This window comes from Aliiglaciecola sp. SL4 (genome assembly GCF_041538045.1).
In the GTDB taxonomy this organism is placed as follows: Bacteria; Pseudomonadota; Gammaproteobacteria; order Enterobacterales; family Alteromonadaceae; genus Aliiglaciecola.
Map to the genome: position 1 here is coordinate 1 of NZ_JBGOSE010000005.1, position 361,374 is coordinate 361,374.

The window sequence follows — 361,374 nt, forward strand, 5'->3', positions numbered from 1 at the left end:
TAGACTTTACATCTTAAGCGGATATATCAATCGCATTTGGATAGCCCTTACTCTAAAGCGCTGCCGCGCAACAACACCCCTAGGGAAACCATACCCATCGAATGTCATGCAATAGCTTTTCACGTAATAGGCATCTAGGTGTCACACTTCCATGTGGCTATCTCCAGTGCAGCATCCCTGCTGCCCGTTCCATCGGTTAACGCTTCTGCGAAGCTAAAAACAACCGATTCCACCCCCATGTGAGAGCAAAGAAATGTTCAACCTGTAGCACGGGCTTCAGCCCGTGGATGGTAGAGTAAGGAAAAGCTCAACCCTGTAGCACGGGCTTTAACCCGTGGATGGAAGAGCAAGGAAAAGCTCCACCCTGTAGCACGGGCTTTAGCCCGTGGATGGAAGAGCAAGGAAAAGCTCAACCTGTAGCACGGGCTTCAGCCCGTGGATGGAAGAGCAAGGAAAAGCTAAAACCTGTAGCATGGGCTTCAGCCCGTGGATGGAAGAGCAAGGAAAAGCTCAACCCTGTAGCACGGGCTTTAGCCCGTGGATGGAAGAAAGACCGTATAGTTTAGGTAGCTTTTTATGCTTATGATTTATCTAACGAAGCCCTCAAGATTCTGATCACTATTTAATTGTTAGAAAATTCAGGCACGCCATCCTTCCAATCATTCCAATTTAGCACAATGGTATCAACCACTTTACTGCCCACCAGTACGATATTTTCAACGGTTTCAGCAAAGCCACCCGCGGTTTCACCTGGAGCAGGGTCTAAATGTTCAAGGGTGCTTTCATTAGGATTCCCTTGGTCGAAATTTACTGCTCCGCGTAGGCTCATAACTCTATTGGTACCTACCGTCCTTGATAACACTTGAGCTAGTGCTGTGGCCTCCATCTCCGTAATCATATAGTCATCGGCGCCGTATAACTCAGAGATATATTGTGCCTGCTGTGAAAGTCCTGGACCATGGAAGAAGGTGTCGCCAGTTATATGAGTGCCTGTGGTAATGGATGGGCTGCGTCTGGCTGCTGCCTGCGGGTAACGCATGCGATATGCCTTTGCAGATGGTGAATCGATTAACTTGACCGAATCACTTAAGAGTAAGCTCCATTTCACTAATTTAGGATTTAGCTGATAGCGGCGAATGTCTTCATAGCCTTTACGGGGCATAAAAGTAGGTTCACCTTTCTTTCCTTCGTTTGCTTTCCAACGGTGTCCAAGATCATAGTCAATTAACCAAGTTGCCCAACTAACATCACCGATTGTCCCCTTTGATGGTGGCGTGCCACCCACACCACTTAATATGTAATACGCATTTGTGAAATTAAATTGTGGCGAAAGTAAGATCGCTTGCATGGATGCTGAAGAAGCAACTTTCCCCATACCCAATACCGAACCGCATACACCGTCAGAATTACAAAAAACAGGACGGTGGGCACCTTTCACACTGATTGGTTTGTTATTCTTAAAATAAAGCTCGAACCAATGTTGAAACTCACCGGCTTTATCGCCACTATTTTCACCGATTTCAAACATGGCTGCGATAAACACTTTAACTTCTATTTTATCTTTTGGCTTAGCTAGCGAAGAGGTTGGAAATAGGCAAACCAAGGTCAACACCGCAATATGAATCAAAAACATCTTAGTAAGCATGATATTTTCCTAAACGTTTAATCTTCTAATAAGCTACATTAAATAAAAAAAAGTGTAAGTAAAAAAGCAATGAAGTTTGCATTGAGCTGGTCAAACTGTTTCATCATCAGCATAAATTCACAGATCTACTTTGGTACAAATTACACAAGATAAGTACTAACAACTGTTTCGTAAAATGAATAGGAAACCAATGAATATCCACGAAAAGTTAAATTATGTAGAATTTGCCGCAAAAGACCTCGAAGCAACGAAACGATTTTTTCAATCGGTATTTAATTGGAAATTTGTTGATTATGGTCCTGACTATACTTCCTTTTCGGACCAGGGATTGGATGGCGGATTTTATAAAGCAAAAACCTGTAATATAAGTGAAAAAGGTGGCGCCTTATTAGTATTTTATAGTGCAAATATTGAAGCTACTTTAGATAAGATAACTGAACACAATGGCGTGATTGTCCGTCCCATTTTTGTGTTTCCTGGAGGACGAAGATTCCACTTCATTGAGCCTAGTGGGAATGAGTTTGCAGTCTGGTCTGAAGGTCAATAAAGACTGCCTGTATGGGTATTTATATCTAGACGAAGGTATTGAAATATAAGGCTATTATGTTATAAAAGTGTTAATTAAAAGACACTTTATGTCTGTTTTAAAACACGATTAAATAATTTTACCCTGATTAAGATTAAAAAGTTCTTTAAATTAGATGTTGATTGTAAATTAGCCATTGAGATCGTCGAGCGGATACTTTAATATCCATTATCAGGTGTCAAATACTTTCAAGGAAAAGTGATGAGAAAAAGTTTAATTGGATTAGCAGTAGCAACAGCAGTGGCTTCTGTTAACGTACAAGCACAAGATAACGCAGGCGGTGCAGCAGCAGGCGGTGCAGCAGCAGGTGGCGTAACTACTGGTGTGATTGCTGCTGGTGTAGTTGGTGGTCTTATTGTTGGTGGAATCGTATCAAATTCAAATGGTGATGCTCCAGAGCGTCCTGTTACGCCTACCCCAACTCCAACTCCAACCTGTGAAGGTGATGACGATTTAGTTGACGGTGTATGTATTGGTACAACTATTACTGTGACTACTACTGGAACTGGCACTAATACAACTACTGCTACTGTTCCTGTTACCTTTACTTATTCGCCTTCGATCTAAGTTTGGTTAAAGAATTAAAGCCGCCTTTTTGGCGGCTTTTTTATTGGTTGTAAATATCTATTCTGGATAACAATGAAAATAACATTTAGCTTGCTAATCTGTAGCATATTGTTTCTATCGGCTTGCTCTTCTACTCAAAGGGCCTATAAACAAAATATAGAATTGTATTTTAGTAGCAAAGACGGTGTTACTTTAACTAAAGAATCTGTCATAGAGAGCCCTGTTGACCTTCTTTATATAAAAGCGGGTGATCGACCTTATGCTACTTTGGCCTTAGCGTTTATTGAAAATAACCAATATAAATGGGTTTCTGCTGATGATGCAGTAATGATTATACAAAACGGTCGATTAGTACGTACTATAGGTTTAGACACCAACTTAATCTATGTTGATAATTTAACTACTGATCCTCTGATATCCAAAAAAGATGTCGCGGATAATGCAAATTGGAATAGTTATTTAGACATAGACCCACAACAATATGGGATTAAACTTAGCTCTACCTTTAGCCGAGAAACAAATATCCCACTGACTATACTGGAGCAGCAATTCTCGACCACGAAAGTAGTGGAAAATGTCACCACTGAAAATGCACTAGCCAACACAGAAAGTTGGCAGAATGTATACTGGTATCATACTCAAAGTGGTCAGTTGTTACGGTCGTCACAGCAGTTTTCAGGTTCAACTGAACGTTATGATCTGCAATATGTTAGCAGAGCAATGCGGTTGTCGGAGCCTACTTATGAATAGATTAAAAAGCATTTTTAAAGTGACCCTGCTGACGTTAGGTTTTTCAAGTTATGTTCACTCTCAAGTGGAAGTAACGGTCGATAATAAAGTATTGAGCTTTGTTGAAAATCCTAGACTAAGTCAAGTATTAGAACCCATTGATTTGAAACCCAATTGGTATTGGCGTAGTGCTCAATTATTTAAGCTTGACTCCGATGTGGCTGAAAATAACAAACGCAATCTAATTGATCAGTTAACCAGTGTTTCTCAATCGAATGATTCCACAATACTAACTCCACTAATAAGCCAAATAGAGAGCTGGCAACTTGCTCAACGCATCGATATAAATATTGATTATGACTTGGCAAGGTTCGTACTTCGTTATAATCCCTTGTTTGAAGACGGAAAGTACGAGTTAAAACTGACTAAACGACAAAGCTCTTTATTCATTTTTGGTGCAGTTTCACAGCCACAAACTCTAGCCTATGAAAACAATCAATGTATTGAAACTATTGTGGCGAAAATTGATAAATTAGAGATTGCCGATGCAAATTTTGTTTATGCAATTCAACCTGACGGAGTTATCCGCAAATTACCCATTGCTTACTGGAACCAGGAGTGTCAACAAGTCATGCCTGGTAGTCAACTTTATATTCCTTTGGCCGAGTCCCAATGGTTTTCGGAAAATACCCAGCTTAATCAGCTTGTTGCTGAACTTGCAGTACATAGGATAGTAATTGAATGATCAGGTTTAAAAAGATCTTGGGCTTTGCAGTAACAACTAAGATCGTATTACTTACTTTAGTTACATCAACGGCATCAGCGAGTGAACAACCCTTTGACGATGATAACGGTAACCTATCACAGATGATTCGGGGGGGAACCGGATTAATACAGACTCCCACTGCGAGAATGGCCAAAGAAGGTTCTTTTACTTTTAATTACAATGACATCGATCAATATCGATTTTGGTCAGCAAGTTTACAGCTGTTCCCATGGATGGAGTCTACCGTACGTTACACCGATGTACGAACCAGACTTTACAGCCAAGATGCAAGTTTCAGTGGCGACCAAACCCTGAAGGATAAAGGGATAGATGTTAAGTTTCGATTGATCAAAGAAAGCTATTACTTGCCTGATGTATCATTTGGTTTGATGGACATTGGAGGGACAGGTTTCTTTAGTAGTGAGTTTCTTAATTTCAGTAAAAACTTAGGTCCTTTTGACGTGCACCTTGGGATAGGTACAGGTTATCTAGGCGCAGGGGGAAATATCACTAATCCACTGTGTGAAATTAAAGATTCATTTTGCGAACGTCCTGGTGGTTTTGGTGGACGTGGCGGAAAAATTGACTACAACGAATTTTTCAAAGGGCCAGCGTCTGTTTTTGGCGGAATCGAATATAAAACTCCGCTAGAAGGTTTAACGCTCAAACTCGAGTATGAAGGCAATGATTATGTAAACGACCGTGCTGGAACCTTAGAACAAGACAGTGACTGGAATTTTGGCGCGGTTTATAAATACAATAATTGGGACTTTAATCTGAGTTACCAAAGGGGAAATACCTTAGGTTTTGGAATGTCGTATAATTTTAATATGCACACGGTGAAGCAGTATAAATTTGATCGTCCCCCCAGAGAGCTAACTAACACCAAACCTGCAGAGTCTGTTGCAAAAATTAATCGAGAGCAACTTTATGCGGACTTAGTGAATGAAGGTAGTTTTATCATTAATGCCACTCATACCGATGAAGATGAAATGACTTTCTACGGATCTCAATTAGGGTATCGAGATTATCATGAAGCAACCGAGCGAGTGGGTAGAATTTTGGCCTCTGAGTTACCGGATTCGATTAAGACCTATAAGTTGGTGGATACACTGGCTAATATTCCTGTGCTGGAAACAAAAATTGATGCCGAAGAGTTTAAAATAGCTGCAAATTACCAGCGCTTAGAAACTGATATTCAATCAACATATGTGCGTCAAAACCCCACAGAGTCTACCCTAGATAACTATCAACCTAGAGATTATTCAGGTGTCTTTTTCAACATGGAGACGTTTTGGATTCAAACCTTTGGGAACCCAGAAGATTTCTATCTATATCAAGGTGGCGCATATCTAAATGGTGGTTACCAATTTAATCCAAACTTCTCAATTCGAGGCGGATTAAAAGTAACAGTACTTGAAAACTTCGATAAGTTTAATTTCTTAGTCGACGCTGAAACGGCCGATCTACCTAGAGTGCGTACCCAAGTTCGAGAATATGTTACTCGTGGTAATGTGACTATGGAAAACGCTTATTTGCATTGGTTCGATAAAATAGCCGAAGATACTTATGCTCAAGTGTATGGTGGTTATTTAGAAACTATGTTTGGTGGTGTTGGTACCGAGATTTTATATCGTCCTGTAGACAGTAACCTGTCTTTCGGTGTTGATCTTAACTATGTACAACAACGTGACTTTGATAACGAAACTGAATTTTTCGATTACAAAGCGTTTACCGGCCATGCAAGTGTTTATTGGACGCCAGAATTTTTGCCTGATATGCAGCTTACCGTAAATGCGGGTCAGTTCTTGGCTAAAGATAAAGGGGTCAATATCGATATCGCTAAACGTTTTGATAGTGGAATTATCGTGGGTGCCTATGCCGCATTTACAAATGTATCAGCGGAAGAATATGGGGAAGGTAGCTTTACTAAAGGCTTCTATATTTCCATACCATTTGATTTATTCTCGCTCGCTCCGGCTAAAGGTCGAGGAAAGATTCCATGGGTGCCAATTGGTCGTGATGGCGGACAAATGTTACAACGTCCAGTTCAGCTAAGAAGTTTAACTGAAGTCAGAGCACCGTTTTACGATTAATTATTGATAGTCCCTCTCATTGCTAGTTAATGGTGATCTGGGGGGGCGTCTTATACTGGTTTTAGGTTGTTACACATGTCATTAAAATTCACTCGAGACGACTATAAGGTTTTCTATCCTATGCAAACTCGCTGGGCAGATAACGATATTTATGGGCATGTTAATAATGTCCAATATTACGGGTATTTTGACAGTGCAGTGAATCGCTACCTAATCGAAGAGGGTGGTTTGGATATCCATAACGATGGAGTTGTGGGTTTTGTGGTTGAATCAAAGTGTCAGTACTTTGCACCTATTGCTTACCCTCAAGAGTTACACATTGGTTTGCGGGTGTCTCGTTTAGGTAATAGTTCAGTGACTTATGAAATTGGAATTTTTGTAGCAGGTGAGCCTTCTCCTTCTGCCCAAGGTTATTTTGTACATGTGTTTGTTGACAAAAAAAGTAACCAGAGCACCCAAATTCCCAGTAATATCCTTGATGGACTAAAACGAATCCAGATTAAATAAGTCTTTTTATTAGAGTGATGAATGGCTTAATGGAAATCTCTGGAGGTGGTATTCAAATCTTCCAGTAAGTGACTTAGATCAGTAATTTTCCCCGCAATGATATGGGTCACATCACCATCGCCACGTTCCAAAATGCCACTAACTTTAATTATTTTCGACTTTAAAAAGGCCTTTTTTTGGGCCCGAGCGGTAGCCTGCCAAACCACTACATTACAGCAACCTGTATCATCTTCTAATGTCATAAAGGTGACTCCTGCAGCTGTGCCTGGGGCTTGTCTGCCAATCACCACTCCGATAACAGTGACTACAGATTTATGTTGCTTTTCAGCTAATTGATTTGCAGCCGTGTACTTACCCAATTTTCCTGCCTTGCGTAATAACTGTATTGGATGGCGGGTTAACGACAAACTGGTAGCTGCGTAATCTTCAACCATTTCTTGCACATCTGAGGGAGCAAGATCAAATAAGAATGATTGTTCCTGATTTTTAAACAGAGGTAACTCTGATTCTGTTTCCATTAATGCCCAGCGCGCTTTATAACGATTCTCGGCCAGAGCAGAAAAGGCATTTGCACTAGCAAGGGCTTCCATGTGATCACGTCGAACAGCCAGTTGTTTTAATTCAACCACCGACTTGTAACCATTTACAGGGCGCTGCTTAACCATTAGCAGTGCAGCATCTTTCGATAACCCTTTAATCATACGTAACCCCAAACGTATGGCGAAGGTACCCCCATCAGCTTGCAAAGTATGTTCATATTCAGAATGGTTAATACAGATGGGGAGGATTTTGATCTGATGTCGTTTCGCGTCTTGGATTAATTGCGCGGGGGGATAAAAACCCATGGGCCAGCTATTTAATAGGCCCACATAAAACGCCTGAGGATAATAGTATTTTAGCCAGGAGGAAACATAGGCAAGTACCGCAAAAGAAGCCGAGTGGGACTCTGGAAAGCCATATTCACCAAAGCCACATATTTGGTTGAATATGCGTTGGGCGTAGTCTTGGGTATAACCCCGTTCAAGCATGCCGTTGATGAGTTTGTGTTGGAACTGCATAAGCTGCCCGTTTTTCTTCCAACTGGCCATTGCTCGTCTAAGTTGGTCGGCTTCACCACCGCTAAAACCCGCAGCGACCATAGCTAGTTGGATAACCTGTTCCTGAAAAATAGGCACTCCCATGGTACGACTAAGGACACCTGCTACTTCTTCTGAGGGATACTCGATGGGCTCTTTGCCATCACGTCTACGTAGAAATGGGTGAACCATGTCGCCTTGAATGGGCCCAGGCCTAACAATGGCAATCTGAATAACCAAGTCATAGTATGTCTTTGGTTTCAGCCGTGGCAGCATACTCATTTGCGCACGGGATTCGATTTGAAAGACCCCAACGGTATCGGCTTGCTGAATCATTTTGTACACTTGAGGATCATCTTCGAGTTTGGTGATCTGCGCTATGCTAAGGGCGTGTCCGTAATGTTGTTCGATCAACTGAAAAGACTTACGAATGGCAGTGAGCATCCCTAAGGCCAATACATCTACTTTCAATAATCCAAGACTTTCCAAATCGTCTTTATCCCACTGTATGACGCTTCGGTCTGTCATAGCGGCATTTTCAATAGGTACAAGCTGATATAAAGGACCTGAAGAGATTATAAACCCGCCCACATGTTGAGATAGGTGCCTAGGAAAACCCATTATCTCGTTGACCAATGAGATGAAGTGTTTACCTTTCATGGAAGCTGGATCTAAGCCTAGTTCGGCAATTTGTGCTTGCCAGTTGAGACCGCTGTCACGGCGATTAATGTTTTTAATAAAAAAATCCAATTGGGTCTCATTTATTCCTAACGCCTTGCCAACTTCCCGCAATGCACTTTTAAAACGATAGCAGGATACCGTTGCCGCTATGGCCGTGCGTTCTCGCCCGTATTTAGAATAAATATATTGAATGACTTCTTCCCGCCGCTGATGCTCGAAGTCCACATCAATATCTGGCGGCTCATCCCGTTCCTTAGAAATGAAGCGTTCAAATAACACATTAATTTGACGGGGATCGACAGAAGTGATCTCTAAACAGTAACAAACTACCGAGTTAGCCGCTGAGCCGCGACCTTGATATAAAATTTGTTGAGATTGGGCAAATTGCACAACATCGTAAATAGTGAGAAAGAAGAATTCATATTCTTGTTCCTCAATGAGCACTAATTCTTTTTCAATAATCTTGCGGATCCCAGGTTTAATACCTTCAGGGAAACGTTTTTGAATACCTATTTCAACTAGATCTCGGAGGTGCTGTTTTGGTGTTTTTCCTTCGGGGATAAGTTCTGCAGGATATTCATAGCGTAGCTCTCGTAGATTGAAATGGCAGGTGCGAGCAATTTCTACGGAGTTATCCAACCAAGTCCGTTTGAATAGTTTGTTGAGCTTGTCCTGACTCCGCAAACAACGCTCACTATTGGAGGCTAGCTCACGACCCATTTCTGCAACTGTACTGCGGTGTTGAATCGCATTGAGCAAATGTTGCAAGGGAAGGCGACTTGGATTGTGCATCAACACCCCACCGCAAGCACAGATGGGCAGATCAAATAACTGACTAAGCTTTTCATAATGCGCGAGCATCGAATGTTCATTGGCAGTAAGGTGTCGTTGTGCTGCGATCCACAAACGATTTTTATAGTGCTTTTTTAACCAGTTTGCCCAAGGTTCATCGACACTTAATTCTCCATTGGGCAACCATAATAGTAAGCAGTGTTTAATGGTTTTCAGATCCCATTTAGCCAAGCTATATTCACCTTTCGGTGAACGCCGTCGAGCGTTTGTAATGATTCGACATAGCTCAGCATAAGCTTCTCGGTTAGGACACAATAAAACGCACTCTAAGCGGTTATCGAGTTTAAAATAACTACCCACGATAAGATTAATTTTGAGTTGCTGATCTTTTATTTCAGTGTAAGCCCTTACTACTCCTGCAACCGAACATTCATCAGTAATGGCTATTGCTTCATAGCCCAAAAAATGGGCTTGTTGAACCAACTCCTGTGGGTGGGAAGCACCATGCAAAAAGCTAAAATTTGATTGGCAAAATAATTCAGCGTAGGCCATAGATTGTTCTCGAGTGACGGTTTTGCACTAAGGGGCTAGCTAAAAAAACCATGGGCGAACCACAGGCTGTTACTCGTACGGTATATCCATAGCCACTGACCATGTTGATTACGGGCGATGAAATAGTCGCGGGTGATTTGTTGGTTGTCCCACCATCCGGTACTGATACGTTCTGGCCCATGTATGATGGATACTTTCTCCGCCAATGGCTGTGGGGTTTGGAGTATAAAGCTAGGTCGTAAAGGGTTAGTTGATATCTGTTTTGGAGTGACCTCCAGTTGAGGGGGGACATATTTATTCACTTTCTCGGGGCGAAAGTCATCATCTAATATCACTTGCGAAATGGCTTCTTCTCCAAGTTTGGCTTGGAGTAATGAAATTAACTGTAAATAGCTCAGAGTGCCTTTACTGGCACTAAATAAATCGGCTTTATCGGGACTACGTAATTGGCTTTCAGGAGCACTTAACTCCAGTGCAAATATGGGTGCCTGTAAGGTTAAGTGATCTAATTTTAAGGTGGTGAGACTTGCCCATTTAGCGGCTTGATACTCACCTTGAGCAGAGCCTACCTCTAGGGTAAGAGCTTTATTATCCCGTTGATATAAGGTGAAAATGATTTTTTGAGTCAGCAAATCCCGTATTTTTAAAAACTGTTCTAATGCCGCTAATAACTGTTTCATTGGAGATAAGAGCGTGTCGGTATGGCTTATCTCGTAAAGTAGTTCTAGGTAACGTTGAAATTTAGATTGGGGGTGATAAAAATCCATTGGATGATGAAATTCACCGCTTAACCTACCCAGGTAAGTCACCAAATCGATATCAAAACGTTTGGCAACATCTTTTAATGGTAATGCCATCAAATCTGCAAGACTGTGGATCCCAACTCGGGCTAACTTATTCACGGTTTTTTTATCCAGTTCAGAGTCAGTCAGTTGGCGTATGCCAATTTGATGTTGCAGCATAGGAAGATGGTCACTGATCTGATTCCATGCGGTACGGGCTAGGATGCGAGCGGCATAAGGGGATTGTCCGCTGGCATAATAATAGGTTACCTGAAAGTCTTTTAACTGGTTTTTAAGCACCCGCCAATAGCCCGTTAGTCCGTTGTATAACATCAGCATATTGTGGATCCGCAATAACAAACCATTTGGCGGAAAAAGGCTGATATCTGAGGTAACTAAGTACAAGTGTTCAGCTATCTCAACTAACTTTTTTTGCTCGACATCACTTTTATAGGGGAGCACCTGTAGGTGTTGATCTAGTGCGGCGGCGGTACCTAAGCCCATTCCAGTGCGAATTCCGGCATCAATAGCAGCTTGATTTAACTGCAATACGCAATTTGACTGATGGTGCAATATGACTAATGAATGCTGACTAGTAACTTGCTCGTTAGGAGCCGCAGGTGGTTGCTTTTGAGATGAAGGAACTCCATGACATAGACTGTCTAATTGTAAATGCGGAAAATGTAAGTATAACCAAAGAGGCTGCATATTAGCTGACTTTCGCCCGTGGAAATGAGACCACATTAGTGGTGCGCTGACTAAGCGCCAATTCTGGCCAAGTGTTGGCCATATTGATATTAAATGGCTGGGCCGGCCAACCACCTTTACGTTTGGTTATCTGTACTGCTACTCCCTGTTCATGGGCACTGAGTTTCATTGCTAGGCTGACAGGTAAAGACACACTTAATTGTCGATTTTGGCGCAGCACAAAATGCAAAGCATAACCTTGCTCTGCTGCTAGTTGTAAGCGTTTGGTTTGGGCTATTTCAAGTTGTTGATGCCACATAAGTACACTATGACAGCAGCCGCTTTTAAGGCACTGTTCAGCACTCCAAAGGGCGTGCTCAGCACTATTTGGCTGTACAATTAACACTTGTTCGAGGCTGATGCCAAATTCCGCTAACATTTCGCCATTAATTTGCATTGGGGCAGCAATAAACACCAACAGGCGTTTGTGTTGTTGGCGAAACCTTAAAGCTGGTAATAATAAACGCAACTCACCAATGCCTATGGGGGTATGGATATCAATCATGCCCGATTGCGGAAAGCCGCCTTGGAGTGCTTCATCAAGTTCAACATAACCGGTGCTATCAGAGGTTAAGCAGTGTTCTTGCTGATTACCTTGCCAGACTAAGCGTTTATTTTTTAATTGTTCCAATAGTGTATTCATAAATAACCTAAACTCCGGATAAATCACAGTGAATAAATCCGCATAAAATATACTGTATTTATATACAGTATATTGATCAATTTCATAGATGCAAGTTTTGCGGTAAGTTGAATGAATAGTTATTATGATGAATCACTGTAATACCCAAGAGCATAAAGGCAGGTTATGAATTACTGGTTATTTAAGAGCGAACCGGATGCATTTAGCATTGATGATTTAGCGAATAAACCTAATCAAACAGAGCATTGGGACGGTATCCGTAATTATCAGGCACGTAATTTTTTGCGCGATAAAGTGCAACTTGGTGATCAGGTATTTATATATCACTCTAGTTGCAAAAACGTAGGAATTGCAGGTTTAGCTGAAGTGGTCAAAGGCGCTTATCCAGATCATACTCAGTTTGACCCCGAGTCAAAATATTATGATCCAAAATCCGATCCTGAGAACCCTAGATGGTATATGGTGGATGTTAAATTTATCAAAAAATTCAATCAAGTACTGAGCTTGAAAAGCATAAAAGAGATGCCGCAGATACAGCAAATTGGCCTAGTTCAAAAAGGCCATCGTTTGTCTATCATGCCAGTTGATGCGGAAGAATTTACTTATTTGCTTAAACAGTGCAACCAGCTTTAATGCATTATCAGTTGCAGAGCATTTAGCTCTGCCTATTTTTCAATTCTTGTTTGCTTTTGTTGTTCGATAAACAGGTCAATATTTTCCCGCAGTACCGACAGTGGAATAGAGCCATACTCTAACACCGCATCGTGGAAAGCCCGTAAATCAAACTTATCACCAAGAGCGAGTTCTGCTTCTGTTCGCAACTTTTTAATCTCTAATTCGCCAATTTTATAGGCTAGGGCTTGCGCCGGCCAAGAGATGTAACGGTCGATTTCAGTGGTCACATTGTGTTCTGACAGTGCGGTGTTTTCCAGCATATAGTCCAAAGCGCGCTGTCGTGACCAGCCTTTGATGTGCATCCCAGTATCAACCACTAAACGGCATGCTCGCCACATTTCATAACTCAAACGCCCAAATTCTTCATAGGGTGTTTGATAAATACCAACTTCTTTTCCGAGAAACTCAGAGTACAAACCCCAACCTTCACCAAATGCTGAAATGTAAGTGTAACGGCGTACATTGGGTAGGTCGTCCATCTCTGATGCAAGTGAGATTTGTAAATGGTGGCCCGGCACCGCTTCATGCATCGTCAGCGCTGGGATAGCATACAAAGGTCGTTTATCCAACGCATAGGTGTTTACCCAATAATAACCAGGTTCATCGTCACGTCTTGGTGAAACATATCTCCCCGTGGTGTATTTCGGTGCTATGGCATCGGGAACGGGAGCAACACCGTAGGGAGTACGAGGGAGTTTGTAGAATAGTTTGGGCAACTTTGCATCCATACGTTTGGCAACGTAAGAGGCGTGTTTTAATAATTCCACAGATGTTTTAGCGTAAAATTGCGGGTCTGTACGTAGGAATTGGATAAAATCACTGATACTTCCTTGAAAACCTAACTCATCGACAATGCCCTGCATTTCAGCACGTATACGGGCCACTTCTGTGAGTCCCAGCTGGTGGATTTCATCTACTGAAAGATCTGTCGTAGTGTAGTATTGGGCGCGATTTTGGTACATCTGCTCACCGTTAGGCCAAGACTTAGACGCCACATCTGACTTCGAATTAGGAATATAGTCGTTGACCAAAAAGTCGTAAAAGCTTTGATAAGCGCCCATAACATCCTGTTTGATAACTTCCTTCGCTTCTATGATTAATGCTCGTTTTTGCGCTTCAGTGACATGGATATCATCGAGTTTTAAGAATGGGCCATAAAATATATTGCCTTCAACTTGCCCACTGAAAAAGCTTTCAACAGACTTCTCAAAACCTTGCATGACTGCTTTAGGTTGCACCATTCCCACTTCCATGCCTTTTTTCATCCATGCAACTTGCTGGGCAAAATAAGCAGGAATTTGACGAAGTCGAGTTAAATAATTTTGGTAGTCTTTTAAGCTGTTGAAGCGACTCGAACGGGGGAGACCTGCCATTCCATTATGGAAACCATATTCAGAGGTTAGTGGCACATAATGCGCGTTGAAGCGATATTCATCCACGTAATTTTGGATACGATAACGTTGCATCAGCAGGTTAATTTGATCTGTTCGGGGTAACTGTTGTTTGTCGATTTTATCTAATTTTTGCAAGAATATTTTGAACTGAGTGTTTTGCTTGGCTAGCCCATCAGGGGAAATATCGGTAAGCTTGTCATCGAACTCATGGACGCCATGAGAGCTAGCATAAACAGGGGATATGGAGAGTTCGTATTGCCAAATATCATCCATCAATTGAGTTAACTTTTGCTGTTCAGATGCCGTTGTTGGAAGGCTCAAAAACAACAAGAAAAATATCGTTACTCTGTTCAAAGGGGTATGCATATTGGGTTCTTTCCTCTTTATTTTGGCTACATCTTCAGATAAAACGCCTCGAATATAAAATGTAGAAAGTGGCAATTGCGCTGCTGGCTAAGAGCAGTACGGAAAAGTACTAATTTTTAGGAGTATAAATCGGACTAGGGAATGCCGTGACTTTATCTGATAATTCCGTAATTTTTGCCGTACCTTGTTTCTTCACTTCGTCAATTCTCAACACACTGTGCATAGGAATATAGGTGTGTTTTACATCTGCAAATTCAGTTTTTAATTTTTCGTGACTTGGATCTAATACCAGCGTTGTGTGAGTATCCCAGACAAAATCGCCAATCTCCACAAAACCAAACATACTGCCCTGACTGACCTCTCGTACATAAACTTCATAACGCTCGCCATTACTTACAAACTGGACCCGAAATAACGGATTTTTGGTTGTCATATTACTCACTTTTAGCAATTAAAACGGGCCTGAATTCTAACCACAACTGAGCCAATCGCCAAGTGAAATTCGCCCCTTCTGCACAAAAGCATTGAGGTCCTTAACAACAAATCGACAAGTTGGGTGAGTCAGCTCTGTCATTAAGGTTTCAGTGGGCCTAAAATGGCTTGAGTTGCCAACATCAGCTCATCAGTATCACCGGCTAAGATTCCGTTAACTGCAAAGCCTTGTACGTAACTACACAATTGCAAACCGGTAGATTCAATATTGACATCTTGTTTAATCTCACCAAGCTTTTGGGCTTTTTCTAGGCAACCGATAAAATCAATTTGTAGACGATCAAGATAATGCCTACCGATATCTCGAATTTTGAGATCATCAAACCCTAATTCAGTAATAATGTTAATCAGCAAGCAACCTCGACCTTTAACCAAATCGATGTATTCAGTGAAAAAACCTTGTATAGAGAGCATGCCTTGATTGTGTTCTAAGTGTGAAAAGGCTTTAGATAAATGTTGCTCTTGATAATGAGCAAGCACAATGTATAAAAACTGCTGTTTAGAGCCAAACTCAATATAAAATCCACGACGGTTGAAATCGGTTCTGGCAATAATTTCATCCATTGCTGCGCCATGATAACCATGCTCCAAGAACACAGAAATTGCTTGTTCAAGTACTTCTTCTACATTGTATAGGGCCTTGCGAGGCATATTAATTTGCTCAAATAATAAAGAACATGTGTTCTTCATAGAGTAGCGGAGAATTTGTCGCTGTCAAGGCATCTTCCCACGGGCAGTAATAACCGATGTTGTAGCACGGGCTTTAGCCCGTGACAAACCAGCAAACACCACCTCTTGCGGGGCTAAAGCTTCCGCCTACAGGTGGGTTTATTTTATGGATTTAAGAGGTGCACGAACCCGTAGAACGGGCTTTAGCCCGTGACAAACCAGCAAACACCACCTCTTGCGGGGCTAAAGCATCCGCCTACAGGTGGGTTTATTTTATGGATTTAAGAGGTGCACGAACCCGTAGAACGGGCTTTAGCCCGTGACAAACCAGCAAACACCACCTCTTGCGGGGCTAAAGCATCCGCCTACAGGTGGTTTATTTTATGGATTTAAGAGGTGCACGAACCCGTAGCACGGGCTTTAGCCCGTGATAAACATCATACACAACCTCTTGCGGGGCTAAGGCATCCGCCTATAGGTAGGTTTATTCCATGGATTTAAAAGGTGCACGAACCCGTAGCATGGGCTTTAGCCCGTGATAAATCATCGTACACAATCTCTTGCGGGGCTAAAGCATCCGCCTACAGGTAGATTTATTCCATGGATTTAAAAGGTGCACGAACCCGTAGCACGGGCTTTAGCCCGTGATAAACATCATACACACCCTCTTGCGGGGCTAAAGCTCCCGCCTACAGGTAGACTTATTCCATGGGTTGAAAAGGTTCTCGCACCTGTAGCACGGGCTTTAGCCCGTGGAAGGTGTGAGATATTCAGCAGGCAAAACGGCATGCCAAGCAAACTAAATTATAGAACGCAATTTAAGAGAAAAACTGCTTGTTGATGAACTGCCAGGTCTCTTTAAAATCTTCCGTGGGGCGACGTTTGAAATCGCTACGAATAAATAAATTAATGCGGCCGTCGGTATAACAGATCAACATATTTGCAATTACACCTTCATCCGCAGGTAAAGATTTACCTTCGCGGAGCTTACGCTCTCGCAGAACCTGTTTAATTTGTGTTTCGAGGCGTTCAAAAATTTGTGCAATTCTACCCCGTAACCGATCCTGTTCACCCATCAATGCATCGCCGTTCAAAATTCGGGTAATACCGGGGTTTTTTTCTGAAAAACCTAAAATCAAATGAATAATAAGCTGGATACGCACCGCGCTATCTTTTTCTTCATTAATAATTTTATTGATGCGTGAAAAAAGGGTTTCTTCGATAAATTCAATTAAACCTTCAAACATGCGTGCTTTACTGGGAAAGTGACGGTATAACGCAGCCTCTGAAACGCCCACTTCTGTTGCCAATTTAGCCGTAGTGATACGCTGTCCAGGATTGCTTTCTAGCATGCTTGCCAGACACTGCAAAATTTGCGCTCTGCGGTTTGGACGTTTAATCGCGGGCATTGACATGTCTCCCTGTCTGTAGGACTAGATTATTATTTTTAGAGTTATTGTGTTGCATGTTTATTTTTATATCTTTCGGATACTAATTGCATCAAATTAAAAGCAAGTTGTCTTTTATCGGCAACTTCTAGAGATTTTTCACCCTCTTTCCAAAAAACAGTTAAAGCATTTTGCTCGCTGTTAAATCCGATGTCGCTATTTGAAACATCATTGGCGGCGATCATATCAAGTTGCTTACGCTGTAATTTATCTTTTGCATAACGACTGACGTCTTGAGTTTCGGCGGCGAAGCCGACAGTAAACACTGACCGTTGTTGTTTTGCGACATCTGCAAGAATATCAGGGTTTTTAGTAAAAGTAAGGGTTAACTCTTGATTGTTCTTCTTGATTTTTTGATTTACCGCTTCTAATGGACGATAGTCAGCAACGGCTGCACAACCAATGAAAATATCCGCGCTGTCTATATTTTCCATCACGGCATCATGCATTTGTAGCGCGCTTTCAACTTTAACCACTTTAGCGTGATTAGGTGCTGCTATATTCACTGGGCCGCTAACTAAAGTAACTTCTGCCCCCATCGCAATTGCCGCATTTGCTAGCGCGTAGCCCATTTTGCCTGAACTGTGATTGCTTATGTAACGAACGGGATCTATTGCTTCTCGTGTGGGCCCTGCGGTAATCACTATTTTTTTACCGGCTAAATATTGCAGCGGCTTAGGTTGGGTGATGATATCTGCTAGGTCTTGGGGTTCGGGCATACGTCCTTGACCCACGTCTCCACACGCTTGTTCACCTGAGTCTGGTGGAATAATAGTGGCGCCACGCTTGGCTAAAATAGCCAGGTTCGCCTGTGTTGCTTCCGCTTTCCACATTTGTTGATTCATGGCTGGAGAAATAAATACTTCTGCGCTGCTGGCTAAGCACAAGGTAGACAGCAAATCGTCAGCCATGCCATGAGCAAGTTTCGCAATGAAGTTTGCTGTGGCTGGAGCGATAAGAATGGTATCTGCCCATTTTGCTAATTCAATATGGCCCATAGCTGCTTCTGCAGCGGGATCCAATAAATCGTTAGAAACCGGATTGCCGGAAACCGCCTGTAATGCTAATGGGCTAACAAAATGTTCTGCTGAAGCGGTAAGAACGGCTCGAACCTCAGTATTTTTTGCGATTAACTTGCGCACTAAATCGGGTGTTTTATAAGCGGCAATGCCACCTGTAACTCCGAGTAAAACCTTATTTTTTTGAATGGCCATGTGTCTACATATTCACTGAAAATATTTGCAGCATTTTACCTAATATACAAGTTAGACAAAACACTTAGGTACTTGATATGACTTAATATTGGCCTGATCAGAGATCATTTGCTAGGTTTAATTGGTAGTAGAAGACTAATTGTTAGTAATTTTAACCCTAATTCAGGCACGGACGCATGAAACTATCAGAATGGCCAAAGATGGAGCGGCCTAGAGAAAAGCTCCTATCCATGGGCAGCGAAGCCCTATCAGACGCAGAACTCCTCGCTATATTTTTAAGAACGGGAGTACAGGGATCAAGTGCAGTAGATTTGGCCCGAGAACTGTTAACTCAATTTGGTTCTTTACGCAGTTTATTAAACGCCAGTAAAAGCCAATTCTGTTTGGGGAAGGGGTTAGGCGAAGTTAAATATGTGCAACTTCAAGCAACCCTAGAAATGTCAAAACGTTATTTTGCCCAGTCACTTACTCGAAAACACACATTCGATAGTGCCAACCGCACTAAACAATACCTACTTAGTCAATTAAGAGATGAGCCTAACGAGGTTTTTGCGGTACTCATGCTCGATAGCCAACATCGTCTTATTGCCTTTAAAAAACTGTTTTTTGGGACGATCAACGCCGCCAGTGTTTACCCTCGGGTGATTGTGCAACAAGCCTTGGAATTTAATGCCGCGGCCATCATTTTAAGCCATAACCACCCCTCCGGCATCGCCGAACCAAGTCAAGCAGATCAACATATTACCCAGCGTATCCAACATGCTTTGGAGTTAATTGATGTCACTGTACTGGACCATATTATTGTCGGCGATGGCGACTGCGTATCTTTTGCTGAGCGAGGGTTGGTGTAGATATATGGATCAGTGAAGTCAGTTGAGAGGGTATCAAAGTGACAGTCTTGGTTAATGACCTGCGCTGAATGGGAGATTACATTATGGAGGCTGTTTTACAGCGCCTTATGCATGATAGTGGTGGTAATGAAATAGATGTTGAAAACTTTCATGCAGGCATACAAAATGTCAAAAATATAAAACCTTTAGACCCTATAATCAATCTAGCTTACGCTGGCATAAATACTAGCCTACAGCAGTGTAGCAGGGGCTTTAGCCCCTGAAACGAGGCCAGATATTACGCTGGCATAAATATCAGCCTACAGATTGTATTTATGCCAGGCGCTTTAGCCCAGTAGAGTAGAGTTACGCTCTAATACTAAAACCTCATGGCCTGCATCACTGATTGCAGACGCTGTATAAAGTCTAAAAGCTCGGGGTATGACAATTCAAATTCCTACAAGGAATCTGCGATTTTAATGCCTATAAAAGCGCCTCGTAAATTTTAATACTTTAATTTTTCTCTAATTGGTTAGGAAAGTGGTCTTGATAATTATCCTGATACCAATCGGCAAGCTCTTCTCGGGTAGTCCACCAGACATCCGGTAGCGACTTGGCATGCTCGATAAATTCTCTCAGTGCACGTATTCGATATGCGCGACCCGATACATGAGGGTGAAGACCAACATTCATAATGCGGCCCGTCTTTGCGCCTTCCAAATAGAGTTGATCAAGTTCATCGATTAAAATATCTCGAAATTCATCGGTGGTATGGGCTCGTCTGGTCAAAATGGTGAAATCATTAATTTCGTTAGAGTAAGGAATGGAAACAATGGGGCCATTTTCCGTTTGGATCATAAAGGGTTGATCATCGTTCATAATATCGCAAAAAAAGGTGAAGCCTTCTTTTGCCAAAATTGCAGGGGTATTTATCGTGGCCCGCAAAGAGGACGATAACCAACCTTTTGGTCGTCTGCCCACATGTTTTTCATAGGTGCTGATGGATTTTTGTATCACATCTCGCTCTTTGTCTATATCGTGGGCATAATCAGACAGCAGTTCTCCTTGCTCATAATTATGGGCAAGGAGTTCCCAATTGCGCTCTAAACAACCATCCGTCATCTCTTTACGACGATCAAAGGTCACTGCATTCGTTGTACAGCTGGCAGCCACCCCCATCTCGTCGAACAAATCATACATTCGCCAAATACCGACCCGTTGGCCGTATTCACGCCAACTGTAATTGGGGAAGTCAGGCACATTACCGGGTAAGGCGTTAGGTAACAATGCAGGCCCTCCCGCGTAATATGGCTTATCTGTATCTTTCACCAGATCCCAGGTTTCAAGATTAAAGGTCATAATAAGCGCGACTTTTTTTCCATTTGGAAATTTAAGTGCTTGTCGCTTTGAAATAGGAACATAGTTGTAATGCATGTTGTTGCCTTATAAACAATGAACAGTGATAACTGTGTTGGTTTAATTTCAATTCGTCTGGGCTAAGTGTTAGGTTTTGTTGCCACAATAGATTGTAAGAATGGGTTGGTGGATGTTCCACCATCCTCAATAGTAAAGCCCGCATCGATAATGATTTGTCTAAAGTCACTATTAACAAAAGCAGGAGAGTATGGCTCACAATTGTTTCGCGAATCATAGTCGATAAGATAACGCTCTGAAGGCAATAATTCCTGAGATGCGTTAGGGAATTCGAAAATGTTGAACACCCCACCAGGTCTTAAAATTCTAAATACTTCTTTGATGGTTTGTTTCATTACTTTAACAGGAACCTCGTGAAACAGGATATACGCCAGTACCATATCGAATTCGCCGTCTTTAAACTTAGTATCTTCAGACAATCCTTGAATAAAGTTTACATCCACTCCCTCATCAACCGCGCATTTATGTGCATATCGCAGTAGCGGCAAGGCTACATCTAATCCCCAAACCTCTGAATCGGGAAAACGTTTTTTCAAGTTGGTAGTGCATTGACCAAGTGAGCAGGCTAGGTCGAGAACTTTGTCGATTTTACTGTCTTCCGGCACCTTACATAACTCAACAAACTCAATATGGTGTTCGTTCTGATTATCCATCCCTTGGTAAAATACCTTGCCCCCATAATGAAAGACGATGCCACCTAGAGGATCGTCAGTGTAGCCTCCCGGTTGAAGGTGAATTTCCATGCGGGTATAGTCTGGTACATGAAAATTTGGATCATAAATAAGCTGACCAGGACCTTGCTTTTCGGCAGCATCGAGTTCAGCCAGAAGCTCTTTTTCATTGATGGCAAAAGACTCTCTTGTACGACGCCACATCATTTCCTGGTGAGAGCGCATAAAACGTTGCCAGACCTGAGTAATGGGCAGTGCTCCAACTACTTCTCTAATAGTTGAAAGTTTTACCGAGCTATCAACAGCACCTATTTTTTCCTTCATCTCGGTATCCGCGGTTTCACTAAATACTGGGTACATAGCTGTGAAGTTCATGCCACGGAAAGATTCAACAAAATCTAAATAGCTTTCATCTGCAAGGGTTGTTGTACGAGGTAGTATACCGTCATGGCCTCTGGTTATCATAAAATCTCTCCAGCTGTAGTAATCTAGGTAGGGTTATTTAGGGCGTTTTGAAAATGATGCGAACACTGAGTTTACAAACTGTTCACGTTCTTTTTTACGCTCGGCGTTTTCTTCAGCAGTGGGGCGGTATTGCTCTACAAGGTACTGAAGATTAATATCTTTATCTTTGCCAATAATATCCTGCAATACTTTTTCTAGAATTATGTTGCGATCCCGGTATGTCCAGACCATTGCCGTTAATTCCAAAAATGCTTCCATTAGGTTATCCATGGCAACATCGTCAAAATAAGTCTTGCCCTGGCCGTAGACTTCCGCTCCAAACTCTCTGTCGGTATGGTTACTCATATTATTGATTCTCGCTTATGAAAGATAACTATAAAAACTTACTTACTGTGAATTAATCTTGACGGAAAAATCGTTTTATTAACAGTCAAAGTTTATAATCAATCTATAATTTTAAGTTATGCCTCATGGGTAATGGTTGCCGCCTATTAGCCTATTATGCTTCTCAGTGTAGGGGGGAGCTATAGTATTTCATTATGATTATTCGTCACTTGGGGAGCTATGTTGGCTGCGGTATGTTTTCAATATTTAATAAATATGTATGAGTCGACTATTTTTAATAGGGGTAAAGGACAAATGGTATTGCATAGCGCTAGCTACACCCTAAGCGGAGACCATAAACATAGTTGAGGGCCAAATATTTATATAACAGGTCGATTATTAGACCTAGCCCAAAAAGACCAGCAAATATTTTGATGTGATGGGAGCTATAAAGATAATGGTGTCTGCCAGCTCCAATTTACGAATGTTGCATGGTGGAAAATTGTTAAAGGCCAGCAATGTATGCATGATATTGATGGCTTCCAACAAAATTTGTATAAGCATTTTGTGTTAAAAAAGATATGCTGTAAAAATATTCGATTTGAAAGAGAAAACAATATTTTGAACAGTGTAAAGAGAACTCAAGTACTTATTGCTGGGGCTGGACCAGTAGGCTCTACCGCAGCTTACTATCTTGCAAAATCTGGAATTGATGTTGTTGTGGTTGAAGCTGCACCAAGGTGTATGGAAGATTTACGAGCATCAACGATGCATGCAGCAACGCTCGAAATGCTCGACAAACTGGGTGTTGTAGAAGATGTCATCGCTCAGGGTCTAGTTGCACCAATCTACCAGTATCGCGATCGTCAAACACAAGAAACGTTTAGTTTTGACCTTACAGAAATTTCTGATGCTACCAAATTTCCGTTTCGATTACAGTGCGAGCAACACAAGCTAGCTCGCCTTCTTACCGGACGAATGAAGGATTTGGATAATGTTCAAGTATTGTTTAATCATCGCATCGTTCATTTAGAGCAGACAAAAAAATCTGTTGTTGTATCACTGGAGACCCCTTTTGCTATTGAGCAAATTGAGGCCGATTATGTCATTGGTGCGGACGGCGCTAACAGTATTGTCAGAAAGTGGTTAAATACCGGGTTTGATGGATTTACTTACCCAGAAAAGTTTCTAACGCTTAGTACCAAGTACCCGATTGAAAATCACTTCGAAAATTTATCTTATGTAAATTACATATCAGATCCTAACGAATGGATGGTGGTATTAAAGGTTCCGTCTGTATGGCGAGTGCAGATATCGGTTCCTGAGGCAAGTGATGATAAATTTCTCACTTCCGATGAACACAAGACGGAACTTTTTGACCGTTTAATGGGAGATGGAGCTTCAATAGAGACTTATCACAGGACGGTGTATCGTGTTCATCAGCGTGTCGTTAAAAAATACAATCACGGGCGAGTGCTGCTTATTGGTGATGCTGCACATTTGAACAACCCGCTTGGTGGTTTCGGCATGAATAGCGGTATTCATGATGCCTGGAATGTTTGCGAGAAGCTGATTGAGATTCTTCAAGAAAATGCAGAAGCTGAGCCACTGTTGGACCGTTTCGATCGTCAACGCAGAACGATTATGAATGATTTTATTCAGGCGCAAACAATACGCAATAAAAAAATGATGGAGGCTAAAAATCCGCAAGATAAAAAAGCTTTCCGAGACGAAATGGAATCCATCCATAATGATGCCGAAAAGCGCAGAGAATATTTGTTGACGCAATCTATGCTTAATAGCTTAAAGCAGTCTGAATTAATTACTTAGATTTGTAAGTTACCTTACAATTTATTTCCTTGCGGACAGCTACTGACTTTTTATCAGTAAGTTGTCCGTGCGACAATACAAATACTGAAATAGCATCAAGCTTGATTCCAAACAGAACTCTTTAAGGGTCTTCTTTCTTCAGTATCTGTCCCGTCCTTAAATACGTTGACATAAAGAGGACTTCTTTATGACGACTTCTAATTACCAAAGACCTAAACGTACTCAACGGGATTACACATTAGCTTTTAAATTAGGTGCTGTTAAGCGTGCAGGGAAAGGCGAACTAACCTATAAGCAGGCACAGGTTAACTTCGGGACTTAAGGAAATACAACGGCTCTAAGTTGGCTCAGAAAGAATGGCTGACTTAATTCGCTGAAGCCACTTCAGTATCCACTTATGCCAAGTTCAAAAAAACACCAGCCGAAAAAACATAACCGTATCGTGAGAGAATTAGCTGATGAGAAACTCCGCAATTAGATCATAGCTTTCGCTAATTAAGAAATGGGCGCTCTATTGACGTAAGTGCATGCCTCAGTTAGGGACGCGCAAGCTCTCAATAAATTAGTCAAGCCCAGGCTGGTTGAGCACGAAATTAAATTGGGGCGAGATGGCTTTTTACATACTTGAAAAGCAAAAGCTTGCTCGTTAGACCGAAGAAAAGCTTTACCATAACCACATTTAGTAAACACTGGACTAAGAAGCACCTAAATCTACTCAAAGAAGACGGACTACATGATGCAGAGCAAGTATTGGTTAGCGAAATTACTCCTCTCGAATTCGACTAATGAGTGCACCATCTATCGTTAGTGAGAGACTCTGGCTCCCGCAAAATTGTGGGCATCTCTAAAATAGAGGGCTGCAATATAGTTCAGCTATTTATCAAAATGAGACCGCAATTAGCTCTAGATGTGGATACGCCTAATATGGTACAAAATAGAAAAGACCAGCTACTGGAGCTGGCCTTAAAACAATCAACCTATTTTAGGACGACACAGTTTAGTGTCTAGAAAACTACAAGCGTAGCTTTATCCGTTAGATTTTAGTAGTTGTTGAAACAACTTATCCTCGTTCACATCTTTCTTGCGATTAGCAGACCAGTTAGTGGCAAAACCTGTCGGAAACTGGCTATCACCATCGGATTCTCCTTTATCTGACCATAATAGTGGGAATAGTGGTCCTTGGGGGGCCTCACCTTCAATCATTTCATCGAAACTGACACCTGCTAAATTTACGCAGTCAGGACGCGGCTTCCAACGAATATCGTCACCAAACATACGAACTGAAAGCGCAATACGCCAATCATCAGCACTGTTACCTGATGAGAAATGTAGCGTCCAAGGGTGAACTATCAATAAATCACCAGGTTCCATTGCATAAGATTTAAACTCGTTATTAGGATCAGCTCTTAGCTTTTGTTCATTGGGGTGAGAAATACGATCTTCTGGTTTTATCATTTGTCGTGCATTGGGAGAAAATAGCCAATAAGGAACATCCTGATTATGTGAACCGACAATGAACTCCAAAGAGTTTTCCGCAGCAACACCACCAAGAGGAAGCCATAGAGATGGTACCATTACGCCAGTGACGGGCCAGCCCATTCTGTCAGCATGCCAGATTGTTTTTGAATCAGAATGAGGCGCTTTAGCAAAAATCTCATCAAAAAAGAAGCGAACCTGTCGGGAACCCATTACCTGGGCTGCAGCTTCAGCTATGGGTGAATCAAAAATTAATGACCGAAACTCTGGAATAGTACGAGACATATAACGTCCCGGCATTGATGGTAATAAACCGAAGTCTTCTCCATCAACCGAGATGCGTTTTCCAAGAGGTTTTAGGACATTGATCCACTCAGGATCAAATACTTGACGAAGGCACACTGCACCTTCTCGTTGATAAATTTCTCGGTCTTCATCGGTAATAGCGCGAAGAGGGTGTTTATTAAGTTTCATTGCTCTACCCGTTTTTTTGATTATGTTTTAGTTAGACCTATAATGGTTCAGTGTTGGGCAAGCGATCAATTTGTTTTTTATTATACCTGCATCAGTTGTATCTATAACGTAGTTATCAGATGGATAAATTACAGCTTCCAATAGGCTGTTATATGATAACAGTTATAATCGTTTCAGGCCGTTTTCTAAGTGTTTTGATGAGTTGCAACTATTCTTGGGGTAATATTTTTGGTTATTAATGACTACTTATTAATACCTTAGGAAGTAAAGCTTAGCTATGCATATGCTCGTAGAGGGCATAACTTTTCTGTATTGGCTTACTAATTTTACATCAGTTAAGGTTTTTAGCGCATATAATAACCAAAAAAGAGAGAATATTATGAAGCTATTGCCCAAAGAGGCTAGTCACTGTTTATCTAGCCCTTCAATTTTGTTATCAACATGTTTTTCCCTAGCTATTTCATCCACGATGCCGGCAATGGCTCAAGACGCTGGGGATGAATTGACAACACAAGCTGATCAAGCGTCGATTGAAAAAATCATCGTTACCGCGCGTCGTCGCCAAGAAGGATTGCAAGATGTGCCGCTTTCTATTTCGGCAATGTCAGAGGAAGATCTTCGTGATGCTAACATTTATAGTGTCGAAGACTTAGCTGCTTCTACGCCAGGTTTGTCTTATACCAATACTCGAGCTCTAGGTTCGCCGATTATTCGTGGTCTTGCACAAACAGATGGTGGCGCTATTCAAACCAATGTTGGTGTATTCATGGATGGTATCTACATTAATAACCGTTCAGGTCTAGAGTTTGGGAATATGGACATTGCCCAAATCGAAGTGGCTAAGGGGCCCCAAAGCGCATTATACGGTCGAGATTCATTTGCAGGTGCAATTAATTACGTAACTCGTGCACCAAGTATTGACGAAAACGAAGCGACTATTCAGTTTGATTTAGGGTCGGATGGTCGACGTGGAGTGAAGGGGTCAGCCAATTATAGTTTTGGTGATATCGGGGCTTTAAGAGTATTTGGGGGATACAGTACGTTCGATGGTACGATAGAAAATGAACGTGGAGGTGATAATCTAGGCGGATGGGATAAGCGTCAATCTATTGGTGCTTCACTGCTTTTGTATCCAACGGATCGACTCACACTTAAATTATTTGCATTGAAAAATGAAGTTGAAGAAGATCAACCAACGTTAGTTGTCCAAAGCCCATCTAAAAATAATACAGGTGCGCACTATGTCAACGAAAATGGTTCGTTTTATACTCTTTTCGATGGAGAAATCGAAGCTGGTGATTCGGTCAACCTTGATAACAGGGGGCGGGGTAATGACGGTAGTATTACGCTGGCGTACCTGAAAGTTGATTATGAATTTGATTTTTCCACATTGACAGGGAAATTCGGATACACCGAGTCTGGCTATGATGGTTTCTTTGATAACGTTGGGGACCTAAGCGCGGTTAATCGTCCATTGGCTCCACCTGTTTCTGCCTATTTCTTAACTGACTCGGCTGGTGACGCTGCAAAGCAAACTTCAGTTGACTTGCAGTTAGCATCTAATGGCTCGCACAGTTTTGACTGGTTGCTTGGGACATCTTATTACGACTCTTCATCTGCGATCCAAACAGCAAGCCAGGGCGCCCTTATCGGTCAAATTGATACTTTAATTCCAATTAGTGATTTTAACTCAAAACTTGGTCAAGAAATTTTTGGTTATTTTGGTTCGGCGTCGTTTGAATTGACTGAGACTATTCGTGTTGGTGGTGAGGCAAGATACACTGAGGAAAAACAAAACTTTGATGTGTTTCAAAACTTTCTTTTGTACGGTTTAATTCTTGCTGATTCAAAAGAAAGTACAAGCTTTGATTATTGGTCAGGCCGCTTGACTGTCGAATATCGTCCGAACGACGATAATTTATTTTATGCTTATATCGCCAATGGCGTGAAAACCGGTGGTATAAACTCAGGGCGTGAGGGGATGGAATTTGCATCTTTTGATCCAGAAGAAAATACAACTATCGAAGTTGGCTCCAAATCTTCTCTTCTTGATGGGGACTTAACACTAAATACTGCTCTGTTTTATATAGATTGGACAGATCTACAATCTACAAGTCCAGGAACTTATGGGACTGCTCCGTATGTGGTTAATGGAACCGGAGCCTCTTCAGCAGGGATCGAGCTCGATGCTACTTGGGCTATAACAGATAATTTAATCTGGGCTGTAGCGGCTACATTTCTGGATCCAAAATACGATAGCGGATTTCAAGATGGCGCATTTGAAGAAACTTGTCTTGAGCAAGCTGCCGCAATAGCTGGTAGCTTTGTCTCTAGTAGCTGTAATGGCGATGTAGGTGGAAACCAAATTGCAAAGACATCTAAGACTCAGTTCTACACAAGTTTGACTCATGTAATACCGTCTGCTTTTAAAGGGTTTGATATCGAGAATAGAGTTGACTTCTCTCACGAAGGCAAGCGCCCAACAACTAGTCTTAACTATGCGAAAATACCAGCGAATAACATATTCAATTATCGTTTGAGCTTCAAGGGTGATGAGATGGATATTTCACTTTGGGTGGACAATATGTTTGATGAAGAGTGGGTGGCATCTACTTTGCCCATTTCAAGTCTTGAATATGGCTCGCCGTTATTATGTCAAAGCTGTTCTATCCGTGAAGAAGCTGTTTATCTTGGGAATGGCCGTCAGTTTGGTATAACTTTAGTGAGAAGATTTTAATTAGTTTTAACTTAAGAGCTTCTTTCAGCGGGTAATGTGCTTTAGTGTTTTATATCTATATTGCTTTCAGTATAACTGCTCGCTGAATAATGTCTGATGCCGCCTTCGGGCGGCTGTTTTAATTCTATACCTACCGCTGATTCATGTACAAAAAACTAAGCTATTAGCTTGGTTCTGACCGCAGCCATATCCGTGCTATGCATTGTCTATTTAGAGTCATAATTTTTCTGTATTGGCTGTATGAAAAGGCTAAAGGTAGACTTAACCTAATAGCATAACTCCATAGCCATTATATTGGCTATTCACTGATCGTCTTCAAATTTACAGGATTTTTATATGAAAGTTTTACTTACGGGTGCAAATGGTCGTACAGGTCGACCCATTATTGCAGCTTTGGCTAACAAGGGTATAGATGTTCGTGCGTTTGTTCGCAGTGATGAACATAAAGATACACTCAAAGCAATTGGGGCAAGTGAACTGGCTATTGGTGATATGACCGACCAAGAAAGTATATCCAAAGCGGTTTCTGGCTGCGACAAGATCATTCATATTGGCCCTCCTATGCACCCTGATGAAACACAGATAACGCAATATTTTATTGACGCTGCACTTAAGCACGGGATAAAACATTTTGTTTATTATTCTGTTATGCATCCTCTTAGACGTGAAGTGCGTCATCACAAGTTAAAACTGGATGCTGAAGAGAACCTTATTGAATCGGGTCTTCCTTACACGATTATTCAGCCTTCCCGCTACATGCAACACCTTGAAGCTATCTGGAAACCAGTGACAGAAGAAGGGATACATACCATGCCCTTTAGCACCTCAAAAAAATTCAGCGTTGTTGATCTTTTGGATCTAGCGGAAGCGACAGCAATTGCTGCGGCCAGTGATGATCATTTATATGCAACCTATGAACTGGTCGGTCCCGAACCGCTTAGCCAGGAAGATATGGCTGAACAGCTCTCCAGTGTTTTGGGTCGCAAGGTGACAGCCAAAGCCATACCGTTTGATGACCTAGAAGCTGGCGCGCGCGCCAAAGGCTTTTCAGAAGACCGAATTGGGCAAATGCTCATTATGAACAAACATTATGACGCCCACGGCTTTATCGGCAATCCAAATGTTCTAACCATGATTTTGGGTAGAAGACCCAACACTTATCAAAGTTATATCACGCGTTTAGCCAATGCTGATTAATGTGTTTTGGAGATGGATTTAATCCCTCAGAGTTGTACATTGCTATTGTGCAACCTAGGGAGATTAGAACGGTACAATTTAGAGCTCCCTCCTTTTGGCGAAGTTCGTAACTTCGCTTTTTTTTGTCTAAAACTCGTGCTAATAACGTTTACACTTTTCAAGCTTATTTTAGAGAGTGAAATATAATTACCTCCTAGGCATTCGCAAATAGGTTATTCCCGCGCTTCTAAAAAAACTGTTGTTAACCAAATGAAAAAGCAAGTTCACTAATAAACAAGTACAAAAGCAATATGGGATTCAGAATTCTCCAATAAGTTTTACTTCGGTTTCGTAAGCATGGTCGTTTAGATAGGTTTAGGCAAACTCTAAAGTTTTTTCAACGAGGTAAGCAAATGGATAAACCAAAGAGCAAGATGATGTTAAAGTGCTTACTGAGCATTTTCTCCACTTTGTATAAGCACTCCACAAATGCAACAGATGATGAAATTGAATGAGCTAGTGATTGGAAGATGCCACCTGTTTGCTCGTTAAAACTAAGCTGGTCAGCACAAGACGACTAACTGCCATCATCGGCATATACTACTCCAGTCGCGCGATGAGGGGCTTAAGACAGAGAGATAATGTTGCTCTGAAGAATATAATAAACGCCACAGAAAACATACCGTGCAATGATCGACGCTATGGTTACAATTAAAACCCATTGCCTGAGCGTATAAACGAGATACATAAAAACGAGTAGTGACTCTACAAACCCCAAAAACCTCGAGAAAGCTGAGGTTTTGATAGCTGAATCAGTTAAGTTATTTAATAGCCCAAGGCCATATTTGGACTTAAAATACAAAACGCCCGATGAAATTCATCGAGCGTTTTAATCGAAATAAGTGTCAACCAATTTCAGAACTAGTCAACAAGTGTAGTAATTTAAATTTAGTGCTTAAAGCGATCGTGGAAGCGATCAACCACCGCTGATTTTAGCATCGGATGTATCCTGTCTCTGCTGTGCACTTTCTTACCGGTCATATGAATAATTAACTGGCTTGGGTCACCCTTTTCAACTCCGTACCAAGGATATTCTGACGCTTTCATTGTAGCTGAATAATCCCTGCGACATTCAATTGCGGGGGTTGAAGGATCCATTAATTCTTTGCGATCAACATTCCAAAAACCAATATCAATACGGGGTTGCTGAGGGCCTTCATGCTGTGCAGAACCCAAAACGGTATAGCTAACGTCTTGACCTGAATCTATGTAATGCTGAGAATAGCCACCTTCTTCGTCCCAAGGTTGGTTATAAAACTCCTGAGGGATACCAGGTACTACAATGGATTTCCCTTTGCGGTACATTAATCTGTCTGCATAGAGTAATTCTGGTAAATCAATCGTCTGATCTGTGTAGGGATTATAAACTTTATCCAATGGTTTGAAGGTTCTTGGATCTACGTGAATAGTGGCAAATACTGCCCAAGTAATATAGTCATCTGGGCCGTGCTTATCTGTTATTGTGGGATCAGCACTTGCCGGACTACAAAAGTATTTACCAACGGTCATACGCCCTAGAAACGGGTATGCGGGTACACCAGGAGGAGCAAAACAAATCCAGCCAAATTTATTTAACCAACTATATTCACCGATTAAACTGGCATGGCTTTTGGCCCAAGCATAAAAGTTATCATCGGGATTACTAAGATTATAATTGCCTTTTTTAGACGGCATCCAGCGTGGTAATTCGAATATCTCGTCAGGATGCATGTTAGGGCGTACGTGTTCGCTCTTCGCTATATGCAGTTGTTCTACTTCTTCTTTCTCTTTCTTAAAAGCTCCTGCCATAACGTCCTTAGGCTGCATAAGCATCATACCTGCAGCGCCCATCGCCGTGCTCTTTATAAAATTGCGGCGATCCAATGGAAAGACTCCTTTTTCTGCAGCAGCAGAAGGTTTATTAGAATCTACTTTCTTATCTGACATGATCGTTTCCTGTATATTTACACCGTGGTATTGAAACTGGTTGCTAAAGTATTTGTTAATTGCTGCTGACAGAAGTTTAGCCAAAACGTATTGATCAAGATACTGAGACTAATTAAAAACACTCTGCACAGTATCTTAACTATGTACACGATACACCTAATCAATACGACAACAATTTGTTATAGATTATCTGTTTAAAGCCTAAATCGCTTAGGAAAAGGGTCAATAGCCGTCTTTTGTATAAGTGGATGCACTCTTTCTTTACTATGTACTTTTCTGCCCGTCATATGAATAACCAACTGGCTGGGGTCACCCTTTTCAACTCCGTACCAAGGATATTCTGACGCTTTCATTGTAGCTGAATAATCTCTACGACACTCAATCGAAGGCGTCGAAGGATCCATTAATTCTTTGCGATCAACATTCCAAAAACCAATATCAATACGGGGTTGGTGCGGACCATCGTGCTGAGCTGAACCCAAAACGGTATAGCTAACATCTTGACCTGAATCTATATAGTGCTGGGAATAACCACCCTCTTCATCCCAAGGTTGGTTATAAAACTCCTGAGGCACACCAGGTACTACAATGGACTTACCCTTGCGGTACATTAATCTGTCAGCATAGAGTAATTCTGGTAAATCAATCATCTGATCTGTGTAGGGGTTATACACTTTATCCAGACGTTTGAACGTTCTGGGATCCACGTGAACCGTTGAAAACACCGCCCAGGTAATATAGTCATCTTCACCATGCTCATCTGTTATTGTGGGATCCGCACTTGCCGGACTGCAAAAATATTTGGCAACCGATACGCGCCCTAGAAATGGGTATGCGGGTACACCAGGAGGAGCAAAACAAATCCAGCCGTAGCTACACATCCAGATATCCTCACCCATTAAGCCGGAATGGGCTTTGGCCCAAGCATAAAAGTTATCATCGGGATTACTAAGATTATAATTGCCTTTTTTAGATGGCATCCAGCGTGGTAATTCGAATATCTCGTCAGGATGCATGTTAGGGCGTACATGCTCACTCTTCGCTAAGTGCAATAATTGTTTTTTCTCTTTATCAAACGTTTCTGCCAAAACGTCTTGAGGTTGCATAAGCATCACGCCCGCGGCGCCTATTGCTGAGTTTTTCATAAAACTGCGGCGATCCAGAGAAAAAGGGCTTTCTACCTGCGTATCTGATTTATTCAGTGACGATTTCTTCTTTGACATAATAATTTCCCATTAAAAATTAAATCTTTGTGAAACTGCATGTTAATTAACCGTTTATGATTTCTTATTGTTGTAATACGTCATTATTGTTAAAACCAGCTAATTATTAAGACTGACTGCATATATGAACGCCCTTTCGCCGACGTCCTAAAATGATCTATATGCTTGTAGAGAATAATGGACTTGGCTGAAAAATGTATCAATTGGTTTTTTCTGATGTTTATATAACGAATAGGTATGGAGCAGTTTAAGGAGTATGTTTTTAAGGGTATTTTTAATACTGTAATGTATTTTCCTAGTGTCTGTGCTGTCTTTGATTTAATTTAATCTTGTTTGTGTATAAAGAGTTAGTATGAGTGGCTTGCATGTTGGCGTTAGGTATTTTCAGTTTATTTATTTTTGTGGTTCACATTCTATCCAATCAATTTCTTATCAATGAATATGCTATAGATGGGGCCACAGTTTAACTATAATTTCTAATTAAGTTTGTATGTCTAAAGGGTATTAGCTGAATGCTGGGGAGTGTGGTTTTATGAGCTAAGCAATAAATATTAACTAATAGGAGCTTTTATGAATTTTAGATTGTTTTTCATCCCAATAGTGATTTTTTTAGGAGGGTGTGTTGGCACGTCGCACACATCCAGTATTCTTTATAACATCGGCCCTGTAGAAGAGGGCGCCTTCTCATCAATCGATATATTGCTTGATATAGACAGCCAAACCTACAAAACTCCTCATAATGACGGCTATGGTGTTTACCGTTTTGATGGGACAAATATATGTTTCCTAGCCAGCTATTCAAAGGTTGAAAGGTGTATAGATTTTCAGATTGAGCCTGCTAAGTGGGTGGAAGGAGAACATTGGGAAATCAAATCCTTTGACGGGTCTGACGCCGTTGTGACAGTCAAAGAGATTATTTAGGTGATGCTAAAAAAAGGTACAAAAAATAATAAAAGTACTAATTTTTCTTGCTATCAGAGATTAGCTTCAGCCTAAATAACTGTACCAAATAAATAATTTGATAAGAAGTGGAATGTCAATAATTGCCTTTATGGCAGTTGTTGACAAATACTACGAATTTCTTCCATTAACAATCCCGCAGCGATATTTTTTGAATCAACTTTGCGTGTGATTAAACCGGCTTTACGGCGAATAGGCGTGCCTGGAACGGGGAGTATTTTCAAATCTCCTTTTTCTACACTTTCTTGCACCCAATGGCTAGGAAGAATTCCGATAAAACCATCATGCTGTACCATTGAATGAATAATATTTAATGAGTTGCTTCTTACTTTACTATGTGGGGCGGGCAAACCTTCATCAGCAAAAAAAGAATGCATAAATGAATCCATATGTGCTTGTTTCAATACTACCCATGAGACATCCATGAGATCACTGACTTCCACCTTGTCTTTTGCACTCAACGGGTGGCTCGAAGACGCAACAATGACTGAGTTAATCTCACACAACGGCTCAAAAAGTAATTCATCGCGATATTCACTGTCTGGACTGGTAGATAATACTACATCTAGAACACCATCTAATAATTGCTGAACCAGATCTTCATAAAGGCCAATAGTAATAGAAGTATGTATACCTTGATGATTTTGCGAGAGATTTGCAGCGGCTTTATCAAGAAATAAATTGGAAAACATACTTGCGGCACCAACATGGATCTCCCCTTGAGAGCCTTCCAGTACAGCTCTAAGTTCGTCTCGGGCGGCCTCCATTTCATTTAGAATGAGCATTGCGTGACGGTGCAGCATTGTGCCTGTTTCGGTAAGGTAAACGCCTCTAGGGGTACGTTCAAATAATCGTGTACCCAGTATATCCTCGAGTACGTTTATGCTTCTTGTTAATGCTGGCTGTGATATATACAGTCTTTTGGCAGCTTCTGAAAAACTGCCATATTTAGCAATTCCTGCAAAATGTTTTAGGTGTCTTATATCCAATTTTTTAAGCCTAATGATTTATAGATTAAGAGAAGTAAATCACTATTAAGATGAATTTACAATAGTTGGAAATTACACTAAGGACCTCTAAAAGGCTATTGCTGAATAGTGGATTTTTATTTTTGCCTCAGTGCTATAAAGATTGATTCGGAGTAACCGTAAACTCTATTAGAACTTCAACACAGCTGGTTATAAAATTTGATATACGTGAAAATGCAGAGGTATATCAATCTAGATCTTACTTAGTACATATTTTTAGGGGTGCTTTAGACAGTTTCTCTCTATAAGTAGAACCTAGTCAACTTAGAGAAAAATTCAATCTGCCAGCGCAATAACGCAGTGCATTAAGGTTGCTTAATTGCGTCAATGATCAAATTAGGTAATTTGGTGTCATCCCAATCAAACCGCTGATCACCGGTGCGAACAATGACAAGATCCTGCTTACGGCTAATGTATACCCTTTGTCCACCTATACCATCGAAATATATCATATCATCGACGTAGAAGGGTTCTGTTGCAGAAAAACTAACCCCTGTTTTGGCATCATTATAGAAACGTTTTTCCTCGTATTGATTACCAAGCCAAACCTGCCAACCATAATTCGGATAGGCTACTGAAGGGGTGCTCATTTCATTTATTAAATCTGCAGAAATTACTTGGTCCCCATATATTTGACCTTTGTCTTTAATCAGTATTCCAACCCGAAGCCAGTCAATCGCCGTTGCTAACAATGCGGTATAGGTTCGAGGCGTGCCATCATTATAGTTCCAAGTGTACGCATCACTAGACCCAAGACGTGTCCAAAGCCTCTCTGAAAGATACTCTCCGTAGGGTTTATGTACCGCAGACTCGATCACCATTGCCACAATTTGACTGTTTGTATTGGCATAGGTAAATCGGGAACCAGGCTTAACTTCAAGACGCATATCCAACAGGGCTTCACGGTAGCCTTGCCCCTGCGTGACAAACCTAACGCGAGGTGAGTCTATCCCACCTTCAATACTCAAGGGTTTCAATCCACTTGCCATATTCAGCACATTCTTTATGGTGATCTTACCTTCCGGAAGGCCTTTCCAAGCATCCACATAGTTTTCAATAGGTTCATCAACGCTTTTGATATAACCGTCTTCGATGGCCGTTGCGACCAGTAATGCCATGACTGACTTGTGCATAGATGCGGTATTAGGGCGCAGATCAGCATCGAAGTCTTCAAAATAACGTTCTAAAATAAGTCCACCCTGATGCCATACAAGCAAAGAGTAGCTACCTAGCTCACTGGCATAATTAATGGCATCGGTAAAGTCGACAGAAGTTGACTCTGCAGCTACGTTGGAAGTTGGCAATGGACGTGGATTCCCCTTTATTTTCCCCAAGGGTTTTAGTGTCCTGATTGCATCTGAGAATCGTGGCCTTGCCTTAGCTGATTTATCGGTATCTGTCCGAACGTCCGTATCTAGGCTTCTTAAAACTTTATTGGGTATAAACGTATTATCCCATTTCGGCTCACGTGGCGCCCAAGCGCCTGTACGAAGAATAACGAGTTTTTTTGATGGGACAATATAGGCAACCTGATTCGAATTGCCGTCAAAAAGCACTAAGTCATCAGCCTGATAAGGCTCAGAATGGAATGTTTTACCATAGGCTATATCAGGGTTAGCAGCACCTCTTCCTTCGGTATAAGGGCTTCCAATATACAGCCCCATACCTGCATGTGGATTCTCTTTGGTTGGTGTACTTATTTCCGTGACAAATCCGGTCGGTAAGAGACGTTTTCCTTCCCAAACTCCATCCTGTAAAACCAGAATTGCGGTACGTAAATAGTCCTCTGCAGGCAATAAAGCGCAGCAACCTGCATGAGGCGTACCGCCTAATCGGCCCATCCAGATTTTACCCCCACGGGCGCCTAGGGGCTTGAGTAATTCATTGGCTATCCAGTCTTCATATTGTCTACCTGTAGCACGTTCGATCAAAGGCGCGACTAAATCTGCAACTGCATTGGCATAGTCATAACGAGTGCCAGGTTCATTGACTAGCGGATATTCATTAATTATAACATCTTCAAAAAAAGGATGAAGATAGGCGCGCATTAGGACGTCATCGGCAGATTTAACATCTGACTGGGGTAGAAGGCCTGAGCGCATGCCAAGCAGATCTCTAATCAACATTTTTTCTTTAGGCGTGCCACGCCATTCATGAATAAAATCTGCTACAGGCTGGTCGAGAGAGTCGATATGCCCCTCGGCAATTGCCCTGCCAACGGCAAGTACACTGATTGGTTTAGCCAAGGATTTTGAAACAATTTCAGTATCGGCCGTAGTATCACCAAAATAACGCTCTGACTCAACTACGCCATTACGCCAGACAATAAGTGCAGATGAATTATTTTTATCAGCATAATCTTCAATATCACTAATGGCGCTTTCAGGAATAGTTTTTTTCAGTTTTTCTGCGCGAGGTAAGGGATGCCAATTTTCACTTCCTTCAAGTAGCACGAGTGGATCGTAAAATGGCAAACCGTTCATGCTTGTTCGATCAGTCATTCTTTTAAATCGTTCGTGCAAGATCTTTTCTGCTTCGGCCGTTGACATTTCTGGCTCGGAATTATTTTGCGCGCATGCAACCAAAACTAAAACTACAATAAAACTATAAAAAAAACGAAGGATCATATTAATTTACCTTACTGAAATTAAATTACTGCACAAACGGTTTTCACTTCCAGGTATTTACTTAACGCCTGCATACCACAGTCTTGTCCCCATCCTGATTGCTTGATACCACCAATAGGTAAACTGGCGTCAAACATGGAGTGACAATTAATCCATACAGTACCAGTATGAATATCATCAGCCATACGGTGAGCTGTCGATAGACTCTCTGTCCAAACGCTGGCAGCCAGACCAAATTTAGAATCATTTGCGAGCTCTGTAACTTCCTCGATATCATCGAATTTTTGACAAACTAATACTGGACCAAAAACTTCTTCTCGAACAATCTGCATATCCTGACGCGCATTAGCGATCACAGTGGGTTCAATAAAAAAGCCGGGGCAATCGAGTCTTTTGCCACCAGTTACCAGTGATCCGCCTTCCGCTTCAGCCGTTAAGATAAAATTGTTTACCTGTTCAACCTGACGTTTATTCACCAGCGGTCCCATTTGAGTACTTGGCAATAAACCGTGGCCAAGTTTCATACCTTTTGCGATATCAGCGACCTTTTCAACTACCTGATCATAGATTTTGCTATGTGCATAGAGACGTGACCCGGCAACACATACCTGGCCGCCATTAAAGAAAATAGCATTAGCCGCACCAGGAATCGCTAGATCTAGATTTGCATCATCCATAAGTATTACTGGCGATTTTCCGCCTAGTTCAATGGATACTTTTTTTAAGTTTGATTTTGCCGAATCCAAAATTGAACGGCCTGTTTCTGTTGATCCGGTAAAAATTACTTTGTCGACATCCATATGAGAAGCTAAAGCTTTACCCGCGATAGCTCCGTAACCTGTGATTATATTAACAACGCCTGGAGGGAAACCGGCCTCAATAATTAGTTCGCCAAGACGCAGAGCGGTTAGAGAGGTATCTTCAGCAGGTTTAAGTACAACCGTGCAGCCGGCGGCCAAAGCAGGAGCTAGTTTCATAGCCGTTAGCACCAGTGGTGAATTCCAAGGGACAATGGCCGCAACCACACCAATGGGCTCCTTTCGCGTATAAGCAAATATTTTTTTGCCTTCAGGCTGATAATTTATCGACGTAGGAATCGTGCTACCTTCAATCTTAGTTGCTGCACCAGCAAAGTAACGAAACTGTTCTACTGCACCAGGAATTTCTGCCCAACGGCCAACATACAAAGGCTTACCTTGGTCCAACGTTTCCAATTCAGCTAACTCGTCAATATTTTCCTCGATAAGATCGGCCAGTTTCCATAACAAGCGACTGCGCTCAGAAGGCGCCATTACTGGCCATGCTCCTTGTGTAAGAGCTAAGCGAGAAGACGAAACCGCATGATCGACATCCTCGGGTTGAGCAGAAACAATCCGTGCCAATACTTGTTCTGTGGCAGGATCAATGCTGTCGATCATTTCTTCAGTACTACCATTAATCCACTGATTATCAATCAGAAGTTGGCGTTCTTTGATTTTAAGAAAAGCTTTGGTTGCAGGAATATTCGGCTGAACAGTTTGTTTCATGATCTTCTCTTGTATATGGGCGTTTACTTTTTAATTCGTTAACTATTATCTTGCTAAGCAGGCTATCTTAGTTAACATTGAGTGCTTTCAAAACACTTGCGATTAATTTTTGGCTTTTATTATCAAGTTCTGCTTGTAGAGTTTCATCGGGCTGAAATCGATCAACTTGATCATGTATCTCAATGCCTTTTTGTTCTAGAACTGCTTCAAGAACACGCACACGATCAGTCAATACCCATAGTTCCTGTGTTAGGGTTAAAAGTGCCATGGCGAGGCCGCCAGTGTCAGCTTCATTGAGCGTTTCCCGGATTGGATTATTAAACTCAGTAGGGGCCTTATCAAAGAGTTGTTTGATGGATTCTTTATCAGTTGCTTTGTTCATTACAGTTGTCGCTCATAAACGTTAGTAGACATAGTTTGTCTGGTTTCGGGTGATATTCTCTATTAGGGTTTAGTACCTTGAATGAGATAAGGGTATTTCGCGCCATTCATACCCCCACTAGAAACATTGATAAACCCCGCGGCTTCTAACATTGGAGCAAAATCTATACTCGCTGTTTCGCGCCAATATGGTTCACCTCCATAAGCTGCTCCACGGTCAGCTTTCCATTGTTCAAGTTTATTTAAATCTGAATAACGAGTGGCATCAGACATCAGTAAGTCACCACCAGGCTTTAATACGCGGAAGGCTTCAGTAAACATTTTTTCTATAGCATCAACAGGCATTTCATGCAGTAAAATGAATGATGTGACCAAGTCAAATTGGTTCGATTCAAATTTAGTATCTTCAGCCGCACGTTGATAGAGGTGCCATTTCCATCCTTTTAGATTTGCCGTTCGTTGAGAGTGCTCTAACATAGTCAGAGAAAGATCAATGCCAGTAATTTCAGCATCTGGGTAAGTTAAAGCTAAAGCTTGAGTATAATGGCCGGAAGAGCAGCCCATTTCCAAAATTCGCTCATAGCTGTCTTTTGGCGCCATAGCCGCTACTTCAGGCCGCTGTTTGGTGATGCCGTCAATAAATAAGGCGCCGACTATTCGACGATGAATGATTTCGCCATGAATAAAGCCCATATAAGGGTGGCCGTCCCAAGCTTTGGCAGTACGGTGAAACTCCACGCCCTGCCAATAAGCAGGAGCCTTGAAATCTTCATCGATCTGAATCTTCGTTGGCCCCTTTGACAACTGATCAAGTTGATCTTGCAGATCGGGCTGTATTTCCTCAAAAGCATTAATGGCCGCTTCACCATGATTAACGGAGTGCCATTCTCCCAGCAATTGATAAATACGAAAGGGCCTTGAATCAACTAGAGAGTTCACCATAAAGTGATTGCGTTCATCAAGGTCATCTGGGAGTTCATCAATATTCCCCGCGGCTTTATCTGCATCCTTTCTTACGGCTTTAGTTAATGTGGCTGAACCATGAAATATATTGACCATGAAATCGATTGTGGCTCGACCACCTTGTTTTAATTCAAATTCGAAACCGTTCATTATTTATTCCTCGCGCTTTTTGTTACTTCAGATAGCATTTTTTCGTCTAACTTAAAACCAGCAAGAATGAATATAGATATGATACTCAATGCTGCTGGCAAGTAGGCCATGGATAGGAGTAAGGCCTGACGAACAGCTGGGTTCTGTGCCTGTTCTATAGGTACGCTTTGATCAAAACCAGCATACGACAGGGCGGCACCTAAAATTAATGGGCCGAGCGAAAAGGTTGCCTTCTCAACCAGACTGTAAATTGAGGTATAAGCCCCCTCACGTCTCTCTCCAGTTTTCTTGACATCATATTCGATGGTGTCTGTGAGCATAGACATAGCTAGCATTACATTGCCTGTTGAAACCACGCCCACCATTACACCCCTGAGAAGAATTAACGTTAGTGATTCTCCTGGCTGAGCAAATGTCCAGCTGAGGGCATAGACGACGAATATACTTGCAGATAACATGTATGATTGGCTTTTGCCTATTTTCTTCGAAAGTTTTACAAACAAAGGAGCTGCTATCAACGCTGAAACAGTGATCACAGCAAAGAAATAGGATTGTATTTTCAGGTCGAGTTGCAACGTATTTAGCAAAAAATAAAACATTGCTGGGCCAGACACAGCGACACCTAGTAGTTGTGCGATTTTTACGCAGATTAAACGCAGGAAGTGCTTGTTAGCTGCTACTGCTTTGAACTCGATAAGTGGATTGGTTCTTATACCCGTAGAGTGTGTAAATTTAGCTTTTCGGGTTCCAAAAAACGTAATGCTCATGCTAACAAGAACAATAATGCCACCAGCGATGCCTAGAATTGCGTAGGAAGAAGCATCTTCTTTACCTAGTTCTTCTAAAAACCAAGGGGCAATAGATCCTGTTACCAAACCACCGATTGTAACAAAGACTATCCGATACGCATGAATAGAGGAGCGCTCGTGATAACCGTTCGTCATTTCCGCAGGCATCGACATATAGGGAACATTAAAGATGGTGTAGCCCACAGTATAGATGATTAGCGTGAAAAAAATATAAGCTATCACAAAGTTATGATTATCAAAATCAGGCGTTGTAAAAAACATAATCAGTGTAAGGGCTGATAAAATAGCACCTGGCAATAAAAAAGGGCGTCGTCGACCTATATTAGTTTTTGTACGGTCACTCCACAAGCCCACAAGCGGATCAGTGACAACGTCGAATAACTTGGTAACTGATAATAATAGACCGGCTATGAAAGGTTCAATATTCAATATATTGGTCATGTAAAACATGCCTAACCCGGCAATCGAGGCAAGTACTATGTTAGCACCCAGTGCACCAGTTCCCCAGTATACCTTGATGGATTTTGGTATTTTTTCTTGTCTGGGTGGTTGTTCATTCATAGTCTGATTCTCTATTATTTTAATGTAAATTAGCCGTGTAAAAACTCTATGACTGCATGGTTATATTTTTCCGATACCGTCATCGGTGCAAAATGTCCGCCGTAGTCGAGCATTTTTAGTTTGGCATTAGGAATTTTCTGGGACAATTCTTCAGTGAAACTAAAGGGCGTTATTTGATCATCTTTAGCACCAATAGCTAAGGTCTCATGGCTTATATGCTGAATATGTGTTCTTAAGTCATGTGCAGCCACTGCTGCTAATCGGCTCAATTCAACTTCCAATCCTGGGAAGGCCTTGATCCTGTCTTCCAAAAAAGACCGAGTAGATTTAATTTGAGGTTGTAAGTGCCAAGCCGGTGTGGCTAAAAACGTGCCCATGGTTAAATAGGCATTAGGGCCTGCATTGATAAGAACCTCTCTACGGGCCGAGAATAATTGGGTAAAATAAGCGTCTGGCCCAGCCCAGCTGCTACTTAGCACTAATTTGTCAATTCGTTCTGGTGCTTTAAGAGCAATATGCTGGCCTATTGCTCCACCTGTCGAGTGTCCAATTAAGTGCGCTTTTTCTACATCCAGTACATCCATCAGGCTTATTAAGTCGTCAGCCATATGTTCAGCGCCGGCTACTAATTTATCCGGAGTACTTTTGCCAACACCTCGATGGTCATGGAGGATAACGCGAAAATGTTTTGAGAGTGCTTCAACCTGATTTGCCCAGAACTCATGGCGACCACCAAGGCCTGCTACTAATAGCAAGTTTGGGCCATCACCATGTATTTCTGTATAAATCTCTATATCATTAACTTTAACTAAGGGCATTGTAAATTCTCTAAAGTTTGCTTATTAATCGAGTGATGTAACAACGGCTTTGGTATCCAAATAATTCATTAAGCCTTCAAGACCATTTTCACGTCCCCAGCCCGATTGTTTAAAGCCACCAATAGGTAGATCCCAGTCGGCAGAAGAGCCAGCATTAATGCTAATATTACCGGCTCGAATTCTTCGAGCTAACTTATGCGCTTCTCCAAGCATGTTGGTCCAAATCACTGCGGATAACCCATAGTCGCTATCATTTGCCATGGTAACGACTTCATCAATTTCGCTAAAGCGTTGAGCGACCAATACGGGGCCAAAGATTTCCTCTCTAACTACGGTCATATCGTTCGTTGTGTTGCCGATTACTGTGGGTGATACGAAGAAGCCTTTGTCACCGATTCTATTACCGCCAGCAACAATTTCACCACCTTCTTCTCGTCCCTTCTCAATATAATTTAGTACACGCGCTTGTTGTTTAGCAGAAATGAGAGGGCCAAGTAGCGCCTCTGGATCCAATCCAGGTCCTACTTTAATATTCCGGGAAAACTCTGCGATACCTTCGACGACTTGATCATAGACGTCATCATGCACATAAAGCCTTGATGCGGCGGTACAAACCTGTCCAGAGTTAAAGAAAATACCCATCGCGGAGCCTGCAATCGCTTTTTCTAAATTCGCATCAGGGAGAATGATATTGGGCGCTTTACCACCAAGTTCTAGCGTTACTTTCTTCAGATTTCCTGTGGCCGCACTAGCAATAATCTTACCGGTTTGTGTGGAGCCAGTGAACGCTACTTTGTCTATTCCAGGATGAGAGGCGATGCCAGCGCCTATGCTTTGGCCATAGCCAGTAATGACATTAAGCACGCCATCGGGAAAGCCAGCTATTTTGGCTAGCTCACCTAGACGTAGTGCCGTAATAGAAGTATCTTCTGCAGGTTTTAGAATACAGGTGCAACCGGCGGCGAGGGCGGGGCCTAATTTCATGGCGGCCATTACTAACGGGAAGTTCCAAGGAATGACTAGACCAACAACGCCTACTGGTTCCAGCAAGGTATAAGTATGGTACTCACCCGGCATTGAAATATTGTGGGTGGTACCATGAATTTTATCTGCCCAGCCAGCATAATATCTAAACGCACCAGCTGTAGCGGGTATATCAACCGACTTGGAAAGGCTTATTGGTTTGCCACCATCTAGCGTTTCCAAATAGGCAAGTTCTTCAGCATTTTGTTCAATTAACTCAGCAAATTTGTTTATTATTGAGGCCCTTACAGCAGGCTTCATGTCACGCCATGCTGAGTTTTCAAAGGCCGCTCTGGCTGACGCTACGCAGCTATCAAGATCTTCAGCGCTGGCATTGCTAATAGCTGATATTACATCGCCTGTTGAAGGGTCTATGACATCAATAAAATCTCCAGATGATGAATTTACCCAGCACCCGTTTACCCAGATACCATGCTTTTTGTCTAGAAAAGTTTTTGCCGCTTGGCTCATTGATACTACCCTCAATATGAAGTTCTATTAATCGTTTATTTAGTGAGATAACCTTAGCAGAGAGAGTATCTTGATAGCTATTGAGAAAAGTTCACCATTCCATAAATATAAATTATGGCTATATTAATTTGATTTCAAGAATGGCACTCAAGAATCATGTTTGGGTACTATCAACACTGAGCTCTAATTTAAGTCTGAGCTGCCTGAATCAAACGATACACTTTAATAATGGAATATAATCCAATTTTTGAGGTGTTAAATGACAAAAAATAAACGGAAATATACCAATGAGACCAAATAATAAGTCGTTGTTTTGATTACTGAATAAGGTTATAGCATACCTAATGCCTCCGTGTCTTTGAGTATCACTGGGAAATTGCTATACAACTAGAAAACCAAATTTGTAGCAGAAAAATCAGGTGCCAGTTTAAATTCAGATGGGCGAGCTGAACCGAGGCGGCTGCGTAACGAAAATAAAGAGCCAATGCTATTTTCGAGTAAAGCAGAAACAATTTAGTTTATCGGGCGCATGTAAAAGGTTAGGTAAAGCGGACTTCAAGGTCAGTGAGAATGGCGTTCAACAGCTAATGGCAAGTCTAGGTCTGATAGTTACTCAACGAGTAGCTAATAACATAAATACCAGCCTACAGGACGCATTGTAGCAAGGGCTTTAGCCCCTGAACCTAGGTAAGACATTGCGCTGACATAAATACCAGCCTACATGACGTATTGTAGCAGGGGCTTTAGCCCCTGAACCAAGGTAAGACATTGCACTGACATAAATACCAGCCTACAGGACGTATTGTAGCAGGGGCTTTAGCCCCTGTATAAGGCTTGTTATTTAGCCTGCCAATGCATGAGAATAGATTGAGTATCACTAAGCAAAGCGAAATTAATGGCCATGGCATGGAGGCTGGCGTCGTGCAGTGCGGTTTCGTATGCAGCGCAACCATCACTTACCACAATGGCTTGATAATCAAGGTGAAAGGCATCTCGCACACTGGACTCCACGCAGCATTCAGTTGTGACGCCGCAAAACACTAATGTGTCTAATTGCTTTTGCTGTAACAGTTCATCCAGTTGGGTCTTAAAAAAGGCGCTATAACGGGTTTTATAGATAACGGTATCGCCTTCTTGTGGCACTAAACCGTAAAAATCCATACCTGAGGTTCCGGCTCGACAAATTGCGCTTTCAGCTTTGGCATCTCTACCTTGTCTGGTCATCCACTCTTGCCATGCTGGAGAATCGTCTTGTTCAGTGGTTTTTAAGCCAACAAAGATTACTGGAACAGCAGATTGCCGGGCGCTAGCCACTAATTTTTTTATGTTTTCAATTGCCGGTTGAAGCACTCTCATGTTCAGTCCAAATTGGCCTAATAGGCCATCCGGGCTGGCGAAATCATTTTGCACATCAACGATGCACAATGCGGTTCGAGTAGGCGCTATCCACTCAGGCAGAAGTTCAGTTAAATCAGCATCAGCCATAATGGGCTCTTACAGCGGGTAAAATATCTTTTCCAAATTTATGTAAGCCTTTTTCATAATCGTCAAAAATGACCATTACGCCGTCCATTTCAGTGTTATCAATCATGTCGATAAGTTGCTGTTTTACTGTTTCTGCAGTTCCGACTATTTCTCGACTCATAAATGCACCTTGAGCTCGAATCACCATAGCATTGTCTTTTAATGCTGGGTCAATGCCGTAAGAGCGCATCATGCCCTCAATTGCCCCTAAATCTTTACCTTCACGATAATAATCTGCTTTGGCTTGGGCTTCTTCTTCCGTGTCTTCAATGATAAGCGTGGCCATACAGAAGCACTTTACTGGTGTATCCAGTTCATCGGCAATCTTACGAGCCATACGTGTGATTTTTAAGGTTTCTTCATCGTCTTTCCCACCAACAAAACAAGCATCGGTGTTTTTCACGGAAAAGCGTAAGCCGCGCTCAGATTGACCTGCACAAACGGTAAAGGGTTTATTCTGGGGTTTAGGTTGTGACACACAATCTTCAAACTTAAAGTATTTACCTTCATAGTCTACGTGGTCTTCTTGCCAGAGCTTGTGGAGTATATCACTCCATTCTTGGGCATATACATAACGCTCGTCGTGGTCGATATCATCCCGCCATGCGCCCATTTGATTAAGCTCATCTCGGAACGAACCGGAAACAATATTTAAGCCTGCACGACCACCTGAAATTTGATCTAAAGTACTCATCATTTTGGCCACCGCCCCTGGATTCATTATTAGGGTGTGTACCGTTGCGATAATCTTGGCGTGGCTGGTGGCTTCTGCCAATCCTGCCATCATAGTAATCGACTCTAAAGAAGTGCCCCAATGTTCGGTTTTACCGCCATAACCACGCCATTTTGCCATGGACATGATGAAATCTATTTTGTAACTGTCTGCAATGACCGCCGCGGTTTTGTTTTGCTGATACGAGGCGTCCAATGTCGGAGTATTTTCTGAAACTATCCACCCGCCATTTGCGATGGGTAAAAATACGCCAAATTCTTTACTGCTGGTCGTCATAATAAAAGCTCCTGAGAACAACTACTTACTAGCTACTTTAGCAGCAAGCATATTATTAATAGATGGGTCTGATGGGGTGGGTTCGGAAACTTTTTGTTCCTTTAGTCTAGGGGGACGCATAAATGCAATTCCAACTAATACCAACATGGGGAGAATCCCGATTAATACAAAGGGGGGAACAAAAGTCCCAGATATATCGCGCATACGACCACTAAGTATAGGTGCTGCCGATGCGACGGTTGCACCAATATTCATTAATGAAAACAATGGTAAATAAGGCCCAGTACCAAAATATCTTACTAATAAAACTGTGCAAGATAAGAAGGTCAATCCAAAACCAAAACCTATGGCAAAGGCGAAAAAACCTAAAATAATTAAAGATTGTCCAAAACTTAAGGCAAACATGCCGCCAGCTAATAATAGTAGTGCAATCTGCAACATTACTTTAGGATCAAAGAATTCACCGATAAAGCCACCAACTACACGAGATATGGCATTACAAAAAGCCTCTGCAGATAATAATGTGCTGGCTAAGGCGAAGGTAATTCCAACCTCAGTCATATGTGCAACTGAAAAGCTATTTACGGTTATTCCCACAAATAGCACTGTGGAATAAGCAATCATTAACAAAATATATTGTGGCGTACGAATCGCTTGTTTAAAAGTCCAGGTTTGTTCGGTTTCATACACTCTTTGTTTTTCGGTGTCTATGAGCTCTTGTTTTGGAGGCGTTCTTAAGCGGTTGGCATCTGTGAATAATAGCGATAGCAGCATTAACCCTACGGAGACTATAATAGCTGCTAGCATCACTAACCAGTGTAAACGCCAGTTACCTAACAAATTGGTCGCCATCCAAACCACAATGGGCCCAACAACCCCCCCTAAACCACCTACGGTATAATAGAAACCGAAAGCTGTAGAACGTCGTTTGAAAAAGTGGGTAATGATATAAGTGCCGGGTACTGAACCCACAAAAGTATAGCCAGTACCAGTCAGAATACATCCAAGAAAGTAAGTTATCGGCGCCGTAGTCAAGTACAACACAATAAAACCGATTGCCAATAGTATTAGGCCAATTATCAGGGTTGTAGCAACTCCCCAGCGTCTAACCGTTATAGTTGGTAAGTACCCACTTAAACCGCAGGCCACACCTAGTAGCGTGAAACCAAGACCTGCAGTGGTCCAATCCCAACCTAACTCAGTTACCATCGCTGGCAGAATAACGCCTAGCGAAGTGAAGGTTGCGGCAGTGACAACAAAAAAGCTTAAACTGAAGGTGCACAAAACAAACCATGCCTGTTTATCAGCGCTTAACTTACCCATAATGATCCTCAAGGTATGCAGACTGAATAAAATAATTTTTCAACTGCGTACAGATATTTCTATTTAAAAAGCGTAATTGACCGTTGCTCGCCATTCACGTCCCTTACCAGGTAATACAGCAACATCACCATATAAATCCTGTAGCGATGTAAAGTAGGTTTCGTCTAATACATTATCGATATTTAACATTAACAACCAATTGCCATAGTGGGCGAACAAAGACCCCTGTAGCGTCCAATAGCTTGGATATTTCACTGAGTCTTCTACCAGTCCTGAGGTTTCCGATACATAACGAACCCCCCATGTTGAGCCAATGCTATCAAACACGCCAGCTTCACTGGCATAAGTCGCATAAATACTGGTTACAGCATCGGGTATACGAGTGTCTTCTAATTCACCAAGGTAGTAATCGCTGCCAGTGGCAGAATACATGCTATTGGCAAAGGTCAACGCGGCTACTGATATGCCATAGTTATCAATATCGCTTAAACCGATATCTCTTGGGTTAACGATGTAATAACCGGCAAACCCATCGATGTATTTGGTTTTTTGTTTATTACTGGTAATGCTAAAGCTCAACTTTTCACTGGCAAGAATACGCAGTTCTAATTCTGCACCTTCACTTCTGGTGCGGCTAACTGTGTTTCCGCCAACGTTACTCAACTCTGTCCTCTCTTGCCTGTAACCCGAAATAGAGCCAGTTAAAACACCTTCAAATAGCCTAAGTTTTATCCCGCCTTCAAGCAATTCACCTTCGGACAACCATTCACCATTGGCAACTAAATCGGGAGACACATCACCGGCTTGGCTAAATTCGATGGCTGAAGATTCGGCGTAGCTCACGTATGGTCTAAAGCCCGATTCTAAATCTAGTAGTAACATTGCGCTGAAGGTAAATTCACCATCAGTCTCTTCAGCATAGGTTTCCGTTGCATAGGAATAAGTTGGATCGCCGTTTTCTGTGGATTCCACATCGTAGTAGTCATAACGACCACTGAGCGACAGGTTCCAAATATCCATTGCAGTTAAATCTACCATGGCAAATGCTGAGTGATAACTCCATTTTGATTGGGTATCTAAATCCCAAAAGAAGTCAGAATTAAATGGAGAGCCTATGGTGTCATTTGGCATTGCACCAACGGAAATGTCTCTGCGGTTAATAGCAATTTGTCCACCGTTATAAGACTCTTTCCGGCGAGCATCATAATAACGACTACTGATCCCCACATTATATAAACCTTGCAGCGCATCACTACTGTTACCAAAAGCACTAATATAGGAAACGCGGAGCTCGGCTGTTTTGGCTAAATAATCAGCAGGAAAACCATAACTTACAAAGCGTTGGTTATCGAGGTAATCAGCAAATAGTTGGAGCTTTAACTGGCTTTCGTCCTCATAGGTTTTAATCAGGTCAACGAATCCCGTCAAAGTAGCGGTATCTGAAAAGTCGCTATCACTTGTATACACATCATGGCGCGACAGTTGAGTGCTAGCAACATTAGTGTCCAATGCAGCTACGTTTGGATCTGCGTATAAATAATAGTCAGGATAAGAGGTCAACTTGGCAAAATAGGTTGGATCTTGCGCTGAGAGTTCAGCCCATTCCATTTGTCCATTGCCGTTGGTATCGGCCAGATCGGTATCGCGGCCAGTAACATAAGTGCCATCGTCAATTAATTCTTGGGTGACTCGATTCCATCCTGGCGTTTGCACATAACCTTCAGCATTATACGCCATCACCCCAGCAACCAATTTCCAGTCATTGGCTAACTCAAAGTCTGCGGTAACTTGAAGTATTTGATGTTCCGGCTCTATGCCATTGTAATAGCTGCCAGAATCTTCCACTTCAAGATAGGTATAAATGCCACCTTCAGCTTTGCCAATATTAACGGGTAACCCGAATTGAAAACTGAGGTTCTTTTTGTCGTATGAACCTAATGTTACTTGCATTTCACCGACGGTTTCAGGCAGGTAACCACCACCCTGGCTCAATCTGGCGGTTTTTGGCTCAAGGTTTAGTAATCCGCCAATTTTACCTGGGCCAAAGTTGGCCGTAGGTGGACCACGAAGGATATCTACTCTGGATGTTGAACCAATTGGAGTTTGATAGGTACCGCGATTTTCTATGCGCTTAAAACCATGAAAGTAGGTCTCTGCTAGGGTTCCCCTTACGTTTAAGGCACCTTCTACACCATAAAATGACGCGGTAAATGTACCAGGAGCAACAGCGGTAAGATCATCGACAGTGGTTACGCCAAAAGCGGTTAAGGTTTCATCGCTAACAAAGGTTGCTGAACGAGGAGTGTCTAACAAGGATTTTTCAAAACCAAATAGCAATCCACTTGGTTGATTTTCAAGGAAGCCGGCAATATCTCGTTGAGCGATGATTGAAACGACTTCGACAGATTCAGAGCTAGTCTGATTTGTATTAATTGACCTTAACTCTTCTGCCATTAACTCTGTGCTAGCAACTTGCAGCACAACCACAGTTAACAACACTGAAGTAAAGAGCTTATCCAATTTAAACATAGTGTGAACCCTTCTAAATATTTTCGTTTTTCCTGCTGGGTATTACACTAACAACCTAGGTGTTATTACTTTTGTAATTATCCGTCTAAGTACTTGACGACTTATGTCACTCGAGACTTTATTCTTTTTGCTTGGTAAGTTTAGCTACACTAATTTGGTTGTAACCCAAATCGGTAAAATTTCTTTTTTGGGATAGTTGCAAGCATTCCCTAATTACCATTTCTTATTTGATTTACGCCGAAGTCTACAGCAACTAACAATATAAAATTGTATTGTCTTTGCTTAGATTTTCGAATTCATTAAAAAAACAGGTGTTTTTATCAATGTATCTCGCTGTTCAATTCTTCTACATAATTAGGGTGAACAAACCCTAAAACAACCCATTCATCGTTCCTTTCTATTGCAGGGAAGCTCAAATAAAAATACAACCTAAGTAAATCACGATGATTCAGCGCCTAACCAATAGTATCAAAATGTGAGCGAAGGGGTTTTTAATATGTCGTAATTTTGTTTCTAAGAATATTCAACCATCACATCTGGATAATCGAAACTCTCATGGGTAACTTTGCGATATTAACGGCAATTATACACTGCATGGAGGTAGCTGGGGGTGTTCAATTCATCAATTTCACAAATAGTAACCAATTCACTAGGGTTAGGCTGTTTAGTAAATCTTTGCACTAACCCCCTAAAAAATAATCGCTATTCGCATCGAAAGTTTAGCCTCTAGAGTTTGTATGATTACAATGGCTATGAATATGTATATCCGAAGCACTAATACATCTCTAGGTTTTGCTCGGTTAACGTTGATGGGAGCGACATAAAGGTACTCTCTAAAATTTACATGGATCTCTTAATGATGGGAGAAGATAAAGCCCAATAACGGTAAAAGCCGTGATTATCTTACCCAGTTAAGGGAAAAATGGAGCCGGTATGGGAGTAAATATAAGATCTTTTTCACACAAAAACCTTGATCGCGGATGGTATATGCTGTATAAAATGCGCCCTCTTGTCACTACCGCTATGCGTTTAGTGTTGATTTATTGCTTTTCTTTAATATAGCGAAGCTAATTGTTAAAAGTTGTTTTGGAGACAAATACGATGTCCAGAGTATGTCAAGTAACTGGTAAGCGCCCAGCGGTAGGAAACAACCGCTCTCACGCGAAAAACGCGACCCGTCGTCGCTTTTTGCCAAATCTTCAAACCCACCGTTTTTGGGTTGAAAGTGAAAACCGTTTCGTTAAATTACGCCTAACGCCAAAAGGCATGCGTATCATCGATAAAAAAGGTATTGATTCAGTTCTTACTGATATCCGTGCCCGTGGCGAGAAAATTTAAGGAGCCCGACCATGCGTGATAAAATTAAATTAGTTTCTTCAGCTGGTACTGGCTACTACTACACCACTGATAAAAATAAACGTAACATGCCTGGCAAAATGGAGATCAAAAAGTTTGATCCTAAAATTCGCCAACACGTTATGTTCAAGGAAGCCAAAATCAAGTAAACCTGCTTGTTTTTGTCTCCCGAAAAACCCGGTATTTGCCGGGTTTTTTGCGTTATTCAACTATTTATTCAATAACCTTTTGAATAATCGCTATAATTCATGCTTTATTGATATTTCCTACTTCCCGAGTCCAAATTAAAAATGCGATTATCACGAAAAGCTTGGAATAATGTCATTATCATCAGCATGGTGTTAATGATTTTTTTGTTCAACTCCACTAATAATATTCTCACCGGTGGGGATGATGGTGAACTACAAGCCAGTATGCTACCAAGCGGCTCTAGATTGATGACCTTGCAAATGCCCTTAGTCACCATGGAGCGTATTGGGCAAGGATGGCGAGCTAGACCATCTGAAAAGATAACAGAAGCTCAGATGTTAGCTGTTGCGAAAAATTGGGAAGTGGCAAAAATGACACCCTCAAACAGTGACCTTCCCGAGCAAATGCCAAAAATAGCCATTGCTTGGTTGGCTGGTGAAAATAGTGGTCGTGTATTCCAGCTTTACGAAGACGGTGACCATACCTTGGTTTTATACCAACAACAGCTATTCGAAATTCGTGATATGCCAATAGAAACGTTGTTATTAGAGAACTATTAATGCCTGAATTACCAGAAGTTGAAGTAAGCCGCCTAGGTATCTCGCCGCACATGATTGGCAAAATCATTAGTGAAGTTGTTGTGCGTCATAAACAACTGCGCTGGCCCATACCCGATGAAGTTCATCTTACCCATGGGTTAGTTGTTGAAAATATTCGGCGGCGTGCCAAGTACCTGTTAATTGATACGCTGGCCGGCAGCATCATTTTGCATTTGGGTATGTCAGGCCGGTTACGTGTTGTTCCTATTCATACGCCATTGCAAAAGCATGATCATGTGGATATTCAGCTAACTAATGGCATGTGTTTACGCCTTAATGATGCTCGCCGATTTGGTGCTTGTTTATGGTTAGATAAAAATGACGAGTCCCATACATTATTTCGTAATCTAGGTCCTGAACCGTTAACAGATGATTTTGACGCCCAGCGACTTGTGGATATGTCACGGGGAAAACAAGTACCGGTAAAGAGCTTTATTATGGACAACAAGGTTGTTGTTGGAGTCGGTAACATTTACGCCAATGAATCCTTATTTTTGGCTGGAATTGATCCTCGTCGTCAGGCGGGAAAAGTAAGCAAAAAGCGTTATTTAGCCTTAACCCCTATTATTAAAGATGTGTTAGCCAAGGCCATCGAACAAGGGGGAACCACATTAAAGGATTTTGCCCAAGCCGACGGAAGCCCAGGATACTTTGCCCAAGAATTACGGGTATATGGGCGAGCTAAACAGCCCTGTGTGAGTTGTGAAACGCCAGTCAAATCGGTGGTGATTGGACAACGTAACACCTTCTATTGCCCCAGCTGCCAGCGTTAACCCCCCCCAAACTATACCTTTGCGCGGGCTAAAGCACCCGCCTACAGGCAAGGCTCAGCTCTTGTAGCATGGCCTTTAGGCCATGGAAAGGTTGCTTATCTTTGTGCGGTGCTAAAGCGCCCGCCTACAGGCAAGGTACCGCTCTTGTAGCATGGCCTTTAGGCCATGGAAAGATTGCTTATCTTTGTGCGGGCTAAAGCACCCGCCTACAGGCAAGGTTCAGCTCTTGTAGCATGGCCTTCAGCCCATGGAGATATTGTTCTTTGTGAGGGGCTAAAGCACCCGCCTACAGGCAAGGTGCAGCTTTTGTAGCATGGCCTTTAGGCCATGGAAATATTGCTTATCTTTGTGCGGGCTAAAGCACCCGCCTACAGGCAAGGCTCAGCTCTTGTAGCATGGCCTTTAGGCCATGGAAAGGTTGCTTATCTTTGTGCGGTGCTAAAGCGCCCGCCTACAGGCAAGGTACCGCTCTTGTAGCATGGCCTTTAGGCCATGGAAAGATTGCTTATCTTTGTGCGGGCTAAAGCACCCGCCTACAGGCAAGGTTCAGCTCTTGTAGCATGGCCTTCAGCCCATGGAGATATTGTTCTTTGTGAGGGGCTAAAGCACCCGCCTACAGGCAAGGTGCAGCTTTTGTAGCATGGCCTTTAGGCCATGGAAATATTGCTTATCTTTGTGCGGGCTAAAGCACCCGCCTACAGGCAAGGCTCAGCTCTTGTAGCATGGCCTTTAGGCCATGGAAAGGTTGCTTATCTTTGTGCGGTGCTAAAGCGCCCGCCTACAGGCAAGGTACCGCTCTTGTAGCATGGCCTTTAGGCCATGGAAAGATTGCTTATCTTTGTGCGGGCTAAAGCACCCGCCTACAGGCAAGGTTCAGCTCTTGTAGCATGGCCTTCAGCCCATGGAGATATTGTTCTTTGTGAGGGGCTAAAGCACCCGCCTACAGGCAAGGTGCAGCTTTTGTAGCATGGCCTTTAGGCCATGGAAAGGTTGCTTATCTTTGTACGGGCTAAAGCATCCGCCTACAGGCAAGGTTCAGCTCTTGTAGCATGGCCTTTAGGCCATGGAAAGGTTGCTTATCTTTGTGCGGTGCTAAAGCACCCGCCTACAGGCATGGTTCAGCTCTTGTAGCATGGCCTTCAGGCCATGGAAAGGTTGCTTATCTTTGTGCGGTGCTAAAGCACCCGCCTACAGGCAAGGTTCAGCTCTTGTAGCATGGCCTTTAGGCCATGGAAAGGTTGCTTATTTTTGTGCGGGCTAAAGCACCCGCCTACAATCTATTGTGAATGGGTATGGAATTTTGCTGACAAGGCACTTTGTACTACAGGGTGACAAAAACCATCCACCTTACCGCGATGTTTAGCCACTTCTTTGACTAATGTTGATGAGATAAACGAATTTTCTTCGGCTGGGGTTAAAAATACACTCTCTAGTTTCGGGTTTAAGCGTCTATTCATATTCGCTAATTGGAATTCATATTCAAAATCTGAAACCGCTCGCAATCCACGAATTAAAATTGAGGTATCTAAACGATCTGCAAAATCGGCAAGCAATCCAGTAAAGCCTATAACATCTACGTTATCTAAATGGGAGGTAACCTGTTTTATTAAGTTAACCCGTTCTTCTAGTGTAAAAAGAGGTTCTTTACTTGGATTTGCAGCAATAGCCACTGTCACCGTTGTGAACATCCGAGCTGCTCTTTCAATTAGGTCAGCGTGGCCATTAGTGATAGGATCGAATGTGCCTGGATAAATGGCTTTTGTGTTCATATTAACAACTCAATGAAGTTCAATAATTAAAACACACAGCTTATAATAGACCTAAGCATAAATCCAAGGGTGAATAGCCCTAACTCATCATCAGAGTTTATGATGAGTATTCATCAACTAACAGAATATACGGGTGTTTTTGCATTTTTGTGTTTTGTAGGTACTTAACTGGCGTTAAGGTTACTGTAATTATGGAGCGTTTTTTAGTGCCTAAGTGCATTCAGTTTTGTTTGTTGTTTTTCGCTTTTTCTGGTCAAAGTTTCGCATCCCCTTGGATTGGCACTACCGACCCTCAACTTCACTATGATGTGCAAATTCTTAACGAGTTTGGCTACTTAAATAGTGTGACTACAACTTTCCCTATGCCGTGGAAAGGCATCTCTGAGCAGTTATCACAGCTTGATACCACGACTATGCACCCTGCAGCTGCCACAGCCGCTAAACGCTTAAAACATTATTTAACACTACAAAAACATAAAGATACTTTTTCTTCAGTCACAGCATATGGCGCTACTGATCGTACTCGATACGCAAGTTTTGATGGTCAGCAAGGAGAAAAGGGACGACTCAATATCAATACAGAGACCCGTGTAGGAAGATTAGCCGGCAAACTATCGGTTAATTTTGAACCTAATGGTGAACAAAACTTAGATCAAAGCTATTTGGCTTACCAACTAGGTGACTGGAATCTGCGTTTAGGCTCTATCGACCAATGGTGGGGGCCATCCCACGGTAACAGTTTAATACTGTCAAATAATGCGCGCCCAATACCTACATTGGCGTTATCCCGCTCTCGTACAAACCAATCCGACTCTAAGTGGTTGTCGTTTTTGGGCCCTTGGTATGTTACCGCTCAGGTGGGGCAGTTAGAAGAAAGTCGTGATGTACCCGATGCAAAAATATGGGCGAGTCGTTTCACCGCCCGTCCTATTGCAGGGCTAGAAGTGGGTCTATCTTGGTTAGCTGTCTGGGGGGGAGATGGGCAACCAGACCGAATGAACGACTTTTTCAGAGTTATTAGTTTTCAAAAACGTTGTGCAAATGGTGCCGATGAATGTGACCCCTCAATGGAAACCCACATCGGTAGTCATTTGGCAGGTATCGATGGCAAATACACATTTCGTTTGATGGATCACCCCGTAAGTATTTATGGTCAATATGTGGATGAAGGTGAGTCCAGCGAGTTTAACGTCAGCAATCAAGCGCGCAGTTTTGGTATATCAAGTTATCTGTGGGATGCCAAAGTCTATTTAGAAAATAGTGATACAAACGTGTCTTGTGATGACGCTATTGTAGATGTAACCCACTGCTATTATGAAAGTGGTACCTACTCCTCTGGTTATCGTTATTATACCCGAGAGCTGGGGGAGGATCGTCAAACCGATGCACGCATGACCTCGTTAGGAATTTTGAAACACTTTGCCGATGGTGATGTTTTTGAAGCCGCCATTCGTTATATTAAAATTGATGACGGCAGTGAAGATCAAGAGTTGCTAGGGCTAACCGAAGAAATTACCCAGTTAAGTGGATATTATCAAACTGTGTGGGGACATTGGCAGGTTAAACTAGGGGCGGTTATTGACGCTAGTAAAGTGAATCAGCAAGGGACCGAAAATGATTTTACGGTTTTTTCTGAAATAAAATACAGCCTGTAACTATATAAAAATAGCATGACTGAGAGTCTCCAATGACTAGACGAAAAATTTCCTGCTTTATGATTGTTTGTAATGAAGCTGACAGAATCGACGCAAGTTTAGCACCCCTAGCGGGTTGGGTTGACCAACTCATCGTACTCGATTCGGGCAGCACTGACGGAACCCTTGAGCTTGCCAAGAAATACACGGATTCGGTTTATCAAACGGATTGGCCTGGGTTTGGCGCTCAGCGCAACCGAGCGCTAACGTATTGTGAGCATGATTGGGTGCTGAATATTGATGCCGATGAGGTGATTACTGAAGAACTCAAACAAGAAATTGATGCGGTACTTAGTGAGCCTAATCTAGACGCTACTTTTATAAAATTTCCGTGGCATACCTTTCTATTTGGCAAAACTCTTAAACATGGCCGTTATGCTTCGCCACAAGGTAAGCTCTTTCTAAAAGAGGGGGCTAATTTTAAACACCGCAGTGTTCATGAGTCCTTAGAGATGCCCGTTGAAAATGTGCGAATATTAAAATCTCCATTACTGCATTATAGTTGGCGAGATTATTACCATGTTCAGGAAAAACATCTGAAATATGCGGTATTAGGGGCAGGGGATAAAGCTAAGAAAAACAAAAAGTCCTCATTGAGCTTTGCGGTATTGCGTTTCTTTGTGGATTTTTTACAGCAATATATCTTTCGATTGGGCTTTTTAGATGGCAAACGTGGCTTTTTGATGGCTATTATTCTTGGCCAATATGGGTTTCACAAATACGCCGCATTGTGGGCCATCAATCAAGAATCCGATTCAGTCAAAGAAGATAAATAATAATGTCTCATACACCCATTAGTGTTTTTATTATTACCCTCAACGAAGAAAAATATCTGAAACAGGTGCTGGAAAACCTAAGTCACTTTGATGAAATTATTCTGGTCGATTCGGGCAGTACGGATAAAACCGTTGAGATAGCTAAACAATATGGCGCAACTGTTTATCATCAAGATTGGTTAGGGTTTGCTAAGCAAAAGTCCTATGCCATGTCTTTATGTAAAAACGAATGGGTGTTAAATGTTGATGGTGATGAGATTTTAAGTTCTGACTATGTCGCTGCAATTCAGTTCGCCGTGGATAAGCAAAAAGCGGATGCCTATCGATTGTATTTTGAGGACATTTTTTGGCAACTCCCCATGTCAGTTAATTCGAAAAAGCGCTCTATTGTTAGGCTCTACAATAAAAATAAGGTGCAATTTCCAACTGACCGCTTAGTGCATGAAAATGTCAAAGTAAGTAAAACTGCGGTCCAACAAAACCTGCCGGGTTTAGTCACACATTACGGATACCAAAGTACTGAAGTGTTAATGGAAAAGCAGAACAAGTATTCTTCTTTGAAAGCCCAAGAAAAGTTTAATAAAGGGAAAAAGCCTTCTTGGTTGAAGTTGGTTTTGGTTTTCCCTCTGATGTTTGTGAAAGCGTATTTTATTGAACGCATGTTTCTTTCCGGTCGCAGAGGGCTAGTCCACGCCTATATTTCGGCAATGTATGGGTTCTTAAAAGAAGCTAAATTACACGAACTGCATTTTGTCGAAAAGAACAGAAGTAATAAATAGTTAAGAGTCTAAGGGTTTAATGGTTTTTATAGCCATCGATTAACAATGACCAGTTTTTATGCTCAAAATGGTAGTTAGCCATTTTATTTGATTCTTTATTTAACGACCTTAGTAGTCTATCCAGGTTATTTTGTTTCCAAGACTCTCCGTCTTTTTCAGCGCATTTATCAAAATCAATCAACCACACTTTTCCTGCGTCATCGAGCATGATGTTATGAATATTCAAATCGTGATGATAAATTTGTTGCTGGTGGAATAGGGCGATGGTGTTACCAATATCACGCCATTCTTGTTCGGATAACGACCGCGTTTGCAAAACATGATGAATATCTTGGGCGTTAGGGATTTTGAGGGTAATTAAATCCCCTTGGTAATAAAGCCCTTTTTTGACAACACGATAGGCCACAGGTGTGGGAGCGGGTAAACCCATCCCCTTCATTTTTTCTAATAAATGATACTCTTGAAAGGCGCGGGTAGAGGGTAAACCCAAATATAAATATTGGTCGTTAAGTATCTTGCCTATCAAACCACCTCGGCGATAATGCCTGAGCACCAACTTATGTTGTTCGCTTTGAATAAAATGGGTGGTGCCTCGTCCAGCGGCAGAGCCAATAACACTATTATTTTGTTGCCAGAATGTGGGCGAAAAATGTTGTGACTGACAATGGGGTAAAAACACCGGGTTAAAACCGATTATTTCCCCTTTTTTGATAGTTTGCTGCATATCTGCCATATAAATTCTGATTCGCCCTTGTGTAATGGTATGAATTGTAATGAAATTGCAAACATATTACAGCAGCAATCGAATCTACTATTGTGAATGTCAAAAAACTCTGTCTATTGCGCCTATCCGCGATTGGTGATGTATGCCATGCGGTAGCTATGGTCGACCGTATTATTAAACATGCTCCTGACATCCAAATTACTTGGATCATTGGCAAGGTGGAATACCAGTTATTGAAAGGTATGCCGAATGTCCGTTTCATCATTTTTGATAAAAAACTGGGCAAAGAAGCCTATGTTAAATTAAAAGCGGATTTAAACGGGGAAACCTTTGACGCCTTGTTCTTGATGCAGGTCGCCTTTAGAGCAAACTGGGCGGCGAGACTTATTAATGCTAAAACCAAGATCGGCTTTGATTGGGCGCGCAGTAAAGAGCTACATTGGTTGTTTGCTAATCAACGCATAGCTCCACAACAGCATGCTCATGTGTTAGAAGGGTTTATGGGTTTTGCCGATAGCATTAATGTACCTGCAACGAACGAATTAAGTTGGAACATTCCAATTAGCGATGACGAGCAAGCTTTGGCTCAAGATCTACTCGCAGAACTAAATTCCTATGTGGTGATCAGCCCGGCTGCTAGCAAGGCGGAGAGAAATTGGTTACCAGAGCGTTATGGGGCTACCGCTGACTATCTGATAGAAAAAGGTTTCCAAGTTGTGTTGTGCGGTGGACCTGCTGATTTAGATAAAAACTTAGGTCAGCAAATTGAATCTCACTGCCAACATAAAGTGACTAACCTAATAGGTAAAACCTCACTGAAACAAATGCTTGCAGTGTTAAAACATGCGAGTTTGGTTGTCGCTCCTGATACTGGGCCTGCCCATATGGCAACTACTGTGGGCACAGATGTAATAGGCTTATACGCACATAGTAACCCTCGCCGTACGGGGCCATATTCGAGTTTGCAATATGTGGCGTCTGTATATGACCAGGTTATCTTGCAGCAAACGGGGAAAACTTGGCAGCAACTACCTTGGGGAACTCGTGCAAAAGGTCAAGATTTGATGAAACTCATTGAAGTAGACATGGTAATCGCGCAAATTGACAAGTTATTGTCCATTCAAGGTTGAGGAAGAGTAATTAAATCTAGGGTTTTTTGTAGCGCGCCTTTATTCTCTTCGATCACATTATAACCTTTCTGGCCGGCGCTAATACGTGCCTCGTCGTCGGCTAACCAATGACTAACTGCACTGACTATATCTTGGCTATTATTCACTGAAAATAGATTACCACTGGCTTTCAGCGCGTCACATATAACAGGGTTGTTGTGAGTGCTGCTCCCCATCATGGTAGGAATCGCGGCTACGGCAGCTTCTAGGGGGTTGTGTCCGCCTCTTTCTGCTATGCTTCCGCCGATGAAGGCGAAGTCTGCATAGTGGTATAAATCCGTTAATACCCCCATTTGATCGACTAAAACAATATCCGTATGGGGGTCTGTATTACTCGCTAAGGAAGTGTTTGCTTGTGATGTTCTAGCGATATTTAACCCTGATTCTTTTAGTCGCTCATAAACGTTATCAAATCGCTGGGGATGGCGAGGAACTATCATTAACAATAGTTCAGGAAACTGACTAATAAGTGATTTGGCTGCGTCGAGTAAAATTTGTTCTTCTGGATCGTGGGTACTGCCTGCAATGAGGATTTTTCTATTTTCCCCCTTAAACTCAGTCACTATGGGCTCGGCGACACCACTTACCTTATTTTCTAATTCAAATTTAATATTACCCGTCATTGTTACTTTATCTGCAGGAATGCCCAAGCTGAGATAATTTTGATAATCCCTTTGTGATTGCACGCAAACATGTTTGATGGATTGCAATATAGGCTCAATTAAAAGTGATAGTTTTTGATAGCCACGAACGGAACGGTCGGTCATTCTGCCGTTGACTAAGGTTACAGGGATGTGTTTTTTAGCGCACTGCCTTATCATATTCGGCCATAATTCAACTTCCACTACCAATACCTGTTTAGGGCGAACTCTATTTAAAAGTCGACTCATCATCCAACCCAAGTCATAAGGTAAATAGAGGTGCTGAACTTTTTCACCTAACAGGTTTGCTACGTTGGCCGCACCCGTTGGAGTGGTGGTAGTGACAGTTACACTTAAGCTCGGGTTCGTTATTATTAAAGTATTAATTAATCGAGCCGCTACTGTTACTTCACCCACGGAAACACAGTGGATTAATATATCGCTTTGGCCTATTTTTTCAGGATAAATAGAAAAGCGATTTAAACGATGTAAATTAAAATCCTTTTTACCTAAACCAAATTTAATTAACCAAAGTATAAATAATACAGGCAAAGCGCAGGACAATGCTAAAGAGTATAGCCAGCGGCTAATTTTTTGCTTAGTAGATTGTAGCGTCAGAGATTGAGTCATGCTGGTAAATATTATACTCTAGTAGAATATGTTGAGAAAATGTCGTTATTTTACTATTTGTTGTTGCTGTTTAGCCGTAAAGACTAAAAAAGTAGTTAAAACTAATATTAACCTAAAAAAGCATGCGCAAGTTCTAAAAACATAAACTAATCTTAATTTCTCAGGAGAAATCCTGTTTTTAGAGGAAAGGTGAAAGGATTGTTAAGTAGACTAGCTAACGTCACTTTTATTTTAATGACAATGTTAGCAACAGCAGCTTTTGCAGAGGATAGGACAGTCAGTGTCATTGTTAACATTGATGTAAAGACCGAACAACTAACTCCCGCTCAATTGCGCAAAATATTTTCGATGAGACAAACAGTTTGGCCTGACGGTCAAGCTATTTCTGTGTTTGTGTTAAAAACCGAAAATCCAGTTCACCAAGCACTTTGTAAAAATGTACTTAAAATGTTCCCTTATCAAATCGAAAGGCTTTGGAATAAGCTAGCTTATTCCGGGTTAGGGGATAAACCTATTGAGTTAGACAGTGCGAAAGAAATGCTTAAAAAAATTAGTTCGACTCCTGGTGCTATAGGCTATTTGCTAGATGTAACTAGTGCTGAAAACGTTAAAAAAATACGAGTGATGGAGAATAGCAAATGAAAATATCGGTAAATTTGCTAGTTCTACTGGGATTAACCCTTTTTGTTTTTTCGTTTAGTGCGAGTAGCTCAGATAACTTTAATTGGCGAGGATTTGTTGCCCAAGGTCTGATTCAAGCTGAACATTCCAATTACATTGATGATGAAGGCGACCTTACCTTAAAGCTAACGGAAGTGGGGCTAAACGGCTCATACACATTTGAAAACTCCAACTTTAGAGTGGCTGGGCAAGTTGTATATTTAAACGGAGGTAACCGTTATCCAGAAGGTTTCCGAGTCGATTATTTATTTTTTGATTGGCGAGCCATTACTAATTTGGATTGGCAGGTCAATGTGCATTTAGGTCGCGTTAAAAACTATCATTGGTTATATTCGTCCACACGAGATGTTCCTCATACAAGACCTAGTATCATTCTGCCGCAATCTATCTACTTTGACGCTTTTAGGGATGTTGCTCTTGGTGTTGATGGCGTGGCAGTTGTTGCCAACACAAGTAATTCTTGGGGGGATTGGGAATTCAATTGGAGTTATGGAAATTCACCCATAAGTGAAGAACAAACTAAAAATTTAATTGCACCTACTTCTATGGGGAATATAGAACAAGAGTACGTGCACCAAGGCAATTTGGTTTGGCATGATCAAGTGTTGATATTGAGTGCAGGTTTGCTGGATTCTAAATTTGAATATGTCAGTGGCGCCCAAGACTTCTTTATTGATGGTAAAGCTCAAGTCCAACGAATCATATTGCAAGGAACCTATGAAACACAAAACTGGTTATTAGCGTTTGAATTGTTTAGAGAGCGAAATATATATAATAATCTTATTTTTGATGGATTTATCAATAACACGCAATCTGAAGGTGGTTATGTTCAAGGGCGCTATTTAATTAATAAAGACTTGGCATTAACTACTAGGTTAGACATTTTTGATTTGGATAGAAAAGACCGCAATGGAGAAACTCGTTCAGCGCAATCAGGCGGTCAAATCCCTGCATATTTTGGCTATCAAGATCAATTTACCCTAGGGGTAAGTTGGACATTTGCAGAAGATTGGCAACTACAAGCTGAGTTTCATCGAGTTAAAGGTACCGGTCGTCTAGCTCCTGTTTTTATGCCTAATATAATGCATAATGACCGCAAATATTGGAATATTTGGGGTGTACAATTCGCCCACTGGTTCTAATATGAAACCGTTTCTTAGCCTAACAAACAAAATGCTACTTTTATTGCTAATTTTTCTATTAGCTTTAGGTATTTCAATGTCTTACCTGTGGTTGCAAAAAACCAATCAAGACTTTTTAATCAAACAACAAGAAATAAAGCATCAAAATCAAAGCCAATACTTGTTATTGAATAAAATGTTTCGTAACCGCATTGAGTCTTGGGTCGAGATGTTGATTCAATTGCATCAGAACGAACCTCAACCCGTTCAGGCTTTAGGTAAAACGTTATCTTCCCGATTTGAATTTTTGCAATTAAACATGCAGGTAGAGAAAGGTTGGCTTTTTGACAGTCAAAAAAACTTAATTTATTCCTCTGAGTCGGATATACCAGCACATATTAAAGAAAACACCGATTCTGTTTTCGCCAGTCAATACTCTAAAGAAAGTACCTTTTGTGTTCCCCATTGTTCTCAAGTTTTATCTATTCCCTTGCTTCAACGAGATGGAAGTTTGGCGGTAATAACCCTGAGTTTAAGTTTGATTGATACTTTAGCATTTCTTAATCAGTCGACTGATGCCACCCTTGCCCTTGTTTATGTTCCTGGACATAGTGAGGCTAAAAATGCGCAAGACTTTCAAATTAGAGGTCCATTGGCAAAGAAACACTTTGATCTATTTGAACCATTGATCAACGCGTTTCCTCGTGAATTATCCATTAACAAACTGCTTGTGGAAGGCTCGCCGCTATCCCTAAATAATAATCACTATTTTGTTGTGGTAATCCCAATGTCGACCATGAATGCCGATGATGATTATATTTTGGCTGCCTATGATATTACGCCAATGATGGTGGCTCATCGAGCCTATAAACAAACCATAATAATTACTGCATCTATCGTTTTTGTTTTAGCCATGTTGCTATTTTATTTACTGAGTAACAGTGTGCGCAAGCGCTTAGTTGATTTTACCGAACGTCTGCCGTTGCTAGCATTACGGGAGTATCAACAATTTAAACAAAAAAGCCGAGTTGATGAACATTATCTTGAAGATGAGCTTGATACCCTAAATGAATCCGCTAATAAATTAGCCGAGCGACTCGAGCAACTTGATGATGAAGTGTTCACCAAAACCAATGAACTCGAAAAAATGGCTATGTATGATCAATTAACAAATTTACCAAACCGAAATATGTTGGTCATTAAAACCAAAGAAGCCTTAGCAAAATTAGTTGAGAGCGAAAAGTTTGTGGTTTTAATGATGTTCGATTTAGATGACTTTAAAAAAGTAAATGATAGTTACGGGCATACAATTGGCGATGAATTGTTAAGGGAAGCGGCAAGCCGTTTTCAAAGTGTTCTCGATGATGATGGTATTGTTTGCCGTCTTGGTGGAGACGAATTCGCCATTTTATTGAGAAACGTAGAAGATATTACAAGCGCTATTAAGGTTGCCGAGAAATTACTCAACCGGTTTAGGGCTCCAATAAATGTGGCTCAGTTGCGTTTTTACGTGTCTACCAGTGTCGGTTTTGCCCACTCATCTTCAGCTGAAACCAATGTAAATGAACTGATTCGTTGTGCTGACATTGCAATGTACCATGCTAAAAATGATGGTGGAAATTGCGTCAAATTGTATATTGAATCGATGTCAAAAAATGCTATCGATAAAGTTGCCTTAGAGGATGAGGCTAGAATTGCCTTAATTAATGATAATTTTAGTTTTTCTTTGCAACCGCAAATAGAATTAAAAACTGGGCGATTAATGGGATTCGAGGCGTTATTGCGATGGAATCATCCCGACAGAGGACCTGTTTCACCGGGGTACTTTATTCCAATTTTGGAAAATACCGAGTTTATGCTCACGTTAGGGTATTGGTGTATCGAAAATGCGTTTGACCTGCTCCAGGAGTTTAGGCATAACGGTTACCCTGAACTCAAAATAGCAATTAATTTAGCTGGTATTCAGTTTCTTGACCCAGATTTGGTTCCCTGTTTGGAAGAAAAGATTAAAAGTACTGGTCTCAAACCTAGCTTAATTGAGTTGGAATTGACCGAAAGAACATTGGTTGCTGATATCCAACGTACAACCGACATTATGCAAACCCTAATTGATAAAGGCTTTTTAATATCTATTGATGACTTCGGTACGGGTTATTCATCGTTAAGCTACTTAAAAACAATGCCGGCCAATTTCATTAAAATAGATCGCGCGTTTATTGATGGTATGCTTACCAATGATTCAGATAGACAAATCGTATCTTCTACGGTTTCTATGGTGCAAAACTTGAAAATGAAAGTGATTGCTGAAGGAATTGAGGAACAGTTGCAAATAGATTTACTCAAACAGTTTGATTGCAATATGGCTCAGGGTTTTTATATTGCTAAACCTATCCCAGAAGAGTTACTGTTTGAGGAATTACAAAAATACTGTAGAGATGGAATCTGGCAATATGGCCAATCTGAATAGTCCTTGTTTGGAATCCAATAGTATTTTTTTGCACAATCTGTTTTTATCCCCCCCCCCCCTTTCTTCCCTATGTAATTAAAACCTTACACTTCGGTATGACCTATAATTAGTGCCAAAGCAGTAGCGAACCGTATTACCTAAGTAAAATTTCTTTTAATATAGCGCCATCTAATTCATTGGGGGCAATATGAGCCAATCATTCTATCAACATCTAAGTCAGCAAATCGAACAAGTTAAACAAGATGGCTTGTACAAATCCGAACGTGTTATCACCTCCGCTCAGAAGGCTGACATTGTCGTGCAAAGTGGTAAACATGTACTTAATTTTTGTGCAAATAATTATCTTGGCTTGGCTAATCATGAGTCTTTAATTGATGCAGCTAAAGTGGGTTTAGATGAACATGGTTTTGGTATGGCCTCAGTGCGTTTTATTTGTGGAACTCAAGATATTCATAAGCAATTAGAACAGAAAATCAGTGACTTTTTGGGAATGCAAGACACCATCTTGTACCCATCGTGTTTTGATGCCAATGGTGGTTTGTTTGAGACTATTATGGGCCCAGAAGACGCGATTATTTCAGATGCGTTAAACCATGCCAGTATTATTGATGGTGTGCGCTTGTGTAAAGCTAAACGCTATCGCTATGCAAACAACGACATGCAAGCCTTGGAAGCGCAATTAGTTCAAGCCGATAAAGATGGCGCTCGCTTCAAACTCATAGCCACCGATGGCGTATTTTCCATGGATGGTGTGATTGCTGATTTACACAGCATTTGTGATTTAGCTGATAAATACGATGCAATGGTGATGGTCGATGATTGTCATGCTACAGGTTTCGTAGGCGAAAATGGTCGAGGCAGCCATGAATATAACGATGTTATGGGACGCGTAGACATTATTACCGGAACTCTTGGAAAAGCCCTCGGCGGCGCCTCTGGTGGCTACACATCGGGTAAAAAAGAAGTGGTTGATTGGTTACGTCAACGCTCGCGACCTTATCTTTTCTCTAATTCTGTTGCGCCTCCCATCGTGGCAGCATCACTCAAAGTATTTTCGATGCTTGAACAGGGGCATGATTTACGCCAGCAACTTAATCGAAATGCGAAACATTTTCGAAACCGTATGGAAAGTGCTGGATTCACCTTGTCCGGTAAAGACCATGCAATCATTCCTGTGATGTTGGGCGATGCCAAGTTGGCCAGTGAGATGGCCGATAAAATGTTAGAACGTGGCATATATGTGGTTGGATTTTCATTTCCTGTTGTGCCCAAAGGACAAGCTAGAATTCGTACTCAAATGTCTGCAGCTCATACTATTGAACAAGTTGATAGAGCAATTGATGCCTTCATCGATGTGGGCCGAGAATTAAAGGTGATCCAATGAAGTCATTAGCGAAACTATATCCTGAAAAAGGGATTTGGATGAACGATGCGCCGGTACCAGAGGTCGGGCATAATGATCTTTTAATTAAAATCACTAAAACTGCAATTTGCGGTACAGACATGCATATTTATCAATGGGACGAGTGGTCACAAAATACTATTCCTGTGCCTATGATCGTCGGTCATGAATATGTCGGTATCGTCGTTGAAATGGGACAAGAAGTCAGAGGTTTTGAACCCGGCGATCGAGTCTCTGGTGAAGGGCATATAACTTGCGGCCATTGTCGAAACTGTCGCGCGGGTAGGCGCCACCTTTGTCGCAATACCGAGGGTGTCGGTGTAAATCGTCCTGGCGCTTTTGCTGAATACCTAGTGATCCCAGCTTTTAACGCATTCAAGATACCTGACAACATTAGCGATGAATTAGCGTCTATCTTTGACCCTTTTGGAAACGCCGTTCACACTGCTTTGTCCTTTGATTTAGTGGGTGAAGATGTGTTGATTACTGGGGCCGGTCCCATTGGTATTATGGCTGCTGCTGTGGCAAAACATGTGGGAGCCAGACATGTGGTTATAACCGACATCAATGATTACCGTTTAGATTTAGCGAATAAGATGGGGGCAACACGCACCGTTAATGTAGCAAATCAAAGTTTAGAAGATGTGATGCAAGAGTTGGGCATGTCTGAAGGCTTTGATGTTGGTCTAGAAATGTCTGGAGTGCCTTCAGCCTTGCGAGATATGCTGGCTAAAATGAATAATGGTGGTAAAGTTGCCATGCTAGGAATTCCACCTAAAGATGTGGCGATTGATTGGAACCAGGTGATTTTTAAAGGTCTGATCATCAAAGGTGTTTATGGCCGAGAAATGTTTGAAACTTGGTATAAGATGGCGAGTCTATTACAGTCTGGTTTGAATTTAGATCCTATTATTACCCATCAATTTGATATCGATGACTTCCAGCAAGGCTTTGATGCCATGGGGTCAGGAAAATCTGGTAAAGTGATTTTAAACTGGTAAGCATTAATTAAAACTTGGTAAATAAGGGGGCGATTTGGAGCAGTTCGAACATATTTCCGTGGAGCAAACTCAAGAGCTTTTAACAGACAATAAAGCACGATTAGTGGATATTCGTGATGAGCAATCATTTGCTGCTGGTCATGTAGAAGGCGCAGTGCATTTAACCAATGGCAGTTTGCAGCAGTTTATGTCAGAAACTGAATTTGAAACCCCCGTAATCGTTTGCTGTTATCACGGTATTAGCAGTCAGCAAGCGGCACAATTTTTAATTCATCAGGGTTTTGAACAAGTGTATAGCATGGATGGTGGTTTTGAAGCTTGGAGAGGTAGTATGCCTTTCGTAACTGGGGATGTAGACTAAAGTTTTGAGCAAATCACTTGAACTAGTTAGCTTCGGCCATGAAAGCCCTGCATTGTTGTTGGTTACCTATTTAATTAGTCAGAATATTCCAGCTAGCTATGCTTATGCTGAAGGTGATCTTAATCACCAAGTTCTACTTGATGATCCCTCATTTCTTCAAGAAGCTGCGTTTATTGTTAAAGAGTTTGTTGATAATCCAACAGACCCTAAGTATCAAAAACGTGCTTGGGAAACAGAACAGCAAATTTTTCGAGAGGGGCGACAAGCAGCTACACCGAAGCTGAGTTGGAGTGTGTTTAAGCAAACGCCATTTATGTGGTTGATAATGGCTATTTGTATACTGGTTTATCTGGGCTCTATTGCTGGTGGTTTTATATGGGTAAGGGAAAACATGATGTTGTTACCCTGGTCTTTATTAGTTGAGACTGGACAATGGTGGCGCACAATTACCCCTGCATTTATTCACTTCGATGAAATGCATATTATTTTTAATTTGCTTTGGTGGTGGCTTGCCGGCAAAGGCATTGAACAGAAATTCGGCTCTAGTACTTTACTTCTAATTTTCTTCGTTACCGCAATAGTTCCTAATATTGGTCAATTGTTAATGTCAGGCCCTGATTTTGGTGGTCTGTCTGGTGTTGTCTACGGAATTATCGGTTTTGTCTGGTGGTGCGGTTGGCTACGACCTCAGTGGGGACTCACTCTTCCCAACTACATAATTGGCTTTTCGCTCATTTGGCTGGTACTGGGGTATGTTGACCTGTTGTGGGTCTCGGTGGCAAATACTGCTCACACCCTAGGGTTAGTCTGTGGCTGTGCCATTGCATGGTGTTATGTGTTTTTTACTCAAAAGTCTCAAAATAAGCACTCAAGGGAATAATTTTCAGGAATATAAGAGCTAGCCGCCTTGCACAATAAACTTAGTAATGATGATGTCTTTTATCATTGGCTTACCTGTCTCTTTTTCCATCAGCTCTCTGAGCTGTTCTAGGCTAGTTCTGCGGAAGTCTTCTCTACCAGTAAGAGACTTAACCTTATCTTTAGGTTGTCTGCCAAGTATATCAATGACTGTCGCGCGTAACAGTGGTGAATGGTGTTCAATGGCTTCAATATAATCTGCATCTTCCAACATTAACTCTATGGTGGTGCGAACAAAGCCTAAATTAGTCGCATTTGAACCTAAAAAATTGGTGACAATATCCGGCTCTAATCCGTAATAAGCGAAATTTGACTGAGCTTGGGCAGCACCGATAAATTGACTTGAAGTAATCGCTAGAATGCACGCAAAAAACACAGATTTCATATTGTTGTCTCGAGTTTTATATTTACCGAATTAATTGGCGACAGCCGTTGCCAACTCAGATAACGTTAGTTTAACAAGTGTAGAGAATTAATATAACGCAATTGTTCGTTGCAAAGTGAATATTATAATCTTTACACTGCGATAATAGATCTTATCAACCTAATATCTTCAGTATGGTAGCAGCTATTGGTATGATAGCGTCATATTTTCATGGACTTAGCGCAATTTTGATTCAACAAACTCACTTTCCCGTTTCAATTCCAGCAAATTGGAAGTCAGCAGACGATTTACCTGTGGCAGACCCTTATTTGAAAAACTGGCTTTTGGATACAGGATCTCTTACCGAACGATTGCAATCACATTGTGCAGATTTTAGGGTTGAATTAGTCGGCCAGAGACAGATGTCGCCTGACGACGAGGAACTGACCCAACTAACTTTAAATAGCCCCCACGCAGATGATATGCAATGGCAAGTTAGAGAGGTGATTTTGTATGGCAATGGTCAGCCATGGGTATTTGCTCGTTCGGTTTTGCCGCAACAGTTGTGTGAAATGGATCTAGCGGAATTAGGTAACAAACCTTTGGGCAAAATTATTTTTAATGATAATCGGTTTGTTCGTAGCCCCTTTCAATTATTAAAATTGACTAATACTCTGCACTTCGCCAATTTTATAAATACGACTGATCAACAACCTTTGTGGGGCCGTCGCTCGGTTTTTGACTTTCAACAGTTGCAGCTGATGGTTGCTGAAATATTTCTTCCGGAATGTCCGGCCTATTCCAAGCAGAATTTGATATGACAAAAAGTAAGTTTAACGCCTTCGTTAGGTTAGCTCGAATGGATAAACCCATCGGCAGTTATTTGTTGTTATGGCCTACCATATGGGCGCTATTAATCGCGGGGCAGGGCAACCCGCCAATCGAGATCGTAATAGTGTTCGTGGCCGGTGTTTTTGCCATGCGCAGCGCAGGGTGCGTAATCAATGATTACGCAGACCGACATGTAGATGGCAAAGTTGAGCGCACTAAATCACGACCGTTAGTCAGTGGCGAAGTGACCGAGAAAGAAGCATTATTCTTTTTTTCGGTCTTAGTTTTTATTTCGTTTTTATTGGTATTGACCCTCAATTATCAAACCATACTGTTGTCTTTCGGTGCTTTGGCGCTGGCAACGATCTATCCTTTTATGAAGCGTTTTACTAACTTACCTCAAGTGGTGTTAGGAGCTGCATTTAGTTGGGCTATTCCCATGGCTTTCATGGCCGTCAATGAACAAATTCACTGGGTTGGTTGGATGCTTTTCGTTATTAATGTGATTTGGACAGTAGGTTATGACACTGAATATGCCATGGTAGATCGCGATGATGATTTACAAATAGGCATCAAGTCTACAGCTGTATTGTTTGCTCAAGCTGACAAGTTGGCCATCGGTATTACGCAACTAATCACTTTGCTATTACTTAGCTTTGTCGCCTATTCTTTAAATATGACATGGCCAGTGTATATATCGTTATTGGTCATGGGCGGATTTTTTATTTATCAGCAATATTTAATAAAAGATCGTGTAAGAGCCAATTGTTTTCAAGCATTTCTAAACAATCACTATGCTGGAATGATTGTCGCAATTGGTATGCTTTGCCACTATTGGCTATAGTTGCTGACTAAATAAACCTTTAGTTATCGTCAGTTGATGGCGTCGGGTTTTCTAACTTGTCCAGTCGAGCTTCTAGGGCCTCAAGCTTTTCCCGTGTGCGAATCAGAACTTGGCTTTGCACATCAAATTCTTCTCTGCTAACGAATTCAAGTCGACTCAATTGTGATTGCAGAACTTGTTTTACTTTCGCTTCAGCACCCTCAGCCATGGTTTTCACACCGGGGGGAATAGAGTCTGTAATTTGCTTTGCAATATCTTCCAGCTTTTTCGGGTCCAACATGGGTAGAGTCTCCGTATAAAAGCATAATTGTATCAGAGCTATGTTGAAGTTGCTGCATTTGTAGTAAAACTCCTGATTCGAGACAACGGAGCTAGTAATTCCATTGTTAATTTTTTACAATTCCCGACCATTTTTTAAAGACGTATTCATGAAACTCAACGACGGTCAAAATCAAGCAGTTAAATTTATCTCTGGCCCGTGCTTAGTGCTCGCAGGCGCTGGTAGCGGTAAAACTCGCGTGATTACCAATAAAATCGCATACTTGGTTCAAGAGTGTGGTATTCCAGCCCGTCAAATAGCAGCGGTTACTTTTACCAACAAAGCAGCTAGAGAAATGAAAGAGCGAGTTGCTCAAACCATGGGTAAAAAAGACGCTCGCGGGCTTAAGGTTTCTACTTTCCACACCATGGGGCTAAATATCATCAAGTCAGAGTTTCGTAGCTTGGGTATCAAACCCGGCTTTTCTCTATTCGATGATAAAGACACCATGGCGCTCTTAAAGGACTTAACGGAAGACACCATTGATGGCGATAAAGAGCAGTTAAGTTTGTTGCAGTCGTGTATTTCTAATTGGAAAAATGACTTAATCATGCCAGAGCAACTGCAAAAGCGAGCTTTGTCGCCGGGAGAGGTTGAGTTTGCGAAAGTTTATCATGAGTATCAGACCCACCTTAAAGCCTACAATGCACTGGATTTTGATGATTTGATATTGATGCCAACCTTATTGTTACAAAGCAATCAAGAGGTACGTCAAAAATGGCAAAACAAAATCAAATACCTGTTAGTAGATGAATACCAAGATACCAATACCAGTCAGTATGAGTTGGTGAGACTGTTAGTCGGCGAGCGTGCTCGATTTACAGTTGTGGGTGATGATGATCAGTCTATTTATTCCTGGCGTGGCGCTAGGCCACAAAACTTGGCGCTTTTACAGCAGGACTTTCCCAGCCTAAAGCTGGTAAAGCTCGAACAAAATTATCGTTCCTCAGAGCGAATTCTGCATACAGCTAATATTCTCATTCAAAATAATCCCCATGTATTTGAAAAAAGACTGTTCTCAGAATTAGGATACGGTGAGCCCCTCAAAGTGCTCATTGCTAAGAATGAAGAGCATGAAGCTGAACGTGTGGTGGCTGAATTACTTGCCCATAAGTTTATGAAAAACACCCAGTTCAAGGATTACGCGATTTTGTACCGGGGAAATCACCAGTCTCGCCTATTTGAAAAAATACTGATGAGTAACCGCATCCCTTATAAAATCAATGGGGGCATGTCATTTTTTGGGCGTACAGAAGTAAAAGATTTGATGGCTTACCTGCGATTATTGGTTAATCAAGATGATGATAATGCACTACTTAGGGTTATCAATACTCCTACCCGTGGAATAGGTCGTGTTTCTTTAGAAAAACTAGGAAGTTTTGCTAATCAGTTGGGGTGCTCGATTTTTGAGGCTGCTTGCCACCCCCAATTACATAGTGTGTTAAGCGGTAAAGCTCTGCAAAGTATCGAGTCTTTCAGTCGATGGATTGTCGAGGCTGCTGACAACGCAGTCCGTGGTGATGGTATCGCCGCTATTCGAGAGATGATTAAGGCCATGCAGTATGAAGAATGGCTATATGAATCTAGTACTAGCCCCAAAGCGGCTGAAATGGCAATGGCGAATATCAGTACCCTTTTTGGCTGGATAAGCGATATGCTCGAAGGAAATGAGTTGGATCCACCGATGAGCTTGTCTGAGGTAGTAAATCGACTAATTCTACGGGATATGATGGAACGTAATGAGGACGCTGAGGAATCGGACCAAGTACAGCTTATGACGTTACATGCTTCCAAAGGACTTGAGTTCCCTTATGTTTTCATGGTTGGAATGGAAGAGGGCTTATTGCCCCATCAAAGCAGTATTGATGAAAATAATATTGAAGAAGAACGCCGACTTACTTATGTGGGTATTACCCGTGCACAAAAAGAATTGTTTTTTACCTTGAGTAAAGAACGTCGCCAATTTGGCGAAGTAATTCAGCCTGAGCCCAGTCGTTTTCTGTACGAGTTACCCCAAGACGATATTATTTGGGAGCATAAAAAAGTTAAAGATAGTCCAGAGGTTCGCCAACAAAAGGGGAGAACTGGAATTGCGAATTTAAGAAATATTCTTTCTAGCGGGAAATGAGTTCTGTTCTAATACAGTCGTCATATTGATTGGTGACTCTATGAAGTGCCCTTGGCCTAAGATGCACCCAGCACCAACAAGCTTATTATACTGTTCTTTATTTTCAATACCCTCAGCAATCAATTTAAAAGACAGCTGACTGGAGATAGCTAACACTGAACGAATTAGATTGTAATTACGTTTTGAGCGAGTAACTGACTTTACAAACTTATTATCAATTTTAACGTAGTCAAATGGGTAGCTATACAAATAGCTTAACGACGCAAGGCCGCTTCCAAAGTTATCTAAAACCAATATTACTCCTGAACGTTTTAGCTTTTTAATCGCTGGAAGCATAAACTGTGATCTTAGGTTGAGCTCATTTTCATCAAACTCAAATACTAAATTGGATGGGTTAATGTTAGCTGCTTTTATTCTATCGATTATCTGATTTACTAAGCGACTTTGCGATAAGTGGTTAATTGATAAATTGATAGCGATTTTTCTGCTTGATTCGTTATCACCTAACTTTTTCCAATGCTGCAGAATTTTCACCGCTTGGTCTAACATAAAGTTATCGATTTCTACTGTTAGGCCACTACTTTGTGCGACTTTCCAAAACTTTTCCCGTTTGATTTTTCCCATTGTGGAATGGATCCAACGTACAAAAAACTCATAATATATTACAGCGTCGGTTTGGAAATTTACGATAGCTTGAATTTGAGAGTCGAAATTTTCTTCATTCAATGTTTTTCTGAATTCGTTCTCTAATTCTAATTCCTCTAATAACTTTTGACGCATGCTAGTGTCGAATAAAACGAATCGCCCGCGGCCCAGAGCCTTAGCTTGGTACATAGCCGCATCAGCATCACGGATCAGTTCGTCAGCCGATTCGTAGCCTTGTTCAATATTGGCAATACCAATACTGGCCCCAGAAAACATTTCTTTATTATCAAAGGTAAAGGGAATCGCGAGGGTTTGAATAATGCGATTAGCCACTTCCTCCACATCACTGAAATCGTCAAAGCTATCTAATAGAATTACGAATTCGTCACCGCCTAACCTAGCCAGCAGATCGTGAGCTCGTATACATTTAGAGATTCGTTTGGAAACTTCAATCAAGAATTGGTCACCAGTATGGTGGCCTAAACTGTCATTTATTTGTTTAAACCTATCTAAATCTATAAATAAAACTGCAAATTGATGTTCAGGGTATCGATTTTTATTAGCGACAGCTAACTCCAATCGACTATTAAACATGGCTCTATTTGGGAGATCTGTAAGGGCATCGTGATGGGCTTCATGAATAAGTTTTAACTCAATTTCTTTACGTTCTTCAATTTGTTTTTTTAAATATAAATTGGTTTGGTGAAGCTCATCGGTCCTTTCACGGACTTTACGGCTCAGCTGTAAATTATATTTCTGAATAGCTTCAGCAGATTGTTTGCGTTCTATGGCTACAGCAATATGGTGGGATACAAACTTTAATAACTCCAGATCTTTGATAGTATATTTTGCATCTTTACTATAAGTTTGAACCGCGATAACCCCAGAAATAACGCCATCTACATACAGAGGAGACCCTATCCATGAATTATTGTGTTTAATCATGCTACTTATGGTGGTTTGATCTAATTGCTCTTTAACCGTTAAATCATTAACACGATCCGCGTCGATTAATTCTGCTCTACCTGAGCGCAATACAAACTCGGTGAGACCATTGCTGAGTGGTCTCGATTTGACAAAGTCATTTAATTCGTCGCTGTAATATGGAAATTCTAAGGAGTTATTCTTCTCGTTAATTATCGCCACATAACAGTTAGGTGCGCTTAGTAATCGAGCTAGAATGTCATGCAAACTAGCGTAGAAATCGGCCATTTCCCCTTCCACAGAAGCGGCTATTTCTGAAATTTCAAAAAGTGCCTTTTGCAAAGATTCCACTTTTTGACGTTCTAATATTTCGTCCTGAAGCTCATCGTTAATTTCACGAAGCTGTTTCGTTCTTTCGCGAATTGTTTGTTCAGTTAACTCCCTGCTTTTGACCCTATCCAAGGCGTTTACAATATGTTGGGAAACAAATAGCAGTAAATCTAACTCATCTTCGACGTATCTAACTGCTTTATCGTAACTTTGCACGACCATAGCACCAATCACTTTATTACCGCGCTTAAGTGGTACGCCAATAAGATCCACAGGGGTTTTGCCGATGGCTTTGAAGTTGCGTTTTTTAGATTCTGATTCGAAGTTTTCTTCGCTTAAGACTAAGTGCTGACCAGATTTGAGAATATAACCGGCGATACCACCTAATAAGTCTTTTGCAGGGATTTGTTTTATGACATTTTCATCGAATTGATCGACGAAGTAGGGGAATTCGACAAATTCGTCGTCTTTTTCATATAGGGCTACGAAAAAGTTCTGGGCGTTCATGAATTGCCCGATAATCTCATGAACCGCAGCGTACAGACGTGATAACTCGCTGATAGAACCTGCTAATTCAGAAATGTCAAAAAGCGCTCTTTGAATATGTTCAGAGCGCTTATATTTTTCTGTTAACTGTTGTAGTTGCGGGACTATTTCCCTTAATTCTTCAACAGTTAATTGGCCAGTATCAAAGTCTTCAGTCAATATACTTAATCCGAAAATAGATTAATTACAAAGAACCGTGCACTGACGAAAGCAACTAAAATTAGACACCTTCAATCATATATTCTATTGCTGCTTTAATATCATCATCTGAGCAATCGCCACAGGTTCCTCTTGGAGGCATAGAGCCAATTCCATTTAGTGCGTTATGCAAAACTTCATCGATTCCTTTTTCTAATCGTGGTGACCAATCGGCTGCATCGTGAAGCTTAGGAGCGTTTAATACACCTGATGCATGGCAAGCGAAACAAGCAGTATTATAAATGTCTTCACCAGAGCGAGGGCCAGAAGCGGCAGCTGAGTCAGCTTTAGCACCAGCAACATGTACTGAACCAACAGGTTCGATGCGGGACTTGATATCTTCATTAGACATGTTTTGCGCTTGTACGGCAAACATCAACAAACTTCCAACTAACACGCTCAACAACGCTTTTAATTTCACAATAATCTCCAACGATCTAAATTTAAATTCTAACGTTTATTAAAGAATAACAAATTATAGCGAGTTATTGATACTGAACAACAATTTACTTTGTAATTGCTATTTATCTTCACTCTAATTTGGCTTATCCGCAGAGTTTAACTCTTTTTAGCGGCCTCTAACCAACAATAAGTGTTAATTTAGCCCTAAAAAACCACAAATTTTAGGTTTGTGAGTTTGTTTGACCCAAACCTTAATTAACATTTCACCTAAGTTTACACGAAAAAACACCTAAAAATTTTAAGAAATAGTATAAATATGTATTGTACAACTTTAGGAAAGACCCATATTAACTGAGACAGTTGAGTTTAGTTTGTTTATTCACCTAACGGTTAATTTCAGTATCTACATTCCGTGAGCATTTATCTTGATAAAAAGGAGTAATGAATGTTAAGAATATTTCTATTTCTAGGCACCAATATAGCTATTATTGCATTGCTAAGTCTGACATTTAGCCTTTTCGGTTTTCAAGGGCTTCTAGCGGAAAATGGGGTTGATTTAGATTTAACCGCATTGATGATTTATTCAGGTGTAATCGGCTTTAGTGGAGCATTCATTTCTTTGTTCCTATCAAAATTTATGGCTAAACGGTCTATGGGCGTGCACGTTATTGAACAACCAACGGACACAACACAACGTTGGCTTATTGATACTGTTCGCCGACAAGCTGAAATGGCCGGTATTGGTATGCCAGAGGTGGGTTTATTTAATAGTCAGTCGCCCAATGCCTTTGCTACCGGATGGAATCGTAATAATGCCTTAGTCGCGGTTAGTACAGGATTGCTTACGCACATGAATAAAAATGAAGTTGAAGCGGTTTTAGCCCACGAAGTAAGTCACGTAGCTAACGGTGATATGGTGACCATGACGTTAATTCAGGGAGTCGTAAATACTTTTGTGGTTTTCCTATCTAGGGTTATTGGACACATTGTTGACCGAGTTGTTTTCAAGGTTGAAAGAGGTCATGGACCGGCTTTCTGGATAGTCTCAATCATTGCTGAAATTATTCTTGGCTTTTTAGCTATGACCTTGGTTATGTGGTTTTCACGATATCGGGAGTTTAGAGCCGATGAAGGTGGCGCAAAACTCGCAGGTAAGGCAAACATGATTGCTGCTTTGGCAAAATTGAAGAGCTTTCAGGGTACGCCTGATATGCCTGATGAAATGGCTGCTTTTGCAATCAACGCAGGTAAAATACAAAAGTTATTTTCAAGCCACCCTCCATTGGAAAAGCGTATTGAAAACCTTAGAGTTGGCTAAACCTGGCTTTGCTAGGTTTTTAAAGTTTAATATCTTTACCAAGCTTCAAATAATAAACGAACACTAGTTTAGTTGTTTCAAAATTAATCTAAAAAGCAAAACTGGTTTGTACTCTGCCTTGGGTACTAGGTTGTCTATTTCTCGATTTTGCTAACATTCTCAAATTATCTAAACGATTGATTAAATTATCAAATTGTTTATCACGAGCAGCTCTGTCTTTATTTTTTTGTTTGATCCTTTGTTGCTGTATTTCACAGCGAGTGGATTCGCATATTGAATCGTGCAAGTTAACTAATTCATTTGTCATAACATCCTCTCAAAAATATAACTGTATTTTTATACAGTATACAATCGAATGAAATTTAGTCAATAAATTGCTCAACTAATTATCAATAAAGTTGCAGGTTTCTTTATATTCTGTTGTTTAAAACCCGATCGGTATGCTCAGATTCTCGTTTAACTAATATAAAGGTGATTATCATTTTCGTCGGCAGTGACATAACCATGCCCACTGCTACACAGGCTGCACTAATAACGATTCCTTGTACTCCCATTTCGTCAATGGTTTGATTAAAAAGGTGTAAATAAATGCCAAGGATGATTAAACATAGACCTGAAAACATCACCACTTTAAGTAAAGTCATGACCCTTGAGTTTGTCATGGAGGGAACTCCCTTATTCTAAAACCTTGTTTAGTATTTAATCAGTTCGTAATTGAATCATATTGATCTGGGTCAGTTGAAACGTAAATATCCTGATTAGAATTAATTCTCTTGTTTTTTGAGGCTTACTTTAACGGCGTTATTTAGCGATCCACCAATAACAAATAATTAACAATGGTGATTTGAAAAAAGAGTTCTTCAAACAACAAAAAATTACTAATTGTTGTTAATTATTGGTTAATTACTCTTGATTTATGGATGGCTAAAAATTTAATTACCCCAACTGGTTTATAGGCTGTAAATTGTCCGCAAAGCAATAAAAATTCACTAAATTCAATTGTTTGAAAGTTTTCCGGTGAGTGTTTTAATTGGCGTTTTTGTAAATTATTAGTTAATAACTTTGTCAGTTTTGAAGATTATGAGTTGACGGTCCGATTTTCGTACTCTATCCTAATGAAAGCGCTTACATTTAACTTGTTATCACAATGATTTTACAACTTTTGGGTGACAAGAGCAGGAAGTGCGCAAGTAAAAGTGTGGTAATGAGTACAATAAAGTTAGTTTTTTGGGAGAAAACAACATGACTAAATTACGGTTTGCAAAAACCCATCTAGCAAAGAGTCTGTCGCTCGTTTTAGGGGCATCATTGTGCGCACCGCTCGCCGCGCAAGAGGTCGATGATGTCGAGGTTATTCAAGTTACGGGGCTACGTGGCAGTTTACAGGAAGCTGCTGCAATTAAACGCTCGTCAGCGGGGGTTGTAGATGCTATTTCCGCCGAAGATATAGGCAAATTTCCAGATACAAACCTCGCTGAATCGTTACAACGTATAACCGGTGTTTCGATTAGTCGCTCTAATGGCGAAGGTTCTGAAGTGACGGTTCGGGGCTTCGGCGGCGGAAACAACATGATAACCTTAAATGGTAGAACCATGCCAGCAGCGATAACCTATGGCGCGGGCTCAGGGGCCGATGGCACGACTAAAGGTGGAAACACTCGTTCATTTGATTTTGCAAACTTAGCGTCTGAAAGTATTAGAGCCGTTGAAGTCTACAAAACAGGGAAGGCCAATATAGCCACCGGCGGCATTGGTGCAACTATTAATATCATTACTGCTAAGCCTCTTGATCAAAAGGGCTTTGTTGCAACCGTTGGTGCAAAAGCAGTGCATGACACTACCAATCGTACAGGTGACGATTTAACCCCAGAGCTTTCTGCGATTATGAGTTACGCCAATGATGAAAAGACTTTTGGAGTCAGTTTGTCTGCTGTTCACCAAGAACGCGACTCAGGTTATACCGGGGCAACGGTAAATAACTGGAATATTGATTATTGGGACGATATTGCTGATCCAGACAGAATGTGGAACAACGCCAACGCGAATTATATTAATGCGCCAGAGCAAGGGCAGCTTTACGCTCGCCCAAATGATATCCGCTATGCTTTTTCTAATACTCAGAGAACTCGTGACAACATGCAATTAACCTTGCAGTTTGCACCTACCGATGATTTTAAAGCTTCACTTGATTACACCTTCGCAGAAAATGAAATAGTAGAACAGCGAGGTGAAATAGGTAACTGGTTACAGATTGGAACTAATACGGGCACCGTTGAGTTTGATAACTCGGCAGTAAAAACACCTATCTACATAACTGAAAGTTATGCTGGCGGCGTTGACGAGGGTTATGAGCAACAATGGCGTGAACAGACTAATACACTCGATTCAGTGGGCGTAAACTTCGAATACAATGTGAATGATGATTTTAAAATCATGTTTGATGCTCACGATTCAACGATGCACAGTCGCGGCACAGGCCCTAGAGGTTCTGGTGAACTGGCGGTAGGTTTAGGGGCACCAATAGTCACTTCTAGAGAATGGTTCTGGGATGGCGGTTTGCCTACTTATAGCAATGTTTATGATGACAGTATCCGAGGCGCCAATAACAATGGTCAAGTGGATCCTGGTGATGTTGGTTCATCAATTGCTCGAATCAGAAACGCCAGCCAAGAATCTAGTATTACTCAATACAAGCTGGATGCAACCTACTTTCTTGACAGCGGTTATTTCGACTTTGGTGTAGAGGCACGTGAAATGGAGTCTCGCTCATTTCAAACCGCAGGTAACAATATAGCCTTAGGTAACTGGGGGGTTGCCAACCCTGGTGAGTTCGGTGATTTGATTCAACCATTTGATTTGCCTGGCGAGTTCGATGACTTTTCGACCAACCCCGGTGGTTACGGTTTTATTGCTAATGCGCCTGATTTATATACGGCAGCTGAAACACTATACCCAGGTATTCCAAGTGGCGTTGAAGATGCGTTGTCATTTGATGATACGATCCAAGAAGATACGCTTGCAGCATATGTGCAAGTCTCCTTGGAAGGTGAGATTGGCAAAATGCCATTTAGCATCTTAACCGGTGTTCGATATGAAACGACGGATGTGACTTCAACTTCACTAATTAGTCGTAACTATTTCCAATGGGAAGATAATAATGATGTAGTGGCTTACGTTGATGGTTCTGAAACAAGTTATGTTTCAGCAGACAGCGATTATGACTTTTTGCTACCCAGCCTAGATTTAAAACTGGAAATTCAAGATGATTTGATCGGACGCTTCTCGTATAGCAAAACTATCGCGCGTGCAGGATTTGGTCGTTTAGGTGTTTCAGCCTCAAACTTTGCTGGCGGTGGTGGTTCAACATTATTGGGAGCACAGCCTACAGCGGATGCATCAAATCCAGCGTTATTGCCTTTAGAGTCGTCTAACGTCGATTTATCCTTGGAATGGTACTACGATGAAACTAGTTATGTGTCAGCAGGTTTGTTTCAAAAAGATGTGGTTAATTTCCTAGGTAGTCGTCAAGTTGACCAACCACTATTGGGTATTCGTGATGTAACTGGAGGCCCCCGCGCTGAAGCTGCAGCTCAGGCGTTAGCTGATAGGGATATTGCTTTAGATGATACTTCCCTTTACGCGATGATGGTCTTGCTTAGTCAACCTGAAGCTTTCCCAGGAGGCGCTGACGATTACACAGGTACACCAGAACAAATTCAACAATTGGCAGAAACTGATGGTTGGGATTTAGTCGCCAATGAAGATGATCCTGAAGTTATTTTCCGTACCAACACGCCAGACAATAATCGTGCTGCAAAAATTTACGGTGCTGAATTTGCTGTACAACACTTCTTCGGTGACAGTGGCTTTGGCGTACAGGCAAATTATACGGTCGTGCGCGGTGATGTTGGGTTTGACAATGAAGCTGATCCCAATCAGTCGCAATTTGCTTTAGTCGGTTTGAGTGATACAGCAAACTTAGTGGCTATGTATGAAAAAGATGGCTTCCAAGCTCGTCTTGCCCTCAACTGGCGTGATAAATACTTGGCTGAGGTGAATAAAGGCAGTTCGAATAACCCACGCTATGTAGAGTCTTATACTCAACTTGATGTGAATGTTAGCTATGATATTAACGACCAATTCACGGTATTCTTTGAAGGTTTAAATATTACTGAAGAAGACATTCGTGAACATGCTCGAAACGAAACCCAACTATGGTACGCCACCGATTTAGGTGCTCGTTACCAAATGGGCGCTCGTTATAAGTTTTAAACATACTCGACCTTGGCAACAACACAGCTGGTGTTGTTGCCTTTATGCCTAACCGCAAACTATTGCGGTTTTTAAGGATATTTGAATAGGATATGAAGATGTTGCAAACTGTTTTTTATATTTTATTGGCTTTGGTATGAATAATTTGATTTTTAGTTTGCTGATTTGAAATAGCAAATAAGTAAAAATTCATCGAGGGAAGATAATGGCTAAACATGTGCTTTTGAATAATGTGCACCATAAAGACACTCGGGTTCTTGCTCATTATGCTAAGGAATTTGCCGATGATGTTGCCAGCGTATTGGTTTTTCCACCGGAATTTGTCGAGTTACAAAAAGAGTATCCAATATTCTTTCAAATAGACCAACAAACGGAAAAATACCAGTGTGTTGCTATGCTTGGTTTGCAAAAAGGTGAAAACCTTTTTCTAAATGACACCACGCCCTCAGGTTGGGATGCGGATTACATTCCAGCGATGATAGAACGTGGGCCCTTTCTTATCGGTTTTCAGCAACAAGATCCCCTTTCTGATCCCTCTCCGGTTATTCACATTGATATGCAACATCCCAAAGTGTCCAATGATAAAGGGCAACCCTTGTTTCTAGAACACGGTGGTAACAGTCCTTATTTGAACCATGTTGCAACGCGTTTACAGTCCATTCATGAAGGTATGGCTATTCAAGATGAGATGTTTACTCGCTTCACGTCTTGCGATTTGATTGAACCAGTTAACATTGAATTTGATTTAAACAACGGCCAAAAGTGCAAACTAACTGGAAATTTCACCATTAATGAGGAGAAATTAGCTGCCCTATCCTCAGATCAACTATTTGAACTCAATCAATCTGGGTTTTTGCAGTTGGCATACGCAGTTGTAGCATCTGTCACTAATGTTAGAAAATTGATTGAGCGCAAAAATGCCACGCTTTTATAAAATATCAGGCTTCCATAAACAGCGCCTTAATCGCCTATTAAGCCGATCTTAGAATACTCATGTTAAGTATCAGCAAACAAACTGAAGTCATTACCCATTGTCAGCCAGGTGAAATACCCAATGATATTCATCAGTGCCAACATCCTGTGGTACTTAAAGGCTTGGTTAAACACTGGAAGTTGGTTGAGGTTGGCTTGCAATCTCCGCAAAGAAGCGTTGATTATTTAAAATCGTTCTACAATGGAAAGCCAGTATTTGCATATTTTGGAGAGCCGGCAATAGAGGGTAAGTATGCCTATAACGATAATGCGACTGAACTAAACTATGAGTCTAAAAAAGCACGAGTAGATGAGGTTTTAGCGTTAATAATAGAACACCTTTATGACCAACAACCACCTAGTTATTACATTGCCTCAAATGTTATTGACGCTAACTTTCCAGGGCTAGGTGAAGAGAATAATTTGCACATTCCTATCACCTCAAAATCATCTGCCACCGAATCACCGGTAGCCAGTATTTGGATCGGCAATCGTTCCATTGCTCGATGTCATTATGATGCGTCCGACAATATTGCCTGTGTGGTATCAGGAAAGCGCCGTTTTATCACTTTCCCACCGGATCAAATTGCTAATTTATATCCAGGTCCCTTAGCGCCTACCCCAGGGGGACCAGTTATTACAATGGTCGACTTACACAATCCAGATTTCGAAAAATACCCAAAGGTTAAACATGCCTTAGCTGTAGGACAAGTGGCAGAACTAGAGCCTGGCGATGCTATCTATATTCCTAGTATGTGGTGGCATCAAGTCGAAGCACTTAGTTCTTACAATATTTTGGTGAACTATTGGTGGAGTGATGCAGAAAAATATATGGGGGCGGCGATGAATGTACTGTACCACGCTATGTTAAGCCTTCGCGATAAACCGGCACATGAAAAAGCGGGTTGGAAGCATATATTTGATTACTATATTTTTGGCGAGGGGGAGCAACCAACCGAACATTTACCACCCGAAGCACAGGGTTTCTTAGCGCCTATGGATGACGTGATGTCTCGTCAGCTTCGCGCCATGTTAATCAATAAACTAAATCGATAAATGGGCCTTTAAACGTGAACAGAAAAATTAAGAATGTGGTCATCGCAGGAGGCGGAACGGCAGGATGGATAGCCGCTGCGGCCTTGGCCAAACAGATGCCGTCAGTAATAAATGTGACTTTGGTAGAATCAGAGGAAATTGGCACAGTTGGCGTGGGGGAGGCGACCATTCCTCCTATGCGTGTATTCAATAAACTTTTAGGCATTGATGAGTCACAGTTTATGAGGGAAACCTCAGCGACCTTTAAATTAGGCATACAGTTTGATAATTGGGGGAGGCAAGGGGATAGTTACGTACATTCGTTTGGTATGACGGGGAAAGAAAGTTTTATCGCCCCGTTTCATCATTTTTGGTTGTATGGGAAAGAGCAGGGAGTTGCAAAGGACTTTGGCAAGTACTGTTTTGAACTAGAAGCTGCTAGAGCCAATAAATTTGCCTTATCGGACAAATTATCCATCAATTATGCATACCACTTAGATTCGAGTAAATACGCCGCATTCTTACGTAAGTTTAGCGAATCTCGCGGGGTGAAGCGTGTTGAAGGTAAAATTGCAGAAGTAAATAAGAACCCGAAAAATGGATTCATTTCTAGCTTGAAATTGGACTCTGGACAGCTGATTGAAGGTGACTTCTTTATTGATTGTACTGGTTTTAGAGGTTTGTTAATTGAGCAAGCTTTGCATACGGGGTATGAAGATTGGTCTCATTGGTTGCCCTGTGACAGCGCAATTGCTGTACAAACTGAATCAACAGGGGAAGTCGATCCTATTACCCGGTCTATTGCTCATCAAAGTGGCTGGCAGTGGCGCATCCCATTACAGCACAGAGTTGGCAATGGCATTGTTTATTGCAGTAAATTCATGAGCGATGAAGAGGCTAAAGCATATCTTCTCGCAAACATCGAAGGGCAAGCGATTACCCAACCAAGAGTGATTAAATACCGAACGGGCCGACGTCGAAAGCACTGGAATAAAAACTGTTTAGCCCTTGGTTTAGCCAGTGGTTTTGTTGAACCTCTCGAATCAACCAGTATCCATTTGATTATGATGGGTATTATTCGCTTACTAAGGCTTTTCCCCTGTGGCGAAATATCCGATTCGGTGGTCAACGAATACAATCAACAAGCCACCGATGAAATCGAAAAAATTCGCGACTTTATCGTGTTGCACTATCATGTTACTCAGCGTCAAGACAGTGGATTTTGGCGACATTGTAAAAACATGGAAGTACCAGAGAGTTTAGCCCATCGAATCAGGTTGTTTGCTGATCACGCTCACGCATTTCAAGCCGATGGTGAGTTGTTTAGGGTGGATTCTTGGACCCAAGTAATGCTTGGTCAGGGAATTGAGCCCAAACAATATCATCCTAGCGTTACCGCAATGCCAGTGAAAGAGTTGGAAAAATTCTTAGCATCAATGGAACAATCAATAACTAATGGTGTTGCTCAGCTTCCTAGTCATCAAGACTTTATTCAACAGTATTGCCAACAAAACAAGTAGCCATGTGTAGTTGGAAATAAAATTAATTAAATTATATGTTTATGACTCTTTAACTTGGCATTTTACATTTTTTTAACCTTAAGCATTGCTTTTTGATGCTGATCCAACTAACCTAAATGAAAGCGCTTTCATTTGGCGGTTTACCAATGCTAAACCTGTAAATAGAAACCGATTAACCATTAACTAAAATTAGTAAATATCAAATCATGAATAAGCTTTCCTTACCATCGTCATCAAAATTACTGAACCAAGACTTCGTCTTCGGTGTTGCTACCTCTTCATTTCAAATTGAAGGGGCTGCGGATAGTCGATTAGAATCCATTTGGGATACGTTTTGTGCCACGCCAGGAAAAATTTCCGATGGTTCTAATGGCTTGGTAGCCTGTGAACATATAAAGTTTTGGCAGGAAGATGTGGAGTTGATAGAGTCTTTAGGTGTTGATGCTTATCGATTCTCCATTTCTTGGCCTCGGGTGGTTAAAAAAGACGGTACATTAAACGAAAAAGGTATGCAGTTTTATATTGATTTAGTGGACGAGTTGCTCAAGCGCAACATTAAACCCTTTGTCACTTTATATCATTGGGATTTACCTCAACACCTAGAAGAACAGGGTGGTTGGTTAAATCGTGAAACCGCCTTTCATTTCGAGCATTACGTGAACCTAGTGTCAAAAGCCTTAGGCGATCGTGTTTATGCTTATGCCACTTTAAACGAACCTTTTTGTTCGGCTTATTTAGGCTATGAGAGTGGAGAACATGCGCCGGGCAAAACCGGTCAAGGAAACGGCAGGAAATCAGCACATCATTTATTGCTGGCCCACGGTTTAGGCATGCGAGCTTTGCGTCGCAACTGCCCTGACACTTTGGCGGGTATCGTGCTTAACTTCACCCCTTGTTATCCTGAGACTCAGGCTGATATGGAGGCCACCAAATTAGCCGATGAGTACGTTAATCAGTGGTATATGCGCCCTGTGATGGAAGGCTTATATCCTGATGTGATAGATCTCATCGATCCACAAAATCGCCCGGATATCTTTCCTGGTGACATGGATTTAATCAGTCAACGATTAGACTTCTTAGGGGTTAACTTTTATACCCGTTTAAAATATCGTAGTGATGGCAAAGGTTGGTATGAAGAGTTACAACCAAAAGGTGTTCCTATCACTGATATGGGTTGGGAAATCTATCCAAAAGCACTTTCTGAATTATTAATATCACTGCATCAGCGTTATACACTGCCACCAATTTACATTACTGAAAATGGCGCGGCTATGCAGGATGAAATAAAACAAGACAAAGTGAATGATCAAGACAGAATAGATTACTTTCAGTCCCACCTTAACGCCGTTGACTATGCTAGTGAGCAGGGAGTGGATATTGCTGGCTACTTTGCCTGGAGTTTAATGGATAACTTTGAGTGGGCAGAAGGCTACGAGAAGCGGTTTGGGATTGTATATGTTGATTACCTTACTCAAAGTCGCACTATTAAAAATAGTGGGTTGGCATACAAGCAACTAATCACAAGTAGGTAGTAAATTATGCAAAGCCAAGTAAGCAAGTTGCCGATAATTGAAAAGGTCGGTTATGCCATGGGAGACGCTGCCGCCAATTTAGTCTGGCGTGGCGCGCTTGCATATTTGGCAGTCTTTTATACTGATACGTTTGGTTTGACTGCTGCGGCGGCCGCAATGTTGTTTTTAGTGGTGAGGTTATCCGATGGTATCACCGATATCATTATGGGAATGATTGCCGATCGAACAGAAAGCCGGTGGGGTAAATTTAGACCTTGGATTTTATTCTCCACACCCTTATTGGGTCTTTTCATGGTCTTATGTTTTACCACTCCGGATTGGTCGGCAAGCAACAAACTAATCTACGCCTATGCGACTTACATTGGTTTAACGCTTTGTTACACCCTTAACAATGTTCCTTATTCAGCGTTAATGGGGGTAATGACTGAATGTGATGTTGAACGCACCAGCCTATCTGCCTATCGATTTGCTGGGGCATTTCTTGGCGGTCTATTAGTGATGGGGTTTTTACCCTATTTTGTTGATCTATTTGGCCAAGGTAATGATGTGCAAGGCTATCAATCCACAATGTATCTGTTTGCTGGGTTATTAGTCGGACTGATGGTCTTTACCTTTTTATCCACCAAAGAGCGGGTGAAACCTGTTATCAATAACGGCACGGGTTTGAAAACTGAACTTTGGGACCTGAGCAAGAATCTGCCCTTCCTTTTATTTCCTTTAATGAGCATAACGGCATTTTTCTACTACCGTAATCTAGTTACAGGAATATGCTTTGCCGTTGTAATGCTTGGCAGTTGGTTGCTGATTAAACGTTTTTTGGCTAAGCCCCGAGAGCAAATCAGCTCGACTCAACAAGATATGATTGATTTGATAACCAATAAACCATGGTTAATTTTATTAGGCATAGGGTTTTTAACCATGATGTTTAACGGCATTAAATACGGTGTGATTGCCTATTACTTTAAGTACGTAATCGGTGATGAGTTAATGACTGGGCAATTTTTTGTCGCCTTGCTGGTGGTATCCATTTTTGGGGCATTAAGTACATCCTATTTAGCTCGAATTTTTGGTCGTCGACTTTTGTTTATTGGATCTTTACTCATTGGTAGCGGATTTACTGCTTGTTTTTACTGGATCCCCGAGGGCAATGTCACCTTAGTGTTTGTATTGGGTTGTTGTGCCGAGTTTTGTGCTGCTATTTTCCCAACATTGTTTTTTTCAATGTTAGGCGATTCTGCAGATTATTCAGAATGGAAAAATGGGCGAAGAGCAACGGGCTTAGTCTATTCAGCAGGCACCTTTGTGCAAAAAACCGGAGGTGGTTTTGCTGGCGCGTTAGTCTTGGTTGTGCTGTCTAGCTATGGTTATGATGGCATGAATCCCAGCACTGTGGCAGATAGTCTTCCTGGCATTAAACTATTAATGAGCTGGATACCTGCGTTTTTCGGTGTTGCAGCTGCAATTTTGATGTTGTTTTATCCTATAACCGATAAACAACAGCAACGAATTACCTTAGCGCTCAAGGGACAAAGAGCGTTGGTTTAGGCCGTTGTTTGTTCGCTAATATCACTGACACTAGGCTTTACATAGCACACATCGGATGTTTAGAAGTGCCAAACAAATTACCATTACAAGGTGGCGATTGTATAGTAGGCTACCTATCCTCTAGTCTGTGGACGAAAAATAGCAAAATCTATGGCAACTATTTACGAAGTGGCAAAACATGCTGGCGTGTCTTTAGCGACAGTTTCCAGAGTCATGAATGGCAATGTGAAAGTACGACAAAGTACTAGCGACAAGGTCATGAATGCAATGAAAGAGCTTGGATATGTGCCAAATAACTTTGCTCGTTCATTAGCATCAAATAAAGCAAATAGTATTGGCCTGTTAGTGTCTAATCTGAATAGCTCTTTCTTTGGGCAAATGATGAGTGGTGTGGAAACTGAATTAAGAGCTGCTGGTAAGCACGTGATTATTTCAGCCGGCCATGATGAAGAAGCAGAAGAAAAAGACGGGATAGATTTTCTTATTAGTCGGCAATGCGACGCGTTGATCGTTCACTCAGAAGCCATTTCTGATGAATATTTGATAGAGCTAAATAAAACCAAACTTCCCATTTTAATAATGAATCGCGTTGTTGAAAGTATGCAAGAGCAGTGTTTTATTGTAAATAACCAAGCTGGTGGTTATATGGCTGCTAAAACGCTATTGAAACATGGTCATAGAGACATTGCTTATATAAGCGGACCAACTTACAAAGAGGATACTAAACAGCGTTTAATTGGTCATAAACGGGCGCTAGAAGAATATGATGTTGACTTTAACGAGAAGCTTCATTATGTGGGCAATTATTTAGAAACCGGCGGTATTGCAGGGATGAATTACCTGCTTGGCTCAGGACAAGGTTTTAGTGCATTAGCATGTTCTAATGATGAGATGGCATCAGGAGCCATGAGTTGTGCCAGAGAGCATGGTTTAACATTGCCTGAAGATCTATCGGTAATTGGTTTTGATGATGTGTTATTTGCCAAACATATGTTTCCCAAATTAACCACTATTCATAACCCAGTTTTAGAAATGGGCAGAATGGCAGCCCAATGGGTATTAAAATATGTGTATAAAGAGTATGACCAAGACATTCAGAGAGTATTCGAGCCTAAACTAATTGAGCGTTTATCGGTGATTAAAAAAGGTTAGAAGTCGATTCTTTTATTATTTCGTCGGTGCAATTTGATGTAACCAAAAATAAAGCAGCAAGGTGATTTAATCATCTTGCTGCTTTTTTATTTACTTTAGGTTTGCCAATTTTAGAGTTGGCAATTTCAAAATAATGGCATGAGCAGAGTGTTCAATTTATAGCTTAGGTCCAGAGTTTGAAATTTCCTTTCCTTCATTGTTGTCTGTAAACTTCACAAAGTTTTCAGTGAACAAAGTCGCTAAATTACTCGCCTTTTCGGTCCATTGTCCAGCTTCTTCATAGGTGTCACGAGGATCTAGAATCTTGTCTTCAACATCATGTAAATGTTTAGGAATCGACAAATTGAAAATAGGAAGCTCGTCCATTTCCGCTTGATTAATGGAACCGTCTAAGATGGCATCAATAATTGCCCGTGTCGCTTTAATAGAAATGCGTTTGCCGGTGCCATTCCAACCTGTATTTACCAAATAAGCTTCTGCGCCTACAGCATGCATACGTTTACGTAAAACCGCTGCGTATTTGGTTGGGTGCAAACTTAAGAACGCCGCACCAAAACAACTTGAAAAGGTTGGTGTAGGTTCGGTAATGCCTCGCTCTGTACCAGCTAACTTGGCAGTAAAACCGGATAGAAAGTAATATTCAGCTTGCTGAGGTGTTAACTTAGCAACTGGTGGAAGTACACCAAACGCATCAGCAGTTAAGAAGATTACTTTAGTGGCGTGACCGGCTTTAGAGATAGGTAGAACAATGTTTTCGATGTGATCGATTGGATAAGAAACTCGGGTGTTTTCGGTTTTTGAATTGTCGTCAAAATCGATCTTACCTTTACTGTCTACGGTAACGTTTTCTAACAACGCGTTACGACGTATAGCCGCATAAATTTCTGGTTCTTGTTCTTTGCTTAAGTTGATGGTTTTTGCATAACAGCCGCCTTCGAAGTTGAAGATACCATTGTCATCCCAACCATGCTCGTCATCGCCGATGAGTTTTCGGTGAGGATCGGTGGAAAGGGTGGTTTTTCCAGTGCCAGATAAACCGAAGAAAATCGCTACATCATCATCTTTACCCACATTGGCGCTGCAATGCATTGAGGCAATGCCTTTTAATGGTAAAAAGTAGTTCATCATCGAGAACATACCTTTTTTCATTTCGCCGCCGTACCAAGTACCGCCAATTACTTGTACTTTTTCAGTAAGGTTGAAAGCCACAAAGTTTTCAGAATTTAAACCATGTTCCTGCCACTTGTCGTTGACCGTTTTCGAGCCGTTTAAAACTAAAAAGTCTGGTTCAAAGTCTTCAAGCTCTTCTTCCGTTGGACGGATAAACATGTTCTTCACAAAGTGGGCTTGCCAAGCAACTTCAGTCACAAAGCGCACTTTCAAACGGGTATCTGCATTCGCACCACAAAAAGTATCGACTACAAATAGACGTTTATTACTTAACTGATGAGTAACCGTTTGTTTTAAATGATCCCAAACTTCAGTGTTAATCGGTTTGTTGTCATTAGTTCCTTGATCCGACCACCATACTGTATCTCTGGTGGTGTCATCGCGAACAATGTATTTATCTTTTGGAGAACGTCCAGTGAATATACCTGTGTCTACTGACACCGCACCGAGTTCTGTTTCAACACCTTTTTCATAACCAACTAAATCACTTTTTGTTTCTTCTTCAAACAGAAACTCATAGGATGGATTATGAATGATTTCCGTGGCATTAAGAATGCCGTTATTGTCTAAATATTTGGTTAGTTTTTCAGTCTTCATGAACTATCTTCCGTAGGGTTTTTTATTTTTATTGTTATTTTTGTTTTTAAACTAACTTTGTTATTAAAGTTAGGCTCCCTAACACTAAAGGGTCTCAAAGGGAAAAACTAGGCTTAGATGCGACTCAATTAAAAAAAAAAGAGATAAGTTATAATTATTCATTAAATTCAATGGATGTAAGGGCTTTCAGTTGGTATTTAGTGGCTGAGGCTAGGAAGTTTCGATAATGTTGGCCTTCGTGGTTAAGTTCTGCTAACTACTGTGAGTAATTAAATGGTCGAGTCTGTAGAGTGTATTGTGATTGGAGCCGGTGTGATCGGTTTGGCCGTGGCTCGAGAAATGGCACTGAAGGGGATAGAAACCATTGTGGTTGAGAGTCAATCACAGATTGGCACAGGGATTAGTTCTCGTAATAGTGAAGTGATTCATGCTGGAATTTATTATCCACCTAACTCGCTTAAAGGGAAGTTGTGTGTGCAGGGGAATAAGTTGCTCTATGAGTATTGTCAGCAGCGAAACATTAACCATAAGCGATGCGGAAAACTCATAGTGGCAACGTCTGAGTCGCAATTGCAAAAACTGCCTGAAATTCAAAAAAATGCTAAGGCTAATAAAGCCTTAGATCTGGAGTTTATCAGCAAACAACAAGCCGCAAAGCTAGAGCCCGAACTCGCCTGTTATGGAGCCCTGTTTTCACCCTCTACTGGCATCATCGACAGTCATGCTCTGATGCTTAATTTACAAGGCGATTTAGAACATGCAGGAGGTGTTGTTGCATTGGGTTCTAAAGTGCATTCAGGCGAATTTGCTAAAAATACAATGTTGTTAACCATTGGCGGTGATCAAGAAGTTCAAATTCGTGCTAAATATGTCATTAATTGCGCAGGGTTACATGCTCAATCTATCGCTAGACAATTCCAAGGTTTACCGCAAAGTACAATTCCTGAAATTCATTACGCTAAAGGAAACTATTACGCTTTATCTGGTTCCTCTCCTTTTAAACATCTCATTTATCCAATTCCCGAGGAAGCGGGTTTAGGAGTTCATTCAACCTTAGATTTAGGCAATTCAGTCCGTTTCGGTCCTGATGTTGAATGGGTAAATGAACTGAATTACTCAGTAAATCCCGCTCGTGCCAATGATTTTTATGGGCAGATTAGAAAGTATTGGTCCAATCTAAAAGATGGTTCATTAACCCCTTCCTATGCAGGTATTCGACCTAAACTTCATGCGCAAGGCCATCGGGCGAAGGACTTTATGATCCAGACTGAAGTAGAACATGGTGTTAAAGGACTGGTGAACTTGTACGGTATTGAATCCCCTGGGTTAACAGCTTCGATGGCTATTGGGGCAATGGTTGCCAAATTCCTGTTATTTTAGAAAGCCGATTATTTTGTAGGGTCAATCAGTCAGGTTGAGTTTTGATTTTAGACAATGTTGCTGTCAGGTATAGTTGGTATATTTATCCCTTCTTCTTAGCTCATTTTCACGATAATTTTACGGAATGAAGTATTATTTCTTGATATAAATGGTATAAAGCTATAACATAGGCTCAATAGAGCATTTTAGCTAACATTCAATTTATAGGATTATTATTTATGTCAACAGCAAGATCATATCCACTTGAAGACCTCAAAGTCGTTGAGTTTACACATATGGTTATGGGACCGGCTACTGGTGTGGTACTTGCCGATCTAGGTGCAGTCGTGACAAAAATAGAACCTATTGATGGTGACAAAACTCGTCGTTTAAAGGGTTCAGGTGCTGGTTATTTTCCAATGTACAACCGCAACAAGCGCAGTGTTTGCATTGATTTAAAATCAGCGGAAGGTAAAGAAGTAGCATTGAATTTAATTCGTGAAGCCGATGTTTTAATTGAAAACTTTAGGCCAGGAGCTATGGAAAAACTTGGTTTTGGTTATGCCGCTATGAGCGAGTTGAATCCAGGTTTAATTTACTGCTCATTAAAAGGTTTTTTAACTGGCCCCTATGAAAATCGTACTGCCTTAGACGAAGTTACGCAAATGATGGGCGGCTTAGCCTATATGACAGGTTTACCCGACCGACCTATGCGTGCAGGTTCATCAGTTATTGATATTACCGGCGGGATGTTTGGTGTGATTGGCGTTTTATCGGCTCTGCACGAACGTCATAGTACGGGTAAAGGCCGCCATGTTACCAGTTCTTTGTTCGAGACCACGGCTTATTTTGTTGGTCAACATATGGCCCAGGAAGTGGTTTTGGGTGAAGCTCCACCACCCATGTCTGTGCGCAGAAGTGCATGGTCAATCTATGAAATTTTTGAATGTAAAAATGACGAGCGAGTTTTTGTTGGGGTAGTGAGTGATACCTTGTGGAAACATTTCTGTAAAGAGTTTGAATTAACTGAATTCGCCGTAGACACAAGTTTAGATAAAAATAATGATCGAGTGAAACAGAAAGACAGAATTATCCCTGTGATCAAAGCACTCTTCAGTGAGTTAGATAAACAAACCTTAATGGATCGTTTAGAGCGTGCAGGAATTCCTTTTGCACCTATCAATACCCCTTCTGATTTATTTAATGATCCGCAACTAAACAGCGGTGGTTTGTTGCCTGTAAGTACACCTCAAGGTGTTGCTAACTTGCCTTCTTTGCCAATTGAACTCGATGGTAAACGTACACAATTACATCATGATTTGCCAAAGGAAGGTGAAGACACTATCCAAGTACTTAGAGACGCCGGTTACAGTGAAAAGCAAATAGCTGAATTGATTGAATTAAAGGTAGTAAAGGCCCTTACTACTGATTAATAAAAGTTTTCAACCTTCTCCGAAATTAGGTTGTTTTAAAGGGCGCTTCAGCCCTTTTTTTTACTTTTTTTATTGGCTAAATGTTAACTGATACCTAAGTAGATTGTTTAAATTACAACTTACTTTGTACGCAAATAAGGGCTTAAAAGTACATAATAGTTTTATTTTTTAAGTATAAAAGATATGATGATATGTCATTTGGTTGTGAGGTCATTAGTTTCACATCCTTAAAATAATAAAAATTTATCACATTTAGGCAAATAGGAGCGATTATGGAATTATCTGAAAAAACCGCGCGTCAGATTTTTGCGGAAGTTCAAGCTAACCCAGCAAGAAAGCGTTTTGGCTTTGGAAATAAGGCTATTTTGGTCAATATTGATTTGCAAAAATCCTACACAAGAACGGATCTTTACAAAACTGCCTACGAGACTGACCCGCGCCAAATCGAATATGTGAATACCTTAGCGGAAAAATTCCGCGCACTAGATTGGCCTGTCGTCTGGACTAATGTGGCCTACATGGACTCAGGCGAGGATGCCGGTATATGGGGTACCCGCACTGATACACCAGATAGTTTGCAAAACATCAAGTTTGATAGTGAACGTTCAGAGCTTGATGACCGTTTGCAAGTTGACCGTAAAAAAGATGTTTTTTATTGCAAAAAAATGCCATCTCCTTTTTTTGAAACGCAATTGCAAAGTCTATGTGTATGGCACCAGGTAGATACCGTAATTTTAACCGGAGGTTCTACTTCTGGCTGTATTAGAGCTGCAGCAGTAGACAGTTTATCTCGCGGATATCGCACTATAGTGCCAATAGAATGTGTCGCTGATAAACATGAAAGCTATCACTTCGCCAACCTTACTGATTTGTCATTAAAATATGCTGATGTACTTGACGTGCAGGAAGTAATTGACTGGTTAGAAAAATAGTAAAAGGAGTTATTGATGCAAACCGATCCTGGATACTACGATTATTGGCCTTACGATAAACGCCCCAAAATTACCTGGCCGAACGGTGCTAAAGTTGCATTTTGGGTAACACCTAATATTGAATTCTATGAGTTGGAAGCGCCGGCTAATCCTTCCCGAAAAGCTTGGCCTCAACCTTATCCTGCCATTGCTGGTTACGGTATTCGTGATTACGGTAATCGTGTAGGTCACATGCGCCAAATGCAACTATTAGACAAGTATGGTGTGCGCGGCTCAGTCTCTTTGTCTACTGCTTTATGCGACCACCATCCGGAGATTATTCGTCTTTGTCAGGAAAGAGACTGGGAATTTTTTAGCCATGGCATTTATAACACCCGTTATACCTATGGCATGAGTGAGGAGCAGGAGCGGGAAATGATCCGCGACTCAATTGAAAGCATTTACAAACATACTGGCCAGAAGTGCGCTGGATATTTAGCGCCAGCCCTATCTCACAGTGATCATACTGTTGATTTGTTTGCTGAAGTGGGCACCGAATTGTTTGGTGATGAAGCGGGCTTCTACACCTGTGATTTATTCCATGATGATCAGCCAACGCCTATTCATACCCGCTCAGGTAAAAAATTCGTGTCTATTCCATATTCACTAGAGATGAATGACACCATAGCCTATGTTTCCAATAAAGTTACGCCTCGGCAATATGGCAAAATGATAAAAGCTAATTTTGATCGCTTGTATCAAGAGGGTGAAGAGAGTGGGACTATCATGTGTATCCCTACTCACAACTACCAAGTGAGTTGTCCCCACCGTCTTAAAGCCTATGAAGAAGCCTTGGAGTATATCACCGGACACAGTGATGTTTGGGTTACCACTGGTCGTGAAATAGCGAGTTATTACATGCAAAACTGCTACGAGCAAAGTGTTGCTGACATAGCCGCCAAGCAAGGAGGGAAATCATTATGAGTTTAGATGATTCTTATCTTCAATATACCAAACGACGTTACGGTATGGACCATGATTTATATGATTGGTCGATGCTTTCACAACGTAAACCTATTGTTTGGCCTAAGCAAAAGAAATTAGCTCTTTGGGTAAATATTAACGTCCAGTTTTTCCCTTTGAATCAACGTGATAATCCCGTTCCTGTACCCGGTGGGATGAAAATGCCTTACCCAGATTTACGTCATTTTAGTTTGCGTGATTACGGTAATCGCGTGGGTATATTTAGACTGTTCAAAGCCCTAGATAAATTCAATATTAAACCGACTATAGCTGTTAATGGCGCAATGGTAGAACGCGCTCCTTATTTGATGGATGTAATCAAAGAGCGAGGCAATGAAGTCATTGCCCACGGTTGGCAAATGGACATGTTACATCACGGTGATGTTTCGCCAAAAGATGAAGCAAGTTGGATAGTCAAAAGCGTTGAAACTTTGCGTGAACGTTTTGACCAACCTGTAACCGGTTGGTTAAGTCCGGGTCGCTTGCAATCTGAAAATACTCCTAAGCTACTTAAGCAAAATGGTATCGACTATATGTGTGATTGGGTAAACGATGACTTGCCCTATGCCTTTAGAACCGAAACCGGTGAGTTGACCGCCATGCCGTTGTCTAATGAATTAGATGACTTCTTTATTTTGCAGAATAATCTACACAGTGAAGATAGCTATGCGGAGCAAATTGAAGATGCCTGTGATTTGTTACTGAGTGAAGCACAAACACAAGGTGGACGCTTGTTAGCACTGAATATTCATCCTTGGATGCTTGGTCAGCCTCACCGTATAGCTTGTTTTGAAAAAGCACTTGAACACATTAGTAGTCAAGATGGAGTTTGGAGTGCTAGCGCCTCTGAAATTTATCAAAACTGGCAATCACAAAAATAATATAAAGGGTCATAAAGGCCCTCCTTCTCCTTGAATCAAGAGATAAGTATGCCCAAAACACTGTTCCAGAAGATATGGGACGCTCATCAAGTAAAATCTTTACCCGATGGCACCTACCTAGTTTATATCGATCGCGTTTTTTTACACGAAAGAACGGGATCTATTGCCTTACAAAGCCTAGCTGAAGATGGACGTAAAGTACGTCATGCTGAGCAAGTATTTTGTACCATGGATCACATTGTTGATACGTTTCCTGGACGTGGCGATGAAACTGTCATGCCTTCGGGTAAGGACTTTATTCAAGCTACTCGAAAGGAGGCTAAAGCAGCCGGTATTACCTTGTTCGATATTGGAGATGAACAGCAAGGTATTGCCCATGTAATTAGCCCTGAGCTTGGTATAGTGCAACCTGGATTAACCTTAGTTTGCCCCGACAGCCATACATGTACACAAGGTGCTCTAGGTGCCGCCGCATGGGGTATCGGCTCTTCAGAAGCCGAGCATGCCATGGCTACGCAAACCTTGCGAATTAACAAACCCAAATTAATGCGAGTTTGGTTTGAAGGGGCGCTCAATACCAGCGTGACCGCCAAGGATATGATCCTGCATCTTATTAGTAAATTTGGTGCCCATGGTGGTGCTGGACATGCCATAGAGTTTGCTGGTCCAGCAGTTGAAGCCTTGACTATTGAAGCGCGAATGACTTTGTGTAATATGGCGGTTGAATTTGCTGCTTTTACTGGTTTGGTTGCGCCAGACCAAAAAACTATCGACTACCTACAAGGTCGTCCCTATGCGCCAAAAGGAGAGCAGTGGGATAGTGCTGTAGCTTATTGGCATAGTTTACGCACCGATGAAGATGCGCTGTTTGATACTGAAATTAAAATAAATGTGGGCGATATTGAACCTACTATCACTTGGGGCACCAGTCCTCAGCATGCCGGTGGAATTACCCAAGCCATTCCCGAGTTGGAATCCTTGCCTTCCGAAGATGCACGCACAGCTGCAACACGAGCGTTAGCTTATCAAGGCTTAAAATCGGGGGATAAATTACTTGGTCTGAAGATAGATTGCGCCTTTATTGGTTCATGTACCAATTCGCGGATAGAAGATCTGCGCAAAGCGGCGGCTATTTTAGATGGCAAGAAAGTAGCAGCTCATGTAAAGGCCATTTGTGTTCCGGGCTCCCAACAAGTTAAAGCGGCTGCAGAGCGTGAAGGTTTGCATCAGGTCTTTTTAGATGCCGGTTTTGAGTGGCGAGAAAGTGGTTGCTCAATGTGTTTTTATGCTGGTGGTGAACACTTTGGTAAACAGCAAAGAGTGTTGTCCACAAGCAATCGTAATTTTGAATCTCGGCAAGGTCCTGAAACTCGCACCCATTTAGCCAGTCCTGAAACAGTGGCGGCCAGTGCTATAACAGGGTGTATTACCGATCCACGGACGGCACAAAGGAAACAGAAATGAAAGCATTTACTACTCATTGTGGAATAGCCGCAGCATTATTAAGAATTAATATAGACACTGATGCCATTATTCCTAGTAGGGAAATGCGTCGAGTCTCTAAAAAAGGCCTAGGTGGAGGCCTATTTGCTTCCTGGCGCTATGTAATGCCTGACTCTAGAGAACTTAATCCAGATTTTATTCTAAATAAGCCGGAATACGCCAATACCACAGTATTGCTTGCAGGGAATAATTTTGGTTGTGGTTCATCTCGAGAACATGCGGTTTGGGCATTGGCTGAGTACGGTATTCGTGCCATTATTGCGCCAAGTTTTGGTGCTATTTTTTATCAAAATTGTATGCGTAATGGCATCCTACCGGTTGTTTTAAGCAATGAGGCTGTGATCCAGTTAGCCGATGAAATTTCGCAAGATCCCCAACACTTAACCCTTAAAATAGATTTACAACAACAAAAAGTTGAAAGTCCCAAGGGGAAAGTCTTTGAGTTTGATATTGAAACTGGCAGCAAAGAAATGCTGTTAAAGGGGTTAGACAGCATCGGGGTAACTCTGCAATACGAAAAAGAAATAGCTGCATTCGAAAAGCAAGCTCGACAGCAACATGATTGGTTGTATTTGCAAACGTAGATAAACCGAAAAGTTAGGTTATCTAAACCTTATATATAGACCTAAAAAGTCAATCAACCTGATTTGATTGACTTTTTTATTGGCAGAGGTTTATTAAGCATTCAATGATTGTAAATAAGTGATGATCTCATTTTCACTGACTACATCACCATATTTGGCATTCATATCAAATAAGTTGGCCTTGTGCGGAGCCTCATGACGATCACCACATGCTTCTTCAACGACGATAGGAATAAAACCATGGGAACAGGCATCAACACAACTGGCTCGAACGCAGCCACTGGTAGTTAAACCGGTTAAAATTACACTATCCGCACCGTGCGCTGCTAAAGTCGAACTTAAAGATGTTCCAAAAAATGCACTGGGATATTGTTTGGAGATAACTAACTCATCTTCGGTAGGATTGAGTGAGCCCGCCCACGCACCCATTGGTGAACCTTCAGTAAAGTAGCGTAAAGGCTTTGCTTTCTTAAAGAATGCTCCGCCATTAACACCAGACTTATGGTAAACAACATTGGTATAAACCACTAAAATGCCAGCTTTTCTTGCCGCTTCAAGTACCCGTTGCGCAGAGGCTAGTGCATCTTCTACATCGGCATAAAGCTCGCATGATTTGTCATAATAAGCTTCAACAAAATCTATCAATAACAGGGCCGGTTTTTTACCATAACCGACTTTATTGTTATAAACGTTTGCATAGTTCTGATCGATATTTTCACTAATAGTCATATATTTCTCTTTAATACTTGTTACTTAGCCCACTTTTTTTCAAATTTCCAAACGTCTTCGAAACCAATTAACGAACAGAATTCACTGAAATCATTAACTGGGATACCGTCAGGTACGGGGCTGCCTTGTTCTTTCATGGCAATTAATGCTGTTTCCATAGCGTTAGCTGCTGCTAAACTGGTCAATGAAGGAGCTATAGCGATGGCATAACCCAATTCTTTCATTTCTTCTACAGTTAACATAGGCGTTGCGCCACCGTTAGACATGTTAGCAAACATAGGTCCTGCTACCTCTGCACATGCTTTACGCATTTCATTTTTTGACTTTAAGGCTTCAATAAATAAAATATCGGCACCCGCTTCATAATATGCTTGAACTCGAGCAATTGCAGAATCTAATCCTTCGGCTTGTCGAGAATCAGTACGGGCTATTATTAACATATTTTCATCAGTGCGCGCATCTACTGCAACTTTAATTTTTTCGACCATATCTTCAACTGGTATCACTTTTCGGTTGGGAGTGTGACCGCATTGTTTCGGAAACTCTTGGTCTTCGATCTGTATTGCAGTGACGCCAGCTTCTTGATAGCCACGTACCGTATGGTGAACGTTTAGCAACCCACCATAACCAGTATCTGCATCAGCAATAACAGCAGCATCACTGGTTTGTACTAAAGTACGCATGCGATCTACCATTTGCGTGTAGGTTGCAATTCCCGCATCAGCAATACCGTACGCAGACGCTGTTAACCAGTAACCTGTTCCGTAAACAACATCAAATCCAACCTTGTTAGCAATCACAGCTGCGATCATATCTTGAATTCCAGGGGCAAATATAAATTCGCCTTTTTCTAATTTTTCTTTAAGTATTGGATTAGCCATTTGTTAACTCTTTACTATCTTATTCATTAAAATCCCGATGCACATGAAACAGCTTGTGAGTGAATTTTCAGTACGCTGATTTATATATATCGAGGGCATCTTCACGAGTTACCTCGCGGGGGTTATTAACTAATAACCTTTGTTGCAGCATCGCTTCGTCTGCTAACTTCCCAAGATCTTCTTGAGGAATGTTCATTGTTTGTAAATTTTTAGGTAAGCCCACATCAGTGATCAAATTGTCGATAAGTTCGATAAAGACGTTACATCCTTTGCTTCCTGAGTTAGTTATTTTCCCTGCTGATATGCTAGGTAGTAATGCCGCATATAAGTCTGCCGCTTTGGGTGCGTTAAAGCGTAAGACATGGGGCAATACCAGAGAGTTGCTTAATCCATGGGGGATATGATAGTTCCCGCCCAATGGGTAAGCCAACGCGTGAACTGCGCCAACGGGTGAGTTTGCGAAAGCTTGGCCTGCCATTAAGGCACCCAATAACATGTCTGAACGAGCTTGTAAGTTAGCACCGTTCTCGACTACTTCTAGAAGGTTTTGTGACATTAATCGTAAAGCTTCTTTTGCTAACATGTCAGAGTAGGGGTTCTTTTTAATCTTTCCGGTAAAGGCCTCGATTGCATGCACCATTGCATCGATACCCGTTGCTGCGGTAATTGCCGGAGGAAGGCCAATGGTTAGAGTGGCATCTAAGATTGCAATATCTGGCAGTAAAGTATCTGAAACGACACCCGATTTTGTAGTTTCACCTGTGGTGATAATGGAAATTGGCGTGACTTCTGAGCCAGTTCCTGCAGTAGTTGGTAATAAAATTAACGGCAGACGTTTACCTTTAATCTGGCCAATACCATACATACTCTGCAATGTTTGATTGGAGGTTGCTAACACGGCTATTAATTTTGCTACATCTAAACTGCTACCGCCGCCAAAGCCAATTACTCCGTCAACTTCTAATTGTTGAGCAAACTCAGTTGCAGACAAAACCAGTGCTTCTGGAGGATCAGCTTGTATATCGCTATAAATAACCGCGGTAATGCCAACTTTATTCAATGGCTGGGTGATCAGTTCTATTAATCCGGCTTTAACTAGTCCGCGATCTGTCACTATCAAGGGGCGGGAAATACCTAACTGGCGACAATGATCAGCAATTTCTTGAATCGCACCTATTTTACAAACTATTTTATTCGCGGTAATGAATTCAACGGTACTCATGGGCGACTCCTTTATCACTGAAATTCAAAGCACAGATTTTTAACGCCAATTTATAAAGCTACGCTATTTTGTGTTCATACAATGCTGTTTCTAAGTAAACATAAATTAACAGTAGGCTGATGCGCATCCAGAATATTTGAAACGTTCAAAGTGCATTTGCTACTGAGAGCACAACCGCAGTTAAAGAAATTTACTTAGTTTGTACCCTTCCTCTAGTCTGCACTTTTACACCAATTTGGCTATGACAAATGTCAAACAAACCATGAGTCTCTATCACAAAACAACGTAATTGAACTGATTGACTGAGAATTTGTATCTGCCTTCACTGTTTCGATTGGTTTAATTAAGCGCATAAAGTCTTTAAATGGAAGCTATTAATGTAGTCGCACTTTATGCTTTCAGCTTAGGTGAATTATCTCTCAAAGCTATTAAGGAAGGTGGAAAGCCTAATCAACACATTATCAGGTATTGTCGAAAAATAAGGAAATCTGCGGTGAAATGATGCACCAAGAGAATTCAATTTAACCAGCTTAAATACTATTGATATATCATATATTCATTTTCTGAAGTAAAAGTAACCAATAAGTGTTTGAAAATATTGATAAATATCAAAATTCAGGGTTTTGATATGCTGTTTTATCTCTAAAGTTACACCAGTTGTAGGCAGTTAAGTGCTTGCTACAAATGCAAATTTATGTAATTCTCCTATTAAAAAGGAATAATGATATGTCAACAGTATTTATGCCCAAGCATATACATCCTATTTACTTTAATAATGTGTTCGATGAATGTTTGTTATTTCAGAATCTAACGCCCAATGAGTTGGATCGATTAGAGGGCTCCGCCGAGCTGTCAAAGTGTAATGAAGGAGAGTATTTATTTCGTCAAGATGCTCCAGCGGATTTTGTCTACAATGTGATCTCCGGGACAGTGGCTATCGAACGTATCTTCAGCAATGGCAAACGCCAAATTATTGGTTTTCTATTCCCAGGTGATGTCATTGGTTTGATCCATTCTGAGAAATATGACTGTGCTGTGCGTTGCCTAACTAAAGTTGAAGTGTATAAGTTCAGTCGTAAACGCTTAAATATCTTGAGTGAGGAAGTGGACCATTTAAAACAGAATATGGAGCAAATTAAATCACGGATATTCTCGAGAGTGATGGATCACCTTTATGTCTTAGGTCAGAAAAAAGCCTTAGAACGATTATGTTTTTTGTTCATGCAACTACTAGAAAGGCTGCCGGGTGCGCGCCCCGATCGAGTTGATCTGTATATGTCCCGCCAAGATATGGCAGATTATTTAGGTTCGACCATTGAAACGGTTAGCCGCAGTTTAGCAAAGTTAAAAGCAGATAAGTTGGTTGCTTTTCCCAAATTAAACCACCTACAAATTTTAAACTTAGCGGCTGTGAGTGAATTGGCCGAGTGTTGATTTAACACTGATTCTACTGTGGCAAGGACGCGCCCGCAGTTTTATTACAAGCGTCAAATATCCATTAGATCATTCGATTAAACATTTTGCTTTGTGTATTGACAAATATCATTTCTAAAAATGAATCCCATGCAAACTTCGGTATCCTTACGTTGTATAGTCTACTCACTCTCAAACCTTATTCACGAACTGCAAATTCGAAATGAAATTAAATAGCAGACCACTTCTCCAATCCAGCGCAACTTTAGCTGGAGCGATTCTTTTCCCTTCATTCACTTGGCGAAGAGGTAAGACGGAAGTGTTGACTATTTACGCAGGACTATCAGGTTGAAATTTTGCTCATTTATGGCAGCAAGCTGATATACCCATGACTGTAATTAGAAGCTTGTGACCTGTTTACCTGAGATGATGTGCCTGGCAAGTAGCAAGCGGGCGGCACGCTAACAGTCGATGAAGACTTTTTCGTTCCCAAGTTTATCTTTTAATTAGATACCACTGTATGTCTAATGGTTATTGTGGTCCTGAAGGCGTATATATAAGCCTTCAGGAGCATTTTACGATCGATGAGTAATTTATGAGTTAGGGTAAGTGGGACTAAATAATGACGTTATGACGCGTCCCGTATGCAGCTAAATTACCGGAAACTTGGCCAAAAGCTATTTTAGATATGGGATGGACAGTCGGTTGTACATTGCTACCTTCTGCTTAAATATTTCCAGAACCTTGGGGCCATGCTTACTATAATTGTATTATAAGGCTCAATAAAAAAGAATTAGCTTATTTCGTAAAGAGAATCACTAATTACTGCGCATTCTCTTTATTGCTATCTAGATCCATTGTCATTTGATATTGGAAAATTGACGGATTGTAACGGCAGTAAAGAATATCAATAAGTTTGTCCTTATAATCGTAGGAGCGGCGTTCAAGCACTAAGAGTGGGCTTCCTTCACGGATGTCGAGTTCTCTGGCAACCTCTGCATTGGCTACTTCAGCACTGATAATCTGGTCGATACGAGAAATATTGATACCTGTTTGTCTTAATAGTTCGATGCGGGTGTGGTTATTTAAAGCTTCCGCATTGAACGTATCCGCGGGAGTCAAGGTCCAACTGATGTAATAGGCGTAAGGAATTTTTTCATCTTCAGTTAAACGAACACGGAGTAGACGACAGGCCGTTTCACCATCCTTCATATAAAGGGCTTCACGAATGTCAGCCGGAGGTACGGTTTGTGAAATTTCTATGGTTCTCGATAACGTATGTCGTCCCATAGTTTCGATGTTCTCGAGTAATCCAACTAATGGCGATTTGGCTGGTTTTGGTTTGTACTTATAGGTAACCGAAGTACCACGTCCACGACGACGTTCTACCAATTTCTCTGCTGCTAGTTCATCCATAGCCCGCTTTACCGTTATCCTAGATAACTTAAAGGCTTCACCCAACTCTTGCTCTGAGGGTAATTGAGCACCATAACTGATGGTGCCGTCGATTATTTGGTCTTTTAATAAGCTGTACAACTTGTGATACAGTGGTGTGGGTCCATTCCATTCTAAGCCAATGTGTCGGCTATACTGTTTAAGTGATTTTATAATAGTTAACTTAGACAAATTTTTTTCCTTCAAGTCGTCGTGTATTTTAAACGATATAGAACTCACAAAAGAATTATTAACAAGTCATTATACCTTTTCACAGCGCGGTTGCATATTAAACAATCAAAGGTTTCACCAGCTTTAGTGTAAAAATTCTTATTTTGCCTGTTTTGTTGACCAAGCTTACCATTTATGGGCTGAGGCAGTTTTAACTATATCAGATAATTCGCTTTTTGAGCCCAGTCTTTCTAGGGGCTGCTGGTTTATCTTTGGTAAATACATCTTATGCACAAAAGCTAAATGACTCAGAGTCAGTTAAAACATGCTCTTGAGCCAGGAATTTTTCTAAGTTTTCTAAAACCACAGATATAGCATTTTTGTTATTCACTTTCCCTACAAAAATCTGCTTCGCTAAGCTCACAAGAGTGCTAATTGTAGCTTTGTCTGCTTTAATTTTGCTGCGCTTAAATCTCTTAAGCGTATTTTACATTTTTTAAAGTGCTATTAGTGCAACAATGATGCAAAATGTTCTTAGTATGTATACAAAAAATGCATTTAAGTATTGATTTAACCAAGCTTCACAATCTTTAAAATAGCTTAAGGTGCTCCTCTTCTAACCTTTCTCAATAAATAAACCATACTAATAATTATTAATACAACAGTTTAATGTCTTCCTTTTGTTTTATTAAGCAACTTATTTTATCTGCTGGTTCCTTATTTATTTGAACTTAATGATCGAATGATATATATTTATGTCTTTATATTCTTGGTGATATTCAATGAAATCAGAAATCGACGTGGAAATTAGTGAAGTAGGTCCAAGAGATGGCTTGCAGAGTATCAAATCAATTATGTCCACCAGTGATAAAAAACGCTGGATTAGTGCATTAGCCGAAGCGGGTCTTCCTGAGATTGAGGTAGGTTCATTTGTCCCAGCCAGTGTACTTCCTCAATTAGCTGATACAGCTGAAATCGTTGCCCATGCTCGGACAATTCCTGGTTTAAATGTGGCCGTATTAGTACCTAACTTTCGTGGCGCACAGAATGCGGTAAAAGCTGGTGCGCATAAAATCACAATTCCTCTTTCGGTTTCAGAGACCCACAGTTTGAAGAATGTGCGTCGTACTCACGCTCAAGTTATTGAGGAAGTGGTAAAAATACGTGAGCTTATTGATCAGTCAGATACTTCCCATAAAATTATTTTAGAAGGCGGTTTGTCTACTGCTTTTGGTTGTACATTAGAGGGAAATGTACCTGACTCCAAAGTTTTTGAGATGGCAGAAAAGCTAGTCGAAGCTGGCTGCGATGAAGTTGGCCTTTCAGATACCACAGGTTTCGGCACTCCCACTCAAGTGAAGCGCTTAACCTTGGGAATTTGGGATGTTGTTGGAAAAGACAAACTTACCGGTATACATCTCCATAATACCCGTGGGCAAGGTCTAGCTAATGTGATGACGGCCCTTGAAGTTGGTTTAAAAACAATTGATTCTTCTATGGCTGGTATTGGTGGTTGTCCCTTTGCTCCTGGGGCTTCGGGTAATATTATTACCGAAGATTTGGTGTTTTTACTGGAAGGTATGGGGTTAAAAACTGGGGTGAGTTACCAACGTTTACTATGCGCTAGACAAATACTTAAAGAAAGCCTCCCGGCTAGTGTTGAACTATATGGTTTTACACCAGACGCAGGATTGCCAAAAGGGTTTGAAATGGCAACAGCACAATACTAATTAGCCATTAAGCTTTATCTCTTAGATAAGTCAAATCATGGAAATTGCTAATTCAGTATCCGCTAGATCCTAGTCAGTATTTTTCGCAAGTCAATTTGGCATCGGCAGAAATAATATAAATTAGTGAATCTAGATTGACAATTATCAAAGAGCTTTTGCTTCGATAACGATAGATTAACAATGTGAAGACTTAACCAATTTGAATTTTATATCTAGGTTAAGTTATTTAAAAAAGTTTACGCTCTGGTTTGTGGGTTTTTTAATGGCTATTGCAAAATATTTCATATATTTTCAGCCTTTAAAAAGTGCACATCAAATGGAAGTGAATACTCACTTATTGTATAAGGTTAAGTTACTATGAAATCAACACAAATCATTGTGGCAGGTGCAGGACCAGTGGGAACCGTTACTGCTTATCGACTTGCGAGTATGGGGTTTGATGTCATGTTATGTGAAGCAGGTCCAAATTGCGCAGTTGATTTGCGTGCTTCAACGTTCCATCCGCCCACGTTAGAAATGCTAGATGAATTAGGCATGGCTGATGAATTAATTGAACGCGGCTTAAAAGCACCGATTTATCATTTCCGCGAACGTGCAACCGGCGAAGTTGTTGAGTTTGATTTATCGGAACTAGAGGGCAAAGAGAAATTTCCTTATCGCTTACAATGTGAACAGCATGTATTAGCTAGCATGGTAGCTGAAAAGTTAAATAACCATCCAAAAGCAGAAGTGAAATTTAGTCACCGTGTAATTCATTTTGAACAAACTGCAGATGGTGTTGAGGTTGCTCTTGAAGGTCCTCTTGCCATCGAAAAAGTGAAAGCCAAATATTTGGTCGCGGCAGACGGTGGTAATTCCATTATTCGTAAATGGTTAGGAGTTGAATTTGAAGGCTTTACCTATCCTGAAAAATTCTTAACTCTATCAACTAAAGTTGAGTTAAAAGACTATATCGACAACCTCGCTTATGTGAGTTATGTGTCCGATCCAAAAGAATGGATGGTACTGCTTAGAGTGCCAAGTGTATGGCGTATTTTGGTGCCTGCTAGTGAAGATCAGTCAGACGATTATTTACTATCGGATGAGAAGAAAAACCAAGTATTTCGTGATCTAATAGGTCGTGAAGACGTGGAAACTGAACACAGAACTATTTATCGGGTTCACCAGCGCGTTGCTAAGAAATTTAACCATGGTCGAGTCTGTTTAGTGGGAGATGCATGTCACATGAACAACCCCTTAGGTGGTTTTGGCATGAACAGCGGGATCCATGACGGCTGGAATTTAGCGGATAAAATCAAGTTAAACCTTACTGAAGGTCATGATGACGCAAACTTTGAGTTGTATGACGCCCAACGTCGCCCTGTTACCCATAGTTTTATTCAAGCGCAAACCATGCAGAACAAAAAATTGTTGGAGCATAGCTCGGAAGAAAACCATGCCATGCGTTTACAAGAAATGCACGATATCTGTAATGATGACGATAAGCGTTTAGCGTTTCTTAGACGACAAGCCATGTTTATAAGCCTTGAAGAAGCTAATAAAATCAAATAGGAATTATTATGAAAGATGTACTCGGATATCGAGCTAAATTTGGTGTATTAGGCCCTTCGACTAACACTATAGTACAGCCTGAATTTGATGATATGCGACCTGCAGGTGTGACAAATCATTACAGCCGTATCGTAATTGAAGACGCAAACGCGGTTTCCAATGAAAGCTTTATCGCTGGTACTAATTTGATCGACCAGGGTACAGAAGAAGCCGTAAGAGGAGTGCTTACTTGTGCGCCAGACTACTTAGTAATGGGAATGTCAGCGGTTACCTTTTACGGTGGTGCAAAGGGCGCAGAAGCCTGGAAAAATCGCATCGAATCATTTTCTGGTCTAAGAATCTCAATGGGGTCAGAGTCAGTGGCCGCTGCGTTGAATGCCATCGGTGGCATCAAAAAGGTTGCCTTCTTATCGCCATACTTCCCAGTAGCTAATAAAGAAGTTGAGCACTTTTTTAGTGACCACGGATTTGAAACTGTACGTGATATTCCACTAGAAAGACCGAGTTGGATAAGTATTGCGGAAACGCCTTTTTCATTAATCAGAGAAACGGTTGCGAAATTAAATGGTGACGACGTTGATGCCATCATACAAGTCGGAACTAACCTATGCATGGCAAGCCTTGCACCTAAACTAGAGCTTGAGTTGGGCAAACCTGTTATCGCAATTAACACTGCTACTTATTGGCACGCTTTACGTTCCTTCGGAATTAAGGATAAAGTCAATGGTTTTGGCCGGTTGCTAGAAGAATTTTAAAATGGAATATTATTACTATCCCAATAGCGAATGAGGCAATTTGGGCGGTGATATAAGTTCATTCTAAATAATTAAACAATAAAAAACCGGATATTGAGTTTTCAATAACCGGTTTTTCTATTCCCCTTGACTTACTTAGTGAAGCTAGGGGAATTTGCTAGAATTAGTTGCTGAACAACCACTTTTCTGAGGACTTTAAGTTATTTTCAAAATCTTGAATGGCTTCTTTTTGCAGTAAGGTAATAGAAATCTCATCATGGCCTTGTAACAAATTTTGTCGTCTAGTTTCATCTACAGAGAATGACCAACTTTGCTCACCAGCATAACTGACCGTACAATTTTCTAGGTTAACAGTTAGCTCAATGTTTTCTTGTTGAGCTGCTAACTTGAACAAACTATCCACCACATCTGTAGGCAATACAACAGGTAATACACCGCTTTTGAAACAATTGTTATAAAAAATATCTGCAAAGCTAGGGGCTATAACAACCCTGATACCATATCCACTTAACGCCCACACTGCATGTTCTCTACTTGAACCGCAACCAAAGTTCTCACGGGCAAGTAAAATGTTGGCACTTTGATATTGTGATTTATTCATAACAAAGTCTGGATTCACTCTGCGGGTTTTACATTCTGTTCTAACATCACCGGGATCTAAATAACGTAAGTCATCAAATAACCAATCGCCAAAGCCGAATTTACTAATGGACTTCAAATATTGTTTTGGCAAGATTGCATCAGTATCAACATTACTGCGATCAAACGGCAAAACCGTTCCTGTGTGAGATAAGAATTTTTTCATTATTGAACTCCATCTTGAGTGATATCAACAAAGTGACCAGCAATGGCTGCCGCAGCCGCCATCGATGGACTAACGAGATGAGTACGACCACCACTACCTTGGCGGCCTTCAAAGTTACGGTTCGATGTTGATGCACAATGTTCACCTGACATTAAACGGTCCGCGTTCATTGCTAAGCACATGGAACAGCCGGGTTCACGCCACTCGAAGCCCGCAGCTAAAATGATTTTATCTAAACCTTCATCTTCAGCTTGTTGTTTAACTAAACCAGAGCCAGGTACCACTAATGCTTGTTTGATGGTTTTAGCCACTGTTTTCCCTTCCACAACGTGTGCAACGGCGCGAATATCTTCGATGCGCGAGTTGGTGCAAGAGCCAATGAAAACACGATCTAAAGCCACATCGGTGATCGGCTGTCCAGCTGTTAACCCCATATAATTAAGGGCTTTTTGATAGTCTTCTGCTTTTTGTTCGTATAATGCTGGGGTAGGGATAAGTTGATCCACTGACATCACCATTTCCGGTGATGTACCCCAACTTACTTGGGGTTTAATCTCTTCTGCTTTAAATTGGAATTCAATATCAAAATTCGCACTAGCATCACTGTGTAGGTCTTTCCACATTGCGGTGGCTTCTTCCCAAAGTTCATTTTTAGGCGCGAAAGGGCGACCTTTAATATAATCTTCAGTGACTTGGTCATAGGCAACGAGCCCCGCCCGTGCGCCGGCTTCAATGGCCATATTACAAACGGTCATGCGGCCTTCCATACTCAAACCGCGTATGGTTGAACCTGCAAATTCGATGGTGCAGCCAGTGCCAGCTGCGGTGCCAATTTTACTAATCACATATAGCACGACATCTTTGGCTGTCACCCCTGAATGTAGTTTACCGTTAACTTCCACCAACATATTTTTTGCTTTACGTTGCTGTAAACATTGAGTAGCCATTACGTGTTCAACTTCTGATGTACCTATGCCCACGCCCAATGCAGCAAATGCACCATGAGTGGCTGTGTGAGAGTCGCCGCAGACAATAGTCATTCCTGGTAACGTCAGGCCTTGCTCCGGTGAGATTACATGTACTATTCCCTGACGTTTATCCTTAAGGTCAAACTGACGAATATTAAAATCATGGCAGTTGTCATCTAGCGTTTTCACTTGAATTCGCGAAATATCGTCAGTAATGCCTGCAATACCAGCTTCACGATCGGTAGTGGGAACGTTATGATCTGGGGTGGCAATGACCGAATCACGACGCCAGAGTTGTCGGTTTGCTGCACGTAAACCTTCAAAAGCTTGTGCTGATGAGACTTCATGTACAATGTGTCTGTCGATATAGATCAACGACATACCATCTTCCGATGTGCTAATACAACGGCGTTCCCATAGTTTGTCGTAAAGGGTTTTAGGGTTATTTTGAGTAACCATCTAATTTGATCTCCAAATTTAATTTACGGATAGTTATTCCGCTATTTGCCTGAAATGCACCGTTAACCTTTTGTCAACGGCATTATCTGAATTTCATTGTTTTGTAGCTTAACTTCTCACTTGTTGAAATGAGGGGGTTATGGGTGCTGGTAGATGTGTCTCTTGTAAACACCAGCGTTTAATCTATTCGATACTGCCACTTTGGTCGAAAAGTCGGATTTCGTCACGTTGTTCACGAAGTTTATCTGTGAGTGTTTCAGTCGCGATTACATCAACCCGTAGTAGTGGGTTTTATTGGTTTCTATGATAATTGCGCACATCAGAATTTTCCCCATAAACGGCCGGAACAAAACGAGTTAGCTACCTGCAAGGTTTGTTCGTAATCTTGGGCTGTAAGCAATCCTAATTCGGCTCCTTTTTCAGTTAATACTGCATTGGTTGCCAGTATGGTTCCGTGCATTACCCTATGAATTTGTTTTGGGGCAATGTAGGGGTACGGGCAATACCGTTTAACACACCAACTGACTATTCGTGGGAGAGGAAGGTGCGTTGGCGCTGTAGGTTTGCTCTATAATTTCATTGATGAGGCGCAAATCAGTGAAGGTGCCCCTAACATTAAGGCCTAAACGACAACTCATAATTTTTCCCATCAAATTTACTCTACTCAGGTATTTAATTTAGGTGACTCATTTCGCTTAATTAGCGAATGACTCCAACAGAATTTTAATGGTGGATATTTTCAAGCCATAGTAGCGGGCGGGCTTTTTTACGCAATGACAAATATCAATGTTGGAAGTAAGAATTTGGGGTTTACTTATTAAACAAAGATAAAAGCCTGATTTATTTACTAAAATCAGGCTTTCATTTGTTTACTATTTTCTTTCTTTGTTACTTTCGACTAAGGGCTGTTGGCCCAACAGGAGAGAGTAAGGAAGTAAGCTGGTCAATGGCGTCATCTTTAGCTAAAAAATAGCCATTAATCATTAGTGCAGAAATGTCGCTGGTTTGATTAAGTTCTGCTAGCTGTTTGGGACCCGCTAGTTCAGGACGACAAATGGCACCACCAAAATAGTGGTCTACATCATCAAGTACAATGGCGTAATGATCGTGTGTTGCTGGCGCCATTTCGTATGCATCAAGATGTGCGGACCAATCTGAAGAAGCGCCCATGGGGATGTCATCGGTACCGGTTTGAATCAAAGCGGGTACTGCCAATCCTGAAAACCCTTGTTTATCAATTAAACCGGGCATCGCTGGTGGGGGCGAATAGGCTAGCACCAAGGCTACTCTAGGATCTGATTGTGATGGGTTCATTCCATCTGGAATCGTCGCCTTTACGCCACCTTTTACTAATGCCGTTAGCGCGCCATAACTATGTCCAGCAGCAATATAACGTTCGCCACCATAAGTATCCGCTAACATTTGCATGTCTTCTAATCTCGCTTGCCACGACATGTTGTGGGTGTATTTGTCTTTTTCTGGATGATCAGTTGAATCGATATGCAGAGGGGCATAGACGGTGAAACCTTGTTCAACCCATGGTTGGATCAGCAACTTATACTTCCATGGTGCAGAAAATGCACCGTGCGAAAAGAGTATGATGCCTTGCTTTTTACCTTCTGCCTGCCATTTCCAAACTGAAACATCACGTTCTTTTAGGTTTAGGATTAAAGTTTCTGGTTCTAAGGCAAAACATTGAATAGAAACCGTAAAGACGAGAACTACACTCAGTAAAAAATGCTTGAATAATTGTCGTAAGTAAGGTGAAAAAAGCACCGTTTTTACTCCTGAGGTTTTCGATTAAGAATTTGCACGAGTAATCGTAAATATAGCACTATTCCCAGCAAAATAATTTGATAACAATCAACTCCGCTTGAGGGCTAATAAGATCTATTCAGAGCTGGAGTTGAGCCGTAAAAAATTGAATTATTGACATGTGTTAATACACGTGAAAATTTCTGCTGTTAGGTTATTAAAACCATCAAAAGGGACTAACAAATGTAAATTGGTAAAAGATTATTAATCGCAGTAATAAGTATCGGTCTATATGTGATGAACATGCCTATTGTTTTCAGTTAAAGTGAAACACCTGAGGTTTAAACTTCTAGTATCCATACGATGGAAGAAATTAAAGCAGGCTATGCTGATGGTTAATCGTAGCTGAATTTTTCGCCTTAATGCTTTAGTACAGCGTTATAATATCAATTCATATAAATAACAATTTAAAGATTAAGACTTTCCGCAAAAGCCTAAAACACCAACTTTTGACCTTGTTCTGGAATGATAATCTGCAAACCTAAATTGTTGGCTTCATCCAGTTGCTGTTTTATTTTAAGCCGCGGGTTGAGGTTGTTGGCTAGGGTATATTTGATATGGCTAATCACTACTTTGAGATCTTGCAGTGGAGCTTTTCCGCCAACTTTAGATGCAAAACTATGTAGCTCTTGCATTAATAATTTTGGAGTAAGGTGACCAAATAACAGATTGTGTGGACGTTCATTTTCAAAGGACACTTCGATTACCATGCCACGCAGCTGTTTATGTTGCATTTGTTTTGCAAGGTAGCGCCAAATAACCTGAAGTTTTCCTTGTTTTTCGACAATATCTGCACCTGTATCCCCGAAATACACAAACATATCACTGCCGTTCTCAAGCACAAAGGCACTGGACTCAACGGGATGGCTGAGGCTAAATGCCGTCACCTTTAGCTGAGTATCGGTAACGCTAATAGGTTCGCCGATGGGAAGATCAACAACGTGATATTTATTTAGAGTAGGCGGCCTACCACGGTCTGTGAAATTTGCCCAAGCTATGCCATTAAAGTAGGTCTCACCAATCATCTTATTCACCGATGCCAGAGCATAGATATTCTTATTTGTATCTTCAGGAGAGGCGACTAACAGACCATTAATATGATCAAGGTGACTATGGCTTACTAAATAACCTTTTACGTGGTCCCTTAAAATAGTTCCTGAAGTTGACCAGTTTGGATTATGACGAATAGGCAAATCTGCAAAGGCATTTTGTTTTACACTTTGATTTATGCCATTCACTATTGTCCCTGCATCTAAAGCGACATAGTTGTGACTTTTGACAGAACGTAATAAAAACGCACTTAAATTACCATCTTCAATGCCGCCGCTATCACCTAACACGATAAGTTCAAATGAGGCGTTTTTAGACTCTTCGTTTACTAGGTCTTGTTGATTTGCAAAACAGTGAACCGAGAAAAGCAAAGTTAACACTGTTAGTTGTTTAATTAGATGGGCAAGTTTAGGCATTATTATTATCTTTATATTGTTGGGGTTAAATAGTGATCTAGAAAAATATTGGCGGTTTGTTTGATCACAAAATCTTTTTCAGCTTCGCTAAGGGGGTCCTGTAATTTAAACACTAGTGGCCAGAAACAGCGGCCTTTGATTAGGTCATTTAACTGATCAATGGCAAAGTTGACGTCCTTAATTTCTAAGGTATTGTCTTTTACTGCAGCCTTTATAAAACGGTGAACTGCAGTTTCTATGGTAATCAAGCGATCAATTTCTTTTCTCAGGGTGTCTTGTTCATAGAAGAAACTGCCGATAACCACGCGGACTAACTCTATGTGTTGCTCATCGCTCATGGAATCTACTTGCTCTTCTATTAAGCGAATAAATTGCTCATAAATGGGTTGTTTCGGCTGATATATCACGGTGCTTTTAAGCAGCGATGCTTCCCAATTATCGGTCAACAGGTACATTACTAATTCTGCTTTGGTGGCAAAATGATTATATACAGTGCGTTTTGAAACACCAGCAATCTCAGCTAACCTATCCATGCTAGTTCCTTGCACGCCAAACTCTTGAAAAGCAACGTTAGCTGCTTCTACTATTGCTTCGCGTTTTATTTCGCTGCGGCTTTTTTTTGCTGGTTTCATAATTCTCTATAACTTTTAGAACAATATATAAATTTCGATACTAAACACAGTTTACTTTCATCCTTTTGATAATGTAAACTACACCGAGTAGTTTACATTTTAGCTATGCATTTTTCAATAGTTCAATCCAGCTTAATAATGAGAGAAATTCCCGTAATGATATTATTTTTACGCGCACTGCCTGTTAGTCTTTTACTATCAGCTTCAGTGCTATTACTCAGTGCTTGTGGCGAAGAAAGCCAACCGCAAACTCAAACAGAAAAAGCGCGAGTGGTGAAACTGACACCGGTAATATCTGCGTCTATTCAAAATCAATCGACCTTTCCTGCTGTTGTATCGGCAGTGAAGACCATCGATCTGAGTTTTGAGGTAACAGGACGTTTAATCCAAACGGATATTGTGACTGGGGAAAAGGTTAAAAAAGGACATTTGCTGGCGAGTTTAGATCCAAAACCCTTTGAAAGAAGAGTAAAAGAACAACAGACCCGACTGCAACAAGCTGACCGAGAATTAAGTCGAATAGAGTCTATGTTTAATAAGAATTTAGTCTCTCAAAGTAACTTAGATGATGCTAAAACAGAATATGAGCTGGCTGAGATAGACTTATCAAACGCCCTGCAAGACTTAGAGTACACTAAGCTACGCGCACCCTTTGATGCATTGGTTGCTAAGCGTTTAATCGACAACAACAGTTTTGTAACCGCTGGACAATCATTAGCTCAGTTGCAAGATGTTTCGCGTATTTACTTCAATATTAATGTGCCAGAACGAGTTTTGTCAGCCAACCAAGGGCGTAAAATCATCAAAGCCCAGGCTTCTATACTGGGTAACCCCGACAAATGGTATGACCTAGTTTACGTTGAACACTCCACCCAGCCAGATGCTGTCACTCAAACCTATCAAGCGGTGTTTGCCTTAGAGGGGCAAAGTGAGTTGCAGGTCACACCTGGTGCACGAGCAGTGGTGAATGTCACTGCAGAAACCCCTAATAGTAACGGTAATTTATTAATTCCTTTTAGAGCATTGGTGGGAAGTGATGCTGAAGGTTTTTTTGTTTGGCGTTACCTTGCCGATACTCAATCTGTTGAAAAAGTACAAGTTAAGGTGCTAAGTATTGAAGATTCTGCAGTAGTGGTTGACGCCCAGTTAAGTGAGCAAGATTTTGTTATCTCTGCAGGTGCTGCCCAAGTTTACGCGGGCATGAAAGTCGAACCTTATCACGGAGAAAGATAACATGGATATAGCGCGTTATGCGATGCGTACTCCAGTTAATATCTGGTTGCTTATTTTGGTTTTCTCCATCGGCGGTCTTATTGCACTTTCTGAAATTGGTCGGTTAGAAAACCCAGCGTTTACTATTAAACAAGTAAAGGTCATTACGGCATTCCCTGGCGCTAGTGCAAAGAAGGTGGAAGAGCAGGTAACAGAGCCCCTTGAAATTGCTATTCAGCAAATGTCGCAGCTTTATCGTTTGACCTCCATTTCGTCACCTGGGCAATCTGAAATTACCGTTGAAGTTCAGCCCCATTACGATGGTGATATGTTGCCACAGATTTGGGATGAACTAAGAAAGCGATTAGGTGATATGAGCGGCTCTTTGCCTGTGGGCGCTCAAGAGCCTCAGGTCTATGATGATTTTGGTGATGTTTATGGTTTGTATTTTGCGTTGGTTGCGCCCGACTTTACCCCTTACGAAATGCGTGAGTTTGCACGCATCATTCGTAGACAACTATTAACCACTGAAGGGGTGGCAAAAGTCGAAGTCAGTGGCGTGATGCAAGAACAAGTAGTCGCTTATATCGACCCCTATCTAATTGCTGGTTTAGGTATGAGCTTTCCTGACATTGTGGGTTTATTCGAAGATAATTTAAATCCTTTTAATAGTGGTCGGATTCAAGTAGACGGCAAAAAAATTAGATTGTTAGTAGAAGAATCGCCTAATCAATTAGAAGAGATCGGTAATTTATCTTTAGTCATACCTGGAACCAACCGGTCGGTGCGAATAAAAGATATAGCCAGATTGGAACTCGAGCCTGCGGAAATTCAATCGTCGCTAATTCGTTACCAAGGTAGTGAAGCTATAACTCTGGCGGTATCTGCCATTGATGGCGTGAATATTGTCGAAGTGGGGGAGCACGTCCGCCAGACTGTCGACAGTCTGCTCGATGATTTACCGCTGGGGATGAAGCTCACGCCAATCTATGATCAGGCTAAAATTGTTGATGACTCCGTTGGCGGATTCATTATGAATCTGATTATGTCTGTTGTAGTGGTAACCCTGACCCTTTGGTTATTTATGGGGTGGCGCTCTTCAATTATAGTCGGCGCAGTCTTGGTGGTTACCGTACTGGGAACTGTGATGATCATGTGGTTAATGGGGATACAGCTACAACGGATCTCCTTAGGCGCTATGGTAATCGCAATGGGAATGTTGGTAGACAACGCCATCGTGGTTGCTGAGGGTATGATGCTAAAAATTCGCGGTGGAACTAAACCTGTTGATGCCGCCAGTTTTGTAGTTAAACGCACTCAATGGCCGTTACTTGGCGCGACGGTGATTGGTATTGCTGCCTTTTCCGGCATAGGCTTATCAGATGATGCCACTGGTGAGTTTTTGTATTCACTGTTTTTCGTTGTTTTAGTCTCTCTGATGTTGAGTTGGGTGTTAGCTGTAACCGTCGTACCTGTATTGGGTGGTTATGTTTACAAATCTGAAAAAGTGATTGGTGAAGAGCAGGGTATCAGTGGTGTGCAAAAAGTATTTTTAAGCGTTTTGCATAAAGCCTTGCGCTTTAGGTGGGTAACACTCAGCTCGTTAGTGGTGATAACCGTTGTCGCATTCGCTGGTTTTGGTTATGTGAAACAAGGCTTCTTCCCATCTTCAAATGCGCCTATTTTCTTTGTTCATTACTGGGGACCGCAGGATCAAGATATTCGCTACACCGAAGAGAAAATTGAACAAGCTGAAAAACGAATTTTAACCTTTGATGGCGTCGAATCCGTTACCAGTTTTGTAGGACGCGGAGCCGACAGATTCACTCTTACCTATGCTCCCGAAGCAAATAATGAGAGTTACGGTTTGTTGTTTATACGGGTTCACGATAGAGACGAAATTGAGGCTCTCGCACCGGCAATTTTGGCAAAACTGAAAGATGTTGACCTTGATGCCGATTTTTATATGGAGCGAATGCAATTTGGTCCTGGTGGTGGAGCTAAACTGCAGACGCGCTTCTCTGGCCCAGATCCTTTAGTGTTGCGCCAGTTAGCCGAAAAAGCCCTGCAGGTTTTCAATCAAGATGGCAGTATTCGTGATATTCGTCACGATTGGCGTGAAAAAGGTCTGGCTCTAAATGCCCATTACGATGAATTTAATGCAGGTATATCAGGTATATCTCGCTCTGATTTTAACGACGCCATTCAATATGCCAGCGATGGTTTATCCCTTGGAGTGGTGCGTGATGGTGACTATTCGTATCCCATCAAAGCGAAAATGGCTGCCGCAGGTCAAACTCCTATAGAGGCCATTGAAAATAATCGGGTATGGAGTTCGCAACAACGAGTCTATGTTCCGTTTCGACAAGTCTCCCAAGAGTTGGAGCTAGTTAATGAAGATGTGTTAATTCAACGTCGAAATAGAATTAGAACTATCACCATTAAGGCCGAGCCTGGTTTTAATGAGACCGCGGGCGAAGCCTTCACACGTATTCGTCCTAAGGTGGAAGCCATAGATTTACCTGACGGTTATAAAATTGAATGGGGCGGCGAGTATGAAAATGCAAATGAAGCCCAAGAGGCGTTAGGGAAAGGCTTACCAGCAGGTTTCTTGGTGATGTTTCTAATTTCGGTACTGTTATTTGGTAAAGTCAAACAACCACTGATTATATGGATGGTAGTACCTATGGCAGTAGTGGGGGTGGTCGCAGGGTTATTGAGTACCAATATGCCGTTTGGTTTTATGTCGCTGTTAGGCTTTTTGAGCCTGTTTGGTATGTTAATTAAAAACGCCATTGTACTGATAGAAGAAATCGACTTACTTTTAGCCGAAGGGCAAACTCCGAAACTTGCTATTACCAATGCTAGTTTAAGTCGTCTTCGACCTGTGTCTTTGGCTGCAATCACCACTATTTTGGGTATGGCCCCGCTGTTGTTTGATGCGTTTTTTGCCGACATGGCGGTGACAATAATGGGTGGGTTAGCTTTCGCTACGGTACTGACATTGATTGCCGTACCTGTCCTATATAGTGTGTTCTTTAGGATCAGCTTTAGAAAATAATTCAAATTATTAGCTCTTTAATATAAATGCTCGTTAGTTAACTAACGAGCATTTTTTTGGCTAATTAACTCAAGGGGTAAGGCTGAATATGGCATTGAAGCTATAGGTTTTATATTCTTGTGAGTGTCAATAATGGCTTCAATCTAGTCTTGTTTTTATTTTTAAGAAAGTTATTATTACCATTCATTCGTGAGGAAAAAATGTACCCAATCCACAATACTATAAAGAGTAACTTACTCACCTTACCAAATTAAGCCGAGCGTATTCCTTACGCTCGGCGATTCTTCCCTATCTGTTCATTTAGTTAAGCAATAACGACAGCAAGCGTGTTATGCCTGCTAATGAATATATTCATATTTTTCTAAATCTTGATTGCCTTTTAACGTCAGTATTTATTAACGCTTAATACCTTATTGTGCAGAATCCGTTTGCACTTTTTTTGCGGCTATTTTGTCTGAAATTGGAGGGCTAAAACGTAACAAGCGAGACAAAGATCGTAAACTTGAGCGCAAGGTAAAGCCTCTGTTTACTGCTCCGAAAAAAGAGGTGAAATTATGCAACAGCAACCAGATATATTTATTTCCACATCTGATCTAGCCATGCTAGAGAATCAACTTGAAGTTTCAAAACTCCCCGAGGAGTTAGTTACCGCATTAGAAAATGAACTTGCCCGAGCAACGATTATTGATAATAAAGATATGCCGAATGATGTGGTGACTATTGGTAAGCGAGTCACGTTCAAAATAGCAGATAGTAATAGTTTATTTACAAAAACGTTATGCCTCCCCGCCGATACGATTAAGCATGCAGATAGTATTTCAGTTTTTGCACCCATTGGTTCTGCACTTCTAGGTTTAAGAACTGGTCAGAGTATTAACTGGCAAACCCAAGCTGGGCAAAAGTCAGTTGAAATAGTAGCGGTCAATGCCAACGCTAGTTAGTTGCCAATCGTTTTAAGACAATTGCATTCGCGTTGGTTTTTCTAAAGTAGATAATTTTAGCAGATATATGAGGTTACTCTTGATGACTTATACACATCAAACTATTGCAGATTTAAAACAAACTAGTCCAGCTCAAAGCGAGTTTTATCAAGCTGTTGAAGAGGTACTTAATTCCCTGGATCCGATACTCGAATCTGATAGTAAATATCGTCAGCAAGCCATTATTCAACGTATTGTCGAGCCGGAAAGACAGATTATGTTTCGAGTACCGTGGATTGATGATAAAGGTGAAATTCAGGTTAATAAGGGATATCGAGTAGAATTTAATTCCGCCCTTGGACCATATAAAGGGGGGTTAAGATTCCACCCCTCAGTTAATGCCAGCATCATAAAGTTCTTAGGTTTTGAGCAAATTTTCAAAAACTCTCTGACTGGCCTAGCTATCGGTGGAGGTAAAGGCGGTGCAAACTTCAACCCTAGAGGACGTTCGAATAATGAAATTATGCGCTTTTGCCAGTCTTTTATGAGCGAACTATATCGACATATTGGTCCAACTACAGATGTACCTGCTGGAGACATTGGCGTTGGTGCGTCAGAAATCGGTTATATGTTTGGCCAATACAAGCGTTTAACGGGGCGTTATGAAGGGATTTTAACAGGCAAGGGTCTGCTATGGGGAGGATCCTTGGTACGTAAAGAAGCAACTGGATATGGCGCCGTATACTTTGCCGATAATATGTTAAAAGCACGAGGGGATAGTCTAAAAGGTAAGCAATGCTTGATTTCAGGTGCGGGTAATGTCGCAATTTATGCAATGGAAAAATTATACCAGTTGGGGGCTACACCGATAAGCTGCAGTGATTCTTCGGGTACCATTTATCACGCAAGTGGTGTTGACTTAAAATTAGTGAAGCAGTTAAAAGAACAGCAACAAACCAGTTTGCTCAGCTATATTGATACTTACCCTACTGCAACCTATACACCAGTTTCAGATTATCCATCTGACGGTCATGCTGTGTGGCGTTATCGCGCAGATGTGGCTTTCCCATGTGCAACACAAAATGAGTTAACCAAGGCTGATGCTGAGGAACTACTAGCAAATGGCTGTCAGCTAGTATGTGAAGGGGCAAATATGCCTACTACTCAAGAGGCCGTAGATAGCTTCGTTGCTGCTGATATTGCCTATGGCCCAGGCAAAGCTGCTAATGCTGGCGGGGTAGCTACAAGCCAACTAGAAATGGCACAAAATGCGAGTATGCAGAAGTGGACGTTTGCCCAAGTCGATGAGCATTTACAACAAATTATGCAAAATATTTTCTTAACAGCTAATGATGCAGCCAAAGAGTTTGGACAGCCTGGAAATCTAGTTTTAGGTGCCAATATCGCAGGCTTTCGTCGAGTCGCGGATGCCATGATAGAACAAGGTGTGGTGTAAGGTTATTTTAGTTTGTATACACTCATCTAAGGTTGTAAACAGAGGCATACGTAGTATCAACAGGGTAGAAATACGTGCGCTATTATCTTAGATGAGGCCGATGGCCAAGAGGGTGGATGCTGGCACCTAAGGCGTCAGTACAAATTATAAGCAAAGTCACTCGACTTCTAGTCGTTTTTTTTATATAGTGCGCGCCGTTTTGAACTAAGTAGTATTGCGCAGCGACATTGGGCTTTTATTGTGAACCTTGGTTTGTTTTTGTTGCTTTTTTACTATTTGGAATTCCACTTTGATATCTACCGCAAACATCACTATGCAGTTTGGCGCTGAGCCACTGTTTGAAAATATCTCGGCTAAGTTTGGCAATGGCAACCGTTACGGTTTAATTGGTGCAAATGGCTGTGGTAAATCCACCCTGATGAAAATACTTAGTGGTGACTTAGCGCCCACTTCAGGCAACGTTTCCATCTCTCCGGGTCAGAAATTAGGTAAGTTGAGTCAAGACCAGTTTGCTTTCGAAAAATACTCTGTTGTTGATACCGTAATTATGGGTGATATGGAGTTGTGGAAAGTAAAACAAGAGCGTGATGAAATTTATGCTAAGCCTGAAATGAGTGAAGCAGACGGTATGCACGTGGCTGAATTAGAAACTCTTTACGCGGAAATGGATGGTTATACAGCTGAATCTCGTGCTGGTGAAATTCTGCTAGAAGCGGGTATCGAAGAACATTTTCATTACGGTTTGATGTCACAAGTATCCCCTGGTTGGAAAGTGCGGGTGTTGCTAGCTCAAGCGTTATTTGCCAACCCAGATATATTGTTGCTCGACGAACCCACCAACAACTTGGATATTTATACCATTAACTGGCTTGCTGAGGTGTTGAATCAGCGTAAGTCCACCATGATCATTATTTCCCACGATAGACACTTTTTGAATTCTGTTTGTACTCACATGGCAGACATCGACTACGGTGAATTGCGTATTTACCCTGGGAACTATGAAAAATACCAAGAAGCCGCTGCGCTAATTCAAGAACAATTATTGCGTGAAAACGCTAAAAAGAGCGACGAGATTGAAGAGCTTCAAGCCTTTGTGGCCCGCTTCTCCGCCAATGCATCTAAAGCTAAACTCGCCACTTCGCGGGCTAAGAAAATGGATAAAATTCAGTTAGATGAAGTAAAAAGCTCCAGTCGAAGAACGCCGCGTATTCAACTTAAACAGCACCAGAAATTGCACAGACAAGCACTTATCTTAGAAGATATGAGTTTTGGTTTCGAAGAACAGCCCTTGTTCAAAGGAGCTAACCTGTTACTAGAAGCCGGCGCAAAGTTAGCGATTATTGGCGAAAACGGTGTGGGCAAAACCAGCTTTTTACGTTGTTTGATGAACCAGTTACAAGCTGAAGGTGTAGTGAAGTGGTCTGAAAATGCCGCTGTGGGTTATTGCCCACAAGACAGTTCTGAAGACTTCGACTGTGATTTAAGTCTTTTTGATTGGATGTCTCAGTGGCGTACACCCAAACATAACGATTTGATGGTGCGTGGTTTATTGGGCAGTTTGTTATTTAGTGCTGATGACTTCAATAAAAAAGCCAATGTATGTTCCGGTGGTGAGAAAAACCGTTTGTTATTTGGTAAGTTAATGATGGCTGACTTAAATGTCTTGGTGATGGACGAACCCACCAACCACATGGATATGGAAGCGATTCAGGCACTTAATGATGCGTTAACTGATTTTGATGGTACTTTAATTTTTGTTAGTCATGATCGCGAATTTGTTTCATCTTTGGCGACTCGGGTGATTGAAATTAAAGATCAAGAAGTGATTGATTTCCAAGGTACCTATGACGAATACCTTGCTCATCAAGGACTGCAAAAAGCAGTAGCCTAATCCGCAAGTTTAGCTAGTTTTACTGGGGCACCTTGATGAGTGTTCAGTGCAGATAGAAAGCGAGTACAAGTGACTCGCTTTTTTCTATGTTTTATTCGTTAACCATTGTCATATTTTTCAGTATTTCTCCCAAGCGCTGAATAATAGTATCAATTTTCCCCTGAGTGCTTAATACACGGGTTTGAAGCGTTCCGTAAGCGATATTTTAAGGTGAATAACAATGGTGTAAAGTTTACGTAAATTCCAATTCAAATTACTGCATCCCGCGTAAATTAACGATACTATTTTAACCAGAATGCCTTATTTACATAGTCTTATGCTGTCACAAATTTGTTTGTACAATAAAAACGTAAAGCTAATATCATGTTTGTTTGTTTGTTTTGGTCTTTTTGCACGGTTGTAGCTCCATCAAATTAGATCAGGAAAAGGAAGTTCCAGCATTACCCGATGAGTGGCAGTTTCAACACAATGCCGACGACGTCGACGACAACTGGTTAGCAAATTTCACTTCCGAATCCGACAATCAACATTTAACCGCCTTGCTCAATGAAGCCATCCAGGCAAATCAGTCGATTCGTGCCCAAGCCTACGTAGTAGATATTGCGGCGCAGAATTTAACTATTGCCAAAAGTAATTTTTGGCCCGCTTTAGATGCATCCTTTGCTGCCTCGCGCAGCCAAAGTGGCGGAAATAGCTTTAGTTTAGAAGCGGATCTTTCCTACGAGCTCGATATTTGGGGCGCATTGTCAGACGCTGAACGTCAAGGAAAACTCAACTATTTGCAGGCCAAAGCTGAATTGGAAGAAGCGAGATTGCAACTAGCTGGTGATGTCATTATCGCTTATGCCAACGCTTCTAGGGCGCATCAACGTACAGCGTTAGCAGCCCAGCAAGTACAGAATTCATCGAAAATTTTAGACATTATTGAGCGCGGTTATAAAGCTGGTTTAAATGAATCCTTAGATGTTTACCTTGCTAGAAACGAGCTTAACAGTGATAAATCGACATTAGCAACCAATCAGCAAACCTTACTTGAAAGTGTAAGAGCATTGGAGCGATTGTTAGGTCGTTACCCAGATGCAAAACTCGATGTGACTCAAGTCTTAGGCTTACCTGATGTGGACGTTGCTGTTGGTTTACCCTCTGAACTGGTCACACGCAAACCTGCTTTACAAGCTAGCTGGCTTGAGTTGATGTCGCAGGACGCTTCGCTAGCAATTGCTCACAAGGCGCGTTTTCCATCAATTAATTTAGGTGCCAGCTACGGACCCACAAGTGATTCTTTATCAGATTTACTGTCAACCTCAGCTAGTTGGTCTTTGATTGGCAGTATTTCAGCACCGATTTTTAATGCTGGAAAGCTTAAGGCGAATGAAGAGATTGAGTTGTTAACCTTGAAACGTCTGGAAGAAAGTTATTTAAATACGGTTTTAAATGCCCTCTTAGAGGTGGAAAACACCCTGTCTGCTGAAGCGAGCTTAGTTGAGCGTTATCAAGCGACTGTCAAAGCCGCTGAAAATGCTAAGTTTGCAAACAAACTATCTTTTGAGCAATACCAAGCTGGTCTTGTGACTTACACCACAGTGTTAGAAGCCCAAGCGAGATTAATTGCGGCCGAAAATAATCTTATTGATATTAAAACTGATTTAATTGCGAATCGAGTTCAATTGCATGTTGCACTCGGAGGAGGAATCAACCTCTACGCCCCAATTCAAGAGCTTTGATTAAATGGTAATTTCTAAAAAAATTGTATTGCCCATCGTTGTTGTACTTATTGCTGTTGTTGCGGTGGTGATTATTTATAACAACCCCCCTGCAGCTAAACGCCAACGCCCAGCAAGTGCTGCGGTTTTGAGTGTTGAAACCCAGTTATTGCAGCCAGAAAAGTTCCATATCACCTTGGACAGTTACGGTGTTGTTGCGCCGCGCACTCAAAGTACCTTAATGGCGCAGGTGGCGGGACAAATTGTGTATGTTGACGCTGACTTCCGTGCTGGTGGATTTTTTCAAAAAGGCGATTTGTTGCTAGCAATAGATGACAGTGACTATCAAGCCGAAGTGAATATCGCCAAAGCAAACCTTATTACTGCGCAACAAAATCTAGCTGAAGAAATGGCGCGCTCTGAACAAGCAAAAATTGATTGGCAGCGCTTAGGGGATAACCAAAAGCCCAGTGATTTGGTATTAAGAATACCTCAACAAGAGTCAGCCCAAGCTAACTTGGCCTCTGCTAAAGCGCAGCTAACAAAGGCAGAATTATCACTTAAGCGAACTAAAATCATTGCGCCATACAGTGGGCGTATTGTAAGCCAGAACGTTGATATTGGCACCGTAGTGTCAAGCAATACCGAGTTAGCCAGTATTTATGCCACTGACTACATGGAAGTCCGCTTAGCAATTAACAATAACGATTTAGGTTTTGTTGAACTACCCGAAGCCAATATTGACAATTCACTAACCACACCACCAATAAGTGTGACTTTTACTTCTACCCTTATTGGCCAACAAAGTTGGACCGGTAAAATTGTCCGTACTGAAAGCGCCATCGATTCTGCGTCGCGACAATTGTATGTAGTGGCACAAATAGATAATCCTTTTGACCAAGACATTGAACGTGGTGTATCGATTAAAATTGGTGAGTACTTAACCGCGGAAATAGATGGTAAAACTATTGATAATGCTATTGTAATCCCCGTAACGTCTATCTATCAGGGGAGTTATGTTTATATTGAACAAGACGGTGTACTGCTTAGAAAAGAAATAGAAGTTGCATGGCAAAATGATAGCCGAGCGTTAATTAAATCGGGATTAGAAGGTGGTCAAGCCCTAGTTGTTACACCTTTAGGTCAGGTGAGTTCAGGTACGGCAGTATCTGTTATCAACGGTGATGGTAAAAGTAAAACGCAGGGTACGCGTGAGGGTAAAAACTCCTCCGCTAACAAGCCGGGCTCTAAAACAAGAGGTGAGCGTTCCAACAGCGAAAGAGGTGCCAACCGACCTCCACGTGAGGAAGGATAAATGATAGCTTGGTTTGCAAAAAATTCAGTCGCAGCCAACTTGTTGATGATTACCATTATCGCAGCAGGTTTGTTGAGCTTGAACAGTCGTATCCCCCTCGAAGTTTTTCCGTCTTTTGAAATCGATGTGGTAACAGTGAGCGTTACCCTCGATGGCGCAACACCTGAAGATATCGAACAAGGTGTTACTATTCGTATTGAAGAGGCGGTGCAAGACCTTGAGGGTATCGCTAAGATTATTAGCCAATCTTCTGAAGGCGGCGGCAGTGTTACTTTTGAACTAGACAGTGATTATGACCGACGGGATTTACTGGCTGATATTAAAAGCCGAGTGGACGCAATCAATACTTTTCCTGCAAATGCAGAAAATCCCGTGGTGGCCCTTGGTGATCGTAAAAGAGAAGTGATTACGGTGGCGGTTACTGCGCCTTATAGCGAAAGAGAAGTGCGCGAATATGCTGAATTAGTGCGTGATGATTTGCTCACCATCGACGGTATCACGCAAGTTGAAATGGATGGTATTCGTGATTACGAAATCGCCATTGAACTAAGCTTAGACAAAATTCGTGAACTAGATTTAACCATCAATGAAGTATCCAATATAATCGACAATAACAGTGTCGATGTGTCTGCTGGTAACTTACGAACTGAAAGTGGCGACGTTTTAATTCGTTCGAAAGGCCAAGCTTATCGAAAAGACGAATTTGCCTCTATTCCTATCAAAACCAATCCTGATGGTTCTATAATCCGCCTTGATGATATTGCTAATATTTTAGATGGATTTGAAGAAACTCCGGTTCGCACCCGTTTTAATGGCCAGCAAGGTGCATTTATTGAGGTCTATCGCATCGGTCAACAAAGTGCTATTGAGGTTGCCGATAAAGTAAAAGAGTATGTTGACTCTCATCAACAAAGCTTACCTCAAGGGTTTAATTTAACCTATTGGGATGATGATTCACTAATCGTAAAAAGTCGTATATCGAGCCTAACATCCAATGCCATGCAAGGTGGGATTCTGGTTCTGGTTCTATTGACGTTATTCTTGCGCCCCTCAATCGCATTTTGGGTATTTATTGGTATTCCAGTAGCCTTTATGGGCGCCTTTATTTTGATGCCATTTTTTGGTGTCACTTTAAATATGATGAGTGTATTTGGTTTCATTCTAGTGCTGGGGATTGTGGTGGATGATGCCATAGTCACAGGTGAGAATATTTACACCCATTTAGGTAAAGCTAAATCGGGTGAACAAGCCGCTATTGCGGGAACCTTAGAAGTAGCTAAACCAGTAACCTTTGGTATTCTTACCACTGTGGCGGCGTTTTTGCCTTTGGCATTTATTGAAGGGCGAAGAGGGGATGTCTTTGCGCAAATACCCTATGTGGTTATCCCCGTTTTACTGTTGTCTTTAATTGAATCTAAATTTATTTTGCCTTCCCATTTGAAGCATCTAAAACTGCGCACTGAAAAAACCAAGCAAAGCCGATTTGATAAATATCAGCAAAAATTTGCTGATGGTTTTGAACGGGCTATTTTACGTTTTTACCGACCTGCACTTATTACAACCTTAAGATATAAATGGACTACCATAATGGTTTTCTGTGGTGTTTTTACGGTGATATTGACGTTGATTGTCAGCGGCTGGACACGTTTTGTGTTTTTCCCCAGAATTCCTAGTGAAACCGTTAGCGTATCACTGTCCATGCCCACGGGAACGGCATTTGATATTACCAATAAATACATCATACAAATTGCTCACCATGCGCGAGATTTGCAAGAAAAGTATGTTGATGAAGATACCGGTGAAAGTGTTATTTTGAACGTCCTTGCCACAACCGGTGGCAGAGGCGGCTCAACAAATTCAGGTAGCGTGCGATTTGAGATTAGTCCACCGGAATCAAGATCCTCGTCCATAACCTCTGAGCAACTGCTAAATGAATGGCGTAAGCTTATTGGTGAAATTCCCGGAGCGGAATCATTGAGTTACCGAGCAGAATTAGGGCGTTCGTCGGATCCTATTGATGTAAGGTTGAGCTCGAATAATGTGGCTACATTAGAAAATGTGGCTGACAAAGTAATTGAGCGATTAAACACCTATCCCACCGTCTATGATATTGCTGATAGTTTGTCTGATGGCAAACAAGAATTACAAATTGAATTAAATAAACAAGGAGAAGCCTTAGGTCTGTCTAGAGCTGACGTCATTGGCCAGATACGCAGTGCGTTTTTTGGTTCCCAAGTACAACGAATTCAGCGCGGTCGTGATGATGTAAAAGTGATGTTGAGACTGCCGTTAAGCGAGCGTCAATCGTTATCCAGTTTAACCAATTTGCTTATTGATGTGGGAAATAATGAAACCGTCCCACTGTCCAGTATTGCGACTTTGACTCCAGGCCAAAGCCCATCCTCCATTCGCCGTATAGACCGATTAAGAACCATCAGTGTTACTGCGGATGTAGATAAAAACAATACTAATATGACAGTGTTGCAAGATGATCTTAATAACTACATTGCCGAGTTATTAACCCAGTATCCAGGGGTTACGTATGAACTCGAAGGAGAGGCCGAAGAGCAACGTGATTCATTTGGCTCTTTGGGAGTCGGCTTGGTAATTGTTCTTTTTGTCATCTATGCATTGCTCGCCATTCCCTTTAAATCCTATACCCAACCATTGGTGGTAATGAGTGTGATCCCCTTCGGCGCAATTGGTGCTGTGGTTGGTCACTGGATCATGGGAATGGATTTAACCATCTTTAGTTTATTAGGGTTATTGGCCTTGGTGGGAATAGTCGTTAATGACTCATTGGTATTAGTGGATTATATTAATACCAAGCGGGAACAAGGCATGGAATTGTTAAAAGCGATTCTCACCGCGGGAGCATCACGTTTTAGACCCGTTATGCTCACTAGCTTAACCACCTTTATCGGCTTAATGCCGCTGTTATTTGAAAAATCCACCCAAGCACAATTTCTCATTCCAATGGCCGTCTCTTTAGGCTTTGGAATACTGTTTGCAACCTTTATCACCCTGATTCTTGTGCCTATTAATTATATGTTGCTGGAAGGATCACTGAAGCAACCTAAGAAAGGGTAATTTACTCATTTGCAGGCAATAAAAAAGCGGCATATTTGCCGCTCTTTTGGCGCTGCAAAATACTCAGGGAAATGCTTTTCAGCATAAGCGCGTACTTTGGGCGAGAGTATCTCTGAGCTGTTATATGCACCCATTGAACAATCGTAGAAACAATGTCCTTCAGCTTGTCCCATTAACATCCAGGGTAACCAATGCGTAATTCGGCTCCATGCCCCAGAGTATTCAATGCTTGTGATATCTGGGTTAGCTAAATTATCTATGTTGATGACAGTGCAAGGCATCAACGTGAGGTGATTGCCACGTTGACACCTTCAGACACTGGCAAGTTTATTGACTTGCTGGGTAAAGCAGCGCCCTGGTGAGGACACAATTATCAAACCTTTGACAAAACCTCGGTCTGTTAATGATGCTTATGTTTGTTTTCCAGCGGTTGCGAGGTAAAGTTGTGTAACACAATTGGGTCTTTGGATAAATCGAAAAAGATTGACCTCATAATGTCATGATTGTCCTTTACCCAATTCTCGTGTCTATGGCTATTCAAAGACGCCGCAACTTGATTACTCCCCCTCTTTTAACGCTGCAGTAGGTATATGAATATCCTTGCCATAAAGACGGCGCAGCTTTTCTGCGTTAACAAATACATGGGCGTGCCCCTGTCATACTCCTTCAGCGCTAAAGTCACCGTCAGTGGTCACCATATCTGGTGGTGAACCATGATCCCAACTTTAGACAAACCATTCTTACACTCTTCTTCCGTTGGTTTTGGCTCCATTGGGAGATATACGGTTCTTTCATCTTGGGTTGGGCATTCAGGCCCTGGCGGCCAGTAGCCATAACCATAATCCAATGTACAGTTACTATTACTCACGTAACCCACATCTTCACCAAAAGAAATGCTGTCTCCCATCTCTACAGAAGGGTAACCATTTACGAAGTCGGAACTGGCCTTCGGTCGTCCGCTCAAACCGTCTAATATGTCGTCGGTGATAAGTGTCTCGTAATTCGGGATACCTTGTGAAGTGACGACTGTGTATTCTTTGCCATCTATTTCTTCAACTTCAACAGACTGAACGTCGACCTCTACGCCAATGCCGGTCTTTGAATCCAGAATATGCTTAGACAATTCGCCTGTTTCATTGATTATCCAAACTGATGAGTCGTTCTTAGTATCTTCATCTGTTGACGTATCGCTACCCGCATCAACACTGGGGCTAGAGTTTGAGGTTGAACTGTCAGTTTCACTCTCATCAGCGTCACTTCCTGAACATGCAGTTAAGGCCAAAAGGATTGCTGAACATAGCAGGGTCTTTTTCATAAAATGCCAAGAGTTATTCATGGTAAATCACTTCAACAGAAAATATTTACCAGAGACTAAAGGGGTATTGTGCAGATTTAGCGCAAATTATAAGTAATTGTATAAGGGGCGAGATAAACGTTTAAATTTGAAATTTTTCTTTCTTTAAAAAGCTACATGTATCAGCAATTAGTGTTTTGTTAAGGAGCAAAAATTAGGAAAAAGATCAGAAAAAATAAAGCGAAAAAGATGATGCCCTTTTTATATCCGTTATTTCGGACTTTTATCCAAAAGGCCCTTTGGGCTTGTTGCTCAACATGGTTTAACAAGTGCTTACAGTGAGGGCACTTATTTCCTAGGTACATAATCAAATGGCAATTGGGGCACTTAGCTGAGGGAGAGAACTCAGCCATACCCATAATTGTCGGCTTTTTAGGTTTCTTCAGCTGTGGGGCATTTCTGGGTAAACTCAAATTTACGCTATAGTTTGTCCCATCTTTATCGCTCATGTCCAGCTATTTAGCTTCAAATCTAAACCACAACCGTCATGGGGCACATATCTCGCCCAATGGGCCTGCTTTCAACTGGGGTGGAGAGAGGATGGATGAATTACATTATTGCACCATGCCATCATTCTCAACTCAGATAAATGATGAAATAATGCCTGTTAGCCATGGATCTTGTTTTAAAGCAGTGGTTTTGCAATACCAATTGCGGCCGCACCAATCAGGCCTGCCCAAATGGTATATACCCACGGTTTAGCTCTGTTCATTGCTTTCAACATCATTTTATTGTCATAGGCGGTGTGTATACCTTGAAGAAGGTTAGAATAAGCAGTACCAAAGTCTTTTAATGCCAGACGAATCATTAGCCCACAAAACACCAATAAATAAAATATGGCAAGTTTAGCCGCTATCCAAGTATTGCCCATTAGCTGGCCATTCAGTAAGGCATAAGAAATAAATATCAAGCCAATTACTATTAAGGCGCAGCGAAATATAAAATCAAACTTAACTAATTGATTTATATAAGAAGCGTGATGATTGTAATGTTGCAACAAAACTAAGGTTAGCCAAAATGGGCCAAGTAAAACAATAGCGGCCATTTGCCACGCTGGATGCACAACACTAAAAAAAGTCGTTAATAATCCACCAGTGGTCAACATAAGAGTCATGCAAAGTTTAGGGACTAAATCACAGGCAACCATTATTTTGCCGGCCACTATTCTTGCTTCAGGACTCGCCTTGTCGTCAACCACAATGTTGCTGGAATAAAACACCCCAATATCACCCCCAAGCCAATAACAAAATAGCAAAATATGTATCAGTAAAAGCAATTCATGTGCAGTCATGATGGAACTCTCCATTATAAATAGTGTTGTCGAGATTCTGAGGGTTAAATTTGCTTTTACGCTCAATGGGATATTGGCGGGAAGGTGTTTAACACTAAATACCCACTAGCTCAAAATGAGGTTGAAGTATAATGTTATGTCATTAGTGTGTAAAGCGTGATTCCTAAGGAGCTGTGGTCTTGAGTTTAATCAAAGCAACGTGGTTGAATACTCAGCGGCTTAAATAAATGTTGTCAAAAAACACCGATAGATCAGTTTGAAAATCACTTATATGGACTTGAAAGTGTTGAGCCTCTAGATCTAGTTAAAGGGCTTAGATCACGCTAAAGGCTTCAAATCCGCTAAAGGATTTACTGGCCAAGGTGGTGTAATCAACTTTTCTAACACCTCAGATGGTACGGTTCTTACGGAGTCATATTGCCAGCGGGGAGACTTGTCTTTATCGATAAGCAAGGCTCTTACTCCTTCAACAAACTCTGGATTACGGACTGTATTGGTGACTAACATCAGTTCGTACTGAAAAACTTCGGCTAAAGACATATGCTTAGTGCTGCTTAAGGTTTGATTGATGCTACAAGCACTGATGGGTGAACCATGTTTTAAAGCGGCGGCTGCTGCGCTCATCCAAGGATCTTCTGAAGGCTGCTGAATGATGGCATCGACAATGTCATAAAAACTGTTTTGATCCGTTAACTGTTGAATACTGTCATAGTGGGCAGGGATGTTGCCGGTAGGTTTGGCGGCTATGCTTTGTTGTTCAAAGTTGCGCAGCACAGCCGTGATTTGGCCGCTGTGCTCAGAGTTATCTCCTTGCCAGTCAATTGCTTCTATACTGGCTAATACTTCAGCCATTTTGGCGTTTTCGATAAACCTGTCGGCCATACCGATATAAATACAGTCAGCAGCATTGGTTTTTGCCGCGGTTAACCCTAAAAATAATCCAATGCGACCTGGCATGCGATTCAAAAACCAACTGCCACCGACGTCAGGGAAGAGTCCAATGGTAATCTCAGGCATGGCAATGCGTGTGCGTTCGGTCACAACTCTATGACTGCAACCAGCCATCAAACCTAGACCGCCACCCATTACAATACCGTGTCCCCAGCAAATGATTGGCTTGTTGAAAGTATGTAACAAATAGTCTAGGCGGTACTCATGTTCAAAAAATGTTTCAGCGTACTCGCAGGGTCCACCGGGTTGCTCGATGGCTGAATGATAGAGTTGCTGTACATCGCCTCCAGCACAAAATGCTTTTGGGCCTGCACCGTGCAAAAAGACACAGCTAATTTCATCGTCTTGTTGCCATTTCAATAGCTGAGCATAGAGTAAATCAACCATTTCTAAGGTAAGTGAATTTAAGGTTTTTTCAGTGTTTAGGGTGGCGATGGCAATTTTTCTATTCGCTTTGGATGCCCGTTCTTCAAATAGTACAGCCGCATTAGTCATTTACACTTTCTTCCATTTGGGAATTAGGGTTGTTACATCAAGCCGACATACCCTTGCGAGTAACGGCTTAGCTGATCCTAAAAGGTTATAAAATTTACTACCATGATACTAGCAGCCTATGCCTTTTTAGCTAATTGTTTATCTTGTTATTAATATGGATTATATTGCGTTTCAGCTTCAAGTTGAAAGCACTAGCTAAGCCTTGGGCCCATGTAACTCCTTAAGGATTAATATGAGTAAACCATCTAATTGGCCTTTGAGTCGCGACAGTGAACGCATGGTGTCACCGGTTGTCATTCGTCAACAATTACAACAACACCCACTAACTCAAGATTGTTACCCGCTAGCGGTGGGACGCTATGAAAAGGCCCTTTTCCATGAAATGTCACGAAACCGCCATGACGATAACATCTTAATTTACTGTTTTTCTGGGAAAGGCTTTTTACGAACTAATCACTGGAGCGGTGAAGTACAAAGTGGAGAGTTAGTATTATTGCCTAAAGGCGTTAGTCATCGATATTGGGCCAATGCCGATGATCCTTGGTCGATTTATTGGTGTCACTTCTCCGGCCATCAAGCCCAAGAATATGTGTTTAATATGGACTATAAAAAGACCTATCCGATCTTAAAAATAGGTCAATCTCCGTTGCTGATGGCACAATTTAGTTCGGTTTTAGCCGAGTCTAGCACCGGATATAATATTCCGGCCATGGTGTATGCAGCCAATATGCTTAAACAACTACTTGCCTATATCGGTAAGTTGGCTCAGCAAGTTAACACCACTGAAAGACAGCAATTTAATTTGGATATTCTACAGGCCTATATGCTACAGAACCTAAATAAGTCCATTGATCTAGATGCGTTGGCGATGCAAGTGAATTTGTCCAAGTTTCATTTTAGTAAAAAATATAAAGAGGCCACCGGTTTCTCTCCGGTACAACATTTTTTAAAAATGAAAGTGGAATACGCCAGTTATTTGTTAGAAACCAGCGAATTAGCGATTCAGGGTATCGCTTCTCGGGTGGGGTATGATGATAGTTTGTATTTTTCGCGACTATTTAGAAAACATACGGGCTTATCACCATCTGATTATCGCAAACAAAAGCATACCTAAATGGCAGATGCTTTTGGCTGTAATTGTTTAGGTTCGTATGGGAACCACTGCAGTGGTTAACTTTGATAGGCAACTAAGTTTACCTTGGTCGTTCTCCAAACGAATTTCCCAAATTTGGGAGCGTGAACCTAAGTGTATGGGTCTAACTGTGGCGGTGACTAAACCCGAAGAAACAGAGCGGATGTGACTGGCACTGACTTCTTGTCCAAATACTTGAAACTTATTTATATCGACGCAGTAATAACCTGCGATACTTCCTAAGGTTTCGGCAAGGACCACATTGGCGCCGCCGTGGACTACGCCAAATGGTTGAAAGGTGCGTTCATCGGCGGGCATAGTGCCACGGATAAAGTCGTCGCCTACCTCGGTAACCTGTAAACCGAGGGAAATATTAATCTGACCTTTGGCGAGCATTTGATTTAAATCCCCAACCTTTGGTTTTGCAAACCAGATACTCATCGCCTTACCTCAATTGTCATAGCAGTACCTAAATTCCATCATACTCAGCAAGTGGTGGTCAAATTAGTGTCATTTATGACAAACTATTAAGTCCTTTAACTAATTGAATTTATTCAACTTATCAATCTTGATATAAACGCATTATGCTGGAGAAATCCAGCGGCCCATTGCCTTTCGATTTATGCATGGCATACAAGGATTTTGCTTGAGCTCCCATAGGTGCGGGCGAGCCACTTTGATGACTAATATCCATGGCTAAGCCTAAATCTTTGTACATCAGGTCAACTTGAAATCCACCTTGATAGTCGTTCGATGAAGGTACGCCCTCCATTACGTGTGGATAAGGATTGTATTTTTGTAATACCCAATTGTTACCTGAGCTTTGCAACATTATTTGTGACAAGACCGCAGGATCCAAACCGTTTTTCACGCCCATATTAAGGGCTTCAGCGGTTCCTGCCATTAACACCGACAACAGCATGTTGTTACAACATTTTGCTATTTGACCTGCACCACTAGGGCCAGCATGGAAGATGTTTTGCCCCATGCTTTGTAAAATTGACTTCGCCTGAATAAATTGTGCATCTGTTGCACCCACCATAAATGCTAAGGTGCCAGCCACTGCACCGGCCACACCACCGGATACCGGAGCGTCAACAAAGTTTAATCCACGGTTATCGGCAATGGCACAGACCCGTTTCGCTGTTGCTGCATCAATTGTTGATGAATCAATGATTAGCGCTTCTTTTTTCACGACCTCAAATAGCGGTTTTTCAGCGCTGACGTAAAGATCTTCCACATGTTTGCCAGAAGGCAACATAGAGATAACTACGTCTGCATCTGACGCTGCATCGGCCGCGCTCTTTGCGGCTAAGCCTCCTTGTGAAACCAGTTGCTTAATTGCATCCGCAAACAAATCGAATACCTTTACCGTGTGACCTGCTTTAACCACGTTGATGGCCATAGGCCCACCCATATTACCGAGACCGATAAAACCGATAACTGCCATGATCTTGTCCTTTATTTACAATAATTGAATAAACAAACGTTAAATAGCCAAATAGTGAACATCACTTCAGCTCAATGGTGGTGTTCACACCGGTATCAATATCATCTTCGAACCAGCGAGCGGTGATGGTTTTGGTTTCAGTATAAAATTTGACCGCTTGTTTGCCATAAGCGTGTTGATCACCGTAGAACGATTTTCGCCAGCCAGTAAAAGAGAACATGGGTAAAGGCACTGGAACTGGCACATTGATACCCACTTGTCCCACTTTAATTTCATGTTGGTACTTACGAGCAACTGCGCCCGAAGATGTATAAATGGAAGTACCGTTGCCATAGGGGTTTTCATTAATTAGGTTAATGGCCTGTTCCAAGGAATCCACTTCCAACACGATTAATACTGGGCCAAATATCTCTTGCTGATAAATTGACATGTCGCGAGTAACATCGGTGAATAGAGTGGGCCCTACCCAGTTTCCATCAGGGTAACCGGCTACTTCAAAGTTACTGCCATCGAGTAGGCAGGTAGCACCGGCATCCTTGCCTTCTTGAATAAGGTTTAACACCCGTTGCTTCGCTTGAGGATTAATCAGTGGGCCATAACCTGCTTCTGGATCATCCCAAACACCGGGTTTAACCTTTGCCAATGCGTCACGCATTTCAGCAACCCAATGTTTAGTTTCACCCACTAACACGACTACTGAAATAGCCATGCAGCGTTGTCCTGCTGCGCCAACAGAAGCACCAGCTATGGCATTAATAACTTGGTTTTTTGAAGCGTCAGGCATAACCACCATATGATTTTTCGCCCCAGCAAAGGCTTGTACACGTTTTAGGTGATCAGTTCCGGTGCGATAAATATGTTCACCTACGGCAACAGAGCCCACAAAGGATATGGCGGGGGTATCTTTGTGAGTTAACAGTTGATTCACTACCTCTTTGCCACCGTGCACTATTTGCAATAAACCATCGGGTGCGCCAGCTTCTTTAAACAGTGCAGCTAGTCGCATTGGCGTAAGGGGATCTTGCTCAGAAGGTTTTAATACAAAGGTATTTCCGCAGGCAATCGCCATGGGAAACATCCATAAAGGGATCATGGCTGGAAAGTTAAAGGGCGTAATGCCAACACAAACACCTAGTGGCTGGGTAATGCTGTAACAATCAATCTTGTTAGCAACGTTCTCAAGGATTTCACCCATGCTCAAAGATGCAATGTTGCAGGCATGTTCTACCACTTCAATTCCACGCCACACATCGCCTTTGGCATCTGCAAAGGTTTTACCGGTTTCTTGCGCGAGTAAACGAGCAAGTTCGTCATGATGTTCTTTTAACAGGGCTTGATAACGCAGCATTAATCGTGCTCTGTCACCAACTGGGACATCTTTCCAGATCTCAAACGCCGCTTTCGCTGCGGAGATTGCATCTTCCACTTCTTGGGATGTGGCTAAGGGCACTTGTGCGATCACTTGTTGATCCGCTGGATTGGTAACGGCCAACCATTGCTGGGTTTTACTTGGAATTAACTCACCGTTTATCAACAGTGGGACTTCTTGCGTTTGTTCAGACATAGGTGTTCTCAAGTATCAGTTCAATTAATTAAAGATTAGCATAGCTAAACAAACTAGGAGATTGATAATCTTGCGAACATAATGGACTAAATTGCGGTTTTGTGTGTGGGCGTTAGAATGCTAAAAAATCATCAGTGATGCGAAAATACAGTGATATTGATTTTGCTTGTGAAACAAGGTTACTTCAGCCTACCAAAAGGCTCAAGTCAAACCCAAGGTCAGTCGATGTAGACATCTTAGTTTCTTAGCGACCTCATTTTCAACGGGGGAAATAGGCAAGTTGGCCTTAATGGATCTAGACTATCTTGTTATCGCCGAAGAGCTATGTCGTGCAATTCCCACATACAAGCAAACAGAAAATAATGGCAACCTTGTTCGAGATTTTGGACTTGGTTGCCACTTAGTTTCTGTTCTTAACCCTTACGGACAATCTACTAAGCCTGTTTCCGCCTTACCATTAACATAGCTGCGCCACCTGAGAGTAACAACCAAAGAACGCTTGGTGCAGGGATGGCATTGACATCTACCGTTTCGGTAATTGGCGTTTGGGTAATTAAAATGGTGCTCATATCCGGTGTTTCGAACCTTAGCCCAATTGTGAAGCCTGGTGCATAGGGGTCAAGGGCTAGATCTGGATCGATGCCGCGTAAACTAAAGCCCTCGACAACACTGGAAAAATCAAAGGAGTCGCCGGAAAACAGATCTGCTAACAGATTCCCAGAAAGGTCGAACAACTGATAAGTGGCGTTAGCAAATAAGCTAAAATCGGGCAAATCGATTCCTAATAATCCCGCACCATCAAAACTGTAATCATAGCCTGTTGCAACTTCCGGATCGATCCAGACGGTCGAGCCACCTAAATCTTCCACCTCGTCACTGTCCAACAAAAATTTATGGGCAAAGTCGGTGCCATACACCCCAGTATAATTAATAGCTGCGGGCTTGAGGCTATTTTCGGCTGAGTTACCTAGCAGTGATTGAGCGGTCAATAAACTGTAAGCTAGGCTTGATGGTGGCGCTTGACCACCGTGGGGGGCACTATATAAGGTGCTGCCGCGGGATTCTCCGGTAAGCTCATAGGTGAAGCCTTCTTGTAAAGTGATCTCAAAGCTATCAGTACCTGTTATTTCTGTGGAACCAAAACGGGATGGGGTGGAATACAAACGCACAAATTCACCGTTATCCCCATACCCATCAATCTGAAGACCGACATAGTTGCGACCCGCAAAAGTATTGCCAGAAATTGCTACGTTGATGCGGGCTTTGGTTGCTTCTGTCACGCTAAATTGATTGTATACAGATGCATTTAATGCGACCAGAGGGCTGCGGCCCTCCGCTGCATTTACAGATGCTATATCGGATGCATAACTGAAACCGTCGCTATTACCGCTTTGAACAATTGTTGCTTCATAGGAGCCAACGTTGCTGCCGAAGGAGTCTTCATAACGGATGTACGAATCGGCTGCAACCTGACGAGCATTTTGTGAACTTGTGTAATAGCCAAGTACAGCCCCTGCGTGTGATACATCGCCAATTTTTAGATGTAGGTCATCAATGTTCTTGTTTAAATTCTCTAAAGTAACGACCACAGTGGAGTCGTAATCCGTTGTTACTATTGGGCCGGCAAATATCGGTGTGGTCATTATCAATGCCATCAAACCGGTTAAGCATTGCCTACGGCAATGTGCCAATCTAGATTTATATTGCTGAAATTTTTGTTTATTCATGATCGCTATTCCTTGTTAATCACCCTTGTAAATTACCTTGTTGTCATGTCATTTGCCTAAATGCCATATGCACTGTCATGTGTCATGATGGCTGACACCTGTTGGTTTTTTCAACAGTTTTTGTGCAAAAATAATTAATTATATGAATCAAAAAGAAACTTTTAATGGGAATAATAGGTGTTTTAATGGCTCATTATTAACAATAAACAGGTGAGATTGCTGAAATATCGCTCAAGAAAAGGCGCACTAACAAAGACAAATTATCGATTTGTGCAGCTCAGCGGTCAGTGATGGTTTTGGTGGCGAGAGTGCTATATATCTGAGTAACTTAAATGACACATTTTTAGGGGAACGAAGTTGCAGTTGCTGGCAGTATATTTAGACAGTCTTTGTTAGCCCAGATAGGAAAACTTATGTCCCGCCCTAATATACTGTGATGATTTTAGGGCAAGGGACAAAGCAGCGCCAAATTGCTCAAGGTTTAACTTAATTGACTTAGGATACTCAGCAGTTTTTCGGATGCCTCTACTGATGGAACATGGCCTACATGCTCAAGTTCAATCACCTCATCTTTGCCCATCAGTTGTGCCAAAGTTCGTACCAGCTCTGGAGGGGTTGCTACATCATCTGTACCAGCAATAAAGGTTTGCGGGATAGCTAGTGAATGAAGTGTTTCACTGTGATCTCGTTGGCCGAGCCATTCGCATAATAACCCGTAAGAGCGATCATCTGTGGCAGCTAGATTTTGTTGCCATTTTTCCAAGAGGTTTGCATCCAGCTCAGTGGAGTGAGGACTAAACCATCTGGCTACAATATCGGTATTCATTTGAGCTAAGCCCAGTTCTAGCACCGCTTTTTGCCGCTGCGCCCAACCTTCGGCAGTACCAATTTTGGCACCCGTGTTGGTTAAGGTGAGGCTCAGTAAACGAGTAGGGTGGAATATAGCTAGTTGTTGGCCAATAGTGCCGCCAATTGATGTTCCAACATAGTGGAAGGTATCAATATTGAGGCCGTCACACACCTCAAGTAGTTGATTAACTAGGTCAAGCTCGGCAAGCGCAGTTTTCTGTTTAGGTACTGGCTGACTTTGTCCGTGGCCTGGCAAGTCCCATCTGATGACATAAAAGTCCCTTGCCAAGGTGTCTGCAATATCATCCCAGGCATGCAGGTTCATTCCCAGTGGGTGGCCTAACACCATCGCTGGATTGGCAGGAGATCCTAAAACCTCAAAGTGGGTTGAAGAGTCGATATTTTTCATATTGTTACCTACGCCCGTTCTATTAACATTGCAATGCCTTGGCCGACACCAATACACATTGTACATAAAGCATATTTTTGCTGAGTTTGCTGTAACTGGATAGCGGCTGTTTGCACCAAGCGTGCACCAGACATGCCCAGAGGGTGCCCTAGTGCAATCACACCGCCATTGGGATTAATGCGGTCATCATCATCTTGTAATCCGAGTTCGCGAATACAGGCCAAACCTTGGGCTGCAAAAGCTTCATTTAATTCAATTACCCCGATATCCTCAAGTTTAACTTTGCTTCGTGAAAGCAGTTTTTTTACTGCATTCACAGGTCCAATTCCCATATAGGCTGGCTCGACCCCTGCCGTTGCCATACCTATTACACGTGCCACAGGCTGCAAGTCATAGGAATTAACCGCGTGTTCACTGGCGACAATCATCGCAGCTGCACCATCGTTAATGCCTGAAGCATTACCCGCGGTAACACTGCCATTCTCACGAAACGGCGTTTTTAATTTGCCTAAAGCGTCTAAGGTCGTGTCTGGGCGTAAATGCTCATCTTCTAATATTTGTACAGCATCGCCACGTCTAGGTTGGTAAACAATAGGCGTGATTTCTTTGGCAAACCGGCCTTCAAGCCTAGCACGTTGGGCTTTTTGCTGAGATGCGTAAGCAAACACATCTTGGTCATGACGAGAGATTTTATAACGTTCAGCCACGTTTTCCGCAGTTTGCGGCATGGTTTCTGTGCCATAAAGACGGTCGAGTTGTGGATTCACAAACCGCCATCCCATGGTGGTATCTTCCATCTTCTGAGCCCGATCGTATGGATTGCTAGCCTTTCCCATCACGAAGGGAGCGCGGGACATGGATTCTACGCCGCCAGCCAGATAAATATCGGCTTGGTTGCTGGCAATGGATCTAAATGCTGTCCCTATGGCATCCATACCCGAACCACATAAGCGGTTAACGGTGGCTGCGGGCACGTCAACGGGTAAACCCGCCAGTAGGGTAGACATGCGAGCCACGTTACGGTTGTCTTCTCCGGCTTGATTCGCACAACCAAAAATAGCGTCGTCGATGCAGGCGGTATCAAGCTTAGGTGTGTCAGCTATCACCGCTTTAATCACTTGCGCTAGCATGTCGTCGGGTCTAACTTTTGCCAAAGCGCCACCGTAACGGCCTATGGCTGAGCGTTTTGGAGAACAAATAAATGCCGACATTAGACTTCTCCTTGGGCTGAGTGAGCACGAGCGGTTTTATCTTTTAGTTTGCGTAACACATCCAATTCTTGTTCGTTAGGTGACGGGGTGGTTGTGAGTTCACGGGAAAATTTAATCGGCCAACCAGTAGCCCCTATAACTTGTTCTTCGGTTACACCAGGATGCAGGCTTACAACCACTAATTCTTTTGTATCAGGATCCGGTTTAAGAATACATAAATCAGTGATCACAACAGTGGGGCCTCGACCAATTTGAGGGTGCTGATCCCGTACCTTGCCGTCACGGCCAAAGCCTACAGTAGTAACAAAGTCCACTTGTTCTACAAAGGTACGAGTAGAGTGTTTTACAGTAATAAAAACTTCTTTTGCGTTGGTGGATATTTCAGGGGCACCGCCACCGCCAGGTAATCGCACCTTAGGGTTAGCGTAACTTGTCTTACCTTGTTTTGTGCTTGCGCCATCATTTGCGGCTATCACTGTGGTATTCAAGTTTGCGTATTTATCAATTTGCGCTGTGCCTAAAAATCCCACATCAATATGGCCGCCTTGCAACCAATAGCGAAACATCTCTGGCACAGATACTGTGGTTAACGCCGATTCACATAGCTCACCGTCACCAATGGATAGAGGTAAAATTTCCGGTTTAGTTTGGATTGTGCCTGATTCATAAATTAGGGTAATGTCTGGCGCATGGGTCATGCGTGCCACGTTGGCCGCTTCACTAGGTAAACCTATGCCTACAAAACAGGTCATATTATTAGACAGCGCACGGGCTGCAGTCACTGTCATCATTTCAGCTGGGGTATAATTGGCAGTCATATTAGTTTGCTCCCGTTTGCAGAATTTCGTCTTCTAACCATTGATTGAAACGTGCTCTGTCTCTGCTGATAGCATCCCAATCTAGATAATATTGGTTGTCACGTTGATAGTAGCCATGGGCGTAGGAAGGGTGGGCACCTTTAGGTGCAACCGCAATATGATTGATGGTCCACCCAGGCAAAACGCAAGAATTTGGGCCTGCATTGAGGTCATCTACGATTTCTTCAACGGTTACTATGCTGCATTTTGAGCTTAAAACGACCTCTTTTTGCACTCCCACAATGCCTTCAATTAACACATTGCCTTGGCGATCGGCTTTTTGTGCATGGATAATACCGACGTCAGGTTTTATGGCTGGAACGCAAGCTAGTTCTTCCCCAGTAAATGGACATTTCACAGAAGAGATGGCGTCATTCACATCGGGCAATTCACTACCAATATATCCTCGAAATACCGCCATCGGTAGACCCGCGGCTCCGGCTTCATAGGCATTGGCCATAGCGGCATGGCTATGTTCAACAGACTCTAGGGCATGTGGATAATCATTTTGGAATGCATCTCGTAGACGATGCAATGAGCCTACGCCTGGATTACCACCCCATGAAAAAATCAATTTCTTAGCGCAGCCAGCTCCCACTAATTGGTCATAAATCAAATCCGGCGTCATTCTCACAAGGGTCAGATCGCGCTTTTTCTGACGAATAATCTCGTGCCCAGCGGCGAATGGAATTAGATGGGTAAAGCCTTCTAAAGCAAGGGTATCGCCATCGTTAACAGATTCAGATATTGCTTGTTGGAGTGAATTGAAAATAGCCACTTTTGCCTCTTGTTCGTTATGCAAACATTTATTCAATATGCGAACAATGTAATGTATACTCCTTAAATCGTCAAGTTCTAGCTGTGCACTTGATCATTCAAAACCGGTTAGAATATTGATAAAAAGGGTTTTAATTGTCTGAATTAGATAGAATGTTCTAAGCTCAAAAATTAAATCAACGTGCCTAGTTAGGTGGATGAAGAAAACCTAGCCCATCAAAAACGTGGCGAATAAAGAAAAAGCGATGAATGACGAAAAAATATCAGTAGATAATCGAGATTATGTGGGGGCTTTGGCGTCAGGTCTAGAAGTGTTGAGCGCCTTTGATGTGCAACATAAAAAAATGACCTTGTCAGAAGTCGCACAGATTACCGGTATGGATCGGGCAAAAGCTCGCAGGCTTTTATTAACCCTCCATGCGTTAGGATATATTGCCAAAGATGGCCGTGAGTTTAGGTTAACACCTAAAGTATTGCGTCTTGGTTATGCCTTTAATGCCAGCAATGATCATTTGGATGTGGTGCAGCACTATTTACAATCGGTCACATCAGAGTTGGGAGAGTCGTGCTCGTTGTCCATACTCGATAACGATGAAATCATTTATTTAGTCCGCTCTTCCGCTGCCCATCGATTAATGTCTATTAATATTACCCCAGGCACCAGATTACCGGCAGCTTACACTTCTATGGGAAGAGTGTTACTTGCTCAGTTATCAGCAGCAGAGCAAAAAGACTGGCTAGCCAGAGCACAACTGCAAGAACATACCGACAATAGTATCGTTGATAAAAACCGCTTTATTAACATGCTCAAAGACGTCAAACAACAAGGTTTTTGTGTGGTTGATCAAGAATTAGAATTGGGACTCAGATCGATTGCTGTTCCAGTATTTGATTATAAAGGCAAACTCCTTGGTGCCGCAAACATTAGTACCAATTCCCTTCGGGTGTCTATGCAAAGCTTAATTGATAAGTACCTTCCGGCGTTACAAGACGCGGCAAAATCCATTACTGCCCATGCGAAATAAGCGCTTGTTAGTATAAAACTTTGCACTTATATCACTTGTATAAGTTTGTATAAGTTTGTTTAAGTTAGCTTGAGCGCTCGCTTTTTTGCTTTTCAACCAACTCATCGAGAATGGCGGTGGCGGTTTGCATTATGTCGTTGTAAGGCTCTTTTCGTCTGCTGCAAATTACCGGGCTGGTAATGGTTTTATCTTCCAGTTGAACAAACACAACATCATCTCGAGTTAGACGATTCACCTGCTGGGGTACCAATGCTACGCCCATTTCGGCAGCCACTAACGCCAATGCGGTTTGAATATCGTTTACCTGTTGTGCAATGCGCACGTCTAACCCATTTCGAGCAAATAAATCGATGCAAATGTCTGCAAAATTAGGGCTTTGACCTGCCGGATATAAAATCATTGGCAGTTTTGCCAACTCAGCCATAGTTAAGGTTTTAGCAGCTAAGGGATGTTCCTTGTGCATTGCCACTAACATGGGTTCTTGAAATAGAATGGATTGTTCTATTTCCGGATCATTAATATAAATGCGGCCCAAACCTATATCTATTTTACCGGCCTTTAATGCATCCAATTGGTCGCGAGTTTTGAGTTCATACAAAATCACCTCAGCATTGGTATTTTGCCGCAACCTTCTAACCATAGTGGGAAACTGTCCATAAAAAACCGAAGGCACAAAGCCAATTCCAAATACGGTTTTACCACTTTGAGCAACGCGGCGGGTATCTTCAATGGTGACCGATACCTTAGATAGAATCTGTTTAGCATGTTGCCAAAAGTACTGACCAGCCGGAGTTAAGGTCAACCCTCGGGGATGACGGTCGAACAAGATGACCCCTATTTCTTCCTCTAACTGTTTGATTTGTCTGGTTAAAGGTGGTTGCGCAATAAACAGTTTTTTGGCCGCATTGGTTAAGTTCAACTCTTCTGCAACAGCACAAAAATAACGTAAATGCCTTAACTCCATCATACCTCCAAGGTATTGCTTACGACTAATTCAATATTGGTAACGACACAAAATAGCATTTAAATTAAACAAACTTTAACTGCAAGGTAACATATTTCTAACATGAGCAAGATTACAAGTATCAACACTTTTATTGTGGACATTCCGACAATAAGGCCACATAAATTGTCGATGACGTCGATGTCGGTACAATCTATGGTAATTGTGCGCATTAATGATGATAACGGTCTTGAGGGGATCGGTGAAGGCACTACTATTGGCGGATTAGCCTATGGTCCTGAAAGCCCAGAAAGCATAAAAACTAATATCGACAAGTACATTGCCCCTCTAGTTCTGAACAAACCTATCACTAGCATAAATGCCTTTATGCAAGATCTTAATCAATCTGTTCGCGGAAATTATATTGCAAAATCGGCAGTAGAAACAGCCTTACTCGACTTACGAGGAAAGCAATTAGGCGTACCTGTTTCCGAATTACTCGGCGGAGCTTGCCATCAAAAACTAGATTGCCTTTGGGTGCTGGCTTCCGGTGATACTGAAAAAGATATCGCCGAAGCGCAAAAAATGATTGAACTAAAAAGGCATTGTCATTTTAAGGTGAAAATTGGCGCTAGGGCTGTGGCAGAAGATGTTGCCCACGTCAAAGCAGTAAAACAAGCCCTTGGTCGTGATATCAGTATTCGTGTAGATGTTAATCAAGCATGGAATGAAATTAACGCCGTGAAGGGGATGCAAGCGCTACAAGATGCTGGCATTGAATTGGTAGAACAGCCAACACCAGCAAAAGACTATGCGGCTTTGGTTAGACTTTCTGAGAAATTCAATATCCCAATTCTGGCCGATGAATCAATTGCCGATAAACATGACGCTTATATCTTAGCAAAGCAAGGTTTCGCTGGTTCTGTGGCACTGAAAATAGCCAAAGCAGGTGGGCTAAAAGGCGCACTTGATGTTGCCGTAGTTTGCGCCGCTGCCGGTATTGATGTGTATGGTGGCACCTTATTGGAAGGTTCGATAGGCACTGCCGCAGCATTACACGCATGGTCAACGGTACCTAATATGCAGTTTGGGACGGAGATGTTCGGCCCACTACTACTCAAAGATGATTTTATCAAAACTCCCCTTAAGTACCGCGATTTTGGTGTCGAAATCCCAACTTTGCCAGGTTTAGGGTTAGAGATAGACGAAGACAAATTCACTCAATATGTGCGCAAGTAGCGCGAGGATACAAATATGCTATTTCAAGTAAATATGACCGTAATTCCACCAAAAGATATGCCTAAAGAGCAATTTGATGAAATAAAAGCAACAGAAAAAAAATATGCCGAGCAGCTACAGCAGCAAGGCATTTGGAAGCACCTTTGGCGCGTTGTAGGGCAATATGCCAATGTTAGTATTTTTGACGTAAAAGATAACGCACACCTCCACGAGATTTTGATGGGGCTTCCTTTATATCCCTACATGGAAATGACAGTGACCCCTCTGTGTAGTCACCCATCTTCCATAAATTAATCATAATCAATTAGCGTACTTGGAGATTTTTATGAGCGTTAAAACAATGCAAACAGAAGCAGTACAAGCTCTATTAAAAAAGGCGGCGGGCCTAGATAAAGAAGGCGGCAACCCCCGTTTCAAAACCATAATGCATAGATTTTTATCAGACATTTATCAAATGATAGAAGACTTGGACATTACCCCAGAAGAGTTTTGGCAAGGCGCTAATTACTTAAATGAGTTAGGTACAAACAAAGAAGCGGTATTGTTAGCGCCAGGTCTTGGATTCGACCACTATTTAGATATTCGCGAAGATGCAAAAGATGAGTTAGCTGGTATTGCTGGTGGCACACCACGGACAATCGAAGGGCCACTTTACGTAGAAGGTGCACCTATTATCCAACAAGGCGAAAAAATGGATGATGGTAAAACACCAGGCCAAGAAATGTTGCTACATGGTCGTGTTACCGATGAAGAAGGAAACCCAATCGCCGATGCAATGGTCGATATCTGGCATGCAGATACGAAGGGCGCTTATTCATATTTTGATCCAAGCCAAAGTGAATTTAACTTACGTCGCAGAATTCGTACCGACAAAGATGGGAAGTATGTTGTGCGCTCAATCGTGCCAAGTGGGTACGGATGCCCTCCAGGCGGATCTACCATGAAAGTGCTTGAAAACTTAGGTCGCCACGGCAACAGACCTGCTCACATTCACTACTTTGTATCTAAACCTAACTTTAAACACCTTACCTCGCAAATTAATTTAGCCGGTGATGAATACACCTATGACGACTTCGCTTTCGCCACACGTGACGAACTGGTTGTTGATGCAAATCCGGTTAATAATGCCAAACTTATTAGTGAACATGGTTTTGCCAAAGAATACCTAGATGTTGAATTTAACATCGAACTTGTTAAAACCACTGAAGAATCAATCCAGCAAGCCCATCCTCGTGCCCGAGTATCCTTAGAACAAGCATAAGTTTATTCTTTGGTGATGCAAAAAGTTTACGAAAAGAAGGTTACTAAAGCCTCGGAATGTAAACGCATTGAGCCCATTTGGGCTCTTTTTTTATATTTTTTGTAGATGCTTTAACCTATATGCCTTTTATTAAACGACTAGTTGCTCGTTAATCTCCTCTTCTAACTAATCTGCTTTATTTCACATTGATTGATGCAAAGGAGCGCTCTGTATTTATTGATTTGCGGCTGAGTGCTGTATCGCACAGACTAGCGTCCATTAAAAGGTCAGTTTAGGGAGGAAACAACATAGCAGCCGCCTTGTTGAACAGAGTGTTATTCTTTGGAGCTTCTTTTGACTGCATCCTCAATTATCCCAATCACCAATCATTTGATAGATTGTCTGTCGGAACAACAGCGTTACTGGTTCCAAACCCATAGTACACCGGTCGACTTAGTATTTGGGCAGGTGCTAAATGTAGTTGATAAACCGCCAAAATATGTCTATTTCCCAATCAGTGGATTCATTTCACTATTGACCATTATTTTAGATGAACCACCTTTAGAAATGGGGGTAATAGGCAATGAGGGGATGTTAGGTGCAACCATGGCGTTGCGCAATAATAATGCACCATTGCAAGCTATTGTGCAGGGAACGGGCAGTGCGTTAAGGATTAATGCTGTCATGTTTCGTCAATATCTTAAAAGCTGCCTTCCGTTGCAAAAATTATTGTTTAGATACCTCTACGTGTTAATCCAGCAACTGGCACAAACCGGTGCATGCAATAGTTTTCATGAGGTGCAACAACGTCTAGCCCGCTGGTTGTTGATGACCCAAGACCGTGCCCATAGCGATCATCTTCAGCTCACTCATCAGTTTTTGGCAAGCATGTTAGGTGTGCGTCGCAGTGCTGTTACTATCGCAGCAGGGATCATGCAGGTACCCTAGATAAGCGTAATTTTGGGTTAACCTGCGGTAATACGACTTCCCGTGAGATAGCCCAGATATAGGCAATCATTTCTATGGCGATAGCAGTAACTACTACATTGTAGTGTTTACCTTTGTGCATCAGTCGTTGATATCGACGACACAATCTCAGTTGTGCTTGCCAAGCAATATCGGTGATAGGCTTGGGTAACCCCTCCTGTCGCTTTTGTAATTCTGTAGAAACGTTAGCTGTGTATCTATAGCTGTGAGCGCCTTCAATTAGTAGGCGTCTTGCTCGGCCATTACCACATTTAGTGATGGCACCTAAACGACGTTTTCCACCACTTGAATGTTCACTGGGTACTAATCCCACGTAGCTCATTAGTTTTCTGGGATGGTCAAAGCGATTTAAATCCCCTAATTCGGCTACTACACCGGTGGCAACTAATAATCTAACACCTCGCATGGCTTGTACTGCCTTGACGACAGGATAATATCGCCAGTTTTGCACTTGGTGTGCTAATTCATTATCCAATCGCTCCAACCGTCCAATACGCTCCGTGATAGTTTGAATGCATTCTTGCAAAACGATTTGTTGTGCAGGATGGGGAAGCACTAACTCGGTAAGCCAGCGTATATGTGCTAAAGACCAATTATCTTTGGTTTTACAATTAATATTGTTGCGCAGCAACATCGCTTTTAATTGATATTTTGCGTCCTTTAAATCCTTCATTGCCACTTCACGAGCACGAGATAGATCTCGTACCGCTTCATCTTCTGGCTCTGGTACATAAATGGCAGTGAGATCTTCCGATTTAAGTAATTTAGCTAACATCATAGCGTCGCGTTTATCGGTTTTGACTCTATCGCCAGGTTTCTTTGGAATAAGTGACGGTGCGACCACATAACAACAGTGTCCAAGGCTGGTGAGCAAACGATAAATCCAATATCCGCAAGGACCTGCTTCATACACAAAGTGCAAGGTTGCATCAGGATATTTAGACTCAAGCTGACGAGCTAATTTTTTGATAGCGAGTTTACTGTTTGACTGCCTACCTAAGTGAACGGGTTTAGCGCCACGTTGGTCTTCAATATAAGCAACTTCATTGAATTCTTTATGCGTATCTAAGCCAATAAAAAGTATGCTATGTTTATTCATGCTGATCTCCTTTTTTTAGTTTCTTTGCAGAACTATTATGGCTCTGGTTTTTAACTAACCCACGAATAATTGGAGATCAGCACTATTTCAAACTGGCTAAAGGGGAGTCATTATGTCTATTTATTCTCAACGAAGCAGTGAGCTCTGTTGCAGTTAACCCGTCTGCTGAGTCGGTACAAATGCCCTATTTGGGACTGGTGGCAATGTTACTATTGTTAGCTGCAATTTTTGCGCTGATCAAACTACCACACATCCCCAGCGCTGCAGTGACTGACGGTGAGATAATAGACGGCAGTGCATGGCAACAGCGCCATTTAGTCTTAGGTGCGCTGGGTATTTTTGTGTATGTCGGTGCTGAAGTAGCCATTGGTAGTTTCATAGTTAACTTTTTAGGCGAAGAGAATATTGCCGCACTAGAAGAAGCAGAGGCGGCAAAATACTTAACCTATTATTGGGGCGGGGCTATGATCGGTCGCTTCATTGGCGCCGCAGCAATGCAAAAAGTTTCTGGCGGAAAGGTACTGGCATTCAATGCCGCAACAGCCTGTGTGCTATTAGCTATTACCGTGCTAGCGTCTGGCAGCATCGCCATGTGGTCTGTGCTGCTGATTGGCTTGTGCAACTCTGTGATGTTTCCCACTATCTTTAGTTTGGCCTTAAATAGCTTAGGAAAACACACTCCTCAAGGCTCTGGCATATTATGTTTAGCCATAGTGGGTGGTGCCATTATCCCCCTTATTCAGGGTGTTTTAGCAGACACCATTGGCGTGCAACTGGCCTTTATTTTACCTCTTTTTTGTTATCTATATATTGCTTACTACGGCTTGTTAGGAAGCCGAGTAACACCTTAACTTGTTTGGAAATGACCATGAATAAACCAATAACTATAAGCGTAATTGTGAGCTTGATGTGGGCCCTCGCTGCATGTAAAAGTGAAGGTGAGCCACAAACTCCTTCTTCCAAAAACGCCGCTGACATATGGCCAAAGTTGGATATTGCGGTGAAGCAAGACCCCCAAGTGGAAGCCAAAGTTAAACAAATATTGGCGTCGATGACATTGGAGCAAAAAGTCGCGCAAATGATCCAGCCAGAAATCCGCGATATTTCAGTGGCTGATATGCGTAAATATGGCTTTGGCTCCTACCTAAACGGTGGTGGAGCTTTCCCAAATAATACTAAACATTCCAGCGTTGACGATTGGGTTAAACTGGCGGATGACATGTATTTAGCCTCCGTGGATGACAGCTTGGATGGCTCGAGCATCCCTACTATGTGGGGAACTGACGCTGTGCATGGTCACAATAACGTCATTGGCGCGACTTTATTTCCCCATAATATCGGCTTGGGCGCGGCAAATAATCCGGATTTGATTGAAAGAATAGCAAACATTACCGCTACCGAAGTAATGGCTACTGGAATTGATTGGGTTTTTGCACCTACCGTGGCTGTGGTGCGCGATGATCGGTGGGGACGTACCTATGAAGGTTACTCAGAAGATCCTGAAATCGTCAGAAACTATGCCGCATCCATTGTAAAAGGCTTACAAGGTGAGGCGAATAAAGACTTTTTGTCAGACAATCGAGTGATTAGTACGGTGAAACACTTTATTGGCGATGGTGGCACGCTCGACGGTGATGACCAAGGTGACAACATCAGTAGCGAACAGGAATTGTTTGATATCCATGCTCAAGGATATGTTGGCGGCCTATCCGCTGGTGCCCAGTCTGTGATGGCTTCATTTAATAGTTGGCATGGCGATAAAATCCACGGCAATCAGTATTTATTGACCGAAGTCCTCAAAAAACAAATGGGCTTCGATGGTTTTGTTGTTGGGGATTGGAATGGCCACGGCCAAGTTGAAAATTGTAGCAATGAAAGTTGTCCCCAGGCCGTTAATGCGGGATTGGATATTTTCATGGTACCCACAGATGCGTGGCGTCCCCTATACAAAAATACCATAGCCCAAGTGAAAGACGGCACTATTGCCATGTCGCGGATCAATGACGCAGTGACCCGTATTTTACGGGTTAAAGTGCGTGCGGGATTATTCGATAAGCCCAACCCATTACAGCGTAAATACTCTGGGAAAAACGAGTTAATCGGTCATCAAAGCCATAGAGATGTGGCACGACAAGCGGTGCGCGAGTCCTTAGTTTTATTAAAAAATAAAAATCATTTGCTACCGCTAGATCCGAAACTGTCAATTCTTGTCGCCGGTGATGCCGCAGATAGCATCGGCAAACAATCTGGTGGCTGGTCGGTTACCTGGCAAGGCACCAACAATAGCAATGCAGATTTCCCTGGGGGAAGTTCAATATTTGCTGGGTTAAGTAAGCAGATCAATGCTGCTGGTGGGCAGGTAGAGCTAAATGTGAACGGTGATTTTACTAATAAGCCCGACGTTGCCATTGTGGTGTTTGGTGAAGAACCCTACGCAGAAGGGCATGGCGACAGAGCCAGCTTGGATTACCAGCAAGGAGACAAACGAGATCTCGCCCTATTGAAGAAACTGAAAGCACAAGGGATCCCCGTGGTTGCCATTTTCATATCGGGACGACCAATGTGGGTCAACGCCGAACTCAATGCTTCAGACGCATTCGTTGCTGCTTGGCTACCAGGCTCCGAAGGTGGTGGTATCGCCGAAGTAATACTGGCAAATCCGGATGGTTCCATTCAGCACGATTTCAAAGGTAAGCTATCTTTTTCCTGGCCCAAGTCTGCTCAGCAAACCACTGTAAACTATGGTGATCTAGACTACGCGCCGCTATTACCCTATAGATTTGGATTAACCTACCAGGATGAAAATCTGTTAGCTGATAATTTATCTGAGCAAGTCGAACTGAATTTACAGCAAACCCAGCGCAGACTGTTATATACAGGCACCATGCACAAACCATGGGAAATGCATTTGTTTTCTGGTGAGCAAGAGATTGCTGTCGATACTAACTCTCATCAATTAAACGGATTGACTTTTCGTACTGTAGATAGACTTGTTCAGGAAGATTCATTTTCAATGAAACTCGACGGCAAGCAATTATCCGGCGTGAAAATAGTCAGTGAAAGCCATTTCAAGGAAGACCTCAACAGGGATTTACTGGCCGGCAGCACATTATCAATGTTAATCAAAGTGAGCAGTAAACCCTCCGGTAATGTCTACATTGCCATGAACTGTGAAAGTTTTGGTGACGACGCAGGCAGTTGCAGTGCAAAATTGGATATCACCACATTCATTAATGCCCTACCCATAAACCAGTGGCAAAGCTTGAACCTTGACTTGCAATGTTTTGCAGATATGGGCATCAAGTTCCAAAGCCTAGTGTCGCCGTTCTCATTAGAGTCTGCGGGATCAATGGAGGTGTCACTTTCTCAGATAGGATTCATTCCTAAAACCGCCGATAACGCTACCGTAAGTTGTGATTAATCCAGCAAATAGCTAGTTGCAATTATTGCTGGCAAACTTGTTCTAAGAGCATGGCACTCTCTTAGGACAAGTTTACTGCTAGTAGAACCAATCCTTTTATTTGCCAACCTTTGCCTTACTGATCCCTTTGCGTTCATCTTTATAGTAAAAACATTGCAGGACCTAACCCTACATTAGACAAGCTAACTCCCACAAATTTATTGGATCTGCTGAAAGATTGCGTTAGCATTTATCACGCAGTAAATAAGCTGGTGTGCTGGCCAATAACTGCATTGAATATTGTGCAGCAACCTACTGAGGAATCTAATTGTTTACGGCTAAGTTAGAGATCAAATTTGTAGTTACAATCTATGAGTAACGTTGTATTTAATTTGAATGACATCACCCTAGTGATGACCATTGTTCTGTCGATTTTGTTTTCCTTAATGCTAATATCCAGTCACCGTATGAACGATATTAGTGCCTACTTACTCGCGGCATTTTTAATTTCCCACGCCTTTATTGCCTTTCACGAGTTGACCTTCTATGGAGAGCAATTTCGTTTTGAAGTATTGGAGTTTACGCCAAACCTACTCTTTGTGGGCAGTCTCGCCTATTGCTTAGATGCAGTATTACTTTATTTTTATATTAAATCGTCAGTGTTTAGTGACTTCAAGTTATCCAAAAAGCAATTAGTGCACCTTTATAATTACTTATAATATGTTGCCTGATTTATCTGTAACAAAGTTAAAAAACCTCAAAAGTATAGTGAAAAAGCCCAATGAAAAATCGTTGGTAGAAAAAGCTCTGAAAGCTAAGGAAGAATAAGGATAAGTAATGGATCAACAAACTAAAGCTCAAATTGATGAGTATCACCTAATGATTGAAGAGGTGTTAGGGGGGATGGATATTATGTTATCGGGTATAAATAAAAGAGTTTCTATTCTTGAAAATAAAATAGATACAATAATAGATAACGTAAATAATGCCTCCAAAGTTGCTGAATTGCAGGTACAAGTCGCTCAGATAAAAGACGAACTTTCAAGTGGTTTAAATTTGGCCTTTCGTAAAATAAATGAAAAATGAATTTAAAGTTACTTCGAGATAAATATAGTGTTTCGTCACAGGAAGATCCCCTGTTTGCGTTTAGAGATGCATTTAAGCGCGCGATAGTATGTAAAAAACAATCATTAATCGATATGCTAGTTGTTGCTGCTAATTTAAGCCCCCAAACTTTTTGGAATGATGATGTTCTGGATCCCCTCGTATTAAAAGCACTCAACGATACAAACCCTAATTTTAACCCAAATTTGTTATCAAATTACTCCGACGAGCAGATGATGGGTATTCTCAATTCTGCAAAAGGAAAGTATTTCGAGTATTTAGTTGAAGATAAATTAAATACAGGAGAAATCGTAGGAGATGTATCCTTACCTGAGGGGTATAGTGCAGAGGTTGCTTCAAGTATTACGCAACCAGGTTGGGATCTACAAATTTTAGATAAAAGTGGTAATGTTTCTGATTATTTACAGCTAAAAGCTACAAATAGTATTTCTTATATACACGATACTCTAGAACGTTATCCTGACATTGCTGTACTGGGAACATCTGAAATTGCGATTGAATCTGGTGGATTGGTACTCGACTCAAATATCAATGAGAAAGCATTGACAGAACAGTTGTCTAATGTAATTGGTGATATAGATCCTGGTATCACCACCGATTTTTTAGAAGCGTTTAATCCATTATTACCATTGGTTTTCATTCTTTCGACCGAAGGGTATCGGGTTTTTGTGGGTAAGGTTAGTACTGAAAGTATTTATGATAGTGCTAAATACAGAATAGAAAGAGCTTTTATTGCCAGTGGTGTGGGGGCTATTGTATATACATTAGGAGGAGGCTGGTTAAGTTTAGCTTCAACCTTTGTTGCTGGCAGTGTTTATGATAGTTTCATTGAAAGTTCACTTACAAATTATAACTTTGATAAAACAACTGCTCGACTTAAATGCTATCGAAGTTACCAAAAACAGCAAATTTTAGATAACGGATAGTTAAATATGGGATTCTTTTCAAGTGTATTTGGTGCAGTTTTAACAGTTGCCGCAACAATTGTAAATGTAGCAGTTAAAGCCACAAGCGAAATAATAGGTGCAGCAGCTGAATTTTTAGATGATTTCAATAGGAAAAAAGATAGAGATAAATTACCGAAAGCAGAAGAAGCAAAATATAAAGCAGATGACGAATTAAAAAACATTAATGATGAGTTGCTTGCCATTTTAGATAAGTATCAAAGTAATGGTCGAATTTCTTTGCCTGAAAAACGTAGAGCTGAATATTTACGTGAAAGGCGGAATGAACTGAAGGGAACAATCAAAAGCTCTGATGAAATTATCAGTACAACAGAAATAGTTTCGGATTCAGATGCATTTAAAAAAATATCAATTGGTGATCAAGAAGCCCACATAATACAGGGGCAAGTAGGGGTGTCTTCTTTCGGTAAAAGCTGTCCTCTATGCAGCAGAGACATGCAGATTTAATGGCCTAGAACAGTTAAAACTGCAACTGTTAAGGACTTTTTTTGGGGGTGCACAGGTTGGTTCTTTTTTAATACTAACGGTCAGCGCCATTGTCAGCATACTGAAAAAATGAGTTCAGGCGATCTAAGTATTTTTACAAGAAGTGATAACCCAGAGGCATTGGTTAGTAATGAAGAATTGACAACATTAGTTACACTGCCAGAACCATCAAAAATAATAACAGAAAGAATGGATGATATTATTTCAGATCAAAAAATGCAAAGGAGGGGAACGAATGATTATCGCTGTCCTGTCCATGGTGAACTACTTGTTTTAAGAAGAAAGAAAAATGCAACAGGGCTGTTAGATCAATACTTTTTAGGCTGTACACATTGGAAGCAAAACGACACAGGCTGTTCTTATATTGTAAAATTAAAGTCAGTAATGCAATTATCGAACTTACTAAAAAAAGAGTCGGGGATTGGTGTTTTATAGCAATTTAAAGTAACCAATAAATATCTAATACGTTCAGGGGGATTACAGTGATTCGTTGCGCATATATGCCCTCTACGGAAACTAAAATAGCATTTTCGGAATTAAACGTTCATCGTATAGGAAGGCTTTGCTATGCGCTTAAGTGTGTGATTCATAGACACCCTCTCACTATACTTGAATGTTATGAACAATAAAATTCAACAAAAATTGGTCTGGATAAAGCAGCTTGAATCTACAGGTGATGCAGGGTTTGTTTGCCGCAAATTTGGAATCACTAGACCAACTATTCGTATATGGTGGCGACGGTTTCATGAGCTAGGCAAGGATGGTTTAGTAAGCCAAAGTAAACGTCCTCATTCGTCCCCAAACCTTAAAACCACAGAAAAAGTTTAGAGACTGATTTTAGAGTTATGCGAAACAAGAAATCTTGGCGGTAGAAGGCTTCAAAGCGAATTATTCGGACTTCAAAATACATCGTTAAGTCTCACGACAATTCATAAAGTTTTAAGAAAGCATCAATTTAAACCCGTTCAAAACTCAGACGAAAATTAGATTACATTCGATATGAGCGGCCTTCGCCTAGCGATACAGTACAAATGGATAGGTGTAAAATAGAGCCTAGGCTTTATCAATACACTTCAATTGACGACTGCACTAGATATTATAGAGTTCTAAGTCTCAACAAGCCTCGTACAGCTGCCAATACGTTAGGCTTCATTGACTCTGTTATTGACGAAATGCCGTTTCCAACCCAAATATTTCAAACGGATCGTGGTAGGGAGTTTTTGCTGAAAAGGTTCAGAAAAAATGGTGTCTTTAGGTAATAAATTCGGACCTAACAAACCAGCTTCACCTCATTTAAATGGCAGCACTACTACAATGGGAACCTCCCCATAGCGCTCACAAGGGCAAAGCGCTGATGGAAAAGTATTTCATGATCTCAAATGAAACACCTTTTTCAGATCAAGTTTTATATAACTACGAGATCAAAAATGAAAGCATTCAAAATGCCAATTACAAACTAGATCTAGAAATCGCAAGATTTAAACGATCTCTATGAATCACCCCAACTATTTACTCCAAACTGTAAACACAGTCTACGTTCTCTTTTTCAAAAAGTTGAAGTCTATTTCTAACTAAATCGATTTCATCTTTGCCTACTAAACTGAAACTCGTGTTATCAGTTAGTTCACCAGTTGTAGCCTTTTCTGTAAAACCGTGACTGGATTTTATTGCGGCACATTCCGAAAAAAGGTACCTATCATGGATAACTGAAAATTTACTTCTTACAACTACTACTTTGAACGTAATATTCACAGTAATTTCTTTGCTAATTTTTTTTAAGACGTTTTGAAAGTCGGGGTTATTGATTGAAGTGAATATCGTGATTTGTTTGACTCCCAATTTTTGTGACTGAGTTATCAAAGATTTAACAAAATCATTATTTGGAATAGGTATATATGGATCAACAAGAAAAATAGATTTACTAAAATTAAGAATTGGTACCAGTTGTTTTAGATATTCGTTTGCATCTCTGCGCACTAGTTTCGATGGTGGTACGACCCAATTTTCATTATCGTTAAAAGTGCCGTTGGACCAGAAGTGTTGTTCTAATCTTTCGGATATAATTAAATCAAACGGAGCAAAAGCGTGCTGTACCTTATGCCAATCTAGCCACTTTTGAACCTGTTCTTTTCCAACCAATTGTCGACTATCGTTAAGCAAAATAACATTTTGAGTTTTATCTTTTTGAAGTTTGTTTAAAAAATGTTTAATTGACTTTTTTTTAACCTCACCTAGTTGGGAGTTTTTGACAATTTGAAAAGTTTCTTGTATCCAATTTCGTTTAGAAACAGATAAAAATCGTCCTTTTTCTGGACCAAAACTATTTTGAAGCAAAATGTAGTATGAAAAGTCATTAAAGCAATCAGGGTCTAAAGTAACTTCCTTGTACATTAAAACAACTCCTCATCACGTTCGTCAAAAAAGCCTCCGGGCCATTTTGAACTTAGATCCCCGTCACGAGTTATCCTCATAACGTCAATTTCAACATGTCCATCTTTTTTGTACATACAATTAATTTTCACGTGACTAGGCTGAATTCTACGTTCGAAGATAACTTTTCCCTCATCTGATTCTCGAATTCTGCGAAGAAACCTAAGTACAAGGTGCTCACTATGCGTTTCGAGTAAAAGTTGTCTGTCACATTGTGCGAAACTAAATACTTTGTCTAAAATATCATCGGGTATTTGGCAATGATGAATAAGATATTTGTATCGTGAATGATCACGCGCTTCCCTAAAGGTATGTTGAAAAAAGGGCTTCATTACAAGCTCTTTACTTTCTAGTTCCTCTGGCGGTCGAGACAACCGGAACTCGTCTATAGACTTTCTATCAAAAGGGGACGCTTTTAAAAGAGCTGATTTGATTATTAAGTCTGCTAAAGATAGTTGGAGCTTTGGATGAATATGGAGTTCAGGTTGTTCAACCATAACAAATAGTTTGCTTTCACTAAGGTTTGATTTTGTTTTAGATAAGCAAGCGACTATAATTGGCATCACTTGGCTTATCCCTACCCCCATAGAAGTTAAAGGAATTTCTACTTTTGCTGTATCAATCAAACGTAAATGAGAAACATCATCAAACTTCTTAATAATTATTGAGTGATCTAGTCCCATTACGTTTTTTAAATTTAGATTAACTCTTTCTAACGTTTCTTCGCATTGAAAGAGGTTATCCCACGCGCTTTTACCCGAATACCAACCTTGTTTAGAAATCAAACTAGATGGTTCGAAATACAAGCCTGGTATTGTTCGAATCGGACCAATGTGAATCAATTTCTTTAGTGATTGTTTAATTTTTCTTATCGGTTCTAAAACGATTATTTGAAGAAACATTGCTACGTCACTAGCCTGTTTCGCTTTATCACTTATATCCTCATCCTCATCAAGTTTGCATGCAAACTCAAATAACCAAGGGCTTTGCCCAAAATCGAACAGATCTAAGGCATCGAAGCAATCTAACTTGATATTCTCTTCGTTAATGCCAAACTCTATAAGGCGTTGAGATAAAGATTTCGCCGAATCGAAGCTTCGAATCTCCTCAAGTCTTGCCTGCACATGGAAATCGTCGAAGTAAAAAGAATCATCTGCGATTGAAAAAAGTTTGTGATTAAAATTAAAATCGCTTAAATAAGGTAGACCTTGCTTAGGAACCTTAATATTAGTGATTTTTTCACCATTTATTGCTAACACAAACTGACAAATGACGACTCTTTTTTGTATCGCATCAAATTTAAGAGTGAAATCTATTTGCAGATGTCCAATTGGATCTGAATTTGAACCGACAAAAGGACCACCATAAATTCCCATATCCAATAATCTATTCTGTAAAGCTTGGCCTCTAAAAAAATCGTTATAAGGAAGGGAGAATTGAGCGGCACCAACTAAATCAATCTTAAAGCGCATCTCTTTTGAAAGATCATGCTCATGAATGAGTCCTTTAAAACCAGCAACATTAACGTTATCACACGTCGTTAGATGAGAGGGGTCAAGGTTCTTATGAATGAATATTTCGAATAAATATCCCAACGCATGTAATACTGTTGATTTTCCAATTCCATTTGCTCCAAACAACATAGTTATAGGGGCAAAATCTATTTTCTTTGGGATGGATCCGACACTTTTAAAATTGCTTATCTCAATACTACTTATAAACATTTATACCCTTATTAATATGTTCGCTTTTCAAAAGACTCAACTAACTTTCCATTTTAAAAACGTGTTAAACCAACCTTTTGTAACTCATCTACTAGAAAGGTGTCAATATTACATACCCCTCGATGCTCCGCATTTAAATGAATCATAGACAATTTCCGCATAATCTAATTTTAAATATCCTTTTACTGCTGAGGTGGGATATAAACAAAGGTATATCTATTTCAGCGTCACCAATACTTATGATGTTACAAAATTGGCTAAATAAGCTAGTAATTGAAGGGGGATGAGATAGGATTAAGCGAGTCTGTTCAACAAGTAATGTCAGATCTAGTCGGGAATAATGCAGGCTACCAACTAGTGTTTTTTTATTTTTTGTCGCGGGGAGCAACGGTCAAAATTGTAACAAATGGCGCACCCAGCGAGATTGCTCAGCACATCCCTGGCTTCGTCGCTTCGCGACCAGCTAAAGCTGTCCTAATTTGTTCCAGACAAATTAGTCGAACAAAGAGTTCAAATCTGCAAAGTGCTAATAGTGGTTTGAAAAGAACTAATTAGTAATATGGTGACTTTAAGTCGTCAGATAGCCATGCTCACTTTGCGCTAATGTCATCTCAGGAATATGTGCTCACTGCGTTCGGTAATTCGCTTCGATAAATTAGCACATAAATGGCGCCCCCGGCGAGATTGCTCCGCACATCCTTGTGCTTCGTCGCTTCGCGACCAGCTAAAGCTGTCCTAATTTGTTCCAGACAAATTAGTCGAACAATGAGTTCAAATCTGCAGGGTGCTAATAGGGGGTTGGAAAGAACTAAATAATAATATGGTGACTTTTAAGTCGTCAGACAGCGAAGCTCACCTTGCGCTAATGTCATCTCAGGAATATGTGCTCACTGCGTTCGGTAATTCGCTTCGATAAATTAGCACGTATATGGCGCACCCGGCGAGATTGCTCCGCACATCCCTGTGCTTCGTCGCTTCGCGACCAGCTACAGCTGACCTAATTTGTTCCAGACAAATTAGTCGAACAATGAGTTCAAATCTGCAGAGTGCTAATGCAAGGTCGTTTTGAACAATTAAAAATTTTTACTACGGGGTATTAAAGAGTTTTCACATAAATGGCGCACCCGGCGAGATTCGAACTCACGACCTCTGCCTCCGGAGAGAACCCCGTCGAAAAGGGCTTAATTGGTCTACCCCGGTGAAAAGCGTCTACACCGCATGTATAAAGGGATTGAGAGTTTGATGGTCACAAGCCGATTTACGACGATTAACACCTTTGGTCACGGTCACGTCACGGATTGGCCAAAAAACATTGGTTAAAATTAACCAATATAGACCCCTGCGAAAACAGATCTTGTACTTAAATTGGAAATAGTCTGAACTCAATTTTACATTTTTGTATACAGAGTTTAATTAAAAACTCATGCTCACTTCCGCCTATCGGCTAAGTGCCATTTTAATCACTTAATTTTATGGAAACTAATGACTGCTGAGTATGTATTTCAGACCTTCAGGCTTCTCACATTTAAGCTACGCATCTACTAAGATCATACGCAGTATATCTTGATTATTCATTAATCATTCGGAATTGAAGGCTCTGCTGTACCATCCAGTGAAGCTTGAACAAGTGCCCCCAAGAATTTCGTGAAAGGCTCTATGTTTTGGTTTGTGCTCGCCTCTTCAAGTGCAGCCATGTAATCATTACGCTGTTCCAGTGGCACAATCGTCCAAGGATAGCCGCCACTCCCGGCGCAAACATTTCGCGATAGCATACGCGATGATCGTTATCGACGACTTCTCCTGCATTATGCCCATCGAGTATTCGATCTATGCTCTTGCGCACGGCTTGATAAGCCTGCCAATAACCTCGGGCGGCCAAAGCATTTAGCCGCTCTTTATCATCGGCGTTTTGTGCTGGATTCCAGTTTCCAGTGCGAACGCGGGTAATCAACTCAGGCGTGACGCGATAACCTTCAATAGAAAGCGAGTGATAGGCATCCGTTACAGACACCATCGTCAATCAGAAGAGTTCCATCATTAAGGAAAACGTCAATAATTCTGCTTCCAACTGCTTGCGATGTGTCCCAACTCGTGAGAAATCCAGATATTTAAGCCATATAGCTTGCCCGCCAGACTTAATCGACCCTATTAGGTCGCAATAATTATGGATTGTTGCTGAACTAACGAGTGGCATTCTTATTTCTCATACTAAAGGCGAGTTTTTGTCATTTGTGGATTTTACGAATTGAAAGTACAGTTTTTGCACATCTAATTGTTATAGAGTTGTAAAAAATGTTGCAACATAAAAAGAGAGAATATGATGCATAAAAAAAGTCGATATATAAATAAAATAAGCAAAACATCATTTGCAGTAGCTTCAGCACTGGGGTTGCTCATGAGTCCATTTGTTAGCGCTCAAACAGAAACAAGCAGTGAAGGCGCAAATAAAGAAAGAGACGTTGAAGTGATAATGGTTACTTCGCGTAAGCGTGGTAACGAATCAATTCAAGATATTGGGGGCAGCATTCAAGCTGTTACTGGCGAAAAATTAGCCTCTAACGCAGCATTAGGCTTTGATGATTATATGCGCTCTGTTCCTGGACTAAGTGCTAATAATTCGGGGAGTGGTCAAACACAAATTACTATGCGTGGTGCAGCATCAACTCGCTTAAATCATGCAAACCCTAATGTTCCAGCCACAGCAAGTATTTATTTTGATGAAACGAATGTAACAACATCGGGATTTAATCCTGATGGTAGCTTAATAGATGTTTCCCGTGTTGAAGTTTTGCGAGGCCCGCAAGGCACTTTATTTGGTGCCAGCTCAATGACTGGAGCAATTCGTGTTATTTTTAATGAGCCCGAATTAGATGAAACTATTGTTAAGGGACGCTTTTCAACTTACGCCACGAAAGGCGGTAGTTTAAGTACAAATGGTGATTTAACATTAAATTTGCCCATTACCGACAACTTTGCTGTGAGAGCAAGTGGATATAGCGCTTATAAAGGTGGTTATATCGACAATGTTTATCCCGCAGCAGGCATTGATGAAGATTTTAACGACGATAGTATTCAGGGTGTGAGATTAAAAGCTTTATGGGAAGTCAACGATAGCTTAATAATACGTAGTTCGCTGTCATTTCAAGAAACCCATTCTAACGGTAGACCTGATGAACAGCAAATTGATGACCCAAATGCTGGTATAGGTTTGCAGTCAGTAGACCGAGGCTTGAATAATCGCAGTATTTTGTTGCCAGGCGAGAGTATCGAGCAATTTAATGTTAAAGAAGAATTACAAGTATCTAAAATTGTTGCTGAAACGTTTGATGATAAATACATGCTGGCCACATTTCAGTTTGAACAAGAATTCGAAAATCTAAACTTAACAGGTATTACATCATATTTTGATCGTGAGTTTGAGAACACATTAGATGACACATATCGCTCACGTGATTGGATTAATGTTGGTAATGAAAGTTGGTTTGGTATTGGTGAATCGCTAATTAATTTAGGTAGTGATCCTACTGACCCTAATTCAGCCGTACCAGTAGCAGCATCACCATTTAATAATGATACAAAGCAAGAACGTCTATCACAAGAACTTCGTTTATCGTCTGATTTTGACGGTAATTTTAATTTTATTGCAGGCGTCTACTATGAAGACGATAGTAGAGCGTTTGAGCAAAACATTATACTGCCTGGGTTAGATGCTTGGGTAAGTGAAATTGCAGGCCCTGGATTTTTTGGTTCAGATGATCCCTTTATTTATGGTCAAACATTGGCAGATAATTGGTTTGAAGGACGTTATACGTTTGACACTAAACAAATTTCAATTTTCGGTGAAGCCTCATTCGATTTTGGAGATTTAGAACTAATCTTAGGTGGGCGTTATTACGATTACACACAAGATGCTGATATTTTATTTGCAGGTTATATTGAATTTGCTGTTGGTGGCGATCGACTCGTTGACACTATCGATGAATCTGGGTTTAGCCCGAAAGTTGAATTAGTTTATAAAGCAACAGATGACATCACTATGTACGGTAGTATATCTGAAGGATTTCGTTTAGGGAGTGTTCAACAGTTCATTAGCCCGGGATGTGAAGGTGATCTTCGCGGTATAGGTGCTTTAGGTGCCAATCAAACTGTAGACGATATTCCAACAACAATAGATAGTGACACATTGATCAATTATGAAGTAGGTTTTAAGTCTACATTCAATAACGGTAGTACACGTGTCAATGTTGCTGCTTATCAAATTGATTGGAGTGACGCGCGCTCACAAGTATTTCTTGGCTGTGGTTGGATTTTAGAAGGAAACTTTTTTGATATTGAAAGTAAAGGCCTTGAGCTAAATGCAGACTCAAGTTTAACTGATGATCTTAGTGTTTCATTGAATGTTGGTTGGAATAATGCCGAAATTTCATCTGTTAAAGCCGGTGCTGAGTCATTAGGTTCAGCTGGAGATCCAACGCCAATGGCACCTGAATGGAATATTAGCGTAGGGTTTGATTATTACATTGATAATGTATTTAATGATTACTCGGGATTTATTCGTGGTGATACTTCTTATACCAGTGAACAATATTCAAGTTTGGGTTCAGGTCTTGAGGCTGCAACTCTAGGTCAAGTTTCACGTATTGAAATACCCAGCAGTACGGTAATTAACTTATTTACAGGCATTAGCCAAGACAACTGGGAGCTTAGCTTGTTTATACGTAACTTAACTGATGAAAGAATTATTACAGGTGTAGACGTTGATAAACGAAGCCCAGCGGTATTTTCTCGCGCCAGACCACGTAATATGGGGGTATCAGTAAAGTTTGAGTTTTAATTAGTTGATAGTAATGTAGTGAATAAATACTACATATAATAGTTAAACGAATTAGACCCTAATTATTTAGGGTCTTTTTTGTTTGCCGCTTAACTACATGAATAACTTCGGCTGAGAACGCGCTATTTCTTGTTTTAACCATTGCCTGAAAATAGAGATGTTGGCATGCTCGGCATGACCAATACGATTGACCAACCAATAAGATTGTGTGCCCATCAATTCAGTTTCCATTAACTGTACAAGGTAGCCTTCAGATAATTCATGAGTGATCATGTTTTTATCTGCCATTGTTACCCCTAAATTAAACATCGCGGATCTCACCGCAAGGTTTAGCGTATCAAACTCAATGCTTTGAGTATTGGCTACGCTATCTATGTTGGCTGCCATTAACCAATGCTTCCAAGTTTGAAAACGTTTTTTATCTTTTAATACGTATAAAATGGTGGTGTTGTCTAAACTGTTTTTTAAGTTCGGTTGTGATACGAGTAATGTGGGAGAACAAACGGGGATATGGCATTCTTGTAATAGCATGTCAGACTCAACATCATCCCATTGGCCATCGCCAAAGCGAATAGCACAATGCTGTTCGTCGCTGGTCGATAAAGTATCGCAACTTTGTGTAGTAATGGTTAAATCTAGTTCGGGATATTGTTGCTTTAATTTACTCAAGCGTGGAATAAGCCATCGATGAGCAAAGGTTGGAGGAGCATTAATTATTAGTTTATTTAACGTTTGTTGTTCTTTAATTCCACGTAAAACAAAATCAATTTGATCGAATGACTGACATAAAACAGGTAATAATTGTCGACCTGCTTCGGTTAATATTAACTGCTGATGCTTACGCTCTAATAATTGTTTTCCTAACAAATCTTCTAATAATTTTACTTGTCTACTCACTGCACTTTGAGTGACATTTAACAGTATACCTGCTTGTGTAAAGCTTCCTGTTTGACCTGCCGCTTCAAATGCTTTTAAAGAATTAAGAGGGGGTAATTTACGCTTCATAGAAAATATTTAACATTTTTGGAACATATCTACACCATGCCTTTTTTGAATGCGTAGTGCAAATTTTTACAGGTTTATAGCTAATATTTAACATTTAATTAAGAAATTGTTTTTCTATTATGACTTTTTCTCACACTTAATGTGATTTTAAATCATTTGTCGGCGTTAATTCAATCCACTAATCTAACAATATGACAACTTTCAACCGGATAGTTTTTAATATCATGAGTTCTTTAGATTTCACACAGTGGCAGCAACGGGCGTCCGAAGTAAAACTTCCAAATCAAGCATTTATTAACGGTCAACATTGTCCATCTATAAATGGAGAAACATTTACGCGTATTAATCCTGCTACTGGTAAAAAACTTGTTGATATTGCAAGTTGTAATATTGATGACGTCAATGTTGCAGTTGAAGCAGCAAGAGCTAGCTTTGAAAGTGGTATTTGGTCGAGTCAAACACCAGTGCAACGCAAAGCCATCATGTTGAAATGGTCTGCGTTAATTAAAGATAATTTACAAGAAATAGCGTTATTAGAAACATTAGATACTGGCAAACCTATTGCTGAAACTATGCGAGTAGATGTACCTGCCTGTGTTGATTCTATTGCATGGTATGCAGAGGCTATTGATAAAATTTATGACCAAGTCGCCCCTAACGGTGAAAATGCTCTCGTGACTATAAGCCGAGAAGCTATCGGTGTGGTTGGAGTGGTTGTTCCATGGAATTACCCACTTATTATCGCGTCGTGGAAATTAGGTCCCGCCATTGCAGCAGGTAACTCTGTTGTAATCAAACCAGCAGAGCAATCTACTATGGGGATGTTAAAAATTGCTGAGTTAGCTTTTGAAGCAGGGTTACCCGCAGGTGTACTAAATGTTGTTACTGGATTGGGACACACTGCGGGAAGAGCAATAGGCTTACACAATGATATTGATGCAGTCGCATTTACAGGATCAACAGAAGTCGGCAAATTATTTTTAAAATATTCAGCTGAATCAAATATGAAACTTGTAGGTTTAGAATGTGGTGGTAAAAGCCCTCATATTGTCACTAAAAACTGTAAAGATTTAGACCAAGCTGCCATGTATGTTGCCTATGGAATTTGGTATAACCAAGGCGAAACTTGCAATGCTGGCTCTCGACTAATTGTCGACAGAGAAATTAAAGCTGAATTACTGAAGAAAGTCATCGAATGGTCGCTTAAGTTGCAGCCTGGTGACCCTCTAGATCCCATTACTGCTATGGGGCCTTTGATTAGCCAGCAACATATGGAAATGGTCTTAGGATATGTGAATAAAGGCGTGAGTGAAGGCGCAAACCTGTTAATTGGTGGTCATGTCGCCCGCCAAGCAAGTGGAGGTTTTTATGTACCGCCAACCATTTTAGACAATGTGACAAATAATATGGTTGTTGCCCAAGAAGAAATTTTTGGTCCCGTTTTGGTGGTTATTGATTGTGATGGATTAGATGATGCAATTGCAATTGCCAATGATAGCCAATATGGATTAGCGGCAGCCGTATGGACTGACAACCTCAGTGAAGGTCACCAAGCAGCCAAGAAATTACGCGCGGGTACAGTATGGGTTAACTGCTTTGACTTAACGTCTATTAACGCACCATTTGGTGGTTATAAGCAATCAGGTATGGGGCGTGATAAATCACTACATGCTTTTGATAAGTATACTGAACTTAAAACCACTTGGATCGACTTGAGTTAAACTTATGACAACAATAAACGTAGCAAAAGTACCTCCTGTAATCTTGGGTGATGGTGTGTTATCACTACTACCAGCACAAATAGCACAATGGCCAGTTAAAAGTGTATTACTTGTTTCAGATGAAGGCCTTGCGTCAACAGGTTTAGTGGACAACATTCGTTTAATGATCCAAGAAAATATACCTGTAGAAGTATTTTTAGCACCTGCCGGTGAGCCTCATGTAAATACTGTTGATGAAGGTGCCAATAAAATAAGATTAATGAATTCTCCTATGGTCGTTGGAATAGGAGGCGGAACTGCACTTGATATTGCGAAATTAATTGCAGGACTAGCCGTTTCAGATAAACCTATTAAACACTATTTATTGTGTGCAAACTCGTGGCAAGGAAGTGTACCTAAAATAATGATCCCAACCACTTCTGGCACCGGTGCTGAAGTTACACGAACATGCGTTTTGTCTGACGAGAATAAAAATAAATCTTGGGCTTGGGGTGATGATCTATCTCCAGAACTCGTTATGCTCGACCCTCAAGCGAGTAAATCATTACCCGTTATAATTACGGCAGCGACAGGGTTAGATGCTTTAGTTCATGCTATTGAGGCAGCTACCAGCCAATCTAATAATGTGATCAGCTCAGCGAATGCATTGCAGGCTATAAAACTGGTTAATAAAAACTTAAAAGATTGTGTTGATGCTCCTCTTAACTTAACCGCCAGACTCAACATGCAACAAGCTGCTTATTTGGCAGGTGTCGCAATTGATAACTGCGGCACAGGTATAGCGCATAATATAGGTCATGCATTGGGAACCTTGTATCACCTTCCACATGGTATCGCGGTTACCGTTGGTTTAATGGCAAGTTTACCTTGGAGTTTAGCCACTCAAAGTAATTCATACCAAGATGTAGCAGATAGTTTAAATTGTACAACCGATGCGTTACCGAATGTGCTACAAAACCTACTCACTGATGTCAGTTTTACTCGATGCCTAGAGCGTTACCAAAATATTGAGATAGACACACAAAAGCTAAGCCTTTGTATGCAAAGTACCGAAAATATTCCGATGGCGAATAACAATAGCCGAATACCCGATGAGAATGATTGGTTGGCGTTAGCGCAAGAAACGAAAAAAGTGTTTAACACCTTATATTCTTCGTAAATATGATCCTTCTATTTTACATATAGAACCCGATAAATCATAAGTCAATAATTACCAAAGAGAGCTCTGTGAAAGAGTTATAAATATGAAAATTACTAACATAGAAATTAGTCACCATCAATTAGATTTAGAGCCACCATTTCCTGCGTCTTGGGATACTCAGCCACGGCGTAAATTCCCAGCCACCATAGTGCGTGTATATGACGACGAAGGTAATATGGGCGTAGGATCGGGTGATGTAATGTATGGTTTTGACGATTATGTTCATTTGTTTATTGGTGAAAACCCACTCGACTTAGTTAGACATAATGCTGTTTTAGATAATGTAAGTTTTCACGCTGGACGTCCTTGGCCTCTTGATGTGGCTTTATGGGATCTTGCAGGCAAAATAAAACAGCAGCCTACATGGAAAATGATGGGCGGGCACGACAACAAAATATTAGCCTACGCTTCAAGTGGCGTGCATCGTACTCCTGAAGAAATGGCTGGCATGGCACTAAAGCTTGTTGAAAAAGGTTATCCCGCATTAAAAATACGTTTTGGTAGAACAAGCTTAAACGATGATTTTGAAATACTCTCAGCAGTTAGAAAAGCCGTTGGCGACAAGTTGACCTTGATGGTGGATTGTAATCAAGGTTGGCGTATGCCTTGGGATATTCAAAAACCATGGCAACTTGAAAAAGCCTATGAAGTCTCTCAAGAATTAGAAAAATACGATGTTTACTGGATGGAAGAACCTCTGTTTAGAGGCGATTACAAGGGCATGTCTGCATTGCATGAACGAGTTAAGTTAAAATTAGCTGGCGGAGAAATGACCCGTGAAAGTTATGAATTTCATACACTAATAGAGCGAGAATGTTTAGATATTATTCAACCTGATGTGGTGTGTAGTATAGGAATGGAAGGTTTACGACAATTAGGTCTTTATGCAAAAGAACGCGGCGTAATATTTACACCACATACCTGGGGTAATGGTATTGGTTTAATTGCTAATTGTCATTTAACAGCAGGCAGTGTGGGCGCACCCTTTATTGAATTTCCACTCGACCCACCAGAATGGAGCATTGAACGTCGTGATTTTATGCTAAAAAAACCTGTTGATGTTGACGCTGATGGTTGGATTCATTTATCAGATGCGCCAGGCTTAGGTATTGAACTAGATGAAGAAACACTCGAGGTTACTAAAAGCCAACAAGCAACCTATCAATAAGATCAGTCGTTCTAACTTACAAAGCTTGGATGACAAATAATAGACTAAAAGTGGGAAGTGATGACGACAAATCAAACCGCACCAATGTTCAAGGAAAATAGAGAAAAGCGCTTTGCTTTCAATGTTAAGTATGGGGTGTTTTGGCCTCCATTTTTATTACTGTTGGTTGCTGTCATTTTTAGCTTTGTCAATTTAGAAGAGTATATGCGCATAGCTTCGCAAATGAATGACTGGATACTGTCTACATTTTCGTGGCTATTTAGCTTATCCAGTTTCTGCTTATTAATTTCACTGATAGCGGCGTATTTTTCACCTTTAGGTAAAATACGGTTAGGTGGTGCAGCAGCAAAACCTTTACTAACAAAATGGCAATGGTTTTCAATTACATTATGTACAACTGTTGCTACAGGGATTTTGTTTTGGGGGACAGCAGAGCCAATGTTTCACCTTTATCAACCGCCAGAATCATTAGGTATCGTTCCGCAAAGCACTGAAGCGATACAATTTACTATGGCAACAATGTTTATGCATTGGTCAATCACCCCTTATGCCATATATTGTTTGCCTGCGCTAGTTTTTGCCCTAGCTTACTATAATTTTCAACTGCCTTTCTCGATTGGTACCGCATTAAGCCCTATTTTTGGTCGCTGGGTACAAGGTAGTAAAGGCCAAGTTATAGATGCCATCGCTTTATTTGCATTGGTTGCAGGTATGGCTTCGTCTTTAGGGACAGGGGTTTTAGTGCTAAGTGGCGGGGTAGAGTCAGTTTTTGGATTACCTAATGATAAAACTGTGATGGCGATAATCGCGATTGCTATTGTGATTACCTTTATTGCCTCAGCTGTGAGTGGTTTGCAAAAAGGGATTGCTCGGTTATCAAACATTAATGCTCAGGTGTTTATTCTTTGTTGCGCTTTTGTATTTATGTTTGGGCCGACACAATATATTTTATCGATTGGTTTGGACGGTATCATTGATTATTTCAGTCACTTTTTTGCACGCAGTTTCAATACTTACACCGGACCGGAAGACAATTGGCCAAAGCTTTGGACCGTATTCTATTGGGCTAATTGGTATGCTTGGGCACCTATTACCGCTTTATTTTTAGGGCGTATCGCAAAAGGTTACACAGTACGTCAGTTTATTATCGTTAACGCAGTTTTACCCGCTACTGCTGCAATTGTTTGGATGGCTACTTTTGCTGGAACGGCTATGCATTTGGACAATATAACGCAAGGTAGCTTGCATCAGGTTATGCAAGAAAAAGGTGTTGAGGCTGTTATTTTTACTTTATTTGATAACTTACCTTTAGCTGCAATGACAACCGCCATTTTCATTGCGATTACTTTTATCTCATATGTGACAGCTGCAGATTCTAATACAGACGCAATGAGTAATTTATGTGCGGCTGAGCCAAGTGAAACTGAGTTAAATTCAAAAGAAAATAACCGTAATATTGAAAACCAATCAGCCAAATCTAAAATGTTACTCAAGTTTGTTTGGGGTATTTCTATTGGCGTTATTGCTTGGGTTATGGTGAGTTTTGCTAGTATTGATGGCATAAAAATGATGTCTAATCTTGGAGGGTTACCAGCCATGTTTATTATCATAGGTACGAATATTGTTTTATTTAAGCTTATTTATCATGCGTATAAAGGTAAAACTTTTGAGCCAGTGAAAATAAATAATTAGTTATATTAGGTTGAGATAAGCAATGCCTATATTTTACACACTCTTCAATATATGACCTGTAGGTAGTATATGCAACCGCTAGAAACTAGAATTGAACAAGACTCGATAGGACCATTGGCTGTTCCTGCTCAGTCATTGTTTGGTGTGCAAACTCAACGTGCAATCAATTTGTATCCTTTATGTGGAGAGAAGCCGTTATCAGCTTATCCAGAATTAATTATCGGCTTACTACAAGTAAAAAAGGCAGCAACTAAAACCAATATGGCGACTGCTGAGATAGATTTTGAATTAGGTCAAGCTATTGTTGATGCCATAGATTTTTTACTTACTGACATACCAGAAAATGAGTTTCCTGTTCATTCTTTTCATGGTGGAGGAGGCATCTCTAGCAACATGAACGTGAATGAAGTCATTGCCAATTTGGCAAATAAAATGAGCTTCAATCAACCCTTAGGTTGTTATGAGCCTATTCACCCTAATGATCATGTAAACCTAAATAATTCAACGAGCGATGTCTTATCTACAGCATGCCATTTGGCTATAATCGATAAGTGGAAAGGCTTTTCAGAGGTATTAACTCAGCTATCAAAAACGTTTGTTGAACAAGGTCAAAAATGGCAACACGTTTATAAGATTTCACGTACTTGTTTACAAGATGCAGTTGAAATTACGTTCGAAGACTTTTTTAGCGGATATGTCTCCCTCATTAATCGTAATAACCAACGCATATCTACAGATATAAACGCGTTATATAAGGTTAATCTTGGGGGAAATATTATTGGCCGTAAAAATGACTGTTCTGCTCTGTTTTTAGCACAATGCATGAATATGCTTAATGATGTGATGAAAACTGAATGCTTTGCTCACAGCGAAAACTTTTTTGATAATTCGCAAAATCACGATGACATGATTGCTGTTGCCACAAGGCTTGAATTATTATCAAGAGGGTTGATCAAAATAGCAAAAGATTTCAGGCTGATGAACTCTGGACCAGAAGCTGGTTTTGGCGAAATAGCATTACCTGCTGTACAACCAGGATCTTCTGCTATGCCCGGAAAGGTGAATCCGACGATACCTGAGTTTCTTATACAATCCTGTTTTCAAGCTATAGGGCGATGTAATGCTATCCAGATGACCCAAGATCATGGCGAGTTAGATTACAATGCTTGGCAATCTATCGTCATTATAAATTTACTCGATACAATGAATTGCCTTGAAAATGGTATTAGTGTTTTTATTACTCACTGCTTAGCCCATATAGAACCGAATATAGAACGAAATAAAAGTAACATTAACACCCTTATTCCTACCCTAATTCAGCTAAAAAACTTAACAAGCTACTCTTTTGCGTCGCAAGTCTATAAAGCGTCTGCTGGTGACTTAAAACTCATACGTGAACAGATAAAATTGGCAAAATAAGCCATTTTCATCAATTACTATGAGTTTTACGTATGCTTCATGTGCAGTAATGTCAATTGTGAATTGAGCTTAAGCTCCTTATTATCACCTTGCTTATAAGTAGGAGTTTACGCTCCTTTTTTATCTCATTTTCGGTGCGAGAAATTAGTAAGTTGTCTCACTCATAAACCATAAAAACGATAGGAGCTCCTATGAACCTCATGAAAAATATACCGCTGGCTTGGGCCTCAACATGGTTAGATAAACCTAAAAATCAGTACATAAATGGCGAGTGGTTGGAAGGCGCGAGTGGTGATAATTGGGTAGTTAAAAACCCAGCGAATAAGCAAGCTCTTTGTTATTTTGCTACTGCCGATCAGCAGCAAGTTGAACAAGCTGCCATTGCAGCTAACCAATGCCATGAAAATAAATTATGGTCAACGGTTAACCGAACTCAAAGAGCTAATTTGCTTAGAGAAATAGCCACATTAATTCGAGAAAATACAGAAAAGCTAGCCGTATTAGAAACCTTAGCCAATGGAAAACTTTTTAGTGAGTCTATGGTTGATGATATTCCTACTTGTGCGGATATTTTTGATTACTATGCAGGCTGGACTGATAAATTCTACGGCGAAACATCACCTGTTGAAGATGGTTTTTTAAACTATACGTTGAAAGAGCCTGTGGGTGTTTGTGGTTTAATTGCGCCTTGGAATTTCCCCCTTTATCAAGCCAGTTTGAAAATCGCTCCCGCCTTGGCCATGGGCAATACGGTTATTATTAAACCATCAGAGTTTACACCTTTAACGGCAATTTATTTAATAGAGCTTATAGATGAGCATTTAGATCTTCCTAAAGGACTCATCAACCTATTGTTAACTGATGGCAAAATGGCTAATCAATTAACACTCAGCGATAACGTACATAAAATATCTTTTACGGGAAGCACAAATGTAGGTCGTCAGATAGTAAAAAATTCAGGAGACTCAAACCTGAAAGCAACCACATTAGAATTAGGCGGTAAGTCTCCTTGCATATTTTTTGAAGATACTCCTAACCTTGATGGCGCAATTGATCGAGCCTTTAACGTTATGTTTTCTCACAAAGGTGAAAAATGCTCAGAGCCTACACGTTTTTTAATTCACGATAGTATTTATGAGTATGTATTAAGCGCACTGATTGAAAAAGCTGAAGCGATAAAATGTGGTAACCCTTTTGAAGAAGGCATCACTCAAGGCCCACAATGTAATGAAGCGCAGTTCAATAAAATTATGGAATACATCGGAATAGGCAAAACTGAAGCAGAGCTTGTAGCTGGTGGTAAAGCTGATGTTGAAGGTGACAATGCCAATGGTTACTTTATTCGCCCAACTATTTTTTCAAATGTTTCTCAAAATGCACGTATTGCCCAAGAAGAAATTTTTGGTCCTATTTTATGTTGTACACGTTTTAGCTCAACAGAAGAAGCTGTTTCCATGGCAAACGACACTATTTATGGCTTGGCCGCAGGTATTTATACAAGTGACATTAGCCGAGCTCATCGTGTTGCTGAGCAAATAGACGCAGGTATGTTTTTTATTAATCGTTATGGCTGTTATGGCTTAAGTAGCCCATTTGGTGGGTTTAAACAAAGTGGTTCAGGTAAAGAAATGGCGATTCATTCGTTGTCTTCTTACACCAAAACAAAGTGTGTTTGGGTTTGTTTTGGCGATCAATAATAACTTTTTAAACACAACAGTAACGATATAAGCGCTACTAAATAGTGAATCAAATTACGATAACCCTATTAAGTAAAGTAGTAGGGTTGCCGCATTAAGTAGGCATGAGGAAATATTATGGAATACAGAAAATTAGGTACGTCGGGGCTTAAAGTTTCTCGTTTGTGTCTTGGCACAATGAACATGGGCTCAAAAGATTGGAAGCCTTGGATTTTCAACGAAGCTGAAAGCGAGCCTATTATTAGTCATGCACTAGATATAGGTGTAAATTTCATTGATTTAGCTGACTTTTATTCAACAGGGGCCAACGAAGAGGTGGTTTGTAACGTTTTACGCCGAGTTGCTCATCGTGACAATTTAGTCATCACAACTAAAGTGGGTTACGCCATGAGTGATGATATTAATGCACAAGGGCATTCTCGTAAGCACCTTTTCAATAGTATTGATGCTTCACTCAAGCGCATGAAAATGGATTATGTCGATATTTACATGCTGCATTTTTTTGATACACAAACCTCGGTTGAAGAAACAATGGGGGCGCTAAATGACATCGTTCGTTCAGGTAGAGCACGGTATATTGGTGTTTCAACTATGAACACATGGCAACTTGCTAAAATACTTCAAGTTTGTGAAAAATATAACTTTGTTCGACCTATTAATATGCAACTACAACTCAATTGTGCTTACCGCGAAGAAGAGCGTGAAATGTTACCTTTTTGTCAAGATCAAGGTATCGGAGTATCTGTATTTAGCCCTCTAGCACGAGGTATCTTAACCAGTGATTTACAGTCAACTCGTAATCAAACTGACTTTTTTACCCAAGAAATGTATAACGATCAAGCTTCTAAAGACATTGCTCATTCAGTTGCTAAAGTAGCAGATAATAGGGGATGCTCTCCAGCACAAATAGCGCAAGCTTGGGTATTGCAAAAATCAGAGATAACCTCAATGTTAGTAGGAGCAGACGATACCTCTCAGTTTGACAGCGCTGTAGCGGCACTTGAAACTCAATTAACACCTGCTGAAATTTATGAACTTGAACGTAATTATACCCCCTGTGATTTAATTAACGATTACACTGCAGGTAAAAGAATTTCGCGTATGGCACGACCAGAAATTTCAGGAGAATACAAATAAGAATTTTTGAGTGTTTTCTTACATAATGTTTTTTGTTTAGTAGCACTGTAATACCTTTGACAGTGCTCTTTGCAAAGGAAATGTTTATTTTTGTACTATCTCGTTGTTTTAACTTTTCTATCCAGCTTTGGTTTTACCTTTCGCTGGTAGCTTTACAGAAACAACAGGATTACCAAATGGTAAGTGATGGTCCCACTCCGTAATTGCATGCTTGATAATTCCTCCTAGAAGTGAAATATCTTTTCTTACTGTATCGTTCGAAACATATTCAAGCCTTATATCTCTCAACTTCCTGATTAAAACCGGTGTGAGGTTAATTATCTTTATGTGGCCAAGAGTTTGGTTGAATAAGTTTATTCGGCTCTTGTAATCAGATGAAGGTTTTTTTTGGAACTTCTTCTTCCAAGTATCGAATTAGAATTTCCCTCAATGCGGTCTTTTCAGCATTGGAGGTAGAACGATAATTTCCTTTGACTATTTCGTTCTCAATACCTCTTGCCCAAACAACTGCTTCATTCTTAGTACTAAAGCTTTTTGACAAATTAGGAGAATCGCTTATGCGAACCTTTACTTGCCAGCGTTTACCGCGTTTAACATACGTTGAAATATCATTTACTTCCCAGTGTAGAATTAATGATGGCTACATTGTGAAGTTGGTATTCAATGTAATGTTGGCAAGAAATAAAGTTAATTTTTACGAGAAATTTATCTCTGTATTTAGAAGTTAGTTTAATCAAAACTGAAGATTTTATATCCATTATTTATCTTTGGAAAAATTTGATGTCCCAAATCTGTCACAAAAGAAAAAATGTTAGTAACCAATATTGCTGTAGGACCATAAGAATGGCGCACCCGGCGAGATTGCTCCGCACATCCCTGTGCTTCGTCGCTTCGCGACTATGCTGTGCATGTCCTAATTTGTTCCAGACAAATTAGTCGAACAATGAGTTCAAATCTGCAGGGTGCTCGTAACAGGAAATATTGGAAAAGTAGAAAATTTGCTGACCTGAGAGTTTTAAAAAATTAGCACGATATGGCGCACCCGAGAGGATTCGAACCTCTGACCTCTGCCTCCGGAGGGCAGCGCTCTATCCAGCTGAGCTACGGGTGCGCTGGAAGCAGGCGTGATCTTAATGAAAACCTGGGAATTTTCCACTGTTATTTTTAATTATCCGGCGGATACTGGATGTTTTTAGTTGGATTTGTGGGATAAGTTGGTTTTTTGTGCAAAATATATTGTAGTAAACACTTACTTACAAATTTGAATCTGCTCATTTAGTCTTTGCTATTAATTTTGCTTGTTGGGTCCTGCAAAAAACTAGCAAGGTAACGGGAATTAACTCTTGGAGTGGGTACTTTATTTTCAAAACTTTTAGCACTCAAACGCGGTGCAGAAAAATTCGAGGGTGGTATAAAGTTTGTCTTCGTCGGATTCGGATTTTACCGAAAGGGCGATGCCACCCATGAGGGTGATTAAAACATCGGCAAGTTCTTCTGGGCTTTCTGAGCCTAATTTTTGTAAGCGATCTTTTAATCTGGTTTGTAATTCATTTTGTAGTTTGCTGATTTCACTTAGCAGCGTTTTGTTGCGACAAAATAGGTGACCTTGCAAAATTAGACAGCCGCTTCTGCGGTTCTCATTTAGGTAAAATTCGAGACACATCTCAAGACTATTTCTAAACATTTCGCTTGGGTTTTGAGATTCTGCGAGTACCTTTTCAAGGCTTGTTAAAAATTGTGTTTGGTACAACTCGAGTGCTTTTAGAAAAAGCGCTTCTTTGTTTCCGTATGTGGCGTAAATTGAAGTGGCGGTGGCATTTAATGTGGCACTGAGTTCTGCCACTGAAACATTTTCAAAACCGTAATTTTGAAATAGCGTGAGGGCCTTTTTTAGACCTTCTTGTGTATCGAGTTTTCTCGGTCTACCCCGTGTTGTGGAAGTATTTGTATCACTCATTACAAAAGTCTTTTAATTAGTTAATTTTATAAATGTATTAAACGCTACAAAAGTCTATTTTACAAGGCTTACGGGATAAATTAGAGCTGATTTTATTAGATGTTGAATAAGCGATAATTTGCTAATAAAAAATTAATGTAATTATCACTACAATAATCTGATTGGGTGTTTAAATTGATTATTGTAGTGATTGATATATAAATGAAAAGGGCGCTTTTTCAGCGCCATTATTCAGTGCTTAAAACTGTGCGTTTATAGAGTTCTAAGGCGTGAATATTGTCTTTTTGGGCTTCTTTAATTTGCGCTAGCAGGAGTACATCACGACGTTCATTTGCAAGCTTAATGGCCTTAGAAAGGGCTTTTTCGGCAAGCATAAAATCGTCAGAATTATACGCAAGTTGCCCAAGTGTAGAGAGCAAATCAACATTCGAATCGTCTTTCTTAAGCCAACCCTCTAACTGCTTTACTGCGCCATTAGTTTGGGTATTTTTAAGCTGACGATACATATTATAGAGAACAGGAACTGGACCACTTTTTTGGCTATTCACTAAAATGGTTTGTGCCTCTTCATACATTTCTTGGTCAATTAATTGCTGAGCATATGCGGCAACCTGACCAGATTCTTTACGGACACCCCGGGGCAAAGACTGCCATTTTTCTTTCAATTTGATGGCACCTTCTTTACTGGCAATCTCAGCATACTCACCTTTAGATGCTTTCAATAACCAATAATCGTATTCTTCACCAAGTGGCTTTTTCCATTTTTTCACATGTTCTTTTAGCACTGTAAAACGGCCGGTCTGTTCAAGGGCTCGTGCCCATAATTTGATGATATTTGGATCTTTTTGTACCTTCTCTGGTGCATAATTTATGTATGTGAGTGCTTGCTCACCTTGATTTTCCAGCACCAAATCACGGATCAGGCACAGATTGGCAGCTAATTTGGTTTTGTCCTTTTCGGCTGCTTCAAACCATAGGTCACGGGCGTCAGGTTTGTTATTTAGTTGTGCCTCTGCTTCAGCTAAAGCTAACAAATTGATCCCATCGAAATCTTCATTGCGGATTTTTTTTAAGGATTTTTTCGCATCCAAATAGTTACCCTCAGCTAAGAAGATTAAACCATTGGTGAAAGCCTTTTGTTTGCGTCTGCTACTAAAGCCAAACAACCAATCTTGAGACCCAGCTAAAATATCTATGAGTTTTTTAATCACAATGATGGTTAACCAAGTGGCAAAAAATAGAGTCGCCACTAAAACCACAAAACCAAAAATGGAGACTTGGTAAGTACCACTTTCAAGGGCTATCAAAAAATAGCCTTGGTAATTGATTAAACTAGGGCCAGCATACAAACCTACAATAATCAGCCCAATAATAATTAATAGCAGAATGATTTTTTTCATAGTTCAAACTTCCCGTTTGAGAATGCGTTGCTCATTCGGTCTTCTAATATGTCTTGTAGTGGTTTTGCCGCATCGAGTTGTTGAGGATATTTACGCGCTACCTCGGTTTGTTCTAAATTACGCAGAGCGTCTACCATGCCTGCTACTTCGGTGGTTTCAAGATCATAATGCTGCATAATTAAACCAATTGCTCGTTGTAAGCTTTGTTTAAACAGAGTGTCTTGTTCTTTCATAATGGCGGTTTGTGCTTGCATTAGTGCAAAACGCAATTGTTCTTTGGCTAACCATTGTTGTTGTTGCGATAACAGTGGCTCAACTGGGCCTTCATTGGCTTGATATTTAAAGTTACTTTCAATATACGCCCAAACTCTAGCCATTCCAGTGAGCTCTTCTGGTTCAAAGCCTTTTACTTCCACTTCCGGTAATGACAGGGGCAGATTGTTAACTTGCTGCACCATGCCAGATAACGATAAAGCGATTGAGGTTAATGAAACCTGATTGATCTGTTGCAGGTTTTGAATATCGCTGGCAATAAATTGTCGTACAGGCAATAGGGATGGATCTGCCAAGTCTTGTAACCGACTATCGGCTGCTTGCAGCATAGACACTGCTGTACGAACGTCATTTTCCAACCAAAGTTTGCGGCCAGCCATTCGCACTAAATAGTCCGCTTCTGCTAAAAGCCAATCTGCGGGGCGACGGCCAGACACTTCAGCCAGGTTTCTGCTATTCGATTGTGCTTGGGTCAAAGCTTGGTTGGCTAATTCATTTTGTTTATCAATGGACGCAGAAAGTGTTCTTTGTTGTTCAAGCAACTGTCGACTTAATTGATCAATAGTACGCCCTTGCTCTGAAATGCTGTCACTTTGTTCTGTCAAAGTCGCATTTTCGGAATTGAGAGTATTATTCCACTGCTGCCAAAACCAATATCCGGCTGCGGCAATAGCCAATAAACAAAGTAAGTTAATTAGTGTGATAAACCATAAGAAGCCAGTTTTGGCTTTCCCCTTGGCAGGTTGTTCCTTTTGGGGAGTGCTTTTGAGCTTGGGCGTATATGGCGGTTGTTCGGCTTTAGGAGCTGGTTTGCTATCAACCTTGCTCTGCGCTTTCACTGCAGGTTTCTTGTCGGATTTAGTTTTGGCCTTAGGGGGCTCTTTATCTTCGACGTAGGATGCGTTCTCGATCTCTAAGGCTTTCATTTCCTCTTCGAGTGCGGTGAGTTTGTCTTTTTCCGTCATTCTAGCGCTCCAAAAATTGATTGATTGCGTCTTTGAGTTGCTCATCTCTTGCACCAGCACTCAGATATACCTGCTGTATACCAAGTTTAGCTGCATAATCGGCTAGACGCTGACTAACCATGATCCAAGGTGTAGATTTTAACCATTTGTGGTTAAACTTGTCCCATGCTGCCTGGATAATTTCGCCACTTGTGGCCACAATACATTGAATGTCTTGTGGCTGCCATTCTTCTGTTTGCGAATAATCTATACAGGGCAAACGATTATAAAGATTAATCTGTTCTACCACTGCCCCTCGATTTTGCAGTTCAGTGGGTAATATTTTACGGCCACCCACGCCTTTTAACAAAAATATCCGCTGATTCGATAAATCTTGCAATTGTGGTAGTGATAACAAGCCCTCTGAACTTGCCATGTCAGGTACAATAACCTGTTCGCTCAACTGGCTTAAACATTGGCCAGTACTTGGACCCACCGCAAAAACCTCAAGTTCTGACGGCCAATCTGGCACACCATTAATTACAATTTCAGCAGCGTGCGTACTAACAAATATACACTTAGTAAAGCTAGTTTGCTCGTTATCTAAGGCCAATATTGAATTCGAAAATTGCTGTAAAGTGTGGTGATTGATGTCTATTTCAATCAGTCCCACACCTACGGCGTTAATGCCATGGCGCTGCATATACCCTGTGCTTTTTTCGAATTTTTCCTTTGGCCGCAGTAATAAAATAGACATTAACGTTAGACGTATGCTTCAGCTAAATACGCTTGCGCACCTTGTTCCAGCAGCTTTTCAGCCACAGCTATTCCTAATTGTTCTGGTTCAGCAATATCACCATATTGATCTGCCATAATAATTTGCTTACCTGAAATTGAACCTACCAAACCACGCAAGTGTAGTTGATTGTCGACGATTTCACAGAAACTACCGATGGGAACCTGACAGCCTCCTTGCAACTTAGCGTTTAGTGCACGTTCGGCAATTACTCGAACTGCAGTTTGCGGATGATTCAAGGGTTGTAACAACGCAACTAGCTCTGCATCATCCGTGCGACACTCAATCCCAACGGCACCTTGACCAACAGCGGGTAATGATACTCTGCTACTAATTTCTTGACGAATACGGTCGGCCATATCTAAACGAATTAAACCAGCAGACGCTAAAATAATGGCATCGTATTGGCCATCATCTAGCTTTGCTAAACGCGTATTGACGTTACCACGGAGATCTTTTATTTGAATATCTGGACGATACGCTTTGATTTGTACTTGGCGACGTAAACTTGAGGTGCCAACAACTGCGCCTTTGGGCAGGGAAACAATATCTTCGTAATCATTAGACACAAAAGCATCTAATGGATTTTCCCGTTGGCAAATGGCGTGCAAGCCAAAACCATCGGGAAATTCTACAGGAACATCTTTCATGGAATGCACGGCAATATCGGCTTCGCCTTTTTGCATAGCCACTTCCAATTCTTTGATGAATAATCCCTTACCGCCGACCTTAGCAAGGGGGGTATCGAGGATCACATCACCCTTAGTTGTCATTGGAACCAACTCAACGGCAATGTGAGGGTGCGCTTTTTCTAATTCAGCTTTAACAAATTCTGCCTGCCAAAGAGCAAGGGCGCTTTTTCGGGTAGCAATTTTAATTACTGAGCGAGTCATAAACAATCCGGTTAACCTTTTGATTCCATTTTAAGGTTTTGCTGAGCGGATTGGTACAGCAGAGTTGTAAAAAAGCGGATAACCAGGCTGATCTACATCAATCGCAATGGAAAAAGTCTAAAAATCCACCACTAAAGGATATTGTGCGTCAGCTTTTCGAATGTACTCATCTCTATTTTCGAGCCACTTTTTCATCACGCTAATACTGTAATTAAGATAAAGTTTGTTATTTACTATGGTAAATGCCTCTTCATCTATTCCAACTAAATTACCATCGGCCATCGCATAAGCACAATAACCACCATATTGGGGCGCAAATTTCTCTGGATTGGCCACGAACATCGCTTTGTGTTCTTCTGTGGAAAAATGCCATTGGGCGCCGCGCCAATCGTAGCTGATTTGTTTATTACCTTTTACTGCTTTGTTTTGTGTGAAGTAAGCCACAGTGTCATAACCATAAATTGCGTAATTATTAAAAAAGCCCGTTTCAATGGGGTCAGATGCATTGGCGGTGGTAAAAAAGAGAGTTGTTACGGTAAATATTAAAGCTTTCAAGTAGTTCATGATCAATCCGTTTTAAAAAGTATATTAAGGTTACTAACAATACCGGAGATGCAGATTAAAAATTTCATCACAATTTTATCACAGCGTGAATTTGTGAATCGTTAATGGCGAATTCAATGACAAAAAGCCTTTCATGAAATTGCAGAAATATTCACTAGCCCAAACTAGATTTGATTCGAGCTTGGGCTAGTCAGTAATCGCCTACTACCATTCACTTTATAGGAATATTAACGGTGCTAACCAAATAGATACCGCACTCAACAACACTAAGCCGGCAATATTAAGCATCACCCCAGCTCTAACCATTTGTGGAATGGTGATTACACCGGAAGCAAATACAATGGCATTGGGAGGTGTTGCTACAGGTAACATAAATGCACAACTTGCCGCTAAAGTAATAGGAATACATAGCAGCAACGGCGACACGCCAAGCTCAAACGCAACCGCTGCAACAACAGGTAAAAAAGTGGCTGCTGTGGCAACATTACTGGTGAGCTCAGTGAGAAATATGACCAATGCTGTGGCGGCAATAACAAGGGTAAACACACCTAATGCCCCCAGTGGCATCAAACTCGTTCCTAACCAACTGGCAAGTCCAGAGGAAGAGACAGCTGCAGCTAAGCTTAATCCGCCGCCAAATAAAATGAGGACGCCCCAAGGTAATCTACTTACATCTTCCCAAATCATGATTTGCGGCTGAGTTTTGTTGCCACTTGGTAATAAAAATAAGAGTAAGGCGGCTGACATTACAATGCCGGTGTCGGATAAAAAATCAATGCCAAGTAACGCTGATAGAGGGCGTCTAACAATCCACAGCAGCACAACAAAAGCGAACACAATGGCAACTCGCTTTTCGGCTTTCGTCATAGGGCCAAGGTTCCTGCGTAATTCGGTTAGATGATCCTGCACCTCGGGGTTTTTAGGGATATCAATATGAAAACTCCAGCGCGTTAACGACCACCAAGCTAATGGCAACATAATGAGGGTGACTGGCACGCCTAACGCCATCCAACTGGCGAATGTGAGTTTAATATCGTAATTTTCACTTAGAAACGCAGCTAATAATGCGTTAGGTGGTGTACCTACCAAAGTGGCAAGACCGCCTATGGTAGCGGCATAGGCCAACCCCAATAACATGGCAACTTGAAAAGATTTGGTTTGTTGTTTGCTTAAATGGGGATTGTGTTCAGCAATAACGTGGGTAACTGATAAAGCGATCGGCATTAACATCATAGTGGTCGACGTATTTGTCATCCACATAGATAACAACGCGGCGACTATCATAAAACCGCCAATGAGGTGATTTGCATCGGTGCCGGTATAAGACAAAATTACTAAAGCAATACGTTTGTGCAGCTCCCAACGCTCTACCGCCAGAGCTAAAATAAATGCGCCCATAAACAAATAAATAATCGGGTTAGCATAATCGGATGTGGCATCGGCTAGGGAACTAATACCAAGAACAGGGAAAGTAACTATGGGTAAAAATGCGGTAACGGGCACGGGTACAGCCTCAGTGGCCCACCAAGTTGCCATCCATATTCCCACAGCGGCAACGCGCCATGCAGTGGGATCCATCGTGGTTTGATTCACTCCTAAAAGCATCATTAGCGCGAATAATGCCGGTCCAGCAAGCAGGCCAATCTTTTGATATTGACCACGTTGCTGTTCGGTTGTATCCGGTAAGCTATTACTCATATTGCTGCCTTAACATCGATATGGTTGAAAGCGGGCAAGGTGTCCACTTGTAGAACGAATTTTAAAGCTTTGTTTCATAGTTTACGTAAAAACTAGATCAGCAAGCAATGAGGGCATTGGAAAAGGTTCCAAAGTTTCTGTCCGCCAACGGTGCTCTTTTAGCCGATAAATTACGCACACTAGGGCGAAGCCGAATTTCTATTTTTTATAGATAAAGGTATTGAAGAAGGTAGTGATAAGCTTGGTTGAAATTGATATTCCTTTTGGAATACCAACCTCCTAGGTCAACGAGGCTTGCTAGACGCTGCAGTCAATCTTGGTATTGCCCACCGCCAATTATCTTGGAGTAGGCTTAAATTTAACTACATAAATTGTGTACTTTTATTAACCTAGTTACTAACTGTATTTGGGTTCTGCTTAAACCAACCTTCTTTTTGTACATATAGCGCGATATTTAACCGCTGACAAGTGTAAGTTTGGTTTAGCAACATCGTGGAGTTAGCCCAAACGCTCCTGTAACCACTGAGAAACGTCTTTAATTTCCTGTGGGCAAACGTTGTGTTGCATCGCATACTCTTTCCACTTTACTGGGTAACCAAGATCTTCGAGTACCTTAAAGGATCCATGTCCTAAAAACATCGGAACCACTTCATCTTGTTGCCCATGAGCACAAAGTATCGGTGTATTTTTGTTGGCTTCATGAACTTCGTTGGCAAACTTATCTGGTTCAGACATATAAGTTGAAAGTGCCATAATCCCAGCTAGTTTTTCTGGGTAGCGAGTGCCTAAATGAAGGGCAATTACGCCGCCTTGCGAAAACCCGGCTAACACTATGCGTTCTGCTGGTATGCCTTTGGCTTTTTCCGCTTCAATTAATTGTGCAACTTTAGCGGCTGAGTCCAAAACACCATCTACATCGGCGCGATTATTAAAATCCATGGTTTTAATGTCGTACCATGCGCGCATTGGCATGCCATTGTTAATGGTTACGGGTCTAACGGGAGCGTGGGGAAAAACAAAACGAACCGCCATACTTTCAGGCAACTTCAATTCAGGTACAATTGGCGCAAAACCATTACCTGAATCTCCTAAACCGTGCATCCAAATTACGACAGCATCGTGTGGCTTTTTGGGATTCACTTCTACGTAGGGCAATAACTGCTCACTCATTTAGCTGCTTCCTTTGATCTTTTTAAGATAATTTTACGGGTTGTTCTGCTTGTTTGCTGGCTGCTTCATCAATAAATGACCAAAACTCAACACCGGTGCGCTCGTCAATCCACAAGCCATCCTCAAAGTTGAAATGATGACCATTATATTTGGTGGCCACCCATAGTTGGTGCAAAGGTGCTTGTTTATTTAAAATGATCTTGGTTTTGTTCAAAAATTCTAGGGTTAATATCCCTTCTGCCGATTCATAATCGATATCCACTTCGCATGCGTCTAAGGCTTCTTCCAATTGGATAAACATGTCATCTACAAGTTGGTGATACTGGCTGTCATTCATTTCGAGATTCGCTAGTTAGGTAATAAGTCAGAATATGTTAACATTGCTGAAAATTCGCGACAGTTATTTTATAAAAATTTATGGCAAAAGCACCCGGTAATTTATTTATTTTGGCCGCACCCTCAGGAGCGGGTAAATCTAGTCTCATTAATGCATTAATTGAAAGGCATAGTGAGTCGACCATGCACAGTAACAAAATGCAGGTCTCTGTTTCTCATACCACTCGCGCTCCTAGGCCGGGAGAGGTTGATGGGCAACATTATCATTTCGTTTCCAGAGAGGAATTCGAAGAAAACATTAAACAACAAGTGTTTTTCGAATGGGCAGAGGTATTCGGTAATTATTACGGCACGTCACGTGTGGTAATTGAAGAAACCCTAAAACAAGGCACCGATATCTTCTTGGATATTGATTGGCAAGGGGCTCGTCAGGTGAAAGCACAAATTCCTGACACTGCGACTATTTTTGTTGCACCGCCTTCTCGTGATGAACTTTTTCGTCGGTTAACCCAACGAAATCAGGACTCAGAGGAAGTGATCCAACAACGAATGAAAGAAGCTGAGTCAGAAATCTCTCATTATCACGAATTTGACTTTATCGTGGTAAACGATGATTTTGAGTCAGCTTTAAATGAGTTAGACTCGATAGTAAGCGCTCGCAGACTTAGGAAAGAGAAGCAGGTTATCCGTCATGCAGGTTTATTTGCCAATTTACTTGGAAAATAATCCGCCGAATGATCGTGAAAGATCTTTCTTTTAGGCCGATAAAAACGTAAACTACTCGACCTTTTTTTGAACACCTTTAGACATATCGACCACCTCGGAGAAATATATGGCTCGTGTAACAGTAGAAGATGCCGTAGATAAAATTGGCAATCGTTTTGATTTAGTATTAGTTGCTGCTAAGCGCGCACGTCAGATTGCTATTGAAGGCAAAGAAGCTCATGTTCCTATGGGAAATGACAAACCCACAGTAATCTCTCTTCGTGAAATTGAAGAAGGTTTTGTTGATGCATCAACAATTGCAGCTGAAGCAATTCGTGACCAACAAGAGCACGATGAAGCTGAGTTTTCATCAGTTGCTAACATCCTGTCTGAGTAAAATTAAGCCAATCCTGAACTCATATGAGTTCAGGATGAACTTATTGGCTGACAATCTAACAAAATCCTCGTATTCTTAACTGCAAAGTTAACTAAAAGCATGTGTTAAGTGTATTTATTCGAAGGCCTTAAAAACAAACTAAGTGATTACCTACCTCTAGACGCCGTTGAGGGGATTGAGGCTGCCTTCGTTTTAGCTAAAGATGCACACGATGGACAAATGCGTTCCAGCGGTGATCCTTACATTACCCATCCCGTTGCGGTAGCAGGGATTCTTGCCGATATGCACCTAGATGAAGAATCCATCAAATCTGCATTGTTACACGACGTTATTGAAGACACTCACTACTCTAAAGAAGATTTGGTGGAAGCATTTGGTGAAACTGTTGGTGATTTAGTTGAAGGTGTATCTAAACTAGATAAAATCCAGTTTAGTACCAAACAAGAAGCCCAAGCCGAAAACTTCCGCAAAATGATGATGGCTATGGTGCAAGATATTCGTGTCATCCTGATTAAACTTGCTGACCGAACCCACAATATGCGCACTTTGGGTTCTTTGCGACCGGACAAACGTCGCAGAATAGCCAGAGAAACCCTCGAAATTTATGCTCCCATCGCCCACCGTCTTGGTATCCACGATATAAAAAATGAATTAGAAGACTTAGGTTTTCAGGCGATGTATCCCATGCGTCACAGAGCATTATCGGCGGCAGTTAAGCAAGCTCGGGGTAATCGCAAAGAAATTATCGAAAATACCCGCCATGAAGTCGAAACTCGCTTACAAGCCAATGGCCTTGAAGCTCAAGTCGTTGGCCGTGAAAAGCATTTGTATTCCATTTATAAAAAAATGAAGAACAAAGAGCTGCTGTTCAACGAAGTCATGGATATTTATGCGTTTCGAGTTATCGTCAACTCTGTAGATAATTGCTATCGTGGTTTAGGTGCAATGCATGGGTTATACAAACCCATTGAAGGACGCTTTAAAGATTATGTAGCCATTCCTCGCACCAATGGTTATCAGTCATTACACACCTCTCTTATCGGACCCCATGGTATTCCCGTGGAGATTCAAATTCGAACCAATGAAATGGATCAGATGGCTGATAAAGGTGTGGCCGCCCATTGGATTTATAAAGACGACGGTGAAACTCAACAGGGCACTACGGCGCAAGTTAGAGCGCGTAAGTGGATGCAGTCTTTATTAGAGTTGCAGCAAAGTGCTAGCTCATCATTCGAATTTATTGAAAACGTTAAAACCGATTTATTCCCTGACGAAATATATGTTTTTACGCCAGACGGACGCATTGTTGAATTGCCTATGGGCGCTACGCCTGTGGATTTTGCTTACGCAGTGCATACTGATGTGGGAAATTCTTGTGTAGGTGTGCGGGTTGAACGACGAAATTATTCCCTGAACAAGCCACTGCAAAACGGTCAATTAGTGGAAATTATTACCTCTCCAAGGGCGAAGCCCAACGCTAACTGGCTTAATTTTGTGGTTAGTGCCCGAGCCCGTGCAAATATTCGCCAATACCTTAAACGCCAGCAGTCTGAAGAGGCGATTAGCATGGGGAATCGTTTATTGCGCCACGCTTTAGGGGCTAGAAGATTGGACGATATTCCTCAACAAGATAGAGATCGTGTTGTGGCGGAAACTAAGCATAATTCTTTTGACGAATTACTATCAGAAATAGGTTTAGGAAACGAGCTTAGCGCGATTGTTGCTCGACGTTTGTTGGGTGAGTCTGAAGTGCTACCGGAAAAAGGTCGCAATGTCGCTATCCGAGGCACTGAAGGCCTATTAGTTACTTATCCTAAATGTTGTTACCCCATTCCCGGTGATGAAATTATTGCCATTCTAAGTCCAGGGCGAGGCATGGTTATTCATCAGGTTGGTTGTAGCAATATTCGTAAGTTAAGCAAAGAAGAACCACAACGTGTATTGCCTATGCATTGGGATAATGAAGCCCATGGTGAGTTCAAAGCTTCAGTTCGAATAGAACTTATTAATCACCAAGGCACATTAGCCACGTTAACCAATGCCGTAGCTTCTTGTGATTCCAATATAATTGGCTTACAAACCGAAGAAAAAGAAAGCAATGTTTATTACATTGATATTGAGTTAACCACCAAAAATCGCGTACATCTGGCGAAGATAATGCGAAAAATTCGCTCTATGCCGGAAGTACAAAAAGTCTCTCGTCATAGTAAAATTCGACACAACTAAGGTAAAAAATTATGTCAAAGTCCGTAATCCACACTAACCGGGCCCCGCAAGCTATTGGTACTTATAGCCAAGCCGTGAAATCGGGTACAACTGTATATTTGTCAGGCCAAATACCTTTGGTAGCAGAAACTATGGAAATGGTATCGAACGATTTTAAAACCCAAGCCATTCAGGTTTTCGATAATGTTACCGCTGTTTGTGAAGCTGCTGGTGGCACTACCAATGACTTAGTTAAAGTGAATATATTTTTAACGGATTTATCCAACTTCGCTACAGTTAATGAAGTGATGAGCCAATACTTTAAGCAGCCATATCCTGCAAGAGCAGCTATCGGTGTGAAAGAGTTACCTAAAGGCTCACAAATCGAAATTGACGGTGTAATGGAATTGCCTGAGTGATATTGCGTTAGAAAACGTAGTTTTTAGTTAGAGGTTTTTTTAGTGTCAGTGTCACCAGAACGTTATCAAAAAATTCGGGATGTGCTACGCAAGCGACAAACAAGCTTAACCGTTTGTTTAGAGCAAGTGCATAAACCCCATAATGTTTCCGCTGTAGTCAGAAGTTGTGATGCCGTAGGTATTCATCGAGTTCATGCAGTCTGGGATGACGAAACCAAAGAGTTACGCGGTGGCACCGCCATGGGCAGCCAGAATTGGGTGTACATGGAGAACCATCAGAGTATCGGCGATGCGGTTAGTCATTTGAAAAGCCAAGACATGCAGGTACTTGTGACCCATTTGTCAGATGAAGCCGTGGATTTTCGAGATGTCGATTATACTAAGCCAACTGCGATAATTTTAGGCCAAGAAAAGTACGGTGCTACGCAACAAGCCATTGAATTAGCTGATCAAGAAATTGTGATTCCGATGGTCGGAATGGTGCAATCCCTCAATGTTAGTGTTGCCGCCGCCCTTGTTTTATACGAAGCCCAGCGGCAACGACAAATTGCAGGTATGTATGATTCTCAGCATCTGGAGGAATCGGATTGTCAGAAAATGCTGTTCGAACGAGGTTACCCCGACTTCCGCAGACTTTGTGACGAAAAAAATCTGCCATACCCACATATCGACGAACAAGGCAGCATAGTCGCCGACAACGATTGGTGGCAAGCGCTACAATTCAAAACCCCGTAGGCGGGAGCTAGATCCACGGCCTAAAGGCCATGCTACAATCTGTAGGCGGGAGCTTTAGCCTCGCGATTGCAATTTATCATTCGCTAGATCCATGGCCTAAAGGCCATGCTACAACCTGTAGGTGGGTGCTTTAGCCCCGTGATTGCAATTTATCATTCGCTACATCTATGGCCTAAAGGCCATGCTACAACCTGTAGGCGGGAGCTTTAGCCCCGCGATTGCAATTTATCATTCGCTAGATCCACGGCCTAAAGGCCATGCTACAACCTGTAGGTGGGAGCTTTAGCCCCGCGATTGCAATTTATCATTCGCTAGATCCACGGCCTAAAGGCCATGCTACAACCTGTAGTTGGGTGCTTTGGCCCCGCGTTTGCAATTTATCATTCGCTACATCCATGGCCTAAAGGCCATGCTACAACCTGTAGGTGGGTGCTTTGGCCCCGCGATTGCAATTTATCATTCGCTACATCTATGGCCTAAAGGCCATGCTACAACCTGTAGTTGGGTGCTTTGGCCCCGCGTTTGCAATTTATTATTCGCTACATCCATGGCCTAAAGGCCATGCTACAACCTGTAGGTGGGAGCTTTAGCCCCGCGATTGCAATTTATCATTCGCTACATCCATGGCCTAAAGGCCATGCTACAACCTGTAGGTGGGTGCTTTAGCCCCGTGATTGCAATTTATCATTCGCTACATCCATGGCCTAAAGGCCATGCTACAACCTGTAGGTGGGTGCTTTAGCCCCGTGATTGCAATTTATCATTCGCTACATCTATGGCCTAAAGGGCATGCTACAACCTGTAGGCGGGTACTTTAGCCCCGCGATTGCAATTTATCATTCGCTAGATCCATGGCCTAAAGGCCATGCTACAACCTGTAGGCGGGAGCTTTAGCCCCGCGATTGCGATTTATCATTCGCTACATCTATGGCCTAAAGGCCATGCTACAACCTGTAGGCGGGAGCTTTAGCCCCGCGTTTGCAATTTATTATTCTCTAGATCCATGGCCTAAAGGCCATGCTACAACCTGTAGGTGGGTGCTTTAGCCCCGCGATTGCAATTTATCATTCGCTACATCTATGGCCTAAAGGCCATGCTACAACCTGTAGGCGGGGGCTTTAGCCCCGCGTTTGCAATTTATTATTCTCTAGATCCATGGCCTAAAGGCCATGCTACAAAAGCGCCATATGTCCCTTTCCCATGGGCTAAAGCTCATGCTACATTGTCGTTTTTGTTATTAACTTTCAAAGGAACACTACTATGCGACCCCTTCACTTTATTGGCGTTTTTCTTATGCTTGTTTCGGTACAACTGTTTGCGTTGGATCGCACGGTTATTGCTGAATCTTCAGAAGACGTTACGCCATTATTAAATGGGCAAACGATCCCCAGTGTAACCTTGCGCACCGCGGGGGGAGCGCCGGTAAGCCTTCAAGCTATGGTGATGCAACAACCAACCATCATTTTATTTTATCGCGGTGGCTGGTGCCCTTATTGCAGCCGTCAGTTGGCAGAATTGAAAGATATCGAACAGCCTTTACTTGAAATGGGTTATCAAATTCTAGCTATTTCGCCAGAATCACCAACACGCTTACAAGAACAAAAACTCGAAACTGAATTTGCAGTTCAACTATTATCTGATGAGAGCCTACAAGCTATTAAAGGCTTTGGCATCGGGTTTTACGTCCCAAATAAAACAAAAGAAAATTATAAAGCTAAAAAGAATATTGAATTAACTGCAGAGAGTGGCAGCAACCGTGCGGTATTGCCTGCACCTTCGGTGTTTATTACTGACAAAACTGGCTTAATTAAATTTAACTATGTTAATCCAAATTTCAGAGTAAGACCTTCGGCTGAACTGCTTTTACAAGCCGCTAAATTGAGTTTGTAAATACTTACTACCAAATCTCCATACAGAATTAGCGTTGAGAAAATAGTGAGTCGAAATCATATGATTGATTTCGACTCTGTTTTTTAAGTAGTGGTTTTGCCTTTTAGCAACTCGTCGTTAAGAATTCGCACTTCACGTTGAGGGAAGGGTATCTCAATACCGTTTTCTCGCAGTGTTTCAAAGATAATCAACATCAAATCACCGCCCACACGGTTTTTACCATCATCAATACCTTCCATCCAAAACTCTACAAACATATTTACGCCAGAGTCGCCAAAACTATCGATTTCGCAATCAGGACGCTCTTCAAATGGCACATCCATACCGCTTATCACCGAGGGGTGTTCCGCCACGGCCTCTTTAATTAACTCTACCATGGCACGAATGTCAGTGGCGTAGGGTACGGAAAAGTCCACTCTATAGCGCTGTTTAGGATCTTTGTGGGTCCAATTAACAATTAAATTAGATATAAACTTTTCATTGGGTACTAGAATGTCTTTACCATCATAGGTCTCTAGTACCGTGTAGCGCATTCTAAACTCACGTACAAACCCTTTGCTACCGTCGTCCATCTCTACAAAATCGCCAACGGTTAATGAACGATCCAATAAAATTATAATGCCAGAGATAAAATTTGAGGCGATGGATTGAAGCCCTAAACCTAATCCAACTCCAACAGCCCCACCAAAAACAGCAAGCGCTGTAAGATTTATCCCCATTACATTCAAAAGTAGTAGAGCAATTATACAAAATAAGGCTACTTCAAAGAGTTTCGAAAAGACTTCTCTGGTTCGAATGTCGATAGACTCTTGTTTGCGAATGATGTCTTTGCCAAAACTATTAGAGGCACGTCCTAACCAAAAAAGCACCGCACCAAAAATGAGTACTCGGACTACGCCATAGGCTGTAATGTTGACGTTACCTAAGGTTAGTGAAATATCTTCAAGAGCCATAATCACTGCGCCTAGAGAGCCTATTAAATGCAACAGTAGAATTGGTATGCCAACCCATTTAAAGAGCTTTGCAGCGACGGGGTTCACAACTAAAACTCGGATCATAGAATAATAAAACAGTAAAACGGCAATGGTTAATGCGGTATCTAAAAACCATGTGGGAAATCCGTTATTTGCGCTGGTTTCAATGATCACCTTTAAGACTACTAACGCAATTAACGGGTATACCAAATAGCCAACTCGATAGGCTAGTTTACGCATTGGGTGGGCGCTTAGGTCAGGCTCATGGTGGGTGAGGCCAACGGTATTTCGAATTTTGCCTGCCAACCAAAAAGCCAACAAATAGACTAAAATTACTATCGTCACTTGAACATAAGTATTGGTGTCGGTTAAGCCAGTAATTGCAAATTGCCACAGTTCTTCAGCACGGATGGAAACGGTTTCCAAGTTCATAAACACTCACATTTTCTGTTTTCTAAGCTCACTATGAATGAATAACTTCAATCCGTATAGGTGATTCAGTTTGAAACAGAATTTTAGTCTTCAATTCAATTAATTGTAGACGATGTAAACCATTCAGTTTAACCCCAAAGAAAACAACTTTTATTGCAGGCAAATTCACTCATTTCCGTGTCTATTAATGGCTGATTAACGAGGTTTTGAATTTTTAGCTTTCAGAATAGTTGTATTCTGCTCACTGTAAGGCAGAATAACAGGTTGTGTGGTTCTGAATTAAAAAGGCTCAGATGCAATCTCTGGCAATAACAAAATTAACCGAGCTAAAAGGTGTAGGCAGTAAAGTCGCTGAAAAGCTCGAAAAAATTGGATTAGTTACCATTCAGGACATGTTATTCCACTTGCCCCTTCGTTACGAAGACCGTACGCGCATTTATCCCATTGGTGATTTGCAGCCTTTTTTGCATACCAGTATTGAAGCTGAAGTCATGTCTTGCGAGGTGCAGTTCGGTCGCAAACGTATGCTGGTGGTGCGTGTTAGTGACAATACCGGTAGTCTAACCCTACGTTTTTTCCATTTTTCGGCTGCACAAAAAAATAGCTTAGAAAAAGGCACTACTATTCGGGCATTTGGCGAGGTGCGTGCAGGTAAGTTTGGTCTTGAGATGATGCATCCAGAGTATCGTGTAAAACGGAATGAGTCAGTAAGCGAATTGGAAGAGTCCCTTACGCCAGTTTATCCTACAACAGAGGGAGTTAAACAACTCACCTTACGCAACTTGAGTGAACAAGCCTTAACGAAATTAAAACAGGGCGGCCTGGCTGAACTATTGCCTGATAATCTTTATGCAGCCCAAATTAGCCTTGTTGATGCCCTAACCTTAGTTCATCGTCCCCCGCCTGATGTAGCGTTGACGTTGCTAGATGAAGGTAAACATCCCGCGCAACAGCGATTAATTATTGAAGAATTGCTAGCTCACCACTTAAGTGTGTTAAAGGTTCGTCAACAAAGTAAGCGCCAACAAACCTTTTCAATACCTGTTTCCACCCAATTGCTTGGCCAATTTTTAGAAAGCTTACCTTTTTCACCCACTAATGCTCAATCACGAGTGGTGGCTGAGATTCAACATGATATGCTAAAAGACGCTCCGATGATGCGTTTAGTACAAGGCGATGTGGGCTCGGGTAAAACCCTAGTGGCCGCAATGGCCGCTTTATCTGCCATAGGCGCAGGTTTTCAAGTGGTGATGATGGCCCCAACTGAACTTTTGGCAGAACAACATGCAAATAACTTCAGCGGTTGGCTCTCACCTTTAAATATTCGAATCGGCTGGTTGGCGGGTAAATTGAAGGGCAAAGCCAGAGAATCGGTCTTAGATGAATTGAAAAGTGGCCAGATTGATATGTTAGTCGGTACTCATGCGGTGTTTCAAGACGCCGTGGAATACCATAAATTGGCCCTAGTGATTGTTGACGAGCAGCACAGGTTTGGAGTACATCAACGTTTAGCGCTAAGGGAAAAAGGCGAGCAACAAGGCGCATTTCCTCATCAATTAATTATGACCGCAACACCTATTCCTCGAACGTTAGCTATGACCGCTTACGCTGACCTTGATACTTCTATAATTGATGAGTTACCCCCAGGCCGCACACCTATCACCACAGTCGTGCTACCGGATACCCGCAGAAGCGAGGTGATAGAAAGGGTGCGCAATGCGGCCGTTAATCAAAAACGACAAACCTATTGGGTATGTACCCTTATTGATGAATCAGAAGTATTACAGTGTCAGGCCGCCGAAGATACAGCCATTGCATTGAATACCGCGTTGCCTGAATTAAACGTTGGCTTGGTGCATGGTCGTTTAAAATCCCAAGAAAAACAGCAAATTATGGAGCAATTTAAGCGGGGTGAATTAGACTTACTAGTTGCTACCACAGTCATTGAAGTGGGAGTGGATGTGCCTAATGCCAGCTTGATGATTATTGAAAACCCAGAGCGACTTGGATTGGCTCAATTGCACCAATTGCGTGGACGAGTGGGTCGAGGCTCGGTGGAAAGTCATTGTGTGTTGATGTATCAAAGCCCGCTATCGAAAACTGCCAGTAAACGCTTAAGTGTCCTGCGTGAGTCCCATGACGGATTTTATATCGCTCAAAAAGATCTCGAAATTCGCGGACCAGGAGAGCTACTGGGAACCAAACAAACGGGATTAGCAGATTTACGAATCGCCGATTTAATTCGTGATGCAGAGCTCATACCAGAGGTACAAAATATTGCTGATCATATGTGGCAACACTATCCGTCAAAATCTCAAGCCATTATTAATCGATGGTTAGGACATAAAGAGCGTTATGGCCATGCTTAAGCTATTATTATCCGAACCGGAAAATCCATTGTTGCAGGAACAAGCCCGAGCTTGGCAAACAAAGTGGGGAGTGGAAATTGATAATCAGCAAACGAACGGCTTAGCGTTAGTGCTAGATCAAGACAATTTAGCTCTCAAACAATTAGATGAGCCTAAATTAGGTGCAGTTTATGTGGATTTCGCGTCGGATATATTGACTTTTAGGCGACAGCAAACCAGCGTTCGCAAAGAGTCCATTGCTAAGGCTGTGGGGATTAAAGGAAATGTGTTTCCTCGCGTGTTAGACGCCACCGCTGGTTTAGGGCGAGATGCATTTATTCTCGCTAGCTTTGGCTGTCATGTTGATATGATAGAGCGATCTAAAGAGGTTGCAGCGTTACTGAGTGATGGATTGCGTCGTGCTGAAGCCCATCCACTTTTAGGTGATTGGTTGCCTCAACGTATGGCACTTTTTCATGATTCAGCCGTCAATTTGTTAGCAAATTGGCAAGGAATGCAACCCGATGTGGTGTATTTAGACCCTATGTTTCCCCATCGCAAGAAATCAGCGTTGGTGAAGAAAGAAATGCGTTTGTTTCAAGCGTTACTAGGGGCCGATGAAGATGCAGATGATTTACTGGGACCTGCATTGGGCCTCGCGAAACAACGAGTTGTGGTAAAAAGGCCAGAATCTGCGCCTTATTTACAAGAAAATGAACCAAATATGTCCATCAAAGGTAAAAAGCTTCGGTTTGATGTCTATTTTACCCATATTTAAAATTAATTGGAGAACGCTATGATTAGCATTGGAAGTCAGTTGCCAGAAGCCGAAACTACCGCAAGAGTAGATGGTAAAATGAAAACATTTACTACCAGCGACCTTTTTGAAGATAAAAAAGTAGTAATGTTTGCCGTTCCTGGTGCATTTACACCAACATGCTCGCAAGCCCACTTACCTGGCTACGTGGCATTAAGCGACAAAATAAAAGCAAAAGGTGTAGACACGATAATTTGTTTATCTGTAAATGATGCTTTTGTGATGGACACTTGGGGAAAACAACAAAATGCTGACAATATTTTGATGTTAGCTGATGGCGACGGTAGTTTTACTAGCGCAATTGGGATGAATATCGATACAGGTAATTTTGGCGGTGTGCGATCATGCAGATACAGCATGTTAGTCGACAACGGCGAAGTTAAAATATTCAATAAGGAAGAGCCTGGAACCTTCGAAGTTAGCGATGCCGAAACTATGTTAAATGCACTGTAGGCGGGTGCTTTAGCCCCGCGAATGCAATTTATCATTCGCTACATCTATGGCCTAAAGGCCATGCTACAACCTGTAGGCGGGTGCTTTAGCCCCGCGATTGCAATTTATCATTCGCTACATCTATGGCCTAAAGGCCATGCTACAACCTGTAGGCGGGTGCTTTAGCCCCGCGATTGCGATTTATCATTCGTTACATCTATGGCCTAAAGGCCATGCTACAGGGCCGGAGCGAGGTTGTATGGCCTAAATCCATGCACTGTAGGCGGGTGCTTTAGCCCCGTGAAAGATCGCTAATCAATTTAGTTTTTTTCAAAAAAAATGGAGGGTTTTATACTCTGTTGCGTATTAATAGGTAATTCCGAGATGAAGAAGAAAAATATACAGTGAAAGTTGTTTATATTAATCAGCACTCAGCAATAGCCCACTCAGCAAATGATAATGGCGCATTGTATGATCTCATCTCAGAGCATGAAGCAGCACTTCGTCGTTTTATACGTGTTCGAGCAAGAGCCAATACATCGGAAACCGACGACATACTTCAAGATATGTATACAAAGTTGTTTTCACTCAAGGGGCTGGCAGAAAAAATAGAAGATCGGCAAGACACTTTTCGCAGTTTTCTATTTAAAGTGGTCACAAACCAGATTATAGATAGAGAAAGGCGGGCCAAAGTTCGTGCTCATGATGCTCATGAATCTTTTGCTGATACCCTTTGTTCCTTAAAAGCTATCGAACCAGAAGAGCAAGCGAATATTGCTGAAAAGTTACATGATATTGAAAAGGTACTAGACAACATTAATCCTGCGCACAAAACTGCTTTTGTGATGTGTCGAGTCGAAGGAAAAGCTTACCGAGAAATAAGCGACATAATGGGGGTTTCCGTTAGCACGGTTGAAAAATACATCTCTGCTGCCCTCATCGCTATTCGAAATAAGGTACACAAATAATGACTACTGATTTAAGGCATATCAACGCAATAAATAAACAAGCGAGTGATTACGTTGTTCGCCTTTACTCTGGTGAGCTGATGTCCAAGGAAGAAGAACGTATTATCAGTTGGTGTGATGAAAGTGAAGCCCATCAAATGGCATTTGACCAAGCCCTTGCAGTTTGGGATGTATCAGCTGAACTTTCACCTCATGTAGGGTGGAGACAAAAATTAGAAAAACGTTTCTACCGTATGCGCTATTTGGCAGCGTCCATTTTTGTTTTTATGTTCTGCTTTATGTTGTTTACAAAAAGTCCTAAGGTTGACACATCACCACTAAATCAACAGCCTAGTACCTACCGAACCGCAGTGGGTGAAATTAGCAGTGTGGGTTTACCTGACGGTTCGACAATTAGCTTAAATACCAACACCCAAATTGACGTCGAGTTTAACGATAACTATCGAGAGTTGTGGCTGCAAAGTGGTGAGGCCTTTTTCGACATTGCTAAAGACTCATCACGTCCCTTTTTGATCCATACTGGTACAAAAGTGGTGCGAGTTGTAGGAACCCAATTCAATATAAAGTTATCCCAGTCAGGTTTTGATATCGCTGTTTCAGAAGGGGTTGTGGCTATTGAAGAAAGCACAAAAAGCGGCACTGATAAGCAAATGGAAAAGAGCGAGCAGGTTTACCTTGAGGCGGGTGCTATTGCCTCCTTTGATAATAGCAATGCCATCATCGCCAAAAAAAATGAAACAACCGTTGCCAAAGCTCAGAGTTGGCGAACAGGCTACCTGCGTTTTGATAACGAGCGATTAGAAAAAGTTATCCGCAGTTTTAATCGATACAGAAGTAAAAAAATAGAAATGGACGAAAAGTTAGCTAACCTTCGAATTAGTGGTGTGTTTAAATTGTCAGATGGTGATGCCATTGTAACTGCACTTGAAGCAACATTACCCATAGAAGCACAGGTAAACAACGATCGTATTATTTTATTAAAAAAATAACGGAGGGTTTTATATTTGGCTGCGTATTAACTCTAAGAGAACACATCAAAAACTAAAAGGAGCAGCCATGAAGTTGCCAAAAACAACATTAAGTACAATCGCTCTATGCGTTGCACTGTCATGTAATACAAGTGTTAACGCTCAGCAAATCGATAATATATCTATTCAGTCAACCAGTCTTGATAATGCGCTTCTTTCCCTTGCACAGCACGGTGAAATTCAAATTCTTTTTTCTGATGAACGTATAAAGCAGCTAGTGGCACCTAAGCTCGAAGGCAATATGGATGCACAGCAAGCCTTATCGACTTTGCTTGAAGGCACAGGGTTCACATTTAAGCAAACTTCAAAAAGAACTTACATAGTTACCCCTATTCAAAGCCCAGATAACAGCCAACAAAAAAATATATCTACACCGGCTGTTTTATCCGATACCGTTACTGAATCTACAGTAGAGAGGATTCAAGTTACAGGGTCAAATATAAGAGGTATGCAAGATACCGGTGCTTTGCCTGTAACAACTATGTCAGCAGAAGATATTGATGGATTGGGAATTAGCAGCGGTGCAGAAATATTGGCTGAATTACCTCAACAAGGTGCGGTTAATTTTACCAGCGAACGCGTAGTGGGTGGCGTAAATGATGCTCGAGGTGATGTTTCGTCGGTCAATCTACGAGGAATAGGCACTGGTTATACTCTGACGTTACTTAATGGCCGTCGTTTAGTGCTTCATCCAGGAACACAAGCGGAAAACTTAGTACCGGTCACAACGGTGAACTCCAATACGCTTCCAGTTAAAGGCATTAAACGCGTTGAGGTCTTGCGCGATGGCGCGGCTGCAATTTACGGTACAGACGCAATTTCTGGGGTAGTTAACTATGTGTTAGATGACAACTACACTGGAGGAGAAATCCAAGCTCAATATGGAAATAGTCAAGGAACAAGCCGCGACCAAATTAATATATCGGGTGCGGGTGGATGGCTGTTCAATAATGATAAAACTCATTTAACTTTCAGTGGTGGCTACTATCATCGAGACATGGTGATGGCGAGTGAAAGAGACTACGCAGTCAGTTCAGACTTACGCGAGTTTAGTGAAGTCCCTAGTGAATATATAGGTGACACTCAGCTTGATAATCGCTCTACCATCACACCTTGGGGGGAATTTTCTTCAGCTAGTTTAGGCACCTTTCATATTGAACCTACTTCTTATGATGATTGCGCCTTTGCCGTTAATGATGATGTTTGTGCTTCATCAGGTTCCATTCCCCGTGATCTCAGATTTGATTCGAATGCCCAACGAAGTCTTAGTTCGGAAGTCGACAGACTAAACTTTTATACCCTGATTAATCATCAACTAAACGATCAGATGGAAATTTACGGTGAAGCTCTCTATTACTCTGCAACGGCCAAGCGGTTACGTGAACAATCGGGTAACCTCACAGCTCAACGTTTTACTATCTCAGCAGATGCGTTTTACAACCCATTTGGTGAAGAAGTAACCTTGAGAAGGTATCGTCCCATTGATACTGGGACTCGCAACATAAAGGTGGAAGACTATAGTTATCGGCTTTTAGTGGGGAGTCGGGGGTACTTTGGCGAATGGGACTACGATACGGGCGTACTTTATTCAAAAGCGAATACCTTAGATAGAGCCAACCGCATTAACACCACCCTATTTCAACAAGCGATAAACAGCACCGATGAAAGCACAGCCTATAATATCTTTAGTGGCGCTAGTGTTACTAACCCAAATAGCGTCGACGATACGCCAGTTTCTCAAAGTGTAATTGATAGTTTTACAGTCAATGTAGAGCGAGAATCGGAAACGGAATTGGCATTATTTGATGCAAAAATTTCGCGACCAGATTTATTTACCATGCCTGCAGGAGATGTGGGATTTGCTGCCGGTGTTGAATTTCGCTATGAAAGCTTTTTCGATAATCGCTCTGATGACCTAAACGGAACTTTATTCTTTAGTGATTTAGTGGCAGGGGTATCAACAGAAATTGCCAGCCAAATTTTAGGTAGTAGCCCCACCCCTGACGCGAGTGGAAGCCGAAATGTTTCCTCGGCTTTTGCTGAATTTGCCATTCCTTTAATTGCCGACAAACCCTTTGTGGATAGTTTGAACTTGCAAGTCGCTGGGCGTTATGAAAATTTCTCTGATGTCGGCAGTGTGTTTAAACCTAAGTTTGCTTTAGCCTGGACAGTGAATGACCAAGCATTGCTTCGCGGTGCTTACTCAGGTGGTTTTAAAGCCCCAGGTTTACCGCAAACTACAGCAGTGGATGTAGCTCGGTCAAATACCCGTTCAGATCCTGTAACTCAAACGAGTCGAGGCACCTTAGAGCTGCGTAACGGTAGCGATGCCTTAAGTCCAGAAGAAAGTGAAAACTATTCGTTTGGAATCGTGTTGACTCCAACTAAAGCGCTTACCTTAACGGTAGACTGGTGGCGTATCAAGCAAGAGAACACGGTCGGTATTTTGGATAGTCGAGTACAAATTCTTTACGATGCTTTATTACGCAGTCAAGGCAGTCAAAATGAAAATGTTGTGCGTGATGAAAACGATGAAATATTATACGTTAAAAACGACTATACAAACTTATTGCCTAGAGAAATATCAGGCATAGATTATAGCGCAGACTACCGTTTTGAAACGGATATTGGAAAATTCCAAATTAAATTAAACGCAGCTAATTTACGAAAATTCACCCAAGGCACTGATACTATTGCAGATATCGTAGTAGCCGCACAAAAAGCCGGTAATGAGGCGTTATTGTATGAAGGTGAACAAGTCGCACTATCCGGTAGCGACGGCGATCTCATCCGCCAAAATGAACGACCCGAATGGCGTGCTAATTTGTCTCTTACTTATTCTAAAGATCAATGGCGTGCAGGTCTAAAATATCGCTACGTCAGCGATGTTGAGGATACGAGTTTAACTTACACTAACGATGCGGGCGAGTTAATCACCTATGTAGTGGATGATTGGTCAACGGTTGATGCATACCTAAGTTACCGCTTTAGTGAAGATGCGTTCTTTACTGGGAAAACCAAAGTCACGGTGGGAATGCGTAACATTACGAACGAAACACCACCTTTTGCTGATGATAGCTTTGGTTATAGCAGCAACTTACACTCGTCGTTAGGGCGCTATTCCTACATAACATTGAATCACAAGTTTTAACTTACAAGCCTAAACTTTAATTTACGACGTTTAGCTAGAATCGCCCATGTAAAATGGGCGACATTTTTTGGGAGGTCTAATGATCCGTTTTTTATTGATTTTGGTGGCATTTGTTGCCCCTGCTGCCTATGGATGTGAGTTTGAAAGTGTAAATTTTTCCGCCAAGTTTGAGGCAGGTAGTTTAGATAGTTGTGAATTAAACAAAAATGGTGAGTACGTATTGACGTTCTTGCCCGAAGATAAACCTATTAACCCAAGCCCTTGGTATTACTTCAGCGTAAAATCGACAACGGCTAAAAAAATTGATGTGGTACTCACATTTGATGGCTTTGCACCAAGATATTTACCGAAAGTGAGCAACGACCAAATGTCCTGGCAGCCCATTGCCTTTGATACAAATGACAAGGGCATGTCGTTGTCACTGAATGTCAGTAATAAACCTTTATACGTTGCTGCCCAACGACCCATACTAAACTTGGTTTATAACAATTGGTTAGATAAAGCAGCGCAAACTTATGCTTATGAGCCTTTTGTCATTGGTAAGTCCACCGCAGGTCGCACTATATCAGCTTTTACGTTGCAAAAGCCGGATAACAAGGAATGGGTGATATTTGTCGGTCGTCAGCATCCTCCAGAGGTTACAGGTGCTGTGGCTATGTTCGCATTTCTAGATGAGTTTCTTGCTTATACTGCATCTAAAAGTGAATTTCTATCTCGATTTAATGTACTTGTGGTGCCGAATTTAAATCCCGATGGAGTTGCAGAAGGTCATTGGCGTCATAGTCTGGGTCATAAGGACCTCAATCGTGATTGGAACGTATTCTCTCAACCAGAAACCAGGGCGGTTAAACAATACCTGGACGGCATAACCGATGGCGGCGGTAAAATTGTGATGGGTATGGACTTCCATTCAACACACAATAATGTTTTCTACACCATTCCACAGGATGAAAAGATCGCCCCTACAGAAATGGTAGTGACGTGGTTATCAAGTTTACAAGAACAAACCGCAGGGGTGTTTAAGGTGAATGATAAGCCAGGGACCTCACCAGGCAGAGGAGTGTTTAAGCAGTTTTTTGCTGATGTTTATAAAGTCCATGGCGTAACTTATGAAGTAGGTGATAACGAACCTAACGAAAAAACTCGTTATGTGGCTAAACATGCTGCAAAAACCTTAATCCAAACCCTAAATGCAACGCCGCCCGAAGCCTTTTATATTCAGAATAAACAGGCAAAAGCCCCGAGCAATTAAAAGGTTTTAACCGTTGTAGGCGGGTGCTTTAGCCCCGTGGTAATATCCATGGCCTAAAGGCCAAGCTACGGGTTCCGTGAGAGGCAATCTGATGTGTCATTCCACGGTCTGTAGGCGGGTGCTTTAGCCCCGTGTATTCAATGGCCTAAAGGCCATTCTACGGGTTCCGTGAGAGGTAATCTGATGTGTCATTCCACGGTCTGTAGGCGGGTGCTGTAGCCCCGTGTATTCAATGGCCTAAAGGCCAAGCTACGGGTTCCGTGAGAGGCAATCTGATGTGTCATTCCACGGTCTGTAGGCGGGTGCTTTAGCCCCGTGTATTCCATGGCCTGAAGGCCATGCTAAGGGTTCTGTGAGAGGTAATCTGATGTGTCATTCCACGGTCTGTAGGCGGGTGCTTTAGCCCCGTGTATTCCATGGCCTAAAGGCCATGCTAAGGGTTCTGTGAGAGGTAATCTGATGTGTCATTCCACGGTCTGTAGGCGGGTGCTTTAGCCCCGTGTATTCCATGGCCTAAAGGCCATGCTACGGGTTCTGTGAGAGGTAATCTGATGTGTCATTCCACGGTCTGTAGGCGGGTGCTTTAGCCCCGTGGTAATATCCATGGCCTAAAGGCCATGCTACGGGTTCCATGAAAGGTAATCTGATATGTCATTCCACGGTCTGTAGGCGGGTGCTTTAGCCCCGTGTATTCAATGGCCTGAAGGCCATGCTACGGGTTCCGTGAGAGGTAATCTGATGTGTCATTCCACGGTCTGTAGGCGGGTGCTTTAGCCCCGTGTATTCAATGGCCTAAAGGCCATGCTACGGGTATGGCTACCTTATATGTTTTCTAACGCGGGATAAATCCCGTGCTACAGCTTCGTGGACAATATATAATCCCCTCTACTATTGAGGCGGGTATTTCCAAGCGCTCTCATTCCAACATACACAAAAACAGAGTGAAAATTGAAACAACTTGATGTCATTGTCATCGGCGCGGGTGCTGCCGGATTATTTTGTGCCGCCGAAGCCGCTAAACGTGGCCGAAAGGTGCAGGTACTGGATCACGCTAAACGTATTGGAGGCAAAATACTGATGTCAGGTGGTGGGCGCTGTAATTTCACAAATATGTACGCTGCGCCTGAAAACTTTCTCTCTGACAATCCTCACTATTGTAAGTCAGCTCTAAGCCGTTACACCCAATGGGACTTTATTGGTTTGGTGGCTGAATACGGCATTCCCTATCACGAGAAAACCCTCGGTCAATTATTTTGTGATGAATCGGCCAAAGATATCCTCAATATGCTGTTTCAAGAATGCGATAAAGCTGGGGCGGGGGTCACTAATCAATGCGAAATTATCGAAATCGATAAAACCTCCGATGGTTTCATTTTACAAACCAGCAAAGGTGAATACCGCTGTGAATCACTGGTGGTTGCCACCGGCGGCTTATCTATGCCCAAATTAGGCGCGTCACCTTTTGGTTTTAAAATCGCAGAGCAGTTTGGTTTAAGCGTAAAACCAACTCGAGCAGGACTGGTTCCTTTCACCTTGCATGAACAAGATAAAACCGTATTAGCCGAACTAAGCGGCATTTCCTTAGATGCGCGAGCAAGCTGCAACAACACCAGCTTTAACGAAAATATTTTATTTACTCATCGAGGCTTAAGTGGCCCAGCGGTGTTACAAATCTCATCTTTTTGGCACCCAGGTCAAGAGGTTGAATTTGACGTCTTTCCCAATGGCGACTTACTCACCGAATTGCAACAAAGTCAGCAACAATCACCAGACTGTTTGTTAGCGACAGCATTATCGAAACACTTTCCCAAACGTTATGTACAGACCTCATTGCCTTATTTAGGGCTAGATAATAAACCCCTTAAACAATTCCAAGGTAAGCAACTTGAGCAGGTTTCCAACGCCTTTCACCAATGGCAATTAAAACCCAATGGCACTGAGGGATATCGAACTGCCGAAGTGACCTTAGGTGGTGTTGATACCAACCAACTTTCTTCAAAAACCATGATGGCAAATGACGTGGATGGCCTATTTTTTATCGGCGAGGTAGTAGATGTAACCGGATGGCTAGGGGGCTACAACTTCCAATGGGCGTGGAGTAGCGCTTGGGTTGCTGGGCAATATGTGTGATCCCCCCACTCCCAAAAAGTACATACCAAAATAACCCTATAACCAGCCTTTATTTAGACTTAATCTAAATTTAAACCTTAAAAGGCTGGTTAATGAGGATTCTTTCAAATTCTGGTTTTTCAACGGGTTTGCTGTAGACGTAACCTTGAATATAGTCACAACCAAATTGTTTTAGTACTTTAACTTGGCGTTCGTCTTCAACCCCTTCGGCAACCACTTCTATTTGCATCTTTTTACACAACCCAATGACACTTTGGATCATCTCGCTGACATCCGTGTTGATACCTAAATCGTCGATTAAAATTTTATCTAGCTTTAATACGTCTACTGGCAATTTAGTTAGGTATGCAAAAGACGTGTAGCCTGAGCCGAAGTCATCTATGGCGATACTTACCCCTAAACGTTTTAACTTCCATAGAACTTCGCTTGTTTGCGCCAAATCCTCGATAATGCAGCCTTCTGTAATTTCAAGTTCCAAACTCGCTGGCTTTAACCCAGTTTTTTCTAACAAATAAGCAACTTCATCTACTATCTTATTATTCTTAAGTTGGCGAGGGGAAACATTGATAGCAAGTTTTAAATTTTCACCGTATTGTTTTTGCAAGCTAATTAATTGATTAATACTATTATTTAAAAGCCAACTACCTATTTTTTCTATTTGTCCATCAAGCTCGCTTAGGGTAATAAACTCCAAAGGTGAGACCCAGCCAAGGGTTTTGTGTTGCCAACGCATTAGCACCTCGGCGTTTACAACAATACCATCAGACATTCTAACTTTAGGTTGGAAATACAAACTGAATTGGTCACTATTTATTGCTTGTTGAATGCTATTTTGAATGGTTTTTTTGCGCTTCTTTTTGGCAACATAAGAGTCATCTAGCTTCACAATACAAGGCTTCTGACCATTAAGCTTACTCTCATGAAAATCTTGTTCTGGCAGGTTGCGGATGGAATGCAATAACTGATGTATGTCCATATCAGAGAATGGCGCTATGGCATAAGATAAATTGCACTGCAATTTTGGTATATTCGAATCACTTGCAGAACAAGCTGATAATGCTCCGCTCAGTAAGGTTAGCTTTTTATGTAGTTCCTGATCGCATTCACTTTCAGGGATGATAATCAGTACTTGATCCACTTCAACTTCAAACACTTCACAATTTAAAGGTAAGCACGCACGAATATTTTTGACCACTGATTCAAGGCCTAGTAGTTTTTCATCTCCCCGTTGCGCCCAATATTGATCATGCAACGAAATATCCGAAATCATTACCGATGCTAAGGCAAATTTAGCCTGCTGTTGAAGCAAAAATTTAATAGTGCTGTCCAACTTCACACGGTCAGGTTTGATATATTGCTCGTTTAATTTCTCTTTAGACATCTTAAGCAGGCGATGCTCGTATTCTTTGAAAGCCTGATCTATATCTTGTATTAAGAGTTGGTTGTTCCAGGGTTTCGTTAAAAACTTATAAGCTGCACCAGAATTCATAACATCCACTGCGGCATCAAAATCTGCATAGCCAGTTAAAATCAGAGAAATTATGTTGGGGTAACATTGTTTAATGTTTTTGACTAAAGTGCCGCCATCAATATCTGGCATTCTGAAATCAGATAGCACAACCTGAATTTCATGTTGCCTAAGTATCTCTAAGCCTTCTGCAGCGCTGCTGGCAGTATAAACTTGGTATTTAGTGCGCTTGAAAGTCCGTATAATCGCTTTTAGGTTACTTTCTTCATCATCAATGACTAGCAGGTTGCAAAGCTCGCTGCACGTGTCTGAAAGATATTGTTGTACGGCATTAGACATAATCTTAGTCCTAAATAACGGTTTAAATGTGTATTTTGTTTCTAATCTGAATCGTACGCTTTGCTCGGCTACGCCACGTAAACGTTGCGTCCGAGATAAACGACCACCAACCCACAAGTTCTTGTTCACCTTGTGGCGTATACGTAAGTCCCAACCTTTAAAGTTGCTCGTAGCAAAACGACTGACCGCGTTTTGGGCAAACTCAGTAACCACAGCAAACCGTTCAACGTGTAAATATCTAAGTTGGGTTAAATAATTTCCGTTGTTTTTTAAATTGCCATGCTTTAACTCAAAGGCATAACTCAATTTTTGGTCAGAGAACGCGTCACCAACTTCCTTAGGAACGTCTTTTATCGACCTGCCTATATCTGCACCAAACTGCCACTGCCCTTGTTTGAGTTTCATCGCAACACGGACAAACTGGTTGTCATATTGTGTGTCTTTTTTGGCGTAGAGTGCGTCAGACTCTCCACGATAATCCACTAACCATGGAGACAGGGTTAACTTTCCCCATTGAGTTGAGAATTCATGCTGATATTGAAAAATAGACATGTGGCCCACTGTGCCACTAGCGCCGTCTAGGGGTTTGAATGAGGCCAACTTCAAAGCCTGCCCTGATCCAAGTTTATAATTTAAATGAACGCCAATTGGATTTAAGTGCCTATCCCAAAACAAGTCCGTAACTTGTTCCGTTTTCCACGGAACCTTCCCAGCAAGTATAGTCAGCTTGCCAAACTTTGCCGAAGCAAATAGACGGGTTAAATACACGTCTTTGTCACCAGCAGGTTGATCGGTGATTTGATACAAAGTAATAGCAGGTACATTTTGTTTGTTCTTTAAACCGGTGCGAGCCTGAGCGGTAAATGACCAGGTATCATTAAGCTGGCTAGACACCCCAACCGCAGCAATCATTCTGACTCTTTTTCGTGGAGCTAAGTTAATTTGGTCCGTTTCATTTTCGTATCTAAGTAATACGCTGGCATCTAACTCTGTTGCTTTCACGCTCTGCAAAGCCAGTACACAGATAGCGATAAATAAATATATTTTGTTCATTCTTAACATCACCTTTATTAAGCCAAACTCACTACGTTTTGTTCAGCTTAATGTGTAAAGCAAAAAACGTTTTTCGTTTCGATTGTGCAAATGTAGTAAATGTCACAAATGTCGTGCATTATACTTTAGTCATGTATGACTCAATTGTCTTATATGGTATAAATACAAAACTAATTTAGGAATTTGTTTATGGCTAATGTGAAATCTCTTACTACTGGTGACATTGCAAAGTATTGCGATGTAAACCTGCGCACTGTAATACGGTGGATTGATAAGGGAAGTTTGAAAGGTTACAAGTTGCCAGGTAGAGGTAATAACAGAGTAACTGTGGATAATTTTGTACTTTTTTTAAGACAAAACAATATGCCTGTGCCACCAGAACTATTACCTAAAAATAAAACAGTTTTAATTGTCGATGATGATAAAGAAATGGGCAATGCAATTAAGCGTGTACTTAAAAAAGGCGGCTTTGAGTGTGATACCGCTACAAATGGCTTTTTAGCGGGAAGCAAACTTATGCAGCATAAGCCAAGCATTATGACCCTTGATTTAACTATGCCGGGCCTGAATGGTTTCGAGCTTTTAAAACATTTGAGGGCAGATGAACAATTTCAAGATTTAAAAATATTGGTGATTTCAGCATTGAATCAAGAAAGCCTTGATGAAGCACTTGCTTTAGGTGCCAATGCAGTACTTTCTAAGCCCTTTGAAAAAGATCAATTGTTAAGCTTAGTAAACGAAATGACCCTGTAAAAATGATTAAAGGTGAGGTGATATATGAATAAGTTAATCCTATTAGTTGGCTTATTATTTGGTTTTTCAGGTGCGGTATCGGCGCAACAAAAAACCTTAACTTTTGGTGTTGTTCCGCAGCAATCGGCAAAGCGATTGGCGGCCTTATGGACACCAATTTTTCAACATATAAGCGAACAAACCGGTGTGCATATTGTATTCAGTACCGCAAAAGATATTCCTACATTCGAAAAGCGCCTTGAAGCTGGGGACTATGATTTAGCCTATATGAACCCTTATCACTATACTTATTACAACCAAGTATCGGGTTATGACGCATTAGCCAAACAAAGCAATAAAACTATCCAAGGTGTCATAGTTGCGAATGCTGATGGTAAGGTTAGAAATATCCGTGATTTGGCAGGTAGCCGTTTAGCTTTTCCGGCTCCCGCAGCTTTTGCCGCGAGCTTATTGGCGCAAGCTGAACTTAATAACCTAGGCGTGGAATATACACCTATGTACGTGGGTTCCCATGACTCCGTTTACCTAAATGTGTCGAGAGGCTTTTTTCCAGCAGGTGGTGGCATTCAGCGCACCCTTAATAATATGAATGAAAGTACCCAATCTTCTTTAGTTACTATCTGGAAGAGTGCTAGATACACCTGTCACGCTATAGCCACCCATCCAAATATCGATGCAGCTACTAGAGATAAAATTTTAACTGCTCTTTTAAGTATGAATAACAGTGAACAGGGAAAAGCATTGCTTAAAACTATCAACTTCAACGGTTTTGAAGCAGCGGTAAATAGTGATTGGGATGATGTGAGAGCGCTTAATATTGATGCGTTGTTGCGCAATTAAGCCCTAGGATTAGTTAATCAATGAACCTTTCCTTACGCAATAAAACGATTTTTAGCATAGCTCTTATTGAGGCTGTGCTGCTGATTGCTTTGATATTTACCGCAATTAATTTTATGCGTAATACGCTCAATGATAATTTGGTGAGCCGATCTTCAACGGTCGCTTCTCTGTTTGCAAGCACAACTAAAAATGCTGTTTTAACCTATGATCTTGCCTCCTTAGAAACCTTCTGCTTAGAGTTATTGAATAATCCAGATATCTTATATGTGAGAGTCGTCAATGATGAGAATCAAGTTCTTGCCCAAGCAGGTGATGAGAAACTGCTAGCACGTCAATTTGTTGAAGATATAGATGTAGATAATGTTACTGACGGTGTACTTGATAGCTATGCAAACATTACTGAAGCCGAGCAGAGTTATGGCCGTGTAGAGCTGGGCGTTGACACTTTAAATATAAAAAACTCAGTAGAGATTATTAAAAATTGGACAACCAGTATCGCTATTATCGAAATGGCGTTGGTTGCCTTGTTCTCATTCTTTTTGGGTAATTATTTGACTCTTCAGCTAGAAACCTTACGTATTGCTGCGCGTAAAATTTCGCAAAATGTGGAAAGCGGTGCTTTTAACCAGGCACAATTGCCAGTGAATGGTAATGATGAACTAACTGAAGTGACTCGAGCATTCAATAAACTTGTTACAACCTTAGAGTATGAAAATACGCGCAAGCAGGCGTATCAGCATGAGCTTGAAGATTTAAATCGTACTCTAGAGCAAAAAGTTGAGCAGCGAACTACCCTATTGAATAAGCGCAACGATGAATTAATACAGATAAATCAGGAATTACAGGCGACTCAGAAACAGCTAACCCAAGCTGCCAAAATGGCTTCAGTTGGACAACTAGCCGCTGGTGTTGCCCATGAAATTAATAACCCCGTTGGCTTTGTCAAAAGCAACCTTAGTAGCCTTGCGCAATATATCGATATTTACAGTAAAATTAGCACAGATGTACTAGCCATTTACGGCAAAGACTCTTCACAATCGGTTGAAGTATCTAAACAAAACCTAGCTACCATCATCAATAGTGAAGATTTAACCTTTATTAATGAAGATTCCAAAGACATTCTTAGCGAGTCTGTTGAAGGACTAGATAGAGTCAGCAACATAGTCAAAGATCTCAAGCAATTTTCGCGAGCAGATGTAGAAGAGAAAACTTGGTTAGACATTAATGAATGTATTGAGAGTTGACCTGGTCAACTAAATTCAGTCACCCTAGTTAAGCAACCTTTTTTAATTCGTCATTAATCTGTTCAAAGTTATTTGGGCTTTGATAACCCAGATAAGAATGAAGTCGATGGCTGTTGTACCACATGGTTATGTAATTCATTATATCTTGCTGGGCTTCATAGCGAGTTTCATAATTACGCCAGTGAACCCGCTCTTGTTTCAAGCTACCAAAAAAACTTTCAGCCACTGCATTATCCCAACAACAGCCTTTTTTACTCATGCTACCCACAAAACCATGAGACTTGAGTAATTGACGATAAACTTCACGGGGCTAAAGCACCCGCCTACAGGGAGGGCCACCACCTTGTAGCATGGCCTTTAGGCCATGGAATATGTTCAACGACGTGCGGGGCTAAAGCACCCGCCTACAGGGAGGGCCACCATCTTGTAGCATGGCCTTCAGGCCATGGAATGTTTGAATTTCTCGCGGGGCTGTAGCATGGCCTTCAGGCCATGGAATATGTTCAACGACGTGCGGGGCTGTAGCATGGCCTTCAGGCCATGGAATATGTTCAACGACGTGCGGGGCTGTAGCATGGCCTTTAGGCCATGGAATATGTTCAACGACGTGCGGGGCTAAAGCACCCGTCTACAGGCCATGAAGAGGTGAAGAATAGAAATCGAGAAAAGAATTACCGGTTAGATTAAACCGGTAATTTATAAGACTGCCAGAAGCTTTCGAACAATTCTTTAGGCATAATAGCGCCTGGTGTTTCTATTACCTTGCTTGCAGCTGCGCTAGCCGCTAAGGCAGAGGTTTTAGGATCGCAGCCCGAAACTCGAGCCCCAATATAAACACCGTTGAACGCGTCACCCGCAGAGGTGGTATCAACTACATTGTCATTGGCAACAACAGGGACGGTTTCTCTTCCGTGATCGTTGACAATAATTACGTTCTTCTCGCCTTGCTTCATTACTAGCTCTTTCGGCGAATATTGCATGCATAATTCAATGCATTCCTCTACGTCATCGATACCGTAAAGCTTATCGAAATCATCTACTCCAGGAAGAAGTACATCTGCTACCTGAAACGCCTTTTCAATATTCATTTTGGCAATATCTACAGAGCGCCAAAGTTGTGGGCGATAATTAGGATCGAACACAATTACCACACCTGCTTGCTGCATTTCTTCTAGTTTCTGCCAGAACAGGGATCTTTCTTCATCTAACAATATTGCTAAACTAATGCCTGAAAAGAAAAACATACCGGATTTATTTAGCGCCATCGATTGTTCAGATGACAACGCACTAATCATACGTTTGGCGGCAGAATCGCTACGCCAATAAATAAAAGAGCGCTCACCAAAATCATCAGTAATGACCATATAACTGCCAATATGATGGCTGTTGATTTTCGGGAGAAACCCAGTACTGATATTTTCACTGTCTAATCGACCAATCAATTCACTACTGAGTTTATCGGTTCCTAAGCACGACATAAATTCAATGTCTTGCTTAGGAAAAGCCCTTTTTAAATAGACGCAAGAGTTATACAGATCGCCAGCAAAAGACTTTCCAAGCTGATTTTCGCTCTTGTTGACCAACTCAAGCATACACTCGCCTGCAAATACTAGCGGCCCGCTTACTTTAGAAAAAATATCCACTAACCGGTTTTCGCTGGTATTTTCATTCTGTTGTGTCATTCATTGGTTCTCTATTAAAATTTATAAAAAGTCTTCACGTAAAGGACTAAAAACATCGATTAAAATGCCCGCTTTTTTACACACTGCGCCGTGGTCTGCATTTGGTAGAATAAAAAAGCAATCGCCGGCTTTCAACAATTGTTTTTCTTCACCAACTTGTACTTCAAATTCACCGCTCTCAATATAAGTAACCTGAGTGTGAGGGTGGGCGTGTACATAACCAACAGCATTGTCGTCAAACCAAATTTTAGCCATCATAATATGATCGTTGTAACCCATTAATTGGCGTTTTATGCCATCACCAAGATCTTCAATAGGTTGCTTATCACCGCATATAAACGCTTCGCTATGTGTCATATTTTTTCCCTAGTTAATTTATGCTCGTATCTAATCAATATAACCTATTATTGTCAACCATTACCGCCCATTGTTGTTACCAATTTGAAATTTATTGGTTATAATCTCGGGGAGGTGTATGCTACCAACATTGCCTTAGTTGTTAAGCAAGTGTAAATATCAAAAATGGTTTAACCTAATTAAGTATTAGTATAAACCTAGGTATATGTAAAACAAACTGAAAAGCGAAATAATAATACTAAAGCTGGAGTGTTTGGGTGAGAGGTATATAGATGAAAAGTCGTCGCATGTTTTGGCAGATTGTCGAAAAAATAGAAGCATTAATTGATTCTGGGAAATATCCACCTGGCAGTCGTTTGCCACCTGAACGCGAATTAGCTGAAACCTTTAATGTTAGCCGCCCAACAATTCGAGAAGCGATTATCGCTTTAGAAGTGAGAGAGCGAGTAGACGTCAAAACCAGTTCTGGTGTTTACGTGTTAAAAAATCCGCAAAAAGCCGAATCTGAAGTTAAAGTGAGTGCGTTTGAGCTAACCCAAGCACGAGCCTTAGTGGAAGGAGAGGCTGCTGCCCTGGCTGCCGCATCAATCACAGAACAGGAACTGGCAGATTTAGAAGCGACCCTAGTTGCTATGGAAAAGGGTATCAACCCGGAAAAGGCAGATCGCGAATTTCACGTCATTATTTCCAAGGCCACTCGTAACAATGCAGTTTCTTTAGCGGTTGAAAAGTTTTGGAAATTACGGGACTCAGAGCCAGAAATTGTAAATGTATATAAGAATGTTTGTAGCCGCAGTGATAGTGATCGTTTAGAAGAGCACAGAAAAATATACACGGCCCTGAAAAATCACGACTCAGCCGAAGCAAGGCAAGCAATGCATTACCATTTCAACCGGTTAATCAATACCCTATTTGAAATCAGCGAAGCCAAAGCCCTAGAAGAAGTGCGCAAACAATCCACCCAAACCCGCGATTTATATTCGTTAAATCATTTGGTAGATTAACCCAATTTGTAGCATGGCCATCAGGCCATGGAATGTTTGAATTCCTCGCGGGCTGTAGCATGGCCTTTAGGCCATGGGATATATGGATTCCCCGCGGGCCTGTAGCATGGCCTTTAGGCCATGGATATTCGGAAAGGGAATTCAAACAAAACCATTCACGGGGCTAAAGCACCCGCCTACAGCCATGGAATATGTTCAACGACGCGCGGCCTGTAGCATGGCCTTTAGGCCATGGATATTCGGAAAGGGAATTTAAACAAAACCATTCACGGGGCTAAAACCACCGCCTACAGCCATGGAAAATGTTCAACGACGTGCGGGCCTGTAGCATAGCCTTTAGGCCATGGATATTCGGAAAGGGAATTCAAACAAAACCATTCACGGGGCTAAAGCACCCGCCTACAGCCATGGAAAATGTTCAACGACGCGCGGGCCTGTAGCATGGCCTTTAGGCCATGGATATTCGGAAAGGGAATTCAAACAAAACCATTCACGGGGCTAAAGCACCCGCCTACAGCCATGGAATATGTTCAACGACGTGCGGGCCTGTAGCATGGCCTTTAGGCCATGGATATTCGGAAAGGGAATTCAAACAAAACCATTCACGGGGCTAAAGCACCCGCCTAAAGCCATGGAATATGTTCAACGACGCGCGGGCCTGTAGCATGGCCTTTAGGCCATGGATATTCGGAAAGGGAATTCAAACAAAACCATTCACGGGGCTAAAGCACCCGCCTACAGCCATGGAAAATGTTCAACGACGTGCGGGCCTGTAGCATGGCCTTTAGGCCATGGATAGACCAAGGTTCGGTCAATCAACCTCCCGGGGCTAAAACCACCGCCTACAGGTGCATCTTTGAGCAAAGTAAGATAGAGTAGAACGCAATACTCGATTGCTCCTAACCAACTCATTGCATGTCATTTTTATCGCTATTTAAACTACTTCGTTACCACAAAACCGCGTTAAGTCTTGCTGTGCTGTTAATGCTCGCAGAAAGTTTGATTAGCTTGAGTATTCCTTACTTTATTGGTCAGTTTTCAATGAGTATTTTGGACCAAGAAAACGCATTTGGCTGGTCAATTGGACAAATATGCTTAGCCTGGGTGGCTTTGATCATCCTACAAGCGGTGTTGCGTTTTGAATCAACCTTTCGCACCAACATTGTCGGCGCTCATGTGCTGAACGACCTCAGTTGTCGCCTCTATGACCACGTACAAATGTTACCCATGGCGTACTTTAGTAATCGCAAAAAGGGCGAAATTCTATCGCTTATCAGTAATGACGCAAACGTACTTAGCTATTTCTTATCTGGCGTACTAACTGGCTTAGTTCCAGCGGCATTAATCGTGCTCGGCGCGGTCATTATGATGGCCAATATCAATTTAAGTATTGCGCTGATTATCGTCATCACGGTGCCGGTATTTTTAATCACTATCAAAATAGTCGGTAAAACCATACGCCCTATTTCCGAACAGGTGATAAAACACCAAGCGGGAGCTATCGCTATCGCCACCGAAAACTTTGGTTCGATGCAATTGGTTAAAGCCTTTAATCGCCAAGGTATTGAGTCGAAAAAATTCCGCAAGAATGCCAATCAGGTGCTTGACCTACGTACCCGTTTATTGCGCATCCAAGCGCTAATTTCACCACTCATTCAAATGATTATCTCAATTGGTATCGTGTTTATCGTAGTCGTAAGTGCGTTACATTATCAATCTGGTGAACTTACAATCCCCAACCTGATCACTTTGCTGATGTATGGTTTAGTCTTTGCCAAACCCATGAGTACATTCGCCGGATTATATGGTCAGTTGCAGCAGGCCAGAGGCTCTTCCACACGTATTTTGGAGGTGTTCAATGTCTCTCCCGAGTCTGACGATAAGGCAGAGTTCGCTCTCGACTGCCAACAAGGAAGTATTGAGTTTAATGACGTGTCTTTTGCATACCAAGCAGACAGCCCTATTTTAACCGGTGTTGACGCACGTTTTGAAAGCGGTAGCGCAAGCATTATTCTTGGCCCAAATGGCGCCGGAAAAACCAGTTTAATTCACTTGTTAATGCGATTTATGGAGCCGCAAACAGGCAACATTTTAATTGACCAACAAGCAATAGCCGATTGCAGCCTGGTATCCTTGCGTAAGGCCATTGGTTTAGTCTCACAAGATATCGCATTGTGTGACGGCAACATCTTAGACAATATCGCTTATGGACTGCCCCAAGCTAGCGAAGAAGAAATCATCGAAGCGGCGAAACTGGCCGGTGCCGATAGTTTCATTACCGACTTAAAAGCTGGTTATTACACCAAAGTGGGTGAAAACGGCGTACTGCTTTCAGGAGGTCAACGACAACGTATTTCCCTGGCCCGCGCCCTTGTTATCAATCCACAGATTTTGTTATTCGATGAACCCACTTCTTTTACCGATGATGCTGGCAAGCAAGAATTTTCTAAACTCTTGGCACATTCATTAAAAGATAAAACCATAATTATTGTGACTCACGACCAACAACTGTGTGAAGTGGCCGACAAAGTCTATAAACTAGAGCAAGGCAAACTAGCGCTCATATAAAGAAGCCTAGAAGAACCATAAGTTTACCTAACAGATTATCTATAAAGAATTGAGTAGGACGTAACATGCTGAATAGCAACACTAAATATAAACTTTCAGATAAAGCGTTATTTCAAAAAGTGGTGGATGAGACCGTAATTTTGGACTCCATCAGCGGCCAGTATTACACACTCGATCCCATAGGCACGGAAATGATAGAAGCCCTGAATACAGGTAAATCTGTGGCTCAAGTGGTAGCGCTCATCGAAGAAAATTACGACACCACAGTCGATAACATCCAAGCCGATTTGTCAGAACTGATTGGTAAAATGAGTGACAAAGGATTGTTAGAAGAAGCGTAATTAAGCGGCAAAATTGAAAGGGCAGTGGTTAAATCAAGGGAACTAAACGTATGCAATTGATCTACTCTTTGCCCACCATAATTCGTGCATATTGGCTATTAGCAAAATGGGATTGGCGAATATCCAAACAGCCCTACAAAAAATGGAAAAAGCACCTCGATAGAAGTCTTTCCGTTAGCAATGCCAGCAACCAGTTTGATGCCTATCCACAGCACAAATATCTGCAACAGTCATTGCTGTTCGCAAAAGTTACACGCCACCATTATCGGCCAATGAATTGTTTACGCCGCTGTTTAGCGCTACAAGAGTTATTGTTAAACAAAAACATGCCATCGACCTTACATATAGGGGTAAGGTTCACACCATCCGCACAATCAGATACCCCAGAAAGTAGCGGCAAAACCCTAGAAGCCCATTCATGGTTAACAGTGAACGGTTTTATTATTAACGACAGCAAAGAAGTGGTTAACACCTACACCGAAATAACCAACAAAAGCCAATTTTTCCAAGCAAGCATTTCCTCAATGTAAACCGCCTAGGCAAACAAATGATATTCCATGGCCTAAAGGCCATGCTACAGGGCGGGTGCTTTAGCCCCGCGAAGGACCGCGATAGGGCGTGAACGATTGTGGTGTATTCCATACATTCATCCATGGCCTGTAGGCGGGGCTTCAGCCCCGCGCAAACATATGACATTCCATGGCCTAAAGGCCATGCTACAGGGCGGGTGCTTTAGCCCCGCGAAAGAGCGCGGTAGGGTGTGAACGATTGTGGTGTATTCAATACATTCATCCATGGCCTAAAGGCCATGTTACAGGGTAAACGCATAAAACACCCTATGGCCTAAATGCCTCGTCACAACTATTTCTGTACCCTGGGTTTTGCCGATTTAATCTAAACTAAAAATTTGCCATTCAAAGGATTGAACAATGGGCAAAACCTTAACTAAGGGACGGCGTTCCATAACGGGACAGGTGTATTTAATAACCGCTTGCACCAAACACCGTGAACCGATATTTACCAACTTCAACCTTGCCAGAATTGTGGTTACCGCAATGAAAAAATCACAACAAAGAGGTCATTTGCTGTTCGTAAGTTGGGTGATAATGCCAGACCACGTTCATTTTTTGATGTCTTTAAAAGGTGATTCGAATCTGAGCGATGTGATTGGATATATCAAAGGCACAACGTCCTATCAAATTTGCGAACGGTTAAACCGTAAGGGCGGCATATGGCAAGCAGGGTTTCACGACCACGCCATACGCAAAGAGGAAAATATAATTGAGGCCGCACGATATATTGTCGCCAATCCGTTGCGAGCAGGGATTGTTAAAAGCCTAAAGCAATATCCCCATTGGGATTCCATATACCTGTAGGCGGGTGCTTTAGCCCCGCGCAAACATATGACATTCCATGGCCTAAAGGCCATGCTACAGGGCGGGTGCTTTAGCCCCGCGAAGGACCGCGATAGGGCGTGAACGATTGGGATGTATTCCAAATATTTATCCATGGCCTAAAGGCCATGCTACAGGCGGGTGCTTTAGCCCCGCGCAAACATATGACATTCCATGGCCTAAAGGCCATGCTACAGGACGGATGGTTTAGCCCCGCGAAAGACATACAACATCCCATGGCCTAAAGGCCATGCTACAGCATGTGGGTTTGGTACCAGGATTGGGTTAAAATTGCGTACAACAAATCTACGTTTAACGAGCCATTTGGGGAATTGACTACTTTATCGAAACTGGCCAACAAGGTTTGGTTATCTACCAACCCTAAATCTTGTAATCCTGGATGGCTTAATAGGGCTCGCAGCTCAGTTTTGTTTTCACGTACCAGATTCGCAAAATGCTGGTCGAATACGGTTTTATTTTGATCCCAACACACGCTTTCTGGCAAATGGCTATCCATGGCTTTACGCATTAAAAGTTTTGGATATTGCCCTTGAATATGTAATTTCTGCGGCACAGCAAAACTAAACTCCGCTAACTGCTTGTTGAAAAACGGATGATGCACGTCGATGCCTAAGGGATCGCAAACATGCTGATACGAACGCATACTATTAAATGTCGACGTATTAAATAACCCTTCGTAGCGCGCCCGCTTAGCCCACTGTTTACTGTGAGCAAAAGGATTATGTTTCACCACCGACTTCAACATCTCCTGTTGTTTGGGTCCCAACCACAGGGGAAAGTGCTCGGCATCCACCGGTTGCTTACCCAACATGGTCAACAACGATTGCGGCAATATAGGCTTCACCAACACTTGCAGCATGATCTTCAACGGAGACATTCCTAACTGTTTAGCGGAATCGAATACTTCTTTAATCACCCCCAAATCACCACTGGCCAGCCTATCTCGATAAGCAAAACTGTGGCCCCAACACATTTCGTCACCGCCGTTACCCGTAAATAAATCATGTCCACCCAACTGCTGGATCATTTCCGCCTCTTGTTGATACTTAGGCGATGCCACCACACCAGGGTTTTGTATCTGTGTTGGGTATAACTGAGCAAAAGAAAGGTTATTAAATTGGTCAAGCTCAACAAAATGACTATGTTGAAGCTGCAAAAACTCCCGCATAGCATCAATTTTATCTATCTCGTCACAACTCTCGGTATTTCGGTAGGTATGAGAAATAGAATGCAATTCGAAGCGAGAGGGATCTGCTTCTAAACCATTTTGGTTAATCAATGAATTTAAGATAGAAGTAATAGAGGTTGAATCCATGCCTCCACTCATCTGGCTAAAAATAGGTCCAGCGTTATTAGCTGATGAACTAGGTGGCAATGCCCCAGCCACACTTTGTGTTAAGACATCGTAGAACGCCTGCTGATATTCCATCTCATTGGCTAAAATTAAAGAATTGTCCTTATCTATGTCCCAAAAACGCTCTATCGTTAACTGCTTATTAGCAGATAAACACGCACTGTGAGCAAACGGCAATTGATCAATATTACTAAACATCGATCGATTAGGATCCGGGCGTCCTGCCAACCATTGCAAAATAGAAATTTTATCCACTTCGGGTGTGATCAGCGTTTTCATCATCTGCAAATCAGTGGTAACTAAAAAGCAATCCTCTAACCAGCCGTAAAACAGTGTTCGTGGATTAAAAGCAGAACTACTGAAGCGTAATTCAGCGACATCGGGATGCCAGGAAATAAGGGTAAAATCACCGTCGAGCTGGCTAATGGTTTTCGAATAGTTGTTATCGATCAATTCCCAAAGATCGCGATCTTTTAGTGCATCACTGCACGGCCTCGGTGCATTTTCTAAACAATATCTGCCTGTACTCACTGCACTAACCGGTGTCGAAGTGTCAGGTTTCAACACATTCTGTCCACTACCGACTTCGCCTAGGAAAACAGTACTCAACCCCTCGGGTTTATAATTATAACTATCTGAATTTAAACGATTATATTTATTTTTGTAATAGTCCTCAATCACCTTAAAATAGTGAGGCGCGTTAGAACCAAATAGAGCAAACAGTGAGTTCATATAATATTTAGACCTAAATAAAGCTTTCGAACACCGGTAAATTAAGGGTACCATATGCCAAATGTCACGCTACTGTAACAACAAATGGGTTTATAACCTTTTGTTTACATTAAGTTTTTTTTGTCAGTAATTTTTACAGATCATTTTTGAGTTAACAATGCATTAACATGCTAAATTATTAACTATCTGATTTTTATGGATAAATTATTTCTGGAATAGCTTTTGCAGTTGATTTCATAGTAGTAATAGCATTATTTGCATATTCACAGAATTTAAAGTTCATTGTTCGAACTATACAAGGAGCATCACATGATTAAGAAAATAATTGCAGGTTTGTCACTATTGGGAATGAGTCTTAGCGCTCAATCAGCCATTATTATCGATGAGTCAAATATCACTGGTGCTGACATGGCGGGCCTAGAAGTCACAGCTTTTTTTGAAGGTGGTTCTACTGAAACGGCTATTTGGTCTGCTTTCCCTGATGTGATTTTAGGCACTGGCGACCCAATTGCAGATGCAGAAGGTTTCTCAGGTGGCGTATACGGTACAGGTTGGTCGTTAACCCAGCAAGGTTTCAGTAGTGGTAATGCCAATTCAGCAGGCGATGTTTTAGGTGCGTGGACGTTATCAAACGAATCAGCGTCTAGCGGTATATTTGCTTTTGTTGTCAGTGGTATGGATAGCCTCATTGCATTCGATATCGACTCTGACAATATCGACACACCTTATTCTGGTGTAGGTGTTGGTTTTGCATCAGCAACTGCAGTAGACGATATAATCTATGCTGACCAAGTGAATTCAGAATATGACGATTTGTTCTTCACTTTAGCGGTATTGTTTGATACAGCTCCCCTCGTCGCTGGCGAAGAGCTTAAGTTTGTTGCTGATACTGAAACTTTAAAAGTTCCAGAGCCAGCAACTACAGCAATGATCCTTACCGGTCTATTGTTTGGTGCAGCACGTTTACGTGCTAGAAAATAATTTAAGATTTAAATAATTAGGGAGACACGTCATGAACAATGTAAATGTGAACGATAAAGTTAGTGGCAAGAAGCCCTACATTAAACCAGAATTAACTAACCCTGGTAACCTTGCTGAATTAACTCAAGGTTACGCGGGAAGTATTCCTGATGAGCAAGGCGGACACACTAAACGTAATCCTTTTACAGGTTAATCGTTAGTCTGCTAAAGCTACTACCTTAGATTCAAATCATGGATTGAACAGAGGCATTAGTCACACAATGCAAGATAAGTATTATTCAACGCCGCTTCATGGCGTTGAATGTTTTTTACCTGATGCTACTTGCAATGGTAACAAGACTAACACCTCTGAATTGGCTGTTGAACTCGCATTTGATGCTATTAGCATTGAGGCTAATCAACAACCTATATGGACATTAAAAGATCAAGGATTGAGATACCTCTCTGAGCTAACTCTCTACCCCTACTTGTGTTCCCCATTTGATTCTGAAGTTAATAATGAACTTGTAACTGTGCAAACTCAGGGAATAACTGAAAACCCTAAACCGAATAAATTGTCGTCATCAAGTTACATACTTAATGTTGATTGCGAAGGTAAAGGGCGCTTTTTAATTGAGCCGAATAAAATAACCATTGATTGGGATGAAGGTACATCGTCTTCCCATTATTTCCAAACCCTAGCATTAGCCTTGTGGTTGGAAACTCAACATGTACCTTGTATCCATGCAAATGCACTAAAACACGGGGAAAAAACCTTTGCATTAGTGGCAAATAGCGGCACCGGAAAATCAACGTTAAGTGCAACGTTAAAACAAGGTGGATGTGAATGGTTAACTGATGATATGATCGCGATGCATCAAATTGGTGCGCATGATACGTCCCGCAGTGCACCAAAAGTTTACCCTAGCTGGCCTATTGCTCGCATGTGGCCAGACTCGGTGGAAAATGCACTCGGTAAAGAAGTATCAGAACTGAAAAAAGTGCATAATCGTTTTGAAAAGCGCTTAATTGAAATGCCCGAATTAAGCGAGGAAAGTAAAAATTCTTCAGAACTTTCAGTCATATATATTCTTAATAGAACTGTAATAGATAACCCCGATAATACCCAGGCTTGTAAAATTGAAACTATCAATTCAAGTCAGGCATTAATCTTGCTGTTACAAAACAGTATATTGGGTAATGCCTACTCGGCATTGAAGCTAGAAAGCGACAGAATACGCCAACTGTCCACTTTGGTTCAAACCACCAAAGTAAAAAAAATCACTTACTCTAGTGGTAAGGAAAATTTGGATTTCGTACGTAAGGCTATTTTTGAAGACTTGGATAACCTCCAACCTCATTCAACTTCTTAAAAAGTAAGGGAACTAGATAAATGAACATGCAAAGAGGTATGGTTAAAAACAATACCAACAAGTTTGCAGCGGCTTATCGACTTGTTGATGTAGTAGTCATTCAGTTTGCTCTATTCTGCGCGGTATTGGCCTATGGCTTAAATTATTCAAAAGATTATTTTACTCTATCTCTTATCGGCTCGGTGAGTTTTGCCTTAGTTGCCGAATCTTTTGCTTTATATCGTTCTTGGCGTGCCGGCTTTTTTAAACAAATCGTATTTTACACTTTTCTGTGTTGGTCGTGTGCCTGCTTGTTGATTCTTGCCTATCTGTTTTTCTTTAAAATAGCCGAAGATTACTCACGTTTTGCTTTAGCTATTTGGTTCACTATGGCCTTTATGGCTTTAGTGGGCTGGCGCATTATGTTTCAGTTGTTCCTGCACAATATGCGCCGTAAAGGTTACAACACCCGCAGCATTGCCATTTTTGGTTTGTCTGAAAAAGGCATACGTTTAGCTAACGAAGTGATGAAAAGTCCTGAAACCGGTTATCGTTTATCTGCAGTATTTGATGATCGTGCCCCAGATCGCTTAGATGACGATTACCACTACTTGCTTCACGGTAACGTAGAAAAAGGTATTGACTGTGCTAAGCGAGGATTATACGACGTTATCTATATTGCCTTACCCATTAAAGCTCAGCATCGCATACAAGAAATGCTCTATCAATTAGGGGATACCACAGCTAACGTACACGTTGTCCCTGATTTATTTATGTATTGCCTAATGCACGGTGAAATGTCTCATGTAGGTGGCGTACAAACCATCAGCGTGTACGACAACCCTATGCAAGGTGGTATCGCAATAGTTAAACGCTTAGAAGATATTTTACTCTCCACCGCTATTCTTAGCCTAATAGCCATTCCAATGTTAGCAATAGCAGCGGCGGTAAAACTCACTTCCAAAGGGCCAATTATTTTTAAGCAAGACCGTTATGGCCTAAACGGTAAAAAAATCAAGGTATGGAAGTTCCGCTCTATGACGGTAACGGAAAACTCCGACAATGTGGTTCAAGCTAAAAAAGGTGACAGCCGCATTACCAAAGTTGGTTCATTTTTACGCAGAACATCACTAGACGAATTACCGCAATTTATTAATGTGCTAAAAGGCGACATGTCGGTAATTGGCCCACGCCCCCACGCGGTAAAACACAATGAAGAATACCGCAAACTCGTAGACTACTACATGCTCCGCCACAAAGTAAAACCTGGCATAACTGGCTGGGCACAAGTTAACGGTTGGCGCGGTGAAACTGACACAGTAGATAAAATGAAAATGCGCATCGAATACGATCTGGAATACATTCGTAACTGGTCACTATGGATGGATTTTAAAATTGTCATTTTTACCGTGTTCCGCAGTTTTAATGACAAGAATGCGTATTAAAAGTGTATTTTAATTCAGTTTATTAAGCACTTCACATACAAGTGTTCCAAAATAATTAAACTCGAGACTTAACCTTTAGAGTCAAGTTTTAGCTAAAACGAGAAGTAATGAAACTAAAATTAGAGTCATCTTCACCATTTTGGGTGTTAGCAAATTACTCAGTTTCTAAATCATTAATGGCAGCTAAGTTTTTCATGGCAGCTAGCTTTTTAGGACCTGAACTTATGGGAGTCGCGGGTTTACTTTTAATAATTTATGCAATCTCTGAAGCACTTACTGAATTTGGTTTAATTCATGCGATTATTCAGTCTGACAAAGAGCCTTTGAATGTAGATTTAGATAGCGTTTGGTGGTCTCTTTCCTTGCGTGGAGCGTGCTTAGCATTTTTTCTTATTATCTTTGGGTACTTGTACCCAATAGATGAAAAATATAGTTGTAGTTTTATCGTGTCTGCAATACTAATTGGTTTTTCGGCTCTATCTAAATCAATGTATAGTCCAAATTTCTATAAGGCTCAAAGAAGACGTTCTTTTAACAAAATATTCGCTCATGGTGTTGTTGGAGGGTTAACCGATATCTGTTTCACCGTTTACTTTCTAATTTCTTCTTTTGAAGTAATTAGCCTTTTTATAGGATTATTTTCTTCTGAATTAATTAAATTACTATCTTCGTATTTTCTTTTTGGCGATGATACTAGGGCAATTGCTAGAATTAAAAGCCCTGTTTTTAACATCAAAAAATATGTTCATTTTAGCAAATGGATTTGGTTGGGTAATTGTAACAATTTAATTTTAAATCAATCTGACAAACTATTAACTGGCACACTACTAGGTGTTCAACAGTTGGGGTTATACCAGATGAGCAATAGAGTCGCTCAACTTTGTATTTCTGATGTATCAATGGCTTTTGGGCAATATCTGTTCCCAACTTTTTCGCGATTGAATAGTAAGCCTAAAAGTGAGCTTTATACGTACTTCTCGAGAAGTATTTGTTTAATGATGCTTTTTGCCTTTGGAAGTGCTACAAGTTTGGTGTTTTTTGCTAATTTACTTCCTGTAATACTAGGGCAAGAATGGCAAGGAAGTGTCTTACTCTTACAGATTTTATCAATTAGCATGTCAATTGGTGCATTAATCTCAGTTCTAGTAGCTTTTTTAAGAGCGATAGGTCATCCGAAATTTGTTACGATTGCCTCATTTTTTCAATTAATTGTCTTTTTACCTTCCATGTCAATTTTGGGTTATCTATATGGGATTATTGGCATTGCGGTAAGTACGATTATCAGTACTGCAACGTGTTTACTTACTTTATTTTATCTTTCACCTGTACCCACTTATGAAACATTTAGGGCATTTCGCTTATATTTTAAACCAGTATTAGGTTACAGTTTGGTTTATTCAGTTATTTATCTATTTAAAGAAAGTATTACGGCAATAGTTTTGGGAATTATAAATTTAGGTGTTCTTGCTTTGTGTACCTTTATAATAGAGAAAAAGAAAAATGAAAGTACTTATTAATTTTGCAGATAAAAAATTCTTAAATAAGCAGCGGCAAAACTCTTTATCTGCTAAGTGGTTTGGTGGGTTTGACAAGGTAATTGAGTATTCGCCTACCGATATAGAAAAAGAATTTTTGGATTCTAACAAAAAGATTTTTGAGCAAGGAAGAGGGTTCGGTTATTGGCTCTGGAAACCTTATTTTATTCAAAAAGCTTTGGAACAAGTAAATGACGGCGACTACATTTTTTATTGTGACTCAGGGTCTGTTTTTATCAATAGTATTGATTATTTAATTGCTGAAATGAAAGAATCAAATCAAGATGTTATGCTTTTTGAAACACCATTAATTGAGTTTGAATGGACAAATCACTATGTATTCGAGAAACTAAATGCAACTTCCGACAAATACCGATTGACAAATCAGATACTCGCAACTTTTATTTTAATAAAAAAATCTCAACAATCCGTTCAGTTCATAAATAAATATTTAGAATTATGTTGTGATGAATTGCTTCTGACTGATATATACACTAAAAAAGATAAATGTAATATAGATCACAGGCATGATCAGTCGATTCTGAGTGTTTTAGCAAAGAAATTAGGAATAATACCTTCAAAAGATCCGTCCGATTATGGGAAGTTTCCGCAGCGTTACCTGTCTACGAATAGATTGTTCAGGATAAATAAAAGTGACGATAGCTACCCAGTAGTCATTCTTTCAAATAGAAAGCAAAATTACTTAATCTATGGGATTAAATATTTCTTACGTTGTTTGATTTCTAAACGTAACTATTGAGCTTCACATGTATAAAATAGAAAAATTTTTCATATATTTATATCTAATACCATTCGCTTTAGATTTTAAAGGAGCAGAGGAAGGAGGATCTAATATTCAATTTCTTTTGCTAGGAGTAGTATTGCTCTCTGGTGCTTTTCTTCTATTTCATTTTGTTAAACTAAAATCAACTAGAAGGTTGCCAAAAAGTATTGCTATTATAATATTTTTGTGGTGGGGGTTTTTGATTAGTTCGGTTTTTACTGCTGTTTTCAATGAAGTTCCCATGGGTAATTATATAAGGATTATACTACCTTATTTTCTAACTGGCCTTAGTATACTTATTGTATTACAAATGTATTTAAAAGGTAGGGATTTAGGCTTTTTACTCACACCAATTCTGTGGACAGTTTGTATATCCGTAGTGTGGACTGCCCTCTATGCAATATTTATATTGAAAATTCCCATTGCAACTATGCGCTATCAAATATTAAGCCCTTTACTCATCACCTTAATTGGATATGCTATAGCGCAAATTATAGAGATGAAAAAGGTGTCTAAGTTTACTATTACTATACTTTCAGTTTGTACGGTATTAATAGTGCTAAGCGTTACTAGATCGACTCTAGTATCGATTGCTTTCATGATTTTATTTGTAATTATAGCAGCACCACTTAATGAAAGATTGCAGCTTTTCAAGAAGTTCATTTTAACGTTAAAACCGTTAATCTTAGTCTTAGTTATCTCAATACCGGCGATTTCGATATTTAGAGAAAATTCATTTAATGAGTGGAGAGAGCGATTATTTACACAGCGAGAATCTTTAGGGGTAGATGTAACTACGGTTACTCGCTTGGCTGAATATAGTGGGCAATTAGACTTATTATTTGAAACAAATGCTACTGCATTGCTAGGAAGAGGTGTTGGTTCTGTTTACGTTTGGGATAGTGACTACTTTAATACTATTTCGATGGTTATAGATATCAACCTTTTAAGTCATCAAACATATTGGGCCAATGGCCACTCTTTATGGGTCTATTCTCTCTATAGTGGTGGATTGTTGTTTGGTTGGTTGGTTCCTTTTTGTGCATTATATTCTCTAGTTTTAAGCTTTAAAAATATAAGAAAAAAATTTACATTTGGTCATTTGGAAAACAGTACAACAATAGTGTTTTTTTGCCTTATCAATGTTGCAATATTTAGTGCTACATTTACAGCAAATCCTCTAGGTGTGAGGCTTGTTGGAGTGATATATGGTTTAGGGATTGGACTTTCTATATTGTATTTTCAACAAACAAAGGAAATTTTAAGAGTTAAAGATGCGAACCAAAAATACTGAAATTAAGAATAAGAAAAATTTTATTTTTTACTCTAAATATGAATCCGGGCATCGGAGAGAATACATTGAATATACAGGATCCTATTTGGGTGGAATTCGGGGTAGTCTATGGAAAGGTTGTTTTAGCGTTAAACCATTTCTGTTCTTGATGCTAGAAGAGTCACCGATTTTATTTTTCTTGATATCAAATTTAAGGTCAATATTAAAACTAAAAACTGTAGGTTTGGTGTTTAGAGCTAAAGAATGCTTAATTTCAAAAAGTGTTAAACATAAAATTAAGAAAAGGCTACTTACGTATCTAAAATCAAGCAAATATATTACTACTTACTCTATTGTTCCTTTTTATGTATGTGAGCAAATAAAAGAAGTTTGTGATGATTGGGTTTATGATTTTCAATTTTATGATTTAGAATATTTACTGTCTTTAGGTAATTGTAATCAAAAGGAAAAATTTAGTAGAAAGCTTTCAGAAAACGCGAAAAATCGACAAATAATTTGTGCAATTGGAAAGCAAGATTGCCAAAAAGGTTTCGATACCTTTATGTTCAATTACATAAATTGTAAGGAGTTAAGGGAAAAGTACTTATTTATTTCTGGCGGTAAAATAGATAGGAAGTCTATAGATTCGAAATTAATAAGGCAGTTTGAACTGGCTGGCGGTATAGTATTTGACCGTAGAGTGACAGATTCAGAATTAATAAGCATGTATGAAGTCTCAAATTATGTTTGGGCTTGTTATTCTCCAGAATACGACCAATCTTCAGGTATTTTAGGGCGAGCCCTGCAATTCAAAAAGAAAGTTATAGTTCGGAAAGGGTCTGTTTCGGAGCAAATTTGTGAGAATTTGAATGCCAACTACATAGCACTACCTGAAAATTCCGATATTTTATTAAGTAAATTGGAAACGATAAACAGTACAACTAAACCACTAAACTTCCTGAACCCAAGAAATCAAAAATTAATCGACAATTTAATGTAAATTTTAAAAAATAAAAAGCTATAAAGGAAAGAGTGTACCGTTGAGTTGAACTGTATCAACACTCTAAAAGTATGAACAAAGAAATGAATGTTTTCAGCCATATATTAGATGAATGTTTAGGTAGAAGGAATTTTAGGTGAAAGCAAAAGGTGACTTGAATAAAATCTTAGTTGTACAAGAAATATTACCATCTTACAGAGTTCCCATTTTTAACGAATTGGCACGATTAAACAATGGTTCTGTAACTGTTCTCTCTTCAAAAACAGATTTGAGTTTTGGGAAAAATAACCCAAATAATATGCAGTTTAAACATGTCGAAACAGAGTGGAAAAAATTTCTATTCAAGTTTAAGTTTTCTAGCACTGTATTTTACGAACGTTCGAAATGTGACATTGTACTCCATGTGGCAGACTTTAAATTTATTAGCTTATGGCTGATGCTAATAGTGAACGTATTCTCCCCCAAAAGATTGTTTATGCACGGTCAAGGCGGGTATAAAAATAATAGTATTCTATCTAGTTTGATTTACAGTGTTACTATTGCCTTATCAAATGGGTATATTTGCTATACTGATTACTCAAGAAACGCACTTCTAAAAAAATTACCTTCAATCCTCCATAAAAAAGTTACAGTTTGCGAAAATACTCTATCAGTATCCCCAGTGAGTTCAATTAATGATTTTAATACAAAATCCATTTTTTATATCGGTAGAATTAGGAGTGGGTGTAACTTGGAGTTTTTGCTTGAAGCTACTCGTCTCGCTAAATTACGAATAGAACTAATAGGTGCAGTAAATGACGAGTATAGACGTAAACTCGAGTTAAAATATCAAGGTGTCGTTAAGTTTCATGGAGCTGTTTTTACAGAAGAAAGGCAAAAGGAAATTGCTAAGGGGTGTATCGCTGGAGTTTATGGGGGAGATGCAGGTTTAAGTGTAGTTCACTATATGTCTTTAGGCCTACCGGTAATCGTTCATGGACAAATTTCCAAACATATGGGCCCTGAACCAAGTTATGTTGAAAATGAAGTTAATGGGTTGATTTTTGAAAGAGGGAATTTAAATTCTTTAGTTGAAAAAATGAATATGGTTGCTAACGATAAAAGACTTAATATTCGACTAGCAAACGCAGCATTAAAGACATTTAATAATCTAAGTAGACCAAGTATGGCGGAAAAATTTGACCGTATTATAAGTGAAAGCAAATGATTTTTTTAGTAGATTTACCTAAACCAGTACATGGAATGTCAAACGTCAATTTAGCAATGCTTAATTATGCTAAGAAACAAAACTTAGCGCCAAAAGTAATCAATACAGTCCCTTCGTATGCTGCGCATATATTTCCAAGTCGTGGATGGAAAGTTGTTAAATCGTTGCATACTATATATTGCTTAATTGAGCTTTTTATTATTTTGACATTTTCAAAAAAACGTTCCATCTATAGAGCAATAAATGGGGGGGCAGGTAAGTATTTTGATATTCTATATCTTAAATTGGGGAAGTTATTTAATTGTAAATTTTATATTCATCATCACTCTTTTAATTATTTGAATGATTTTGATGAAAGTTTTGAAAAGCTTAATAAGTTAATCGGAAAAGATGCTAGACACTTTGTTTTGGGGCAAAAAATGGCCGATTTACTAAGTAAGCTTTACAATATCTCACCCAATCAAATATCGATTGTTTCAAATCTTACTTTTTTTCAAAAAGAATCAATCCAAAACAAACAATTAGAAGCAAATAAAAGGCTTGTTATTGGACATTTGGCTAATTTATGTGCAGAAAAAGGTATCAAAGAATTCATTAATATATGCGAAGAGTTAACACATAGAAATGTGGATTTTATAGCCAAAATTGCCGGTCCTTTTGCCGATGAATTAAGTCAGGTGATAGTTAATTCTGCTTGTGAAAAATATAATAATATTAGCTATTTAGGGCCGCTATACGAGGAGAGTAAAGTGAAGTTTTACCAATCGTTAGATTGCTTTATTTTTCCATCCCATTACAAAAATGAAGCAGAGCCTCTTGTTCTTTATGAGGCAGCAGCATCTGGTGCTTTCATCATGGGAAGTGAGAGAGGGTGTATGCGTGATTCAATATCGAAATTACAAGGTTATTCCTGCAGCGAAAACGAGAATCTGGTTTGTAAGTTTTCTGACGAAATTGTTAAAAGAATGAAAGAGTCAGGTTTCTCTTTGAGCATAAAGCATGATAGAAAGTTAACTTTTGAACAGTTACAAGTTAAAGCAGAAAGTAACCTAGTAAATATATTTCAAGAATTAACAAAAATATGAACTATCAAAATCTAAATAAATTCAAAATCCCTGAAAATTTTAGAGGGAAAAATGCAATTACAGTACAACTATGGTGGATTATACAATCCACTCTTTTTGCATGTTCTCCCCAATTTATGTATGGATGGCGTAATTTTTTGCTTCGAGCATTTGGTGCAAAAATTGGAAAAGGTGTGATCATTAGACCAAGTGTTAAAATTACTTATCCTTGGAAATTAACTATCGGGGATTATGCCTGGGTTGGTGATGAAGCAGAGCTTTATACACTAGGCGAAATTACAATTGGTAATAATGCTGTGGTTTCGCAAAAGTGCTATCTCTGTACAGGTTCCCATGACTTTGAGGTAGAAACCTTTGATATCTACGCTAAACCTATAGTGATTGAGCCCGAAGTTTGGTTAGCAACGGATGTATTTGTTGCTCCTGGGATAACTATTAGTGAAGGGGCATTAGTTGGTGCCCGAAGCTCAGTTTTTGAAGATATGCCAAGGGGAATGATTTGCTTAGGTTATCCAGCAAAACCAGTTAAAAAGAGACAAGTAAGGAACACGCTAAATAGCTAATTAACGTGTTATGGAAAGCTATAAAAAGAAAGTTGAAATCACCATTTTAGAGCAATATAGTGATTATCAACTAAATTGAACATTTGTGGTGCAATTGTTGGCTTAATCGCCTTTTAATGAGACAATATTCAATTAACTTAAAAGTCATATTATCCCTACGTAAGTTTTACTTAAGCTGTAATTAATGATTCTTGGTTTCTCTTCTAATTCCCAATGATTCTTGGAATTGGAAGCGTTATTTTGTGTTGAAAAATGTAAACTCAGGTAATCAAGTTACATTAAATTTATAAATTTAAAATGAATGAAATAATATAATAGTAAATTTTAGTTTGCTGGTAAGAGACTTGCATAGTGGTTTCTAAATAGCACAATAAGAAAAACATTAGGCGTGGAGTTGCCGTGAGTTTGCTAGGAAAATTAATAGGGATATAGCTTGAAGCTGCTTTTGAAAAGTTTAAATTATGCCCCCGAGTTAACCGGAATTGGCAAATACAACGGTGAAATGTGTGAAGCGTTTGCAGAACGAGGCATAGGTGTAACCGCAGTTGTGGCGCCGCCCTATTATCCTGAATGGAAAATTCATGATGGTTACCGTAAGTTTCTATACCAAACCGAAACTAAAAATGAAGTAGAACTCATTCGATGCCCTTTATATGTCCCTAAGAAAGTCACAACCATTAAACGCCTGCTGCATTTAGCGACTTTTGCTTTTAGCTCAGGTTTGGCCCTTTTTAGTCGTCTTTTTAAAAAGCCGGACGTGATTATTTTGGTTCAACCTACTTTATTCTGTGCGCCTTTAACGTTGTTGTATGCCAAATTAACAGGGACTAAAACCGTCTTACATATTCAAGATTATGAAGTGGATGCTATCTTTGGACTTGGATTAATGGGAGAGGGGAAAGCAGCCAGTGTAGCTAAAAAAATAGAACGTTGGTTGATGGCTGGGTTTGATGCAATCTCTACCATTTCTTTTAGTATGATAGAGAACGCTAAAAGCAAAGGTGTACCTGAAGATAAGTTGATTCATTTTCCTAATTGGTCGGATACATCTTTTGTGACTCCTGAAACTGATGGCTCTGCATTGCGTGAAGAGTGGGGATTTAGCAAAGAAGATAAAGTTTTTCTCTATGCTGGTAATTTAGGTGCTAAACAAGGTTTAGAAATCGTATTAGAAGCTGCTGGGCGTTTAAAAGATCACCCTCACATCAAATTTGTATTTGTTGGGGCTGGTGCCAATGTTGATAGCCTCAAACAATTAGCTTTACAACAAAACTTAAGCAATGTGTATTTTAAACCGCTACAACCATGGGAACTTGTTCCACAAATGCTGGCAATGGCTGATATTCATTTGGTCATTCAGAAAAAAGGCGCAGCTGATGCGGTTTTACCGTCAAAATTAACCAATATTCTGTCTGCTGGTGGGCATGCTATTGTCACCGCGGAAGAACATACAGAGTTGGGGCGCATTGAGCAGCAACAACCTGGGATCTATGAGTGTATTGAACCTGAAAGTGCTGATACACTTGTAGCATCAATCGAAAGCGCTATTCAAAAAGATACGAATAAGCCCAATAAGGTGGCGCGTCAGTTTGCGTTATCTTATTTAGATAAAAATACCATCATTGATAATTTTTTAAATAAACTAGTAAAAATAACGGAATCAAATTCGGATTTTGTAAGGGAAATAAAATGACAAAAAAAGTCGCATTAGTAACTGGGGTTACAGGTCAAGACGGTTCTTACCTGGCTGAGTTCTTATTAGAAAAAGGTTATGAAGTTCACGGTATTAAACGTCGTGCTTCATTGTTTAATACTCAGCGTGTAGATCACATTTATGAAGATCCACATGTTGAAAATGCTAACTTTAAGTTACATTACGGCGACTTATCTGATTCGTCTAACTTAATCCGTATCATGCGTGAAGTTGAACCTGATGAAGTCTACAACTTAGGCGCACAGTCTCACGTTGCGGTTTCTTTTGAAGCTCCAGAATATACTGCAGATGTAGATGCTTTAGGTACCTTACGTCTGTTAGAAGCCATTCGCTTCTTAGGGTTAGAAAAGAAAACTAAATTTTACCAAGCCTCTACTTCAGAGCTTTACGGTGAAGTACAAGAAATTCCACAAAAAGAAACCACACCATTCCACCCGCGTTCGCCTTATGCCGTGGCTAAAATGTACGCTTACTGGATAGCAGTAAACTACCGTGAATCTTATGGCATTTACGCGTGTAACGGTATTTTGTTCAACCATGAGTCTCCGCGCCGTGGTGAAACCTTTGTAACCCGTAAAATTACTCGTGCTATTGCCAATATTGCCCAAGGTTTAGAAAAGTGTTTGTTCCTAGGGAATATGGATGCATTACGTGATTGGGGTCATGCAAAAGACTACGTTCGTATGCAATGGATGATGTTGCAACAAGACAAGCCTGAAGATTTTGTTATTGCTACCGGTAAACAAATTTCAGTACGTGAATTCGTGCGTATGTCTGCAGCAGAAGCAGGTATTACCCTTGAATTTAGCGGTGAAGGCGTAGATGAAGTTGCTACAGTAACAGCCGTTAGTGGTGATGATGCGCCAGGCGTTAGCGTTGGTGATGTAATTGTTAAGGTTGACCCTCGTTATTTCCGTCCTGCAGAAGTAGAAACCTTGTTAGGCGACCCTTCAAAAGCCAAAGAAAAGCTTGGCTGGGTACCAGAGATCACAGTAGAAGAAATGTGTGCTGAAATGGTTCGCAGTGATTTGGATAAAGCTAAGCAACATGCCTTGTTGAAAGAACATGGTTATTCACTTTCTGTATCTAGAGAGTAGTAAACTAAGGTGATAAGGGGGCGAAATCATGAGTAGTTGCATATGTACTGTTTTCTATCATGTAGAGGGGAAATCAGTTAATGCCCCCTCTTTGAAATCAACTTTGGACAAATACGAGACGTACTATCGGTGCATGTACGTAATGTTTTCGTCAGCTAAAAAGTACAATGACTCAAAACTTATATTGTTTACAAACAAAAGTTTGCCGAATGAATATTCATCTCTACTAGATGAAATTGGAGTGGAAATCGTAGTTTTGGAGGAGAAACATTGTCAATTTGTACAATCATTCACGAATACTTTTCCAGGGTGCTTATTCACTTTAGATGTTATGAAATATTTAACCACTTCTAATGCAATCATTTCCAGTGAAAAATTTTTAATCGTTGATAGTGATTGTATTTTTAGAGAAACGGTTGATTGGCAGGAAAGTTGTGTGGCCTATGAGATAAATTACCCATTGAATAGATTGGTTAATGGACAATCAAAACAGTCATTAAAAGAAATATCCGATTACCTATTTGCATGTAAAGAAGAAGATTTTAAATATTATGGAGGTGAGTTTTATCTCTTATCAAAAATTAAATTAATTGAAATAAATAATATTCTAGAAAACGTAGTTGATTTCATTTTGAAGGAAAAAAAACTACTAAATATGCATTTTACTGAAGAGCATATACTTTCAATTATACTTAACAAGTGCGGTTGCCTTGATGCTGCAAAAGCAAATAGAGTTGCTCGGATTTGGTTGACTAGAGGGTACAATAATTTAAATACATATAATAAAGAAGCGAAGATATATCACCTGCCGTCTGAAAAAGAGCGTTTATTCAATAAATTATTTAACCAAATAATAGAAAACAAAGAGCATGTTGACGAACTCAATTTCAGTTCTATATCAATGAGTTATGTATCTTCTATCCCTAAACCAAATATTCTTAATAAAGTTATAAAAAGTATTAAAAATTTAAAAGGACGTTAACCAACATGAAAAAAGTTTTTGTTGCAGGCCACAGAGGCATGGTGGGTTCTGCCATCGTTCGTCAGCTGACAAAACAAGGTGATGTGGAAATTGTCACTAAAACCCGCAAAGAGCTAGATCTGACTAGCCAAGCAGAAGTCAGTGAGTTTTTTGCTAAAGAAAACATCGAACAAGTGTATTTAGCTGCAGCAAAAGTCGGTGGGATCATTGCTAACAACACTTACCCTGCTGAATTCATTTATGAAAACTTAATGATCCAATGCAACATCATCAACAGTGCGCATGTTGCTGGTGTACAAGATTTATTGTTCTTAGGCTCTTCATGTATTTATCCTAAGTTGGCTGAACAGCCAATGTCAGAAGACGCTCTGTTAACTGGTACCCTTGAGCCTACTAACGAACCTTATGCTATTGCTAAAATCGCTGGTATTAAGTTGTGTGAGTCTTATAACCGCCAGTACGGTCGTAACTTTCGTTCAGTTATGCCTACCAATTTGTACGGTGAAAACGATAACTTCCACCCTGAAAATTCTCATGTTATTCCAGCCCTTATTCGCCGTTTCCATGAAGCGAAGTTGGAAGGTAAACCTGAAGTAGTTGCATGGGGAAGCGGTAAGCCAATGCGTGAGTTTTTGCATGTGGATGATATGGCTGCAGCCTCTATTTATGTGATGCAACTTGATAACGCTACTTACGAAGCGAACACCCAGCCAATGCTTAGTCACATTAATGTGGGAACCGGTGTTGATTGCACTATTCGTGAGTTAGTTGAAACTGTTGCTAAAGTAACCGGCTTTGAAGGTGATATTAGCTTTGATGCGTCTAAACCCGATGGTGCCCCCCGTAAACTAATGAATGTATCACGCTTAAAAGACTTAGGCTGGCAGTACAGCATTTCATTAGAAGAAGGGTTAGCGAGTACTTACGAGTGGTTCTTAGCCAATCAAGATAGCTTTAGAAAGTAAGATTAGTATTAAATAAGAAAATATATGTTTTTAGACAAACCCACCTTTAGTACCGTGATTGCCAGTACACCGCTGGTATCTATTGATTTGGTGATCACCAATGAAAACAATGAAGCGCTGCTTGGCCAGCGCTTAAATCGTCCAGCTAAGGGGTATTGGTTTGTACCTGGCGGGCGAATACTAAAAGATGAATCTTTGGCCAATGCGTTTAAACGTTTGACCGAAGAAGAGTTAGGTGAAGCTTTTACCATGGATCAGGCAAGCCTGCTTGGTCCTTATGATCATTTTTACCAAGATAATGTGTTTGGGGATGAATTTACTACTCACTATGTAGCCATTGCCTACCAATTGAAGTTAACCAAACCATTAGAAAACCTTCCGCTGGATAAGCAACATGGCAGTTACCAATGGATGCCAATTTCCAAGTTGTTAGATAGTGAACAAGTGCATAAACATACTAAGTGGTATTTTATGTAGCATGGGCTTCAGCCCATGAATGTATGTATAAATCATTCTCGCGGGGCTAAAGCACCCGCCTACAGGTGGCGTGTAGCATGGGCTTCAGCCTATGAATGTAAGTATAAATCATTCTCGCGGGGCTAAAGCACCCGCCTACAGGTGGCAACATCCACGTTGTAGCATGGTCTTTAGGCCATGGAATCAAGCATAAATCATTCTCACGGCCTTGTAGCATGGTCTTCAGACCATGGAATCAGGCATAAACCATTCTCGCGGGGCATATCTAATTAGCTAGGTATTTAATTACTCCGCCTATCAAACGACGAAGGTAATAAAAGGGAAGAAGGTAGGGCGGTTTCTTTCCGTATTTTTGATAAATTTCTTGTGCTGGTGGAAATGCCATTTCCTTTATAAATAACCACTTTTCTCCTAAACTTTTCCGTTGTTGCAAGGAACGCTGAAGCTGTTGTGTGCGGCTATCTATTGTCGTTAAATATAATAACTCAGGGTTCGATGAAGCACCATCTAGGCTATTTAGAACGTTTTGAATACTTTCGTCCTCAAAATAGACATTGGCCAAGTCGAGGGCAAACTTCGATAGCGTCCCTAAGCCTTTTTCATCGATATTTTTACGAAACTCATTAATTTCCAATTGAGACATCTTTTGACAAAGCAATACTAGATCGTATAACCAAATCAACTTAACGGTATCACCCACATTTCGGTGATGAAGAAGGTGCACTATGGCATGAATTAACCCATGAGGTTTACTGACCAAAGGTATATTCTGCAAGGTACTTGTGTCAGCAGAATCCATCAATTCGTCAAAGGTGAGAATATTTTCAATCCCTAGTTCATTGCTAAGTCGAAGATGAATATCAAAATCCACGTTGAGTCCTGGGCTTAGGGTTTTGCGCATTGAAAATTGATTAAGAAGGGCAGTTGGACTCCAACCTCTTGGGTTTCGAAAGCCCATTGTTTCGAAGGCTTCAACAATCTCATTCTTATTATCGCTATTGATAATAATGTCGACGTCAGATTTAGTTCGTAATGAAGGGTTGTTGTAAACAGTGTAGCCTAATGCATAACCTTTAAGTACGACGAAGTTAATTTCTGCTTTAGTAAGTTGAATTAAGGTTTGCTGATATTGCTGTTCTATCAATTGGTTACGCATGTCTTGATGCAACTGAAAGTCAGCTAGGCTTGAAAGTAAGGGCGTTTTTAGTTGGCGTTGTTGCAGTACTTGAACGAGTAATGCTGCTACACCATGCTCAATGGCTAATTCAGTTAGTTCTTCAACATCATTTTTACTTAAGGATTGTAGCTTTGCAGGATCAGTGAGCAGTAGTTTACTAAGCAAGCTCGATTTTGGCTCAATTTGCTCAGTCGATCTAAGCATTAGAACGACTCCTAGATTTGTTGGGTTCGACTAACCTTAACCCGATGGCTAATAGGGTGAAAAATAACGCAGATAGATAAAAAGTCGCAACGTTATAATCAAAGCTTGAGTGTAACAACAACATTATCAACGATGCTTGACAGCCCATTAATAGACCTGGTTGAGTGCTAGAGTTACCCAGCAATATTCGTTTCAGCATGAGTAAGATTGCGATACTGAAAAGTAACAGGCCTATTACCCCCTGAGTGGCTAATGTTTCAAGGTAGTCGCTATGAGCTCGTTTTGACATTTCTGTATTGCCTAACGTCTCGGGTTTATATACATGTTGAATTAGTGGATAAGTACCAGGGCCACTGCCAAATAGGGGAAAATCAGCAATAACGTTTAAAGCCACTTTGTGAAGCTTTGCTCGGGGACTGTCCTGAATTCCATACTTTTCGAATCGTTCAAAGGAAGCGGAGTTTACAAAAATAAGTCCCAATAAAGTAAATATACCTAATAAAGATAAGAGTGCTTTTTGTTTTTTTACTTTCTGCTGCTGCCGACACAAATAGCGAAGAGAAACTGCACCCATAATTAGCATAAAGACTAGATTTCCGCCTCTGGAATCAGTCTTAGTTAATACAAAAAATAATAACAGCGCCAGCCAAAGAAAAATGAATATTCGGGAACAGATAATATAAATTAGCGTTAGGGATAAACGATTATTTCGCCAGCTTCTCTTACGTTTTTTTAAATTATCATAAGCTAAACCTAAGGCCAATGGGATAACCATAGACAAATAAATGGCATATTGATTTTTATAACTAAATGTTCCGCGGATTGCATTGTTCCAATTTGAATCCCAAGGTGGTATGGCCTTCGAAAGTTCGTATTGTCCGCCAGTGTAATGATTTACCAGAGAATACACTGCGGTAGCTGTGGCGACTATTATCAAACAGTAAACCAGCTTGCTTAACCGGTTCGGTCTTTTCAAAAGAACATAGGTAAGTAAAAATAATAACACTAATGAAGAAAGTTCGAACCACTCTACAGCAGATGTGGCTGGTGATAGACTAAGGTATCCATAGTCAGTATCTGCATTAAACTGGTAAAATTCTGCGCTTTGGGGGCTTAAACCAGTTAGAAATTCCATGGGAATCGGTATCAAATAGATGCTCAAGTACAGCAACCACAACAGCAAAAAAAATAATGGACTTTGCAACGTTTTCGTTTCAGAAAAGAAGGTGGGTTTCCCCAAAATCAATAAAAATAAACCAACAGTAATGAGTATGGTTGTTAAAACGTGCTCCCAAGCAAGTTCGGCGCCGTGTAACCATGGCGATAGCCCATGTATTATCAATAAGCATATGAATGCACTAGTGGTGAGCCAAGAACTTATCTTTGTCTTCATTGTTCTAATACTCGCATTATGCGTTGCTTGAATTTGGAGTTTGCAATTAACTGTTTGAATGGAATGGTATTTTTGAATTGTCGCATATTCAAAGCAACTGAACGTGACATGTGCAATTCGTTCAATGAAGCTCGCAACATATTATTAGCAAGTAATTTATTCTTCGATGTTAAACGTTCCCAATGTTCTACAATTATAGGAATTAATCTTATTTGATTTTTTCGCTCGAATGGCCCCAACCTTAATGACTTCGATAGAGCAGATTGATCCTCCCATGTATAGTCTAAGCGAGTGATTCTAGATTGTGCTAATAAGGTCCAGCCTAAATAGTGTGAAGGGGCTGAATGGGTCATTTTTAGTGCATAGTACTCAGCCAACTGTAAATTCGCAGTGGACTGCTCCACCTCTGCTAGAACTAGATAAAGGCGGCTATAGAGCTCATTGATTTTGTTTTTATCAGTTAGTTTGAATGGTAACAAACTTAATTTTTCGGCTCGGCTTAAGCGGGAAATGATACTTTCAGCTTGCTCTATGTCGATTGGTAGATTTTTGTTTTCCCATTGGCTAATTGTTTGTTCAGGTTTCACTATAAGAATGGATGAAATCAAAAACTGAAAAGCAATCATTAGAAAAGCCAACAGTAGTAAAAGACTAATTAATCTTTTAATCATAGAAAATTTACTTGCGGAGGGCTCGGGTGAATTAGGCATGATCGTATTCTTTAAAAACCACTGAATGATCTTTAATTGAGAACGAGTTAAAGATCAAACGTTGGCCATTCATCTTTACTTTCTACTTTTTTAATCATTGGCGAGTTTTCTTCAAATAGGGATTGAGGGTTATTTACCACTAAGTTATTTAGTTTGTCTTGGCCAATAATACCTGGCAATTCAGCGATACTGGCTTTTAGATCTGGCGAACGTCCCTTCAAGTTGTGGCAATCAGACGCAATGGCAAATGCTTTGTCTTGTTCCACTAATTCTAATGCCATTTGTTTAACATCGTCACCAAATTTACCCGTTAAACTGCTGGCGGTAATTTGCAGTGGGCAACCCATACCGGTAAAGGTTTGTAATTTGTGAGGATGGTTCAAAAAGGTTTTGTTTCGCTCTGGGTGCACAATAAGCGGAATGATGTCTTTTTGCAGTAGCCAGCGCACTAGGTTGTCACTTCCGTGGGGCACTTCGATACGAGGAAACTCTAACAAGAATGTTCTCTTGTCTTGGTATGTTCCTAGCCAAGGAATTTGATCTTGCTGCACCAATTGCATCAGTTCAGTGCCAATGCGTACTTCAGCTCCTAAACGTAATTTAATATCTATATTGGCATCGGCAACTTGTTGCTGAAATTGCGTAAAACGATTGGTCAAGTCAGCTTTGGTATTTTCATAACGACCAAAATCTATATGTGGGGTGAGGACTTGTGTTTTCACCCCTTGGTCCACCGCCATTTTTAACATGTCCAGCGCTTCTGCTAAGGTCCTTGCCCCATCATCAACGCCCGGTAAAATATGACTGTGAATATCTATCATCAGTGGTGTTTTTTGCTCTATGCCGCTGAGCTTTTATCGCTTTCCGGCTGAATCACGGTGCCGTAATACTCGCCAGAATAATAGTGGTCGCCGTAGTAACTCATCTTCTGAGGTTCGGCTACTGTCAGCACTGCGCCTATCACGTTTGCATGGAGTTTCTGTAAGCGTTTGACGGCTTCTTTAGATACTTTTATTTTGGTCTCTTCAGCTCTTACTGCCACTATTACGCCATCTACTTTTGTGCCCACAATACAAGCGTCACTTACCGGTAAGGTAGGCGGGCCATCTAATATAATGTGATCAAAGTGGGTTTTTAATGACTGCAATGCTTTGGCAAACTTTTCCGAAGACAAGAGTTCAATAGGGTTGTGGGGAATAGTGCCACAAGGCATCACATTAAACTGCTTATTATCAGTAGGGTTAACAATGCAATCAGCAAAGTTTACTGTACCAGCTAAAAGATCGGTTAAACCATGACGAGACTGAATTTTAAGGTTCTTTGCAATACTCGGCTTACGTAAATCCACTTCCAATAATAAGGTTTTACCAATTTGGCTATAGGCTGCCGCTAAGTTCATGGCTAAAGTGGACTTGCCTTCTGAACCAGAAGCAGAAGTAACCAGTAAAGTTTTTGGCGGATTATCGATATTCGAAAACTGTAAACCGGTACGTATGCTGTTTATGCTCTCAGCAAATACTGATCGGGTGTCTTCAGCATACTCCATTTCTGGAATACTATGGGTATCTTTTTTCTTTAAGGCCATGGTAATACCCAAGGCTGGGATCTTCAGGTTATCTTCTAACGCATCTGGTGTCCGGTAAGTATTGTGTAGTGCTTCTTTCACGAAGGCTAAAACCACCCCAAAAAACACCCCCATAAATACCGATAAGGCTATAATTAATTTCACATTAGGTTTAATGGGCGAGCTAGGCACGGTGGCTGTATCTATTACTTGTACGTTAGAGGCGGTAAAATCGCCGCGAATATTGGTCTCCATTAAACGATTAATAAATGACTCGTAGATACGACGGTTATTCTCCACTTCACGCTCTAATGAGGTAAGAGTAAAGTTTGAACCTTGTAGTGATTGAATCTCGTCCTTTTCATTGGTCAGTAACCGCTGAATATTACTTACCTGCTGGCTGGCTAAACGATAATCACTTTCGATGCGCTCAACAATTTTTGCAATTTCACGAGATAAACTATCTTGTACACTTTTTAGCTCGGTGCGAGCAGAAATCATTTTAGGGTGTTTTTCTTTATAACGTTCGAATAATTCATCCACTTTACTTTGTAATTTGGCTTGTTCTTTCACCAAACCGCTGGCAGTGCTATTTTGTAATACTGGCCCTAGGGAATAAAATGCTTTGGAATCAGGTTGCACACCTTCCACTTGCCTATACAACTCTTCCGCAGTACTTAGTTCAGTTTGCGCGCTTATCAATTGGTTATTTAATGATTGCAAGCGGGAGTTAGCATCTCGCTGTTGCAAGGAGGTATCTACTATGCCTTGCTGCATTCTAAATTCACGTAATTTGTTTTCAGAAGCGGTTAACTGTGCTTTAAGCTCAGACGATTGTTCCGATAACCATTTTTCGGTATTTTTCACGTCACCTAAGCGAGATTCTAAGCCAAACTGAATATAGGCTTCACCTAAAGCGTTGATAATATCGGTAGCCAGTTGAGGGTCATCTGACTGATAACTAATATTAATAATCTGACTTTGTTTACCACCACTGACTTTTAAGCCCCCTTGAATTTGTGACGCTAACATCACTTTAATATCATGGTCAGAACGTTTTCTCGTTGGTGTATTACTCTTGGTTTTTCCAAAAAGTGCAGCGATTTCCTGTTTTATTTCAGCAAGGGTAGCCGACAATCCACTGTCTTTTTTACCTTTATTGGCCAGCTGCTGTTTTTTGAATTTTTCTACTAGGTTGAGTTTATCTACAACGGTTTCGGCAATAGCGCGAGATTGTAAAATTTCATACTGAGTTTCATAGAATAAAAATACTAAGGCTGAGGCAATATATTGTTCATCTCTTGCTGCATTAGGTTGCTGGGGGTCTGCTAGTATTTTTGAACTAGCTTGATAGATAGGGGTTGCTGTTGCTGCAATATAACCACCAATTAACAAACAAACCAGAGTCACTGCAGCTATTAGCCATTTTGCTCGTTTAATGGTGCGCCAATATTGGCTTAAATCCAACGTTTCTTCAGCATTATCGTTGGTTATAGCGGGGTTCAAGCCTTGTTGTGATGTCATGTTTTCACTGTTCCATTTGTATTGCGCTAAGCATAGCGCTATCTATCTTTTACTGTTTTTTAAACTCATAGTGCAAATTCGTGTGTACAAGCGTTTAAACCAATACCAAATGCAAGTTCTTAGAAAAAGCTTTCTTCCACGGTTATTACATCGCCCGGTGTAACTGGGGCATTTAAATCGACTTTTTTGCGTTCACTATGTTGCGCTTCGTTCAACAAATAAATATTGCTTTTTGATGCACGTTCAGTAAACCCACCTGCTATGGTAACTGCAATTTGTACCGTCATTTTGGTTCTAAACGGGTAACTGCCTGGCTTTTTCACTTCGCCATTTATATAAAACGGGCGGTATTCAGCAATACTTACGGAAACACTAGGCTTCTTAAGGTAGTCATCACCAAATAACTTAGTTAGCAAGGCCTCTACCTCAGGTACGGTTTTACCTTGTACTTCTACTTGGCCCAAAAGGGGAACCGAAATAGTGCCTTCGTCAGTGATCTGTGCTTCTTTTAGTCCCAGCTCGGGTTCGTCGAACACAGTGACGGAAATTGCATCACCCGTGGATAAGCGATATGTGCTATCACTGCTGCTTTCAACATTTTGTGCAAATGCATTTACACTCAGGCCTGCGCATAAAATACTAATGAACAAAAGAATACGTTTTTTCACTTAATAGTTCCTTTTCAAAATCTGTAAATTGACTAATCGATTAACCAATCAATGCCTAACATCAAAATATTTGAGTCATAATCATAAAGTTCAAATTCAGAGCTACGCTTCTTATGAGAGTAATCAATGTATACTTCTAAACTGCGTTTTAATGCATAAGCGTATTTAGCTTCAATGGCGCTGATAGTATCTTTTCTAGAGAAAGTGCTTCCTAAATCATCTTCACGATATAGGTAACTAAAGCTTACTTCACTTCTTGCGCTAAACTTGTGCTCTAAACCAATGGAATAAGTTTCACTAATGAAACTGGGCAATCCTTCCACAGCACTCTCTCGAGTGGAGCGATCAGCTCCTAACGTTATAGTAGAGTATGTGTTGGGTTTCCAAATCATATCTAAATAATAAGCTAGGCCAGATATGTCATCGTAAAACTCATTGTCGTAATCTATATCTTGATAACCTACTTTGAATATTCCAGTGGTTTGCGCCGTTGCTGTCCACTCCACACCCATTAAAAATCGATTCTGGCTTGCTGAAACATCAAATAGCTCGGTATTTATATAGCTTAAATCATCTATACTTGCTTCTAACAATAGTCGGGTTTTTGGGGCTAATCGATAGAAAAACGTACCTGTTAATCGATTCACATCGTAATCACGGAAAGATTGATCATTGTTGTCGTATCTACGTTTATCTATATCGTAAGCTATTCTTATCTGGCCAATGCTCTTTCGCGTTCCGTACGTGCCTGCGGCTTTTAATGACGCAGACGATACCTCTGTAAATTCGTCTAACACGCTGGTTGCAGCATTGGTTATGCCAGGTTCTTCAATTTGACTGGAGTATCCTAGGGCTAATTCTGAGGTGAACTTTGAGGTATGTTTATACTGACCTTTCAAGGATGCTTCATGTTCTGCGAAGTTTAAATCACTCAAATCATCATATTGCCGATAATTGCCCTTATATAGTGCATCAAGTTGCACTGATTCATAAAGTTCGGTTAATTTTAGTGCAGGGGCAAGTTGCAAAAACTGATCGGATACTTCTTCAGAGCTACGAAAAATGTTGTCATCATGGCCAATATTAGCGCCAATGACCGCTGAAAAACCTTCGTGCTGTTGCGCATAGGCGGAATTGAAACACGCCGAAACAATAAGCATCAAAATAAGCTTGGGGAAGGATTTCTGTGAATCAGAAATCATATTGTTAAAGTTAATCATACAGCTCTTTCCATAAACTCCGGTCTTTCTCTCAAGTGGCAGATAGCCTGCTTTTCGAGAGAACTCCTGCATTACCACAACTAAGCGAGTTGATTAACGCATAATCGCCGTGGAAAATAGCAAATATCAACGCAAAAATATAGATTATTAAGTAATTAAATTTTTGTGACGACATCCACTTTGTTGCTCATTCGGTTCAACAGTTTTTACTGATTTTAGCTAACAGCTACGCCCGTTAATTTTTGCTTGTTCGTGTTATTACAGACTAATGTTCAAAGGTAATGCACATTTCGCACCAAATGTGCTCTTTTTTCAGTTGGCATTAACTATATGCAGAGATGCGAGTTTGTGTGATAAACTTGAACGTGTTCAATATGTTTGAAGCAGTCTATATTTGACGCGCTTTATTTAGGTTTTTCATGTTTAAACGGCTAGTTACAGCGATAATGATAACTACCTTGCTTTTAAGCCAAGGGGTTTCTGCGTTGGCGATGGCCTGTGATATGGAAAATATGCCTGAAATGGGCCAAAGCATGATGAATTCTGACCCTGTTATGGTGCAACAGCATAATTCACATGTTGAGAAGCCCCATCACGAAATGGATTCGGACACGCATTCGAGCATGCATTCAATGCAAGATTGCTGCAACAAAACCTGTGATTGCGAACACGGCACTGCTTTTTCAGCAGCGTTGTTTGTGGCCAATCCATTTCCCGATACAATGATCAATCATACCGATGTTATCGCCGAGCAATACAACGCCCTCGACGCCCACACATCCAATTTAATCAAACCCCCGATTATTTAAACCCTCCCAAAATAGATCCGCCTTTTTTCCGTATGCCCATGTAGCATGGCCTTTAGGCCATGGATGTTTGAGACAAACCGCCATGGTTTTCGCGGGGCTAAAGCACCCATTTGTAGCATGGCCTTTAGGCCATGGATGTTTGAGACAAACCACCATGGTTTTCGCGGGGCTAAACCACCCGTTTGTAACATGGCCTTTAGGCCATGGATGTTTGATATAAACCACCGTGGTTTTCGCGGGGTTAAATCACCCATTTGTAGCATGGTCTTTAGGCCATGGATGTTTGAGACAAACCACCGTGGTTTTCGCGGGGCTAAAGCGCCCGCCTACATGCTGGATATGTTGATAAACCTTGCGGGGCTAAAGCACCCGTCTACATGGGATGTATCAATTGATTGTGCGGGTTAAATCAATCGCCCATTGTTCTTTGGAATTATATTATTAATAGAGTTTTGACATGTTTAAGCTTAACTATTTAACCCTTATTTTCTTCGCAGCTGTGTTTGCGTTCTTGTTTCCTGCGGCTCAGGCAAACGTTGATGTGGCCAAACGGCAATTAACCTTGCAAGACGCGGTGCAATTGGCCATCGACAATGATCCTTGGCTAAAGGGCAATCAATTACAAGGACAGGCTTTGTCATCGCAAAGCATGGCGGCTGATACCTTGCCTGATCCGGTTTTATCCATGGGTGTGCTTAATTTGCCAACCAATGGGTTTGCTTTCGATCAAGAAGCCATGACGCAGCTTAAGGTAGGCATTGCTCAACAATTCCCTCGTGGTGACAGTCTTGCTATTCGTAAACGCCAACTTGAGCAGCTTGCAGCTAAACATCCGTTTATGGCGCAAGATCGCAGTGCACAAATTGCAGTTACTGTCTCTCAGCTATGGCTCGATGGTTATGCTGCCCAACAGCAAATTCTGTTATTACAACAGGAAAGCCCGTTATTCGAGCAGTTGGCACAAACGGTAGAGTCACAATACGCCTCGGGGCAGCGTCGTACTCGTCAAGAAGATGTGGTGCGAGCCAACCTTGAACTAGCCCGCCTACAAGACCGCTTAACCCAATTACAAAGTGATAAAGAGACAGCCATGGCGGCTTTGTCGCAATGGATCGCCAAAGAAGGCGTGGATGACAGTTTTATTGACGACGCAGATTTTGCATTGGGCCAAGGAGATGAAAACCTGTTTTCTAAGGTGGCTTTGGCCGAACAGGGGATTTTTAACCGCCAATATTATGGTCAGATACTCGCCAACCATCCCGCAGTGCTGGCATTAAATCAGACCATTTTAGCAGGGCAGGTGGGTGTTGAGCTTGAACAACAAAAGTACCAACCTCAATGGGGAGTGAACGCCAGTTATGCCATGCGCGCCGACGATCAGGCTGGGCAAAGCCGTGCAGATTTCTTTTCAATTGGCGTATCAGTGAACTTGCCTTTGTTCAATCATCAACGCCAAGACAAATCCGTTCAGGCAGCAAAGTACCAAGCAGAATCCTTGATAACAGAAAAACGTTTGTTGCTGCGCAATATGTTGTCACAACTTGAATTGTTGATGAGTCAGCGCTTGCGTCTCGAAGACAGATTAGCGAATTACGACACCTCTATTTTACCCAAAATGCACGAGCAAGCTGAAGCAGAACTTACCGCTTACACCTCTAATAGAGGCGATTTTGGGGAAGTGATGCGCGCCAGAATTAGCGAATTAAATAGTCGTTTAGAACGAGTTTCAATTTCCAGCAAACAACAAAAAGTAAATGCTCACTTACAATATTTCTTTGTGCAGGCAGACCTTAGTGATAGCCAGTTTTCAAAACTGGCTTTAGGAGAACAGCAATGAGTCAAAGCAATAATCAACCTGCAAACCACAATACCAAACTAAAACCAGTGCTTTGGCTGGTTGCCGGTTTACTCGTGGGAACAGCTGCAACCAGTGTGTATTTCAACGCAGCTAATCAGCATGGTCATTCTCAAGCAAGTCATTCAGGCGCTGAACAATCCAATAAGGGGATCTCTAATCAAGATGAACCCCTTTATTGGGTGGCCCCCATGGACCCCAATTTTAAACGAGATCAGCCGGGTAAATCTCCCATGGGCATGGATTTGGTGCCTGTTTATGCTGATAACGGCGCAAGTAACAATGATAGTCCAGGTACGGTTTATATTGCCCCCAATATTGTCAATAATTTGGGGGTGCGCACTGCCAAAGTCACCAAAAGCCAAATGCATGTGCCAATTCACACGGTTGGATACGTTGGATATAACGAAGATAACTTGGTGCATATTCATGCCCGTGCCCAAGGTTGGGTAGACAAACTTTATGTTACCGCCTCTGGTGAGCCGGTGGAAAAAGATCAGCCTTTGTACGCACTTTATTCCCCAGAGCTAGTCAATGCCCAAGAAGAATACCTTCTAGCGGTAAATCGAGGAAACAAGGTATTAATCAACGCGGCATTAGCGCGTTTAGTCGCTTTGCAAATGCCGAAACAAGCGGTAGACACCCTAAAGCGAACACAGAAAGTACTGCAAACCGTTGAATTTCGGTCACCCCAAGCAGGAGTGGTGGATAACTTAAATATTCGCGAAGGTTTTTATGTGAATCCAGAGCGGACGTTAATGTCCATAGCGTCACTTAAAGATGTGTGGGTGGAAACCGAGGTGTTTGAGCGGCTCTCGCCTCAAGTGGAAGTGGGTTTGCCTGTTACCATGAGTTTGGACTATCTTCCTGGTGAAAGCTGGCAAGGAGTTGTGGACTATATTTACCCTACCTTGAACGCACAAACGCGTACCCTGCGTGCGCGACTTAGATTTAGCAATAGCCAACAAAAACTTAAACCAAACATGTTCGCCCAAGTGGTGATCCACAGCAAAGCTAGTGAAAACACCTTGTGGGTTCCGAGTGAAGCGGTGATCCGTACCCGCGAGCAAAACCGCGTAGTAATGGCCTTAGGCGATGGCCAATTCAAATCCGTAGCCGTCACATTGGGCACAGTCGTTAATGGACAGGCACAAATCCTAGATGGATTAGAACAGGGAGATAACATCGTCACCTCGGCGCAGTTTTTACTGGACTCAGAAAGCAGTATCAACTCCGACTTCTCGCGCATGACCGCACTTCCAAATAAACAAGACACCCATGTAAACCATATCAATGCCGGTGGTATGGATCACAACATGGACACCCATGATATGCCGGGCATGGATAGTCACGGAGCAAATAATCAATACAGCCATGCAAGCGCCTCGAATATGGCTTTAGAGTCTGATGGGAAGTCGTTCACTGTAATGGGAGGTGTTAAGGCGGTTTTGTCTGACTCTCGGCAGTTAACAGTGAGCAATGAAGACTTTGATAAGTGGCGGAAGGGTCGCTCAACCATAGATTTTATGGTTGCTGAGGATGTTGATATCAGTGATGTTCATGTTGGCTCGCAAATTCATTTCACCTTTGTCATCCATGCTGGACACTTTATGATCACAGACTTGATGATCCATCCGCAGATGGGGGACAAGGACTCTGACGACGCTGAAATGCCTCAGGGGATGCATCATGATTGAGAAGTTAATTCATTGGTCCATTGATAATCGATTTCTGGTGCTGTTATGCACCTTGCTGATGGTTGGAGTGGGTGTCTACAGCGTAAAAAATACACCCGTGGATGCAATCCCCGATTTGTCTGACGTGCAGGTCATCATCAAAACCAGTTATCCAGGACAGTCACCTCAGGTGGTGGAAGATCAAGTGACTTATCCCATCACAACGGCCATGTTGTCTGTTCCTGGTGCGCAAACGGTGCGTGGCTTTTCGTTTTTTGGTGACTCTTATGTGTATGTGATTTTTGATGACAAAACTGATCTTTATTGGGCTCGAAGCCGAGTTTTGGAGTATTTGTCACAAGTTTCCGCGCGATTACCTGAGTCTGCCGAGCCGCAACTAGGGCCTGATGCCACAGGTGTGGGTTGGGTGTTTATGTATGCTCTAACAGATAAAAGCGGCCAGCACGACATTAGCCAATTACGTTCGTTGCAGGACTGGTTTTTAAAATTCGAGCTGCAAACGGTGCCGGGCATTGCTGAAATTGCCACTGTCGGCGGTATGGTCAAGCAATATCAGGTCACTATTGACCCCGATAAGTTGCGGGCCTACAACATTCCCCTTAGCCATATTCAAACTGCCATCCGCCAAGGCAATCAGGAGGTGGGTGCCTCGGTAATTGAAATGGCAGAAGCGGAATATATGGTGACAGCCAAAGGCTACTTAACCGGAATTGCTGATTTGCAATCTATTCCCCTAGGGTTGAACGCCAAAGGCACGGCGTTGCAATTGCGCGACGTGGCCGATATTCGTTTGGGCCCGCAAATGCGCCGCGGCATTGCCGAGTTAAATGGACAAGGTGAAGTGGTTGGCGGTGTTGCTGTGATGCGCTTTGGTGAAAACGCACAAAAAACCATTGATGCACTTAAAGCTAAATTACAAAGTCTGCAAGGTAGTTTGCCCGATGGGGTTGAAGTGGTAACCGTTTACGATAGGTCGGAATTGATAACCCGAGCGGTAGATAATTTATGGAATAAATTAGCGCAAGAGTTAATCATAGTGGCTCTGGTATGCGCGCTCTTCTTATTTCATTTGCGCTCTGCAATAGTGGCGGTAGTGAGCTTGCCCATGGGCATTTTGATTGCCTTTGCGGTGATGTATTGGCAAGGCATTAACGCCAACATTATGTCTTTGGGAGGAATTGCCATTGCCATAGGAGCCATGACCGATGGCGCTATTGTGATGTTGGAAAACTTGCATAAGCACATGGAAAAAACGCCCTTAACTGAGCAGAACCGTTGGCAAGTTGTGGCTAAAGCGGCGTCTGAGGTGGGGCCTCCGTTATTTTTCAGTTTGTTGATCATCACCGTGAGCTTTTTGCCGGTGTTTATTCTAGAAGCGCAAGAAGGACGAATGTTTGCTCCTTTGGCCTATACAAAAACCTACGCCATGGCCGCTTCGGCGGGGTTAGCTGTCACCCTCATTCCGGTATTAATGGGGTATTTAGTGCGGGGAAAAGTGCTCAGTGAAGCGAAAAATCCACTCAATAGGCTACTGATCGCCGCTTATACGCCGGCACTTAAACTGGTTCTGAGGTTCCCCAAACTCACTCTACTGGCAGCCATTTTGGTGGCTTTGGTTGGCTTTTATCCACTGAGCAAAATTGGTAGTGAATTTATTCCGCCTTTTGATGAAGGGGATCTAATGTATATGCCTACCACTTATGCCGGGCTATCCATTGGCAAAGCCCGCGAGGTATTGCAACAGACCGATAAGTTAATTGCCACTATCCCTGAGGTGAAAAGCGTGTTTGGCAAAATAGGCCGCGCTGAAACCGCCACAGATCCCGCCCCTTTGACCATGATTGAAACCGTGATCCAATTAAAACCACGTTCCCAGTGGCGTGCAGGGTTAACCACTGATGACTTGCGCAAAGAACTCGATGAAGTGGTGCAATTGCCAGGATTAACTAATGCTTGGGTCATGCCCATTCAAACTCGCATTGATATGTTGGCAACGGGCATTAAAACCCCTGTGGGAATTAAAATTGCTGGAGCAGATATTAATGTCATCCAACGAATAGGCCAGGATCTAGAAAAGCTGCTGTCTAAGATGGATGGCACAGCCTCGGTTTATGCCGAAAGGGTGGCTGGTGGACGTTACATCAAAGTAGATATCGACCGAGAAAAATCAGCCCGTTACGGTCTAAATATCAGTGATGTGCAACAAGTTGTCGCCACCGCCATTGGTGGTAGGAATATCACGCAAACGGTGGAGGGGCTAGAGCGGTATCCAGTGAATGTGCGGTATCCACAGTTTTATCGAGACTCCCCAGAAGCCTTGCAACTGCTTCCTATTGTCACTCCCAATGGGCAGCGCATAGCACTTGCGGATGTGGCCAATGTGTATATTGAAGATGGACCGCCGGGGATTAAGAGTGAAAACGCGCGGATCAACGGTTGGACTTACATTGATATTGAAAACATTGATGTGGGTAGCTACGTGGAAAATGCCAAAGCGCTGGTGGCGCAAAACCTAGACTTACCCAGTGGTTACAGTCTGCAATGGGCTGGACAATACGAATACATGCAGCGAGCTTCTGAAAAGCTCAGTTATGTAGTGCCATTAACCTTGGCGATTATTGTGCTGTTACTGTACCTAAACTTCCGAAATATTACCGAGGTGATGATCATTATGGGCACCTTGCCATTGGCATTAATCGGCGGAGTTTGGTTGTTATATATTGAAGGCTTTAATTTATCGGTAGCCGTGGGTGTGGGTTTTATCGCCTTAGCGGGAGTGGCGGTGGAAATAGGCGTGATTATGCTTGTTTATCTCAACCAAGCCTTCCAAGACTTATTGGACAGGCATGTTAAGGTCGATACAAACCAGAGTTTAGACAGCCATGATGAAAAGCCATCGGCAAGTTCTTCAACCATTAGTAACCAAGCGTTAATGGAGTCGGTTTTAGACGGTGCCGGGAAACGGGTAAGGCCGGTGGTTATGACAGTAGCGACAGTGATGATAGGGTTGTTGCCAGTAATGTATGGCACAGGCACGGGTTCAGAAGTCATGAGCCGTATCGCCGCCCCCATGGTAGGTGGCATGGCAAGTGCGTTGTTATTGTCATTGTTAGTCGTGCCAGTGGTGTTCTATTTATGGCGAAAACACCAATTAAAACTGTAGCACGGGCTTCAGCCCGTGAACCGCGGGGCTATGGAATTTAGGGCCATAATTTGCGGGGTTAAAACACCCGCCTACAGGTCTGGGTTGTAGCACGGGCTTCAGCCCGTGGAATGTCGGGGCCATGAATTGTGGGGTCATAATTTGCGGGGCTAAAGCACCCGCCTACAGATCTGGGTGTAGCACGGGCTTCAGCCCGTGGAATGTCGGGGCTATGAATTGTGGGGGCCATAATTTGCGGTGCCTGTAGCATGGCCTTTAGGCCATGGCTCCATTAAACGAAAAACCAACGAATATCGGAGGAATAATGAAAAAAACGGCAAAATTATATCGAATGGAAAGCTCGCAACATATTTGTCCTTTTGGATTGAAATCAAAAGACCTATTGCAAAGAAAAGGTTTCGAGGTTGAAGATCACAAACTGGCCTCACGTCAGGAAACCGATGAATTTAAAAACGCTCACGACGTAAAAACCACCCCCCAGACCTTCATTGATGGCGAAAGGATCGGTGGATACGATGATTTAAGGGCATTTTTTGGTATGTCTAAACCTGGCCAACAGGGCAAAACTTACACGCCTGTCATCGCTATATTTGCCGTGGCTGCACCTTTAGCCATAGCAATGGCTTATTCTTCGGCAATGGCCATTGTTTCAATACAGACATTAATGTTATTCGTTGCATTTTCAATGGCGATTCTTGCGGTACAAAAGCTGCGGGATTTATACAGCTTCTCAAATTCCTTTATTACCTATGATTTGCTTGCCATGCGGGTTGTACCTTACGCCTATGTGTATCCATTTTTAGAGGCATATGTTGGGATTGGGATGGTCGCGAACCTGCCGCCATTATTGATTGCGCCAATATCGTTGTTCATCGGTGGTATCGGAGCCGTTTCAGTTTACAAAGCTGTTTATATGGAGAAACGTGACCTCAAATGCGCCTGTGTTGGCGGTAAAAGTGATGTGCCATTGGGCGCGGTATCATTGACCGAAAACCTATTCATGATCGCCTCCGGTTTGTGGATGTTAACCTTGTAGCATGGCCTTTAGGCCATGGAACGCGCGGACCTGTAGCACGGGCTTTAGCCCGTGGAAACGGATACGAAAACATACGCGGGGGTGTAGCATGGCCTTCAGGCCATGGATCGCGGGGGGCCATGGAATTGCGTGGAAAAACAAAAAAGGGGCGATTGCCCCTTGGTATTCGATGATTGTTTCGCGGTTTATTTTGTTTGTTGTTTGCGAGCTGCTAACAATCCAGCGATACCGAAAAACAATAAAAATAGCGCTGATGGCTCTGGAACTTGCTGTACTTCGGCAATGGCAACTTCTAGGTCGTAGGCGTAGTCTGTGAAAGTATCGAAGAAACCCTCGTTACCACCAACGGCAAGGGTGTATGAACCTGCTTCTAATACTAAACCCGTTAAGCTTCCGCCTAAACCAGGAATATAAGGGCTATTACCGTCTACAAAAACTAGGTTGTCGAAGAAGTCGCTGAAGTCGCTTTTATTTGAAAAAGGAATGGCGAAGTCATGGGCGATTGTGCCCTGGTATAAGCTTAAACCCATAGTGATCAATGAGTCAGTTGTAGCAGTGAAGGTCGATTGCGCAGCTACATCGAAAGTGATGAAATCAATTGCGTCACCAAAGGTATCTTCGTTTAACCAGCCGCTATCACCTACTACTGAGTCAGAAATTAAACCGTCAGTTGGAAGTGAAATAATTGAAGCTGAAGCTGATGCGCTGCATAACAATACAAGAGCCGTTAGCATTGGAGTTAATATACGTTTCATAGTCTTTCCTATAGTGAATAAGGCACCTGGGAAAGCTTTCCTAGGTGCCACTTGTTGTTATATTTAGATTAAAGTGCGCCGTTTTCCCACGGACCAGTAATAGCGAATGTCACACCTGGTGATTGCACATTCACAAACAACCAACGACCGTAGAAACATGCGCCAGCCATTTCTCGGCTAGTGAAGCTACGTCTGTTGCTGCCATCGATTGAATCGCCAACTGAATCCCAAAAATTTGCTTCAGTCCCAGGGTAAATAGAATCGATTTGAGCTAAGTCACCTTGGTCTAATGAAATGTTATTTTCTGCGAACGGGAAGGTTTCTCCCGCCATGGTTAAACCAATAAGGCGTTTAGGGTTTGAGCTGCCATCTTCACACATCAAAATGTTTCCGCGCGGGCTAACAGCGATGTTATCTGGCGCATTTACTTCATTAACGGCGTCGGATGATTCGAAAATGATAGTTAGGGTTTCTTTGCGAGGATCGTAGCAGAAGATTTGTCCAAGGTTGGCTGCGCCACCTGAGGTTGATACGAAGTAGATTTTGCCGTCGTCATACCAGCAGCCTTCGCCACGCTCAACAATTGCAGCGTCTGAAGCTTGGTTGTAACATCTTTCAGTTGTTGCGTCTGGATCAGCAACTTCCTGCCAAGTTACATCCCAAACAGTGCCTTGCACTAAGCCACCACGTAAATCTACGCGCGACTCACCGTTTAGCACCATGGCATACAAGCTGCCGCCAGATTTCAAGTCACCCCATTCGCCCGCAGGAACAAAACGATAGAATGCAGAAGAACCCGCATCTTCAGTTTCATATACGTAGCCAGTTGCTGGATCTACGGCAGCAGCTTCGTGTGAGAAACGACCCATTTCACGAATGGGTTGGCCATCGGAGATGCCAAATCCAGGGACTTCGAACACGTAACCGTGATTTTCTCCTTGAGGACCTTGATTCCAGTTATGGAAGGTTTCTTCACAAGATAACCATGTTCCCCAAGGTGTGCTTCCGCCAGCACAGTTTCTAATCGTGCCGCCAAGGCTGTTGTATGAAGACAAAAATTCACCTTTGACGATATCAAACATTAGGTTAGTGGTACCGCCATTTTGAGCTGCGTTATAAACGCCACGGCCACCACGAGGTGAGGCTGGAGAGCCTTCGCCTTCGGAACATTCGTGGTTACGAACAAGACAAATAATGTTGCCTTTTACGGCAGCTATACCCATGCCATCATGATCAGTCGGTGTAGGTAACAGGTCTGATTGTACTTGACCAGTCCAACCGTAAGACGTGTATTCAAAACCTTCAGGTAAAGAAAGTAGATTTAGACCTGTTGCTTTGTCTGCTGTAGGAGCTAGCGGGCCGTATGAATTGGTAAAGGGTAATGACGCCGCTTGAGCTTTGCTAGAAACTGCCGCAAAAGCTGTGCTTGCTGCTGCAATAGAGCCACCTTTTAATACTTGGCGACGACTAAAAGCAGGTTCAATTTTATCTTCATTCTGTGGGATTAAATCTAATTCTTGTTCTGACATGGTGTTTCTGGTCCTTATAATTAGTGGTTTGGCGCAAGTTGAGCTTGTTATGAAAATCAACTAGCTGAGTACTAATGTACCGACCTTAAATGACAGTTTTGGATCTCTTTTTTTACGCTTTTTTAAACGTTTAATGACAAAAATACTGCTTTTTTATTAATAACTTAGGTGGATTGGTTCGCTTGTTTACGAGGTGCCTGTTGTTGCTCCGACTGTGTCCAATTTATTAGCACGATCGATAACTCATACAAGGCCAAAATAGGCACGCCTAAGGCGATTTGCGAAATCAAATCCGGTGGCGTGATTAAAGCTGCAATGAAAAAGACGCCAACAATGGCGTGTTTGCGATAGTCTCTTAACGTTTGCGCATCGATCACTCCTGCCTTGGCCAACACCAATAGCAAAACCGGCAATTCAAAACACAAACCGAAGGCCAGTATTAAGCGAATAACTAACGCAAGGTATTCACTCATTTTGGCTTCCAACTCCACGTTAATAGTTGCGTTTTGACCGCTTGATTCAAAGCTAATGAAAAACTCCCAAGCCAATGGCATCACAACGTAAAATGCCAGTGCTGCGCCCATAACAAACAAAATGGGGGTGGCAATAAACAATGGAGACAGGGCTTTTTGTTCGTTTTTATACATACCCGGCGCAATGAATTTCCAAATTTGAATCAATGTAATGGGCAAGGTACAAAAGGTAGCACTGAAGAAAGCCAGTTTTATATAAGTAAAAAAGGCTTCATGCAAACCTGTGTAAATCATGCGTCTGCCGCTGTCAGGGCCAAATATTTGGTACAATGGTTGTTGTAAAAAGCTGTAAATCTGTTCGGCAAAAAAGTAGGAAACAGTAAACATCAAAGCAAAAAAAGCAAAGCAGAAAAGTAGGCGTCTGCGTAATTCAATTAAATGAGTCAGCAGTGGCGCTTTGTTCTGTACCTCATCATCTGGGTTGCTGTTTTTTTGTTGAGAATGGCTCATTGAATCTGTTCCTGTTTGGTGGAAGCAGCGGGTTGCTCCAGTTGAACATTTTGACTTTTTTCAACTTCAGCTTTTTTATTTGCAATTTGTTGGGCACGGTTATTATGATATTCAGCGTTTTGCGAGCCAGGTATGAAATCGTCGGGCAAATTACGAATATCTTCGGGGAGAAGTTGCTTCCAGTTTGTTGATTCAGTGGTTGTGCCCTCAACAATACGAATTTCGTTTTCAAGCTGCTTAAAGCCGCCTTTAACATCGTTGATAGTGCGTTTCGCCTTGGTCACAAATTGGTTAATCATTTTGAACATCTTGGGGAGATCCTTAGGACCTATTACCAATAATGCCAAAGCGGCAACAAAACCAAGTTCTATCCAACTGAGATCAAACATACTGTGCTCCCGCAGATATACTTATTGGTTTTCGAGTTTTTCTTTCGGTTGAGACTCGCTTGTACTTTGCGTAGTCTGTTCTTCGTTTTCGCCAATACCTTGCTTGAAGCTCTTGATGCCTTGGGCCAAATCACCCATTAACGCAGGGATTCGACCTCTGCCGAACAACAAAATAAATAACAACGCGACTAGAACTACTTGCCAAATACTTAAACTCATCTTTGTGCTCTCCAATTAAAGTTGGACAAGCATGCGTTGCGAATATGACCAAGCTATGACGAAAATATGAAGTTAAAAAGTAACTACATTCACCCCACAGAAACAGTTGTAGCATGGCCTTCAGGCCATGGGGTGTTTCAGGCATGGGATGTTTCAAACGGCACGCGACCTTGTAGCATGGCCCACAGGCCATGGATTGTGGGTACGTGTTTCGCGGGGCTAAAGCACCCGCCCACAGGCCAAGGGATGTTTCAAACGGCACGCGGCCCTGTAGCATGGCCTTTAGGCCATGGATTGTGGGTGCGTGTTCGCGGGGCTAAAGCACCCGCCTACAGGCCAAGGGATGTTTCAAACGGCACGCGGCCCTGTAGCATGGCCTTTAGGCCATGGATTGTGGGTGCGTGTTCGCGGGGCTAAAGCACCCGCCTACAGGGCATGGGGTGTTTCAGGCATGGGATGTTTCAAACGGCACGCGACCTTGTAGCATGGCCTTTAGGCCATGGATTGTGGGTTAGTGTTTCGCGGGGCTAAAGCACCCGCCTACAGGCCATGGGATGTTTCAGGCATGGGATATTTCAAACGGCACGCGACCTTGTAGCATGGCCTTTAGGCCATGGATTGTGGGTACGTGTTCGCGGGGCTAAAGCACCCGCCTACAGGCCATGGGGTGTAGGCGGCATGGGATGTTTCATACGGCACGCGGCCCTGTAGCATGGTCTTTAGGCCATGGATTGTGGGTGCGTGTTTCGCGGGGCTAAAGCACCCGCCTACAGGGCATGGGGTGTTTCAGGCCATGGGATGTTTCAAACGGCACGCGACCTTGTAGCATGGCCTTTAGGCCATGGATTGTGGGTTAGTGTTCGCGGGGCTAAAGCACCCGCCTACAGGGCATGGGGTGTTTCAGGCCATGGGGTGTTTCAAACGGCACGCGACCCTGTAGCATGGCCTTCAGGCCATGGATTGTGGGTACGTGTTCGCGGGGCTAAAGCACCCGCCTACAGGGCATGGATTGTGGGTACGTGTTCGCGGGGCTAAAGCACCCGCCTACAGGGTGCTTTGATGGGGTGTTGCTTCGCTTTCGGGCTTGGATAATTTTCCTTTGATCCATCTAAATGGCAATTTAACATCATCTAGAATTAGATACATACATGGGATCAGAATCAAAGTCACTATGGTGGCGTATATAACCGCGAAACCTAAGGCGATCGCCATGGGCACTACCATTCTTGCCTGCATGCTGGTTTCGAACATAATGGGTACTACGCCAACAAAAGTAGTGATTGAGGTTAGTGTGATTGCTCTGAAACGAGCGCAACCAGCGTCGAGCACCGCTTGTTTAATGTGTGTGCCGTTTTTACGCATAGTGTTGATGAAATCCGTCATCAACAGGGAGTCGTTAATTACCACCCCCGCCGCGGCAATCAGGCCGAAGGTCGACATGGTGCTAAGATCGGTATCAAAAATAAAATGCCCCCATATAGCACCAGTGAAACTGAAAGGAATAACCATCAATATCATGAATGGCTGCATGTAGCTCTTAAGTGGTACGGCTAAAAGAATGTACATCATGATCAAACCGGCAATGAAAAACAGAATTTGTTCGTTCTGTTGAGCTTGGGTTTCTTCAATTGCACCGCCTAATTCTGTTTTCACTGATGGGAAGAGTTTTTGCATTTCAGGCAGCAGTTCATTGGCTATCTTTTCCACCACTGAGTTGGGTTCTACCGCTTCTTCGTCGATGTTGCCATAAACATAAACGCTTCTGTAACCGCCTTCTCTGCGAATATAACTGATACCAGGGGTTTCTTCTAAATTAACTACATCGCCTAACATGACTTCTTTGCCTGAGGGGGTGGTGATCACTGCGTATTTTAGTTCCGCAAAACGCTCTCTAGTTAGCCTAGGGTAGCGAACCATCACTTTCACTTCTTCACCATTACGAATGACCCGTTGGGCTTCGCCGCCATAAAAACTTGTGCCCATTTGATTGGCGATGGACGAAAGATCTAATCCCAAATCATAAGCCACTGGTAACAACGTCATTTGGATTTCTTTACTGGCGGGATCGATAGTGGAACTTATATCGAATAAGCCTTCTTCTTGTTGCAGTAACTCAATGAATTTGAGTCCTGCGGCATTTAAGGTTTCAATATCTGGACCAAACAAAAGGTAGCCAAAATCACCATCTCCGCCTCCTTCTGAAAAGGGATTATCTCTAATGGTAAATGACTTCATGCCGGGAATTTCGGGTATTTCCGAGCGCCACCTTCGTGCCAATTCAAAGGTATCGAAGTGCCGTTCTTCTTCGGGTACAAGAGCGATAAGAACCTGCCCTTCGGTGCGCCCGTCATTAAATGAAAAAATGTCTCGAATTAAGCCGGAACCATATTCATCTATCACCTCATCTTCGACTTTTTTGATGATCTTTTCGATAAGGTGTAAGGCTTCAATTGTTGCGGTGTCGGAAACAGTTTCATTCATTTCTATACGAATGCTGGGGAAATCATGGGGAACAGAAGGGGTTGGTACCATGCGTACAAATTTACCGGTAATTAATCCAATGCTGATAAGTAAAAAGGCAACAAAAGTAGCGAAAACTGCCCACCGGAAGCGGGTGCAAACTTCAATAAAGTTGCGATATGGCCCGTTAACAAAAGCGAAAAAGCGAGTATTGAATCTATCTCGCCAACTTCCTGCTTTAATTGGTTTGAAGTTAGTGTGCGCTAAATGGGCGGGTAGGATTAATTTAGATTCAACTAAACTATAAGCTAAGCAGAATATAGCTACTCCGGCAATATTCCACATAAATGTACCTAAAAAACCGCTTCCTTGAGTAAAGGGTAAAAATACCGCTATGGTCGTTAACACACCAAAGGTGGCTGGAGTGGCCACGCGCTTGGCTCCTCTAACTACATTTTCTACTCCTCCACCGTGTTTTTCGATTTCTGTATAGGCACTTTCGCCTATAACAATGGCATCATCGACGACAATACCCAACACCATAATGAAGGCAAATAACGACAAGACATTAATGGTGAGGCCGAATACACTCATGGTTAAAATTGCGCCTAAGAAGCACACGGGCAGACCTATCATCACCCACAATGCCAGCCTAAACCGCAAGAACAAGGTCAACATAAACGCGACTAATATGGAACCTTGAAATAGGTTGCTAAGCATCATATTGAGTCGTTCTGTGACGTAGGTGGTCATATCAACTAAAATTTTTAATTCTAAGCCGTCAGGTAATGTCTCGTTGCGGCTGGCAACATAGGCTTTTACCGAATCTGCCACTGCTATCATGTTTTGGTCTTTGGTCGCATTCACCGACATATAAATGGCATTTTGGCCAGAAAAGTTAGCGTAGCGTTCACCCTCAGTAAAACCATCTTGAATAATGGCTACGTCTTTAAGTAAAACTTTAGCTCCATTGGAACCTATTTTGATTGGAATGTGGCGAAACTCATCACCTTTGTAAAACTGGTTTTCTACGCGCACGGAAATAATCCCCGTGTCGGTGCGCAGTTGTCCTGCGGAATAGTTTGCTGAAAAACGTTGAATGGCTAGACGAATTTCATCAAGGGTGATGTTGTATTTGCGTAGTTCGTCGGGCTTAATTTCAACGGCAATTTCGTCATCAGGCGCATATAAGTCGATTAAAGATACATTGTTTAACTGTAACAGTTCGGTCTCAATCTCTTTGGCTACCGGTTTTAATTCTTCTAAGGTTGAATCACCCACAATGGCCATTTCTATGACGTCTTGGTTAAACTCTTCTTGGTAAACGGTGACCGGTTCCATGCCCGCCGGAAAGGTAGCGATACCATCTACGCGCAACTTAACTTTGTCTAGTACATCAGACAGTTGCTCATCGGGATCAATTTCTAAGCTAACTCTGCCACTGTTTCTAAATGCCCTTGAAACACTGCGTTTAATCTCGGTAACGTCTTTTAAGGCTTCGTCTATTTTAATCAGAATACCTTCTTCAATTTCCTGTGGGGAGGCCCCTGGGTAATTGGCTTGAATGCTGATGAAATTGATTTCTAGGCTAGGGAACATCTGTCTAGGTAAAGAAAAGTAGCTTGCTGCGCCCAGAATTGCGATAAATATCATGAGCAAGTTGGCAGCGACAGAGTTATTAGCAAAGTAGGCGATTAGTCCAGTCTGTTTGGCTTCATTAGTCATTATTTTTGGCCTACTGGTTAGGTTGCTGGGCAACTAAATCGTCATCTTGTTGTGCGTTATACAAGCGCACTTCCATATTTTTTTGCGGGTAATCTGGAATTGTGGTTACCACGCGGTCTGACTCGTTCAAGCCGCGTTTTATAATGAAATGCGCACCTTCTTCACGAATAATATCTACCGGTTTAGGTTGCAGTTTGTTATCGTTATCAACTACCCAGACTTGCTTATTGGTCACCAAGTCTTGGGGTAAACGATATACATCTTTCAGCACCTGACCCGAGATGTTAACCTCAACATAACTACCAAATTTCAGAGCAGGTACTTGGCTTTTTAAGCCATAGGGATCATCAATTTGGACGACAATATGACTCATTCGTGTAGCTTGATCGATAACGCCTGTATCACGAACTACTTTGCCCGCGCGGCTAAAAGTGTTTACGCCCTTAACGATGACTACCGCGTCTTGATTCTCAAGGTTAGCGGGCAAAAAGGCACTATCGAAACCAGCTATTGGGAATAAAACCTCTGCAGATTCAATGTTGTTTAGGGTTCCCACTTTAGCGCCACTGCTAACGTATTCTCCTAGTCCAATGGTGCGTTCTATTACTAGAGCATCAAAGGGAGAGGTGACCTGGCAATTATCTAAATCGCGTTGGGCTATTTTCATTCTTGCTTGGGCAGATTTAAGCGCCGCTTGTGCACTCATTATTTGAGGCTTTCGGAGATACAGGTCACTTACTTTGCTATTAGGAAAGTTTTTCGCTTCTTGTTTTGCAACTTCCCCTTGAGCTTGCTCTTCAATTAACGCACTTTGCGCTTGAATATATTCTGCTTCCGCCTGCAACAGTGCTGCTTCGTATGTGTCTTTTTCGATGCTAAATAAGACTTCGCCACGTTTAACTAAACCGCCGGCAACAAATTTAGGATTCCAACTGATTATTTCGCCCGAAACCTGAGCTGATAAGTTGGTGCTTTCCAGCGGCGTAACTTCACCAAAGCTATGAATGAGCACTTGATAATTAATAGATTCAGCGGAAACTATGTTGACCAAGGGGCGGGTGTCAACCTTTTCTTCATCGGCTTCTTCTTTACCTGATGCGCCTATAACCATCATAGCGCCAATTCCTATGCCAACTATTGCAACGAATAGGAGTGCCTTAATCCATGTATTATTCATACTAACTCACATTTTAGTTATTATACTTTAAGGGTATTTGCTTGTTTTATAGTTTTTATATTGTGAAAACAAATAGTAATACTTCACATCTAAGTCCCTTCCCATAACGTAAACAACCGTTTTAAGGAAAGCCTAAATTGTTTTTAATAGTTCAAATGTCGGTGATCTTACCTTGTATACGAGCAATAAAGAAGATTTTAGGTTAGCTGAATTGTTAAAATATGTGTATTTATTTACTTCTACAGGGATAAATCACCGAGGCTAGCATAGTCAGTTGCTATATGTTCTGTAAGCAGTTGAGAAAACTTTCTCAGAGAATTTACAAAAATAGGGTAGTATTTGCTAGGGATTTAAATTTGGGGAGTCTGAAGGTTGAAACTGTTCACTGTAATGTTAGGTATTTGTCTGTGCTGTGGATTGGGCGCATTCGAAAGCGATGCTGCACAAAAAGGTACGTCTGGTGCGAATAAAGAAATTGGGAAGTTTACAACTGGTCCCGTGATCCAAGATTTTGGTAAGCATGCAAAAGTACAAATTGACCAAACCTTCGACGCTAATACTGAATTTAAAGTGGCGTTTGACGTAAGTAAAACCAGTGGGGAGAAAACCTTAAACCGACACTTTGATAGCTTAGCCCGCTTTCTCAACATGCTGGTGGCTAATGGTGCGAAACAAGAAAATATTCATTTAGCTTTGGTTGTTCATGGTAGTGCAGGCAGCGATTTACTTAACCCCTCTGCATATAAAAAACGATTTGATGCCGAAAATCCCAATCATCCGTTAATTGCCGAACTATTAACAAACAATGTTGAAGTATATCTTTGTGGCCAGTCTGCAGCATTTCGTGACGTTAGCAACGATGAGCTTATTGAGGGCGTTCAAATGTCGCTTTCCGCCATGACCGCTCATTCGTTGTTGAATCAACGCGGCTATTCAGTGAATCCTTTTTAGGTGTTCATGTTGTTATTGTTAAATTGTGCAATTTTGCTCGATGACTTGTTTTAGTGTTAAAGAATACATGTTGATTGGATGTCTGTGAGAAGTAAAAGTTTTAGTTTATGTATCAATTCAGCTTATATAGCAATTTGTATTGCTGTTTGCTTTATTCTGGTTAATATCGCTTCTGGATTGGTGGTAAGTCCTAAGTTGTTATCCCATGAGGTACAGATAAGAGATGTAGCAGCCTCTTTTGCATTGCCAATTATTGGTGGTTTTTGCTTTTTCATTTTGCCGTTCATTATTTCTATCGCTTATAAAGAAGTGTTAAGCAATGGGCAAAACTGTGGATTATCACTAAGTCAGTCTACGAAACTTGCTTGTCAAATTAAAAATATTCCTCGCAAAGTATTAATAATCTGTGTGGTTGGCGGTTTCTTGATGATGTTTAGCTATTTCTATTCTGAGCATCTTTTCTTTGTGGAAGACTTAAGTGATGAAGAAAACCTCATACGTTATCCACTCATTTTGCAAGCCTGGTGGATGTGGACAGGCATCTTTTTATCTATTTCGGTGATCCTGCGCAATACAAAAATTATTGATAAGTTTATTGTTGAATATTTAACCGTGGAGTTATTTCGCAATCAGCACAGGTATCCGTTTGCGAAGGCGGTATTTTGGAATGCTTTATTCTTTTCAATCGGTATTTCTTTAGTGCCCTTGTTTTGGATTGGCGGCGAACCTCTATTTAAAGACTTTTTACTTGCTATGACTATCTTATTAATTTTGATTAATTTGACCTTTTACCCGCTGATAAGTATTAGACAAATAAAAAGCAGTACTTTTGAAACCCTTAAAGCTGCAAACCAGTATGAGTGGCATGTGTCACAGGTGACGACTCAGATTAGTTTTGAAAAGCTAACGCCCCATGAGCGTGATTTGATATTAAGTGATGCTCAAAGCTTGAATGAGTCCTCACCAAAAAGATGGACAAACCTGTGCCTCTTAGTTATGCGTGTATCTATCCTCATCGCCATTCCATTTTTCACTTGGAGCATATTTAAATTGCTTAATAATTCGTTATTCTTAGTGCAAATTTAGAGCTTTTTTCTGCACTAACAAAGTATTGAGCCTAAATAAATACACCAATCTATAAATTTATCTTACATTTCTTTAACAATGCTGGAGAAGTGAATAATTCTCCGTTATTCTAACTCTTTATTTGCGACAAAAGCCTAAGTCTGCGCTATTACATTCAGGAAAATCGATGCGAAAAGTAGCCATTTTATCGACCAATGATCTAGAAGATTTTTTCGTTTATGATCACTTGTTCTATGAACCCTTAGAAGAGGTGGGCTGGGAAGCGGTAGAAGTGTCATGGCGCGCGAAAGATATTAATTGGAGTGATTTCGAAGTCGTGATCATTCGTAGCACTTGGGATTACCAAAGTGACGCTGATGCTTTTTTAGATGTGTTACAGAAGATAGTGGCAAGCGGCGCTAAGTTGGAGAATAGCTTAGAGTTGGTGCAGTGGAATATTCGCAAAGATTATTTGAAGTCACTTGAGGTAAAAGGTGTAGGCATTGTCCCCACCATTTGGTGTGATACCTTTGACTTTGAGCTGATAAAAAGTGCTTTTAAGCCATTAAATTGCCACGAAATTGTTATCAAACCCTTGGTCAGTGCTAATGCTGATTACACATATCGCCTTTCTTTAGAATCTGTTATTGAAGAGCAGCAAGGTTTGACAGAGATCTTTTCTTCACGACCTTACATGATCCAACCATTTCTAAAAAGTGTGGTTAATGAAGGGGAATATTCGCTGTTCTATTTCAATGGCGAATACAGTCACTGTATTGTGAAAGTGCCAAAGCAAAATGACTTTCGAGTTCAAGAAGAACACGGTGGTCAGCTTCGCAGCGTTGAGGCAAATGAACCTTTGTTAAAAGCGTCACAACAGGTTTTAGCTGCGCTACCAGAAATACCTTTGTATGCGCGTATTGACTTAGTTAAATATGAAGACGCTTATGTCACCATGGAAGTGGAGCTTATTGAGCCTTCACTGTATTTCAATATGGATGTAGATTCTGCGCAGCGTTTTGCGACAAATTTTGTGAGTAAATATGGGCGCGGCAATTAATTTGGTGTAGCAAAACAAATTAAAGCATTTTGCTGTAATGGCCATTTTGTTTGACTAAGCGCGTGGTGATTGCGGTATTAAAGCGTAAAACTCCAGGTAACTTGCTCAAATCAATCCGTAGCAATTCATCAAAATCAGTTATGTCCTTGGCTAAAATTTCCAAAACATAGTCAAACTCCCCTGTAATTGCATGACAAGAGCGTATGGATGAATGATTGATAATCGCCTTCTCAAACGTTTGGTGTTGTCCAATATCAATAACAACATTGACCAGGGCGCGAATGTTCAACCCCATTGCCTGCGGCGACAGAATGGCGGAAAATCCAGTAATCACTTGTTGTTCTTGCAATGTTTTGACTCTGTTCCAACACGGAGTCTTACTCAAACCTATGGCATCCCCCAGGGTTGAGAAGGAAAGGCGACCATCTTCTTCGAGTTGAGAAACGATCTGTTTATCTTTGTTATCCAGCATTAATTCCGATCCTCGTTCTTCTATATTTCGAATATAAAGAACTTTGTTCTAAAAAAAATAAAATATCAAGTATTTGAAGAACAATGTTCAAATCACTATCTATTATCATGAGTTCCGAAATAGTCATTTGGAAAGCCCCATGTACCGACAAAAATATAGCCGCTTATTAGAAAACCCTGAAATCCTTGATTATGGCGCTTATTTGCAGTGCGATAGTTTATTGAAGTGCCAAAAACCCCTAGATAAATTATGTAATTCAGATGAGCTACAGTTTCAGATTGTGCATCAGGTTGAAGAGTTGTGGATGAAGTTGATGATCTTTACCCTTATTGATGTTCTTGAATACATGCAAACTGAACAAAGTCATAGAGTCATTTCGCTGATGAAGCGGGTGCACATGTTGCAAAAAATGATGATTGAACAAATGGACTTGTTAGAAACAATGTCTCCTAAAGAATACCAACAGATCCGACTACAATTAGGTAATGGTAGTGGCCAAGAATCACCGGGTTTTCGCACCTTAGTAAAAATACCTGCCGATATATGGAGCGTATTCAATCAGTATTACATCGAGAGCCGCAACACTACTATTGAAGCTATCTACGACAGCCAATATCAGCATGACGACAGCTATGTTATTGCTGAAAGTTTAGTTGAATTTGATGAGTTGTTGCAGAAGTTTCGTTGGCAACATTTGTTCTTAATCCAAAGTACTATTGGAATGGAATCGCACTCCCTGAAAGGTCGCCCGGTAGATTTGTTAAAATCCGGGGCGCGAAACCAATTTTTCCCCGAATTATGGCAGATCCGAAATCAGATGACAGATGCTTGGGGAGAATCTAATGGCAAAGTACGCGACTCTATTCTTAAAAAACAAGCCAACGGGAGTTAACCAGGGTGAGTTTTAATGAGTTGTTCAACCTTCCTCCTAACCCTTATTTTTTAAGTCATTCGGTAGGATGTTTAGCCAAAAAATCGGAGTTTAGTTTGGCTGAAAACTTTCTAACCCCTTGGAAATTGTCAGGGGGAGATGCATGGCAACATTGGTTACGCACTGTGAATTTGTTTTGCACTAGCCTAGGTCAACTGTTTAACGCAGACTCTGCGGATTTTTGCCCGCAAACTAACCTTTCTAGTGGTTTTACAAAGTGGTTGATGGCGTTACCAAAAAATACTGCAGCAACGGCCAAACGCAAGGTGCTTATCCATGAGGATGCGTTTCCATCCATGGGCTATGTAATCCAGGCAATGCAGCAGCTAAATTTTGAGATTGAATTCATACCAGCATCGGAATCGGCCTGTAATATTGACACTTGGCAGCGGTATATTGAAACCGATATTCACTGCGTTTTGGCCACCCATGTTCATTCAAATACAGGTGAGGTTTCACCTATTCAATCAATTGCGCAAATCTGTAAACTGCATTCTTGTTACCTAGCTGTGGATGTTGCCCAGTCTGCGGGTATTTTACCCATTGATCTAAATTGCTGGGATGTGGATGCGCTCTTTGGTTCAAGCGTTAAATGGTTATGTGGCGGCCCTGGAGCTGGTTTTATGTGGATTAATCCTAAGAGCGTCGAGCAACTACAACCAATTGATGTGGGCTGGTTTTCTCACTGTGATCCTTTCGCAATGGAAATCAAAGACTTCCAATATGCCAATGACGCAAAACGGTTTTGGGGTGGAACACCCAATATTGCGCCTTATGCATTGGCTTTAGGCGGGTTACAAACGATTTTAGATATTGGACAGGCATCAATTTTTGCGCATAACCGACGGTTGGCTGGGAAGTTTTTGCAAACGGTGAGTCAAAGTTTGTCTCAGCCTGTTGATTTGCAAAACAATGGGGGAACTTTGTGTCTAAAATTGCCTGATACTCGCATATTGGCCATTAGTCAGGGCTTAAAAAAGCGTCACTGTTATTTTGATATCCGAGCTAATGTAATACGCTTGTCCTTCCATATTTATAATTCGGAACAAGAAGTGGCGTTGCTGACGGACGTATTTAATCAGGAATGACAGCATGCCAGTGATTCAAAGCATGCTTTATTTGGCTAGGCTAGCTCCGGTTGCGCCATAGATGCTAATAGGAGGCTATTTGTTCACTCTAGAGGTTGGCAAAGTGTGCGACAATTTTCTAACCTCTAAAGTGAATCAAGGTCTAACTTTGTACAATGAGCTAGTGAGCCGCAATTGATGGGTCGATTACAGCTAAATATTCATCCATTTTTTTATGCTGGTTAGGAGACAAGGCAATAGAATCTAACAAGTTTTTACACCGTTGTAGACAGGCAAGCTGCTCTTCGTCAAATTGCACTTCATCGATTAATTTGACCATCACTTTAAGAATACTTAATGCCATATTAGGATTCTTAGGTGCTAAAACAAAGGCTTGAGAGAGCAACTCGTATGCTGGTTCATAGCGCTTATTTTTGTAGTGAGAAGATGCCATTTCGCCGAGCTCTTTGGGAGAATAGCGAATATCTGTGCGCTCTTTTGTTTCCTGATCTAAATACTCATTAATCACTTGGCCAATAAAACTGTCACCTTCTATTTTAGATTTGACCGAATCCAGTAGGCGGATTGACTCTTCCCAATAGCCCATCTCGTGGAATGCTTTTACTTTATCTAAGCTATCTTCAACTGAGTTACCGGTTTTCGTGTCCATGTGATCTTTAATGATTTCTTCAGCAGCTTTTTTGTCACTTTTCAGATTGAGCATGCGCGCATTAATAATGGCTAATTGCTCGGTTAACTGACTGTCATGGCCATATTCGTTTATGAAAAAAGACAAGTCACGTTCGGTTTTGGCAATCAATCTAGTAGCTTCTTCACCATTTAATGAGCCTGCTAAGTCAATGGCGGCACGGATCACGTTGAGATTTAAATCTGGGGTATCATGGATAGAGTTTTTAGCAAATTTGGCCATATTCATGGTGGCCATGTACTGGCCTTTTTTATCATGATTGAGGCGAGCTAAATTCCATGATTTTTTATTTCTATCCAAATTACGCGGGGCGAGTTTGGTGGCTTCTTGAATGATTTCATAGCCTTTGGCGTATTCTTCTTTTTCGATGTAATATTCAGCTAATGCGTCATAGGTTGTAAATCGCGTGTCATCGCGTTCTAGCAGTTCATCGGTAAGGGCTATGGCTTCAGACATTTTATCTTGTTTTAGCAGACTTCGTGCTAGATTCACTTGAACCCAGCCGTATTTATAGCGCTGGGCGAGTTTTCGATAAAATGTTTCTGCTTGGGAAAATTCTTTGAGGTTAATTAGACACTCGCCGATTAATCGATTAATCATAGGGTAGTACTTACTCAATGATTCATCTTTTAATTGGCGCTCAGCATAATAAATGGCCGTTGGATATTCCGCTTTATCGATGCAATAGGATAATTTATGCAGCTTTTCTTTAATCGCGAATAAGTACTTGAAGCGCTTTTCCATGGTTTTACGATCTAAAGGTTTTACCCAAAAATCGCTAGGCTGCAATTCAACCACACAATTTACCAGTGACATAGAGGTGTCAGCGCTTAGAAAAATAACCATGGTGGTTTTAGTGATATATCCTTTGAGTCGCATTTCTTCAAGTAAATTGAAGCCATCTTTATCGCTGCGAATATCAAAGGAAATTAATACCACATCAAATTTAGTTTGCTCACACAAACGCAAGGCATAGTACGCATTTTCAGCGCTTTTACAGTTATGGATACCGATCTGGGCTAATGCAGACTTAATGCTATCGTGCACTAACGCTTGCCCATCAATAACCAATATATTTAAGGCGTTTAATGGTTTTTGCGGGGGGATTTCAATCAATTCTTAATTTCCAACATCTTATTATTTTTTGTGGAAGGTCGAATACAACATGTTCCTTAGTAGAAAGACAAATGTGCGAATTATTTGCTCGGTATTGAGGAGGGGATTATCGCCCGATAAATTGGCACACAATGGAGAAAAGTCCTGTTATGTTGCCACTCATCCAAACAAAGTCCAAGGCAATGTTTACTGAAAGTTTAAAACGGTTTTGAGTGTTTATTCTCACCCGCTTTAAAGTTTCGTATTTCTATTTATCTCACCGCTAGGGATCAAAATGACCACTTCGCTTTATCATTGCTCAAGATGTGGGGATTAGCAAGCAACTTAAGACCTAAAGCAAACAAACCTGACGCGCCAAGGTAATCTGAATCAGGTTTGTTTGTCAATTAACGGTATTGAAAAACAAGTTTAGCGCTCTTTTGATTGCGCTTTGTTACTACTTTGTCTTTGTATCGTTCTATTGCTCGAACTTTTACTGCTCATACGATTTGGTGAATAATTGCGACTGCTCTTTTGCACGCTTTGAATTTGCTTATTTGAGTAACGCTGTGCAGAGTTACTGTTTTTGCTTGAGCGCGTACTAGCAGCACTATTAACTTTATTCCGAGAGACATTGCTGTTTTTGCGCTGGGCGCTGTTTTTATTGGTTGTAATATGATTGCTCTGGCGCTGGGCGTTAGTCTTAATCTGACGTTGTTGCTGAGTTCCTTTTTGCGAGCGCTGCACCACAGTATTCCGAGATTGCGCCGATACCTTACGTTGATTCGATTTATCCTTAATATTTGAATACTTTTGGTTTTTGTTCGACTGTAAACGCTGTTGCGTCTGTTCAACCTTTCTATTGGTTTTAACGGATGTGTTATGGTTACGTACTTGAATCGGTCTTGATTTATCAACTATGCGAGTTTTACTACCGGTACTGATCACCCGTTTGTTATCATTTCGATTTTGCTGACGATATACCACCTTAGGCGTTTGCACGTCATACCTCACTCCTCTTCTATGGGTAGGGTTGTGCTGCCAGCGCTGAAATTCACGTGAATTTACTCTACGCACACCATCATCGCGACGGCCGTAGCCATACGAGTGACGATTATTGACTACTATGAAACGACTGCGCCAGTTAAAGGCCCCCCAAAATAAGTTGTAACGAACATATACTCTAGGGCTCCAATATAAACCTGCATGTCGATAATAATGAGTCGGACGATGCCAGAAAATCGGAGGGTAGTCGTGCCACCACCAGGTTCCATAAACGATGCGAGTATCATAATATGGGACATATACAATTTCTGAGGAGGCAGGTTGAATAACGATATTCTCGTCTTCTTCTACCACTTCAATGTATTCGCTGTTCTCTAAACTGCCTTGTTCATAGGCTTTGTGACGCAGATTCTGGACGCTAGTTAATACCTGCTCTTCATTAATTAAAAATGCATCACCTAAGTCTTGCAGCCAGTTAAGATCTTCAGTTAATTGCTGCAACAATTCATGGAAGGGGACTAGGGCTTTAACACTGGGATCCCAGTCTTCATCAGCGATGGCTTCCATCACCTCATCTTCTGACAAAGATTGATTCTTTTCTCGCCATCGGGCTGCTTGCACAACTTCTAGTGGATAAGTAGAGGCTACTAAAACATGTGATAACACGGAATCTGGATACAATGCGACCGGGGCTAGCATTTGGTCAAGTTCTGCTTGATCAAGTAAGTAAGTACTTTGTTGTGCCGAATCATCATCGGTTGTGTCGGAATTTTGCTCGATCACAATTACCTCTTGAGGTTCTTGCGCTTGTGCAAGATTGACCGCCAAGGACACGATGACAGAAATTAAGGCCAAGTACACTAAAACGTACTTTGTGCTGCTTTTCATAGTATTCTCCTTTATTACAGAATACTTATAGAATGTTTGTCCTTAACCTTAGCTGAATCAAAAATGAAAACTTCATATAAATCGAAGTAAATAAAACAAAACATGAACGATCTTTCTTCTGATAATCCCCGTAATAAGTTACAATCTCAAATAGAATAACTGGTTCTCACTTCGAAAATTTTTCACATTATTCTGCAATAAATTTATCGTTTACTTGTTTTAATCAAGGTTACTTATTGAAAAGCCGATCTTACCGATTGGCCAATAATCAAGTCGCAAATATCGGTACTTATTTGTTGAATTTACCAATTAAAGGATTCTAAGAATGCGCCTTAGCCATGCCATTGCCATACTTTCGCTAATGTTATTAACTGCTTGCAGTGAACCGGCTCCAGCCCCGCAAACACGACCTACTCCAGAAGTAGATGTTGCTTCGCCAATTAAAACTGTTATTGACCAATGGGATGAATACACAGGACGTTTTCAAGCAGTTAAGGAAGTGCAAATTGTAGCTAGAGTAAGTGGTTACTTAGACAAGGTAAACTTTCGAGATGGGCAAACTGTTAGCAAAGGGGATGTGTTGTTTGTTATTGATCAACGACCTTTTAAAATTGCATTGAAAAGTGCTAAATCGCGTTTCTCTTTGGCGAAAAAAGAATTAGAACGTGGTTTGGGTTTACGCAAAAAGAATTCCATTTCTCAAGAACAGGTCGACCAACGACTCAGTGAATATGAGATGGCAGAAGCGGCCTATGAAAATGCTAAATTGGAAATGGAGTTCACAGAAGTTAAATCGCCTATCGATGGAATAGTCTCTAGAGATTTTGTGAACGCTGGGAATTTAGTTAACGGCACGGCTGCCAACGCAACTTTGCTTACCACTGTGGTATCTATTTCGCCCATTCATTTTTATTTTGATGCAGGTGAGCGAGACTTTTTAAAATATCTTCGACTTGATCAGAATAACCAACGCGGAAGTTCTCGCGACACGCCAAATCCGGTAAAAGTTAAACTGCAAGATGAAGATACATTTATTCATGAAGGAGTGATGGATTTTGTGGATAACAAATTAGATCAGAGTACCGGTACGATTCAAGGGCGGGCAATTTTGCAAAATGCTGATGGTTTTATCGTACCGGGAATTTTTGGTCGTATCCGTTTGCTTAATCGACAAAATGTGAGTGTATTGCTTGTGCCAGATAAATCTGTCGGCACGGATCAGTCGCGTAAATTTGTATACGTGGTGAATCAGGAAAATAAAATTGAACGCCGCTTCGTGACCTTAGGTGAGTTACACACTCGCGAGTTACGAATTATTGAAAAAGGAATTGAACAAGACGATAAAATTGTTGTGAATGGCATGATGCGCGCCAGACCTGGAGCCGCAGTGTCTCCGGTGGATGTAGATATTAATGAAACTTACAGTTACTAATCGGGAGACTCACAAATGACGTTTTCCCATTTTTTCATTGATAGACCTAAATTTGCTTCGGTATTGGCGATAATTGTACTTATTGTCGGGGCGTTGGCGTATTTCACCTTGCCCATTGAGCAATATCCGCAGATTGCTCCTCCCACTATTCAAGTGTCAGCCAGTTATCCTGGAGCCAATGCAGAGATTGCAGCTAAAACTGTGGCAACACCCCTTGAACAAGAAATCAATGGCATAGAAAACATGCTCTATATGTCGTCGCAATCTACGGCGGATGGACAAGTTGCAATAACCGTTACCTTTAAGCTTGGAACAGATTTAGATAATGCCCAAGTACAAGTGCAAAATCGGGTGGCGATTGCAGAGCCGCGCCTTCCGGAAACCGTCCGACGATTGGGTATAGTGACGCGTAAAAACTCCCCTGATCTGATGCTAGTGGTGAATTTATTTTCACCTAACAGTACCTATGACCAAACCTATATTGCCAACTATGCCACCTTACAAATCAAAGATCAGATTGCGCGGATAAACGGCGTCGGTGAGGTGCGTATTTTTGGGGCGAGCCAATATTCTATGCGAATTTGGCTTGATCCAGACGTGATTTCCTCTATTGGTATGACGGCGTCTGAAGTCATCACTGCGCTACAAGGTCAAAATATTCAGGTGGCCAGTGGTACCTTAAACAAATCACCTATACCTGAGGGCCAAAACGCATTTGAATTGAGTGTACAAACCCAAGGCCGTTTAATCGACCCTGAACAATTTGAAAATGTAATTATTAAAAATACAGACGGACGAATTGTTCGTTTGAAAGATGTAGGGAGAGTTGAACTAGGAGCGGAGAGTTACGCTACTCGTGGTTATTTAGGCCAGAAAAAGGCCATCGCAATGCCAGTATTTCAGCGTCCAGGTTCGAATGCACTGGAAACGGCGGCGGCCATTCAACAGATCATGGTGGAAATGTCTGAAGACTTTCCTCCTGGGCTAACCTACGATATTGCCTATAACCCCACTCAATTTATTGCCCAATCTATTGATGCCGTTGAAGTGACCATTTATGAAGCTATTGCGCTAGTGGTGCTAGTGGTATTGGTGTTCTTACAAAATTGGCGGGCAGCTATCATTCCGATTCTAGCGATTCCTATTTCATTAGTAGGCACTTTTGCTGTAATGAGCGCCTTAGGGTTCTCATTAAATAACCTAACTTTATTTGGTTTAGTGTTAGCCATAGGTATCGTGGTGGATGACGCCATAGTGGTGGTAGAGAATATGGAGCGCTTGATTGACGAAGGAATGAGCCCCCGGGAAGCTGCACGAGAAACCATGACTGAAGTGGGCGGAGCGCTGGTGGCTATTGGTTTGGTACTTGTAGCTGTATTTTTGCCTACCGCGTTTGTAGATGGGATTTCAGGGACGTTTTATAGTCAATTTGGGATTACTATTGCCGCAGCGACTATGATTTCGGTGTTTGTTTCTTTAGTGTTAAGCCCTGCGTTAGCAGCGGTTTTATTTAAACCTCATAGCGAAAAGTCGAATTCGGGGCCATTTTCGTGGTTTGCTAATAAATTTAATCGTGGCATGGAACGTACTTCTTCTGCATATGGCAAGTTGGTGTCCAAGGTTATTCGTTTTGGGGCGATTATGTCTATCGTCTATTTAGGGTTGATGTGTTTAACTGGCTTTTTCTTTAATAAAGTCCCACAAGGGTTTATTCCAGCTCAGGATCAGGGGTATCTGATTATTGCTGTCCAGTTACCTTCAGGTGCGTCGCTAGAGCGCACTGATAATGTGGTACAAGAAGTAATGGATAAGTTGCTGAAAATCGATGGAATTAAAACCTCGGTTGCCTTTACTGGCTTTTCAGGTGCAACCTTCTCTAGTGCGTCTAATTCGGCAGCTATGTTTCCAGCTCTTGAATCTTTCGAATATCGTGCAGCTAAAGGGATCACCTTTGACCAATTGGTTGCCCAAGCCCGCAAAGAGTTATCGACTATTAAAGAAGCTTACGTGGCGGTTATCCCGCCGCCTCCCGTTCGTGGTGTAGGCAATGGTGGTGGCTTTAAAATGATGTTGGAAGATCGTCGTGGATTGGGTCTGCCCGTTCTAGAAGAATCTATGTGGCAGTTGGCCAATGCGGCCAATCAGGAACCTGCTACTACCTCAGTGTTTAGCTTTTTTGAAACCAATACGCCTCAGTTATATGCGGATATTGATCGCGAGAGAGTTGAGCGTTTAGGGGTGTCGGTCAATGATGTTTTTAGTGCTCTTGAGATCTATCTCGGTAGTGCTTTTGTTAATGATTTTAATTTCTTAGGTCGTACATTCCGAGTTACTGCCCAGGCAGATGCACCGTTTAGATTATCGGCTGAAGACGTTGGTCGAATTCGAGTGCGTAATCAAGTTGGCGATATGGTGCCCTTAAGTTCAGTGGCGACGTTTGAATATCGTTCAGGACCATCTAGAGTACCTAGGTATAATCTGTATCCCGCTGCTGATTTAAATGGTGATACGGTAGCAGGTTATAGTTCCGGTGAAGCCATCGCGACTATGGAGCGCTTAGCGGCGGAAATTTTACCTGATGGTATCGGTTACGAATGGACAGAGCTTGCTTATCAACAGAAGCAAGCAGGCAGTTCGGCTTTGTTAGCTTTTGTATTTGCGGTTATTTTTGTATTTCTATTATTAGTCGCCTTGTATGAAAGTTGGACCTTACCTTTGTCGGTTATTCTGATTGTGCCAATGTGCCTACTTGGGGCTATTTGTGGGGTATATATTGCTGGAATGGACAATAATATTTTGACTCAGGTTGGGTTGATTGTTTTGATTGGCTTGGCCAGTAAAAATGCGATTTTGATTGTCGAATTTGCCCGCCACAAAGAACAACACGGTGTACCTCTTTACAAAGCGGCAGTAGAAGCTGCGACCTTAAGGTTGCGTCCAATATTAATGACGTCATTTGCCTTTATATTAGGTGTGGTGCCTTTGGTGATGGCTACTGGCGCTGGAGCGGAAATGCGTCAGGCGCTGGGGGTAGCGGTGTTTAGTGGTATGCTCGGCGTGTTATTTTTCGGGCTTATCTTTACGCCGGTTTTCTATATTTTGTGTCGCAAGTTATCGATGCTGGTTAAACGCCAGAAACTCGATGAGAATGGTTGTGTGCCAGGTGTGCAAATCCATCATTAAAGCGTAGTAAACGCTACTAGGATGTGAAAAAGAGACTTAGGTCTCTTTTTTGTTTACCCCTCGTAGGACATTGAGGAAGCAGTAGTTAGCGACTCTCTAGCCTTGATGTTTTGATTGTTATTTGAATAAAGTCTCGCTATTTATTGGGACCATTATTCAGTAAGTGCAAGTCGAACTGATGTCCCAGCTTTTCGGTTTTGGTGCGAAGGTAGCGTCTATTGTCTTCGGTTAAACCGTGATCAATGGGGGTTCTGGAAACCACGTTGATACCCATTTCTGATAACGCAGCTTGTTTTTTAGGGTTGTTGGTCATCAAGGCAACATTCTTCACACCTAGTGTATCAAGCATTAACCTACAAATTGAATAGTCTCGCAAATCTGCGTCGAAACCTAAATGTTCATTGGCTTCTACAGTGTCGAGCCCACTATCTTGTAACTTATAAGCGCGAATTTTATTTAACAGGCCAATTCCTCGCCCTTCTTGACGGAGATAAAGGATGACTCCTTTTCCTTGTTCCACTATATTTTGCAAGGCTTTTTCCAATTGAGAGCCGCAATCACAGCGGGTACTGAAAAGTGCATCACCGGTTAAACATTCGGAATGAATACGAATAGGAATAGTCTCATTTTCTTGCCATTCCCCGTAGGATAAGGCGACATGTTCTTGTTGCGTTGCAATTTCAACAAAACCGTGGATAGTGAATAACCCAAATTGGGTGGGAAGGGTAGCTGAACTCACAAATTCAAACTTTTGCGTTGGCGTGTCTGTCACCACTTTTGACCTTTCAAAACTGTAAATTTCCTAATAACTCACCAATATGGGCACGATTACGTAAATTACAACCTTTAGTCGATAGTTTTACAGCCAGTAAATTGCGTTAAGGGGGCTGGTTTAGCGACACCATAGCCTTGGGCGAAGTCAACGCCCATCTTACCTAACTCAACCATTACGTCTTTTGACTCTACGAATTCTGCAACGGTATGCATTGACATGGCTTTGGCCAAATCTTTCATAGAGCCCACCATAGCCATATCAATGGGGTCGACCAGTAAATCTTTAACAAAGCTACCATCAATTTTAAGACAATTGACCGGCAAGTTTTTTAAATAACTATATGATGAAAAGCCGCTACCAAAATCGTCTAGTGCAAAGGTGCAGCCCAACTTTTTAAACGCATTAATAAACCGCAGAGTTTCTTCCATTTTAACAATTGCCATACTTTCGGTAATTTCGAAACAAATCTTATGGTGGGGAATTTGATAGTGCTCAAAAGCATTGGTTACATGGCGTTTGAGGTCATTATCAGCTAGAGAATGGCCACTTAAATTTATGTTGCACTGACGCAATAGTGAAAGATGCTGTGGGTTTTCAGAGAGCCATTTAAAGGTGTTTTTAATCACCCACTTATCTATTTCTATGGTTAAGTTGTATCGTTCGGCTGCCGGTAAAAATGCTGCTGGTGGCACTATTTGGTCATTTTCATCGAGCATTCGCAGCAGAATTTCATAGTGGTGCCCATCAGCAACTTTAGATAAAGGGTAATAATGCTGGTAATAGAGTTGAAATCTATTTTGTTCTAACGCTAAGTTTATTTGAGACACCCATTTTAATTCTGTTTCATAGCGCTGCATTTTGAGATCTTCACTTGAGTAAAGGTGTATTTGACTACGACCTTGCTCTTTTGCAACGTAACAGGCTGCATCCGCCATACTCATAAGTTGTTCTGGGGTTTCAATATGTTCTTGCCACTTTGCCATGCCAATACTTATACCCATGGAAAAAATACGATTGTCCCAAATGAATTTAAATTCTTTGACTGCATTTAACAGTTGGTTGGCAATAACAACCGCATTTTGAGCATTTTCAGACTCCAAAATAACGCCAAACTCGTCGCCCCCTAAACGGGCTAATAAACCCTTGTTCAACACCTCATTATTTAAGGTTTGGGATAGTTGTTTAATGAGTGCGTCTCCGGCTTTGTGGCCGCAGGTATCATTGACTATCTTAAATTGCTCAAGATCCATATAGAGTAACGTGAGATCTTGTTTTAACTGCTTAGAACGGCGAATACCGTCTCGTAATTTTTGTTCAAACTCTCGTCGGTTATACACACCAGTCAAAGAATCATGAGTGGCTAAATATTCTAAACTGATGCTGGATTGTTTCTTTTCGGTAATATCAAAAATGGATCCGAAAAAGTACTTCTCATTTCCGCTACCGGTGAGCTGCACTGAAATACAGAACCAAAATTCGCTGCCGTCTCTGCGAATACCTTTAATTTCTTTACCTAAGGCTTTTTCGTTTTGAAAAATCTCTTCCATTAGCAAATCTCGCTCGTGGGGATTCGCATAGAGCACAGAAGTGTCTTTGACTTCCGACAACATTTGGGTTTCATCACTGTACCCAAATAATTGGCACATGGCCGGGTTGGTGGTGACTAACTTTCCGTCTTGTGTTGAGGTATAAAGTCCCTCTGCAGAATTGCGGAACAGATCATAAAATTGATGGAGATTTTCAATGGCAGTTTGTTGCTGAATTTGCCTGGCAAATGAAAGTGCTTTTTCATGACTTTCGATGGCAACAGCAATAAGTAGCACTCCGGACATAACGATTAAGGATAAAATCAGTGCGGTATCATTTTCTATGGCTTCACCGGATAAGTAATAACTTACTTCAGACATCAGTGTTGCGCTGATAATTAACCAACCTAGGGCATACAAGCCGTTGGGTGTTGCTTGTTTCCTATCGTGGTATATCAGGGTTAATAGAAGATGAAGCAAAACCGCCGCTGCAGTTAACGCTGTGCCAACAATCAATTGTGAATAACTATCTAAAAATGGCCCTATTACAATCAACGATATTGCCATTAAATAGGAAATATAACGCCAGTAAAACGGGATGCGCACTAATAGGGCGTGACAAACTTTAGCCGCAGCAAAAATAACAATTGCCACTGTTACACTGCTAATTTGTGAGGTGTAGGCTCCTAATCCAGTAAATTGACTAACAATGCCTTGAATGTTTAAGAACAACAGTAGTAAAGCGGCATTGGTGACAGAAAACCAAAACCGGATAGGGCTTCTCAGCAGTATATAGGTAACTAAGAAGTAGAAAAACAGGATGGCTAAAGCGCCACCTACAACGCCAATAAAGGCTAAATTAAATTGCTCTTTGGCTATGAATTCTGAGTCGGTCCATAGGTCAATGGTATAAACCGAAGGACCATCATCTTGGATGCGCAGATAAATATTAACCGTCTGATTTGCATTTAAAAATACCGGTAAAACAAAATTTCTGTGGTTATAGGGACGGGTGGTTAAATCGCGTTTTGCTCCCACTAAATAGGTTTCTAAAAGTCGGTCCTTATCATCAAGAACGTAGGCGTCTAGGTAGTCGATAGACGGATTACTTACAACTAACATGTATTGTTGGTCGATGCTGTCTTGATGAACAATTGAAAAACGCTGCCAGAATGCTTGGTTTTCCAGCAGTGGTGTTGTCTCAGAGGTATTTGACCATTCGTCGAATGCTTGAACTTGAGATAGTTGAGCGCGTTTATGGGTGCGCATCATCGTGGTATTGCCGTTCACTGAAACATGGCCCACTTCGGCATTAACAATGACAGTAGGAATGGGAGTTGTTTGTTGTGCAAAAGCAAAGCCTACAAAGCTTAACAACAGCAAGCATAGGCGACTGACAAATTTCACGTTAAGAAACCATTTGAACTATATTTACCTTAGACTTAATACTAAAATCGGATGCTCTGATTTTAGTATTCGAAAGCTATATTATTGAATTTCTTCTAGTTTAGTTAACAGTTTAGCTAAACTATCGAATTCAGCAAACCCTGTAACTTCAATCCATAATGCCTCACATGTACCGTCATAACAAAGTAAATATGTATCTTGCTCTGATACAAACTGGATTTGCGCTCGGTCGGCACCTTCACTTATATCAGAAATTCTGGCATCAATTTTCTGTAACCAAACTTTTGCCTGCTCGATGGCTTCATCTTGAGCAGGAAAAGCGTCACAAATAACGTTGATGTGAGCATCTTCTCGTTGCCATTTATAGTGGGCTAGCTTGAGCATGATATTTCCATGGATTGTCCCCAATCTGGTGGTGTTTGCGCATAGTGTTCAAAATCAGGTTGTTCGTCAAATGGATTGGATAACACTTTAAGTAAGCGCTCGCACTCTCCAAAATCTCCTGTTTCTGCTGCATTAATGGCATTTTGTGCTAAATAGTTTCGTAAAATAAACTTCGGATTGGCTTCTTTCATAGTCATTAAACGTTCGTTTTTAGGTATGGACTCTTCTGCCAATCTTGCCAAATAAGCTTGATACCAGTTTTGCGCCTTTGAGCGGTCTATGAAGTGGTCGGCGAGTTTATTGGCGTTTAAATTTTCGTCACAGAGTAGACGGAAACTTTGGGTGTAATCACGTTTGTCTTGAGCAACTAATGCTAGCCATTGGTTAACTAGTTGCATGTCATGGTTAGACACTCTTTTGAATCCGAATTTTTGCCCCATCAATTCAGCATACTGACTTTGTAAGCGTGTTTCATACTGTGTGAGGGCTTGTTTAATCTGGTCAATTGACAGGTAAGGGGTAAAGGCATGGGCTAATGCATTCAGGTTCCATAAAGCGACTCCGGGTTGTTGGTCGAAAGCGTAACGTCCATTGTGGTCGGAATGATTGCATATATAGTCAGGGTCAAAGGTGTCTAAAAAGGCATAAGGACCAAAATCAAAGGTGATACCGTGGATAGACATATTATCAGTATTCATCACGCCGTGACAAAATCCGAAGGCCTGCCATTTGGCAATTAAATCTGCTGTGCTTAATACAATCTGTTCGAGCAACGAATAGTGGGGATTTTCGTGATCTAAAAACGACGGGTAATGTTGTTGAAAGGTGTAGTTGAATAATTTGTCGAGCTTATCGAGCTGATTAGATTGATAAAAATATTCGAAATGGCCGAATCGAATATGACTTTGACAGGCTCTAATTAACATTGCTCCAGTTTCAGGTTGCTCGCGGTAGACAATTTCTTTGCTAGAGATAAGGCATAGGGCTCTTGAGGTTGGGATGCCTAAATTATGCAATGCCTCGCTTGCTAGATATTCGCGTATTGTCGACCTTAACACTGCACGGCCATCACCAAAGCGTGAGTAGGGGGTTTTACCCGCTCCCTTTAAATGCAAATCCCAAGATTGTTGTTTTTCAGTGACGGCTTCAGCCAATAGAACTCCCCGCCCGTCGCCGAGGTCAGGGTTCCAGCCTCCAAATTGGTGACCACCATACTTTTGAGCGACTCCCTGCTGATTTAAACAACCATCAGGTGTAAACAGCGCAGCAAACAGAGTGTCGGCTTGAGAGAATTCGTTCTTAAGTTCTATTTCTTCCGCTAATTGCTCGTTATACAATGCTAACTTTGGCTCAAGTAGCGGTGAAATTCGAACTTGGCTTACCATGTCGGATAATTTTTGTGCGTAAGTATGATCGAAATGCACGGTTGCGCCTTATTAGTATTAATTCAACGTTTAGTTTATCCTGAGAGGGGGTTGTCTTGATACCCTTGTTCTGAAAAACGATTTTAAAATCCTTAGTTAATTATTGTGAGGTTAGTAACATGAATTTAAAACCTGTGGCATTTCTTGCCACCTTGATTGTTGGTAGTGTCTTGTGTGCCCCAGCGTTTGCTGGTGACGCAGAAAAAGGTAAAGCTAAGTCGGCCACTTGTGCAGCTTGCCATGGGGCAAATGGTATTTCTATGATCCCAATGTATCCAAATTTGGCAGGTCAAAAAGAACAGTATTTAGTTTTACAAATGAAAGCGTTCCGCAGTGGAGAACGTAAAAACATGGTAATGGCACCTATGGCTAAAGGCCTTAGCGATGAAGACATCAATGATTTAGCGGCTTACTTCGCAAGTTTGAATCCAGCAGGATAATTAGCTGGTACTACTTTAGTACAGGAGGCTTTTGCCTTCTGATAGCTGCCAATACATTGGCAGCTATTCCGATCTTTTTCAATTACTTAACGTATCTACTGAAATTAACCAACAGAGATTCCCTATGATCGTTTTACATCACCTCAATAATTCTCGTTCTCAACGTGTTTTATGGTTGCTAGAAGAGCTTGAACTGGACTACCAAATTGAACATTACAAACGTGATGCTCAGACTAATCTTGCCCCTTCTACTTTGAAGCTAATCCACCCTCTAGGTAAGTCTCCGATTATTACGGATGGTGAAGTCACCGTTGCTGAATCGGGTGCGATTATAGAATACTTAGTCGAACGTTATGGCGCACACTTGAAGCCGAAGGCTAACACTGAAGCACTTAGACAGTATCAGTATTGGTTGCACTTTGCTGAAGGAACGTTGATGCCGCCGATGGTCGCTAAGTTAGTTTTTGACAAAGTTCGCGCTAATGCGAAACCTTTTTTTGTCAAAATGATTGCTAATAAAATTGCTGATAAGGTTATGGAAGGTTATTACTTGCCAATAATCTCAAATAACTTGGAGTATGTAGATACTCACTTGCAAAAAAACTTGTGGTTTAGCGGTGATGAGCTCTCAGGAGCAGACTTTCAGATGAGTTTTCCTTTAGAGGCTAGCTTCTCAAGAGGTGGTGCCAAACAGTACCCTGCTATTGCTGCTTACGTTCAAAAAATCCATCAACGAGATGCCTACAAACGTGCGTTGGAAAAAGGCGGTGAGTACGCTTACGCCTAAATCTTAATTGAGAGCCTTTAAATAGCGTTGTTGTGTTTAGCTATCTGTGCTAAGAAGCGCTCTCCATAACGTTCAAGTTTGGTGTTGCCAACCCCACTTATTTGTAAAAATTGAGATGGGGTTTCTGGTAAAAACTCCGCCATATCTGCAAGACTAGCATCACTAAATACTACAAAAGGCGGCACGTCGTCTTGTTCTGCAATGGTCTTGCGAAGATGTTTTAATTTGGCAAATAACGCTCGGTCGTAATAACGTTTGTCGTTTTTATCGCGCTTCGAGGTTTCTAGGGCAAGACGAGGAACCGCTAGTGTAACCGCGATTTCGGATTTTAAGATAGGACGCGCCGCTTCGGTGAGCTTTAGGTTGGCATTTTGAGTAATGTCGATTCTAATCAGACCTTGATGAATGAGTTGGTTAATTACATTGTGCCAATACGCTTCTGATTGGTCTTTGCCTACTCCATGGGTGGGCAGCTTATCGTGTTGCTGTTCAACTATTCGTTTATGACTTTTGCCTCGCAACACATCAATGACGTATTGGGTGGTAACGGTTTGGCCTAATCTGAATATACAGGATAGTACTTTTTGCGCATGTATGGTGCCATCAAATCGTTTGGGCGGATCGATACAAATATCGCAGTTATTACAATGGGCGCCACTATACTCTGAAAAGTAATTGAGCAGCACTTGGCGGCGACAAGTTTGTGCATCTGCAAAGGCTTCCATGGCTGCAAATTTTTGTAGTTCAACGTCGTGACGTTCGGTGTTCTCACCCATGCTAATCCATTGACGAATGCGAGCCGCGTCTTTTTCGTCGTATAACAACAAGGCTTCAGCTGGCATGCCGTCTCGTCCGGCGCGACCTGTCTCTTGGTAGTATGACTCGACGCTGCGGGGTAAATCGAAATGCACTACATAGCGGACGTTAGATTTGTTGATCCCCATTCCAAAAGCAACGGTAGCAACTATCACATCGACATTGTCTTGGATGAAGTCTCGTTGGATTTTGTCTCTTACCTCTGGCTCTAAGCCTGCGTGATACCCGGCACTATTGATACCTTGTTTGGCTAATTTGAAGCTAAGTTCGTCGACTTTAGCGCGGCTATTGCAGTAAACAATTCCGCTGCCTTCTTGGCTTTTTACATACTGAATAAGTTGGTCGACTGGTTTGTATTTGGTCAGTAGGTTGTAACGTATGTTGGGGCGATCGAAACTGCTTCTAAATACAAAGGGGTTATGTAAGTTCAACTGCTGAGAGATATCCGCTCTGGTAGCGATATCCGCTGTGGCGGTCAATCCCATGACTGTGGTATTTGGAAAGTGTTGTTTTAATTGGCCGAGTAGCCGGTAATCTTGTCTGAAATCATGGCCCCAGTGTGAGACACAATGTGCTTCATCGACTGCGATTAGACTCAAATTTAGGGTGTGAAGGCGATGGATAAATTCCAATTGCATGAGTCTTTCTGGGGCAACGTATAAGAGTTTAAATTTACCGTCTTGTAGTTGTCGGTATATATTCAACAACTGCTCGCGAGGGATTGAGGAGTTAATATAGGTTGCAGCAACCCCGGATGCGGTTAGGGCATCAACTTGATCTTTCATGAGTGAAATCAGTGGGGATACAACGACGGTTAAACCTGGCAATAGGAGAGCGGGTACCTGATAGCAAAGCGATTTTCCACCTCCCGTTGGCATTAAAACTAATGCGTCACGTCCATCTAAAACCTGTTCGATAATTTGTTGTTGTCCATCTCTAAAGCTGTGGTAACCGAAAACTTCTTTTAGCACTGTTACTGCTGGTGCTTCAGATTCTTTGCTTAAAAGGGGCTCGCTGGTGGCGGTAGACAAGTAATTTCCTCGCACGTATTAAAAATGGTGTTGAAATGGAATCAGTATTGATGATTTTACTTAAAAAGACCCTTGGGGTATACGCTATATACAGCAAATATTAATGGGTTTTAATATGACACAAAATAACACGGATACAACTGTACTTTTAGATTCAGAAGCGTTGGCTGAGATTGTGGTGAATATGTTTAGTGAGCAAATGCCTTTTAATCAGCTTCTGGGAATAAAAATCGACAAACTAAGTGCTGATAAAGTCGAAATTAGGATGCCTTGGAGTGATAAATTGATGGGCAACCCATTCCACAAAATTTTACATGGCGGGGTGACAGCCTCAATTTTGGATACCGTGGGTGGGGTGACGGCTATTTTACACTCGATTAAAGGTATCGGAGAGATTAGTGTTGAAGAATTTCAACGTAACTTCTCTAACGTGGGCACCATCGACATGCGCGTCGATTATTTACGGCCAGGCAAGGGAAATGAGTTTATCGCGACCGCAGAGGTGATCCGCAAAGGCAGAAAAGTCGCAGTGTGCCGAATGGAGCTACACAATGAGACAGGCACTCACATCGCCTTTGGGACAGCCACTTATATGGTTGGTTAAAGCTGCATATTGAGACATGCACACAACAAGACAGGCATAATAATCTGCGCACATTCGGACAGGCATAACGCACATTCGGACAGGCATAAAATTCTGTGTGAAATCAGACCTGCATTGGCCTTTTTGAGACAGTCATTGATAATTAAGTCAGAAAAAGAGTCAAAAATGTTAAGAATCAGGCCAAGAACAAGACAGTCAAGGTGGTGGTTAGACAGTCAAGGTAGTTAAAGTATTAATTCGATTTAAAACGCAGTGATGTAACCTAGTGGAAAGTGGATTCCTTGTTATAGACGATAATTGGGCTTCAATGTTGTTGAATTGGGTGCTTTTTAGCAAATTAAGTTGGCCAGAAATGAGCTAAGTGTGTCTACAAGTTATGGATTTAAACGGGGCTAGCAACCAAAGATAGTGGGCGGATTGTTCTTGTGCTTTTTAGTCAGGCTCGTCCTGTATTTTGTCTAAAACGTTCCATAGATTCAGACTCACCAGCGGCAACACCAAAAACATTTTCAAAATTATAAACAAGTTCTAACCATACGCTTTCACTCTTTCCAAATGTTTTGACAATTGTTGGTGGTACTATTTTGTTTTTTGCACAACGCCTAAACCTTTGAGCGCTAAAATGAATAAGTTGCATATAATCCACTAAAGTAAACGGTAATTGATTTTGCTGTTTTAGTGATGGGCCTTGTTTAAAAGCCATTAACGATGGTGGTTGATAGCCCTTTTGAAATGTATCCATTCGTTTTTTAATACTTGTATGCATAGACGATTCAGGTGACGTGGCTATTTGTGCGCGAATTGGGTTCAAATCGACGTAAACTAGGCAGGCTGCTAGCGCTTTTTCGTCTAATAATGCTTGGGATTTAAACCGTCCTTCCCAAAAATGTCCAGTGCAGTCATCCTCTTGATTCGCTTGTCTTGCTATGGGTTCATTTAACTCACGCATAAACCAACTAATATCGTATAACCGTTTTCGATAGGTAGATATAGCGTTAGTAACGGCTTCCTTCTGATTTTCAGGTAGCGTGTGCCAATTCTGGTTTGTAAAAAATTGTTGGACTAGTTCAGTTGGTTTATGAATTTTCTGCCAACGCTCTATTACGTCATAATCCGACAAGTTTAACGCTTGAATTTTATTTACGTGTAAAACCACGTGGACGTGGTTACTCATCACAGCATAAGCACAGACATCAATGCAAAAAACAGAGGCAAGCAGAAGTAACCTATCCTCTACCCATTGCCGACGGTGTTCGTAACTCTTACCCGAATACTTATCTTCACCGCACAGAAACGCGCGGCGAACGCAGCGGGATACGCAATGGTAATATGGAGTATCTGCTAAGCTAATTTGATGCTTCCTAGGCTGTGGCATATAAACCTCTAAACTCTTTATATTGGTTTGAAGCATAGCCCTATGTGCAATAAACACCAGTCTAGTTTAGGTCTAGTTTTAATGACTGTCTCAATTTAAATTTAGCTGAATTTCGTGGGGTAATGTGCCTGTCCAATATGAAATTCCAATATGAAATTAACATGCCTGTCCAATATAAAATTTTAGGTAAAGAAACTGCGGGTTGAATATTAGCTCTTTTTTTCATCTTCGGTATTGTTAAAGGATTTAATTTTCTGGGTTAGATCTTGGATTTGAGATTTGAGGGAGTCTTTTTGGCTGTCTTCAGCTAGTTTTAGCTGTTCGTTTAGCTCAATTAATTGAGCTTTTAACTGCTCTAAAAGCTGTTCTTTTTGCTCTGCTTCTTCTGCTTTATCGAAGATTACTTGATCTACTGTTGAATTATTACTTTCATTACTAACTTGTTGTTTTGGCGGAATGATTTTGATCTCGTCAGGTATTTTACGTTGGTTCATAAAGCTGGGCGACATGATTTCAATGGCATTCTCATGAAGGACGTTCAAAACCTCACGATTCAAGCGAGTTCTTGAACTGATAAGACTTTTAACTTCTTCTAACTTTCCACTAATTTTATAGGTGACTGAAAAGTCGCCCAATTCAACAATATGCACAAAAGGATCGGATAGTTCGCAATTTGTTGCAGCCTGAATTAACAAGGGTTCAATTTTTGAATTATGAATATCGTACCCAAGGGATAAGCTAGTTGAAATGATAGTTCCAGATGTGCGGGTAACTGTGATGGGGTTAGTGATCATGAATGTGTTAGGTAAAGCGACTAAATCTCTAACTTCTGTCTGAACTTCCGTATCTAAAAGTCCGCGCTCAACAACTCTTCCAAAGAAATCACCTACTTGAACAAAGTCACCTGTTTTAAACGGCTTGGTCATTCTTAGCATTATTCCAGCTAATAAATTGGCAAAAATGGTACTTGAAGAAAAGGCAAATATTCCCGAGATGACTAATCCAATTAAACCAATGATTTGATTTCGAGAACTTTCACTAACGGGCAAAGCAAATACAGTTGCCAATAATGCTACTAGGGTTAACGCGAGCATTATTAGCTGCCGGGAAAAAAGCTTTTCACTACCTGCATCGGCCTTTTTAACTATTAATAAGTAGTTAGCTATCCAAAGTACTATTGCTACAATTAAGAGAGTGATTAAAAGTGGCATAAAAGAGAGTGTTTGTGCTAACAAAGAATCTGTTGAAAACATAAAGTATTCCAGTTTAATAATAGAGCTTAGTTAAATTTTATAATCTAAATAAGGTTTAAACATTGAGTGCAAATCTACCTTTGCTTTGAGTTTCATCGCTAACAAAAACAAGCCCCCAAGCTTTCGATGTAGAAAGATAGTATCTACAGGAGGTGTATGCACATAGCTTTTGTCTAAACTCATTTGTGTGCCAATTACTCGTAACCTTTCTAATAGGTCACTTTTCGAAAAGTCGTAAGCACCCTCCAAATAAAGTGGTTCGCATGATAAGTAACACATTTCGGTTATATCAAGTCGCGTTTTTTCTGACAAAGTAGCTGACATCAAGCCCAGTTCTAATGCGCTATTTTCAATGCTCTTTTTATCTTTGTGGAAACCGGCCTGCATTAAATTTAGATAAGCTTGGGCCATTGACTTCTTGTATTCCCTGGTTGCTCCAAAATCCAACAAAACAATTTTTTCTTCTTGGCTGTCATACAAAAAGTTTGCAAAATTGGGGTCGGTTTGAATAAGTTGAAATTCAAACAATTCTTTAAAGAACAATGAAAAGAGATCGGTAGCAATTTTATTTCGTAGAGTTTGACTTGCTTCACATAAACTTTCGATTGGTTCGCCATCTAAAAAGGTCATGGCTAGGACCGAGTCGCTGCTTAATTCAGGTATCCAACGAGGGATCAGAAATCTACTGTCGCCCTCAATCAATGTGGCATACTGCTCTAAACGTTGTCCTTCTAACGTGTAATTGGCTTCTTCATGCAGCTGCGCCTTGGCTTCAGATAAAAGAGGTCGGGTATCAACACCTTTTGGTAAAAGGCCTGATATTTTTATTAAACTAGCGACATTGTCTACATCGCTGTTGATGCTTTCTTTGATTCCCGGATACTGAACCTTAACGGCTAAACGACGCAAATCGTTGTCTATTGCTTTGTGTACCTGACCAATAGAAGCTGATGCTATGGGTTTTAACTGGAACTGTATAAATTTCGATTGCCAATCACTTCCCCAGTGACACTCTAAGACAGCCATTAACTCAGCTTGAGGCATAGATTTGGCGTCTGAGCGTAATCGAGCCAACAAATCGGTTAACTCTTTAGGTAATACATCACCAGCATCCATTGAAATTAGCTGTCCCACTTTCATGGCTGCTCCGCGCATTTGCGCGAGTTGGTCGGCTACCCGTTTCATATTTTTGGGGGTAAGAAGTAAATCTTTTACTTTTGGTCGGTTGCCTTTAGCAAGTTCAGAAACACCCTCTGAAATCATGTTACCCGCGATACGAGAAGCTAAACTTCCCATTTTTGCAAAACGAGAAGCTCGACCTTTGGGTATTTTCGCCTCGTCTGAAGACGTTTTTTTGGTCATTATATTTAGTTTTTAAGGTTAGGGTAGCGTTCAGAGAATTCTTTTTCAAATGCTAAACAGGCCGGAGTCTGCCCCGCACTTTCGATGTCTTTGCAGCTTAGGTTCGTTATTGAATCTACACATGCGATAGCTGATTCTTCAAACTCTGCATTACCTGTTACGGCGTTTGTGTCCATTATGCTTTTACACATATTATCGACCATGCCATCTATCATCGCTCGCATTTCAGGAGGGATCTCATCTGTTGTACTTATCTGTTCAGTCACACAAACTTTAATGTGATCACATAAACGTATGGAAGCTTCTTCAATGCTTTCTGCAAATGTTAGCGAAGACATCATAGTCAAAAAAAGTGTTATTAATGTAGTTAAGCGAAGCATAGTAAATCCTTGTAATTTAACAATATAAGTTTGCTGGTCGTGATTGTTGGGCAGGCGCCTGCCATTAACTGATTTATTAAAACCTGAAAACTATGCCTGTCTTAAAATTTTAAAAAAAGAAAGACAACAAACATGCCTGTCCAAGATCTAATCCTAGTATTTAATGGTGCCTGTCCAATATATGGAATCAAAATAGAACAAATTGGTGAGAAAGTCAGCAAAGGGATTCGAATTGTCTGAGATTTAGTTGCAATAACTTGGTGAAACATGAGGTATAATTATGAAAAGTGTATTGTTTAGGAGAAGTTATGAGAATTTGCGGTGTAGAACTTAAAGGTAGTGAAGCTAATCTATGTTTGTTGTCTTTGGAAAATGAAGTGTTTCATATTCCAGATTGCCGTGCGCGCAAATTAACCTATTCTAAGCAAGATTCAACTGCAGACGTGCGTGAATTCCAGTTTGCCTTCAAAAAATTGATGGAAGACTACAAAATTGATGCGGTAGTCATTCGCGAGCGCCCTACTAAAGGCAAGTTCGCTGGCAGCGCTACGGGCTTTAAAATGGAAGCGGCAATTCAATTAATTGAAGAATTAAAGGTTGAGGTTTTAACACCAACATTTATTAAAGAAATTATAAAGCGTAACCCTATTCCGGTACTTTTTTCAGAAACCGGCTTGAAAATGTTTCAAGAAGTGGCATTTACCACTGCTTTTGCCTACTTAATGAAAGAAAAGTACGGAATGGAACAGCAACCACCGGCTTAAAGCCCTCGGAAACGTGCGTTCATCCATGCGTTTAAGCATACCCTAAAAGTTAATATGCAATAGGTATAGAGAGAATTGCAAAATTCTCTCTTAGCTAAACAATATTAAATAATCATTCTCTAGTTCATTTTTCTGGTTGTTGTCATTTTATGTCTGATAGATCTTTAAAAGTTGGCGTCGTTCTGGCTGTTGCCGCTTATGCGATGTGGGGTTTTGCTCCGTTATATTTCAAACTGCTAATGATCATGCCGGCCCCAGAAATACTGGTGCACAGAGTAATATGGTCAGCCTTACTATTAGTCATTTTGGTCTTGGGCTTTAAACAATTAGGCAAGGTGCAATCTGCGTTAAAGAACCCAAGAGTCATCAAAATTTTACTAATATCCGGATTATTGTTGGCAGGTAATTGGTTGTTATTTATTTGGGCCGTTAACAATGATCACTTACTGGATGCGAGTTTAGGCTACTATATCAATCCTTTGCTCAATGTTTTCCTAGGCCGTATCTTTCTTGGAGAGCGCTTACGACGAATGCAAAAAGTTGCTGTGGGCATTGCCCTGATTGGGGTATTGATCCTGTTATTTTCCTATGGTGAACTCCCTTGGATTGCTCTGCTTTTGGCATCCAGTTTTGGTATTTATGGGCTTTTGCGTAAACAAGTTGCTGTGGATTCTCTGCCCGGCTTATTAATTGAAACCATGATGATGCTGCCGTTTGCCATTGTCTACTGGGTATTCTTTGCGTCACAAATGAGCAATATGTTCAGCAATGAAATGGATTTAAATGTCTTGTTAATTGGTGCAGGAATTATTACCACAGCCCCATTATTATGTTTTACCGGTGCCGCTCGCCGGATACGTTATTCAACGTTAGGCTTTTTCCAGTATATCGGACCAAGTATTATGTTCATCTTGGCTGTCTATTTATTCGGCGAGCCATTACATGAAGCTCGTTTAGTGACGTTTGGTTTTGTGTGGTTAGCGTTGATAATTTTTAGCTTTGATTCTTATCGTGCATATCGAAAGTCGTTGAAATCATTGGGAGTTTAACTGCTACAGTATTTTTTATGCAGGGTCGCCAATCACTCTATTGCGTCCCTGTGCTTTAGCATTATAAAGATGTTCATCTGCAATGCTTAACATCGATTCGATCTTTTTACTGGCACGGCTTGTGACGCCGATACTCAACGTGCACGAATGACTTATCCCTTTGCTTTTTATAACTTTTTGACTTACCTCTTGGCGGAAAGTATTGAGCAGTTCTATTGCTTCAGATTGTTCAGTTTGGGCCATAAAAATACAAAACTCTTCTCCCCCGAAGCGCGAATAATGGAAAGACGAAAAATGCCGAACAATCATTTTCGACACCTCTTTTAACACCACGTCTCCATAGTCATGACCAAAAGAATCATTAATTAACTTAAAGTTGTCTAAATCGATCAACGCCAATGACATAGGTGCCTGTCCACGATGGATGGTATGGTTAACCTTATTAAAGAAATGCCGTCGATTAGGCAGCCCGGTCAAATAATCAGAGTTGGCAGCGCGTCGAATGGCTTCAATTTGCTCTATGTGTTCTACGTTTTGCACTATTCTGCAAAAAAATTCCTCGTGGCAATAAGGTTTGCGTAGAAAATCATTAGCACCACTTTTGATGAATTGGGCTAATAGTGAGGAATGAGTGTTGGTCGATAATCCAATAATACTTAACTGGTCTTTGTCGTAGAGTTTTCTGGCCTCAGAAACTAGTTCCAACCCTTTTGTGTCGGCTAAATCTTCTTCAACTAACATCAGTTTGATAAGTGGGTGTCTTTGTAATAAGTCGAGGGCTTGTGCTGCGCTGGAGGTATCAAAAGTGATGAAGTTATGGCGTCCTAACAAGGATGATAGTATTCCTCGGTTGTGTCTGGATTTATCCACCACTAGCACACCAATTTGTTTATTTTTCTCCAATCTGATTAGCAGTCGGTTGAGGTATTCGAACATTTGCGCGTTTTGTTTGGGAATATAATCAACAATAGATTTTGCCAAAATATTCTCACGTATGTCTTCTTCTACCTCGCTGGTGATAACGATGGTTGGAATAAACGCATTAATTGTGAAGTTAATTGCTTGCCCATGGGGAGCGTCGGGTAGTGAATATCCGACAACTGCACATAGGTACAGCTCTGGGGATGTGGTTTCAAAAATAATCTTTGCCTGAGCTAACGTGTTGGCTAACACCACATCTAAGTTGGCTTTGCCAATGACACGCTTAAGCACGCGCACACTCGACTCATTATCTTCTATTAATAGAACTTTAAATCTCATTGGCAATTCAGCTAGGTTTATATTTTTTCTAATTTAGCATACGCCAACATTAGCCACTTTGTCCCTATATTGTCAAAATTCACTTCAACTCGTGCATGTTCACCGCTTCCTTCGTAATTTAGCACTGTGCCTTCTTGAAATTTACTGTGCTTAACTCGCTGTCCCAATTGAAATCCAGTGGATTCGAATGCCATGTGGGATGTTGCCGGTTGAAAACGGTTTTGAACTGGTCGACTCACCGTAGTCCGAAGGCGCACTTCTTCAATGCATTCACTGGGAATTTCTTTGATAAAACGAGAGGGGGTATGGTATTTGTCTTGCCCATATAGTCGTCGAGATTCGGCATAGGTCATGTATAACTTTTGCATTGCTCGAGTCATGCCCACGTAACAAAGTCTGCGTTCTTCTTCCAAGCGTCCAGGCTCTTCATGACTCATTTGACTAGGGAACATGCCTTCTTCAACACCGGCTAAAAAAACCAATGGGAATTCCAGACCTTTAGCCGAATGTATGGTCATCATTTGTACTGCGTCTTGGTGAGCGTCGGCTTGAGATTCACCCGCTTCTAATGAAGCATGGGCGAGAAATGCCGATAGGGGGGACATATTTTCCGCTTCTTCTGGAGCTTCGAATTGTTTGCAAGCGGTTACAAGCTCCTCAAGGTTTTCTATCCGAGCCTGGGCCTTTTCGCCTTTTTCGGCTTGATACATGGCAAATAAACCTGAGTTTTTGATTACGTGATCAGCTTGTTGATCTAACTCGAACTCTTGCACTTCAACTTGTAACTTCAATATTAGCTCAACGAAGCGTTGCAGCGCTGTTGCCGCTCTGCCTGAAAAGCGTTTTTCACGAAGCATGTCGTTGGTTGCCTGCCACATAGACAACTCTTCGTTTCTAGCGGTTTCTCGAACTAAGCTCAGGGTTTTATCACCGATGCCGCGAGTAGGGGTGTTTACAACCCGCTCATAGGCTGCATCATCTATGGGTTGGTTGATTAACCGTAAATACGCTAATGCATCTTTGATTTCTTGTCTTTCGAAGAAACGAAGTCCGCCATAAATTCTATAGGCCACTGACTCTTGTAACAGCGCTTCTTCCAATACCCGTGATTGCGCATTGTTGCGATACAAAATGGCACAATCGGCTAACGCATCACCTTTGTCGCTCCACTCTTTAATGCGAGCCACGATAAAGCGAGCTTCATCTAATTCGTTGAAGCCGGCATACATCGAAATCGCCTCACCTTCGGCACCTTCAGTCCACAGATCTTTACCAAGACGCCCTTGGTTGTTGTCGATAACGGCATTGGCAGCTTTAAGAATATTGCCGGTTGAACGGTAGTTTTGCTCCAGTCTGATAGTTTTCGCGGAGGGGAAATCACGTAAAAAGTGCTGAATATTTTCCACATTCGCGCCACGCCAACCGTATATGGATTGATCGTCATCGCCTACAATCATCATGTTGTTATCTGCACAACTTAAGATCCGCAACCATGCATACTGAATATTATTGGTATCTTGAAATTCGTCCACCAAAATCGTGCGGAAACGTTTTTGATAATGTTTCAGCACATCAGGATTATTTAGCCACAATTCGTGGGCACGCAATAACAGTTCGGCAAAATCCACCAAGCCTGAACGATCACAGGTTTGTTGATAAGCTTGGTAAATATCTTTCATGGTTTGTTTGGTGGGATCACCTTGAGTGTCGATATGCTCAGGTCGCAACCCTTCGTCTTTATTCCCGTTGATATACCATTGAATCGATTTGGGTTGCCAATTTTTTTCATCTAAATTCAGAGACTTAATTACTCGCCGAACTAAACGATATTGATCATCCGAGTCCAATATTTGAAAGTTTTCAGGTAAGCGGGCTTCTTTGAAATGGGTTCGGAGTAAGCGATGGGCGAGCCCGTGGAACGTTCCAATCCACATGGTGTGCAATCCAGACCCCATCAGCCGTTCTACTCGACCACGCATTTCTCTGGCGGCTTTATTAGTAAAGGTCACAGCCAGAATACTAAAAGATGCGAGTTGTTCAACTTCCATTAGCCATGCGATACGATGTACTAGTACTCGAGTTTTGCCACTTCCGGCACCAGCCAGGACCAACATGTCAGAAGGTGGGGCCGCTACTACTTCCCGTTGTTTGTCATTAAGTTGGTCTAACAGTCGAGATACATCCATAACAAGCTTATTTTTGATTTATTGATTAATAATCGAAGTATATCAGCTATACTGTGTTTTTATACAACCAAAGGGCTGGTTTTGTTATTTTTAAGCCGCTTTATGGAAACTGATCTTGTAAATGAACGTTTTTGCCCGCATATCCGTTCTTAATATTTATTCAAGAGTGAAATGACTTGCCTACCGCCGTGGGATAAAGGAATTGAGGAGAACGAGATGCCAATCGACAATTTCTGGAAGAGGTTGAAATCTGAAGCTGAAGAGTTAGTGGAAAGCGAACCGCTATTGGCCAGTTATGTGCATGCTTGTATTCTTGCTCATCACAACTTCGAGACTTCTTTGAGCTTTATTTTGTCCAACAAAATTCAAGATGAAGTGATGCCGGCCTTAGCCATTCGCGAAGTATTGGATCAAGCTTATTTGTTAAAACCTGAGATCGTCGAGTCAGCCATCGAAGATATTGAAGCTGTGTTAACTCGTGATCCTGCCGTAGATAAAATTCTCACTGTGTTATTGTACTTCAAAGGCTTCCAAGCGATTCAGGGCTATCGTCTGTCTCATTATTTGTGGGCTCAAAATCGCAAGCAACTTGCGCTGTTTGTGCAAAGTCGAAACTCCGAAGTATTTGGAGTGGATATTCACCCAGCAGCGGTAATTGGAAAGGGCGTGATGTTTGACCATGCAACCGGTATCGTCATTGGTGAAACCGCGGTAGTGGAAGATCACGTTTCAATCTTACAATCTGTGACCTTAGGGGGAACAGGAAACGAGTCAGGTGATCGTCACCCTAAAGTTCGTCAAGGGGTGATGGTGGGAGCCGGGGCTAAAATCTTAGGCAATATTGAGATTGGTGCTGGCGCTAAAGTAGGAGCCGGTAGCGTGGTTCTTAAAAACGTACCTGAGCATGTGACTGTAGCTGGGGTACCAGCGAAAATTGTTGGCGTGCCTTGTTGTCCAAATCCTTGTGAAACCATGAATCAAAATATCTACGAAGATTAACTGTCTATTAGGTTAATCTTCGATCAGTAAATTTAGCTCCGCTAAATCATCTAATTGCACATGGGGAAGTACTGTGGTTTTTTCTTGTGGAAGGTGCATTTTCCGGTTGTAGGCATACCAAGCGCTTTGCATACCGGCGTTAATAGCCCCCATTACGTCTTTTTCTAAATTATCACCCACGTGTAATACTTCTTTAGGGGCCACATTTAAAGTGCTGCTAGCCAACGTAAACATAGCGTCATGGGGTTTCATTGGACGTTCTAAATTGGCTTTAAAACAATGGCTAAAATATTCGCCAATTCCAATTTGTTGTAGGTTGACATTGCCGTTGGTGATAGCAACTAATGGCAGTTTGTTGGCTAATTGGGCCAACAAAGTACGTATTTCTTGGTGTACTTCAAAGTTACTACGATGATGATAAAAAAACTCAAAACAGTCATCCACCGCTGAGCTTAGGCGTTGCTCTTGGTAACCGGCTTTTTGTAAGCCAGTTTGTAACGTATGTTTACGTAACGCTCCCATATCTGAAGCAAGTTGAGGTTGATTTTGCAAATGTTGTTGTTTGAATTGCTGCCAATCTTGATAGGAAAATTCTGATGTTTTTGGATAACTTGAAGACAAATAATTAAGCAGTTGTTTTTCCGCTTCCATAATAAAAGGATAGTTGTCGTACAACGTATCATCTAAGTCGAAACTAATGGCTTTTATGGGGGAAAAATTCCGATAAAATTTCATTCAGTAATACCTATTATTCAATCTTTTTGTAGCTTTGATTGGTTAATATTTAACATATGGTGATTATTTGTTTTTGCGAGATCTGGGATGCGTATTGTCGTAAACCTTAGCTAAATGCTGGAAATCCAAATGTGTATACACTTGTGTGGTCGACAAATTCGCATGGCCTAGAAGTTCTTGTACGGCGCGCAAATCACCACTGGATTCTAGCATATGGGTGGCGTAAGAGTGGCGCAATTTATGCGGATTTATTTTTTGGTCAACATGTTGTTTGTGGGCCCATAAGTCCATTCGCTTGGCGATTTGGCGATGACTTATACGGCGTTTATGCATACTTACAAACAGGGCCTGTTCTTCCGCTGGTGGGGTCATTTGACTACGAACTTTCAACCATTTATTCAACCAAGTAGTGGCTGTCTTCCCAACTGGAATGACGCGTTCTTTGCGGCCCTTACCGAGTACTCTAATTTGTCCTTTAGTGACTATATCCTGCATGTTTAAGCCAGATAACTCAGCCAAACGTAAACCACAGCCATAGATCAACTCCATCATGGTACGGTCGCGTATCGCCAGCACAGATTCGGGGTCTATTTCCAGTAACTGAGCTACCTGATCCACATTTAGATGTTTAGGTAGCGGCCGACCTAGTTTTGGGGTTTGCACGGCTTTAGCTGGGTTAGTTTTGAGTACATCTTCGGCTACTAAAAACTGACAAAAAGTACGCATAGCCGATAACCGCAATGCAATAGAGCGAGGGGCTAGGTTTTTGCGCCTAGCTTGGCTCAAAATAGATTTAATGTGATGGGTAGTTAATTCAGACCAGCTTGTAATATCTAACTGCTCCGTAATCACCCGGAGTTGGCGCTGGTAGTTATCTAAGGTTTTTGCAGAAAGGTTTCTTTCGTATTTTAAAAACGAAAAAAATTTTTCCAGCCACTGGTCTAAGGCTGGAGTATCCATGGTTAATATCCAGCCAAATTTGGCAAAAGTACGTTTAAGAACTGTTGCAACTGGGTTATGAGCAGGGTGTCCATGTCGGGATTGAAATGGCTGGCATCTTTGCTTCCAATAGCCAATATTCCCAATTCACCCTTTTCCCCTAGTAACATTAGGGCGACAGACTCAACATTGCCTTCTTTAAACAGTAGTTGTTTTTCGTGTTGACTTAGACGTCCAAAGAAAAAACAATCGTGTTTAAAGCGTTTCTCAATAAACAATTTACGTTGAATTTCGGGCAGCGCATGTGCACCACTAAAAGACTTTAAGGTTACTGCAGATAAACGCAATTTTTGACACATCACATCTTCAAGTACATCTTGCACTTCGCTGAAAAAGCGACAACTTAGCAACTGAAGATTTAGATCTGCGTAAATTCGGTAAATTTCTTCGTTTTGTTTTGCTATCGAAATGAGTTGATTGAGCTTGTGTGATAACTCTCTGTTTTTCTTACGTAATTGCTCTGATTGCAGCTCAATAAGAGAAATACTGCCTTTTTGTTGATGAGAAATAACCAGTTTTTCCGCCAGTTGCGGGTTATCTACAAAAAAGTCAGGATTTTCTAACAAGTAGTGTTTAACATCTTTTTCGTTAATGGCCTCTGATGCTTTTTCATAATTAGTCAGCATTGCCCTATCTACTTGTTGTTGTGCTGTATCACTCATACTATCAGGGTTCCATCAAAAATATGTTCTGCAGGGCCAGTCATTTTCAATACATTGTCTTTACCTTGCCAACGTATTTTCAAAGTACCACCAGGTAGATCAACTCGTACATCTTTGCTTAGTTTACCTTGAATTTGACCAATTGCCACTGCTGCACAAGCGCCAGTACCACAGGCTAAGGTTTCTCCTGCTCCACGTTCGTGCACACGCAGTTTTATATGGTTTTCATTAATGATTTGCATGAATCCGACGTTTACATTTTCAGGAAACCTATCGTGGGATTCAAGCAGTGGTCCGATATTTTCCACGTCTGCCGTTTGCACATCATCAACTTCAAGCACGCAATGGGGGTTCCCCATAGACACAGAGCCAACCATAAAGGTTTTTTCTTGTGCTCGAATCAAATAAATTTTTTCTTCTTTATTGGCTTTTAATGGGATCTTTGCGGGCTCAAAAATGGGCCGCCCCATATTGACAGTCACCTGGCCGTCTTTTTCAAGATACAGCACTATCTTGCCAGATTTAGTACTGACTACCACTTTGTTGCGGTTAGTTAATCCTTTGATTTTGACAAACTTTGCAAAACATCTTGCGCCGTTCCCGCACTGAGCTACTTCTGAACCATCAGCATTAAAAATGCGATAGTGGAAGTCTTGTTCAGGATCATAAGGAGGTTCAACCAACAACAGTTGGTCGAAGCCGATTCCAAAGTTTCTATCAGCCAATTGCTGAATTTTATCTTTCGAAAAAAATACATTTTGGGTGACGTTGTCAATCACGACAAAGTCATTGCCTAGCCCATGCATTTTAGAAAATTGAATTTGCATTGTTACTACTAAAAGTTTTGTTACGGTTATATTAACCTACATATGCGGTGACCAAAATAGCTATTTTGCAGTCAATTTGCGACACCCACTAAAAAACAATGAAAATTACCGTAATTTACTTATATGAACTAGCAATTAAATAACTTTTTCGCCTTTCCATAGATCGGATAACGCTTCCCGCTCACGAACTAAATGCAAACTGCTTTTATCTACGATTATTTCCGCAGGGCGACAACGGCTATTGTAATTTGACGCCATAACAAACCCATAGGCACCTGCACTACGCACAACTAAGAGGTCATTTGGAGCAATTTCTAGTTCACGATCTTTTCCAATAAAATCACCAGTTTCACAAATGGGACCAACGATGTCATAGGTGGCTTTAGGTTTTCCTATAGACAGTTCAGCGGGAATGATATTTTGCCAAGCAGAGTATAGGGCTGGACGGATTAAATCATTCATTGCCGCGTCGACTATGGCAAAATTTTTCTCTTCGCCTTTTTTGATGAACTCTACTTTAGTAATCAAGATACCAGCGTTTGCCATTATAGCTCGGCCGGGTTCAAAGATTAGTTTTAGCTCAGGGCGCTGCTCCATACGTGTCATCAGTGCTTCGACATAAGCATCGGGGTGGGGTGGGGTTTCGTCTTTATATTCCACACCTAGTCCACCACCTACATCAAGGTGACTGATGGTAATACCTAATTCAGCCAACTCGTCAATCAGTAACAACATTCTATCAAGGGCGTCTACAAAAGGATCTATATCAGTAAGTTGAGAACCAATATGACAATCCATGCCTTTAACTTCTAGATGCTCGTAACTTGCGGCTAATTTATAGGTAGCAACCGCGTTTTCTCTTGGAATACCAAATTTATTGGCTTTGAGCCCGGTTGAAATATAGGGATGAGTTTTGGCATCAACATCTGGATTTACCCGAATTGAAATTGGTGCAACCACATTCAGTTTAGAGGCAACCTTGTTGATTCGCTCTAATTCGGGTTCAGATTCTACGTTGAAACATAAAATATTTTTTGACAGTGCAAATTCAATTTCTTGTTCAGTTTTACCAACCCCAGAAAACACTACCTTAGTTGGATCGCCACCGGCTTCAATTACTCGCGATAATTCACCGCCTGAAACGATATCAAACCCAGAACCTAGTTTGGCCATTACAGATAACACGCCTAAATTAGAATTCGCTTTTACCGCGTAACAAATTAGGTGAGCATGTTTACCCGCTGCGTGGTCAAATGCATGCCAATGACGCTCAATGGTTGCTCTGGAATAAACATAACAAGGTGTCCCAAACTGTTCAGCAATCTGTTGAACGGGTACATCTTCGGCGTGTAGGGTAGAATCTTGATACTGAAAGTAATCCAACTACGACTGCTCCTCTGAGTCATCTATATTTTGGTCTGTGGCCGGCGAGTTTTGCTCAGAAGGATGAATTAAATCGCCCTTAACTCCACAACTTGTAGTGATAAAAATGACCGCCAATAAGGAAAGCGTGCGAATCGCAAAACACAGATTTTTGAACACTGATATCACCTAACAATTACAAAAGCCTATATCATCCCATCAAAAGCAAAAAAAACAAGCATTGCCACTACCTGATTTGGGATAAGACATGCAATAAACTGCTAATTAGGTTGATTCTAATGTGATTCAAAGACTGTGATTCAAAGACAGCCACCTAAAAAAGTGCAGTTCAGAAGTACAGTTTAGGACAGGCATTAAAAGGTGATTTCGAGACACCCACCAAAAGGTAATTTCGAGACACCAGAGGTAATTTTGAGACAGCCACCTAAAAAGTGCAGTTTAGGACAGGCACCAAAAGGTAATTTTGAGACAGCCACCTAAAAAGTGCAGTTTAGGACAGGCACCAAAAGGTAATTTTGAGACAGCCACCCAAAAAGTACAGTTTAGGACAGGCATTAAAAGGTAATTTTGAGACAGCCACCCAAGTACAGTTTAAGACACCCACCTTTATGACCGCCCACCTTTATGACCGCCCACCTTTATGACCGCCCACCTTTATGACCGGCCCACCATATAATGTTGATTTGTATGATGGGGATATTTTCTAGTTAGCCATGGTGTGTCAAAGCTAAGCGCACTGACTCTGGGAAGTGGGTGGTTGACCATAGCTGTTTACATAGTGCTTTTGTGTCCATGTAATCGCCTTCCATTAACCAGTCAATGAGGATGTCGGGGGAATCGGGGTAGCGAATTGGCTCGGGTGAGTCTTTACTTAGCCATTTAGATACTACCTGCGGGTCTAAAGTATCCATGCTTTCACAACGGTTCATGCGTTCTAGTGTGATGCGGTTTGAGCTTTGTTCATATTGGTTTTTTAAGGGCTTCACTAAGATTTTTTTGCCCAGTTGTAAACATTCGCTGGAAAGTTCGAAGCCGCCATTGGCAATGACGCCGGCACAGTCAAACAATGCTTGCTGGAAGGTTTGCTTGGACAATGGACGCCACTGGCTGTTTACATTGCTGAAAGGTTCATCTATCTCGGGGTGGTAACAAATAAACTTTTCGTTGGGAAAATTTTTTAACAATGATTTGATGGCTGTCTCATTTTCAAATGGCAAGTACACCAGTACATGATCCCCTGTAGTTGCCTTGCTGTATGGCTCTTCAATAAATGGCGGCATGATTGGGAAACCAAAATGGTACCAATGCACCCCTAAATTAATATCACAGGGGGCGAAGATACGCATTAACATTCTATCTGCCCAGGTTTCCCCTTGTTTTGGGACTTTGTGTTTAAACGCGGCTTGGTGACTTATCGATATGGATGATAAATCGTTCATTTTTGCTGCCCAAGCCGTTACTGGTTCGAAGTCGTTGAGCAATACATGGTATTTCGTCACATTTAACTGTTTAACATCCTTTATAAACTGTCTGATGTTGGCTTGGCGGAGGGTTTTCCAACGGTTTACTTGGCCATTTTCGGTAATGAAGGTTAGCCCAGATACCGTGCGGTAATTTCCGAACACTTCCATGTCGAAGTAGCGGGAGGGATCCCGTCCACTGAATATAAAATCAACTTCAATATCATCGCGTTTTGCAAATGCTTTCGCCATGATTCGTGCCCGCGCAATGTGGCCATTACCGGTGCCTTGCACGCCATACAATATTTTCATTAATACTACTTACACAAGGATAGAAAGACTCAACATTGAAATAATGATACCTAAAAAAGCACCAGCAACAATGTCACTTGGATAGTGGACACCTAGCATAACTCTGGAAAGTCCAATTAAGCTTGCCCAGATGTACACTAATATCGCTACGCTGGGGTAGAAGTGGGCCAATAAGGATGCCATTAAGAAGGCGGCAGCAGTATGCCCTGAAGGTAAACTAAATTTGTCGGAAGGGGTAATGTGAGAACGAAAATTATAGATTAAGTCGCACGGCCGTTGGCGTTTGAACAATTTTTTCAAAACCACATATACGGGTAATTCTAAGGCGTATGCCAACAAAGATGTGTAAAGGAAAATGGCTCCATCTTTAGGGTCAAACGCACATAAAAGCACGCCTAACAGCAAATAAACGTGGCCATCACCGCTTTTTGATATGTACTTAATGATCCGGCAATCGCGACCTGCGGTTACACCGAAAATCCAACGGAATATGTGTGTATCTGCTCTGCCAAATGCATTCATCTCTAGGTACTCTTAGATTGTGTACTCATTGAGAATAAAAGTAACCATTGCGTATGAACCCTAGTTGACAAAAAAACGAAACCTTTGTGACAAATATAAGTCATATTTATGACGGCGAAGAAAACTGATCTAAGGTTTTACAAACTCGCTGCTAACAATTAACCTAGAGCTTTAATGCTGAAGTTGGATTTTCTGATGGAATACAACACCTCTGAACTGTGTGATTTGTTTGCCGATAGCGTAGATGTTGTCGACCCTATTTTTGTGAATTATGGTGGTAGACTTTCTTATGGTGGAGAGATCACAACTGTCAAATGCCACGAAGACAAGGGCCTGATTGATAAAGTCTTGTCACAACCTGGCAAAGGCAAAGTGTTACTCATTGATGGGGGCGGTTCTACTCGTCGCGCATTAATTGATGTGAACAGTGCACAAATTGCCATTGAAAATGATTGGGAAGGCATTGTTTGTTATGGCAGTGTGCGTGAAGTCGATCAACTTGAAGAGCTTGATATTGGTATTCACGGGGTGGCATCTATTCCGGTTAATGCAGCATTTGAACAAATAGGCGAGGTTGATGTAGCGGTGAATTTCGCCGGTGTAACATTTTTGCCTGAAGATCATTTATATGCCGATAGCACTGGTATCATCTTATCGCCAGAACCTTTGGATATAGAATAAGCTTTTGTTCTGGGCTTTCTCAGTCTTGAACAAGACTAAGAACTAGCAACTCGATTTAAGATTAGGTAAAACATAAAAGGCTGTAGGGTTAATAAAAGACAGCCTAGTATGTTCCGCATTTTTGTATTTTCCTGCTAAATAATAGCCTCTACATAACCTCAATTCGCCTGTCTTACGCCAAGACAATCCGAGGCTGGTTATTTATAAAATTGAATTCAAATAAGCCGCAATTCGCACGCCTGCCATCTGCAATCGTTGTTTAACCTCTGGTAGGTGTTGGTGTTGATATTGCCAGCTGAGTTTGTTTTCTTTGGGATACACTTTTTCGCGTAACTGGATACTTTCTTTAATCCATACTTTCGGATCTGTGCTCTGCCATTGTTTTGCCATTTCCGGGGTAATTTTGCGACTCAGCCAGTCAGTCCATTCAGCATAAGATAGCTGTTGGTTGTCAATTATGCCGCTATCCCAGACTCGATGTAGGTTGGAATCCTGCCAGAAAAACTCCACTTTAACATCATTTCCCCCACGATCGGTTCCGTCTCCAGCGTGCATAGGTTGATGCAAGTCGCCAATAATATGGACGATAAAATGCAGCGCTAACTGTCTGTCTTGCAAAGTTGCCTGTGGATTTTTCAAGGTGGCAGCAAAAGACACTAACGCAGTATAGGCATCTCCATGGGAAGGAGCATGCTCAGATGCATGGTAATCACTGCCTTCTTCCACCGTTACCCAATGCCAAGGAACCGAAGTCTTTTGCCAGAACTCTGAGGGCTCGGAGAGCATTTCATCGGCCAAAGTGGATATTTCCGCCAATGATTGAGTTGGGTATAAATCTTCGATCTTTGCCTTCGCATCAGCGGATAAATAATTTTCAGCAATACTTGCGGCAACACGGTGCCCTGTTTTTCCCCAAGCTAATGCTTGAGAGGTTTGTAGCAAACAAAGTGCCGCAATGGCAATTTGTGAAAGTTTTAAAACGCTAGTTTTAAGGAGCATGGTCTTATTTCTCTTCATTTATTTATGATAGCCCCAGCGAGGCATCAATTTTTGATCAATATCTAAATGGTCGAGAATTCTCGCCACCACAAAGTCAACTAAGTCTTCGATACGCTTAGGCTGATGGTAAAAACCGGGTGCCGCCGGCATGATAGTCACACCCATTTGCGATAACTTCAGCATGTTTTCAAGGTGAATAGTCGATAACGGCATCTCTCGAGGAACCAAAATTAACTGTCCTCGTTCTTTTATCACTACATCCGCTGCCCGCTCAATGAGGTTGTCACTTTTACCAGTGCTGATGGCACTCAAAGAGCCTGTTGAACATGGACAAACCACCATTTGTTTTGGTGCCGCCGAGCCTGAGGCTACAGGAGAGAACCATTCGTCTTTGCCAAATACCTTTATTTGTTCAGGTTTCCCACCAAAACGCTGAGTAAAAAATTCGCTACAGGTTTTAGGGTTTGCAGGGATTTTTAAGTCTTCTTCGGTGGCTAACACTACCTTAGCGGCTGAAGATATCAGCAAATAAACTTGGTAATTGGCTGCCACTAGAGTTTCAAGTAAGCGCAACCCGTAGGGTGCGCCGGAAGCGCCAGTAAACGCGAGAGTTATTTTTTTATCAAAATTCATGTTTGGCCAGTTGCTCTAATAAACGTGAATGAATGCCGCTAAATCCACCGTTACTCATCACCAAAATATGGTCTCCTGGAGCAACACTTTGCAACAACGCAGTAATAATATCGTCTACATTATCATAAACCTGTGCAGGGACCTCTGAACCTGCGGTGAGTTGTGCTAAAGACCAGTCTAAATTGTCTGGTTGAAACAGTAGTACCTGATCGGCACTGCTCCAAGATTTAGCTAGCGTATTTTTATGTACTCCCATTTTCATGGTTGCGGAACGAGGTTCTAGCACCGCAAAAATACGAGCGTCTTTAACTTTGTGTCTGAGCCCTTCAAGGGTAGTTGTTATGGCAGTAGGATGGTGAGCAAAATCATCATAAACGGTGATGTTATTTACTACCCCACGGGTTTCCATTCGCCTTTTTGCATTTACAAACTGGCCCAAAGCTTCAATAGCTAATTCAGGCTTTACACCAGCATGACGAGCAGCGGCAATTGCCATAATGCCATTGTGAACATTGTGTTGACCAATCAACGACCAGTTTACTCGTCCCATATTGGTGTTGTTCAATAAAACATCAAACTCACTACCATCATCACTTTGATTTTCTACTTGCCAATCGGTGCCTAAATATTGCACTGAGCTCCAACACCCTTGTTTTAAAACCTGTGCGATATTTTCATCGGCCGCGGGGGCTAAAGCCAAGCCGTTGCCAGGTAAAATACGAATTAAATGATGGAACTGCTTTTGAATTGCGGCCAAATCTTCGAAGATATCTGCATGGTCAAACTCTAAGTTATTAAGCACTAGGGTACGGGGATGGTAGTGCACAAACTTGGATCGTTTATCAAAAAATGCGCTGTCGTATTCATCAGCTTCAATGACAAAAAACGGAGACTCTCCCAAGCGCGCTGAAATGCCAAAATTTTCAGGAACCCCACCAATCAGAAACCCTGGTTGTAAGCCTGCATATTCGAGTATCCAGGCTATCATACTGGCCGTGGTGGTTTTGCCATGGGTGCCTGATGCGGCTATTACCCACCTTTGTTTTAATACGTTTTCAGATAACCACTGGGGCCCACTGGTGTAGTTTAAGTTGCGATTTAACACTTCTTCCACGCACGGATTCCCCCGTGACATGGCATTGCCAATAATCACAATATCGGGTTCTGGACTGAGTTGGGATGGATCAAATCCTTGGGTAAGTGGAATACCTAAAGATTCTAATTGGGTGCTCATGGGCGGGTAAACATTGGCATCGGAACCACTTACGTGATGTCCCATTGACTTGGCAATGGCGGCTATTCCACCCATAAAGGTGCCGCAAATCCCTAGAATATGAATATGCATAATTTTCGATTTTTTCAAAAAAATTTTCGTAAGGTTAACAGAGATTGGAATACCTACAAATGGATATTCATTTAACTTATTGTTTTTTGTGCTGAGTTTTGTGTTTAATAAAGGTACACTTTATTAATGTGTTCTATGATTAGTAATGATTACTGTCAAAACCATGTCCTTTTCCAAAATCTAAAAATAGGCTTTCACAAGAATGAAACGACTCAATTCGCAATTACAAGAAGACGGCGCTCCAATGGAGCTAATACTGTTAATCCGCACATTATTAGCAGGTTGCAAGGAAATTTCTTTTAGGGTTAGTCAAGGTGCATTAGCAGGCGTGCTAGGTTCTTTGTTAAGTGAAAACGTTCAAGGTGAAACGCAAAAGAAACTTGACGTTATTTCGAATCAAATTCTAAAAGATATATTGAAAGAATCTGGTTATGTGAAAGCGATTTCTTCAGAAGAAGAAGATGACGTTGTTGGTTGTCACCCTGAAGGTAAATATTTAGTGAGTTTCGATCCACTTGATGGCTCATCAAATACTGATATCAATAGTTTGATTGGTACTATTTTCTCGATTACCCATGCACCACAATGGATGGAGGCGGATGATCCTTCTGCATTTTTGCAGCCTGGTACGCAAATTGTTGCCGCTGGATATGTACTTTACGGTCCATCCACAATGTTGGCCATGAGTACTGGACGAGGTACCCATATTTATACTCTGGATAAAACTCACGGAGGCTTCTTATTAACCGAAGCGAATGTTGAAGTACCAGAGCAAACCAAAGAATTTTCGATCAATAGCTCTAACCAGCGTCATTGGGAAGAACCAATGCAAAACTATATCAATGATCTTATTGCTGGTGACGAAGGTCCTAGAGGTAAAAACTTTAATATGCGCTGGGTCGGCGCTATGGTTGGCGACATTCACCGTATCCTTTCTCGCGGCGGTCTGTTTGCCTATCCGTTTGATAAACGTAACCCTAAAATAGCAGGTAAATTACGTTTATTGTATGAAGCCAACCCCATGTCATTCCTAATTGAACAGGCTGGCGGTGCAGCTACAACAGGCGACAGACGAATTTTGGAAGTAATGCCAGAAGAAATTCATCAGCGCGTTCCGGTTATCATGGGATCTAAAGAAGAAGTAGAGACTTGCGTTACCTATTACGCAAAAAAATAGTCTAACGTTTAGATTTGCACCAATAAATTGTTTTACTCAGGGCGAAGGTTTATAACTTACGCCCTTTTTTATTGGAGTTTTTAAATCGTCTTGGCACAAATGCGCCATAATGCACGGGTTAATTCCTCATAATACTTTAAAACAACCTTAATAAGACCAAGGTAGTGATTTCATCTTGCGCTGGAAGTCTTTATAATTACGGTAATTTACGTTAAATCACAACTTAAAGGTATCAATCAATGAGCTTAAATGCTGTTCCAGCCGGTAAAAACTTGCCAGATGAAGTGAATGTCATCATCGAAATCCCAGCCCATGCTGACCCAGTAAAATATGAAGTAGATAAAGATACGGGTGCTATTTTTGTTGACCGCTTTATGGCAACTTGTATGCACTACCCAACTAACTACGGTTATGTGCCTCAAACCCTTTCTCTTGACGGTGACCCGGTTGATGTTTTGGTAATGACACCATTCCCATTGTTAGCTGGTTCAGTTATTAAATGTAGACCTGTTGGCGTTTTGAAAATGACCGACGAGTCAGGAGAAGATGCTAAAGTTTTAGCTGTGCCTATTGATAAGCTTTCTACTATCTATCGCGATGTTAAAGAGATCGACCAGGTCCCAGAGCTAACTAAGCAACAAGTTGAGCATTTCTTTGCCCACTATAAAGATTTAGAACCTAATAAATGGGTGAAAATCGAAGGTTGGGGCAACTGCGAAGAAGCTAAAGCTGAAATTGTTGATAGCGTAAAACGCTACGAAGCTGAAGAAAAAGCTTAATTCCAACTGCATTGAGAAAAGGGTTAACGTCACGTTAGCCCTTTTTTTTAATTTTTCTATACCAGCATTTATCTGCAAACTCCTGTAAACTTGCCACTCTTTATTATTTCTTCATATGGCTCGACAAAAACATGAAGCTGAATTCAATTCGAAATAATCCACAACTGTTGTTGTTGGCCATGGCCTTTGTGATGCCTTTGGTATTTTCGGTTTGGAATGCGCTACTGAATAATTTTGTGGTGGAAAAAGCTCATTTTAGCGGTGCGGAAATTGGTATGCTGCAAAGCCTGCGAGAGGTACCGGGTTTTCTAGCGTTTACCGCGGTCTTTCTATTATTGGTTATCAAAGAGCAAACCTTAGCCATGCTCTCCCTCGCCGTCATGTGTGTTGGTGTTGCAATGACGGGATTCTTTCCATTTGAGATTGGTTTGTATTGCACAACGGTGATTATGTCCATTGGGTTTCATTATTTTGAAACTATGAATCAATCGCTGACCTTGCAATGGTTAGGAAAAGACAAAACTGCTCACTTTATGGGTCAGCAATTAGCGGTGAAAAGTTTCGCCTCTTTATTTGCCTATGGCAGTATTTGGCTGCTGATGGATTATGTGGGTATCAGCTATCAAACCATGTACATGCTTGCTGGTGGGTTAGGTTTAGTCATAGTGATATTTTTGTGGGTGTTCTTCTCGCAGTTTAAGCAGCCCTCTACCCAACACAAACATATGTTTTTGCGAAAACGCTATTGGTTATATTATTGCTTAACCTTTTTTAGCGGTGCCCGTCGACAAATCTTTATGGTTTTTGCCTCATTTATGATGGTCGAAAAGTTTGGTTATAGTGTTGGGGAAATCAGCCTACTGTTTATTATCAACTACGTATTTAACTTATTTTTTGCCGGCAAAATTGGTCGCTGGATCGCTAAAGTAGGCGAACGTCGGGCATTAACAGTGGAATACATTGGTTTAATTGTTATTTTTGTTAGCTACGCTTTAGTCACTAATTCACAATGGGCAGCTGTTTTATATGTGCTCGATCATCTGTTTTTCGCCATGGCAATCGCCATGAAAACCTATTTTCAGAAAATTGCTGATCCCCGTGATATTGCGTCTACAGCAGGGGTAAGCTTTACCATTAATCATATTGCTGCGGTGGTGATACCTGCTTTGTTAGGTATTGTTTGGCTAACTTCACCGGTTTTAGTATTCTTCATCGGTGCAAGTTTTGCCGTGTGTTCACTATTGCTGGCGTTGAATATTCCTGACTCACCGGATGCAGGCAATGAAGTAAAAAAGAACCTTTTGGGTTGGGCCAATAAAGCTATTCAGGCTGATAAGAATGTCAAGGCTGCTGCTCGATCAGAAGAATCAGCAACCATTAAGCCCATATTATAAGGACGAACTAAATTTATGCATGTTCTAAGACTTAGTTTATTGTTTGCTTTGTTAGTTAACACAACCTTAGCGTTTAGTGAACCAACAGAAGTATTTTGGGAAGATTTGGTGCCACAAAATTATATTGCGCCGCCGGTGGACATAAATCACGCGTTGTCTCTTGGACAGCAAAACTTGTCCGCGCCTGTGGTAACAAAGTTCAATAATATGGAAGTCAAAATACCAGGCTTTGTTGTACCTATTGAAGGCAATCAAGACAAAATTACTGAGTTTTTGCTAGTTCCATTTTTCGGTGCTTGTATTCATGTTCCGCCGCCGCCACCCAATCAAATTGTTTATGTTAAAATTCCTGAAGGGGTACCTGCAGTGGCGTTAACGGATGTGGTTTGGGTGGTTGGAACTTTAACTACTGAAGGTTGGAGTGGTGAAATCGCCACCGTAGGATATACCTTGCAGGGAAAAAAAGTATTGCCCTATGACGGTTAAACAACGCTAGAGTCTAGTTAGTTAAACTAGCCTGTATAAATACGGTCTGCTTGATTAAACAATACCCAAGATGTGAGGATATATTTGTCATTGGAAACCGGCACACAGCCTCTGTGGGTATGGGTAAAATAGGCTGGCGCAATGACCATTCTTCCCGCTTTGGGTTGCACGGATTTATCTTGATAATAAAAATCTGTGGTGCCACCTTCTTCTACATCATTCAAATAAAACATAAACAATAAGATACGATGCAGTGCTTCATTATTACCTGCTTGAGGATAAACTTCAGAGTGCCAATAGGGGTAACCGCCTTTTTTCATTTGGTATTTTTGCGCGTTAATGTCACCAATACGAAAAAGATATTGCACTAGGTTTTGTAAATTTGGTTTGCCCACTCTCTCGAAGTTTTCTTGGGTTAACTTGACGGGTTGACCATTGCTTGGATCTTGAACGGTTAAGCCGATTGGGCCGATAAGAGCAAAAAAATGCTTTTCAAAATACTTCATCAATTGCTGGGATAACAAAGGAAGTAGCGCTTGGTATTCAGGTTGAAATTCCGGATTTTGCACAATTGATACGTCTTTACTAAGCTTTTTGTCGGTATCGACCCCGCCTCCGGTGCGGCCCTGCTGAGTATTTTTACTGGCTTCAAAACGTTGAATGAATCCTTGGCACAACTTTTCCGGTAAAACGTTATCGATGACTTCAATAAAATCTGTCATTTTTCAGCTTCCAACTCGGAGTAAATATGTTGCTTAAGTTGGGATTTGATAGAATCGTCAATGGGCACTGATTTATTGGTTTTAAAATCGAAACGAACTAATGTAGTGCTGCCAGAAGCGACTTTTTGATCCTGTTGCCAAATTTCTTGATAGGTATCGAATGAACTATTGCCAACTCTGCTCACATATGTGCGCACTTCTACGGGTTTGCCGTAAAATATTTGCAAATGAAAATCGATTTTGTAACTGGCTAAAATCAAAGGCCAATTTTTTAAATCTAGATCTGGCGTAAACATTTTGAAGATAGGCTCTCTGCCACATTCAAACCAGCCAGCAACGACAGTGTTACTGACGTGGGCTAAACCATCTGTTTCATAAAATCTGACATTAAACTTTTCGCTAAACATACTCTATCCGTATCTCTTTATGCCTGTCAGGCATTGTCCAAAATGGGTTTAAGGAAATGCGCAGTGTGAGAGCCTTTTACCTTACTGACGTCTTCGGGTGTACCTTGAGCGATAATATTTCCACCGCCCGAACCACCTTCTGGCCCCAGATCAACTATCCAATCTGCGGTTTTTATCACATCTAGGTTATGTTCAATCACTACTACGGTATTACCGTGATCACGCAGTCGATGTAAAACTTCTAACAGTTGTTTAATATCGTGGAAATGCAGACCTGTAGTGGGTTCATCTAAAATATATAACGTTTGCCCAGTATCACGTTTAGATAACTCTTTGGCGAGTTTCACCCGTTGTGCTTCACCACCAGAGAGTGTGGTGGCCGATTGGCCTAAACGAATGTACGACAAACCTACATCCATTAAGGTTTGCAGTTTGCGGGAAATAGACGGTATAGCATCGAAAAACTCGCGTGCCTCTTCCACCGTCATGTTTAACACTTGGTTGATATCTTTACCTTTGTAGGTCACTTCCAAAGTTTCACGGTTGTAACGTTTGCTTTTGCACACGTCACAGGGAACATACACATCTGGTAAAAAGTGCATTTCCACTTTTATCAGACCGTCACCCTGGCAGGCTTCACAACGCCCACCTTTGACGTTAAAACTAAAGCGTCCTGGTTTGTAACCTCGGGAGCGCGCTTCTTGGGTGGCCGCGAACATTTCACGAATTGGAGTGAAAATACCGGCGTAGGTTGCAGGGTTTGAACGTGGTGTACGGCCGATAGGACTCTGGTCAATATCAACTACCTTATCTAGTTGATCCAGTCCAGAGATGTCTTTATAAGGTGCGGCTTCACCTGTGGTGGCACCGTTTAAGGCGTGATGAGCTAATTTATAAAATGTATCATTTACCAAGGTTGACTTACCAGAGCCAGACACACCGGTTACACAGGTCATAAGGCCAACTGGAATATGTAAATCTACCTGTTGTAGGTTATTCCCTGTTGCCCCTGTTAGCTTCACCCACTTGTCGTCTTTCACTTTATTTCGTTCTTTGGGGATTTCTATACGTTCCCTTCCAGATAGGTATTTACCAGTAAGTGAGTCTTCACTTTCTAGTATATCTTTAAGAGTGCCTTCCGCTACAATTTGGCCACCGTGGACACCCGCTCCAGGGCCTATATCTACCACATAATCAGCTTCTTTGATGGCGTCTTCATCATGTTCAACAATGATAACTGTGTTACCCAAATCCCGCAGGTGGCGTAGGGTTTTCAACAAACGTTCGTTATCCCGCTGATGTAAGCCGATAGAAGGCTCATCTAGTACGTACATAACACCAACTAAACCTGCACCTATTTGACTGGCTAATCGAATTCGTTGGGCTTCACCGCCTGACAGGGTATCGGCACTTCGCGACATCGAAAGGTAGTTCAAACCTACGTTAACCAAAAAACTTAAGCGGTCGTTGATTTCTTTTAAAATCTTCTCAGCAATCTGTGCTCGCTGTCCGCTTAAATCTAATTCATCAAAAAATGACAGTGCATCAGAGATGGACATTTCGGTAATGGTTGGTAACGCTGTTTCGCCGATAAAGACATTTCTGGCTTCTAATCTTAAACGGGCACCACCACAACTATTACAATGTTGTTGGCTAAGGTATTTAGACAGTTCTTCACGTACCGCATTAGATTCTGTTTCTTTATAGCGGCGATCCATATTGGGAATAATGCCCTCAAATGGATGCTTGCGTTCCATAATGTCGCCACGGTCATTAATGTACTTAAATTTGATTGCTGTGCCTTTGCTACCAAATAAAATAACATCTTTGTGTTTGTCATCCAATTCTGCAAAGGGAGCCGTAAGACTAAAGCCATAATGATCAGCGACCGCTTGTAACATTTGAAAATAGTAGTAACTGCGTTTGTCCCAGCCGCGAATGGCGCCTCCTGACAAACTCAATTCTTCATTATTCACAATTTTGCCAGGATCAAAAAATTGCTTGATACCTAAGCCGTCACAAGTTGGACATGCACCAGCAGGGTTATTAAATGAGAATAATCTGGGTTCGAGTTCAGCCATGCTGTAACCACAATGTGGACAGGCAAAGTTAGCTGAAAACACCAATTCGTCTTTATCCGGCTCGTCCATAAATGCCACTTTGGCGGCACCTGCTGACAACTGCAATGCCGTTTCAAATGACTCCGACAAACGTAAGGCAAGATCTTCACGGACTTTAAAGCGGTCAACAACCACCTCAATGGTATGTTTTTTATGCAGGTCAAGTTGAGGGGGATCGGATAGGTCACAAACCTCACCATCAATACGTGCACGGATGTAACCTTGGGCAGCTAACCCCTCAAGAGTTTTAATGTGCTCGCCTTTGCGCTCTTGCACCACAGGCGCAAGTAGCATTAATTTTGTGCCTTCTTCCATCTCCAGCACCCGATCAACCATCTGACTCACTGTTTGCGCCGCTAAAGGAACATGGTGAGTTGGACAGCGGGGCTCACCCACACGGGCGTACAATAACCTGAGATAATCATAGATTTCGGTTATGGTCCCTACTGTGGAGCGGGGATTATGAGACGTTGATTTTTGCTCGATAGAAATAGCTGGTGATAAACCTTCAATATGATCTACATCGGGCTTTTCCATCATCGACAAAAATTGTCTGGCATAGGCGGAAAGGGATTCTACATAACGCCGTTGCCCTTCAGCATATAAAGTATCGAAGGCTAAAGAAGATTTCCCCGAACCCGACAGGCCCGTAATCACAATTAGCTTGTCACGAGGAAGCGTTATATTAATATTTTTCAGATTGTGGGTGCGTGCACCCCTTACTTCAATTTTATCCATGGATCCAGAATGTTGCCTGACCAAAAGATCAGTATTACATAATTGCAAATCATGCTCTATTGAGAACGGGATATTATTCCAAAAAAAGCTAAAAATTTTTATTTAAAACGCCTTTTTATCGATCTATCGCCTATTTTAATGCTGTGATAAACTTCGCGGCCAATTAGTATTCACTTCTTTATCAATTTTACGAGCTTAAAAGTTTTGTAACTCGCGTACTTGATATGGGAAGACTCCATTTAGCTTTATTTAAACCATAGTGATTTGTTTTGAACGCAACTGAATTACGTGCCGCCTTGTCTCTTGCCTTTATTTACGTCCTAAGAATGTTAGGGCTGTTTATGGTGATGCCGGTTTTGGCAATATTAGCCCAAAATTACCCTGATTATTCTGTTCTTATGGTGGGAATAGCCATAGGTGGGTATGGCTTGACCCAAGCATTTCTGCAAATTCCAATGGGTATGTTATCCGACAAATTTGGCCGAAAGCCCATCATCGTCGTGGGGTTACTGTTGTTTTCTCTTGGCAGTTTAATTGCCGGTTTTGCCGATAACATGTGGATGCTGGTGCTAGGCCGCATACTGCAAGGAACCGGAGCCATTGCTGGGGCGATTATGGCATTAGCCGCTGATGTCAGTCGTGAAAATCAACGTCCTAAAGTAATGGCCATTATTGGTATCGCTATTGGCTTTTCTTTCTACTTAGCATTAATGATCGGCCCAATGATTTCAAATGTGTGGGGACTGTCTGGGATATTTTTTGTCACCGCGGTGCTAGCGCTATTGTGTATATTGATTGTTGGTTTTGTGGTGCCGTCCCAACAAAATAGTGCGCCCTCTGGTGATACCCTTCCGACTTGGAAAGATGTGGCTAAGCTCTTTGGTGATCAACAAATTCAAAAATTGAATCTCAGTGTGTGTTTGTTGCATATGATGATTACCTTGTTCTTTATGCAATTACCGATAATGCTGCAACAAATGGGGTTATTGGTGGAAGTGCAATGGAAGCTCTATCTTCCAGTATTATTGACTTCCATCTTGGGTTTAACGATTTTGATGGGCTTGAATAGAAAGGTTTCTCAAAAGGTGTTGATGTTAGTCTCCATCTTTTTACTGATGATTGCCTGTGCCGGTTTATCTTTATCCTCAAGCTTATACACTATGGCGGCCTTTGCAGTGATCTTCTTTAGTGGTTTTAACTACTTAGAAGCAAACTTACCCGCTTGGGTATCCAGCATTGCTCCCGCTGGCAAAAAAGGCTCGGCTATGGGCATGTATGCGAGTTTCCAATTTTTCGGGGCCTTTTTAGGGGGAATGTTAGCTGGTATGCTGAATCAATATTTCTCTCCCTCAGAGGTATTAATGTTTGCCGTTGGCATTTTGTTAGTGTGGACCGCCATCGTATATAACCTGAAAAGCGTGAGTAAGTATCGACGTTATACCTTAAGTGGTGTAAATGGAGCGGGCGATCTTGAAGTGTTAAAACAACAGTTGCTAGCGATGCCTGGGGTAGTAGACCTTGCATTGGTAACTCATGAAGATAGTGTCTATGTGAAAGCGACAGCAGAATTTAATCTTCGCCAAGCCCAACAACTGGTGTTAAATACTGCGCCGCAATAATGCTGAAAGGCGTTCATACTAATTTCAACGATTGGGCCATTTTGCGCAAAACGTAATGGCCAATTTAGGCGAGAACACAGATGACTAAATTAATTCCTTGGCGTTCGTTGTTATTTCTACCAGCTAATAATCAAAAATTTATCGATAAAGCCCATACCCGTGAAGCCGACGGTTATATTCTGGATCTAGAAGATAGTATTCCCATGGCCCATAAAGAGACGACCCGAGCCAACCTTATTGCCGCTGCAAAAGTGGTGGCAAAAAAGGGAGCGGATACGCTAGTGAGAATAAACGCAAGTTTACGACTGGCAATCAGAGATTTAGAAGCGGTAGTGGATCCACAAATTTGCGCCATCATCATCCCAAAAGTTAGTAGTGCAGCTCATATTCAATTGATTGCGCAAAGCATTGATGAAATCGAACAAGAAAAGCAAATGCCCCAAGGTTATACCCGACTTATTGCGCAAATTGAGCATGTTGACGCTATGTCTAAATTGGACGAAATTGCCACAAGTTCGCCCCGTTTAATGGCAATGACCATGGGAACCGAAGACTTATCCTTGTCCATCGGTATGGAGCCCACCACTGAAGCCCTTATTGGCCCTTGTCAGCAATTAATTATGGCTTGTCGGCGGGCGAATATTACCCCCATGGGTTTCCCTGCTTCCATTGCCGATTTTAGCGACCCTACTCAGTTTCAAGTTGCCGCTGAGCTTGCCAATAAAATTGGTTTTTCTGGTGCCCCCTGTGTGCATCCAATGCAGGTCAAGATTTTGAATCAGGTGTTTATGCCCACTGAAGAGCAAGTAAAACAAGCAAATGAACTCATTCAATCTTTCCAGCAGCAATATGAGCAGGGCACAGGTGCAACTAATTTTGCGAATAAAATGATTGATTTACCTGTGGTGCAACGGGCTGAAAATCTTTTAAAACGACTAAACCGATAAAACTAGACTAGCTGAACGAGCAAATTCATTTATATTAATAATAAGCAATTTAAACTGAATTTAGTTCCGATTTTTTTGAGATAAAACTAAATATTCGGGTTACAATACTGCGGATAAATACGAAACAATGATGCCAAGTTTTTTAACTAAATTGGCAGCGAACATACCTTTTCTATCTAAATATTTAGGTAAGTTTCTGAATTTTATAACCAATTTAGAAATATCTGCTTGGATGCTAAATAAGTATGTCTTGAGATATACGAAAATGGGAAAGACAACTTATTTAGCAACGAATAATAGGAGTAAACATGGCAACTAAAGGTGTCAACAAAGTCATTTTAGTGGGTAACATTGGACAAGATCCAGAAGTTAGATATATGCCTAACGGCAATGCAGTAGCAAACCTCAGTTTGGCTACCAGTGAAAGCTGGAAAGACCAAAGCGGTCAGATGCAAGAACGCACTGAATGGCATAGATTGACCATGTACCGTCGTTTAGCTGAAATTGCTGGCGAATATTTGCGTAAAGGTTCGCAAATATATGTAGAAGGCAAACTACAAACGCGTAAATGGCAAGATCAAAGTGGTCAAGACAAATACACCACAGAGATTATTGTTGATCAAATGCAAATGTTAGGCGGTCGTGGCGGCCAGTCTGATAATCAGCAAGGTGGTTATTCGAATCAAGGTGGTGGTCAATATAACCAAGCACCACAAAAGCCAGCGCAGGCACCTCAACAGAATTACGCTAAACCACCACAACAAGGCGGTGGTCAGCAATACGGTAATGCACCTCAACAAAACCCAGGTGCAAATCAACAAAATCCAGGAAATAAGCCACCTATGGCTGAGCCTGACTTCGATTTTGATGATGATATTCCGTTTTAGACAAAGACAAAAATAAAAATGTTGAAAAATACACTAGAAAGCCGCTATTAAGCGGCTTTTTTATGGCAATTTTTGTATTCTAATTAACCATTATGTTGAACTTCATTTGGTTTTTCTAATGTCGCAAGATTACAAATCAGAAGTCTGCTTTTATACTTTGGTGATTCTGTTATTGTACTGTCCCTAAGTTGTCACCAATATGTTAGTGTTCTAGTTAATCGTGAATATTTGCCAAACGGCTTTTGTTAAAAAAGGAACCCAAACTTAATGAACCTAAAAAAGTTCTCAGTTACCTTGCTATCCATCGGGATTAGTATTTCGACTTTCGCCCTTAGTGCAAAGGAACATCCAAATCTTATTCTGACCGAACCAGGTGTGGAAAGAATCAGAGCAAATTTAAGTCAGGTTCCGTTGTTTGATGAATCTCTAGCACGGATAAAACAACAAGTTGACGTAGAGATTGCAACCGGTATCGATACCCCAATTCCAAAGGACTTTTCAGGTGGTTATACTCACCAGCGTCACAAGCTTAATTTCTTTACAGCACAAAAAGCCGGAGTCTTGTACCAAGTTTTAGAAGACGAGAAGTATGCTAAATATATCCGTGATATGTTGTTTCAATATGAAGCAATGTACAAAGACTTACCTCTTCATCCTCAAGAGCGCTCTTAAGCCCGAGGAAAACTATTTTGGCAGTGTTTAAACGACAGTAACTGGCTGGTTTATATGAGCCAAGCCTATGATGCGATTTACGATTATTTGAGCGAGAGTGAGCGTGACAAGCTTGAAACTAATTTATTCCGTCCTTTTGCAGACTTTTTATCATTAGAAAATCCACAGTTTTTCAATCGAGTTCATAACCATAGTACTTGGGGTGTTACAGCTGTTGGTATGATAGGTTTGGTAATGGATGACGAAGAACTGATTCAACGTGCACTTTATGGCATTGAAGATGACGGCTTGGAAATCGGTGGTAAAGACAACGACGGCGGAACAATCAAAGTTGAAGGGCAACGCAAAGGCTTCTTTGCCAACCTAGAAGAACCTTTCTCACCTGATGGTTATTATACTGAAGGTCCTTACTACCAACGTTATGCCATGTACCCATTCTTGATACTGGCACTGGCAATGGAAAATAATCGTCCAGAACTGAAGGTGTTACAGCATAAAGACAACGTGTTATTTAAAGGGGTTAACGCATTACTTAACTTGTCTGATGCCGACGGCGAATTCTTCCCCATTAACGATGGCCAAAAAGGCATGTCATATTACACCGGCTCTTTAGTGTCAGCTGTTAACTTGGCGTACTTTTACGGTGATAAGAACCCAGAGTTATTGAGCATCGTTGAGAAACAAGGACAGGTTCTGATTGATGAGTCTGGTCTTGAGGCGGCGATTGGTGTGCGCGATGGCAAAGCTAAAGCGTTTGCTAAAAAATCGATTAATTTAAGCGACGGTATTAATGGTAAGCAAGGTGGAATTGGGATTTTGCGCTATGGCAACGAAGATCTCACGCTAGTATTCAAATATGCTGCTCAGGGTTTGAGTCATGGCCATTACGATAAGCTTTCTTATTCTTTGTATGAAAAGGGTGATGAAGTTTTACAGGATTACGGCTTAGCTCGATTCGTAAATATAGAACAAAAAGGTGGTGGTAATTACCTTAAAGAGAACACTACTTGGGCGAAAACAACGATTGCTCATAATACCTTGTCGGTAAATGAGAAAAAGCACTTCAATGGTAACTACGACATTGCTAGCCAACATCACTCAGAGTTGTTTACCTTTGATGCTGAAAAAGACAATGTTCAGGTCGTCAGCGCCACAGAAACTAATGCGTATCCTGGCACATCCATGCACCGCACTATGGCCGTGATCAAAGACGAAAGTTTCGAGAAAGCCTTTTTACTCGACATCATGCGTATCAAATCAGATAGCAAAAACCAATATGACCTCCCGTATTACTTTATGGGCCAGGTTTTGGATATGAACTTTGCTTATGATGCGCCAAAAGTTTTGCGCCCTTTAGGTGCTGATAATGGTTACCAACATCTGTTTGTGGAAGGTAAAGGCAATGGGGTTGAGGGTAACTCAAAATTCTCGTGGTTAGGTAATGGTAAGTACTACACCTTAACTGCTGTGACGGATAACAGTGACGAATTGATGTTTACGCGCATAGGTGCAAATGATCCTGAGTTTAACTTGCGCCGTGATGCGTCTTTATTACTGCGTAGAAATGCGCAAGATACATTGTTTGTATCTGTAATCGAGCCTCATGGTTCTTACGGACCTGTAACTGAGTTATCGCAAAACTCAAAAAGTAATATTGCTGATTTGAAAGTGGTTGTTGATAATAAAAACTACACAGGAGTGACTATTACGGACTTGGCGGGTAATCAACAATTGTTCATTATTGCCAACGAAAATGCTTCAAAAACCGCCAAGCATAGTTTGAAAGTTAATGGCAAAAAATACCGCTGGACGGGTCCTTACTTTTACCAGTAAACAGTAAAGTCTATTCATAAAAAGTAAGCCGTAGAATTCTGTGTTGTTACAGCAGTAAATATCAACACAGATGAATACGGCTTTTTATTTGCGCCGAATTTCCTTATCTCACCCCCTTTAATAGATCACGATAGTTAACCCTTTTTGTACTCTGCGTATTTTTTGACTATTTGATGAAAAATGGCTTATATTTTGGTCTGTAGACCTACTCAAACAACAAACCAAGGCAGGCGTAATGAAATCTATTCTAGCTATAGTGATTGCCGGTTCGCTAAGCGTTTCTAACCCTGTTAATGCCAATGAGTTCAATGAGGCTATTGATTCGATTATGGAGCGGGCTATAAAGGATGGCACTCCTGGATGTAACTTAGGGGTTATCCATGAAGGCCACTTTATCCATAAAAAGGGGTATGGACTAAGCAACCTAGAACTTGAAACGCCTTTAGACGCTACACAAGTACACCGTATGGGGTCCGTATCAAAACAATTCACCGCCATGGCCGTATTATTATTAGCCGATGACGACAAAATAGCATTAGATGAAGATATCCGGACATATCTTCCATCCTTACCCGACTACGGTCATAAAATAACTATCAATAGTATGCTTGGGCACTTTTCTGGTATGGGTGATTATGATCTTATGGCTGCATCCTACGAGGGTGATAAAAGTGAAAAGGCCATAGAGTTAAAGTCAGTTGCTGGTGGACCATTTCGCTTAGGAAACGAAGACTACCTGACAATTCATGAGTTCTTTGATGTTGTACGCACAGTCCCCCTTGCCTTAGAACCGGAAACAGAATTCCGTTATAGTAATTTGGCCTATTTTTTGTTGTCGATGTTAGTGGAAAAAGTTACTGGTCAGTCCCTTAGGCAGTATTCCCATGAGCGTATTTTTGTGCCCCTTGGTATGAATAACACCTTCTTTAGTGATGATCCTGTGGAGATAGTGAAAAATAGAGCCTATGGTTACAAGCAACGTGATGATGGAACTTATGTTACTGATATGACAAATTTATTTTGGGTAGGAGATGGAGGCTTACATACCAATTTAGATGATTTGTTGATATGGAATAGTCACTTCTATTCCCCGAAGCTGGGTAAAAATCCTAAACAATTACTTGCGGATATGAACACAGCAAATAGCAAGTTTGAAGCCTTTGATGGGGTTTTGTATGCTAACGGTCAATTTGTTAGGGAAAAAGATGAGCTACTAGTCTTTTCTCACACTGGTGATTGGCTAGGAACTCATACCTTCTTTAGCCGAATTCCGGACAAAGACCTTGCCATTGCTTGGATGTGCAACGATATCTCAAACCCCAAATTATTCGAAAGCGTGGAAGAAGTCCGGAGCTTAGTGATAAAACAGTTCTCAAATAAGGTTCAATAATACAATCCTAATATTGGCCTTTATTCTGTAGACTGTATTTCATTTTCTCAGTTTATACAGCCTTGGTCAGCACTAACTTGTCAGTTAATTTAATTGGCCCATTAGGCCTTTTTTAATCTTGATAGCCCCACGGTGCAGCGGGTGTGTCTATTTCTTGGGTCAAATCGAAATCCACTCGAAACTCTCTTCCTTCGCGGATCAAACGATACGTAAATACCTCTGGATAGATATACATTTGCCAGATATTGGTGCTGGATTGGGGATTTCCGGCTTTTGCGAATAACTCTTTAGAATATTGGTCTACAGGAAAGGATTGTACCTGTGACCAGCCTGCATCCTGAGTATGACCGCCGTACATGGTGGATTCTGAATAGGAACCATCAGCATGGCGATGATCATGTTTTAGGGAAAGACCTGAACCAGTTTTAGTGATTATCCAAGTTCGTGACGCGTCATCGCCCACGTGAAACGGAATTTGCAACTGTTGCTCTGTACAACTTCTTACATGCATAACCAAAGGTTGCTCGGACATACTGCTTGGCCCTTGATTATCTATGGTCACTTTACCGGCAAAGGCTTTTCCGCACAGGGCTTTTATGCTTGCGAAAAAATTATCTTGGGTGGCAATCGATACTAACGGAGCGGGTTTAATGATTTGTTTTGCACTAACCATAGGTGCGCTGCAAAGCATTAGGCTGGCAAGTGTTAGAGGGGCTATGATTCGCTTTGTCATTGTATTTCCTTTAATTAACGTCCATTTCTTTTCAGACTAACGCTATCACATTAGTTTGTGCGTGCGCGGTCTCGTTACTAATTTAGTTGGCCTCAGCCTCGACTCATTTCTATTAGGCGACTATAGGTACGGCGGAATTCGAATTTGAGCGAACCTTCTAAATATAGTTCGGTAAGGGGCACCTCGGTGCTGACATACAACTTAACTCCTTGGTCATAAAGCTCGTCAATCAGGCTTATAAAGCGTCGCGCCATATCATCTTTAACAGCATAGGAGACAACGCGCTCCCCGGTACTTGCCGCCTGATTGTCACCTATCCCATCTTCGGTCCCTCTGGCTTTAATCCATCCTCTTACTTTACCGCCAAGTTGAGGCACCTTGCTGACCATCACAGTATTGAATCTTGTGGCAATTTCCATGTAATCGAGTTGCGAGCGAGGCCCTTCACACAAAGCATGAAAATCAAACCAGACTACTGAATCTGTAGCTGTTGTCTCTAAAGCGCGAACAACTGGAATCTGTCGATGGCAAATAGTGACACTGTTTTGGTTTATCTGCTCAGTTTGATTTGCCGCAACAATTTGGCTAAAGATGCCGGCAAAGTTCATCTTTGAGCTCAAACCAATATAATTTGATTTAGACGCAACAGTGGAGATGTCCGTCAGTGATGGACTCATATGTAAGCGGTGATCTTGGACGCCGGCTAGATGAATGGACTGTGTTTGCTGCTGAAGTAGGGCGATACAAGGTAAAAACTTATGACGAGCTAAGCCATTTTCATATAAGCGTTCGATGGGAATATTTGAAGTGGCTACCAGTACCACTCCCTGCTCAAACAAGCTGGTAAATAAGCCTGCCAAAATCATTGCATCACCGATATCTGATACAAAAAATTCATCAAAACACAAAACGTGATATTCATTGGCAAGTTGTTGAGCTACTTTAACTAACGGAACGGATTGCCCAGCATGCTCTTTCAAAGCCTGATGTATGCGCGCCATAAAACGGTGGAAATGAAGCCTCAATTTACCTTCTGTTGGCAAACAATCGTAAAATAAATCCATTAAAAAGGTTTTACCGCGACCAACATCTCCCCAAAGATAAACACCTTTGGGTTTGCTCCCGCGGTTATTATTGTATGACCCTAGACTCTGAAACAACCGCTCTAGCTCATTTATCCCTTGGATTTGGGCAGGATCTGCCACAAGTTTCGTGCCTACAAGAGACTGATAACGAGTTTTGGGGGAGCTAACTGCCGATTTACAAGCTGTCCCGTCGGGCATAAAAACGTTTTCCTAAGTGGTAAGGGAGGAAAATACTCTACCTATTTTAATCCTGTAATCCAAGTTCGTGGAAATTAACCAATTTTCTGAATAGGGAGATAATGGGACTCCGGCATCGAATAAATGGGGTATTTTTTTGGGTAAAAATTACACAGCATGAAAATGTTTCACATTTTTGTCTTTGTCCAGTTTTGTATTTAGCTTTAGGAGGTTAGCTAAAAATTAGCTGTAAACTCATCACAACCCAATTGCCTAGGATTAACTTGCGCGCTGTTCAGCAATTTCATAATAGCTGCATTATTTTCATAAAGTTGATGCTATACAACTGTTTAGGAAAATTATTTGTTCAACAATGAGCATTATCATTTTTCACATATTACTGCTTATAACCGATTTAAATTCGCCTTTGCTTTTCCCGTGTTACTGCAATTTATTCGGATCATTAAAACTGGCATTTACCTTGCTCATAAAACGATAAAGTAACGCTAATTAAAGGTAGGAATTGGCATAGTTCACTTCAACTCAACCTAGCGTCATATTTAAAGTAGTAGGAGAGTGATTATGAAAACAAATATTATCCAAGAGCGACACCCAAGCAAACTTGTTGGTGTGTACGAAAATGAAACTACAGCAAAAAAAGCTGCAGAAAAATTAATAAGTGATGCTGAGCTTACAAACGATGAATTGGCAATTGTTTCCCCTAAAGATCGACACTTCGCAAGCAAGATAGAGCCGGAAACTAAGGCCGTTGGTAAAACCCTACTAGCCTCTCATCTGATGTTGGGTTTGATAGGAATGGTCATTGGATTACTCGTTGCCTCATCTTTAATCATTGCCGGGATTCAGTTCGCCGTTTCTAGTCCAGTGATGCTAACTATTGCCACCGCAACCTTAGGAACTTTTATGGGGCTACTTGTTGCTGGTGCAATATCACTGCGTCCGGATCATGATTCAGTTGTAAATGAGGCCAGAGATGCTTCAAGTTACAACAAATGGTCGGTGGTTGTTCACGCTAAAAACAAGCAACAGATTCAGCAGGCTAAGAAAGTTATCAAAAACTCCGCAGTAAGGTTCGCAGAAACCTTCTAATTACGGGCTACATTGCTTTAAGACTAATGTAAATCAAAATTATTCAGCAAATTGAATAGCTATTTTGCCTAACAAAGTCGCTCTGCACTAATCTTTAAGGCAGGTTCATCCTGCCTTAAATTCTTAACTTAATTTCATTAATTTACGTTAACGCATGTTAGTTATTCGCTACTAATATGGCTTAAAACTTTGCAAACTTTGGCTTAAAACTTTGCAAACTTTGGCTTAAAATTGCCAGGCAATAAAACGGCTTACTTTACTTCCTTGGTCCATGCCAATGGTTCTAACATCGTTAGCCTGTATTTGCTCTAATTGCCGATAAATGTCATTTAGGTGCTCTTTTTTGGAAACTAAACAAGTGAACCAACCAACCTGTTTTGCGTAAGCCTGGCTCTCCATAATCATTTTTTTTATAAATGCTGACTCTCCACCTTTGCACCATAACTCGTTGTGTTGTCCAGCAAAATTGAGATGGGTTTTGTTTGTTCGGGTAGGTCGAGATCCTGCTCCCTGCCTTTTTTGTTTATGCCGCCCAAGGTTGCGATTTTTTTGTTGATTTCCCGCTAAGGCTGCTTGCGCGTTAGCGTGAAAAGGTGGATTGCACATGGTGAAGGTAAAAGTATCATCAGCTTGAATCAAACCGTCAAATATACTTTGAGAGTTGTGTTGCTTGCGAATTGTGATCTGTGTTTGTAGATTACTGTTGTTGGCAATAATGCGTTTAGCAGATTGCAGAGAGTCGTCACTAATATCACTACCAACAAACTGCCATCCATAGCTTTGACTACCAATAATAGGGTAAATCAGATTTGCCCCCACACCAATATCCAAGCCGCGAACATCACTTTCCTTAATATTTGGCGTCGCAATCAAGTCAGCAATATGATGAATATAATCAGCCCTTCCAGGGACCGGTGGGCACAAAAAGCCGTCAGGAATATCCCAACAAGCTACTTTGTAATGCTGTTTTAATAACGCCTGATTGAGACACTTTACGGCATTGGCGTTGGCAAAATCAATGGTCGCCCGCCTACCCTGTTTTTTCACTACAAAGTTGCTAAGCTCAGGGACAGATTTTACTAACTGATCAAAGTTATAACCGTTTTTATGGAGGTTTTTTGTGTGCATTGTATTTGCTTAACTCATTATTTAGGTAAAAACTAGCGATAGTCGGCTTGGTTGATCAATAAAGCAATTTTATCATGATATGCGAAGAACAACTGTGATTGTTGTTTGGGGTACGGCTATCCATCCTCATGTATCTCCCAAGTTTTACTGGTAGCAATAGCCAGGAAATCAATGTTAGTTGTCAATTCCTTTGAAACTACATGACAATGTTTAGAAGCTCATTCTGCTGCTTATTGAGCTTACATTTCTTGGTAATAGACCAAAAAACCTAATGTCGCTAATTCACACACTCATTAACCAATATTCTTTAATCACTGTTCTTTGGAGGGGAAAGAATGGAAAGTGTTGCTTTAAATGAGCCTACTGAATCGTAAAAAGCGTACCTTTGAGTATTAATCTATAAAGCAGTATGCTTTATATCTGATTCTATAATGTTGGTGTCAAATGCGCTGGATTGTATTTCTTCTGTTATCGGTTATCACTATGTACTCGATTTTAGGTCGTGCTTATGGGGTTAATCTCGACCGTTTTGCGTTGGTAATTGGCAATCAAAATTACCAAGTAGCGCCTTTAAAAAATACCCTCAATGATGCGGAAGCTATTTCTGATGCTTTTTTCGAACTCGGTTTTCGAGTGACCACTTTAACTGACGCGAATTCCTTAACGTTACAGCAGGGGATTAGCAGATTTTACCATGAAGTCAGCATGGCTGCTGGTAGTCAAAAGTTAGCTGTTGTTTATTATGCGGGGCATGCAATACAAATTAATCATGCGAATTACCTCATCCCTCTTAATATCAAGTTTGAAAGTGAACAGGAATTTGTTGATCAGTTGTATAATCTCTCCCATCTATTTGAACTGATGAAAAGTACGAATGAGTTACAAAATATTGTGATTTTAGATGCTTGTCGTAATAATCCATTTGGAGAAAGCGGTAGTGCTTTAGTGTCTCAAGGTCTAGCTCCAGTGAAAGCTCCGTCGGCTACGCTCATTGCCTTTGCCACTGAGCCTGGCGGCGTGGCTTTAGACGGTAAGAGTGATAATGGTGTATACACTAAACATTTGCTTAAATATATTTCTGAAAGTATTTCGATTGAAGAGGTTTTTAAGAAAGTGAGAGCTGGGGTGGCTAGGGAAACTCGCAATCGACAAATCCCATGGGAACATTCCTCGTTGCTTGGTGAAGTCTACTTCAGTCCTCCCAAAAACAAGGAAGTCCCTAATATAGTGGTATTTTGAATGGCTTTTAAAAAACGTAAGCTAGGCCCACGTGTAATGAAGTAAACGATTCATCAATGCCTTTAAATTCAACACCGTTATAATGGATATCTTGTTGGTAGTCATTAATCTTAAAACGGGTTTGAAACAGCAAGTTGCTGGAAACCGGCATTGTCCAACTTAAGCTATAACTAAAACCTCGGGTGTCACCAGAGACAGCTCCGGTTAGATCATCAAATTCTAAGGTTTCTTCTTCTTCCTCTTCTTCATCAGTGTTTTCAGCAAAAACGTTGTTCGCAGTTAGGTCAGCAAAGGCCACAGATAAACTTAGGCTCCCCGCTTTTTCGAAGTGCCAATGATAACTTACGCCAACAAAAGGTCCTTTTTGTTTGTATCTTTCGTTGGTAATACTGAGATCCTCTTCTTCGTCTATATCTCGAGGGGTAAATTGGATGTTGGTATTGCCATATTTATAGCCGCCAAACAGCGTCCAATTTTTGGATATTCGATAACCTAATGTAATGTCTAGATCATCACGAGACGCTTTACCAGTATCCTCTTCTTCGGATATATCTGCATCGTTCAAGGTTGTTTGTAAGTTGGCAGACACTTGCCAGTCTTCGAAGGTCATGACCAAGGGAATATTGATACTGGGAAAGCTTATTTCATGATCCAGTTTTTCTGAAAACGAAAAGTTGCTGTATCCCAAAGAGGCACCAGTGACAAATCGAATGTCTTTTATGGAAGGGCTTGCGAAGGTAACAGGTACGGTGCAAAACGTTAGAAACAATACCATTAAATAGCGACTGTTCATTATTTGCTCTCTAATTGTTATTTTTTTGTGCAATTAACTAAGACTAATAGTATTGTTAATACATAGCAAAAAATAGAGAAAAAAAATGAATCCAAGCAAACGCTTAGCGTCCTATCTATCGTTACTCTATATCGTTTTTAGTTTATGCCTTATCAGCGGGTGCCAGTCTACCGATGTTAGCGAAGCAGAGCCTGAATGCCGCAGCAGTGAGGAGCAGGAAAGCTGTGAGAGCGGTGATGATTCGGAAAGAGGCTATGATCCCTGCTTAGTGAATCAAAGTTTACCGGTCTGCAAACCTTAATGGATCCACAAGAACTAAAGCTGCAAATCGCCGAAGTGGCAGGAACATGGATTGCTGCACTTGCGGTGGTCATCGGTGGCATCTTTGGGGTTTTCCAATACTTGGAACACAAAGATGCAGTGCGTGTTGATCGCAGTATGGCATTTGTGGAGCGTTATCATAGTGATGGTTTGTTGATGCAAGCGCGACTAAAAATTACCGACTCCATGACATTACATGTAGATGAAATCAATCAACTGTTAACGGATTCAAGCATCAAACCAGACAATATCGCTAACCGTTATAAAAATTTTATCAACAAACAGGTTGAAGACGATGAATTGTCTGGGCCTCTAGATCAAATTTTTACTTTTTATGAGCAGATTATAATGTGCAGAGATCTTACCTTGTGTGATGATGCTGTCGCAGAACAGTTTTTTGATACCGATGGTCGAGCGTTTATTCGTGCATTTTACCCTTATATTTGCAATATTCGAGAAAAATGGAACAACCCTGACAAATTTGATCGTCTACTCAATTTTTACGCGGGTAATGGCAAGACCATCTGTGAGTCTTGAGCACCTCTTAAAGCTTTACCCATTATACTTCACTTCCTAAACTTCATTAGCACACTCCCAAAAAATATAAAATGTAGAGTTAATCGTGCTTACTATTATTCAAACGTTTAAGTTAAAACTATATAAAAAAGGATATTGGAATAGTGAAGAGAATAAAAACTATTCAAGTATAAATTCTTAGGGAGATTATATTACCCATAAAATTGAATTCAAAAAAGCATTTTTATTGTGGCGCTTTAGGTAAAAGTTTGCTGTAATAGATTGATAACACATAAAATATAAAAACGTGAGCTATGCACGCAGGTTGGCGAGAGTATCTAAAGCAGCGGTTAAAAACACCTTCGAAGTTTTATTCTGTAGGGCTTGAATTTGGCGAAGATTCAATTCAAGTTTCGGTGCTAACTGATGAATTGCAAAATATCACCTGGGTGAAGCAACAGTTACTACCAATTCATGATTGGCAGAAGCATCTTCGAAATTATGTTTCTCAAGAGTCATTAACTAACACCCCTTGTCATGTCGTTCTAAGTCCTAGTCATTATCAAATTCAACAATTAGAAAAGCCGCAAGTGAGCGATAGTGAATTGGCTCAGGCATTGGTTTGGAGTGTCAAAGACCTAATGCCAAACCAAGAGGACATAGTTGTCGACTACTTTGAGTTACCCGTGCAAAGCGCAGGTGAAAATAAAGTCAATGTAGTGGCCTTACCTGAAAATACATTTGAAGAGCTTACTGACGGTATAATGCACACCGGCTTGGATTTAAAGAGTATAAGTATCTTAGAACTTATCATGGCTGACTTAGTCGAGTCTGACGATGATGCAATACTTACACTTGTTCAGGAGTCTTGCCAAGAGATGTGTCTTAATATTATTAAAGGAGGACAGGTTTATTTTTCTAGGCGATTACGTGGCTACGAAAATCTCCCCACCTTTAGTGAAGAAGAGTTGCAAATGGGCGTTGGAGATAATTTGAGCGTCGAAATTCAGCGGTCAATGGATTACTTCGAGAGCCAGCTTAGGCAAGCTCCAGTGAAGAAGATTTTATTAGCAATCGAGTCCCCCCATTTAGAAAAACTAGCGCAAATGATGCAGCAGTTAACTTTTATGACAGTAGAACCCATGCATATCGACGTTAAACATGCTGAAGAGTTAACTTATCGTAGCAGCTTCATCGGAAGTTTAGGTGCGGCTTTTGTACAGAAGAACGGAAGTGCCAATGAAAACTAGAATTAATTTTTATAGAGAAGATTTTAAATCCAAAATTATTCTTCTCAATTTGAATTTTCTTTTAGGGTTGGCCACGTTATCAATTATTTGTGTTGTCGTTGCTTGGTTATGGGCGAACAGTGCATTGACTGACGCGAAGAAACAAACAGACTCCTTGCTTTTCCAAATTGTACAAAAAAAGGAATTATCAAAATCATTAATAGAGACGAAAGACACTCGAGCTCAAAATATGGCAATAGTGGCAGATGTGGAAAAACATCTGCAAGAACTGGCAATGAAACGCACTATTTTAGATGAGCTGGACAGTCGTCAAACTCAAAGAGGTCAAGGTTATTCGAGTTTAATGATAGGTTTGGCAGAAAATCACAATGCTAATTTATGGTTAACGAACATTTCGATATATGATCGTCGCCTTTATTTGGAAGGCGCGACTACTGACTCTAAAGCGCTGCCCCAGTGGTTGTCGAAACTAAATCAAGCAAGTTATTTTGCAGATACTGAGTTCGCTGGCACCCGTATGTTTCGTAATGAAGACCAGCAATTACAGTTTATTCTTAGTTCTAACCTAGATGATATGAAGAGGAAGGGGCAATGAGTCAGTCTTTGGGAAATCAATATACTGATCTGCGCAGAAAATTTTCCGCTCTCACTACTCGTGAACGTGCTCTAACCTTCATTGCTGTTTTAGCGCTTATATTGTTGGGGGGGTACGTTATTTTGGTCGAGCCTGTTTTGGATGAATGGGAACGAGAAAAAATGGAAATTCAACGACAATCGACAGAAGTAAATAGCTTAGATGGAAAAACTGCAATATTACAAAAAACCTTGCAAGAAGATCCTGATGCGGCAATTAAAGCGCGATTGAAATCTGTCCAACGAAAAATATCTGAAGCGGATGAGATGCTCAACGCGCAAACAGCAAACTTAGTACCAGCATCCCGTATGCCGATACTTCTAGAGCAAGTTTTTGAACAGTTTGATCAACTTAAATTAATCGAAATGCATTCAATTGCTCCTGCTCCATTACTAAAGCTGGAAGAAGAGCAGGCACTGACCGATGTCAATTTGTACCAACATGGTGTGCAAATAACATTGCAAGGTGGTTATTTTGAGATTCAAAAATATTTGGAAAAAGTAGAAGCTTTGCCTTACCAATTTTATTGGAAGAAATTCGAATACAAGGTTGAAGAATATCCAGATGCTTCGGTTCAAATTGAAATTTATACCCTAAGCACCAGTCGCGCATTTATTGGAGTTCGCAATGAGTCGTAAATTCGCTATATGCATTGGAATGCTGCTTTGCTTTTCACTTCAAGCAAAACAACTTATAGATCCAACTAAACCGAAAGGGGCTGGGTTACTTACTCTTAAAAGCACTGAAGGCGAAGATGGTCCAGCGCCAATTATATTGACGGCTGTATTTATTAAAGCTAATAGTAAAGTAGCTGTGATAAATGGTGACTCCGTTGCTGAAGGGCAAACTTGGAGAGGAAACCAAGTGAAAAAGATAAATAAAGACGGTGTCGTATTGGTTGTAGACGGCCGTGAAACCGATTTGTTATTAAATCAACACTCAATTAAAAAAGATGCATCGAATGACTTCTAAGCAAATTGTACTTTTAGGATTGTCGCTAGCCATGTTTGGCTGTCAATCAACATCAGAAACCGGGCCTGCGCAAAAGTCCATGGATCAAGCAATGCAATATCAGGTTGAGTCCATGCAGGGTAAACAAAATACGCCCCTAAATGACTTGCCAGATGCAGTGAGTCAGGCGTTGCTACCTGGCCAATCGTTAAGTGAAGAACCTCTTTTTGATGATGAAAAATATGATATCAGTGCCAAAGCCGTTGATGCAGTCAGTTTTTTTGGCAGTTTAGTAGAAGGCACACCCTACAGTGTTGCGGTTCATCCAGAAGTTAAAGGCGCTATATCTTTAAGTTTGAAACAGGTCTCACTTGAACAAGTGTTTGATTTAGTATCCGATTTATACGGGTATGATGTTCAAAAGTTTGATCAAATATTTCGCGTTTTTCCTGCAGGCATGCGCACCGAAACTTTCCCTGTCAATTACCTACTAATGCAACGTGATGGCACAACCCAAACGAGTATTTCCTCTGGTGGCGTAACCCAAAGCGAAAATAATCAAAACTCTAATACTAATAGTGTTAATAACTACACTGGTAACTCTTCTACAGGAAATAACTTAGGTGGCAGTTCCAGTGGTAATAATATTAATGGCACTAATATCAGCACTAGAACCGAAACCGACTTCTGGAGCGAGTTAAAAGAGACATTACAGTCGATGGTTGGGGCTGAAGAAGGGCGTATGGTTATGGTCACTCCTCAAGCAGGTTTAGTTACTGTTCGTGCGATGCCCGGAGAAATCCGTAGCGTTAAAGAGTATCTAAAAGTATCTGAAGAGATTATAAAACGACAAGTGGTCTTAGAAGCTAGAATCATTGAAGTGTCGTTGAGTGATGAATATCAACAAGGTATTAATTGGAATCAAATTGCTAATAGTAATAGTAGTACCCAAGTCAGCTTTTCTACTACTGCTGGTAACTTCGGTAATCAAATTAGTGCTGCTATTGGTAATGTCACCAGTTTATCTTTCTTAAATGAAGATTTTTCCGGCGTTTTAACGTTGCTTGAAACTCAGGGTAATGTGCAAGTTCTATCTAGCCCAAGAGTGACAGCAACTAATAATCAAAAAGCAGTCATAAAAGTAGGTGATGATGAGTACTTTGTGACTGAAGTTTCCAATCAAAATACTATTACTTCCGGCACCACTACAGTAACGCCGAATATTGAACTTACACCGTTCTTTTCTGGTATAGCATTGGATGTGACTCCGCAAATTGATGATAAGGGTGGCGTGTTGCTGCATATTCATCCTTCGGTTATCGAAACTGACGAACAGGAAAAAGTCATCACCTTAAACGAAGAGCGTTATGTTTTGCCTCTAGCACAAAGCAACATTCGGGAATCGGATACCGTTATTCATGCAAGCTCGGGTGAAATTGTCGTGATTGGTGGGTTGATGCAGTCAATAGTGTCAGAAAGCGACTCAAAAACCCCGCTATTAGGTGACATTCCATTACTTGGTAACCTTTTCAAAAGTAAAAACGATGTTGAAACCAAAAAAGAGTTGGTAATTTTATTAAAACCCACAGTGGTTGATGCGAATACTTGGAAGCAGCAATTAAAGCAAAGCCGTGATCAAATGGCCGACTGGTTATACGTGGAATAACACTATGTACCTGTACCATTACGGTATAAAGGAATTACCGTTTACATTAACGCCTAATACTAGCTACTTCTTTGGTCTTCCGAGTCACAAAGAAGCGTTAGCTGTGTTGGTTACTGCCCTTAAAACCGGTGAAGGTTTTATTAAAGTAACAGGCGAAGTTGGTACAGGTAAAACCCTGATTTGCCGTAAATTACTAAATGAGTTACCAGGAGATTTCGTTACAGCTTACATCCCCAATCCGTTTCTGAGCCCTGCTGAACTGCGTCGCTCTGTGGCTAATGAGTTAAACGTTGCGTTAACGGACCATTCTGACCAGCAGGAATTTACGCATCGTATACAACAAGCTCTTATTCACATACATCAACAAAACAAAGGTGTTGTTTTGATCATTGATGAAGCTCAGGCTTTACCAATGGAAAGTATTGAAGCGTTAAGGTTAATGACGAATTTAGAGACGGAGTCGCGTAAATTATTACAAGTTGTTTTGTTCGGTCAGCCCGAGTTAGATGAAAAGCTAGCATTGCCTGAACTACGCCAACTGAAACAACGAATTACTTTTTCTTATAATTTACGTTTAATGGATGCTGACCAAGTTTATCAGTACGTTCGACATCGTATGGCAGTTGCTGGATATAAGGGACAGGAGTTATTCAGCAAAAAATGTTGTGAGCGTTTGTTCAAAGCGAGTAAAGGTACACCGAGAATTGTTAATGTCTTATGCCATAAGGCGTTGATGCTTGCATATGGCGAAGGTAAGCACGAAGTTTCACTTGAGCACGTAAACTTAGCCATCAACGATACTGAGGCGGCATTATTACCTAGCAAACATTTACGTCTTATTTTGATTATTGTAGGGTTAATTTTATTGGCATTAACTGCAACCTTTGTTTATGAAAGTTGGCTGTTATGAGTGTTGTAAATAAAATGCTGCAAGACCTAGAAGAGCGTAAGGCTGACCCTGAATTGTCAGCTGATTATCGTCCGTCAACAGAAAGCAAAAAATCGTTTCTAAGTATTTATGCTTTTCTGATTGTGCTGATAATTATCTGCGTATTTTGGTTCTTTAAAGACAGTCTATTTACGCAAAAAAACGAAACAGGCGAGTTAATAGACACTGTCGAAAAGTCTGAAAAAAGCTCGCAAATAGAACTTGTAGAGAAACCCTATTTAGCGCCTGAAGTTGTTACCGATACCCAAATTAACAATCAACTAACAGTGCTCGATAATGATCTAGTTAATCAATCGGAACAGTTAAGCCAAGCAAAACTTAACGATAATTTAGGTGATAGTAAAAACGCAAAAAGCCAGGTAGAAAACACTGATAATGAATTACTACATTCAATTGAAGATGACGTGGTTGAAGCTGAGCAAGAAATACAATTAGTTGCCCAAGTTGGAACGGACGAGATAACTAAAGTTGAACAAAAGCTGACTAAAATGAAGTCAGCATCTAAACCGCCAGAACCTAAAAAAGTCGCTAATGTAGACACGGATGGTAGTGTATTCGAAATGAAGTCGAGTAAAGCTGCAGTTGATAAAGAAGCGTTAAAACAACAGGTGCAAGTGGCGCTGAAGCGCGGCGATGACCGAACTGCAATTAAATTACTAGCTAAACTTGTACACGTTACACCAGATAATACCGCCGCTAGAAAAAGACTGGCTTCAATGTTGTTTGCTCAAGGCAATCATGAAAAAGCCAACACAACTCTGCAAACAGGCGTAGATTTGTATCCTGGTAATTTAGAGCTGCGAATTATGCAAGCAAGACTGTATGAACAAATGAAAAAGCCTGATCAAGGTTTTGAGTTATTAATGGCGCACCGGGTATCGGCTTATCAAGCACCGGATTATTTAGCCTACAGAGCTGCATTGGCTCAAAAAGCCAATAATTTTGCGCAGGCTAGGATCGATTATCAGCAATTAGCTAAAAGCCAGTCTGCAAACGCTAAATGGTGGCTCGGATTAGCGGTGGTTGAAGAACGTCTAGGAAATATGAATGGGGCTTTAGATGCCTATCAGAATGTTAAACAATTATCCCAAATGTCCGTCGAGGTGGAAGAATTTGTTGAGCAAAGAATACGCTACTTGGCAGGGGTTAAATAATGCAGCCTAAAGCTAAAATCCGTCTCGGAGATCTGTTGGTTCAAAACAACATAATTACCGAAGAGCAACTGATGCAGGCGTTGTCAGCTCAACGAGAATCCGGTAGGAAGCTTGGTGCTGTTTTGGTTGAGCAAGGGTTCGTTTCAGAACACGATTTACTGACTTTTTTGTCGCAGCATTTGAAAGTGCCACTTATTAGCATACCTGAGTATCGGGTACAGCCAGAAAGTGTGAAACTATTGCCAGAGGTACAAGCTCGTCGTTATCGAGCAATTGTTCTTGATGACCAAGACGACCACCTTTTAGTGGGGATGAGTGATCCTGCAGACATCAATGCGGTTGATGCACTTTCTTCATTGTTGTCTAAACCCTTAAAGTTAGCCGTAGTTTCTCAAGCTCAATTATTTGAAGCATACGATAGTTTTTATCGACGAACTGAAGAGATCGCATCGTTCGCTCAGGAGTTGGCCGAAGAATATCAAAACGAGGATGAGTTCGACTTTGCCAGTGGTCTAGAGTCCGAACAAGACACTGCTGTTGCTCGTTTATTGCAGTCTATCTTTGAAGATGCGGTACAAGCCAAAGCATCTGATATTCACATTGAACCCGATGAGGGATTATTACGGATCCGTCAACGTGTTGATGGCACCTTGCAAGAAACCATTATTAAAGAAAAGAATATCGCATCAGCACTAGTGCTTCGTTTGAAGTTGATGTCTGGGCTGGATATTTCTGAAAAACGCTTACCTCAGGATGGGCGCACCCAAGTCCGTATTAAAGGCCATATAGTTGATGTGCGTCTGTCAACTATGCCGGTTCAAAACGGTGAGTCTGTAGTCATGCGTTTACTTGACCAGTCTGCAGGTTTGCTGACTTTAGATCAAACTGGAATGCCTGGCCATATGTTGCGACGCCTAAGAGTTTTACTGCAACGTCCCCACGGGATGATTCTGGTGACAGGACCTACTGGCTCGGGTAAAACAACCACCTTATATGGTGCGTTGAGTGAGTTGAATAAACCAGACACTAAGATCATCACAGTTGAAGATCCAGTGGAATACCGATTGCCAAGAATCAATCAGGTTCAAATCAATAATAAAATCGACCTCACGTTTTCCAATATCCTCAGAACTACCCTTCGTCAAGATCCCGATATTATTATGGTGGGTGAGATGCGTGATGCAGAGACTGTAGAAATAGGCTTGCGAGGAGCATTAACGGGTCACTTAGTTTTATCTACATTGCATACAAACGATGCCATAAGCAGTGCTATACGTCTTTTGGATATGGGAGCGCCGGGTTATTTAGTTGCCAGTTCGTTACGGGCAATTATAGCGCAACGATTGGTGCGAAGAATATGTGATAACTGTCAGGTTGACTACACTCCCAATGAAGAAGAAATGTTTTGGTTGGGAAACATAGATGAAAATGCCAAAAATGCCACCTTTAAAAAAGGGGTGGGATGTCAAAGCTGTAATCAAAAAGGCTATCGTGGACGTTTAGGGGTATTCGAGTTGTTGGAAATGACCGACTCAATGATGGACGCCTTAAAAAATTCAGATACGGTGGCATTTAGTCATGCCGCTTTGAAGAGTCCAGGGTACTCACCTTTGGCCAGTGTTGCCCTGTCTTACGCGAAGTTAGGTTTAACGACTGTGGAAGAGGTACTTAGGTTAGTGGAAATGGTTGCTGAAAGTGATAATAGTAACAGCCAAGAGCAAGAACAAAATAATACTGTTGTGAGTAATGAAGGTGAGGTAGATGGCGCAGTTTAATTATACTGGACGCACATCTAATGGTGAGCTAACTAGTGGCTTGATTGAAGCCGTGGATCAGTCTACGGCTGCTAAAATTTTAGTTAGCCGCAATGTTATTCCCCTTAATATTTATGAAAATAATGAACAAAGTGGTGATAAAAAACAAACCAATGAAATAAACTTTTTTACGCCAAAAGTTAGTTTAGAAGACTTAGTTATTTTTTCACGCCAAATGTTTTCTTTGACTCGTGCGGGTATTCCTATTTTGCGTGCGGTCAATGGACTCGCAGATTCGACCAATTCAAAACGAATGGAATTGGCATTAATAGACGTTACTGAACAGTTAGAGCGAGGGCGGACCCTTTCATCTGCTTTGCATCAACACCCTGAAATTTTTAATCAGCTATTTGTTTCTGTTGTCCATGTGGGTGAGAACACAGGTAAGTTAGACGAAGCATTTTTGCAATTATCTGATTATTTGATTCGAGAACAGGAAACGCGTAAACAAATTAAGTCGGCAATGCGCTATCCATTTTTTGTGATTTTAGCGTTAATCGCAGCGTTAATTATTATGAACATCTTTGTTATCCCTGTGTTTGCCGACATGTTCAAAAAGTTTGACGCCGAATTGCCTTTAATGACTCGTTTTTTGATCGGCATGTCAGATATGTTTTTAACTAAGTGGCCGTTTATGTTAGTTATCATCGGTGGCGCTATTTATGCGGTTAGGCGTTATTTAAATACGGATGTTGGTCGTTATAAATGGGATAAACGACAATTAAGATTACCGGTTATTGGGGGGGTATTAGAGCGCACACTTTTGGGCCGTTTTGCCAGAAGTTTTTCTATGATGTTGGTTTCCGGAGTTCCTCTTACCACGGCTTTAAATCTAGTTGCTGATGCGGTCGCTAACCGTTACATGTCTGAACGGATTTTAAATATGCGGCGTAGTATAGAGAAAGGTGAAAGTTTATCTCGTGTGGCTCATTCAAGTGAATTGTTCACACCTCTAGTGATGCAAATGATTACTGTAGGTGAAGAGACTGGACGTGTGGACGAACTGCTAGCAGAGGTAGCCGACTACTACGAACGTGAAGTGGATTATGACTTAAAGAGTTTAACGTCTAAAATTGAACCTATACTCATAATTATTGTTGCAGTAATGGTGATGATATTGGCGCTAGGTATCTTTACCCCTATGTGGGAAATGATGGGCGCTTACAAAGGCAGTTAATTGCTCCATAATAGCGTGTAATTAGGAATTAAATTGGATAAGAATCAGGCAGGACAAGAAAGTAGCAGCCAGTTATTTGGCAAAATTGTAGTGCTGATAGTGTTTGTCACTATTCTCACCAGTTTTGTGCTGTATTTTAATAAAAGTTCGCCTGATATGAAGTACATTGCTATGGAAAACTTACAGCAACGGTTTTCACAAAGTGTAACTAACTCCCATTGGCAATGGCAGGCTGAAGGCCGGCCTAGAATAATCATATTAGTGCATTACGAATCGCAGCCTGATGGAGACAAGCAGGCTGTAGAAAAAGACAGACGTCCAATTGAAATGGGTTTAAATGGTTACCCTAAAACAGCACCCAGTACTAAGGGCTGCGAAAAGTTATGGCAAACTATTCTCAATGTTTCTATGAGCGTTGAGGGGTTTAAAGTGTATCCGGAATATTTTACTGATACGGATCCTGAAGACGCGGTAAACGACGCTAAATGTCGTTTTAGGTTGTCGGTAGGGCCCTATTTCGAATATCAAATTGCCAGCGGACAAGTAGGCCCTTTATTGGATTAAGAAAACACAAAATTTAGCTTAGTATGACGTGACTTTAATAAGTTGTTGAACAAGTTAGATGGTTATAGAAAATATTTATATAAATTAATTTGGGTATTATGAGGAGGTCGCATATGGATAATTCATTTAACACCTCTAATCAGCTAAAAGGTAGGTTAATCATGCAAACTAAACAACAGGGTTTCACCCTTATCGAACTTGTCGTAGTGGTCATCGTTCTGGGGTTGCTTGCAGCCACAGCATTGCCACGAATGTTGGATATTACTAAAGATGCCGAAGATGCTACCGTTGAAGGTGTTGCTGGTGGATTTGCAACGGGTGTTGGTTTAGTTCGAGCAGCTTGGGAATTAGAAGGTCGTCCAAATGAAAACTTTGGCACTAACATTACATCTGTAGAGATTGATGGGGTGCAGGTAGGAATAGACAAAGATACTGGTTATCCGACAGGTCAACTGAGCAACGATTCGAGTACTGAAGATGACAATATAAGCAATCTTGATTGTGAAAGTACATTTAACTTAATCATGCAAAGTGCACCTACGATCTCTTCTGATTGGGGGGATTTACCTTTTGAGGATTATCGTTACTTCACCAACTCAAGCGACGGGCAAGGTTCTGGTGGAAACGATTTATGTTTTTATTATCTAACCCAGACTATTAAAAATTTAACCGTAGAACCCACTGATAGAAATTCTGGTAATGGTTTTATCTATGACCCTAGAATTGGTCAGGTTATTGTTTTTAGTAATAATTAAGCTGAAACTAAAACATAACAGAGTATAAATAAGTATACCCAAATTTAATATTTTGCTATTTAAAATTTATAAAATTTTTGACATTATTAAACTTAAAATGAGGATGTTACCATGCAACAACAACGCGGATTTACATTAATAGAATTGATCATAGTCATTGTGATCTTAGGTATTTTGGCGGTAACTGCCGCGCCAAGATTTATCGATTTAAGCAGTGATGCTACTGCAAGTACTCTTAAAGGCGTAAAAGCAGCTATGCAAAACGGTGCACAGTTGGTGTACGCAAAGTCAGCTATTGCAGGTCAACAAACTGTAGCTAACGCAGGAGATGCTACTTCTCAGGTGACTGTAAGTGGTGTGGATGTGCAAACTGACTTTGGTTATCCAGATGCAGAGCTAATGACAGCAGGAATGCTGGCTGGTTGGATGCAACTAGATATTGGTACCGACTTCAACTTTGTCTTGGGAAGTGGTGACGCTGACACCCCTGCTGCTGGAACTTTCGGTATAGCCCCTGGCGCGACTGCTACCGATTATAGTACTGACACTTGTCATGTTCTCTACACTGATGCAGCTGATGCGAATAGCGCACCTACCATAACTGTAGTCAGCGCTGGCTGTTAATCAGCAAAGCCAATTAAAACTGGTTTTTTGCAGATGAATTACGGTGAAAATATCATCTAATATTAAACATACAAAAGGCTTCACGATAGTGGAGCTTATTGTGGTGGTTATGATACTTGGTATTCTCGCCGTCGTCGTTGCTCCTCGTTTTCAGGGTTCCGGTGGCGTAGCAGAATACACCTATCAAGCTCGATTAATCTCGTCTCTTCGCACTATGCAACAACGTGCAATGAACGATACCCGTGAAAACTATTGTTTCCAAGTTAATATCTTTACCGGCTCAAACTCTTCTTTCGGTCCCCCCACACTTGTTTACAGCAATAGCGCTAGTGCATTGTCGTGTTCGTCCACTATTGATAGTTCAGAAGAAGCCGCTTATGTAGTTGCCAATATTGATGAAATGGCGGCTGATAATGTCACTATTATCAGTGGAGGTGGCAGTATATTGTTTAATCGATTTGGCTGCCCCAATAATGGTAGTGGCTTTTGTGCTAACGATATCGAGATTACATTTCAAGGAGATACCGAGGTATCAGTTTGTATTGAAACACAGGGGTATATTCATGCCTGTGACTAATTCTAAGGCCCAAACCGGCTTTACTTTGATTGAGCTTATTATCGGGATTGTGGTTTTTGCCGTTGCGTTGACTTTTATTACTAGTTTGATATCTCCTCAAGCTGGAAAGAGCGTTGATCCCATTATGCAAGTTAGAGCAACAGAGTTAGCCAATACAATTATCCGAGAAATTTCGGCGATGAGCTATGACGAAAATAGTGGAAATAGCATCCGCTGTAATGACGACTTAAATAATGATGGTGACCTTGATGACGTTGGAGAGTCGAGTTGCACTCCCATAGAAAGCTTTGGTCCAGATGATTCAGAATATCGCAATAACACCAATTCCAATTTTGATGACGTAGATGATTATCATGGTTTACAGCAGGGGGCTGGTTTTGCTGACGCAGTCATTCGGAACTCGTTAGGCGAAATATTGCTGGTTGATGGCCAGAATCTTTATGCCGGTTTTAGCGTTTCGGTGTCAGTAACTTATGACGGGGACATGGATGGCGTAACGGATACCGATCAGTCTGCCAAATTGATTCTAGTTAATGTGACCACATCAGGTGGTGAAACGATAGCATTTTCTGCTTATCGGAGTAATTACTGATGGAACGGATGAAGCAAATCGGCTTTACCTTAGTTGAATTGATAACGGTACTCGTTGTATTAAGCGTGGTGTCGGTGGGCATAGCGGGTTTTATCCGCACCAGTACTGAAATATACGTGGATGTCGTAGAGCGAGACAAGTTGTTAAGTCAAGGAAGGTTCGCGATACAGAGAATGAATTTAGAAATTAGTAACGCCCTTCCAAACAGCTTGCGTATTGCTGGCGATAGTACAATTCAGTGTTTGGAGTTTACTCCTATTCTATTTAGCAGTTTTTATTTTGATATACCTGTAGCGCCAGAACCTGCAACAGATGAAATTAAACTAATTGCCACCGACGCTGCTATTAATGATTATACTTTTGAGAATGAACAATCAATTATTGTTTACCCTACCTCAGTTGAACACGTCCATGGCGCTTTTACTCGACGGTTTTATCTTGCTAGTGAACCAGAGCTGGACGATGAAGACCCCAAAAAATTAGTTGTTACCATAGAAGGAAGCCATCAATTTGAGACTGATTCACCCAGTTCTCGAGCGTACATTACAAGTGCTCCTGTGAGCTTTTGTGTCACTGATAACAAACTATACCGTAAACAACGCTACCCAACGTCCCCTTTTCAATCAACGTCACTTGATGGAGCAGTTTTAATGGCAGAGAATATTCAAAATGATTTATCTGGTTCAACTCAAGATATGCCTTTTCGAATTGCTGAAGCCAGTTTAACTAGGAACGCGTTTGTTATCACCCTTTTACGCTTTGAATTGAATGAGGAGATCGTTGTTTTCAACAACGAGATACATATTCCAAATGTTCCTTAATTCTTTTCAAAAAAGCATGCAACAACAATCTGGCAGTATGCTTATTATTGCATTGTTTGTGATTGTTATTATGACCATCTTAGGCTTGACTATGGTTAAATTACTCAGCTCATCTTCGGATGCTGTTATTCATGAAGTTTACGGGGCAAGAGCATTGCACGCGGCTCAATCATCAATGGAGCGTAATATTGCAGAGGCATTCCCGCTAACTCAAGATGGTTCTGGTAGTTGCGATAGTTTAAGTACTTTTTCCTTCGCTGCAGTTCCTGGTCTGCAAAACTGCGTTACCGTTTCCGGTTGTACTTTAACTACCGATTATGTAGATGAAACTGTCCAATACTACCATTTCGAGAGCACTGGAATTTGTCGATCTGGGCGAATAACCGCCAGCCGTACAGTGGCTGTTGATGCGATTGTGGAGTGATTATGCGACTACTAAATACAATTGTTTTTTTATTTCTAACAAGTTGTTGTGTTAATGCCGATGAACTTGAAGCTTTTTATCAATTTAATCAATTGGAATGGGCTGATAGTAATTCTGTTTTAGATAGTTCCGCTAAAAACAATCACGGAAGCCCCATCGGAAATGTCTCGCCTTACTCTTACTCAGCCGGTACGTGCCGTTTATTGAACGTTCCCATGAATACAAGTACTTCTGTGCAAGATGCAGTAGATACACAACTTGATTTAAATCAGGTAGGCAATGCCGGCAGTATCTCTTTTTGGTATCGCAGTAACTTATCTTGGTCTAATTCAACAAAGAGACAGTTACTTGATGCGTCTAATCAAGCTCCTAGCCAAGATAAGTCCTTCTTTCTATCCTTAGGTGGAGGAATCTTACAATTTGGCATAGAAGATGAATCAGATTACGATTTAGTTGCTCAACGCACTGGTTTGTCTTATGCAGCAGATCAGTGGGTGCATATCACAATAACTTGGGACTTATCGAATAAACGTATCCAAATTTATGTAATTACCGGTGGCTCAACGTCAGTTGTGTCAAGATCGGATAGCAGAATTGGAACTATTATGGGCGATATGGATACTCTGTACATTGGAGATAATCGCTCTAATTATATTCTATACAATGGAACCGGTAATTCAGCCAACGGACAATTTGAAGACGTATATATTTTCGACTTTCCACTTTCATACTCCCAAGTACGAAGTTTGGCTGATGCAGTGCCAGACTGTGACGGTTTAGACTCGGTTTTAGTATCCCATTGGCCAATGGATTTATGTTCTTTAGATGGCTCTAGTGGTGAAGTGATTGATATTATTGCAGGAGCAAATGGGACAGCCATTGATGGAGCGGACATCGACGTTAACGGTAAGTTGTGCCAAGCCAGTGAATATGCAGGCAATGGAGAGCATCTAAATATTCCACATAATGCTAATTTTGAATTAACTAGTGGCAGTATTGCTATGTGGTTCCGAATTGATGACTTAGATCCACCGATTGATACCGATTTGATAGGCCGTGCCTTATTTTCTAAGGATTCGGCGGGCTTTGATAGTGGTGGTGGCCACCTAACCATTTATGTAGGTTCTAATGGCGCCATCAAAGCTCGCCACGAATCCACCTCAAACACCTACAATATTAGTTCGAGCGCGAATTTAATTTCAGAAAATCAGTGGTATCACTTAGTTTATACCTTCGGCAGCGCGGGCGTAAAAATCTACATTGATAAACAATTAGTAGCAACGAATACCTACACCGGTGGCATTTCAGGAAACCCGGAGCCAATAATATTAGGCGCTGGTGCCTCTCATACTGGTGACAATGAATCTGCCCCTGAAGACCTAAAAGACTACTTTATGGGGGAAATAGATGATGTGCGCTTATACCGAGGGCAGTTGAGTCAAGCTGAAGTGGATAATCTGTTTGCCGAGTCAGAAGGCGTTTGTTTAACCTGTAAAACTGACATTTTATTGGCCCAGTATCAATTTGAAGAGGAGGAATGGCTAGGAGCAGGGGCGGTTATAGATTCCTCAAGTAACGGCTATCATGCTACAGCGTTAGGTTTGGCATCTCCTATTAACCCGTCAGAACAAGTCGCCTGTAGAGCGCTGGAAATACCAGCTAACTCGAGCGTAGACGGCGAGTTTAATGCAATCGACACTGGTCTAGACGTTAATGTTATTGGCAACATGGGCAGTATTTCTTTTTGGTATCGTAGTAATGAAGCTTGGAATTCGGGTAATTCCAGACAGTTATTCGATGCATCAACTGATGTGGGCGATTCACGATTCTTTTACCTTGCCATTTTAAGTACCGGCAAGCTTGATTTTAAACTTGAGGACGAAAACGGCCTTAATTTTGGAGCTCAAACTCAACTCAGCCTTTCCTACGCCGCGGATACTTGGGTGCATGTTGCCTTAACTTATGATTTGTCATCCAAAGTGAGTGAAATCTATTTGGATGGCGTTAAACAAAGCGTTTCGATTACTTCTCAAACGGGTTTAAGTAATGAATTAGGGGAGTTTGACACCTTATATATTGGCGATAATCGTAGTGCCTATCTATCTAATGGCAGTACTCAAAATTCGGCAAATGGTGAGTTTGATGAAGTTCGAATTTATAATTACGTACAAACCAGCGAGCAAGTTAATTTCGACAAAGATGCACTTAGTACATGCTCCTACGTGTATAAATATCTTATTGAGCATGATGGCAATGGTTTAACCTGTGACCCTGAGACGGTCACCATCAAAGCCTGTGCTAATGGAAGCTGTAGTGAACTTTATGATCGAGATATCACTGTGGCAATGAGTCCAAGCACTGGTTGGCCTGATGGAGACAGTGTGACTATCTTAGGAGATACGCCTGCAAGTGTACTTTTAACTAAACTTGACGCTGGCACTGTCACTTTAGATGTGATCGACGAAAATGTTGAGTGCACAGGTGGCTCAGGAGATAATTGTGAATTAACGTTCAGCGATGCTGGTTTTCAGTTTATTGGCGCTACAAATTCAGATTCTTTCCCTGACCAAATCGCTGAAAGTAACTTTTCTTCTGCTCAACTTAGAGCTGTTAGAAGCGATGATTCTAGTGGTAGTAACGTTTGTGTGGCTGCTCTTGAGGGGACGCAAAATCTTACCTTTAATCTAAGTTGTGATGATCCAGGTGTTTGTTTAACTCCTGTACAAACTGGGTCTAGTCCTATTGCTTCTGGTTCGGATGCTGCTGTGTCTTTAACCTTTGATAGCAGCGGTTATGCTTCATTAAGTGGGTTTTCTTATGACGATGCCGGGCAAATTAGTTTATCTGTGCAGGGTGAAATTGATGGAGCAACTTATATCAATGGTTCAACGCAATTTGTGGTTTACCCTGATCATATAACAATTGAAGCCACTTCAAGTACGGCATTGAGCCGTGCTGGCGTCGATTTTGGCTTACAGGTGACAGCTCGGGGAAGTGAAAATGGGATCCTACCTAACTATCATCCTCAGCAGGTCGAATTGTGGCTGCAGCGCACTCTCCCTGCAAGTATTGCCGGTGACAGCGGTGTACTAACTTATGCTCAAAGCGACACTATTATTGCCTCGGAAGTTGGCAGTTTTACATCAAGCGTAATAACCGCCAGTAATACCAATATTACTAGTAGCAACGGAGTCTATAGCTTCGCCGCTGATTACGCTGAATATGGCTCGGTTAATTTAGATATTCGCGATGCAAATTACTTTGGTCATACGGTTGGTTCAATTACTTCAGAAGGCAGTGCTCCTATTACGTTAGGCTTATTTTTACCTGCTTATTTTGAAGTTGATACTACCGCACCGCAATTAGCGGATAGTTGCGCAGTGACATCTGGTTTTACCTATTTGGGGCAGAACACAACTTTTGCGACAGTACCACAATTCGTTGTTTCTGCAATGAACGCCAAAGGAAGCATTACAACCCATTATCAATTAGATAGTTTATGGACTTGGTTAGGGTCTAAAAGTGAAGATTATATTGTTTTGTCTGATGCTGGGCATGTTGGCAGCATTAGCTTTTTTGGCTCTCCAGATATGGATGTTACGGATCAAGGGGTTGCGGGTAGTAGAACCTTGACCATAAACAATGCTCAGATCAACTATTCTAAATCAACGACCCCTTATGGACCTTTTTCAGCTAGTTTGGAAATGAATATTTTGCCGAGTTTCTTTACTGACAATACCTATTCCAGTGCTCCGATTTGTTACCATCAAAATTACGATCTAAATGATGATTGTGATGCTGTTTCGTCGCTGGGTGATTTGGATGACACCAATAATTTAGTTAATTTATCTGCTATCGGTGGGACTGAATACCGATGGGGAAGGATAGTGATTGATAATGGATTTGGCCCAGAAACTGAGAATATACTATTACCCGTTTCAACTGAGTACTTTAATGGTAGCGAATTCATCCAAAATACTGATGATACTTGTACCTCATTATCCTTAACAGCCAGTGATTTCAGTATTACTGATACCAGTGGTGGCTCTACATCGGCTATCAGTATATTAACCAGTGATTTTGGGATGACAAGTGGGAAAACTCTCGGATTTGAAGGTATTGCTGTCAAAAATAACGATATTTCAGTAATGGGTGAGTACCGGATTGAGTGGTTACCCGTTGGTGATAGCTCAATCACCTGGGATGATTTTTTGCAATATGATTGGAATGGCAGCGAGATTGGGATTGGTAACCCATCGGCGATAGTTTCCTTTGGGCAATTTCGCGGCAACGATCGAATCATACATTGGCGTGAAATCGGTAATTAATAAGTAGCCTGGCCTTTAGGCCATGGAAACGCTTCAACCGAGCGCGTGACTAACGCACCCGCCTACAGGTTTAGATTACCCATTATTGCGTGGGGCTAAGGCACCCGCCTACAGGTTAATAAGATTGTAACCTGGCCTTTAGGCCATGGAAACGCTTCAACCGAGCGCGTGACTAACGCACCCGCCTACAGATTACCTACCTTGTAGCATGGTCTTTAGGCCATGGAAATGATTTGACCGAGCGCGGGGCTAAAGCACCCGCCTACAGGTTTAGATTACCCGTTATTGCGCGGGGCTAAGGCACCCGCCCACAGATTAACAATCTTGTAGCATGGTCTTTAGGCCATGAACTTGTTCGACTTGCTGAAAATCCTGTCGATTTCATCGCTAATTCGCCCAATTTCCTCATAAACCTCCAAAAACTACAATTCTTTTGTGGTTAACGCCGTATATATCTATTCTTTACTTGCTGATTTAAGGGTGCATTGGTAAAGTTAGCGGATCATTATGTCTATCTCCAACAGGGTGCGGTCTGTTCATGTTTAAAAAGCTTCGAGGAATGTTTTCAAACGATTTATCAATCGACCTCGGTACTGCAAATACGCTTATTTACGTTAAAGGTCAGGGGATCGTTTTGAACGAGCCCTCAGTAGTTGCAATTCGTCAGGAACGCGCAGGCGGTCCAAAAAGTGTTGCCGCGGTGGGTACTGCCGCAAAACAAATGCTGGGTCGAACACCTGGAAACATTAAAGCAATTCGTCCAATGAAAGACGGTGTTATCGCCGATTTCTACGTGACTGAAAAAATGCTGCAACACTTTATTAAGCAAGTGCATGATAATAATTTTCTTAAACCCAGCCCTCGAGTTTTAGTTTGTGTGCCTTGTGGTTCAACTCAAGTAGAGCGTCGTGCTATTCGTGAGTCTGCTTTAGGTGCGGGAGCAAGGGATGTGTACCTTATTGATGAGCCTATGGCAGCGGCAATAGGTTCAGGTTTACCGGTATCTGAGGCCACAGGTTCTATGGTGGTAGATATTGGTGGTGGTACTACCGAAGTGGCAATTATCTCATTAAACGGCGTGGTTTATTCATCTTCAGTGCGTATTGGTGGTGATAAATTTGATGAAGCTATCATTAACTACATTCGTCGTAACTTTGGTTCACTCATAGGTGAAGCAACAGCGGAACGTATCAAACACGAAATCGGCGCAGCATACCCTGGCGAAGAAGTTCGCGAAATTGAGGTTAGAGGTCGTAACTTGGCTGAAGGTGTACCTAGAGGGTTCATGCTCAATAGCAATGAAATTTTAGAAGCATTACAAGAACCGCTTACCGGAATTGTTTCTGCAGTTATGGTTGCATTAGAACAATCACCGCCTGAATTAGCATCTGATATTTCTGAACGCGGAATGGTTTTAACTGGCGGTGGCGCATTGTTAAAAGACCTTGACCGCTTACTGATGGAAGAGACCGGTATTCCAGTAGTAATCGCTGATGATCCGCTAACCTGTGTTGCTCGTGGCGGAGGTAAAGCGTTTGAGATGATAGATATTCATGGTGGTGACCTGTTTAGTTACGAATAGTCTGAGAGTAAGGGATTATTTGTGCTAGACATTGTTAATTTATTAAACACACTATCAAACAGGTATTTAGCCTAAATGAATACCATGTTTACCAGAGGGCCATCACTTGTCAGTCGACTCGCGTTGGCCTTATTCGTTTCTATTATCTTCATTTTTGTTGACCACAAATATGATGGTTTCGCGTCAGTAAAAGTCTATTTAAACTCCATCGTTAGTCCACTTCAGTATATCGCCAGCTTGCCAGGACAAATGTTAAGTTCAGGCGCCGAAAAGTTTTCTACTCATCAAAAACTACTTGAAGAAAATGAAAGCTTAACGCTACAAGCAGTGAAAATGTCTGAAAAACTGCAACGTTTTGATTTGTTAGAAGCTGAAAACGATCGTTTACGAACACTGCTTGGAGCCCCAGTATCTGCACCTATCCAAAAAATGGTGACAGAATTGATGGCCGTCGATAACAATCCCTTTAGCCTGCAAATTATCATTGATAAGGGCGCCATAAACGGCGTTTATGAAGGACAAACTGTACTTGACGATAAAGGCATTGTTGGGCAAATAATGGAAGTAGGCACTACCAACAGTCGTGTCCTGTTGTTGGCGGATATTACCCATGCCATCCCCCTGCGGAATGCTCGAAATAATGTTCAACTTATTGCTAGCGGCTCAGGACAGTTTGATGAACTTGTGTTGGAACATGTCGCCCACAGCGCTGACATTCAAGTAGGCGATTTATTGGTATCCTCAGGTTTAGGCAACGTGTTTCCTGAAGGTTACCCCACCGCAACTATCACTTCTATTATTCGTGATGAAAGTCGTCCTTTTGCACTTGTTACTGCTACTCCTATTGCTCAGCTCGATAGGTTAAGGTATCTATTATTGCTATGGCCAGCAGATGCGCCCACGCAACCTATAATGCCGCAACCTGCACTAACGGTGGTTCGCCAATGAAACTGCGCAATTATGCTATTTTCTTAAGTATTATTATTGCGTTAATTTTGCAAATTGTACCTATGCCCATAACTGTTGAGCAGTTTAGGCCCGACTGGGTTTTACTGGTACTGTCTTATTGGGCATTAGCATTACCAAACCGAGTTAATGTTGGAATGGCCTTTATTGTAGGCTTGGTTCTAGACATTTTAATGGGAACTAGCTTAGGTGTGCATAGTTTTGCCATGAGTATCAACATATTTGTTTTGGTATCGAATTATCAACGCTTGCGTAATTATTCGTTGTGGCAACAAGCCTTTATAATTGGCACCTTGTCTGCGTTGTATCACTTAGTGGTTTTTTGGTTACAACACTTACAAACTGATGTGATTTTTCTGTTTACTTACCTGTGGCCAGTATTGACTTCTATGCTTGTGTGGCCATGGATATTCGGTCTATTACGGAAAGTCAGACGGCAATTCAGAATCAGTTAAGGTCTCATATGTTATTGCTAGCATCTCAATCACCCAGGCGAAAAGAGCTTTTAAGTCAACTTGGCTTAAAATTTACTACACTTAATGTTGATATAAATGAAACTCAATTGGCAAATGAGGACTCTAACAATTATGTAGTTCGATTGGCCATTGAGAAAGCTCAGCAAGGTTGGCGTCAATTTACTCAAGTCGATGGCGTAATAGGTGCCGATACCATAGTGGTTGTAGGTCGAGGCAGAAATGAGCAAGTTTTAGGGAAGCCTAATAATTTTGAGCATGCTCGGCAGATGTGGATGCAACTAAGTGATAACCAACATAGAGTGATGACGGCTGTTGCATTGAAAACCTCTGCAGGTAGCGAACATGTTGTGGTTGAAACTGAGGTTCGTTTTAAGTTATTAACTGAAGCTGAAATGCAATGGTATTGGCAAACTGGCGAGCCACAAGATAAAGCCGGAGCTTACGGTATACAGGGTTTTGCAGGGAATTTTGTAAAACACATCAATGGTAGTTACAGTGCGGTGGTTGGATTACCTTTGTACGAAACCAGTGAATTAATTAAACAGGCAGGTATTGAGCTGTATGAGTGCTGAATTACTGATAAATGTAACCCCTTCTGAATCAAGAGTTGCCTTGATTGAGAACGGTATTTTGCAAGAGATTCATATTGAACGCCACACTAAGCGTGGTTTGGTGGGCAATATCTATCGTGGCAAGGTAAGTCGAGTGTTACCTGGCATGCAGGCAGCTTTCGTAGATATAGGTTTAGACAAAGCTGCATTTTTACACGCTTCTGACATCGCTTTTCACAATGAAGTGAGTGACGAAATGTCGACTACAGCAATTGCCAAAAAAGACATTCGTGATTTGCTGCGAGATGGCCAAGACATTGTTGTGCAAGTGGTTAAAGATCCCATTGGAACGAAAGGCGCAAGGCTTACCACTGATATTACTATTCCTTCTCGCTACTTAGTCTTCATGCCCAGTGTTGACCACGTAGGTGTATCTCAACGAATCGAAGATGAAGCAGAACGCGAGCGGCTAAAATCCTTAGTTCAAGAATATTGTAGTGACGATGGCGGCTTTATTCTTCGCACTGCAGCTGAGGGGGTTCAGGAAAAAGAACTTATTTCAGATGCGGAGTTTTTGAAGCGTTTGTGGGCCAAAATTCAATCCCGTATGAAAGGCCGTAAAGGCAATGTTTTGTATGAAGATTTACCTTTAGCAAGACGAGTACTACGAGATTTTGTTGGTACTCAGCTAGATCGCATAAGAATAGACTCTAAATTGTCATTTCAAGAACTACAGCATTTTACCCAAGAGTATGTGCCTGAACTGAACAAGCTGCTTGAGTATTATCAAGGCGAAAGACCCATATTTGATTTGTATGATGTGGAAAATGAAGCGCAACGCTCATTAGAGCGCAGAGTGGATCTGAAATCGGGTGGTTATTTAATCATCGATCAAACCGAAGCCATGACCACTATCGATATTAATACAGGCGCATTTGTAGGTCATCGAAATCTAGAAGAAACTATTTTCAATACCAATATCGAAGCTACTCAAGCTATTGCTCGTCAACTTAGATTGAGAAACCTCGGTGGAATGATTTTAATCGACTTTATAGATATGACCGATGAAGATCATAAACGTCGAGTTCTACACAGCTTAGAGTCAGCCACGAGCAAAGATCGCGCGAAATCTAATATTCACGGGTTTACCGCCCTAGGTCTAATCGAAATGACCCGAAAGCGTACGCGTGAAAGTTTAGAGCATATTTTATGTGGCGAATGTCCAGCCTGTAAGGGGAGGGGGTCAATTAAGACAGTTGAAACCACCTGTTTTGAAGTTATGCGTGAAATAGTGCGAGTTAACCGTGCTTATGACGCAGATAAATTTGTTGTCTATGCATCTCAAGCAGTTGCAGAAGCTTTGTTAGGCGAAGAGTCTCATATGTTAGCTGAGTTAGAGGTTTTCGTTTCTAAACAGATAAAAATACAAACTGAATTGCTATACAACCAAGATAAGTTCGATGTGGTAATGATGTGAAACCCGCTTCATTCTATGCCGCCTACCTAGTCAGAAAACTATGGACACTAGCTGCTGTGTTGTTAGTGGTGGTGGCAGTAGGCCTGAGTATAGTGCGTTTTTCGTTACCCTACTTGGATGGCAATAAGCAGCAAATTGAATCTTGGCTGAGCAATCGTTATGGCATTAATTTAACCATTGGCGAATTAACCGCTACTTGGGCCAAAAGTGGACCCTCATTGGTTCTTAAAAACATCAAACTGCAACAAGATACCCAATCTCCCATTGGCTTAGAAATTGAAGACACCCAAATTGAAATAGATTTTTGGAGCTCTATTGTCGCTCGACAAATCCAGTCTCGGCGCTTTGAATTAAGCGGCTTAGCGTTATCCGTTAATTTAGCGCGTATTCAAACCTCAGAAAGCGAATTTCCCGTAGTAGGCGCACTGGAAGATTTGTTTTTACAACAATTGCAGCGTTTTTCGATTAGTAACAGTGTCATTGATGTCACCACACAATATGATCAACAGCTCATTCAAATACAGCAGTTGCGCTGGCTGAATAAAGATAATCGCCACCAAGGTGAAGGTTTATTGCGAGTGGTGGAGCTGGCTAATAACTCCACTACCTTTAGTCTCGATTTAATGGGTGATAAAGACAACCTCAGCGGCACTTTCTATGCTCGCGGTGAAGAATTGGATTTATCTCCTTGGCTAAATCAATTAATTCGCACTCAAAATCAACTCACCCAAAGTCGAGGGAATTTTACGTTTTGGGCGGAATTGAATAAAAACAGTATTAAAAATGTGCAAATGATACTGAGTAAAAGTGAGTTCTCTTGGACCTCACCGGAAAGTCAGGTAGATGCAGCTATAGTCGGTGGCAGAATTCGCGGTGTACCAGATGCGCAGGGATGGCAATTTAACATTGATGACCTAATTTTAGAGTCAAAACAACAAAGTCTATTAACCAGTTGGACAGGGCACATTGGACGCAACGGTGTAACTCATTTTGATATGTCTACGCCCGTAAATATTCGTTCATTACTACCGGTATTACCTCTGGCATTTGATAAAAAAACCATTGATATTATTGATCAACTTGAGCCCAATGCGCGCATAGATGATTTAGCAATTATGTTTGGACAGCAGTTTTCAGTTAATGCGAACTTTTCCAATGTCAGTTGGAATCAGGTGGATGGTTTGCCGGGTGTCGATAATGTCGTGGGCAGTTTCAATATGTTCGATAACCTAGGGAAGTTGTCAATTTCTGGTAGTGAGGGTGAGTTTATTGCGAACAATACATTAGATCAAAATTTAACTTACCAGTCTCTCGATTTTGATGTTTTTTTCGACTGGCAACCTCGCGGTGTGCGAGTTGATATACCCAACTTAGCGCTACACGGCAACGATTTAAATTTAGATCTGCAAATGGCCTTTGATAGTAAAGATAAGCAACTGAATTTATTTGCTAACATCGGCAAGCTCAATGTGCAGCAAGCCAAAAACCTATTTCCAGATCATTATATGGGTACACAAACTAAAGCCTATCTACAAAGCGCGATGCTTAGTGGTGAATTAGCTTCTACTCAAGTGCTTTGGCAAGGCTCACTGGATCAATTCCCGTTTGAAAATCATCAGGGAATATTTCAAATCAGTATTGATGTGAATGACAGCGAATTTAAGTTTGCCCATGATTGGCCACAACTCACAGATTTAGATGTTGATCTTTTGTTCGAAAATAAAGGCCTTTCAATGATAGCCCACAAAGGTAAATTGAAGGACGTCGCTTTTTCTCAGTTATCGGCGCAGATCCCACAATTCAACAAAAGCACAGTGTTGAACATACAAGCTGATGTTAGTGCCGATAGTGCGGATGTCACAGCATTAATTCTAGATAGCTTTTTGGCTAATAGTTTAGGTACCGTATTAACTGACGGAGTAAAAGTTAGCGGGAATCTTAATACCAAGTTAGATTTGCACATTCCTTTGACCGGTAAAAATGTGTTGGCAAAGGGGCAAGTAAGGTTAGCTGGAAATCCAGTTTATTTACCTAGCCTTAATTTGAATTTCAATAACATGGTTGGTGAAGTATCCTTTGCCAACGAGAAGGTTGAATTTAACGGGCTCACAGGTGAGTTATTAGACCAACAAATTACCGCAAACTTTGACGGCTACTCTGATCCAAGTGGAGCATACAAAGCTGATATTGAGCTTCAGGGAGACTGGCAAGTTCAGCCATTACTGCAAGACCATCAGCCAAGCATGAATAAATACCTTGATGGTCATGCTATTTGGCAAGCAAATACCCAGCTAACTTTAAATAAAGGTAGTTATGCCTACGAATTTGAATTGGTTAGTAATTTACAGGGCGTAACGTCTAGCCTACCTGCACCGTTTAACAAAAGTAGTGGGCAAGCTAAACAGTTATTTGTAACGGGAAATGGTAGCAATCAAGCCTCTAATTTCAGCATGTTACTTGGTGATTCTATTTCCTTTGAAGGGGTATTACCCCATGACAGTATGCAATTTTCACGAGCGCATTTAACCATAGGCGAAAGTGAGTCCTTAGCAATGGGGCTAGGTTTTAGCATTTCAGCTAATGTCGAAGACGCAGATTTCGATGCTTGGTATCAAGCTATTGCCAGCTTAATTGGTGATATTCCTCGTAACAATGAAAAACCTATTTTGGCCGCCCCACAACGGGTATATGTTAATGCTGATAACATGATCGTAGCCGGTCAAAAAATCAATCAATTGGAATTGGTTGCTAAACATTCCAATGGTGACTGGCTATTGGATTTCAATGCTGAACAAATTCGCGCCAAAGTTACTTTATATAATGATTGGTTGAACCGTGGTGTCGATATTAAAGCTGATTTTATCGATTTGGCTCAGTGGCATGAAAGTGAGCAAGCTGCAGAATTACACACTCCTGATCTACAAAATTTGCCACCGGTTAGTTTTGACTGTAAGAGCTGCAAGTTGTTTGGTAAAGATCTAGGCAAAGTCGACTTTTCATTATCTAGATCACCTACAGGTATGCAGATTGATAGCTTGAGGTTTAATAACAGTAATGGGGTTTTATACGCCAGCGGAGACTGGTTTATTGGTGAACAAGGTTCAAGTACTAATTTAACCGGAGAGCTCAATAGCCCTGACTTTGGTGCTTTGATTAAAGGCTTTGGTTTTGACTCTGGCATCAAAGATTCGAAAGCCAATTTCAAATTTGACCTGAATTGGCAGGATGCTCCTCATAAATTTTCGGTTGCCAGTTTAGGAGGAAATATTGATTGGCGACTGACTGACGGCTATCTGTCAGAGGTGAGTGATAAAGGCTCGCGGATTTTTAGTTTCTTGAGTTTGCAATCTTTAGTTCGAAAATTAAGTTTAGATTTTAGAGATGTATTTGCGAAAGGCTTTTTCTACGACAAAATGGATGGTTCATTACAAATTGTCAACGGTAAAGCTGAAACTCAAGATATGGTAATTGACGGTGCTGCAGGTGAAATGTTGATTGCGGGCTTCACTGATTTATCTAGTAAAGAGCTAAATTATCAAATTGAATTCACACCTAACGTGACCTCTAGTTTGCCATTGTTAGTTTATTGGATGGTTAATCCAGCAACCGCTATCGCAGCATTGGCAATCGATCAAGTTCTTACCGAGGCAAAAGTGATTTCGAATGTTAAGTACTCAGTTACCGGCACTTTGGATGAGCCGATTCTCACAGAGCTGGATAGAAAAAGTAAAGAAGTGGCACTACCAGCAAGAAATACACCTGTTGAACTCGATGATGAAGATGTTTCGCCTCAGGTTCCTCCCGATGAAAGAGTTAATTTACAAATAGATGGTACGAGAGGGTATTAATGGCCAATTTAGTCGCATGTCAGTTAGTTTCAAGTCCAGATGTATCGGTTAACCTGCAACACGTTGAAGAATATGTTTCTCAGCAACAGCCGGGAGACTTAATTGTATTGCCAGAGTGTTTTGCCTGTTTTGGCGCAGGAGATTCTGCGTTGCTGCTAATTGCAGAAGAACTTGGTGAGGGCGCTATCCAAGATGCTTTGTCGGCCATGGCAAAAAAATATAAAGTTTGGCTAATCGCTGGAACTATCCCCATTTCAACTTCGACATCTGGTAAATACACCGCCACTTGTTTGATTTATGATGATACTGGACGACGCGTAGATGATTATCAAAAAATCCATTTGTTCGATGTACAAGTAGAAGATGGAACACGAAATTACTTAGAGTCGAAATATACTCAAGCGGGCGACAAACTTGTTGTGGTGGACTCACCTTTCGGCAAAATAGGTGTTGCCGTGTGTTATGATGTGCGCTTTGCTGGGATGTTTACGGCAATGGGAGACATTGATGTTTTAGTGTTGCCAAGTGCATTTACCCGAGCAACCGGAAAAGCACATTGGGAGCCTTTATTAAAAGCTAGGGCCATCGAAAAACAATGTTATTTAGTTGCTGCTAACCAAGGCGGCATTCATGCAAATGGTCGTGAAACTTACGGACATTCTTGCGTAATCTCTCCTTGGGGTGACACCTTGTGTGAGATAGAAACTGGCAGTGGTGCGGTTAGTGCTAAATTTGATGCCAATGAAATAAGTAGAATTCGCACTAACATGCCAGTTCAGCAACATAATCAATTCAGGAGTTACCTTGTCTAATTTGGTCGAAGAAAATTTATTAAATGCAGCAGATTTGGATCCCAATAAGGTCGTATCCGCCTTGAACCTCATTTGTCAGCATCAAAATGATTTTGCCGATATTTATTTTCAATCCAGTCAGCATGAAAGCTGGGTATTGGAAGACGGAATTATTAAAGACGGTAGTTACAATATTGAAAAAGGTGTCGGTGTGCGGGCTGTTAGCGGAGAGAAGACCGGTTTCGCGTACTCAGATGATATTAGTCAAGAAGCACTAAATAAAGCGGCCAAAGCCTCTCGAAGTATTGCCAATTCTGGCGGCACTTTTAAGGTTGCAGCTAGTGCTCCTAAGCAATCTTCTGCTCGATACTTTGCTCAGAATCCTATTCTTGGTATGCAAGAACATCAAAAAATTACCTTATTACAAGATGTTGATAAGTACATTCGTGATAAAGAACCCTTAGCCACCCAAGTGGTAGTTAGTATTAGTGGGGTTTATGAAGAGGTACTAGTTGCAGCAACAGATGGCACCTTTACCACGGATATACGTCCTTTAATTCGACTTAATTGTTCCATTCTGATCGAAAATGATGGACGAAGAGAGCGCGGTAGCGCTGGTATGGGCGGACGTTATGGATATGACTATTTTTTACAGCTAGACGGTGAGAAAACCCGTTATCAATTATTAGCTGATGAAGCAATTCACATGGCGCGAGTGAATATGCAAGCTATTGAAGCACCTGCCGGATTGATGCCTGTTGTATTGGGGGCTGGTTGGCCTGGGGTTTTGTTACATGAAGCGGTCGGGCATGGACTTGAGGGAGATTTTAATCGCAAAGGAGCATCAACCTTCAGTGGCAAAATTGGTCAACAAGTTGCGGCTAAAGGGGTGACTGTTGTGGACGATGGAACCCTAGCCAATCGCCGAGGTTCATTATCTGTAGATGACGAGGGAACGACGACACAAAGAAATGTGTTAATCGAAGATGGTGTATTGACTGGTTACATGCAAGATAAATTAAATGCGCGTCTAATGGGAGTCAATCCTACTGGTAATGGTCGCAGAGAATCATATGCTCACCTACCAATGCCGAGGATGACCAATACCTTTATGCTGGAAGGACAATATAGTCCTGAAGAAATCATTAGTAGTATTGATAAAGGTGTTTACGCACCGAATTTTGGTGGTGGCCAGGTGGATATCACCTCAGGCAAGTTCGTTTTCTCAACCTCTGAAGCTTACTTAATTGAAAATGGTAAGATTACTACGCCAATTAAAGGAGCCACTTTGATTGGTAACGGTCCAGAGGTGATGAAAAAAATCTCGATGATAGGCAATAATCTCAGTCTAGATAAAGGGGTTGGCGTATGTGGCAAAGATGGGCAAAGTGTACCCGTTGGCGTTGGTCAGCCTAGCCTTAAAGTGGACGAGTTAACCGTAGGCGGCACCGGCTCGTAATATGGCCTTTTAGGTCATGAATGAATGGAACTTATCATCAGATTTGTAGCACGGGCTTCAGCCCGTGGGGCCATGTCAATTGCGCGGGGCTAAAGCACCCGCCTACAGGTGAGCGTGGTTTTGTAACATGACCTTTAGGCCATGAATGGAATCTTATCATCAGATTTGTAGCATGGGCTTCAGCCCGTGGGGCCATGCCAATTGCGCGGGGCTAAAGCACCCGCCTACAGAGGCCATGAATGGAATC

At 41.3% G+C, this 361,374-nt stretch carries 299 protein-coding genes, 1 tRNA gene and 6 pseudogenes; 177 read left to right on the forward strand and 129 right to left on the reverse strand.

Annotation, left to right across the window (positions count from 1 at the left end):
* Positions 1–338: 338 nt before the first annotated feature.
* The gene (locus AB6T38_RS08680) at positions 339–566 is read left to right on the forward strand and encodes a hypothetical protein (protein WP_372546944.1); all 228 of its coding nucleotides are present in this window, start codon (positions 339–341) and stop codon (positions 564–566) included.
* Positions 567–622: 56 nt separating this feature from the next.
* Here AB6T38_RS08680 and AB6T38_RS08685 read toward each other — a convergent pair whose 3' ends face one another.
* Positions 623–1,645 (reverse strand): purine nucleoside permease, encoded by a 1,023-nt coding sequence (locus tag AB6T38_RS08685; protein ID WP_372546945.1) that lies wholly within the window; start codon positions 1,643–1,645, stop codon positions 623–625.
* Positions 1,646–1,835: 190 nt separating this feature from the next.
* Here AB6T38_RS08685 and AB6T38_RS08690 point away from each other — a divergent pair, with 190 nt between their 5' ends.
* The 6 genes from AB6T38_RS08690 (at position 1,836) to AB6T38_RS08715 (ending at position 6,896) form a co-directional block, all read left to right on the forward strand.
* Positions 1,836–2,192 (forward strand): VOC family protein, encoded by a 357-nt coding sequence (locus AB6T38_RS08690; protein ID WP_372546946.1) that lies wholly within the window; start codon positions 1,836–1,838, stop codon positions 2,190–2,192.
* 240 nt (positions 2,193–2,432) lie between these two features.
* Positions 2,433–2,798: a hypothetical protein gene (locus tag AB6T38_RS08695; protein ID WP_372546947.1), complete on the forward strand. Its 366-nt coding sequence runs from the start codon at positions 2,433–2,435 to the stop codon at positions 2,796–2,798.
* A 72-nt stretch (positions 2,799–2,870) separates the two neighbouring features.
* A complete protein-coding gene (locus tag AB6T38_RS08700; RefSeq protein WP_372546948.1) occupies positions 2,871–3,548 on the forward strand; it encodes a YjbF family lipoprotein in 678 nt (225 codons plus the stop codon).
* Positions 3,541–4,272: a capsule biosynthesis GfcC family protein gene (locus AB6T38_RS08705; RefSeq protein WP_372546949.1), complete on the forward strand. Its 732-nt coding sequence runs from the start codon at positions 3,541–3,543 to the stop codon at positions 4,270–4,272. Before AB6T38_RS08700 ends, AB6T38_RS08705 begins: the two co-directional genes overlap by 8 nt.
* On the forward strand, positions 4,269–6,389 hold the full coding sequence (locus tag AB6T38_RS08710) for a YjbH domain-containing protein (protein WP_372546950.1): 2,121 nt from the start codon (positions 4,269–4,271) through the stop codon (positions 6,387–6,389). Before AB6T38_RS08705 ends, AB6T38_RS08710 begins: the two co-directional genes overlap by 4 nt.
* Before the next feature lie 75 nt (positions 6,390–6,464).
* Entirely contained in the window at positions 6,465–6,896 is a 432-nt protein-coding gene (locus tag AB6T38_RS08715) for an acyl-CoA thioesterase (protein ID WP_372546951.1), read from the forward strand.
* A 26-nt stretch (positions 6,897–6,922) separates the two neighbouring features.
* Here the strand turns inward: AB6T38_RS08715 and AB6T38_RS08720 are convergent, their stop codons facing one another.
* From AB6T38_RS08720 to imuA, 3 genes are read right to left on the reverse strand one after another with little or no spacing between them, the layout of a single operon-like run.
* Positions 6,923–9,997 carry an error-prone DNA polymerase gene (locus tag AB6T38_RS08720; protein ID WP_372546952.1) on the reverse strand — a complete coding sequence of 1,025 codons (3,075 nt, stop codon included), beginning with the start codon at positions 9,995–9,997 and terminating at the stop codon, positions 6,923–6,925.
* A gap of 35 nt (positions 9,998–10,032) precedes the next feature.
* Complete coding sequence (locus tag AB6T38_RS08725; RefSeq protein ID WP_372546953.1) at positions 10,033–11,523, reverse strand: DNA polymerase Y family protein; 1,491 nt, start codon at positions 11,521–11,523, stop codon at positions 10,033–10,035.
* Positions 11,489–12,169 (reverse strand): translesion DNA synthesis-associated protein ImuA, encoded by a 681-nt coding sequence (gene imuA / locus AB6T38_RS08730; protein WP_372546954.1) that lies wholly within the window; start codon positions 12,167–12,169, stop codon positions 11,489–11,491. The genes AB6T38_RS08725 and imuA overlap by 35 nt, the downstream gene beginning before the upstream one ends.
* A 165-nt stretch (positions 12,170–12,334) precedes the next feature.
* On the opposite strand from imuA, the gene AB6T38_RS08735 reads away from it, so the two are divergent.
* Positions 12,335–12,802, forward strand: a complete 468-nt coding sequence (locus AB6T38_RS08735; protein ID WP_372546955.1) for an EVE domain-containing protein — start codon at positions 12,335–12,337, stop codon at positions 12,800–12,802.
* Positions 12,803–12,834: 32 nt separating this feature from the next.
* Here AB6T38_RS08735 and AB6T38_RS08740 read toward each other — a convergent pair whose 3' ends face one another.
* The 5 genes from AB6T38_RS08740 to coaBC all read right to left on the reverse strand — a co-directional run bounded on the left by AB6T38_RS08740 (position 12,835) and on the right by coaBC (position 18,427).
* The gene (locus AB6T38_RS08740) at positions 12,835–14,604 is read right to left on the reverse strand and encodes a DUF885 family protein (RefSeq protein WP_372547218.1); all 1,770 of its coding nucleotides are present in this window, start codon (positions 14,602–14,604) and stop codon (positions 12,835–12,837) included.
* A gap of 109 nt (positions 14,605–14,713) precedes the next feature.
* The gene (locus AB6T38_RS08745) at positions 14,714–15,037 is read right to left on the reverse strand and encodes a DUF1820 family protein (protein WP_216049384.1); all 324 of its coding nucleotides are present in this window, start codon (positions 15,035–15,037) and stop codon (positions 14,714–14,716) included.
* Between the two features lie 140 nt (positions 15,038–15,177).
* Entirely contained in the window at positions 15,178–15,747 is a 570-nt protein-coding gene (locus AB6T38_RS08750; protein WP_372546956.1) for a TetR/AcrR family transcriptional regulator, read from the reverse strand.
* An 836-nt stretch (positions 15,748–16,583) separates the two neighbouring features.
* Positions 16,584–17,174: a nucleoid occlusion factor SlmA gene (gene slmA, locus AB6T38_RS08755; RefSeq protein WP_348493564.1), complete on the reverse strand. Its 591-nt coding sequence runs from the start codon at positions 17,172–17,174 to the stop codon at positions 16,584–16,586.
* A 44-nt stretch (positions 17,175–17,218) separates the two neighbouring features.
* Complete coding sequence (gene coaBC / locus AB6T38_RS08760; protein WP_372546957.1) at positions 17,219–18,427, reverse strand: bifunctional phosphopantothenoylcysteine decarboxylase/phosphopantothenate--cysteine ligase CoaBC; 1,209 nt, start codon at positions 18,425–18,427, stop codon at positions 17,219–17,221.
* A 176-nt stretch (positions 18,428–18,603) separates the two neighbouring features.
* On the opposite strand from coaBC, the gene radC reads away from it, so the two are divergent.
* Positions 18,604–19,278 (forward strand): DNA repair protein RadC, encoded by a 675-nt coding sequence (radC, locus tag AB6T38_RS08765; protein ID WP_372546958.1) that lies wholly within the window; start codon positions 18,604–18,606, stop codon positions 19,276–19,278.
* Between the two features lie 492 nt (positions 19,279–19,770).
* On the opposite strand, the gene AB6T38_RS08770 is transcribed toward radC, so the two are convergent.
* From AB6T38_RS08770 to AB6T38_RS08780, 3 genes are all read right to left on the reverse strand, one after another.
* Complete coding sequence (locus AB6T38_RS08770) at positions 19,771–20,691, reverse strand: hypothetical protein (protein ID WP_372546959.1); 921 nt, start codon at positions 20,689–20,691, stop codon at positions 19,771–19,773.
* Between the two features lie 62 nt (positions 20,692–20,753).
* On the reverse strand, positions 20,754–21,827 hold the full coding sequence (locus tag AB6T38_RS08775; protein WP_372546960.1) for a class I SAM-dependent methyltransferase: 1,074 nt from the start codon (positions 21,825–21,827) through the stop codon (positions 20,754–20,756).
* 33 nt (positions 21,828–21,860) lie between these two features.
* Complete coding sequence (locus tag AB6T38_RS08780) at positions 21,861–22,172, reverse strand: hypothetical protein (RefSeq protein ID WP_372546961.1); 312 nt, start codon at positions 22,170–22,172, stop codon at positions 21,861–21,863.
* Positions 22,173–22,673: 501 nt separating this feature from the next.
* Here AB6T38_RS08780 and AB6T38_RS08785 point away from each other — a divergent pair.
* Both AB6T38_RS08785 and AB6T38_RS08790 read left to right on the forward strand, forming a co-directional pair.
* Positions 22,674–23,981, forward strand: coding sequence for an FAD-dependent oxidoreductase (locus tag AB6T38_RS08785; protein WP_372546962.1), 1,308 nt, complete (start codon positions 22,674–22,676; stop codon positions 23,979–23,981).
* A 187-nt stretch (positions 23,982–24,168) separates the two neighbouring features.
* Positions 24,169–24,300, forward strand: a pseudogene (locus AB6T38_RS08790) (IS3 family transposase); the annotation flags it as partial.
* A 707-nt stretch (positions 24,301–25,007) separates the two neighbouring features.
* Here AB6T38_RS08790 and AB6T38_RS08795 read toward each other — a convergent pair.
* Positions 25,008–25,931, reverse strand: a complete 924-nt coding sequence (locus AB6T38_RS08795; RefSeq protein WP_372546963.1) for a phytanoyl-CoA dioxygenase family protein — start codon at positions 25,929–25,931, stop codon at positions 25,008–25,010.
* A 478-nt stretch (positions 25,932–26,409) separates the two neighbouring features.
* Between AB6T38_RS08795 and AB6T38_RS08800 the strand changes: the two genes are divergently transcribed.
* Together AB6T38_RS08800 and AB6T38_RS08805 are read left to right on the forward strand one after the other, a co-directional pair.
* Positions 26,410–28,668, forward strand: coding sequence for a TonB-dependent receptor (locus tag AB6T38_RS08800; protein ID WP_372546964.1), 2,259 nt, complete (start codon positions 26,410–26,412; stop codon positions 28,666–28,668).
* 336 nt (positions 28,669–29,004) lie between these two features.
* A complete protein-coding gene (locus AB6T38_RS08805; RefSeq protein WP_372546965.1) occupies positions 29,005–29,865 on the forward strand; it encodes an SDR family oxidoreductase in 861 nt (286 codons plus the stop codon).
* 927 nt (positions 29,866–30,792) lie between these two features.
* On the opposite strand, the gene AB6T38_RS08810 is transcribed toward AB6T38_RS08805, so the two are convergent.
* Both AB6T38_RS08810 and AB6T38_RS08815 read right to left on the reverse strand, forming a co-directional pair.
* Positions 30,793–31,830, reverse strand: coding sequence for a hypothetical protein (locus tag AB6T38_RS08810; protein ID WP_372546966.1), 1,038 nt, complete (start codon positions 31,828–31,830; stop codon positions 30,793–30,795).
* Between the two features lie 194 nt (positions 31,831–32,024).
* A complete protein-coding gene (locus AB6T38_RS08815; protein ID WP_372546967.1) occupies positions 32,025–33,053 on the reverse strand; it encodes a twin-arginine translocation signal domain-containing protein in 1,029 nt (342 codons plus the stop codon).
* A 570-nt stretch (positions 33,054–33,623) separates the two neighbouring features.
* Between AB6T38_RS08815 and AB6T38_RS08820 the strand changes: the two genes are divergently transcribed.
* Positions 33,624–33,974 carry a hypothetical protein gene (locus AB6T38_RS08820; protein WP_372546968.1) on the forward strand — a complete coding sequence of 117 codons (351 nt, stop codon included), beginning with the start codon at positions 33,624–33,626 and terminating at the stop codon, positions 33,972–33,974.
* Positions 33,975–34,102: 128 nt separating this feature from the next.
* Here AB6T38_RS08820 and AB6T38_RS08825 read toward each other — a convergent pair whose 3' ends face one another.
* From AB6T38_RS08825 to AB6T38_RS08880, 12 genes are all read right to left on the reverse strand, one after another.
* Positions 34,103–35,002 (reverse strand): LysR family transcriptional regulator, encoded by a 900-nt coding sequence (locus AB6T38_RS08825; RefSeq protein ID WP_372546969.1) that lies wholly within the window; start codon positions 35,000–35,002, stop codon positions 34,103–34,105.
* 344 nt (positions 35,003–35,346) lie between these two features.
* Positions 35,347–37,668, reverse strand: a complete 2,322-nt coding sequence (locus tag AB6T38_RS08830) for a serine hydrolase domain-containing protein (RefSeq protein WP_372546970.1) — start codon at positions 37,666–37,668, stop codon at positions 35,347–35,349.
* 20 nt (positions 37,669–37,688) lie between these two features.
* The gene (locus tag AB6T38_RS08835) at positions 37,689–39,194 is read right to left on the reverse strand and encodes an aldehyde dehydrogenase family protein (protein ID WP_372546971.1); all 1,506 of its coding nucleotides are present in this window, start codon (positions 39,192–39,194) and stop codon (positions 37,689–37,691) included.
* Positions 39,195–39,261: 67 nt separating this feature from the next.
* Positions 39,262–39,576 carry a hypothetical protein gene (locus tag AB6T38_RS08840; RefSeq protein WP_372546972.1) on the reverse strand — a complete coding sequence of 105 codons (315 nt, stop codon included), beginning with the start codon at positions 39,574–39,576 and terminating at the stop codon, positions 39,262–39,264.
* Positions 39,577–39,638: 62 nt separating this feature from the next.
* The gene (locus AB6T38_RS08845; RefSeq protein WP_372546973.1) at positions 39,639–40,688 is read right to left on the reverse strand and encodes a methyltransferase domain-containing protein; all 1,050 of its coding nucleotides are present in this window, start codon (positions 40,686–40,688) and stop codon (positions 39,639–39,641) included.
* Positions 40,688–42,058 (reverse strand): MFS transporter, encoded by a 1,371-nt coding sequence (locus AB6T38_RS08850; RefSeq protein WP_372546974.1) that lies wholly within the window; start codon positions 42,056–42,058, stop codon positions 40,688–40,690. The genes AB6T38_RS08845 and AB6T38_RS08850 overlap by 1 nt, the downstream gene beginning before the upstream one ends.
* A gap of 29 nt (positions 42,059–42,087) precedes the next feature.
* Positions 42,088–42,876 (reverse strand): alpha/beta fold hydrolase, encoded by a 789-nt coding sequence (locus AB6T38_RS08855; protein WP_372546975.1) that lies wholly within the window; start codon positions 42,874–42,876, stop codon positions 42,088–42,090.
* Between the two features lie 24 nt (positions 42,877–42,900).
* Positions 42,901–44,370 carry an aldehyde dehydrogenase family protein gene (locus tag AB6T38_RS08860; RefSeq protein WP_372546976.1) on the reverse strand — a complete coding sequence of 490 codons (1,470 nt, stop codon included), beginning with the start codon at positions 44,368–44,370 and terminating at the stop codon, positions 42,901–42,903.
* 837 nt (positions 44,371–45,207) lie between these two features.
* On the reverse strand, positions 45,208–45,855 hold the full coding sequence (locus tag AB6T38_RS08865) for a cysteine hydrolase family protein (RefSeq protein WP_372546977.1): 648 nt from the start codon (positions 45,853–45,855) through the stop codon (positions 45,208–45,210).
* Positions 45,848–46,903: an LLM class flavin-dependent oxidoreductase gene (locus AB6T38_RS08870; RefSeq protein WP_372546978.1), complete on the reverse strand. Its 1,056-nt coding sequence runs from the start codon at positions 46,901–46,903 to the stop codon at positions 45,848–45,850. The genes AB6T38_RS08865 and AB6T38_RS08870 overlap by 8 nt, the downstream gene beginning before the upstream one ends.
* Before the next feature lie 21 nt (positions 46,904–46,924).
* Entirely contained in the window at positions 46,925–48,226 is a 1,302-nt protein-coding gene (locus tag AB6T38_RS08875) for a CynX/NimT family MFS transporter (protein WP_372546979.1), read from the reverse strand.
* Between the two features lie 63 nt (positions 48,227–48,289).
* The gene (locus AB6T38_RS08880; RefSeq protein WP_372546980.1) at positions 48,290–50,755 is read right to left on the reverse strand and encodes a TonB-dependent siderophore receptor; all 2,466 of its coding nucleotides are present in this window, start codon (positions 50,753–50,755) and stop codon (positions 48,290–48,292) included.
* A 1,101-nt stretch (positions 50,756–51,856) separates the two neighbouring features.
* On the opposite strand from AB6T38_RS08880, the gene rpmB reads away from it, so the two are divergent.
* From rpmB to mutM, 4 genes are all read left to right on the forward strand, one after another.
* Positions 51,857–52,093: a 50S ribosomal protein L28 gene (rpmB, locus tag AB6T38_RS08885; RefSeq protein WP_008845260.1), complete on the forward strand. Its 237-nt coding sequence runs from the start codon at positions 51,857–51,859 to the stop codon at positions 52,091–52,093.
* Positions 52,094–52,104: 11 nt separating this feature from the next.
* Positions 52,105–52,260, forward strand: a complete 156-nt coding sequence (gene rpmG, locus AB6T38_RS08890) for a 50S ribosomal protein L33 (RefSeq protein WP_216049366.1) — start codon at positions 52,105–52,107, stop codon at positions 52,258–52,260.
* 195 nt (positions 52,261–52,455) lie between these two features.
* Complete coding sequence (locus AB6T38_RS08895) at positions 52,456–52,860, forward strand: hypothetical protein (protein ID WP_372546981.1); 405 nt, start codon at positions 52,456–52,458, stop codon at positions 52,858–52,860.
* Positions 52,860–53,672, forward strand: coding sequence for a bifunctional DNA-formamidopyrimidine glycosylase/DNA-(apurinic or apyrimidinic site) lyase (gene mutM / locus AB6T38_RS08900; RefSeq protein WP_372546982.1), 813 nt, complete (start codon positions 52,860–52,862; stop codon positions 53,670–53,672). Before AB6T38_RS08895 ends, mutM begins: the two co-directional genes overlap by 1 nt.
* A gap of 1,277 nt (positions 53,673–54,949) precedes the next feature.
* On the opposite strand, the gene coaD is transcribed toward mutM, so the two are convergent.
* Positions 54,950–55,441, reverse strand: coding sequence for a pantetheine-phosphate adenylyltransferase (coaD, locus tag AB6T38_RS08905; protein ID WP_372546983.1), 492 nt, complete (start codon positions 55,439–55,441; stop codon positions 54,950–54,952).
* 191 nt (positions 55,442–55,632) lie between these two features.
* On the opposite strand from coaD, the gene AB6T38_RS08910 reads away from it, so the two are divergent.
* The 3 genes from AB6T38_RS08910 to AB6T38_RS08920 are packed head-to-tail and all read left to right on the forward strand — an operon-like array spanning position 55,633 to position 58,690.
* Entirely contained in the window at positions 55,633–57,096 is a 1,464-nt protein-coding gene (locus AB6T38_RS08910; RefSeq protein WP_372546984.1) for a capsule assembly Wzi family protein, read from the forward strand.
* Positions 57,097–57,128: 32 nt separating this feature from the next.
* Entirely contained in the window at positions 57,129–57,911 is a 783-nt protein-coding gene (locus tag AB6T38_RS08915; RefSeq protein ID WP_372546985.1) for a glycosyltransferase family 2 protein, read from the forward strand.
* A 2-nt stretch (positions 57,912–57,913) separates the two neighbouring features.
* Positions 57,914–58,690 (forward strand): glycosyltransferase family 2 protein, encoded by a 777-nt coding sequence (locus AB6T38_RS08920; RefSeq protein ID WP_372546986.1) that lies wholly within the window; start codon positions 57,914–57,916, stop codon positions 58,688–58,690.
* 16 nt (positions 58,691–58,706) lie between these two features.
* Here the strand turns inward: AB6T38_RS08920 and AB6T38_RS08925 are convergent, their stop codons facing one another.
* The gene (locus tag AB6T38_RS08925) at positions 58,707–59,423 is read right to left on the reverse strand and encodes a 3-deoxy-D-manno-octulosonic acid kinase (protein ID WP_372546987.1); all 717 of its coding nucleotides are present in this window, start codon (positions 59,421–59,423) and stop codon (positions 58,707–58,709) included.
* Between the two features lie 83 nt (positions 59,424–59,506).
* On the opposite strand from AB6T38_RS08925, the gene AB6T38_RS08930 reads away from it, so the two are divergent.
* Entirely contained in the window at positions 59,507–60,544 is a 1,038-nt protein-coding gene (locus tag AB6T38_RS08930) for a glycosyltransferase family 9 protein (RefSeq protein WP_372546988.1), read from the forward strand.
* On the opposite strand, the gene AB6T38_RS08935 is transcribed toward AB6T38_RS08930, so the two are convergent.
* On the reverse strand, positions 60,535–61,854 hold the full coding sequence (locus tag AB6T38_RS08935; RefSeq protein WP_372546989.1) for a 3-deoxy-D-manno-octulosonic acid transferase: 1,320 nt from the start codon (positions 61,852–61,854) through the stop codon (positions 60,535–60,537). The genes AB6T38_RS08930 and AB6T38_RS08935 overlap by 10 nt on opposite strands.
* Before the next feature lie 198 nt (positions 61,855–62,052).
* On the opposite strand from AB6T38_RS08935, the gene AB6T38_RS08940 reads away from it, so the two are divergent.
* From AB6T38_RS08940 to glpG, 7 genes are all read left to right on the forward strand, one after another.
* On the forward strand, positions 62,053–62,496 hold the full coding sequence (locus AB6T38_RS08940; protein WP_372546990.1) for a hypothetical protein: 444 nt from the start codon (positions 62,053–62,055) through the stop codon (positions 62,494–62,496).
* A complete protein-coding gene (locus AB6T38_RS08945) occupies positions 62,493–63,677 on the forward strand; it encodes a TonB-dependent receptor (RefSeq protein WP_372546991.1) in 1,185 nt (394 codons plus the stop codon). Before AB6T38_RS08940 ends, AB6T38_RS08945 begins: the two co-directional genes overlap by 4 nt.
* A 76-nt stretch (positions 63,678–63,753) precedes the next feature.
* Positions 63,754–66,123 (forward strand): putative bifunctional diguanylate cyclase/phosphodiesterase, encoded by a 2,370-nt coding sequence (locus AB6T38_RS08950; RefSeq protein ID WP_372546992.1) that lies wholly within the window; start codon positions 63,754–63,756, stop codon positions 66,121–66,123.
* A 187-nt stretch (positions 66,124–66,310) separates the two neighbouring features.
* Complete coding sequence (gene kbl, locus AB6T38_RS08955; RefSeq protein ID WP_372546993.1) at positions 66,311–67,507, forward strand: glycine C-acetyltransferase; 1,197 nt, start codon at positions 66,311–66,313, stop codon at positions 67,505–67,507.
* Positions 67,504–68,526, forward strand: coding sequence for an L-threonine 3-dehydrogenase (gene tdh / locus AB6T38_RS08960; RefSeq protein WP_372546994.1), 1,023 nt, complete (start codon positions 67,504–67,506; stop codon positions 68,524–68,526). Before kbl ends, tdh begins: the two co-directional genes overlap by 4 nt.
* A gap of 34 nt (positions 68,527–68,560) precedes the next feature.
* Positions 68,561–68,887 (forward strand): thiosulfate sulfurtransferase GlpE, encoded by a 327-nt coding sequence (gene glpE, locus AB6T38_RS08965; RefSeq protein WP_348493530.1) that lies wholly within the window; start codon positions 68,561–68,563, stop codon positions 68,885–68,887.
* A gap of 4 nt (positions 68,888–68,891) precedes the next feature.
* Positions 68,892–69,767: a rhomboid family intramembrane serine protease GlpG gene (glpG, locus tag AB6T38_RS08970; protein ID WP_372546995.1), complete on the forward strand. Its 876-nt coding sequence runs from the start codon at positions 68,892–68,894 to the stop codon at positions 69,765–69,767.
* An 18-nt stretch (positions 69,768–69,785) separates the two neighbouring features.
* Here glpG and AB6T38_RS08975 read toward each other — a convergent pair whose 3' ends face one another.
* Positions 69,786–70,190: a flagellar basal body-associated protein FliL gene (locus tag AB6T38_RS08975; RefSeq protein ID WP_348493526.1), complete on the reverse strand. Its 405-nt coding sequence runs from the start codon at positions 70,188–70,190 to the stop codon at positions 69,786–69,788.
* A 191-nt stretch (positions 70,191–70,381) separates the two neighbouring features.
* Between AB6T38_RS08975 and AB6T38_RS08980 the strand changes: the two genes are divergently transcribed.
* Both AB6T38_RS08980 and ubiA read left to right on the forward strand, forming a co-directional pair.
* On the forward strand, positions 70,382–70,990 hold the full coding sequence (locus tag AB6T38_RS08980; RefSeq protein ID WP_372546996.1) for a chorismate lyase: 609 nt from the start codon (positions 70,382–70,384) through the stop codon (positions 70,988–70,990).
* Complete coding sequence (gene ubiA / locus AB6T38_RS08985; RefSeq protein WP_372546997.1) at positions 70,987–71,844, forward strand: 4-hydroxybenzoate octaprenyltransferase; 858 nt, start codon at positions 70,987–70,989, stop codon at positions 71,842–71,844. The genes AB6T38_RS08980 and ubiA overlap by 4 nt, the downstream gene beginning before the upstream one ends.
* 19 nt (positions 71,845–71,863) lie before the next feature.
* Here the strand turns inward: ubiA and AB6T38_RS08990 are convergent, their stop codons facing one another.
* A complete protein-coding gene (locus tag AB6T38_RS08990) occupies positions 71,864–72,124 on the reverse strand; it encodes an accessory factor UbiK family protein (protein ID WP_348493520.1) in 261 nt (86 codons plus the stop codon).
* A gap of 148 nt (positions 72,125–72,272) precedes the next feature.
* Between AB6T38_RS08990 and rep the strand changes: the two genes are divergently transcribed.
* Complete coding sequence (gene rep, locus AB6T38_RS08995) at positions 72,273–74,291, forward strand: DNA helicase Rep (protein ID WP_372546998.1); 2,019 nt, start codon at positions 72,273–72,275, stop codon at positions 74,289–74,291.
* On the opposite strand, the gene AB6T38_RS09000 is transcribed toward rep, so the two are convergent.
* Positions 74,262–76,895 (reverse strand): EAL domain-containing protein, encoded by a 2,634-nt coding sequence (locus tag AB6T38_RS09000; protein WP_372546999.1) that lies wholly within the window; start codon positions 76,893–76,895, stop codon positions 74,262–74,264. The genes rep and AB6T38_RS09000 overlap by 30 nt on opposite strands.
* A gap of 61 nt (positions 76,896–76,956) precedes the next feature.
* A complete protein-coding gene (locus AB6T38_RS09005) occupies positions 76,957–77,355 on the reverse strand; it encodes a cytochrome c5 family protein (RefSeq protein ID WP_372547000.1) in 399 nt (132 codons plus the stop codon).
* A gap of 426 nt (positions 77,356–77,781) precedes the next feature.
* Between AB6T38_RS09005 and htpX the strand changes: the two genes are divergently transcribed.
* Complete coding sequence (htpX, locus tag AB6T38_RS09010) at positions 77,782–78,654, forward strand: protease HtpX (RefSeq protein ID WP_372547001.1); 873 nt, start codon at positions 77,782–77,784, stop codon at positions 78,652–78,654.
* 88 nt (positions 78,655–78,742) lie between these two features.
* Here the strand turns inward: htpX and AB6T38_RS09015 are convergent, their stop codons facing one another.
* Together AB6T38_RS09015 and AB6T38_RS09020 are read right to left on the reverse strand one after the other, a co-directional pair.
* The gene (locus AB6T38_RS09015; protein ID WP_372547002.1) at positions 78,743–78,961 is read right to left on the reverse strand and encodes a hypothetical protein; all 219 of its coding nucleotides are present in this window, start codon (positions 78,959–78,961) and stop codon (positions 78,743–78,745) included.
* Between the two features lie 103 nt (positions 78,962–79,064).
* Complete coding sequence (locus tag AB6T38_RS09020) at positions 79,065–79,316, reverse strand: hypothetical protein (protein ID WP_372547003.1); 252 nt, start codon at positions 79,314–79,316, stop codon at positions 79,065–79,067.
* A gap of 580 nt (positions 79,317–79,896) precedes the next feature.
* On the opposite strand from AB6T38_RS09020, the gene AB6T38_RS09025 reads away from it, so the two are divergent.
* The 7 genes from AB6T38_RS09025 to AB6T38_RS09055 all read left to right on the forward strand — a co-directional run bounded on the left by AB6T38_RS09025 (position 79,897) and on the right by AB6T38_RS09055 (position 90,682).
* Positions 79,897–82,926, forward strand: coding sequence for a TonB-dependent receptor (locus AB6T38_RS09025; RefSeq protein ID WP_372547004.1), 3,030 nt, complete (start codon positions 79,897–79,899; stop codon positions 82,924–82,926).
* Positions 82,927–83,131: 205 nt separating this feature from the next.
* Positions 83,132–83,860: a SapC family protein gene (locus AB6T38_RS09030; protein WP_372547005.1), complete on the forward strand. Its 729-nt coding sequence runs from the start codon at positions 83,132–83,134 to the stop codon at positions 83,858–83,860.
* Positions 83,861–83,919: 59 nt separating this feature from the next.
* Complete coding sequence (locus tag AB6T38_RS09035; protein ID WP_372547006.1) at positions 83,920–84,954, forward strand: cupin-like domain-containing protein; 1,035 nt, start codon at positions 83,920–83,922, stop codon at positions 84,952–84,954.
* A 14-nt stretch (positions 84,955–84,968) separates the two neighbouring features.
* Entirely contained in the window at positions 84,969–86,453 is a 1,485-nt protein-coding gene (locus AB6T38_RS09040) for a tryptophan halogenase family protein (RefSeq protein WP_372547007.1), read from the forward strand.
* A gap of 206 nt (positions 86,454–86,659) precedes the next feature.
* The gene (locus AB6T38_RS09045) at positions 86,660–87,985 is read left to right on the forward strand and encodes a GH1 family beta-glucosidase (protein WP_372547008.1); all 1,326 of its coding nucleotides are present in this window, start codon (positions 86,660–86,662) and stop codon (positions 87,983–87,985) included.
* A 6-nt stretch (positions 87,986–87,991) separates the two neighbouring features.
* On the forward strand, positions 87,992–89,530 hold the full coding sequence (locus AB6T38_RS09050) for an MFS transporter (RefSeq protein WP_372547009.1): 1,539 nt from the start codon (positions 87,992–87,994) through the stop codon (positions 89,528–89,530).
* A 150-nt stretch (positions 89,531–89,680) separates the two neighbouring features.
* Positions 89,681–90,682 carry a LacI family DNA-binding transcriptional regulator gene (locus AB6T38_RS09055; RefSeq protein WP_372547010.1) on the forward strand — a complete coding sequence of 334 codons (1,002 nt, stop codon included), beginning with the start codon at positions 89,681–89,683 and terminating at the stop codon, positions 90,680–90,682.
* A 156-nt stretch (positions 90,683–90,838) separates the two neighbouring features.
* Here the strand turns inward: AB6T38_RS09055 and pckA are convergent, their stop codons facing one another.
* Positions 90,839–92,449 (reverse strand): phosphoenolpyruvate carboxykinase (ATP), encoded by a 1,611-nt coding sequence (gene pckA, locus AB6T38_RS09060; RefSeq protein ID WP_372547011.1) that lies wholly within the window; start codon positions 92,447–92,449, stop codon positions 90,839–90,841.
* A gap of 273 nt (positions 92,450–92,722) precedes the next feature.
* On the opposite strand from pckA, the gene AB6T38_RS09065 reads away from it, so the two are divergent.
* The 7 genes from AB6T38_RS09065 to leuD (AB6T38_RS09095) all read left to right on the forward strand — a co-directional run bounded on the left by AB6T38_RS09065 (position 92,723) and on the right by leuD (AB6T38_RS09095) (position 100,143).
* A complete protein-coding gene (locus AB6T38_RS09065; protein ID WP_372547012.1) occupies positions 92,723–93,829 on the forward strand; it encodes an NAD(P)/FAD-dependent oxidoreductase in 1,107 nt (368 codons plus the stop codon).
* 218 nt (positions 93,830–94,047) lie between these two features.
* Entirely contained in the window at positions 94,048–95,241 is a 1,194-nt protein-coding gene (locus AB6T38_RS09070; RefSeq protein WP_372547013.1) for a CaiB/BaiF CoA transferase family protein, read from the forward strand.
* Positions 95,242–95,513: 272 nt separating this feature from the next.
* On the forward strand, positions 95,514–96,173 hold the full coding sequence (locus tag AB6T38_RS09075) for an isochorismatase family protein (protein WP_372547014.1): 660 nt from the start codon (positions 95,514–95,516) through the stop codon (positions 96,171–96,173).
* A gap of 15 nt (positions 96,174–96,188) precedes the next feature.
* Positions 96,189–97,136: a polysaccharide deacetylase family protein gene (locus tag AB6T38_RS09080; RefSeq protein ID WP_372547015.1), complete on the forward strand. Its 948-nt coding sequence runs from the start codon at positions 96,189–96,191 to the stop codon at positions 97,134–97,136.
* A complete protein-coding gene (locus AB6T38_RS09085; RefSeq protein WP_372547016.1) occupies positions 97,133–98,056 on the forward strand; it encodes a polysaccharide deacetylase family protein in 924 nt (307 codons plus the stop codon). The genes AB6T38_RS09080 and AB6T38_RS09085 overlap by 4 nt, the downstream gene beginning before the upstream one ends.
* A 48-nt stretch (positions 98,057–98,104) precedes the next feature.
* On the forward strand, positions 98,105–99,520 hold the full coding sequence (gene leuC / locus AB6T38_RS09090) for a 3-isopropylmalate dehydratase large subunit (RefSeq protein ID WP_372547017.1): 1,416 nt from the start codon (positions 98,105–98,107) through the stop codon (positions 99,518–99,520).
* Entirely contained in the window at positions 99,517–100,143 is a 627-nt protein-coding gene (gene leuD, locus AB6T38_RS09095; RefSeq protein ID WP_372547018.1) for a 3-isopropylmalate dehydratase small subunit, read from the forward strand. The genes leuC (AB6T38_RS09090) and leuD (AB6T38_RS09095) overlap by 4 nt, the downstream gene beginning before the upstream one ends.
* 93 nt (positions 100,144–100,236) lie before the next feature.
* On the opposite strand, the gene AB6T38_RS09100 is transcribed toward leuD (AB6T38_RS09095), so the two are convergent.
* From AB6T38_RS09100 to AB6T38_RS09110, 3 genes are all read right to left on the reverse strand, one after another.
* The gene (locus AB6T38_RS09100) at positions 100,237–100,872 is read right to left on the reverse strand and encodes an isochorismatase family protein (RefSeq protein WP_372547019.1); all 636 of its coding nucleotides are present in this window, start codon (positions 100,870–100,872) and stop codon (positions 100,237–100,239) included.
* Between the two features lie 20 nt (positions 100,873–100,892).
* Positions 100,893–101,753 carry an oxaloacetate decarboxylase gene (locus AB6T38_RS09105; RefSeq protein WP_372547020.1) on the reverse strand — a complete coding sequence of 287 codons (861 nt, stop codon included), beginning with the start codon at positions 101,751–101,753 and terminating at the stop codon, positions 100,893–100,895.
* 67 nt (positions 101,754–101,820) lie between these two features.
* The gene (locus tag AB6T38_RS09110; protein WP_372547021.1) at positions 101,821–102,975 is read right to left on the reverse strand and encodes an iron-containing alcohol dehydrogenase; all 1,155 of its coding nucleotides are present in this window, start codon (positions 102,973–102,975) and stop codon (positions 101,821–101,823) included.
* Positions 102,976–103,701: 726 nt separating this feature from the next.
* On the opposite strand from AB6T38_RS09110, the gene AB6T38_RS09115 reads away from it, so the two are divergent.
* Complete coding sequence (locus tag AB6T38_RS09115) at positions 103,702–104,409, forward strand: Crp/Fnr family transcriptional regulator (RefSeq protein WP_372547022.1); 708 nt, start codon at positions 103,702–103,704, stop codon at positions 104,407–104,409.
* A gap of 801 nt (positions 104,410–105,210) precedes the next feature.
* Here AB6T38_RS09115 and AB6T38_RS09120 read toward each other — a convergent pair.
* On the reverse strand, positions 105,211–106,014 hold the full coding sequence (locus tag AB6T38_RS09120; protein ID WP_372547023.1) for a GntR family transcriptional regulator: 804 nt from the start codon (positions 106,012–106,014) through the stop codon (positions 105,211–105,213).
* A 579-nt stretch (positions 106,015–106,593) separates the two neighbouring features.
* A pseudogene (locus AB6T38_RS09125) lies at positions 106,594–106,653 on the reverse strand (sortase B protein-sorting domain-containing protein); the annotation flags it as partial.
* 122 nt (positions 106,654–106,775) lie between these two features.
* Here AB6T38_RS09125 and AB6T38_RS09130 point away from each other — a divergent pair.
* The 3 genes from AB6T38_RS09130 (at position 106,776) to AB6T38_RS09140 (ending at position 110,029) form a co-directional block, all read left to right on the forward strand.
* A complete protein-coding gene (locus AB6T38_RS09130; RefSeq protein WP_372547024.1) occupies positions 106,776–107,723 on the forward strand; it encodes a hydroxymethylglutaryl-CoA lyase in 948 nt (315 codons plus the stop codon).
* A 357-nt stretch (positions 107,724–108,080) separates the two neighbouring features.
* Positions 108,081–109,274: an FAD-dependent oxidoreductase gene (locus tag AB6T38_RS09135; protein ID WP_372547025.1), complete on the forward strand. Its 1,194-nt coding sequence runs from the start codon at positions 108,081–108,083 to the stop codon at positions 109,272–109,274.
* A gap of 8 nt (positions 109,275–109,282) precedes the next feature.
* Positions 109,283–110,029, forward strand: coding sequence for a hypothetical protein (locus tag AB6T38_RS09140; RefSeq protein ID WP_372547026.1), 747 nt, complete (start codon positions 109,283–109,285; stop codon positions 110,027–110,029).
* A gap of 163 nt (positions 110,030–110,192) precedes the next feature.
* Here AB6T38_RS09140 and leuD (AB6T38_RS09145) read toward each other — a convergent pair whose 3' ends face one another.
* From leuD (AB6T38_RS09145) to AB6T38_RS09170, 6 genes are all read right to left on the reverse strand, one after another.
* The gene (gene leuD, locus AB6T38_RS09145) at positions 110,193–110,834 is read right to left on the reverse strand and encodes a 3-isopropylmalate dehydratase small subunit (protein WP_372547027.1); all 642 of its coding nucleotides are present in this window, start codon (positions 110,832–110,834) and stop codon (positions 110,193–110,195) included.
* Positions 110,834–112,261, reverse strand: coding sequence for a 3-isopropylmalate dehydratase large subunit (gene leuC, locus AB6T38_RS09150; protein WP_372547028.1), 1,428 nt, complete (start codon positions 112,259–112,261; stop codon positions 110,834–110,836). Before leuC (AB6T38_RS09150) ends, leuD (AB6T38_RS09145) begins: the two co-directional genes overlap by 1 nt.
* 319 nt (positions 112,262–112,580) lie before the next feature.
* Positions 112,581–112,721, reverse strand: a complete 141-nt coding sequence (locus AB6T38_RS09155; protein ID WP_372547029.1) for a hypothetical protein — start codon at positions 112,719–112,721, stop codon at positions 112,581–112,583.
* A gap of 428 nt (positions 112,722–113,149) precedes the next feature.
* The gene (locus AB6T38_RS09160; RefSeq protein ID WP_372547030.1) at positions 113,150–114,037 is read right to left on the reverse strand and encodes an alpha/beta hydrolase family protein; all 888 of its coding nucleotides are present in this window, start codon (positions 114,035–114,037) and stop codon (positions 113,150–113,152) included.
* 473 nt (positions 114,038–114,510) lie between these two features.
* On the reverse strand, positions 114,511–115,542 hold the full coding sequence (locus AB6T38_RS09165; protein WP_372547031.1) for an MBL fold metallo-hydrolase: 1,032 nt from the start codon (positions 115,540–115,542) through the stop codon (positions 114,511–114,513).
* A gap of 11 nt (positions 115,543–115,553) precedes the next feature.
* Positions 115,554–116,174: a TetR/AcrR family transcriptional regulator gene (locus AB6T38_RS09170; protein WP_372547032.1), complete on the reverse strand. Its 621-nt coding sequence runs from the start codon at positions 116,172–116,174 to the stop codon at positions 115,554–115,556.
* A gap of 156 nt (positions 116,175–116,330) precedes the next feature.
* On the opposite strand from AB6T38_RS09170, the gene AB6T38_RS09175 reads away from it, so the two are divergent.
* The 8 genes from AB6T38_RS09175 to AB6T38_RS09210 all read left to right on the forward strand — a co-directional run bounded on the left by AB6T38_RS09175 (position 116,331) and on the right by AB6T38_RS09210 (position 130,822).
* Positions 116,331–117,407: an efflux RND transporter periplasmic adaptor subunit gene (locus tag AB6T38_RS09175; protein ID WP_372547033.1), complete on the forward strand. Its 1,077-nt coding sequence runs from the start codon at positions 116,331–116,333 to the stop codon at positions 117,405–117,407.
* A gap of 1 nt (position 117,408) precedes the next feature.
* Positions 117,409–120,447, forward strand: a complete 3,039-nt coding sequence (locus AB6T38_RS09180) for an efflux RND transporter permease subunit (RefSeq protein ID WP_372547034.1) — start codon at positions 117,409–117,411, stop codon at positions 120,445–120,447.
* A gap of 554 nt (positions 120,448–121,001) precedes the next feature.
* A complete protein-coding gene (locus AB6T38_RS09185) occupies positions 121,002–121,388 on the forward strand; it encodes a GreA/GreB family elongation factor (protein ID WP_372547035.1) in 387 nt (128 codons plus the stop codon).
* 82 nt (positions 121,389–121,470) lie between these two features.
* Positions 121,471–122,823, forward strand: coding sequence for an NADP-specific glutamate dehydrogenase (gdhA, locus tag AB6T38_RS09190; protein WP_372547036.1), 1,353 nt, complete (start codon positions 121,471–121,473; stop codon positions 122,821–122,823).
* A 289-nt stretch (positions 122,824–123,112) separates the two neighbouring features.
* Complete coding sequence (locus AB6T38_RS09195) at positions 123,113–124,714, forward strand: ABC-F family ATPase (RefSeq protein ID WP_348493407.1); 1,602 nt, start codon at positions 123,113–123,115, stop codon at positions 124,712–124,714.
* 389 nt (positions 124,715–125,103) lie between these two features.
* The gene (locus AB6T38_RS09200; protein WP_372547037.1) at positions 125,104–126,438 is read left to right on the forward strand and encodes an efflux transporter outer membrane subunit; all 1,335 of its coding nucleotides are present in this window, start codon (positions 125,104–125,106) and stop codon (positions 126,436–126,438) included.
* Positions 126,439–126,442: 4 nt separating this feature from the next.
* Positions 126,443–127,732, forward strand: coding sequence for an efflux RND transporter periplasmic adaptor subunit (locus AB6T38_RS09205; RefSeq protein WP_372547038.1), 1,290 nt, complete (start codon positions 126,443–126,445; stop codon positions 127,730–127,732).
* Positions 127,733–130,822: an efflux RND transporter permease subunit gene (locus AB6T38_RS09210; protein WP_372547039.1), complete on the forward strand. Its 3,090-nt coding sequence runs from the start codon at positions 127,733–127,735 to the stop codon at positions 130,820–130,822.
* Positions 130,823–130,827: 5 nt separating this feature from the next.
* Here the strand turns inward: AB6T38_RS09210 and AB6T38_RS09215 are convergent, their stop codons facing one another.
* The 4 genes from AB6T38_RS09215 to AB6T38_RS09230 all read right to left on the reverse strand — a co-directional run bounded on the left by AB6T38_RS09215 (position 130,828) and on the right by AB6T38_RS09230 (position 134,913).
* On the reverse strand, positions 130,828–131,103 hold the full coding sequence (locus AB6T38_RS09215; protein WP_372547040.1) for a DUF1838 family protein: 276 nt from the start codon (positions 131,101–131,103) through the stop codon (positions 130,828–130,830).
* Positions 131,104–131,513: 410 nt separating this feature from the next.
* Positions 131,514–132,137 (reverse strand): hypothetical protein, encoded by a 624-nt coding sequence (locus AB6T38_RS09220; protein ID WP_372547041.1) that lies wholly within the window; start codon positions 132,135–132,137, stop codon positions 131,514–131,516.
* Positions 132,138–132,801: 664 nt separating this feature from the next.
* Positions 132,802–133,467: a hypothetical protein gene (locus tag AB6T38_RS09225; protein WP_372547042.1), complete on the reverse strand. Its 666-nt coding sequence runs from the start codon at positions 133,465–133,467 to the stop codon at positions 132,802–132,804.
* Positions 133,468–133,785: 318 nt separating this feature from the next.
* Positions 133,786–134,913 carry an enoyl-CoA hydratase/isomerase family protein gene (locus AB6T38_RS09230; protein ID WP_372547043.1) on the reverse strand — a complete coding sequence of 376 codons (1,128 nt, stop codon included), beginning with the start codon at positions 134,911–134,913 and terminating at the stop codon, positions 133,786–133,788.
* 232 nt (positions 134,914–135,145) lie between these two features.
* On the opposite strand from AB6T38_RS09230, the gene AB6T38_RS09235 reads away from it, so the two are divergent.
* Positions 135,146–136,027: an AraC family transcriptional regulator gene (locus AB6T38_RS09235; protein ID WP_372547044.1), complete on the forward strand. Its 882-nt coding sequence runs from the start codon at positions 135,146–135,148 to the stop codon at positions 136,025–136,027.
* Positions 136,028–136,054: 27 nt separating this feature from the next.
* Here AB6T38_RS09235 and AB6T38_RS09240 read toward each other — a convergent pair whose 3' ends face one another.
* The 8 genes from AB6T38_RS09240 to AB6T38_RS09275 all read right to left on the reverse strand — a co-directional run bounded on the left by AB6T38_RS09240 (position 136,055) and on the right by AB6T38_RS09275 (position 144,890).
* Positions 136,055–136,486 carry a hotdog fold thioesterase gene (locus tag AB6T38_RS09240; RefSeq protein ID WP_372547045.1) on the reverse strand — a complete coding sequence of 144 codons (432 nt, stop codon included), beginning with the start codon at positions 136,484–136,486 and terminating at the stop codon, positions 136,055–136,057.
* Between the two features lie 121 nt (positions 136,487–136,607).
* On the reverse strand, positions 136,608–137,495 hold the full coding sequence (gene mmsB / locus AB6T38_RS09245) for a 3-hydroxyisobutyrate dehydrogenase (protein WP_372547046.1): 888 nt from the start codon (positions 137,493–137,495) through the stop codon (positions 136,608–136,610).
* 61 nt (positions 137,496–137,556) lie between these two features.
* Positions 137,557–139,059: a CoA-acylating methylmalonate-semialdehyde dehydrogenase gene (locus AB6T38_RS09250; RefSeq protein WP_372547047.1), complete on the reverse strand. Its 1,503-nt coding sequence runs from the start codon at positions 139,057–139,059 to the stop codon at positions 137,557–137,559.
* Positions 139,060–139,493: 434 nt separating this feature from the next.
* Positions 139,494–140,786, reverse strand: a complete 1,293-nt coding sequence (locus AB6T38_RS09255) for a PEP-CTERM sorting domain-containing protein (protein ID WP_372547048.1) — start codon at positions 140,784–140,786, stop codon at positions 139,494–139,496.
* Between the two features lie 481 nt (positions 140,787–141,267).
* Complete coding sequence (locus AB6T38_RS09260; RefSeq protein WP_372547049.1) at positions 141,268–142,044, reverse strand: alpha/beta fold hydrolase; 777 nt, start codon at positions 142,042–142,044, stop codon at positions 141,268–141,270.
* A gap of 8 nt (positions 142,045–142,052) precedes the next feature.
* Positions 142,053–143,255: a 3-oxoadipyl-CoA thiolase gene (gene pcaF / locus AB6T38_RS09265; protein WP_372547050.1), complete on the reverse strand. Its 1,203-nt coding sequence runs from the start codon at positions 143,253–143,255 to the stop codon at positions 142,053–142,055.
* Positions 143,255–144,073 (reverse strand): CoA-transferase subunit beta, encoded by an 819-nt coding sequence (locus tag AB6T38_RS09270; protein WP_372547051.1) that lies wholly within the window; start codon positions 144,071–144,073, stop codon positions 143,255–143,257. Before AB6T38_RS09270 ends, pcaF begins: the two co-directional genes overlap by 1 nt.
* 1 nt (position 144,074) lies before the next feature.
* Positions 144,075–144,890, reverse strand: a complete 816-nt coding sequence (locus tag AB6T38_RS09275) for a CoA transferase subunit A (RefSeq protein ID WP_372547052.1) — start codon at positions 144,888–144,890, stop codon at positions 144,075–144,077.
* A gap of 244 nt (positions 144,891–145,134) precedes the next feature.
* Between AB6T38_RS09275 and AB6T38_RS09280 the strand changes: the two genes are divergently transcribed.
* Complete coding sequence (locus AB6T38_RS09280) at positions 145,135–145,914, forward strand: IclR family transcriptional regulator C-terminal domain-containing protein (protein ID WP_372547053.1); 780 nt, start codon at positions 145,135–145,137, stop codon at positions 145,912–145,914.
* Between the two features lie 64 nt (positions 145,915–145,978).
* Here the strand turns inward: AB6T38_RS09280 and AB6T38_RS09285 are convergent, their stop codons facing one another.
* Positions 145,979–146,881, reverse strand: coding sequence for a LysR family transcriptional regulator (locus AB6T38_RS09285; protein ID WP_372547054.1), 903 nt, complete (start codon positions 146,879–146,881; stop codon positions 145,979–145,981).
* Between the two features lie 99 nt (positions 146,882–146,980).
* On the opposite strand from AB6T38_RS09285, the gene AB6T38_RS09290 reads away from it, so the two are divergent.
* The 4 genes from AB6T38_RS09290 to AB6T38_RS09305 all read left to right on the forward strand — a co-directional run bounded on the left by AB6T38_RS09290 (position 146,981) and on the right by AB6T38_RS09305 (position 150,284).
* A complete protein-coding gene (locus AB6T38_RS09290; RefSeq protein WP_372547055.1) occupies positions 146,981–148,096 on the forward strand; it encodes a muconate/chloromuconate family cycloisomerase in 1,116 nt (371 codons plus the stop codon).
* Between the two features lie 15 nt (positions 148,097–148,111).
* Positions 148,112–148,390 (forward strand): muconolactone Delta-isomerase, encoded by a 279-nt coding sequence (catC, locus tag AB6T38_RS09295; protein ID WP_348493359.1) that lies wholly within the window; start codon positions 148,112–148,114, stop codon positions 148,388–148,390.
* A 31-nt stretch (positions 148,391–148,421) separates the two neighbouring features.
* Positions 148,422–149,357, forward strand: coding sequence for a catechol 1,2-dioxygenase (gene catA, locus AB6T38_RS09300; protein WP_372547056.1), 936 nt, complete (start codon positions 148,422–148,424; stop codon positions 149,355–149,357).
* Positions 149,358–149,690: 333 nt separating this feature from the next.
* Positions 149,691–150,284, forward strand: coding sequence for a Crp/Fnr family transcriptional regulator (locus AB6T38_RS09305; protein WP_372547057.1), 594 nt, complete (start codon positions 149,691–149,693; stop codon positions 150,282–150,284).
* Here AB6T38_RS09305 and AB6T38_RS09310 read toward each other — a convergent pair.
* On the reverse strand, positions 150,268–151,422 hold the full coding sequence (locus tag AB6T38_RS09310) for an IS110 family transposase (RefSeq protein ID WP_372547058.1): 1,155 nt from the start codon (positions 151,420–151,422) through the stop codon (positions 150,268–150,270). The two genes, AB6T38_RS09305 and AB6T38_RS09310, sit on opposite strands and share 17 nt — an antisense overlap.
* Before the next feature lie 116 nt (positions 151,423–151,538).
* Here AB6T38_RS09310 and gluP point away from each other — a divergent pair.
* The 8 genes and pseudogenes from gluP to AB6T38_RS09350 all read left to right on the forward strand — a co-directional run.
* Positions 151,539–152,273 (forward strand): annotated as a pseudogene (gene gluP / locus AB6T38_RS09315) (glucose/galactose MFS transporter); the annotation flags it as partial.
* Positions 152,274–152,290: 17 nt separating this feature from the next.
* Positions 152,291–154,843 (forward strand): exo 1,3/1,4-beta-D-glucan glucohydrolase, encoded by a 2,553-nt coding sequence (locus tag AB6T38_RS09320; RefSeq protein ID WP_372547059.1) that lies wholly within the window; start codon positions 152,291–152,293, stop codon positions 154,841–154,843.
* 350 nt (positions 154,844–155,193) lie between these two features.
* A complete protein-coding gene (locus AB6T38_RS09325; RefSeq protein ID WP_372547060.1) occupies positions 155,194–155,541 on the forward strand; it encodes a hypothetical protein in 348 nt (115 codons plus the stop codon).
* Between the two features lie 118 nt (positions 155,542–155,659).
* Positions 155,660–155,908, forward strand: coding sequence for a hypothetical protein (locus AB6T38_RS09330; protein WP_372547061.1), 249 nt, complete (start codon positions 155,660–155,662; stop codon positions 155,906–155,908).
* Positions 155,905–156,873 (forward strand): hypothetical protein, encoded by a 969-nt coding sequence (locus AB6T38_RS09335; RefSeq protein ID WP_372547062.1) that lies wholly within the window; start codon positions 155,905–155,907, stop codon positions 156,871–156,873. Before AB6T38_RS09330 ends, AB6T38_RS09335 begins: the two co-directional genes overlap by 4 nt.
* 6 nt (positions 156,874–156,879) lie before the next feature.
* Positions 156,880–157,359, forward strand: a complete 480-nt coding sequence (locus AB6T38_RS09340) for a hypothetical protein (protein ID WP_372547063.1) — start codon at positions 156,880–156,882, stop codon at positions 157,357–157,359.
* Positions 157,360–157,467: 108 nt separating this feature from the next.
* On the forward strand, positions 157,468–157,833 hold the full coding sequence (locus tag AB6T38_RS09345) for a hypothetical protein (RefSeq protein ID WP_372547064.1): 366 nt from the start codon (positions 157,468–157,470) through the stop codon (positions 157,831–157,833).
* Positions 157,834–158,016: 183 nt separating this feature from the next.
* Positions 158,017–158,893, forward strand: a pseudogene (locus AB6T38_RS09350) (helix-turn-helix domain-containing protein).
* Between the two features lie 14 nt (positions 158,894–158,907).
* Here the strand turns inward: AB6T38_RS09350 and AB6T38_RS09355 are convergent.
* The 3 genes from AB6T38_RS09355 to AB6T38_RS09365 form a co-directional block, all read right to left on the reverse strand.
* Positions 158,908–159,789 (reverse strand): hypothetical protein, encoded by an 882-nt coding sequence (locus tag AB6T38_RS09355; RefSeq protein WP_372547065.1) that lies wholly within the window; start codon positions 159,787–159,789, stop codon positions 158,908–158,910.
* Positions 159,789–161,552 carry a DUF3696 domain-containing protein gene (locus tag AB6T38_RS09360; RefSeq protein WP_372547066.1) on the reverse strand — a complete coding sequence of 588 codons (1,764 nt, stop codon included), beginning with the start codon at positions 161,550–161,552 and terminating at the stop codon, positions 159,789–159,791. Before AB6T38_RS09360 ends, AB6T38_RS09355 begins: the two co-directional genes overlap by 1 nt.
* 1,654 nt (positions 161,553–163,206) lie before the next feature.
* Positions 163,207–163,566: a hypothetical protein gene (locus AB6T38_RS09365; protein WP_372547067.1), complete on the reverse strand. Its 360-nt coding sequence runs from the start codon at positions 163,564–163,566 to the stop codon at positions 163,207–163,209.
* Between the two features lie 303 nt (positions 163,567–163,869).
* On the opposite strand from AB6T38_RS09365, the gene AB6T38_RS09370 reads away from it, so the two are divergent.
* Positions 163,870–166,386, forward strand: a complete 2,517-nt coding sequence (locus AB6T38_RS09370) for a TonB-dependent receptor (RefSeq protein WP_372547068.1) — start codon at positions 163,870–163,872, stop codon at positions 166,384–166,386.
* Positions 166,387–166,479: 93 nt separating this feature from the next.
* On the opposite strand, the gene AB6T38_RS09375 is transcribed toward AB6T38_RS09370, so the two are convergent.
* Complete coding sequence (locus tag AB6T38_RS09375) at positions 166,480–167,391, reverse strand: LysR substrate-binding domain-containing protein (RefSeq protein WP_372547069.1); 912 nt, start codon at positions 167,389–167,391, stop codon at positions 166,480–166,482.
* A 224-nt stretch (positions 167,392–167,615) separates the two neighbouring features.
* Between AB6T38_RS09375 and AB6T38_RS09380 the strand changes: the two genes are divergently transcribed.
* The 7 genes from AB6T38_RS09380 (at position 167,616) to AB6T38_RS09410 (ending at position 177,426) form a co-directional block, all read left to right on the forward strand.
* A complete protein-coding gene (locus tag AB6T38_RS09380; protein ID WP_372547070.1) occupies positions 167,616–169,112 on the forward strand; it encodes an aldehyde dehydrogenase in 1,497 nt (498 codons plus the stop codon).
* 4 nt (positions 169,113–169,116) lie between these two features.
* Positions 169,117–170,271 (forward strand): iron-containing alcohol dehydrogenase, encoded by a 1,155-nt coding sequence (locus AB6T38_RS09385; RefSeq protein WP_372547071.1) that lies wholly within the window; start codon positions 169,117–169,119, stop codon positions 170,269–170,271.
* Positions 170,272–170,356: 85 nt separating this feature from the next.
* A complete protein-coding gene (locus AB6T38_RS09390; RefSeq protein ID WP_372547072.1) occupies positions 170,357–171,481 on the forward strand; it encodes a mandelate racemase/muconate lactonizing enzyme family protein in 1,125 nt (374 codons plus the stop codon).
* Between the two features lie 60 nt (positions 171,482–171,541).
* Positions 171,542–173,173, forward strand: a complete 1,632-nt coding sequence (locus AB6T38_RS09395) for a BCCT family transporter (RefSeq protein ID WP_372547073.1) — start codon at positions 171,542–171,544, stop codon at positions 173,171–173,173.
* 69 nt (positions 173,174–173,242) lie between these two features.
* Positions 173,243–174,592 carry a lyase family protein gene (locus AB6T38_RS09400; protein ID WP_372547074.1) on the forward strand — a complete coding sequence of 450 codons (1,350 nt, stop codon included), beginning with the start codon at positions 173,243–173,245 and terminating at the stop codon, positions 174,590–174,592.
* A 191-nt stretch (positions 174,593–174,783) separates the two neighbouring features.
* Positions 174,784–176,289, forward strand: a complete 1,506-nt coding sequence (locus AB6T38_RS09405; RefSeq protein WP_372547075.1) for an aldehyde dehydrogenase — start codon at positions 174,784–174,786, stop codon at positions 176,287–176,289.
* 117 nt (positions 176,290–176,406) lie between these two features.
* A complete protein-coding gene (locus AB6T38_RS09410; protein WP_372547076.1) occupies positions 176,407–177,426 on the forward strand; it encodes an aldo/keto reductase in 1,020 nt (339 codons plus the stop codon).
* A 1,034-nt stretch (positions 177,427–178,460) separates the two neighbouring features.
* On the opposite strand, the gene AB6T38_RS09415 is transcribed toward AB6T38_RS09410, so the two are convergent.
* The 10 genes from AB6T38_RS09415 to cyaY all read right to left on the reverse strand — a co-directional run bounded on the left by AB6T38_RS09415 (position 178,461) and on the right by cyaY (position 187,458).
* Positions 178,461–178,537: transfer RNA gene (locus AB6T38_RS09415), tRNA-Arg, on the reverse strand.
* 261 nt (positions 178,538–178,798) lie between these two features.
* Positions 178,799–179,383, reverse strand: coding sequence for a TetR/AcrR family transcriptional regulator (locus tag AB6T38_RS09420; protein WP_372547077.1), 585 nt, complete (start codon positions 179,381–179,383; stop codon positions 178,799–178,801).
* A 227-nt stretch (positions 179,384–179,610) separates the two neighbouring features.
* Positions 179,611–180,783 (reverse strand): heme biosynthesis HemY N-terminal domain-containing protein, encoded by a 1,173-nt coding sequence (locus tag AB6T38_RS09425; protein ID WP_372547078.1) that lies wholly within the window; start codon positions 180,781–180,783, stop codon positions 179,611–179,613.
* Positions 180,780–182,021: a uroporphyrinogen-III C-methyltransferase gene (locus tag AB6T38_RS09430; RefSeq protein WP_372547079.1), complete on the reverse strand. Its 1,242-nt coding sequence runs from the start codon at positions 182,019–182,021 to the stop codon at positions 180,780–180,782. Before AB6T38_RS09430 ends, AB6T38_RS09425 begins: the two co-directional genes overlap by 4 nt.
* 1 nt (position 182,022) lies before the next feature.
* Positions 182,023–182,757 carry a uroporphyrinogen-III synthase gene (locus tag AB6T38_RS09435; RefSeq protein WP_372547080.1) on the reverse strand — a complete coding sequence of 245 codons (735 nt, stop codon included), beginning with the start codon at positions 182,755–182,757 and terminating at the stop codon, positions 182,023–182,025.
* Positions 182,758–182,762: 5 nt separating this feature from the next.
* Entirely contained in the window at positions 182,763–183,689 is a 927-nt protein-coding gene (gene hemC / locus AB6T38_RS09440) for a hydroxymethylbilane synthase (RefSeq protein ID WP_372547081.1), read from the reverse strand.
* 117 nt (positions 183,690–183,806) lie between these two features.
* Positions 183,807–184,253 (reverse strand): YHS domain-containing (seleno)protein, encoded by a 447-nt coding sequence (locus AB6T38_RS09445; protein ID WP_372547082.1) that lies wholly within the window; start codon positions 184,251–184,253, stop codon positions 183,807–183,809.
* A 216-nt stretch (positions 184,254–184,469) separates the two neighbouring features.
* Positions 184,470–185,951, reverse strand: coding sequence for a DASS family sodium-coupled anion symporter (locus tag AB6T38_RS09450; RefSeq protein ID WP_372547083.1), 1,482 nt, complete (start codon positions 185,949–185,951; stop codon positions 184,470–184,472).
* Positions 185,952–186,449: 498 nt separating this feature from the next.
* Positions 186,450–187,121, reverse strand: a complete 672-nt coding sequence (locus AB6T38_RS09455) for an alpha/beta hydrolase (protein WP_372547084.1) — start codon at positions 187,119–187,121, stop codon at positions 186,450–186,452.
* A gap of 22 nt (positions 187,122–187,143) precedes the next feature.
* Positions 187,144–187,458, reverse strand: a complete 315-nt coding sequence (gene cyaY / locus AB6T38_RS09460) for an iron donor protein CyaY (protein WP_372547085.1) — start codon at positions 187,456–187,458, stop codon at positions 187,144–187,146.
* An 80-nt stretch (positions 187,459–187,538) separates the two neighbouring features.
* On the opposite strand from cyaY, the gene gmk reads away from it, so the two are divergent.
* The 6 genes from gmk (at position 187,539) to AB6T38_RS09490 (ending at position 193,808) form a co-directional block, all read left to right on the forward strand.
* Entirely contained in the window at positions 187,539–188,183 is a 645-nt protein-coding gene (gene gmk / locus AB6T38_RS09465) for a guanylate kinase (protein WP_372547086.1), read from the forward strand.
* Between the two features lie 106 nt (positions 188,184–188,289).
* Positions 188,290–188,559: a DNA-directed RNA polymerase subunit omega gene (rpoZ, locus tag AB6T38_RS09470; protein WP_348493657.1), complete on the forward strand. Its 270-nt coding sequence runs from the start codon at positions 188,290–188,292 to the stop codon at positions 188,557–188,559.
* 108 nt (positions 188,560–188,667) lie between these two features.
* Complete coding sequence (spoT, locus tag AB6T38_RS09475; protein WP_372547087.1) at positions 188,668–190,785, forward strand: bifunctional GTP diphosphokinase/guanosine-3',5'-bis pyrophosphate 3'-pyrophosphohydrolase; 2,118 nt, start codon at positions 188,668–188,670, stop codon at positions 190,783–190,785.
* 11 nt (positions 190,786–190,796) lie between these two features.
* Positions 190,797–191,183: a RidA family protein gene (locus AB6T38_RS09480; protein ID WP_372547088.1), complete on the forward strand. Its 387-nt coding sequence runs from the start codon at positions 190,797–190,799 to the stop codon at positions 191,181–191,183.
* Between the two features lie 48 nt (positions 191,184–191,231).
* Positions 191,232–191,918: a tRNA (guanosine(18)-2'-O)-methyltransferase TrmH gene (gene trmH / locus AB6T38_RS09485; RefSeq protein WP_372547219.1), complete on the forward strand. Its 687-nt coding sequence runs from the start codon at positions 191,232–191,234 to the stop codon at positions 191,916–191,918.
* A 1,260-nt stretch (positions 191,919–193,178) separates the two neighbouring features.
* Entirely contained in the window at positions 193,179–193,808 is a 630-nt protein-coding gene (locus AB6T38_RS09490; protein WP_372547089.1) for a peroxiredoxin-like family protein, read from the forward strand.
* 83 nt (positions 193,809–193,891) lie between these two features.
* Here AB6T38_RS09490 and AB6T38_RS09495 read toward each other — a convergent pair whose 3' ends face one another.
* On the reverse strand, positions 193,892–195,214 hold the full coding sequence (locus AB6T38_RS09495; RefSeq protein ID WP_372547090.1) for a mechanosensitive ion channel family protein: 1,323 nt from the start codon (positions 195,212–195,214) through the stop codon (positions 193,892–193,894).
* Positions 195,215–195,507: 293 nt separating this feature from the next.
* On the opposite strand from AB6T38_RS09495, the gene recG reads away from it, so the two are divergent.
* The 8 genes from recG to AB6T38_RS09535 all read left to right on the forward strand — a co-directional run bounded on the left by recG (position 195,508) and on the right by AB6T38_RS09535 (position 207,340).
* On the forward strand, positions 195,508–197,583 hold the full coding sequence (gene recG / locus AB6T38_RS09500; RefSeq protein WP_372547091.1) for an ATP-dependent DNA helicase RecG: 2,076 nt from the start codon (positions 195,508–195,510) through the stop codon (positions 197,581–197,583).
* Positions 197,576–198,340 (forward strand): class I SAM-dependent methyltransferase, encoded by a 765-nt coding sequence (locus tag AB6T38_RS09505; RefSeq protein WP_372547092.1) that lies wholly within the window; start codon positions 197,576–197,578, stop codon positions 198,338–198,340. Before recG ends, AB6T38_RS09505 begins: the two co-directional genes overlap by 8 nt.
* 18 nt (positions 198,341–198,358) lie before the next feature.
* The gene (locus AB6T38_RS09510) at positions 198,359–198,832 is read left to right on the forward strand and encodes a peroxiredoxin (protein ID WP_372547093.1); all 474 of its coding nucleotides are present in this window, start codon (positions 198,359–198,361) and stop codon (positions 198,830–198,832) included.
* 383 nt (positions 198,833–199,215) lie between these two features.
* On the forward strand, positions 199,216–199,779 hold the full coding sequence (locus tag AB6T38_RS09515; protein WP_372547094.1) for an RNA polymerase sigma factor: 564 nt from the start codon (positions 199,216–199,218) through the stop codon (positions 199,777–199,779).
* Positions 199,779–200,768 (forward strand): FecR domain-containing protein, encoded by a 990-nt coding sequence (locus tag AB6T38_RS09520; protein ID WP_372547095.1) that lies wholly within the window; start codon positions 199,779–199,781, stop codon positions 200,766–200,768. Before AB6T38_RS09515 ends, AB6T38_RS09520 begins: the two co-directional genes overlap by 1 nt.
* Before the next feature lie 67 nt (positions 200,769–200,835).
* Positions 200,836–203,958, forward strand: a complete 3,123-nt coding sequence (locus AB6T38_RS09525) for a TonB-dependent receptor (protein WP_372547096.1) — start codon at positions 200,836–200,838, stop codon at positions 203,956–203,958.
* Positions 203,959–204,037: 79 nt separating this feature from the next.
* Positions 204,038–205,210: a M14 family metallopeptidase gene (locus AB6T38_RS09530; RefSeq protein WP_372547097.1), complete on the forward strand. Its 1,173-nt coding sequence runs from the start codon at positions 204,038–204,040 to the stop codon at positions 205,208–205,210.
* Positions 205,211–206,158: 948 nt separating this feature from the next.
* The gene (locus tag AB6T38_RS09535) at positions 206,159–207,340 is read left to right on the forward strand and encodes an NAD(P)/FAD-dependent oxidoreductase (protein WP_372547098.1); all 1,182 of its coding nucleotides are present in this window, start codon (positions 206,159–206,161) and stop codon (positions 207,338–207,340) included.
* 70 nt (positions 207,341–207,410) lie between these two features.
* Here AB6T38_RS09535 and AB6T38_RS09540 read toward each other — a convergent pair whose 3' ends face one another.
* Positions 207,411–210,200, reverse strand: a complete 2,790-nt coding sequence (locus tag AB6T38_RS09540; RefSeq protein WP_372547099.1) for an EAL domain-containing protein — start codon at positions 210,198–210,200, stop codon at positions 207,411–207,413.
* A gap of 189 nt (positions 210,201–210,389) precedes the next feature.
* Between AB6T38_RS09540 and AB6T38_RS09545 the strand changes: the two genes are divergently transcribed.
* Genes AB6T38_RS09545 through AB6T38_RS09555 form a run of 3 tightly spaced genes read left to right on the forward strand, consistent with a single transcriptional unit; the run spans position 210,390 to position 213,037 of the window.
* Positions 210,390–210,953 (forward strand): response regulator, encoded by a 564-nt coding sequence (locus AB6T38_RS09545; protein ID WP_372547100.1) that lies wholly within the window; start codon positions 210,390–210,392, stop codon positions 210,951–210,953.
* Between the two features lie 24 nt (positions 210,954–210,977).
* Positions 210,978–211,793, forward strand: a complete 816-nt coding sequence (locus AB6T38_RS09550) for a phosphate/phosphite/phosphonate ABC transporter substrate-binding protein (RefSeq protein WP_372547101.1) — start codon at positions 210,978–210,980, stop codon at positions 211,791–211,793.
* 20 nt (positions 211,794–211,813) lie between these two features.
* Complete coding sequence (locus AB6T38_RS09555) at positions 211,814–213,037, forward strand: HAMP domain-containing protein (RefSeq protein ID WP_372547102.1); 1,224 nt, start codon at positions 211,814–211,816, stop codon at positions 213,035–213,037.
* 28 nt (positions 213,038–213,065) lie between these two features.
* Here AB6T38_RS09555 and AB6T38_RS09560 read toward each other — a convergent pair.
* From AB6T38_RS09560 to AB6T38_RS09570, 3 genes and pseudogenes are all read right to left on the reverse strand, one after another.
* Positions 213,066–213,335: pseudogene (locus AB6T38_RS09560) on the reverse strand (IS3 family transposase); the annotation flags it as partial.
* 385 nt (positions 213,336–213,720) lie between these two features.
* A complete protein-coding gene (locus tag AB6T38_RS09565) occupies positions 213,721–214,719 on the reverse strand; it encodes a sugar kinase (RefSeq protein WP_372547103.1) in 999 nt (332 codons plus the stop codon).
* 21 nt (positions 214,720–214,740) lie between these two features.
* Positions 214,741–215,076: a cupin domain-containing protein gene (locus AB6T38_RS09570; protein ID WP_372547104.1), complete on the reverse strand. Its 336-nt coding sequence runs from the start codon at positions 215,074–215,076 to the stop codon at positions 214,741–214,743.
* Positions 215,077–215,348: 272 nt separating this feature from the next.
* Between AB6T38_RS09570 and AB6T38_RS09575 the strand changes: the two genes are divergently transcribed.
* Positions 215,349–216,080, forward strand: a complete 732-nt coding sequence (locus tag AB6T38_RS09575) for a FadR/GntR family transcriptional regulator (protein WP_372547105.1) — start codon at positions 215,349–215,351, stop codon at positions 216,078–216,080.
* 735 nt (positions 216,081–216,815) lie between these two features.
* Here the strand turns inward: AB6T38_RS09575 and AB6T38_RS09580 are convergent.
* The gene (locus tag AB6T38_RS09580; protein WP_372547106.1) at positions 216,816–216,992 is read right to left on the reverse strand and encodes a hypothetical protein; all 177 of its coding nucleotides are present in this window, start codon (positions 216,990–216,992) and stop codon (positions 216,816–216,818) included.
* A 3-nt stretch (positions 216,993–216,995) separates the two neighbouring features.
* On the opposite strand from AB6T38_RS09580, the gene AB6T38_RS09585 reads away from it, so the two are divergent.
* From AB6T38_RS09585 to AB6T38_RS09605, 5 genes are all read left to right on the forward strand, one after another.
* Positions 216,996–218,648: an ABC transporter ATP-binding protein gene (locus AB6T38_RS09585; protein WP_372547107.1), complete on the forward strand. Its 1,653-nt coding sequence runs from the start codon at positions 216,996–216,998 to the stop codon at positions 218,646–218,648.
* Positions 218,649–218,713: 65 nt separating this feature from the next.
* The gene (locus tag AB6T38_RS09590; protein WP_348492611.1) at positions 218,714–218,989 is read left to right on the forward strand and encodes a PqqD family protein; all 276 of its coding nucleotides are present in this window, start codon (positions 218,714–218,716) and stop codon (positions 218,987–218,989) included.
* A gap of 50 nt (positions 218,990–219,039) precedes the next feature.
* A complete protein-coding gene (locus AB6T38_RS09595; RefSeq protein ID WP_372547108.1) occupies positions 219,040–219,519 on the forward strand; it encodes a lasso peptide biosynthesis B2 protein in 480 nt (159 codons plus the stop codon).
* A 399-nt stretch (positions 219,520–219,918) separates the two neighbouring features.
* On the forward strand, positions 219,919–220,365 hold the full coding sequence (locus AB6T38_RS09600; RefSeq protein WP_372547109.1) for a transposase: 447 nt from the start codon (positions 219,919–219,921) through the stop codon (positions 220,363–220,365).
* A 98-nt stretch (positions 220,366–220,463) separates the two neighbouring features.
* A complete protein-coding gene (locus AB6T38_RS09605) occupies positions 220,464–220,628 on the forward strand; it encodes a hypothetical protein (protein ID WP_372547110.1) in 165 nt (54 codons plus the stop codon).
* 8 nt (positions 220,629–220,636) lie between these two features.
* On the opposite strand, the gene AB6T38_RS09610 is transcribed toward AB6T38_RS09605, so the two are convergent.
* Complete coding sequence (locus tag AB6T38_RS09610; protein ID WP_372547111.1) at positions 220,637–222,490, reverse strand: asparagine synthase-related protein; 1,854 nt, start codon at positions 222,488–222,490, stop codon at positions 220,637–220,639.
* Between the two features lie 309 nt (positions 222,491–222,799).
* Here AB6T38_RS09610 and AB6T38_RS09615 point away from each other — a divergent pair, with 309 nt between their 5' ends.
* The 16 genes from AB6T38_RS09615 (at position 222,800) to AB6T38_RS09690 (ending at position 238,929) form a co-directional block, all read left to right on the forward strand.
* On the forward strand, positions 222,800–223,471 hold the full coding sequence (locus tag AB6T38_RS09615; protein WP_372547112.1) for a PEP-CTERM sorting domain-containing protein: 672 nt from the start codon (positions 222,800–222,802) through the stop codon (positions 223,469–223,471).
* 31 nt (positions 223,472–223,502) lie between these two features.
* Positions 223,503–223,664, forward strand: a complete 162-nt coding sequence (locus AB6T38_RS09620; protein WP_372547113.1) for a lasso RiPP family leader peptide-containing protein — start codon at positions 223,503–223,505, stop codon at positions 223,662–223,664.
* Positions 223,665–223,731: 67 nt separating this feature from the next.
* Positions 223,732–224,823 (forward strand): hypothetical protein, encoded by a 1,092-nt coding sequence (locus AB6T38_RS09625; RefSeq protein ID WP_372547114.1) that lies wholly within the window; start codon positions 223,732–223,734, stop codon positions 224,821–224,823.
* 20 nt (positions 224,824–224,843) lie between these two features.
* Positions 224,844–226,247 (forward strand): undecaprenyl-phosphate glucose phosphotransferase, encoded by a 1,404-nt coding sequence (locus AB6T38_RS09630; protein WP_372547115.1) that lies wholly within the window; start codon positions 224,844–224,846, stop codon positions 226,245–226,247.
* Positions 226,248–226,354: 107 nt separating this feature from the next.
* Positions 226,355–227,764 (forward strand): oligosaccharide flippase family protein, encoded by a 1,410-nt coding sequence (locus tag AB6T38_RS09635; RefSeq protein ID WP_372547116.1) that lies wholly within the window; start codon positions 226,355–226,357, stop codon positions 227,762–227,764.
* Positions 227,748–228,542 carry a hypothetical protein gene (locus AB6T38_RS09640; RefSeq protein ID WP_372547117.1) on the forward strand — a complete coding sequence of 265 codons (795 nt, stop codon included), beginning with the start codon at positions 227,748–227,750 and terminating at the stop codon, positions 228,540–228,542. Before AB6T38_RS09635 ends, AB6T38_RS09640 begins: the two co-directional genes overlap by 17 nt.
* A gap of 7 nt (positions 228,543–228,549) precedes the next feature.
* On the forward strand, positions 228,550–229,860 hold the full coding sequence (locus tag AB6T38_RS09645) for a hypothetical protein (protein ID WP_372547118.1): 1,311 nt from the start codon (positions 228,550–228,552) through the stop codon (positions 229,858–229,860).
* The gene (locus AB6T38_RS09650) at positions 229,841–230,839 is read left to right on the forward strand and encodes a hypothetical protein (protein ID WP_372547119.1); all 999 of its coding nucleotides are present in this window, start codon (positions 229,841–229,843) and stop codon (positions 230,837–230,839) included. Before AB6T38_RS09645 ends, AB6T38_RS09650 begins: the two co-directional genes overlap by 20 nt.
* A gap of 136 nt (positions 230,840–230,975) precedes the next feature.
* On the forward strand, positions 230,976–232,046 hold the full coding sequence (locus tag AB6T38_RS09655) for a glycosyltransferase (protein WP_372547120.1): 1,071 nt from the start codon (positions 230,976–230,978) through the stop codon (positions 232,044–232,046).
* Positions 232,043–233,131, forward strand: coding sequence for a glycosyltransferase family 4 protein (locus AB6T38_RS09660; protein ID WP_372547121.1), 1,089 nt, complete (start codon positions 232,043–232,045; stop codon positions 233,129–233,131). Before AB6T38_RS09655 ends, AB6T38_RS09660 begins: the two co-directional genes overlap by 4 nt.
* Positions 233,128–233,694 (forward strand): putative colanic acid biosynthesis acetyltransferase, encoded by a 567-nt coding sequence (locus AB6T38_RS09665; protein ID WP_372547122.1) that lies wholly within the window; start codon positions 233,128–233,130, stop codon positions 233,692–233,694. Before AB6T38_RS09660 ends, AB6T38_RS09665 begins: the two co-directional genes overlap by 4 nt.
* 445 nt (positions 233,695–234,139) lie before the next feature.
* Positions 234,140–235,387: a WcaI family glycosyltransferase gene (locus AB6T38_RS09670; RefSeq protein ID WP_372547123.1), complete on the forward strand. Its 1,248-nt coding sequence runs from the start codon at positions 234,140–234,142 to the stop codon at positions 235,385–235,387.
* The gene (gmd, locus tag AB6T38_RS09675) at positions 235,384–236,505 is read left to right on the forward strand and encodes a GDP-mannose 4,6-dehydratase (protein WP_372547124.1); all 1,122 of its coding nucleotides are present in this window, start codon (positions 235,384–235,386) and stop codon (positions 236,503–236,505) included. Before AB6T38_RS09670 ends, gmd begins: the two co-directional genes overlap by 4 nt.
* Before the next feature lie 142 nt (positions 236,506–236,647).
* A complete protein-coding gene (locus AB6T38_RS09680; RefSeq protein ID WP_372547125.1) occupies positions 236,648–237,487 on the forward strand; it encodes a hypothetical protein in 840 nt (279 codons plus the stop codon).
* Positions 237,488–237,492: 5 nt separating this feature from the next.
* Positions 237,493–238,452, forward strand: coding sequence for a GDP-L-fucose synthase family protein (locus AB6T38_RS09685; protein ID WP_372547126.1), 960 nt, complete (start codon positions 237,493–237,495; stop codon positions 238,450–238,452).
* Between the two features lie 24 nt (positions 238,453–238,476).
* Positions 238,477–238,929: a GDP-mannose mannosyl hydrolase gene (locus AB6T38_RS09690; RefSeq protein WP_372547127.1), complete on the forward strand. Its 453-nt coding sequence runs from the start codon at positions 238,477–238,479 to the stop codon at positions 238,927–238,929.
* Positions 238,930–239,194: 265 nt separating this feature from the next.
* Here AB6T38_RS09690 and AB6T38_RS09695 read toward each other — a convergent pair whose 3' ends face one another.
* From AB6T38_RS09695 to AB6T38_RS09725, 7 genes are all read right to left on the reverse strand, one after another.
* A complete protein-coding gene (locus AB6T38_RS09695; protein ID WP_372547128.1) occupies positions 239,195–240,310 on the reverse strand; it encodes a nucleotidyltransferase family protein in 1,116 nt (371 codons plus the stop codon).
* On the reverse strand, positions 240,303–241,703 hold the full coding sequence (locus tag AB6T38_RS09700) for an O-antigen ligase family protein (protein WP_372547129.1): 1,401 nt from the start codon (positions 241,701–241,703) through the stop codon (positions 240,303–240,305). Before AB6T38_RS09700 ends, AB6T38_RS09695 begins: the two co-directional genes overlap by 8 nt.
* On the reverse strand, positions 241,700–242,374 hold the full coding sequence (locus tag AB6T38_RS09705; RefSeq protein WP_372547130.1) for a hypothetical protein: 675 nt from the start codon (positions 242,372–242,374) through the stop codon (positions 241,700–241,702). The genes AB6T38_RS09700 and AB6T38_RS09705 overlap by 4 nt, the downstream gene beginning before the upstream one ends.
* An 86-nt stretch (positions 242,375–242,460) precedes the next feature.
* Positions 242,461–243,234 (reverse strand): tyrosine-protein phosphatase, encoded by a 774-nt coding sequence (locus AB6T38_RS09710; protein WP_372547131.1) that lies wholly within the window; start codon positions 243,232–243,234, stop codon positions 242,461–242,463.
* Between the two features lie 17 nt (positions 243,235–243,251).
* Complete coding sequence (locus AB6T38_RS09715) at positions 243,252–245,501, reverse strand: GumC family protein (RefSeq protein ID WP_372547132.1); 2,250 nt, start codon at positions 245,499–245,501, stop codon at positions 243,252–243,254.
* A 119-nt stretch (positions 245,502–245,620) separates the two neighbouring features.
* Entirely contained in the window at positions 245,621–246,169 is a 549-nt protein-coding gene (locus tag AB6T38_RS09720) for a polysaccharide biosynthesis/export family protein (protein WP_372547133.1), read from the reverse strand.
* Positions 246,170–246,201: 32 nt separating this feature from the next.
* Positions 246,202–247,389: an outer membrane beta-barrel protein gene (locus AB6T38_RS09725; protein ID WP_372547134.1), complete on the reverse strand. Its 1,188-nt coding sequence runs from the start codon at positions 247,387–247,389 to the stop codon at positions 246,202–246,204.
* Positions 247,390–247,808: 419 nt separating this feature from the next.
* Between AB6T38_RS09725 and AB6T38_RS09730 the strand changes: the two genes are divergently transcribed.
* The 5 genes from AB6T38_RS09730 (at position 247,809) to AB6T38_RS09750 (ending at position 255,949) form a co-directional block, all read left to right on the forward strand.
* Positions 247,809–248,198, forward strand: coding sequence for a hypothetical protein (locus tag AB6T38_RS09730; RefSeq protein ID WP_372547135.1), 390 nt, complete (start codon positions 247,809–247,811; stop codon positions 248,196–248,198).
* Between the two features lie 457 nt (positions 248,199–248,655).
* Entirely contained in the window at positions 248,656–250,035 is a 1,380-nt protein-coding gene (locus AB6T38_RS09735; protein ID WP_372547136.1) for a TolC family protein, read from the forward strand.
* Positions 250,032–251,750 (forward strand): efflux RND transporter periplasmic adaptor subunit, encoded by a 1,719-nt coding sequence (locus AB6T38_RS09740; RefSeq protein WP_372547137.1) that lies wholly within the window; start codon positions 250,032–250,034, stop codon positions 251,748–251,750. The genes AB6T38_RS09735 and AB6T38_RS09740 overlap by 4 nt, the downstream gene beginning before the upstream one ends.
* Positions 251,743–254,913 carry an efflux RND transporter permease subunit gene (locus AB6T38_RS09745; RefSeq protein ID WP_372547138.1) on the forward strand — a complete coding sequence of 1,057 codons (3,171 nt, stop codon included), beginning with the start codon at positions 251,743–251,745 and terminating at the stop codon, positions 254,911–254,913. The genes AB6T38_RS09740 and AB6T38_RS09745 overlap by 8 nt, the downstream gene beginning before the upstream one ends.
* Positions 254,914–255,217: 304 nt before the next feature.
* A complete protein-coding gene (locus AB6T38_RS09750; RefSeq protein WP_372547139.1) occupies positions 255,218–255,949 on the forward strand; it encodes a MauE/DoxX family redox-associated membrane protein in 732 nt (243 codons plus the stop codon).
* A gap of 185 nt (positions 255,950–256,134) precedes the next feature.
* On the opposite strand, the gene AB6T38_RS09755 is transcribed toward AB6T38_RS09750, so the two are convergent.
* The 7 genes from AB6T38_RS09755 to AB6T38_RS09785 all read right to left on the reverse strand — a co-directional run bounded on the left by AB6T38_RS09755 (position 256,135) and on the right by AB6T38_RS09785 (position 265,186).
* Complete coding sequence (locus AB6T38_RS09755) at positions 256,135–256,704, reverse strand: PEP-CTERM sorting domain-containing protein (RefSeq protein WP_372547140.1); 570 nt, start codon at positions 256,702–256,704, stop codon at positions 256,135–256,137.
* A gap of 68 nt (positions 256,705–256,772) precedes the next feature.
* Positions 256,773–258,233, reverse strand: a complete 1,461-nt coding sequence (locus AB6T38_RS09760) for an alkaline phosphatase PhoX (RefSeq protein WP_372547141.1) — start codon at positions 258,231–258,233, stop codon at positions 256,773–256,775.
* Between the two features lie 164 nt (positions 258,234–258,397).
* Positions 258,398–259,216, reverse strand: a complete 819-nt coding sequence (tatC, locus tag AB6T38_RS09765; RefSeq protein ID WP_372547142.1) for a twin-arginine translocase subunit TatC — start codon at positions 259,214–259,216, stop codon at positions 258,398–258,400.
* Entirely contained in the window at positions 259,213–259,605 is a 393-nt protein-coding gene (locus AB6T38_RS09770) for a twin-arginine translocase TatA/TatE family subunit (RefSeq protein ID WP_372547143.1), read from the reverse strand. Before AB6T38_RS09770 ends, tatC begins: the two co-directional genes overlap by 4 nt.
* A gap of 21 nt (positions 259,606–259,626) precedes the next feature.
* The gene (locus AB6T38_RS09775) at positions 259,627–259,824 is read right to left on the reverse strand and encodes a twin-arginine translocase TatA/TatE family subunit (RefSeq protein ID WP_372547144.1); all 198 of its coding nucleotides are present in this window, start codon (positions 259,822–259,824) and stop codon (positions 259,627–259,629) included.
* A gap of 1,044 nt (positions 259,825–260,868) precedes the next feature.
* A complete protein-coding gene (locus AB6T38_RS09780) occupies positions 260,869–264,009 on the reverse strand; it encodes an efflux RND transporter permease subunit (RefSeq protein WP_372547145.1) in 3,141 nt (1,046 codons plus the stop codon).
* Between the two features lie 10 nt (positions 264,010–264,019).
* Positions 264,020–265,186 carry an efflux RND transporter periplasmic adaptor subunit gene (locus tag AB6T38_RS09785; protein ID WP_372547146.1) on the reverse strand — a complete coding sequence of 389 codons (1,167 nt, stop codon included), beginning with the start codon at positions 265,184–265,186 and terminating at the stop codon, positions 264,020–264,022.
* Positions 265,187–265,558: 372 nt separating this feature from the next.
* Between AB6T38_RS09785 and AB6T38_RS09790 the strand changes: the two genes are divergently transcribed.
* From AB6T38_RS09790 to AB6T38_RS09800, 3 genes are all read left to right on the forward strand, one after another.
* Positions 265,559–266,137, forward strand: coding sequence for a DsrE family protein (locus AB6T38_RS09790; RefSeq protein ID WP_372547147.1), 579 nt, complete (start codon positions 265,559–265,561; stop codon positions 266,135–266,137).
* 84 nt (positions 266,138–266,221) lie between these two features.
* Positions 266,222–267,223, forward strand: coding sequence for a hypothetical protein (locus AB6T38_RS09795; RefSeq protein WP_372547148.1), 1,002 nt, complete (start codon positions 266,222–266,224; stop codon positions 267,221–267,223).
* Between the two features lie 166 nt (positions 267,224–267,389).
* On the forward strand, positions 267,390–268,262 hold the full coding sequence (locus tag AB6T38_RS09800; RefSeq protein WP_372547149.1) for a RimK family alpha-L-glutamate ligase: 873 nt from the start codon (positions 267,390–267,392) through the stop codon (positions 268,260–268,262).
* A gap of 19 nt (positions 268,263–268,281) precedes the next feature.
* Here the strand turns inward: AB6T38_RS09800 and AB6T38_RS09805 are convergent, their stop codons facing one another.
* Positions 268,282–268,734, reverse strand: a complete 453-nt coding sequence (locus tag AB6T38_RS09805; protein WP_372547150.1) for an Lrp/AsnC family transcriptional regulator — start codon at positions 268,732–268,734, stop codon at positions 268,282–268,284.
* 139 nt (positions 268,735–268,873) lie between these two features.
* On the opposite strand from AB6T38_RS09805, the gene AB6T38_RS09810 reads away from it, so the two are divergent.
* Both AB6T38_RS09810 and AB6T38_RS09815 read left to right on the forward strand, forming a co-directional pair.
* Positions 268,874–269,626, forward strand: coding sequence for a tryptophan 2,3-dioxygenase family protein (locus AB6T38_RS09810; RefSeq protein ID WP_372547151.1), 753 nt, complete (start codon positions 268,874–268,876; stop codon positions 269,624–269,626).
* A 5-nt stretch (positions 269,627–269,631) separates the two neighbouring features.
* On the forward strand, positions 269,632–270,753 hold the full coding sequence (locus AB6T38_RS09815) for an aminotransferase class V-fold PLP-dependent enzyme (RefSeq protein WP_372547152.1): 1,122 nt from the start codon (positions 269,632–269,634) through the stop codon (positions 270,751–270,753).
* A gap of 160 nt (positions 270,754–270,913) precedes the next feature.
* Here the strand turns inward: AB6T38_RS09815 and AB6T38_RS09820 are convergent, their stop codons facing one another.
* Entirely contained in the window at positions 270,914–272,557 is a 1,644-nt protein-coding gene (locus tag AB6T38_RS09820; protein ID WP_372547153.1) for a response regulator, read from the reverse strand.
* A gap of 408 nt (positions 272,558–272,965) precedes the next feature.
* Entirely contained in the window at positions 272,966–274,429 is a 1,464-nt protein-coding gene (locus AB6T38_RS09825; protein WP_372547154.1) for a DUF3300 domain-containing protein, read from the reverse strand.
* A gap of 325 nt (positions 274,430–274,754) precedes the next feature.
* On the opposite strand from AB6T38_RS09825, the gene AB6T38_RS09830 reads away from it, so the two are divergent.
* The gene (locus tag AB6T38_RS09830; RefSeq protein WP_372547155.1) at positions 274,755–275,861 is read left to right on the forward strand and encodes an efflux RND transporter periplasmic adaptor subunit; all 1,107 of its coding nucleotides are present in this window, start codon (positions 274,755–274,757) and stop codon (positions 275,859–275,861) included.
* A 15-nt stretch (positions 275,862–275,876) separates the two neighbouring features.
* Entirely contained in the window at positions 275,877–279,044 is a 3,168-nt protein-coding gene (locus tag AB6T38_RS09835) for an efflux RND transporter permease subunit (protein ID WP_372547156.1), read from the forward strand.
* Positions 279,045–279,180: 136 nt separating this feature from the next.
* Here AB6T38_RS09835 and ribA read toward each other — a convergent pair whose 3' ends face one another.
* The 4 genes from ribA to AB6T38_RS09855 all read right to left on the reverse strand — a co-directional run bounded on the left by ribA (position 279,181) and on the right by AB6T38_RS09855 (position 284,560).
* Entirely contained in the window at positions 279,181–279,819 is a 639-nt protein-coding gene (ribA, locus tag AB6T38_RS09840; RefSeq protein ID WP_372547157.1) for a GTP cyclohydrolase II, read from the reverse strand.
* Positions 279,820–279,890: 71 nt separating this feature from the next.
* Positions 279,891–282,752 carry an EAL domain-containing protein gene (locus AB6T38_RS09845; RefSeq protein ID WP_372547158.1) on the reverse strand — a complete coding sequence of 954 codons (2,862 nt, stop codon included), beginning with the start codon at positions 282,750–282,752 and terminating at the stop codon, positions 279,891–279,893.
* A gap of 81 nt (positions 282,753–282,833) precedes the next feature.
* On the reverse strand, positions 282,834–283,136 hold the full coding sequence (locus AB6T38_RS09850; RefSeq protein ID WP_372547159.1) for a DUF3630 family protein: 303 nt from the start codon (positions 283,134–283,136) through the stop codon (positions 282,834–282,836).
* Positions 283,124–284,560: a YdiU family protein gene (locus AB6T38_RS09855; protein ID WP_372547160.1), complete on the reverse strand. Its 1,437-nt coding sequence runs from the start codon at positions 284,558–284,560 to the stop codon at positions 283,124–283,126. Before AB6T38_RS09855 ends, AB6T38_RS09850 begins: the two co-directional genes overlap by 13 nt.
* A gap of 119 nt (positions 284,561–284,679) precedes the next feature.
* Between AB6T38_RS09855 and AB6T38_RS09860 the strand changes: the two genes are divergently transcribed.
* The gene (locus AB6T38_RS09860; protein ID WP_372547161.1) at positions 284,680–285,000 is read left to right on the forward strand and encodes a cytochrome c; all 321 of its coding nucleotides are present in this window, start codon (positions 284,680–284,682) and stop codon (positions 284,998–285,000) included.
* 124 nt (positions 285,001–285,124) lie between these two features.
* Positions 285,125–285,787 carry a glutathione S-transferase gene (locus tag AB6T38_RS09865; RefSeq protein WP_372547220.1) on the forward strand — a complete coding sequence of 221 codons (663 nt, stop codon included), beginning with the start codon at positions 285,125–285,127 and terminating at the stop codon, positions 285,785–285,787.
* 17 nt (positions 285,788–285,804) lie between these two features.
* Here AB6T38_RS09865 and recQ read toward each other — a convergent pair whose 3' ends face one another.
* Entirely contained in the window at positions 285,805–287,634 is a 1,830-nt protein-coding gene (gene recQ / locus AB6T38_RS09870; RefSeq protein ID WP_372547162.1) for a DNA helicase RecQ, read from the reverse strand.
* 115 nt (positions 287,635–287,749) lie between these two features.
* Between recQ and AB6T38_RS09875 the strand changes: the two genes are divergently transcribed.
* A complete protein-coding gene (locus AB6T38_RS09875; RefSeq protein ID WP_372547163.1) occupies positions 287,750–288,238 on the forward strand; it encodes a thioesterase family protein in 489 nt (162 codons plus the stop codon).
* A 436-nt stretch (positions 288,239–288,674) separates the two neighbouring features.
* Here the strand turns inward: AB6T38_RS09875 and AB6T38_RS09880 are convergent, their stop codons facing one another.
* The 4 genes from AB6T38_RS09880 to AB6T38_RS09895 all read right to left on the reverse strand — a co-directional run bounded on the left by AB6T38_RS09880 (position 288,675) and on the right by AB6T38_RS09895 (position 292,608).
* Positions 288,675–289,613: a transposase gene (locus tag AB6T38_RS09880; protein ID WP_372547164.1), complete on the reverse strand. Its 939-nt coding sequence runs from the start codon at positions 289,611–289,613 to the stop codon at positions 288,675–288,677.
* A gap of 209 nt (positions 289,614–289,822) precedes the next feature.
* Positions 289,823–290,866 carry a mechanosensitive ion channel domain-containing protein gene (locus AB6T38_RS09885; RefSeq protein ID WP_372547165.1) on the reverse strand — a complete coding sequence of 348 codons (1,044 nt, stop codon included), beginning with the start codon at positions 290,864–290,866 and terminating at the stop codon, positions 289,823–289,825.
* Between the two features lie 30 nt (positions 290,867–290,896).
* Positions 290,897–292,228 carry an ABC1 kinase family protein gene (locus tag AB6T38_RS09890; RefSeq protein ID WP_372547166.1) on the reverse strand — a complete coding sequence of 444 codons (1,332 nt, stop codon included), beginning with the start codon at positions 292,226–292,228 and terminating at the stop codon, positions 290,897–290,899.
* Between the two features lie 5 nt (positions 292,229–292,233).
* Positions 292,234–292,608 carry a hypothetical protein gene (locus AB6T38_RS09895; RefSeq protein WP_372547167.1) on the reverse strand — a complete coding sequence of 125 codons (375 nt, stop codon included), beginning with the start codon at positions 292,606–292,608 and terminating at the stop codon, positions 292,234–292,236.
* A gap of 308 nt (positions 292,609–292,916) precedes the next feature.
* On the opposite strand from AB6T38_RS09895, the gene AB6T38_RS09900 reads away from it, so the two are divergent.
* Together AB6T38_RS09900 and rarD are read left to right on the forward strand one after the other, a co-directional pair.
* Entirely contained in the window at positions 292,917–293,372 is a 456-nt protein-coding gene (locus AB6T38_RS09900) for a DUF3010 family protein (RefSeq protein ID WP_348492236.1), read from the forward strand.
* A gap of 149 nt (positions 293,373–293,521) precedes the next feature.
* Entirely contained in the window at positions 293,522–294,421 is a 900-nt protein-coding gene (rarD, locus tag AB6T38_RS09905) for an EamA family transporter RarD (protein ID WP_372547168.1), read from the forward strand.
* A gap of 15 nt (positions 294,422–294,436) precedes the next feature.
* Here the strand turns inward: rarD and AB6T38_RS09910 are convergent, their stop codons facing one another.
* Together AB6T38_RS09910 and uvrD are read right to left on the reverse strand one after the other, a co-directional pair.
* Complete coding sequence (locus AB6T38_RS09910; RefSeq protein WP_372547169.1) at positions 294,437–295,681, reverse strand: diguanylate cyclase; 1,245 nt, start codon at positions 295,679–295,681, stop codon at positions 294,437–294,439.
* A 17-nt stretch (positions 295,682–295,698) separates the two neighbouring features.
* A complete protein-coding gene (gene uvrD, locus AB6T38_RS09915) occupies positions 295,699–297,867 on the reverse strand; it encodes a DNA helicase II (RefSeq protein ID WP_372547170.1) in 2,169 nt (722 codons plus the stop codon).
* A gap of 216 nt (positions 297,868–298,083) precedes the next feature.
* On the opposite strand from uvrD, the gene cysE reads away from it, so the two are divergent.
* The gene (cysE, locus tag AB6T38_RS09920; protein WP_348492241.1) at positions 298,084–298,866 is read left to right on the forward strand and encodes a serine O-acetyltransferase; all 783 of its coding nucleotides are present in this window, start codon (positions 298,084–298,086) and stop codon (positions 298,864–298,866) included.
* A 12-nt stretch (positions 298,867–298,878) separates the two neighbouring features.
* Here cysE and AB6T38_RS09925 read toward each other — a convergent pair whose 3' ends face one another.
* The 8 genes from AB6T38_RS09925 to AB6T38_RS09960 all read right to left on the reverse strand — a co-directional run bounded on the left by AB6T38_RS09925 (position 298,879) and on the right by AB6T38_RS09960 (position 305,766).
* A complete protein-coding gene (locus AB6T38_RS09925; RefSeq protein WP_372547171.1) occupies positions 298,879–299,601 on the reverse strand; it encodes an HAD-IA family hydrolase in 723 nt (240 codons plus the stop codon).
* A gap of 63 nt (positions 299,602–299,664) precedes the next feature.
* Positions 299,665–300,561: a tyrosine recombinase XerC gene (gene xerC, locus AB6T38_RS09930; protein ID WP_372547172.1), complete on the reverse strand. Its 897-nt coding sequence runs from the start codon at positions 300,559–300,561 to the stop codon at positions 299,665–299,667.
* A 2-nt stretch (positions 300,562–300,563) separates the two neighbouring features.
* The gene (locus AB6T38_RS09935) at positions 300,564–301,262 is read right to left on the reverse strand and encodes a DUF484 family protein (RefSeq protein WP_372547173.1); all 699 of its coding nucleotides are present in this window, start codon (positions 301,260–301,262) and stop codon (positions 300,564–300,566) included.
* Positions 301,259–302,089: a diaminopimelate epimerase gene (gene dapF, locus AB6T38_RS09940; protein WP_348492245.1), complete on the reverse strand. Its 831-nt coding sequence runs from the start codon at positions 302,087–302,089 to the stop codon at positions 301,259–301,261. The genes AB6T38_RS09935 and dapF overlap by 4 nt, the downstream gene beginning before the upstream one ends.
* Positions 302,090–302,224: 135 nt before the next feature.
* On the reverse strand, positions 302,225–303,472 hold the full coding sequence (gene lysA, locus AB6T38_RS09945) for a diaminopimelate decarboxylase (RefSeq protein ID WP_372547174.1): 1,248 nt from the start codon (positions 303,470–303,472) through the stop codon (positions 302,225–302,227).
* Entirely contained in the window at positions 303,473–303,631 is a 159-nt protein-coding gene (locus AB6T38_RS09950) for a lipoprotein (protein ID WP_372547175.1), read from the reverse strand.
* Positions 303,632–304,179: 548 nt separating this feature from the next.
* Positions 304,180–305,244: an MJ1255/VC2487 family glycosyltransferase gene (locus AB6T38_RS09955; RefSeq protein ID WP_372547176.1), complete on the reverse strand. Its 1,065-nt coding sequence runs from the start codon at positions 305,242–305,244 to the stop codon at positions 304,180–304,182.
* 9 nt (positions 305,245–305,253) lie between these two features.
* Positions 305,254–305,766, reverse strand: a complete 513-nt coding sequence (locus tag AB6T38_RS09960; RefSeq protein WP_372547177.1) for a phosphatase PAP2 family protein — start codon at positions 305,764–305,766, stop codon at positions 305,254–305,256.
* A gap of 195 nt (positions 305,767–305,961) precedes the next feature.
* Between AB6T38_RS09960 and rraA the strand changes: the two genes are divergently transcribed.
* Positions 305,962–306,447 carry a ribonuclease E activity regulator RraA gene (gene rraA, locus AB6T38_RS09965; protein WP_348492448.1) on the forward strand — a complete coding sequence of 162 codons (486 nt, stop codon included), beginning with the start codon at positions 305,962–305,964 and terminating at the stop codon, positions 306,445–306,447.
* A 201-nt stretch (positions 306,448–306,648) separates the two neighbouring features.
* On the opposite strand, the gene AB6T38_RS09970 is transcribed toward rraA, so the two are convergent.
* From AB6T38_RS09970 to mpl, 3 genes are read right to left on the reverse strand one after another with little or no spacing between them, the layout of a single operon-like run.
* Complete coding sequence (locus AB6T38_RS09970) at positions 306,649–307,446, reverse strand: S1/P1 nuclease (RefSeq protein WP_372547178.1); 798 nt, start codon at positions 307,444–307,446, stop codon at positions 306,649–306,651.
* Between the two features lie 18 nt (positions 307,447–307,464).
* Positions 307,465–308,079 (reverse strand): flavin prenyltransferase UbiX, encoded by a 615-nt coding sequence (locus AB6T38_RS09975; protein WP_372547179.1) that lies wholly within the window; start codon positions 308,077–308,079, stop codon positions 307,465–307,467.
* Positions 308,069–309,424: a UDP-N-acetylmuramate:L-alanyl-gamma-D-glutamyl-meso-diaminopimelate ligase gene (mpl, locus tag AB6T38_RS09980; RefSeq protein WP_372547221.1), complete on the reverse strand. Its 1,356-nt coding sequence runs from the start codon at positions 309,422–309,424 to the stop codon at positions 308,069–308,071. The genes AB6T38_RS09975 and mpl overlap by 11 nt, the downstream gene beginning before the upstream one ends.
* 202 nt (positions 309,425–309,626) lie before the next feature.
* Between mpl and AB6T38_RS09985 the strand changes: the two genes are divergently transcribed.
* The 4 genes from AB6T38_RS09985 (at position 309,627) to AB6T38_RS10000 (ending at position 313,260) form a co-directional block, all read left to right on the forward strand.
* Complete coding sequence (locus tag AB6T38_RS09985; RefSeq protein WP_372547180.1) at positions 309,627–310,601, forward strand: class 1 fructose-bisphosphatase; 975 nt, start codon at positions 309,627–309,629, stop codon at positions 310,599–310,601.
* Positions 310,602–310,840: 239 nt separating this feature from the next.
* Complete coding sequence (ppa, locus tag AB6T38_RS09990; RefSeq protein ID WP_348492253.1) at positions 310,841–311,380, forward strand: inorganic diphosphatase; 540 nt, start codon at positions 310,841–310,843, stop codon at positions 311,378–311,380.
* Between the two features lie 131 nt (positions 311,381–311,511).
* A complete protein-coding gene (locus AB6T38_RS09995) occupies positions 311,512–312,774 on the forward strand; it encodes an MFS transporter (RefSeq protein WP_372547181.1) in 1,263 nt (420 codons plus the stop codon).
* A 15-nt stretch (positions 312,775–312,789) separates the two neighbouring features.
* Positions 312,790–313,260: a DUF3299 domain-containing protein gene (locus AB6T38_RS10000; protein ID WP_372547182.1), complete on the forward strand. Its 471-nt coding sequence runs from the start codon at positions 312,790–312,792 to the stop codon at positions 313,258–313,260.
* Between the two features lie 26 nt (positions 313,261–313,286).
* Here the strand turns inward: AB6T38_RS10000 and AB6T38_RS10005 are convergent, their stop codons facing one another.
* From AB6T38_RS10005 to uvrA, 3 genes are read right to left on the reverse strand one after another with little or no spacing between them, the layout of a single operon-like run.
* Complete coding sequence (locus AB6T38_RS10005) at positions 313,287–313,982, reverse strand: 2OG-Fe(II) oxygenase (protein ID WP_372547183.1); 696 nt, start codon at positions 313,980–313,982, stop codon at positions 313,287–313,289.
* Positions 313,979–314,389: an acyl-CoA thioesterase gene (locus tag AB6T38_RS10010; RefSeq protein ID WP_372547184.1), complete on the reverse strand. Its 411-nt coding sequence runs from the start codon at positions 314,387–314,389 to the stop codon at positions 313,979–313,981. Before AB6T38_RS10010 ends, AB6T38_RS10005 begins: the two co-directional genes overlap by 4 nt.
* 26 nt (positions 314,390–314,415) lie before the next feature.
* Positions 314,416–317,247, reverse strand: a complete 2,832-nt coding sequence (uvrA, locus tag AB6T38_RS10015; protein WP_372547185.1) for an excinuclease ABC subunit UvrA — start codon at positions 317,245–317,247, stop codon at positions 314,416–314,418.
* Positions 317,248–317,516: 269 nt separating this feature from the next.
* On the opposite strand from uvrA, the gene AB6T38_RS10020 reads away from it, so the two are divergent.
* The 5 genes and pseudogenes from AB6T38_RS10020 to AB6T38_RS10040 all read left to right on the forward strand — a co-directional run bounded on the left by AB6T38_RS10020 (position 317,517) and on the right by AB6T38_RS10040 (position 324,595).
* Positions 317,517–318,866, forward strand: coding sequence for an MFS transporter (locus AB6T38_RS10020; RefSeq protein WP_372547186.1), 1,350 nt, complete (start codon positions 317,517–317,519; stop codon positions 318,864–318,866).
* A gap of 80 nt (positions 318,867–318,946) precedes the next feature.
* Positions 318,947–319,813 carry a CoA ester lyase gene (locus AB6T38_RS10025; protein WP_372547187.1) on the forward strand — a complete coding sequence of 289 codons (867 nt, stop codon included), beginning with the start codon at positions 318,947–318,949 and terminating at the stop codon, positions 319,811–319,813.
* Between the two features lie 308 nt (positions 319,814–320,121).
* Entirely contained in the window at positions 320,122–320,700 is a 579-nt protein-coding gene (gene ssb / locus AB6T38_RS10030; RefSeq protein WP_348492261.1) for a single-stranded DNA-binding protein, read from the forward strand.
* Between the two features lie 267 nt (positions 320,701–320,967).
* Positions 320,968–323,205: pseudogene (locus AB6T38_RS10035) on the forward strand (alginate lyase family protein).
* Positions 323,206–323,440: 235 nt separating this feature from the next.
* Positions 323,441–324,595, forward strand: a complete 1,155-nt coding sequence (locus tag AB6T38_RS10040; protein WP_372547188.1) for a serine hydrolase domain-containing protein — start codon at positions 323,441–323,443, stop codon at positions 324,593–324,595.
* 112 nt (positions 324,596–324,707) lie between these two features.
* Here the strand turns inward: AB6T38_RS10040 and AB6T38_RS10045 are convergent, their stop codons facing one another.
* On the reverse strand, positions 324,708–325,313 hold the full coding sequence (locus AB6T38_RS10045; RefSeq protein ID WP_372547222.1) for a hypothetical protein: 606 nt from the start codon (positions 325,311–325,313) through the stop codon (positions 324,708–324,710).
* A 107-nt stretch (positions 325,314–325,420) separates the two neighbouring features.
* Positions 325,421–326,611, reverse strand: a complete 1,191-nt coding sequence (gene zapE / locus AB6T38_RS10050; protein WP_372547189.1) for a cell division protein ZapE — start codon at positions 326,609–326,611, stop codon at positions 325,421–325,423.
* Between the two features lie 561 nt (positions 326,612–327,172).
* Here zapE and AB6T38_RS10055 point away from each other — a divergent pair.
* Entirely contained in the window at positions 327,173–327,700 is a 528-nt protein-coding gene (locus AB6T38_RS10055; RefSeq protein WP_372547190.1) for a hypothetical protein, read from the forward strand.
* Positions 327,701–327,925: 225 nt separating this feature from the next.
* On the opposite strand, the gene rlmF is transcribed toward AB6T38_RS10055, so the two are convergent.
* Positions 327,926–328,828: a 23S rRNA (adenine(1618)-N(6))-methyltransferase RlmF gene (gene rlmF, locus AB6T38_RS10060; protein WP_372547191.1), complete on the reverse strand. Its 903-nt coding sequence runs from the start codon at positions 328,826–328,828 to the stop codon at positions 327,926–327,928.
* 444 nt (positions 328,829–329,272) lie between these two features.
* Here rlmF and AB6T38_RS10065 point away from each other — a divergent pair, with 444 nt between their 5' ends.
* Complete coding sequence (locus AB6T38_RS10065; RefSeq protein ID WP_372547192.1) at positions 329,273–330,067, forward strand: caspase domain-containing protein; 795 nt, start codon at positions 329,273–329,275, stop codon at positions 330,065–330,067.
* 7 nt (positions 330,068–330,074) lie between these two features.
* Here the strand turns inward: AB6T38_RS10065 and AB6T38_RS10070 are convergent, their stop codons facing one another.
* Positions 330,075–330,860 carry a hypothetical protein gene (locus AB6T38_RS10070; protein ID WP_372547193.1) on the reverse strand — a complete coding sequence of 262 codons (786 nt, stop codon included), beginning with the start codon at positions 330,858–330,860 and terminating at the stop codon, positions 330,075–330,077.
* An 85-nt stretch (positions 330,861–330,945) separates the two neighbouring features.
* On the opposite strand from AB6T38_RS10070, the gene AB6T38_RS10075 reads away from it, so the two are divergent.
* From AB6T38_RS10075 to tldD, 27 genes are all read left to right on the forward strand, one after another.
* Entirely contained in the window at positions 330,946–331,161 is a 216-nt protein-coding gene (locus AB6T38_RS10075; RefSeq protein WP_372547194.1) for a hypothetical protein, read from the forward strand.
* Positions 331,161–331,718, forward strand: coding sequence for a hypothetical protein (locus tag AB6T38_RS10080; RefSeq protein ID WP_372547195.1), 558 nt, complete (start codon positions 331,161–331,163; stop codon positions 331,716–331,718). The genes AB6T38_RS10075 and AB6T38_RS10080 overlap by 1 nt, the downstream gene beginning before the upstream one ends.
* A gap of 293 nt (positions 331,719–332,011) precedes the next feature.
* Complete coding sequence (gene pilM / locus AB6T38_RS10085) at positions 332,012–332,947, forward strand: type IV pilus biogenesis protein PilM (protein ID WP_372547196.1); 936 nt, start codon at positions 332,012–332,014, stop codon at positions 332,945–332,947.
* The gene (locus AB6T38_RS10090; protein ID WP_372547197.1) at positions 332,937–333,542 is read left to right on the forward strand and encodes a PilN domain-containing protein; all 606 of its coding nucleotides are present in this window, start codon (positions 332,937–332,939) and stop codon (positions 333,540–333,542) included. Before pilM ends, AB6T38_RS10090 begins: the two co-directional genes overlap by 11 nt.
* Positions 333,539–334,219, forward strand: coding sequence for an MSHA biogenesis protein MshJ (locus AB6T38_RS10095; protein WP_372547198.1), 681 nt, complete (start codon positions 333,539–333,541; stop codon positions 334,217–334,219). The genes AB6T38_RS10090 and AB6T38_RS10095 overlap by 4 nt, the downstream gene beginning before the upstream one ends.
* On the forward strand, positions 334,209–334,553 hold the full coding sequence (locus AB6T38_RS10100) for a hypothetical protein (protein WP_372547199.1): 345 nt from the start codon (positions 334,209–334,211) through the stop codon (positions 334,551–334,553). Before AB6T38_RS10095 ends, AB6T38_RS10100 begins: the two co-directional genes overlap by 11 nt.
* A complete protein-coding gene (gene mshL, locus AB6T38_RS10105) occupies positions 334,543–336,198 on the forward strand; it encodes a pilus (MSHA type) biogenesis protein MshL (RefSeq protein ID WP_372547200.1) in 1,656 nt (551 codons plus the stop codon). The genes AB6T38_RS10100 and mshL overlap by 11 nt, the downstream gene beginning before the upstream one ends.
* Positions 336,199–336,202: 4 nt before the next feature.
* Positions 336,203–337,108: an ExeA family protein gene (locus tag AB6T38_RS10110; RefSeq protein ID WP_372547201.1), complete on the forward strand. Its 906-nt coding sequence runs from the start codon at positions 336,203–336,205 to the stop codon at positions 337,106–337,108.
* The gene (locus tag AB6T38_RS10115; RefSeq protein ID WP_372547202.1) at positions 337,105–338,301 is read left to right on the forward strand and encodes a tetratricopeptide repeat protein; all 1,197 of its coding nucleotides are present in this window, start codon (positions 337,105–337,107) and stop codon (positions 338,299–338,301) included. The genes AB6T38_RS10110 and AB6T38_RS10115 overlap by 4 nt, the downstream gene beginning before the upstream one ends.
* Positions 338,301–340,076: a GspE/PulE family protein gene (locus AB6T38_RS10120; RefSeq protein WP_372547203.1), complete on the forward strand. Its 1,776-nt coding sequence runs from the start codon at positions 338,301–338,303 to the stop codon at positions 340,074–340,076. The genes AB6T38_RS10115 and AB6T38_RS10120 overlap by 1 nt, the downstream gene beginning before the upstream one ends.
* Entirely contained in the window at positions 340,063–341,292 is a 1,230-nt protein-coding gene (locus tag AB6T38_RS10125) for a type II secretion system F family protein (protein ID WP_372547204.1), read from the forward strand. The genes AB6T38_RS10120 and AB6T38_RS10125 overlap by 14 nt, the downstream gene beginning before the upstream one ends.
* A 33-nt stretch (positions 341,293–341,325) precedes the next feature.
* Positions 341,326–341,856, forward strand: a complete 531-nt coding sequence (locus AB6T38_RS10130; protein ID WP_372547205.1) for a hypothetical protein — start codon at positions 341,326–341,328, stop codon at positions 341,854–341,856.
* Positions 341,857–342,017: 161 nt separating this feature from the next.
* Complete coding sequence (locus AB6T38_RS10135) at positions 342,018–342,611, forward strand: prepilin-type N-terminal cleavage/methylation domain-containing protein (RefSeq protein ID WP_372547223.1); 594 nt, start codon at positions 342,018–342,020, stop codon at positions 342,609–342,611.
* A 111-nt stretch (positions 342,612–342,722) separates the two neighbouring features.
* Entirely contained in the window at positions 342,723–343,235 is a 513-nt protein-coding gene (locus tag AB6T38_RS10140; protein ID WP_372547206.1) for a prepilin-type N-terminal cleavage/methylation domain-containing protein, read from the forward strand.
* A gap of 43 nt (positions 343,236–343,278) precedes the next feature.
* Positions 343,279–343,812, forward strand: a complete 534-nt coding sequence (locus AB6T38_RS10145; protein WP_372547207.1) for a type II secretion system protein — start codon at positions 343,279–343,281, stop codon at positions 343,810–343,812.
* On the forward strand, positions 343,799–344,404 hold the full coding sequence (locus AB6T38_RS10150) for a prepilin-type N-terminal cleavage/methylation domain-containing protein (RefSeq protein WP_372547208.1): 606 nt from the start codon (positions 343,799–343,801) through the stop codon (positions 344,402–344,404). Before AB6T38_RS10145 ends, AB6T38_RS10150 begins: the two co-directional genes overlap by 14 nt.
* Positions 344,404–345,225 (forward strand): prepilin-type N-terminal cleavage/methylation domain-containing protein, encoded by an 822-nt coding sequence (locus AB6T38_RS10155; protein WP_372547209.1) that lies wholly within the window; start codon positions 344,404–344,406, stop codon positions 345,223–345,225. Before AB6T38_RS10150 ends, AB6T38_RS10155 begins: the two co-directional genes overlap by 1 nt.
* Positions 345,215–345,649 (forward strand): type II secretory pathway protein, encoded by a 435-nt coding sequence (locus AB6T38_RS10160; RefSeq protein WP_372547210.1) that lies wholly within the window; start codon positions 345,215–345,217, stop codon positions 345,647–345,649. Before AB6T38_RS10155 ends, AB6T38_RS10160 begins: the two co-directional genes overlap by 11 nt.
* A gap of 2 nt (positions 345,650–345,651) precedes the next feature.
* Positions 345,652–349,977 carry a DUF6701 domain-containing protein gene (locus AB6T38_RS10165; protein WP_372547211.1) on the forward strand — a complete coding sequence of 1,442 codons (4,326 nt, stop codon included), beginning with the start codon at positions 345,652–345,654 and terminating at the stop codon, positions 349,975–349,977.
* Between the two features lie 538 nt (positions 349,978–350,515).
* Positions 350,516–351,559, forward strand: a complete 1,044-nt coding sequence (locus AB6T38_RS10170; protein WP_008843593.1) for a rod shape-determining protein — start codon at positions 350,516–350,518, stop codon at positions 351,557–351,559.
* 75 nt (positions 351,560–351,634) lie between these two features.
* Positions 351,635–352,507: a rod shape-determining protein MreC gene (gene mreC, locus AB6T38_RS10175; RefSeq protein WP_372547212.1), complete on the forward strand. Its 873-nt coding sequence runs from the start codon at positions 351,635–351,637 to the stop codon at positions 352,505–352,507.
* Positions 352,504–352,980 (forward strand): rod shape-determining protein MreD, encoded by a 477-nt coding sequence (mreD, locus tag AB6T38_RS10180; RefSeq protein WP_372547213.1) that lies wholly within the window; start codon positions 352,504–352,506, stop codon positions 352,978–352,980. Before mreC ends, mreD begins: the two co-directional genes overlap by 4 nt.
* A gap of 8 nt (positions 352,981–352,988) precedes the next feature.
* Positions 352,989–353,573 carry a nucleoside triphosphate pyrophosphatase gene (locus AB6T38_RS10185; protein ID WP_372547214.1) on the forward strand — a complete coding sequence of 195 codons (585 nt, stop codon included), beginning with the start codon at positions 352,989–352,991 and terminating at the stop codon, positions 353,571–353,573.
* Positions 353,563–355,029, forward strand: coding sequence for a ribonuclease G (rng, locus tag AB6T38_RS10190; protein WP_348492294.1), 1,467 nt, complete (start codon positions 353,563–353,565; stop codon positions 355,027–355,029). Before AB6T38_RS10185 ends, rng begins: the two co-directional genes overlap by 11 nt.
* Positions 355,026–358,877: a YhdP family protein gene (locus AB6T38_RS10195; protein WP_372547215.1), complete on the forward strand. Its 3,852-nt coding sequence runs from the start codon at positions 355,026–355,028 to the stop codon at positions 358,875–358,877. The genes rng and AB6T38_RS10195 overlap by 4 nt, the downstream gene beginning before the upstream one ends.
* Positions 358,877–359,689, forward strand: a complete 813-nt coding sequence (locus AB6T38_RS10200; RefSeq protein WP_372547216.1) for a carbon-nitrogen hydrolase family protein — start codon at positions 358,877–358,879, stop codon at positions 359,687–359,689. Before AB6T38_RS10195 ends, AB6T38_RS10200 begins: the two co-directional genes overlap by 1 nt.
* The gene (tldD, locus tag AB6T38_RS10205; protein WP_372547217.1) at positions 359,682–361,127 is read left to right on the forward strand and encodes a metalloprotease TldD; all 1,446 of its coding nucleotides are present in this window, start codon (positions 359,682–359,684) and stop codon (positions 361,125–361,127) included. The genes AB6T38_RS10200 and tldD overlap by 8 nt, the downstream gene beginning before the upstream one ends.
* The last annotated feature ends 247 nt before the right edge of the window (positions 361,128–361,374 follow it).

Excerpts from the sequence above, each read along its gene's own strand:
- AB6T38_RS10140 (WP_372547206.1), top strand. The coding sequence starts at position 342,723 with ATGCAACAACAACGCGGATTTACATTAATAGAATTGATCATAGTCATT.
- radC (WP_372546958.1), top strand. The coding sequence starts at position 18,604 with ATGAAACTATCAGAATGGCCAAAGATGGAGCGGCCTAGAGAAAAGCTC.
- AB6T38_RS09665 (WP_372547122.1), top strand. The coding sequence starts at position 233,128 with ATGAACTATCAAAATCTAAATAAATTCAAAATCCCTGAAAATTTTAGA.
- AB6T38_RS09705 (WP_372547130.1), bottom strand. The coding sequence starts at position 242,374 with ATGATTAAAAGATTAATTAGTCTTTTACTACTGTTGGCTTTTCTAATG.
- htpX (WP_372547001.1), top strand. The coding sequence starts at position 77,782 with ATGTTAAGAATATTTCTATTTCTAGGCACCAATATAGCTATTATTGCA.
- AB6T38_RS08770 (WP_372546959.1), bottom strand. The coding sequence starts at position 20,691 with ATGCATTACAACTATGTTCCTATTTCAAAGCGACAAGCACTTAAATTT.
- ppa (WP_348492253.1), top strand. The coding sequence starts at position 310,841 with ATGAGCTTAAATGCTGTTCCAGCCGGTAAAAACTTGCCAGATGAAGTG.
- AB6T38_RS09085 (WP_372547016.1), top strand. The coding sequence starts at position 97,133 with ATGAGTTTAGATGATTCTTATCTTCAATATACCAAACGACGTTACGGT.
- AB6T38_RS09035 (WP_372547006.1), top strand. The coding sequence starts at position 83,920 with ATGTTAAGTATCAGCAAACAAACTGAAGTCATTACCCATTGTCAGCCA.
- AB6T38_RS09955 (WP_372547176.1), bottom strand. The coding sequence starts at position 305,244 with ATGAAAATATTGTATGGCGTGCAAGGCACCGGTAATGGCCACATTGCG.
- AB6T38_RS09725 (WP_372547134.1), bottom strand. The coding sequence starts at position 247,389 with ATGATTAACTTTAACAATATGATTTCTGATTCACAGAAATCCTTCCCC.
- mshL (WP_372547200.1), top strand. The coding sequence starts at position 334,543 with ATGACTTCTAAGCAAATTGTACTTTTAGGATTGTCGCTAGCCATGTTT.
- AB6T38_RS08950 (WP_372546992.1), top strand. The coding sequence starts at position 63,754 with ATGTCTTACCTGTGGTTGCAAAAAACCAATCAAGACTTTTTAATCAAA.
- AB6T38_RS09650 (WP_372547119.1), top strand. The coding sequence starts at position 229,841 with ATGCGAACCAAAAATACTGAAATTAAGAATAAGAAAAATTTTATTTTT.
- leuD (WP_372547018.1), top strand. The coding sequence starts at position 99,517 with ATGAAAGCATTTACTACTCATTGTGGAATAGCCGCAGCATTATTAAGA.
- coaD (WP_372546983.1), bottom strand. The coding sequence starts at position 55,441 with ATGAACACAAAAGCCATTTATCCAGGCACATTCGATCCTATCACTAAT.
- AB6T38_RS09895 (WP_372547167.1), bottom strand. The coding sequence starts at position 292,608 with ATGCTTCGCTTAACTACATTAATAACACTTTTTTTGACTATGATGTCT.
- AB6T38_RS09880 (WP_372547164.1), bottom strand. The coding sequence starts at position 289,613 with ATGCCACAGCCTAGGAAGCATCAAATTAGCTTAGCAGATACTCCATAT.
- AB6T38_RS08855 (WP_372546975.1), bottom strand. The coding sequence starts at position 42,876 with ATGCCCTTAGTTAAAGTTAATGATATAGAGATTTATACAGAAATACAT.
- rpmB (WP_008845260.1), top strand. The coding sequence starts at position 51,857 with ATGTCCAGAGTATGTCAAGTAACTGGTAAGCGCCCAGCGGTAGGAAAC.
- AB6T38_RS10040 (WP_372547188.1), top strand. The coding sequence starts at position 323,441 with ATGAAATCTATTCTAGCTATAGTGATTGCCGGTTCGCTAAGCGTTTCT.
- AB6T38_RS10025 (WP_372547187.1), top strand. The coding sequence starts at position 318,947 with ATGACTAAATTAATTCCTTGGCGTTCGTTGTTATTTCTACCAGCTAAT.
- AB6T38_RS09385 (WP_372547071.1), top strand. The coding sequence starts at position 169,117 with ATGACAACAATAAACGTAGCAAAAGTACCTCCTGTAATCTTGGGTGAT.
- AB6T38_RS09170 (WP_372547032.1), bottom strand. The coding sequence starts at position 116,174 with ATGAAACCAGCAAAAAAAAGCCGCAGCGAAATAAAACGCGAAGCAATA.
- AB6T38_RS09760 (WP_372547141.1), bottom strand. The coding sequence starts at position 258,233 with ATGTCAGAACAAGAATTAGATTTAATCCCACAGAATGAAGATAAAATT.
- AB6T38_RS09635 (WP_372547116.1), top strand. The coding sequence starts at position 226,355 with ATGAAACTAAAATTAGAGTCATCTTCACCATTTTGGGTGTTAGCAAAT.
- AB6T38_RS09685 (WP_372547126.1), top strand. The coding sequence starts at position 237,493 with ATGAAAAAAGTTTTTGTTGCAGGCCACAGAGGCATGGTGGGTTCTGCC.
- AB6T38_RS09645 (WP_372547118.1), top strand. The coding sequence starts at position 228,550 with ATGTATAAAATAGAAAAATTTTTCATATATTTATATCTAATACCATTC.
- AB6T38_RS09615 (WP_372547112.1), top strand. The coding sequence starts at position 222,800 with ATGATTAAGAAAATAATTGCAGGTTTGTCACTATTGGGAATGAGTCTT.
- AB6T38_RS09065 (WP_372547012.1), top strand. The coding sequence starts at position 92,723 with ATGGTCGAGTCTGTAGAGTGTATTGTGATTGGAGCCGGTGTGATCGGT.
- AB6T38_RS09735 (WP_372547136.1), top strand. The coding sequence starts at position 248,656 with ATGTTTAAGCTTAACTATTTAACCCTTATTTTCTTCGCAGCTGTGTTT.
- AB6T38_RS09620 (WP_372547113.1), top strand. The coding sequence starts at position 223,503 with ATGAACAATGTAAATGTGAACGATAAAGTTAGTGGCAAGAAGCCCTAC.
- AB6T38_RS09490 (WP_372547089.1), top strand. The coding sequence starts at position 193,179 with ATGCGACCCCTTCACTTTATTGGCGTTTTTCTTATGCTTGTTTCGGTA.
- mreD (WP_372547213.1), top strand. The coding sequence starts at position 352,504 with ATGAAACTGCGCAATTATGCTATTTTCTTAAGTATTATTATTGCGTTA.
- AB6T38_RS09900 (WP_348492236.1), top strand. The coding sequence starts at position 292,917 with ATGAGAATTTGCGGTGTAGAACTTAAAGGTAGTGAAGCTAATCTATGT.
- AB6T38_RS08745 (WP_216049384.1), bottom strand. The coding sequence starts at position 15,037 with ATGACAACCAAAAATCCGTTATTTCGGGTCCAGTTTGTAAGTAATGGC.
- AB6T38_RS09710 (WP_372547131.1), bottom strand. The coding sequence starts at position 243,234 with ATGATAGATATTCACAGTCATATTTTACCGGGCGTTGATGATGGGGCA.
- AB6T38_RS08680 (WP_372546944.1), top strand. The coding sequence starts at position 339 with ATGGAAGAGCAAGGAAAAGCTCCACCCTGTAGCACGGGCTTTAGCCCG.
- pcaF (WP_372547050.1), bottom strand. The coding sequence starts at position 143,255 with ATGTCGGCATTTATTTGTTCTCCAAAACGCTCAGCCATAGGCCGTTAC.
- AB6T38_RS08805 (WP_372546965.1), top strand. The coding sequence starts at position 29,005 with ATGAAAGTTTTACTTACGGGTGCAAATGGTCGTACAGGTCGACCCATT.
- AB6T38_RS08820 (WP_372546968.1), top strand. The coding sequence starts at position 33,624 with ATGAATTTTAGATTGTTTTTCATCCCAATAGTGATTTTTTTAGGAGGG.
- AB6T38_RS09495 (WP_372547090.1), bottom strand. The coding sequence starts at position 195,214 with ATGAACTTGGAAACCGTTTCCATCCGTGCTGAAGAACTGTGGCAATTT.
- dapF (WP_348492245.1), bottom strand. The coding sequence starts at position 302,089 with ATGCAAATTCAATTTTCTAAAATGCATGGGCTAGGCAATGACTTTGTC.
- AB6T38_RS09695 (WP_372547128.1), bottom strand. The coding sequence starts at position 240,310 with ATGCTTAGATCGACTGAGCAAATTGAGCCAAAATCGAGCTTGCTTAGT.
- AB6T38_RS08845 (WP_372546973.1), bottom strand. The coding sequence starts at position 40,688 with ATGAACGGTTTCGAATTTGAATTAAAACAAGGTGGTCGAGCCACAATC.
- AB6T38_RS09280 (WP_372547053.1), top strand. The coding sequence starts at position 145,135 with ATGAATGACGAAAAAATATCAGTAGATAATCGAGATTATGTGGGGGCT.
- AB6T38_RS09395 (WP_372547073.1), top strand. The coding sequence starts at position 171,542 with ATGACGACAAATCAAACCGCACCAATGTTCAAGGAAAATAGAGAAAAG.
- AB6T38_RS10080 (WP_372547195.1), top strand. The coding sequence starts at position 331,161 with ATGGATCCACAAGAACTAAAGCTGCAAATCGCCGAAGTGGCAGGAACA.
- AB6T38_RS08860 (WP_372546976.1), bottom strand. The coding sequence starts at position 44,370 with ATGAGCCAAGCGGCAAAAACTTTTCTAGACAAAAAGCATGGTATCTGG.
- AB6T38_RS08705 (WP_372546949.1), top strand. The coding sequence starts at position 3,541 with ATGAATAGATTAAAAAGCATTTTTAAAGTGACCCTGCTGACGTTAGGT.
- AB6T38_RS09255 (WP_372547048.1), bottom strand. The coding sequence starts at position 140,786 with ATGAATAAACAAAAATTTCAGCAATATAAATCTAGATTGGCACATTGC.
- AB6T38_RS08875 (WP_372546979.1), bottom strand. The coding sequence starts at position 48,226 with ATGGGTAAGTTAAGCGCTGATAAACAGGCATGGTTTGTTTTGTGCACC.
- AB6T38_RS09355 (WP_372547065.1), bottom strand. The coding sequence starts at position 159,789 with ATGTACAAGGAAGTTACTTTAGACCCTGATTGCTTTAATGACTTTTCA.
- AB6T38_RS08935 (WP_372546989.1), bottom strand. The coding sequence starts at position 61,854 with ATGACTCAATCTCTGACGCTACAATCTACTAAGCAAAAAATTAGCCGC.
- rlmF (WP_372547191.1), bottom strand. The coding sequence starts at position 328,828 with ATGCACACAAAAAACCTCCATAAAAACGGTTATAACTTTGATCAGTTA.
- AB6T38_RS08835 (WP_372546971.1), bottom strand. The coding sequence starts at position 39,194 with ATGAAACAAACTGTTCAGCCGAATATTCCTGCAACCAAAGCTTTTCTT.
- AB6T38_RS09175 (WP_372547033.1), top strand. The coding sequence starts at position 116,331 with ATGATATTATTTTTACGCGCACTGCCTGTTAGTCTTTTACTATCAGCT.
- AB6T38_RS09215 (WP_372547040.1), bottom strand. The coding sequence starts at position 131,103 with ATGCCTTGCACTGTCATCAACATAGATAATTTAGCTAACCCAGATATC.
- AB6T38_RS08785 (WP_372546962.1), top strand. The coding sequence starts at position 22,674 with ATGCATGATATTGATGGCTTCCAACAAAATTTGTATAAGCATTTTGTG.
- mpl (WP_372547221.1), bottom strand. The coding sequence starts at position 309,424 with ATGCATATTCATATTCTAGGGATTTGCGGCACCTTTATGGGTGGAATA.
- AB6T38_RS09110 (WP_372547021.1), bottom strand. The coding sequence starts at position 102,975 with ATGAGTACCGTTGAATTCATTACCGCGAATAAAATAGTTTGTAAAATA.
- AB6T38_RS10155 (WP_372547209.1), top strand. The coding sequence starts at position 344,404 with ATGGAACGGATGAAGCAAATCGGCTTTACCTTAGTTGAATTGATAACG.
- AB6T38_RS09210 (WP_372547039.1), top strand. The coding sequence starts at position 127,733 with ATGATAGCTTGGTTTGCAAAAAATTCAGTCGCAGCCAACTTGTTGATG.
- AB6T38_RS08945 (WP_372546991.1), top strand. The coding sequence starts at position 62,493 with ATGAAAATATCGGTAAATTTGCTAGTTCTACTGGGATTAACCCTTTTT.
- AB6T38_RS09100 (WP_372547019.1), bottom strand. The coding sequence starts at position 100,872 with ATGACTATTAGTGAAAATATCGATCAGAACTATGCAAACGTTTATAAC.
- AB6T38_RS09690 (WP_372547127.1), top strand. The coding sequence starts at position 238,477 with ATGTTTTTAGACAAACCCACCTTTAGTACCGTGATTGCCAGTACACCG.
- AB6T38_RS08690 (WP_372546946.1), top strand. The coding sequence starts at position 1,836 with ATGAATATCCACGAAAAGTTAAATTATGTAGAATTTGCCGCAAAAGAC.
- AB6T38_RS08810 (WP_372546966.1), bottom strand. The coding sequence starts at position 31,830 with ATGTCAGATAAGAAAGTAGATTCTAATAAACCTTCTGCTGCTGCAGAA.
- AB6T38_RS09390 (WP_372547072.1), top strand. The coding sequence starts at position 170,357 with ATGAAAATTACTAACATAGAAATTAGTCACCATCAATTAGATTTAGAG.
- AB6T38_RS09630 (WP_372547115.1), top strand. The coding sequence starts at position 224,844 with ATGAACATGCAAAGAGGTATGGTTAAAAACAATACCAACAAGTTTGCA.
- AB6T38_RS10125 (WP_372547204.1), top strand. The coding sequence starts at position 340,063 with ATGGCGCAGTTTAATTATACTGGACGCACATCTAATGGTGAGCTAACT.
- AB6T38_RS10200 (WP_372547216.1), top strand. The coding sequence starts at position 358,877 with ATGGCCAATTTAGTCGCATGTCAGTTAGTTTCAAGTCCAGATGTATCG.
- AB6T38_RS09700 (WP_372547129.1), bottom strand. The coding sequence starts at position 241,703 with ATGAAGACAAAGATAAGTTCTTGGCTCACCACTAGTGCATTCATATGC.
- AB6T38_RS09180 (WP_372547034.1), top strand. The coding sequence starts at position 117,409 with ATGGATATAGCGCGTTATGCGATGCGTACTCCAGTTAATATCTGGTTG.
- leuC (WP_372547017.1), top strand. The coding sequence starts at position 98,105 with ATGCCCAAAACACTGTTCCAGAAGATATGGGACGCTCATCAAGTAAAA.
- AB6T38_RS10185 (WP_372547214.1), top strand. The coding sequence starts at position 352,989 with ATGTTATTGCTAGCATCTCAATCACCCAGGCGAAAAGAGCTTTTAAGT.
- AB6T38_RS09580 (WP_372547106.1), bottom strand. The coding sequence starts at position 216,992 with ATGAGTTGGTTAGGAGCAATCGAGTATTGCGTTCTACTCTATCTTACT.
- AB6T38_RS09225 (WP_372547042.1), bottom strand. The coding sequence starts at position 133,467 with ATGACTGCACATGAATTGCTTTTACTGATACATATTTTGCTATTTTGT.
- AB6T38_RS09505 (WP_372547092.1), top strand. The coding sequence starts at position 197,576 with ATGCTTAAGCTATTATTATCCGAACCGGAAAATCCATTGTTGCAGGAA.
- AB6T38_RS10100 (WP_372547199.1), top strand. The coding sequence starts at position 334,209 with ATGAGTCGTAAATTCGCTATATGCATTGGAATGCTGCTTTGCTTTTCA.
- AB6T38_RS09555 (WP_372547102.1), top strand. The coding sequence starts at position 211,814 with ATGAACCTTTCCTTACGCAATAAAACGATTTTTAGCATAGCTCTTATT.
- AB6T38_RS09450 (WP_372547083.1), bottom strand. The coding sequence starts at position 185,951 with ATGAGTAATAGCTTACCGGATACAACCGAACAGCAACGTGGTCAATAT.
- AB6T38_RS09375 (WP_372547069.1), bottom strand. The coding sequence starts at position 167,391 with ATGAAGCGTAAATTACCCCCTCTTAATTCTTTAAAAGCATTTGAAGCG.
- AB6T38_RS09050 (WP_372547009.1), top strand. The coding sequence starts at position 87,992 with ATGCAAAGCCAAGTAAGCAAGTTGCCGATAATTGAAAAGGTCGGTTAT.
- rpmG (WP_216049366.1), top strand. The coding sequence starts at position 52,105 with ATGCGTGATAAAATTAAATTAGTTTCTTCAGCTGGTACTGGCTACTAC.
- AB6T38_RS09410 (WP_372547076.1), top strand. The coding sequence starts at position 176,407 with ATGGAATACAGAAAATTAGGTACGTCGGGGCTTAAAGTTTCTCGTTTG.
- AB6T38_RS09715 (WP_372547132.1), bottom strand. The coding sequence starts at position 245,501 with ATGACATCACAACAAGGCTTGAACCCCGCTATAACCAACGATAATGCT.
- AB6T38_RS10160 (WP_372547210.1), top strand. The coding sequence starts at position 345,215 with ATGTTCCTTAATTCTTTTCAAAAAAGCATGCAACAACAATCTGGCAGT.
- AB6T38_RS09055 (WP_372547010.1), top strand. The coding sequence starts at position 89,681 with ATGGCAACTATTTACGAAGTGGCAAAACATGCTGGCGTGTCTTTAGCG.
- AB6T38_RS10010 (WP_372547184.1), bottom strand. The coding sequence starts at position 314,389 with ATGTTTAGCGAAAAGTTTAATGTCAGATTTTATGAAACAGATGGTTTA.
- AB6T38_RS08710 (WP_372546950.1), top strand. The coding sequence starts at position 4,269 with ATGATCAGGTTTAAAAAGATCTTGGGCTTTGCAGTAACAACTAAGATC.
- AB6T38_RS09030 (WP_372547005.1), top strand. The coding sequence starts at position 83,132 with ATGGCTAAACATGTGCTTTTGAATAATGTGCACCATAAAGACACTCGG.
- AB6T38_RS09545 (WP_372547100.1), top strand. The coding sequence starts at position 210,390 with ATGGCTAATGTGAAATCTCTTACTACTGGTGACATTGCAAAGTATTGC.
- AB6T38_RS10090 (WP_372547197.1), top strand. The coding sequence starts at position 332,937 with ATGAAAACTAGAATTAATTTTTATAGAGAAGATTTTAAATCCAAAATT.
- kbl (WP_372546993.1), top strand. The coding sequence starts at position 66,311 with ATGAGCCAATCATTCTATCAACATCTAAGTCAGCAAATCGAACAAGTT.
- AB6T38_RS09520 (WP_372547095.1), top strand. The coding sequence starts at position 199,779 with ATGACTACTGATTTAAGGCATATCAACGCAATAAATAAACAAGCGAGT.
- rraA (WP_348492448.1), top strand. The coding sequence starts at position 305,962 with ATGGAATACAACACCTCTGAACTGTGTGATTTGTTTGCCGATAGCGTA.
- AB6T38_RS08895 (WP_372546981.1), top strand. The coding sequence starts at position 52,456 with ATGATTTTTTTGTTCAACTCCACTAATAATATTCTCACCGGTGGGGAT.
- AB6T38_RS08750 (WP_372546956.1), bottom strand. The coding sequence starts at position 15,747 with ATGCCTCGCAAGGCCCTATACAATGTAGAAGAAGTACTTGAACAAGCA.
- AB6T38_RS10135 (WP_372547223.1), top strand. The coding sequence starts at position 342,018 with ATGCAAACTAAACAACAGGGTTTCACCCTTATCGAACTTGTCGTAGTG.
- imuA (WP_372546954.1), bottom strand. The coding sequence starts at position 12,169 with ATGAATACACTATTGGAACAATTAAAAAATAAACGCTTAGTCTGGCAA.
- AB6T38_RS09610 (WP_372547111.1), bottom strand. The coding sequence starts at position 222,490 with ATGAACTCACTGTTTGCTCTATTTGGTTCTAACGCGCCTCACTATTTT.
- AB6T38_RS09270 (WP_372547051.1), bottom strand. The coding sequence starts at position 144,073 with ATGACTGCCAATTATACCCCAGCTGAAATGATGACAGTGACTGCAGCC.
- AB6T38_RS10165 (WP_372547211.1), top strand. The coding sequence starts at position 345,652 with ATGCGACTACTAAATACAATTGTTTTTTTATTTCTAACAAGTTGTTGT.
- AB6T38_RS09370 (WP_372547068.1), top strand. The coding sequence starts at position 163,870 with ATGATGCATAAAAAAAGTCGATATATAAATAAAATAAGCAAAACATCA.
- mmsB (WP_372547046.1), bottom strand. The coding sequence starts at position 137,495 with ATGGCAGTTATCGGTTTTATCGGTCTCGGTAATATGGGTGGGCCTATG.
- AB6T38_RS09530 (WP_372547097.1), top strand. The coding sequence starts at position 204,038 with ATGATCCGTTTTTTATTGATTTTGGTGGCATTTGTTGCCCCTGCTGCC.
- AB6T38_RS09575 (WP_372547105.1), top strand. The coding sequence starts at position 215,349 with ATGAAAAGTCGTCGCATGTTTTGGCAGATTGTCGAAAAAATAGAAGCA.
- AB6T38_RS10150 (WP_372547208.1), top strand. The coding sequence starts at position 343,799 with ATGCCTGTGACTAATTCTAAGGCCCAAACCGGCTTTACTTTGATTGAG.
- slmA (WP_348493564.1), bottom strand. The coding sequence starts at position 17,174 with ATGCCCGCGATTAAACGTCCAAACCGCAGAGCGCAAATTTTGCAGTGT.
- AB6T38_RS09680 (WP_372547125.1), top strand. The coding sequence starts at position 236,648 with ATGTTTTCGTCAGCTAAAAAGTACAATGACTCAAAACTTATATTGTTT.
- AB6T38_RS08850 (WP_372546974.1), bottom strand. The coding sequence starts at position 42,058 with ATGAATGAACAACCACCCAGACAAGAAAAAATACCAAAATCCATCAAG.
- AB6T38_RS09825 (WP_372547154.1), bottom strand. The coding sequence starts at position 274,429 with ATGAAAAGCAGCACAAAGTACGTTTTAGTGTACTTGGCCTTAATTTCT.
- AB6T38_RS09525 (WP_372547096.1), top strand. The coding sequence starts at position 200,836 with ATGAAGTTGCCAAAAACAACATTAAGTACAATCGCTCTATGCGTTGCA.
- AB6T38_RS08720 (WP_372546952.1), bottom strand. The coding sequence starts at position 9,997 with ATGGCCTACGCTGAATTATTTTGCCAATCAAATTTTAGCTTTTTGCAT.
- AB6T38_RS09585 (WP_372547107.1), top strand. The coding sequence starts at position 216,996 with ATGTCATTTTTATCGCTATTTAAACTACTTCGTTACCACAAAACCGCG.
- AB6T38_RS09830 (WP_372547155.1), top strand. The coding sequence starts at position 274,755 with ATGCGCCTTAGCCATGCCATTGCCATACTTTCGCTAATGTTATTAACT.
- AB6T38_RS08735 (WP_372546955.1), top strand. The coding sequence starts at position 12,335 with ATGAATTACTGGTTATTTAAGAGCGAACCGGATGCATTTAGCATTGAT.
- AB6T38_RS09335 (WP_372547062.1), top strand. The coding sequence starts at position 155,905 with ATGAATTTAAAGTTACTTCGAGATAAATATAGTGTTTCGTCACAGGAA.
- AB6T38_RS09345 (WP_372547064.1), top strand. The coding sequence starts at position 157,468 with ATGAGTTCAGGCGATCTAAGTATTTTTACAAGAAGTGATAACCCAGAG.
- AB6T38_RS09165 (WP_372547031.1), bottom strand. The coding sequence starts at position 115,542 with ATGCCTAAACTTGCCCATCTAATTAAACAACTAACAGTGTTAACTTTG.
- AB6T38_RS09890 (WP_372547166.1), bottom strand. The coding sequence starts at position 292,228 with ATGACCAAAAAAACGTCTTCAGACGAGGCGAAAATACCCAAAGGTCGA.
- coaBC (WP_372546957.1), bottom strand. The coding sequence starts at position 18,427 with ATGGCCATTCAAAAAAATAAGGTTTTACTCGGAGTTACAGGTGGCATT.
- AB6T38_RS09380 (WP_372547070.1), top strand. The coding sequence starts at position 167,616 with ATGAGTTCTTTAGATTTCACACAGTGGCAGCAACGGGCGTCCGAAGTA.
- rep (WP_372546998.1), top strand. The coding sequence starts at position 72,273 with ATGAAACTCAACGACGGTCAAAATCAAGCAGTTAAATTTATCTCTGGC.
- AB6T38_RS10170 (WP_008843593.1), top strand. The coding sequence starts at position 350,516 with ATGTTTAAAAAGCTTCGAGGAATGTTTTCAAACGATTTATCAATCGAC.
- AB6T38_RS09205 (WP_372547038.1), top strand. The coding sequence starts at position 126,443 with ATGGTAATTTCTAAAAAAATTGTATTGCCCATCGTTGTTGTACTTATT.
- AB6T38_RS09660 (WP_372547121.1), top strand. The coding sequence starts at position 232,043 with ATGATTTTTTTAGTAGATTTACCTAAACCAGTACATGGAATGTCAAAC.
- AB6T38_RS09425 (WP_372547078.1), bottom strand. The coding sequence starts at position 180,783 with ATGAAAAAAATCATTCTGCTATTAATTATTATTGGGCTGATTATTGTA.
- AB6T38_RS08740 (WP_372547218.1), bottom strand. The coding sequence starts at position 14,604 with ATGCATACCCCTTTGAACAGAGTAACGATATTTTTCTTGTTGTTTTTG.
- AB6T38_RS09435 (WP_372547080.1), bottom strand. The coding sequence starts at position 182,757 with ATGTCTATTTTATTACTGCGGCCAAAGGAAAAATTCGAAAAAAGCACA.
- uvrD (WP_372547170.1), bottom strand. The coding sequence starts at position 297,867 with ATGGATGTATCTCGACTGTTAGACCAACTTAATGACAAACAACGGGAA.
- AB6T38_RS09600 (WP_372547109.1), top strand. The coding sequence starts at position 219,919 with ATGGGCAAAACCTTAACTAAGGGACGGCGTTCCATAACGGGACAGGTG.
- AB6T38_RS09810 (WP_372547151.1), top strand. The coding sequence starts at position 268,874 with ATGTACCGACAAAAATATAGCCGCTTATTAGAAAACCCTGAAATCCTT.
- uvrA (WP_372547185.1), bottom strand. The coding sequence starts at position 317,247 with ATGGATAAAATTGAAGTAAGGGGTGCACGCACCCACAATCTGAAAAAT.
- gdhA (WP_372547036.1), top strand. The coding sequence starts at position 121,471 with ATGACTTATACACATCAAACTATTGCAGATTTAAAACAAACTAGTCCA.
- AB6T38_RS08800 (WP_372546964.1), top strand. The coding sequence starts at position 26,410 with ATGGCTCAAGACGCTGGGGATGAATTGACAACACAAGCTGATCAAGCG.
- AB6T38_RS09070 (WP_372547013.1), top strand. The coding sequence starts at position 94,048 with ATGTCAACAGCAAGATCATATCCACTTGAAGACCTCAAAGTCGTTGAG.
- AB6T38_RS09985 (WP_372547180.1), top strand. The coding sequence starts at position 309,627 with ATGAAACGACTCAATTCGCAATTACAAGAAGACGGCGCTCCAATGGAG.
- pilM (WP_372547196.1), top strand. The coding sequence starts at position 332,012 with ATGCACGCAGGTTGGCGAGAGTATCTAAAGCAGCGGTTAAAAACACCT.
- leuC (WP_372547028.1), bottom strand. The coding sequence starts at position 112,261 with ATGGTTACTCAAAATAACCCTAAAACCCTTTACGACAAACTATGGGAA.
- AB6T38_RS09975 (WP_372547179.1), bottom strand. The coding sequence starts at position 308,079 with ATGAATTTTGATAAAAAAATAACTCTCGCGTTTACTGGCGCTTCCGGC.
- AB6T38_RS09805 (WP_372547150.1), bottom strand. The coding sequence starts at position 268,734 with ATGCTGGATAACAAAGATAAACAGATCGTTTCTCAACTCGAAGAAGAT.
- AB6T38_RS09360 (WP_372547066.1), bottom strand. The coding sequence starts at position 161,552 with ATGTTTATAAGTAGTATTGAGATAAGCAATTTTAAAAGTGTCGGATCC.
- AB6T38_RS09970 (WP_372547178.1), bottom strand. The coding sequence starts at position 307,446 with ATGCTCCTTAAAACTAGCGTTTTAAAACTTTCACAAATTGCCATTGCG.
- recG (WP_372547091.1), top strand. The coding sequence starts at position 195,508 with ATGCAATCTCTGGCAATAACAAAATTAACCGAGCTAAAAGGTGTAGGC.
- AB6T38_RS09755 (WP_372547140.1), bottom strand. The coding sequence starts at position 256,704 with ATGAAACGTATATTAACTCCAATGCTAACGGCTCTTGTATTGTTATGC.
- AB6T38_RS08975 (WP_348493526.1), bottom strand. The coding sequence starts at position 70,190 with ATGAAATCTGTGTTTTTTGCGTGCATTCTAGCGATTACTTCAAGTCAA.
- AB6T38_RS08795 (WP_372546963.1), bottom strand. The coding sequence starts at position 25,931 with ATGAAACTTAATAAACACCCTCTTCGCGCTATTACCGATGAAGACCGA.
- AB6T38_RS09925 (WP_372547171.1), bottom strand. The coding sequence starts at position 299,601 with ATGAAATTTTATCGGAATTTTTCCCCCATAAAAGCCATTAGTTTCGAC.
- AB6T38_RS09780 (WP_372547145.1), bottom strand. The coding sequence starts at position 264,009 with ATGACTAATGAAGCCAAACAGACTGGACTAATCGCCTACTTTGCTAAT.
- AB6T38_RS09800 (WP_372547149.1), top strand. The coding sequence starts at position 267,390 with ATGCGAAAAGTAGCCATTTTATCGACCAATGATCTAGAAGATTTTTTC.
- AB6T38_RS08915 (WP_372546985.1), top strand. The coding sequence starts at position 57,129 with ATGACTAGACGAAAAATTTCCTGCTTTATGATTGTTTGTAATGAAGCT.
- AB6T38_RS09285 (WP_372547054.1), bottom strand. The coding sequence starts at position 146,881 with ATGATGGAGTTAAGGCATTTACGTTATTTTTGTGCTGTTGCAGAAGAG.
- mreC (WP_372547212.1), top strand. The coding sequence starts at position 351,635 with ATGAATACCATGTTTACCAGAGGGCCATCACTTGTCAGTCGACTCGCG.
- AB6T38_RS09865 (WP_372547220.1), top strand. The coding sequence starts at position 285,125 with ATGATCGTTTTACATCACCTCAATAATTCTCGTTCTCAACGTGTTTTA.
- gmd (WP_372547124.1), top strand. The coding sequence starts at position 235,384 with ATGACAAAAAAAGTCGCATTAGTAACTGGGGTTACAGGTCAAGACGGT.
- AB6T38_RS08685 (WP_372546945.1), bottom strand. The coding sequence starts at position 1,645 with ATGCTTACTAAGATGTTTTTGATTCATATTGCGGTGTTGACCTTGGTT.
- AB6T38_RS09850 (WP_372547159.1), bottom strand. The coding sequence starts at position 283,136 with ATGCTCAAGCTAGCCCACTATAAATGGCAACGAGAAGATGCTCACATC.
- AB6T38_RS09310 (WP_372547058.1), bottom strand. The coding sequence starts at position 151,422 with ATGAATAAACATAGCATACTTTTTATTGGCTTAGATACGCATAAAGAA.
- AB6T38_RS09140 (WP_372547026.1), top strand. The coding sequence starts at position 109,283 with ATGAAAGATGTACTCGGATATCGAGCTAAATTTGGTGTATTAGGCCCT.
- AB6T38_RS08775 (WP_372546960.1), bottom strand. The coding sequence starts at position 21,827 with ATGATAACCAGAGGCCATGACGGTATACTACCTCGTACAACAACCCTT.
- AB6T38_RS09330 (WP_372547061.1), top strand. The coding sequence starts at position 155,660 with ATGGATCAACAAACTAAAGCTCAAATTGATGAGTATCACCTAATGATT.
- xerC (WP_372547172.1), bottom strand. The coding sequence starts at position 300,561 with ATGGATACTCCAGCCTTAGACCAGTGGCTGGAAAAATTTTTTTCGTTT.
- AB6T38_RS09405 (WP_372547075.1), top strand. The coding sequence starts at position 174,784 with ATGAACCTCATGAAAAATATACCGCTGGCTTGGGCCTCAACATGGTTA.
- AB6T38_RS08980 (WP_372546996.1), top strand. The coding sequence starts at position 70,382 with ATGATAGCGTCATATTTTCATGGACTTAGCGCAATTTTGATTCAACAA.
- AB6T38_RS08880 (WP_372546980.1), bottom strand. The coding sequence starts at position 50,755 with ATGTTTAAATTGGATAAGCTCTTTACTTCAGTGTTGTTAACTGTGGTT.
- AB6T38_RS09290 (WP_372547055.1), top strand. The coding sequence starts at position 146,981 with ATGAGCAAGATTACAAGTATCAACACTTTTATTGTGGACATTCCGACA.
- tatC (WP_372547142.1), bottom strand. The coding sequence starts at position 259,216 with ATGAGCCATTCTCAACAAAAAAACAGCAACCCAGATGATGAGGTACAG.
- AB6T38_RS09135 (WP_372547025.1), top strand. The coding sequence starts at position 108,081 with ATGAAATCAACACAAATCATTGTGGCAGGTGCAGGACCAGTGGGAACC.
- mutM (WP_372546982.1), top strand. The coding sequence starts at position 52,860 with ATGCCTGAATTACCAGAAGTTGAAGTAAGCCGCCTAGGTATCTCGCCG.
- AB6T38_RS09750 (WP_372547139.1), top strand. The coding sequence starts at position 255,218 with ATGAAAAAAACGGCAAAATTATATCGAATGGAAAGCTCGCAACATATT.
- zapE (WP_372547189.1), bottom strand. The coding sequence starts at position 326,611 with ATGCCCGACGGGACAGCTTGTAAATCGGCAGTTAGCTCCCCCAAAACT.
- AB6T38_RS09875 (WP_372547163.1), top strand. The coding sequence starts at position 287,750 with ATGACACAAAATAACACGGATACAACTGTACTTTTAGATTCAGAAGCG.
- AB6T38_RS09075 (WP_372547014.1), top strand. The coding sequence starts at position 95,514 with ATGGAATTATCTGAAAAAACCGCGCGTCAGATTTTTGCGGAAGTTCAA.
- AB6T38_RS08920 (WP_372546986.1), top strand. The coding sequence starts at position 57,914 with ATGTCTCATACACCCATTAGTGTTTTTATTATTACCCTCAACGAAGAA.
- AB6T38_RS08910 (WP_372546984.1), top strand. The coding sequence starts at position 55,633 with ATGGAGCGTTTTTTAGTGCCTAAGTGCATTCAGTTTTGTTTGTTGTTT.
- AB6T38_RS08990 (WP_348493520.1), bottom strand. The coding sequence starts at position 72,124 with ATGTTGGACCCGAAAAAGCTGGAAGATATTGCAAAGCAAATTACAGAC.
- AB6T38_RS10065 (WP_372547192.1), top strand. The coding sequence starts at position 329,273 with ATGCGCTGGATTGTATTTCTTCTGTTATCGGTTATCACTATGTACTCG.
- AB6T38_RS09595 (WP_372547108.1), top strand. The coding sequence starts at position 219,040 with ATGCAATTGATCTACTCTTTGCCCACCATAATTCGTGCATATTGGCTA.
- AB6T38_RS09640 (WP_372547117.1), top strand. The coding sequence starts at position 227,748 with ATGAAAGTACTTATTAATTTTGCAGATAAAAAATTCTTAAATAAGCAG.
- AB6T38_RS09130 (WP_372547024.1), top strand. The coding sequence starts at position 106,776 with ATGAAATCAGAAATCGACGTGGAAATTAGTGAAGTAGGTCCAAGAGAT.
- AB6T38_RS09860 (WP_372547161.1), top strand. The coding sequence starts at position 284,680 with ATGAATTTAAAACCTGTGGCATTTCTTGCCACCTTGATTGTTGGTAGT.
- AB6T38_RS09570 (WP_372547104.1), bottom strand. The coding sequence starts at position 215,076 with ATGACACATAGCGAAGCGTTTATATGCGGTGATAAGCAACCTATTGAA.
- catC (WP_348493359.1), top strand. The coding sequence starts at position 148,112 with ATGCTATTTCAAGTAAATATGACCGTAATTCCACCAAAAGATATGCCT.
- AB6T38_RS09775 (WP_372547144.1), bottom strand. The coding sequence starts at position 259,824 with ATGAGTTTAAGTATTTGGCAAGTAGTTCTAGTCGCGTTGTTATTTATT.
- AB6T38_RS09240 (WP_372547045.1), bottom strand. The coding sequence starts at position 136,486 with ATGAGTATCTGGTTTGCAAAACCAAAGGTTGGGGATTTAAATCAAATG.
- AB6T38_RS08870 (WP_372546978.1), bottom strand. The coding sequence starts at position 46,903 with ATGACGACCAGCAGTAAAGAATTTGGCGTATTTTTACCCATCGCAAAT.
- AB6T38_RS09590 (WP_348492611.1), top strand. The coding sequence starts at position 218,714 with ATGCTGAATAGCAACACTAAATATAAACTTTCAGATAAAGCGTTATTT.
- AB6T38_RS09400 (WP_372547074.1), top strand. The coding sequence starts at position 173,243 with ATGCAACCGCTAGAAACTAGAATTGAACAAGACTCGATAGGACCATTG.
- AB6T38_RS09015 (WP_372547002.1), bottom strand. The coding sequence starts at position 78,961 with ATGACAAATGAATTAGTTAACTTGCACGATTCAATATGCGAATCCACT.
- pckA (WP_372547011.1), bottom strand. The coding sequence starts at position 92,449 with ATGAAGACTGAAAAACTAACCAAATATTTAGACAATAACGGCATTCTT.
- AB6T38_RS09455 (WP_372547084.1), bottom strand. The coding sequence starts at position 187,121 with ATGAGTGAGCAGTTATTGCCCTACGTAGAAGTGAATCCCAAAAAGCCA.
- AB6T38_RS09565 (WP_372547103.1), bottom strand. The coding sequence starts at position 214,719 with ATGACACAACAGAATGAAAATACCAGCGAAAACCGGTTAGTGGATATT.
- AB6T38_RS08815 (WP_372546967.1), bottom strand. The coding sequence starts at position 33,053 with ATGTCAAAGAAGAAATCGTCACTGAATAAATCAGATACGCAGGTAGAA.
- AB6T38_RS09445 (WP_372547082.1), bottom strand. The coding sequence starts at position 184,253 with ATGAACTACTTGAAAGCTTTAATATTTACCGTAACAACTCTCTTTTTT.
- AB6T38_RS09325 (WP_372547060.1), top strand. The coding sequence starts at position 155,194 with ATGAGTAACGTTGTATTTAATTTGAATGACATCACCCTAGTGATGACC.
- AB6T38_RS09540 (WP_372547099.1), bottom strand. The coding sequence starts at position 210,200 with ATGAACAAAATATATTTATTTATCGCTATCTGTGTACTGGCTTTGCAG.
- rarD (WP_372547168.1), top strand. The coding sequence starts at position 293,522 with ATGTCTGATAGATCTTTAAAAGTTGGCGTCGTTCTGGCTGTTGCCGCT.
- AB6T38_RS08700 (WP_372546948.1), top strand. The coding sequence starts at position 2,871 with ATGAAAATAACATTTAGCTTGCTAATCTGTAGCATATTGTTTCTATCG.
- AB6T38_RS10075 (WP_372547194.1), top strand. The coding sequence starts at position 330,946 with ATGAATCCAAGCAAACGCTTAGCGTCCTATCTATCGTTACTCTATATC.
- leuD (WP_372547027.1), bottom strand. The coding sequence starts at position 110,834 with ATGAAAAAATTCTTATCTCACACAGGAACGGTTTTGCCGTTTGATCGC.
- AB6T38_RS09230 (WP_372547043.1), bottom strand. The coding sequence starts at position 134,913 with ATGACTAATGCGGCTGTACTATTTGAAGAACGGGCATCCAAAGCGAAT.
- AB6T38_RS09260 (WP_372547049.1), bottom strand. The coding sequence starts at position 142,044 with ATGAAAAATATCGACTCTTCAACCCACTTTGAGGTTTTAGGATCTCCT.
- AB6T38_RS09510 (WP_372547093.1), top strand. The coding sequence starts at position 198,359 with ATGATTAGCATTGGAAGTCAGTTGCCAGAAGCCGAAACTACCGCAAGA.
- AB6T38_RS08865 (WP_372546977.1), bottom strand. The coding sequence starts at position 45,855 with ATGGCTGATGCTGATTTAACTGAACTTCTGCCTGAGTGGATAGCGCCT.
- AB6T38_RS09045 (WP_372547008.1), top strand. The coding sequence starts at position 86,660 with ATGAATAAGCTTTCCTTACCATCGTCATCAAAATTACTGAACCAAGAC.
- AB6T38_RS09960 (WP_372547177.1), bottom strand. The coding sequence starts at position 305,766 with ATGAATGCATTTGGCAGAGCAGATACACACATATTCCGTTGGATTTTC.
- ubiA (WP_372546997.1), top strand. The coding sequence starts at position 70,987 with ATGACAAAAAGTAAGTTTAACGCCTTCGTTAGGTTAGCTCGAATGGAT.
- cysE (WP_348492241.1), top strand. The coding sequence starts at position 298,084 with ATGCCAATCGACAATTTCTGGAAGAGGTTGAAATCTGAAGCTGAAGAG.
- AB6T38_RS09105 (WP_372547020.1), bottom strand. The coding sequence starts at position 101,753 with ATGGCTAATCCAATACTTAAAGAAAAATTAGAAAAAGGCGAATTTATA.
- ssb (WP_348492261.1), top strand. The coding sequence starts at position 320,122 with ATGGCAACTAAAGGTGTCAACAAAGTCATTTTAGTGGGTAACATTGGA.
- AB6T38_RS09625 (WP_372547114.1), top strand. The coding sequence starts at position 223,732 with ATGCAAGATAAGTATTATTCAACGCCGCTTCATGGCGTTGAATGTTTT.
- AB6T38_RS09430 (WP_372547079.1), bottom strand. The coding sequence starts at position 182,021 with ATGACGGAAAAAGACAAACTCACCGCACTCGAAGAGGAAATGAAAGCC.
- AB6T38_RS09740 (WP_372547137.1), top strand. The coding sequence starts at position 250,032 with ATGAGTCAAAGCAATAATCAACCTGCAAACCACAATACCAAACTAAAA.
- AB6T38_RS09185 (WP_372547035.1), top strand. The coding sequence starts at position 121,002 with ATGCAACAGCAACCAGATATATTTATTTCCACATCTGATCTAGCCATG.
- AB6T38_RS09770 (WP_372547143.1), bottom strand. The coding sequence starts at position 259,605 with ATGTTTGATCTCAGTTGGATAGAACTTGGTTTTGTTGCCGCTTTGGCA.
- AB6T38_RS10000 (WP_372547182.1), top strand. The coding sequence starts at position 312,790 with ATGCATGTTCTAAGACTTAGTTTATTGTTTGCTTTGTTAGTTAACACA.
- AB6T38_RS09025 (WP_372547004.1), top strand. The coding sequence starts at position 79,897 with ATGACTAAATTACGGTTTGCAAAAACCCATCTAGCAAAGAGTCTGTCG.
- AB6T38_RS09340 (WP_372547063.1), top strand. The coding sequence starts at position 156,880 with ATGGGATTCTTTTCAAGTGTATTTGGTGCAGTTTTAACAGTTGCCGCA.
- AB6T38_RS08840 (WP_372546972.1), bottom strand. The coding sequence starts at position 39,576 with ATGAACAAAGCAACTGATAAAGAATCCATCAAACAACTCTTTGATAAG.
- AB6T38_RS09320 (WP_372547059.1), top strand. The coding sequence starts at position 152,291 with ATGAATAAACCAATAACTATAAGCGTAATTGTGAGCTTGATGTGGGCC.
- AB6T38_RS10005 (WP_372547183.1), bottom strand. The coding sequence starts at position 313,982 with ATGACAGATTTTATTGAAGTCATCGATAACGTTTTACCGGAAAAGTTG.
- AB6T38_RS09480 (WP_372547088.1), top strand. The coding sequence starts at position 190,797 with ATGTCAAAGTCCGTAATCCACACTAACCGGGCCCCGCAAGCTATTGGT.
- AB6T38_RS09785 (WP_372547146.1), bottom strand. The coding sequence starts at position 265,186 with ATGAATAATACATGGATTAAGGCACTCCTATTCGTTGCAATAGTTGGC.
- AB6T38_RS08715 (WP_372546951.1), top strand. The coding sequence starts at position 6,465 with ATGTCATTAAAATTCACTCGAGACGACTATAAGGTTTTCTATCCTATG.
- cyaY (WP_372547085.1), bottom strand. The coding sequence starts at position 187,458 with ATGAATGACAGCCAGTATCACCAACTTGTAGATGACATGTTTATCCAA.
- AB6T38_RS09730 (WP_372547135.1), top strand. The coding sequence starts at position 247,809 with ATGTTTAAACGGCTAGTTACAGCGATAATGATAACTACCTTGCTTTTA.
- AB6T38_RS08695 (WP_372546947.1), top strand. The coding sequence starts at position 2,433 with ATGAGAAAAAGTTTAATTGGATTAGCAGTAGCAACAGCAGTGGCTTCT.
- AB6T38_RS10120 (WP_372547203.1), top strand. The coding sequence starts at position 338,301 with ATGCAGCCTAAAGCTAAAATCCGTCTCGGAGATCTGTTGGTTCAAAAC.
- catA (WP_372547056.1), top strand. The coding sequence starts at position 148,422 with ATGAGCGTTAAAACAATGCAAACAGAAGCAGTACAAGCTCTATTAAAA.
- AB6T38_RS09935 (WP_372547173.1), bottom strand. The coding sequence starts at position 301,262 with ATGAGTGATACAGCACAACAACAAGTAGATAGGGCAATGCTGACTAAT.
- tdh (WP_372546994.1), top strand. The coding sequence starts at position 67,504 with ATGAAGTCATTAGCGAAACTATATCCTGAAAAAGGGATTTGGATGAAC.
- rpoZ (WP_348493657.1), top strand. The coding sequence starts at position 188,290 with ATGGCTCGTGTAACAGTAGAAGATGCCGTAGATAAAATTGGCAATCGT.
- AB6T38_RS10115 (WP_372547202.1), top strand. The coding sequence starts at position 337,105 with ATGAGTGTTGTAAATAAAATGCTGCAAGACCTAGAAGAGCGTAAGGCT.
- AB6T38_RS09420 (WP_372547077.1), bottom strand. The coding sequence starts at position 179,383 with ATGAGTGATACAAATACTTCCACAACACGGGGTAGACCGAGAAAACTC.
- rng (WP_348492294.1), top strand. The coding sequence starts at position 353,563 with ATGAGTGCTGAATTACTGATAAATGTAACCCCTTCTGAATCAAGAGTT.
- AB6T38_RS09250 (WP_372547047.1), bottom strand. The coding sequence starts at position 139,059 with ATGTCTGAACAAACGCAAGAAGTCCCACTGTTGATAAACGGTGAGTTA.
- AB6T38_RS10095 (WP_372547198.1), top strand. The coding sequence starts at position 333,539 with ATGAGTCAGTCTTTGGGAAATCAATATACTGATCTGCGCAGAAAATTT.
- AB6T38_RS09835 (WP_372547156.1), top strand. The coding sequence starts at position 275,877 with ATGACGTTTTCCCATTTTTTCATTGATAGACCTAAATTTGCTTCGGTA.
- AB6T38_RS08925 (WP_372546987.1), bottom strand. The coding sequence starts at position 59,423 with ATGGCAGATATGCAGCAAACTATCAAAAAAGGGGAAATAATCGGTTTT.
- AB6T38_RS09550 (WP_372547101.1), top strand. The coding sequence starts at position 210,978 with ATGAATAAGTTAATCCTATTAGTTGGCTTATTATTTGGTTTTTCAGGT.
- AB6T38_RS10110 (WP_372547201.1), top strand. The coding sequence starts at position 336,203 with ATGTACCTGTACCATTACGGTATAAAGGAATTACCGTTTACATTAACG.
- AB6T38_RS09885 (WP_372547165.1), bottom strand. The coding sequence starts at position 290,866 with ATGTTTTCAACAGATTCTTTGTTAGCACAAACACTCTCTTTTATGCCA.
- gmk (WP_372547086.1), top strand. The coding sequence starts at position 187,539 with ATGGCAAAAGCACCCGGTAATTTATTTATTTTGGCCGCACCCTCAGGA.
- AB6T38_RS08830 (WP_372546970.1), bottom strand. The coding sequence starts at position 37,668 with ATGATCCTTCGTTTTTTTTATAGTTTTATTGTAGTTTTAGTTTTGGTT.
- hemC (WP_372547081.1), bottom strand. The coding sequence starts at position 183,689 with ATGACTCGCTCAGTAATTAAAATTGCTACCCGAAAAAGCGCCCTTGCT.
- AB6T38_RS09995 (WP_372547181.1), top strand. The coding sequence starts at position 311,512 with ATGAAGCTGAATTCAATTCGAAATAATCCACAACTGTTGTTGTTGGCC.
- AB6T38_RS10070 (WP_372547193.1), bottom strand. The coding sequence starts at position 330,860 with ATGAACAGTCGCTATTTAATGGTATTGTTTCTAACGTTTTGCACCGTA.
- AB6T38_RS09220 (WP_372547041.1), bottom strand. The coding sequence starts at position 132,137 with ATGAAAAAGACCCTGCTATGTTCAGCAATCCTTTTGGCCTTAACTGCA.
- AB6T38_RS09910 (WP_372547169.1), bottom strand. The coding sequence starts at position 295,681 with ATGAGATTTAAAGTTCTATTAATAGAAGATAATGAGTCGAGTGTGCGC.
- AB6T38_RS09235 (WP_372547044.1), top strand. The coding sequence starts at position 135,146 with ATGAGTAAACCATCTAATTGGCCTTTGAGTCGCGACAGTGAACGCATG.
- AB6T38_RS09745 (WP_372547138.1), top strand. The coding sequence starts at position 251,743 with ATGATTGAGAAGTTAATTCATTGGTCCATTGATAATCGATTTCTGGTG.
- AB6T38_RS09365 (WP_372547067.1), bottom strand. The coding sequence starts at position 163,566 with ATGGTGTCTGTAACGGATGCCTATCACTCGCTTTCTATTGAAGGTTAT.
- AB6T38_RS09115 (WP_372547022.1), top strand. The coding sequence starts at position 103,702 with ATGTCAACAGTATTTATGCCCAAGCATATACATCCTATTTACTTTAAT.
- AB6T38_RS08780 (WP_372546961.1), bottom strand. The coding sequence starts at position 22,172 with ATGAGTAACCATACCGACAGAGAGTTTGGAGCGGAAGTCTACGGCCAG.
- AB6T38_RS09020 (WP_372547003.1), bottom strand. The coding sequence starts at position 79,316 with ATGACAAACTCAAGGGTCATGACTTTACTTAAAGTGGTGATGTTTTCA.
- AB6T38_RS09155 (WP_372547029.1), bottom strand. The coding sequence starts at position 112,721 with ATGCACGGAACCATACTGGCAACCAATGCAGTATTAACTGAAAAAGGA.
- AB6T38_RS08725 (WP_372546953.1), bottom strand. The coding sequence starts at position 11,523 with ATGTGGTCTCATTTCCACGGGCGAAAGTCAGCTAATATGCAGCCTCTT.
- AB6T38_RS09080 (WP_372547015.1), top strand. The coding sequence starts at position 96,189 with ATGCAAACCGATCCTGGATACTACGATTATTGGCCTTACGATAAACGC.
- AB6T38_RS10055 (WP_372547190.1), top strand. The coding sequence starts at position 327,173 with ATGAAAACAAATATTATCCAAGAGCGACACCCAAGCAAACTTGTTGGT.